We start from the raw sequence: 393,149 nt of genomic DNA, 5'->3' as shown, positions 1-393,149 counted from the left end.
CCTGTGCAGGTTCCACCACCGGCTCAAGACGCACTCGCCCTGGCGCTACGAGATGGTCGCGCCCGGGGCGTTCGAGTGGACCAGTCCCCACGGGCACCGCTACCGCCGCGACCACACCGGCACCAGCGCGATCGACCCACCAGATGACCCGCCCGGCATCCCGCGTCCACGCCGACGATGACCCCGCCCCGCACCCCGCCCCCACCAGGTGGCGGGGCCACACGCGCGTTCTGGCTGGGTGTGGCCGGCGACGACCCGAGGCTCGAGGGGAGCCGGGTACGGCGCGCACTCAGCGGATCGGTAACTCAGACCGCCCGCGAACGGGCAGCTGGCAAGACGCGGCCGCAGGAGGGGTAGTCGACGCACCCAGGCCCCCTGCCGTCGTCGCTGGCCGAAGGTCCTGCACGCAACGAGGGCCCCGACCGCTGCCGGTCGGGGCCCTTCATTGCGCGGATGGGGCTACGTCAGAGGCGACGCTCGCACCGCACACGGCGCTCGCCCTGGCAGGCGTCGCGCCCGGCGCGGCCGTCTGTGGCGTCGCGGCCACGGTTGCCCAGCAGGCGGTCGTTCCCCGGGGAGCCCTTGATCGTGTCGTGGCCCCGGCCGCCGTTCACGACCGCGCGGTACTTGCCACACTTCGGGGTGCCCAGCTCGTCGCCGTCGCCGTACTCGACGTTGGCAATGATGAGGTCCTTGCCGGGTCCGGCGTTCACCCACGCCTTGCACGTCACGACCGTGATCCGCTCGCCGCGGTTGGTCCCGCGGATCCTCGCCGTCTTGGCGGACACCACGTAGTCCTCGAAGTTGCGGATGCGGGTCGCGGCCCCGCTGTTCTTGTCATCCACCCGGCGGTCCAGGTCGGCCTTGAGCCGCAGGGTCGGAACGTCGAGCATCAGGCGGTCCTCGCCCTTGTTGCCCTTCACCATCGATGACCTCCCGCCGAGGCCGTTGGTCCGGTAGATGTCGTCCCCACTGCCGAGCTGCACGTTGCGGTTGAATGTCGCCGGGGCGTCGACCGTGAGGTGCTCGACTGCGTCGGTGCCGCGGAAGTCGAGGAGCCCGCGCTCGGTCTCTGTGGCGAACGAGAACTCGTCAAAGTGACCGGTCCACGTCAGCGACGTGTCGGCCCCGGTGACTGACCCGTTGGCCTCCACACGCATGTTGTAGGCGGACCGAAGGAACAGGCCACCGCCCTTCCCGACGGTGACCGCGCCCGGGGCGGTCTGGACGCCGTTCCAGTGGAGGTAGCCGGTCTCGACGAGGTCGATGGTGTCGGCGTTCGGCGTGCCTGCCATGCCGGAGGTGACGCGCCCAGATGTGGCGAGGCGGATGACGTCGGCCTCGGTGTCGGTGCCGTCGAGGGTGCCCGCGAGGACCTGGTGCGAGCCTCCGTTCTCGTCGGTGAACGTGTCGGCCCCTGCGCCGAGGATGGCGACGACGCCGCCCTCGCCCGTGGCGCACACGCGGTCATCGCCGCCGACCGCGTCGACTCTCGTGGCGCCGTTGGTGACGATGACGTCCGCGCCTTCCGTCCCGGCGATCTGGCCCCCCGGTGTGCCGACGATGGTCGCCGGTTGTCCCTGACACGTCTCGGCCGCTGCGGTTGCCGTGCCCATGGGCACGAGCAGGGCCGAGCCCAGGAGCGCGGCGGCGGTGAGTGAGAGTCGCATGATTCCCCCTGCGGTTGCGGATGATGCCGAATCTGTGTGACGAGGCCGCGACCCAGAATGTTGCGACCTGTCCGTGCGCCGCCCGCGCGGTGCTCAGATCCTCGAGTGCCGCGACGCCCGCGTGGATGTCGCGTGCCCAGCCGATCGACACGAGCACGCCGTCCGGCGCGCCGGGAGCGACGTCGTTCCGGTCGACGGCCCAGCACCTCTCAGCGCAGGCGCTTGACCGTGCCGACGAGTGCGCCGCGTGCGCGGGAGGCGACCGGGGGAAGGCGGAGCACGTCCCGCTCCACCGAGTCGACCGTGTCGCCGCTGCGGATGCTGTAGCGGGGCTGGAGCCAGCGGTCGGAGTGGGCCCAGCGGCGGTCGCTGGTCTGCACGGTGCGGTAGCCGAGGGGGCGCAGCTCGTGCAGGACGGCGCGGTCGTAGCGACCCAGCGGCAGGGCGGCGTCGTGCACGCGGCTGCCGGTGACGTCCTGCAGCACCGTGCGGGCGGTCACGAGCTCCTCGCGTCGGCGGGCCGGGTCGAGCCCCCGCCAGGGCCGGTGCGACATGCCGTGGTTGCCGATCGTCATGCCGGACGCGTGCAGCAGGCGTACGTCGTCGCGGCTGAGGCTGCCCGGTAGGTCCAGCCGCCCGGCCACGACGAAGAAGCTCGCACGCAGGCCGCGCTCGAGGAGTGCCGGGAGCGCGATCTCCACGTCCGAGGAGTTCCCGTCGTCGAAGCTCAGGCGCACGTCGTGCCGTCCGACCACCCGGTCCAGCACACCGAGGAAGACGTCCTTGCTGATCCAGTAGACGTCCTCGCCGGGCTCGAGTCGGCGCTGCGGCGCGCCGATGCCATGGAAGCAGACATTCACCACGCGCATGCGTCGAACCGTAGGGTCGCTTCCTGCCACGCCTCCGGGCGTCCGGCGGAGGCTCACAAAATATGGGTATGTGCCTCGGTGCCGCCCGCTCGGCGCCGACCCGTCTTCCTACGGTGGGGGCATGTCAGGGGAGTCCGTGGGGGTGGACCTGGCACCGATCACCGACGACGACATCGGTGCGGTCGCCGCGTTCCTGCACCAGCACCTCAACGCCAGGTTGAGTGCCGACGAGTGGGCGCGGTGTGCCGTGCCGCCGTGGAGCGTGGACGCCCCCAACCACGGCTTCCTGCTGCGCCAGGGCGACGAGGTGGTCGGGGCCTACCTCGCCTTCTACTCCGAGCGCGTGGTCGACGGCGAGCCCCGCCGGCGCTGCAACCTGGCCGCCTGGTGCGTGCTGGAGGAGCACCGCGCGCACGGCGTACGCCTGGCGCGGGCGATGCTGCGCCAGCGCGACTACGACTTCGTCGACCTCTCGCCCAGCGGCAACGTAGTTAGCCTCAACGAGCGCCTGGGGTTCACCAGCCTCGACACCGCCACCGCGCTGGTGCCGAACCTTCCGCTGCCGTCGCGCCGCGGCGTGCGGGTGCTCACCGCGCCACATGACATCGAGGCGGCGCTGACGGGGGACGACCTGCGCGTCTACCGCGACCACCGCGCGGCCGCGGCCGCGCTGCACTTCGTGGTGCGCGTCGGCCCGGACAGCTGCTACGTGATCGCCCGCCGCGACCGGCGCAAGGGCCTGCCGCTCTTCGCCTCGCTGGTCCACGTCTCGGACCCGGCGGTCCTGGCGCGGGCGGGGCACGCGCCCTACCGTCACCTGCTGCTGCGCCACCGCGCGCTCGTCACGCTCGCCGAGCGGCGCGTGGCGGGCCGACCGCCGCGGCTGTCCCGGATGCAGTCCTCGCCTCGCCCGCGGATGTTCCGCAGCACCGCGCTCGAGCCGCGCTCGGTCGACTACCTCTACAGCGAGCTGACGTGCGTGCCGTGGTGAGCGGCACGCCGACGACGAAGGGATCCCTCATGGCGGCGAACGGCGGAGTCGCAGGACGACTCCGGCACACCCTGGTCGACGCACCCGGGTCGGCGGGTGCGCGCATGCGGGCCCGCCGCTGGGAGCTCGTCGAGCAGGCCTTCCCGGACCTGGCGACGATGTCGGTCCTCGACCTCGGCGGCACCGTCGAGTGGTGGCGCCGGGCGCCCGTGCGACCCAAGGACGTGACGGTGCTCAACCTCTTCGAGCCCGGCGAGTCCGACGACGCGGCGATGCTCCCGGTCACGGGCGACGCGTGCCGGGCGCGTGAGGTGCTGGCTGCGGCCGGCGCGTCGACGTCGTACGACGTCGTGTTCAGCAACTCGCTGCTCGAGCACGTCGGCGGGCACGCCCAGCGGGCGGCGCTCGCGCGCGAGGTCCGCGCCCTCGCGCCGCGCCACTGGGTGCAGACGCCCTACCGCTACTTCCCGCTCGAGCCGCACTGGCTCTTCCCGGGACTGCAGTTCATGCCGATGGCCGCCCGCGCGCGGCTCGCCGCGGCCTGGCCCCTCGCGCACAGCAGCCCCGAGTCGACCGAGGAGGCCATGTCGGAGGTGCAGTGGACCGAGCTGGTCGGGGTCGCCGAGCTGCGCTCGTACTTCCCCGACTCGCACATCCACCACGAGCGCTTCGCCGGCCTGACGAAGTCGCTCGTGGCGATCGCGGGCGGCGCGAGCAGCTAGCCCAGCTCGGGGTTCACCGCCTCGCCGGAGTCCCACACGTTGCCGGTCCACACGTTGCCGGCCGCGTTGCGGTCGAACGAAGTCACCGGTCCGTAGACGCCACACTTGCGGTTGGCGCCGCGCTCGAAGACGTTGTTGGTGACCTTGACGTTCGTCGCCTGGTAGGGCTTGGAGCGCGATGCACCGCCGTAGAGGCAGTACGAGATCGAGGAGTTGTTGGCCCTCAGGTAGTTGTTGTCGATGGTGACGTTGTCGATCGGGTCGAAGTCCCCGAACAGCGACAGGTCGCCGCTGCAACCACCGTCGGTGCTGTTGAGGATCGCCGTGCAGTGCAGCGTGTTGTGGCGGATCACCATGTTGCTGCCGCCGTTCGAGATGAAGGCGTTGTTGTGGTAGCTCCCGCCGTCGGGGTTGTGCTGGTCGTGCAACCAGGAGTCGGTGACCTCGCAGTTGTTGTTGCACTGGAAGCTGTGCTGCCCGCCGGTGACGTCGACGCGCCGGGCGGTGATGTTGTAGCCCCAGAGCCCCGCGGTGGAGACGGAGCCGGCACGCACGTCGGAGTCGGTGATGGTCACCGAGCTGTCGCCGTCGCCGTAGATCGACCACACGCCCGGAACGAGGGACTTGTCGATGACGACACCGGTGGTCTGGATCACCAGCGCGTCGCTGCACTTGGAGAGGACGTCCGCGCCCGAGATGGTGCGCGCCGAGGTGATGGTGCACGGGCCGGTGTACGGCGTGAGCGCGGTGCCGGCCGGTACGCCGGTGTTGTCGGGGCCGGGCCAGCCGCCGGGAGGCGGCGTGGTGGGCGTCGGCGTCGGGGTCGGGGTCGGGGTCGGGGCGGTCTCGGAGCCTGACGGGACGAAGCGCACGTCGACCCAGTAGTTGGTGTTGCGCGGAGCCTCGTTGCGCGGGAACCGCGCCGTGCTGCCGGACCGCGTCATGCCGTTGCGGTCACCCGGGGCACGCAGGTGGGCGTTGCTCCTGGACTTGCTGAAGCCGCCCGGCGTGGCCGCGTGGATCCCCTTGGCGCCGGTGTGCACCGAGACGACGTAGGCCTTGCCGGCGGCGAGCGCCACGCCGGAGTCGAAGCCGACCTTCTTCCAGCCCTTGCCCTTGACCGGACGCAGCGTCGTCCGGGCCAGGACCTTTCCGCGCTTCGACCACAAGGTGGCGGACGCGGGGGTGGATCCCTTGGACTTGCGCGGCTTGTAGTAGCGCACGCCGACCGCCGTCCCGGCGACCTTGGCCTTGAAGCGCATGCCGACCTCGCGCTCGGGCCCGCGGCGCACGTCCGCGTCGGGGGCGCGGCGGGGGAGCAGACCGACCTCGGCGGCACGCGCCCGGTCCGCGGTGTTGCCGTGGGCTGACGGGGTGGGGCGCTCGACGAGGGCGAGGGCGGTGAGGACGACTGCGAGGACGAAGACGGGGACGAGGCGCCGACGGCCTCGGGACATGACGGGGCCGGACACAGGGGACGACATGGAGAAACCTCGATGACACGGGGGCAGGGGACACAGACCGCGCAGGTGGGGGGTGGGGGTGTGCGCGGTCCCCCGGCATCCTCCACACGCGCCCGCCGGTCGACAAGGCCACGGAGCAACATCCCCAAAATGTGCCGTAACACCTCAGCGCACGACGGTCGCCGACCACGCCTGCTCGATGAGCAGGCTCGGTGTCGCGTTCGCGGCGGTGTCGACCGCCCAGGTGTCGGTCACGCCGGGCTCGTCGGCACGCGGCATCCCGTAGATCACCGTGTCGTCGTCGAGCCACTCGACCTGGTCGTCGAGCCCGCGCGGGCCGGCCTCGAGCAGCGTGCGCTCGCCCGTCGCGAGGTCCTGGACGGCGACCTGCCACACGACGCGGCGCCCCGGGTCGACGTCGACCTTGAAGGCGACCCGGGTTCCGTCGGGCGACAGGGCGGGACACTCGGCGTCGGGGGACACCGAGGTGAGCGTGCGCTCGGCGAGGTCGCCCTCGACCAGCCACGTTCGGTCGCCGGTGGCGACCGTGGCGTAGAAGGTCCGGTCGTCCGCGAAGGTCACGCCCCAGACGTTGCGGTCGACCGGGTTGACCTCCTCGCCCTCGATCACCAGCTGGAAGTCCTCGAGGTTGCCCCACCGCTCACCGCCGCCGAACTCGTGGACCTCGGTCGCGGTCGAGAAGCCCGTGGTCATGTAGGAGTGGCCGGCCACGAAGACGGTCGTCGCCACGAGGGTCCCGTCCGGGCTCAGCCGCGTGCGGCTCGGGATCCCTGGCAGGTCGTTGCTCGCCACTTCCTGCCAGTCGGCGTCGAGCTCGAACCCCTCGAACGACGCCGCCACGCTGGTGTCGTTCAGCAGGCACGACGCACCCTCGGCCCGGGCCGCGACCCGGTCGCAGGTGACGCCGGTGAACGCGCGTGCTCCGCCCGGGTCGTCCAGGGGCACCACGGCCACCACGCCGTACTTGCTGTCGAGGCCGGTGTGCCGGAACACGATCCGCGGGCCGTCGGTCAGCTCGGCGATGGGCGTCTGCTCGGCCTCGGGCTCGGCCGCCCGCTCGGCGCGCACCTCGCGACGCTCGACGACGACGTAGGAGGTCGCCGCGACGGCGATCGCCACGACCACCGTGACGAAGGCCAGCACCCGGGCGCGGGTGCTCACGACGTGACCGCGGCGCCGTCGAGGCGCCCGATCCGGGTCGTGGCCGCGAGGACGGCGAGCACCAGGAGGGTGGCGACGGTCGCCATCGCCACCGTGGGGCCGAGCAGCAGCCACAGCACGCCGAACCCGGCCGAGGCGAGCATCCGCGCGAGCGCGACCACGGTCTGCGCGGCGGCGATGCCGCTGGACCGGGCCTGCACCGGCACGAGGCGGCCCGCGATGGCAGCGATCACGCCGTCGGTCGCGGCGTAGAAGGTGCCCAGCAGGAGCAGCGTCCCGACAGTGGCGGCGGCGGTCGAGGTGGGGAGCACGGCGCACAGGTAGGCACCGACGAGGGCGAGGTGGCCCACGACGAGCGTGCGAGCCCGCCCGACCCGGTCGGCGAGCCGACCGACCGGCACGGCCAGCACCAGGTAGGCCACGTTGGTCCCGACGTAGAAGAGGGGGAACCAGGCCACGTTGACGCCGCCGTGGTCGAGCAGGGCGAGGTAGATGAACCCGTCGCCGATGGTCAGCAGGCCGAGCACGCCGGCGACCACGAGGAGCGGCCGCAGCCGGGCGTCGGTCAGGTCACGCCAGCGGAACGGGGGCGGCGTGGGTCCGCTCCGGGCCGCCGCGTCGCGCCGGGTCCGCACGTCCGGTCCGAGCAGGCCGAGCAGGGCCACCCCGGCGATCGCGAAGGCGAGCGAGACCACGAGCACCACGGAGTAGCCGCCGGGCACGAGCCACAGCAGGCCGAAGGCGATCAGCGGGCCGACGGCGGCACCGATCGTGTCCAGCATCCGGTGCACGCCGAAGGCGCGGCCGAGGTGCTCGGTCGGCGTCGCGGTGCTGATCATCGCGTCGCGCGGTGCCGTCCGGATCCCCTTGCCGATGCGGTCCGCCGTGACCACGGCGGCGATCCCGGCGGCGCCCGAGGCGAACAGCAGGAAGACGCGTGCGACGGCGGAGAGCCCGTAGCCGAGGAACGCCACCCACTTGGGCCGGTCCGAGGCGTCCGCCAGCCACCCGCCGCCGAGGCGGACGAGGGCGCTGACCCCCTGGTAGAGGCCGTCGATCAGGCCGTACGCCACCGGCGTGAGGCCGACGACCGCGGTGAGGTAGAGCGGGAGGATCGCCGACACCGACTCCGACGAGACGTCGGTGAGCATCGACACGATGCCGAGCGTGATGACGACGCGGCCGACGGGCGGTCGGGTCGAGGCCGGGCCGCGCGGGGCGGTGCGGCCGGCGGGCCGGTCGCGGACGGAGATGTACATCCCGCTCACCCGCGCTCGGCGCGCAGCGAGGCGTGGACGGCGTACGTCGTCCCGGAGCCTCGCGGGGTGACCGTGACGGTCACGACGCTGTCACCTCGCCGGAAGGCGGCCGCGGTGGAGCCGGCGACGCTCGGCGGGGTCGCCGTCTCCGCCATGCCACGGCGGGCCAGGCGGGTCCGGTAGGCGAGCAGGACCTGCCCCGGCGAGAGGGACGACGTCGCCACCAGCCCGACCTGCAGCCGGTCACCCGAGGGCGACACGCTGCTGCTCTGCACCCGGGCGGCCCGGGTGGGGCGCAGCGCGTCGGGGAACCGGCGCAGGAGCCGACCCTGTGCAGTCGCGGCGCGGGGGAGGGGGGTCGTGACGAGCGGACCGGGGTCGGACGGCGGGAGGAGCTCGGAGAGGCTGTCGACCGTCGGCTCGGGCGCCTCCGGCATCTCCAGGGCCGGGGCCGAGCCGTCGGCAGTGCCCTCGGCATCCGCGTCGCTGCCCGGCGCGGTGCCCGGCGTCGTGCTCGGGCTGGTGCTCGGGCTGGGTGTGGTGTCCACGGTCCCGTCGGCCTGGTCGCCCGACTGCTCACCGGACCGGGCCCTGCGGTCCTCGCCCCCGTCCTTCGCGCGCTTCCCAGGGGACGGCGCGGTCGCAGCATCCGGGGAAGCAGTGCCCGGGGTAGCAGTGCCCGGGGAAGCAGTGCCCGGAGACGCAGCGCCGGGGGACGCGGCGTCCGGTGACGCCCCACCGGCGCCGCAGCCGCCGAGGAGAAGGCTGGCCACGACGCCGACCACGGCGACCGTCACAGGTCTGGTGTTCATCAGGTGCTCGACCCCCACGGTCGTCGACGAGACTTCTGCCCGCGCGCTCAGTATGCGCCGCGGTGCCCGAGCACGGCACGCACCGTGCGGACGAGGATCGAGAGGTCGAGGCGCAGCGACCAGTTCTCGACGTACTTGAGGTCCAGGCGTACCGACTCCGCCCAGGTGAGGTCGGAGCGGCCCGACACCTGCCACAGCCCGGTCACGCCCGGCTTGACCACGAGCCGCCGGCGCGGGTCGACGTCGTAGCGGGCGACCTCGCAGGGCAGGGCCGGCCGGGGTCCGACGAGGGACATGTCGCCCCGGACCACGTTCCACAGCTGCGGGAGCTCGTCGAGGGAGTAGCGGCGCAGCTTGCTTCCCAGCGGCGTGATGCGCGGGTCCTGAGCGATCTTGAACAGGACGCCGTCCTTCTCGTTCTCCTCGGCCAGCCCCAGCCGTGCCGTCTCGGCGTCGACCCCCATCGAGCGGAGCTTGAGCATCGTGAACGGCACGCCGTCACGACCGATGCGCTCCTGGCGGAAGAACGCGGGGCCGGGGGTCTCCATCCGGATGGCCACGGCGAGGGCGGCCAGCACGGGCAGGGCCATGACCAGCGCGGCGAGGGCGAGAGCGCGCTCGACGAGGTCCTTCAGCAGCCGCCGCGGCCCGCGGAGGGCGGGCTTGCCGACGTGCAGCACGCCGAGGCCGGCGGTCGACATCACCCGGGTGCGTTGGGGCTCCACGTCCAGCAGACCCGTGCCGAGGAACAGCTCGGTGCCCAGACCGGCCAGCGACCAGTGCAGCCGCCGCACCTCGACGGGCGAGAGCCTGGCACCCGGCAGCACGACGAGCGCGTCGGCGCCGTGGTCGTGCGCCGCGGTCGAGGACGCCTCCAGACCGACGTAGACCGGGACGTCGCCCTCGACCGGGGTCTTGGAGGCGCGCGTGAGGCAGGCGGCCACGACCTCGTGGGTGCCGCTGGCCCGCAGCTGTGCGACGGCCTCCCGGACGTCGCGCGGCCGGCCGGCGAGCACCACCCGCGGGAGCGGACGGCGTACGCCGGCGACGAACGGCACGGCGCTCGTGACGGTCAGGGCAGCCACGAACGCGGCGAGCGCCAGCGGGTCGGCGTGCCACAGCAGCGGTGAGACCGCCAGGGTGAGCACCGCCGTGCGGGCGCCCGCGGCGAGCACCACCGCGGCGCGGGCACCCCGGGACTGGCCGAGGGCCTGGCGCCGGTAGCGACCGGACACCGCGAGCAGGGACGGCCAGGCGAGGGCGGTCGCGAGGGCGGCGGGGAGCTCCAGCCAGCCCTGCGACACCGCACCGACGGCGAGCGCCAGCGCGAGGGCCAGGTCGAGGGCGGGCGCCGGCCACGTCGGGGCCGTGCGCCTGGCCGTCCGGGCCGGGAGCAGGTCGGCCGGGGCCGGTTCGAGGAGCGGCTCGGGGGCCGGCTCGAGGAGCGGCTTGGGCGAGAGGGCGCCGGGTGCGACGAGCGGCAGGGTGGTGACCCCCCGTGGACGGGGGACCTGCCTGTCGAGCAGGAGGCCGTCCGCGGTCACCACCTCGGCGACGACGTCGGGCACGAACCCGGACGCCACCTCGGAGACCACCTCGGCGACCCTGTCGCTGACCTGCGTCATCTCATCAACCCCCCTCCGGGACACCGCCCAAGGCACCCCGTTGCTGACCTTGCAGCGAGCCTAGGAACGCCCGTCGTGGCGGGCATGCCGCAAATGAGCGAAAGCCGTGCACGCCCGGGAGATACCCATTCGAAGGGATGGGCAGGTCACGCCGGGCGGACCTACTCTCGAAGAGGTGCACCAGCCACTGGTTCGCTCTTCTCGGGCCAGCCCCGCACTGGCCGCCTCCTGGTGGCCGCTGGCGTGACGCGGAACCCCACGCTTCGTCACCCGGAACCGATGTGAACCAGTGGGCGGCGGTCGAGGTCCCCCTCCTCGACCGCCGCGTTCCATGTGCACGCACCGACGGGAGCGCACGGCGGAGCCGCACGCGGGACATCGAGCCGATGGGCTCAGGCGCCCACCTTCCAGCCGACCTGGTTGGCCATGCCGACCGCGGCCAGCTGCGAGGAGACCTCGAGCTTGCCCAGGATCGACTTCACCTGCGTCCGGACCGTGGCCTCCGACACCACGCTGTCCTGCGCGATCGCCCGCACCGTGCGGCCCTCGATGAGCGCGCCGAGGACCTGGCGCTCGCGCGGGGTCAGCAGGTCCAGCCGGCGGCGTACGTCGTCGTGGGCCTGGCGGTCGCGCGCCCACGCCTCGAGCAACGACTCCAGCTCCTCGCGGGTGACCACCGGCAACCCCTGGTGCAGCCGCCGCACGGTGGCGAGCGCCTGCTGCAGGGCGCCGGTCTTGGACAGCACCTTGCGCGCCCCCAGCCGCATGCAGGCCCCCCATCGCCCGATGTCCTCTGACGCGGTCAGCACGACCACGTTGGCGTTGGCCCGGGCGAGCGGGGCGACGAGGTTCATCCCGTCGCCGAAGCGGCCGAGGTCGAGGTCGAGCAGCACCGTGCGGGGGTTGGCCCGCAGGGCCAGCGACCTCAGCGTGGCCATCGACCCGCCCTCGTCGGGCGGCTCCAGACGTCGTACGTCGTAGCCCTCCAGGGACAGGGCGAGCTCGAGCGACTCCGCGAACAGCACGTGGTCGTCGATGATCAGGACCCGGTGCTCACCCCGTGACGCGCCAGGCACGGCCGTCCTCCATCGTCAGGTCGGAGCCGGCCGGGCCGGGGGTGGCCACGCGGGGCGCGACCAGCCGGATCGGCTCGGGGCCGTTCTCCGGCGAGCGGCGGGCCGCGGGCAGGGAGATCACGAACGACGACCCGGCGCCGTCGCGGTCGGCGAGCCGCAGCGACCCACCGGCCTCGGTCACCAGGCGCCGGGCGACGTTGAGCCCGATGCCCTCGCCCCGGGACTCGGCGCCGCGCTTGCCCCAGTCGAAGATCTGCGGTCGCTGCTCGCGGGGGATGCCGCGGCCGAAGTCGGTGACCGTGATGTCGACGGTCTCCTCGTCGCGCCGGCTCACCTCCACCAGGCTCTCGTCAGTTCCGCCGTGCTTGGCGGCGTTGTCGACGAGGATGTTGAGCACCTCGGCCAGGGCGTCGAACGGAGCCCGGACGACGTCCCCGGTGGAGTGGAGCTCGACGTGACGGCCCTTGAGCCGCTGCAGGTCGAGGATCTGGCCCAGCGCGTCGTCGAGGCGCAGGTCGGCGACCTGCGGGCCGGTGCCGGCGAGCATCCGCTCCATCCGGTCGAGCTCGCGGCGCAACGAGGACCACAGCCGTTCGCGTGCCTCGCTCGAGAGGTCCTCGCGGTCGAGGAGCGCCGACCCGCTGACCAGACCGGCGATCGTGCTGCGCAGCTCGTGGAGCCGCTCGCGCTGCTCGCGGGTGGCGTCGACGAGCACGTGCTCGAAGGAGTCGATGCGCTGGCGCTCCTCCTCGAGGGTGCGGCGCAGTGCTGCCCAGGCGATGCCCAGCCACGCTGCTCCGACGGCCGTGCGGGCGAGCCACAGGCCGGCGTCGATGCTGCCGCCGGCGAGTCCGGTCGGCGGGACGAGCTGGCCCAGGACCACCACGCCCACCGTGGCGAGGAGCAGGGCGGTGATCGCTCGCGGTGCCGCGCGGTGCTGAAGCACGAGCACCGCGGACAGCAGGTGGGTCGCGAGGAGCACCCCGATGAGCAGCTGCATGGCCGGCGACGGCGGGTGCACCCGCGGGAACTGCAGCAGCAGGTGGCCTGCCGCCACGAGCCCGAGCCCGAGCCCGATCACGAACGTCTCGTCGACGACGCGCCGAACGCGCTCCGGTGCGAGCAGCGGGAGCATCACGCCGATCATCCCGAGCATCGCCACGGTGAGCAGGAGCACCTGGGTGAGCGCTCCCCGAGGCGGCTCGGTGTGCAGCGCGACGAGCGTGACCACGAGCGCCTGGGCGGCCACGAGCGCGCCCGTGGCGACCGTCCACCCCGCCACGGCGCCGGCGTGCTTGCGCCACATGACCAGCGCGGTGCACCCGGCGGCCGCGACGAAGACCCCGCTCACGAGGCCCTCCCCGAGCGTGGGGACCGTCGACGCCGTCGGTGGCGACCACCACGCCCCTGCCCCCGATCCGGTCCCCGAACCGACCCAGACCAGGACCAGGAACGAGGCGAGCCCCGTGACCCCCGTCCGGCACCTGTGGCGCAGATCCCCCCTGCAGAACCCCAGCATCGTTGCTACCCCCCTGCGGTACAGCCCTCGTGTTGTCGAGACGCCTCGGCTGCCTCCCAGAGCTGCCGAACCCGTCGTGCCGGTCGCGTGTGCCGTGACCTGCATGCCCGTCGTACGTGCCTGTGCTTCTGTGCCAGTGCGCCTCTCGGCTGAGACTGCAACTCGCGGTGCGGGGGGTCCACTGATTCTGTGGTCGTACCGCAAATAGGGCAAAGGCGGTCTGGTCCGCCGTTCGCAGGACTCTTGGAGGCTTCGTCAAGGAGTCCATCAGCGCGGTGGCAGCGGGCTGCGATTTCCCCTCAAGGGGGTAGTGGGAGCGTCCCCCGGGCGGTTCGGGGTAGGCGAGGTCCGGTCGCGTCCCCAATTAGGTGCACGTTCGCCAAAGGGTCGACGTGTGGAGGCGTGCGGCGGACAGGCTTGGTCACGCCAGCAGGCGGAGGGAGGGCTCATGAGCGTGGCAGGTCCGGTGTGGGTGCTGTCCCCGCACCTCTTGGTCGCGCAGGCCGTCACGGCCGCGCTGCGCTCGGTCGGGGTCCCGGCCGAGACCCGGAGGTGGGAGTCGGTGGTCGACGAGGACGTCTCGGGGGTGGCCGCGCCGATGCGACCTGCGGTGGTCGTCGCCATTGTGGACGGGGTTGACAACTCGACCGTCGTCGGTCATGTCGAGGCGCTCGCCCAGCCCGGCGACGTACGCGTCGTCGTGGTCAGCTCCGCCGACGCCTCCACCCGGTGGGGAGGGCTCCTGGCCAACGACGCCGTCGACGTCGTGACCGTGACCACGTCGGTCTCGCAGCTCGCCGACGTCGTGCAGCGCCTGACGTCCGGTGCCTCGTCGATGGATCCGGAGGAGAGACTGGCGTTGCGCGCCTCCTGGGCGCTGGACCGGGACCGCCGCCGTCACGTGCGCGAGCAGCTGGACTCCCTGTCCCCGCAGCAACGACGGGTGCTCGAGCTCCTGGCGTCCGGGCACCGGGTCGCGGAGGTCGGGGTCGAGATGGGGGTGGCGGAGGGCACGGTCCGCAGCCACGTCAAGGCGCTGCGCGCCAAGCTGGGTGCCTCGACGCAGCTCAAGGCCGTGGCGATGTTCCACCAGGCCTACGACGTGACGGGGGGCGCCGACCTGGTGCCGAGACCCCGGGGGGCGGGTGAGGACCCGGGCGACGACCCGGGTGACCCCCGCACGCGCGACCGGCGCGGCGACAAGGTGGGCGCCGGCCGTCGATAGGCTGCGCGCATGATGGATCCCACCACGCTCGACGACCACTCCTTCGCCGTCTGGGCGGCCGAACGTGCCGGTTCGGTGCTCCTCGACGTACGCGCCGGGGCGGAGGCCGACGGCCTGGAGGGGAAGGCGCTCAAGGACGCCGGCGACGCCGCCGCGCAGGCCGAGCTCGACAGGATCCTCACCCAGCACCGCCCGGACGACGCCGTGCTCTCCGAGGAGGCCGCCGACGACAAGTCGCGACTGACCGCCCGGCGGGTGTGGATCATCGACCCTCTCGACGGCACGCGCGAGTTCTCCGAGCCGCCCCGCGACGACTGGGCGGTGCACGTGGCGCTGTGGGAGGACGGTGACCTCGTCGCCGGCGCGGTGGCCCAGCCGGCCCTGGGGGAGACCTTCAGCACCGGCCGTCCCAGCGCGGTGCCGCCGCGGACCTCGCAGCGTCCCCGCATCGCGGTCTCGCGCAGCCGGCCGCCGGCCTTCGTCGAGGCGCTCGCCGCCGAGCTCGACGCCGAGCTCGTGCCGATGGGGAGCGCGGGCGTGAAGGTGATGAGCGTGGTGCGCGACCTCGCCGACGCCTACGTCCACGCCGGCGGGCAGTACCAGTGGGACAATGCCGCACCGGTGGCGGTCGCCCGCGCCGCCGGCCTGCACTGCAGCCGTGTCGACGGCTCGCCGCTCGTCTACAACGAGGACGACACCTCGCTGCCCGACCTGATCGTGTGCCGTCCCGAGCTCGCCGAGCAGATCGTCGACTTCGTCAGGCGCCACGGGACCGCGTGAGGCCCCGGCTCGTCAGTGGACGAGCTTGAGCCCGATGATGCAGCCGACGAGGCCGGTCAGCAGCAGGGCCTTGACGACGGAGAACGCCTCGGTGCCGGTCACCATCGCGACGACCACCGTCAGCACGGCGCCGATGCCGACCCACACGGCGTACGACGTGCCCACCGGCAGCGTGCGCATCGCGTAGCCGAGCCCGGCCATGCTGAGCACGAGCGCGACGACGAAGGTCGCGGTCGGCACCGGGCGGGTGAGGCCGTCGGAGCGGCCGAGGGCGGTGGCCCACACGGCCTCCAGCACTCCGGACAGGACGAGCACGAACCACGACATGGCCATCTCCTCGACGGCCGTCTTGTCGCGTCCCCGGGTACGGCTCCCTCGTCCGGTCGCCCACGGTTCGGGGCTCCGGCGAGCATATATCGGCTTGCGTCGCGGGGGCCCACCGCGCCAGCGTGGCCGTCATGACCTCCTTCGTCTCCCACACGACCGTGGACTGTCACGACGCCTACACGCTCTCGGAGTGGTGGAAGGCCATGCTCGGCTACGTCGACGTGGAGGGCGACCCCAACGAGCCGGGGCACGAGGAGTGCATGATCCTGGACCCGGAGACCGGTCACAGCATCCTGTTCATCGAGGTGCCCGACGCCGAGCTGCCCGCCAAGCGCATCCACTTCGACCTGCGCCCGCGTGAGGGCACCCGCGACGACGAGGTCGAGCGGGTCCGCGGCCTCGGCGCCACGGAGGTGGCCGACCAGCGCGGGCAGTACGGGCCCGGCACGGGGTGGGTCGTCTTCGCCGACCCGGAGGGCAACCAGTTCTGCATCCTGCGTTCGCAGGCGGAGGTGGACGCCGGTCCACCTCCGCCTGCGAGCTGACGCCGCGGTCAGTGCGCCAGGGCGTACGCCGCGCAGCCGATCATCTCCATGCTCACCGTCAGCCGGTCCATGCTGATGTTCTTCTCGATGGTGTCCTCGGGCGAGTGGTAGGGCGGCTCGAGCAGCGCGGGCGTCGCCTCGCCGCGCCACGAGAAGTTGGCCGACGCGATGCCGACCTCCTGGAAGGACTGGTGGTCGCTGGCCCCGCGCTGCGTCACGGGTGAGATCTGGGGGTCGTAGCCCAGTCGCTGCGCCGCAGCGGTGACCTGGTCGGTGGTCGCGTTGCCGGTGCCCGAGAAGGACAGGACCCAGTAGCGCGTCGCAGGGCTCCAGCTGGTGCCGACCATGTCGTTCTGGAAGACGCCGGCGATGCGGCCGCGCTCGGCCGACGAGAGCTGGGCGACGTGGTAGCGCGATCCGATCAGGCCCTGCTCCTCCGACCCCCACAGGGCGAGCCGGATCGTGGCCTCCGTCTTGGGGAGCTTGCGGAGGACCCGGGCGAGCTCGAGGGTCAGCACGGTGCCCGAGCCGTCGTCGTTGGCACCGGGGGCGCCGATGACCGAGTCGTAGTGCCCGGAGATGTAGACGACGGGGCCGGCGGCGCCCGCACGGCCGGGGATGTCGGCGAAGACGTTGTTGCTCGTGAGGCCGCGGTGCGAGGTGGTGGTGACGGAGAGGCGCAGCGGACGGACCGCGATCTCCTCGCGCAGCAGCCGCTTCTGCACCTGCGCGACGCCGAGCACCGGGATCGTCGCGACCGGCGTCCAGGGCGGCGCCGTCGTGCCGGTGGTGGGCACCAGGCGCAGGGATGCGGCCGACGCGCGGCGGGGGTACTCGAGGTCGGCCGGCAGCAGGATGACGGCCGCCGCCCCACGCCGCTGGGCCTCGAGCACGAAGGCCGCGCGCAGGTTCACCCGGGTGGCGGGGGTCGCGTCCTGGGCGTCGTCGGCCAGCACGATCGCGCCGGTGATCGCCGCAGCGTCGGCGGGCCAGGCGGGTGCGGTCGCCGCCTTCACGTCGACCACGTTGCCGGTGACGGTGGGGCCGTCGAGGCCCGCGTCGGGGGAGGCGCCCGCCTGCCAGCAGATGTCGTCGGGCAGCTGGCCGTCCGGGTCACCGATGTCGGCGAGGAACTTGTCCGCCACGGCGAAGGGTTCGAGACGGGGGTTGCTGCAGCCGGCGCTGCGCAGGGAGGTCAGCGCGAACTCGGCGGCCGCCTTCTCCGCGGCGGTGCCGCCGATGCGCGGGCCGATGCGCTCGGAGAGCACCTGCAGGTCGGCCAGGGCGCGCGAGGGACGGATGCCCTGCACGACCAGGCGGTCACGGACGGCGAGCGAGGGCCCCCGCACCGAGCCGGGGCGGGTGGCGTCGGCGGCCCAGGCGGGCTGGCCCGCCGCGACGACCGCGACACCACCGGCAGCGCCGGCGAGGAGAGTTCTGCGACTGAGGGTGGACTGGTCGGTTCCCGAGATGTCATTCATGACATGCGAACCTAGGTGTCCGGCAGTCGAACGGTAAAGGGTTCGAAAGTCGCACGTGTCGGTGCGTGTGGACCGTCGGGTCAGGAGACCCAGGTCTTCCACTGGAAGCTGGTGGGCAGGTAGCGCTCGTCGCCCTTGACCCGGAAGGACCAGAACCAGGTGCCCTTGCGGCGCGGCAGCGTGACGCTGTAGCGGCCTCGCCGATCCGTCCTGATGGCCTTGTACCTGACGTAGCCGGACTCCTGGGTCCGGGAGACCCGGATGACGATCTTCCTGTTGCCGTACCGCGGCTTGACCCGCCCCTCCACCTCGAAGCCGCCGCTGGGGTAGGTGATCGTGCGCCGGACCTGGACGGTGAACGGCTCGGACGAGCTGGTGTCGTAGCTGTCGTCCGCACCTGACGTGGCGGTGTGACCGTTGTAGACGACCTTGTACGACGTGGTCATCCACGGCCGTACCTCGAGGTAGTCGCTCGACGCGGAGTCCTGCGTGGTGACGGCCACCCAGGTCCTCGAGCCCGCCTCCATGGCGTAGAGCGTGGTGGTGCCGTCCGTGGGCGTGGAGCCGTCCTGGCTGTCCACGTCGACATCGATGTCGATCGTTTCCCGGAAGTCGACGACGGTGGCGTCGGGGAGCGCGACGGTCGTCGTCGTCACCGTGTCGGCGGCCGTGGTCGGCGACGCCACCAGGACGCTCGACGAGCCCGTGAGCGCACCAGCGACCAGGACCCGGACGGCGAAGCGGTGGGAGGGCACGTGTCTGGTCCTCGAGGGATGGGAAGAGCCGGTCAGAAAATGGCTGTGAGCCAGCGCCACCTTCTCACGGGTGGCGCTGGCTCACGAGGTGGAGCGTCAGATCAGGAGCGCTCGGCAGCGGTGCGCGCGAGCGGAGCCTTGTAGCTGGAGGTGTACCAGACCTCGCTGTAGGCGAGGAACTTCTCGTTGCCCGGGACGGTGATCTTGAAGTAGAGCTTGTTGCCGCGGCGCGGGGCGGGCAGGCGGACCTGGAACTTGCTCTTCTTGTTGGTCTTGACCGTCTTGAACTTCTTGTACTTCTTGCCCTTCTTGATCTGGACCTTGACCTTGCTCCGCTTGTAGTCGGGCTTGACCTTGCCCTTGATCGTGAGCCGGGCCTTGGCCCGGTCGATCGTCACGTCGCGGGCGACGCCGACGGTGAACGGGGCCGACTCGCTCGGCTGGTAGGTGTCCTCGTAGGCCGTGGTCGCGGTGTAGCCGCTGTAGACCACCTTGTAGGTGGTGTTCATGCTCGGCTCGACGGGGTAGAAGTCGGAGCCCGCGTACGTGCCGGTCGCGACCGGGACCCAGGCGGACGAGCCCGCCTCCATCGCGTAGAGCGTGGGCGTGCCGTCCGTGGCGCTGAGGCCGTCGGAGGCCTGGACGTCGACGCTGATGTAGACGGCGTCGCCGTAGGCGACCGCGGTCTGGTCGGCCGTCGCGGTGGTCACGGTGGTCAGGTTGTCGGCCGCCTGGCTGGGCGCGGCGATGGCGATCGGCGTCAGGCCGAGCAGTCCGGCACTGACGGTGCCCGCGATGAGTCGAGTGGTGCGCATGTCCCCGTTTGTTCCTCTCAGGTGAAGTTGTGCCTGCCCGGCGACGCCGGGCGTTGAGGTGGTTGCTACCCCTGAGGCGCACGGGACAAACCCCCTGTCCCCACGAACCCTGTCCGGGCAGCCCCCGTAGACTTTCACCCTCCCCCGCCCTCTCCTCATGCGGGGGCGCTTCCGCGTGCTCTCGAAGGGATCCCCGGTGCCGTCCACGCCCCTCGCCGCCGTCGCCCGGCGCGTCGTCGCCGCCCCCACCCTGGGCGGCGCGCTCGCCGACGCCGCGGTGCAGTCCTCGCTCGACCTGACCGGGCCCGGCGCGGTCCGCCCCTTCGTGGTCCACGGACTCGTCGAGCGCGGGCGCACGGTCCTCGCGGTCACCGCCACCTCCCGCGAGGCCGAGGACCTCGTCGAGGAGCTCGCCGACCTCGTCGACCCCGACGCCGTCGCCTACTACCCGAGCTGGGAGACGCTGCCCCACGAGCGCCTGAGCCCGCGCAGCGACACGGTCGGTCGCCGTCTCGCCGTGCTGCGGCGCCTGCGCCACCCCGGCACCGACGCCGCCAACGGCCCGCTGAAGGTGGTCGTCGCCCCGATCCGCAGCCTCCTGCAGCCCCAGGTCACGGGGCTCGCCGACATCGAGCCGGTGGAGCTCGCCCCGGGCGACACGAGGCCGCTCGACGAGGTCGTGCGCGGCCTGGCCGAGGCGGCGTACTCCCGCGTCGACATGGTCGAGCGCCGCGGCGAGTTCGCGGTGCGCGGCGGCATCGTCGACGTCTTCCCGCCCACCGAGGAGCACCCGCTGCGCGTGGAGTTCTGCGGCGACGACGTCGAGGAGATCCGCGCCTTCTCCGTCGCCGACCAGCGCACCCTCGAGACCGTGGAGCGGCTCTGGGCGCCCCCGTGCCGCGAGCTGCTGCTCACCGACGACGTACGACGTCGCGCCGCCGAGCTCGGCCAGGCGCACCCGCAGCTGCTCGAGCTCACCGACAAGATGGCCGCCGGCATCGCCGTGGAGGGCATGGAGTCGCTCGCGCCCGCGCTGGTCGACTCGATGGAGCTGCTCGTCGACCTGATGCCGGCCGACACCACCGTGCTGGTCCTCGACCCCGAGCGCGCCCGCACCCGCGCGCACGACCTGGTCGCGACGAGCGAGGAGTTCCTCGGCGCCTCGTGGGCCGCGGCGGCCGGGGGCGGCACGGCGCCGATCGACCTGGGCGCTGCGTCCTACCGTGAGATCGCCGACGTGCGGCTCCACGCGCTCGGCCTCGGGCACGCGTGGTGGACCGTCAGCCCCTTCGGCATCGACACCAGCGACGTGCCCGTCGACGCCCAGACGGCCGGGGTGCCGAGCCGCGCCCTGCCCACGCACCCCGCCGAGGCCTACCGCGGCGACCTCCAGCAGGCGGTGGACGACATCCGCGGCTGGGTCACCGACGGCGTCGACGTCGTGGTCGTGCACGCCGGACACGGACCGGCCCAGCGCTTCGTCGAGCTGCTCGGCGAGAACGACGTCGCCGCCCGCCTCGTCGAGGAGGGCGAGACCGCCGGGCCCAACGTGGTGACCGTGACGTGCGGCCACCTCGTGCACGGCATCGTCGACGACGAGGCGAGGGTCGCGGTCGTCACGGGCGACGACCTCTCGTCATCAGTTGGCTCGACCCGGGACTTGCGCAACCGCATGCCGGCGCGGCGCAAGAAGCAGATCGACCCGCTCGAGCTCAAGGCCGGCGACTACGTGGTGCACGAGCAGCACGGCGTCGGCCGCTTCGTGGAGATGAAGCAGCGTGAGATCGGTGGCGCGGTGCGGGAGTACCTCGTCCTGGAGTACGGCCCCAGCAAGCGCGGCGGACCCAACGACATGCTCTACGTCCCGGCCGACACCCTCGACCAGGTCACCCGCTACGTCGGCGGCGAGAACCCCAGCCTCGACCGCCTCGGCGGCGGCGACTGGACCAAGCGCAAGAACAAGGCCCGGCGCGCGGTCCGGGAGATCGCCGCCGAGCTGATCAAGCTCTACGCCGCCCGGCAGGCGACGAAGGGCCACGCCTACGGCCCCGACACCCCGTGGCAGCGCGAGCTCGAGGACGCGTTCCCGTTCACCGAGACCGTCGACCAGCTCACGACGGTCGACGAGGTCAAGGCCGACATGCGCCAGGTCGTGCCGATGGACCGGCTGGTGTGCGGCGACGTCGGCTACGGCAAGACCGAGATCGCGGTCCGCGCCGCGTTCAAGGCGGTGCAGGACGGCAAGCAGGTGGCGGTGCTGGTGCCGACCACCCTGCTCGTCACGCAGCACCTGTCGACGTTCTCGGAGCGGATGAGCGGCTTCCCCGTCGTCATCAAGGGCCTCTCACGCTTCCAGACCGACAAGGAGGCCAAGGAGGTCGTCGCCGGCCTCGCCGACGGGTCGATCGACATCGTCGTGGGCACCCACCGCCTGCTCAACCCCGACATCAAGGTCAAGGACCTCGGCCTGATCATCGTCGACGAGGAGCAGCGCTTCGGCGTCGAGCACAAGGAGCAGATGAAGCGGATGCGCACGTCGGTCGACGTGCTGTCCATGAGCGCGACGCCGATCCCGCGCACGCTGGAGATGGCGGTGACCGGCATCCGCGAGATGTCGACGATCACCACCCCGCCGGAGGAACGGCACCCGGTGCTGACCTACGTCGGCGCCTACGAGGACCGCCAGGTCGTCGCCGCCGTGCGTCGCGAGCTGCTGCGCGAGGGCCAGGTCTTCTACATCCACAACCGCGTGCAGTCGATCGAGAAGGCCGCGGCCCGGATCAGGGAGCTCGTGCCGGAGGCACGGGTGGCGACCGCGCACGGCCAGATGAACGAGCGCCAGCTCGAGCAGGTGATGCTCGACTTCTGGGAGAAGCGCTTCGACGTGCTCGTCTGCACGACGCTGGTCGAGTCGGGCCTCGACGTCTCCAACGCCAACACGATGATCATCGAGCGCTCCGACACCCTCGGCCTCTCCCAGCTGCACCAGCTGCGTGGCCGCGTCGGCCGCTCCCGCGAGCGGGCCTACGCCTACTTCCTCTACCCGGCGGAGAAGCCGCTGACCGAGACCGCCCACGAGCGGCTCGCGACGCTCGCCCAGCACTCCGACCTCGGCGGCGGCATGGCCATCGCGATGAAGGACCTCGAGATCCGCGGCGCGGGCAACCTGCTCGGCGGCGAGCAGTCCGGCCACATCGCCGACGTCGGCTTCGACCTCTACGTCCGGCTCGTCGGCGAGGCGGTCGCCGACTTCAAGGGTGGCGCCGAGGAGGAGCTCGCGGAGGTGCGCATCGAGCTGCCGGTCGACGCCCACCTGCCCCACGACTACATCCCCAGCGAGCGGCTGCGGCTCGAGATCTACAAGCGGCTGGCCGAGGTGCGCACCGACGCCGACGTCGACGAGGTCCGCGCCGAGCTGCTCGACCGCTACGGCAACCCGCCCGAGGTCGTGGAGTCGCTGCTCGTCGTCGCGCGCTTCCGCGCGCGGTGCCGCCAGGTCGGGGTCGGCGAGGTGACGGTGGCCGGCAAGTACGTCCGGTTCGCACCCGTCGACCTCCCCGAGTCGCGCGTCGTACGCCTCCAGCGGCTGCACCCCAAGAGCGTCGTCAAGGCTCCCACCAGCACGATCCTGGTGCCGCGCCCGCAGGGGAGCGGCTTCCCCGTGCGCCCGGTGGCGGGCGTGGCCCTGCTTGAATGGGCCCGCGGTGTGATCGACGACATCATCGCCGCCCCGGCGCCCGTCGCCGCCTCGACCGCATCGACCAAGGAGTGACCCCGTGAGCAAGACCCGCCGGATGTCGGCCGCGCCCACCTCGGTGATGGTGGCCCTCGCAGGACTGCTGCTGACCGGCTGCGGCAGCGCGAGCCCCGGTGTCGCGGTCAAGGTCGGCGACGAGGAGATCAGCACCCGCCACGTCGATGCGGTCACGACCAACTACTGCACCGCGGTGGGGGAGCTCGAGTCGGCGGTGCCGATGGGCTTCGTGCGCCAGTACGTCGTCCAGCTGCTGACGCTGCGCTCGCAGGCCTCGCAGATCGCCGACGACTACGGCGTGGAGCCGGGCTCGACCTACTACAACGACGTCGCGCAGCGCGAGACCGCGGCGGAGGCCCAGCCCGAGGAGGTCCGCGACGACTACGTCGAGCTCGCGTCCACCTCGGCCTACGCCCAGGACATCCTCGACCAGGTCGGTCGCATCGTCCTGGAGGAGCAGGGCGTCACCGACGCGACCGCCGAGCAGACCACCCAGGCCGGCATCGACGTGTTCAACCAGTGGCCCAACACCCACGACCTCGAGATCGACCCGCGCTTCGGCCTGCGCACCGTCGACGGGGTGCTGTCCCCGGTCGACACCTCCACCTCGGTGGCGGTCAGCGACACGGCGAAGTCGGGCTCGGCGACCGAGCCCGACCCCGCCTTCGCGGAGACGCTGCCGGTCAGCCACCGGTGCGGCTGAGCCCGTGAGCGCCACGACCGGCAGCTCGGCCCTCGAGGACTTCGCGGAGCAGATGCGGGTGCTGCAGCGCGAGTGCGCGTGGAAGCGCGAGCAGACCCACACCTCGCTGATCCCCTACGTGCGGGAGGAGGCTGAGGAGGTCGTCGAGGCGATCGAGTCGGGTGACCCGGCCGCGTTGTGCGACGAGCTGGGCGACCTGCTGCTGCAGGTGTTCATCCACGCGGTGATCGCCGAGGAGGCGGGCGAGTTCACCCTCGACGACGTCGCCCGCGGGGTGATCGCCAAGATGGAACGGCGCAACCCCCATGTCTTCGGCGACGCGGTCGCCGCCGACGTGGCCGAGGTGATGGAGCTGTGGAACGCCGCCAAGGCCGCCGAGAAGGCCGAGAAGGTGCGGAACACACAGCAACCGGACGTCGCCGGGCCGGCTCAGACCTGACTGGTGACGGCGTCGACTGGATGGGCGACCCGGGGTACGCCTCGACCATGATGTGGAGCTCGGACGGCACCGGATCGGGGCTGTCCGTGCGGCTCGCAGCCCCCCTCGCCGAGCGCATCGCCGAGGTGGCGGACCAGGTCCAGGAATGGGCTATCGAGGACCAGCTCTGGCGTCCTGCGCGCACCAACTGGCCGCGGTGCCCGGCCCATCCCGAGAACCACCCGCTACGCGCGAGCGTCGACGGCTCGCACGGGATGTGGGTGTGCCCCCTCGATTGGTCCGTGGTGACGCCGATCGGCGGACGCTAGGGCAGACGACGGTTCGTCGGCAGCCTGGCTCGTGGGCTCATGGCCCGGTGAGGGGGTGGGGAAAGGCGCGGCGTAGTCAACCCCCGACAACGTGCGCAACCTCGACAGCGCGACGGCCGGTCCCGGCATCAACGACAACGGCTCCGGCTCGGCCGCCCCGTCGCCCGATGGTCACCTTCTACGAGCGGCCTGGGCGCAGGTGTTGCGCGAGACGCGAGCGCTCGAGGCCATGGACTCCCTCTCGGCGCACATGGCTGCCGGAGTCAGTGTCCTGGCGAGGTCGGTCCTCACCCGCATCGCTTCGTCGACATGCCTGCGCACGCTCGCTCCGGTCCGCACCGGGACACCGAATGACCAGGCCGCCGTGCAGGCCGCGTGAGGAACGCGGAGACGCCGCTCGGATCGCACGAAAGGCCGCGTGGTGACATCGGTGCCGGCAACAGCAGTGCCGACGATCGGCGTTGCCTCCCGGACAGGCCGTTCGCCCCGTCACCGGGTGGGTGGCGGGGTGTGGGGCGGGGTCATGGTCGTCGGGGTCGGGGGATGTGTACGACGTCGACCGGATCGGGTGGGCCGGGTGGTTCTGGGTCGTCGATCGGGGTGGTGCCGGTGTGGTCGCGGCGGTAGCGGTGCCCGTGGGGACTGGTCCACTCGAACACTCCGGGCGCGACCATCTCGTAGCGCCAGGGCGAGTGCGTCTTCAACCGGTGGTGGAAGCGGCACAGGCAGGCGAGGTTGTCGCTCCGGGTGGGGCCGGGCTGGGGTCTGCCCTCAGCTGCGGCGTCGGGGTCGTAGGGGATGACGTGGTCGATGTCGCAGCGCCGGGCGGACCGGGTGCACCACGGGAACACGCACGTTCTGTCTCTGAGGATGACCTGCTCACGGATCCGGTCCGGCACGGCGTAGGCGTCGGTGGCCAGCTGGGTGTTGAGGTCGATGACCGGCTTGATCGTGACCTTGGTCCGGGAGTCGGCGCACCATGACTTCACCTGCTCGAGCAGGACCAGCCGCTGCCCTTCCTCGAGCCGTCCGGTGGGCCCGAAGACGGTGGTGTCGCCGTCGAAGTGGGCGTCGAAGTGGGCGTCGAAGTGGGCGTGGAGGACGACCTCCCGTGCTGCCGGCAGCTGCTGCGGGTCGGTGCCGGCTTCGGCGAGGTCGAGGGCGGTCTGGGTGCGGGCGAGGTCGCCGAGGGCCTTGGCCCGTCGAGCATCAAGGGGCAGTGCGGACCCGAGGGCCTTCTGCGTCTCGGCGCCGCGCGCCACCGCACGGTCGAGGTCGAGGGCGTCAGCGATGTCGACGTCGGCCTCGATGCGCATCGTGCCCGCGAAGTGCACGTCCTGGGTGTCGATCGTGACGTGACGCGGGTCGACGTAGAGGTAGCCGTCCTCCGGATCCTGGGTCGGATCAGCCTCGGCGAGGTCGTGACGCTTGATCGCCTCCGCGACCAACCGGTCCAGCTGCGCCGGACCCACCCGACCCGCGACCGCAGCGACCTGCGCATCCACAAAGCCCGCGGCCACACGCGTCAACGAGGGCGCCGAGTGGATCGTGGCCTCGGCCACCGCCCGGGCCTTCCACGCCGCAACCCGGCCGGCCTGGACCTGCGCCCACAGCCGGGGCAGTCGGTGACGCAGCTCCAACGCATGGCCGATGAGCCTCTTCGCGGCGGTCGACGACATCCCGAGCACCCCGCCGAGCTCGGCTACGCAGAACTCCGCCACCAACGGGGCCCCTTCACCGGCGATGGGCTCCTCGTGCTCCCACCCCGCCGCGCTGAACGACGCGGCGTCATGGATCGACTCCGGCGGATGCAAGTCCGCCCACGCCGCGGCGAGGACGAGCTGGCGGGCGGCTTCGGCGTGCTCGATCTCGCGCGAGGAGCGGATCGCGCGCAGCAGGTCGGTGGCGGTGAGGTCCTCGACCCCACCTGCCTTCACCTCTGTCAGCGCTTCGCTCATGTGTTCGATTCTAAGGAAGCCCACCGACAGTCGCCCAGTGTGATGTCTCAAGACATCGGTGACAGTTCTGTGTCAGGACACCGGTGACACAGCGAGCGTGTTTGGTGGTGACACTTCTGGCTGTCTCGGGCGGCGCCGGCCCCCACTGAGGCCGCAGATCCTCGGCACGCCCGCCGAGGGCCAGCTCGCGTGCTTCCTGGTCGCAGCCGCGCCTCGCGGCATCTGCGCGTGACGGTTCCTGACCCCATGGAGTCTGCCTACGGTGCGATGGCGCGCAGCGCCTCGGGCGTCATGGGTGTGGACGTCAGGCGCGTCGGCTCAGCGCCGCGCCACCAATCGACCCACCACGCCGACCGCGAAGACCGCGAGCCCCGCGAGCACGGAGCCGAGCGGCAGCGCGCAGGCCATCGCCAGGCACCCGACCAGGCCCAGCACCTGCAGCCCGCGCGGCCACCGGCGCTGCTCGGGTGGTTGGCGCAGGGCGGAGAGGTTGGCGACGGCGTAGTAGACGAGCACCCCGAACGACGAGAAGCCGATCGCACCGCGCAGGTCGGCGAGCAGCACCAGCGCCACCACGGCGACGCCGATGACGACCTGGGCGGTGTCGGGGACCCGGTGCCGCTCGTCGACGGAGGCGAGGGGGCCGGGCAGGTCACGCTCGCGCGCCATCGCGAGCGTCGTACGCCCGACCCCGGCCAGCAGGGCCAGCAGGGCACCGAGGGCGGCCGCGGCCGCGCCGATCCGGACGAGCGGGACCGCCCAGTCGGCGCCGAGCGCTGCCGTCGCGTCGGCGACCGGGACCGTGGAGGTGGGGAGGGCGTCGCCGAGGACCTGCACCAGGGCCAGCGCAACGAGCAGGTAGAGCACGACCGCGGTGCCGAGGGCGAGCAGGATCGCGCGACCGAGGACCTCCGGGCGCCGGACCTCCTCGGCGAGGGTGGCGATCCGGGCGTAGCCGGCGAAGGCGAAGAAGAGCAGGCCGGCCGCCTGCAGGACGCCCCACGCGCCGCCGGTCGCGGCGAGCCGGTCGACCGGCTCGCCGTCGCCCGTCGCGACGAGGGCCAGGAAGCCGGTGAGGACGACGAGGGTGGCGACCAGGAGGACCTTGGCGGCGGTCGCGGTGCGGGTGACGCCACGCAGGTTGAGGACGGTGAACGCCACGACCGCGAGCGCGGCAAGGGCGCGCTGCCACGCGCCCGCGCCGGGGGCGGCGTACGCGGCGAAGGTCATGGCCATGGCGGCGCACGAGGCGGTCTTGCCGACGACGAACCCCCACCCCCCCAGGAAGCCCCACCAGGGGCCGAGGACCTCACGACCGAAGAGGTAGGTGCCGCCCGACGCGGGGTAGGACGAGGCGAGCTGGGCCGACGCGACGGCGTTGCAGAAAGCGATGACGGCCGCGACCGCGAGCCCCACGAGGAGCCCGCGCCCGGCGGCCTCCGCGGCCGGGGCGAAGGCGACGAAGACGCCCGCCCCGAGCATCGCGCTCAGCCCGACGACGACCGCGTCCGTGGTGCCGAGCCGACGGGCGAGCTCCGGCTGGGCGCTCATGCCGGCACCGGCCAGTCGACGCCGCACGCGCGGAGCCGGGTGCGGGCCAGCAGGAGCGTGCCGTCGGCGTCGGTGAGCGTCCGGGTGACCCTCGTGCCGTACGACGTCGCGGTCGGGGCGGGTCGGAACGCGTCGACGAACGCCTCGTCGAAGCGCCCGGTCGCGCCCAGCAGGGCGACGGAGTCGACGAAGTCGGGGCCCACCCGGGCCAGCCGGTCGCTCAGCTCCGTGAGGGACTCGTCGTCGGCAGGCGCGTGGACCTCGGTCTCGCGGACCAGCGCGATCAGGGCTGCCAGCTCCCCGACCGCCGACGTGAGGGCGGAGCGCAGGGTGCCGTCCTCGGCCGGCCGGTCGAGTTCGGGGCGGGGCACCTGACGGGCGGCCTCGACGAGGCCCGCCACCACGCGCACGTGGCGCTGAGCCATCTCGACGACCAGGTCCACGGAGTCGATCCTCCACCGCGCGGGCAGCCGGACGCCGTCCGGTGGGTGAACGTGGGCGTCACCCGGTGCGTCGATGAGGTGCGACGTCGGGTCGGCGCGCCACTGCGACGGCAGGGCGCCGAGCTCGCGCCGGAAGGCGCGCGCGAAGACGTCGTAGCCGTCGAAGCCGGACTCGGTCGCGATGTCGCGGAGGGTGTGGTCGGTCGTCGCCACCTGGTGCGCCGCCCGCTCGAGCACGAGGCGGCCGGTGAACCGCGCCGGCGACTCGCCGGCCATCGCCCGGCGCAGCCGCTCGCCGGTCTCGTCGTCCTCCTCGGCCCGCACGGCGCGGTCGACGAGGGCGCGCAGGTGGTCGGCGGGGGTGGGCACGCGCCGCACGCTAGCGGTGCGGACGGACACCCCGGCGACGTCGGCGTACGACGTGGCTAGGCTGGCTGCCGACCCAGGACGTCCCCCATCAGGAGCTCTGCCATGTCGATCATCGCTGCAGTCGGTGCCCGCGAAATCCTCGATTCGCGCGGCAACCCCACCGTCGAGGTGGAGGTGTTGCTCGAGGACGGAGCGTTCGGTCGAGCGGCCGTGCCCAGCGGCGCCTCGACCGGTGCGTTCGAGGCGGTGGAGCTCCGCGACGGCGGCAAGCGCTACCTCGGCAAGGGCGTGCAGAAGGCCGTCGACGGCGTCATCGACTCGATCGCCGGCGCCGTCGTCGGGCTCGACGCGGACGACCAGCGCCTCATCGACCAGACGATGCTCGACCTCGACGGCACCGCCAACAAGGCCAAGCTCGGCGCCAACGCGATCCTCGGCGTCTCGCTGGCCACCGCCAAGGCCGCCGCGGAGTCGGCCGGCCTGCCGCTGTTCCGCTACGTCGGCGGGCCCAACGCCCACCTGCTGCCCGTGCCGATGATGAACATCCTCAACGGCGGCTCCCACGCCGACTCCAACGTCGACGTGCAGGAGTTCATGATCGCCCCGATCGGCGCGGCGACCTTCCGCGAGGCACTCCAGCAGGGCGCCGAGGTCTACCACGCCCTCAAGGCGGTGCTGAAGAAGAAGGGCCTGTCGACCGGGCTCGGCGACGAGGGCGGCTTCGCCCCGAACCTCGAGAGCAACCGCGCCGCGCTGGACCTGATCGCCGAGGCGGTCAAGTCCGCCGGCTTCGCCCTCGGCAAGGACATCGCGCTCGCGATGGACGTCGCCGCGAGCGAGTTCTTCGACAAGAAGTCCTACACCTTCGAGGGGAAGAAGCAGGGCAGCGACGAGATGGTCACCTACTACGCCGACCTCGTCGCCAGCTACCCGATCGTCTCTCTCGAGGACCCGCTCGACGAGGAGGACTGGGACGGCTGGAGGGCCATCACGGAGAACCTCGGTGGCATGACCCAGATCGTCGGCGACGACCTGTTCGTCACCAACGTCGAACGGCTGCAGCGCGGCATCGACGGCGGCCAGGCCAACGCGATGCTGGTCAAGGTCAACCAGATCGGGTCGCTCACCGAGACCCTCGACGCGGTCGAGCTGGCCCACCGCGCCGGCTTCCGCAACATGATGAGCCACCGCTCCGGCGAGACCGAGGACACCACGATCGCCGACCTGGCCGTTGCCACCAACTGCGGCCAGATCAAGACCGGTGCGCCGGCCCGTTCGGACCGCGTCGCGAAGTACAACCAGCTGCTCCGCATCGAGGACGAGCTGGGTGACGCGGCTCGCTACGCCGGGCGGGGTGCCTTCCCGCGATTCGGCGGCTGAAGCAGGCAGACTGGCCTGCATGCCTTCCCAGCGCCGTACGCCTCGGGGCGGGCCCGGTGGGTCGCGCGGTCCGAGGCAGGGCTCCAGCACGCACCCCGGCGCCCGCGGCTCACGACCGCGGGCGGCCGGGACGCGTACGACGTCCGCGCGCACCGTGGAGCCGGTCGCCGGGTCGGTGCGACCTGCCGCCCCGCGCGGCACCGCGCGTCGACCGCGGTTCACGGGGCGCGCCGCGGTGCTGGTGCTCGTGCTCGCGGTGCTGACCGTGTCCTACGCGTCGTCGCTGCGGGCCTACCTCCAGCAGCGCTCCCACATCGGTGACCTCAAGGCGCAGATCGCCGAGCGCGAGGCCAGCATCAACGACCTCGAGCGGGAGAAGGCTCGCTGGGACGACCCGGCCTACGTCAAGGCCCAGGCCCGCGCGCGGTTCGGCTACCTGATGCCGGGCGAGGCCGGGTTCGAGGTCATCGGGGCCGACGGCAAGCCCCTCGAGGCCCAGGCGTCGCTCAACGACCCGGACGACGTGATCAAGACGGTGCCCAAGGCCTGGTGGACGTCGGCCTGGGAGTCGATGGAGCTGGCCGGCAACCCACCCCCGCCCGACGAGGAACCTGCCGAGATGATCGACGGAACGCAGCAGTGAGCAACCGCAAGGACGATCACACCGGTGATCACACGATCGACCCGGTCGACGAGGCCGCCATCCACGCCCAGCTCGGGCGCCGGCCCCGCGGCATCGACTCCGTCGGGCACCGGTGCCCCTGCGGCAACCCCGACGTGGTGACGACCGAGCCGCGGCTGCCCAACGGCACGCCCTTCCCGACGACCTTCTACCTGACCTGCCCCCGCGCGGCCTCGCGCATCGGCACGCTCGAGGGCTCCGGGCTGATGAAGGAGATGCAGGACCGCCTCGGCACCGACGAGGAGCTCGCTGCTGCCTACCGCAGCGCGCACGAGCGCTACCTCGAGGTCCGCGCCGAGGTGGGGGACCGGGCCGGGCTCGACGTCCCCGAGATCGACGGCATCTCCGCCGGTGGGATGCCCGACCGGGTCAAGTGCCTCCACGTCCTCGCCGGGCAGTCCCTCGCGATGGGGCGCGGGGTCAACCCGCTCGGTGACGAGGTCCTCGACCTGCTGGGGGACTGGTGGGCGTCGGGTCCGTGCGTCGAGCGGCCCCTGCTCGACGACGGGGCTGCACAATGACCCGATGAGCACCCTCGGGACGACCGTCGCGGCCATCGACTGCGGGACCAACTCCATCAAGGTCCTCATCGGGACCGTGCGCGACGACGGCCGGCTCGACGTCGCGCTGCGCGACTCCCGCGTCGTACGCCTCGGCCAGGGCGTCGACCGCACGGGCGTGCTGGCCGACGAGGCCCTGGAGCGCACGTTCGCGGCGATCGACGAGTTCGCCGAGGTGCTGCGCGACCACGACGTCCCACCCGAGCGGCTGCGCTTCTGTGCCACGTCCGCCACCCGCGACGCGAGCAACGCTGCGGTCTTCGCCGAGGGCGTACGACGTCGCCTCGGCATCGAGCCGGAGGTGCTGTCGGGCGACGAGGAGGCGGCGCTGGTCTACGCCGGCGCCATCGCCGCGCAGGTCCCGATGCCGCCCGAGCCGGTGCTCGTCGTCGACATCGGCGGCGGGTCCACCGAGCTGGTGCTGGGCCACGGCGACGACCGGCAGGCGGTGTCGATGGACATCGGCTCCGTCCGGCTCCACGAGCGCCACCTGCACGGCGACCCGCCGGGCGCCGACGAGGTCGCGGCCTGCGTCGCCGACATCGACCGGCACCTCGACGAGTCCGGCATCCGGCTGGGGCAGGCCCGCACCGTCATCGGCACCTCGGGCACCATCAAGACCATCGCGTGCGGCGTCCTGGGGCTGGCCTCCTACGACCGCGAGGCCTTCGACCTGGCAGTCCTGCCCAACGCCGCCAGTGCCGCCTACGTCGCCGACCTGCTCGCCATGACGGTCGAGGAGCGACGGGCGCTGCCCTACATGCACCCCGGTCGCGCCGACGTCATCGGCGCGGGCGCCCTCATCTGGACCCGCATCCTCGACCGTGTGCCGGTCATGGAGCACGTCGTCTCCGAGGCCGACATCCTGCACGGCATGGCCGCGGCGATCGCACGATGACCGAGCCGGTCCTCCTCCCGCACCCGGTCGTCGGCGGGGCGTTCACCAGTCCGGTCGCTCCGGGTGCGGGGTGGCCCGACGACCCCGGCGCGCCCGACACGCCCGTCGCGCGCGACGCCGACGACGTACGACGTCTCGCCCACGGCGCCCCGCTGGCCGAGCTCGACGCTCGGGTGAGCGTGTGCTCGGCGTGCCCGCGGCTGGTCGCGTGGCGCGAGGGGGTCGCGGTCGAGAAGCGGGCGTCGTTCGCCGATCAGCCCTACTGGGGGCGGCCGATCCCGGGCTGGGGCGACCCCGAGCCGTCGCTGCTCGTCGTGGGACTGGCCCCGGCGGCCAACGGTGGCAACCGGACCGGCCGGATCTTCACCGGTGACCCGAGCGCCGACTGGCTGTTCGCGAGCCTGCACCGCACGGGCTGGGCCGCCCAGCCCACGAGCCACCACGCGGGCGACGGGCAGCGCCTCCTCGACGCGCGGATGATCGCCACCGTCCGCTGCGCGCCGCCCGAGAACAAGCCGACCGCGGTCGAGCGCGACACCTGCGCACCCTGGATCGCCGCCGAGCTCGCGCTGCTCCCCACGGTGCGCGCCGTCGTCGCGCTCGGTGCGTTCGGCTGGGAAGGGGCGGTGCGCTCGCTGGTCGCAGCCGGCGCACCCGCGCCGGAACGACGGCCGAAGTTCGCCCACGGGGCGGAGGTGGTGCTGGGCGACGTGACCCTGCTCGGCTGCTACCACCCCTCTCCCCACAACACCTACACCCGTCGGCTCACCCGCGAGATGACCGACGAGGTGTTCACACGGGCACGGGCGCTGGCGGGGGCGGGGCGCTGACACAATGGCGCGGTGACCCTCCACGCCATCACCGTCCTCGGCCACGACCGTCCCGGCATCATCGCCGAGACCACCGAGAAGCTGGCCGGGCTGGGTCTCAACCTCGAGGACTCGACGATGACGCTGCTGCGCGGCCACTTCGCCATGATGCTGGTGTGCGAGGGCTCGGTGGCCGACGCGGAGATCGAGCAGGCCCTCGCGCCCCTCACGGCTGACGGCAGCCTCACCGTGACCGTCCGGGAGGTGCCCGCCGAGCACGTGGAGGCCGGTGACGGGACGTCGTGGGTGCTGTCGGTCCACGGCGGTGACCGTCCCGGCATCGTGTCGGCCGTCGTCGCGGTCATCGCGGGTGTCGGCGGCAACATCACCGACCTCACCACCCGTCTCGCCGGCGACCTCTACCTCCTCGTCGCCGAGGTCGACCTGCCGGCGGGCGCCGACGTGGCCGCCGTCGAGGGCGAGCTGACACGCGTCGTCGCCGACCTCGGGGTGGGCGTCACGCTCCGCGCGGCCGACACCGACGAGCTCTGAGCGCCCCCGTCATGGCCGTCAACACCCGGGTCCTGGAGTGGACCGAGACCGACCTCGGCGTGGCCGGGGAACGGCGCGAGGTCGTCCGCGCACCCGCGACCGTGCTCTCCACCGTCGGCGAGACGGTCGACCCGACCTCGCCCGACGTCGTACGCCTTGCGGCCGACCTCGTGGCCACCATGCGAGTCTCGCCCGGCTGCGTGGGCCTGGCCGCGCCCCAGGTCGGCGTGGGCGCCAAGGTGTTCTGCGTCGACGTGTCCGAGCACCCCAAGACCCGCGAGCACCACGGCACCTTCGTGCTCTGCAACGCCGAGGTCGTCTCCGGCAGCCGCAACGAGAAGGCGCGCGAGGGGTGCATGTCGGTCCCCGACTTCACCGGCGACGTCAAGCGCCCCAGCCGCATCGTCGTACGCGGCCAGCTGCCCGGCTCCGGCGAGGAGGTCGAGCTCGAGGCGGAGGCGTTCGAGGCGCGGGCGCTGCAGCACGAGATCGACCACTGCGACGGGTTGCTCTTCCTCGACCGCGCGGCCGGGGCGCACGCCGTCTACGCTCGGAAGACCTACCTCTGAACCATCCCTGACCTGCCTGCAGGTCGCCGCCCCGGTATCCCAACCGGTAGAGGAAGCGGTCTTAAAAACCGCACAGTCTGGGTTCGAACCCCAGCCGGGGCACCCGACACGCTGCAACCTGAGAAGTTGCTGTGACGGGAACAGCGCGACGTCGGCCCACGTTTGAAGTGGTGTCACCCCGGCTAGAGTGAGGTGACACGACAGGCGTCGTCACCGCGACGGCGTCGACCCTCCGGAACCTCCGGGGGCGGCCTCCAAGGAGAGACCATGAGAAGCAACAACCCTGTCTTTGCCCGTTCCGAGGAGTTCAACCGAGCTTCCTCCAACGCCTACGGCAACCAGACCTACCCCGCCGGCGGCGCGTCCTACCCCGGTTACGGCGACGCCGGCACCGACCCCTCGCAGTGGGGCACCGGCACTCCGGGGCAGGTGGACCAGGGCCGGATGACGGTCGACTCGGTCGTCCAGAAGACCGCGATCGCCATTGCGGTCGTCTTCGCCACTGCCTTCGCCACCTGGTGGTGGATCGGCGACATCGTGGACGTCAACGGCGTCAGCCAGGAGGCCTACAGCCGGGCGCTGACGCTGGCGATGCTCGGCGCCGGTGCCGCCTTCCTGCTCTCGCTGGCCAACAGCTTCAAGCGCGTGATCAGCCCGGCGCTGGTGCTGGCCTTCGCCGCTGTCGAGGGCGTCGCCCTCGGTGCGATCAGCAAGGTGTTCGACGCCCAGTTCGGCGACGGCATCGTCACCCAGGCCGTCCTCGGCACGTTCGCCGCCTTCGTCGGCACGCTGGCCGCCTACAAGTTCTTCGACATCAAGGTCGGCGCCAAGTTCCGCACGTTCGTGATCGCGGGCATGTTCGGCATGGTGGGCCTCGGCCTGCTGTCGATCGTGCTCAGCTTCTTCGGCATCCAGACCGGCCTGTTCGGCTTCGGTGCCCTCGGCCTCGTCATGGCGATCGCCGGCCTCGTGCTCGGTGTCTTCATGCTGATCCTCGACTTCGACTTCGTGGAGAACGGCGTCGCCGCCGGCCTCCCCGAGCGCGAGTCGTGGCGCGCGGCCTTCGCGCTGACCGTGAGCCTGGTCTGGATCTACACCAACCTGCTCCGGATCCTCGCGATCATGCGTGGCGACTGATCCACCCGTTCCACCGTTCCACTCCGCCGGCCCGCTCGAGCTCAGCTCGGGCGGGCCGCCGGCATTTCGGGTGACGCCGACGCGAGCGGTGGTCCACCCACACTCGCCGCGAAGAGAATGTGGCTCCGCCACCGGCGCCGGCGTACGACACGTGTCTTGGCGGCCGAGCGGTGGTCCACCCACGTTCGTCGCGTCGAGAATGTGGCTCCGCCACCGCTCGGCCTGTACGAGCGGTGAGCCACGCAGGTTCCGCGGCCCGAGAAGCTGCCTCACTCACCGCCCACGGGTGCGGAGGTGGGGGTGGAGGTGGGGGTAGAGGCGGGGGCCGATGCGGAGGGGTCCTCCACCGCGTCCTCGTGCTCACCGGGCGACTCGGCGTCGGTGGAGGGACGGCGGCGGCGGTGGCGCAGCTCGACCCAGCGGCCACGGAGGCCGCGCTGGGTGCCGCCGACCTCGGTGCCGTCGACCTCGGTGCCGGCCGTACGAGCTGCGCGCACCGCGGCGGCCGCGACCGGGAGGATGCCCTCGCGGCGGCGCGGCTCGGGCATGGCCTCGTCCTCGGGGAGGAGGTCGAGCGCTGCCAGGCACGAGGGGATGAGCACCGACGCGAGCTGCTTGTAGCCGTCGGCCGAGGGGTGGAAGCGGTCGGGACCGAACAGCAGCGCGGGTGCTGCGTCGAACTCCGGGCCGAGGATGTCGCCGAGGGAGACCGACCGGCCACCGTTCTCCACGACGGTGATGGTCTGCGCGGCCGCGAGCCGGCGCGACCACTCGCGCGCCACCTGCTTGAGCGGCTGGGGGATGGGGCGGACGGTGCCGAGGTCGGGGCACGTCCCGACCACGACGGCGATGTCCTCCTCGCGCAGGCGTCGTACGCCCTCGGCGAGGTGGCGGACCGAGGCCGAAGGCAGCACGGTGTGGGTGACGTCGTTGGCGCCGATGATCACGACCGCGAGGTCGGGGTGCGTGGCCAGTGCCGCGTCGACCTGGTCGGCCAGCGCGCTGGACTGGGCGCCGACCTGGGCGAAGGATCGCAGGTGCACCCGGCGGTCGGCCTGGGCCGCGACGCCCGTGGCGAGGTGGGCTCCGGTGGTGTCCTCGACCCGGTGCACGCCGTAGCCGGCCGCCCCGGAGTCGCCGAGCAGGGCGATGCGGATCGCCGGGCCCGGCCGGCCGCGGCCGTACCAGCCCGTCGCCTGCGGGGGTACGTCGGTCGCGTTGCCGATCAGCCGCCTCGCGATCTTCGCCTCGGCGACCAGGACGCCGTAGAGCCCGGCTCCGAGCACGGAGAGCCCGCCGCCGCCCAGGGCCGCGGCCGATGCCAGCTTGCGTGCTGCTCCAGTTGCCCCCACGGCCCCGATGCTACGCAACCGGCAGTGACGGCTACGGACGAGTAGACAGCTAGATTGGCCGGGTGCAGTACGTGAACTCGCTCCTCGACCTGATCGGCAACACCCCGCTCGTCCGGCTCAGCCGGACCCTCGACCTCCCCGGAGGAGGTGCGGACGGCGGCGCCGACGGCCCGCTGGTCCTCGCGAAGGTGGAGTACCTCAACCCCGGCGGGTCGGTGAAGGACCGCATCGCGTCACGGATGATAGAGGCCGCCGAGGCCTCCGGTGAGCTGCAGCCCGGCGGCACGATCGTCGAGCCGACCTCCGGAAACACCGGCGTCGGCCTCGCGATGGTGGCCCAGCAGAAGGGCTACAAGTGCATCTTCGTGTGCCCCGACAAGGTCAGCGAGGACAAGCGCAACGTGCTCAAGGCGTACGGCGCCGAGGTCGTGGTCTGCCCGACCGCGGTCGCGCCGGAGCACCCCGACTCCTACTACAACGTCAGCGACCGGCTCGCCTCCCAGCCCGGCGCCTGGAAGCCCGACCAGTACTCCAACCCGCACAACCCGCGCTCCCACTACGAGACCACCGGTCCGGAGATCTGGGAGCAGACGGAGGGGAAGATCACCCACTTCGTCACGGGCATGGGCACCGGCGGCACGATCAGCGGCGTCGGGCGCTACCTCAAGGAGCAGAACCAGGACATCCAGGTCATCGGCGCCGACCCGGCCGGATCGGTCTACTCCGGCGGCACCGGCCGGCCCTACCTCGTCGAGGGCGTCGGTGAGGACTTCTGGCCCGAGACCTACGACCGCGGCGTGGCCGACCGCGTCATCGAGGTCTCCGACGCCGACTCCTTCGCCTTCACGCGTCGCCTCGCGCGCGAGGAGGCCATGCTGGTCGGCGGCTCCGCCGGAATGGCGGCCTTCGCCGCCCGTCAGGTCGCCCACGAGCTCGCCGTCGAGGGACGCACCGACGCCGTCATCGTCGTCCTGCTGCCCGACTCCGGTCGCGGCTACCTGACCAAGGTCTTCAACGACGACTGGCTCGCCCAGTACGGCTTCGCCACCGGCGCGCAGGCCGACCACCGCACCGTCGGTGAGGTGCTGCGCGGCAAGTCGGGCCAGCTCCCCGACCTGGTGCACACTCACCCGGGCGAGACGATCGCCGAGGCGGTCCACATCCTGCAGGAGTACGGCGTCAGCCAGATGCCCGTCGTCCGCGCCGAGCCGCCGATCGTGGCCGCCGAGGTGGCGGGGTCGGTGTCGGAGCGCACCCTGCTCGACGCCCTCTTCGGCGGCACGGCCAAGCTGACCGACCAGGTCGAGGACCACATGTCCGAGGCGCTGCCGACCATCGGCTCGACCGAGGCCGCGGCCGACGCCGTGAAGCTGCTCGAGCACGCCGACGCGGTGCTGGTCCACGAGGACGGCAAGCCCATCGGCGTGCTGACCCGGCAGGACCTGCTCACCTTCGTGGCCGCCTCGTGAGGCGCGGTACGACGCGGCTGGCGACCGCGCTGGTCGTCCTCGCGTGCCTCGGTGCGCTCGGCGCCTGCAGCGACGACGACGCCGCCAGCACGAGCACCGACCCGGTCGAGGTGGAGGTCGGCAAGGCCTTCACCTGGAACGGCTTCGCCGTCGAGGACGGCTGGGAGCTCAAGGCGATCGAGCGCTCGGTCAGCATGGAGGAGGTCGTCACCCCTGAGGTGACCGGCACCATCAAGAACACCTCCGACGAGGAGCGGGCGGCCCTGTTCGAGATGGTGTTCTCCGCCGACGGCTCCGAGGTCGCGACGGTCAACTGCTCGGCCCGCAAGATGCTTCCCGACCAGTCGCAGCAGCTGGTCTGCCCGGGCCTCAGCGCCACGATGCCCGAGGACTACGACGCGGTCGTGGTGCAGGAGTACGGCCGCGAGACGACCTCCGGCTGACGTGGCGGCCCGACATGGGTGACCTCTCCCTCGAGGTCGCCCTCTTCCTGGTCCTGGCCGCGCTGGCCGCGGGCTTCGTCGACGCGGTGGTCGGTGGAGGCGGCCTGATCCAGCTGCCCGCCCTGCTGCTCGGCCTGCCGGGCGCGTCCGTGGTGCAGATCGCGGCGACCAACAAGCTCTCGTCGTTCTGCGGCACCTCGATCAGCGCGGCGACGTACGTCCGGCGCATCCGCCCCGACCCCCGCACGTTCCTGCCGCTGATGGTCGCCGCCGGGCTCGGGTCGGCCGGCGGTGCCCTCGTCGCCTCGCTGCTGCCGCGCAGCGCCTTCGACCCGATCATCTTGGTCGTGCTGGTGGTCGTCGGCGCCTACGTGTGGTTCAAGCCCAGCGTCGGTGAGCTCACCAACCTGCGGTTCCAGGGCGGGCAGCACATCACCGCCGTCGTGCTCACCGGCCTCACGATCGGCTTCTACGACGGTGCGATCGGGCCCGGCACCGGTTCGTTCTTCGTCTTCGCCCTCGTGGGGCTGCTCGGCTACAACTTCCTCGAGGCCTCCGCCAAGGCCAAGCTCGCCAACTGGGCGACCAACCTGGCGGCGCTCGCCGTCTTCATCCCGCAGGGCGCGGTCATCTGGGACCTCGCCCTGGTGATGGCCGCGGCCAACGTGACGGGCGGCTACATCGGCGCCCGGCTCGCGATGGCGCGCGGTGCCCGCTTCGTGCGCGCCTTCTTCCTCGTCGTCGTCGCCGGGTTCGTCGTACGGCTCGGCGGCGGGCTCCTCGGCTGGTGGTGACGGTAGCCTCCACCTCGTGGGAGCGGTCTCGGCAGTCGACGGGTTCCAGCGGCGCCACCCGGCGCTCGGCTTCCCGATCGCCGTCGTCTACAAGTACTTCGACGACCAGGGTCCCTACCTCGCGGCCGCCCTGGCCTACTACGCGTTCATCGCCATCTTCCCGCTGATGCTCCTGGGCACCTCGATCCTGGGTCTGTTCCTGCGCGGGGAGCCCGAGTGGCAGGAGAGCATCCTCAACTCGGCGCTGTCGCAGTTCCCCATCATCGGTGACGAGCTCGGTCGCCCCCAGGGGCTCCAGGGCTCGGTCGGCGGTGTGGTCATCGGTGGACTGGCAGCCCTCTACGGAGCGATGGGGCTCGGCCAGGCGCTGCAGAACACCCAGCACGTGGCGTGGTCGGTGCCGCGCAACAGCCGCCCCAACCCGTTCTACGCGCGGGTCAAGACGCTGCTGCTGCTCCTCACCGCGGGCCTCTCGCTGCTCGGGGTGACGGTGGTCTCGACGATCGCGAGCACCACGGACGTCTTCACCGAGCAGATCGGTGACGGGCTCAAGGCGCTGCTGCCGGTCCTCACGGTCCTCGTGGTCGGCACCGGGCTGACCTACCTCTTCCGGTTCGCTGCCACCGGCCAGCACTCCTTCTGGCGGGCGGCGCCGGGGGGCTTCACGCTGGCCGTCCTGTGGCAGCTGCTGCAGATCGGCGGCGCGTGGTACGTCGACCGGGTGCTCGTCAACACCTCATCGATGACCAAGACCTTCGGGCTCGTCCTCGGCCTGATCGGCTTCCTGTGGATCGGCGCGGTCATGGCCGTGCTGGCCACCGAGGTCAACGTGGTGCTCGCCCGACGGCTGTGGCCCCGGGCGCTGCTCACGCCCTTCACCGACAACGTCCAGCTGACCGAGGCCGACCGTGAGGCCTATGCCCTCTACGCCCGGATGCAGCGGCACAAGGGCTTCGAGAAGGTGGTGGTCCGCTGGGACCCCGGCCCGGCGGAGCGCGCGGCCGAGCAGCCCCCCGAGCCGTCGGGCACCCCCGACGAGCCGTCGCAGCGACCGGCGTGACGTCCTACCTCACCGTTGCCCGCGACGCGACCGCCGAGGTCGAGGACCGCGGCTCCCGCTTCCTCTGCACGCTCCGTCGCGTCGAGACCGAGGACGACGCCCGCGCCCTCGTCGCCGCCCTGCGCCGGGAGCACTGGGACGCCCGGCACCACTGCTCGGCGTTCGTGCTGGGTCCCGACGGCGCGATCCAGCGCTCGTCCGACGACGGTGAACCCGCGGGAACCGCGGGAGCGCCGATGCTCGACGTCCTGCGCGGCGCCGGGCTGAGCGACGTCGCCGCCGTCGTCACCCGCTGGTTCGGCGGCACGCTGCTCGGCGCCGGTGGCCTCGTGCGCGCCTACGGCGACGCGGTGCGCGGGGCCGTGGCGGAGGCCGGGACGCTGCGCCGCAGGCTGTTCACCGAGCTGGTTCTCGAGCTCGACCACGCCGACGCGGGCCGGGTGGAGGGGGAGCTGCGCTCGCGTGGCGTCGTCGTGCTCGACGTGGCGTACGACGCGCGCGTCCGGCTGCTGCTCGCGGCCGCGCCCGACGAGGTGGCGCAGGTCGACAGCCTCGTCGCCGCGGCCACCGGCGGCGGCTCGCACGCGGTCCCGGTGGGGGAGCGCTGGGTCGACGTCAGCCGCTGACGTCCACCACCCCGTCGACGTAGCACCACCGGCCGGCGCGCCGTTCGAACGTGCTCACCTCGTGCAGCTCGCCGCCCTCCCCCTGGCTCCCCTCCCACTGGGCGATGAACTCGACGGTGTCGCCCTCCGCCGCCAGGACCCGGAGCCCGGTCCACCGGGTGGCGGGGTCCGGGCGTACGTCGTCGGGCCGGGTGCGCGGGTGCCAGGTGCGGAACAGGTGGTCGGCGTCCCCGGTGACGAAGGCGGTGTAGCGCGACCGCATCAGCTGCTCGGGCGTGGTCGCCTGCGCGACGTTGGCGAGCAGCGGTCCGCAGCAGGCGTCGTACGTCTCGCCGGCGCCGCAGGGGCACGGGGTGGTCAGCACGGACCGACGATAGCTGGCACCACTTGTGTTGCGGTGTAATCATGTAATGCATGAAGACAGATGAGAGCCGCCGCGGTCGCCGCGGCGGGTGGCAGGTCGCCGACCTGCCGGACGCCTCCGACGCGTCCGAGTGGTTCCACGGGCGCCTGCCCGAGGCATGGTTCAGCGCGGTCGACGTCACCGTCGACCGCGAGGAGATCCTGGTGGTGGGCACGCTCGCCGCCGACGACGTCAGCGGCGCCGAGGCTGAGGGCCGCATCGGCCGGTTCCGCTCCGAGAGCAGGGACACGCGCATCGAGATCGCGCTCGAGGCCCAGGCCCGCTACCGGCGCAAGGTGTCGTGGGGGGTGCGGCTCGGCGACACCGAGGCGCTGTTCACCCACGTCGCCGCCCCCGTCATGACCCGGCTGCGCCAGCCCGAGCGCCGGGTGCTCGACACCCTCGTCGACGCCGGCGTGGCCCGGTCGCGCTCGGACGCGCTGGCCTGGTCGGTGCGGCTGGTGGGCGAGCACGCCGACGAGTGGCTCGGCCAGCTGCGCGAGGCCATGGCGGAGGTCGACAAGCTCCGAGGTGAGGGCCCGACCCCCTGAGGCGAAATCGGATGGCCCGACCCTGCCTGCGCCGCTAGCGTCGCGCGACATGACGATCGACCGGCCACCGACGACCTACAGCAACGACGAGGTCGGGATGCTCCGCTCGTTCCTCGACCACTACCGGGCGACCATCCGGTTGCAGGCGAGCGGGCTGACGGACGCCCAGCTCGACCAGCCGCTGCCGCCGAGCGACCTCACCCTGGGCGGGATGCTCGCGCACCTCGCCTTCGTCGAGGACTACTGGTTCGCCTACCACCTCGCGGCCCGCGAGCCCGCTCCACCGTGGGACACCGCACCGTGGGCCGACGACCCCGACTGGGACTGGCACTGCGCCGTCGGCCGACCCCATGCCGAGCTCGACGCCCTGCTCGCCGCGGCGATCGAGCGCTCCGAGGCGTGCCTCGACGCAGCCCTGGCCCAGGGCCCGGACCCCGGCCGGCCCGTGGCGCGACCGCGACCACCCGAGAAGGGCGAGACCGCCACTGTGCGCTGGGTGCTGGTCCACATGGTCGAGGAGTACGCGCGCCACGCCGGCCACGCCGACCTGATCCGTCAGTCCATCGACGGCGCGACCGACGTCTAGCCCTCCGTCCAGCCCTCCCGCTAGCCCTCGTGGTGCAGGCAGAGCACGTTGCCGTCGGGGTCCTTGAACCACGCCGCCTGTTCTGCGCCCATGACGGCCACGTGGTCGACGGTCTTGAGGTCCGGCAGGTCGTAGTCCTCGAAGACGACGCCACGCTGCTCGAGGTCGTTGATCTCGGCAGCGAGGTCGTCGACCTCGAAGCTCATCGCGGTGCTCTCGGACGGTCGGCTGTCGGGGCGGGGGAGCAGGACGAGCGTGGAGCCGCCCTCCAGGGCGTAGATCGCGCTGCCCTCGTCGTCGGTTCCGGTGTAGTCGAGCCCGAGAGACTCGGAGTAGAAGGTGCGGGCGCGGTCGACGTCGGTGACCGGCATCATCATCGCGATCGTGCTGTGCGTGAGCGACATGGGGGTGCCTCCCTCTCGGCTGGTCACCCCCAGTGTGCGCCTGCCGGGACGGCGTCGGGAGACTGCTCCAGACCGGTCGGACGAAGGGAGAACCAGGTGGGCATCAGGGCAGCGACCGAGGCTGACTGGCCGGCCATCTGGCCCTTCTGGCGCGACATCGTCGAGGCGGGCGAGACCTACGCCTACCCGCTGGGCGCGACGTCGGAGCAGGCCCTCGGCTGGTGGTTCGACGGCAGCCGGGTGACCGTCCTCGAGGAGGACGGCCGGGTCCTCGGCTCCGCGAAGATGGGACCCAACCGACCGGGCCGTGGTGCCCACGTCGGCACCGCGTCGTTCATGGTCGACGCGGGTGCACGCGGTCGCGGCGTCGGCCGGAGGCTGGCCGAGGACATGGTCGCCTGGCACCGCGACCAGGGGTTCGCCGGCATCCAGTTCAACGCGGTCGTCGAGACCAACACCGCCGCGGTCCGGCTGTGGCAGGACCTCGGCTTCTCGATCGTCGGCACGGTGCCCGGCGCCTTCGAGAGCGCGCGGCACGGCCGGGTCGGCCTGCACGTGATGTACCTCGACCTGGGCTGATCGCTGCGGGTTGCGGCGCTGGGAGGCGCGCATCTGGTGGAATGTCCTCCATGGCCGACCCGATCCGCGTCTACCTCCTCGACGACCACGACGTCGTGCGCGAGGGCTTGAAGTTTCTCCTCGAGCAGCAGGAGGACATCGTCGTCGTGGGTCAGTCCGCGACGGCGACCGAGGCCACCGCCCGCATCCCCGCCCTGCGCCCCGACGTCGCCGTGCTCGACGCGCGGCTGCCGGACGGCTCGGGCATCGAGGTCTGCCGCGCCGTCCGGGCCGTCGACCCCACGATCAACGCCCTCATCCTGACGTCGTACGACGACGACGAGGCGCTGTTCGCCGCGATCATGGCCGGTGCGTCGGGCTACGTCCTCAAGGAGATCCGCAGCTCCGACCTGGTGACCGCGGTGCGCCACGTCGCGTCCGGCCGGTCCCTCATCGACCCCGCCATGACCGCGACCGTGCTCGAGCGGATCCGCAACGGCCCCGAGACGCCCGACGAGCTGGCCGCGCTCACCGACCAGGAGCGGATCCTGCTGGGTCACATCGCCGAGGGCCTGACCAACCGGCAGATCGCCGAGCAGATGTTCCTGGCCGAGAAGACGGTGAAGAACTACGTCTCGAGCATCCTCGCCAAGCTCGGCCTCGAGCGGCGGACGCAGGCGGCCGTGCTGGCCTCCAAGCTCCTCGGCCCGGCGCCTCGCTGAGGGGTCCCTCGGCGCTCGGGACCTTGGTCCCGCAGGGCCGGTGACCGGCGGCCCTGCTGCCGCGAGCGTGGTGGCGGGACTCTGGTGGTGACCCGGTAACCCCACCCACTCGAGGAGGAGATGACGATGAACGTCATCCACCGCCAGCACCACATCAGCACCGAGGGCGTCACCACCTCGGAGACCGAGGAAGTCCACAACGTCGGTCTCGCTCGCGCCCTCGCCACCCTGCGGATCGCCTTCGGATTCACCTTCCTGTGGGCTTTCCTCGACAAGACGTTCGCCCTGGGCTTCAGCACCGGCGCCCAGTTCGCCGAGGACGGCTCCCGCACGGGCGTCGACTTCATGGCCCAGGACGCCGCCTGGCTCAACGGAGGCAGCCCGACCGAAGGGTTCCTCACCTTCGGGGTCCCCGCCGACAACCCGTTCAAGGACATGTGGACCAACATGGCCGGGCAGGCATGGGCCGACTGGCTGTTCATGATCGGCCTGCTCGGGATCGGTGTGGCCCTCCTGCTCGGGGTCGGGATGCGGATCGGCACCGCGGCGGGCGCCCTGATGTACGCCTTCATGTACCTCGCAGTCCTCCCGCTGGAGAACAACCCGGTCGTCGATGACCACCTCATCGGCGTGATCGTGATGGTCGTCCTCGCCCTCGGCGCGGCCGGCACCACGTGGGGGCTGGGTCACTGGTGGAACCGCACCGGACTGGTCAAGAAGTACCCCGTCCTGCGATGACACCAGGCCCTCACCGGACCCGGCGCCTCCCCCGGCGCCGGGTCCTCTGACGTGCCGGGTCCTCTGACGTGCAGGGCTCAGGTCAGGGGGACCCGCCACACGAGCACGGTGCCGCGCTCGCCGACCCGGGAGACCTCGAGCGTCCCGCCGAGGTCGTCGGCGCGCCGGCGCGCGTTGCGCAGGCCGCTCTCCAGCACCTCTGCCGGCAGCCCGACGCCGTCGTCGGCCACCCGCAGCTCGAGGCGGTCACCGACCACACCGACGTCGACCTCGGCACCGTCGGCGAGGGCGTGGCGGGCGACGTTGGAGACCGCCTCCCGGAGCACGGCCAGCAGCTGGGCACCCAACGCGGGCGGGACGGCGGTGTCGACCGGCCCGGAGGTGCGCACGACCGGCGTGAAGCCCAGCACCGGGACGTACTCCTTGACGAGCTTGCGGATCGCCGCGCGCAGGGAGTCGCCGCGACGGTCCTGGAGCTCGAAGATCGTGCCGCGGATCGCCTTGATCGTGTCGTCGAGGTCGGCCACGGACCTGTCCAGCCGCTCCGCGACGGCGCTGCCCCCGGTCATCGCCGCGACGCCCTGCAGCTGCAGCCCCGTGGCGAAGAGCCGCTGGATGACGATGTCGTGCAGGTCGCGGGCGATCCGCTCGCGGTCCGAGATCAGCGCCAGCTCCTCACGGTCGGCCAGCGCCTGGGTGCGGTCGAGTGAGAGCGCCAGCTGGTCGGCGAAGCCGGCGAAGAGCTCGCGCTCCTCGACGTCGAGGAGGCCGGACCCCGGCTGGGCGACGGCGACCAGGGCCGTGACGGGCGCGAGGTGCGAGCGCAGCGGCACCACGACGAGGGGTACGCCGTCCGCGCCGGGCGCAGAGGTCGTCACCACGCCCGCGCCGCTGCCCGGCTCGAACCCGGCCCGCGCCTCGGCGAGCAGGGCGGCCACCCGGGCGTCGTCGGCGTCGAGGTCCGGCGCGACGCTGAGCGTGTCGTGGTCGGGACCGTGCGCGGACCACAGCGCCACCGCCCGTGCATGGGCGACCTGGCGCGCGGTGGAGACGATCTGGGGGAGCACGTCGTCGAGGTCGACCGGCGGTTGGAGCAGCTCGGCGAGCTCGGCCGACGCCTCGAGCCACTGCCGGCGCCGCTCGCTCAGCGCGAAGGAGCGCGCGTTGCTGATGACGTAGCCGGCGGTGCGGGCGAGCTCCTCGACGAGCTGCTCGTCGGCGTCGGTGAACGGGCCGCCGCCGGCCTTCTCGGTCAGGTAGAGGTTGCCGAAGACCGTGCCCCGGATCCGCACCGGCATGCCGAGGAACGACGTCATCGGCGGGTGGTTGGGCGGGAAACCCACCGACGCGGCGTGCGCGCTGAGGTCGGTGAGCCGCAGGCCCGACGGGTCCTCGATGATCACGCCGAGGATGCCGCGTCCGCGGGGCAGGTCGCCGATGAGGGCGCGGGTCCGCTCGTCGATGCCGGTCGTGACGAACTCCACCAGCTCGCCGTCGTTGCCCAGCACGCCCAGCGCGCCGTACCTCGCGCCGGTCAGCGCGGTCGCAGCCTCGACGATCCGCGTCAGCACGCTGGTGAGGTCGAGGTCGCTCGAGATCGCCGTGACGGCCTCGAGCAGGGAGCGCGCGTCGGCGCCGAGGTCGGAGGGAGAGGTGTGCGTCACGCGCACCAGTGTGCCGTCAGGCGAGCCGCTGCACAGGGAGGTGCTCCCACGGGTCCCAGCCGCCGCCGAGCTGGCGGCCGGTCAGCTCCGTCCACGGGATGCGGACGACGAGGTTGCGCTGCCCGGTCGCCCAGGGGCGCGGCTCCCAGTGCCGGGCGATCTCCTCGAGCTCGTCCTGGTTGTCGACGAAGGTTCCGCGGCCCCGGACCACGACGCTCCAGCCGCGCTTGAGCTCGTAGTCGAACTGGTCGACCTCGAAGCACAGCAGCGCGCCCCGCCCGTAGGTGCCGAGGAGGCTGTAGGCGGTGGTGCGGATGAGGATCGACTCCCCGTCGACGGCGTAGTTCACCGGGACGATGTGCGGCCCTGTCGGGGTCCCGACCGCGACCCGGCCCGCGACGCCGGCGTTGAGCAGGCGTGCGCAGTCCTCCCGGGAGAGGTCGTGGGTGGTGTGCATGGAGTCCTCCTTCAAGTCGATCTCCAGCCTCCCCCCGGCTCACTTCCCTCAGCAGGGCCGAAGGTCCCGCGCGGACAGGGTCGGGAGTCGGGCGGCCGGTGGAACCGGTGCAGCCGGACTTCGAGCGCACTCGACGTTGACGGGCCGGTCTAGCGTGGAAGGCGTGACGGACGTGGACCAGAAGCACCCAGCACCCAGCACCCTCGGCCAGCTCCGGGAGAGCGGCCACCAGCTCAAGCCCCTGCGCCAGGAGCTGCGCGACAACCTCCTCGCCCGGCTCCGCGACGGCGAGGACCCGTGGCCCGGGCTGCACGGCTTCGCCGACACGGTGATCCCGCAGGTGGAGCGCGCGCTGCTCGCCGGCCACGACATCGTGCTGCTGGGCGAGCGCGGTCAGGGCAAGACCCGCCTCCTGCGCTCCCTGGTCGCGCTGCTCGACGAGTGGACGCCCGTCATCTCCGGCTCCGAGCTCGGCGAGCACCCCTACGAGCCGGTCACGGTCACGTCCCAGCAGGCGGTGGCGACGTACGGCGACGACCTGCGCATCTCGTGGCGCCACCGCGACGAGCGCTATGCCGAGAAGCTGGCGACGCCGGACACCTCGGTCGCCGACCTCATCGGCGACGTCGACCCGATGAAGGTGGCCGAGGGGCGCCACCTCGGCGACCCGGAGACCATCCACTTCGGGCTGATCCCGCGCAGCCACCGCGGCATCGTCGCCATCAACGAGCTGCCCGACCTCGCCGAGCGCATCCAGGTGGCCATGCTCAACGTGATGGAGGAGCGCGACATCCAGATCCGCGGCTACGTGCTGCGGCTCCCGCTCGACGTCCTCGTCGTGGCCAGTGCCAACCCCGAGGACTACACCAACCGCGGCCGCATCATCACCCCGCTCAAGGACCGCTTCGGCGCCGAGATCCGCACGCACTACCCGCGCGAGGTCGAGGAGGAGATCGCCGTCATCGAGCAGGAGGCCGACCTCGTCGCCGAGGTGCCCGACTACCTCCTGGAGGTGCTGGCGCGCTTCACCCGCCACTTGCGTGACTCCCAGTCCGTCGACCAACGCTCGGGCGTCAGCGCCCGCTTCGCGATCGCCGGGGCCGAGACGATCGCCGCCGCTGCCCTGCACCGGGCCACCACCCAGGGCGAGGACGAGGCCGTGGCGCGCGTCGTCGACCTCGAGACCGCCGTCGACGTGCTCGGCGGCAAGATCGAGTTCGAGACCGGCGAGGAGGGCCGCGAGAGCGAGATCCTCACCCACCTGCTCCGCACCGCCGTCGCCGAGACCGTGCGCGCCCACCTCGCCGGCATCGACCTGCGCCTGCTGGTCGAGGCCATCGAGGAGGGCGCGATGGTCAGCACCGGCGCCCGCGTCGGGGCCCGCGACTTCCTGGCCGGACTGCCGGTGCTGGGGGAGTCCGACCTCTACGACGCCGTCTGCGACCGCCTCGGCGCCACCAACGACGGTGAGCGGGCGGCCGCGCTCGAGCTCGCGCTGGAGGGGCTCTACCTCGCCCGCCGGATCGGCAAGGACACCGACGCCGGGGAGACCGTCTATGGCTGAGCACTGCCGAGGACCGCTCCGATGAGCAGGTTCCGCAAGTACGACGGTGGCGACCCGCTCGCCCCGCCGGTCGACCTCGCCGAGGCGCTCGACGCCATCGGGCAGGACGTCATGGCCGGCTACTCGCCCGAGCGTGCGATGCGCGAGTTCCTCCGCCGCGGCGGCAGCGACCAGGCGGGGCTCGATGAACTGGCCCGCCGGGTCGCGGAGAAGCGTCGCGAGATCCTGCAGCGCAACGACCTCGACGGCACCATGCGCGAGGTCCGCGAGCTGCTCGACAAGGCCGTGCTCGCCGAGCGCGGCCAGCTGGCCCGGGACATCACGATGGACGACGGGGACCGCGCGTTCCGCGAGCTCATGCTTGACGACCTCCCCGCTTCCACGCCGGCGGCGGTGTCCGAGCTGTCGGCGTACGACTGGCAGTCCTCGGAGGCGCGCGAAGCCTTTGATGCGATCAAGGACCTGCTCGGCCGCGAGCTGCTCGACCAGCGCTTCGCCGGCATGAAGCAGGCCCTCGAGGGCGCGACCGACGAGGACCGGCAAGCCGTCCAGGAGATGCTGTCCGACCTCAACGACCTGCTGGAGAAGCACGCTGCCGGCGGTGTCACGGACGAGGAGTTCCGTGACTTCATGGACAAGCACGGCGACTTCTTCCCCGACGACCCGCAGGACATGGACGAGCTGCTCGACTCGCTCGCCCAGCGCGCGGCCGCCGCGCAGCGGATGCTCAACTCGATGACGCCCGAGCAGCGCCAGGAGCTGATGGAGCTCTCGCAGCAGGCCTTCGGGTCGCCGCAGCTGATGGAGCAGCTGGCCCGTATGGACGCCAACCTCCAGGCGTTGCGGCCGGGCGAGGACTGGTCGGGCTCCGAGAGCTTCGAGGGCGACCAGGGCATGGGTCTCGGCGACGGCACCGGCGCCCTGCAGGACCTCGCCCAGCTCGACGCGCTCGCCGACCAGCTCGCCCAGTCGCACCACGGTGCGCGGATGGACGACGTCGACCTCGATGCCCTGGCCAGGCAGCTCGGTTCCGAGGCGGCGGTGGCGGCGAAGACCCTGCAGGAGCTCGAGCGGGCGCTGCGCGACAGCGGCTACCTCAAGCGCGGCTCCGACGGCGAGCTGCGGCTCTCGCCCAAGGCGATGCGCCAGCTCGGCAAGGCGCTGCTTCGTGACGTGGCGGAGCGGATGAGCGGTCGCGCCGGCGCGCGGGAGACGCGTACGACCGGGCTCGCGGGCGAGCCGTCGGGCGCCAGCCGGCAGTGGGAGTTCGGCTCCACCGAGCCGTGGGACGTGCCCCGCACGATCACCAACGCCGTGCTCCGGGGAGGTGCGTCACCGGTGCGCATCCAGGTCGACGACATCGAGGTCGTCGAGACCGAGGCCCGCACCCAGGCAGCGGTCGCGCTGCTGGTCGACACGTCGTTCTCGATGGCGATGGACGGCCGGTGGGTGCCGATGAAGCGCACGGCGCTGGCGCTGCACCAGCTGGTGCGATCGCGCTTCCGCGGTGACGACATCCAGCTGATCGCCTTCGGCCGGCACGCGCAGGTGATGGAGATCGAGGAGCTGACCGCCCTCGATGCCCGGTGGGACAAGGGGACCAACCTCCACCACGGGCTGCTGCTGGCCAACCGGTTCTTCCGCAAGCACCCCAACGCCCAGCCCGTGCTCCTCGTCGTCACCGACGGTGAGCCGACGGCCCACCTCGAGCCCGACGGCGACGTCTGGTTCTCCTACCCGCCGCACCCGCTGACGATCGCCCACTCCGTCCGTGAGCTCGACGCCGCGGCGCGGCTGGGTGCGCAGACGACGTTCTTCCGGCTCGGCGAGGACCCCGGGCTGGCGCGCTTCATCGACTCGATGGCGCGCCGGGTCGACGGGCGGATGGTCAGCCCCGAGCTCGACGACCTCGGCGCCGCGGTGGTCGGGTCCTACCTCGGCTCGCGCGGTCCCGCGTCGTCCTACCGCGAGCACTTCGGCGACTGGTACGGCGGTGGCCGGGGGTTCTGGGTCTAGGAGCCCGCGGCCTCGAGCATCCGCAGGAGCTCGGCGCCCATGTGCTCGATGACGGCGTCGAGGGCCTTCTTCGGGCGAACCATCACGGTGAAGTCGACGATCTGGCCGCGCTCGTCCCAGGTGATCATGTCGACGCCGGACACGTCGAGACCGCCCACCTCGGTGCGGAACTGCAGGACCGCGGAGTCGTCACCGAGCCACTCGCGCTCGTAGGCCAGCGCGGGCCCGAGCACGGTGAACGCGGCGGTGAGGTAACCGACGACGGTGTCGCGCCCGACCTGCGGCGTGTGCACCGCCGGGCTCCGGAAGACGGCGTCCGCGGCGACGAGGGCGGGCAGCCCGGCCGGGTCGCGGCTCTCGACGACGGCGTGCCAGCGGGCGAGGGCGGCGGCTGCGTCCATGCACGCCATCGTGCCACTGTCGACGGTTCAGCGCCGCGCTCGCCGTCCGTCGGGGTAGTCCAGTGGGAACTGGTCGCGGCACGGCCTGAAAGGCAGCCGGATTGCACTGGACTACCGCCCGTCAGCCCTCGCCGTGGTCTCTCCCGGTGGACTATCGACCGTCAGTCCTCAGCGAAGCCCGGCAGTGACTCCTCGAGGATCTCCCGGAAGGGCACGCTGGCACCGAGCTGGCTGAGCAGGCCGACGGCCCCGAGCCAGGTGCGGTGGATCAGCAGGTACGACGACGGCAGGTTGAGCTTGGTGGCGAGGGTGAACGTCTCGGAGCGAGGGTCGTTGACCCGCTCGAACTGCTCGCGCATCCACTCGCGGGTGAAGGTGAAGCGCTCCTGGTCGGCGGGCTCGACGAAGGGGGCGAGGTAGGCGAGCAGCAGGGCCGGGTCGACCTCGATCCGGTCCTTGATGAACCCCTCCGCGCGGAGCCCGGCGACCAGCGACTCCTCGTCCGAGTCGAGCGCGATGCGGATGAGCCGGCCCATCGCCTCGGGGAGCTGCCCCTGCGGCAGCCGGGCGACGGCACCGAAGTCGAGGACGCCCAGCTGGCCGAGCCCCCCGTCGGGGCCGGGGATGACGCGGAAGTTGCCCGGGTGGGGGTCGGCGTGGAGCATGCCGGTGCGCCGCGGTCCCTCGAAGAGGAAGCGGACGAACAGCTCGCCGTAGTGGTCGCGCTCCTCCTGCGTGCCGTCGCGGATGACGTGAGCGAGGGAGTAGGCGGAGTCCATCCACTCGGTCACCAGCACCTCGGTGCCGACGGCGACCACGGCGGGCACCACGATGTCGGGGTGGTCGGCGAAGGCCTCGGCATAGGCGGCCTGCGCCTCCGCCTCGAGGTGGTAGTCGAGCTCGTCGGCCGCGCGGTCCTGCAGCTCGGCCACCAGCGGCTTGATGTCGATGCCGGGGAAGGCGGGCGCCACCCCGCGCGCGACGCGCGCGATCTGGCGCAGGTCGGACATCAGCGCCTCCCCGGCTCCGGGGTACTGCACCTTCACCGCGACGTCGCGATCCTCCTCGGAGTCGACCGCGAGGTCGCGCCAGCGCGCGCGGTGCACCTGGCCGATGGACGCAGCCGCGGTCGGAGCGCCGTCGAGCCAGACCAGCCGCTCGGACCAGTCGTCGCCGAGGTGCGTGGTCAGCTGCTCGCGCACCGTCGCGGTGGGCATCGGGGGAGCGGAGTCCTGCAGCGCCGTGAGGTGCTCCCGGTAGGGCGCGGTGACCTCCTCGGGAAGGGCGGACTCCAGCACGCTGAGTGCCTGGCCGAACTTCATCGCCCCGCCCTTGAGCTCGCCCAGGGTGCGGAACAGCTGTTCGGCGGTGCGCTGCTGCACCTCGGTGAGCACCGCGTCGGCGGGCTTGCCGCCGAGCCGCTTGCCCAGCCCGACCGCCTGTCGCCCGGCATACCCCAACGGGAGCGCGGCCAGGCGGGCCGTGCGAGCGGCGGCCTTGCGCGGGAGGTCGGTCATGCCTCCCATCATCACCGATGCCCGGTGACGAGGGCGTGACCTCCGGCGAGCCGGCTCGTTGCATGGGTGACGACCTCGACCCTCTCGGGAGGACATCCGTGCGATCCACAACCCTTCTCGCCTGTGTGAGCAGCGTGCTCGCCGCCGCCGCGACCTTCGGCGTCGCCACGAGCGCGCCGGCCGCGGGACAGGCGGCCGACCAGGCCACCGACCAGGCCAACGTCTCCGACTTCCTCGCCCAGCAGCTGCCCGGGCTCTCGGGGAGGACGACGGTGATGGTGCACGGCACCTCCATCAGCGCCGCCCGGCAGGCAGTCGAGGCCACCGGGATGCGCAAGACCGGTGAGTTCACCCGCATCGGGGTGGTCGTCGCCGACGCCTCCCGCAGCCAGGTCGAGGCGGTCCGAGCCCAGACGGGCGTGACGTACGTCGAGGGCGGGGAGCAGCCGATCGACTTCTTCCAGGAGACGTCCAACACCGCCACCCGTGGCGCCGAGGCAGCCGCCACCCTCACCGGCGCCGACGGCACGCCGCTGACGGGCCGTGGCGTGAGCGTCGCGGTCATCGACTCCGGCGTCGACCCGACCCACCCCTACTTCCGTGAGGCCGACGGCTCGAGCGCGGTCGTCGCCAACCTCAAGGCGGTCTGCGAGCCGCTGACCGAGACCTGCTCGGTGCAGCGCGTGCCGGCCTCCGTCGACACCGACACCCTCTCGGTCGGCGGCCACGGCACCCACGTCAGCGGCATCGTCGCGGGTCGCCCGACCACGCTGACCGACGGCGGCAAGCTCCAGGGCGCCGCCCCGGGCGCCAAGCTGGTGTCGATCTCCACCGGTGCGGGCATCGTGATCCTCGGCGCCGACTCCGCGCTCAACTGGGTGCTCGAGAACCACGAGGCGCCGTGCGGTGTCGGCGTACCCGCGTCGACGTGCCCGCCGATCAAGGTCACCAACAACTCCTACGGTCCCAGCGGCGGTGGCGAGTTCGACCCCGAGTCGGCCACGGTCAAGCTCCAGCGCGCGCTCGCGGCCGAGGGCGTCGTCACGGTGTGGGCGGCCGGCAACGACGGCGGCGACGGCTCGACCAGCCTGACCAACCCGCCCGGCCAGGACCCCACCGGCGGCATCCTCTCCGTCGCCTCCTACTACGACCAGGACACCGGCACCCGTGAGGGCGTCGTGTCGGACTACAGCTCGCGCGGTCTCGCCTCGGACGCCTCGACGTGGCCCGACATCTCGGCGCCGGGCGAGAACATCACGTCTTCGTGCCGCCTCTACCTGGCGATCTGCTCGACCGGCCTCGACTTCCGCAACGGTCCGGGCGCCCTCGACCTCGGCACCTTCAACACCATCAGTGGTACGTCGATGGCGGCGCCGCACGTCGCCGGCATCGTCGCCCAGCTGTTCCAGGCCGACCCGATGGCGACGCCGGCGGAGGTCGAGCGGGCGCTCAAGGTCTCGGCGCACAAGTTCACCGACGGCGCCGGCTACGAGCCCGGCGACCTCGGCACCACGTCGTACGACAAGGGCCACGGCCTCGTCGACGTCGTGGCGGCAGTCGCGGCCCTGGGGTGAGCTCCGGCTCGTCACAGGGCTGAACCAGACCCTCCGGAGGAGGGCCGTCGCGCGACAGGGGCGCGATGGTGCGGGGCGGGCGGAGGCCGTGGGGTCTTCCGCCCGCCCCGGTGTCTGTCCCGGAGCAACGGCCTGCTGGGAGGGTGGGGGGATGGAGATCGAGTTCGCCGGCGAGGTGGTCGAGTGGCGTGGCCCGGCGCCGTACGTCTTCGTCCCGCTCCCGCCGGACGCGGCTGACCTCGTCGACGAGGTGAAGGCGGACGTCGTCTACTGGGGCGTCGTGCCGGTCCGCGCGTGGATCGGTGGCACGGAGTTCACCACCGCGATGTTCCCCCGCGAGGACACCTGGTTCCTGCCGCTGAAGGTGGCCGTGCGTCGTGCCGAGGACGTCGACCTCGGCGAGGTCGTCGAGGTGCGGATGCACGTCGGGCGCGACTGAGCCCGGTCGGATGCAACCTCTCGGGGCCGCGTCGCGTCTCCCTGTACGTCCCCGTCCGGGGCCACGACACGAGAACGGACCAGCCCCATGCGTAGGACCCTCCTGAGCATCGCGACCATCGCGGTCGCCACCCTCGCCCTGACCCAGGCCCCGGCCGCGAACGCCGACAGCATCGGCGTCACCGACCCGAAGGACCTCGGCCACGGCGTCGACCTCCGGTCGGTGGAGGTCGAGCACAAGACGCGCAACGTCGTGGTGACCACCACCCACACCGACCTGCGGCCGTCGTACCGGACGGGCTCCTCGGGCTCGGTCTTCCTCGACACCGACCCCGCCGACCCGGGGCCGGAGTACGCCCTCTCGGGCGGGTACTTCCTCGGCACGGACTACGTGCTGGTCGAGGTCGACGGCTTCTCCCGCAAGGCGATGGGCGAGCCGGTGGAAGGGTCGTACCGGATGAGCGTCGACTACGACACCGAGCACGTCCGCATGCGGATCTCCCGCGAGGCGATCGGGTCGCCCGACGAGGTCCGTGTCGCCGTACGCGTCGCTGGTTCGCGCCCCGACGGCAGCAACACCCGCACGGACTGGCTCGGCGAGCCGCGCAGCTTCACCGACTGGGTCGCGCAGTGACGTGATCCAGACCGTGCCCGGCTACCTGACGACGCGGACCTCCTGCGGCCAGCCGCAGCCCTCGGCGACCTTCGCGGCCCACATCTTCGCGGTCTCCAGGTCGGGGACGTCGATGATCGTGATGCCGCCGAGGTACTCGGTGGTCTCGGTGTAGGGCCCGTCGGTGACGACCATCGTCCCGCTCGTGCCGTCGGCGCTGAACGCCTCGGTCATGTCCTCCTCGAGCCCGCCGGCGAAGACGAGCACTCCCGCCTCCTCCATCTCGCGGACCACGGCCGTGCTCGGCTCCACGCGGGTCTGGAACCACTCGGCCGGGTGGTCGCCGACCCACTGCTGGTGGAAGTAGATGGCGTACTGCGTCATGTCGCTCCTCCTCGCGGCCGCCCCGTGCGGCCCGTCACCACTCTGACGGACGAGCAGGCTCCGGATCGACAGGTCGGTCGAGCAAGGGGCACAGCTGGTGCGTGCCGAGTGCCCGCGCTGCCTGTCTCGCGCCCGCTGCCAGGGCCGTCTTCACCTCGGCGCCGTCGAGGTGGGCCGCGAGGTAGCCGGCCATGAACCCGTCGCCGGCGCCGTTCGTGTCGACGACGCTCTGCACCGGCTCGGCCGGGACGTGGTGCTCGTCGCCGCGGGCGTCGACGGCGAGGGCGCCGTCGGCGCCGAGGGTGCAGACGGCGAGCCCCGCTCCGCGCGCGATGCAGGCTCGCAGCAGCTCGCGGACCGACGACGTGCGGTCGCCGTTCATGAAGACGAAGCCCGCCGCGTCGGCGAAGGGCGCGTGGAACGCGCTCCGCCCGTCGTAGTCGTGGAGGTCGGTCCAGATCGGGACGCCGGTGGCCACGACGGCGTCGACCGCGGCGCGCGAGGTCTCGCTGAGATCGAGGACGAGGGCGCGGGCTCCACCGGCGGCTCGTCGAAGGGCCGACACCGCGGCGGCGACGTCGTCCGGGTCGACCTGCGGGACGTCGAGGTAGAGGGAGACGCGCCCGCCGTGCGGGTCCATCAGGTTGAGGTGGCGTTCGCTCGGGCCATCGACGTACGTCGCCGCGACGGGGACCGAGGCCCGTCGCAGCGTCTGCTCGATCTCCGCCGCCGCGGCGTCCGTCCCGAGCACCGTGTGCAGCTCGACATCGACGCCGAGCTCGCGCAGGTGCGCCGCCTTGCCCGCCGACGTACCGCCCAGCACGTGTCGGTGCCCTCGCGCGAACTGCATGTGCGGCACGGGCGCGGGCAGCTCGTCGAGGTCGACGACCTGGTTCCACGACGCCGGGCCGTGCACGACCACGTCGACCATGGCGAGGAGGCTAGCGTGCGGGTCAGGCCGGCACGGCCATTCCGAAGGGGGACGAGGGTCGATGTTCGAGCGCTTCCTGGGTGTCTTCGCATCGAGTGGCGGTGACGTCGCTGCACCGGCGCAGGCCACGGTCGATGCGTGCCTCGAGGCCGCTGGCGGCAGGAGCTTCGCGGATGGTCTCTACCGTGTCCACACCAGGACCTCGGCGAGCGCCTCGGACGCCCTGGTGGCGGACGCGTTCCCGGAGCTCGCCGGGCGGCTGGCCTGCTTCGGCTACGACTGGCTCGGACGTCAGTTCGCCACGGACGCAGCGCGCGGAGCGAGCGACGTGGCCTGCCGGAGGGCACGCCCATCACCCGTGTGGTGCCGCCAACCCCATAGGTCGAAGTCCGCTCGCGCATGGCACGAGTGAACTTCGATCGGGGAGCTCAGACCGGGTCAGGCCGTCTCGGGGAACTTCACCCCGGTGTTGGCGTGGCAGCGGTAGCCGAACGGGTTCTTGGCGAGGTACTGCTGGTGGGCGTCCTCGGCGTAGTAGTACGGCGTCTCGCCCGCGGGGCGGATCTCGGTGGTGATCTCGCCGAGGCCGCGGCGGGCGAGCTCCTCGCCGTAGACCTTGGTCAGCTCGCGGGCGACCTGCTCCTGCTCGGGTGTGGTCCAGTAGATCGCGGAGCGGTACTGGGTGCCGACGTCGTTGCCCTGGCGCATGCCCTGGGTCGGGTCGTGGATCTCGAAGAACTTCTTGAGCAGGTCGGCGTACGACACCTTCGCGGGGTCGAAGACGACCCGGACGGCCTCGGTGTGGCCGGTGTGACCGCTGCACACCTCGTCGTAGGTCGGGTTGGGCGTGCTTCCGCCGGCGTAGCCGACGGACGTCGACCAGACGCCGGGGACCTGCCAGTAGATCTCCTCGGCGCCCCAGAAGCAGCCGAGGCCGAGGATCGCGACCTCGTGGCCGTCGGGGACGTCGTCGCTGACGACGGGGGTGCGCAGGACCACGTGCTCGCCCAGGGTCCACATCTGCTGCTCGCGCCCCGGGAGCGCCTGGTCGGGGGTGGGCAGGGTGGTGGGCTTGCCGAATCCGAACATGCCTCCATTGTCGCGCGCGGGACAAGGCCCGCCTCCCCGTACGTTGAACTACGCGGTCTAGACGTCCGCGCTGTCACCGATGCGCGAACGTCGGGGCGGGAGGACGGTGAAGACATCAGCAGCACAATCGTCGAAAGGAAGCGTCATGTCTTCACGTCGAACGGTTCGGCAGCTCGTGGTTGCCGTCCTTGTCGGGATCCTGGTCGGGGGCGGCCTGATGGCCGTCACGCCGGCAGGAGCCGAGGTCAGCAGCGCGCTGGCCACCAACTGGAAGAAGATCTGGAAGAAGGAGATCAGGCCGCGCGCGGACAAGCGGTACTACACCAAGAAGCAGAGTGACGGGAAGTACCAGCCCAAGGGCTCCTACGAGACCGCCGGCTCGGGGTACACCAAGGCCGAGACCTACTCCAAGGCCGAGGCCGACTCGAAGTACCAGCCCAAGGGCAACTACGCGCTCGACGGGTCGTCGTACACCAAGGCGGAGATCGACGCCAAGCTCGCTCCGCTCGTCAACTCTGTCGCCGCGACCGCGGGCGGTGACCAGAGCCTGGACCTGACCCCGGCCGACCAAGTCGCTCGTTCAGTGAGCCTGATGCCCCCGGCCAACGGGTCCGTCATCGTCTCGTCGTCGGCCTACATCCTCGGCAGCGTGGCCGGTCACACCCGGTGCTCGATCACCACGGGCACGTCGCTGGACGGGGCTGCCCTTCAGATCGTCACTCCTGGCGCCTCCGCGTTCCAGTCAATCTCCGGCACCCGCGGATTCGCCGTCACCAAGGGCGCCCTGTTCACGGTCAACCTGGTCTGCGACGAGTCCACGGGCGAGGCCAGCCTCGGCGACAGCTCGTTGACCGCCATCTTCGCCCCTTCGTGACCTCGAGCCTCGACCACACGGTCTGACCCAGCGGTCCCACGCCTCCACCACGGCCGCCGCATCGGGGGTGCGGCGGCCGTTCCGCTGTTCAGCCGGGGGAGCGCGGGGTCTACCCTCGGCATGTGACCCAGGAACGCGCCAACAAGGCCGGGTTCGAGACGCGTGCGATCCACGCCGGCTACGAGCCCGACGCGATGACCGGGGCGGTCAACCCGCCCATCTACGCCAGCAGCACCTACAAGCAGGACGGTGTCGGCGGCCTGCGCGGCGGCTACGAGTACAGCCGCTCCGCCAACCCCACGCGTACGGCGCTCGAGGGCGCGCTCGCGGCGGTCGAGGACGGCGAGAAGGGCTTCGCCTTCGCCTCCGGCCTGGCCGCCGAGGACACCATCATCCGGGCGCTCACCCGCCCCGGCGACCACGTCGTCATCCCCGACGACGCCTACGGCGGCACGCACCGCCTCTTCGACAAGGTCGCCAAGGTCTGGGGCACCGACCACACCCCGGCGTCCGTCGCCGACACCGACGCGGTCGCCGCCGCCGTCGAGCCCGGCCGGACGAAGCTCGTGTGGGTCGAGACGCCCACCAACCCGATGCTCACCATCGGCGACATCGAGGCCCTGGCCACCGTCGCCCACGACGCCGGCGCGCTGCTCGTCGTCGACAACACCTTCGCCTCGCCCTACCTCCAGCAGCCGCTCACGCTCGGCGCCGACGTGGTGGTGCACTCGACGACGAAGTACGTCGGCGGGCACAGCGACGTCGTCGGGGGAGCGGTGGTCGTGCGCGACCTCGAGCTCGCCGAGAAGATCGGCTACCACCAGAACGCCATGGGCGCGGTGGCCGGGCCGTTCGACGCGTTCCTGACGCACCGCGGCCTCAAGACCCTCGGCGTACGCATGGACCGCCACTGCGACAACGCCGAGCGGATCGTGGCGTTCCTCGACGGCGACCCGCGGGTCGCCGAGGTCATCTACCCCGGCCTGGTCGCCCACCCCGGCCACGAGGTCGCCGCGCGCCAGATGAAGCGCTTCGGCGGCATGATCTCCTTCCGCGTCGCCGGGGGAGAGGAGCAGGCCCTCGCGGTGTGCGAGCGCGCCGAGGTGTTCACCCTCGGCGAGTCGCTCGGTGGCGTCGAGTCCCTCATCGAGCACCCCGGCCGGATGACCCACGCCAGCGTGGCCGGCACCGACCTCGAGGTCCCCGCCGACCTGGTCCGGCTCAGCGTCGGCATCGAGACCGCCGACGACCTCGTCGCCGACCTCGACCGGTCCCTGGGCTGACACGTGGACGAGGCACCCGACCCGCGCTACCTCCTGGCCAACGAGCGGACCCTCCTCGCCTATGAGCGCACCGCGATCGGCCTCGTCGTGGCGGCCGTCGGTGCCCTCAACCTGCTGGAGGGGACCTGGCCCAACGTCGCCCTCGGGATCGCCCTGCTCCTCGCGTCGGGGATGACCGCCGTCGTCGGCTGGCACCGCTACCGCCAGGCCGAGCGGGCGATCCGGACCGGGACCGACCTCACGGGCGGGATCGGCGTGCAGGCCGTCGTCCTCGGCGTCATCGCGATCATCGTGGTGGCCGCCCTGACGGTGCTGGTGTGAGCGCGGTCGTCTGCGTCGACTTCGGCTCCACCTGGACGAAGGCGGCGCTGGTCGAGCTCGGCAGCGGACAGCTCCTCGCCATCGCGAGCCACCCCACGACCCTCCCGGGCCCGGACGGCACCGGCGACGTCCTCGACGGGTACGACGCCTGCGTGGCCGCGCTCGCCGAGCAGGACCGGTGCGCCCTCGACGCCGACGTGCTCGCCTGCTCCAGCGCCGGCGGGGGCTTGCGGATCGCGGTCGTCGGCAACGAGGAGCTGGTGACGGCCGAGGCGGGCCGCCGGGTGGCGCTGTCCAGCGGCGGCAAGGTCGTGCTCGTGCTCCACGGCGGGCTCGACGACGCCAAGCACGACGAGCTCCGTGCTGCGGAGCCCGACGTGGTGCTCCTCGTTGGCGGGACCGACGGTGGCAACGCCGAGGTCCTGGAGGGCGACGCCCGCTTCCTGGCCGGCGTGCCGTGGCCGGGCCCCGTCGTCGTGGCCGGCAACATCGAGTCGCAGCCCCTGATCGCCGAGCTGCTCACCGGCTCCGGCACCCCCCACGTCCTCGCCGACAACGTCGTCCCCCGCATCGGCGTGCTCGTCCCCGACGGCGCGCGCCGCGCGATCCGCGAGATCTTCCTCAGCCACGTGATCGGCGGCAAGCACCTCAGCAGCCGCGCCGACGCGCGCGGTCGCACCTTCACCTCGATCGTGCGCGGCGCGACGCCCGACGTCGTGCTCACCGGCGTCGAGCTGCTCGCCCGCGGCCTCGACGACCAGCACCTCGGAGCCGGGGACGTCGTGGTCGTCGACGTCGGCGGCGCGACCACCGACGTGCACAGCGTCGTCGAGCTCGACCCCGAGGACAGCGGGCTCGCGCGTGAGGTCGTGGCCACCACGCCGGTGACCCGTACGGTCGAGGGCGACCTCGGCATGCGCTGGTCAGCGGTCACCACGGTCGAGGCCGCCGGGCGCGAAGACCTCGCCGACGCGGCGGCCGCCCGCCGGGCTGACACCGGCTGGGTGCCGGGCGACGCCGCCGAGCAGGACGTCGATCTCGACATCGCCGCCGCGGCCGTTCGCATCGCCCTCGAGCGCCACGCCGGGAGGAGCAAGGTGGTCGTGAGCCCCGAGGGGCGCGTCGTGGAGCGCAGCGGCAAGGACCTCCGCGAGGTCGACCTGCTGGTCGGCTCGGGCGGGGTGCTGCGCCACGGCGGCCCCGACGCCGTACGTCGTGTGCTGACGCCGGCGACCGGTGACGCCTTCGAGGGGGGCTGGCAGCTCCCGCGCGCTCCGCGGGTGGTCGTGGACCACGACTACGTGATCGCCGCCGCCGGCCTGCTGGCCCAGGACCACCCGGTCGCGGCACACCGTCTGCTGGGTGGTCTCAGGGCTGCGGGGGATCGGTAGCGTGACGGACGTGAGCGACCAGGGCAGGCCCTCACCCGACGAGCCCGGCGAGACCGAGGTGGAGTCGGGTCGACGACGCTTCTTCGCCGCCCTCGCCCGCGAGGAGGACGGTCTCACCGACCGCATCGTCGCGCAGTGGGCCCAGGGGCGAGCCGAGCGCCGCACCGAACCGGCGTTCACCACCGGGCCCTCCAACTTCAGCCGCGCGCAGGTGCCGTGGGGGCTCGACCTGGCTGCCGCCTGGTCGTGGCGCCTGATCGTCATCACCGTCGCCGCCCTCGGGTTCCTGTGGGCCATGCGGTTCTTCGCCGTCATCACCCTCCCGCTCGCGGTCTCGCTGCTGCTCGCCGCGCTCGCCACGCCGGTGGTCGTCTGGCTGCGCCGGGTCGGCCTGCCGCGTGGGCTCGCCACAGGCATCGTGATGATCCTGGGGCTGAGCACGGTCGGCCTGCTGCTCACCTTCGTCGGACAGCAGGTGGCCCAAGGTGCCAGTGACCTCGCCGATTCGGTGGTCACCGGCCTCGGGCAGGTCCGCGAGTGGCTGCGAACGGGGCCGTTCCACGTCTCCGACTCCCAGCTCGACGGCTACATCGAGCAGGTGCAGGCCGCCGTCTCCGACAGCACCGGCGCCGACGGCATGGTCACCCGGGTCACCGAGGTGGGCACCGCCGTGGGCCACATCGTGGCGGGCTTCTTCATCGTGCTGTTCTCCACCTACTTCTTCCTCGCCGACGGCGAGCGCATCTGGTCTTGGCTCGTACGCCTCGCGCCCCGGGCGGCGCGCGAGCGCGTCGACGCCTCCGGCCGCGTCGCCTGGGTGTCGCTGACCCAGTTCGTGCGGGCCACCGTCCTGGTGGCCCTCGCCGACGCGATCGGCATCATGCTCGTCGCCTGGTTCCTCGGCGTGCCGTTCGTGGTGGCCATCGGCGTGATCGTCTTCCTCGGCGCGTTCGTGCCGATGATCGGTGCCACGGTGGCGGGCCTGGTGGCGATCCTCGTCGCCCTGGTGGACCAGGGGCCGTGGACGGCGCTGCTGATGCTCGGCGGCGTGATCCTGGTCCAGCAGATCGAGGGCCACGTGCTGCAGCCGTTCCTGATGGGCCGCTTCGTGTCGCTGCACCCGCTCGGTGTCATCGTGGCGATCGGGTGTGGCGTCCTCGTGGCCGGCATCGCCGGGGCCCTGGTCGCCGTACCGCTCGCCGCGGCCGGCAACGCCGTCGCGCAGCACCTCGCCACCTACACCGAGGTCGGCGACGACGACCCCGACGGCGCCCTCGACGAGGACATCGCCCCACCTCCCAACGAGGGAGACGAGATCCACGACGACAGCCCGCTCGCGGCCCCGGCAGACCCGGACTACGCGGACAGCCACGACGACCACGAGAAGGACCCGTCATGACCGAGGAATGCTCCCTGGCCGACATCATCGCTGCGCGCGACATGCTGGAGGGCGTCACCGTCACCACGCCGATGGAGGAGTCGCGCTGGCTCTCGGCGCTGGTCGGCGGGCCGGTCTCGCTGAAGTGCGAGAACCTCCAGCGCACCGGCTCCTTCAAGTCCCGCGGCGCTTACGTCCGCATCGCGCGCCTCTCCGCCGAGGAGCGGGCCCGCGGGGTCGTCGCCGCCTCCGCCGGCAACCATGCGCAGGGCGTCGCGCTCGCGGCCTCCACCCTCGGCATCCACTCGACCGTGTTCATGCCCGAGGGGGCGCCGATCCCCAAGGAGAAGGCGACCCGCGGCTACGGCGCGGACGTCGTCTTCGAGGGCCGCTACCTCGAGGACTCGCTGGCCGCGGCGCGGCGGTTCGCCGAGGAGACCGGGGCGGTGCTGATCCATCCCTTCGACCACGTCGACATCGTCGCCGGTCAGGGCACACTGGGGCTCGAGGTCCTCGAGCAGGCGCCGGACGTTCGCACGGTGCTGGTGCCGACCGGCGGGGGCGGGCTGCTGGCCGGGGTGGCGATCGCGGTCAAGGCGCTGCGTCCGGACGTACGCGTGGTGGGCGTACAGGCCGAGGGCGCCGCCGCCTATCCCGGGTCGCTCGCGGCCGGCCACCCGGTGGCCCTGGAGTCGATGAGCACGATGGCCGACGGCATCGCGGTCGGCCGGCCCGGCGACATCACCTTCGCGGCGGTGCGCGACCATGTCGACGAGATCATCACGGTCTCCGAGGAGTCGCTCTCCCGGGCGCTGCTTGCCCTGATCGAGCGCGCCAAGCAGGTCGTCGAACCCGCCGGCGCGGCCGCCGTCGCGGCGATGCTCGACAACCCGACCGGATTCGAGACACCCGCCGTCGCGGTGCTCTCCGGCGGAAACATCGACCCGCTGCTGCTGAGCAAGGTCATCCGCCACGGCCTGGCCGCGGCCGGGCGCTACCTCTACCTCCGGGTGTGCATCCCCGATCTCCCCGGCGGCCTGGCTTCGCTCCTGGCCGAGGTCGGCGCCGAGGGCGCCAACGTGCTCGAGGTCGCGCACGAGCGGATCTCCCCGTCGCTCACCCTGAACGAGGTCGAGGTGCGCATCCAGCTCGAGACCCGCGGCGAGGCTCACGCCGAGCACCTGATGGAGCGCCTCCGCGAGCGCGGCTACCGCGTCAGCTGAGCGACGTACGCCGAAAACGCCGAGGAGCGGTGAGTGAGACACGTTCTACCGCAGAACATGTCTCACTCACCGCCCCGGCGGTGGTGAGGGTGAGGCTCAGACCTTGTAGGGCTCCGCGTCGACGACCGTCACCGACAGCTCCTTGCCGTTGGGCGCGGTGTAGGTGACCTTGTCGCCCTTGGACTTGCCGTTGATCGCGGCGCCCATCGCCGACTCGGGCGAGTAGACGTCGAGGGTGTCGCCGTCGCTGAGGTTCTCGCGGGCGCCGAGGAGGAACTTCTCGGTGTCGCCGTCGCCGAAGTCGACGGTGACGACCATGCCCGGCTCGACCACGCCGTCGTCGGGGGGCGTCTCGCCCACCTCGGCCTTGCGCAGCATGTCCTCGAGCTGGCGGATGCGGGCCTCCTGCTTGCCCTGCTCGTCCTTGGCGGCGTGGTAGCCGCCGTTCTCCTTGAGGTCGCCCTCGTCGCGGGCGGCCGAGATGCGCTCGATGATCTCCTGGCGCTTGGGCCCCTTGAGGTCGTCGAGCTCGGCCTTCAGCTTGTCGTAGGCCTCCTGGGTCAGCCAGATGGTGCCCTGGTCGGTCATGTCGGTGCTCCTGCTCACGTGGTACTGGATGCGGGTGTGCCTCAGCGCCCCCGCATCGGGTCGGTGGTGTCTTCCGTCCGATCGGAGTCGGCGCGGCGACGGACGTCGGCCAGCGCACCCGGACGGGCAGAACGTTCAGGTTAGCAAGCCTGCGGCAAAAGCGCAGGCCGACGGCTCAGCGTGGACGCGGCTGGCCGGGGGCAGTGCACCCGAGCTTCTCGACCGAGGTCGCCCGGCGCTCGGTGCGGATGACCACCTCGTTCACGCCGTCGACGGGGGTGAAGGCGAGCTCCCCGACCGCCGTCTTGTCCTCGGCCAGCGCTCGCACGCGGCAGCTGGCCTCGACGCCGTCGGCGAGGCGTACGTCGACGCGCGCCTCGACCTGGTGGTCACCGGTCACCTCGAAGGTGACGACCTCGGAGCGCACGTCGGGGCTGCCGTGGAACCATGCCGTCCAGCCCAGCCAGGTGAGCCCGACCACGGCGAGGACGACCGCCAGACCGACGGCTGCGGGACGCCGCCACCTCGCGGGTGCGCCGTAGCGGTCGGTGAGGTCGGTGGTCACGCACAGAAGCCTAAGCGGGGGCTCCTAGACTGCCGACCATGGCCCAGCCCCCCGCAGACCGGCCCGGAACCGACAAGCCTCGCGCCGGCCTCCGACTCATGCACGTCCACGCCCACCCCGACGACGAGTCGAGCAAGGGGGCCGCGTCGACGGCGAAGTACGTCGCCGAGGGCGTCGACGTCCACGTCGCCACCTGCACCGGTGGCGAGCGCGGCTCCGTGCTCAACGCCAAGATGGACCGCCCGGAGGTCTGGGAGAACATCACCGAGATCCGCCGTGAGGAGATGCACCGCGCGCGCGACATCCTGGGCATCCGTCAGGACTGGCTCGGCTTCGTCGACTCCGGCTGGCCCGAGGGTGACCCGCCGCCGCCGCTCCCGGAGGGGTGCTTCGCGCTCGTCCCGCTCGAGGAGGCGACCGAGCGCCTGGTGCGGTTGATCCGCTCGTTCCGCCCGCACGTGCTGACGACGTACGACGAGCGCGGCGGCTATCCACACCCGGACCACATCCGCTGCCACGAGGTCTCCGTTGCCGCCTATGCCGCGGCCGGCGACCCGGAGCGGTTCCCCGACGCCGGGGAGCCGTGGCAGCCGATGAAGCTCTACTACCACCACGGCTGGAGCTGGGCGAAGACCAACGCCCTCCACGAGGCGATGCTCGCCCACGACCTCGAGTCGCCCTACACCGAGCGCCTCGCCACGTGGGAGCGCGAGCCCGAGTGGGACGACCGGATCACCACGCGGGTGCCGTGCGGCGACTACTTCGGCGTCCGCGACCAGGCCCTGCTCGCGCACGCCACGCAGATCGACCCCGACGGCATGTGGTTCGCGATCCCGCGTGAGATCCAGCAGAAGACCTGGCCGACCGAGGACTACGAGCTGGTCGAGTCGACGGTCGCGAGCACGCTGCCCGAGGACGACCTGTTCGCGGGGATCCCGACGCCCGCTCCCTGACGGGCCCGACGCCTGCGCGTGGACAGGTCAGTGGGATGATGGAGCCATGCTCGACCTGCTGCTGATCGTCCTCGTCGAAGACCCGACCCCCGAGCCGACCGAGGTCAAGGCCGGGCCCCTGGGGTTCGCGGTCTGGATCTTCATGATCCTCGCGGTCGTGGTGATCGCGTTCAGCCTGGTCAAGCAGCTGCGCAAGGCCCAGGCGGCCAAGGACGCCGGCGTCTACGGCGACGAGCCGGTGCAGCGCACCGACGGGACCGACGAGACCGACGCGACGGGCTCCACGGGGTCCACCGGGTCTACCGGTTCCGCCGCCACCACCGACGAGCGCTGACCGCCCTCAGGGCCGCTCGTCAGCCCCGCTGCCCCGTCCGGGCAGCCACCAGTTCCACCCTCCGAGCAGCGTCATCGACGCCGGCAGGAGCAGCCCGCGCACGACGGTGACGTCGAGCAGCACGGCCACGGTCATGCCGACGCCGATCTCCTTGACCGCGACGAGCTCACCCAGCGCGAAGCCGAGGAAGACGATCCCGATCGCGACGGCGGCGAGGGTCACGACGGGTCCCGAGGCGGTGATGCCGGTGAGGACCGCCTCGTCGTTGAGCGCCCGCAGGTCGGCGGGGCCGTCGCGCCTGCGTCGGGGTCGTGCGACGGCCTCGTCCCACGCCTCTCGGATCCGCGCCACGAGGAAGACGTGGTAGTCCATCGACAACCCGAACGCGAACATGAACAGGAGCAGGGGAGTGGTGACGTCGAGGGCGCCCCACGAGTCGAACCCGAGCAGCGAGGATCCCCAGCCCCACTGGAAGACCGCCACGACCACACCGAGCGTCGCACCGAGGGAGAGCAGGTTGAGGGCGACGGCCTTGATCGGCACGACGACGGAGCGTGTCAGGCGGCCGAGCAGCAGGGCGGTGAGCACGGCGACGACCAGGATCGCCCAGGGGGCGCGGTCGGCGAGGGCGTCGCGGGTGTCGACCAGCTCGGCGGTGGGCCCGCCCACCAGCACGTCGACCCCGAGGTCGGCGGCACGCATCCGGCGTACGAGGTCCTGCACCTTCGGGCCGTCGTAGTCGCCCGCAGCGTCGGGCTCGGGCTCGACCAGCAGCTGGCTGACCTCGCCGGGCACGGGGTCGAAGAGCAGCACGTCGACGACGCCCGGGATGCCGGCGAGGCCGGCCATCGCGTCGGCGGTCTCCTGCGAGGTGAACCCCGCCTCGACCAGCACCGTGATCGGGGTCTCGTCCTGGTCGGGGAAGCCGCGCTCGATGGCCGCCTGCGTCAGCCGTGGCTCACTGTCCCGGGGCAGCGTGCGGGCGTCGGAGTTGCGCAGGTCGAGCGCCAGCAGCGGCGTGCTGAGGAGCAGCAGCAGGGCCGTGCACCCCAGCAGGACCGGCCACGGACGTCGCTGGGCGAACCGCGCCAGTCGCGGCAGTAGGGCGTGCGCGCTGGGAGTGCCGCCCAGCAGCCGTCGTGGCGCGGGGGCGGGGATCCGGGTGTGCGAGACCGCGACCAGCGCCGGGGCGAGGGTGAGGCCGGTCAGGGTCGCGCCCGCCACCGCGACGAGCCCGCCGACCGCCATGGGTGACAGCACCGGGTCGCGGAGCACAAGCAGTCCCGCCATCGCCGTCGCGACCGTGAGGCCCGAGACGAGGACCGTACGTCCGGACGTGGCCAGGGTGCGGCCCAGCACGTCGGCGACCTCGGTGCCGCGCGACGCCGCTGCCCGCTCCTCACGGAAGCGTCCGAGGACCAGCAGGGCGTAGTCGACGGCCAGGCCGAGGCCGAGGAGGGTGACGACGTTGACGGCGTACTCGCTCACCGGGGTCAGGCGGGCCATGCCCGCGAGGGCCAGCAGGGCCACGCTGACCGAGCCGAGCGCGGTGACGACGGGGAGCAGCCCGACGACGAGCCCGCCCAGGGCGAGCGCCAGGACGACGACCAGCACGAGGATCGCGACGCCCTCACCGCGGGCGGCGTCCTGCACCGCTTGCTCCCCGAACGCCTCCTCCGCGAGCAGCGGCCCGCCGACCAGCACCTCGGGCATGCCGACCAGCTGCAGCGTCTCCTCGATTTCCGCGGCCGCAGCGAGGGCGCGGTCGCGGTCGACGGTGTGGTCGATCTCGACGGTGACGATCGTGCCGGTGCGGTCGGGCTTGACGAGGTCCTGCGCGCCGGTGGTCCACGGGTCGCGCACCTCGACGACGTCGGGCAGGTCGCGCACGTCGTGCAGCACCCGGGTGGCCTGGTCGATCAGGTCGACGCCGTAGATGTCGGCCCCCGAGAGCACGGCGACCACCAGCTCGCCCTCGGGGTCGGTGTCCTCGAGGAGCCGGGCCACCTGGGCCGACTGGGCGTCGTCACGCAGCGGGTCGGGGGCCTCGGCGACGTCGAAGACCGAGCCACCGAGGACGGCGCCGAGGACGACGAGCGCCGCCCAGGCCACGAGGACCGGGCGTCGCCACCGGTGCAGCAGCCGTCCCAGGTCGTCGAGCACAGGCGTGACTGTAACGGGGGTCACCTCTTTTGCCGAACGGCAGGCAAAAGTTGTTCACAAACCAGCGGATGGGACCTAAGGTGAGCCAGGTCACATCACCCCCGACGCGCGTGCTGCCGTCCGGGTCACCAGGAGGTTCAGGTGTCGAAGTCCTCGTCCAACCCTCGACCGCGCACAGGCGACGCGCGGTCCCGTCGTCCGTCCCGCTGGGGCGCGGCGGGCCTGGCCACGGCCGTGGCGGCCAGCATCGTCGCGGCCGTGCCGAGCGCGTCGTCCGCGATCCCCGCAGGCGACGAGCCCGGCGTCACCATGCGCGCCTACCAGCTCGGTCAGGGCATCTCCGAGCTCTGCACGCTCAAGTCCGGTCAGACGCCCAACGTCGACCTGCTCAAGCAGACGATCGACTGGCGCTCGCCCGCCGACTTCGGCGGCCTCGAGAACGACTTCGTCGTCGAGGCGCTGGCCACCCTCAGCGTGGAGACCACCGGCACGTACGCGTTCCGCCTGACCAGCGACGACGGCTCGCGGCTGCAGATCGACGACCAGGTCGTGGTCGACCACGACGGCCTGCACGGCGACACCGCCATGGAGGGCAGCTTCACCCTGAACGCGGGCAGCGAGCACGACCTTCGCCTCGACTACTTCGAGGCCGGTGGCGGCGAGCGGCTCACGCTCGAGTGGATGCCTCCGGGCTCGAGCGCGTTCACGGTCGTGCCCAGCACCGCCCTCAGCACCGAGGCCGACGTCACGCGCGTGACCGCGCCGGGCTTCAAGCAGTGCGAGGGGCAGGACGACTCCGCCGGCGACGGCCTCCAGCTCGCCGGCGTCAACCCGGCGTACGACCTCGTCAACCTGCGCCCCGACGGCTTCGAGCCGCAGGTCACCGGCCTCGAGTGGGACGGCGAGGACCTCCTCGTCCTCACCTGGGGTGGCAACGGCAACGATCAGGGCAACGTCGAGCTCGGCGAGCTCCACCGCCTCAGCGGCGTCCAGGACGCGGCCTCGCCCGCCGACGTGACGCGCACCCGGATTGCCAGCGGTCTGAAGGAGCCGCAGGGCATCTCGGTGGTCGACGGCGAGATCTACATCTCCGAGAAGACCGGCCTGATCAAGCTGACCGAGGAGGACGCCCAGGGCGTCTTCCAGAGCCAGGAGCAGGTCGCGGAGTATCCCTTCGACGGCAACTTCCACGAGTTCGGCTTCGGCATGCTCTACGACGAGGCCACCGGCAAGTTCCACGTGAACCTGTCGGTCTCGATCAACCTCGGTGGGGCCACCACCGTGCCGCAGGGCTCCTACGACCGTGGCACCCACATCACCATCGACAAGGCGACCGGCGAGATCGACCACGTCGCCGGTGGCCTCCGCACCCCGCACGGCATGGGCTGGGGCGCCGACGGCGAGATCTTCGTGACCGACAACCAGGGCGGCTGGCTGCCCGCGTCCAAGCTCATCGAGATCAAGCCGGGTGAGTTCTACAACCACTTCACCACCGAGCCCGACGGCTCTCCTGGCCGCTTCGACGACCAGCCGGTGACCAAGCCCGTCCTGTGGATGCCGCAGAACGAGATCGCGAACTCCCCGAGCACCCCCGTCATCGTCGAGGAAGGCCCCTACGCGGGCCAGATGTTCATCGGCGACGTGACCTACGGCGGCCTGCAGCGCGCCGACCTCGAGAAGGTGGACGGCCGCTACCAAGGCGCCCTCTTCCGGATGACGCAGGGCCTCGAGGCCGGTGTCAGCCGCGTGCTCAAGGCGCCCAACGGCTCGCTGGTCGTCGGCGGCCTCGGCGCCGGCGGCAACTGGGGCCAGACCGGCAAGCTGCGTTACGGCCTGCAGAAGCTCGACCTCAGCGGTGACGTGCCCTTCGACATGGAGTCGATGGACGTCGTCGAGGGCGGCTTCGAGATCACCTACACCCAGCCGCTCTCCGCCGCGACGCTCGAGGGCCTCGCGTCGAAGTACCAGCTCGAGCAGTGGCGTTACCGCGCGACCGCGCAGTACGGCGGGCCGAAGCTCGATGAGGAGAGCCTCACCGTCACCAGTGCGACGGCCAGCGAGGACGGTCGTACGGTCACCCTCCAGGTCGCCGGCATGAAGCCCGACCGGGTCGTCCACCTGCGCTCGCCGCGCCCGTTCGCGTCCGCGTCGGACGAGACGCTGTGGAGCACCGAGGCCTGGTACACCCTCAACAGCTACCCCGGCTACGTCGCCGAGGAGCCGGAGCCCGCTCCGGACGGCATCTACGAGCTCGAGGACGGTGAGCTGTCCGGCAGCGCCGGCATCGACACCGAGCACGCCGGCTACACCGGGTCCGGCTTCGTCGACGGCATCCAGACCATCGGGTCCGGCAGTGCGGTCGAGGTCGTGGCGCCCGAGGCGGGCACCTACGACCTGCAAATCCGCTACGCCAACGGCCCGAACCCGAGCCCGAACCAGACCAAGAAGATGAGCCTCTACATCGGCGAGGAGCGTCAGCAGGTCGCGCTGCCGCCGTTCGCCGACTGGAAGACCTGGGGCACCTTCACCGTCAGTGTCGACCTGCCGGCCGGCGCCACCCGCGTCGAGATCGTCTACGAGCAGGGCGACGACGGACACGTCAACCTCGACCACGTGAAGCTCGTTGACCCGACCGCCGGTCGCGTCGAGGCCGAGGACGGCACCATCACCGGTGAGGGCAACCGCGTGCAGACCGAGCACGCTGGCTACAGCGGCACCGGCTACGTAGGTGGCTTCGAGAACGACGGCACCGCGGTGACCTTCGACGTGACGGCCACGATGGCCGGCTTCCACGCGATCGAGCTCGGTTACGCCAACGGCCCCAACCCACAGGCCGGCCAGACCAAGGACATGTCGCTCTACGTCAACGACACCTTCGTCAAGAAGCTGGCCCTGCCGCCGGCCGACTCGTGGAAGACCTGGCTGACGTTCCAGGACCAGGTCGAGCTCGAGGCGGGTGAGAACGTCATCAAGATCGCCCGCGACCCGGGCGACGACGGCAACGTCAACCTCGACTACCTCACGCTCGGTGAGCGCCTGGCCTGTGCGCCGGGTGAGGCGCCGGGTGCTGACGACGAGTTCGACGGCGACACCCTGGACACCTGCCGGTGGAGCACCATCCTCAACAAGACGTCGAACGGCGTCGCGGTGACCGATGGCCAGCTGCGCATCAACGCCCAGGCCGGTGACCTGTCTGGTGGCGCGGTCGACGCGAAGAACATGGTCCTCCAGGCCTCGCCCGCCGAGGGTCCCTGGGCTGCCACCACGCAGCTCACGATGACGGGCACCGACGACTACCTCCAGGGTGGTCTGGTCGCGTGGACCGACGCCAGCAACTACGCCAAGCTCGTGGCGATGCAGAGGCCCGAGGGCAACTGGGTGCTCGAGCTGGGTCGCCGGATCAACGGCGACATGGTCTACACCAACGCCGACCTGCCCGAGGGCGCCGCTCCCGACCAGCTGCAGCTGCAGCTGGTCTCGACCGGCACGTCGATCCAGGGCCGGTGGTCGACCGACCAGGGCGCGACGTGGCAGTCGATGGGCGCGGGCTACCCGTCCACGGGACTGGTCGCACCCAAGATCGGTGTCGCCGCCTACAACGGCACCGGCAGCCAGGTCGGCGTGTTCGACTGGTTCCGCGTCAGCGACGACCCGGTCATCGAGCCCGACACCTGCGAGGCAACCGCTGCCGACCCGGGCTACCGCATGCTGTTCGACGGCACCGCGGAGAGCCTCGAGGACTGGAACATGGCCGGTCCCGGCCTGTTCACCCGTGAGCCCGACTGCACGATCAAGGGCAACGGCGGCATGGGGCTGCTCTGGCACTCCGAGCCGCTCGAGGGTGACTACTCCTTGCAGCTGGACTGGAAGCTCATCAAGGACGACAACGGTGGTGTCTTCATCGGGTTCCCCGACCCGGGCGACGACCCGTGGGTCGCGGTGAACCAGGGCTACGAGATCCAGATCGACGCCACGGACGCCGACGACCGCACGACCGGTGCGATCTACACGTTCCAGGGCGCCGACGAGGAGGCCCGTGACGCCGCGCTCAACCCGGTCAACGAGTGGAACCACTACGAGATCCGGGTCGAGGGCAAGCGCATCCGCGTCTACCTCAACGACGTGCTGGTGAACGACTTCACCAGCACCGACGACAACCGGCTCAAGTGGCCGTCGTACCTCGGCCTCCAGAACCACGGTGGCGGCGAGACCGTCTTCTACCGCGACGTCCAGGTCAAGGAGCTCGCCGACCCGGAGAACCTGCCGTCCGAGGTGACCGTCTCCGCGCCGGAGGAGGTCGAGACCGGGAAGACGGCTGAGGTCGTGGTCGAGGTCGGCTCGGCCGCCGAGGCGTCGCCCACCGGTGAGGTGGTGTTGTCGGTCGACGGCACCGACCTGCCGGCGGTGGAGCTCGAGGACGGGAAGGCGACCTTCGAGGTCGGCCCGTTCGAGTCCGCGGGAACGGTCGAGCTCGTGGCGGCGTACGCCGGTGACCTGGCCACAGACGCGGGCACCGGGACGGCGCAGATGGAGGTCGTGGAGTCCGAGCCGGAGCCGGTTCCGTCCACCGTCGAGGTGGTTGCTCCGGAGGAGGTCGAGACCGGGAAGACGGCTGAGGTCGTGGTCGAGGTCAGCTCGGCCGCCGAGGCGTCGCCCACCGGTGAGGTGGTGCTGTCGGTCGACGGCACCGACCTGCCGGCGGTGGAGCTCGAGGACGGGAAGGCGACCTTCGAGGTCGGTCCGTTCGGGGCCCCGAAGACCGTCGAGCTGGTCGCGGACTACGCCGGCGACGCGGCAACCGACCCCGGCCAGGGGACGGCACAGATGAAGGTCGTGACGCCGGCACCCGTGCCGACGCCCGACCCGACCACGCCGCCGACCACGCCGCCCGGTCCGCCGCCCACCACGCCTCCCGGTCCGCCGCCCACCACGCCTCCCGTGCCGCCGGTGCCTCCGGTCGACACCCCCGTGGTGGACGTCCCGAGGGGTGGCAAGGTCGACGCGACGAAGAACCGTCGCAAGGCCAGGCTGGTGCTCCGGTGCGACTCGGTCGCGTGTGAGGGCAAGGTCGTGCTGAAGACGCGCGGCAAGGACGGCAAGCGCCTCGGAGCCGGCGCGTTCGACCTCGACGTCCGCGAGAAGGGCAAGGTCATCGTCGAGCTCAACAAGCGCGCGCGCGCCAAGCTGGGCAAGAAGGCGAACGTGAAGGCCGTCCTGGTCGTCCGCTTCGAGGACGGCAGCACCCAGCGGGTCAAGGTCCGCCTGAAGCGCTGACCCTCCGCTCGTCCCAGACGGCCCGCCCTCCTGCTGGAGGGCGGGCCGTCGTCATTCCCGCCCCGACCGGGATACCTGAGGACGCCTTGGTCGCGATGTAGTCCCAGATCCGATCACGACGTCCTCAGATACCGGAGTCTGCGAGCGTGACCAGGGGTGCGGGTCAGCGCCTGACCACCCGGACCAGGCAGTCCCAGGCCGTACGCCGCTCCTCGCCGCCGTGGGTGTTTCGATCTGCCGTCAGCCTCCCGCTTGCCAGGCGCGGTGAGTCACCGGATATCGGTGACTCCCGCGACAGCGTGGAACATCCGAGCCGCCAGGTGACCTGGATCCTCCACGATGTCGGCGGGCCGTCGTCGTACGTCAGCGCCTGACCACCCGGACCAGGCAGTCCCAGGCCGCACGCCGCTCCTCGCCGCCGTGGCCGTCGTCCGCGGTGACCTCGCGGGCGACGCGCTCGGCACGCAGCACCTCGACGTCGAGGTCGGCGAGGTCGCCGACGACGTCGTCGGCGGTCATCAGCACCGCCGGGTCCTGCGGTCCGCCGGTCCCCTCGGTGAGGTTGGTCGAGTCGTGGGCGACCAGCAGGAAGGTCCCGCCGGGGCGCAGCATCGCGACGGCGTTGCGCACGGCTCGCCGCCGGTCGGGGGCGGGCACCTGCAGGTAGGCGACGACCACCAGGTCCACCGGCTGCTCCGGCTGCCACGCGGTCGCGTCGGCGCGCACCCAGGTGACGTCGATGCCTCGGGGGTCGTCCGCGGCCAGGCGGGCCCCCTTGTCGAGGGCGACCTGCGAGAAGTCCACCGCGGTCGCCGACCAGCCGCGGGCGGCCAGCCAGATGGCGTTTCGGCCCTCGCCGGCGGCAAGGTCCACCGCGCTGCCCGGAGGCAGGTCGGCGAGCTCGGCGGCGACGAACTGGTTGGGCTCGCGCGACCAGACCAGGTCGCTGGCGGCGTAGCGATCGTCCCAGGCATGTGCGTCCATGCCCAGCAGGGTAGGCCCGGGGGGCTGCCTCAGCCCATGGCCACGAGGCGCAGCACCCGGGACTCCTCCGGGTGCATGACCGGGAGCGCGATACCCGACGTCGCCAGCACACGGCCGCTCAGCTCGGCGCCGTCGGCCGACCAGCCGCCCGTCATGTCGGCTCCGACGCCGCGAGGCATCTCCTCGGCCAGGCGGTAGTGCCGGTCCGGGTCGAGACCCGCGAGCCTGAGGGGAGCCGGGTGCTGGGTCGAGGTCGCCGCCACCGTCGCCACGACGTACCACGCCTCCGAGCGGTCCTCGCCCACGATGCCGGTGACCAGGACCGCGGGGTCGGGGTGGTCGGGGTGGACGAGGGTGCCGGAGCCGATGAGGGGCCGCACGCGCTTGTGCAGCTCGATCCACTCCCGCAGCTCGGTGCGGGTGGCCTCGTCGACGCGCGAGACGTCCCACTCGATGCCGAACCAGTGCAGCAGGGCGGTGGCGGCGCGGTAGCGAAGCGTGTGAGTCCGGCCCGTGGTGTGCGACGTCGCGCCGCCGACGTGGGACCCGATCAGCTCGGGCGGCACCAGCAGCGACGTCCACCGCTGGAGGTGCTGGCGCTCGAGGGCGTCGATGGTGTCGCTCGGCCAGATCCGGTCGGTGCGGGCCAGCACCTCGGCATCGACGCGCCCGCCGCCCGACGCGCACGACTCGATCTCGAGCCCGGGGTGCGCGTCGCGCAGCTCGTCGAGCAGCCGGTAGAACGCCCGCGTCTGCCCGTGCACGGCCGGCCGGGCGTCGTGGGTGGCGTCGGTGAGGTCGCGGTTGTGGTCCCACTTGAGGTAGGCGATGTCGAGCTCGTCGAGCAGCGCGAGGAGGGCGGCGCGCAGGTCGTCGTACGCGCCCCGGTCCTGCAGGTCGAGCACCTGCTGCTGGCGCCACTCCGGAGGCGCGGCGGCTCGGCCGCGCAGCACCCGCTCCGGGTGCCGCCGCGCGGTCTCGGAGTCGAGGTTGACCATCTCCGGCTCCACCCAGAGCCCGAACTCCATGCCGCGACCCTTGACGTGCTCGACCAGCGGGCCCAACCCGTGCGGCCAGACCTCGGGGTCCACCGTCCAGTCGCCCAGACCGGCGGTGTCGTCGCGGCGACCGAGGAACCAGCCGTCGTCGAGGACGAACCGCTCGACCCCGACGGCTGCCGCAGCGTCGGCGAGCTCGGCGACCCGTTCGAGGCGATGGTCGAAGTAGACCGCCTCCCACGAGTTGGCGATGACCGGCCGCTCGGTCCGGGCGCGCGGCGTGACCGAGCGGAGGTGGGCGTGGAACCGGTGGCTCATCGCGTCGAGGCCGTGTCCGGACCAGGAGCCGAGCACCCGCGGCGCGTCGTAGGACTCGCCCGGGGCCAGGACGACCTCGCCGGGGTCGAGGAGCTCGCCCCCGCCGATCAGGCACTCGCCCTCGGGCGTGCGCTCGGCGTAGTGGGTGTGGTTGCCGCTCCAGGCGGTGTGCAGGGCCCACACCTCGCCGGTGCCGAAGGTGAAGCCGGGCGTCCCGGCGACCATGACCAGCGTGGCGTCGTGACCGGTGCGGCCGTGGTGGGCGTCGCGCCGGTGGGTGCCCTGCACCCACGGGTGGCGCTGGGGGGTGCGCTCCTTGGTCCACCGGCCGGTCAGGTCCAGCAGCTCGGTCGCCTGGGCGCCGACGGGCAGCGCGGTCAGGACCGAGGCGAGGTGGAGGTCTCCGTCGGCGGTGTTGGTCACCGACGTACGTGCGTGCAGCAGCCCGCCGTCGTCCAGCGCCAGCTCGACGCGGACGGACCAGCCCGCCTCGTCGTCGGTCGACGTGCAGGTGACGCGTGCGTCGTCGACGGCCACCTCCCACTCGACCAGGCTCGGCGTTGCGGCGCGGGCGTTGCCGCCGACGCGGTGGCCGGACAGCGCCGGCGTGCCGGCGTAGCCGCGGGTGCGGTCGGGCACCAGGCCGGTCGTACGGGGCCCGTCGAACGCCGAGTGCGAGGCGCCGGGCCGCCGGGCGGCCGTCAGCCCGACCAGCTCGGCCGCGCCGAGGTCGCCGAGCGGTGCTCCCCAGTGCACGATGCGCGGGATGCCGCGGTCGTCGCGGGCCAGCACCAGGCTGACGCCGCCCCGAGTGAGGTGGACGGGATCGGTGCTCACGGGGGTGCTCATGCGTCGCCTGCCATCTCGAGGTCGTCGTCGCCGTCGACCGGGTCCACCACGACCAGCTCGCCGACGTGGTCGGCGAGGGCACCGCTCGCCTGGGCGGAGAGCCCCGAGTCGGTCACCAGCACCGCGGCCTCCGACAGCCCGGCCATGCTGCTGAGGCCCACCACGCCCCACTTGCTGGAGTCGGCGCACACGATGAGGCGGCGCGATCGCTCGATCATCGCGCGGTTGGTCTCCGACTCCAGCAGGTTGGGGGTGCTGAAGCCGGCCCTCACGTCCATGCCGTGGACGCCCATGAAGAAGGCGTCGACATGGAGGCTGCGCAGCGACGACACCGCGACCGGGCCCACCAGCGCGTCGGAGGGCGTACGGAGACCGCCGGTGAGGAGCACCGAGGTGGTGGCGTCGCCGGTGCGGTGCAGCACGTCGGCGACCCACACCGAGTTGGTGACGACGGTGAGGTTGGGGATCCGGGCGATGTGCTCGGTGAGGGCGTGGGTGGTGGTGCCGGCCGACACCGCGATGGCCATCCCGGTGTGCACGAGGTCGGCGGCGGCGGCGGCGATCGCCTCCTTCTCCCGCCGGCGCTGCACCGACTTGGCGGCGAAGCCGGGCTCGGACGCCGACGGCTCGGCCACCGCGAGCGCCCCGCCGTGGACCTTCTCGAGCAGGCCGTCGCGGTGCAGGGCCACGAGGTCGCGCCGAACGGTCATGTCGGAGACGCCGAGCAGCTCGACGAGGTCGGTCACGCGCACGGTCCCGTCGCGGCTCAGCTCGGCGAGGATGCGTCCCCGGCGCTGCGCGGCGAGCATCAGGCGCCCGCCGTCGCGGGTCGGTCGGACTCTCTCACCACCGCCACCCCGCCGGGTGGCACCTGCAGGTCCCCGGCGACGTCGCGACCGGTGACCAGCTCCACCCCGTGCACCGCGACCGGGGCGGGCACTTCCCCGTGGTTGATCACGAAGAGCCAGCTCGCGTCCTCGCCCACGCGCCGCGTGACCTCGACGAGGTCGGAGGCGCCGGGCAGCGTCTCGATGGCGGTCTCGGTGAGGATCCGCTCGACCAGCCCGTCGGTCCCTCCGGCGTCGAGGCGCGTCGCGACGTACCACGCCGTGCCTTCCCCGACCGACCGGCGCGTGACGGCGGGAAGTCCCGCTGCGGCCCCGTCGACGTACGTCGCCACTGCCTCGGCGCCGGCGAGCTCGAGGTCCTCGGCCCAGGTGTCGGCGGTGACCGGTCCGCTGCCGAGCCCGTCCACCCGCACCGACTCGCCGGTCAGCAGCGGGAGGAACTCGGTCGTACGGACGCCGAGCAGGTCGCGGAACGCCCCGGGGTAGCCGCCGAGACGGACGTGGTCGTTCTCGTCGACGATGCCGCTGAAGTAGGTGATCACCACCGTCGCCCCGCCCTCCGCGGCCGCGGTGAGGGCAGCGACGGTGGCGTCGTCGACGAGGTAGAGGGTGGGCACCACCACGAGCCGGTACGACGACAGGTCCGTGGACGGGTGGACCACGTCGACCCCCACGCCGCGGGCCGACAGCGCCCGGTGCAGGTCCTCGGCACGGTCGCGGTAGCGGACGTCGATGCTCGGGTGGGAGTCGAGCTCGCAGCCCCACCAGGCCTCGTAGTCGAAGAGGATGGCCGCGTCGTTGCGCGCGGTGCTGCCCGCGGCCTCCTCGGCGGCGTCGAGCACCCGCGACAGCTCGACCACCTCGCGCCACTGGCGGGTGTCGGTGCCGGCGTGGGGGAGGAGCCCGGAGTGGAACTTCTCCGCGCCCGCACGCGAGGCGCGCCACTGGAAGAACAGCACTGCGTCGGCGCCGTGGGCGACGTGCGACAGGCTGTTGCGGATCATCTCGCCGGGACGTTTCGCCCGGTTGCGCGGCTGCCAGTTGACCGCGCTCGTGGAGTGCTCCATCAGCAGCCACGGGCGACCGTCCGCCGTGCCACGGGTGAGGTCGGCGCTGAACGCGAGCTCGCGGTGCCCGCCGTCCTCCGCCCCGATCAGGTAGTGGTCGTTGGACACCACGTCGAGCTCACGGCCCCAGCGCAGGTAGTCCATCTCCGGTGTCTGGCGCATCACCATGAAGTTCGTCGTCACCGGCACGCCGGGCGACAGCCGGTGCAGGACGTCACGCTCGACCACGAAGTTGTCGAGCAGCTGGTCGGAGGAGAAGCGCGCGAAGTCGAGCTGCTGGGTGGGGTTGGCGTGGGTGGGCGCCACGCGCGGGGGCAGCACCTGCTCGAAGTCGTCGTAGCGCTGGGACCAGAACGCGGTGCCCCACGCGTCGTTGAGGCGGGCCACGTCGTCGTCGTACCGGCTGCGCAGCCAGGCGCGGAACGCCGCCGCACTGGTGTCGCAGTAGCAGCGGGCGTTGTGGCAGCCCAGCTCGTTGGACACGTGCCACAGGGCGAGCGCGGGGTGGTCGTGGTAGCGCTCGGCCATGCGGGTGCACAGCTCGAGGGCGTGCTCGCGGTAGACCGGCGAGCTGGGGCAGAACGACTGCCGCCCGCCGGGCCACAGCGTGCGCCCGTCCTGGGTCACCGGCAGCATCTCGGGGTGGCGGTGGGTCAGCCACGGCGGAGGGGACGCGGTCGCGGTGGCCAGGTCGACCTTGATGCCGGATTCATGGAGGTCATCCATCTGCTCGTCGAGCCACCCGAACTCCCACGCCCCGGGCCGCGGCTGCAGCCACGCCCAGGAGAAGACGGCGAGGGTGACGAGGTCGACCCCGGCCTCGTGCATCAGCTCGCGGTCCTCGCGGTGGGCCGCGGCCGGCCACTGCTCCGGGTTGTAGTCGCCGCCGAAGGCCAGCGCGGGCAGAGAGGTCGGCATGCGGCCCACTGTGTCCGCGCTCACAGGTGAAAGTCAACGCTTCAACGAGGATTTCAGTTCGGAAATGTTTGATCTGGTGTGAAATGACCGCCCCAAAGGGTTGACGAGGCTGTGGTGCCCGTCACATGCTGTGCATCCCTGTTCGGTTTGCCCCAGGCTCCCCAAGCCTTACCCAGGAGGCCGTCGTGTCACTGTCCCGTTCCAGCGCCATCCCCCGCTCGGCGCTCACCACCATGGCCGCCTCTCGCCGCACCGTCCTGCGCGGACTGGCGCTCAGCGGCCTCGCCGTCGGCGGGGCGAACCTGCTCGCCGCGTGTGGCGGTGACGACTCCGGCGGTCCGGCCTCCGGCGAGGGGGCGACCGTGAAGTTCGGCATCAACGAGGCGGAGGGGTCGGGGGCGGCGTACGACCGCCTCAAGGCGATCGCCGACGCCTACGCCGAGGAGAGCGGCACCGAGGTGTCGCTCAACGCGGTCGACCACAACACGTTCCAGGAGAGCATCAACACCTACCTCCAGGGCACGCCCGACGACGTGTTCACCTGGTTCGCGGGCTTCCGGATGGCGCAGTTCGCGGAGAACGGCCTGATCACCGACCTGAGCGACCAGTGGCCCATCGACGGCCTCGGCGACTCGTTCAAGGAGGCGGCGACCGCCCCCGACGGCAAGCAGTACTTCGTGCCGATCAGCTACTACCCGTGGGCGGTCTTCTACCGCAAGTCGGTCTTCGAGAAGAACGGCTGGGCGCCGCCGGAGACCAACGACGACTTCATGGCCCTCATGGACGACATGCAGGGCAAGGGCATCACGCCCTTCGCCTTCGGCGACAAGGACGGATGGCCCGCGATGGGCACCTTCGACATCCTCAACATGCGGCTCAACGGCTTCGACTTCCACATGAGCCTGATGGCCGGCGACGAGGCGTGGGACGGCGACGAGGTCAAGCTCGTCTTCGACACGTGGCGCCAGCTGCTGCCGTACCACCAGGCCGATCCGCTGGGCCGCACGTGGCAGGAGGCGGCAACTGCCATGAACAAGGGCGAGTGCGGCATGTACCTCCTCGGCACCTTCGTCGTGGACGCCCTCGGCGAGAGCGGCGAGGACCTCGACTTCTTCACCTTCCCGCAGCTCGATTCCTCCATCCCCGCCGACTCGCTGGACGCCCCCATCGACGGCTTCTGCGTCGCCGCCGCCGGTCAGAACCAGGACGCCGGCAAGGCGATGGCCAAGTGGCTCGGCAGCGCTGCCGCCGCCGACGCGGGCAACAACGCCGCTGAGGCGCCGTTCATCGCCGCCAACGAGGGCGCCAGCACGTCGACCTACAGCGACCTGCAGAAGAAGTCGGTCGAGGTGGTGAGTGCGGCAGCCAACATCGCCCAGTTCATGGACCGCGACACCAACGCCGACTTCGCCAACACGGTGATGATCCCGTCGATCCAGGAGTTCCTGAAGAACCCCGACGACATCGACGGGGTCACGGCCAGCATCCAGGAGCAGGCCGCCTCCATCTTCGGCTGAGCCATGGCACACATCGACGAGGCGCCGCGGCCCGCCGGGACGGCCGAGCGGGCCGTGGCACCTGCCCAGGGCCGGGAGAAGAAGCTGTCCGGGCGCGACCGGCTCGTGGTCATCACGATGGTCACGATCCCGCTGTTCCTCGTGGTCTGGCTGGTCTGGTTGCCGGCGCTGGGGTCGGTCGCGCTGTCCTTCGGCAAGTGGAACGGCTTCGGCGACCTCGACACCATCGAGTGGGTCGGCTTCCAGAACTACGAGGACATCGTCACGATCTACCCGCCGTTCTGGCCGGCGATCCAGCACAACCTGATCTGGCTGGGCTTCCTGTTCGTCTTCCCGACGGTCCTGGGCATCCTGCTCGCGGTCGTCCTCGACCGGGAGATGCGCGGCAGCCGCCTCTACCAGACCGCCTTCTACATGCCGGTGGTGCTGTCACTGGCGCTCATCGGCTTCATCTGGCAGCTCTTCTACTCCCGCGACCAGGGACTCATCAACGACGTCTTCGGCACGCAGGTCGACTGGTACGGCGACCCCGACATCAACCTCTGGGCCGTCCTGGTGGCCACCGCCTGGCGTCACACCGGTTACATCATGCTCATCTACCTGGCGGGCCTGAAGGGCGTCGACGCCAGCCTCCGCGAGGCGGCTGCGGTCGACGGCGCGGGCGAGGTGAAGACCTTCTTCCACATCATCTTCCCGGTGATGCGGCCGATCAACATGGTCGTGATCGTCATCGTGGTCATCGAGTCGCTGCGCGCCTTCGACCTCGTCTGGGTGATCAACAAGGGCCGCAACGGCCTGGAGGTCATCGGCGCCCTCGTGGCGCAGAACGTCATCGGAGAGGCGACGAGGTACGGCTTCGGATCCGCGCTCGCGGTCATCATGATGCTCATCTCGTCGGTCTTCATCACCATCTACCTGCGGATGGTCTTCCGTGAGGAGCGCAGAGGATGAGCACCCAGGCGCCGGCCGCGACCACGCCCGCGACGAAGGCGGTCCCCCCGCCCCGTGCCGAGGGAGGCGTGCTGAGCCGTCGTCGCGGGATCGTCGCGACGGTCATCATGGCCCTCCTCGCCCTCGCCTGGCTCTTCCCGCTGGTGTGGGCGCTGATCAACTCCTTCCGCGACTACGACTACACGCAGGCCAACGGCTACCTGTCCTTCGGCGGCTGGACCACGGCCAACTACGAGGAGGCCTGGACGCGCGGCAACTTCGGGCTGCACATGAGGAACTCGTTCCTCGTCACCGTCCCGGCCGTGGTGCTCACCCTCTGGCTGTCCTCGATGGTGGCGTTCGTCCTCGCCCGGTTCAGCTACCGCTTCAACCTCACCATGCTCGGCATCTTCCTCGCCGCCAACCTGCTGCCGCCGCAGGCCCTGCTGATCCCGGTGTTCCGCATGTTCCGGGAGATCCCGCTGCCGCTGTTCATGAGCGACTCCGGTTCGATGCTCAACAGCTTCTGGGCGCTCATCCTGGTCAACACGGCGTTCCAGATGGGCTTCTGCACCTTCGTGCTGAGCAACTACATGAAGACGTTGCCCTACGAGATCTACGAGTCGGCCGAGCTCGACGGTGCCAGCGTGTGGCGCCAGTACTGGCAGCTCACCATGCCGCTCGTGCGCCCCGCGCTGGCCGCCCTCGCGACGCTGCAGGTCACCTGGATCTACAACGAGTTCTTCTGGGCGACGGTGCTGATCCAGCAGGGCAACAAGCTGCCGGTGACCTCGGCGCTCAACAACCTGCGGGGTCAGTTCTTCACCGACACCAACCTCGTCGCGGCGGGTTCCATCATCGTGGCCCTGCCGGTGCTCGTGGTGTTCTTCGCGCTGCAGAAGCAGTTCGTCGCCGGTCTCACCCTGGGGTCGACGAAGGGCTGACCTGGTCGCCGACGGTGCGCGCGTGCGGGCGGCCGGGGTCTTCGTACGACGGCGCGACCTCGCCCGCCCGGAGCGCCTCGAGCTGGGCGCACACGGCCGTGCCGTAGAAGAAGGCGATCGACGACAGGAGCGCCCAGAGCAGCAGCGCGAAGATGCCGGCCAGGGGACCGTAGACGGTGCCGAACGACCCGCTGAGCGAGACGTACGCCGCCAACCCGGCCGTGGCCGTCGCGCTGAGGACCACGGCGATACCCGATCCGAGGGCGAGCCAGGACAGGGCGGGCTGCCGGCGCCGGGGTGCGTGGTCGAGCAGCACCGCGATCGCGAAGACCAGCAGCGCGATGCCGACCGGCCAGCGCAGGCCGTTCCACCAGTCGACCGCCGTGTCGGACCAGCCGTAGTTCTCCGCCATCGCGTCGCCGAGGGCGCCACCGCCGACGAGCATCACGAACCCGACGGCGACCGGGCCGGCGAGGACGATGGTGAGGACCGCCGCCCGGCCGTACTTGTGGAGTGCCTTGCGGTCGCGTCGGATGCCGTAGATGCGGTTGGCGCCGCGCTCGACCTGGGCCATCGCCGTGGTCATCGACAGGAGCGCGAAGCCGAGGCCCAGGACCAGCGCGATCTCGCCGGCGGCCTCGGAGGCGTCCGACTCGTCGACGGCCGAGCTGAGGGCGTCGCTGTCGCCGGAGCCGGGGGAGAGCGAGTCGACGACGTGGGCCACGACCGCGGCCGGTCGCTCCTGGTCGATGTCGGAGGCGAGTCCGGTCAGGGCGAGGAGGAAGGGGACGACGGCGAGGCACGCCTGCAGCGCGAGGGCGCGCGAGTTGGTGAACCCGTCGCCGTAGCGGAACCGCACGAACGACTCGACCACGATCTTGCGCAGGCCGTGCTCGCGCGCCAGGTGCCAGGCGTCGAGCGCGTCCAGCTCGTCACCGTCCATCTCGGTGGTGACGGGAACGGTCCGCGCGGTGGTCATGGCCGCACCCTAGGCGGGAGCCGGAAGCCTAGGCTGACGAGGTGCCCAACCGCCTCGCGAGTGCCACCTCGCCCTACCTGCTCCAGCACGCCGACAACCCCGTCGACTGGTGGGAGTGGGGGCCCGAGGCCTTCGAGGAGGCGCGCCGCCGCGGAGTGCCGGTCCTGCTCTCCGTGGGCTACGCCGCGTGCCACTGGTGCCACGTCATGGCGCACGAGTCCTTCGAGGACGAGACGACCGCCGCCTACCTCGACGACCACTTCGTCAGCATCAAGGTCGACCGCGAGGAGCGTCCGGACGTCGACGCGATCTACATGCAGGCGACGGTCGCCATGACGGGCCACGGCGGCTGGCCGATGACGGTCGTGCTCGACCACGACGCCAACCCGTGGTTCGCCGGGACCTACTTCCCCGACACCCCCCGCCACGGCCAGGCATCCTTCCGCCAGGTGCTCGAGGCGCTCACCCAGGCGTGGCGCGAGCGGCCCGACGGCGTACGACAGCAGGCGGCGCAGCTGCGCGAGCACCTGCAGGCGCCGGCGGTGCTGCCGTCGTCCCCGATCGGTCCGGACGACCTCGATGCCGCCGTCGCGACGCTCGGCGCCGAGTTCGACCCGGTGGCCGGCGGCTTCGGGGGCGCGCCCAAGTTCCCGCCCTCGATGGTGCTGGAGTTCCTGCTGCGCCACGGCAGCGAGGACGCGTTGCGGATGGTCGACCACACGCTCGACAACATGATCCGCGGCGGGATCCACGACCAGCTCGGCGGCGGGTTCGCGCGCTACAGCGTCGACGGCGGCTGGGTGGTGCCGCACTTCGAGAAGATGCTCTACGACAACGCGCTGCTCATGCGCGTGTGCGCCGACCGGCGGACGGCGCCGGCCATGTGGGCCGGCGAGCAGACAGCCGAGTTCCTGCTGCGGGAGCTGCGGACCGCCGAGGGTGGGTTCGCCTCGGCCCTCGATGCCGACTCGGAGGGCGAAGAGGGACGCTTCTACGCCTGGACCCCGGCGCAGCTCGTCGAGGCGCTGGGCGAGGTGGACGGGGTCTGGGCGGCCGAGCTCTTCTCGGTGACGCCCGAGGGGACCTTCGAGAACGGGGCCTCCGTGCTCCAGCTGCGCCGCGACGCCGACGACGAGGACCGCTGGCTCGACGTCCGGGCGCGGCTGATGGAGGCGAGGTCGGCCCGAGTGCGCCCGGGCCGCGACGACAAGGTGGTCGCTGCCTGGAACGGCCTCGCCATCAGCGGGCTGGTCCGCCTCGGGCTGTGGCTGGAGGAGCCGGCGTACGTCGACGCAGCCACTGCGGCAGCGGAGCTGCTCCTCGACGTGCACCTGGTGGACGGGCGGTTGCGACGTGTGTCCCGCGACGGAGCCGTCGGCGCCCCCGCCGGCGTCCTGGAGGACCACGGGTGTGTCGCGTCGGGCTGGCTCGACCTCTTCGAGGCCACCGGGGACGTGCGCTGGCTGCGCGCGGCCACCGACCTCGTCGACACGGCGCTGGAACGGTTCGCCGCCGGCGACGGCGGGTTCCACGACACCGCCGACGACGCCGAGGCGCTCGTGGCGCGGCCGCGCGACGCCTCCGACAACGCCTCACCCAGCGGCCTCTCCTCGCTGGTCCACGCGCTCGTCACCGCCGCCGCCATCACCGGTGAGCCTCGCTACCGTCAGACGGCCGACGACGCACTGGCGTCGGTGCACGACCTGGCGACCCGAGCCCCACGTTTCGCCGGGTGGTCGCTGGCCGCTGCGGTGGCGCTGCGCGACGGCCCGGCCGAGGTCGCGATCGTCGGTCCGCCCGGAGCCCGGCGCGAGTCCCTCGCCCACAAGGCCCGCCACCACCCGACGGCCGTCGTGGTGGTCTCCGACGCGGCGCGCGACGACGTGCCACTCCTGGTCGGCCGGCACCCGGTCGACGGGAAGCCAGCGGCGTACGTCTGCCACCACCACGTGTGCGCGGCGCCTGTCACCGAGCCGCACGACCTGGTCCTGCCGTAGTCCGCCCGCAACCGGCGCACCCGCGCTGCTTCTGGAGGCTGTCGGTCGGCCGCGCCAGACTGGGTGCATGCAGGCTCGGGAACGCGTGGGATCGATGGCCAAGCAGGTGTCGGTGGAGCCGCGCCGGTTCTACGACGGCGGCACCCTGCCGACCGACGCGGGCCCGGGCGACCCGCCCGACCCGGGCGCCGACCCCCGCATCGTGCTCGAGCGGCACGCCGAGGAGGGCGTGGAGACGTTCACGCTCGAACGACGGCTGGCCTACCGCGACCGCCACCTCGGCGAGCTGCTCGTCCCGTCGCGCGCCGACTTCCGCACCGACCTGACCTCGGTTCCGGCGCTCTTCACGTGGCTGGTGCCCAAGACCGGCGCACACCTCCCGGCCGCGCTCCTCCACGACGCGCTCGTGGCCGGTCCCGACAACGAGACGTCCTACGTCTCGACCGAGGGGCACGAGGTCGACCGGGTCGAGGCCGACCGGGTCTTCCGCGACGCGATGGCCGACACCGGCACGGGAGTCATCCGGCGGTGGATCGTCTGGTCGGCCGTGACGGTGGCGACGGTCTTCGTCGGCCGGTCCGTCCCGTGGTCGAGGGCGAAGCACTGGTCCTACCGGGTGGCGGCGGGCGTCACGATAGCCGCGATCGTCTACCTCGGCTGGAGCGCGACCAGCGACCTCTTCGACCGCTCGTGGGTCGGTGCCGTCGACGTGCCCTGGATGGGTGAGCGAGCGTGGTGGGCCGAGCTCGCGGGCGGGTTCGCGGGGGCGGTCGTGCTCCCGCTGGCACTCAGCCTGCTGTGGGGACGGCTGCGGATGGCCGGGGCGATCGCCGGGGTGATGCTGGCGGTGCTCCTGCACGTCACCGTCGGGCTGGCCGTCATCGCCGCGACCTACCTCGCGCTCGAGCGGCTGGCGCGTCGCGCGTCGCTGGCCGCGTGGGTGCTGGCGGTCGTCGTCGTGGTGGCGTCCCTGGTGGTGTTCGCGGTGCTCAGCCTCGGCTGACGCCGATCTCCGCGAGCCAGCGCGCGGCGAACGTGTCGCGCGGCAGGTCCTGGGTGACGAGCTCGAGGCCCGCCTGCGCGGCGAGGACCACCAGCCCGAGGGCGGCGGCGGTCACCACCATGCCGTGCACGTTGCGCGGGAACCTGCTGGGCACAGTCCGCACCCGCTGCCACCCGCCGACGAGGCCCGAGGTGACGATCGCAGACACGACGCTCGCGAAGGCTGCGCCCAGCACGGTGCCGAGCAGGTCGAGGCGACTGATGAGGATCGCCGACGTCGCCGCGGCGGTGGCGCCGGCGACGAGCTGGGGGAGGCTCAGGTCGAGGAAGGGCTGGCGGTCGGGCTTGTCGGTGGGGGAGTCAGTCATCTCTCGGCGGGGGTGGGGGACAGGGCTTCCCCTGTACGACGACCGGGCGCCGCCGATCGTTGCCCGACGTGAGCAGCCTCACCGCAGCGGGAGGGAGGCTCAGCGCAGGGAGTACGTCGCCAGCGAGACGCCGACGTAGTGGGCGGCGAAGGCCAGGATCGTGAACGAGTGGAACACCTCGTGGAACCCGAACCACCGGGGCGAGGGGTTGGGACGCTTGAGGCCGTAGACCACACCGCCGAGCGTGTAGAGCACACCTCCGACCGCCACGAGCACGAGCGTGGCGGCTGCGATGCCGCTGCTGAACCGGTCGGCGCCCTCCATGAACTGCGGGATGAAGAAGACCGCTGCCCAGCCGAGGGCGATGTACATCGGCGTGTAGAGCCAGCGCGGCGCGTCGGTCCAGAAGACGCGGAACACCACGCCGGCGATCGCCGCGCCCCACACGACGGCGAGCAACGTCGTACGGGCGGTGCCGTCGAGGAAGAGCAGCGCGTAGGGCGTGTAGGTGCCGGCGATCAGCACGAAGATGTTGGCGTGGTCGAAGCGCCGCAGGAACGCCCAGGTGCGCGGCGACCAGGTGCCGCGGTGGTAGATCGCCGAGACGGTGAAGACCAGCAACGCCGACAACGCGAAGGCGGCCGACCCGATGCGGGTGGACGCGGTCGGCGAGAGCGCCACCAGCACGATCCCGGCGGCGAGGGCGATGGGCGCGGTGGCCGCGTGCAGCCAGCCACGGAGGTGCGGCTTGATCTCGGCCATCTTGTCGGCCATCACCTCGCTCGCGCGCTCGACGGCGTGCTCGACTCGGTCGCGAGGGGTCATGCCTGGATCTCCATGCCAAAGAAAATACCCGGACAGGTGTGAAGTGCGCAGTCGACTGCACCGAGTGACCGGTCACACGGCGTTGCGGCGTTACGATCGGTGGGTGGTCAACGTGAAGGACGCCGTACGACGGGTGCTCTACCCGGCCTACGAGTCCCGGGTGGTGAAGTTCCTGCCCCACGACCAGATCCCGAAGCACGTGGGCGTGATGCTCGACGGCAACCGCCGCTGGGCCAAGGCGGTCGGGCTCAACACGGCCGAGGGCTACCAAGCCGGTGCCGACAACATCCGGCCGCTGCTGGGCTGGTGCGAGGAGGTCGGCGTCGAGGTGGTCACCCTGTGGCTGCTCTCCAGCGACAACCTCACCAACCGCCCGCCCGAGCAGCTCACCGGGCTGCTGAAGATCATCGAGGGCGCGGTCGAGTCCCTCGCCGAGGCCCGTCGCTGGCGGATCCACCCCGTCGGCGCGCTCGACCTGCTGCCGACCGAGACGGCGGAGCGGCTCAAGGCGGCGGAGGAGGCCACTCGCGACATCGACGGCCTGCTCGTCAACGTCGCCGTCGGCTACGGCGGTCGCCGCGAGATCGCCGACGCCGTACGCGCCCTGCTCGCCGACCACGCCACCAAGGGCACCTCCCTGGAGGAGCTCGCCGACATCATCGACGTCGAGCACATCGCCGAGCACCTCTACACCAAGGGCCAGCCCGACCCGGACCTGGTGATCCGCACGTCGGGCGAGCAGCGCCTCGGTGGCTTCCTGCTGTGGCAGTCGGCCAACTCGGAGTTCTACTTCTGCGAGGCCCTGTGGCCCGACTTCCGCCGCGTCGACTTCCTGCGCGCGATCCGGGCGTATGCCGAGCGCGAGCGCCGCTTCGGCGGCTGACCCGCCGTCCCCAGACGTCATCTTGCGGTCACCTCGCGTTCGGGCGTGTCGCCCCGGATCGGGGTGCCACCGGGCGTACTTTCGCCGGTATCGGCAGGTGGGGAAGCTTGCTGAACCGGGAGGAAACCTTGGGCACTCAGATGGGAGCTCTCCGGTCCGTTGAATGACATCGGGCCGGGCGAGGAGTGCGCGCGCCGACCCGCAGCAAGGGGTTAGTCGTGGCCAGCAGCAAGACCTCACCCAGCAGCACCCGTCGCACGTACGTCCTCGACACCAGCGTCCTCCTCGCCGACCCGGCCGCGATCAAGCGGTTCGCCGAGCACGAGGTCGTCCTGCCGGTGGTGGTGATCACCGAGCTCGAGGGCAAGCGCAACCACCCGGAGCTCGGCTTCTTCGCCCGCTCCGCCCTGCGAGCCCTCGACGAGCTGCGCATCGTCCACGGGCGTCTCGACCAGCCGGTGGGGGTCGGCGCGGAGGGTGGCACGCTCCGCGTCGAGCTCAACCACACCGACCCCGAGTCGCTGCCGTCGGGCTTCCGCCTCGGCGACAACGACACCCGCATCCTCGCCGTCGCGCGCAACCTCGCCAACGAGGGGCACCGCGTCACCCTGGTCAGCAAGGACCTGCCGCTGCGGATCAAGGCCTCGGCGGTCGGGCTGGACGCGGAGGAGTACCGCGCCGAGGCGATCAGCAGCTCCGACACCGGCTACACCGGCATGGCCGAGCTCGAGGTGGCCGCCAGCGACCTCGACGAGCTCTACGAGGACGGCGTGATCGACCTCGCCGAGGCTCGCGACCTGCCGTGCCACAACGGCCTCGTGATGCTGTCCGAGCGGGGCACGGCGCTGGGCCGCGTGGGCGCGGACAAGCGCGTGCACCTCGTGCGCGGCGACCGCGACGCCTTCGGCATCCACGGCCGCTCGGCCGAGCAGCGGGTGGCGCTCGAGATGCTGCTCGACCCCGAGGTCGGCATCGTGTCCCTCGGTGGCCGCGCCGGCACCGGCAAGTCGGCGATGGCCCTCTGCGCCGGCCTCGAGGCCGTCATGGAGCGTCGCCAGCACAAGAAGGTCGTGGTCTTCCGGCCGCTCTTCGCCGTCGGCGGCCAGGAGCTCGGCTACCTGCCCGGCTCGGAGAACGAGAAGATGTCGCCCTGGGCCCAGGCCGTCTTCGACACCCTCGGCGCCCTGGTCTCGCGCGACGTCGTCGACGAGGTCATGGACCGCGGGATGCTCGAGGTGCTGCCGCTGACCCACATCCGCGGCCGCTCCCTGCACGACGCGTTCGTCATCGTCGACGAGGCCCAGTCCCTCGAGCGCAACGTGCTGCTGACCGTCCTCTCGCGCATCGGCGCCAACTCCAAGGTCGTGCTCACCCACGACGTCGCCCAGCGCGACAACCTCCGTGTCGGGCGACACGACGGCATCGTCGCGGTGGTGGAGAAGCTCAAGGGCCACCCGCTCTTCGCCCACGTCACCCTCACCCGCTCGGAGCGCTCGCCCATCGCCGCGCTCGTGACCGAGATGCTGGAGGACGTCACCCTCTGACCCCTCGGCGCGTACGTCGAGGCAGCGCGACCTGACGCTGTAACGCCGGGTTAGTGCAACTACCCACCCAGATGCATCACGGGGGGTACAGCCATCAACCCGGCGTTACAGCGGTCACGTCGGCGCGACGGGTGGGAGTCGTGTGACCTCGTGTGACCGGAGTGACGCAAGAGGCATGGGCAATTGTGCGGTTCGGTTTGCACGTGGTTGAAGCCTCATGCAAGGTGGCTCGTGACCGTTTCGTGACCTCGGTCGTCGGCAGGACGCCGGGAGCCCCGCACCACCGCCCCGTCCCGCCGCACCGTGTCCTCGTGGTCGAACCGCGCCTGTCGTACATGGACCCGGCGTGACGCCCCCTGTCGTCAACCCCCGTGAGCCCCTGTGTCGAAGCAAGACAAGTACGCCCCCAAGCACCGCGCGCCCGGCAAGCACAAGGCCGTGCGCGCGCCACGTCGTGCCCTGCGCACCGGCGTCGCCCTGACCGGCCTGGCCGCCGCCGTCACCGGCGTGAGCGTCACCAGCGGCCTCGCCTCGGTCGACCCCGACGTGCTGTCCCCGGCCGCCGCGGACGTGGCGACCACGTCCGCGAGTGCGTCCGCGAGTGCGTCCCCGAGCACGTCCCCGAGCGCATCGCCCGAGGCCACCGCGGACGCGGCCGCCGACGAGCGACGCGACTCGCGCCAGGTCGCCTCGCGCTCGGCCCGACGGACCGACAAGGCGAAGGCCACCGCGCTCGAGATGGCCGGCGGCTCGGCCGTGACGCGGTCGGAGAAGCTCTCCGAGGGCGACCCGCGCGACATCGCCCGCGCGCTGCTGCCGGCGTACGGCTTCTCCTCCGACCAGTTCTCCTGCCTCGACTCGCTCTACGTCAGCGAGTCGGACTGGCGCGTCGACGCCGACAACCCGACGTCGTCGGCGTACGGCATCCCGCAGGCCCTGACGCAGCTGCACGAGCTGCCCGCCGACTACATGACCTCCGCCGAGTCGCAGATCCGCTGGGGACTGGAGTACATCCAGGACACCTACGGCACCCCGTGCAGCGCGTGGAGCTTCAAGCAGGGCAACGGCTGGTACTGAGTCCCTCTCGGGTCACCGAGTCGCGGCAGCGTGGCTGGTCTCGGGCGGTGCCTCGAGCTCGTCGGCGATCGAGACGACGAGGCCGCCGAGCATGAAGGCGACGATGGCCGCGACGAGGGTCGACGTGGCGAGGTCGGGGATGAAGCGCCGCGCGCCCTCGGGCTCGGCGCCGTGGAACTCGTGGGTCAGCGCGTGGCCCTTGCCGCGCGCGAGGAGGTAACGGTTGACGGGCCAGGCCGCGAAGAACGCCACCGTCAGCGCGAGCATCATCGAGAGCCAGAAGACCGGGTTGACCAGCCCCGCCTCCATGGCTCCGGGGATCGCTGCCATGACGAGGTTGTCGACCAGCTCCATGGTCGCGATCGACAGGGTGTCGGCCGCGAGGACGACGCTCAACGCAGCGCCGAGCCCGAGGCCGGCGCGCAGCAGCGGCAGCGTCGACAGGGCGTAGCCGAAGAGGAACGCCAAGCCGACGGCGATCGCGATCGTGGCGAGGTTTCCCAGGCCGAGGGCGGTGCCGATCATCAGGCCGAGGATCTCGCCGATGGCACAGCCGGTGAGACAGTGGAGGGTGGCGGAGATCGCCATCGCGTTGGTGCTGCCCATGTCGTGGTGCTCGCCGTGGGCCACCTGGTGCTCGGTGTGGTGCGTGGTCTGGTGTTCCATGTCTGGGAACATACCCCTGGGGGGTATGTAGGTCAATGGGCGTCGATGGTTTTCCGCATGACGCAGTTCTTCAGCCCCTTCGGCCGCACGTAGGTGAAGCCGAGGCGCTCGTAGAGGCGGCGCGTGCCGTTGTAGAGGAACGACGAGGACATCTTCTTCGTCTGGTGGGTCAGGTCGTGGGGGTAGCCCTCGACCACGCCGCCACCGGCCTCGGCGATGAGGTCGAGGGCACCGCGGATCGCGACCTCGACGAGGCCCTGCCGGCGGTGGCGGCGGTCGACGAAGACGCAGGTGATCCGGTAGTCGGGGTCGGCGTCCTTCTCGGCGTCGTACTGCTTGCGGTGGTGGATGCTCGGCAGCTCGGCCGGGGTCCCGTACTCCGCCCAGGCGATGGCCTCGTCGCCGTCCATCACCAGCGCCGCGTGGGCCAGGCCCTGCTCGACGAAGGACCGCTTCAGGGCGCGGTTGGCCTCCTTGCCCTGGCCGCGCTCGGGGCCGTCGGGGTGGAACGCGATGCAGTAGCAGCCGCCGAAGATCCCGTTGTGCCGGATGACGAGGTCGTCGAAGGCCGGCCAGGTCTCGGGCGTGAGGGGCTTGATCTCGTACGTCGCCTCGCTGTCGGTCGCGGTCATGCCCCGAGGCTAGGACGCACTTCGGACGATCGGCAGCCCCTGCTCGTCAGCGTGCCTCGAAGACCGTCACGTGGCCGGCGCAGGTTCGCGAGCCCTCGAAGACGGGCAGCACGAGCCCCTCGTCGGAGGAGTCGAGATAGGCCTGCGCCTCGGCGTGGTCGGCGAACACGGCGCGGGTCTCGAGGTCCTGGCGGCGTACGTCGCTGAAGCGCCGCCGCAGCGTGAACTCGCCGTTCTCGCTCGAGAAGCTCGTCACCATCGGGCGGCCGCCGGCCTCGCGACGCAGGTCCGCGAGGCTGTCGTCGCCGTTGGTGACCGCGACGAACGTGCCGCCCGGACGCAGCACGCGGCGGACCTCGGCGAGGGCCCGGTCGATGTCGCGCACGTGGTAGAGCATCCAGCCGGCGTAGACGACGTCGAAGCTGTCGTCCTCGAAGGGGAGGTAGCAGATGTCGGCCTGGCGGGCGTCGACGCCGCGGGCGGCCGTCAGCTCGACGAAGCGCTCGGAGAAGTCGACCGCGACCAGCGTGACGCCGGGCAGTGCGTTGATCCGTCCCGCCATGGCGCCGGTGCCGCAGCCCACCTCGAGGACCCGCGAGTCACCGGTCATGGCGCGGTCGATGGCCTTGAACGCCTCGTCAGCGGGGTCGCGGCCGTCGTCGGTCGGGTGCCACACCGAGCGACGGGTCTCGAGGCGGTCCTCGGTCTCGTACTGGGCGCGCACGTGCTCAGGGCTGGTGATGTCGCTCATGCCCGACCCGTCATCGAATCGACGTCGAGGGCCGCGTCGAGCTGCTCCTCGGTCAGGTCGCCGCGCTCGACGTAGCCCATCGCGATCACCGTCTCCCGGATCGTCGCGCCGTCGGCGAGCGCCTTCTTGGCGACCTTGGCCGCCTCCTCGTAGCCGATGTGGGCATTGAGAGGGGTGACCACCGACGGGGAGGACTCGGCGTAGTGGCGCATGCGGTCGGCGTCCGCGGTGATCCCGTCGACGCACCGCTCGGCGAGCAGCACCGACGAGGTGGAGAGGACGTGGATCGACTCGAGCAGCGCGTGCGCCATCACGGGCATCTGCACGTTGAGCTCGAAGCTGCCGGACGCGCCGGCCCACGCGATCGTGGCGTCGTTGCCGACGACACGGGCGCAGACCATCAGCGTCGCCTCGGGCAGCACCGGGTTGACCTTGCCCGGCATGATGCTCGACCCGGGCTGCAGGTCGGGGAGGTGGATCTCGGCGAGCCCGGTCGTGGGCCCGGACGACATCCAGCGCAGGTCGTTGCAGATCTTGGTCAGTCCCACCGCGATCGTGCGCAGCACGCCGGACAGCTCGACCAGCGAGTCGCGGGTGCCCTGGGCCTCGAAGTGGTCGCCCGCCTCGGTGAAGGGCTGTCCGGTCCGGTCGGCGAGCGCGGCGATCGCGCGCTCGGCGAAGGCGGCCGGGGTGTTGATGCCGGTACCGACGGCCGTGCCGCCGAGCGGCAGCTCGCGCACCCGCGGGAGCACCGCCTCGAGCCGCTCCGTGCCGAGCCGCAGCGTGGCGGCGTAGGCCCCCATCTCCTGCCCGAGCGTGACGGGCGTGGCGTCCATCAGGTGGGTGCGGCCGGACTTCACCGTGTCGGCGAACTCCTCGGCCTTGGCCTCGAACGACGAGGCGAGCCGGTCGAGCGCGGGCAGCAGGTCGTCGACGACCGCGAGGGTGGCGGCGACGTGGATGCTGGTGGGGAACGTGTCGTTGCTGCTCTGCGAGGCGTTGACGTGGTCGTTGGGATGGACCTCGACGTCGGCCCGGGCGGCCAGGGTCGCGATGACCTCGTTGGCGTTCATGTTGGAGCTCGTCCCCGACCCGGTCTGGAAGACGTCGATCGGGAACTCCCCGTCGTGCGTCCCCTCGGCGATGGCGTCGGCCGCGGCGACGATCGCCTGCGCCTGCTCGTGGCGTACGACGCCCAGCGCGGCGTTGGCGGTCGCGGCGGCCGCCTTGACGTGGGCCAGGGCCTGGACGTGCCGGGGCTGGAGGGTGAGCCCGCTGATCGGGAAGTTCTCGATCGCGCGCTGCGTCTGTGCCCGCCAGAGGGCGTCGCGAGGCACCTGGACCTCGCCCATGGAGTCGTGCTCGGTGCGTGTCTCGGTCACGGCTCGACCGTACCCACTCCGGGGGCGAGTACGCCTCGCGGGCGCCGCCGGTCGTGGCCGGGCACGGAAACGCCCCGCCGACACCGGGGATGGTCGGCGGGGCGCCTTCAGAGGAGGCCGTCGGGTCGGGCGTCGAGCATCAGCACCAGGGGTAGATGAACAGGCTGTCGTCGCCCGCCCGGTGGTCGGCCAGGACGACCGAGAGGGGGAGCGGGTCCGGGAGGGAGGCGACGTCGGTGCCGGCCCGGGGGGCCACGCCGACCGAGACGGCCGTGGCGATCGGGAGGCCGTCCTTGGCCACGGACGAGAGGAGCCCGGCCGACTTGAGCGTGCTGATGCCAGCGCGCATGCAGTCGGTGTCGGGCTTGGCCTGGGCCGCAGTGGGCGCGAGGACGACGGTCGCCACGCCGAGGGAGAGGGCGGCGAGGCCGGAGGCGGTGCGGGAGGTGCGCGTCATGTCGGTGCTCCTTGTGGGGGGATCAAGGTCGAGGCTCCACGGAATCACGGCGACGGGGCGGCTGTCGAGTGTTTGTCCACTGTTTGTCCGAGGTTTGTCCAGAGTCGCGCGGGATGGGCGTCTCGTTCGGCCACCCTTGACAATTGGTAACGAATGGGTTACCAATAGCCCGTGGATCCGTTTGCCGCCCTCGCTGACCCGGTGCGCCGCGACCTCGTCGTACGGCTGGCGCGGGGGGCGGCCCGCGTGGTCGACCTGACGGCCGACCACCCGATCAGCCGGCCGGCGATCAGCCGTCACCTGAAGGTGCTCGCCGAGGCGGGTCTCGTCGAGGCCGAGGACCGCGGGCGCGAGCGGCACTACCGGCTCCGGCGCGACGGGCTGGCCGTCCTCACCGATTGGCTGGCCGTGGTCGAGGGTGCGGGCGCGCCACGGCCGAGGTTCGCGGAGTCGGCCTTCGACGGTCTCGAGCTCGAGGTGCGCCGCACGGTGCGCGAGCGCCGGGCCGCCGCCGACCCCGTCGTCGGTGCCGCCGCGGACCACGTGGCGCACCACCCATCCCCACCGCAGGAGGACACCGCATGAGCACCACCTCGATGAACGGCCGGCGCGAGGAGCGCGACGGCAGCACCCTGCTCGTGATCGAGCGCGAGCTCCGGGCGCCGCTCGACGACGTCTGGGCGGCCTGCACCGACCCCTCGCGCATGGAGCGCTGGATCGGCACGTGGAGCGGCGACCCCGCGACCGGGTCGGTGACCTTCCGGATGACAGCGGAGGGTGACGACGCCCCCGCCGAGGAGATGGACGTGCTGGCGTGCGAGCCGCCGCGACGCTTCGTCGTCCGCGGTCGCGAGCCGCAGCCCTTCAGCGAGGACGGCTCGGGGGAGCAGGCGGTGTGGCACATGGAGCTCGAGCTCGAGGAGACTGATGGCGTCACGTCGCTGCGGTTCGTCCAGGTGCTCGCGCCGGGTGCCACGGGTGTCGAGATGGCTGCGAGCGTCGGCCCCGGCTGGGAGTACTACCTCGACCGCCTCGCTGCCGTGCTCGCGGGCGCGGACGTGGACGGCGTCGACTGGGAGGCCTACGCCGGCGGGTCCTCCCACTACCGCGAGCGGTTCGCCTGAGACCATCGGGGGCATGCGATCTCTCCGTCTCGGGGTCGCCGCTCTGCTCGTGGGGGTGAGCTCGGCCTGCTCCGTGCTCGGTGGTGACGACGCCGCCCCGCCGTCCGGAGTGGCCGACGACCTCGCCGCCGCCCTGTCGGAGCACTCGCTCGGCGACGTCCCGTTGACCGACGGGGCCGACCGTGCCGCGTTCGCCGACCTCGTGTCCCCGCTCGAGGACGTGCCGGTCGCCGTCGAGGTCGCCTCGGTCGACGAGGTCGAGGCCACCAGCGACGACCCCGGCTCGGCGACGGCGGTACTGGCCTGGCGGTGGGACCTGACCGACGCTCCGTGGGAGTACGACACCACGGTGGCCCTGGTGCCGACCGGCACCGGCTGGCGGGTCGACTGGGCGCCCGACGCGCTGGTCCCCGACCTCGCCGAGGGTGACTCCCTCGGCCTGCGCACGCTCGACCCGGTGCGCGGCGACATCACCGGGGCCGGGGGCGCGGTCCTCGTGACCGAGCGACCGGTGCTGCGCTACGGGCTGGACAAGACCAAGGTCGACGGCCCGCAGGTCACCCGCAGCGCCCGCCGGATCGCCCGGGTCCTCGACGTCGACGTGGCGTCGTACGTCGAGCGCGCGGAGGCGATGGGCGCAGAGGCCTTCGTCGAGGCCCTCGTCCTGCGCGAGGACGACGCCCTCGAGGTGCTGCCGGCCTTCGCGGAGGTCCGGGGTGCGCTCGCCGTGCGGGACACCCTGCCGCTCGCCCCGACGCGCGAGTTCGCCGCGGCCCTGCTCGGACGCGTCGGCCCGGCCACCGCCGAGGTCGTCGAGGCCTCGGAGGGCCGCATCGTCGCCGGTGACGAGGTCGGGCTGTCGGGCCTCCAGCAGCGCTACGACGAGCAGCTGCGGGGACAGCCCGGGACCGCCGTCGTCGCCCGGGGCGCCGACGACCAGCTGCGCACCCTCGCCCAGGTCCCCGCCACCGACGGTGCCGACCTCGCCACCACCCTCGATCCCGCGCTGCAGCAGAAGGCCGAGGACGTGCTCGCCGGCCTCGGCGACGGCGCCCCGGCGGCAGCGCTCGTGGCCATCCGTCCCTCCGACGGCGCGGTCCTGGCGAGCGCCAACGGCGCCGGCGCCGCGGGTGCGGACCTCGCGATGACCGGGCAGTACGCCCCCGGCTCGACCTTCAAGGTCGTCACGTCGCTCGCCCTGCTGCGCAGCGGGATGGGCGTCGACGACGTCGTGTCGTGCCCTGCCACCACGGTCGTGGACGGGCGGTCGTTCAAGAACTACGACGACTACCCGGCCTCCTCGCTCGGCGACGTCACCCTCACCCAGGCCATCGCCCAGTCGTGCAACACCGCCCTCATCGGCAACGCCGACCGCCTCGCGGAGGGCGAGCTCACCGCCGCCGCGCAGGCCCTCGGGCTCGGCACCGACCACGACCTCGGCTTCCCGGTCTACTTCGGGCAGGTGCCGCCGCCGGAGACCGAGACGGGCGCCGCCGCCGACATGATCGGCCAGGGCACCGTGCTGGCCAGCCCGTTCGCCATGGCCACGGTCGCCGCGTCCGTCCGGGCCGGTCGGGCCGTGCTGCCCGTGCTGCTCCCGGACCACCGGGTCGAGCAGGTGCCGCCGCAGGCGCCGCTGACCGGACCCGAGTCGGGCACGTTGCGCGGCCTGATGCGGGCCGTGGTGACCACGGGCTCGGGCCGTTTCCTCCAGGACGTCCCGGGCGAGGTCGGCGCCAAGACCGGCACCGCGGAGCACGGCCAGCCCGACGCGTCCGGGTCGCTCCCGACGCACGCGTGGATGATCGCGACCCGGGGCGACCTCGCGGTCGCCGTCTTCGTCGAGACCGGCGTCTCCGGGTCGCAGACCGCCGGCCCGGTGCTCGAGGCCTTCCTGCGTTGAGGTCCGGCGGGCCTCAGCGACGGGCCAGGTAGAGGTAGTACTGCTCCGGGCGGTCCTGCAGCAGCACGTCGTGGGCCTGCTCCTCCGCGGCACCGAACACCGCCTCGAGCGAGGCGAGCAGCTCCGGCGCGGCGCTGGCCGACCAGACCACCAGCACGCCCCCGGGGCCCAGCACGTCGCGGCAGCGCCGGAGGAACTCCTCGGCGTACACCGCCTCGTTGCGCTCGTGCACCAGGTAGCCCGGGCCGTTGTCCACGTCGAGGAGCACCAGGTCGTACGTCGACCGCGCCTCGGCGATCGCCATCGCGATGTCGGCGTTGACGAGGCTCGCGCGGGTGTCGGCGAGCACGCCGGGCCCGTGCGGCACCGTGCCGTCGCGCATCCACCGGATCAGCGCCTCCTCGATCTCCACCACGACCGCCCGCTCGACACGGGGGTCGGCCAGGACCCGCTGGAGCGTGAAGCCGAGCCCGAGCCCGCCGACGAGCACCGCTGACGGCTCCTCGACGAGGTCGAGCGCCTGCGCGGCGAGCTCGATCTCGCTCGTCGTCTCGAGGGTGTCCATCACGAACACCCCGTTGACGCGGAGCTCGAGCACGTCGGCGCCGTTCCCGGACGTACGCCGTCGCAGCACCACCTCGCCGCGGGGGCTCTCCGCGCGGGCGACCTCCACGCTGGTCCCGGCGTCGTACGGGGTCTCGGGGCTCACCATGGCGCCATCCTGCCAAGTCCCGCGCCGGCCCCGACGGCGGCCCGGGCACGGGAGGCCGGGGGGCGCTCGGCAGGGTTCGTCCAGGTCGCCGCGCAGCAGAACGTGTCCCGAAATGGCTGCCCAGACGCCTGTCGCCCGTCTACCGTGAAGGTGTGTACACAGTGAGCCGCACCGCCGAGCTCACCGGCGTGCCCTCGGGGACGCTCCGCAAGTGGGAGCAGCGCTACGGCGTGGTCGTGCCGCAGCGCTCGCCCGGCAACTACCGGCTCTACGACGACGAGGCGGTGCGCCGGCTCAGCGTGATGCGCAGCCTGGTCGAGGCCGGCTGGACGGCGCAGGAGGCGGCCCGCCACGTGACCGAGGACGTCGCGGCCGCGGAGGCCGAGGTCGAGCGACCCGAGGAGCCGGCCTACGAGGCTCGCTTCGAGACCCTCGTCTCGTGCGCGCAGGACTTCGACGTCCCCCAGCTCGAGCGGCTGCTCGCCGAGGGGTTCGCCGACATCGACGTCGTGTCGGTGGTCGACGACTGGCTGCTTCCATCGATGGTCCACCTCGGCAAGGCGTGGCAGCGCGGGCTCGTCTCGGTGGCCGGTGAGCACTTCGTGACCGGCGCCGTGCACCGCAGGCTCGCCCTCACCTTCCAGTCCCTGCCGCCCGCCCCGAGCGGGGGGCCGCGCGTCGTCGTCGGGCTCGCACGCGGCTCCCGCCACGAGATCGGCGTGCTGGCGTTCGCGCTGGTGCTGAGGTCGCGCGGTGTCGCGGTGACCTACCTCGGCGGAGACCTGCCGCTGGAGGCCTGGGTGGGCGCCGTCCGGCTCATCCAGCCGCAGGCGGTGGTGCTCGCCGCCCCGACGATCGAGGACCTCCCGGCGGTGCGAGAGGTGAGCAACGCGCTCCTGCCGATGACCGAGGTGCTGCTCGGCGGCGCCCACCAGGACCGCGTCGAGGGCCCGGTGCACCTCGGCCACCACGCGGGTGCGGCCGCGGCCGCCCTGGCCACCCGCCTCGGCGCCGTCAGCTGACCGCGCCAGAGCGGCTCAGCGGCGGCTCAGCGTCAGCGGTTCAGCGGGCGCTCGTCGCCGCCGGCTCGTCGGTGCAGCCACTGCTCGACCAGTAGCTGCCCACGAGATCCATCCGGCAGTGGCTGTCGGTCGAGGGAGCGTCGGACATCGCGGGTGACGCGCCGAGCACGGAGCCCACCGCCGCGGCGACGAGGGCCGCGATGCCCGCCGCGCGCAGCCGGCGGTTCGTACGCCCGTGGAGGTCGGTCGTCGGGTGTGCCGCCAGCGTCGTCATCGTCGTCATGGGTGGGTCTCCTGGGGAGTGCGCCTGCGGGTTGTCCACAGTTTGTCCACTGTTGGGGACAAGGGAACGGTAGATCGCTGTCCACACTTTGTCCAAAGTTCGCTACCCTTGGGGACGTGTACACCGTCGGACGCACCGCACAGCTGACCGGAGTGCCGCGCGAGACCCTGCGCAAGTGGGAGCAGAGGTATGGCGTGGTGTCACCGGCCCGCACCGAGGGCAACTACCGCCTCTACGACGACGAGGCGGTCCGCCGCCTGTCCGTGATGCGCGACCTCGTCGACTCGGGGTGGGCGCCGCGAGACGCTGCCAGGCGCGTGCTGGACGAGCCGGTCGGCTCCGTCGCCGCCGAGCCCAGGCCGGGATCGCCGCTGGCCCGGCTCGACGACCTGGCCTCGTGCGGCGAGGACTTCGACGTCGTACGACTGGAGAGCATGCTCGACAAGGCGTTCGCCGAGGGTGACCTGGCCGTCGCGGTCGACGAGTGGCTGATGCCGTCGCTCGTGCGGCTCGGTGAGGCCTGGCAGCAGGGCGCCGTCAGCGTCGCGGGGGAGCACTTCGTCAGCGCCGCCGTCCTGCGTCGGCTCGCGCAGGCCTTCCACCAGTTGCCGCACGCTGAGCCCGCGGCGCCGCACGTGATGGCCGGACTGGCCCGCGGCTCGCGCCACGAGCTGGGCGTGATGGCGTTCGCGATGGTGCTGCGCAGCCGCGGCGTCAACGTCACCTACCTCGGCGCCGACCTGCCGGTCGAGAGCTGGGTCGACACCGCCCGTGCGCTGATGCCCGACGCCGTGGTGCTGGCCGTCCCGACCGTCGAGGACCTCCCGGCGGTGCGCGAGGCCGTGCAGGCCATCGCGCCGATCGCCACCGTCTGGCTCGGTGGCGCCCACCAGGGGCGGGTCGAGGGAGCAGAGGTGCTGGGCCACCGGATCGGGGAGGCGGCGGCCGACCTCGCCGCCCGCATCAGCGCCACCTGAGCGCTACTGGGCCGAGCGAACCCGGATTCCAGAGATGGGCACGGTCACCGCGCCCGAGGGGTCGGTGAAGAAGTCGTTGCCCTTGTCGTCGACGACGATGAAGGCAGGGAAGTCCTCGACCTCGATCTTCCACACCGCCTCCATGCCGAGCTCCTCGTACTCGACCACCTCGACGGACCGGATGCAGTCCTGTGCGAGCCGGGCGGCCGGGCCGCCGATCGAGCCGAGGTAGAACCCGCCGTGGGCGTGGCACGCCTCGGTGACGGCCTTGGAGCGGTTGCCCTTGGCGAGCATGACCATCGACCCACCGGCGGCCTGGAACTGCTCGACGTACGAGTCCATCCGGCCGGCCGTGGTCGGCCCGAACGACCCGGACGGCATGCCGGCCGGGGTCTTGGCCGGACCGGCGTAGTAGACGGGGTGGTTGCGCAGGTAGTCGGGCATCTCCTCGCCGGCGTCGAGGCGCTCCTTGATCTTGGCGTGCGCGATGTCGCGCGCGACGACCAGCGGACCGGTGAGCGAGAGCCGCGTCTTGACCGGGTGCTTCGACAGCTCGGCGAGGATGTCGGCCATCGGCTGGTTGAGGTCGATCGGCACGACCGCGCCGCCCTCGATGTCGTGGGCCATGCCCGCGTCGGGCATGTAGTGCGCCGGGTCGGTCTCGAGCTGCTCGAGGAAGACGCCCTCGGGCGTGATCTTCCCGAGCGCCTGCCGGTCGGCCGAGCAGGAGACGGCGATCGCGACGGGGCACGACGCGCCGTGGCGGGGGAGGCGGACCACGCGGACGTCGTGGCAGAAGTACTTGCCGCCGAACTGCGCGCCGATGCCGAAGGACTGGGTGAGCTCGAAGACCTTCTCCTCCAGCTCGACGTCGCGGATGCCGTGGGCGCTCATCGAGCCCTCGGTCGGCAGGTCGTCGAGGTAGTGCGCGGAGGCGTACTTGGCGGTCTTGAGGGCGAACTCCGCGCTGGTGCCGCCGATGACGACCGCGAGGTGGTACGGCGGGCACGCAGCGGTGCCGAGCGAGCGGATCTTCTCGTCGAGGAACTCCATCAGCCGCGTCGGGTTGAGGACGGCCTTGGTCTCCTGGAAGAGGAACGACTTGTTGGCCGAGCCGCCGCCCTTGGCCATGAAGAGGAACTTGTACTCCGGCACGTCCTTGGCCGGCGTCGAGTAGAGCTCGATCTGCGCCGGCAGGTTGGTGCCGGTGTTCTTCTCCTCGAACGTCGTCAGCGGCGCGAGCTGGGAGTAGCGGAGGTTGAGCCGGGTGTAGGCGTCGTACACGCCGCGACTGATGGCCTCGCCGTCGTCGGCGCCGGTGAGGACGCCCTCGGACTTCTTGCCCATCACGATCGCGGTGCCGGTGTCCTGGCACATCGGCAGCACGCCGCCGGCGGAGATGTTGACGTTCTTGAGCAGGTCGAGCGCGACGAAGCGGTCGTTGCCGGACGCCTCGGGGTCGTCGATGATCTTGCGCAGCTGGGCGAGGTGGCCGGGTCGGAGGTAGTGGCTGATGTCGTGCATCGCCTCCTCGGTGAGCCGCCGGATCGCCTCGGGCTCGACGGTGAGGAACGTCCGCCCGCCGACCTCGGTCGTCGACACGCCTTCGGTCGTGAGCAGCCGGTAGGGAGTCTCCGGAGCGCCGTTGGAACCGGCGGTGGGGAGGAGGTCGGAGTAGTGGAACTCAGCAGCGCTCACGGCTGGTGATGCTACGCCGGGTCGGCGCCCGCCTGGACGTCACCTCCAGGGTGCGACCAGCGCGGCGAGGTCGGGGGCGAGCTCCTGCATCAGCTTGGGGCCGAAGGTCACCCGGTGCACGCCCATCACCTGCAGGTCCTCCAGCGACCCGGCGGCGCTTCCGGTGCGCGGGTTGGCGATGACGTTGACCGGCCCGGACAGTGCGTCGAGCAGGGCCTGCAGGGCGGTCGCGTCCGGTACGCCGACGGGGTAGACGCAGCGCGCGCCCGCCTCCTCGCAGGCCCGCAGGCGGGTGATCGCCTCGGCGACCGGGTCGTCGAAGAGGTCCTTCTTGAGGAAGACGTCGGTGCGTGCGTTGACGACGAGGTCGACGCCGGCCGCGTCGGCCGCCTGGCGCACCGCGCCGATGTAGTCGGCGTGCTCGGCCGCCGACCGCATCCGCCCACCCTCCGAGTGCACGGTGTCCTCGACGTTGAGGCCCACGGCACCGGCCTCGAGCAGCCGCTCGACCAGCTCGGCGGGCGCGGCGCCGTAGCCGGCCTCCATGTCGGCGGTCACCGGGACGTCGGGCACGGCCGAGCAGATCCGGCGTACGCCGTCGAGGGCGTCGTCGAGCGTCATGTCCTCGTTGTCGCCCTGGCCGCGGGAGTCGGCCAGCGGGTGGCTGCCGATGCTGAGCGCGCCGAAGCCGGCCTCGGCGACCACCTTCGCGGACCAGGCGTCCCAGACGTTGGGCAGGACCAGCGTGGTGCCGGTGTGGTGGAGCTCCAGGAGGCGGGTGGCGAGTGCAGCGACGGAAGTGGTCATGGGTCGAGGCTGCCACGCCGGACCGGGCGGGCATAGGTCTGGACGGGCGTGCGTTGACCCGGCATGGAGAACCCCGACCCGGTGCTGGACTCGGTCGTCATCGGCGCCGGTCAGGCCGGCCTCGCCGCGTCCTACTTCTTGCGCCAGCGCGGCATCGACCATGTCGTCCTCGACGCCAACCCGGGTCCGGGCGGGGCGTGGCAGCACCGCTGGTCGTCCCTGAGCATGGAGGACGTGCACGGGGTCGCCGACCTGCCCGCCTCGACCGCACCCGACGGCAGCCGGCGCGCCGCCAACCTCCTCGTGCCCGACTACTTCGACGGCTACGAGCGGTGGCACCACCTCCCCGTCGTGCGCCCGGTCCGGGTGGACCGCGTCGAGAGCGAGGGCGACCTGCTCGTCGTGCGCGCCGGTGACCGCGTCTGGCGCACCCGGACCCTGGTCAACGCCACCGGTACCTGGACCCGCCCGTTCGTGCCGCACTACCCGGGCATCGCGTCGTTCGCCGGCGAGCAGCTGCACACCGCCGGCTACCCGGGCGCCGACCACTTCCGCGGCAAGCGGGTGCTGGTGGTGGGCGGCGGCGCCTCCGCGGTCCAGCTCCTGGGCGAGCTCGCGCCCGTCACCGACACGCTGTGGGTGACCCGGCGTCCGCCGGTGTGGCGCGACGACGACTTCGACTCCGCAGCCGGCCTCGCCGCGGTCACCGCCGTCGAGGAGCGCGTACGACGCGGCCTGCCGCCGGCGAGCGTGGTCAGCGTGACCGGTCTGGCCCTGCGTCCCCAGGAGCAGGAGGCCGCCCGGCTCGGCGTCTACGAGCGGCGGCTCCCGATGTTCGAGCGGATCGAGCCCGACGGCGTGCGGTGGGAGGACGGGCGCTTCGAGCGGGTCGACGTGATCCTCTGGGCGACCGGCTTCCGGCCTGCCGTCGAGCACCTCGCGCCCCTCGGGCTGCGGTCGTCCGCGGGTGGCATCGCCCTCGTCCCCGTGCCCGGCAACGTGCAGGGCGCGACCACGTCGGTCGTCGACCCGCGCGTCCAGCTCGTCGGCTACGGCCCGTCGGCGAGCACCGTCGGCGCCTCGCGCGCCGGCCGCCAGGCCGCGCTCGCGGTGTCGCGGCACCTGGCCGCGGACGCGGCCTGAGTCACCCCCTGCGGCGTCCGGTGGCGGCCGTCTCGGCGATCGCGTGCGTGAGGGGGACGTGCTCTCGCGCATCGACGGCGGCCCTCTTCAACACACGCGCTGCGACCGTCCCTCGACCCTCGCGCAGCGCCGCTTCGGCTGCTCGCCACCGGCAGTACGCCGCGTCGTGCGGACGCTCGAGGTCGTGCCAGGTGGTGGCCGCTCCCAGCCACGCCTCGACGGTGTCCTGACCGAGCAGGCGCAGCCTCTCCGCGTCCCACTGGGGAAGGCATGCCCGGTCGGCCAGCACCGAGGTGCGCGAGAAGGGGTCGTGGTGCATGGCCGCCCGGAGCTCGTCGAGGCTGCGGGCGACGGTCCTCCGCTCCGAGACGGTGCCGGCGGTCGACGCGTCGACGGCGGTGCGGGCGGTCAGCACGAGGAGGTCACCCGCGGTTCCGGGCGCTACTTCGTCATGTCGCCCGAGGAGCACGGCCCGTGCCAGCGGGATGCCATCTGCGGGGTCTCCCATCCAGGCCGCGAAGTGCAGGCGCCCCGCGAGGAGCACCGTGTCGACGACCTCGTGATGACCGACGTCGAACACACCCAGCCGCCGTCGCGCCTCCTCCTCGTGGCCGAGGAGCACCTCCAGCATGGCACGCTCGAGGTGGAGGAAGGGCACGCCGTCCGGCACGTCGTTGCTGGTGTCGACCTGCAGGCGCTGCACCGCTTCGCGGAGGCGACCGGCGCGGCGCAGCGCCTGCGCCACGTTGCTCAGGAGCACGTTGGCTCGGCTCGTGGTGGCCTCCCACCGTGCTGCCTGCTGCAACGTCGGTTCCGCAGCTCGCAGCACCTCGTCCGCAGGACGCCCGGCCATGAGGAGGATGTCGGTGTGGCGGATGGCGACGTACAGGTTCCGCGGCAGGTCGCCGTCGGGACCGAAGTCGCGGACCACGCGCTCGATCTCGTCGAGGGCCCCGTCGTGACCCAGCGTGGCGAGCTGCCAGACCCACTGCGCCCGGACCGTTCGTTCGAGCTGGCGGTCCCCTGCTTCCGCAGCCACCTGGGCGGCCTCGGCCAGGGCGAGCGTCGCGTCGATGCGCCGACCGTGCCACTCGAGCTCGGTGCCTCGCCACGTCAGCGCCGCGGCGAGTCCCGGGGTCGGCGGCAGCGTCCGGTAGAGCTCGATCGACTGCGCCACGAGTCGTAGGCCCACGTCTCCCGTCACGAACTGCGAGGAGTTGAACCTGGCCAGCTGGTGGAGCAGGTCCGCGCGCTCGGCGACGTCGTACAGGTGTGGCGGGTCCGCCAGGGCCAGCTCGGACTCGAGGACGGGCACGGCGTCGCGCGGCCGACCGGCGAGGTCGAGCTGGGCCGCGAGGCCCGCCACGACCTCGTGACGGCGCACCGGTGGGTCGTCGACCTCGGCCGCACCGGGAGGCCACAGTGCCAGTGCGCGCAGCCAGTGGCCGGCCGCCTGCATCCCCGCGTAGCGTTCGGCCGCGGCGCGCGCGGCTCGCACCTGCCAGGCGCGCTCCTCGTCCGCGTCGTCGGCGGCCCGCCAGTGCAGTGCGACCTCGGCGGGTTCGGGGTCGCTGCCCGCGGCCAGGGTCGCGGCCACCGCGCGGTGCGCTGTGACGGCCTCACCGGGCAGCAGCCGACGCCGCACGGCCTCGGCGAGGAGCGGGTGGCGCAGCTGCACGCCGCCCGCATCGACGTCGACCAGTCGCTGCTCCCGCAGGTCTCGCACCACGTCGGCGAGCAACCCCTCCTCGACATCGGCGGCGCGCGCGACCTCTGGTGCGGTCATCCGTCGGTCCGCGACGCCCAGCACGGACGCGACGGCCCACCAGGCGCCGGCCAGGTGTCCGACGCGTCTGTCCAGGAGGTCGTCGAGGTAGGTGGGGTGTCCCGCGTCGGCCTGTGCGAGCTGCTCGGTGAAGAGCGGCTGGCCGCGACTGCGTACGTGGATCCGGGCCGCGTCCTCGGCCGTCGCGTCCGGGCGGAGGAGCCGCACCTGCTCCCACGTCTCCTCCGCGGTGAGCGGTTCCAACGGCACCGTGTCCGCGTCGCGAAGCATCCGGGCGAACCACTCCCGGTGCTGCTCGGTCACCTCCGGGTCGTCGGTGCGCCACGAGCCCAGCACCCGCACCTGCGAGTCCCGGACGAGGTGCTCGACGAGGTCGAGCGTCAGGCCGTCCGCCCAGTGCAGGTCCTCCAGCGCGAACGCGAAGGGCCGTGACCGGGCCACGGCGTGGCAGAGCTCGGCGACACCCAGGAACAGCCTCTGGCGCAGCCACCGGTCGTCCGCGTGCGGAACGGCCACGGTCTCCGTGGACCACTCGGGCAGCAGGACCGACACGGCGTCGCGTACGTGCGCGGGGCACGTGTGGAAGGCGTCGGCCGCGGCCCGCCCGTCGTCGGCACGCCCCAGCTGTCGGAGCGCGTCGGCGATCGGCAGCAGTGGCACCTCGCTCGAGAGAGGCAGGCACCGGCCGCAGGCGACCAGCACGGTGTCCTGCACCTGCGCCACGGCACTCGTCAGGACCGTGGTCTTGCCCATCCCGGCCTCACCGGTGACGAGGAGGAGGCCGGCGCCTTCCTCGAGATGACGGCGTACGGCCGCGAGCTCGCTCCGACGGCCGGCGATCCCCGGTGCCGGCGTGGGACCCACGTCCGACGGGTTGGTCGCCGCGAGCCACAGCCGGTGGAGCTCGCCGGTGTCACCGTCCATCGCCTCGACCAGCAGCTCGAGGGTGCCCCAGGTCGGGAGCGCCGGCGCGGAGAAGACCTTGGAGACGGTCGTGTGCGAGACGCCCGTCCTCGCAGCGAGGGTGCGCAGCGAGGGCCACCCCGCGCGGTGGTGGAGGCCGTGGAGCTCGACCACGAGGTCGCGGTGCGGTCCGGGTGGCAGGTCAGGGCGGGGGAGCGCGCTCACGAGACCTCCCTCCGCCCGGTCGTGATCCAAGGATCTGCCGGTCCGACAGTGGTGTCCATCCCCGGAGCGACCAGGCTCGACAAAGGTTCAACCACGCCCGGGGCACAATCGAGGGATGGACGTTCGGGCGCGTCACGTCGGGGGAGTCGTCGCCTGCGTGCTGGTGCTCTCCGGGTGCAGCTCGGCCCCCGCCGAGGAACCGCCACCGTCGCGTCCCGCCGCCGGAGAGACCTCGACGACCGAGCCGCTGCGGGAGGGTGAGGTGACCCTCGCGTTCGGTGGGGACGTGCACTTCGAGGGCGTGGCCGGGCAGCTGCTGGACCGCCCGCGCGGGCTGGGGAGCATCTCCCGGACGCTGCGGGACGCAGACGTGGCGATGGTCAACCTCGAGACACCGGTGACCCGGCGGGGACAGCGCGACCCCAAGGAGCTGGAGAACCCCGGCGACCGCTACTGGTTCCGCACGGGACCCCGCTCCGTCGACGTGCTGGCCGACGCCGGTGTCGACGTGGTGAGCGTGGCCAACAACCACGCCGGAGACTACGGCGCGACGGGCCTGCAGGACACGCTGGCCGCCGGCCGGGACCGCGGCGTGGCGATGGTCGGCGCTGGGCGGGGTGCAGCGGCGTACGCCCCGCACGTGGTCGAGGTCGGTGAGCTCGAGGTCGCCTTCCTCGCCGCGGACATGGTCCAGCGCGAGGGCGCGAGCGCCGTGTGGACCGCACGCCCCGGCAGCCTCGGTACGGCGTCGGCGCGAGGCAGCAACGCCGACGCGCTGGTCGCCGCGGTCGAGGCGGCCTCGGCGCAGGACCAGCTCGTCGTCGTCTACCTGCACTGGGGCAAGGAGTACCAGTCCTGCCCGACCCAGTCGCAGCGGCTGCTCGCCCGCGACCTCGCCGACGCCGGCGCGGACGTCGTCGTGGGCAGCCACTCCCACGTCCTCGGCGGCGCGGGGTGGGCGGGCGACGCGGTGGTGGGCTACGGCCTCGGCAACTTCGTCTGGTACCACGCCCGGCAGGCCGCCAGCGGCGTCCTGACCGTCACCCTCGACGGCGGGGGAGCCGTGCAGAAGTCGTGGACGCCGGCCCGCATCTCGCCGGTCGACGGCCGCCCGGTCCCGCTCGCCGGTCCCGACCGCACGCGAGCCGTCGCCGACTTCCGGTCCCGGCAGCGCTGCACCGGACTCGCGAACGACCGCGCGGAGGCGCAGGCCGACGACCCGGCGTACGAGTCCTCGATCAGTCGCGTCGACGCCGACCTGGCCGACCGGATGCGCCGCAGCCACCGCCCCGGGTGCCCCGTGCCGCTGCGCGACCTGCGCCACCTCCGGATGACCCACCGCGACTTCGACGGCGGCGCCCGCACCGGCGAGATGGTCGTCCACCGACGGTGGGCGCGACCCGTGACCGAGGTCTTCGGACGCCTGTACGACGCAGGGTTCCCGATCGCCCGGATGCGCCTCGTCGACGACTACCGCGCAGATGACGACCTCTCCATGGCGGCCAACAACACCTCCGGGTTCAACTGCCGCCGCGTCGCGGGACAGACGAGCTGGTCACAGCACGCCTACGGCGAGGCGATCGACATCAACCCGGTGCAGAACCCCTACGTCCGCCCGGGGCGCGTCGACCCCCCGGCCGGCCGGGCCTTCGCCGACGTCCGCCGCGACCGATCGGCACCGGCCCGCCTCGGCGTGATCCGGGCCGGCGACCTCCCGGTCACGGCGTTCTCCCGGATCGGCTGGGAGTGGGGCGGCTACTGGGTGTCGTCGAAGGACTACCAGCACGTCGCGGCGCCACGGGGGCGCTGACGGGGGCGCTGACGGGAGCGCTGACCGCGGCTCGGGTGCGGTCGATCACGCCGAGGAGCGGCACGTGCCCGCGCGCCTGCGCGTGGGCACGGCGCAGCAGGCGGCCGGCGAGCGTGCCGCGGCCCTCGAGCAGCGCGAGCTTGGCCGCCCGCCAGCGGCAGTACGCCGCCTCGTGGGGGCGACCGACGAGGTCCCACTGCTCGGCCGCCCCGGCCCAGTGCTGCAGCTGGGCGACACCGTGGAGCCGCGCCAGCTCGGCGCGCCACGTGCTCCGCGCGGCGGGGGCTGCGGCGTGTGGTGCGTCCGGCCCGAGCGGATCTGCGGACCACTGGTGCTGCCACTCCGCGAGCCGGGCCGCGAGGACGGGACGCCGGGTGGGGTCGGCCTCGGCGACGTCGGCTGCGGCCCGGGCGGCCAGGCACAGGAGGGTCCCGGTGTAGGGAGACCACGACGTGGCGGTCTCGCCGGCGATGCGGTCGCCGATGCGCTCGAGTGCCTGCACCGGCAGGCCCCGCCACAGGTCGCACAACGCCTGCACGCTCACCACCCCCTGCAGGTGGGCGCTGACGCCGAACTCCAGCCGGGTCAGGGTCTCGAGACGTCGGTCCGCGGCCTCCAGGTCGCCGCGCAGCACCTCGATCCACGCGCGGAGGAGGTGGAAGAAGCGGGTGCCCTGCTGCGGCACGTCCCGGGTGCGGGGCCGGACCAGACGTGAGGCGCTGCCGACGGCTCCCGCATGGATGCGGGCCTCGGCCACGTTGCACAGCAGGAGCGTGCTGAGCACCCAGGACTCGATCCCGGCCGCGCGCACCGCGGCCAGGCCGGGGTCGGCCGCGTCGGCGACGTCGTCTGCCGGCGCGCACAGCATCAGGAGCAGGTCGGTGTGGTAGGTGCCGAGCCAGACGTCGCTGAACGGGTCGTCCTCCACGAGCATGGTCCTCGCCTCCCGTGCCGCGCGCAGCCCCGCGAGCGTGTGTCCCGCGGCGACGTCGAGCCACGCCCGCTCGATCAGCGCGCCGCGGCGGAGAGCCAGGTCGTCGAGCTCGGCGCTGACCGCCAGTGCCTGGTCGACCACGGGGTAGGCGTCGTCGTACCTCCCGGCGCCGCGCAGCGCGCAGGACTTGTCGCCCAGGGCGCGCACCAGGGTGACGCGGTCGCCGAGCTCGGTCAGCACGGCGATCGCCTCGTCGGCGAGCCGCACGGCTGCCTCCGCGTCGACGTCGGCCATCACCTGGCTGGCGCGCCTCAGCGCCAGCGCGTGGTCGGCACGGGGCACGACCCCAGCCAGCGACAACGCCTCCGCCACCCGTGACCGCGCCTGCTCCGTTCGCCCGGACCCGATCATGGCGTGGACGAGCTCGAGGAGCAGCTCCGACCTCGTCGTCCCCGCTTCCGCGGGAGCCGGGCCGTCCTCGGGCCAGAGGTCCAGGGCGCGCTCCCAGTGGACCGCCTCCTCGTCGCGGGCCAGCCCGTCGCAGGCCGCTCGACCCGCGGCGACGCGCCAGCGCAGCTCCTCCCGGGGGTCGCCGGCGCCGCGCCAGTGCTCGGCGACCTCGGCCGGCGACGGGCGCGCTGTCGCGGCGAGGACGGAGGCCAGCCTGCGATGCACCGGGGCCGCCTCTCCCGGCACGAGCCGGGCCCGCACGGTGGCAGCGAGCAGCGGGTGCCGGACGGTGACGTCGGCCGTCGTGTACGGGTCGGCGAGCAGGTGGCAGGAGACCAGCTCTCGCAGGGCGTCGGTGAGCTCGGGCCGGTCCATCGACGTCGCGTCCGCGACCAGCCCCGCGGGCAGGGGGCGGTCGGCGAGCGCTGCGACGAGGAGCACCGCCCGCGCGCTCGGGCTCAGGTGGTCGACCTGTCGGGACAGCAGCTCGGCCACCGGCTCCGGCACGGCGTCGGCACTCGGCGAGCGCACCAGCTCCTCGGTGAACAACGGCACTCCCCGGCTGAGCCCGTGGACCCGCTCGACGTCGCCGCGCCGCAGTCGTGGCCCGATGAGGAGGCGCAGCTGATCGCGGGTCTCCTTGAGGGTCAGCGGGGCCAGGTTGAGGACCAGGGCCGCCTCACGACGCACGCGGACCAGCCACCCGTCGGCCTCTGCGGACTCGCCGGTGCGCATGCTGGCGACGATCGGGACGCCCCTGCCGCCGACGACGTGCCGTTCGACGAAGCCGCGCGAGCTGGGGTCGGACCAGTGCAGGTCCTCGAGGACCAGCGCCAGCGGGCGGAACGAGGCGAGCGCGGCGAGCGTGGACTCGATCGCCGCGAAGAGGCGAGCGGTCGCGAAGCGGTCGTCCACGTCGCGGCCCGGCGCCCCGACCTCCGGCAGGATCCTGGCCAGCGCCGCAGGCACGAAGGCGGGACACCGGCCCAGCGCCTCCCCGAACCACCGACCCTCGTCATCGAGCCAGACCTGTCGCAGCGCGTCGGCGACGAGCGCGAAGGGCGCGTCGGCGAGGATCGGCACCCCACCCGCTCGTGCCACGAAGGTCGAGACCTGCTGCGACGCCGCCGTCATGACGGTCGTCTTGCCGATGCCCGGCTCGCCGGTGACCACCAGCAGGCCACCACCGGCCTCGAGGTGACGGCGTACGACGAGCAGCTCGGCGCGGCGGCCCGCGATGGTCCGGGCGGGAGGGGGCAGGTGCCGGGCGCCGTCCGCGGTCGCGGCCAGCCAGAGGTCCCGGAAGTCGGCGGGGTCGCCGCCGAGTGCCGGCACCACCACCTCGACCAGCGACCACGCAGGTAGTCGCGGATGCGTGAACAGGTGGTAGACGGTGGTGTGCGAGCACCCCGCTCGGCGGCCGATGGCACGGACGCTGGGCCGTCCTGCCTCGTGGTGCAGGCGGTGCAGAGCGTCGACGAGCTCGCGGTGTGGTCCGGGCTCGAGCTCGGGCTGGTGCAGCAGGCCCATCGGCCCTCCCAGGGTCCCCCTCAGGATCGACCCGGGGGAGCGGGGTTGTCCAGATGCGTCCCGGGCAGCCGGTCCAGACCGGCGGCGGACGCGGTGTCAGCGTTCGTCAACCCGTGTCAACCGCACGCCCAGCGGTCCCACCGTGGAGGAACGACCCCGGTCCACCCAGGACCGGACCACGAAGGGACACACCATGAACGAGAACTCGCACGCCATCCGCCGCCGGCTCGCTGCCTGCGCCGTGGCAGCCGTCGTCCTGCCGGGCCTCGCGGCCTGCGGCGCCGACCTCGACCCGCCGGCGCAGGACATCAGCCGCGACAAGGTCGAGAAGAAGACGGACAAGGCCCCCGTGCCCGACCACACCTCGGGCAACCGCTACCAGTTCGACGACGAGTACGGCAAGCGTGCGGCGAAGAAGCACCAGGCCGACCCGCCCGAGGAACGGAACCTCGCCAGGTTGGACTTCGGGGACAACGGTCTGTGAGGCGGGAAGGGCCGGGTGCCGTCGGGGGGCGCCCGGCCTCGTCCCTTGGCCGAGTCCGCCCGATGGATCCCTGCCCTCCGGGGCAGGGATCCGTCCTCGTCCTCACGGGGACGTCTCGGCGATCACCCGGGACAGCGGGACGTGCTCGCGGGCATCGTTCGCAGCGCGCCGCAGCAACCGCGCGGCGACGACGCCCCGACCTTCGCGGAGCGCGACCTGGGCGGCACGCCAGCGGCAGTAGGCCGCCGCGTGTGGTCGACCGAGGTGGCCCCAGGCGGTCGCGGCGCGCGACCACTGGTCCACGGTGTCGGCGCCGCGGGCCCGCTGGAGCTCGACGTCCCAGGTCGCGCCGGCTGCGACCCCGGCTGACGACCGCTGCGGGTCCAGCGGGTCGAGACGGGCCCGCCGACGGAGGTCCTCGAGCACCTCGAGCACCTCGAGCGACTCGAGTGCCGGCGCGGGCGCCGCCGGCAGGCCCTCGGGCGTGCGCATGTCGGCCACGGCACGGGCGAGCACCAGGAAGGCGAGCCAGTAGTCGACGATCCCGGGAGAGTCGAGGAACGCCTCGAGCGGTTCGTGCAGGACCGCCCACGCCTGCTCGGGCTCCTCCTGCCACAGCAGGGCGGTCGCCTCCCACACGGCCCGGTTCAGCCGGTTGCGCGGGCTGCCGCCGACCTTGACCAGTCCGCGCATGGTCCGGATCGCGTCCTCGGTCCGCCCTTGGACGATGTCGAGTCGTGCCGAGACCCACTGCCCCGGCCAGTCGTCGTAGCTCTGCGACCGGGGCACGTCGACGAGGCGGGCAGCGGCGTCGCTCGCCCGGCCGGCGTCGAGGTACGCCTCCACGACGTTCGCCTTCACCAGCGTGAGCAGGTGGAAGTCGAGCTGCCACTCGCGCGCGAGGTCCAGCACCCGCCGGGCGGCCTCCTCGACCTCGTGGGGCGGGCGGTGGTGCTGCAGGAGCACGTCGGTCTGCATCATCGCGAGGTCTGCCTCGCGCCACGGCCCGGCCGTGCCGCGCACCCGGCTCCGCGCCCGGCGGAAGAGGTCGAGGGCCGCAGCGAGGTCGCCGAGGTGACCCACGTGCCAGCCCAGGGTGGCAGCGGTCTGGAAGTAGAGCGCGTCGTCGTCGAGCTCGGTGCTGACATCGAGCGCGCGCTGCAGGTCGCGTGTCGCCTCGTCGTAGCGGGCCAGGTCCATCAGGGCGTTGGCGCGCTGGTCGAGGACGTGGACCAGGCCGGCGCCGACGGGGTGCCCGGCCAGACGCGCGAGAGCGCGGTCGGTCAGCTCGAGGGAGGCCTCCGGGTCGTCCCCGACCAGCCAGGCAACGTGCGCCGCGCGGCGGATCACCTTGGCGGCCTGCTCGTCGGGGAGCGCGTCGACGTCCGGCTGCGCGTCGTCGACCAGCGCCGCGCAGGCCTCCAGGCGGCCCGAGAGCTGCAGCGCGTCGAAGGCGGACAACCAGGCGGTGACCAGGCCTTCGGGTGCCACGACGTGCTGGCGACCCAGGTCGAGGATGCGCAGCCAGTGGTCCGCCTCCGAACGCGGGTCGGTGCGGCGTCGCGCCTGACGGGCGGCGGCGGCTCGCCACCGGGCCTCCTCCGACGTCCCGCCCGAGAGCCGCCAGTGCTCGGCGACCACGGCCGGGTCCGCCCCGCCACCGCGCCCGAGAAGCTCCGCGAACGTGCGGTGCAGTCGCCGTACCTCGCCCGGGAGCAGTCGGCGACGAGCAGCCTCGGCGAGCAGGGGGTGCGCCAACCGGACCTTGTCGGTGGGACCCACGCTCACCAGGTGCCGCGCCGCCAGCTGCCGGAGCGCCACCAGGACGGCGTCCTCGTCGAGGTTGGTCGCGTCCGCCAGCAGCTCGACGTCGACCGGACCGTCGGCCACCCCGAGTGCGGTGGCGACCCGGTCCTGGTCCGGCGAGAGGTCGCCGAGGCGCCGGTCGAGGAGGTCGGCCAGGAGCGGCGGGAGGGTGGGGTCGTCGCCCTGGATGGCGAGGTGTGCGGTGAAGAGCGGATGTCCACGCGACCTGCGGTGGATCCGCTGGACCCGGTCCGGGGCGCCGCCGAGCCACCCGGCCAGGCGGAGCTGGTCCCGTGTCTCCTCCAGGGTCAGCGGGCCCAGGGGGACGGTCCGGGTCCCGGGGAGGGCCTGCATGCGGGCCAACCACTCGCCGCGCCACCGGGGGACCTTCGGGTCGTCCACGCGCCACGTCACCGCGACCGGCACGTGGGGGTCGCGCGAGAGGACGTACTCCAGGAGGTCGAGGGTCGTGGCGTCAGACACGTGCAGGTCCTCGACCACCAGCGCGAGGGGACGCAGCGCCGCCAGCCGGGCGAGCACCGCCGCGACGGCGGCGTACAGGTGCTGCTGGGCGAAGTCCAGGTCCTCGGTGGTGACTGCGTCGCCGCCGAGCTCCGGCAGCAGCCGCGCGAGTGCGTCGCGCGCGTAGCCGGGACAGCCGGACAGGGCCTCGTCGATCCACCGGCCGCCGTCCGAGTCGTGGATCGACCGCACCAGCTCCACGATCGGCATCAGCGGGACCTCGGTGGCGAACGGCAGGCAGCGCCCGACCGCCACGTGGCCGTCCGCGAGGGCAGCGGCTGCGTCCACGAGCGTGGACTTGCCGATGCCGGCCTCACCGGTCACCACCAGGAGGCCGCCGTCCCCGTCCAGGTGGTGGCGTACGACGGCGAGCTCGGCGCGCCGACCGGCGATCCCGGGAGGCGGGGGAGGAGGCGCTTCGTCGTCCGTCGACGACGCGGCGAGCCACAGGGCATGGAACCGCGACCGGTCGCCACCCATCGCCTCCACGAGGAGCTCCACCGTGCCCCACGGCGGCAGGACGCTGCTGGAGAGCACCTTGGAGACCGTGGTGTGGGAGACCCCGGTGCGGCGGGCCAGCGCCCGCAGGCTGGGCCAGCCGGCCCGGTGGTGCAGCTCGTGCAGGGCCCGGGCCAGGTCCTGGTGCGCGCCCGGCGGCAGGTCCGGGCTCGGTAGTGCGCCCATCTCACCTCCGGCAGCCGCTGGTGCAGGGCCCGAGACATCGTCCTCCAGCGTCCGACCGCCGGGTCGGCTTTGTCCATGCATTTCCCGCAACCGGGTGACGCCTCGCGTGGCGCGGTCCCTGACGCCCGTCACGGGTCGGGACCTCTGCTGCTCGCTAGGCTGGAGCCATGGGGGAGATCGAGAACCGCCCGCACGACCCGTCGCAGATGCGCATCTCCGACGCCGACCGCCAGCGCGTCGCCGACGTGCTGCGCGACGCCGCGGGGGAGGGCCGCATCGACCTCGACGAGCTCGAGGAGCGCCTCGAGCTGACGTGGCAGGCCAAGACCTACGGCGAGCTCGTGCCGATCACGCTCGACCTGCAGGCCGCCGGCCCGGTCGCGCCACCGGCCGCCTCGCCCGTGCGGCGTACGCCGTCGTCGGCACCGGCCGTCGGGCACAACTCGTCCGTCGCGATCATGAGCGAGTGCAAGCGCCAGGGAGTCTGGTCGGTGCCCGAGCACCACAGCGCGTTCGCGATGATGGGCTCGGTGCTGATCGACCTGCGCCAGGCACAGCTCTCGGCCCACGAGACGCTCGTCAACGCCAGCGCGATCATGGGTGAGGTCAAGGTGATCGTCCCGGCCGACATGCACGTCGTCATGGACGGCACCCCGATCATGGGCGAGTTCAACCAGGCCAAGGACAAGGTCCCCGCCGAGGTCGGCCCCGGCTCACCGGTCGTCCGGATCCGCGGCATGGCCCTCATGGGCTCGGTCACGGTGCAGCGACAACCCGCGCCGGGCACGCCGAAGAAGTACCTCGGCACGTACTGAGCGTCGCGACGCCACCGACGCCCGACGCCACCGTCGTCGCCCGGCGCGATGCCGGGCGACGACGGTGGCTGCTCAGCCCTTGACCGCGCCCGCAGTGAGGCCACGGACGAAGTAGCGCTGCATCATCAGGAAGACCGCGATCGGCAGGATCATCGAGAGGAAGCCGCCGGCCGTGACGAGGTTCTGACCCGCGCCCGCCTGGCCCATCAGGTTGTTGCGCAGGGCGACCGTGATCGGCGCGTTGTCGCCCGGGCCCACGAAGATGAGCGCCACCAGGAGGTCGTTCCACACCCAGAGGAACTGGAAGATGGCGAAGGCCGCGAGCGCCGGCACAGACATGGGGAGCACCAGGCGGAAGAACGTCTGGAAGTGGCTCGCCCCGTCGATCTTCGCCGACTCGATCAGGCTCCTGGGCAGGGTCGCCATGTAGTTGCGCAGGATGTAGATCGCCAGCGACATGCCGAAGCCGATGTGCGCCAGCCACACCGCGGGGAACGTTCCGGCGATCTCCAGGTCGCTGTAGATGCGCAGGATCGGCACGAACGCGATGTAGTTCGGCACGACCAGCAGGCTCACCACGGCCAGGAACAGGAAGTTGCGGCCCGGGAACTCCATGAAGGTGAACGCGTAGGCGGCGAACGCGGCGACGAGCACCGGGATGAAGGTGGCCGGCAGGGCGATCGCCAGGCTGTTGACGAACGCCTGGCCGAGCGAGGCGTCGTTCCAGGCGGTGACGTAGTTGTCGAGGCTGAGCCGGCTCCAGGCCGAAGGGGTCCAGAACATCGTCCACCAGCCCGTGGACTGGGCGTCGTCGCGCGGTCGGAAGGAGGTCAGGAAGAGCCCCACCACCGGCACGATCCACAGGAAGCACAGGATGAAGACGACGGTCCGGGCGAACCATCCGGCCTTCTGCGGCTGTCCCTCCCGGGAGGCTTTGCGGCGCGTCTTCTCGGTCGGCGTGGCCGCCGCCATCGTGGTCTGTGTCTGGGTCATGCCAACGACTCCTCACGACGGAAGTTGCGCACCTGGTAGATCATGATCGGGATCGTCGCCAGCATGAGCATCACGACGATCGCCGCGGCTGCTCCGTTGTTGAAGTTGCTGAAGAGCTGGTTGAAGAACTCGTTGCCGACGACGTTGGTGTTGAAGCCGCCATTGGTCATCACGTAGACGATGTCGAAGATCTTCATCACGCCGATGAGGGTCGTGACGTAGACGGTCAGCACCGTCCCCCAGATCTGCGGCACGACGACCCGGAAGAAGATGGCCCGCTCGTTGGCACCGTCGATCCGGGCCGCCTCGAGCGTGTCCTCCGGCACGCCCTTGACGGCGGCCGACAGCAGCACCATCGCGAAGCCGACCTGGGCCCACATCAGCATGATCATCAGGAAGAAGCTGTTGACGTGGAACTCGCTGACCTGCAGCCACGCCACCGGGTCGAACCCGAGCGCGGTGACGATGGCGTTCTGCAGGCCGATCTGCTCGCGCCCCTCCGGGCGGTAGTTGTAGACCAGGCCCCACACCACTCCGGCGCCGACGGCGCTGATCGCCATGGGCAGGAAGATGATGGTCTTGGACGTGCGCTCCCACCTCGGGTTGAGCCGGTCGGCGAGGACCGCCATCGCCAGGCCCAGCGCCACCACGACCACGGGGACGACGATCATCCAGAGCAGGGTGTTGAACAGCGTGTCCTGGAAGCTCTCGCTCTGCAGGAGACTGGTGTAGTTGTCCCAGCCGACCCACTCGGTGCTCTGGGCGTTCGCGAAGCTGAAGACGACCGTCTGGACGGCGGGGTAGACGAGGTAGAACACCAGGGCGGCGTAGGCGGGGAGGATGTAGAGGTAGGGCTTGATCCGGTCCTCCCACGGACCGGGCAGCAGCTCCGCGATCTTGTTGAGGAGCCAGTAGAGGACGACCGCGGCGGCGACGCCCACGCCGACGGTGATCAGGGTGTTGAGGATCTTCAGGACCATGTGTCTCGCTCCTGCGGGGGCACGTGACGTGGGGTGAAGGGCTGCGGGGACGGGGACGGCCGCGCGGTGCGGCAGCCGGCCCCGTCCCTGCGGGCGTCGCTCAGCTGGAGGGCCAGCTGTCGTCGATGTTGGTCAGCGTGGTGTCGAGGTCCTGCTGGTCGCTGATCCACGCCGTCATCTCCTTCCAGAAGCTGCCGGCACCGACCTCGCCGGGCATCTGGTCCGACCCGTCGAAGAGGAAGGGGTCGGCCTGGTAGGCCACGTCGGCGATCTGCCGGGTGAGGTCGCTCGGGTAGAGCGAGGTGTCGAACTCCGTGTGCGGCGAGATGAAGGAGCTGTCGGGTGCCGCCGTGGTGCCGAGGTCCACGTTGGCCAGGATCTCCATCATCGCGCGGGAGTCCTCGTTGTCCTCGAGCAGCGTGGCCAGGTCGCCGCCACCCATGACCGGGTTCTCGCCGCCCGCCTCGGCCGGCGGGAACCCGAAGACGCCGATCCGCTCGTCGACGTTGTCGACGACGTCCTGCGGCATGAAGTCGGCGGAGACGACGAAGTTGCCCTGCTTGAACATCCAGCAGCCCGGCTCGTCGTCCCACATGGTGTCCTCGGCGTCACCGAAGGCCACGCTGGCGATCGAGTCGCGTCCGCCCGGGACGCTGCCCTCGGCGAGCACGTTGGTCTCGAGGAAGTCGGCCGCCTGGCGCACCACGTCGGAGTCGAACTTGACCTCGTTCGCGATCCACTCGTTGTACACATCGGCGCCGCCGTAGCGCATGATCAGGTCCTCGAACCAGTCGGTCGCCGGCCAGCCGGTGGCGGTGCCGGACTCGATGCCGAAGCACCAGGGGGTGCCGCCGTCGCTCTTGATCTGCTCGGTGAGCGCGGCCAGGTCGTCGAGGGTCTCGGGAGCCTCGTAGCCCGCCTCCTCCCAGGCCTGCTTGTTGTAGAAGACCAGGCTCTTGACGTTCATGCTGATCATGAGGCCGTACTGCGTGCCGTCGATCTGGCCGGCCTCCAGCGTTCCGGGCGTCATGTCGGCGATCAGGTCGGAAGGGACGATGTCGTCGGTCAGCTCGACGCCCTCGCCGCGGTCGACGATCTGCTTGATCACGCCGGGCTGCGGGATGACCGCGATGTCCGGCGGGTCGCCGGCCTGGATGCGGGTGAGGATCAGCTGGTTGATGTTGTCGACGCGCTGCATGTTGACGTTGATGCCCGCGGCCTCGGCCTCCTCCTCGACCTTGGCCTTGAGCCCGTCGAAGACGAGCGGGTCGGTCGTGGCGAGGATCTCGACCTCGCCGTCGTCCCCGCCGCTCTCACCCCCGCCCCCTCCGTCGTCGCTGCTGCCGAGGCAGCCGGTCGTGGTCAGGGCCAGTGCCGCCGCCGTCGCGGCGAACGCAGCCCGGCGCCGTGTCGCAGTCAGTCGCATGAGGGTGCCTCCTCGGGTGGCGGGGTCTGTCCCGCTCAGCCTCTGTGTCGTAGTGTGACGTGTACCACTGCTGAATCGAATCAGCCGCATCATGTGCGCCCGACGGGACCGGTGTCAAGCAACGGTTTGGACACGTTCCCGCCACCGGCGCAGGGGTGCTGCGGCATGCTCTGGCGCGCGACCGGCCGGTCCGCGACGAGGCTGGTTCGACACGAGGAGTGGAGCGGTGAGGACACGACGGCGCGTGATGCTCGCGGACGTGGCTGCGGAGGCAGGCGTGTCGACCACCACCGCCTCCTACATCCTCAACGGTCGCGCCGACGAGATGCGGATCGCGCCGGCCACCGTGGCCAAGGTGCGGGCGGCCGTCGCCGAGCTGGGCTACCGGCCCAACCGCAGCGCCCGCAGCCTCCGCACCCGGCGCACGGCGACGATCGGGCTCGTGTCCGACCAGATCGCCGGCGAGCAGTACGGCAGCAGCATGCTGACCGGGGCGAGCCTGGCCGCGCGCGAGCTCGACCACCTCGTGGTGATGGGGGAGAGCGGGGGTGACCCCGAGCTGGAGCGGCTGCTGATCGAGGAGATGCTCGAGCGCGACGTGGACGGCGTGGTGTACGCCACCCGCACGGCCCGCACCGTCCACCTGCCCGAGGGACTTCGGGGCGTGCGGTCGGTCCTGCTCAACTGCGAGGACCCCCACGAGCAGCTCCCGTCGGTGGTGCCCGACGACGAGGGCGGGGGTCGTGCCGCCGTGGCCACGCTGCTGGCCGCCGGCGCCCGGGAGGTGTGGGTGGTGGGCGAGGACCCGGTGCCGGAGGCGACGGCCGGGCCGCGCCGGATGGCCGGGATCCGCGCCGAGCTGGCCACCCACGGGCTCGACGTGGCCGGCCTGGTGCGTTGCGACTGGTCGGTGACCGAGGGGTTCGAGGCGACCCGCCACTGGCTCGCCGCCGGCGGTCGCGCCGACGGGCTGGTCTGCATGAACGACCGCCTCGCGATGGGCGTCTACCAGGCGCTCGCGGAGTCCGGCCTGCGCGTGCCTGACGACGTCAGCGTGGTCTCCTTCGACGGATCGGCGCTGGCCGGCTGGCTGCGTCCCGTGCTGACGTCGGTCGAGCTGCCGTTCACCGAGCTCGGCGCGCTCGCCGTACGCCGGCTGCTCGACGCCGGCGACCACGGGGGCACCGATCCGGTGCCGATGCGCGTGAGGCCGGGTGGGTCGGTACGTCCGGTGTGAGTTCCCGCCGCTGTGAGTCGCCTGCCGTTGCTCCACCCCTCACGGGGCCCTACTGTGAGTCCGGACTGTGACGCCAGTCACGGCACTTCACTACGGATCGTCCGGCACGTACCTGCCGGTGAAGGAGCACAACATGGCATCAGTGACGTTCGAGAAGGCGCAGCGGTGGTATCCCGGCGCCGACGAGCCGGCCGTGCCCGGCATCGACCTGGAGATCAAGGACGGCGAGTTCATGGTGCTCGTCGGGCCCTCGGGCTGCGGCAAGTCCACCACCCTGCGGATGCTCGCCGGCCTGGAGGAGGTCAACGACGGGAAGATCTACATCGGTGACCGCGACGTCACCAACGTCCCGCCCAAGGACCGCGACATCGCGATGGTCTTCCAGAACTACGCGCTCTACCCACACATGTCCGTCGAGGAGAACATGGCGTTCTCGCTCAAGATGGCCAAGGTCCCCGCGGCCGAGCGCAAGGAGCGGGTGGCCAAGGCCGCCGAGATCCTCCAGCTGACCGAGTACCTCGAGCGCAAGCCGAAGGCGCTCTCCGGTGGTCAGCGCCAGCGCGTGGCCATGGGCCGCGCCATCGTCCGCGCACCGCAGGTCTTCTGCATGGACGAGCCGCTCTCCAACCTCGACGCGAAGATGCGCGTGGCGACCCGCACCGACATCGCGCGCCTGCAGCAGGACCTCGGCGTCACCACGGTCTACGTCACCCACGACCAGGTCGAGGCCATGACGATGGGCGACCGGGTCGCGGTGATGAAGCTCGGCGTGCTCCAGCAGGTCGACACCCCGCTCAAGCTCTACGACAAGCCCGCCAACCTGTTCGTCGCCGGCTTCATCGGCTCCCCGCAGATGAACCTCCTCGAAGGTGTCGCGGCCGAGGACGGCACGGTGAAGGTCGGCGGCTACAACGTGCCGGTCGACCCGACCGCGGAGAAGAAGATGTCCGGCAAGGTCACGGTCGGCGTCCGCCCGGAGAACTGGCGCCTCGTCACGGCCGAGGAGGGTGGCCTGCCCGTCAAGGTCACCGTCGTCGAGGAGCTCGGTGCCGACAGCTACGTCTACGGCACCTGCGACGTCGAGGGCGTGCCGTCCAACGTGATCGTCCGCATCTCCGGCCGCCACCACCCGCAGAAGGGTGAGACGCTCCACGTCACCACCGACCCCGAGCACGTGCACGTGTTCGACACCGAGTCGGGCGAGCGCCTCTCCGACTGACGGCAGCCTGACGCAATCGTGACAGCCTGAGCCCCCGGGAGCCCCTCGCTCCCGGGGGCTCAGCCGTCCACGACGAGGTGGCGGCGCAGGTCGCCGCACTTCGCCATACTGTGCGCGTGGACAACGACTTCGAGGAGCGGCTGGCCGCACTCGAGCCCGACCTCCTCGACACGGTGTCGCGGGTCTACGGCGCCGACGCCGCGCCCGAGGTGACCCGGTCCCTGGTCGAGGTCGCCAGGGCTGCTCACGCGGCCCGTCCCGCCGAGCTGCGGGCGCTCGACGAGCAGCGGCTGCGCGAGCCTGACTGGTTCCAGCGGTCGTCGATGATCGGCTACGCCGCCTACGCCGACCGGTTCGCCGGCACCCTGCAGGGGGTGGGCGAACGGGTCGCGCACCTGGGCGGGCTGGGAGTCGCCTACCTCCACCTGATGCCGCTCCTCACGCCGCGGCCGGCGCCCAACGACGGCGGCTACGCGGTCATGGACTACCGCTCCGTGCGCGCCGACCTCGGCACGCTCGACGACCTGCGCGACCTCGCGACCACGCTGCGCGGCGAGGGCATCAGCCTGTGCCTCGACCTCGTCCTCAACCACGTCGCGCGTGAGCACGAGTGGGCGGTCGCCGCGCGGGCGGGCGACCCGGACAAGCGGGCGTACTTCCACGTCCACCCGGACCGCGAGGTGCCGGACGCCTACGAGGCGATGCTGCCGGAGGTCTTCCCCGACTTCGCGCCCGGCAGCTTCACCTGGGACGACGAGCTGGCGGGCTGGGTCTGGACGACCTTCAACGACTACCAGTGGGACCTGGCCTGGTCCAACCCCGCCGTCCTGCGCGAGTTCGCCGACATCATCCTGTCGTTGGCCAACCTCGGCGTGGAGGTGTTCCGCCTCGACGCGATCGCCTTCATCTGGAAGCGGCTCGGTACCGACTGCCAGAACCAGCCAGAGGTGCACCACCTCACCCGCGCGCTGCGCACCGTGGCCCGCATCGCCGCGCCCGCCGTGCTCTTCAAGGCCGAGGCGATCGTCGGCCCCGCCGACCTGCCGGCCTACCTCGGCGTGGGGGAGCACGCCGGCAAGGTCAGCGACCTCGCCTACCACAACGGCCTCATGGTGCAGGTCTGGTCGATGCTCGCCTCGCGCGACGCGCGCCTGGCGACGTACGCCCTCCAGCAGCTGCCGCAGCCGCCGTCGACGACGGCCTGGATCACCTACGTGCGCTGCCACGACGACATCGGGTGGGCGATCTCCGACGAGGACGCCCGAGCGGTCGGCCTCGACCCCGTCGCCCACCGGCGCTTCCTGTCGGACTGGTACTCCGGGTCATTCCCCGGCTCGTGGGCGCGGGGGCTGGTCTTCCAGCACAACGAGCAGACCGGCGACCGCCGCATCTCCGGGTCGCTGGCCTCGCTCGCCGGTCTCGAGGCGGGCGACCCGCACGCCGCCGCGCGCATCCTGCTCGCGCACGCGATCATCCTGTCCTTCGGCGGGCTGCCGGTGATCTGGATGGGTGACGAGGTCGGGCTGCTCAACGACCGCGGGTGGGCCGACGACCCCGACCACGCCGCCGACAACCGGTGGGTGCACCGCCCGCGCATGCCATGGGCAGCCGTGGCGGCCGACCCCGATCCGCACGGCATCACCTCCGGCCTGCGGCACCTCGTCGACGTACGACGCTCGCTGCCGCACCTGCATGCGGCCTCGCCCACCGAGATCTGGGACCCCAGAGACCCGGGCGTGCTGCTGGTCGTCCGGCGGCACCCCGACGGCCCGTTGCTCGCCGCGGCCAACGTCACCGACCGGGAGGCCTGGGTGTCCGTTGACGTCCTGCACTGGCTCGGCCTGCACACCGACGACCTGGTGGACGCCCTGACCGGCGCCGGGCCGGAGCTCCACGACGGCGCGGTCCGGCTCGACCCTTACGCCTCGGCGTGGCTGCACGTGTCGCCTGCCGCTCCCGCCTGATTTTCGGTCCCTTCCCGACGCGGCGAGGCCCCGGGAGCACTGTTCCCGGGGCCTCGCTGGTCTCGGTCGACCTCAGGTGGTCGCCTGGTCGGCTCCCGGCTGGACGTCGTCCTGCTCGCGGCCCACCTCCTCGGCCTTCGCCATCGTGTTGCCGCCGGGGATGATGCCGGCGTTGTCGCTGTCGATGGTGAGGTTGTCGCCCGTGCTGGGGTCGAACAGGTGGATCTTGCGGGCGTCCACCCAGATCGTCGCCTCGTCACCCTCGCTGATGCGGCTCGCCCCGTCGAGCGACACCACGAGCTGCGTGCGCAGGGACTCGCCGTCGAGGTCCTTCTCGAGCTGGGCGAGCTGCTTGCGGACCTCGTCGGGTGCCTCGAACGGGATGTAGGCGTAGGCCTCGTTGCCGAGCCACTCCACCACGTCGACGGTGGCCTTGAAGGTCGCCTCGTCGGTGACCTTGTCGCTGTCGACGACCGAGGCGTCCTCGAAGTGGTCGGGCCGGATGCCGGCGATGAGCAGGTCCTTGCCCTGCGCCTTGGCCGCCCTGTCCTCCGGGATGGTCAACGTGCCGAACGGCAGCTCGACCTGGTTGCCGTTGACCTTGGCGGGGAGGAAGTTCATCGGCGGCGAGCCGATGAACCCGGCGACGAACAGGTTGGCGGGGTTCTCGTAGAGCTCGCGCGGCGTCGCGTGCTGCTGCAGTACGCCACGCTTGAGCACGGCGACCCGGTCACCCAGCGTCATCGCCTCGGTCTGGTCGTGCGTGACGTAGACCGTGGTGATCCCCAGCCGCTTCTGCAGCCGCGAGATCTCGGTGCGCATCTGCCCGCGGAGCTTGGCGTCGAGGTTGGACAGCGGCTCGTCGAACAGGAACGCCTCGGCGTCACGCACGATCGCCCGACCCATCGCCACGCGCTGGCGCTGGCCGCCCGACAGGTTGCCGGGCTTGCGCTCGAGGTGCTCGTCGAGCTCGAGCGTCTTCGACGCCTCGCGCACCTTCTCGTCCACCTCGGAGTCCGGCTTGCCCGCCAGGCGCAGCGGGAAGGCGATGTTCTCGTAGACGCTGAGGTGGGGGTAGAGCGCGTAGTTCTGGAAGACCATCGACAGGTTGCGCTCGCGCGGCGCGAGGTCGTTGACCTTCTTCCCGCCGATGACCATGTCGCCGTCGGTGATGTCCTCCAGTCCCACGATCATCCGCAGGAGCGTCGACTTCCCGCAGCCCGACGGGCCGACGAGGATCAGGAACTCGCCGTCCTCCACGTCGATGCTCACGTCGTTGACGGCGGGGAAGCCGTCGCCGTACTGCTTGACGATGTTCTTCATCTCGATGGCAGCCATGGCGGCTTCACCCCTTCACTGCGCCGGAGGTGAGGCCGGCGACGATCTTTCGCTGGAACAGCAGGACGATGATGATGATCGGGACCGTGACCACCACGGAGGCGGCGGCCAGTGTGCCGTACGGCGGGTTGAACGGGTCGGGACCGACGAAGAACGACAGCTGGGCCGGCACGGTTCGTGACGCGGTGGTCGACGTCAACGAGATCGCCAGGACGAACTCGTTCCAGGCGAAGAAGAACGTCAGGATGGCCGCTGTGAAGACGCCCGGCGCAGCGAGCGGCACGATGACCTTGCGGAAGGCCTGCCACGACGTCGCTCCGTCGACCTGGGCCGCCTGCTCCATCTCCCACGGGATCTCGCGGAAGAAGGCGGACAGGGTCCAGATCGCCAGCGGCAGAGTGAAGGTCATGTAGGGGATGATCAGGCCGGGCCAGGTGTTGAACAGCCCGACCGTGCGCCACATGTCGAACAGCGGGCCGACCAGGGACACCACCGGGAACATGGCGATGGCGAGGGCCATCGTCAGCACCAGCTTCTTGCCCTTGAACTCCAGGCGGGCGATGGCGTAGGCCGCCAGCGTGGCGAAGATGACCGCCAGCACCGTCGCGATCAACGAGATGAAGAAGCTGTTGCGCAGCGCGTCGATGAAGTCGCCCGCCGTGGCCTCCTGGCCCGGGGTGACCGACCCGATGCCGAGGATGTCGCGGTAGTTCTGCAAGGTCGGTTCGCTCGGCAGGAACTGGGGGCTCCCGGCGCCGGTCTCCCCGGGTCCCTTGAAGGACAGCGAGATGATCCAGGCCACGGGAAGGAGGCACCACAGGAGGATCAGCACGAACCCGATCCAGGTGCCGGCACTCGTCTTGTTGTTCATCAGCCCTCACCTCTCGCCTGGGCCAGGTCGACCCGAAACACCTTCACGATCCCGAACGCCAGCAGCAGGACGCTCAGGAACAGCAGCACGGACAGCGCCGAGCCGAGGCCGAGCTGCACCTGCTCGATGCTCTGGCGGTAGGTCAGGAACGACACGGACTCGGTGTCCTGCGCGCCCCGGGTCATCACGTAGATGTTGTCGAAGATGCGGTAGGCGTCGAGCGCCCGGAAGAGCACCGCGACCATGATCGCCGCCCGCATGTTGGGGAGGATCACCTTCCACAGCCGCTGCCACCACGTCGCTCCGTCGACCTTGGCCGCCTCGAGCATGTCCTCGGAGACCTGCGACAGACCCGCGAGGAGCAGGAGGGCCATGAACGGCGTCGTCTTCCAGATCTCCGAGACCATGATCGCGAACATCGCGGGCCAGTGGTCGCCGAACCAGTTGAAGTTGTCCTCGACGAACGGCACCCAGCTGTTCACGAAGCCGTTGTTGAGGCTGAAGGCGAACTGCCACGCGAAGGCGGAGACGACCGTGATGATGCCGTAGGGGATCAGGATCGAGGTTCGGATGGCTCCGCGCGCGAAGACGACCCGGTGCATCACCATCGCGAACGCGAATCCGATGACCAGCTCGACGGCTACCGTGACGACCATGATCAGGACCGTGTTCCAGGTGTCCTGCCAGAACAGGCTGTCGGTCAGCACGGTCGCGTAGTTGGAGAACCAGATGAACTCCCGGTCGTCCGGCGCGGTCAGGCGATAGCGGAACAGCGACAGGTAGAGCGCCTGCAGCATGGGGTAGGCGGTCACCAGCAGCATCAGGACGACGGCGGGGGCGACCAGCTTCTGGCCCAGCCGGTTCTCGGCCCTGGTCCGGTCGCTCTCGACCGCCGTCCCGCGGCGTTCGGTCCCCTCCTGCGGGGGTGCTTGGGTCGCGGTCACAGCAGTCTCCTTCCCTGGAGGACGTCCTCGATGAACTGCGTGGCTTCCTCCGGGGTCTGGTCATCGACGCCCGACGGCGGATGCCAGGTGCTCTGGATGCCGCCGGAGATGTCGCTCCAGTAGGGCGTCGGGGTGCGCGGGGCGGCGGACTCCAGGCTCTGCTGGAAGAGCTCGAGCAGGTCGCCGGGGAACAGCTCCTGCACGTTGGGCTGGTCGTAGCCGGCCGCGCTGGACGGCATGTTGCCGGTGAGCTCGGCGTTGAGCGCCTGGTTCTCGGGGCTGGTGAGGCACTCCAGTGCACCCACGGCGAGGTCCTTGTCCGCGGAGAACTCGCTCACGCCGATCCCGATCCCACCGTAGGGCGGCCGGGACTCCTCGCCCTCGACCGAGCGGGGATAGCGGGCCCAGCCGAGGTCGTCGACGACCTCGTCGGAGTAGCCGGCTCCGTTGAGGATGTAGGTCCAGTTGACCATGAACGCGCCGCGGTCGCCGCCGAAGGTCGCAGCCGCCTGTCCCTCCTGCGCGATCGAGAGGTCGGCGGGCGCGGCGTCGGAGGAGGCGAGATCGGCGATGACCTGGGCGGCCTGTCGACCCGCATCGGAGTCGATGTCGATCTGGGCGTCGGCGCCCTGTTCGGTCTGCGAGGCGATCTCGCCGCCCGCTCCGGAGATGAGGGCGTTGATCCAGACCGAGTAGCCCTCGTACTTGTTGGCCTGCACCGCGACGGTGCCGTCGTTCTGGCCGGCGGCCTGGATGATCTGATCCCAGGTGACCGGCTGCTCCATGTCGAGGTCGGTCTGCTCGACGAACGACTTGCGGTACCAGAGCACCTGCGTGTTGGACCAGAACGGTGCCACCACGAGCTGGTCCTCCCACGTGGCCGCCTCGGCGGCGCTCTCGAAGGCCTGCTCGCGGAAGGTGTCCTGCAGGTCCTGCGGGATCTCGGCGAGGTAGCCCGCCTCCGCGAACTCCGCCGTGAACGGCGGGTCGATGCTCATGATGTCGATCTCGGGGTCGCCGGCGGCGAGTCGGCGCGCGAGCTGGATGCGTTGCTGGTTGGCGTCCTGGGGGAGGACCTCGGTGGTGATCGTGTACTCGTCGGTGGAGCACTTCTCGGCGACGGCGTCCTGCCCGCCACTGTCGGGGTTGATGTACCAGGTGAGCTCGGGGGGGCCGCTGTCGCCTCCGCAGGCGGCGAGGAGGCCGCTCGCGAGAGCGAGCGCTGCCAGCGGAGCCACCTTCCGTCTTCCCCAGGGCCGGCCTCGTTGCCGGATCGACGGTGCTCGGGACATCCGCGCCCTCCTCGTGTCTAGTTGAGCCTCTGGTCTAGTGGTCCCCCGCACTGTTTGGCAACATGCATCCCATTCCAACGGGTATGCGGCCCGCGATGACATGAGTAGGGGTTCGATGACGGTCTGGCGTGCCCCGGGGCGGATCAACCTGGTCGGTGAGCACACCGACTACAACGACGGCTTCGTCCTCCCGTTCGCGCTCGAGGTGGGGTGCACGGCGTCGGTGTCGGACGTCTCGGCGGCGGGTGTGGAGGGCTCGGACGGCTGGACCGTGCGCTCGGCCCAGCAGCGCGAGCCGGTCGTCGTACGACGCTCGGGCCTGGCCGGTGCCGACCTCGAGGACGTCCCGGAGTGGTCGCGCTACGTGCTGGGTGCGCTGTGGCTGCTCACCGACCGTGGCGTCGACGTGCCCCCGCTCGGGATCCGGGTCGACTCCGACGTGCCGTCGGGGGCCGGGCTGTCGTCGTCGGCAGCGCTGGTGTGCTCGGTCGCGCGGGCGGTCGACGACCACCTCGGTCTCGGGCTCGACGACGACGCCCTCTTCGCGTTGACGCGCGACGTCGAGAACGACGCCGTGGGTGCGCCGACGGGCGGGATGGACCAGCTGGTCAGCCTGCGCGGCGAGGCGGGGCACGCGCTGTTCTGCGACATGCGCAGCCACGAGACCCGGTCGGTGCCGCTGGACCTCGACGGCGACGGCCTGACCGTGCTCGTCGCCGACACCCGCGCGCCCCACCGGCACTCCGACGGCGAGTACGGCGCCCGGCGCCGTGGGTGTGAGGAGGCCGCGCGCCAGCTGCGCGTCGCGGCGCTGCGCGACGTGACGGCCGACGATCTCGACGCCGCGCTGGGCCGGCTCGACGACGACGAGCTGCGCCGCTACGTCCGGCACGTGGTGACCGAGGACGACCGCGTGCTGTCCGTCGTGCGGCTGCTCGACGCGGGCCGCCTCGCCGACATCGGCCCGCTGCTCACCGCGTCGCACCGATCGATGCGCGACGACTTCCGGATCACCGTCCCCGAGGTGGACACGGCCGTCGACGCCCTGCTCGAGGCGGGCGCGCTCGGGGCACGGATGACCGGCGGCGGCTTCGGCGGCTGCGTGATCGGGCTGGTGCCCACGGGTTCGGTCGAGGCGGCGGGCGAGGCCGTACGCCGCGCCTTCGCCGACGGTGGCTTCGGCGAGCCCGACCTCTTCACGGCCGAGCCGTCACAGGGCGCGCACCGTCTCGGCTGACGCTGCTACGACGCCCGGTCGGCGGTGCGCCGGATGGCCTCGACGAAGGTGGCGAAGAGCTCGGGTGGCAGGTCGTGACCCATGCCGTCGATGGTCACCAGCTCGGCGCCGGGGATGGCGGCGGCGGTCGAGCGGCCGCCGCTGACGTGGACCATCTTGTCGGCCGTGCCGTGGATGACGAGCGCCGGGATGCGCAGGCTGCGCAACCGCGCGGTGCGGTCCTCCTGGGTCAGGATGGCCAGCATCTGGCGCACCGCCCCGCTGGCGCTCACGCCACGGTCGAAGGTCGCCTCCGCGCGGGTGCGCAGGGCGTCGGGGTCCGAGGGGTAGGCGGCCGAGCCGATCAGCGACCACATGGCGAGGCTGGTCTCGACGTAGGCGTCGCGCCCGGCCTTGCGTGGCGCGATGAGCCGCGGCAGGAGGGACGGGTGCTGCCAGCCGACCGTCCGCCGACCCGTGGTGGAGCTGATGCTCGTCAGCGACCGCGCGCGGCTCGGGTGCTCGACGGCGACGGTCTGCGCGATCATCCCGCCCATCGACACCCCCACCAGGTGTGCCGACGCCAGGCCGAGGTGGTCGAGCAGCGCGACGGCGTCACCGGCCAGGTCCGACATGGTGTAGGGCGCGTTGGCCCGGCTCGTCGCGAAGGCCTTGACCAGCTGGTCGGGGCGGGCCGGAGCAGCGATGCGCGACGACTTCCCGGTGTCGCGGTTGTCGTAGCGCACCACGTGGAAGCCGGCCGACGCGAGCTGCTCGCAGAACGCCTGGTCCCACCACGTCATCGGGCCGCTCAGGCCCATCACCAGGAGCAGCGGCTCCGCGTCGGGGTCGCCGAAGGTCTGGTAGCAGAGCTCCACCTCGTTGCCGACCGGCGCGCGCAGCTCGTCGGAGGCGGGAGGCGGCTGGGTGCTGTCCGGGCGCGATGCGGGCATGGAGCCAGTGAACACGACGCTCGTCCCCAATTAAACGCAAAGGGCCCCCACATCCCGCGTCCGGAGCGGGTTCTGGGCTAGGTTCGATGATTGTGACCCAGCGCACAGTGGCCGCATTCCTCACTCCGGAGGGCTTCTCGCAGCCGTCCGTGGTGGCCGTGCTGCGCGAGGGCTCGGTCATCACCGAGGCGGGTCGCTACGCGGTCTCGGCCCTGGGCTCGCGGGGCGCGCGTCGTCGTACGCCGCTGGGCTCGCGCCCGCCACGGATGGGCGAGCCGGTGCTGCTCGTGCCGGGCTTCCTCGCCGGCGACGCCTCCCTCGGGCCGATGAGCCGGACGTTGCGCCACGAGGGCTTCCGCACCTACCGGGCGGACATCCGCGCCAATGTGGGCTGCACGCTCTCGGCCGCCGCGCAGCTCGAGGAGCGGCTCGAGGAGATCGCGCAACGGCGTGGCTCACGCGTGCGGATCGTCGGCCACAGCCTCGGCGGCATGCTGGCCCGCGGCGTCGCGGCCAGGCGGCCCGACCTCGTCGCGGGCATCGTGACGATGGGGAGCCCGATGCTCGCACCGGGCGCGCACCACGTGTCGCTCGCGCGCAGTGTCGACCTGCTCGTGCGGCTCAACCGGGCCGGCATGCGCGGCCTGATGACGGAGGACTGCGTCGCCGGGACCTGCGCCCAGGAGAGCTTCGACCAGGCACGCGCTGCCCTGCCGGACGGCGTGGAGTTCACCGCGATCTTCTCCCGGCGCGACGGCATCGTCGACTGGCGGGCGTGCGTCGACCCGGCCGCGCTCGCGGTGGAGGTGCGCTCGTCCCACGTGGGCATGGCGTTCGACCCGGTCGTGATCACCGCGGTGTCGGCCGCGCTGCGGCCCGCGGCCGCGGCGTCAGTTGTCGAAGTCGATCGTGGAGAGATTGCGTAGCTTCGAGAGCTGGTGCTCGGCGGTGATCGAGCGGACCGTGCCGCTGCGCGAACGCATGACGAGCGAATCCGTGGTCACGCCGTTGCCGCGGTAGCGCACGCCACGCATCAGCTCGCCGTCGGTGATGCCGGTGGCCACGAAGAACGCGTCGTCACCGGTGACCAGGTCGTCCGTGCCGAGGACGAAGTCGCGGTCGAGGTTGTGGCCGGCGTCGAGGGCGCGCTGGCGCTCGTCGTCGTCCTGCGGCCAGAGCTGGCCCTGGATCTTGCCGCCGATGCACTTCATCGCGCACGCGGCGATGATGCCCTCGGGTGTGCCGCCGACGCCGAGCATCAGGTCGACGCCGGTGTCCGGGCGGGCGGCCATGATCGCGCCGGCGACGTCGCCGTCGGTGATGTACTTGATGCGCGCGCCCGTCTCCCGGATCTCCTCGACGAGCTTGGCGTGGCGCGGCCGGTCGAGCAGCACGACGGTGACGTCGTGGATGGAGATGCCCTTGGCCTTGGCGACGCGGGCGATGTTCTCCTTGACCGGCAGCCGGATGTCGACGACGTCGGCGGCCTCGGGACCGGTGGCGAGCTTGTCCATGTAGAACACCGCGCTCGGGTCGTACATCGAGCCGCGGGGCGAGACCGCCAGCACAGAGATCGCGTTGCTCATGCCCTTGGCGGTCAGCGTGGTGCCGTCGATCGGGTCGACGGCGACGTCGCACTCGGGGCCGGAGCCGTCGCCGACCTCCTCGCCGTTGAAGAGCATCGGGGCGTTGTCCTTCTCGCCCTCGCCGATCACCACGGTGCCGCGCATCTCGACGGTGGAGATCATGTAGCGCATCGCTTCGACCGCGACGCCGTCGGCGTCGTTCTTGTCGCCGCGACCCACCCACCGCCCGGCGGCCATGGCGGCCGCCTCGGTGACGCGGACCAGCTCGAGGGCGAGGTTGCGTTCGGGCTGCGGGGCGCGCTGGGAGGAGGTGGAGCTCATGTCGCGCATGTTATCGGCGCGCGGCGTAGCGGCTCACCGCGGTCGCCTTGGCCGACAGCCACACCTCACGCCCCGGTGCCAGCTCGAGCTCCGTCGCGGCGGTGGGGGTCAGGTCGGCGAGCAGGTCGGGGGAGGCGTGCACCAGCAGGCGTACGGCGTCGCCGTGCGGCGCGAGCGTCGCGATCGGACCGTGCCAGCGCAGCCGCGCCGACCCCTCGGGCTCCTGCAGGGAGACCACGACCGCGTCGGGGGTGAACGCCATCAGCTCGTCGCCGTCGGCCACGAGGTTGAGGCCAACGAGCCGCGCCACGTGGGAGGTGCGGGGCTCGGCGGCGACCTCGGCCGGTGGGCCGACCTGCACCACGCGGCCGGCGTCGAGCACGAGCACGCGGTCGGCCAGGGTCAGCGCGTCGATGGCGTCATGGGTCACGAGGAGCGCGATGCCCGGGAAGTCGCGCAGGTGGCGTCCGAGCTCGATGCGGAGCGCCATCTGGACCGACACGTCGAGCCCGGTGAAGGGCTCGTCGAGCAGCAGCACGTCGGGCTCGGTCGCCAGCGCGCGGGCGATGGCGACGCGCTGCGCCTGGCCGCCGGAGAGCTCGCGCGGCTTGCGGGCCGCCAGGTCCCCGATGCCGAAGCGCTCGAGCCAGTCCCGTGCCACCGACTCCGCCGTCGCACGCTTCTCGCCGCGCGCACGCAGGCCGAAGGCGACGTTGTCGAGGGCCGAGAGGTGGGGGAAGAGCAGCTGCCCCTGGAACACCAGGCCGACGCGCCGCTCGCGGACCGGCACCGTGAGGAGGTCGGTGTCGCCGAGGCGCGCACTGCCCTCGACGTCGACGAGCCCGGCCACCGCGTGGAGCAGGGAGCTCTTGCCGGCGCCGTTGGGGCCGATGACCGCGAGCACCTCGCCCGGCTCGGCGGTGAACGCGGCCTCGACCCGGTCGGCGACGCGGAGGTCTGCGACGAGCTGTCTGCCCGGCGTCGCGCTCACGGCGTACCCAGCCAGTGGTCGCGCAGCGCGACGAGGACGCCGACCGAGACCAGCAGCATCACCAGGCTGAGCGAGAGCGCGGCGTCCTGGTCGGACTGCCGGGTGACGTAGATCAGCGTCGGCATCGTCTGGGTGGTGCCGGGGTAGTTGCCGTTGAAGGTGATGGTCGCGCCGAACTCGCCGAGCGACCGCGCCCACCCGAGGACGGTGCCGGCGACCACGCCCGGCAGGGCGAGCGGCACGGTGACCCTGCGGAACGTCGTCCAGCGGGTCGCGCCGAGCGTCGCGGCAGCCTCGTCGTACCTCGGGTCCGCCGAGCGGAGCGCGCCCTCGATGGCGATCACGACGAAGGGCATCGACACGAAGACGTGCGCGAGCACGACGCCGTACGTCGTGTAGGGGAACGCGAAGCCGGTCAGCTCGAGCAGGGGCTCGCCGATGAGGCCCGTGCGCCCGAAGGCGCTGCGCAGGGCGATGCCGGCGACGACCGGCGGCAGCACGAGCGGCACCGTGACCAGGGCACGCAGGGCACCGCGACCGCGGAAGTCGACGCGCGCGAGCAGCCACGCGAGCGGCAGCCCGAGCAGCAGGCAGAAGGCGATGGCGACCGTCGAGGTGACCAGCGACAGCCGGAGGGCGTCGAGCGCGGCCGTCGAGGTGAGGTGGTCCGGTAGGGCGCGCCAGTTGGTGGCCGCGACCATCGCCACGAGCGGGACGAGCAGGAGGAGCGTGGCGAGGGCCGCCGGCACCATCAGGAGCGCCGGTGGTCGCCCGAGTCGGTCCCTCACGGGCTGCCCCAGCCTGCGTCCGCGAGGATTGCCCGGCCCTCCTCCGACGTCACCCACGTGACCCAGTCGGCGGCGAGGTCGGGGTCCTCGGACTGCTCGAGGGTGGCGGCGGAGTACGACGTCAGCGCGTCCTCGGCGCCCGGGATCTCGACAACCTCGACCTCGTCGCCCGCAGCTACCGCGTCGGTCGCGTAGACCAGGCCGGCGTCGGCCTCGCCCGAGACGACCTTGTCGAGGGTGGCACGGACGTCCTCCTCGAGGCTGACCGGCTCGGCGGTGACCCCGTTGGCGTCGAGCAGGGCAACGGCGACCTTGCCGCACGGCACCTCGTCGGCGCACCGCACCCACGTGGCGTCGGCGAGGTCGTCGAGCGACTCGATGCCGGCGGGGTTGCCGGCCGGCACGACGATCGTGAGCACGTTGGTCGCCAACGTCTCGACGTCACCCGTGACGCCGGCCTCCTCGGCGAGCGCCATCGACGCCTCGTCGGCGGTGGCCAGCACGTCGCCGGGGGCGCCGTCTACGACGGACTCGGCGAGGTCGGTGCTGGAGCCGAAGCTGAACGTCACGGCGACGTCGTGCTCCTCCTCGAACGGTGTCGCGAGCTCCTCGAAGACGTCGGTCAACGACGCGGCGGCGAGGACGGTGAGCTCGCCACCGTCGCCCGACTCCCCGGCGTCACCACCTCCGCAGGCGGCGACGGGGAGGACCAGGGCCAGGGCGGCGAGCCGCCTCATCTCGGGACCTCCACGACGACGTTGGTCGACTTCACGCTGGCGATGGCCCGCACGCCCGGCTCCAGTCCGAGCTCGTCGGCCGCGTCGGTGCTCATCAGGGACACCACCCGGTAGGGGCCGCAGATCATCTCGACCTGCGCCATCACCGGGTCGCGCTTGACCCGGGTGACGATGCCGCTCATCCGGTTGCGCGCGCTCACGGTGCCGGCGCGGGTGCGGTCGCGCTCGGCCAACTCGCCCGACTCGGCCAGGTGCTCGGCCAGCTCGGCGAGGTCGCGGCCCGCCACCGTCGTCCTGCCCCCGTCGCGGTGGGAGGGCAGGCGCCCGGCGTCCACCCAGCGGCGTACGGTGTCGTCGCTGACCGCGAGGATCTCGGCCGCCTCCGCGATTCGGTAGGTGATCACGCGAGAAGTATGCCGCACCTGCGGTGCCTCTGCTCTCAGATCCCCGCACGTGCGGACCGACCAGCCCCGGCCCTGCGTCGCTGTAACGCCGAGTTGCTGCAACTACCCACCCAGATGCATCAGGGTCGGTACTGCTCCTAACCCGGCGTTACAGCGCTTCGGGCGGGCTGGGAGGATGGTCGGCGTGAGTGGGACGGGACAGCCGAGCCGGTACACGCGCTCGTTCAGCGGGATGACCGGCGCCCTCATTGTCACCGTCGTCGCCGTGCTGGCGTTCGTCGCCTGGCGCGGGCTCTGGCGCACCGACGTCGACAACGAACCGGAGGCCGTCGACTGGCAGGCGCGCGTCGAGCTGGCGCAGGAGGCGGACCTCGCCGTCGTCCACCCCCGCGAGCTGCCGGCCGGCTGGACGGCGACCAGCACCGAGCTGGCCGCGGGCGACGACCCGCGCTGGAGCCTCGGCGTGCTGACCGACGAGGGCCGCTTCGTCGGTATCCGGCAGCAGGACACCTCGGTCGCCGACCTCGTCGAGCTCTACGTCGATGAGGAGGCGGAGGCCGGCCCCGACGCCACCGTGCCCTCCGACATCACCGACACCTGGCAGACCTGGTCCGACGAGGGCGGTGACGTTGGCTACTCCACCGAGCTCGGCGACGAGGCGCTCCTGGTCTACGGCTCGGCCCCGGCCGAGGACGTCGAGACCTACCTCGGGCTGCTCACCCGCTGAGCCGCCCAGCTCCCCTCCGGGCGGTGCGTGAGACACGTTCTCGGGCCGCGGAACCTGCGTCGCTCACGGCTCAGCGTGGGACCGAGCCAGTCAGTCGGAGTCCTCGGCGCCCATCGCGTCGTCGAGGCGCTTGCGGGCACCGTCGAGCCACTGCTGGCAGACCTTGGCGAGGGCCTCGCCGCGCTCCCAGAGCGCGAGGGACTCCTCGAGGGTCGTGCCGCCGGCCTCGAGGGTGCGGACGACCTCGATGAGCTCCTCGCGGGCCTCCTCGTAGCTGGGCTGCTGCTCGGGGGTGGCGTCAGTCATCGGGGTCCTCCTCGGCGGTGCCGGCGGTCAGGGTGGTGGCTGCTTCGATGCGGTCTGTCGTGGCGTGCACGCGTCCGTCGGCGACGCGCACGGAGATCGCGGCGCCGACGGCGGCCTGCGCCACCGACGTCAGGACGTGGCCGTCGGCGTCCTGGAGCACGGCGTAGCCACGCTGCAGGGTGGCGAGCGGCGAGAGCGCCTGCGCCCGGGCGCGCTGGTGGCCGATGTCGTCGGCGGCCCGGTCGAGACGGTGCGAGAGCGTACGACGGGCGCGCGCGAGCAGGTCGTCGAGCTCGTCGGAGCGGGCGGCGAGCAGGTTGCGGGGGTCGGCCATGGCCGGGCGGGAGCGCACCTGGTGCAGCCATTCCTGCTCGCGGGCGATGCGCTGGGTGATCACCTGGCGGAGCCGGTCGCGCGCCCACGTGACGCCCTGGACCTCCTCGGCCATGTCGGGCACGACCAGCTTGGCGGCGTCGGTGGGCGTGGAGGCCCGGACGTCGGCGACGAGGTCGAGCAGCGGCTGGTCGGGCTCGTGGCCGATCGCCGACACCACCGGCGTACGCATCCGGTGCACGGCCCGGATCAGCGCCTCGTCGGAGAACGGCAGCAGGTCCTCGATCGAGCCGCCGCCGCGGGCGACGACCACGACGTCGACCTCGGCGTGGCGCTCGAGCCGGTCGAGCGCCTCCATCACCTCGGCGGCGGAACGCGTGCCCTGCATGGCGGCGTAGGCGACCTCGAACTGGACGGCGGGCCAGCGGCGACGCGCGTTGTCGAGGACGTCGCGCTCGGCGGCGCTGTTGGGCGCGGTCACGAGGCCGACGCGGCCGGGGAGGAACGGCAGGTCGCGCTTGAGCTCGGGGGCGAACAGGCCCTCGGCCGCCAGGAGCTGCCGGCGGCGCTCGAGACGGGCCAGCAGCTCGCCGAGGCCGACCATCCGGATCTCACGCGCGGCCAGGGAGAACGACCCGCGGTTGGCGTAGAAGCTGGGCCGGGCGTGCACGACGACGCTGGCGCCCTCGACGAGGGGCGGGTTCATCGAGTCGACCAGCGACCGGGAGCAGGTGAGCGTGACGGAGATGTCGGCGACCGTGTCGCGCAGCGTCATGAAGACGGTCTGCATGCCCGGGCGTCGGTTGACCTGTGCGATCTGGCCCTCGACCCACACGCCGCCCAGTTTGTCGATCCACTGCGCGACGGCGTTGGCGACGGCCCGCACCGGGGCCGGCGACTCTGCCGTGGCGTCGCGGAGTGAGGGCACGCGGCGAGGATAGGGGAGGGCACGGACACGCCCGTAGGATGAGGCCCATGAGCACCGACCTCGGCCTTCCTCCCGTCCTCGACCCGGAGACCGCCAAGAACGTCCTGCTCGCGGCCCCCCGCGGCTACTGCGCCGGCGTGGACCGTGCCGTGATCACGGTCGAGAAGGCGCTCGACCTCTATGGAGCACCGGTCTACGTCCGCAAGCAGATCGTGCACAACAAGCACGTGGTGGCCAACCTCGAGTCGCGCGGCGCGATCTTCGTCGAGGAGCTCGACGAGGTCCCCGAGGGTCGGACCGTGGTGTTCTCCGCCCACGGTGTCTCGCCGGCGGTCCACGCCCAGGCGGCCGAGCGGGGACTGAAGACCATCGACGCCACCTGCCCGCTGGTGACGAAGGTCCACCACGAGGCCAAGCGGTTCGCCTCCGACGACTACGACATCCTGCTCATCGGCCACGCCGGGCACGAGGAGGTCGAGGGCACGGCGGGCGAGGCGCCCGACCACATCCAGCTCGTCGAGAGCCCCGCGGACGTCGCCCGCATCGAGGTCCGCGACCCCGCCAAGGTGGCCTGGCTCTCGCAGACGACGCTGAGTGTCGACGAGACGCTCGAGACGGTCGCGGCGATCCGCGAGAAGTTCCCGCTGCTGCTCGACCCGCCGAGCGACGACATCTGCTACGCCACCCAGAACCGCCAGCTGGCGATCAAGGAGATCTCCTCGGCCGCCGACCTGGTGATCGTGGTCGGCTCGCGCAACTCCTCCAACTCCGTGCGGCTGGTGGAGGTTGCCCTCGAGGCGGGCGCGAAGGCGTCCTACCTCGTCGACGACCACACCGAGATCGACGAGGCCTGGCTCGAGGGCGTCGAGACCGTCTCCGTCACCTCCGGCGCCTCGGTGCCCGAGGACCTCGTCGAGGGCGTGCTCTCGTTCCTCTCCGAGCGCGGCTACCCCGACGCGCGCGCGGTGCACTCGGCCGAGGAGTCACTGATCTTCGCGCTTCCCCCCGAGCTGCGCCGTGACCTGCGCGCGGCGCAGAAGGCCTGACGGGAGCGCGAGATGGCCCGCTACCTCGACATCCACCCCGACAACCCGCAGCCGCGGCTCGTCTCCCAGGTCGTCGAGGCCCTGCGCGACGACCAGCTCATCGCCTACCCGACCGACTCCGGCTACGCCCTCGGGGCCCGGCTCGGCAACCGCGAGGGCCGCGACCGGATCCTGAAGATCCGCGAGCTCGACGACCGCCACCACTTCACCTTGATGTGCAAGGACTTCTCCCAGCTCGGGCAGTTCGTCCACGTCGACAACAAGGCGTTCCGGGCGATCAAGGCCGCGACCCCGGGGCCCTACACGTTCATCCTCCCCGCGACCGGCGAGGTGCCCAAGCGGTTGATGCATCCCAAGAAGCGCACGGTCGGCGTCCGCATCCCCGACCACACCCTGGTCTGCGCGCTCCTCGAGGAGCTCGGCGAGCCCATCCTGACCAGCACCCTGATCCTGCCCGGCGAGACCGAGGCGCGGACGATGGGCTGGGAGATCAAGGAGGACCTCGACCACGTCGTCGACGTCGTGGTCGAGTCGGGCGAGGTCACCGCCGAGCCCACGACGGTGATCGACTGGTCCGACGCCGAGCCGGTCGTCGTACGTCGTGGGGCGGGCGACGTCTCGCGATTCGAGGCCTGACCAGTCCGGGTCAGTCGAGCCGGGCGACGTTCCACACGACGTCGTAGGCGTCCTGGCTGTCGGTCGGTCCGGGCGTGTTCCACAGGAGCAGGCCCGCCGCGAGCGCGACCTGGGGCTCGTGCGGCCCCCTGCCGATGCGCGTGATGGCGGGCCCGTCGAGATCGAGGAGGTAGGTCGAGGACTTCCCGGGGTGCTCGCCATCACCGTCGGTCGCGCTGGTGAGGACGACGCGCGAGTCGTCGGCGGCGACCGCGGAGGCGTCGGGCACCTCGAACGCCCGACCAGCCTCCGGGTCGTGGACCACCGTCGTCGCGCCGGCGATGTCCGACCCGCTGTCGCAGAAGTACGTCACGACCGGGTGGCTCCCGGCCCACAGCACGGTGGGCGCCCCGTCGGGGAACGAGCCGGGCTTCTCGCACCCGTCCGGCCGCCGGTCCGACAGCTCGGTCTCTCCCGCCGGGGTGGAGACGACAACGCGGCCGTCCGGGTCGGCGACGAGCCGGGCCGGGCCGGACCAGGCGACGCCGGCCCCTTCGAGCTCCGGCTCGGGGGTGACCGTGCCGCCTCCGGGGACCGGTGCGCTCCACCAGCGCATGGGTCCGGGGTCGTTCTCCAGCGTGTTGCCGACATGCAGCCGGTCGTCGGGGGAGAGGGCCATCCGGGGTGGTACGTGCACCTCGATGCCGTAGGGGATCCGCACGACGTCGCGCTGCCACGTCCGGGACACGCGGTCGAAGACCAGCACCGAGTGGCCGTTGCCCTGCCCGACGCCGAGCACCAGGCGGTCGACGTCGAGGGCCACCGGCTGCATGCCGTAGAGGTTGGCGGGCGGGTCGGGCAGCCAGTCCGTCGTCCCGGTGCGTGGGTCCAGCAAGCCCAGGAGGGAGCCGACGCTGGGGCCGGTCCGGCGGTTGCGCAGGACCAGCCCGTCCGCGGTCAGGCCCTCGAAGCGGTCGTGCCGGAAGAACTCGTCGCTGCCGTCGTCCTTCCACGCGGTGCGGGTGGAGGCGATGACGTCGAGCGGTGCCTCGGCCGCGCTGCCGAGGTCGAGACGGACGACCTCGGCGGGCGCGGGCGCGGGCTCCGGGTCAGTGGGGCGGGAGACCACGGCGACGGCCGCGAGCACCGCCGTCGTCGACAGCGCCGCCGCCGCGACCGTCAACCGGGTGCGCCGACGTGCCCGGCGACCGCCGGCGTGCGCGATCGCGGCCGCGTCGACGCCGAAGGTGGGCTCGTCCGCGACGGCGTCTCGCAGGGCAGTGCGCAGGTCGGCGCTCACGGCATGACCCCCTCGGCGTGGGTGCGGGCGCCCGGCTCGGGGTCGACCAGCTCGCCGCCGTGCCGGGCGTAGGCCACACGCAGGGCGCCGAGCCCTCGCGCGGTCTGGCTCTTCACCGTGCCGGTGCGGCAGCCGAGCACCTCGGCCACCGTCTCGACACTGAGGTCCTCGTAGTAGCGCAGCACCACGCAGGCCCGCTGACGCGGAGGCAGCTCGGCGAGCGCGGCCATCAGCAGCGCGCGGTCGGCCACCCGGTCGGTGGGGTCGGCGGCGGGGCGCTCGCCCAGCCGGGCGGTGGGAACCTCCTGGGAGGAGCGCCTGCGGCTCTGGTCGATGGCGACCCGCACCGCCGTACGGCGGGCATAGGCGCGGACGTCGCGGTCCGGGTCGAGCCGTGGCCACGCGAGGTAGACGCGGATGAGGGCCTCCTGGACGACGTCTGCGGCCCGGTCCCAGTCGCCGCACATGAGGTACGCCGTCCGGCGCAGGCCGGGGGCGCACGCAGCGGCGAACGCGGCGAACTCGGCGTCGTCCCGTCGTGCCATGCCACCTCCCGGCCTCCACTGTCAGTGTGGATACGTGCCAGGCCGGGGAACAGGTTGCAGCGAGGTGGACCGGACCGGGTCAGGGGGACGGCTGGCCGAGCTCGCGCTCGAGCTCGGAGGCGAGGTCGCCCCTGCGGTGCAGTCGCCAGCCGAGCCAGCCCAGGCACAGCGCGTAGCCGACGAACAGGGCGATGCCATGGGTGGCGACCCCCGAGACGACGGCCTGAAGGACGCTGTCGCGCGGATCGGCGACCGCGTCGCGCGCGACGAGGGCGACGAAGCCGAAGACCACCACCATCAGGACCGGCGGCAGCAGCGCGACCAGGTAGAAGTCCCGTCGTCGCACCAGCGCCGCCAGCCCCAGGCAGAGCGCCATGAAGCAGAGGTCGAAGAAGAGCGTGAGGCTGCCGACCAGCAGCACGTCGACGGCGACGGCCGTGAGGGTGAGGGCCACGCCGAGCACGACCACCTGCCGGCCCGGCTCCTGCCCGACCTGCCAGAACGTCCCGGCCTGCGTCACGAGGCTCAACCTAGGACCGAAGTCAGGCGCCCCGTGCGCGGCGCGCCGCGGGCGGCGCCGTGCCGGGAGGCTGGTCGAGCAGGTCGTCGAGCGTGGGGTCGCCCGTGGCTCCGGGGACGTCGTCGAGGACGCCCAGCTCGGGTGCGGCGGCGGAGCGGGGCACGGTCTCGACCTGCCGCGGACCCTCGAGCTGGTCGTTGGTGACGCCGAGGTCGGCGAACCGGCGTGCGGACACCAGCACGCGTCCTTCGAGCGACCCCATCGCCTGGTTGTAGGCGACGACGCTGGCGTTGAGGGAGCGGCCCACCTTGTCGAGGTGTCCGGCCATGGAGCCCAGCCGGGCGTGCAGCTCCTGCCCGAGCCGCTGGACCTCCTGCGCCTGGGCGTTGAGCACCTCGTGCTGCCAGCCCTGGGCGACCGTGCGGAGCAGCGCGATCAGCGTCGACGGGGTGGCAAGCACGACGTTGCGGGCGGCCGCCTGCTCGACGAGGTCGGGCACGGCCTGGAGCGCAGCCTGGAGGATCGCCTCGCCGGGGAGGAACAGCACGACGAACTCCGGCGTCCCGGCCAGCGCCTCCCAGTAGCGGCGCGACCCCAGGTCGGCGACGTGCTTGCGGACGTGCTCGCCGAGCCGGGCGAGCGCGCGCTCGTGCTCCGCAGGCTGGTCGGCCCCGGTGAGGTCGAGGAAGGCGGCGAGGGGAGCCTTCGCGTCGACCGCGATGGTGCGCCCGCCGGCGAGGGTGACGACGAGGTCGGGACGCAGCCGCCCGTCGTCGAGCCGCGTCTGCTCGGCGAAGTCGCAGTGGTCGACCAGGCCGGCCAGCTCGACGGTGCGGCGGAGGTGGAGCTCGCCCCACTGCCCGCGCACCTGCGGCTTGCGCAGGGCGGTCGCGAGCGTGTGGGTCTCGTGCCTCAGCACGTCGGTGGAGTGGCGTACGTCGGCCACCTGCTGGTGCAGCTGGGCCTGCCAGGCGGTGCGGTCGTGGGCCAGGTCGCTCAGCTGGTCCTGCAGCCGCTCGAGCCCGTCCTGGACGACGGCGTGGTCGGCGACGCGCTGCTGCAGCGCCGCGATCGCCGTGTCGTCGCCCGGACGGCTGCGCGCCCACAGCACGCCGATCACGGCACCGAGGGCCAGCCCGACGGCGAGGGCGGCCGCCAGGGTCAGCACGAGGGGGAAGGTGTCCATGGGCCCAGCATGGAGGCGACCACCGACACCACCGTGGAACCGGGCCTCAACCCGTGTCGGCGAGGACGGCGACGAGCTCGGGCAGCGAGGCGCGCAGGCGGAGCAGGCGGTCGAGGGCGAGGGTGGTCTCGGCGACGCCGAGCGGGGTGTCGACGCGTGTCGAGGCGTTGTGGACCAGCCAGCCCCCGGTCGCCGCCACCCAGCCGCCGAACACCCAGGCCTCGGCCGGCACCGAGCCGCCTGACGCGGCGTACGACGCCAGGACCCGGGCGAACCCCGCCGGGTCCGTGCTCCAGTCGAGACCGACGGCGACGGCCTCCCGGGCCACCGACCGCGGACCCGCGGCGTCCCAGTCGAGTGCGAGCAGGGTGTCGTCGACGACGAGGGTGTTCTTGGGGTCGAGGTCGCCGTGCGTTCCGGTCACGGCCACGTGCAGGCCGGGCGCTGCGGTGGCGGCCTCTAGCGCTGCGAGGTCCCCGGCGTGGCGGCGCAGGCGTGAGGCGAGGTCCGTCGGCAGGTCGGGGTGCTCGGCCAGACCTGCCCACCCGGCGGCGTCCCACGGCTCGTCGTCGAGTGGGGCCTCGACGTGGTCGGCCACGCCGTGGATCCGGGCGGCCAGGGCGCCGGCGTCCTCGAGCCGCTCGGCCGAGACCGCTGACCGCCCGTCGACCCAGCGGTGCACGCGCACCAGCTCACCGCCGACGTCGGCGAGACAGCGGTCGCCCACGGGCACGGGCTCCGGGCACGGCACACCGGCGTCGAACGCCGCGCGCTCCACGGCGTACGCCGCCTCGACGTTGGCCCTGAAGTCCGGAGCGTCGACGCTCGTGCGCATCACCTTGACGGCGTACGCACCGGTGTGGGTCTCCACCCGCCACAGGTCGTTGGAGAGACCGCCGGGCACCGGCGCGGCGGAGCGGACGGCTCCGAGCCCGAACGTCGCGGCGACCTCCTCGGCCGAGACCGTCACCGGGTCGCCGTCTCCGGAGGAGCACCCCGGAACGTCCGCCGGTAGGCCGAGGGCGAGACGCCGAGGGACGCGCGGAGGTGCTGGCGCAGCGAGGCGGCGGTGCCGATCCCGGCCCGGGTCGCCACGTCGTCGACGGTGAGGTCGGTCGCCTCGAGGAGGTGCTGCGCGTGCCGGACCCGCTGCTGGGTGACCCAGGCGCCGGGGGACTGGCCGGTCTCCTCGCGGAAGCGGCGGGTGAAGGTACGCACGCTCATCCGGGCCCGACCGGCGAGGGTCGCGACGTCGAGGGGCTGGTCGAGGTGCGCCTGCGCCCAGGCGCGTACGTCGCTGGTGGTCTCGTCGGCGCGGCCCGGGACGTGACGATCGATGAACTGCGCCTGCCCGCCGTCGCGCCACGGGGGGACCACCATGTGTCGGGCGACGGCGTTGGCGACCGCCGTGCCGTGGTCGCTGCGCACGAGGTGGAGGGAGAGGTCGATGCCGGCGCTCAGCCCCGCCGAGGTCAGGACGCGGCCGTCGTCGGTGAACAGTACGTCCTCGTCGACGGCGACCTCGGGGTAGAGGCGGCGGAAGTCGTCGGCGTACTTCCAGTGCGTCGTGGCGCGGTGCCCGTCGAGGATCCCGGCCGCGGCGAGCACGAACGCGCCGGTGCAGATCGAGACCCAGCGGGCGTCGGCGGGGACGGAGGCGAGCGCGGCACGGAGGTCGTCGGCGATCACGCCGTCGCGCCGCGGGCCGGCCACCTGGGTGCCCGGGACGATGACGGTCTGCGCCCGGGCCAGCGCCTCCGGACCGGCCGAGGGAGCGATGGCGTAGCCGCGGGTCGTCTGCACGGGCCGGCCGTCGACGGTCACCACCGCGACGTCGTACAGCGGGTGGCCGTCCGCGTCGACCGCCTCGCCCAGCACCTGGGGCGGGATCGTCAGGTCGTAGCCGATCACCGGGGCGATCGCGAGCACGACGACGCGATGGGGGGCGGGAACGACCATGGCCGAATTCTTGCACATGTTGGCATTCCGGCCACTCGTCGTTCGGCAGGGGTTGCCGCCAGACTGCTCCTCGTGACGATGACGACGCCCTCCGAGCCGATCCTCGGACGAGGACAGCGGCTGCACTGGGCGTGGGTGGTGGCTGCCGTCGCGTTCGTGACGCTCGTCGGCGCGGCCGCCTTCCGGTCCGTTCCGGGCGTGCTCATCGACCCGCTGCACGACGAGTTCGGCTGGTCGCACGGGCTGATCGGGTCGGCCGTCTCGCTCAACCTCATGCTCTTCGGCCTGATCTCGCCTTTCGCGGCGGCGCTGATGGACCGCTTCGGGGTCCGGCCGGTCGTCACTTTCGCACTGCTGATGGTCGCGGTCGGCAGCGGCCTCACCGTCTTCATGACGGAACCGTGGCAGCTGGTCCTGTGCTGGGGCCTGCTCGTCGGCATCGGCACCGGGTCGATGTCGATGGCCTTCGTTGCCACAATCACGACCCGCTGGTTCGTGGCCCGGCGCGGGCTGGTCAGCGGCATCCTCACCGCCGGCAACGCCACCGGCCAGCTCATCTTCCTGCCCGTGGTGGCCTGGCTCGCGACCCACCACGGGTGGCGTACGGCAGCGCTGCTGGCCGCCGCGGCAGCGCTGGCCGTCGTACCCCTGGTCCTGCTGCTCCTGCGCAACCACCCGGCCGACCTCGGGCTGCGGGCCTTCGGCGCCACCGAGGCCGACCCGGGCCCGCCGCCCCACCAGCACGTCGGCTCGAGCGCGGGCCGCGCCGTCGCCGTGCTGCGCGACGCCGCTCGCAGCCGCACGTTCTGGCTGCTCTCCGGTGGCTTCGCGATCTGCGGGATGACGACCAACGGCCTGATCGCCACCCACTTCGTCCCGGCGGCGCACGACCACGGCATGCCGGCCACGACCGCCGCCTCCCTGCTCGCGGTGGTCGGCATCTTCGACGTCGTCGGCACGATCGCCTCGGGCTGGCTCACCGACAAGGTCGACCCACGGTTGCTGCTGGTCGGCTACTACGCCCTGCGCGGGGTCGGGCTGATGGCGCTGCCGGCGCTGATGTCGCCCCACGTCGAGCCCAGCATGTGGGTCTTCATCATCGTGTACGGCCTCGACTGGGTGGCGACCGTGCCGCCGACGGTCGCGCTGTGCCGCGAGTGGTTCGGGGCGGCGGCCGGCCCGATCGTCTTCGGCTGGGTCTTCGCGAGCCACCAGGTGGGGGCGGCCGTCGCGGCGACCGGCGCCGGCGTGGTCCGCGACGTCACTGGCGGCTACGACCCCGCGTTCTACGCCGCGGCGGGGCTCTGCGCGATCGCCGCGCTGATGTCGTACGCCATCCGGCGCACGCCGCAGCCCGTCGTCAGCCAGCCGGCGGCCGGCGTGATGTGACGCCTCAGTCCAGGTCGACGATGACGGGTGCGTGGTCCGACGGCGAGCGAGTTTCGTGCATAGATTCCAACGGCAGTCGCCAGCTCGTGACGTACAGACCCCGAGGAAAGAAGTCCTGACTCTCACGCACAAGACCCCGGACGGCCAAGGTCCGGGGTCTTGCTGTGACGAAGATTCTCCGAAGGGTGTTGGGATTAGAAGGCGTCAGCGACTTTGATGGTCTTGTAGCCAGTCGGGAAGTCAGAGTCGAAAGAAACACAGTCCAGCTTCGAAGACTCGCCAGCCTGCAACTCATTCGACGAGCACTCGACCTCTGCAAGGTTCTCCGAGCCCTTGTAGAACGTGAAGGTAAGAAGCGCGGTGCGCCCCTCGTCAGCATCGTTGGTTACACGAGCGTTCTTGATGGTGACTCCACCGGTCGCATCCTTCGCAACGGTCCATCCGGCGTCGACCGCGTAGTCGTCGTGAGTGAACGCCTTGCCCTCAGCGACTTCCTTGGGCTTGTCGTTGGCCTCTTCGGCCTTGATGGCCTCGTCGGCTGCGTCGAGGCCCGCACCGAGGATGGCGAAACAGCCGCCAATAAGGAGGACGAACAGCAGAACCACCACAAGCAGCACATTGCGCACCGTGTGCTTCTTCTTGGGCGGTTCCTGCGGCGGGTAGTACCCCTGCTGGGGCGGAGGTGCTTGGCTACTCATTTGAATGACCCCCCTCGAAACGTGGCGTGTCGATCAGGCGCACCCTAACCCGGCCCCGACGCGCTGTTCTTTACTTTGCGACAAATCGTCAACGTCCCTGTGGGGAACCTGCCCAATCGCTACCGACGGCTGACCATGCCGGATGCGAACCACTGCACCAGCGGCACGGCAAGAGTGGCCGCAGCCTCTGCCTCGTCCTGCGTGACAGCTCCCGCTGATTCGTGACAGCTCCCGGTGATTCAGGCGAACCCCCGTGGTGGTCATGGCCCCTGACCAGCGCACGGACCATCCCGACCACAACGTCGGCGGTGCGGGCACGGTCGTCCTCGAGAGTGAAGGGGAGGGACCAGTCTCCGTCTCGCTCCATCTGGCCCACGACGTGACTTAGGGTCGGGTCCTTCTCTTTGAGACGACGAGCGGGATGACGGCGTGTCCGACCGCTCGGACTGCCAGTGCGTGGGCCCCGATGGGGTCAAGGTTATTGGCGCGCGGCGTCGGCCGGCTTACCGCGGGACAGAAGGAAGTCGGCTGCTCGAAGTTCGTGGCCGTCGCGCGTGAGGACTCCTCGCATTGTCCGGATGCCTTGATCCGGTGAAATCGAGAGTTCCCCGAAACGCAGCCGACAGGCGCGCTCCACGTCGCGGACAAGGGAGCCGCTGGCACGGTGGACCGCGTACTGCCCCGACGTCACGATCAACTGCTGGTGCATCCCATCCCCAGAACGGTTCGACCATCCATCCGGGCACTCCGTCATGCAGGGCGTCGTCGGTCTTCGTCGCCGTCGAAACCAAGCGGCCGCCACACCTCTTCACTCACGGCGCGATCCTTTCACCGGCAACCGACGCGCGGCAGGGCTCTTCCAAAGGGTTGGGGTGCTGGTCAGTCCGTCAGGTCGACGATGACGGGTGCGTGGTCCGACGGCGAGCCCGTGCCCTGGGCGGGATCGCGCTCGTCGCGGTCGACGAACGCGCCGCTGACCCGCGAGGCGAGCGCGGGGGAGGCGAGGACGAAGTCGATCTTCAGTCCGCGGTCGCGCTCGAAGCGCTGGCGGTAGTAGTCCCAGTAGGTGTAGCCGGGGTCGTGGGCGCGGGTCACCTCGGCGTAGCCGTCGTCCAGGAACCCCTGGAAGGCGGCCCGCTCGGGCGGCGTCACGTGGGTCGACTTCGCGAACTGCTTGACGTCGAAGACGTCGTCGTCGGTGGGGCAGATGTTCCAGTCGCCCACGAGCGCGGTCTCGCCGTCGAGCCAGCCGGCCGCGGTCGCGCGCAGGCGGGCCAGCCAGTCGAGCTTGTAGACGTAGTGCGGGTCGTCGGGCTTGCGGCCGTTGGGGACGTAGAGCGACCAGATGCGTACGCCGCCGCACGTGGCGCCGATCGCGCGCGACTCGGCGGCCACCGGGTCGCCCCATCCCGGCATGTCCGCGAAGCCCACCTCGACGTCCTCGAGGCCGACGCGCGAGAGCAGGGCGACGCCGTTCCACTGGTTGAGCCCGGCCACCGCGATGTCGTAGCCGAGCGCCTGCAGGCCCATCAGCGGCAGCTGGTCCTCGCGTGCCTTGGTCTCCTGCAGGGCGAGCACGTCGATGTCGTGGCGCTGCACGAATGCCTCGACGCGGTCGATGCGGGAGCGGAGGGAGTTGACGTTCCAGGTGGCGATGCGCACCCGTCCACCCTAAGGAAGGCAGTTCGCGCCGCACGCCGTGGGGCGAAGAAGTCTTTGCGCAGGAAACCCTTTACAGATCGGGCCGATGTGGGGGAGGTTCGTCGGCACGCACCTGTCTCGGGAACTAGTGCAAGCTCCTGCTCCACCCTGTCGGACGCTGACCTGCTCACTTCTGGGTCACGTCCGGCGCTGCTCAAGACCTCCGAGATGGCGTGTGCCCAATCCCCCATCACGAGAGAAGAACCAGCATGCAGCGCAGTCGACTCGGGGCGATCGCCCTCAGCTCCGCCGCACTCCTCGGCGCGGCCCTCGCCTCACCGGCGATGGCCATGACGGACTCGGAGATCCCGACGTTCCAGGAGTTCCAGTCGTCGTCCTACCGCGACGCCGACCAGCAGTACATCGTCAACGGTGACGAGCCCCTCGCCGACACCGGCGAGCTCAAGGAGTACTACGACCGGATGGTCCACGGCTCCGAGGAGGCCATGGAGGAAGGCCTCGTCGTCAACACCGTCGGAGGCGTCGACGACAGGTGGTCGACCTCGCAGGTCGGCAACCTGACCTACTGCGTGAGCACCAAGTTCGGCTCGCGCTACACCGACGTCGTCAACGCGATGGCCGCCGGCGCCCAGCTGTGGGAGGACGCCTCGTCGGCGATCGACTACGTCCACGTCCCGTCGCAGGACGCGAGCTGCACCACCCGCAACAGGAGCGTGCTCTTCTCCGTCGAGCCGGTGCAGACCACGCAGTACATCGCCCGTGCGTTCTTCCCGAGCACGCCCAAGCGCTCGCGCAACGTTCTCGTCGACGACTCGATCTGGACGTCCGGTTCGTGGACCCCGGCCAACATCATGGGCCACGAGCTCGGCCACACGCTGGGCTTCCGCCACGAGCACACGCGGCCCGAGGCCGGCACCTGCTTCGAGGACAACAACTGGCGCCCGCTGACGGCGTACGACTCGTCCTCGATCATGCACTACCCCCAGTGCAACGGCACCTCGAGCAACCTGAGCATGACGGCGACCGACCGCCAGGGCGCAGCCAACCTCTACGGCGCCTGATCGCCTAGGCTGGCCACAGCCCCGAGCGCCCCTTCCGTCCCGAGCGGAGGGGGCGTTCGGCCTGTCCGGACCCCTGCTCCGGACTGGCTACCTCCGGGTAACCTCGACGCGTGCCCCCCACCTCCCCGTCCTCGACGATCCTCTCCGCGCGCGACCTGGAGTTCATGCTCTTCGAGTGGCTCGACGTGGAGCAGCTGGCCGAGCGGCCGCGGTTCGCCGAGCACGATCGCGAGACGTACGACGCCCTCCTGGCGCTGTGCGAGGAGCTGGCGACCGAGCACTTCGCGCCGCACTACCGCCGCAGCGACACCGAGGAGCCCGTCTTCGAGGACGGGAAGGTGCGCCTCATCCCGGAGATCGCCACCGCGCTGGAGGCCTTCGCCAAGGCCGACCTGCTCACGCTGACCCTCGACGAGGAGGTCGGCGGGCAGCAGGTCCCGCACGTCGTGGCCTCCGCGTGCATGGCGTGGTTCACCGCGGCCAACATGGGCACCGCGGCGTACTCCTTCCTCACCATGGCCAACGCCGGGCTGCTCCTGGCCCACGGCACCCCAGAGCAGGTCGAGCGCTTCGCGACGCCGATGCTCGAGGGCCGCTTCTTCGGCACGATGACGTTGTCGGAGCCGCACGCCGGGTCGAGCCTTGGCGACGTGGTCACTCGCGCGGTCCCCGCCGACGACGGCACCTATCGGATCTTCGGCAACAAGATGTGGATCTCGGGCGGCGACCACGAGATGGGCGACAACATCGTCCACCTGGTGCTGGCCAAGCTGCCTGACGCGGCGCCCGGCACGCGCGGCATCTCGCTGTTCATCGTGCCCAAGCACCTCGTCGCCGAGGACGGCTCGATCGGGGAGCGCAACGACGTCGCGCTCGCCGGCATCAACCACAAGCTCGGCAGCCGCGGCACGGTCAACACCGCTCCGGTCTTCGGCGGCGGGGCGTTCACCCCCGGCGGCGCTCCCGGCGCGGTCGGCTACCTCGTCGGCGAGCCCGGCAAGGGCCTGTCCTACATGTTCCACATGATGAACGCCGCCCGGCTCGGCGTCGGGATGGGTGCGACGACCACGGCCTACACCGCCTACCTCAAGTCGCTGGAGTACGCCCGCTCCCGCCCGCAGGGCCGCCGGCTGACGGCAGCCGACCCGGGCGCCCCGCAGGTGCCGATCATCGAGCACGCCGACGTGCGCCGGATGCTGCTGGCGCAGAAGTCCTACGTCGAGGGGGCGCTGGCCCTGAACCTCTACTGCTCGCGCCTGCTCGACGTCCAGGCCACCGCACGCGACGAGGAGGAGCGCACCGAGGCGGGCCGCCTGCTCGACCTGTTGACGCCGATCGCGAAGTCCTGGCCCTCGCAGTGGGGCCAGGAGAGCAACAGCCTCGCCATCCAGGTGCTCGGCGGCTCGGGCTACACCCGCGACTACGACGTCGAGGCCCACTGGCGCGACCAGCGGCTCAACCCCATCCACGAGGGCACCCACGGCATCCAGGCGCTCGACCTCCTCGGCCGCAAGGTCCTCGGCGGCGGCGGGGCCTCGCTGATGGCCCTCGCCTCCCGCATCGTGGAGACCGTGGGCCGGGCGCGCGAGCTCGATGGCGAGCCCGCCGCCCACGCCGACGCACTGCAGGCGGCCGTCGACCGGCTCGGCGAGGTCACCATGACCCTCGCCGGCCTCGGGGACCCCGAGCGCACGATGGCCAACGCGACCGTCTACCTCGAGGCCGCCGGCCACGTGGTGGTCGCGTGGATGTGGCTCGAGCAGCTCGTCGCGGTGGGGGAGAAGGCCGGCGACTTCTACGACGGCAAGCGGGCAGCGGCGCGCTACTTCTTTCGCTGGGAGCTGCCCAAGGTCGGCCCGATGCTCGACCTGCTCGCCTCGGGCGACACCACGACGCTGGAGATGCGTGATGCCTGGTTCTAGGCCTGTTTGACGAAGTCGGTCAGCAACCCGGGCGTGGCCCGGTCGGCCAGCGCCACGGCCACGTCGAGACGTACGTCGCGCACCAGCACCCGCTCGGCGCCCGCGGCCGTCGTGGCCGTCAGGTCGGCGAGCCCGATGCGGCGCTGCCACCACGACTGCGAGACGACCCAGCCGATGATGCCCTCGGTCTCGAGCACCGTGCGGGTCCGGGCGAAGGTGCCACCGCCGGCGACGAGGTGGTCCGCGGCCAGGGCGTGCCCGAGGTGGCGGTACGACGCCTCGCCCGCCGCTGCCGCGAGGACGAGGAGGGCGCCGCCCACCATGGACAGCCACCACCAGGTGAGGCCGAACCACCACCAGCCGACGGCCAGCAGCACGATGACGTCCAGGGCGTTGCGGAGCTGGCGGAACCACGCGCGCCGGCGCGCCGTGGGCCCGTGCTCCACGAGCCGCTCGGTCAGCGGCCCGGGGCGGTCGAGCACCGCCTCGCCGACCGCGACGGCGACGCCGCGCGGGCACGGCGGCAGGACCTGGGTGACGCCGTCCTCCACGCCGGTGGCCAGCGTCGACAGCTCGGCCCCGCCGACCACCCGCATCAGCACCGGTTCGGTGATCTCGACGCCGCGGACCTTGGCCTCCTCGACCGTGATCGAGCGGGTGGTTACGAGGCCGGAGGTGAGGTGCAGTGAGCCGTGCTCGCGCACGAGGCGGAAGTCCCACCACTGCAGGACGTAGCCGGCGACCGACACGACCAGCCAGAGGGCGAGCGCGCCGACGGCGAGCACGAGGACGATGGCGACGACGGCGAACTGCGTCAGCCACGTCCAGGCCGAGGTGGCCGTCTCCTCGTTCCAGATCGGCAGCTCGTCGGCGACCTGCGACAGCAGGCCGAGGCCGCCGACCAGCAGAACCAGCCGGCCGAGGCTGAAGGGCGCGAAGCGCAGCCACGACCAGTCGATGCCCGCCAGGAGCACCGCGGGTGTGGCCGGCGGAGGGGGCGGGGCGACGGGTGCGAGGGGCTGCTCGGACCAGGGGGCGTCGGGCCGGTCGGTGGCCCGGCCGTCGTCGACCAGCGCGGTCGCGGCCTGCTCGGCGACCGCGCGGCGGGTCAGCAGCGTCGTACGCAGTGCCTGGGCGTCGGGTGCGGCGAGGGCGTCGAGGGTGATGCGGTCGTCGTCGACGCCCGTGCCGATCTGCACCTTCTGCAGGCCGAGGATGCGGTGCATCAGGGACGCCTCGAGGTCGACGCTGCGCACGCGCTCGAGCGGTGCGGTCGACGTGGTCTTGTTGAGGACGCCGCTGCGCACCTGGATCTGGGTGCCGGTGAGGCGGTAGTGGGTCGTCAGCCAGGGCAGCGCGCCGAGGACGAGCGGGCCGATGATGACGAGCGGCAGGACGATCGGCCAGAACTGCGTGTCGCTGCGGCTGATCCCGACCAGCGCGATGACCACTGGCACGACCATCTGCCCGACGGCCTTCACGGGGTCGAGCAGCAGCTTGCGCGGGCTGAGCCGGACGTAGCCCTCGCCGGGCTCGGGGATCACGTGGCGTCGTCCTCGGTGGCCGCGGTGATGGCGGTGAGTTGTCCGACCACCCGGCGGGCGGTGTCGGCGTCGAGGCAGTCGACGGTGATCGGTCCGGCCGCCGACGCGGTCGTGACGGTGATCGACGCCAGCCCGAACAGCCGCATGAGCGCCCCCTGCCGTGAGTCGACGGTCTGCACCCGGCTGATGGGGGCGATGCGCGTCTCCCGGCCGATCCAGCCCTCGCGGGTGTGGACGGCCGTGTCGGTGACCTCCCAGCGGTGCACCCGGTAGCGGATCCTGGGCATGAGCACGACGTGCGCCACCGCCACCACCGCGAGCAGGAGCACCAAGAGGCCGGCCCAGCCCGGGGTGCCCGGGACCAGCAGCCACACGAGCGCGGCGCCGATGACCAGCACGGCGTCGCCCAGCAGGGCCGACACGGTCCAGAACGGGATCGCCTGCGGCGAGACCCGGTTGGCCGGCGCCCGCAGCACCGCCCCCCGCGCGGTCAGGTCAGGCCCCACGTCAGTCATGTCCGGAAGTCTTGCAGGCTGCAGGTTCCTGCAGTGCACACACCTGACCCTGTCCGAACCTTCCCCGCCCGCACCGGGCCGGGGTTGGGTGGGGCCACGGGTCCTCCAGCGACCTGTCGAAGACCGGGGCGGATCGCGCGGGGGTGCGGTCGGTCCACGGCTCCTGACGGACGCCGCGGCGCGCAGGAGGGAGGGCCCGGCCGGACGGCCGGGCCCTCTGCCGTCGCCTCTTCTCCCGCCCGCCGGGAATCGCGGACGCACCGCGCGCAGCCGTAGACTCCCCGCCCGTGGCTCTCACCATCGGCATCGTCGGTCTCCCCAACGCGGGCAAGTCGACGCTCTTCAACGCACTGACCAAGAACGACGTCCTCGCGGCGAACTACCCGTTCGCCACCATCGAGCCCAACGTCGGCGTCGTGGGCGTTCCCGACGAGCGGCTGCCGCGGCTGGCCGAGGTGTTCGAGTCGGCCAAGCAGCTGCCGGCCACGGTGGAGTTCGTCGACATCGCCGGCATCGTTCGCGGTGCCTCGCAGGGCGAGGGCCTGGGCAACAAGTTCCTCGCCCACATCCGCGAGTCCGCCGCGATCTGCCAGGTCACCCGCGTCTTCCGCGACGAGGACGTCACCCACGTCGACGGTGAGGTCAACCCCGCCAACGACATCTCCACCATCCAGACCGAGCTGATCTTCGCCGACCTCGAGACCGTCGAGAAGGCCATCGCCCGGCTGGAGAAGGAGTCGCGCAAGGTCAAGGACCTCGTCGCGAACCTCGAGGCCGCCAAGGCAGCCAAGGAAGCGCTGGAGTCCGGCACCCCGATCATCGCCACCGACATCGACCGCTCCCTGCTGCGCGAGCTGTCGCTGCTCACGGCCAAGCCCTTCATCTACGTCTTCAACTGCGACGCCGACGAGCTCGCCGACGAGGCACTCAAGGACAGGATGCGCGAGATCATCGCGCCGGCCGAGGCGATCTTCCTCGACGCCAAGTTCGAGGCCGACCTCGCCGAGATGGACGACGACGAGATGGCGCACGAGATGCTCGCCGAGATGGGCATCACCGAGTCGGGCCTCGACCAGCTCGCCCGCGTCGGCTTCGACACCCTCGGCCTGCAGACCTACCTGACCGCAGGCCCCAAGGAGACCCGCGCCTGGACGATCCGGAAGGGCGCCACCGCCCCCGAGGCCGCCGGCGTCATCCACACCGACTTCCAGAAGGGCTTCATCAAGGCCGAGATCGTCTCCTTCGACGACCTCATGGACGCTGGCTCCATGCTCAAGGCCAAGGAGGCCGGCAAGGTGCGCATGGAGGGCAAGGACTACGTCATGGCCGACGGCGACGTGGTGGAGTTCCGCTTCAACGTCTGAATCGAGCGTTTGCGCAGGCCAGGGCGGGTGTGGTCGCTCACGGTCCGCACAGAGTCCGCAAGAAGGGTGGTACCCGCGAGCGCTGCCTCGATTCCCCCGCTGCGTATGACGGGGGCCCACGCCGTCACGTCTCGACCACCGCGGTGTCGCGTGCGTAGGGCTCTCGACATGAGGTTGGACGAATCGAGCGGTCGCACCCGGCGAGTGCTGCGTACTCCTCGCCCTGGTGGCTAGGACGTCGACCGTTCCTGGGCGCGCTGATGGGAAGTGCGTGCGAGTCGCCACATCCGGGCCACCACCGGCGCCAGGACGATCCCGCACACCGCTAACGGCCACAGGTGACCGGCTCCCAGGTCGTATGCGTCGAGAAGCGTCCGCCAGCTGTCACCATTGAGGTATCGGCCACCTACGAATTCGAACGCAACCGTGAGCGTTCCCCACAGAGCTCCGACCTTGAGCGCTTCTTCGTGTGACGTCAAGGGATGCCTCCGCTCCACCATGACTGCCCAGGGCATGACCACCGCGAGCAGCGTGGCGTTCGACAGCTGCTCTGCCGGCAGCACACCGAGGGCAGGCTCGTATGCTCGATGCAAGCCGCCGTTGACGAACGCCCACGCCAGGACTCCCAGCCAAGCGCGCGCCCACGGCCCCCAGACGGACGCGGTTACTACGTCGGTGTGTTCGGACACGCCGGAGGCCAGCGACTCAGCGCGTTCCTTGATGCCACGCAGCATCCGTCGCATCATCGCGAAGTCCCCCAGCTCCATCAGCAGCACGCCGAGAGCCGCGTCGAACGGGTGGTGCCAGTCGTAGCGAGCTCTCACCCGAGTCACCAAGCGCGTGCGACCGCCAGACAGCTCCGTCAGTCGCCACGACCACGTGCTGTCCGGTTTTGCCCAGAGCAGCGACTCGTGTTCGTCGAAGGATGCGACCTTGAAGGCCGTGCGGTCGCTCGGACCTCCGGGCGACATCGGCACCGACTGCCCGATCCGAAGATGCTGGAGCTCGGGGATGACGGACGTGGCGCTGGGGTGGGCGAGGTTGTCGAGGAGGTCGTCGCTGTAGAAGCCCGCTCGCAGGCATCCGACCTGGACCAGCCAGGGCCAGACCGCTTCAGGCGGCGCGTCGATGGTGATGGCCCTGGTCGTGCGGTACTGCGCCTCCGAGACCCATCCGTCGCCGGGCATCGCATCCGTCACCTCTGCGGGAGTGGCCCCCCACCGCAAGTGACGCGAGCGGAACAAGGGCGCACCGACGAATCGCGGCACGTCGGCCACGACAGCGCCCAGCTCGCGGCCCACCTGCCGCAGTGTCGGCCTCGGCGTCGACGCCGCATCGGTCTTCACGACAGCCCCTCTTCCTCGCCCTTCTCTGATCACCATCGGCCCGAGGACGCTTGGAACACAGAGGCGAAGGTCCTCCGGAGTGGATCACCCGCGAGCACGAGTCGCGTCGCAGCTCGGCCGCGTAGCCGGGGCTCAGCTCAGACCCGATGTCCACGCACGCCTTGGCCGACCGTGCCGGGGAGGCTTCGCTAACGGATCGCCTCGTACGTCCGCGACCACCAGTGTCGGCCGGGCTCATCGCACCGGCTCCAGCCGTCGTCGCGCAACGTGGCGTCGAGCTCCTCGAGGCGCTGGTGGGCGATGTCGGAGAAGGCGTTGGGCTGGCGCTCGTTGTCCAGGTCCTGCCATCGCATGAGGGGGAAGGTCGCTCCCTCTCGGACGTGGAGGTTGGGGGTGTCCGCGTAGCCGGCGAGACGAGCGACGAAGCGGTACTGGGCGCTGCCATTCGTGCCGGTCATCGTGTTGAGCAGCGCTTTCCAGCAGCTGTGCTGGCCGAGCTCCTCGAGGTGGACCTCGACCCGGCTCCGGTTGCCCACTGTCTCGTTCACGGTCGCTCCTCTCGAGGACTACGTGATGCGGCGACGGGCGCTCCGATGTCACCGTCGACGCTACGACCAGCTCGCGGGCGGCGGCAGAGGCGAAGGTCCGCCGGGCCACGGGCAGCGCCGGCCGAACGCCTCCCCTTGTCGGGGACCTTCCGCCCTGCCCATCGGGTGCGGACCGCGGTGGACTGGTCGTGAAGGTGATTCGAGATGACGCACCCGCCGACCACCAACCCCTCCGAGCGCGCCCGGACGGATGTCCCTGCCGCGCGCACCGGACGATGGCTTCGCGCCCATCCGGTGCTTGGCTACGTACTCCTCGCCTATGTGCTGTCGTGGCCGGCGTGGGTCCTGGCCTACGTGACGGGCTCGTTCGCGCTGGTCGTGCTCGGCGGGTTCGGTCCGGCCGGCGCCGCGGCTGTGATGCTTCGCCTCGCCGGGCAACCCCTGGGTCCGTGGCTGCGCGGGCTCCTGACGTGGCGGGTGCGACCGCGGTTCTACGCGTATGCACTCGCGCTGCCGGCCGCTGTGTACGGTCTGGTGAACCTCACCCTGCAGGTGCTCGGGACGGACGTGGACTGGTCACTCCTTCCGGGCCGCGTCCCCGGCTACCTGCTCACTCTGGTGCTCACGGCGACGCTGTTCGGCGGTCTGGAGGAGCCCGGGTGGCGCGGTTACGCGCTGCCTCGTCTGCAGGCACGGCACACGCCGTTGGCGGCGACGGCGCTCGTCGGTCTGGCCTGGGGCGTGTGGCACGTCCCCCTGTACGGACCGGCCGGGTTCGTGGTCCCGCTGGTGCTGGCGTTCTTCTACACCTGGTTGTTCAACCGCACGGGCAGCGTCCTGCTGTGCGTCCTGCTGCACGCCAGCTTCACCGCCGCGCAGGACCACTTGCTCTTCACCGCCGACTCGCTGACCGTCGATGCCGTCATCCTCGGCATCTATCTCGCATGCGCTGCCGCCGTGGTCGCGCTGACCAAGGCGCGCCTCGGCGCGCCGCCCGATCCCACTGGGGGGAGATGACCCGTCATGGGGGTTCGCACGGTCCACCGCGGTCCAGCGACCCGACCCCTCCTGGGCTTTCGGCGACGACCGGGCCGTCTGGCGCTCTTCGTCTTCCGACTGCCGCTGCCGCTGTACCGGACTGGAGGCGGGTGGCTCCTCGGTCACGTCTTCCTGGTTCTGACCCACGCGGGACGCAGGACCGGCCGACCGCACGACACCGCCGCGATGGTCCTCGCCGAGGACCGGACGACGGAGGAAGCCGTCATCTGCTCGGTGTGGGGGCCGCGCACCGACTGGGTGCGCAACCTGCGTGCCAACCCCCCGCTGCTGGTTCGCATCGGACGGCAGTCCTACGTGCCCCACCATCGTTTCCTCACCGACGAGGAGGCGTTCGCGGTGGGCGTGGCCTTCCGGCGCCGTCACCCGCTGCGAATGCGGATGGTCGAGCTGGCGTTCGGGGTGGATCTGCGGTCGGACGAGGCGCTGCGCGAGTTCGTCAGGACTCGCCCGTTCGTCGCCCTTCGACCACGCTTGACCGAGAGGAAGTGAGCGATCATGCGCGTCCTTCACAGGGACAGGCCGGCCGTCACCCACACGACCGCCACCATGACCGAGCCCCCGTGGGGGCCGTGGGTGTGGTTGGCCGCGGGTGCCGGGCTGTTCTTCGCGGTCCCGTTCGTCGGGACTGATCTGTTCGCGTTGCCGCGTGACCTGTACTACCTCGTCTACGTCGCGACAGTGGGGGCGTTCTTCGCCGCGTTCCTGATCAGATACCGGCACCGACTGGCTGGACTGTGGCAGCAGCACTGGCAGCGGAGCCTGCTCGTCGGTGCCCTTGCCGGGGCGGCGGTGGCCGGGATCGTGCTCTCAACGGCGGGCACCGACCACCCGGACGGTCTGCGGTGGTGGTTCGACATCGCGTGGCGCGGCGTGGTCTACGGCAGCGCCGACACAGTGCTGCTCTTCGTGTTCCCCGCTGCCGTCGCCTACCTCGTCATGCGCGGCGACCGCACCGGCACCCGGCGAAAGCTGGGCTACGCCGGCCTGACCCTGGCGCTGTCGCTGCTGGTGTCGACGAGCTACCACCTCGGCTACTCCGAGTACCGCGATGCCGACCTGCGCTCCCCGGTCATCGGCACCGCCCTCGGCAACTCAGCGGCAGTGTTCACCGGCAACCCGGTCGGGGCGTTCGTCACCCACACCGCGGCCCACGTCACGGCCGTCGTGCACCAGTACGAGGGCGGTCCCACTCACATGCTGCCGCCCACCGAGGACGACTGAGGGCGAGTGGTCCCTCTGGACGGAGGTTGTCATGGAGAAGATCATGTGGCTCGTGCTGGGCGGGGTCGCATTCGTCGCGGCCCTACGCGCCAGCCAGAGTGACAGGGCCCGGCGGGTCGGTCGCTGGGCCATCGGTGTGCTGTTCATCGTCTTCGGCGCTGCAGTGAACGCGATCTACTTGACGCTCGGCGACGACGCGTATGCCGACTTCGCCGAGCCGTCGCCGTTTGCGTTCGTGCGTGACACCTGGGCGTCACTCGTCGTGCCCCATCAAGGGTTCTTCATCACGCTGCTCATCATCGGGGAGGCGACGGCGGGCGCGCTCGTCCTGGTGGGCGGGCGGATGACCCAGGTCGGGCTGGTGTCCTTGATGGTGTTCCACGTCGGACAGCTGGCCTTCGGCGGGGTGCTGTGGGTCTGGGCGCCGCTGATGATCCTCACCCTCGGACTGCTCCTCCGCGCCGAACGCCGTGCCGCCCGTCGGCCTCAGCAACCGACGCAAGGGCGCGAAGTTGCGGCGTCTCGGACACCAGCGGACGTCGGCAGCGCACGGTGGTTGCAGCCGGGAGGGACCGGTCATGTCGATCGACACTCGTGACACGCGACCGCGCACCAGCCCGGGCCACGCTTCCCGACGGCCGACCTCGTTCACGCTGGTGTTGGTCTGGTTCCTGGTCGTCCTCGTGCTCGCTGCCTCCGCGGCCGGCCTGTTCGTCGACGGTGTCTACACCGGCCCCGGGTCCACCGCGGCGACCCTGCGCGCCTGGGACCTCGTGCACGTGGTGCTCGTCGTCCCGGCCCTCGTGCTCGTGACCGGTTCGGCGGGCCGGGGCTCGGTCCTCGGCCAGCTGTCGCTCGCCGGCCTGGGCGCCTACGTCGTCTACACCTACGCCTACTACCTGTTCGGCACCGGCTTCAACGACCTGTTCCTGTTCCACGTAGCGGTGTTCGGCACGGCGTTGTGGTTGCTCGTGCTCACCCTCGTGAGCCTCGACGCCGACGAGCTCGCGAACCGGTTCGGGATGAAGACGCCCGTCCGTGTCGTGGGCAGCATCCTCGCGCTGCTCGCGGTGTCCCTCGGCGGGCTGTGGGTCTACTGGGCGCTCGACAACGCCGTCACCGGTGACGTGCCGGCCGGGAGCCGGCTGGTCGAGACCGACCTCGTCGTGCACCTGGGCATGGCGCTGGACCTCGCGCTGCTGGTGCCGCTCTACGCCGCCGCCGCGGTCCTGTTGTGGCGACGGATGCCCTGGGGCTTCGTCCTCGCCGTCCTCGCCCTGTTGCCCGGCATCCTGCACCAGCTCACCTACCTGGTCGCCATGCCGTTCCAGGTCGCCGCCGACGTGCCCGGTGCGGTCGGCACCGACCCCGCCGAGCCGGTCATCGTGCTCCTCTACCTCGCCGCGGGCATCCTGCTGCTGCTCGGTCTGAGGCACGCGCCAACCGGGAGGGCCGATGACACCGCCCCGTGATGCCCAAGCCCGTACGACGCTGCTCGCACGCTGGTTGCGCCCCCAGGACTACTCCGCCGACACCCCCTACCGCGCACCCGCGCGGCTCTACGGCCGCCTCAGCCGGTGGACAGGGGTGCCGCTGACCAGCATGGGCCTCGCGCCCCGGCACGCGGTCACCTTGGAAGTGCGTGGGCGCCGCACCGGCCGAATGCGCCGCAACCCGGTCCTCCTCACGCCTTTCGACGGGGCGGAGCACCTCGTGGCCTTGGCCGGGGAGTCCGACTGGGTCCGCAACGTGCGCGCCGCTCACGGGCGCGCCGTCCTGCACCACCGTGGATCACGCCCCGTGCGGCTGGTCGAGCGCCCGCCCAGCTCACGCGCGCCCGTCCTGGCCGCCTATCAAGCAGCCGGGGCCGCTCGCAGCGGCGAGGCGGCGGCCCGGCTGCAGGCGCAGCTCAACTTCGGCCTGGGCCCGGAACCCACGCTCGCTGACTTCGAACGCATCGCCCACCGGTACCCGGTCTTCCAGGTCCACGACAGGTCGCGGGAGGACTGACGCGCCTGTCTGCTCGGCCTGTTCCTCGTCGCACACGGACTCGTCCATGTCGCGATCTGGCTCACGCCCGCCGACAGCGTCGCACCCGGTCGGGACCTTGGTCCCGCGACGACGGTGACCGGCGGCCCTGATCCCCTGAGCGGGGCAGCGGGACTCTGGTGGTGACCCAGCAAACCCACCACTCGAGGAGGAGATGACGATGAACGTCATCCACCGCCAGCACCACATCAGCACCGAGGGCGTCACCACCTCGGAGACCGAGGAAGTCCACAACGTCGGTCTCGCTCGCGCCCTCGCCACCCTGCGGATCGCCTTCGGATTCACCTTCCTGTGGGCTTTCCTCGACAAGACGTTCGCCCTGGGCTTCAGCACCGGTGCCCAGTTCGCCGAGGACGGTTCCCGGGCAGGGATCGACTTCATGGCCCAGGACGCCGCCTGGCTCAACGGAGGCAGCCCGACCGAGGGCTTCCTCACCTTCGGCGTCCCTCCGGACAACCCCTTCCATGGGTTCTTCACCTCCCTCGCCGGTCAGGCCTGGGTCGACTGGCTGTTCATGGCCGGCCTGCTCGGGATTGGCGTGACCCTCCTCCTGGGGGTCGGGATGCGGATCGGCACGGCGGCCGGCGCTCTCATGTACGCGTTCATGTACGCCGCGGTGCTGCCGCTGGAGAACAACCCGGTCGTCGATGACCACCTCATCGGCGTGATCGTGATGGTCGTCCTCGCCCTCGGCGCGGCCGGCACCACGTGGGGGCTGGGTCACTGGTGGAACCGCACCGGACTGGTACGGAAGTACCCCGTCCTGCGATGACACCAGTCCCTCACCGGACCCGGCGCCAGACACGGCGCCGGGTCCTCTGGCGTGCGGGCGGACCTCTGCCTGATGCGGCTGTTGGAGGCGGGACGTCAGTGCAGCCGGACGCGCGACACGAGCAGTTGCCTCCGACGCAACCAACCGGTGTGCGGCCCCACCGCAAGCTCCCAATGGCGCGCCGCGTTCACTTGAGCCCCGACAGCACGCTCGTCGTGGATGGTGATTCGTATCAGCTGTCCATCATGAACCGCGCACTGAAGCCGCTGCCGTCCCGTGAGGATCCCCACCGGCTCGCAAGGGCGTCGACCAGCTGGAGTCCGCGGCCGTCGACGCGGAGGGGGTTGCTGGCGTCGGGCGGCCTCAGGTCGGTTCCTGGACCGGCGTCGCGGACCTCGACGGTCACGGTTCCGGCGTCGTTCGTCACCTGCACCCGGCATCCTGAGGCGGCGTGCAGTACGGAGTTGGTGACGAGCTCCGACATGCACAGCGCGACGGTGTCGGCCGTGTCGCGGTCGATGCCCCAGCGGGCCACCGCGATCCCCGCCCGACGCACGCCAGGGAGCGCGGTGAGGGTGCCGAGCGCCCCTTCGGCCCACGCGGTCGTGGAACCCAGGACGGTCGCCCTCCCATCGCTTCCAGCCTCCACGACGTGAGCGTACGGCGACCACCGCGGCGGCGCCACGGCTCGACGCATCGACGGCGTGGGCCCGGACAGATCCGCCAATCGGGGTGGACTCCGCGCATACACTCCCCAACACGCTCGCGCGTTGCGATGATGGCCGCGTGCCCGGCCCTGCGCCCCTTTCCGACCGACTGACCCGTCTCGCGCGCGTGACCGGGGAGCTGGCGGACCTGCACACGGTTGAGGCGGTGTGCGAGACCGTTGTCACCCACGGTGCGGAGGCGGTCGGGGCGGCGGTCGCGTCCATGACGCTGCTGAGTGACGATCAACGCACGGTGCTGCTCATGGCGCTCAGCGGCGGTCGTGCGGGCGACAAGGAGGAGTGGAGCACCTTCCCCGTCACGGTGCGGACCCCGTCCGCGGAGGCCATCCGCACTGGATCGCAGCTGGTGGTCAGCGGGCCGGACGCGATCGGACGTCGCTTCTGCGACATGCCTGCGCGGAACGCGCACACGGTGGTCGCCCTGCCCCTCAGCACTGGTGCGGCGGTGATCGGTGCCATCAACCTCACGTTCACGGAGGCGCGCGACCTCGAGGACGCAGAGGTTGAGTTCCTCGGCATCCTCGCCGACACGTGCGCCCAGAGCGTCGCCCGCATCAAGGCCCAGAAGGAAGCTGCTCGGCAGCGAGCGAAGCTCGAGTTCCTCGCCGAGGCAGCCACCGAGCTGGCCAGCAGCCTCGACTACCAGGTGACGCTCGCCAACGTCGCCCGCTTGGCCGTGCCGACGTTCGCCGACTGGTGCGCGATCGACGTGGTCGACGACGGGCGACTGCGCCGTCTCGCCGTGGCCCACGTCGACCCGGCGAAGGTGCAGCTCGCACATGAGCTGGCCGAGCGTTACCCCGCCGACCCGGACGCGCCCCACGGAGCGTGGCACGTCATGCGTACCGGGCGCAGCGAGCTCATCGCCGAGATCACCGACGAGATGCTGACGGCCGGCGCGGTGGACGACGAGCACGCAGCCATCGCGCGGGCCCTCCACCTCCGAAGTGCCGTCACCGTTCCGCTTGTCGCGCGCGGTCGCGTCCTCGGAGTCATCACCTGGGTGGCGGCTGAGTCCGAACGCCACTTCACGTCCGAGGATCTTGCACTGGCCGAGGAGCTTGCCCAGCGGGCGGCGGTGTCGCTGGACAATTCGGAGCTCTACAGTCAGACGTTGGCTGCTGCAGTCCAGCTCCAGCGCGCCGTGCTGCCCCACGCGCTCGCCACCTCGTCACGATGGGAGGTCGAGCACTACTACAGCCCTGCCGGGCGCACCGAGGTCGGCGGTGACTTCTACGACGTCGTCGAGCTCGACGACGGGCGCCTGCTGATGTTCATCGGCGACGTCATGGGACGAGGTGTCTCGGCCGCCGCGGCGATGGCGCAGGTCCGGGCAGCCGTCCGCGCGTACGCCGCACTGGACCCCGACCCTCAGGTCGTCCTGGCGCGGCTCGACCGGATGTTCGACCACTACGCCTCCGAGCAGCTCGTCACCCTCCTCTACATGCTGGTCGACCCGAGCGCGGACACGTTGAGCTGGGCCAACGCGGGCCACCCCGCACCGCTCTTGTTGCGGCCCGACGGCGCAACCCAGCTCCCCGCGGCCGACGGCCCACCCCTGGGCGTGGGCACTCCGACTCGTTCCGCGGACACATTGCCCTTCGGTGCCGGTGACCTCGTCATCACATTCACCGATGGACTGATCGAGCGACGCGGTGAGGACATCACCGATGGCCAAGAGCGTGCAGCGCTGGCGGCGGAGTCCCTCGCCGCGCAGCCGCTCGACCAGCTCGTGCCGACCCTGGTCAGCAAGGTCGGCGACCCCCGGCGCGACGACGACGTCGCCGTGCTCGCAGCGCGGCGCCTCACCTAGATGGGATTCCCAGCCGGGCTGCCAACCCGGTGATGCGCGGCACCCTGCGCGATCGAACGTGAATAGGGCGGCGAGCTGCAGTGACCGCCGGGCCTCGGACGGGTGGGTCGGCGCGTGATCTTCGACCCAGATCGGCCGCGGTGGTGCCGCACGGGGTTACCGTGGGGTAACACTCCGTCACAGTGAGGATGCTGATGGTCACCCTGGCCCCGCAGACGGTCGTGCTCCACGGCCACGAGCTGTCGTACGTCGACAGCGGCTCCGGCCCGGCCGTGCTCTTCATCCACGGCATCCTCGGCTCGCAGCGCCAGTGGGCCCACCTCGTCGACGAGATCGACGACGACCACCGGGTGCTGGTGCCGGACCTCTTCGGGCACGGAGCCTCCGCCAAGCCGACGGGCGACTACTCGCTCGGCTCACATGCCGCGACGTTGCGCGACCTGCTCGACCACCTGGGCGTGGAACGGGTCACCCTCGTCGGGCACTCGCTGGGCGGGGGCATCGCGATGCAGTTCTACTATCTCTTCCCCGACCGGGTGGACCGCCTCGTGCTCGTCGCGAGCGGCGGCCTCGGGCGTGAGGTCAACCTCGTGCTCCGCTCGGCGACGCTTCCCGGCGCCGAGCAGGTGCTCGGGGTCGTCGCCTCCGCGCCAGTTCTCCAGCGGGTCGAGGCGCTCGGTCGCGGCGCGCAGCGGGTGGGCTGGAAGCCGGGGGCGGACATCGGGGCCATCTGGCGCGGGTTCACCTCGCTGGGTGACCGGGAGAGCCGTCGCGCGTTCCTCGCCACCACCCGCGCGGTGATCGACATCGGCGGCCAGAGCATCAGCGCCCACGACCACCTCGAAGCAGTGACGCCGCCGCCGACGCTGATCGTGTGGGGATCCCGGGACCGGATGATCCCGGCGTGGCACGCGCTCAACGCGCAGCGAGCCCTCCCCGACTGTCGCGTCGAGCTGTTCGAGGGTGCAGGCCACTTCCCGCACCTCGACGACCCCGATCGCTTCGCGCGCGTGCTGCGCGAGTTCATGTCCAGGGCCACGTGACGACCCTCGACGCCCGGCCGAGCCGTCCGGCGTCCGACCCGGCTCAGCCGACGATGACGGCGGCGACGGCGAAGTAGATCATCAGCGACAACAGGTCCTGGATGACCGTCGCGAGCGGTCCGCTGCCGAAGGCGGGGTCACGACCCATGCGCGCGACGAGCCAGGGCAGCGCCATGGCGATCACGGTTGCGACGGTGCACGCTGCGAGCAGTGCGAGGGCGACGGTCACGGCCAGCTCTGCGGAGCCGAGCACCCACCAGACGGCCGGCAGGGTGGCGCCGGCGAGGACCAGCCCCACGAGCAGGCCGGTCAGCGACTCCAGGCGGAAGACCCGCGCGATGGGAACACCCACCGACAGCCCGCGGATGACCAGCGCCTCGGTCTGCGTCCCCACCGCGTCGGCCATGTAGACGATGCCCGGGATGAAGAAGGCGAGCCGCACGTCGGCGGCCAGGCCCTCCTCGAACCCACGCACGAGCACGGCCGCGCCGGCAGAACCGAGGAGCCCGATGAGCAGCCACGGCAGCCGGTGCCACAGGCGCGCTGCGAGGGGCTCGTCCATCGCGTGGCGTGCCGAGGCCGAGGAGCTCATGAAGCCGCCCAGCCGGGCGAGGTCCTGGTCGTGCTCGGTGAGCAGCACGGTCAGCAGTCGCTGGGGCGTGACCAGTCCCCGGAAGCCGCCCTCGTCGTCCACGACGGCCAGGCTCGACTCTCCGTGGTGCGCGGCCTTCCACGCCGCGGCCTCCTGGTCGGTGCCCGGAGCCACGGCGGGTGGATCGGGGTCCATCAGGTCGGCGGCCCGTGCGGACGGATCGGCGCCGAGGACCGTCTCGACGCGGATCAGGCCCAGGAGGCGGTGCCGGGTGGAGCTCGGGTCCGCGTCCCCGCCGCCCTGCTCCACGACCGCCACGTCCGCCACCGAGTCGAAGCGGCCGCCCACGAGGATCCGGTGGAGCTCGGCCACCGTGGTCGAGGGGCTGCAGAGCGGCACGTCGGTGATCAGGTAGGTCTCGATGGAGCCCGGGAAGAGCGGCTCCGACGCTCCGGGCAGCGCGGTCGGCACGGTCATGGCCACATCGTGGCAGCCGCACGACCCGCGCGCTCGGGCTCGCGACCAGCGCCGTCGGACGGACCCAACGCCCGCCGGGGCGGTCGTCGAGCGCGTGACGGGCGGTCGGCTCCCCCCGTTCGGTCCGTACGACGGCGAGCAGGGCAGGGTCTGTCCACCCGCCATCGGGGTGTTGAGCAGCCCCACGGGGCTCGGGTAGACGTGGATCAGGCCGACAGGGGGAACGGTCGAGGCCCCGCTGGTCGTCGCAACCGATCGGTGGGGCCGCGGTGTGCGGATCTATCGATCCCCGGATCGCCACTCGTCCTCGAGCATCGCGAACACCAGCTGGGTGGCCCACGCGCCCTTGAAGTGCACGTTGTCGACCAGGCGGGCCTCCTGCCGCATGCCGAGCCGGGTCAGCAGCCGGGCGGACTGGGTGTTGCCCTCGATGCAGACGGCCGTGATGCGGTGGAAGCCGAGGTCGTCGAAGCCGAGGCGCAGCATCGCGGTGGCGGCCTCGGCGGCGTATCCCCGGCCGTGGTGCTCGCGGGCGAGCGCGAAGCCCACCTCGCCCTGGCGTTCCGAGGCCCACTTGAGCAGCACCTCGCCGATCACGGCGCCCGTCGACCGCAGCTCGACGGCCAGCACGAGCCACTGGCCGTGGGCGATGAGCTCGGTCTGGGTCAGCTTGACCTGCAGCGTCTCCGCGGTGGCCCTGCGGTCGCGGACCGGCCACGGCACGTAGCGCACCACCTCGGGGTCGGAGTGGAAGGCGAGGAGGTCGTCGAGGTCGGTCGCCCGATGCGCTCGCAGGACCAGCCGCTCGGTCTCGACCGGCAGGCGCACGTCGAGACCGGTCACAGCGTGAAGTGCCCCGGCGCGAGGCTCCGGAGCACGCAGAACTCGTTGCCCTCGGGGTCCGCCAGCACGGTCCACGACTCCTCGCCGGTCTGCCCGATGTCGGCCCGCGTCGCGCCCAGGGCGAGGATGCGCTCCACCTCCTCCTCGTGCGGTACGTCGACGGGGGAGACGTCGAAGTGCGAGCGGTTCTTCACCGTCTTGGGCTCGTCGACCTTCGCCAGGAAGATCGTCGGGCAGACCGGTCCGGAGCGCACGGCGTCCAGCAGCTGCTGGTCCTCGACCCGCTCCGGGCTGATCTCGACGAGGCCCGGCTCGCGGTGGACCACGACCCAGCCCAGCACGCCGCACCAGAAGTCGGCGAGGAGTTCGGGGTCGTGGCAGTCGAGGGAGATCTCGGTCAGTCGGGAAGCCATGCTGCGATCCAAGCAGCCATCCGGGCGTGGGCATACTGGTCGACGTGTTCAACCGGAAACCCGCATCGGTGTCCGCCGTCGAAGGTGCGCGCGCGGCGGACGACGGGCGGGTGGTCGTCTACTGGCGCAAGGGTTGCCCGTTCTGCAAACGCCTCGAGCTCGTGCTCGGCAAGCGGGCTGCTGACGTCGTGTGGGTCGACGTGTGGGCCGACCCCGCGGCGTCGGCGTACGTCAGGAGCGTCAACGGCGGCGACGAGGTCGTCCCGACGGTCGTCGTGGGTGGTGTGGCGCGCACCAACCCGCCGCCGCGCGAGGTCCTCGCCGCGCTCTGAGCGCGCCGCTCGCACCCGGTGGTCTGGTTGGATCGCCACGTGCGCCTGTTGCTGAACGTCATCTGGCTGGTCTTCGGCGGGATCTGGCTGTTCCTGGGCTACGTGCTCGCCGGGGTGCTGCTGTGCATCCCGATCATCACGATCCCGTGGGCCATCGCGTCCTTCCGCATCGCAACGTTCGCGCTGTGGCCGTTCGGTCGCACGATCGTCGCCAAGCCGTCCGCCGGGGTGGGGTCGTTCCTCGGCAACGTGATCTGGTTCCTGCTGGCAGGGTGGTGGCTCGTCATCGCCCACGTCGTGTCCGCGGTGGCGCTCGCCATCACGATCATCGGCATCCCGCTCGCCCTGGCCGACCTCAAGCTCATCCCGATCTCGCTGGCGCCGCTCGGCAAGGACATCGTGCCGACCGGGGACGGCGAGTTCGACCGCCGCCGCTAGCGCGAGGCGTGCTCGCGCGCGATCGCCGCGCCGAGCCGGGCGTTGTGCTCGACGAGCGCGATGTTCGCCGCGAGCGAGGCGCCGTCGCTGATCTCGACGATGCGGCCCAGCAGGTAGGGCGTGGCGTCCTTGCCGGTGATGCCGAGGGAGTCCATGTCGGCGAGGGCCTGCTCGATGATGCCGCCGATCTCCTCCGCGGGGATCTCCGACTCGGCCGGGATCGGGTTGGCGACGACGACGCCGCCAGTCAGCCCGAGGTCCCACTTGGCCTGCATCAGCGCGGCGACCTCGGCGGGGGAGTCGACCCGCATCGGCGCCCCGAAGCCCGACGAGCGCGAGAAGAACGACGGGAACTCGTCCGTGCGGTAGCCCAGGACGGGCACGCCGAGCGTCTCGAGCTTCTCCAGCGTCAGCCCGATGTCGAGGATGCTCTTCACGCCGGCGCAGACCACCGCGACCGACGTCGTCGACAGCTCGGTGAGGTCAGCCGACACGTCGTACGACGTCTCCGCCCCGCGGTGCACGCCGCCGAGACCGCCGGTCACGAAGACGCTGATGCCGGCGAGGGCCGCCAGCCGCATCGTCGACGCGACCGTCGTCGCCCCGTGCAGCCCGCGCGAGACGACGTAGGGCAGGTCGCGGATCGAGACCTTCATGACCGATGCGTCCGAGGCCAGCAGCTCGAGGTCGTCGGGGGAGAGGCCGATGGTCGGCCTGCCGTGGAGCACCGCGATCGTCGCCGGCACCGCGCCGCCGTCGCGGACGATGCCCTCGACGGTGCGAGCCATCTCCACGTTCTGCGGGTACGGCATGCCGTGGCTGATGATCGTGCTCTCCAGTGCGACGACGGGCCGCCCCGCCGCGAGCGCGTCGCGGACCTCGTCGGTGATCGTCAGCATCAGGGGCGCTCCTCGGGTCGGGCGAGCACGTCGGCCAGGTCGGGCCGGACGGTGTGGGGGCTCTCGACGGTGGCGGCTGCGGCGCGGTGACCGAGGCGCGCGGCCTCGACGGGGTCGGCCCCGCCGAGCCACGCCGCGACCCACGCGGCCAGCATCGCGTCGCCCGCGCCGGTCACGTCGACGACGGTGGCGGCTGTGGCGGGCAGGTGGGTCGGCTCCGCGCCCCGGCTGCACATCCAGGAGCCGTCCGCCCCCTGCCGCAGCCACACGTGCTCGACGCCCCGGTCGTGGAGGTCGGCGACCGAGGCGCGCCAGTCCGAGGCGGGCCGGCCGGTGAGGGCGGCGAGCTCGTCGGAGTTGGGCGTGACGAGTAAGAGGTCGTGCACCAGGTCCGCCAGCCGCCCGGCCTTCGCCACCGAGACCGGCTCGAACGCGAGCGGGACGCCCGCGGCCGCGGCCGCGGCGACGACCCGGGTCGCCTGGGCGTGGGCGAGGTTGCCGTCGAGCACGACCAGCGCGGCGTCGGTGAGGTGCACGGTCTCGAGCACGAGCCGGTCGACGATCGCCATGTCTGACACCGCGGCCACGAGCTCGCCGCGGTCGTCGAGCACGGCGGTGTAGGTGCCGGTGGCGCCGGGCGCGCGGCGTACGGCCGACACGTCCGCACCGCACGCGGCCGTCACGCGCAGCGCCTCGTCACCGAAGGCGTCGTCGCCGACGGCGGACACCAGCCGCACCGGCGCGCCGAGCAGTCCGAGGCAGGCGGCGATGTTGCGGCCCACGCCGCCGGGTGAGATCCGGGTGTGGCCCGGGTTGCTGGTCGCCGGGACGAGTGGCGCGGACGTACGGGCGACGACGTCCATGTTGGTGCCGCCGACGACCACCACCCACTGCCTCACGCCCAGATCCTGACAGAGCGACGAACGGCGCGCGTCAGATCTCGTCGTCGACGTACGTCGGTCGCGCCACGCGAACGCCCGCGAGGGTCAGCGGCACCGAGGTGAGGGCGAGCAGCACGAGGACGAGCGTCCAGCCGCCGGTGGCCTCGTGGACGAGGCCCACCAGGAACGGCCCGATCGCGGCGAGGGCGTAGCCGACGGGCTGAACGAAGCCGGAGAGCTGCGCGGTCACCGACGGGTGGCGGGTGCGGGCGGTGATGAGCGCGATCGCGGTCGGGAACGCCAGCCCGGAGTAGCCGAGCATGAGCGCCCACAGCCACGGGAGCGTGGCCGGGGCGAGGACGAGGCCGGTGTAGCCGAGCGCCATGAGCACGCCGAAGGACACGGCCATCGGCCGCAGCCCACGTCCGCGCGCGATGACCGTCGGCAGCACCAGGGCGCCGGCGATGCCGACGCTGGAGAGCAGGGCCTGGAGGGCCCCTGCGTGCGAGGCGGAGATGCCGGCGTCGCGGTAGACCTGCGGCAGCCAGCCGAACTGGACGTAGGCGTGCATCGACTGCACGCCGAAGAGGACGGTCAGTGCCACCGCGGTCGGGGAGTGGACGATGCGCCCGCTGGGGGCGGCGTCCCCGCTGACCTGGTGCTCGGCGGGGGAGCGGCGTTCGTGGACGCTGAGCCACACCCACAGGGGGAGGGCGAGCAGCGCGAGGAGTCCCCACATGCCGAGGCCGGCCCGCCACGACCCGGCCGCCTCGCTGACCGGCGCCGTCGCCACGGAGCTGAGGGTGGCGCCGACGACGAGCCCGGTGCCGTAGACGGTTGTCAGCGCGACCGTGTGGCCGTGGGCCTTGATCCAGGCGGGCACGAGGACGTTGCCGACGGCCATGCCGGCCAGTCCGACGACGGTGAGCAGGAGGAAGACCGGCACGTCGCTGGTCGTGACGCGCAGGAGCAGGCCGAGGGCGGCCGCCGCGAGCCCGATCGTGATCCCGGCGGTCATCCCGACCTTTCGCGCGAAGACCACCGAGACGGCTCCGACGACCCCGAAGACCAGCCCGGGCAGGCCGGTCAGGGCGCCGGCGACCGCGGCGCTCATGCCCAGCCCGGTGCGCAGCTCCTCGAGCACCGGCCCGAGCGACGACGCGCCGGGTCGCAGGTTGACCGAGACCAGGACCACGGCGGCGAGGAGGACGCCGAACGCGAGGCCGGTGGAGCGTACGGCGCCGCGCGGGCGGGCGTCGGCGTCAGTCACGAGCACCGGCCCGGGCGCCGACGCTGCTGAACCTCGCACCGAACCTCGGCAGCACCAGGAGCGCTCCCAGGACGAGGGTCGCCACCACGACGAACGCGGTCGCGGTGCCCTGCCCGCTCGCCTGCCGCAGCGCCATGCCCCCGACGAGCGCCCCCGCCCACACGACCAGGCCGGAGGTGACCGCGGCCGGGGGTCGCCGCAGGGCGGCCAGCGCCGTCCACGCGAGCAGCGTGCCCGCGAGGAACGGCCACGCGGTCGTCCACCAGCCGGCGGCGGTGAGCGAGTCGTGGTGGCTCAGCCGGCCGAGCACCGCGAAGACGGCGACGAGCAGGAGGTCGACCACGAGCCACATGCCGGCCAGCCTAGGCAGCACTACCCTCGGGTCATGGCGGCGCCCACCACTGAGCTGAGGTCGGCGGTCCACTGGGGCGTGGCCCACGGCATGCCGACGCTCTACCTGCGTCGCGCGGCTGCCCGGGGCGACCTCCAGGCCCGGCTCATCCGGCTCGGGGCGACGGGTTCGGACGAGGTCTTCGACCTCGTGGAGGAGATCCGGTCACGCGGCACCCTCTACCGCTCCGGCATCGGCCACGTCACCACGAGCCACGCCGCCGTGCGCCACGTGCTCACCAGCGACGACTTCCGCACGGGCCTGCCGACCGCGCAGGGGCCCCTCGGCCGGATCTCGCGCTGGGCCGCTCCCACCACGCTGCACCCCGTCGAGCCGCCGTCGCTGCTCGTGACCGAGCCGCCCGACCACACCCGCTACCGCAAGCTCGTCACCCGCGTCTTCACGATGCGGGCGGTCGAGCGGCTGCGCGAGCGGACCGAGGAGATCGCCGCCGACCTGCTCGACTCCCTGGAGCGACGGGCGTCGGGACCCGTCGACCTCGTCGAGGCCTACTGCTCGGTGCTGCCCGTCACCGTCATCGCGGAGATCCTCGGGGTGCCCGAGCGGGAGCGGGCCCAGGTGCTCGACTTCGGCTCTGCGGCCGCGCCCAGCCTCGACCTGGGGCTGGGCTTCCGTCGCTACCGGTCCGTCACGCGGGCGCTGGGGCAGTTCGACGCCTGGCTCGGCCGGCACCTGGAGACGCTGCGCCGCACCCCGGGCGACGACCTGCTCAGCCAGCTCGTCGCCGTCCGCGAGGAGGGCCGCGGTCTCGACGAGACGGAGCTGAAGTCCACCGCCGGGCTGGTCCTCGCCGCCGGCTTCGAGACGACCGTCAACCTGCTCGGCAACGGCATCGCGCTGCTGCACGACCACCCCGGGGAGCGGGCCCGGGTCACCGCCGACCCGTCGCTGTGGCCCAACGTCGTCGAGGAGGCGCTGCGTCTCGACCCGCCCGTGCTGCTCACCGGCCGCATGGCGGTCCGCGACACGGAAGTCGGTGGGCGGGAGGTGCGTGGCGGGTCGATGGTCACCGCGATCCTCGGTGGGGCCAACCGCGACCCCGACGTCTTCACCGACCCGCTGCGCTTCGACGTGGCTCGCGCCAACGCCCGTGACCACATCTCCTTCTCCGCCGGCCGGCACCACTGCCTCGGCGCCCAGCTCGCGCGGATGGAGGGTGAGGTCGGGCTGCGTGCGATCTGGGAACGCTTCCCCGGCCTCAGGCTCGAGCCGGGTGCCCGCCGCCGCGAGACGCGCATCCTGCGCGGCTTCGAGACGCTCCCGGCCACGCTGCGGCCCTGAGCGCGGACCCCGTCAGGGGGACCTGGCCCATCCCCAAATCGGGTCTTGCTGGTCCGGGGTGCCGGGAGCACACTCGAAGCGCGGGGGCGCTGCAGGGACGGTGCCATGGAGGACATGGAGGAAGCCCAGACGACGGGAACCGGCAGCGGTGCACACGTGCACCGCAGGCTCGTCGACGCCCAGGAGCAGGCGGCGGCGACGCGCGAGATCCTCGAGGCGCTGGGACGCGCGGGTGCCGATCCGGGCGAGGTCCTCGACACCATCATCGAGCGCGCCGCCCGGATGTGCCGGGCCGACGCCGCGCAGCTCTACCTCGGTGAGAACGGGACGTTCCGGCTGTCCCGGGTGGCCGGCAACGTGCCGGACGAGTTCCGTCGCCACCAGCAGGAGCACCCCATGGCCATGGGGCGCGACAGCCTGCTCGGTCGTGTGGCCCTCGACCGGACCACCCAGCAGATCGCCGACGTCCTGGCAGATCCGGACTACGGACGGCACGACCTGCAACACCTCGCCGGCTACCGGTCGCTGCTCTCGTCGCCCATGCTCCTCGACGGTGACGTGATCGGGATCCTGTCCGTGTGGCGCATCCGGGCCCGCCCGTTCGACGCCGGTGAGGTCGACCTGATCAGCACGTTCGCCACCCAGGCGGCGATCGTCCTGCGCCAGGTCGAGCTCGTCGCCGCGCTGGAGACCCGCAGCCAGGAGCTGGCCGCCAAGGTCGACCAGCTCGAGGTGCTCCGCGAGATCGGCGACGCCGTGAGCTCGAGCCTCGACCTCGAGGAGGTGCTCGGCGAGATCGTCAGCGGCGCCGTACGCCTCACCGGCGCGGACGGCGGGTCGATCATGGAGTACGACACCGCCGAGGACTGCTTCCTGGTGCGGGCCACCGCCGGCGGCACCGAGGGCCTGACCGCGCGCCTGCGTGAGCTGCGCATCGCGCGGTCCACGTCGCCGGTCGGACGGTCAGCGGCCGAGCGCTCGACGCTCGAGATCACGGACCTCGCGGCCGTGCCCCGCGACGAGCACCTCGACGTGCTCCACGCCGACGGCTGGCGCTCGCTGCTCGCCGTGCCCCTCGTCCGACGCGACCAGCTCGTCGGCGCCCTGGTGATCAGGCGGCGCTCGAGCGGCGGCTTCGCCACCGAGACGCCCGAGCTGCTGCAGACCTTCGCCAACCAGTCGGGGCTCGCCATCGTCAACGCGCGTCTCTACGGGGAGCTCGACACGAAGCGGGCCGAGCTGGAGGTCGCGAGCAGGCACAAGTCCGAGTTCCTCGCCAGCATGTCCCACGAGCTCCGGACGCCGCTCAACGCGGTCATCGGCTTCTCCGAGGTCCTCCTCGACCGGCTGTTCGGCGACCTCAACGAGCGCCAGGAGGAGTACCTGCGAGACATCTGGGCGTCGGGCAAGCACCTGCTCGAGCTGCTCAACGAGATCCTCGACCTCTCCAAGGTCGAGGCGGGACGCATGGTCCTCGAGCCGAGCCTGGTGTCGGTGCAGGCCTGCCTCGACTACGTGCTGTCGCTGGTCCGTGAGCGAGCCGCCTCCCACGGGATCGAGCTCGGCCTCGAGGTCGCGGACGACGTAGGGATCGTGTGGGGGGACGAGCTGCGGCTCAAGCAGGTGGTGCTCAACCTGGTGTCGAACGCGGTGAAGTTCACCCCGGACGGCGGGCGGGTCGACGTCCGGGCCGAGCGCGACGAGGGTGACGTGCTGGTCCGGGTGACCGACACCGGCGTCGGCGTGCCGGCCGAGGACCGCGAGCGCATCTTCGAGTCGTTCCAGCAGGGCCGTCGGAGCACGCCACAGGAGGAGGGCACCGGTCTCGGGCTCACCCTGTCCCGGCGCATCGTCGCCCTCTTCGGCGGGACCCTGTGGCTCGAGCCCCCGACGGACGCCGGCGGGAGCACCTTCGCCTTCCGGGTGCCGCTGCCGCGCGTCGAGGCGGCCGGCGGGAGCGGGACAGCCGGTGGGCGCGCCGTCCTCCTCGTCGACGACGACCGCGCCTCGCTCGACCTGATGACCGCCTACCTCTCGGCCACCCCCGTCCAGGCGCTGCGCGCGCGTGACGGGCTGGAGGCGCTGGCCCTCGCCCGTACGGCGAACCCGCTGGCGGTCGTGCTGGACATCCGGCTGCCCCGCATGGACGGCTGGGAGGTGCTCACCCGGCTCAAGGCGGACCCGGTCACCCGCTCCATCCCGGTCGTGGTGGTGTCGATCGTCGACGAGCGGCAGCGCGGCCTCCGGCTCGGGGCCGCGGCGTACCTGCTCAAGCCCGTGCGGCGCGAGGACCTCCTCGAGGCGCTCGACGTTCCCGGCCTCGGTGCGGGCCTCGACCCGGTGGGTGGTGGTGTGTCGTGAGTCCCAAGGTCCTGGTCGTCGAGGACAACGAGCTCAACCTCAAGCTGGTGCGCGCCGTCCTCGAGCACGCCGGCTACGACGTGGCCGCGGCGTCCACGGGCGAGCTGGGGCTGGCGTCCGCGGTGAGCGAGCCGCCCGACCTCGTGCTGTTGGACCTGCAGCTCCCGGGCATCGACGGCCACGAGACGCTGCGCCGGCTGCGCGACGGCGTCCTGGCAGACGGCGTACCCGTCGTCGCCGTGACCGCCCTGGCGATGGCCGAGGACCGCGACCGGGCGCGCAGCGCGGGGTTCGACGGCTACCTGGAGAAGCCGATCAGCCCGCGGTCGCTCCCCGAGCAGGTGGAGCGCTTCCTGAACGGAGGTGGGTCGTGACCGGGCAGACCGTCCTCGCGGTCGACGACCAGCCGGCGAACCTGCGCCTCCTCGACGCGGTGCTCGCGCCGCGGGGCTTCGAGGTCCTCGCGGCCTCGAGCGGGCAGGAGGCCCTCGACCTGCTCGGGTCGACCGACGTCGACGTCGTGCTGCTCGACGTGCAGATGCCCGGGATGGACGGCTGCGAGGTGTGCCGCCGGATCCGGCAGGACCCGCGCACCCAGTTCCTGCCGGTCGTGATGATCACCGCCGGCGGCGGCGCGCAGCGGCTCGAGGGGCTCGAGGCCGGCGCCGACGACTTCATCACCAAGCCCTTCGACCAGTCCGAGCTGCTGGCCCGGGTCCGCTCGCTCGCGCGGATCAAGGGCTACCACGACACCGTCCGCCGCCAGGCAGCCGAGATCGCCACCTGGAACCGCGAGCTCGAGGCCCGGGTGGCCGCACAGGTCGAGGAGATCGAGCGCATGGGACGGCTGCGCCGCTTCCTGTCGCCGCAGCTGGCCGACGTGGTCGTCAACGACGAGGGACTGCTGGCCAGCCACCGCCGCGAGATCGTCGTGGTCTTCTGCGACTTCCGTGGCTTCACCTCCTTCGCCGAGGCCTCGGAGCCCGAGGAGGTGATGCACGTGCTTGGCGAGTTCCACCTGGCCCTCGGGGCTCGGATCGAGGAGCACGGCGGCACGCTCGAACGGTTCACCGGCGACGGCGTGATGGTCTTCTTCAACGACCCCGTGCCCGTGCCCGAGCCGGCCGGCGCGGCGATCGCGATGTCGCTGGCGGTGCGCGAGGACGTACGACGTCTCGCGTCCGGCTGGGCGCGCCGGGGGCACGACCTGTCGCTGGGCGTCGGCGTGGCGCAGGGGTTCGCCACGCTGGGCCGGATCGGCTACCCCGGTCGCTCGGACTACGCGGCCATCGGCAGCGTCACCAACCTCGCGGCCCGGTTGTGCTCGGACGCCGGCCCGTGGCAGGTCCTGGTGACCGACCGCGTGCTGGCGCAGGTCGAGGAGAAGGTCGCGGCCGACGTGGTCGGCGACGTGCAGCCCAGGGGGTTCAGCCGGCCCGTGCGGGTCCACGACGTGCTGGAGACGACCGGGAGGTAGGCGGATGGACGTGCTGGCGGGCCTGGACGAGGAGCAGCGCTACGCCGTCTTCGACGACCTCCAGCAGCGGCTGCCGCAGGTGTGGGACGCCATGCGGCGCGACCTGCCCGGGGAGTCGGCGGTCGTCGTGCCGTCGATCAGCCTCGACAGCTCGACGGCGACGAACGGGACGTTGATGCAGGCGATGGAGGAGCGCGCGCTGTTCCAGCTGCTGCTCCTGAGGCAGCCGATGCTGACCCTCGTCTACGTCACCTCCTCGCCCATCGCCGACGAGATCGTCGACTACTACCTCGGCCTGCTGCCCGGGGTCATCCCGAGCAACGCGCGCCGCCGCCTGCGGCTGGTGTCGGTCGGTGACGCGTCGACGCGGCCGCTGAGCCAGAAGGTGCTCGACCGGCCGCGCGTGCTGCGCCGCATCGGCGAGCTGGTCCCCGACCGGTCGGTCAGCCACCTCATCCCCTACACGACGACCGAGCTCGAGCGCGACGTGGCGATCAGCCTCGGCATCCCGATGTATGGGTCCGACCCGCGACTCGCGTCGCTCGGCAGCAAGTCCGGGTGCCGTCGCCTCTTCGCCGACGTCGGCGTCCGTGCCCCGGTCGGGGCCGAGGACCTCCGGACGGTGGACGACCTCGCGACGGCGATGACGAGGATGCGGGCCGACCTCCCGTCGCTCGCGGAGGTCATCGTCAAGATCAACGAGGGCGTCTCCGGCTCGGGCAACGCGCTCGTCGACCTCGCGGGCCTGCCCGCCCCGGGAGGGCCGGGCGAGGAGGCCGCCGTGCGCGCCCGGATCAGTGAGCTGCGGCCGGAGGCGGCGGACGTCGGGGTGGAGGCGTTCCTCGCCGACTTCGAGCGCCTCGGCGGGGTGGTGGAGGAGCGGATCACCGGGACCGCGATCACCAGCCCGAGCGTGCAGATGCGGGTGCTGCCCGACCGGACCGTCGAGCTGCTGTCGACCCACGACCAGCTGCTCGGCGGAGCGAGCGGGCAGAAGTACCTCGGCTGCGTGTTCCCCGCAGATCCGGCGTACTCCCGCCTCATCGTCGAGCCGGCCGTGGCGGTCGGGCGCGACCTCGCCCAGCGCGGCGTGCTGGGGCGGTTCGCGGTCGACTTCGTCGTCGTCCGCGACCGTGCCGGCGACTGGACCGCCCACGCGATCGAGCTCAACCTCCGCAAGGGCGGCACCACGCACCCGTTCCTCACCCTGCAGTTCCTCGTCGGTGGGGAGTACGACGGCGACGCCGGGCTCTACCGCACGGCGTCCGGCGCCCCCAAGTTCCTCGTCGCGACCGACCACCTCGAGGACGACCGGCTCCGGGCGCTCACCCCGCGCGACGTCTTCGACGTCGTGGTGCGCAAGCGGCTGCACTTCGACCACTCCCACAAGACGGGCGTCGTGTTCCACATGCTCAGCTGCGTCACCGAGTGCGGCCGGCTCGGCATGACGGCGATCGGCGACAGCCCCGAGCAGGCCTGGCAGACCTACCAGGACGCCACCGAGGCCCTGCTGGAGGAGGCGACCGCGGCGCTCGCGCCGGGGACCTTGCCCAGGTGAGGGACCCTGTCCGTGTGAGCGACCCGGGGACCTGTGTCTGGTACGCCGCGTACGGGACGAACCTGTCGACCGAGCGGCTGGGCTGCTACGTCGCCGGTGGTCGTCCTCCGGGAGCCGCCCGCCACTACGACGGGTGCCGCGACCCGTCCCCGCCACGGGACCACCGGCCCGTCGAGCTGACCGGGCGCCTGGCCTTCGCCGGTGAGTCGGGGGTGTGGGGAGGCGGGATGGCCTTCTTCGTGCCCGATGGCGACGGCGTCGTCCACGCGCGTGCCTACCTGCTGCGCCTCGAGCAGCTCGGCGACCTCGTCGCGCAGGAGGCGCGACACCCGGTGGGGAGGGACCTCGTGCTCGCCGCCGACGGCGGTCCGACCCGCCACGGGTTCTCCCGCACCTACGACGTCCTGCTCGACCTGGGTGAGCTCGACGGGCGCCGCATGCTCACCCTCACCGGCACGCGCGTGCCGACGGCCGCCGCCCCGTCCGCGGCGTACGTCCGCACGATGCTCGAGGGGTTGGCGGACGGGTTCGGGCTCGACGCCGACGCCCGCGTCGGCTACGTGGCCGGCGCCGACGGGGTCGCGCCGCACTGGACCGTCGAGGCACTGCGCGAGTTGTTGCCCGCCTGAGCCGACGCCGGGGTAGGTTCCCCCGGTGCCGAACCGAGGAGCAGCACGCCTGCTCGTGCTGCTGCTCGCCGCGACCGTGCTGTCGGTGGCCCGTCCCGCGTCCGCCGAGGAGTGGGTGCCGCGCCCGGTGCTCAACCTCGACTTCCCCGACCCCGCGGTCGTCTCCTCGCCCGGCGGGCTCGTCGCCTACGCCACCGGCGACCTCGTGCCGCACGCCTGGTCGCGCCAGGCCGACGGCCCGTGGCGACGCGGCCCCGGCCTGCTGACGCACAAGCCGTCCTGGTCGCGCGAGGGCGGGGTGTGGGCGGTCGACGTGGCTCGGGTCCGCGGCCGCTGGCTCCTCTACTACGCCACCCCGGTGAAGGGGATGGGCGAGCACGGGCGCTGCATCGGCGTGGCCCGCTCGCGTGCCGCCCGCGGCCCGTTCCGACCCGTGGGGAGCGCCCCGCTCGTGTGCCCGTCCTACGCCGGCACGCCGACCGCGCAGGACCCGCTGCTGCCGCGCGACCCCACGCTGCCGCGCGCCGGGGTGATCGACCCGTCCTGGTTCCGCGACGCCGACGGGTCGTCGTACCTGCTCTACAAGACCGACCGGATCCCGTCCAGCGTGCGCCTCGTCGCCCTGACCCGCGACGGGCAGTCGGTGAAGCCGGGGGCGACGAGCATCGAGCTGCTGCGCTCCGAGGGCGTCCTGGAGAACCCGGTGCTCACCCTGCGGCCGGAGGGCTACGTGTTGCTGGCCTCGGAGGGCGACTGGACCCGATGCGGCTACTCGACCACCTGGCGGCGCTCGACCGCCTTGCTCGACTGGTCGGCGGCCGTGGCCGGGGTGTTCCTGGACACGACGACCACCGGCCTCTGCGGGCCGGGCGGAGCCGACCTCGTGGAGCGGCGCGACGGCGAGCTGACGGCGTTCCTGCACGGCTGGACCTGCCGCGGCACCGCGCTCCCGTGCGCTGGCACCGGGAAGTGGGACCACAAGCCGCGGCAGCGCGGCCGCCGCGCGTTGTACGCCGCCGAGCTGGGCTGGCTCGACGGTGTGCCGCAGGTCGCCAGGTGGCTCCGTGCGCGCTGACCCGACGGCTCAGTCGAACCAGCGGCGGTCCATTGACACGATCCAGCGCCGGCGTGGGTGCTCGGTGAGCGACCAGATCCGGTCGGTCGAGGGCCAGTAGCTCAGGTCCTCCGGCCCCATCGGCAGCGCCCAGCGGCGTTCGCGCATCGAGCCGGGCCGGCCGGCGAACACGCTGCCGGGCATCCACGGGCCGTGGGACACCGTGACGTGGTAGCGGCCCCCCGCCAGCACGGCGCCCTGCATCTGCCGGACCCCGCCCTCGTCGATCGCCAGGGGCCGGGAGAAGCCGTCGTCGCCCGTGGCGAGCTGCCATGTGGCCGGGTCGAGCTCGTAGCGCGCGAGCCGGGTCGTGGCGTCGGGGTCGAGCGCGTACTCGCCCGCCAGGAGTGCCGGCGGCTCGGAGCGGCGGTCGAGCGACATGAAGGAGTAGCGCAGCTTCTCGTGGCCCTCGTCGGCGAAGGCCTGGTAGGTGAACCGCACGGGCAGGACGTAGCGGTGGCCGTAGGAGTGGAGGGACGTGCCCTCGAGGCCGAAGCGGTCCGGGTGGTCGTCGTCGCCGGCCACCCGCATGATGTCGTCGACCCGGGCGGTGACGAAGCCGCGCCCGGTCGCCGCGATGTGGAGGTAGGGGCCGGCCCACACGATGCCGCCGGCGTGGATCTTCATCGGCCGCAGCACCAGCCGGCCGGCCTCGTCGAAGACGGGGGAGACGAGCAGGACGTGGCGGTACTTCCCGGAGTCGAGGTCGACGAAGGTCACCCGCGAGCCGCGCTTCACGCCGTCCCTGCCGGTGGAGTACCACGTCGTCACCACCACCCGGCGGCTGTCGCCGGCACGCGTCTGGAACGCCTCGGTGTCGGAGGCGTCGGCGCTGGTGGAGATCCCCTGGGGGTACCACTGCTCGTCGCGCTCGTCGTAGTCGTCCCAGCGGTACGCCTCGCGCACCGCCCGGCCGAGCAGCCGGGGCACGACCCGCGCCCGACGCACCTCGTACTTGAGGTCGCCCAGGAGCCCGTCGAGCCCCGTCGGCTCGCCCAGCACCGAGGCGAGGGCCGCGATCTCACGGACGTTCTCGTCGGTGCGGCGCAGGTGCACCCCCTGGACGTACGGCGACTCCGAGGCGGTGGTCATCCCCCGACACTAGCCAGCCGCGTCGGTGGACACCGGCCCGAGGGAGACCCGAGGGAGACCCGAGGGAGAATGGCCCCCGTGAGGGCGATCTTCTTCGACGAGGACGACGCGCAGGCGGTCGTGGCCCGGCTCCGGGCGGACGGCTTCGAGGCGCACGTCGAGCGCGAGCGGCTGGCAGGGGAGGACGACGACGAGGACCACCCGTGGGCGGTGCTGAGCGACGCCCCGGCGTTCATGCTCGAGGTCCTCGTCGACGCCCACGACGGCTGGCTCGACGAGGACGACGGCGCGGAGCAGGCCCGGGAACAGGGCGCCCCCTCGGCGCCGTTGCACCTGCCGACCGCGCCCAAGCGCATCAAGCGCCCAGACCTAGGCTGACATCCATGACGCACCGTCCCGACCGCCGCATGCTGCTCGTCCACGCCCACCCAGACGACGAGTGCATCAACAACGGCGCCACCATGGCGCGCTACGTCGACGACGGCGTCGGCGTCACCCTCGTCACCTGCACCGCCGGCGAGATGGGGGAGGTGCTCGTGCCCGAGCTCTCCTACCTCGCCCACGAGGAGAAGGGCGGGCTCGGCGAGCACCGTCGGGGCGAGCTCGACGAGGCGATGAGGGTCATCGGCGTCACCGACCACCGCTTCCTCGGCGGCTTCGGGCGCTTCCACGACTCCGGCATGGCCTGGCACGAGGAAGGCCACGCCGTGGCCGCCGAGGAGATCCCCGACAACGCCTTCTGGAACGCCGACCTCACCGAGGCCGCCGACGAGCTCGTGGAGGTGATCCGCGAGGTCCGCCCGCAGGTGCTCGTCACCTACGACCAGTTCGGCGGCTACGGTCACCCCGACCACATCCAGGCCCACCGGGTCGCGATGTACGCCGCCCAGCTCGCGGCCGTGCCGTCCTACCGGCTCGAGCTCGGCGAGCCGCACGACGTCGCCAAGATCTACTGGACCGCGATGAGCGAGTCGCGGATGCGGGAGAGCCTGCGCCAGCTCCGCGAGTCCGGCGACACCGAGACGTTCGCCGGGATGGAGCCCGACGGCAAGCTGCCGCCGTTCGTGACGCCCGACGAGCTCATCAGTGCCCGCGTCGACGGCTCCGCGACCGTCCAGCGCAAGATGGACGCCCTGGCCAAGCACGCCACCCAGGTCGAGCCCGACGGCCACTTCTTCTCCGGAGCGGAGAGCGGCCACTCCTACTGGGCCGACGAGTACTACCGCCTCGCCAAGGGCACCGCCGGCGCGACCGGCGCGGACGGGTTCGAGGAGGACCTGTTCGCGGGCCTGTGACGGTCGGCGCTGCGAGGGCGGCCCCATGAGAGCGGGGTTGGGGCTGGCGGCCCTCGTCGTGGGCCTGGTCTCCGGTGCCGCGGGCACGCTCGTCCACCAGCACTGGTGGGGCCTGCTCCTGGCCCTGGGCGCGGCACTCGTCACCCTCGCCTGGCTGCCGCCCGGCGGGCCTCGGACCGCGTTCGCGGCGGGCTGGTGCGTGCCCGTGCTGCGGGGCGCCCTCGAGCGTCCGGGAGGTGGCTTCCTCATCGGCGCCGACGAGGTCGGATGGTCCTTCCTGGCCGGCTCGGCGGTGCTCCTGGTGGCGGCCCTGGTGACCGCGGGAGCTGGGCGTCGTACGACCGGGGCGGACGGTCCGGGGCGCGCCGACGATCCGGGAGTTCGGGGTCTGCCCTCCTAGACTCGCCGCGTGCCGACGAACCAGACCAGTCGCGTGCCGACGAACCAGCCCAGTGACGCGCAGCCCCGTGAGAAGGCGGGCGCCAAGGTCGTGCTGTGGCTGCTGCTCGGGCTCGCGGTGCTGTTCGGCGGGCTCTACGTCGCCGCGCACTACGTCGCCGGCGACAAGGTCCCGCGCAACACGACCGTCTCCGGTGTCCGCATCGGCGGGCACCCCCAGGACGAGGCCGCCGAGCGGCTCCGCGCGGGGCTCGCCGACCGGGTCGCGCGCGACATCGCGACGACCGTCGAGGGCGCGCAGGTGGCCGTCGACCCCGCCCAGGCAGGCCTCTCGGTCGACTACGAGGCGTCCGTCGCCGAGGCCGGTGGCGAGGAGAGCTGGGACCCCGTCCGGCTCTGGAACTACTTCACCGGCGGCGAGGCCTCCGAGGCCGTGGTCGAGGTCGACGAGACCACCTACAACGCCTTCATCGCAGGCCTCGACGAGCAGCACGGCGCAACCGCCCGGGACGGGGCGATCTCCTTCGCGGGCGAGCGGATCGAGACCACCGACGCACGCGCCGGCCGGGCGCTCGACCCCAGCGACACCCTGACGGCCCTCGAGGGTGCGTTCCTCGAGGAGTCACCCGAGGCCGTCACCCTGGAGATGGTGGAGGTGCAGCCCGACATCGACGGCTCCGACGTGCAGGAGGCGCTCGACCAGTTCGCATCCCCGGCCGTCGCCGCCCCGGTGACGCTGACGTTCGAGGGGTCGGACGTCAAGGTGTTCCCGGCCGACTACACGGCCGCCCTGTCCCTCGTGCCGACCGAGGGCGAGCTGGTGCCGACGCTCGACCCCGCGAAGCTGTCGGAGGTGGTCGGCGCCAAGGTCACCCAGGGCGCACCCGTCGACGCCACCGTCGCGCTGGTCGGTGGCCGGCCCCAGGTCGTGCCGGCCAAGCCGGGCGTGACCTTCGACCCGGCCGAGCTCGAGGCCGGCTTCCTGACCGCCGTCGCCAAACCGCAGGGCGAGCGCAACCTGGCCCTCACCGCCAAGGTCGCCAAGCCCGAGTTCACCACCAAGGACGCCCGCGCCCTGCAGGTCCGCGAGCAGGTCTCGACCTTCACGACCTACTTCCCCTACGCCGAGTACCGCAACGTCAACATCGGACGCGCCGCCGAGATCGTCGACGGCACCCTGCTCAAGCCGGGGGAGACGTTCTCGCTCAACGACACCGTCGGTGAGCGCACCGAGGCCAACGGGTTCACCAAGGGCTACGTCATCAACGACGGGATCCTCGTGCAGGACCTCGGCGGCGGCGTCTCCCAGATGGCCACCACGCTGTTCAACGGGATGTTCTTCGCCGGGCTCGAGGACGTCGAGCACAAGCCGCACTCGTTCTACATCGACCGCTACCCCGTCGGCCGCGAGGCCACGGTCGCCTGGGGTGCGGTCGACCTGCGCTTCCGCAACGACACCCCTTACGGCGTGCTCATCGACACCTCGTTCACCGACTCGACCCCGTCGTCCTCGGGCGCGGTGACCGTGACGATGTACTCCACCAAGTGGTGGGACATCACCACGACCACCGGCGAGCGCCACAACCTCACCCAGCCCGAGACGCGGCGCATCGACTCCCTGACGTGCCACGCCAACGAGGGCTTCGGCGGCTTCGACATCGACGTGACGCGCTACTTCGAGCCGGTCGGCGAGAACACCGAGGACCGCGCGGACGAGGTCTTCAGCACGACCTACATCCCCAGCGACACGGTGATCTGCACCAACCCCGACGCCGTCGACGAGTAGCCCCCTACGGCGTGAGCCGGTTGAGGTCGCGGGGGTAGAGCGTCACCTCGCGGACGTTCGCGGCCTCGACGAGCCGGGCGACCCAGCGCTCCAGCCCGATCGCGAAGCCGCCGTGCGGTGGCATCCCGTGGCGGAACGCCTGCAGGTAGGAGTCGTACGCCGCAGGGTCCTCGCCGCGTGCCCGGATCGCGTGCTCGTAGTCCGAGGCGCGGTGCAGCCGCTGGCCACCGGTGACCAGCTCCAGGCCCCGGAAGAGCAGGTCGAAGCTGTTGGACCAGCGCTCGTCGCCGGGCCAGGGATGGGTGTAGAACGGCCGCTTCGCCATCGGGTAGCCCTCGACCGCCACGAAGTCGCTGCCGTGCTCGGCGAGCGCCCAGGCGCCGAGCGCGCGCTCGTGCTCCGGCGCGAGGTCGGGCTCGTCGGCGGACGCCCCGACGAGCGCCAGCGCGTCGGCGAAGTGGATCACCGGGATCTCCTCGGGCACGACCGGCAGCCGGGCACCGGTGCGCGCGACGGCGGCGCCCTCCGCCGACACGGCCGCGACCATCCCGGCAAGCACGGAGCGCAGCACGGCCAGGACGTCGCGATGGTCCTCGACGAAGCCGAGCTCGACGTCGAGGGAGCGGTACTCGGCCAGGTGGCGCACGGTGTCGTGCGGCTCGGCGCGGAAGACCGGGCCGACCTCGTAGACGCGCTCGAAGACCCCCACCAGCTGCTGCTTGTAGAACTGCGGGCTCTGGGCCAGGTACGCCGCTCGCCCGAACCAGTCGACCGGGAACACGTTCGCGCCCGACTCGGTCGCCGTACCCACGACCTTGGGCGTCGCCACCTCGGTGAAGCCCAGCCCGTCGAGGGTGGATCGGAAGCCGCGCAGCGACGCGGCCGCGAGCTCCCATCGCGCGCTCTGGGCGGGGTGGCGCCACATCACCGGGGCGTGGTCGAGCAGCGTGGGCAGCGCGACGTCGAGGCCTGGTCGCCACAGCTCGACCGGGGGCGTCGCCGCCTCCTCGGTCAGCGCCACGACGGTCGCGTCGGTGACCTCCATGCCGCCCGGCGCCTGCGCGTTGGCGGTCGCCGTGCCGGTGACCCGGACGGTGGTCTCCTCGGGCGGCACGGGCGTGCCTGCGGGCAGGACGACCTGGGCCAGCCCGCTGCGGTCGCGCACGACGAGGAAGGTGACGCGGGAGAGGGGTCGGCGCCGGTGCACCCAGCCCTCGAGGACGACCTCCTCGCCGGGCGTCGAGGCGGACAGGTCGTGGCAGAGCGTTCGCATGAGTTCCTCCAGGTGTGTGAGCCCTGGAGGTGTGGGCGGGGGCAAGGTCGCGGTGCCACCACACCTTCGCCGGCGGCCCCGGAGGGTGCCGGCCTCTCGTCGGTGACGCCGGACGCGCGGACGGCCGCTGCTCTGCCGGGTTGCAGGGGGTGTGTCAGGCCCCGCGGTCGTCGGCACCATGGTGGGTGAGGCCGAGGCCCGGCAGCAAGCCGATTTCCGGTGCGGGGCCCTGGGCAGACCGGCGTTGACCGTCGTCAGAGACGGGCGGATGCTGTCCACGGAGGCAGCGTCATGGTCGTGATGGTGGTGGGCGGCAACGGTCAGCTCGGGGCCGCCTGCTGCGCCGAGCTGCGGCACCGGCACGCGGACGTCCGGGCCTCGGTGCGAGACGCCCGCCGCGGCGCGACGCTCGCCGACGCGGGTGTCGACGTCGTGGAGCTCGACCTGACGTCCGGGTCCGATGCCCGTCGCCGGGCGCTCGAGGGCGCCGAGTGCGTGATCCTGTCGGCGAACGCGGTCGCTCCGCGTCAGGGTGATCGTCCTGCGCTCGTGGACCGGGCGAAGGTCGAGCTGGTCGACGACGCGGAGGCGGTCGGCGTACGCCGCGTCGTGCTCCCGTCGGTCCCCGTCACGGCCGCCGACGACGAAGTGCCCCTCGTGCGCGGCCGTCGCGAGCTGGAGCAGCGGATCCTCTCCTCGCCGATGGAGTCGTGGGTGCTGCGGCTCCCGCCGTTCATGGACGTCTGGCTGGCGCTGGTCGGCTCGTCGGTCCCGCTGCGGGGCGAGGAGCACGCGACGCTCGGGCGTCCGTCGCCGTTCCTGCGTCGGTTCCGCAGGGTGACGGGACGGCTGGTGGAGGACCGCGGTGTGATGCTCGTTCCAGGGCCGGCGACCCACCGGCACGCCTTCATCGCGGTGGCAGACGCGGCGCGCGCGTGCGTCGAGGCCGCGCTCCGTCCGGATGGGGCGTCCGGTCCGGTTGACGTCGCCGGGCCCGAGGTCCTGTCCTGGGACGACGTCGCCGCGGTGTACGCGGACGTTCTCGGTCGGCGGGTGCGAGTGCTGTCGGCTCCCGCAGCGGTCTTCGCGGTGGCCGCCCGCGTCCTCGCGCCGGTGGCGGACGTGCCTGCCCGCACGATGGCGCTCAACCGGTACCTCGCCGAGTCCGAGAGTCCGTGGACCGACGCGGGCGGTGGCCTGGTGGAGCCGCCGACGATGACGCGCGTGGAGCCGTTCCTGCGCGCCAAGGCGGCGCTCCCGGACAGACCTGCGGGCTAGCGGCTCGGCGGGTCAGTCCCGCGACGCCGCCCGGGCCGTGAGCCCGAGCACGGCGACGGCTGCGACTGCGGCGACGACGCCGACCAGGGTGGAGGCCGGCTCGTCGGTGAGCCGGCCGACGGCGATCCAGGCCAGGCCCCAGGCGGCAGCCGCGGCGACGGTCCAGCGCGGGCCGGTGCGTGCGACGACCACCGCTGCGACCGCGACGACCACGGCGATGACCAGTGCCGCGACGACCTCGCCCACGAGGGTGGAGGTCTCGACGCCGTCGGCGACCAGGGTGGCGGTGACGTTGGCGCAGGTGGCCACCGCGACCCAGCCCAGGTAGAGCCCGAACGTGCCGTCGACCACGACGCGCTGCACGAGCGAGGGTGCCGGTCCGAGGTCCGCCAGGCGCTGCACGAGCAGCCCCAGCACGACCACGAGTGCCAGGATCACCACGACGCTCGCCCACAGCCAGCCCTGCTGGGTGACCAGCAGCCAGCCCGCGTTGAGCACCATCGACGCCGCCGCGAGCCAGCCCGTACGGCGGGCGCGCGGGTCGGCGGTCGAGGCCGGCAGCCACTGCCACACGGTGTAGGCCGCGAGCCCGACGTAGATCACCGACCAGATCGAGAAGGCCGGGCCCAGCGGGGCGAGCAGGGTGGCGTCGGCGGCGAGCGCGCCGCCGGACGACTCCTCGACGCGGGTGCCGATGACCCCGACCCCGACGAGGGTGCCGATGACGCAGAAGACCTCGGCCAGGGTCACGACGACCTGGCGGCCGCGGTCGGCTCCGGTGGCGGCGGGTGCGGTGCGCTGCGCGGTGCTCACGTCGCCATCCAACAGGACGGCAGGTGAGCGCGGCGCGGGTGAGGACGCGCTACGTGGCGACGAGGTAGCGGTTGGTGTGGTGGGTGACGAAGCCGTGGCGCTCGTAGAGGGCGATCGCGCCGGCGTTGTCGGTCTCGACGTGCAGCAGAGCCGTGGTGGCTCCCAGCGAGGCGCCCCAGTCGAGGACCTCCGCCAGCACGGCGGTGGCCAGGCCGCGACGTCGGTGGTCCGGTTCGACCGCCAGTGACTCGACGAGGAGCCAGTCGCCCGACAGCACGCCGCGCCCGGTGGCCGCCCCGGAGCCGAGGGTGACCGTGATCGAGCCGGGGCCCTCGTCGAGGGTGGCCGGCACGTCCGGCGCGGCTGCTCGCACCGAGCGCAGCGCCCGCGCCACCGAGGCCAGCTGGGCGTGCGCGTCGCCGTCGCCCATCGGCACGAAGCCCAGCGGAGCCAGCGTCCGCTCCACCACCGAGTCGCGCTCGACCTGCACGGTCGGCGTCTGGTCGAGCGCCGCGTAGAAGCGTCGTACGCCGAACGCCGCGTCCGCCCAGCCGATCCCCGGCTCGTGCATCGCCAGCGCCGAGTTGCCCCGACGTCGCAGCCGGCCGCCGTGCGGGGGAGAGGCCCGCAGCAGCCACCGGCCCAGCGGCTCGGTCGTGACGGAGTCCCACAGCGCCGCGACGTGCTCCTCGACCTCCTGCGCCGCGACCCGCGCGCGCACCGATGCCCGGGGCGGGACGGGCTTGCCGGTCACGACGTCGGCGAGCGCGACGACGACCGGTCCGTGTCCCTCCCGGTCGATCGTCAGCGAGTCCGCGCCCCACGCCGTACACGTGCCAAGGACGTCGCTCGCACGGCCGTCGGGCAGCAGGTGGCGTACGACGACGCGCTGGCCGACGACGTGGGGACCGAGGCGGTGCCGGCCGGCTCGCGCCTCGTCCGTCTCGCCGGGGTGGGGTTCTGGCGTGTCGGGCACCCGCCGGATACTAGAGTGAGGGAACTGCAAGCCCCGCTCACATCCGCCTTCAGGAGGACCTGGTGACCTACGTCATCGCCCAGCCGTGCGTCGACCTCAAGGACCGCGCGTGCGTCGACGAGTGCCCTGTCGACTGCATCTACGAGGGCAAGCGGATGCTCTACATCCACCCTGACGAGTGCGTCGACTGCGGCGCCTGCGAGCCCGTCTGCCCGGTCGAGGCGATCTTCTACGAGGACGACACCCCGGAGGAGTGGAAGGGCTACTACGACGCCAACGTCCACTTCTTCGACGACCTCGGCTCGCCCGGCGGCGCCGCCAAGATGGGTGTCATCGACAAGGACCACGAGCTCGTCGCCGCGCTGCCCCCGCAGGAGCACGACGAGTGACCTCCGCGCCGGTCTCTGGCCGGCTCCCGGACTTCCCCTGGGACAAGCTCACGGCCTACGCCGCGACGGCGCGGGCGCACCCCGACGGGGTGTGCGACCTGTCCGTCGGCACGCCCGTCGACCCGACTCCCGCCGTCGTCCAGGACGCGTTGCGCGCTGCCGCCGACTCCCCGGGCTACCCGACCACCATCGGGCTGGAGGCCACGCGGCAGGCGGCGATCGACTGGCTGGCCCGGCGCCACGGCGTGACCGGGCTGGGGCTCGACGGCGTGCTGCCGGTGACCGGGTCCAAGGAGCTCATCGGCTCGATGGCGCTCCACCTCGGCATCGGCCCGGGTGACCTGATCGGCTATCCGGCCCTCGCCTACCCGACGTACGAGGTCGGCGCCGCCCTCGCCGGTGCCGACAGCCTGGCGACCGATTCGCTCACCGCCTTCGGGCCGCGCACCCCGCGCCTGCTGTGGCTCAACAGCCCGGCCAACCCGACCGGCCGCGTGCTGCCGCTGACCCACCTGCGCAAGGTCGTCGACTGGTGCCGCGAGCGCGGCACGATCCTCGTCTCCGACGAGTGCTACATCGAGTGCGCGTGGTCCGACGACCCCGACGAGCGGCCGCTGTCGATCCTCGACCCGCAGGTCAACGGGGGCTCCCTCGACGGCCTGCTCGCCGTGCACTCCCTGTCCAAGCGGTCCAACCTGGCCGGCTACCGCTGCGCCTTCCTGGCCGGCGACCCCGCCCTGGTCGGCGAGCTGCTCGCGGTGCGCAAGAACCTCGGCCTCCAGATGCCCGGCCCCCAGCAGCGCGCGATGATCGCCGCGCTCGACGACGACGCGCACGTGGACGAGCAGCATGCCCGCTACGCCGCGCGCCGGGCGCAGCTGAAGGACGCCCTCGAGGCCGCCGGCTTCCGCATCGACCACTCCGAGGCCTCGCTCTACCTCTGGGCGACCCGCCGTGAGGACTGTTGGACGACCGTCTCCTCGCTCGCCGAGCAGGGGATCCTCGTCGCGCCGGGTGAGTTCTACGGCCCCACCGGCCGCCAGCACGTCCGCGTCGCCTTCACCGCCACCGACGAGCGGGTGGCCGCCGCGGCCGAGCGCCTCGCCGGCTGACTCAGTCGAAGACGTCCACGTGGACGTGGTCGCGGTGCTCCAGGATCGCCCGGTCACCGCCGGAGGACGACGGGACGCGGTAGTCGCGCCAGCCGTCGCCTGCCCACGACCCGGCGCGCCAGATGCGGTCGTCGAAGATGACCGTCTTGATGTGCAACCGGTCGGCGTTGGCGACGAGGTAGTGCGCCATCGCCCAGCCGCGCTTCTTGTTCTCGTCGTTGATCGGCCGGAAGAACACGTCGATCGCCCGGCCCTCATAGTGGGCCGAGCCCTCCATGTGCCCGCTCGACACACCGCCGGGCTCGAAGCCGCCGAGGGACAGCGCGCCGAAGCGTTCCTCCAGGTCACGGCGTACGACGGCCGCGCGCGACACCAGGCCGGCCTCGTCGATCGCGTCGCTGACCTCGTCGGCGTCGCCCGGGACGTCGCACCACAGGGCGGCGCGGGAATTGCCGGTGAGCGCGGAGGCGAGGGCGCGGCCGTCCTTCTCGTGGTCGGCGTAGGCGTCGGGGAACCCCGAGCGCTGCACCTCCTGTGCGGCGACGGTGATCTCCATCGAGTCGTAGCCGTCGACCTTCTGGAGCGCGTCGTAGAAGGCGTTGGTGGCGTAGACCGGGTCGGTCAGCTGCGCGACGCTGCCCCAGCCCTGCGACGGCCGCTGCTGGAACAGCCCGACGGAGTCCCGGTCGCCGTAGTCGATGTTGTAGAGCTTGGACTCCTGATAGGCCGTGGCCAGCGCGATGCTCGCGGCACGTGCCGGCATGCCGCGCTCGACGGAGATCGCGGTGATGAGGGCGGCGTTCTCCGCCTGCTCGAGGTCGACGTCGACGGTGTGCCCGTCGACCTCGGCGGTGCACCCGCTCGTGTCGAGCAGGGGTGGCACCGCACCTCGGTCCACGAGCACCACGGCGGTCGCCACGGCGCCGAGCGCGACCACCGTGCCGACGGCGACCGTGCGGAGGGAGGGCACGAGGAGCCCTAGTTGGCGTGCAGTGCCGCGTTGAGGGCGATGCCCTCGCCCTTCCACGGCACGGCCTCGATGGCGCCGCTCACCGAGTTGCGGCGGAACAGGACGTTGTCGACGCCCGACAGGGTCGCGGCCTTGACGACGGCGGGTTTGCCGTCCATGTCCTTGACGGTGACCTTGGTGCCGGCCGTGACGTAGCAGCCGGCCTCCACGACGCAGTCGTCGCCGAGCGAGATGCCGATGCCGGCGTTGGCGCCGAGCAGGCAGCGCTCCCCGATGGAGATGACCTCCTTGCCGCCGCCCGACAGCGTGCCCATGATCGACGAGCCGCCGCCGACGTCGGAGCCGTCGCCGACGACCACGCCGCCGGAGATCCGGCCCTCGACCATCGAGGTGCCGAGCGTGCCGGCGTTGAAGTTCACGAAGCCCTCGTGCATCACCGTCGTCCCCTCGGCGAGGTGGGCGCCGAGCCGGACGCGGTCGGCGTCGCCGATGCGTACGCCGCTGGGCACGACGTAGTCGACCATGCGCGGGAACTTGTCGACGCCGAACACCGTGACGTGCTGGCCGCTCGCGCGCATCCGGGCGCGGGTCGTCTCGAAGCCCTCGACCGCGCATGGCCCGGCGGAGGTCCACACGACGTTGGTCAGCAGGCCGAAGACGCCGTCGAGGTTGAGCCCGTGCGGCTTGACGAGGCGGGTGGACAGCAGGTGCAGCCGCAGCCAGACGTCCTCGGTCGAGGCGGGTGCGTCGTCCAGGTCGGCGATCTCGACCAGGCGCACCTCACGTCGTACGCCGCGGACCTCGTCGTCGCCCTCCAGCGCCGTCAGCTCCGACGGGGCGTCACCCTCGCTCGCCGAGAGGACGGGAGAGGGGAACCAGGCGTCGAGCACGGTGTCGCCGTGCAGGGTCAGCAGGCCGTAGCCGGAAGCAGCAGTCACGCGCACAGCCTACGGAGGCTGCCCCACCCGCCCGGGCGGAGGCCTACTGGCCGGCGCGGCCGTCGATGCACTCCCGCACCAGGTCGGCGTGCCCGCAGTGACGGGCGTACTCCTCGATCATGTGCACCACGATGTCGCGCACCTCACTGGGCTCGCCGTGCACGTCCGCGACCGCGTCGAGGTCGGTGCGGTCGAGCACCTCGCGGGCGTACGCGATCTCCGACTGCCACAACGCGTGGCTGGCCCTCACCAGGTCGTCGTCGGCCTCCGGGAAGGTGAACCCCGCGTCCTCGGCCTCGTCCTGGAACAGCCGCGGGATGTCCATCCGCCCCTCTATCACCCGCCGGAACCAGCTCTGCTCGACCCGCGCCATGTGGCGCACCAGGCCGAGCAGCGAGATGTTGGACGGCGGCACCGCCCTCGTCGCCAGCTGCTCCGCCGTCAGGTCGTCGCACTTGAGCGCGAGCGTCTGGCGGTAGTGCTCCAGGTAGCCGACGAGGCACTCGCGCTCCCCGCGCGTGGGCCCCATCTGCATCCGGGGGTCCTGGTCGTGCGGGAGCCACATGCCGTCGTACCCGGGGTTCGCCATGGCAGCAGCCAACCGGCTGCCGGGGGGTGACGCAACGTCGGCAGATCCGTCCGACCGGTCAGGTGGACGGGATGAACTCGGCGTCAGGGAACGAGACGAAGGTTCCCTCCGGTGCACCTTCGAGGTCGATGTCGACGACGTGCCCTCCGCGCGGCACGGGAATGCGGACCACCGTGTCCCCGGGTCGGAGTGCCGACAGGCCCGCGACACCCCGCGCTCGCACGGCCTCCGGGGCCTGCGATCGGACGGTCAGCGCCAAGGTCCCCCCTGTCCGGGAGAAGGTGTTGATCCTGATGGAGGTGACGGGACCCTCCGACTCGTTGGTCCGGAAGGGTGTGACGACGTCGAGGTTCGTGCCCTCGACCACCAGGCCGAAGGAGCCGTCGGCGCCGGCGCCGAGGTTGTCGTAGTCGACGGGGTAGACGACCTCGGCGTCGAGCGGCGCCGTCGAGATGTCGCGCGCTGTGTCGCCGGGGCCTGCGAACAGGTCGTCCGTCGTGCGCCCGAGCACCCAGAGTGGGGAGTTGCGCAGGTAGTAGACCGACCACCAGAAGTCGGGAAGTGTGGTCTGGTCGGGGAATGCCGCGACAACCGGTCGCCCGGCCAACGCCTCGTAGGCGTCGAACGACGCGCGCTTCTCCGGGACGTCGACATAGCGCCAGATCCCGATCCGCGTGTTGGCTGTCTCCACCTCTGGGTGGCTCCCGGCGACGCTGTAGACCCGGACGACGGAACAGGCTGCGCCTGCGAACCCGGCGACCACCATGACCGCGACCGCGGCGAGCCCGATCAACCGACGCAGCTGGTGCTTGACGCGGTTGCCTGGCTGGGCGCCGCGCAAGGCCTGTCGCAAACGGCTGGCAGTGAGCCATGCCCCCACCCACACCAGCGGGACGGTCAAGGCGAACATCTTGTAGAAGCTGTACCGGAGGTCCTCCCCGGTCACGACGAAGGCCAGGGGCATCAAGGTGTACGCAGCCAGCACGATGCCCAAGGTGGACGGCGGGTCCATCGCGAGGCGCAGCAGCCCGTGGAGCCCCAGGATGTAGATCCCCACCGCCACCGCGGTGGCCGCCGCTGCCACGAGGTCAGTGCGGCCCTCCAGCGAGTTCGCCCAGAACGTCCAGGTCAGGACTCGGGGGGAGTAGGCGAAGGGGTAGGCCTCGTTGAGTCCGGTCCGCGTCATCGACTCGGTGCTCGACAGGATCTCGGAGAGCAGTCGGTTGCCCAGGGGCACGCTGAGCACCACCGCGGCGAGCCAGGCGCCGACTGCGTGGACGAGCCCGGAGACCCGCCCATCGAGCACCTGGCTGGTCACGAGCGCGACCAGCGTCAGCGGCGCCATGACGTAGAGGGCCTCCATCAGGGTGAATGCCGCACCGCTGATCAGGAACGCCAGTGCGAGAGCCCGCGCGGCGCTCGGCGCGCGGAGCGTGTCGTCCAGGACACGGATGAACGCAATGACGAGTCCCGTCACCATGGCCATCGGGATGAACCCCTGCACTTGGCCGACCACCACGGCGGGCAGGAGGGCGGCGCTCGCGCAGGCACCGATCCGCATCTTCGGGCCGACGGACCAGTCCTTGGTGAGCAGCAGGAAGGCCAGGAACACCCAGCCCACGGAGACGACCCCGATGAACCCGACGGTCGATCCGCCGTCAGTGCGCAGGACCGAGGCCAGGAAGCTCTGCATGAGCGCACGTGCAAGGCGCTCCGGACCGAAGTCGACAGCGGTGGCGGCCTCGGCGAACGGGTGGTTGCCGAACTCCGCGAAGACCTGGCCCGGCGCTGACACGCGAAGCGCCTCTGCCTGGCTCGCGTAGAAGTAGGTGTCCCAGTAGGCGTAGCCGCGGTAGAAGCGGGGCCCCACCAGGATGAACGAGAGCCCTGCGGTGACCGTGACGGCTGCAAATGCGACCCAGACGGGCGCTGTCGCACGCACCGCTTCGCGGAACGGTCCACCTCGCCGGCGACGGAGGTGCGGTACGAGCGCGAGCAGCCCCGCCACGAGTAGGGGCCAGGCGACGAGCTGGGTGGCGAGTCCGAGCGACGCCGTCACGCGCGTCAGGAAGGTGAGGACGCCGTAGCCGAGGAGCGGCGCCACGACGAGGGCTTCGGGCACTGCCGCGGCAGCCGCCCGGCCGGGGTACGCGCGCTGCGCGAGCGGGAGGCCGAAGACGAACAGGATGCTGATGCCCACGAGCAGCATGAGAAGGGCTGACACGAGTGGGAGACTCCTTGCCGGATGTGGCCGCGGGGGTGCGCGAGGTCAGCCAGCGGACGCGATGCCAGGACGGGACCGGCGCAGCGGGACACGTCGCCAGGGCGAGCCCGGCTTCGTCCATCCGGACCGGCGCGCTTACCTTAACGTCCATGAGCAGTGTGGTCGTCGTCATGCCCGCCTACAACGAGGCGTCCGGCATCGCAGCCTTCCTCAGCGAGCTGCAGCGACACCTGGGCCGGGACGCGGAGTTCGTCGTGGTCGACGACCGGTCGAACGACGGCACGGCCGAGGTGGTGCGGCAGTGTGCCGACGACGGTGTTCCGGTCCGGCTGGTCGGCAACCCGTCGAACCTCGGCCACGGTCCGAGCACCATGCGCGCCATGGCTGCGGGACTGGAGAATGGCAACGACATCGTCGTGACCATCGACGGCGACGGTCAGTTCGAGGGGAGCGACGTGGCTCGCCTCGTCTCACTCATGGTCGGCGACGACCGCGTCGAGGTGATCGAGGGGGTCCGGACCCAGCGGAGCGATCCGTACTTCCGCCGACTGACGTCGGCGATCACCCGTCTGCTGGTGTGGTCGCGGGCGCGACAGCTCCCGGCTGACGCCAACACCCCTCTGCGGATCTACCGGGCGGCCACGCTGCAGGACCTCCTCGAGCGCCTGCCCCGGGAGTCCATGACTCCGAACCTGGTGATGTCCGTGCTGGTTCGCACGCGAGGGCTGGCGCTCCGCGAGGAGCCGGTGCGCTCACGGGTGCGCCGCGGCGGTGATGCCCACGGGAGCACCTGGCAGGCGCGACACGCGCTCATCCCCAGCCGCAGGTTCCTCACGTTCTGCCTGCTCGCGACGAGGCAGTGGGTGCGGCTGCGGGGACGCGCGTGGTGACGTCGGCCTGGTCGCGGGTCGCTGGCCGCTCCCGGGGACAGTGGCTGGCGCTGGCGCGTCAGCTGGTCTCGTACGGGATCTTCGGCGGAGTCGGCGCGATGACGGATCTCGGCACCTATCTGGTGCTCGTGCACGGGATGGCGATGCCGCCCGTGGCGAGCAACATCGTGAGCGTATGTTGTGGGATAGCGGTCAGCTTCACCCTCAACTCGCGCTTCACCTTCAGTCGGCAGGACCGCCGGCACGTTCGTCTGGTGCGCTTCTTCGTCGTCGGACTGACCGGTCTGGCCATCTCGACCGCACTCCTCGCGGTCTTGGTGCACGCTGTCCACCTGGCTCCGTTCTGGGCCAAGCTGTTGACCGTGCCTCCCGTGGTCCTGGGGCAGTTCCTGACGAATCGGTCGTGGACCTTCGCCCACCTGCCCGGAGCCGAACGGCAGCCGCCGACGGCGACAGACCCTCACCGCGCGAGGTGAATTCGCGGACGGGTCGGGCTGCGCCGTACGATCGCAGCAGGCGCTTGAGCCGTCATCAGCGGCGAGCCTCGGGAAGAACGGGTACGGCGATCCGGCCGCGGCCCCACTAGAACCCGACGGGTACGGCCCGACACAGCCGAACGAAGCGGTCCGTCCAGCAAGGGCGGGCAAGCGAGGTGGTACCGCGGCAGGGATGTCGTCCTCGTGTCAACGAGACCGAGACGTACGACGCCACCGCGAGGAGCACCCAGAGATGACCTACCCCAAGGTCAGCCACACCGACGCCACGACCGTCGCGAGCAGCCCACGCTTCCCGGAGATCGAGGAGGCGGTGCTGGCCTACTGGGAGTCGGACGACACCTTCCGCGCGAGCGTCGAGCAGCGTGACGCCGGCCAGGACGGCGCCAACGAGTTCGTCTTCTACGACGGTCCGCCCTTCGCCAACGGCCTGCCGCACTACGGGCACCTGCTCACCGGCTACGTCAAGGACCTCATCCCGCGCTACCAGACGATGCGCGGCCGCAAGGTCGAGCGCCGCTTCGGCTGGGACACCCACGGCCTGCCCGCCGAGCTCGAGGCGATGCGCCTCAACGGCATCAAGACCACCGACGAGATCGTCGAGCTGGGCATCGAGAAGTTCAACGAGGCCTGCCGCCAGTCGGTCCTGAAGTACACCGGCGAGTGGCGTGACTACGTCACCCGCCAGGCGCGCTGGGTCGACTTCGACAACGACTACCGCACCATGAACCCGGAGTTCATGGAGTCGGTCATCTGGGCCTTCAAGCAGCTGCACGACAAGGGCCTGGTCTACGAGGGCTTCCGCGTGCTGCCCTACTGCTGGCAGGACGAGACGCCGCTGTCCAACCACGAGCTGCGCATGGACGACGACGTCTACCAGATGCGCCAGGACCCGGCCGTCACCGTCGGCTACGACGTGACGACCGAGGGCCCGTTCCAGGGCGTGAAGGTCCTCGTCTGGACGACGACCCCCTGGACCCTGCCGTCCAACCTCGCGGTGATGGTCGGCGAGGACATCGACTACGTCGTCGTGCAGTCCGACGGCCCCACCGGCACCGCCGAGCGCTACCTCATCGCCGAGGCCCGCCTGGCGTCGTACGCCCGCGAGCTGGGCGACGAGCCCACCGTCACCTGGCGCGGCACGGGCGCCGACCTCGTCGGCCTGGAGTACGCCCCGCCGTTCAGCTACTACGCCGGCCACGAGCGGGCCTTCCGCCTCGTGCCTGCCGAGTTCGTGACGACCACGGACGGCACCGGGCTGGTGCACACCGCCGGCGCCTTCGGTGAGGACGACAAGGTCGTCACCGACCGCGAGGGCATCGAGGCAGTCATGCCGGTCGGCAAGGACGGGCGCTTCACGTTCCCGGTCACCGACTACGAGGGCATGCAGGTCTTCGACGCCAACCTCCAGATCATCGACCACCTGAAGGCCGCAACGCGCGGTGAGGGGGAGCAGGGCAGCGTCACCTCCGGCACCGTCCTGGTGCGCCGCGAGACCTACGACCACTCCTACCCGCACTGCTGGCGCTGCCGGCAGCCGCTCATCTACAAGGGCGTCTCGTCGTGGTTCGTCGAGGTGACCAAGGTCAAGGAGCGTCTGATGGCGCTCAACCAGGACATCCGCTGGGTGCCCGAGCACATCAAGGACGGCCAGTTCGGCAAGTGGCTGGAGAACGCCCGCGACTGGTCGATCACCCGCAACCGCTTCTGGGGCTCCCCGGTGCCCGTGTGGAAGTCCGACGACGAGCACTACCCGCGCGTCGACGTCTACGGCTCGTTCGAGGAGATCGAGCGCGACTTCGGCACCCTGCCGCGCGACAAGAATGGCAACCCCGACCTCCACCGCCCGTACGTCGACGACCTGACGCGACCCAACCCCGACGACCCGACCGGGAAGTCGACGATGCGCCGCGTCACCGACGTCCTCGACGTGTGGTTCGACTCCGGATCGATGAGCTTCGCGCAGGTGCACTACCCGTTCGAGAACAAGGACTGGTTCGAGCACCACTTCCCCGGAGACTTCATCGTCGAGTACATCGGCCAGACCCGCGGCTGGTTCTACACGATGCACGTCCTGGCCGGCGCGATCTTCGACCGCCCGGCGTTCTCGACGTGCCTGAGCCACGGCATCGTGCTCGGCAACGACGGCCAGAAGATGTCGAAGAGCCTGCGCAACTACCCCGACGTCCGCGAGGTCTTCGACCGCGACGGCGCCGACGCGATGCGCTGGTTCCTCATGTCGAGCCCGATCCTGCGCGGCGGCAACCTCGTCGTGACCGAGCAGGGCATCCGCGACTCGGTGCGGCAGGTGCTGATCCCGCTGTGGAACAGCTGGTCGTTCCTCAGCCTCTACGCCAACGCGGCCAAGGGCGGCGAGGGCTACGACGCCACCTGGCGCACCGACAGCGCGCACCCGATGGACCGCTACATCCTGGCCAAGCTGCGCGACTACGTCGCCGCGATGACCGACCAGCTCGACAACTACGAGGTGGCCGCGGCGTGCGACTCGACGCGCGGCTTCCTCGACGTGCTGACCAACTGGTACATCCGGCGTTCGCGCGAGCGCTTCTGGGACGAGGACCCCGACGCCTTCGACACGCTCCACACGGTGCTCGAGGTCGTGTGCCGGGTCACCGCGCCGCTGATGCCGCTGACCACCGAGGAGGTCTGGCGCGGCCTGACCGGTGAGCGGTCGGTGCACCTGACCGACTGGCCGTCCGCCGACGACCTGCCGGCCGACGAGTCGCTCGTCGCCTCGATGGACACCGTCCGTGACGTCTGCTCGGCGGGCTCCGCCCTGCGCAAGGCCGCCAACCTCCGCAACCGGCTGCCGCTCTCGCAGCTGACGGTCGTCACCGACGCCGACCTGACCGGCTTCGAGTCGCTCGTCGCCGACGAGCTCAACCTCAAGGCCGTCCAGGTGCACGCGACCGACGCGCCCGAGGCGGCGTCGTACGGCGTCTCGCAGCGGCTCACGGTCAACGCCCGCGCCGCCGGGCCGCGCCTGGGCAAGGACGTCCAGCTCGCCATCAAGGGCTCGAAGTCCGGTGACTGGTCGGTCGCCGACGACGGCACCGTGACGGCCGGCGGACTGGCGCTCGTCGAGGGGGAGTACTCCCTCGAGACGGTCGCCGGGTCCTCCGACGACGCCACGGCGATCGGCATGCTGCCGCGCGGCGGCTTCGTGGTGCTCGACACCGCCGTGACGCCCGAGCTCGAGGCTGAGGGCACCGCCCGCGACCTCGTCCGCGCCGTCCAGCAGGCCCGCAAGGACGCCGGCCTGCAGGTCAGCGACCGGATCAGCCTGACCATCGCCGGCCCGGAGGCGACGCTCGCCGCGGCCCGGACCCACGAGGCGCTGATCGCCGACGAGACCCTGGCCACCTCGGTGTCGTACGACGACGCGGCGGAGGTGGACGTGCGGGTCGCCCGGGCCTGACCCGCACCGCCACCCCCGGCTGGTTGGATGGGAGCCATGGCCCACCTCGACCTGTCCGCCGACGTCGTCACCCTGACCCAGCAGCTCGTCGACGTCTTCTCCGTCAGCCACCAGGAGCAGGAGATCGCCGACGCGGTCGAGGAGGCGCTCGCGGCACTGCCGCACCTGACGGTGACCCGCCGCGGGCACACGGTCGTGGCGCGCACCGACCTCGGCCTGGGTGAGCGGGTGGTGATCGCCGGCCACATCGACACCGTGCCGCTCAACGACAACCTGCCCTCGCGGCTCGAGGACGGCGTCCTGCACGGCCTGGGCAGCTGCGACATGAAGGGCGGGGACGCGGTGATGCTCAAGCTCGCCGCCGACGTCACCTCACCCAACCGCGACCTCACCTTCATCTTCTACGAGGCCGAGGAGGTCGACTCGGTCCACAACGGCCTGCGCAAGCTGACCGAGAGCGACCCCGACCTCCTGCAGGCCGACTTCGCGATCCTCATGGAGCCGAGCAACGCCGCGATCGAGGCGGGCTGTCAGGGCACCATGCGCGTCGACGTCCGCACCACGGGCGAGCGCTCGCACAGCGCGCGCAGCTGGAAGGGCGTCAACGCCATCCACCTCGCCGGCCCCGTGCTCGCCCGGCTCAACGACTACGTCGCGCGGCAGCCCGAGATCGACGGCCTCACCTTCCACGAGGGCCTCAACGCCACCGGCATCCGCGGCGGCGTCGCCGGCAACGTGATCCCCGACGAGTGCGTCGTCGAGGTCAACTTCCGCTTCGCCCCCGACCGGAGCGAGGCCGACGCCGAGGCCTTCGTGCGCGACTTCTTCGAGGGCTACGACGTCACGGTCACCGACATGGCCGCCGGTGCCATGCCGGGCCTCGACCGCCCCGCGGCCAAGGCGTTCGTCGACTCGGTGGGCGGTGAGGCCGCGCCGAAGTTCGGCTGGACCGACGTCGCGCAGTTCACCCGGCTCGGCGTCCCGGCGGTCAACTTCGGCCCCGGCGACCCGATGTTCGCGCACAAGCAGGACGAGCACGTGCCCACCGAGCACATCGCGCGCTGCGAGCGCATCCTCAAGGAGTGGCTCTCATGAACGACCGAGCCCCCGACCGGCACGGCGACCGGGTGGCGGGTCCCGTCATCGAGCGCCGCGGCCAGGTCCACGAGGGCAGCACCACCGACCAGCGCCTGCTCGACTCCCGCGGCGCGACCGACTGGGTGCACACCGACCCGTGGCGCGTGCTGCGGATCCAGGCCGAGTTCGTCGAGGGCTTCGGCGCGCTCGCCGAGACCGGCCCTGCCATCGCCGTCTTCGGTTCGGCCCGCACGCCGGTCGACCACCCGTTCTACGCGATCGGCGAGGAGGTGGGCCGCAAGCTGGTGGAGGCCGGCTTCGCCGTCATCACCGGCGGCGGACCCGGCGCGATGGAGGCCGCCAACAAGGGTGCCTGCGAGGCCGGGGGAGCCAGCGTGGGGCTCGGGATCGAGCTGCCGTTCGAGTCCGGCCTCAACCAGTGGGTCGACAAGGGCATCAACTTCCGCTACTTCTTCGCCCGCAAGACGATGTTCGTCAAGTACTCCCAGGGCTTCGTCGTCCTGCCCGGCGGCCTCGGCACCCTCGACGAGCTCTTCGAGGCGCTCACCCTCGTGCAGACGCGCAAGGTGACGTCGTTCCCCATCGTGCTGATCGGCACGTCCTACTGGTCGGGCCTCGTCGGCTGGCTGCGCGAGACGGTGCTGGCCGAGGGGAAGATCAACCCCGGCGACCTCGACATGATGGTGCTCACCGACGACGTGGACGAGGCGGTGTCACTGATGGTGGCCGCCCGCGAGGACCGCTGGCCCACCCCCGAGCCGGAGCGGCCCGAATGATGACGTGGTTCTTCGCGGTCCTCGTCGTCCTGGCCATGGGCGGGGTGGCGGTGGTGGCCTCCGGCAAGGGCGGCTCCATGCCTCCCGCGTACGACGACCGCCCCGACCTCGCGCTGCCCGACGACCGACCGATCGGGGCCGAGGACCTGCGCCGGGTGCGGTTCCCGCTCGCGCTGCGCGGCTACCGGATGTCCGAGGTCGACGCCCTGCTCGCCCGGCTGGCGAGCGAGCTCGAGGACGAGCCGGGCCCCGGCCCGGACGGCTCCGCCTCGTCTGGCGAGCCGCCTCGCGTCTAGGGCAGACTGCCCGGTCATGTCGTTCCCGATCGTCGTCTGGATCCTCACGGCCCTGGCTGCCGTGGCGATCGTGCTGACCCGGTTGCGCCTCCGGGGGGAGGCAGCGGCGGGCCGCTTCTCCATCAGCAGTCGCGTGCCGCTCACGCACTTCGTGTCCGGCGTGGTCGCGCTCGTCCTGTGGCTGGGCGTGCTGGTCGCCCCGGAGGACTCCTTCATCGGGGGTCCCTTCGTCGGGATCCTCGCGATCGCGTTCTGGTGGGTGACCGCGATCTGCGGGCTGCTGATCCTCGCGCGGTGGCTCCCGTCCAGGGGTCGCCACGCGCCCGAGGCGGCCGGCGACTCGTGGAGCGACGGCCCGGGGCTGTCCCTGCTGGCCCACCTCGGCATGGTGGTCGGCGTCCTGGTCTTCACCTACGCCTACCTCTCGGCGGCCGTGTGATGGCGGTGCTGCGCACCCGGTCGGCGTACGCCGTCGCGCTGGTGGTGACCGTCGCCGGACTCGCCCTGCCGGCGCAGGCAGTGGCAGTCCAGGCCGGGGACGACGCCCGCCCGGCCGTCGTCGAGGTCCGCACGATCGGCCACTCGGTGAAGGGACGACCGATCCGGGCGTGGCGGCTCGGTGAGCCGGGCAAGCGGCGGATCGTGCTCGTCTCCACGATGCACGGCGACGAGCCGCACACCCGCCGCATCCTGGAGACGCTGCGTGACGGGCGACCGGTCCGGGGCGTCGACCTGTGGGTGGTGCCGACCTACAACCCCGACGGGCTGGCCCGCGGCACCCGGCGCAACGCCCGCGGGGTGGACCTCAATCGCAACTTCCCGCACCGCTGGAAGGACCTCGACGGCAGCTACGAGTCGGGCCCCCGCCCGGCGAGCGAGCCAGAGACGCGGGCCGTGATGACCTTCCTGGAGGAGGTCGACCCGCGCCGCGTGGTCAGCTTCCACCAGCCGCTGCACGGCGTCGACACCGACACCAAGGACCCCGGCTTCGCGCGACGACTGGCGCGGTCGCTGCGGCTGCCACGCACGACCCTCGACTGCGGCGGGCTCTGCCACGGCACCATGACGATGTGGTTCAACCACCGCTTCCGCGGGTCGGCGCTCACCGTCGAGTACGGCAGCCGCCCCTCACGCCACCGGATGGCCGTCCAGGCGCCGCGTCAGCTGCTCGGCGCGATCGGCGCCCACCGCACGCGCCGCGGCTGAGGGTCGACGGCCGAGGTTCAGCGGCCCCCGTTCAGCGTCCGTGGAAGGTCGGCTTCTCCTTGGCCATGAACGCGTCCACGGCCGCGAGGTGGTCCTCGGTGCCGCCGGTGAGCGCCATCTTGTCGGCCTCGAAGGCCAGCGACTCCTCGAGCGGGTGCGCAGCGGCGTACGCCACCGCCTGCCGGATGGAGCCGAAGGCCACGGTCGGTCCCGCCGCCAGCCGGGCGGCGAGCTCGCCCACGGCCGGTGCGAGCTCGTCGGCGGTGACGACCTGGTTGGCCAGGCCCAGCTCGAGGGCCTCCTGGGCGGTCACGGTGCGCGGGAAGTAGAGCAGCTCCATCGCTTTCGCGCGGCCGACGAGGCGGGGGAGCGTCCAGCTCGACCCGGTGTCGCACGACAGCGCGACGCCCGCGAAGGAGGTGTTGAAGCCGGCGGAGTCGACGACGATCCGGAAGTCGGCCGCGAAGGCGAGGCTCGCCCCCGCACCGGCCGCGACGCCGTTGACCGCCGCGACGACCGGCTTCGGCATGGTCGCGAGGGCCAGCACGATGGGGTTGTAGTGCTTCTCGACGGTCTCGGAGAGGGGCACGTCCGCCTCACCCTTGAGTCCCGCGAGGTGCTCCTTGAGGTCCTGGCCGACGCAGAAGGCCCGGCCGCTCCCGGTGAGCACCACGCACCGCACCTCTGCGTCGTCGGCGACCCGGTGGACGGTGTCGAGCAGGAGGTCCTTGGTGGCGACGTCGAGACCGTTCATGGCGTCGGGGCGGTTGAGCGTGATGGTCGCGATGCCGTCCTGGACGTGGAGCAGGACGGGGGCCTCGGAGGTCGTCATGGCGGCAGTCTGCCCGACGAACATCGGGTGTCGTTCGCCCTGTGGTGCCGATCACGCGGGTCATGGGGGATAATGGACGTCGTACGACGCCGATCGAGGTGGCCAGCACGACTCAGCCGCCTCGTTTCGCATGTGAAGAGCCACATCCAGTGATGGCTGAACAGGAAGAGGGTGCGCCGATGGCCGCCATGAAGCCCCGCACGGGCGACGGACCGCTCGAGGTCACCAAGGAAGGGCGCGGCATCGTCATGCGCGTCCCGCTCGAGGGCGGTGGACGGCTGGTGGTCGAGCTCAACGCCGACGAGGCCACGGCTCTCGGTGATGCCCTCAAGGGCGTCGTCGGCTGATCGTGCCCATCACCCCGCTGCCGCCCCAGGTCTCTCCGCCCGGGTTCGCCCTGAGCCCCGCGTTGCCGCACCAGATCGGCGGTGCGGAGGTCTGGGCGTTCCCGGTCCTCCCGGGTGAGGACGGACCGATCCTCGGACCAGGTGCCGACGAGGCCGGTGAGGCCCTCGGCGTCGACCTCCTCGCCGCGCTCGAGGCGTCGCGGGCGACCGGCCGCACGGGGGAGCTCACGACGGTCCCGGTGGCGGGTCGGACCACCTCCGGGACCAGCTCCGACGGCGCGGCCGACGGACCCGGCCTGGTGCTCCTGGTCGGCGTGGGTGAGGCGACCACCACCGACCTGCGCCGTGCCGGGGCCACCCTCGCCCGTGCGACCAAGGACCGCGCCAGCCTCGCCACGTCGCTGGCGGCGATCGCTCCCGTCGAGGGCCTCGGTGCCGTCGTCGTGGGGGCGATGCTGGGCTCCTTCGCCTTCCACTGGCGCTCCACCGGCCCGAAGGAGCGCCCGGTGGCCCGGATCGTGCTGGCCGGCGTCGACGACGACGGGGCCGACGACGAGCTCGCACGCGCGATCGCACTCGGCGGTGCCGGCTGGCGCTCGCGCACCCTGGCCACGGTCCCGGCCAACCTCAAGACGCCCGCGTGGCTGGCCCAGCAGGCCGTCGAGGTCGGCGAGGCCGCCGGTCTGGACGTGCAGGTCTGGGACGACGCCCGGCTGGAGGCCGAGGGCTTCGGCGGCATCCGCGCCGTCGGTGGCGGCTCGGTCAACGAGCCCCGCCTCATCCGCATGGACTACACCCCGCGCGGGGCCACCAAGCGCATGCCCACCGTGGTGCTCGTCGGCAAGGGCATCACCTTCGACACCGGTGGACTCGACATCAAGCCCAGCGAGGGCATGCTGACGATGAAGCGCGACATGAGCGGAGGCGGCGCCGTCATCGCGACGATGGCCGCGCTCCGCGACGTCGACTGCCCGGTCCGCGTGGTCGGCCTGGTGCCCGCCGCGGAGAACGCCGTCAGTGGCTCCGCGATGCGTCCCGGCGACGTCATCACGCACTTCGGGGGTCGCACCTCCGAGGTCAACAACACCGACGCCGAGGGCCGCCTCGTCCTGGCCGACGCGATGGCGTACGCCGTCAAGGAGCTCGCCCCCGCCGCGCTGGTCGACATAGCCACGCTGACCGGCGCGATGAAGGTGTCGCTCGGCCAGTGGACCGGCGGCTACTTCGCCAACCACGAGGGTCTCGCCGACCACGTCGGCGCCGCGGCGACCGCGTCGGGGGAGACCACCTGGCGGATGCCGCTGGTCGCCGACTACGAGGACAAGGTCGACTCCCGCATCGCCGACGGCGACAACGCCGCGGGCGGCGCCGGCGCGATCACGGCCGCGCTGTTCCTGCAGCACTTCGCGGGAGAGGTGCCGTGGGCCCACATCGACTTCGCCTCGGCCGCGGAGTCGCCCGCCGACCGCTACGAGTGGACGGCCGGGCCGAGCGGCTGGGGCCCGCGCCTGCTCCTGACCTGGCTGGGCTCGGACGACCCGCTGGCCGGGATCGCCTGATGCTCGGTCTCACCGTCCGCTGGTCGCTCGCCGACGCGCCCGCGGGTGTGGAGGAGCAGCTGGCGGCCTACGTCGCCGAGACCTCGCACGCCCGGTTCACCGGGATGGCCGGGCTGCGCTTCAAGACGTGGCGCCAGGTGCCGGGCGAGTGGTTCGAGGGCTGCTATGTCTTCGCGACCAGCGAGGCACGCGAGGAGTTCCAGCGCACCTTCACCGAGGGCGCCGCAGAGGCGCCCGGCTCCCGGATCATCGGCAGCGCGCCGGTGCTCATCGAGGCGTGCGACGTCGTCGCCGTCGCCGAGGGCTGGGACGGGTTCACGGCCGCCCCGCGCCTCTGAACCAGCCTCGGGGCCAGCCATGGTCCGCAGCGGTCAGGCCTCGGGGGCCCACTCCTTCTTCGCCGCCAGCAGGCCGTCGCCGACGGGCAGCAGCACGGGCACCAGCGCCTCGTGCTCGAGGATGGTCCGGCCGAGGTCGCGGATGGTGACGGTCTCCTCGTCGCGCTGCGCCGGGTCGGCGACCCGGTCGTGCCACAGCGCGTTGTCGAACGCCACGATCCCGCCCGGGCGCAGCAGGCGGAGCGCCTCCTTGAGGTACGCGGCGTACTCGCGCTTGTCGCCGTCGCAGAACACGAGGTCGTAGTGGCCGTCGGTGAGGCGGGGCAGCACGTCGAGACCGGCGCCGGCGATGGTGCGCGCCCGGTTGCCCGGGATCCCGGCCTCGGTGAAGGTCTCCTTGGCCAGGCGCTGGTGCTCGGCCTCGATGTCGACGGTCGTGAGCACGCCGTCGGCGCGCATGCCGCGCAGCAGCCACAGGCCGGAGACACCGGTGCCGGTGCCGACCTCGACGACCGCCCGGGCGTCGAGCACGGACGCGAGGAAGCGCAGGGCCGCGCCGACGCCGGGACCGACGGGGGCCACGCCCACCTCCTCGGCGCGGCTGCGGGCAGCGGCCAGGAGCTCGTCCTCGGCAACGAACGTCTCGGCGTAGGACCAGCTCGCGGGCTTGATCGGCGGGGTGTGGGTCGGCACGCGGCGACTCTATCGCGCAGCAGCCGTGCGACGTGGTCGGGAACACACGGGGTCTCTCGCTCGTTGGAGGCGGTGACCCGGTCAGGAGTTCTTGGCCGGACCGCATGGTGTTCACAGGGAACTCTCAGGCGGGGTGCCTACCGTCAGGAAGGACATCGAACCGTTGCAGCTGCGGTCGAGGAAGACGAGCCAGGGAGCGCCCGTGGGTGATCAGGTCGATGCCACGCCGGATGCCGTCGACGTGCCCACGTGGGACGAGGTCGTGGAGCAGCACTCCGACCGCGTGTTCCGGCTTGCCTACCGGTTGACGGGCAACCGTCCCGACGCCGAGGACCTCACCCAGGAGGTCTTCGTCCGGGTCTTCCGCTCGCTGGACGGCTACACCCCCGGCACCTTCGAGGGGTGGCTGCACCGCATCACCACCAACCTCTTCCTCGACGGGGCCCGCCGCAAGCAGCGGATCCGCTTCGACCAGCTGTCCGACGAGCGGGCCGCCCGGCTGACCAGCCCCGCCCCGGCACCCGAGCTCGCCGTGGCCGACCGGACCTTCGACGACGACATCGAGACCGCCCTCGCGACCCTCCCGCCGGACTTCCGTGCGGCGGTGGTGCTGTGCGACGTGGAGGGGCTCAGCTACGAGGAGATCGCCGAGATCATGGACGCCAAGCTCGGCACCGTGCGCTCGCGCATCCACCGGGGTCGCACGATGCTCCGCAAGGCCCTCGCCCACCGTGAGCCGGCCGCGGGACGCTCGCGCTACTCGGGCCCCCGCGCCCCCCGGACCCGTGGGCCGGTGTCGTGATGAGCCACCTCGGATCCCGGGTCAGCGCACTCCTCGACGGTCGCCTCGCGCCGGAGGAGGAGGAGCGCTGCTGGAACCACGTGCACTCCTGCCACTCCTGCCGTGACCTCGTCGAGCAGGAGGGGTGGGTCAAGACCCAGCTCGCCCAGCTGTCGTTCGGACCCGGCCAGCCCTCCCGCGACTTCAAGTCCGCGCTCGTCGGTCGGTGCTCGGCGATGCAGTCCGGCTCGGGCCACGGCCTGGTCGCGCCGCAGTTCCCGACGTCGCGCCACCGCCCCCGCCGCGGCCTCGTCGCCATCGGCGGCGGTGCGGCGAGCGCCTGCGTCGTGGGCGTGCTCGCCCTCGGCGTGGCGGGCACTCCTCGCGTCGAGCCGCGCCCACCGGTCACCGACCTGAGCCGGCCGACCGTCCCCGCGAGCCCGGCCGCCACCGACGACCGTGCCGCCCGCGGACCGGTCTCACCCTCCCGGACGCCCCTGGCCGAGCGCCTCGTGGCGATCCGGGAGAAGATTGCTCCGTGAGCGACGAGCACAGGCCCGACGAGCAGACCCCGGACGAGCAGGTCACCGACCAGCCCGAGCCCGGCGAGCCGCGCGACGAGCCCACCCAGCCGCTGGCCGGCTGGCGCCCGACCGGAGCCGACCCCACGTCGGAGGCCGCTCCGCGGGACCCCGTCGCCCAGCCCGAGGGTCGTCCCTACGGCGCTCCTGGCGAGGACCGGCCCGGCATGCTCGACGGCCCGCCGCCGCACCGCACGCCGTACGGCGAACCGCCGGCCCCGCAGCCGCAGGGCGGTGGGGGACGCGAGGCCGCGGCCCCGACCGTGCCCTACCCGACCCAGGGCCCGTACCCACAGCAGCCCGATCGGGCCTACTTCGGCCCGGGTCCCTACCCGCGCCCGCCGTACGCCGGTCCCACGGCCGTCGCCCGCCGGATCCCGCTGTGGATCTGGCCCGCCGTCGCGTGCCTCGCCCTGGTCGTCGGCATCCTCGGCGGGCTCGCCGGGGGCGCGATCCAGGACGAGCTATCCGCCCGTCCTGGCACCAACGACAACGGTCTGAACGGCGTGCGCACCCAGACCGCGGCGCCGCTGGAGGTCGACAACGGGTCGGTCGCCGCGGTGGCGCAGGCGCTGCTGCCCAGCACGGTCCAGATCGTGGCCGAGCTCGACGGACAGAACAACGGCGCCACCGGCTCCGGCTTCGTGCTCGACCGTGAGGGCCACGTCGTGACCAACGACCACGTGGTCGCGTCCGCGGCCGAGGACGACGGCCCGATCGTCGTCATCGACCACACCGGCGACCGACACGAGGCGACGGTGGTCGGCCGCAGTGCGGTCTACGACCTCGCCGTGCTGTCCGTCAAGGGCGCCGGCGACCTCGAGCCGGCCGCGCTCGGCGCCTCCCAGGTCCTGCGCGTCGGAGACCCCGTGATCGCGTTCGGCGCTCCGCTCGGGCTCAGCCAGACCGTGACCTCCGGCATCGTGAGTGCGCTCAACCGGCCGGTGACGACCGGGCAGTCCGAGGACGAATCGTCCTACATCAACGCCGTGCAGACCGACGCCGCGATCAACCCGGGCAACTCAGGCGGCCCGCTGGTGAACCTCGCCGGCGAGGTGGTCGGGGTGAACTCGGCCATCGCCACCAACGGCGGTGCGCCGGGCGAGGCGGGCAACATCGGGGTCGGCTTCGCGATCCCCATCGAGCAGGTGCGCACGACGGTCGACCAGATCCTGCGCACGGGGGAGGCGGAGTACCCCGTCATCGGTGCCCAGGTGCGCACGGGCGGCGAGACCGACGCCAACGGCGCCACCATCACCGAGGTCATGCCCGACACCCCCGCCGAGCGCGCCGGCCTCGAGAAGGACGACGTCATCACGGCGGTCGACGACCAGCCGGTCAGTGACGGCATCGCCCTCATCGTCGCCATCCGCACCCACCTGCCCGGCGAGACCGTCGAGATGTCGGTCGTCCGCGGCGGTGAGGAACGGGTCGTGCAGGTCGAGCTCGACGGCAAGGTCGGGTAGTCACCTCACCCCACGACCGCTCAGTCGGACGACTCGGCCTCGGCGTCCACGAACGGGTGCTGGTCGACGAACGTCCTCGTCTCGGCGTACATCCGCTGGATGAACTCCTCGAGCTGCACCCGCTCGACGCGCCACTGCCCGCGGCCGCCGATCTTGATCGCCGGCAGCTCGCCGCGGCGGACGAGCGCGTAGACCTGCGCGCCGGAGGTGTTGAGCACCTCTGCGACGTCGGCGAGCGTCAGGAAGCGGGGGTCGTCGGCCATGGGGCCATCGTGCCACCGCGCGCGTGGCTCCCGTCGCCGCCCGGCCGTCCTGTGGAGAGACAGGTGTGAAGTCCGGCTCGGGCGGCAATGATGTCGTCGTGCCTCGGACCACCTCTCGGACCTCGTCCCGTCACGCCCAGCCCGATGCCGCGTCGGCGCAGACCCGCTCCACCGATGTGCCGGCCGCGACGCGCGCCACGACCCCCGGGTGGCGCGACCCGCGGCTGTGGATCGGGGTGGTCCTGGTGACGGGGTCGGTCGTGGCAGGCGCTCGCATCCTCTCCGGCGCCGACGACCTGACCCCGGTCTGGGCCGCGTCGTCCGACCTCGTCGCGGGGCAGCCGATCACCGCCGCCGACCTCAAGCCCGCCCGCGTGCGCTTCGACGAGGCTGCCGACCACGACCGCTACCTCGGCGTCGACGACGAGCTGCCGGCGGCGCTCACCCTCACCCGGCCGCTGTCGGCGGGCGAGCTGGTGCCCGCCACGGCCCTCGGCGAGGAGTCGGCCGACGACACCGTGTCGCTGTCGATCGCCGTGGCTGCCGAGCACGTCCCGACCGACCTGGTCCGGGGATCGCGGGTGGACGTGTGGGTGGTGGCCGACCGCACCGCCGCCGAGCGCCGTGGACGTGCGGCGGCCGAGCTGGTCCTCGGTGACGTGGGGGTCCTCGACGCCCCCGTGGTGTCCGACGCCTTCGCGGCGGCGACGACCCGGCAGCTCGTCCTCGCCGTCTCCGAGACCGAAGAGGAGTCGCTGGGGGTGGTCCTGGCGGCCGTCGGCGACGACCGCGTCCGGGTCGTGGGCAGGGGCTGACGACCGTGATCTGCGTGCTGCTCCTCGCGGCGGGCGAGCCATGGGAGTCGCCGGCGATGGCCGACCTCGAGGCCCACCCCGGGGTGGTCGTGCTCAAGCGCTGCGTCGACGTCGACGACCTGCTCGCCGCCGTCACCAGCGGCCAGGCCGACGTGGCCGTGCTCTCCCTCGACGCCCCGGGCCTCGACCCCGCCAGCGTCTCCCACCTGCGTCGCCATGCTGTGCGGCCCGTCGCTGTGACCTCGGCCCTGCCGGAGGACCTCGATGCTCGCGAGCACGCCGCAAGCCTCGGCATCACCGCACTCGTCGGCACAGGACAGCTGGCCACGCTGCCCCGGGTGGTCACCACCGTCGAGGACGTCGCCGACACCCGCGAGCGCGGTGACGACCTGCCGGTCGTCGACCCGTTCGCCACCGACCGGGCGCCTGCGGCCGAGGCGGGTCGGCTCGCGGTCGTGTGGGGGCCGGCCGGCGCCCCGGGCCGTACGACGGTGGCGACCAACCTGGCCTGGGAGCTCGCCCGGCGCGAGGTGGCCGTCGTCCTCGCCGACCTCGACCCCTACGGAGGCGCGGTCGCGCAGCAGCTCGGCATCCTCGACGAGGTGTCCGGGCTGCTCTCGGCCTCGCGTCTCGCCTCCGCCGGCCAGCTGGACGACCGGTTCGCGTCGGTGTGCCGGGGCGTGGGGGACGGGCTGGCGGTCGTGACCGGGCTCCCGCGGGCCGACCGGTGGCGCGAGGTCCGGGCAGCGCAGGTCGACCAGTTGCTCGAGCGTGCCCGGGGCCACGGCCAGGTCGTCGTCGACACCGGCTTCAGCCTCGAGCACGACACCGCCTCCGACGTCGGCGGTCGTCCCGGGCGCAACGCGCTGACGCTGGCGGCGCTGGAGCAGGCCGACGAGGTGGTGGTCGTCGGGTCGGCCGACCCCGTGGGCCTCACCCGCCTGGCCCGCGGGCTGGTCGACCTGCGCGACCACGCCGCCGGCACGCCGGTGCGCGTCGTCGTCAACCGGATGCGGTCCTCGATCGGGTGGTCGGAGAAGGAGATCGCCGGCATGGTCGAGGGCTTCAGCCGGGTCGCCGGCCTGCACTTCCTGCCCGAGGACCGCTCCGGCCTCGACCAGGCGCTGGTGAGCGGTCGCCCCGTGGCCGACCTCGGCGACTCGTCCCTGGTGCGTGCCCTCGCCGCCCTGGCCGACGCCGTGTTCCCGGCCCACGCGGGCGGGAGGGCCGACCGCCCGGTCCCCCGAGCTCGCCGCCGACGGCGTACGAGAGGCGCCAAGTAGGGCAAATCAAGAGGGCAAAATTCTGAAAATCGTCAAGATTCAACGTAACTTGGGTGCTGATCTCGAGGAAGGCACCCCATGTCACGTCAATTTCGCATCGCCACCGTCGTCGGACTGGCCGTCGTCCTGTCCGCGTCCCCGGCGTCGGCCAAGCTCATGCAGGGCACGACGGGCGACGACACCATCAGGGGCAATAACCGCGCCGACAGGATCATGGCGATCGGTGGCCAGGACGAGGTGACGGCCCGCGACGGCAACGACAAGGTCTTCGCCGGCAACGGGCACGACACCGTCAGCGGCGACGACGGCGACGACTGGATCACCCTCCAGCCCGGCAACGACTGGGGCTCGGGCGGGCTCGGCGACGACTCGGTCGACGGCGGCCAGGGTGACGACGTGATGTACGGCGGCGAGGGCAACGACAAGCTCACTGCCGGCGCGGGCGACGACGTCGTGCACGGCGAGGGCGGCAACGACCTGGTGGGGGGCGGCGAGGGCGCCGACCAGCTCTTCGGCGGCGACGGGTCCGACAAGCACATCGGCAACAACGGCAACGACTGGATCGACGCCGGGCCGGGCGACGACGGCGCGATCCAGGGTGGACCGGGCAACGACGTGCTCATCGACGGTGACGGCAACGACGTCAAGATCAAGGGCGACGAGGGCGACGACACCGTCTTCCTCGGCCCCGGCGCCGACAAGGTGTTCACCGAGCAGGGCAACGACACGATCTACGTGCTCCCCGACGGGCAGCAGGACAAGATCCACTGCGACGACCCGACGCAGAGCGACAACGGCAACGCCGACCGCGTGGTGTTCGTCGGCTACCGCGACCCCGCCGACGTGATCGACTACCGCGGCTCGTGCGAGATCGTCGAGGTCACCGACGTCCTCCCCGCCGGCTGGCCCTACGGGCCGATCTGAGCCACCGCGAGCACCCGCGCGCTCAGGCGGCGAACAAGAGGTAGAGGCCGCCCACGGTGAACCCGACCATCGCCACCAGCAGCGGGAGCTGACCCGTGAGCTGGTGGCGGCGGGGCAGCAGCTTGACGGCACGGTCGTGCGCGGCCACCACACCCACCACGTGGCCGAGCGTGACCGCGGCGACCTTGGTGACGGCCAGGAACGTCGGGTGCATCGAGAGCCAGTAGTTGACCTGCAGGTCGGCCGTGCCGAGGAAGTCGTCGCCCCGGCTGAACGGGTCGCTCAGCTGGATGAGGGTCTGCTGGCCGTACTCGACGAAGTAGGTCAGGTAGTGGGCCACGATGTAGCCCACGATGATCGGGATCACCGAGTGCGCGAACAGGTTGGGCAGCGCCCGGCGCGGGGTGTCGCCGGTGACTCCGGTCGCCATGGTGGCCACCGTCAGCACGAGCGCGACGCCGGCCGAGAAGGCGATGAGCGCGAGGGTGTCGGGCCACACCCGCGAGGTCGACATCGACTGCACGAGCTGGAGCCAGGGCTCGGACTCCCGGAAGGAGTCGAAGGCGGTGCTGCCGAACAGGACGCCGACGACGGCCACCAGTCCCGGCCGCGGGACGACGGTGTCGAGGTTGGCGAGGGGGCTGCGCAGGACGAGCGCACCGTCGCGGCGACCCCAGACCGACAGCTTCGCGACCAGCGAGGAGTAGACCTCGAACGGGTCGGCGCGGGCGAGGAACGTCGTACCCCACAGCGCCGAGCCGATGAACATGATCCCGAGGTAGGCCGCGAACCACAGCCGCACTGGGCCGACGTCGGTGGAGTAGGGGTAGACCAGCTCGAGCCACACGAAGGCGAACAGCCCGGCCGCGGCCGGCCAGTAGCCGAGCCGCGCGGGGTAGGTGTAGAGGCCCTCGCCCTCGGGGACCCCCGAGACCTTCGCGAACAGCATGCTGATGGTGCGCGCCGGGCTGATGGCCCGGAAGACGGGACCCAGCAGCAGGGACGCGGGCACGAGGCCGACCCACAGCAGCACGTAGACGGTGCCGAGGAACGGGTTGATCAAGGTGTCCTCGCCGAACACGGCGGCTGCGGCGACGTAGAGGAAGAAGGCCATGCCGAACACGCGGGCCGCGACGCCCAGCGTGCGCGACGACACGAACCGGTCCAGCCACTCGGGCGCCGGGCGGCCGCTGGTGGCCGCGTCGTAACGGGGCTCGCGCCAGGCCACGGCCAGCACGGTGAAGGAGACCACCAGCGCGGCGACGGCACCGGCGATCGCCAGCTCGGAGGGGATCGGCAGGTCCTTGGCGCCGCCGAGGCCGTGGGCGGAGAGGGAACCGCCCACGGTTGCGGGACCGGGGCTCACCGGACTTCGAGCTGCAGCAGGATCACGTCGGGGTCGTGGCTCTCCACCTCGACCACGCCCGGCCGGTCGATGACGATCTCGTGCTCGGAGGTGCCTGCGTCGTAGGAGATGTCCTGCTCGGGCGTGCTGTGCACGTGGATCTCGCCGGCCTCGTCGGCCTCGATCGTCAGGACCAGGGCCTGGCCGATCCCCAGCTCCACCCGCTCGCCGTTGGGCGTGAAGGAGCCGCCCTCGCGGCTCACGGTGACGGCGACGGAGTCGTCCGCGCTGGTGGGCTCCGAGGCCGGGTCGGACGGTGTGTCGGAGGGGGAGTCGGAGGGAGAGGAGGTGGACGTCGGGTCGGTGGCCGGCGGGTCGGTGTCGCCGTCTCCGCCGCACGCGGTGAGCGAGGCGGCCAGGACGAGCACGACGGGGGCGAGGCGCGTGAGGACGCGACCGGACACGGAGGATCTCCTTCGACAGCTGCACGGACAGGCAGCGACCGCGGAACCGCGACGTCACTGCCTCTGCCAGAATCCCATGCGGGACAAGATCACCGACGAGAGGGGATCAGATGAGCGAGCGCAGCGAGCGAATCATGCGATACAGCGTGACTTGTGCCTCGTGCGCGCACGGAGCGAAGCGAGTACGTGCATGAGTATTCGGCTCCGGCCGCGGGACCTGGCCATCCTGGCCGCCGAGTCCCCCACGACGCCCATGCACAACGCCACGGTGGAGATCTTCGACCCGGGTGACTCCGGTTTCGACCACGACCGGCTCGTGCAGCTCATCGCCGACCGGATCGCCTTCGTGCCCCGCTACCGCCAGCGCCTGCAGCTGGTGCCCGGACGCCTCGCCAACCCGGCCTGGGTGGACGACGAGGGCTTCGACCTCGGCTACCACGTACGGCGCTCCGCGCTGCCGCGTCCGGGCTCGATCGACCAGCTCCGCGAGCTCGTGGCGCGCATCGCCTCCCGGCCGCTCGACCGCAGCCGCCCGCTCTGGGAGTGCTACTTCGTCGAGGGCCTCGAGGAGGGCCGGGTCGCGCTGCTCACCAAGAGCCACCAGATCCTCGTCGACGGACGCGAGACCGTCGACATCGGCCAGGTGCTGCTCGACACGTCCCCGGACCGGTCCACCCTCGGGCACGACGACGACTGGCGACCGGGTCGTCCGGCGGGCCCGGTGGGGGCCGCGCTCGCCGCGGTGACGGACAGCCTGGAGAGCCCTCGCACGCTCTGGATGACCACACGCGCCAACGCCGAGTCGCTCGGTCGCGCCGCCTCGGCCTCCGGGGCTCGCGTGGCCGAGGTGGCCAACGCCCTCGCCGGCCGCGGCCCGGTCCACTCCACGCCGGTGCACCGCAGGCTGTCGCAGCAGCGCCGGTTCGTGACCGTTCGCACCGACCTCGCCGACTACCGAGCCATCCGGGAGGTGCACGGCGGCACGGTCAACGACGTCGTCCTCGCCACCCTCGCCGGCGGCCTGCGCGGGTGGTTGATGGCCCGCGCGGAGTCGCTGGGCGGGCTGCGCACGATCAAGGCCATCGTGCCGATGTCGGTGATCGACGACGAGCTCGAGCCGACCTCGCTCGGCACCCAGATCACCGGCCACCTGGTGCACCTGCCGATCGGCGAGCCCAGCCCCGTCGTCCGCCTGCACCAGGTCAGCTACGACCTGCGGGCCCACCGCGACAACGGCCGCAACGTCTCGGCCCGCCGGCTCTCCGGGATGGCCGGCTTCGCCCCGACGACGTTCCACGCACTAGGGGCGCGCCTCGCCACGGCCGAGCTGCGGCGCGGGTTCCACGTGTCCATCACCAACGTGCCGGGCCCGCAGTTCCCGCTCTACGCCGACGGCGCCCGGATGCTCGAGTCCTACCCGGTGCACCCGTTGCTCCCCGACCACCCGCTGGCCATCGGCGTGACGTCCTACGACGGCAGGGTGTTCTACGGCATCACGACCGACCGCGACGCCGTACCCGACGCCGACGTCCTGGGGCAGTGCGTGCTGGAGGCGCTGGAGGAGCTGAAGGACTCGGCGTCCGACACCCGCCCGCGCGCCCCACGCGGGCGGAAGAAGGCTGCCGGGAAGGGGCAGAAGTGACGCGCCGCTACCTGCCGTCGTCGTTGCCGCGCCTTGCCGAGGACTGGGCGGCGGACGAGCCGCGCGTCCACGACCCGGTCGTCGCCGCCGACGACGGCGAGGAGAGCGAGTACGCCGCCCTGATGACCGCCGCGGACGCCTCCGCCGAGCTGCTGGCCGGACTCCCCGACGGCCAGCGGAGGCGGGTCGTCGTGATCGCCGAGACGGCCACCGAGGACGCCCCCGTCCGTTGGCGCGACGTCGTCGCGGTGCACGTCGACACCGAGGACGACGCGGACGCCGACGACGACCTCGCCTGGTGGGCCACCCAGGAGATCGGCGACCTCATCTCCCGCCTTTGAGGGCCGCGCTCCTCTCTGACACGATCAGCAGCATGGACGCGATCACCTTCCCGCCGGCACCGACCAACGAGCCGAACCTCACCTACGCCCCGGGTAGCCCGGAGCGCGAGGCGCTCATCACCGAGCTGGCCGTGCAGGAGAAGAAGCAGCACTCCTACAGGGCGGTGATCGGCGGCAAGCGGCGCAACGGTGGCGGCGCGGAGATCAAGGTCGTCCAGCCCCACGACCACGGTCACGTCCTGGGCACCTTGAAGAACGCGACGACCAAGGACGCCGAGGCCGCGATCAAGGCGGCCAACGCCGCGGCGCCCGACTGGCGCGCGATGCCCTTCGACGAGAAGTGCGCGATCATCCTGAAGGCCGCCGACCTGCTGGCCGGGCCCTGGCGCCAGCGCCTCAACGCCGCGACCATGCTCGGCCAGTCCAAGACGGCGTTCCAGGCCGAGATCGACGCCGCCTGCGAGCTGATCGACTTCTGGCGCTTCAACGTCCACTACGCCAAGCAGATCCTCACCGACCAGCCGATCGCCAACAGCCCCGGCATCTGGAACCGCACCGACCACCGCCCGCTCGAAGGCTTCGTCTACGCGATCACGCCGTTCAACTTCACCGCGATCGCCGGCAACCTGCCGACCGCTCCGGCGCTGATGGGCAACACGGTCGTGTGGAAGCCGTCGCCGACGCAGCAGCACGCCGCGTCGCTGACGATGGAGCTGCTCGAGGAGGCCGGCATGCCGCCCGGCGTCATCAACATGCTCCCCGGTGACGGTCTCGACGTCTCCAAGGTCGCGCTCGCGCACCGCGACCTCGCCGGCATTCACTTCACCGGCTCGACCCCGACCTTCCAGCACCTGTGGCGCACGGTCGGCGAGAACATCTCGGGCTACCGCTCCTACCCGCGCATCGTCGGCGAGACCGGCGGCAAGGACTTCATCGTCGCCCACCCGTCGGCCGACCCCGACGTGCTGCGGGTCGCGATGATCCGCGGTGCCTTCGAGTTCCAGGGTCAGAAGTGCTCGGCCGCCTCGCGGGCCTACGTCCCGCGCTCGGTGTGGGCGAAGATCAAGGACCAGCTGATCGCCGACACCGAGGCGCTGGCGATGGGTGACGTCACCGACTTCACCAACTTCATGGGCGCCGTCATCGACGACCGCGCGTTCGCCAAGCACAAGGCCGCGATCGCGCGCGCCAAGCGCCAGAAGCACCTGACGGTCCTCGCCGGCGGCCAGGTCGACGACTCCGTCGGCTACTTCGTCCGGCCGACCATCGTCGAGTCGACCGACCCGACCGACCAGATGTTCTCCGACGAGTACTTCGGCCCGATCCTCGCGGTCCACGTCTACGACGACGCCCGCTTCGAGCAGGTCGTCGCGCAGATGGAGTCGTTCGCGCCCTATGCCCTCACCGGCGCGATCATCGCGCAGGACCGCGCGGCGATCGCGTGGGCGCGCAAGACGCTGCGCTTCGCGGCCGGCAACTTCTACATCAACGACAAGCCCACTGGCGCCGTCGTCGGCCAGCAGCCCTTCGGCGGTGGGCGCGCGTCGGGCACCAACGACAAGGCGGGCGCCGCGGTCAACCTGCTGCGCTGGACCTCGCCCCGCTCGATCAAGGAGACCTTCGTGCCTCCGACGGACCACCGCTACCCCCACCAGGGCTGACCCGTCGACACCGTGATCCCCCTCCACATGGGCGCGCTGCACCCCTTCGAGCAGGCGCTGACGCTGCTGCTCGCCTTCGGCCCGTTCGTGGTGCTCGGCGTGGTGATCTGGCGTCGCCGGCGCGAGGAGGACGACTCGGCGGTGCCCGACGAGGACCACGTGTCCTCGGACGCCACCTCACCCGTCGTCGATCCGGAACGGCGCGAGCCGCTCAGCTGACGGCCAGCTGAAGACGCTCAGCTGAAGACAGGGATGGCCAGCCCCACGAGGTCGTCCAGACCCGAGGCCGTGGGCCCGACGCATCGATGCGGGCGACCAGGTCGGTGTGGTCGAGTGTCGCCTCCACCGCCAGCGTGCTGGCGAGGTCGGCCACGCGGCCGCTGCCCCAGGACCGCCAGTAGGCGATCTCGTTGCAGTCGGCCGCACGTCCCGCCGGGGTGGGGACGGCCACCAGTCCGCGCACCGCATCGGCGTGCAGGTGCCAAACGAGGTCTCGCACGGTCCAACCCACGCACCCGGTGGAGGCCCAGGCCTCGTCGTCGCGCAGCCGGGACACGACCGCGGCCAGCGCGTCGTACGACTCGGTGAGCAGGGAGGTCATCGAGAAGCGAGCCAGTCCACGCCGACGCGGTGCTCGACGTCGAGGGCGTGACCCATCAGCTCGACGATCATCGTCTCGACCTTGCCGCCGACCAGCGGGATCCGGACGCTCACCGCCAGGTCGACCGTCTGCGTCGTCAGACCTGCCGACTCGGTGAGGGCGATTGTCCCGGACGCCTCGGCGGGCTTGCCGGGGATCGCTATCGCGACGTCGGCCGTGGTCGCGGAGCTCCACGTCTCGATCTGGACGATCACGATCTCCTCGCCCACGAAGGAGCGCGCGAACGACGGGACGTCGCCGGCCGAGCGCACCTGCTCGATGCGCACCACCTCGCCGTCCACGTCCGCCGAGCCGCGTACGACGCGCTGCCGGCGCAGCACCTCCTCGCGGAACGCCGGGTCGTCGAGCATGGCCCCGACGGCGTCGGTGGAGGCGTCGTAGGTCAGCGTCTTCATGAGCTTCTTCATGGCGCTCATCATGGCCCAGAGGGAGCTCGCACCCCCGTGTTGTGGCCGTCACACTCGGGTTCTAGGGTCGGATCGTGGCGATGCCTGAGGAGACCAAGGACCAGCAGCTCGACGCGGCGACGGCGGCACGTCCGGAGTGGGGCGACCTGGTGCGCGACTACTACCGCCACGTCGCCCCCGACGAGGTGGCCGAGCGGTCGCCGGAGGACTTGCTGGGAGCGGTGGCCTCGCACCGCGAGCTCGCCTCCTCCCGCCCCCAGGGCACCGCCGCGGTGCGCGTGGTGACCCCCACGATCGCCGACGCCGGCTGGTCGGCGTCGGGCCGCTCGGTCGTCGAGGTGGTCACCGACGACATGCCGTTCCTCGTCGACTCGGTGACGATGGAGCTCAACCGCCTCGGGCACAACGTGCACGCGGTCTTCCACCCCCAGCTCACCGTCGAGCGCGACATCACCGGCGAGCTCCAGCACGTGAACGCCCACGAGGCCACGGGCGGTGGCCGGGCCGCCGTGCAGGCCGAGACCCGGCCCGCCACCCAGGAGGGCGCGGAGTCGTGGATGCACGTCGAGATCGACCGCACCGACGACGACGAGGCGGCCGAGATCACCGAGGGCCTCCAGCGGGTGCTGCGCGACGTACGCGAGTCGGTCGAGGACTGGGAGAAGATGCACGCCCAGGCACTCGCCGTGGTCGAGCAGCTCGATCAGGACCCGCCGCCCCTGTCGGCCGAGGAGCTGCGCCAGGGACGGGAGTTCCTCACCTGGCTGGCCGACGACCACTTCACGTTCCTCGGCTACCGGGAGTACCAGCTCGAGGCGGAGAAGGACGACCCCGACGAGTGCGGCCTGCGTGCGGTCCCCGGCTCGGGCCTCGGCATCCTGCGCCACGACCAGGACCTGTCAGCCTCCTTCGCCAAGCTGCCGCCGATCGCGAAGGCCAAGGCGCGGGAGAAGAAGCTGCTGGTGCTGGCCAAGGCCAACTCGCGCGCCACCGTGCACCGCCCGGCCTACCTCGACTACGTCGGCGTCAAGACGTTCGGCCCTGACGGGGAGGTCGTGGGGGAGCGTCGCTTCCTCGGCCTGTTCTCCAGCGCCGCCTACACCGAGTCGGTCACCCGCATCCCGGTGCTGCGCGAGAAGGTCACCGAGGTGATGCGTCACGCGGGCTTCGACCCGCGCAGCCACGCCGGCAAGGCGCTGATGGACACCCTGGAGAACTACCCGCGCGACGAGCTGTTCCACACGTCTCCCGACGAGCTGGCGCCCGTCGCGCAGGACGTGATGAGCGCCCGTGAGCGTCGCCAGCTGCGGGCCTTCGTGCGCCGCGACACCTATGGCCGCTACGTGTCGGTCCTCGTCTACCTCCCGCGTGACCGCTACAGCACTGCGGTGCGCGAGCGGTTCTCCGAGATCCTGCGCGACCAGCTCGGCGGCGAGCACGTCGAGTTCACGGCACGGGTCAACGAGTCGACCACGGCGCGGGTGCACTTCGTGGTCCACCCGCCGAAGGGCGGCCAGGTCCCCGAGATCGACGTCCCCGACCTCGAGCGCCGGCTGATGGAGGCGTCGCGGTCCTGGCGCGACGACTTCGTGTCGGCCGTCGTGTCCGAGTACGGCGTCGACGAGGGGTCGCGACTGGCGCGGGCCTGGGCGCACGCGTTCCCCGAGGCGTACAAGGAGGACTACCAGCCCCAGCGCGGGTCGGCCGACCTCGGTCGCATCGAGGCGATCCAGGGCGAGGAGGGCATCGACCTCGCCCTGTTCGACCAGGACGAGCAGCGCGGCACCTACCGCCGCGGCGAGTCGCGGCTCAAGGTGTTCCGCGTCGGCGAGCCGCTGTCGCTGAGCGCGATGCTGCCCATGCTGACGTCGATGGGCGTGGAGGTCGTCGACGAGCGCCCCTACGAGCTCAGCGGTCTCGCGCGTCCCTCCTACATCTACGAGTTCGGCCTGCGGCACGGGCGCACGCTCTCGCCCCAGGAGCGCACGCTGTTCGCCGAGGCGCTCCGCGCCGTCTGGGACGGCTTCAACGAGATCGACGGCTTCAACCAGCTCGTGCTCGCCGCCGGTCTGACCTGGCGGCAGGCGACGGTGCTGCGGGCGTACGCCAAGTACCTCAAGCAGGGCAACTCACCCTTCGCCCTCGACTACATCCAGGAGGCGTTGCGCAGCAACGTCGACATCACCCGGCTGCTCGTGGAGCTCTTCGAGTCGCGCTTCGACCCCGGACGTGACGACCGGTCGCTGGAGCACGACGCCGAGGCAAGGGTGGCCAAGGTGGAGGCGGTCGAGGAGCGGCTCGCCAAGGCCCTCGACGACGTGGTCAGCCTCGACCACGACCGCATCCTGCGCTCCTACCGCACGCTGGTCCGGGCGACCCTGCGCACCAACTTCTTCCAGCGCTCGACCGGCGGGGAGGTGCACCCCTACATCTCGTTCAAGCTCGAGCCGTCGGCCATCCCCGACCTGCCCGAGCCGCGGCCGCGCTTCGAGATCTTCGTCTACAGCCCGCGCGTCGAGGGCTCCCACCTGCGCTTCGGCGCCGTCGCGCGCGGCGGCCTGCGCTGGTCGGACCGACGCGACGACTTCCGCACCGAGGTGCTGGGCCTGGTGAAGGCGCAGATGGTCAAGAACACCGTGATCGTGCCGGTCGGCGCGAAGGGCGCGTTCTTCTGCAAGCAGCTCCCCGACTCCTCCGACCGCGACGCGTGGCTGGCCGAGGGCGTGGCCTGCTACAAGACCTTCATCTCCGGCCTCCTCGACATCACCGACAACCTCGTCGACGGCGTCACGGTGCCGGCGCGCGAGGTCGTCCGCCACGACGGCGACGACTCCTACCTCGTCGTGGCCGCCGACAAGGGAACCGCGACGTTCTCCGACATCGCCAACGGCGTGGCCAAGGACTACGGCTTCTGGCTCGGTGACGCGTTCGCCTCCGGTGGGTCGGTCGGCTACGACCACAAGGCGATGGGAATCACCGCCAAGGGTGCGTGGGTCTCGGTGCAGCGGCACTTCCGCGAGATGGGCGTCGACTGCCAGGCCGAGGACTTCACCGCGGTCGGCATCGGCGACATGTCCGGCGACGTCTTCGGCAACGGCCTGCTGTGCTCCGAGCACACCCGCCTGGTGGCGGCCTTCGACCACCGCGACATCTTCATCGACCCGGCGCCCGACGCCGCGTCGTCGTACGCCGAGCGGCTCAGGTTGTTCGAGCTGCCGCGCTCGAGCTGGAAGGACTACGACGCCTCCCTCATCTCCGAGGGCGGTGGCGTGTGGCCGCGCTCGGCCAAGTCCATCCCCATCTCGTCGCAGGCTCGCGAAGCCCTCGGCATCCCCGCCGGCACCACCGCGATGACCCCGGCGGAGCTGATGAAGGCGATCCTGCTCGCGCCGGTCGACCTGCTGTGGAACGGCGGCATCGGCACCTACGTGAAGTCGTCTGAGGAGACCGACGCTGACGCCGGCGACAAGGCCAACGACGCGATCCGCGTCAACGGCGAGGACCTGCGGGCCCGGTGCGTGGGCGAGGGCGGAAACCTCGGCTTCACCCAGCTCGGTCGCGTGGAGTACGCCCGGTTCGGTGCGAGCGGCGACGGGGGCCGGATCAACACCGACTTCATCGACAACTCCGCGGGCGTCGACACCTCCGACCACGAGGTCAACATCAAGATCCTCCTCGACCGCGTCGTCCGGTCCGGGGCGATGGACGAGGACGCCCGCAACGAGCTGCTGGCGGAGATGACCGAGGAGGTCGGCCAGCTCGTCCTGCACGACAACTACGAGCAGAACCTCGCCCTCGCCAACGCCCAGGCCCACGCCCCGTCGCTGCTGCACGTGCACGAGGACTGGATGCGCGCGCTGGAGAAGCGCGGCGTGCTCAACCGCGAGCTCGAGGGACTGCCCAGCACCCGCCAGGTCCGGCGACGCCTCGACCGCAAGCAGGCGCTGTCGGCCCCCGAGCTGTCGGTGCTGCTGGCGTGGACCAAGATCGTCCTGGCCGAGGAGCTCGTCGACTCCGACCTGCCCGACGACCCTTACCTCCGCGAGGACCTGCTCGCCTACTTCCCGAGCCGCATGAAGCCCGACCTCGAGGCGGCCATCGAGGACCACCCGCTGCGTCGCGAGATCATCGTGACGCAGGTGGTCAACGACCTCGTCAACGGCGCCGGCATGACGTTCTGGCCGCGCCTGCAGGGCGAGACCGGGGCCAGCGCCGCCGACCTGACCCGGGCCAACTTCGTCGCCCGCGAGATCTTCGGCTCGCTGCCGCTGCGCCAGGAGATCGCCGCCCTCGACAACCAGGTGCCGGCCGAGCGCCAGACCCGCATGCGGATCGAGATGCGCACGCTCGTCGAGCGTGCGTCGCGCTGGCTGGTCACCAACCGGAGGCCCCCGCTCGACTCGAGCGCCACGGTCACGTTCTTCCGCGGCCCGGTGCAGACCGTCATGGCCGAGCTGCCCCGCATCATGAGCGGCCGCGAGCTCGACGACTACCGCGCTCGGGAGAAGCGCCTCACCGACCAGGGCGTCCCCGACGACCTCGCCTCCCGCGTCGCGGTCCTGGCCTCCGCCTACGCCCTGCTGGGCATCGTGGAGACCGCCGACCGGCTGGGCCTCGACCCGGTCGAGGTGGCCCGTGTCCACTTCGCCCTCGGAGAGCGGCTGGGGCTGCCGGCGCTCGTGGAGCGGATCTTCGCCCTGCCCCGCGACGACCGCTGGCAGACGATGGCCCGGGCCGCGGTGCGCGACGACCTCTACGGCGTCCACCAGCAGCTGACCGCCCAGGTGCTCGAGTCGACCGACGCGACCGACTCCGCGCCGGCCCGCGTGGCGGAGTGGGAGGACTCCAACGAGGACCTCGTCGGCCGCGCGTCGGGGACGCTCGAGGAGATCTGCCGCGAGGAGACCGCCGAGCTGGCTCGTCTCTCCGTCGGGCTCCGGGTGGTGCGGAGCCTGCTGTCCTGACCGACGTACGCGCGGCTCAGAACAGCAGGAGCGCCGCCACCACGCCGGCCGCCACGACCGCCCAGCGGAAGACCGCGTCCGGGAGCTTGCGACCGATGCGGGCACCGACGTAGCCACCCACCAGCGACCCGGCCGCGAGCAGCACAACGACGTCCCAGCGCGGGTCGGCCACGACGATGAAGATCAGGCCGGCGACGACGTTGCCGACCATCAGCGACAGTGTCTTGAGGCCGTTGACGATGCGCAGCTCGAGGTCGGTGCCGATGCCGAGGACGGCCACCATCATCACGCCCGCGCCCGCCCCGAAGTAGCCGCCGTAGACGCCCGTGATCGTCGCGAAGACCGTCGTGGCGGGGGACATGCGCCGGCGCTCGGCGAGGGCGACGCCGTGCCGCGACTCGTGGCGCGCGCGCAGCCACGCCGCGATGCGGGGCTGCACGCCCACGAGCAGGCACGTGAAGAGGATCAGGTAGGGGACGATCGCCTCGAAGACGCCCGGCGGGAGACCGAGCAGGAGCGCTGCCCCGAGCATCGCGCCGAGGGCGCAGACGATGACGATCGTCCGGGCGATCGGGCCCGCCTGGCGGACCTCGCGACGGTAGCCCAGGACCCCGCCCAGGCCGCCGGGGATCAGGCCGAGGGTGTTGGACACGTTGGCCACGACCGGCGGCAGGCCGAGCGCGACGAGCACGGGGAAGCTCAGCAGCGAGGCGACGCCGACCGTGGAGGAGAGCACGCCGGCACCGAACCCGGTGGCGAGCACCAGGAGCGCCTCGGCTGCGGTCACTGCGCCTCGCGGATGAGGGCGACGTCGCTGACCATCGCGACGTGGGCGTGCATCGCCTCGGCCGCGGCCGCGGGGTCGCCGGCGCGGATCGCCTCGGCGATGGCGCGGTGCCCGGCCAGGGAGTCCTGCGGTCGGCCGGGCTGGCCGAGCGACTCCAGCCGGGTCTCCTTGATCAGGTCGCCGATCTCGTCCATCAGCCGGGCGAGCAGGAGGGAGTGCGACGCGGCGGTGACGGCACCGTGGAAGCGCTCGTCGCCCTCCACGCCGCGGCCCCCGGCCTCGATGTCGGCGGCCATGGAGGCGAGGGCGTCGTCGATGCGGGCGAGGTCGTCGTCGGTGCGGCGTGCGGCGGCGAGCGAGGCGATCTTCGTCTCCAGCGCGTCGCGGGTCTCGATGATCTCGGGCAGGCGGTCGGCGTGGCTGCGGATCGCCTCGACGATGCGGCTCGTCTTCTGGTGGCGGGCGGTGACGACGGTGCCGTCACCGTGGCGCACCTCGACCACCCCGACGACCTCGAGCGCGACCAGCGCCTGGCTGAGCGTGGCGCGGCTGACACCGAGGCGCTGTGCGAGCTCGCGCTCGGGCGGGAGCTTGTCGCCGGCCCGCAGGCCGTTGTCGTCGATCCACGTCGAGATCTGCCCGGCCACCTGCTCGTACAGACGAGTACGGAGCAGCCGCGGCGGGAAGGAGGACGACTCGGACATGGCACCACCCTATTGACGATCGGCTCATTGTCCTATTGGCTAGGCCACTGAGCCAGCACTGTGACGAGGACCACCCCCGCGACCTCGCCGTGCCGGCTCTCGACTCGGGAAAGGCAACCGACATGGGTCCGGAATGGATTGCGATCATCGCGCTCGTCGCGCTGTTCGTGATCGGCACCGTGCTGCCGATCAACATGGGAGCGCTGGCCTACGTGGCCGCGTGGTTCGTGGGAATGTACGCCCTCGACCTGGACGAGAAGGAGATCATCGCCGGCGTCAGCGGTGATCTGATCCTGACGCTGATCGGCGTCACGTACCTGTTCGCCATCGCCCGCAACAACGGCACGGTCGACCTGATCGTGCGCACCGCCGTGAAGGGAGTCGGCGGTCGCGTGGCGCTCATCCCGTGGGTGATGTTCGCCGTCACCGCCGTCCTGACGGGCATCGGCGCGGTCAGCCCTGCGGCCTGCGCGATCATCGGCCCCATCGCCCTCGGCTTCGCCGGCCGCTACGGCATCAGCCCGCTGATGATGGGCATGTTCGTGGTCCACGGCGCCCAGGCCGGCGGCTTCTCGCCGATCAGCATCTACGGCGTCATCACCAACACCGTGATGCGGGACGCAGGCCTGCCCTCCAGCGAGATCACCGTCTTCCTCGCCAGCCTGGTGGTCAACACCATCATGGCGGCGATCCTCTTCGTGGTCCTCGGAGGCCGCAAGCTGATGGCGATGCGGATCGACGCCGACGAGCCCGACACGCTCGACGAGGACCTGCACCGCGGCGGCGCCACGGTGCCCGCCCGGGGCTACGGCACGACGACACCGACCGGTACCCAGGCCCACGGCGTACGCCGCGACCAGGTGCTGACGCTCCTCGCCTTCGTCGGTGTGGCCCTCGTGGCCCTCGTCTTCGACAAGAACATCGGCTTCGTCGCGATCACCGCGGCCGTGCTGCTGGCGATGCTCAACGCCGACGAGCACAAGGACGCGATCAAGCAGATCGCCTGGCCCACGGTGCTCCTGGTCGCCGGTGTCAGCACCTACGCCACCATCCTCACGACCGCAGGCTCGCCGGAGTTCGTCGGGAACTGGGCCGCGGGCCTCGGTGCGGTGGCGCTGGGCGCGCTCGTCCTCTGCTACGTCGGCGGCGTGGTGTCGGCCTTCGCCTCCTCCACCGCGCTGCTCCCGGTCATCATCCCGATCGGCGTGCCGCTCATCGAGGACGGCGGCATCAACGCGGCGCTCTTCGTCGCCGCCCTCGCAGTGTCGTCGACCATCGTCGACGTCAGCCCCTTCTCCACCAACGGCGCGCTCATGCTCGCCAACAAGCCCGACTCCATCAGCGAGCCCGTCTACTACAAGCAGATCCTCAGCTACGGAGTCATCGTCACCCTGGTCGGGCCGCTGCTCGTCTGGGCCGCCCTCGTCCTCCCCGGATGGTGAACAGCACAATGACCGGACCGCTCTCCGACCTCCTCGTCGTCGACCTCACCCGCGCGCTCGCGGGCCCCCACGCCACGCAGATGCTGGGCGACCTCGGTGCCCGCGTCATCAAGGTGGAGGCGCCCGGCAGCGGCGACGACACCCGCGGCTGGGGACCGCCGTTCGTCGGCGAGCCCGACGCCCGCCAGTCGACGTACTTCCTGTGCACGAACCGCAACAAGGAGTCCATCGCCCTCGACCTGAAGAACGAGGCCGACAAGGACGTCCTGGTCGGCCTCGTCGAGCGCGCCGACGTGCTCGTCGAGAACTTCCGCACCGGAGTCCTCGAGCGCCTCGGCCTCGGCATCGAGGAGCTGATGCGGCGCAACCCCCGCCTCGTCGTGCTGTCCATCACCGGCTTCGGCCACGACGGGCCCGAGGGTGGCCGCGCCGGCTACGACCAGATCGCCCAGGGCGAGGCGGGTCTGATGTCGCTGACGGGCTCCGGACCCGACGACCCGCAGCGGGTCGGCGTACCCATCGCGGACCTGCTCTCGGGGATGTACGGCGCCTACGGCGTGCTCGCCGCGCTCCACGAGCGGGAGCGCACCGGCAAGGGCACGGTCGTGCGGACGTCGCTGCTGGCATCGGTCGTCGGCGTCCACGCGTTCCAGGGCACCCGGTGGACGGTGGCCGGCGAGGTCGGCCGCGCGCAGGGCAACCACCACCCCTCGATCGCGCCCTACGGGCTGTTCCACTGCCGCGACGGCGCCGTGCAGATCGCCCTGGGCAGCGAGGGCCTGTGGAAGAAGTTCTGCGCGGGCTTCGGTCTCGACCCCGACGCCGAGGGCCTGGCCACCAACGGCGAGCGCGTCGCCCGCCGCGAGGAGGTCATCGCGGTGGTCGAGCAGGCCTTCGCCGACTGGGACGCCGAGCCCCTGCTCGCACGCCTCGCCGAGATCGGGATCCCGGCCGGCAAGGTGCGCACCCTCGACGAGGTCTACGAGTGGGACCAGGTCGCCAGCCAGGGCCTGCTGGTCGACGTCGAGCACCCGACGCTGGGCGGGATCACCCTCCCCGGCCCGCCGCTGCGGTTCTTCGACGCCGAGGGCGCCGAGGTCACCCGCCGCGACCACGTCGCGCCGCCGCTGCTCGACCAGCACGCCGACGAGATCCGCGCCTGGGTCGGCGGAGGCGGGGCATGAATACACCCCACGACGTTCTTCTCCTCCGCTGCGCTCCCCCGAACAACGCCGCGGGGACCCCATGACGCAGAGCACGGCGAAGCGCTGGACGGCCCCCGAGCTGCTCGACCTCGTGCTCGACGAGGGCACCTTCACCTCGTGGGACGAGCCCATCGACCTGTCCTACGCCGACGCGGACTACCGCGCCGAGCTCGTGGCCGCCGCCGCCAAGGCCGGCACCGACGAGTCCGTGCTGACCGGCCGGGGCGAGGTCCGCGGTCGGCCGGTCGCGGTCGTGGTCAACGAGTTCCGCTTCCTCGCCGGCTCGATCGGCCGCGCCGCCGCGGACCGGATCACCGCCGCCGTACGCCGTGCCACCGAGGAGGGCCTGCCCCTGCTCGCCAGCACCGCGTCGGGCGGCACCCGGATGCAGGAGGGCACCCCCGCCTTCGTGCGGATGGTCGAGATCTCCCGAGCGCTGATGGACCACCGGGCCGCCGGGCTGCCCTACCTCGTCCACCTGCGCCACCCGACCACCGGCGGCGTGTACGCCTCGTGGGGCTCGCTCGGCCACGTGACGGTCGCCGAGCCCGGGGCGCTGGTGGGCTTCCTCGGCCCCAAGGTCTACGAGGGGCTCAACGGGCGGCCGTTCCGACCGGGCGTCCAGGTCGCGGAGAACCTGGCGGCCGCCGGCGTGATCGACGGTGTGGTCGCCGCCGAGGACCTCCCGGCGATGGTCGACAGCGCCCTCGCCGTCCTCGTCGACGGGCCCGGCCCCGGCCGCCTCCCGCTCCGGGTGGCGCGTCCGGTCGGCGACCACGCCGCGTGGGACAGCGTCGCGCGCACCCGTCGTACGGACCGGGTCGGCGTGCGCGACCTGCTCGCCCACGGCGCCGCCGGCACGCTGCAGCTGCGCGGCACCGACGAGGGCGAGCGCGACTCGACCGTCCTCGTCGCCCTGACCCGCCTCGACGACCAGCCGTGCGTCGTGATCGGCCAGGACCGCTCCCGCCAGGTGCCCGGCCACGCGATGGGACCCGGTGCCCTGCGCGAGGCCCGCCGCGGCATGCGGCTGGCCGAGGAGCTCGGACTGCCGCTCGTCAGCGTCATCGACACCCCGGGCGCCGAGCTGTCGCCCGAGGCCGAGGAGCGCGCCATCGCCGGAGAGATCGCCCGCTGCATCGCGACCCTCACCACGATGGGCGTGCCGACGGTCTCGGTGATCCTCGGGCAGGGCTGCGGGGGAGGGGCGCTGGCGTTCCTGCCCGCGCGCACGGTGATCGCCACCGAGCACGCCTGGCTCTCCCCACTCCCGCCGGAGGGCGCCAGCCTGATCGTGCACGGCGACACCGCCCACGCCGCCGAGATGGCCGCGCGCCAGCGGGTGCGGGCTGCCGACCTGCTCGCCGACGGCGTCGTCCACCACGTGGTGCCCGAGGTCGACGGGGAGTCGCCGCGCGACCTCGCGATCGCCGTCGCAGCCGAGGTCGGGGCGCGGTTGCGCGAGCTCAGCGGTCGTACGCCGGTGGCCCGGGCCTGCTGAGACCGCCCGGGCGGTGGCCAAGCCACATTTCGTACGCCGGGAACGTGGGTGGACCACCGCCCACCCGCGTGTCGTACGCCGCCGCGCCGGGCAGCGGTGGCCAGCCCACAGTCCGGCCGACGAGAACGTGGGTGCAGCACCGCTCGGGCGGACGGGACGCGAGCCGAGGCTCAGCTGGCCTTCTTGGCCTGCTTCTTCGCAGCCGTCTTCTTCGTGGTGGCCTTCTTGGCAGCAGACTTCTTCGCGGCCGTCTTCTTCGCCGGAGCCTTCTTGGCGGCCGACTTCTTGGCGGGCGTCTTCTTCGCCGGCTTCTCGTCCTCGGACGCGTCGTCGGACGAGTCGTCGGCCTCGCCCCGGGCGGTCTTGGCGGCCGCGACGGACTTCTGCAGCGCGGCGAGCAGGTCGACGACCTCGCCGGAGGTCTTGGTCGAGGTCTCGGTGCGCTTGATCTCGCCGCCCTCGATCTTGGACTTCACGAGCGCCTCGACGGCGCCGGCGTAGTCGTCCTCGAACTCGGTCGCGTCGAAGTCGCCGGCGAGGGTCTCGACGAGCATGTGCGCCATCTTGACCTCCTGCGGCTTGGCGTCGTCGACCTCGACCTTGAAGTCGGGCACGCGCACCTCGTCGGGCCACATCATCGTCTGCAGCACGATGACCTCGCCGGCCTCGGTCTCGCGCACCCGCAGCACGGCGATCGTGGTGCGCTGGCGCAGCGCGACGGTCACCACGGCCATCCGGTCGGCGTCCTTGAGCGCCTGGCGCAGCAGGGCGTAGGGCTTGGCGCCGGCACCCTCGGGCTCGAGGTAGTAGGACTTCTCGAAGAGCAGCGGGTCGATCTGCTCGCGGGGCACGAACTTCTCCACCGCGATCTCGCGCGACGACGTCGACGGCAGCTCGGCCATGTCGTCGTCGGTGAGGATGACCATCTCGCCGTCCTCGGTCTCGTAGCCCTTGGCGATGTCGGCGTAGGCCACTTCCTCGCCGTCGAGGGAGCAGACCCGCTGGTACTTGATGCGGCCGCCGTCCTTGGCGTGCACCTGCCGGAACGACACGTCGTGGCTCTCCGTCGCGGCATAGAGCTTGACCGGGACACTGACCAGGCCGAAGGAGACGGCACCCTTCCAGATCGCGCGCATGCGACGACGATAGCCGTCACTCCAGACACTCGTCTCCCTCCAGATGGGGGACGCGGGGATGCCAGACTGCAGGCGTGCGCCCCATGCTCGCCAGCAAGACCGACCGCGTGCCCACCGGCGCGCAGTGGTTGCACGAGGTCAAGTGGGACGGCGTGCGCGTGCTCGTCGACGTCCGCGACGGCGACGTACGCATGACCAGCCGCAACGACAACGACGTCACCGCGGCCTGGCCCGACGTCGCCGCTCCGCCGCTCGGCGACCGGGACCTCATGGTCGACGGCGAGGTGATCGCCCTCAACGAGCGCGGCGTCCCGGACTTCCGCGTGCTCCAGAACCGCATGCACGTGCGCAACGCCAGGGAGGTCGCGCGCCTGGTGAGGTCGGTGCCCGCCACGCTCATGGTGTTCGACCTGCTGCGGCTCGACGGCGAGGACCTGACCGCCCGCCCGCTCGAGGAGCGGCGCGCGCTCCTGGAGGGGCTCCCGCTCGCCGACTCGAAGTGGCAGGTCCCGGCGGCGTACGACGACGGCGCCATGCTGTTCGACGCCACCCTGCAGCAGGGGTTGGAGGGGGTGGTGAGCAAGCGTCGCGGCTCGCGCTACCGCTTCGACCAGCGCAGCGAGGACTGGCGCAAGCTCGCCCACCGCCACCGCGGGTCGTTCGTCGTCGGCGGCTGGCGCCCCCAGACGGGTACGGCGGACCGGCTGGCGTCGCTGCTCGTCGGCGAGCCGACCTCCGACGGCCTGCTCTACCGCGGGCGCGTGGGCAGCGGCATCACCGGCGCCACCAGCACCCGGCTCGCCGCGCTCCTGGCGCCGTTGGCGACGGGGGAGCCCCCGTTCGCCGACGAGGTGCCGCGCGTCGACGCCGCCGGCACGTTCTGGGTCGAGCCGCGGGTCGTGGTCGACGTCGACACCCACGGGCTGGGCTACGAGCGCCTGCGCCAGCCGTCGTTCCAGGGCGTCCGCGACGACCTGTCACCCGAGGACCTCGCATGAGGCGGTTGGTGGCAGTGCTGCTGGCCGTCGGGCTCCTCGCCCCGACGCGGGCCACAGCGGTGCCGGAGCAGGCCGACGTCGTGCGCCTCGACGGCGTACGGGTCGAGCTCCGCGCAGGCACCACGCAGGTCGTCACCGTCGCCCACACCCGCGGCGTACGTGCGCGCGTCTCGCTGTGGCGCCTGGCCGCCGACGGGTGGCGGCGGCAGCTGACCACCGCCGACGGCCGCACCGGAGCGGGCGGGCTCGTCGACGGGGATCGCCGGCGCCAGGGATCGGGCACGACCCCGCTGGGCACCTACGGACTGACCTCGACCTTCGGCACCCACGCCGCCGACCCGCGCGCGCGGCTGCCGCACCACCGGATCCGCAAGGGGGACCACTGGGTGCAGGACAACGCCTCCGACCACTACAACCGGTTGCGCAACCAGCGCGAAGGCGGCTTCCGCTGGTGGCTGCCGTCGTCGCACCCCGACTCCTCGGAGCGGCTGACCGACTACCCGCGGCAGTACGAGTGGTCGATCGTCACCGACTTCAACGTCGAGCAGGTGCGTCACCGCGGCTCCGGCATCTTCCTCCACGTCAACGGGCGCGGCGCGACCGCCGGCTGCGTGAGGGCGCCGCGGCGCTTCATCCGCTCGCTCGTGCGGCTGCTCGACCCGGCGCGCGTGCCGGTGATCGGCATCGGGCGATGAGCGAGGTGCAGGTCGACGTCGAGGGCCGCACCCTGACGATCAGCAACCTCGACAAGGTGCTCTACCCGCGCAGCGGCACGACCAAGGGCGAGGTCCTCAACTACTACGCGCAGGTCTCGCCGGTCCTGCTGCCGCACCTGAAGGACCGCGCCGTGACGCGGATCCGCTGGCCGCACGGCGTGGAGAAGGGCAGCTTCTTCGAGAAGAACGCACCGGCCGGCACGCCGTCGTGGGTGCGGACGCACGAGGTGTCGACCACCGGCTCGCGGTCGGGCAAGGGCGACGGGACGATCCGCTTCCCGATCTGCGACGACCTCGCGACCCTCACCTGGCTGGCCAACCTCGCCGCGCTCGAGCTGCACGTGCACCAGTGGACCGTCGACGCGAAGGGGCGCCCGCGCAACCCCGACCGCCTCGTCATCGACCTGGACCCGGGCGAGCCGGCCGGGCTCCACGAGTGCGCGCAGGTGGCGATGATGGTGCGCGACGCGCTGGCCGAGCGCGACCTGGGGTGCACCCCGGTCCTGAGCGGCAGCAAGGGCCTCCACCTCTACGCCCCCCTGCCCGACGGGCGCGGCAGCCTGGACAGCGACGGCACGACGGCGCTGGCGAAGGAGGTCGCCGAGGAGCTGATGAAGGAGCACCCCGACCTGGTGACGAGCGTGATGACCAAGGCCAAGCGGCCGGGCAAGGTGTTCCTCGACTGGTCGCAGAACTCCGGGTCCAAGACCACCATCTCGCCGTACTCGCTGCGCGGGCGCGAGCGACCGACCGTCGCCGCCCCGCTGACATGGGACGAGGTCGAGGAGGGCGCCGAGGACGACCTGGCGCTGGAGCAGCTGACGATGGACCAGGTGCTGGAGCGGGTGGCCCGTCTGGGTGACGTCTTCGAGGCCTGACACCCTCCGTGCGGGTGGGCCGCGCACATGTCGCCCGGATTCGACCCATGAGCGTCGGGACCTGCATCTATGCTCTCGCCATGGCTCACGACGTGCTGGTGGTTGAGGACGAGGAAGACATCGCCGTCCCCCTCATGCGCACGCTCGAGCGCGAAGGCTACGAGGTCAATCGGGTGTCCGAGGGCGCCGAGGCCGTGTCGTTCGCCGTCGGCGAGGGCCCGGCCGTGGTGATCCTCGACCTGGGCCTGCCCGACATGGACGGCATCGACGTGTGCCGCCAGATGCGCTCCGGGGGCTACCTCGGCGGCATCATCATGGTCACCGCCCGCGCCGGCGAGCTCGACCGCGTCGTCGGCCTCGACGTCGGCGCCGACGACTACCTCGCCAAGCCGTTCGGCCTCGCCGAGCTCCTCGCCCGCGTGCGCGCGCTCCTGCGCCGCAGCGGCAGCACCCCGGCCCAGGACGACTCGACCGTCACCACCTCGTCGGGCCTCCGGATCGATGCCGGCTCGCGCCGCGTCCACCTCGGCGACCGCGAGATCGCGCTGACCGCCAAGGAGTTCGACGTCCTGGCCGTCCTGGCCAACAACCACGACAAGGTCGTGCCGCGCGAGACCCTGATGAACGAGGTCTGGGACCAGAACTGGTACGGCTCCACCAAGACCCTCGACGTCACCATCGGCCGCCTCCGCAGCAAGCTCGAGGCCGCCGCGGCGGGCGAGAAGGTCGTCGCGATCCGGGGCGTCGGCTTCCGCCTCGAGACCGGCGTCTGAGCCCGCTCCACCCGGGCGCGGCTAGGTTGGGCGCGTGCCCGACACCGCGCAGCACCACGACGTCCTGATCGTCGGCGGCGGCAACGCCGGCACCTCCCTGGCCGCCCGGCTCCTGTGCGACGGCGCCCCCGACGTCGCGGTCATCGAGTCGCGGCAGGTTCACCGCTACCGCCCGCTGCTCAGCTACGTCGGTGGCGGCGAGGCCTCAATGTCGTCGCTGTCCCGCCCGGCCGACAGCGTCGTCCCCGACGGGTGCACGACGCTGCGCGACGAGGTCGTCTCCGTCGACCCGGCCAGCCGCTCGGTCCTCACGGGGTCCGGGCGCCGCTTCACTTGCACGACGCTGGTCGTGTGCCCCGGACTCGACGAGGACTGGGACGCCACCCCCGGCCTGGGGGAGGCGTACGACGCCGGCTGGGCCGGGTCGACCTTCGACGACGACACCGCCGCGCGGGTCTGGCCGGCGCTGCGCGGACTGCGGTCGGGGCGGGTGGTGTTCACGGTGCCGCCCGAGCCGGCGCCGTGCGGGGCGACGGCGCTCAAGCCGCTCTTCATGGCCTGCGACCACTGGCGCCGCGCCGAGGTGCTCGAGGACGTCGAGGTCCACCTGGTGCTCCCGGGCGCCGCGCCGCTCGGGCTCGACGGCCCGGACGCCCGCATCGAGGAGGCGCTGGCGTCGTACGACGTCCGCGTCCACCGCGGGGCGGCGGTCGCCCGGCTCGACGGCCGCAGCGTCACGCTGGCCACCCCGGCAGGGGAGGAGGTGGTCGAGGACGTCGCGTTCGCCCACGTCGTGCCGCACTACCGGGCGCCGCGGTGGGTGGTCGAGGCCGGGCTGGCGGGCGCGCACCCGGTCGGGCTGGTCGACGTCGATCCGCAGACGATGCGGCACCGCCGCTTCCCCGACGTCTGGTCGCTCGGCGACGTCGCCGACCTGCGCACCCGGCCGTCCGGCGGAGCCCTGCGCAAACAGGTCGCCGTGCTGGCGCCCAACATCCTGGCCGCGCGGCTCGACCGGCCGCTCGAGCACTACGACGGCTACACCGTCATGCCGATCACGACGGCCCGCCACCGGCTGATGCTGGTCGAGGTGGACCGTGACGGCCGGCCGCGGCCGACCGTGCCGTTCATCGACCTGTCGAGGCCACGGGCGGTGACGTGGTGGGTGGACCGCTACGCGTTGCCGCAGGTCTACTGGCGGCGGATCCTGCGCGGTCGGGTGTGACGAGCTGCCGCAGCGAGTCGAGCTCGGCCTCGACGAGCGCGACGAGCCGTTCGGGCTGGGCGACGGTGGCGGCGTCCACCTTGAAGCCGATGCGCACGGTGCCGGCGTAGCTGAAGATGCAGACCCCCAGCGTCTGGCCCCCGGACCCGGGCACCCACCCGAGGATGCCCGTGACCTCGACGCCGGCGAGGTAGCGGGGCTCGCGGGGGCCGGCCACGTTGGTGGTGACGCCCACGGCCTTGCCGGCGAAGAAGTCGACGAACGGCTTCTCGACGGCGTGCAGGTGGCCGATCCCCTCGGCCACGGCCGTCGTGATGAGCACCTCCGGGGAGTGCTTGATGCTCTCCATCCGCCGGTGCACCTCCTCCAGCCGTTGCAGCGGAGCCATCTCGCCGGTGGGCAGGTGCAGCATGACGAGGGCGAACTTGTTGCCGAGCTCGCGGGGGAGCGGCTGGTCGGGCGGGCGGATGTTGACCGGGACCATCGTGGTCAGCCGGTCGACCGACTCGTCGAAGGCGTGCAGGTAGCGGTTCAGGGCACCCGCCAGCGCGGCGATCAGCACGTCGTTGACCGTGCTGCCGGTTGCCCTCCCGATCGCCTTGACGTCGGCGACGGGCTGGGGACGGGTCCAGGTCAGCCGCTTGTCGACGCCGGGCTCGTGGCTGAACAGCGAATCGGGCAGCACGTCGAGCAGCAGCTTGCGGGTGACCCCGACCCCCTTGAGGGCCGTCACCGGGGCCGTCGGCAGGCTCGCGGTGGCGCGCAGCAGCGCGGTCCCCGACGAGACCACCGACCCGAGGCGGCCCGCACGGGAGGCGAGCACCGGCTCCGGGGGCGCGACCTGCTCGTCGGGGGAGGCGTCGGTGAGGGTCAGCATCACCTGCGCCAGCGCGATCCCGTCGGCCATGGCGTGGTGCAGCCGCGAGAACACGACCGAGCCCCCCTGGTAGCCGTCGACCAGCCACGTCTCCCACAGCGGGTGGCTGCGGTCGAGGGGCCGGCGGACCTTCTTCTCGAGGAACGCGCGGAGCTGGGCGTCGCCGCCCGGCTTGCGGAGCTTGGCATGGTGCAGGTGGTTCGACAGCGAGAAGTCGGGGTCGTCCTCCCAGCCCGGCAGCTCCCACAGGTGTGCCGGGGCGACGGGGCGCTGGTGAAAGACGGGGTAGACGTCGACCAACCGTTCCTGCACCGTGCGGCGGAGGCGGGCCCAGTCCAGGGGCTCGGCGGTCCACATGATGCCGTCGATGACCATGAGGTGGTTGGGCCGGTCGGCGTGCAGCCACATGGCGTCGGCGCCGCTCATGGTCCGCCGGCTGCCTTCTCGCGTGCCGTCGCTCATGACACCGCTCCCGCCAGGCCGCGGGTGGTCTTCCCGGCGCGGGCGGCGAGCGCGAGCCCGCGCACCCGGTCGAGGTCGTCGGCGGTGATCACGCCGTTCACCCCGGAGATGGTCGCCAGCCGCATGCCGTGCTTGAGGCCGAGCCGGTAGATCTCCTTGACCTTCTCCCACTCGATGTTGCGCCCGACCGTGAAGGTCTCGTAGCGCCCCTCGAGCGCGAGCACCACCGTCTCGGCCAGGCAGGCGTACACCACGCCGTCCGGCAGCCCGATGTCGCGCATCCGCACGTCACCGGGGAGCTCGATCTCCCCGGACTCGATCACCAGGACGTCGGGACGCTTCGCGACGTCCTCGGCCGAGAGGTCCAGCGGGCGGGCGACGTCGGTGATGACGCAGCCCGGCTTCACGGCCGTGATGTCGAGGACCCGCTTGCCGGCCCCCGAGGTGGCGGTGACGACCAGGTCCATGTCGGGGAGCGCCCCGTCGGGGGTGGTCGCGACGTGGACCTCCGCCCCGGGGTGCTCGCGCTCGATCAGCGCCTTGAGGGCCAGCAGCTTCGCCGACTCCGGGGACACCAGCCACAGCCGCGCCCCGGCGACGGCCAGCAGCCGGGCGCAGACCGAGCCGATCGCGCCGGTGGCGCCGACGACCATCGCGTTGCCGCCGAGCGTGCCCTCCTCGTCGACCTCTACCAGGCCGAGCCGGCGCAGCGCCTCGTGGGCCGCCCACAGGGCCGCGGAGGCGCTGTAGCTGTTGCCGGTGGTGACGGGCAGCGGGGCCTGGCGGGCCACGGTCACCCCGGCGTCGCCGACGACCTTGGTGAAGGCGCCCAACCCCATGATCTGGGCGCCGAGCTTGCGGGCCGTCTCGGCCGCCGCCAGCAGTCGGCGGTAGGTGAACTCCGGGTCGTGGGCCATCATCTCGCGCGGCGTGCCGCCCACGGTGATGAGCCAGCCCTCGGCCTCCGCGCCGGTCGGGGAGGTGATCCCGGTGACGTGGCTGTAGGTGAACGGCGGGCTGTAGGCCACCGCCTTCTCCACCAGGTCCATCACCGGCTGCGGCGCCGCCCGGGACACCGTCCGGAGGGGCTCGACGTTGCGGAAGTACTGCTGCGACAGCGGGTGGATCACGAAGGCGAACCTGCTCTTCCGGCGCGGCCCGTTGGGGTGGAGCAGGCGGGGCGCCAGGTCGGCGCCGACGATCATGTCCAGCAGGTCGTCGTCGGTGAGCGCGCTGCCGTCGACCGAGGCCAGCATCAGCGCCTGCAGCACGGCCGCCTCGACGACCACGTCGAACGGCTGCGGGGTGATGTCGACGACCAGGTCGACGCCCCGGTGGCGCAGGTCGGCGAGGCGGTCCTCGTCGATCGCGGAGGTGAGCAGCGTCTTGCCGGCCAGGTCCTCGAGCCCGAACCCGGCCAGCTCGTCGTACGTCGCCACCAGCACGTCGCAGTCGCGCGCAGCCCGGCGCGCCAGCGCGTGGGCGACCTGTCGGGCGGGCGAGACGAGACGGGCGCGCAGCGGGTGGGGCACCATCCGCGCCGGGAGGGCGCCGACCTCGCCGAGCACGTCGGCCGCGAGCCCGACGACCGGGTTGGCGTGGAGCCGGTGGGACAGGTCGAGGCGCAGCAGCGGGTCGGCGAACTCGATGTTGTCGGTGTGCTCGCGCAGGATGCGGGTGGTGCGCTCGTGGTTGCGTCCGCCCAGGACGACCGTCCGGGCGTTGGTGAGGTGGCCGCGCAGCTCGGTGTCGACGCGCCGCACGGCCCACTCCTGCAGGACCTCGAGGAGCTGGCGGCCCTCGGTGACCGGCAGGGACCCCGCCTGCCCGGCGATGCGCCTGCGAGCGTCCTCGGCCGACCCGGCGTACCGGCCCGTCGCCTGCGCCTCACGGATGCCGGTGACGGCGACGGCACGTGCCCTCGGTGCCCACTCGTGCACCAGCGTGCGGGCCGCTTCGACGTCTCCCGAGGTGCCGCGCCGGACGAGCCGGAAGCGCTGGCCGAGGAACGTGACGCGCGTGTCGTGGTCGCGCTCGGGGCCGCTCAGGCTGATGTCGAGGACCACGGGTGTCGTGGCGGTCATGTCGGTCCCTCCCAGGTCCGGTGGTCGGCCGGCGATGTCACACCATCGCCGCGGAGTCGTGCTCGGGGTGCTCGAGCATGAAGGCGAGCAAGGTGTCCGCGTAGTCGTCGAAGCGCGGGCAGCTGACGTCGGTCCCCGCGAGGTCGGCCGTGGTGCGGCTCGTGTCGTACGTAGTGGGCGAGGCGAAGTAGTCGAGCGCCTCGACCGGGAGCCCCATCAGCCGCTCGGCCAGGGGCAGCGACACCGCGGCCCGGACCAGCGGCAGCGGCAGCGGCACCCACACCACCCGCTTGCGCAGGCGGCGCGCGAAGGCATCGACGAGCTCGCGGGCGGTGGGCGGCGCGGGGTCGGTGAGGGCATACGTCCGGCCCTCCGACTGCTCCATGACGGAGAGCCGGTCCATCGCGTCGATGACGAAGTCGCGCGGCACCAGGCAGAAGCGGACCGCGTCGGGGTCGGCCACAGCAGGTACGACGGCGACGGGGAGCTGGCGGCGCAGGAACGTCGCCAGGAAGTAGGGGCCGTCGTACTTCTGCGTCTCGCCGGTGCGGGAGTCGCCGACGACGATGCCGGGCCGGTAGATCGTCGCCGGCAGCCCGTTGGCCATGGCCTTGCGGACCAGCACCTCCGCCTCGAACTTCGTCGACTCGTAGTGGTTGCGGAACTCCTGTCCGACGTCGAGGTCGTCCTCGCGGAACTCCCCGTAGTAGCGGCCGCTGACGTAGCAGGTGCTCACGTAGTGAAGGCGGCTGAGCCCGGGCAGGTTGCGGCACAGGTCGAGCACCCGGTCGGTGCCGTCGACGTTGACCCGGTGGGCCACCTCCTCGCCGACCGCCAGGTCGTAGACCGCGGCGAGGTGCCACACCTCGGTGACGTCCTCGAGCAGCGTCGCGTCGTCGGGTTCGAGGCCCAGGCCGGGAGCCGTGAGGTCCCCGACGACCAGCCGGATGCGGCCCTCGACGTGCGGTTCGTCGACCTCGATCTCGGCCAGCCGCTCCCGGGCGGCGACCAGGTGGCGCCGCTGCACCAGGCAGATCGCGGTGGTGCCCGGGCGCCGCGCCAGCAGCCGGCCGAGCAGGGCGGATCCCAGGAAGCCGGGGAACCCGGTCATCAGCAGTGCGGTCACGTGTGCCACCTCGAGTCGTCGTCTACCTCCACCCTTCTGCCCGACCGCCGGGGTCACCAGAGCCGAACGTCCCGTCGCCCGACGGACGTCCGGCGGGTGTCGCCTCAGCGGTGCCTCGCCGGCGCGGGCCGTCGTCCACAGGTCGGTCCAGACCACTGTTTGACGGCGTCAGGCGTGGGTAGCGTGACCATGCAGGACCTCTCGGGAAGCAGGGCAGCAATGGCCGTTGATCGCATCACGCGACCGCACGTCGACGACCTCGTCGAGCGTCTCGACCTGCAGGTACGCGAGCGGGTCCGGCGCGAGGGCGTCGACCCGCAGCGCGAGGCCGCGGTCGTGCGTCGCATCGCCGAGGACGTGGTGCGTGACCACGACGACCTGAGCCTCACCGGGGCGGTGGCACCGGTCGCCGACGACAGCGCCATGGTGGGCGAGCTGGTGGCCCGGGTGTCGGGCTTCGGCCCGCTGCAGCCCTTCCTCGACGACCCGGAGGTCGAGGAGATCTGGATCAACGACCCCAGCCGGGTCTTCATCGCCCGCCGCGGCCGCCACGAGCTGACCAACCTGCGCCTCGACGCCGCGCAGGTCAACGAGCTCGTCGAGCGGATGCTCAAGTCGAGCGGGCGCCGGCTCGACATCTCGACCCCCTTCGTCGACGCGATGCTTCCCGAGGGCCACCGCCTCCACGTCGTCCTCGAGGGGATCACCCGCGGCTTCACCGCGGTCAACATCCGCAAGTTCCTGCTGCGCGCCCACCGGCTCTCCGACCTCGTGTCCCTGGGCAGCCTGACGCCGCAGGCGGCCCGCTTCCTGGAGGCGTCGGTCCGGGCCGGACTCAACGTCCTCGTCGCGGGCGGCACTCAGGCCGGCAAGACCACCATGCTCAACTGCCTCGCCGCGGCGGTGCCAGGGGGTGAGCGGGTGGTGAGCGCCGAGGAGGTCTTCGAATTGCGCTTTTCCCACCCCGACTGGGTCGCGATGCAGACCCGGCAGGCCGGCCTCGAGCAGACCGGCGAGATCGTGCTGCGCGACCTGGTGAAGGAAGCGCTCCGCATGCGCCCGAGCCGCATCCTGGTCGGCGAGGTCCGGGCGGCCGAGTGCCTCGACCTGCTGCTCGCCCTTAACTCCGGCCTGCCGGGCATGTGCACCCTCCATGCCAACAGCGCACGCGAGGCGCTGGTCAAGATGTGCACCCTGCCGCTGCTCGCGGGCGACAACATCTCGGCCCGCTTCGTGGTGCCGACGGTGGCGACCAGCATCGACCTCGTCGTGCACCTGGTTCTCGGCGCCGACGGCGTGCGTCGTGTCAACGAGATCGTATCGGTGCCGGGGCGGGTGGAGGCCGACGTCATCGAGGTCGAGCCGATCTTCGTGCGGCAGCGCGGAGAGCTGCGGCGCACCGGGGGAGTGCCGGCGCGCGTCGAGCGCTACGAGCGGGTCGGCATCGACATCCACGAGGTGCTCGCGTCCGAGGAGGTCGGTCGCTGATGGGCGCGCTCGTCGGTCTCGGCGTGGGCGTCGGCCTGCTGCTGATCTGGTCCGCCTTCGCCCTGCCGCGACGCCCGAGGTCCACGCCCCCGAGCTCGACGGCGCTGGGGCGCCTCCTCGGCCGGGCCGGACTTGCCGACCTCACCCCGGCAAGCGTGCTGTCGCTGTGCGCCGTGCTCTTCGCCGTCGCCTTCGCGCTCGTCCAGGCCGTGTCGCGGACCGTCCCGGTGGCGTTCGTCTTCGCCGCCATGGCCGCCTACCTCCCGGTCGCCGTCCTCCGGCAACGAGCCGCCCGCCGGCTGCGCGACTTCGCCGAGGTGTGGCCCGAGGCGGTCGACAACCTCGCCAGCGCGGTTCGTGCGGGCCTCTCCCTGCCCGACGCCGTCGCCGCGCTCGGACACAACGGGCCGGAGGCGCTGCGCTCCGACTTCGCCCAGTTCGCGCTGGACTACCAGGTCACCGGCCGGTTCGGTGAGTGCCTGGACCGGCTCAAGGACCGGCTGGCCGACCCCGTCGGCGACCGGGTGATCGAGGGGCTCCGGCTCGCCCGCGAGGTCGGTGGCGGCGACCTGGGCCGCCTGCTGCGCAACCTCTCCGGCTTCCTGCGCGACGACGCGCGCACCCGGTCCGAGCTCGAGTCGCGCCAGGCCTGGACCGTCAACGGTGCCCGCCTGGCGGTCGCTGCGCCGTGGATCGTGCTGCTGCTGATGTCGTTCCAGACCACCGCGATCCGGCAGTACGCCTCGCCCGGCGGCGTCCTCGTGCTGGGCATCGGGTTCGGGGTCTGCGTGCTCGCCTACGTCTCGATGATGCGCATCGGCCGGCTGCCGACCGAGAAGCGGATCCTGTCGTGAGCACCGCGCTGTGGGGTGCCCTGCTGGGTGCCGTGGCCGGTGCCGGGCTGCTCCTCGTCGGGTCTCGGATCGCGGTGCTGCGCCGGCCGCAGCTGTCGGTCCGCGTCCTGCCCTACCTGCGCGACGTGCCCCGCGTGGACGAGACCTCTCCGCTGCGACCCGTCGCTGCCGCGCCGACGTCTGCGGCAGCGGGGATCTTCGGACCGCTGCTGCGCCAGGCTGCCGACCTGGTCGAGCGGGTGCTCGGCGGGAGCACGTCGGTGCGTCGCCGGCTCCAGCGCGCAGGTCTCGACCGCACCATCCAGGACTTCCGCATCGAGCAGGTCGTCTGGGGGCTGGTCGGCTTCGCGGCCGCAGCCGCCGTCGTCCTGCTGCGGGCGCTGGGCGGTGTCGGGAGCGTCGGCTCGGGCGTCGTGTTCTGCCTGCTGGGCTTCGTGTGCGGGGTCTTCCTCCGCGACAACCGGCTCAGCACGCAGGTGAAGGACCGCGAGCGCCAGGTCCTCGTCGAGTTCCCCACCGTCGCCGAGCTGCTGGCGCTGTCGGTCGCCGCAGGCGAGAGCCCGGTCTCGGCGCTCGACCGCGTCGTACGCCGCAGCAACGGCGCGCTGTCCGATGACCTCGCCCAGGTGCTCGCCCGGATCCGCACCGGCGAGCCGGTCGGGGCGGCGTTCGAGTCGCTCGCCCGCTCCACCGGCCTGCCGATCGTGGCCAGGTTCGCCACCGGCATCACGGTCGCCATGGAGCGCGGCACGCCGCTGGCCGACGTCCTGCACGCGCAGGCCGCCGACGTGCGCGAGGCCGGCCGGCGCCTGCTCATCGAGACCGCCGCCCGCAAGGAGATCGCGATGATGGCGCCCGTCGTGTTCTTCGTGCTGCCGGTGACCATCCTGTTCGCCTTCTATCCCGGGGTGCTGGGCCTGCGCCTCACCACCCCGTGACGCCTCCGAGCCTCCAACGAAAGGACACGCCATGCATCCGTCCATCTCGGGACTCCTCCTGCTGCTGACACGTCCGCGCGACGAGCGCGGCGACGTGCCCGGCTGGGTGATGGTCACGCTGATGACCGCCATCGTGGTCGCCGCGCTCACGCCGTTCGTCAGCGACGAGCTGCGGGCGCTGCTCTCGCGGGCCTTCGCGATGGTCGGCGGCTAGGCCGACATGCCTCGCCGCGCCCGCAGCAGCGAGCGCGGGGCAGCCGTCGTCGACTTCGTCCTCGTGCTGCTCGTCCTGCTCCCGCTGGTCATCGGCATCCTCCAGCTCGCGCTGGTCCTCCACGTGCGCAACACCCTCGCCTCAGCCGCAGCCGAGGGCGCACGTCATGCGGCGGTCGCCGGCTCGTCGGCGCCCGCCGGTCAGGCGAAGGTGCAGGAGCTGGTGAGCGGTGCGCTCTCGGCCGACTTCATCCGGTCGGTGAGCGTGCGCCCGGCCCTCGTCGGTGGGACGCCGGGCTACGAGGCAGTCGTCACCGCTGACGTGGGCCTGCTCGGGTTCGGCGGAGCGGGCGTGCCGGTCCGGGTGTCCGGCCATGCCGTCGCGGAGGTGGCGCCGCCGTGAGCGGACAGCCTCTGGTCCGACGACGCGACGAGCGCGGCTCGGCCCTCGTCGAGTTCAGCTGGCTCGCGATCATCCTGCTGGTCCCGCTCGTCTGGATCGTGATCTCGGTCTTCGAGGTGCAGCAGGGTGCGTTCGCGACGAGCGCTGCAGCCCGGGCGGCCGGGCGCGCCTACGCCCTCGCGCCCGACGACGCGACCGGCGCGGCGCGCGCCGAGGCCGTCGTACGCCAGGTCCTCGCCGACCAGGGCACGCCCGGGCAGCGGGCCAAGGTCACGGTCACGTGCGACGCCCCCGCCGGCAACTGCCACGTCGGCACCTCGGTCATCACCGTCCGTGTCGACTCCGGCGTGGACCTGCCGTTCGCCCCGGCCATCCTCGGCAGGGAGGCGGCGAGCTTCTCGCTCGACGCGACGCACACGGTGCCGATCGGTCAGTACGTCGAGAGCGGGGCCGACGGCGGGTCGGACGAGGACGGCGGGCGGTGAGGCGCCGCGACGACCAGGGCCAGGTCACGCTGCTGATCATCGGGTTCGCGAGCATCCTGCTCATGGCGATCGTCGTGGTCGTCGACGCGTCCGCGGCCTACCTCCAGCGGCAGGGCCTCGACAACCTCGCCGACGGCGCTGCCCTCTACGGCGCCGACCTCGGCTCGACCGGCATCTACGCGCAGGGCCTCGACGGCGAGCGTCTCACCCAGCAGGAGGGCGCGGTCGAGGCCGCGGTGCGCGACTACCTCGCCCGCGCCGACGCGGGGGCGACGTACCCCGGCATCGACGTCGGCGTACGTGTCGACCCGGTCGGCCGCTCCGTCACGGTCCGGCTGAGCGCCCCGCTCGACCTGCCCCTCACGATCCCGGGCTCGCCACGCAGCCCGACGGTCGCGGCCACCAGCACCGCAGCCGTGACGGTGGTGCCCGGCGACTGAGTGGGGAGTCCCGGCTCGCCCTGGGCGAGCCGGTGTTCACCGATGTCCGTCACGGGTCCCCAACGATCTGCGCGTCACCGTGGCCGTCATGCGCGGGAGCGATCTAGCATCCGAGCCATGACCACGGGGACCCGCACGACCAGCCATGACCGACCATCAAGCCGACGGGGCCGCCTGACGGCGCTCGTGGCGGGCGCCGCGCTCACGCTCGGCGTCGCCGCACCCGTCCCGACAGCCTCGGCGGCGGCGCCGGGCAGCATCGCCGGCACGGTGACCGACGACTCCGGGGCGCCGCTGGGCGGCATCACGGTCAGGGTCTACGACCTCGACCCCTTCGTCGGCGACGTGGTCGTGGCGGAGGGCGTGACGGACGCCGTGACCGGCGATTACCTGGTCGAGGGCATCGAGGCCGACCCCTACTACCGGGTCCAGTTCAGCGACCCCGACGGCGAGTGGGCGACGGAGTACTACGACGACTCGATCGCCGCCACGGTCGGCGCCGGACCGTTCGCGCAGTGGGTGCCCGTGGCCGACGGCGCCACCACGGAAGACATCGACGCCTCCCTCGAGGTCGGCGGCTCGATCTCCGGCCGGCTGACCAGGCCGAACGGGACTCCCGTCTCGTCCGGTGAGGTGTCGCTCTTCTGGCAGTACGCCGACCGTGCGTGGGCCCGCGCCGGCACGTTCTCCACCGACGCGGATGGTCGCTACTCGATCCCCGGCGTGCGGGCGGCGACGTACGGCATCCAGTTCCGCGACCTCGTGACGGGTGCGACCGAGGCGTGGAACGACCGACCCGACATCACCAGCTCCACCCCGCTCGTCGTCGCGAGCGGCAGCGACCTCACCGGCATCGACGCCGTGATGGGCGGCATCGTCACCAACGTCACGGCCCCCACGATCACCGGCACCGCCCAGGTCGGCCAGACGCTGACGGTGTCCTCCGGCTGGCAGCCGAGCGACACGACCGTGACCTACCGCTGGGTCGTCGGCGACGACACGTCCCCCGGCGACGACCCGCGCGGGACGACGTACGTCCCCACCGCGGCCGACGTCGGCAGGACGATCCGCGTGGAGGCCACCGGCACCCGCGGCGCGGGCTGGACCCCGGCGGCCGCCTGGTCGGCGCCGACCGGTCCGGTGGCTGCCGCACCGGTGCCGGCCGTCGTCAACGAGCGCCTGCCCCGCATCAAGGGCACGCTGCGCGTGGGCCGGATCGTGCGGGTGACGGTCGGTGAGTGGACGCCCTACCCCAAGCGGCTGAAGTTCCGTTGGTTCGCCGCCGGCAAGCCCGTCAAGGGAGCCACCCACCAGCGCCTCAAGCTCACGAGGAAGCAGGTCGGCAAGCGGCTGCGGGTCGTGGTGAAGGCGTCGGCGCCCGGCTACGAGCCGCTGACCGTCACGACCAAGCGGTCGCGCAGGGTCCGCCGCTGACCTCCGGCGGGGGAGGTGACCCGTCCGGTGACGGTCGTCACCACCCCCACCCCGCCGGATGGTCAGGAAGAACGACTACCCACCCCTCGCCGGTAGTTTCTTCGCATGACCGAGACCTGGCCCGGCACCGCCTACCCCCTGGGTGCCACCTTCGACGGCACCGGCACGAACTTCGCGCTCTTCAGCGAGGTCGCCGAGCGCGTCGAGCTGTGCCTGTTCGACCCCGACCCGGACAACCCCGGCTCGTTCACCGAGACCAAGGTCGAGGTCACCGAGGTCGACGCCTACGTCTGGCACTGCTACCTCCCGACCGTGCAGCCCGGCCAGCGCTACGGCTACCGCGTCCACGGCCCGTGGGACCCGACCCAGGGCCTGCGCTGCAACCCCAACAAGCTCCTGCTCGACCCCTACGCCAAGGCCACCGCGGGCGAGATCGACTGGGACCAGTCGCTCTTCTCCTACAACTTCGGCGACGAGGACTCCCGCAACGACGACGACTCCGCGGCGCACATGACGCACGGCGTCGTCATCAACCCGTTCTTCGACTGGGAGGGCGACCGCCGCCTCTCCATCCCCTACAACGAGTCCTTCATCTACGAGGCGCACGTCAAGGGCCTCACCCAGCTGCACCCCGACATCCCCGAGGAGCAGCGCGGGACGTACGCCGGCCTGGCGCACCCGTCCGTGACGGCGCACCTCAAGAAGCTCGGCGTCACCGCGATCGAGCTGATGCCGGTGCACCAGTTCGTGCAGGACTCCACCCTGCTCGACCAGGGCCTGCGCAACTACTGGGGCTACAACACCCTGGCCTTCCTCGCCCCTCACGCCGACTACGCGTCGAGCAACCAGGGCCAGCAGGTCCAGGAGTTCAAGGCGATGGTCAAGGCGATGCACGCCGCCGGCATCGAGGTCATCCTCGACGTCGTCTACAACCACACCGCCGAGGGCAACCACCTCGGCCCGACGCTGAGCTTCAAGGGCATCGACAACGCGGCCTACTACCGCCTCGTCGAGGACGACCAGCGCTACTACATGGACTACACCGGCACCGGCAACACCCTCAACGTGCGCCACCCGCACTCGGTGCAGCTCATCATGGACTCGCTGCGCTACTGGGTCACCGAGATGCACGTCGACGGCTTCCGCTTCGACCTCGCCGCCACCCTGGCCCGCGAGTTCTACGACGTCGACAAGCTGTCCACCTTCTTCGAGATGGTGCAGCAGGACCCGGTCGTCAGCCAGGTCAAGCTGATCGCCGAGCCGTGGGACATCGGTCCCGGCGGCTACCAGGTCGGCGGCTTCCCCCCGCAGTGGACCGAGTGGAACGGTGCCTACCGCGACACGGTGCGCGACTTCTGGCGTGGCGAGCCGTCCCTCGGCGAGTTCGCCTCGCGGCTGTCCGGCTCGTCGGACCTCTACGAGCACTCCGGTCGTCGCCCGTTCGCGAGCATCAACTTCGTGACCGCCCACGACGGCTTCACGCTGCGCGACCTCGTCTCCTACAACGAGAAGCACAACGAGGCCAACGGCGAGGACAACAACGACGGCGAGAGCCACAACCGCTCCTGGAACCACGGCGTCGAGGGCCCGACCGACGACCCCGAGATCCTCCAGGCGCGGGCCCGGGAGCAGCGCAACTTCATCGCCACCCTCCTGCTCAGCCAGGGCGTGCCGATGCTGCTCCACGGCGACGAGCTGAGCCGCACCCAGGACGGCAACAACAACACCTACGCCCAGGACAGCGAGATCAGCTGGGTGCACTGGGACGACGCCGACAAGCCGCTCATCGAGTTCACCGCGGCGGTGGCCAAGCTGCGCGCCGACCACCCGACGTTCCACCGCAAGCGGTTCTTCACCGGCAACACCGTGCGCACCGGCGACGGGGAGCGCCTCAACGACATCGTGTGGCTCGGCCTCGACGGCGAGCCGATGGAGGACGGCGACTGGGAGGGCGGCAAGGCCATCGGGATGTACCTCAACGGCCACGGCATCGCGGGCAAGGACGCCCGCGGCGCGACGATCACCGACGACCACTTCCTGCTCTACTTCAACGCCGACGGCCCGGCGACGGTGACGCTGCCGACGGAGGAGTACGCCGCCGCGTGGGACGTGGTGATCGACACCAGCGGCAATCCCGACGCCGACCCGACGCTCGAGGCCGGGGCGACGTTCGACCTCGACACGCACAGCCTCGTCGTGCTCCGGGAGCACTCCGAGCCCGAGGCCAGCCCCGACCACTCGGTCGCGGCATCACTGGCGGCCCGCTCGGGTACGGACGTCCCGTGACCGACGCACACCCAGCCGGCCGGCCCGGACGACGTACGCCGCGCAGCACCTATCGCCTGCAGGTCAGCCCCGACTTCACGCTCCACGACGCCGCGGGCGTGCTGCCCTACCTGCACGACCTCGGCGTGGACTGGGTCTACTTGTCGCCCCTGCTGGCCTCCGAGCCCGGCAGCATGCACGGCTACGACGTCGTCGCCTTCGACCACGTCGACCCCGAGCGGGGCGGCGAGGAGGGCCTGGCCGCCCTCTCGGCCGAGGCGCGGCGCCTCGGGATGGGCGTGCTGGTCGACATCGTCCCCAACCACGTCGGCGTCGCCACGCCGTCGGAGGACCCCTGGTGGTGGGACGTCCTCAAGCTGGGGCGCGAGTCGGAGCACGCGTCGGCCTTCGACGTCGACTGGGCGGCCGGCGACGGCCGCATCGTGATCCCGGTCATCGGTGACGACGACGAGGGCGCGATCCGCATCGTCCGGTCCACCAAGGGGGAGGGGGAGGTCCGCTACCACGACCAGCGCTTCCCGCTGGCCCCCGGCACGTCGACGCTGGAGGAGCAGCACTACGAGCTGGTGAACTGGCGCGCGGCCGACGAGGACCTCAACTACCGCCGCTTCTTCGCCGTCAACACCCTCGCCGCCGTGCGTGTCGAGGACCCGGAGGTCTTCGCGGAGACACACGTCGAGGTCAAGCGGTGGTTCGACGAGGGCCTCGTCGACGGCCTGCGGGTCGACCACCCCGACGGCCTGCGCGACCCGAAGCGCTACCTCGACGACCTTGCTGCCCTCACCGGCGGTGCCTACGTGCTCGTCGAGAAGATCCTCGAGCCCGGCGAGCACCTGCCCGCCGACTGGGCCACTGCCGGCACCACCGGCTACGACGCGCTCGCCCTCATCGACCGGCTGCTCACCGACCCGGCCGGCGAGGCGCCCCTGACCGCGTTGGAGGACCGGCTCCGCGGCACGACCGTGGACTGGGAGCGGATGGTCCAGGACAACAAGCGCGCCGTCGCCGACGGCATCCTGCACTCCGAGGTCCGGCGCATCACCCGCGAGGTCGAGCGCGTCCTGCACGCTGGCCAGGCCGAGGTGAACGAGAGCGCCGACGAGGACGCCGTCGCCGACGCGATCGGCGAGCTGCTCGCGTGCTTCCCGGTCTACCGCTCCTACCTGCCCGAGGGCCGCGACCACCTCGACCAGGCCTTCGCCAAGGCGCGGGAGGCACGCCCCGACCTCGCGGCGACGTACGACGTCCTCGAGCCGCTGCTGCACGACGAGTGGAGCCAGCCGGCCCGGCGCTTCCAGCAGACCTCGGGCATGGTGATGGCCAAGGGCGTCGAGGACTGCTCGTTCTACCGCTGGTCGCGCCTGACGTCGCTCAACGAGGTCGGCGGCGACCCGTCGATCTTCGCGATCGGCGTCGACGAGTGGCACGACGCGATGGCCGCGCGACAGCGCGACTGGCCCGACGCGATGGTCACCCTCTCCACCCACGACACCAAGCGCGGCGAGGACGTCCGCGCCCGCATCACGGTGCTGGCCGAGGAGCCCGGCCACTGGGAACGGGCGCTCGACGAGCTGCTCCGCCTTGCGCCGGTGCCCGACGAGGGCTTCGGCTCGCTGCTGTGGCAGGCCGTGCTCGGCGCCTGGACGCCCGACCACCTTCCCGACCTTCGCGACCGGCTCCACGGCTATGCCGAGAAGGCGATGCGCGAGGCCGGCGACCGCACGACGTGGACCGAGCCCGACGAGGCCTACGAGACGTCCGTGCACGCCGCGGTCGACGCGGTCTTCGACTCCCACGACGTCCGCTCGGTGTTGCTCGACCTTGCCACGCGCATCGACGCGCCCGCCCAGGCCAACTCGCTCGCGGCCAAGCTCCTCGCGATCACCATGCCGGGCGTGCCCGACGTCTACCAGGGCAGCGAGCTGTGGGAGACCTCCCTCGTCGACCCCGACAACCGCCGCCCGGTGGACTTCGACCACCGGGCCGCCGTCCTCGCCGGCACTGCCGATGACGACGCGGCGACCAAGCTGCACGTCACCTGCACCGCCCTGACCCTGCGCCGCGAGCGGCCGGAGCTGTTCACCGGTTACACCCCGGTCACCGCCACCGGGTCCGCCGCCGACCACGTGGTCGCCTTCGACCGCGGCGGCGCGATCACCGTCGCGACCCGGCTCCCGGTCGGTCTCGCGGCCGACGGCTGGGGCGACACCGCGCTCGACCTGCCCGAGGGCCGGTGGCACGACGTGCTCACCGGCCTCGACACCGACGGCCGCCTCGCCGAGCTGCTCGCCGTCCACCCCGTCGCCCTGCTGGTGCGGAAGGACTGACATGACCATCTCTCGGGGCTCTCATGGACCCTTTGACGTCTGGGCGCCGCGGCCGCAGCGCGTGCGGTTGCAGGTCGGCGCCGGGCGTGACGTCGTGGACATGACCGGCGACACCGACGGCTGGTGGACGCCCGCCGGACCGGTGCCGACGGGCGGTCCGGTGGACTACGGCTACCTCCTCGACGACGACCCCGAGCCGCGTCCCGACCCGCGCTCGCGGCGTCAGCCGGACGGCGTGCACGGGTTGTCGCGCCGCGACACGACGACGTACGAGTGGGGCGACGCGGCCTGGACCGGCCGACAGCTCGCGGGCTCGGTGATCTACGAGCTGCACGTCGGCACCTTCACGCCCACCGGCACGCTCGACTCCGCCATCGAGCGCCTCGACCACCTCGTCGACCTCGGCGTGGACCTCGTCGAGGTGATGCCGGTCAACGCCTTCAACGGCACCCACAACTGGGGCTACGACGGCGTCGCCTGGTTCGCGGTCCACGAGCAGTACGGCGGCCCCGACGCCTACAAGCGCTTCGTCGACGCCTGCCACGCCCGAGGCCTCGGAGTCGTGCAGGACGTCGTGCACAACCACCTCGGCCCGTCGGGCAACTACCTCCCGCTGTTCGGCCCCTACCTCAAGGCCGGCCGCAACACCTGGGGCGACCTGGTCAACCTCGATGGCGACGACTCTGCCGAGGTGCGCCGCTACATCCTCGACAACGTGCGCATGTGGTTCGAGGACTTCCACGTCGACGGGCTGCGCCTCGACGCCGTGCACGCCCTCAGCGACACCTCCGAGGTGCACCTGCTGGAGGAGATGGCGATCGAGACGGCCGCCTTGTCCGCGCACGTACGCCGCCCGCTGACGCTCATCGCCGAGTCCGACCTCAACGACACGCGTCTCGTCACCCCGCGGGAGGCCGGCGGCCACGGCCTCGACGCGCAGTGGAGCGACGACTTCCACCACGCCGTGCACGTCGCACTGAGCGGCGAGACCACCGGCTACTACGCCGACTTCGAGCCGCTCGAGGCGCTGGCCAAGGTGTGCGAGAGGGGCTTCTTCCACGACGGCACGTTCTCGTCGTTCCGCGAGCGCGACCACGGCGCACCCGTCGACACCGAGCACATGCCCACGTGGCGGCTCGTGGTCGCCAACCAGAACCACGACCAGGTCGGCAACCGCGCCCGCGGCGACCGGCTCGCCGAGCACCTCGACGACGACCAGCTGGCCTGCGCCGCCCTGCTGACGCTGGCCGGGCCGTTCACCCCGATGCTGTTCATGGGGGAGGAGTGGGCGGCGTCGACGCCGTTCGCGTTCTTCACCTCCCACCCCGAGCCCGAGCTCGGCAAGGCGACCGCCGACGGCCGGATCGACGAGTTCGAGAAGATGGGCTGGGACCCGGCCGAGGTCCTCGACCCGCAGGACCCCGAGACGTTCCGCCGCTCGAAGCTCGACTGGGCCGAGCTCGACAGGGGGCGCCACGCGGTGGTGCTCGACTGCTACCGGCGCCTCGGCCGGCTGCGCCGCGAGCTGCCGCAGCTCACCGACCCGGCCTTCGGCTCGGTCTCGTGCTCCGTGGAGGGCCGGCTGTTCACGATGCGCCGCGACGACCTCGTCGTCCTGGTCAACGCCGGCGTGACCGAGGTGTCGGTGCCGGTCGACGCGAGCGAGGTCCTCTTCGCGACGCCCGCGGGCGTCGACCTCGACGACGGCACGATCACCGTCCCGGCGCACGCCGGCGCGCTGCTGCGCTGAGTGCGCGCCGACGGCCGGTGACCACCGGCGAGGGTCCCGCGCTCTCGGGCCCTACGCCTCATGACGGACGACGGCGTCTGCACGAGGCTGGAGATGCCAACCCGCGCGCGTCGTGGACCCGCCATGACGCGCACCAGAAGGGAGCTCGTCATGAATCGCACCGCCCGCGTCGCTTGCGTCGCGGCTGCCGCCCTGGCGCTGGTGTCACCGACGCCGATCGCCTCGGCCACACCGGCTGCGGACCCGGGGGTCCGCTCGGCCGCCCAGACCTACAAGGTCATGGCCAGCATCAACAAGTCCGAGGTGGTCGCCGGCGAGGACACCGTCCGGATCACCGGCAAGGTGAAGCCCAGAACCGCAGGCCAGAAGGTCTTCCTCCAGCAGCGTCCCGAGGGGTCGAACCGCTGGCGCAAGTCCGGCACGGCGAAGATCAAGTCGTCCGGCAGGTTCGTGCTGGAGGACGAGCCCAGCCGGCCCGGTGTCCGGTTCTACCGCGTCCTCAAGCCCACCGCTGACGGCATCAAGGGCGGCACCAGCCGCGAGCTCCAGCTCGACGTGTGGGGATGGCAGCCCCTGAGCTGGCGCGCGTACGGTGCGAACTCCGGGGTCACAATCGGAACCGGCACCTACATCGGCGCCGAGTACTTCGGCAGCAATTTGGTGCTTCAGACGCCCGGCACACCCGGCTACGTGGAGTACACGCTCGGCCGGCAGTGCCGCCTCCTGCGCGCGACGTACGCGTTGACCGACAGCTCGGCCACTGGGGCGTCCGGCTTCGTCACGATCTCGGTGGACGGCGCCGCGAAGGTGACGCACGCACTGGCCACCGGCACGGTCATCCGCGACCACGAGGTCGACCTGACCGGTGCCTTCCGGATGCGCTTCGACCTGAGCGGATCGGCGACCCCGGCCGGCTCGTCCGCCGTCGCCGAGCCCGAGGTGCTCTGCCTGCCGTGAGGCGTCAGGGAGCACGTCGGCGGATCCTCGGGGATCCGCCGACAACTTTCTGCTGGGGGCTCGCGTCTCCCTCGTGAACGGCCCGCACCCGGGCCCACACGACGGGGACAGAACCATGAACCGCATCACCGCAATCGCCGCCACCGTGGCCCTCGCCGCCGGCTCGCTGGCACTCACCACCCCGACGCAGGCCGCGCCTGCCAAGGCCCGGACCTACAAGGTGTCCGCCAAGGCCAACATCGACGTCGCCGTCGCCAAGGAGGACACCGTCAAGGTCAAGGGGCGTGTCACGCCCAAGGCCGCCGGCGAGAAGGTCGTCCTGCAGCAGCGCGTGGGCAACAAGAAGACGTGGAAGTCCACGGACAACGCCAAGGTCAAGCGCAACGGCACCTACGTGCTCAAGGACAAGCCCACGACGCAGGGTCCGCGCGAGTACCGCGTCCTCAAGCCGGGCTCGCGGGGCATCAAGAAGGGCTACAGCAAGGCCCTCCCCGTCGAGGTCTACAAGTGGGAGAAGCTGGTCTTCCGGCCCAGCGGCCCCCGCGTGAACGTCGAGCCCGCGGGCGTCCTCATCGGCGCCGAGTACTACGGCCAGAGCCTCGCGACCACGACCGCCGGGACGCCGTCCTCGGTGGAGTACACCCTTGGCCGCGACAAGTGCACCGACCTGCGTGCGACATACGCGCTCACCGACAGCTCCGCAACCGGCTCGAGCGGCGCCGTGACGATCTCGTCCGGTGACAAGGTTCTGGCGACCCACTCGCTGGCCATCGGCACGGTCGTCGCCGACGAGGTCCTCGACGTCTCCGACGTCTTCCGCCTCAAGATCGACCTGTCCACCACCGCCACGCCCGCCGCCGTCGCCGCCGTCGCGACGCCGGAGGTGCTCTGCACGCGCTGACGCGCACCGATCCGCAGCGGCGGGCACGACCGGAATCACAGGCCGGGCGTGCTCGCCGCTGCCGTTGTACGCCTGCTGCTTTCGACACGTTTCCCGCGCGAGCCGTACTGTTGCTCCTTGTGGCAGGCATCGACTTCGACCAAGAGATCAAGCAGCTCCAGGCGACCATGAAGACCGTCGGCCAGGTGCTGAACCTGGAGCGGATGCGCGGCGAGATCGCCGACCTCGGCGAGCAGGTCGCCGCACCCGACCTCTGGGACGACGTCGAGAGCGCGACGCGCATCACCGGCCGGCTCTCGGCCCTGCAGGGCGAGATGGACCGCTTCACCGGCCTCGAGACCCGCATCGACGACCTCGCCCTCATGGTGGAGATGGCCCAGGAGGAGGGCGACGCCGACACGCTCGCCGACTCCGAGGCCGAGCTCGCCCGCATCAAGAAGTCGGTCGAGTCGCTCGAGATCCGCACCCTGCTGTCGGGTGAGTACGACGAGCGCGAGGCGATCGTGACGATCCGCTCCGGCGCCGGTGGCGTCGACGCCGCCGACTTCGCCGAGATGCTCATGCGGATGTACACCCGCTGGGCCGAGCAGCACAAGTACGGCGTCGAGGTCTACGACGTGTCCTACGCCGAGGAGGCGGGCATCAAGTCCGCCGAGTTCGCCATCCACGCGCCCTACGCCTACGGCACGCTGTCGGTCGAGGCCGGCACCCACCGCCTCGTGCGGATCAGCCCCTTCGACAACCAGGGCCGCCGCCAGACCTCCTTCGCCGCCGTCGAGGTCGTGCCCGTCCTCGAGCAGACCGACGAGATCGAGGTCGACGAGAACGACATCCGCACCGACGTCTTCCGCTCCGGCGGCCCCGGCGGCCAGTCGGTCAACACCACCGACTCCGCGGTCCGCCTGACCCACATCCCCACCGGGATCGTCGTGTCGTGCCAGAACGAGAAGTCGCAGCTGCAGAACAAGGCGTCCGCGATGGTGGTCCTCAAGGCCAAGCTGCTGGCCAAGAAGAAGGAGGAGGAAGCCGCGCTCAAGAAGGACCTCAAGGGCGACGTCGCCGCCAGCTGGGGCGACCAGATGCGCAACTACGTGCTCAACCCGTACCAGATCGTGAAGGACCTGCGGACCGGCCACGAGTCCGGCAACCCCAGCGCGGTCTTCGACGGCGACCTCGACGACTTCATGGAGGCCGGCATCCGCTGGCGCCGGGGAGCGGAGAAGGTCGACGCCTGACATCGCGGTGGTTTCCGCGTAGCCCGACCCGGGTAGACGGTGGTCAGGACCACCGACGAGACGGGGGACGGGGATGTCTCAGCTGCAGGTGCAGCACGCCGCGATGGAGGAGGCGGCCAACGCCGCGCAGACCGCCGCAGCCGATGCCAGGGGGCACGGGTCCGCGGAAGCGCTCGCCTGGGCCGCCGGGGGCATCCCGGGGGCCGCGTCCCTCGACCACCTCCGCGAGCTCGGCAGCAGCTGGGACGACGAGGTCGCCGCGTGGGTGTCGGCGACCCGCGACTTCGGCACCGACCTCGCCGCGGCCGGTGAGGACTACCGCGCCGTCGACGAGGCGGCCGGTGGTCTCTTCGGGGGCCTGCTGGGCGGTGGGGGATGACCGTCACCTACGGCGACGCGAAGCGCTGGGAGTCCGAGCCGCTCGGCACCGCCGGCGACAGCCTCAAGAAGGACCTCGACGCGCTGGAGGGTGCCCGCGACCTCCTCGAGACGCAGGGCGTGCCCGAGTCGTGGACCGGGCTGGCCGTGACCTTCGCGGTCGCCCGTCGCACCCTGCTCGTCAAGCAGCTCGGGCGGCACATCGACGGCAAGCGCCAGATGCAGCGCGCCCTCTACGACGCCGAGACGATCGTCGCCGAGGTCGAGCGCCTCGTCACCGAGGTCGAGGGCGAGGCCCGCGCCAAGGACTTCTCGATCAGCTCCGACGGCACGGTGAGCGACGTCAGCGATCCACCCACCTTCGAGAACCGCTACGAGGCCGACGAGTGGTCCCGCATCCGCCAGCAGACCGCCCAGGCGCTCGCGGACGACGTGTCCACCATCCTCGGCCGGGCGGCCGCCGCCGACGCGACGATCGCGGGCGGCGTACCACCCGGACACGTGGACTCCGTCGACGACTACGGCGTCGCCAGCCCCGAGGTCGCAGAGGAGTGGGCCACGATGACCGACGCCGAGCGTCGCGCGGTGATCGAGGAGATGATCGAGGAGCAGGCCGCCGAGGCGGGCATCCCCACCCCGACCATCACGTGGGAGCCCGAGACGTGGGACCTGTGGGGCCAGGCCCGCGGCGGTGGGTCGGAGATCGCCCTCAACGAGGGCATCCTCGACGACCCGTTCATCCTCAACACCGTCGCCCACGAGATGCGCCACGCCCGCCAGTTCGAGGCCATCGACGACCAGGACGCGTGGCACTGGCCCTGGCAGGACGACCCGTTCGACATGCACGAGGAGGACGGGATCACCGAGGAGCAGGCCGAGGAGTGGGACGAGAACTTCGACGACTACAAGTCGACGGGCGACGGTGACACCTATGAGGAGTACTTCGAGCAACCGGTCGAGGTCGACGCACGTCGGATCGGCAAGGAGGAGCTCGAGGCCATGACCGAGGAAGAGCTCGAGCGGCTCCTCGAGGAGGGACAGCGATGACACCCACGACGACCTACGCCGACCTGCTCGGCGCCCACCTGGCCGACCCGACCCCCGAGACGCTCGAGCCGCTGCGCGACGCCGTACGCGCCGCGCCCGGCTTCGACCCCGACCTGCGGGTGCGCGAGCGGGCAGGCGCCCTGCTCCGCGAGGGACGCTTCGACGACGCCGTGGCCGCCCTGGAGGCGACCATGCCCGGGTCGCTGCTCAGCCCGGCCGCCCACGCGATGCTCGCCACCGCGCTGAGACGCCTCGGCCGCGCCGAGGCCGCCGCTCGGCACGCCCGCCTGTCTCGCGCCGCGCTCGACGGCATCCTCGCCACCGGCGACGGCACGGCCGAACGCCCGTGGTCGGTGCTGCGCATCAGCGACGAGTACGACCTCGTGGACAGCCTCGGCACGCGACCGGTGTCCCAGGGCCTGCTGGCCGACGCGACGCGGTGGATCGACCGCATCGAGTGCGAGGACGGTCGCACGCTCCACTTCGACGCCACCCGGGTCCCCGGTGCCGCGGTCCGTGCCTGACCGGCGCGTCGTCGCCGCGGCAGCGACGGCGCTCGCGCTCGCGGTCGCGGGCTGCTCGGACGACGGGTCGGACGCACCCGCCACCGGTGGCAGCGCCGGGACCGGCTCGGAGAGCGCGGGTGGGAGCACGGGCGGGAACGCACCCTTCGAGCTCGTCGCGACCGACGACCTGTCGGTGAGCCCCGACGGGGCCGAGGTGCTCGCCGACTGCTGGAACGGCATCTGCCGCTGGGACGCCGCGAGCGGGTCGCTCGAGCTCGTGCCCGACCGGGGCTCGGTCGCGGTCGCACCGGACTGGTCGACCGTGGCCACCGTCGACGACGCCGACGTCGTGCTCGAGGACCTCGCGTCGGGCGACACGGTCACCGAGCTCGCGGGTCTCGCGGACGACGACGTGACCGACGGGTCGCCCGTGACGGCGGTGGCCTACAGCCCCGACGGCGAGCTCGTCGCCGCGGCCGGGCTCGACGACGACGGCTCGGGTCGGCTGGTCGTGTGGTCGGTCGACGGTGCGGAGGAGGCGTCGTACGACACCCTCGGGGAGGTCCACCGGATCTCCTTCTCTCCCGAGGGCGACCGGATCGCCACGGCGGGCAACGGCCCGGTGGAGGTCCACGACCTCGCGACGGGCGAGTCGCAGGAGCTCCCGTCCGGTGACGGCGGCACCGTGGCCTGGAGCGCCGACGGCGCCCTGCTCCTCGGACCGGGGGCCGATGGACAGCCGTCGGTGTGGGACGCCGAGACCTGGCAGCTCGTGGCCGAGCTCCGGGGCACCCGCCTCCACGAGGCGGCGTACGCCCCCACGGGGACGACGCTCGCCCTCACCTCGCTCGACGAGACCACCGTGACGGTGTGGGACCCGGACGCCCGCCGCCCGATGCGGCTCGAGGGCCACACCGACGACCCCGGCGCGGTCGCCTGGTCGCCCGACGGCTCGGTCCTCTACTCGGTGTCCGCCGACGACGGCGTGCTGGCGTGGGACCCCGCCACCGGCGATGCCGCCGCCACCGACTTCGAGGTGCCGGCCGGCCGGTGAGCCGCGGCAGCGCAGGTTCGGCGTCGCGTCCACCCCTCACGTAGCCTCGACGCCGTGATTCGCTTCGAGAAGGTCACCAAGACCTATCCCGGCCACCCCCACCCCGCCCTCGACAACGTGTCCGTCGACGTCGAGAAGGGGGAGTTCGTGTTCCTCGTGGGCTCCTCGGGCTCGGGCAAGTCGACCTTCCTGCGCCTGGTGCTCCGGGAGTACCGCCCGACCACCGGTCGCGTCTACGTCGCCGGCAAGGAGATCAACCGGCTCGCCGGCTGGAAGGTGCCCCGGCTGCGTCGCGACATCGGCACCGTCTTCCAGGACTTCCGCCTGCTGCCCAACAAGACGGTCACCGAGAACGTCGCCTTCGCGCTCCAGGTGATCGGCAAGTCCCGCAAGGAGATCAAGGACGTCGTCCCCGAGACGCTCGAGCTGGTCGGCCTGAGCGGCAAGGGCGACCGGATGCCCGACGAGCTCTCCGGTGGCGAGCAGCAGCGCGTCGCCGTGGCCCGCGCGTTCGTCAACCGCCCGATGATCCTCATCGCCGACGAGCCCACCGGAAACCTCGACCCCACGACCTCGGTGGGCATCATGAAGCTCCTCGACCGGATCAACCGCACCGGCACGACGGTCGTGATGGCCACCCACGACGCCGGGATCGTCGACCAGATGCGCAAGCGCGTCATCGAGCTCGAGAACGGGCACGTCGTGCGTGACCAGGCGCAGGGCGTCTACGGCCACCAGAACTGACACGGGCCCCCGCCCCGACCCGATCCGCAACCCCGAACGAATCGAGATCCCGACTCCATGCAGCTTCGCTACGTCTACTCCGAGCTCGGCCAGGGCCTGCGACGCAACCTGACGATGCACCTGGCGGTGATCCTCACCCTGGTCGTGTCGCTGACGCTGGTCGGCATCGGCCTGCTCTTCCAGCAGCAGGCGACGCGTGCCGCCGACCACTTCGGCAACCAGCTCCAGATCACGGTCTACCTGTGCCGGCTCAACGACTCCAACCCGGTCTGCCCCAACCCGGTGACCGAGGCGCAGAAGACGGAGATCGAGGCCGTGGTGGACGCCAACCCGGAGGTCGCGAGCTACCGCTTCGAGTCCGGCGAGGTCGCCCTGGAGAAGGCCAAGGAGCTCTACGGCGAGGAGCTGTTCTCCGGCGACAACCCCGCGCTGACCGCCGAGGACATGCCGCAGACGATCTGGATCACGCTCGAGGACCCCGAGCAGTACGAAGGCATCAGCAGCGCGGTGCAGGGCCTCGACGGGGTCTCCCGGGTGCGCGACCTGCGTGAGCAGGTCGGCCCGATCCTCACCACGATCACCAAGATGCGCACGTACGCCCTCGGCACCGCCGCCGTGCTGGTGCTGGCCGCGTTGCTGCTGGTCGCCAACACGATCCGGCTCGCCGCCTTCGCGCGCCGCAAGGAGATCGGGATCATGCGGCTCGTGGGTGCCTCCACGCTCTACATCGCGCTGCCGTTCCTCCTCGAGGCGCTGGTCACCGCGCTCATCAGCGTCGGCCTCGCCGTCGGGGGGCTGGCGGCGTTCCTGCGCTTCGCGATCGGTGACCTCTCGGACAACCTGAGGTTCGTCCCGTGGATCGCCTGGGACGAGTTCTGGCTCGCTGCCGGAGCGGTCGCGATCCTCGGTCCGGTGCTGACCGTGCTCCCGACACTCGTGTTGACGCGCAAATACCTCAAAGTCTGAGCAGCGGGGGTTAGCGTCTAGGCGTCTCGCCCGGCATCGCGTCGGGAGGGGCACCCTTCCCCGCTTCCCCGACGCAAAGGCTTCCCCCGGTGCGTACCTTCCCCCGTGCCGCTCATCGCCGCATGGCCGCAGCACTCGTGGCCGTCATGGCGCTGGGCGTGTCCGCCGCTCATGCCGACGACCTCAAGGACAAGAAGAACAAGGTCGAGCGCGAGCTCAAGGGCGCGCACCAGGACCTCGACGAGTCCAGCGCCCAGCTGCGCAAGGCCGCGGCGCGCCTCGACGCCGCGCAGCAGCAGCTCGGCGTCGCGAAGACCCGCCTCGCCACGGCTCGCGGCAAGGTGGAGGTCGCCCGCGAGCGCGATGCCCAGATGCAGGCCGAGCTGGTGGCCGCCGAGGCCGAGCTCGCCGCCGCCGAGGCCGCCCTCGCGCAGGGCCAGGTCGACCGTGACGCCCAGCGCGCGAAGGTCGCCCGCACCGTCACCGACATGTACGCCGAGGGCGACCCCGAGCTGATCGCCTTCTCGTCCCTCCTCGACGCCGAATCCACCGAGGAGCTCACCCGCCGCGACGGCGTACGTGACGTCGTCATCGGCCAGGAGGCACGCGAGTACGACGAGCTGAAGGCCGCCGAGGTGCTCCTCGAGGTGCGCCAGGACCAGGTCACCGAGGCGCGCGACGCCGTCGCCACCAAGCGGCAGGCCGCTGCCGAGCACCTCGAGCTGATGCAGGCCCTCGAGTCCGAGGAGCAGGCGGCCAAGGACTCCGTGGTCTCCCTGGTGATCGAGCGTCGTGACGCCCGGGCGGGGGCGAGCGCGGCCCGCGCCAAGGACCTCGCGAAGCTCCGCAAGCTCGAGAAGGAGCAGCAGCAGATCGAGGAGATGCTGCGCAAGCGCGCCCTCGCCGCCCTCCGCCGCCAGCGCGCCGCCCAGGCCGCCGCGAACGCGCGGTCGCAGGCGTCCACCCCGAGCCCGGGCGCGCTCGCCTACCCGGTCGAGGGCTACGTCACCTCGCCGTTCGGCTTCCGGAGCCACCCGATCTACCACTACTGGGGCCTGCACGACGGCGTCGACTTCGGCGGCGGGTGCGGCACCCCGCTGCGTGCCGCGGCGCCCGGCAAGGTCGTGTCGTCCTACTACAGCGGCGTCTACGGCAACCGGCTGGTGATCGACCACGGCGTCCTCGGCGGCAAGGGGGTCGCCACGATCTACAACCACGCCAGCGGCTACAACGTGGGCGTCGGCGCCCAGGTCGAGACGGGGCAGGTCATCGGCTTCGAGGGCAGCACCGGGTGGTCCACCGGGTGCCACCTGCACTTCACGGTGATGGCCAACGGCCAGGCCGTCGACCCGATGAACTGGCTCTGACCCGGCTCGACCGGCCACAACCGGTTGGACACGCTCTGGGAGAATGGACCCATGGCGAAGGAGCAGGGCCAGAAGATGGTCGCGCAGAACAAGAAGGCGCGCCACGACTACCACATCGAGGACACCTGGGAGGCCGGGCTCGTCCTCATGGGGACCGAGGTGAAGTCGCTGCGCCAAGGACGTGCGTCGCTGGTCGACGGCTTCGCCGAGATCGACAACGGCGAGGCGTGGCTGCTCGGGGTCCACATCCCGGAGTACAGCCAGGGCACCTGGACCAACCACTCGGCCCGCCGGCGGCGCAAGCTCCTGCTCAACCGCTCCGAGATCGACAAGATCGAGCGCAAGATCACCGACAAGGGCTACACGCTCGTGCCGCTGTCGCTCTACTTCAAGGACGGCCGCGCCAAGGTCGAGATCGCCCTCGCCAAGGGCAAGAAGTCCTACGACAAGCGCCACACGCTCGCCGAGCGCACGGCCAACCGCGAGAAGGTCGAGGCCGTCCAGCGACGGCTCAAGGGCCACCGCGATTGAGGCCGGGACTGAGGAGCGGTTGACCCCCGTCGAGTTCGCCCGGGCCCTCGGCCTGCCCGGCCTCGTCGACCTGCACACCCACTTCCTGCCGCCGCGGGTGATGGCCAAGGTGCGGGCGCAGTTCGACGCCGCCGGCCCCCTCATCGGGCGGCCGTGGCCGCTGCACTACCGCGACTCCGACGACGCGCTCGTCGACGTCCTGCGCTCCTTCGGCGTACGTCGCTTCACCGCGCTTCCCTACGCGCACCGGCCCGACATGGCCGAGTTCCTCAACGACTGGGCGGCCGGTTTCGCGGAGCGCGTGCCCGAGGCTGCGGTGTGCGGCACGTTCTTCCCCGAGCCCGGCGTGGCGGCGTACGTCGCCTCCCGCACGGCCGCGTCCCACCCGGTCGAGGTCTGGAAGGTGCACGTGCAGGTCGGCGCCTTCGACGTCACCGACCCGCTCCTCGACGAAGCGTGGGGGACCGTCGCGGCCGCCGGGACGCCCGTGGTGCTCCACGCCGGCAGCGGCCCCGTCGCCACCGAGCACACCGGCCCCGGGCCGGTCGCCGACCTGCTGGCCCGGCACCCGCGGCTGCGGCTGGTGATCGCACACGCCGGCGCCCCGGAGTACGCCGAGTTCCTCACGCTCGCCGAGTCGTACGACCGGGTCGGGCTCGACACCACGATGGCCTTCACCCCGTTCTTCGAGCAGATGGGCGGCGCCTACCCTGCCGGGCTGCTGCTCCGCCTCCGCGACCTCGGGCTGGCCGGGAAGGTCCACCTCGGCAGCGACTTCCCCAACATCCCCTACCCCTACGTCGTCCAGCTCGAGGCGCTCGAGCGGCTGGGCCTGGGGGAGGACTGGCTGCGCGCCGTGTGCTGGGACAACCCCTCCGCCCTCCTCGGCTGAGCCCGCTCCGCCGCCGCCCGAGCGGTGAGTGAGACACGTTCCGAGGCCTTGGCGTCAAGTGGTCGTTGCAACGTTGGTCATGCTGCTTGTTGTTGGAGTAGCTGGTTGAGCGCGTGTGCTGGGGTGAGCGGTGGTCCACCCACATTCGGGGCCGGCGGAATGTCGCTCGACCACCGCCGCAGGGCGTGTCGTACGACGCCGCGCCCGCGGGCGGTGGTCCACCTACGTTCTGCGCCGGAGGAATGTGGCTGGATCACCGCTCGGTGGACTGGACCGGGCGCCGGCGAATCAGAGTGACCTCTTGACGGGGGATATGTAAGTGCGCTGAACTAACTAATGTGACACCGCACACACCAGTGGGTCGGCCACTCCGTCCCCGGGGCAAGCTCCTCCAGGAGGACGCCCGCCGCCACCACCGTTCGCTGCTGCTGCAACAGCTCTTCCGCGAGGGTCCCGCGAGCCGGGCGGACCTGGCCCGGTCGAGCGGCCTGACCCGGGTCACTGTGTCGGACCTGGTGGGGGAGATGCTCGCCGAGGGGTTCCTGGCCGAGCTGGGCGCGCCCGCCGAGACCCGGGTCGGCAAGCCGCCGACGCTCGTCGGGCTGGCCCCCGACTCGCACCACATCATCGGCCTCGACCTGTCGGAGACCGACCGCATGTCCGGTGCGGTGGTCAACCTCGCCGGCACCGTCCAGGCACGGCACGAGGTGCACGTCGACGGCGCGGAGGGTGAGCAGGCGGTCGAGCTCGTGCTGGGCCTCGCCGCACAGCTCATGACGATGACCGACCGGCCGGTCCTCGGCGTCGGGGTCGGCAGCCCGGGCGTCGTCGACGCCGCCGGCACGGTCGTCGATGCGCCCAACCTGGCCTGGACCGACACCCCCCTCGCCGCCCGGCTGGCGGAGGCACTGCACGTGCCGGTCTTCGTCGCCAACGACGCCAACACCGCCGTCCTGGGCGAGCACACCTTCGGCGAGTCCGGCGACGGCGGCCTGATGGTGCTGCGGGTCGGCACCGGTGTGGGTGCCGGGCTCGTCCTCGGCGGCTCGCTGCTCCACGGCCACCTCGGGGCCGCGGGCGAGATCGGCCACGTCGTGGTCGACCCCGCCGGCGAGCGCTGTGCGTGCTCGCGCACCGGCTGCCTCGAGACCCTGCTGGCCGCGCCCCGCCTGAGACGCCGCGTGGCGGAGCCCGGGGCCGACGGCCCGGCCGTGCTCGCCGAGGTCGGGACCCGGCTCGGCGAGGTGCTGGCGCCGGTCGTCGCCGCCCTCAACCTCCACGAGATCGTGCTGAGCGGCCCTGCGGAGCTGCTCGACGGGCCGCTGCTCGACGCGGCGGACCGGACCATCCGCGAGCGGACGATGCCGATCAGCTCGACAGGGCTGGCCGTCCGCACCTCCAAGCTCGGCGAGGACGTCGTGGTCGTGGGAGCGGCCGTGCTCGTGCTCGCCGGGGAGCTGGGCGTCTCGTGAGCGCCTCCAACCCACCTGAAGAGATCGACGGAAGGACAACTGTGGTGCGCATCAAGAAGTCATGGACCGGGGTGGCGGTCGCCGCGCTCGCGCTGACGACGCTCGCCGCGTGCGGCAGCGACGACGACGGCTCGTCGACCGACGACGGTGGCGCCGAGTCGGCTGACATCCGCGTCTGGCTCAACGGCACGGACACTCCGCAGGAGGCCCGCGACTGGTTGAAGACGACCTTCGAGGAGGACAACCCGGGGTCCACGCTGACCATCGAGCAGCAGGAGTGGGACGGCCTCGTCGAGAAGCTCACCACCGCGCTCTCCAGTGAGTCCGAGACCCCCGACGTGGTCGAGATCGGCAACACGCAGGCGCCGACCTTCACGTCCGCGGGCGCCTTCGCGCCGCTCACCGACGAGCTCGACGACCTCGGCGGCGACGACCTGCTGCCCGGCTTCGTCGAGGGCGCCACGGTCGACGGGGAGACGTACGCCGTCCCCTACTACGCCGGCTCGAAGTACATCTTCTACCGCAAGGACCTCTTCGAGAAGGCCGGCCTCGAGGTGCCCACGACGCTCGACGAGTTCGTCGACGCGGCGATCGCCTTGAAGAAGGACAACCCCAAGCCGGCGAACTTCTCCGGCTTCTGGTTCCCGGGCCAGGACTGGCGCAACGGCGCGGCCTTCATCTGGTCCGCCGGCGGCGACCTCGCCGTCGAGGACGGCGGCGAGTGGGCCGGCTCGCTGTCCTCGCCCGAGTCCGTGGCCGGCCTGGAGATGGCCCAGCAGCTCTTCACCGAGGCGTCCGGTGCACCCAAGGACGGCAACGAGGCCGACCCGTGGACCCCGTTCTGCGCGGGCGAGGTCGGCATGATGTCGACGCCCGGCTGGGTGAAGGGGCTGCTCGAGGACCCCGAGACCGGCTGCCCCGACGGCCACGCCAAGCAGGTGGGCGTCTTCGCGCTGCCCGGACCGGACGGTGACCCCGCGCCCGTGCTGCTGGGCGGCTCCGACATTGCGATCGCGGCCAAGTCGGCCCACCAGGACCTCGCCCAGGAGGCGGTCGAGCTCATGCTGAGCGAGGACTACCAGACGCTCATGGCCGAGGCCGGCCTCACGCCCGCCCTCACCTCGCTCGCCCCGCTGCTCGGCGACGACGAGTACGCCGAGGCGACCGTGGCGGCCGCGTCCAACGCCAAGCTCACGCCGGCCGCGCCCGGCTGGGCCACGGTCGAGGGCTCGCGCGCCCTCGAGGACCTCTTCAGCGCCATCGCCCAGGGCGGCGACGTCGAGGAGCTGGCCGCGAAGACCGACGAGCAGATGGACAGCCAGCTCAACGGCTGAGACGTCCGGACCACCGGTGGGGGCGGCGCCAGCCGCTGCCCTCACCGCTGCACGCCCGCGCCACCCATCACACCTGGCACACCCGGCACCGGAGAGGAGGGACGATGAGCGACACCATGGACCGGACCGTCACCGACACCGCGAGCGACGTCGGCACCCGCGTCGCCCGGCGCAGACGCACCAGCCCGTTGCCGTACGCCCTGCTCGTCCCCGCGGTGCTCGCCCTCGCGCTGGCACTGGGCTACCCGCTGGTGCGCCAGGTGGTCCTGTCGTTCCAGGACTTCGGCCTCGCCCAGCAGTTCGGCCGGCCGCCGGAGTGGATCGGCCTCGACAACTACCGCCGGCTCGTCACCGACGGCTACCTGTGGCAGGTCACCGCACGCTCCATCGCCTTCTGTCTCGTCAATGCGGCGCTGACGATGGCCATCGGCGTGGGCCTCGCGCTGCTGATGCGGCACATGTCGCGCGGCGTACGCCTGCTCGTGCAGACCGGGCTGCTGCTCGCCTGGGCCATGCCCGTCGTCGCCTCCCTCACCGTGTGGCAGTGGCTCTTCGACACCCAGTACGGCGTCGTGAACCACGTCCTCACCGGTCTCGGGCTCGACTACGAGGGGCACGGGTGGCTGCTGCGGCCGCTGTCGTTCTTCTTCGTCGCCACCGTGGTCGTGGTGTGGATGAGCGTCCCGTTCGTCGCCTTCACCGTCTACGCCGCGCTCACCCAGCTGCCGGAAGAGCTCGTCGAGGCCGCCGAGATCGACGGCGCCGGCGCAGGGTCGCGCTTCCGCCACGTCGTGCTGCCCACCATCCGGCCCGTGCTGCTCGTCGTCGGCCTGCTGCAGGTCATCTGGGACCTGCGCGTGTTCACGCAGATCTACATCCTCCAGGAGGCCGGTGGCAGCGCCCGCGACACCAACCTCCTCGGTACCTACATCTACCGGCTCGGCATCGGTGGCGGCGAGTTCGGCATGTCTGCAGCGGTGGCGATCTTCATGCTCGCCCTCACCGTCGTGCTGACCGCGCCCTACGTCCGCGCCATGCTCCGGCAGGAGGGGGACCCCGCATGAGCCGACCGACCAGACCCGCGCTGCGCGCCACGGCCAACAGCGTCGGCGTCCTCGCCTTCCTCCTCGCGGCGTTCCCCGTCTACTGGATGGTCAACAGCTCGTTCCTCGCCCGCAACGAGATCCGCAGCCCCACGCCCACATGGGTTCCGTTCGGCGGCGACCTCGACAACTACCGCACCGTCTTCGCCACCGACCAGTTCCTCGACGCCCTCCGGGTCAGCCTCACGGTCACCGGCCTGACGATCACCGTGGCGCTGCTCTTCGCCTTCGTCGCCGCGGTCGCGGTCAGCCGGTTCCGCTTCCGCGGCCGGCTGTCCTTCATCGTCACGCTGCTGATGATCCAGATGATCCCGGTGGAGGGGCTGTTCATCAGCCAGTACAAGATGCTCGAGACGATGGAGCTGCTCAACACCGTCGTCGGGCTCACGCTGGTCTACGTCGCCAGCGTGCTGCCCTTCACGATCTGGACCCTGCGCGGCTTCGTCGCCGGCGTGCCCTACGAGCTCGAGGAGGCCGCGATGATGGACGGGTGCTCGCGTCCCCAGGCGTTCTTCCGCGTCACGCTCCCGCTGCTCGCCCCCGGCCTCGTCGCCACCGGCGTCTTCGGCTTCATCCAGGCGTGGAACGAGTTCACCCTCGCGCTCGTGGTGATGACGCGTGAGGACCAGCGCACGCTGCCGCTGTGGCTCTCGACGTTCACCGACGTCAACCGCGGCACCGACTGGGGCGGCATCATGGCCGGCTCCACCCTCATCGCCGTGCCCGTCATCGTCTTCTTCCTCATCGTCCAGGGCCGGATGGTCAGCGGACTCACCTCCGGAGCAGTGAAAGGGTGAGACACGACGACGTGAGCGCGCTGGCCCTGCGCGTGCTGCTGCCCGGCTTCACGGGTACGACGCTGCCCGACGCGTACCGGGCGCTGCTCGAGGACGGTCTCGGCGGCGTCTGCTACTTCGGCTCCAACACCGCGGCCGGGCCCGCCGCCCTCGCCGCGCTGAGCGCCGAGATCCGCGGCGCCAACCCCGGCGCGGTGATCGCGGTGGACGAGGAGGGCGGCGACGTCAGCCGGCTCCACACCCGCGAGCCGAGCCCGGTGCTCGGTGCCGCGGCCCTCGGCGCGGTGGGCGACCTCGAGCTCACCGAGGCGGTCGGTCGCTGGGTCGGCCACGAGCTGGCCGCGGTGGGCGTGACCCTCGACCTCGCGCCGGACGCCGACGTCAACAGCGACCCCGACAACCCCGTCATCGGCACCCGGAGCTTCGGCGTCGACGCCGACCAGGTCGGCGCCCACGTGGCCGCGTGGACGCGCGGGCTCCAGTCGACGGGTGTCGCGGCGTGCGCCAAGCACTTCCCCGGCCACGGCGACACCGCCACCGACAGCCACCTCGACCTGCCCCGCATCGACGTCGACCCCGACACCCTCGCCGCCCGCGAGCTCGTGCCGTTCGACGCCGCCGTCGAGGCGGGGACCGCGGCGGTGATGACGTCGCACATCGTCGTACCGGCCCTCGACCCGGACCGGCCGGCGACGCTGAGCCCGCTCGTCCTGGGGATGCTGCGCGAGGTGCTCGGGTTCGAGGGCGTCATCGTCAGCGACGCCCTCGACATGGCCGGGGCGTCCGCCGCGCGGGGCGTCCCGGAGGCGGCGGTCCAGGCCCTCGCCGCCGGGTGCGACCTGCTCTGCCTCGGCCCTGACAAGCCGGCCTCGCTGGTGCTCGAGGTCCGTGACGCGATCGTCGCTGCCGTCGGCGACGGGCGCCTGACCCGGGAGCGGCTCGCGGAGGCAGCCGGTCGCGTCGCGGTGATGCACGCATCGGTGGCGGCCACCGCGGCCACCCCCGCGGCCACCCCCACATCCGAGGCCCCCGACGCGACACGACAGGCGGGTGCCGCCGCGTCCGCGCTCATCCTCGACGGCGACCTGCCCGACCTCGCCGACGCGGTCGTGGTCAGCGTCGAGACCGCGGCCAACATCGCGGTCGGCGACGTGGCGTGGGGCCTGGTCCCGGACCACCGCCTCTACCCGCGGTCGCTGGCTGCCGGGCTGCCGCGTGACGTGCCCGACGACGTACCGGTGGTCGTGCAGGTGCGCGACGCGGGTCGGCGTCCCGACGTGCTGGCCTTCCTGCGCGCGATCGCCGACAGCGGTCGCCCGGCCGTCGTCGTCGAGTGGGGTTGGCCTTCAGTAGACGACACCGCTCTGCCCACCATCGGCACGCGCGGCTCGTCGGCCCCCGGCGTCGCCGCCGTCACCGAGGTGCTGCGACAGGCAGGGTGGTCGCGGTGAACGCCGCCATGGCGGGCACGCGGGCCGTCGGCCTCGACATCGGCGGCACCAAGACGCACGGCGTCGTCCTCGGGGAGGACGGCTCGATCGTGGCCCAGGTCAGGGAGGTCACGCGACCCGGCGCCGACGGCGTGGTCGCGACCGCCGAGCGGGTCTTCGACGCCCTCGTGAGCAGGAGCGGCGGGAGCGGGAACGGCCTGGCGTGCCGCGTCGGCGTCGGCGTCCCCGGCCTGGTCGACGGCGAGCGCGGGATGCTGCGGCACGCCGTCAACCTCGGCGTCAACGGCGACGACCTGCCCCTGCGCGACCTGCTCGCCGCGCGGCTCGGGCACGACGTGGTCGTCGAGAACGACGTCAACGCCGCCGCCCTCGCCGCACGGGCGCTCGTCGGCGCGGACGACGTGGTCTACCTCAGCGTCGGCACCGGGCTGGCCGCCGGGCTCGTCGTGGACGGGCGGCTGCGCCGCGGCGAGCACGGAGCGGCCGGCGAGATCGGCCACCTCCCGGTGGACCCGGCCGGCGCCGCGTGCGGCTGCGGTCAGACCGGCTGCCTCGAGACCATCGCGTCCGGCCGGGCCCTCGCCCGGGCCTGGCCCACGACGGACGGTCCGCCGGCTGCCGCGCTCTTCGCCGCCGCCGCCGCGGGCGACCCCGAGGCCGTCGCGGTGCGCGACCGCTTCTGCTGGGGCGTGGCGAGCGCGATCCGGGCGCTCGGCCTGACGATCGACCCCGAGCGCATCGTCCTGGGCGGCGGGGTCGCCGAGGTGGGGGAGCCGCTGCGCGAGCAGGTGGTCCGGCAGCTGCGCTCGCTGGGGGAGGGCTCGCCCTTCCTCGCCTCGCTCGGCCTCGCCGACCGGCTCAGCATGGTCCCCCTCCACTACCCGGTCGCCGCCGTCGGCGCCGCGATCCTGGGCAGGTGAGCGATGGCCGACCTGCTGGTGAGGGGCGGCTCGCGGGACGTGACGATCGCGGGCGGGGTCGTCGCGGGGGCCGCGCCCGAGGGCGCACCCGTGCTCGACGCGGCCGGCCTCAGGGTGCTCCCCGGTGTCATCGATCTCCAGGTCAACGGCGTCGCCGGCATCGACCTGACTGCCGAGCCGACCCGGCTGTGGGAGGCCGGTGCAGCGCTGGCGTCGTACGGCGTCACGGCGTGGCTGCCCACCGTCATCACCTCCGACCCGGAGGCGCGTGACATGGCGCTCGGGACGTACGCCGACGGTCCCCCCGAGGGCTGGCAGGGCGCGGTGCCGCTGGGGCTGCACTTCGAGGGACCGTTCATCGCGCCATCCCGGAAGGGCGCGCACCCCGAGCGCTGGCTGCGGCTGCCCTCGTCCGACCTCGCGGCGCGCTGGTCACGGGAGGCCGGCGTGCTGATGGTGACCGTCGCACCCGAGCTGCCGGGCGCCCTCGACCTGGTCCGCGAGCTCGCGGGGCGCGGAGTGGGCGTGGCCATCGGGCACACCGATGCCGACGCGGCCACCGTCCACGCCGCGATCGACGCCGGCGCGACGAGCCTGACCCACCTCGGCAACGCGATGCCCCCGATGCTGGCGCGCGACCCCGGTCCCGTCGGCGTCGCCCTCGGCGCTCGAGCGGACGCCACCCGGCTCGTCGCGGGCGTGATCGTGGACGGCCACCACCTGCACCCCGACGTGGTGGTCGCGATGTGGCGGGCCCTGGGCCCCTCGCGGTTCCTCACCGTCTCCGACACGACCGCCGGCCTCGGGCTGCCCGAGGGGCGGGCGCGCCTCGGAGACCACGAGGTGGTGGTCTCCGCCGGCACGGTCCGTCTGGTCGACGGCACGCTCGCCGGGTCGGCGGCCGGCCTCCTGGACTGCCTGCGCCTGCTGCACGCCACGACCGGCTGCTCCCTCGAGGACGCCGTCGCCACCGTGACCACCACGCCGGCCGGCCTCGTCGGCGACCCCACCCGCGGCCGACTCGAGCCCGGCCGGCGTGGTGACCTGACCCTGGTCGACGAAGGCCTGCAGCCCGTCGCGACGGTCGTCGGCGGTCGCGTCGTCCACGACGCCCGGGAGTCCTGATGGAGGTCGTGCCGCTCGACAGCGTGGAGGCCGTGGCCGCGCTGGCCGCCGACACGATCGAGGCACTGGTCCGGCGCGCTCCCGACGCCGTCCTCGGCCTGGCGACCGGGTCGAGCCCGCTGCCGACCTACCGCGAGCTGGTCCGGCGGCACCGCGACGGCGCCGGGCCGTCGTACGACCGGGTGCGCTGCTTCACCCTGGACGAGTACGTCGGTCTACCGGCGGGACACCCCCAGACCTACCGCGAGACGATCCTCGCGCAGGTGACCGACGACCTCGGGATCGCCCGTGAGCACGTGACGAGCCCCGACCCCGCCCCGGAGGGGCTGCCCGAGGCGGGCGCCCGCTACGAGGCGGCGCTGGTCGCGGCGGGTGGCGTCGACCTGCAGGTGCTCGGGATCGGCAGCGACGGCCACCTCGCGTTCAACGAGCCGGGCTCGTCGCTGGCCTCGCTGACCCGGCTCAAGACGCTGACCGAGCGCACCCGGTCCGACAACGCCCGCTTCTTCGGCTCGGTCGGCGACGTGCCCCGGCACGTGCTGACCCAGGGCCTGGCCACGATCGGTCGCGCGCGGCACCTGTTGCTGGTGGGGACCGGCGAGAGCAAGGCGCAGGCGGTGGCCGACGCCGTGGAGGGGTCGGTGTCGGCGTCCTGCCCGGCGTCGACGCTCCAGCTGCACCCCCACGCGACCGTCCTGCTGGACCCGGCCGCCGCATCGCGGCTCGACCGTGTCGAGCACTACCGCGAGGTCTGGGCGGGCAAGCCGGAGTGGCAGGGTCTCTGACGGTTCCCGGCCACTCCGTGCACAGCCGGTCGCTACGTTGATGCCGTGGAAGCCGGTACCTGGATCGACGTCCTGCTCGTCCTCGCGTTCATCCTGGTGGGCGGTGTGTTCGCCGCGACCGAGATCGCACTGGTGTCGCTGCGCTCCGGCCAGGTGGAGCGTCTCGACACCCAAGGAGGGCGCGGGCACGCGGTCGCCTCCCTCGCCCGGGACCCCAATCGCTTCCTGTCCGCGGTGCAGATCGGCGTCACGGTGGCGGGCTTCTTCTCCGCCGCCTTCGGCGCCTCGACGCTGGCACCCTCCTTCGCACCCGCCTTCGAGGACCTCGGCGTCCCGGCGCCCGACACGGTGTCCCTGGTGGTCACCACGCTGGTCGTGTCCTACCTGTCGCTGGTCCTCGGCGAGCTCGTGCCCAAGCGGCTCGCCCTGCAGCGGTCGGTCGGGGTGGCCAAGCTCTTCGCGCCGCCGCTCGGCAAGTTCGCCACCGTGATGACGCCGGTGATCTGGCTGCTGTCGCTCTCGACCAACCTGCTCGTCCGCCTGCTGGGCGGCAACCCCGACGCCGCCGGCGACGAGGTCGACGAGGAGGAGCTGCGGATGATGATCTCCGGCCACGAGGACATCCCGGAGGGCGAGCGACGCCTCGTCGACGACGTCTTCGAGGCCGGTGACCGCTCGCTGAGCGAGGTCATGAAGCCGCGCGGCGACGTGGTCTTCCTGGCGGGTGACCTCACCCTCGCCGACGCGGTGGCCGTCATCGTCGACCAGCCCTACACCCGCTACCCGGTGACCGGTACGTCGTTCGACGAGGTGCTCGGCTACCTCCACCTGCGCGACGTGCTCGGGCGCGCGGACGACCGCTCGACCACGGTCGCCGACATCGCCCGGGAGCTGCCGGTGCTGCCCCGCACCAACCGCGTCCTGCCCTCCATCGACCAGCTGCGCAGCCTCGGCGCGCACATCGCGCTGGTGGTCGACGAGTACGGCGGCACCGACGGGATCGTCACCCTCGAGGACCTCATGGAGGAGCTCGTCGGTGAGATCCACGACGAGTACGACACCGACGCCGAGATCGCCGCGTCCGCCGACCCGACGACCGTCGACGCCGGCCTGACGATCGAGGAGTTCGCGGAGCGGACCGGGGTGGAGCTGGACGACGGGCCCTACGAGACCGTCGCCGGCTACGTCCTGCACCGGCTGGCGCGGATGGCCGAGCTCGGCGACTCGGTGGTGGTCGAGGGCCGCAGGCTCGAGGTCGTCGAGCTCGACGGCCACCGCATCACGCGCGTCCGCCTGCAGGCGGCTCCAGAGGTGCCCGGGGAGGACGGCGAGGGCAACGAGGCCGGTGGAGCGGGGGAGCGACCGGGCGGTCCGACGCCCCAGCAGCAGGCGTTCGCCGACCACTTCGCGGCCTGGGGCCTCTTCCTGCCCGACGATGCCGTCGCCGCGCACCGCGACGGGCACCTCAAGGGCCAGGGATGGTCCGTCCGGTTCCGCTGGCGCGACGACGGCACGCTCGTGGTGCGCGCCGACCACCGGATGACCGACGAGCGGCTCTACGCGATCGCTCCCGACGGCAGCGACGTACCGGCCGGCATCGAGGCACCGCACGGCGCCGTGGTCACGCCGCCGGGTGCCACCGACGCCGAGCAGGCTGACGCGCGGGCGAGGAACGCGGCCTCCTGGTCGGAGCACCATCAGGCCGTCCTCGAGGCCGGGCTCGACTTCGACCACGACGTGCCCGCCGACCTCGTGGACAGCACCGACCGCCAGCTGTGGCGTCTCGACGACGACGTCTGGCACTCCGAGCCGCTGCGCCCCCACACCCCGACGGAATAGCGTTGGCCGGTTGTCGGTTGGGACCAGTAGGCTGGAGCCGTGGGCTCGGGCCTGCTTGACAACACAAGAGGGGCTGATCGGTTTCGACTTGGGACGTTAGTTCCAGGGGAAGCGGGTCGAGAAGCCAGCGTCATCTCGTAAACGACCGCTGGAAATCCATAGTTGCCAACACCAATCGCAACGACTTCGCTCTCGCTGCCTGAGCAGTGATCGAAGGGTCTGACCGGGCACCCGTCTCCGTCCCGGACCCAGGCCTCATCTAGGAGACTTGCTGGTCACTCTCTGTCAGGAGGGGTGACCGGGACTTGATCCTGACTGGGCCTGTCGGCGACCTGTCTGTGGGAGCGCCGAGGCCGAGAAAAGCGACATCACTGACTGCACCCGGAGAAGACCTGGATCGACGCTCGAGGACCGGGGTTCGATTCCCCGCAGCTCCACTGCGCACAGCCCTCTTGACGACAGCCGTCCCGACACCCGTCGGGGCGGCTGTCGTGTCGTGGCGGCCTGCGTCGTTCCGCGGTGAGCGCGCGTCGTCCTCGATAGCGTCTTACTGTCATGGACACGGGGACGGACGGGCAGCGCGTGCGCCGCCTCCTGACGCTGGCCGTCGGGTACGGCGTCCTGACGACGACCCTGGCGGGGTGTCGGGCGGCGCCCCAGGGCCCGCCGGCGCCCGCCCTCGAGATGTCGTGCGACAACCCTGTGGCCACCAGCCTGGGCGCCCCTACGGCACGACGACCTGCCCGATTCGCCACGTCGGGCGGGCGGTTGCGCTTCGTCGTACGCGACCTGCCTCCCGGCTCGATCTTCGGGGAGGTCGAGGACACCGAGGTGCAGCTCGGCGACCCCGCCTCACCGACCGAGGCCCTCTTCCGCGTCACGGCTTCGCCCCAGCAGCCCGGGGTCGTCGATGTCGATGCCGGCACCTACAGCGTGCTCAACACCCACAACGGCGGCATCGAGGTGGAGGTCTGCCCCGACGTGACGCTCTTCGACGTCGAGCCGGCGATCCCGGACCCGTTTGAGCCGGCCACCCCCTCTGGGTAGCGTCATGGAGCGGCGCTGCTCGGCGCCGCCACCCCCGCCTCCGAGGAGTCCCCCGTGCCGAAGATCTTGTTCGTCCTGACCGGTTCCGATCACTGGACCCTGAACGACGGGACCAAGCACCCGACCGGCTTCTGGGCCGAGGAGGTGCTGTCCCCGCTGCAGGTGTTCTCCGACGCCGGGATGGACGTCGACCTCGCCAGCCCTGACGGCACGACACCCGTCGTGGACGAGGGCAGCCTGGACCCGGACACCATCGGCGAGGAGGAGTCGGCGAAGCAGCGCAAGGCGCTCGACGACCTCGCGCCCCGGCTCGAGTCGACGCTGGTCCTCGCCGACGTGGACCTCGATTCCTACGACGCCGTCTTCGTGCCCGGCGGCCACGGCCCGATGGAGGACCTCGCCGTCAGCGACGACCTCGGCCGCATCCTCGTGACCATGCTCGACGGCGGCAAGGTGGTCTCCTCGGTCTGCCACGGCCCGGCCGGCCTCCTTCCCGCCACGCGCGCCGACGGCTCCTGGCTCTTCGCCGGGCGCAACCTGACCGCCTTCACCGACGCGGAGGAGCAGCAGGCAGGGCTCGCCGACAAGGCGCCCTGGCTGCTGGAGTCCCGTCTGCGCGAGGCCGGAGCCACCTTCTCCTCGGGGGAGCCGTGGGCGCCCTTCGTGGTCGTCGACGACAAGCTGGTCACCGGCCAGAACCCGGCGTCCAGCACCGAGGCCGCGCAGAAGGTCGTCGGACTGCTGACGTCCTGACGAAGAGCCGACCGGCTCGCGGGAAGGGGCCGGTCCCGCGAGGCCGGGGTCAGCCCGTGGTGGTGCTGCAGCTCCAGCGCGCCTCGAGGTGGTTCCACCAGCAGCGGCGCCCGTGCACGTGGAGGGGGGCGACGGCGATCGGTGTGGTCGTCCTCATCGGATGATCTCCTGCTCGGCCCGGGGCCAGCGCGTGCTCGGGCGCCCCGCCCTCCCACGCCGGTACGACGCGGCGGGCACGGGCGACGTCGAGGAACGCGTCACGCAGGTCCTGGGGGAGCGAGCCGTAGGGCGAGTCCTGCGACGCGTGCTCGGCCATCGCCCGCGCGAGCCGGTCGCGGTGACCGCGAACGTCGAGGAGCGTGGTGATCTCGGCGTCGGGGGTCCCGAGCACGGGGACGTCGTCGCCGGTGACGTGCTGCCGCTGGGGCTGGCTCTCGAGCGTCCACGCCACCCACCGCTGCATGAGGCTGGCGGGCAGGCAGGACAGGTAGACGGTCGGGACTCCTTCCGCGGCAGCTGCCACGAGGGTGGCCTCGCGCACCCGCACGTGGTCGCGGTGGCCGTCGCTGGCGTCGAGGGTGACCACGATGTCGGGTCGGACCCGTCGCACGGCCGTGGTGAGCGCCGCGACGATGGCGTCGAGACGCGTTGAGGCGAGGGATCCCGCGGGCGCCGGCCCGGTCATCCCCGAGTCGGCGAAGTCGAGCAGCTCGACCTCGGTCACGGCGAGGACGTCAGCGGCCCGGCGCAGCTCGTCCGCACGGACCGCGCCGAGCGCCTCGCCGCGGCGGCCGTGCGCGTCCTCGCCCGCCTCGCCCCGCGTCGCGCAGGTGACGAAGGTGTCGAACCCCGCCGCTGCGGCGTGCAGCAGCAGGCCGCCGCAGCCGAAGGTCTCGTCGTCCGGATGTGCGACGACGACCTGCAACCGGGGCGCAGGGTCCGTGCCGACCATCGGTCCTCCTCGAAGATGCTGTCATGTGCAGTATCCGAGACGCAGTAGATACTGCACGTTGCACTATGTCAACATTCAGCATGGCCCCCGCTAGACCACGACCGACGACGGCGTACGCGATCCTCGGCCTGCTCGCCCTCCAGCCGTGGTCGACGTACGAGCTCGCCCAGCAGGTGCAACGCAGCCTGACCTGGTTCTGGCCCCGCGCCGAGCGTCGTCTCTACGACGAGCCGAAGCGCCTGGTCGCCGACGGCCTGGCGACCGCGACGCCGGGGTACACCGGGCAGCGACGACGCACGGTCTACGAGATCACCGAGAAGGGCCGCGACGAGCTCGCGGCCTGGCTGGGGCGTCCGCCGGAGCCTCGCGCCGCTGACTTCGAGGCGATGCTCAAGGTGTTCTTCGCCGACGCCGGATCGAAGGAGGCGTTGCTGATGACCCTCGCCGAGATGGCGGACGACGCCCGGGAGCGTCTCGGCCGACTCGACGCGATGATCGAGCAGACGCTGACGGACGGTGCTCGGTTCCCCGAACGCGTGCACCTGCAAGCACTCACCCTGCGCGAGCACGTCGACGCCGAGACGGCGGTGCTCGACTGGGTGGCATGGGCCGTCGCGCAGGTGACCGGCTGGCCGAGCGCTGCGGACCCGGGGACCTGGAGCCCTGAGGACGAGCTCGCCGACCTGCACCAGCGGATCCGCCGCGCGGTGGCGACGCCGGACTGAGCCGTGGGGGACGGCGAGGACTGCCGCGGTGCCGCACGGCGCGCGGGCCTTGTGGCCGGATGCACAGGGCGACCACCGATGCCCCTCATCCCCATCGGGTGAGGCGGCCCGGTCGGCGCAGCAGGAGGCTGGGTGGATGACACGCCTGGCGGAAGCGCCGCGAGTGCCGGTCGAGGGCGCTGTCCTCCAGGAGCCGCAGCAGGTCCTCGACGTCGCCCTGGGGGTGGCGGGCGCGGTCGTCGGCACCGGGGTGGCGCTGGGGCGTGCCGTCGTGGACCTGCCCCTCCTGCACCGGAGGATGATCTGGCGCCCTCGGTTCGTCCCCGAGCGCTGGCAGCCCGCGACACTGGTCGACGGTGCGGCCCGACACGGCGCCGCCCGCCGCGCCGAGGTGGTGCGCGCGGCGCAGGCGCTCCTCGACCACTGGGCGCCCGTCATGGTGGAGCGGGTGGTCTCCCGCCTGGACCTGACCGGGCTGGTCGTCCGCCACGTCGACCTCGACGACGTCGTACGCGCGGTCGACATCGACGCGGTCGTCGATCGCCTCGACCTGGACGCGATCGTGAAGCGGGTCGACCTGGACGCGGCGGTGGCAGGCGTGGACCTCGACGTGGTCGTGGCGGGCGTTGACCTCGACGCAGCGGTGGCGGGCGTCGACATCGACGCGATCGCCGCCCGGCTCGACCTCGATGCGGTGATCGCCCGGATCGACCTCGTCGCGATGGTCGAGGAGGTGATCGACGCCATCGACCTGCCCGCCATCATCCGCGACTCCAGCGGGTCCATGGCGTCGGAGACCATCCGTGGCGCGCGGATGACGGGGATCTCGGCTGACGAGGCCATCAGCAGGGGCATGGAGAACCACCTGTTCCGGCGCCGCCGCAAGCGCGCCGACCCGACGGACCCGACGACGCCGCCGTGAACGACTCGGAGATGGTGAGCGTCCCCCGCGAGGCGCGTTCCTACCAGGGGGCCAGCGCCGGCGTCGTCACGCGTGTGGCAGCGAGCGTCGTCGACGCCCTCGTGGTCGCGCTCGCGCTGGCCGGCTCGTACGCCGCGTGGGTCGCCCTCCTGTTCGTGCTCGACCCGCGCCGCTTCCGCATGCCCGACCCCTCCCTCCTGTGGTCGGTGGCGCTCTTCCTCGTCTACCTCGTGCTGTACCTGACCGTCTCCTGGTGGATGGCCGGGCGCACCATCGGCGACCACGTCTGGGGGGTCCGGGTGACGAGCAGGAACGGCGCCCTGCTGGGGATCGTCCGAGCATTCGTGAGGGCGGTGACGTGCGCGTTGTTCCCGGTGGGCCTGCTGTGGTGCGCGGTCGATCGCGACCGCCGCTCCCTCCACGACCTGGTCCTGCGCACGTCGGTGGTCTACGACTGGCTGCCCCACCCCTCCTCCCGGTGGGGGACACGGTCGGGCTGACGGGCAGGTGTCAGCGGACGAAGGGCACGAGCGCCTCGATCGAGTCCGTCGGCGTCTTCAGCGCGATGCCGGTCCCGATCGTGCGGAGCGTCCAGACCTCTCCGTCGCGGAAGAGCTTGGCCATGACGAGCCCCGTCTCGCGGACCCCGAGCGTCAGGGTGTAGCGGGCGAGCTCGGTGCCGTCGTGGTCGACGAGACGGCAGTAGGCGTTGCGGACGAACTCCAGCGAGTGGCCCTGGTAGCTGCTGACCATGAACAGGATCGAGTCGACCCGCGGGTAGACCCGGCCGAGGTCCACGGTGATCACCTCGTCGTCGCCCGCGCCCTTGCCGGTGGTGTTGTCGCCCAGGTGCACCACGGAGCCGTCCCGGGTGGCGAGGTGGTTGAAGAACGCCAGGTCGAAGAACTGCTCGCCGGCGAACTGCACGGCCGAGGCGTCGAGGTCGATCGGCGGTGCTCCGCTGCCCAGGAACCCGGCCGTGGGGGAGTGGTCCCAGCCGACCGCCATCTGCACGGTGGTCAGGCTCGACCCGTCGTCGGCGGTGAGCGCGAGCTCCTGTCCCTGCGTCAGCTCGATCACGGGTCGCTCCTCCGGTGGATGACGTTTCGAATGTAGCGGTGGGTGCACACTGCGCGCATGCGCCCTGATCTCGTCGACCCCGCCATGATCCGCATCGCGCCGCTGACGAGGGAGCACGCGGAGGACCTGGCCACGTGGCGCTACGACGCGCCGTACGACGTCTACGACCTCGCCGGTGCCGACCCCGCCGAGCTGCTCGACCCCGCCCTCGGGTTCCACGCGGTGCTCGCGGGGGAGCGGCTGATCGGCTTCCGTTCCTTCGGGCCGGACGGGCAGGTGCCGGGCTGGGAGTACGACGACTCGGCGCTCGACACCGGTGGCGGGCTCCGACCCTCGCTCACGGGGCAGGGACTCGGGCGCGCGGTCATCAGGGCAGGGCTCGACTTCGGCCGGACCACCTTCGCGCCGGCGGCGTTCCGGGTGACGGTGGCGTCGTTCAACGCCCGCGCGCGGCGCGCCGTGGAGTCCCTGGGCTTCGAGAGGGTCGGCTCGTTCGCGGCGCTGCGGGACGGCCGGGAGTTCGAGGTCCTGGTGCGCGCTGAGCGTCCTCAGACCTGACGGCAGTGGTCCGACGGCGTCACCGCGTCCGGGTGCAGGATCCCCGCCAGCACCTCGACGCCGTCGACGAGCCGCGGGCCGGGGCGGGCGAAGTGACCGTCGGCGTCGACGGCCCACACCGGCACGCCCGGGAACCGGTCGCGCACGGCCTCGGCCAACGTCGTACTGCCCTCGAGGTCGAAGCCGCACGGCGCGCACACCACGACGTCGGGCCGTGAGGCCACCGCCTCCTCCCACGTGATGCGGCCCGAGCGGGTGCCGGCGACGCCGAGGGCCGGTTCGCCCCCGGCGCGGGTGACCATCTCGGGGATCCAGTGCCCGGGCGCGAAGGGCGGGTCCGTCCACTCCAGCACGAGCACGCGGGGCCGCTGGAGCCCGGCGACCCGGTCGGCGACCGTCGCCAGCCGCTCCTCGAGGCCCGCCACCACCGCGGCCGCCTGCTCGTCCTTGCCGGTGAGGCGCCCGACCTCGGTGATCGATGCCAGCACGTCGTCGAGGGAGTGCGGGTCGAGGGTCGCCACCTCGGCGCGACACCCCAGGTGGCCGAGCGCCTCGTCGACGGTGTCGACGTCGACCGCACAGACGGCGCACAGGTCCTGGGTGACCACGAGGTCGGCGTCGAGCGCGGAAAGGGCGCCGGCATCGAGCCGGTAGAGGTCCTCACCCGCCGTCATCGCGGCGGCCACGAAGTCGTCGATCTCCTGGGGTGCGAGGCCCTCCGGCATCGCCGAGGTCGACACCACGCGCCGCCCGCGGGCGGCCGGCGGGTGGTCGCACTCGAAGGTCACCCCGACGACGTCGTCACCCGCCCCCACGGCGAACAGGATCTCCGTGGCGGAGGGGATCAGCGAGACGATGCGCATCCGGCGAGCCTAGACGTCGAACACGTTCCAGCAGATCGTGTTGCGTCGGCCCTGGTCCTCCAGCACCAGGTCGCGCACCTCGACCGGCAGGCGGTCGCGCTGCCACCGGCACTCGGCACGTCGTACGCCGTCCGCCTGCTCGGCAGGGGCGGCGGCGACGGCTGCCTTGATGGCGTACGCCGCCGCGCCCAGGTCGTGCTCGGAGGCCTCGAAGAGGGGCAGCACGTGCTCCGCGCACGCGGCCGCCCACAGCGCGAGCCGGTGGTGGTCCTCGTCGGTCAGCGTGCCGCCGCGCCTGACGGTGACCAGGCGCGGGTCACGGACGGCGGGCAGGATCATGCACCAGGCTTACCAGCAGCGCTTCCACGCACCGCGCACGTGGTTGCGGGCGTGGCCGATGGCGCGGACGTACTCGCGGTGCCGTGCGACGGGCGTGCCGCCGAAGACGTAGGGCCGGGTGTAGCCGTCCCAGGCCTGCCGGAAGGACAGGTCGCCGTAGCCGCCCTGGCGTGCGACGTAGCGCAGCAACCGGCCGTAGCGATCCTTCGCGGCCTGGGTCCGGTCGGACACGAGGTGCACGGTCGACCCGACCGGCGCGAGGCGACGGAGGTTCGCAGTCGCGTCGTCGGCGCCGCAGCGGCCCCGCTCCGGCGTGTCGATGCCGAGCATGCGGACCGAGACGTGTGCCCCGCCACGCAGGCGGACGCGGAGGGTGTCGCCGTCGGTGACGCGGACGACGTTGCCCGTCTCGCGGTAGGTCACCGAGCCCTGCTGGTTCTGGGTGGTGCCGGTGTTGGCGAACTGCTGCGGCGAGGTGTTGCCGCGACCGATGCACGGGCACGGGTTGGACTCGCACGCGACGCCGTCCCCGTCGTCGTCGAGCCGGTGCGGGTCGCCCGCTCCGGCCTGCAGGTAGAAGTTCTGGGCCGCGGCCTGGCTGGCGAAGTCGCCGCAGTCGCGGTCGACGACGGCGGACGCCGGCGCCTGGACCGAGACGCCGAGGCCGAGGGCGACGATGGCGAGCGCGACCGCACGGACGAGCTGGTGGTGCATGTGTTCCCCCACGGAATCAGATGTGCTGACACTGAAGCCTCACACCGACGGGGCTCGGGCGTGGGTGGAACAGGCCAAGTCCCACGTGCGGGCTACGTCTCCCGTCGCGTCTGCCACCCCTTCCGCGCGGCGCGGCTGCGGCGGCGGCGGGCCCGCTCGGCCTCCTCGAGGAGGCGTTCGGCGGCGCGCTGCTCTCGCCGTACGGCGTTCTCCGCGCGACGACGTTCGGCCTCGACGACGGCGGGCGAGCGGACCGGCCACACGTAGGGCAGGTCGTCGGGCACCTCGGGGAACTGCGGGCGGTAGAACTCGGGATCCTTGCGGACCAGAGCGGACTGGTGGCTGCGGTGCAGGTCGGCGTCGCCGAACCACGGCGGCAGCGCGCCGGCTTCCGCGAGGTCGGCCTGCGTGCGGACCGTCGTGACACCCGCCGCGGCGAGGTCGGCCGCGATCGTGGCGGCGCAGGTGTCGCCGAATCCCGACTCGACCCAGACCTCGCAGCACACGAAGCCGTAGCGCCCGAGCGCCTCCTCGTAGCCCTTCCACATCAGGGCTGCCGGGTGGTTGGCCCAGCCGTAGTCGGCGACGGTGAGGGCGCGCACCACCTGGATCGTCTCGACACGCTGCTTCCCGAGCCGTTTCTGGTCGAGTGCGCGCGCCGACGCCTCGAAGTCCGGGTGGGGGAGGAACGTCTGCACGCCGTCGAGGCTAGGCACGCGGCCGGTGCTCACGCCCCACCCCGACGGTCGGTGCCCCACCCGACGGCGTGGCACCATCCGTGACGTGGACGGATGCGTGTTCTGCCAGATCATCGCCGGCGACCTGCCCGGTCACCTCGTGCTGGAGACCGACGACCTGGTGGCGTTCCTCGACACCCGGCCGCTCTTCAAGGGGCACGTGCTGCTCGTGCCGCGCACGCACCTGGAGACCCTGCCGGACCTCCCCGCCGGGCAGCGCGACGGGTTCCTCGCCGCCGCCCAGCTCCTGGCGACCGCGGTCAAGGACGCGCTCGGCGCCCAGGGGTCCTTCCTGGCGGTCAACAACACGGTCAGCCAGTCCGTCCCGCACCTTCACCTCCACGTGGTGCCGCGCACGAAGGGCGACGGACTCCGCGGGTTCTTCTGGCCGCGCACGAAGTACGCCGACGGCGAGGCGGCGGCGTACGCCGAGAAGCTGCGGGACGCGCTCGCGTCCCAGCTGTGATGGCTAGCCTGCCACCTGCTCGTCCTCGCGCGCCCGGGCCTCGCGCAGCGACCAGGTGCGGTCCCGCCGCCGGAGCGGGTGGCCGGTGGTCCAGGCCGCGAGGACGAGGGCCAGCGTGCCGACGACCACCCCGCCGAGCACGTCGACGAAGAAGTGCCACCCCAGGTAGACCGTGGACAGGCAGGTCAGCCCGGCGAAGACCCATCCGGACAGGCGCACCCACCGGGGCAGCCGCAGCAGCTCGGCGACCAGGCAGGTGGTGATCGTGATGGCCACGTGCAGCGACGCGAAGGCCGCGACCGTCTGCACCGCTCGCGTGTCCCAGGCGTCGGCGAGCACCGCGATGCGGTCGCGCAGCAGCAGCTCCTGCACCGAGGTGTTGAAGGTGCGCGGCAGCCCGGCGAACTCCTCGGGGCGCGAGTAGACCGGCCCGAGGGACGGCACCAGGTAGTAGACCGCGACGCCGAGCAGCCAGTTGTAGGTCACCGCCGTGACGTAGAGGGCGCCCGTGATCGAGCGCCGGGTCCACACCAGGGCGATCGCGAGGGCCGCCGGGACCAGCCCGATCCACAGCACGTAGACCCCGGACAGCAGCCAGGCGGCCCACCCCGTGCCGAGCACCTCGTGGAGGACGCCGGCCGGGTCGTGGCCCAGCCACAGCAGCCGGTCGAGCCGCGCCAGCTCGGTGTCCCAGAGGCGGTCGTTGACGAACGGCAGGTAGCCCTTCAGGTTGCGGAACGCGACGTAGGAGACGTACCAGGCCACGAGCCCGCTGGCGGTGAACCACACCTGCTCCCGGGTCCACCGCTCGCGCAGCACGGTGCGAAACGCCTGCCAGGCACCGGAGCCTGGCGTCGCGCGGACGTACGCCGTCCAGCGTGCGACCAGGTCGAGGAGCACCGCGGCCAGGACGATGAGCGGCAACCGCACCCAGGTCGGGACGGAGACCCCGTCGGGGTCGCGCACCGGCAGGTGGTGGGCAGCAGCGACCACCCACGTCACCACCGCCATCGCGACGGCGACGCCCATGGCGCCACGGAAATGCCCCCGTCCCATGCTGGAACGCTAGGCCACCCGGGGCGTCCGCGCGAGCGCACTGCACGGGATCTCCACAAGTCGGGTGATTCCCCTCCGGCCCCACGCACTACCCTCACCGGGCAAGACGTCACCGAGCCTGAGGAGTCATCGCAATGGGTCGATTCGACCGCCGCGTCGCCGTCATCACCGGAGCAGCGCGAGGCATCGGCTTCGGCATCGCGCAGCGCCTCGCGAGCGAGGGTGCCTCGATCGCGATCCTCGACCTCGACGAGGCCGCCGCCCAGGAGGCGGCCGGCCGGCTCGAGCTGGCCGAGGGCGCCCGCGCCGTCGGGATCGGCTGCGACGTCGTCGACGCGGCCGCCGCCGAGGCCGCCCTGCAGCGGGTGGTCGACGAGCTCGGCGGCATCCACGTGCTCGTCAACAACGCCGGCATCACCCGCGACAACCTGCTCTTCAAGATGACCGAGGAGGACTGGGACCTGGTGATGAACGTCCACCTCAAGGGCGTCTTCAACATGACCAAGGCGGCGCAGTCGCGCTTCGTGGAGCAGAAGTACGGCAAGATCCTCAACCTCTCCAGCGTGTCAGCGCTGGGCAACCGTGGCCAGGCCAACTACTCCGCGGCCAAGATGGGCATCCAGGGCCTCACCCGCACGCTCGGCATCGAGCTCGGCCCCTTCGGCATCACCGCCAACGCGATCGCGCCCGGCTTCATCGTCACGGAGATGACCGACGCCACCGCGCGCCGCCTCAAGCTCGAGCCCGAGGAGCTGCAGCGGCTCAACGCCGAGGCGACGCCCGTGCGGCGCGTCGGCCAGCCCGAGGACATCGCCGCGGCCGCGGCGTTCCTGTGCAGCGACGAGGCGTCGTTCATCACCGGTCAGACGCTGTACGTCGACGGCGGGCGCAAGCTCGGCTGAGCCCGCCCCGGGCGTGATCCCGGCCACGGTCCCACGCTCGGGACCGTGGCCGGTTTTGCGTGTCCGCCGGGTCGTCTGTCACCTTGGATGGCGGTCGAGAGACCCAACCGTCCCGGACTACGCCGAGTCCTGCCCGGCCGGGACGACCCCCGAGACACACCGGGGCAGGAGTGGGGGACCCACAGGTTCCACCGCCGGTCGACGACCGGCTCGGGGCGAAGCCGCCCAGCTCTCAGAAGCATCACGGGAGCACGGTGGCAGGGCACTTTCCAGCCCTAGCCCGACAGCTCACCTCACAGGCGTGGGAAAGGAACAACCATGCCTGCGACCCTTCGCATCGTGCGAGCCGCCGCGCTCGCCTTCGCCGGGCTCGGCCTCACCGCAACGACGATGAGCGCCCTGCCTGCCGACGCCGCCCCCAGCGGCAGCACGTCCGACACCACCTCCGCCACGACCACCACGCAGAAGAAGGCGCCGGTCAGCGCCAAGCGCCGGGTGGCCAATCGCGTGCTCACCGCACGCAACATCGCCATGGCCCAGCGCGGCGACGCCTACGCGTACGGCGCCGCCGGCCCGGCGAGCTTCGACTGCTCCGGCCTGATCCGCTACGCCTACAGTCGAGCGGGCATCGCCGTGCCGCGCACCTCGAGCGCCCAGGCTGGCGCGGCCCGTCGCATCGCGAAGAAGGACCTGCGTCCCGGCGACCTGATGTTCTTCAGCAGCGGCAGCGGGGTCTACCACGCCGCGATCTTCCTGCGCTGGTCGAACGGGCACGCGCTGATGGTGCACTCGCCGCGGCCCGGCTCGCGCGTGCACGTCGCCGCCCCGTGGACCTCCGCGTGGTTCGCCGGGACCCTCCGCCGCGCCTGAGTCTGATCTACCCTGTGGCGCGCCTTCCCCGATCGGGGGAGGCGCGCCTCCAGACTTTTCCTTGGCTCGACACCCCCGCTCGATCGGAGTTCCCCCGTGCGTCACCGTCGTCACCCCTCGTCCCGCGCGATCGCCACCTTGGCGGCGGCCACGCTGCTCCTCGCCGGTTGCAGCGGCGGCGACGACGACCCGGCCCCGAGCGCTTCTGCCTCCTCCGAGCCGACCGCGTCCGAGACGACCGAGGAGCCGCCGGAGCCGACGTACTGGCCCCTGACCGGGCTCGAGCGCAAGGGTGACGCCCCGAAGCACCCGGTCGTCGTCACCAAGGTGGACAACACCTCGTCCAGCGCCCCTCAGGTGGGTCTGGGCTCGGCGGACCTCGTCGTGGAGGAGCTCGTCGAGGGCGGCTACACGCGTCTCGCGGCGTTCTACTACTCCAAGGTGCCCGCCAGCATCGGCCCCGTCCGCTCGATGCGCGCCAGCGACATCGGGATCGTGCCCGAGGGCGCGACCGTCGTGACCAGCGGCGCGGCACCCGTCACGATCCAGCGCGTCAACGGCGCGGGCATCCCCTGGATCACCGAGGGCGACGCCGGTGTCTACCGCGAGACCTCGCGCTCGGCCCCGTACAACCTCTTCGCCCGGCTCGGTGACATCGCCAAGGGCCTCGAGGCCGAGGAGGAGCCGCCGGCCTACCTGCCGTGGGGCGACGCCGCCGACCTGCCCAAGGGCGCCAAGGCCAGCACGCTCACCGCGGACTTCGGTGCGCACTCGACGAGCTGGCAGTTCCAGAAGGGCGGCTACGTCAACACCGACTCCTACGCCGCCCAGGGTGACCAGTTCCCCGCCGACTCCGTGCTCGTGCTGCGCGTCAGGGTCGGCGACGCCGGCTACCGCGACCCGGCGGGCTACCCCGTCCCGGAGACCAAGTTCGAGGGGAAGGGCGCGGCGCTGCTCTTCCACGGCGGTCGCGTCGTGAAGGGCACGTGGAGCAAGGACGGTCTCAAGGGCGACATCGAGCTCTCGACCAAGGGCGGCGACCTCACCGTGCCCGCCGGGCGTGTGTGGGTCGAGCTCGTCCCGGCCGTCAACGGCAACGTCACCTTCGCGAAGTAGTCCCCACGTCGAGCGCCGCGGCGCCCTCCCCGAGCAGGCCCCTGAGGCCGGCCAGGATGACGCCGATGGCCACGTCGACCCGCGCGGCGGCCGCGGCCGGGTCGTCGCTGACCGCGACCGAGCCGCCCGCGGCCGACGTCGCACCGAAGAAGATGCGGGTGAAGGTGTCGAGCATCGCGTCGTCGAGCCCGGTGCCGTCGCGGAGGGGTTCCTCCGCCGTCAGCACCGAGCGCACGATCTCGTCGACGATGGCGTACGTCGAACGCTCCTCCTGCTCGCGGTAGCGCTCGTGGCCGAGCACCGACGGTCCGTCGGAGACCACGACCTGGCGGTAGCCCGGCTCCTGGACCGCGGCGAGGAAGGCCCGCAACCCGGCCTGCGCCTTGTCCCACGGGTCCTGGTGTCCCTCGATCGCCTGTGCGATGCCCGACGTGGCCCGCGACTGCACGCGCTCGAAGGCGGCCTCGAAGATCGCCCGCTTGCCGCTGAAGTGGTGGTAGAGCGCGCCCTTGGTGACGTCGGCCCCAGCGACGATCGCGTCGAGCGACGTGGCGGCGTAGCCGTGCTGCGTGAACAGCTGTTCCGCCACGTCGACGAGTCCCCGCCGGGTCGCGTCGGGCCAGCGCTGCCGGCGGCGGTTCTCCATGGCTCGCAGCCTAGGTGACCCCGGGGCTCCCGCGGGGTCGTCGCGAGGGTGGTGTGCCGCGACCCGAGGTCGGCCATAGTGGGTGCATGCAGCTCGCATCGGGGATGTTGCTGGTGGCGACGCCGGCACTGCAGGACCCCAACTTCGCCGACACGGTCGTGCTGCTGCTCGACGTCACGGAGGAGGGCGCGCTGGGCGTCATCCTCAACCGCCCCTCGCAGATCATGGTCGCCGACGTCCTCGAACCGTGGCGCGACGTGGTCGCCGAGCCCGAGGTGCTGTTCCGCGGCGGGCCGGTGGGCACCGACGGTGCCCTCGCCGTCGGTGCGCTGCGTGACCCGCAGGACCCACCCGTGGGCTGGCGCCCGGTCGCCGGCCTGCTGGGCATGGTCGACCTCGACACCCCGACCGAGCTCGTCGACGGCACGCTCAGCGCCATGCGGGTGTTCGCGGGCTACGCCGGCTGGGGTGCGGGTCAGCTCGACGGCGAGGTCGAGGAGGGCAGCTGGTACGTCGTCACCAGCGAGGCCGCCGACGCCTTCCGTGACGACCCGAGCGAGCTGTGGCGTGACGTGATGCGGCGCCAGCCCGGCATGCTCGCCTGGCACGTGAATCGCCCCTTCGACCCCGACCTCAACTGACATCCGCGTTGACAGGCAGCGCCCTCATCGCTCGCCCTGCTCGCGACGGCCGATCGTTGAGGCCGATGCCTTAGGCTTGCCCATCATGAGCACCATCGGATTCTCCCCGGGCACCCAGACGATCGAAGAGCGTCAGACCGTCCCGACGGACGAGGGTGACCACGAGCGGTTCTCGCACTACGTGCCCAAGGACAAGCTCACCGAGGCGATGGTCATGGGCACTCCTGTGATCGCGCTGTGCGGCAAGGTGTGGGTGCCCTCGCGCGCTCCGGAGAAGTACCCGGTCTGCCCGGAGTGCAAGGAGATCTGGGACTCGATGAAGTCGGGCGACAAGCCCGGTGGCGGGTCCGGTTCGGACGGCTCGGGTTCCGAGGCGTGACGGGGCGGCCTGACGCGCCGCTGCCCCCCGCGTGGCCCGACCGGGCCGCTTGGGGCACTGCGCCCTCGCTCCGCGCCTGGCAGCAGGCGGCGATGGACACCTACCAGTCCCGCCAGCCGCGCGACTTCCTCGCGGTGGCGACGCCCGGCGCCGGGAAGACGACGTTCGCGCTGACCGTGGCGGCCGACCTGCTGAGCCGCCGGGTCGTCGACCGGATCACCGTCGTCGCGCCCACCGAGCACCTCAAGACCCAGTGGGCGGAGGCGGCCGCGCGCGCCGGCATCCCGATCGACCCGACCTACTCGGCCGGCAAGGGGCGCACCTCCGACGACTACGTCGGCATCGCCGTCACCTACGCCGGCGTCGCGGTCAACCCGCTGGCGATGCGGATCCGCACCGAGCGCTTCAAGACGCTGGTCATCCTCGACGAGATCCACCACGCCGGCGACGCGCTGTCGTGGGGAGAGGGTGTGCGCGAGTCGTTCGACCCGGCCACCCGCCGGCTCGCGCTGACCGGCACGCCGTTCCGCTCCGACATCAACCCCATCCCGTTCGTGAGCTATGCGCCCGGCGACGACGGCATCCCGACGTCGGCGGCCGACTACACCTACGGCTACGCCCACGCGCTCGCCGACCACGTCGTGCGACCGGTCCTCTTCATGGCCTACTCCGGCGAGATGCAGTGGCGCACGCGCGCCGGCGACGAGGTCGTCGCCCGGCTGGGGGAGCCGCTCACCAAGGACATGCACGCCCAGGCGCTGCGTACGGCCCTCGACCCCCGCGGGTCGTGGATCCCGGCGGTGCTGCAGGCGGCGGACAGGCGTCTGTCGGAGGTACGCCGTCACGTGCCCGACGCCGGCGGTCTGGTGATCGCCGGTGACCAGGAGACCGCGCGGGCCTACGCCGCCCTGCTGAAGAAGATCAGCGGCGAGTCACCCACGGTGGTGCTCTCGGACGAGAAGGGCTCCTCGAAGAAGATCGAGAAGTTCACCCACTCCGAGGACCGCTGGATGGTCGCGGTCCGGATGGTGTCCGAGGGCGTCGACGTGCCGCGCCTCGCGGTCGGCGTGTGGGCGACCACCGTGTCGACCCCGCTCTTCTTCGCCCAGGCCGTCGGCCGCTTCGTGCGTGCTCGGTCGCGCGGCGAGACCGCGTCGGTGTTCCTGCCGTCGGTCCCGCACCTGCTGGAGTTCGCCTCCGACATGGAGGCCCAGCGCGACCACGTGCTCGGGCGCCGCGTGCAGGACGAGGACGACATCTTCGCCGCCGAGGAGGGGCTCCTCGCCGCGGCCAACGCCGAGGACGGCGCCTCCGAGGACCTCGAGATGTCGTGGGAGGCGCTGGGGTCCACCGCCTCCTTCGACCACGTGCTCTACGAGGGCGCCCAGTTCGGCCACTCCGGTGAGGTGGTCTCCGGCTCCGAGGAGGAGATGGACTTCCTCGGCATCCCCGGTCTCCTCGAGCCCGACCAGGTGCGCGAGCTCCTGCACTCGCGACAGAGCGAGCGCGCCCGCAAGCAGAAGGCGGAGGGCGTGGGCGACCGGGTCGTGGACTCGGTGCAGGAGCTCAGCACGCACCAGCAGCTCGGGGTGCTCCGGCGCGAGCTCAACGGCCTCGTCGCCGCCTGGCACCACCGCACCGGGCAGGCGCACGGCATCACCCACAACGCGCTCCGCAAGGAGTGCGGCGGCCCGCCGGCCGCAGTGGCGAACGCCGAGCAGCTGCACGAGCGGATCAACCGGATCCGCGAGTGGGCCGTGCGCAAGACCTCCTGAGCGCTCGACTGCCCTCGTCCGGCTGGCACCGCTCGGCTGTCATAGTGGCCCTGTGCCCGCCGAGACCTCGCAGACGCTCGACCGCGGCCTCCGGGCGCTCCGCGTGCTGGCGGAGAGCCCGGAGGGGCTGACGGTCACCGAGCTGTCGCACCGGCTCGAGGTCAACCGCACGGTCGTCTACCGGCTGATCAGCACCCTCGAGCAGCACGGGCTGGTGCGGCGCGACGCGCGGTCCCGGCTCTTTGTGGGCCTCGGCGTGCTCCACCTGGCCAGCGGGGTGCAGCCGCTGCTGCGCGACCTCGCCCTGCCGGTGCTGCGGCGCCTCGCGGAGTCGCTCGGGTCGACCGCCCACCTCACGGTGGCCGACGGCGAGGAGGCGCTCGCGCTGGCGGTCGTCGAGCCGTCGTGGACCGACTTCCACGTGTCCTACCGGGTCGGTGCCCGGCACCCGCTGACGCAGGGCGCGGCGGGCAAGGCCATCGGGCTGGTCGACGTGGACGAGGCGGCGTACGCCGTCACGAGCGGCGAGCTCCAGACCGGCGCCCGCGGTCTCGCCGCGCCCGTGCGGGGCGTGGACGGGCTGCGCGCCAGCGTGGGCATCGTGACGCTCGACGGAGCGATCGACGAGGACGTCGTCGCGCCGCAGGTCATCGCTGCCGCGGCCGAGGTCGCCGCGCGGCTGCGCTGAGGGTTCAGGCGAACGGCTTGATCCCCGGGCCGGGTCGGGTGGCTACGTCGCGGCGCCCGGTCACCTCGTGGCCCTCCGCGCAGCGCAGGACCAGACCGACCTCGGCCCCGCACCCCACGTGCTCGAACTCGACGGGCGAGCCCTCGGGGTCGGCGAGGTAGCGATCGCCCCACGCCCGCACGGCGACGAGCACGGGGTAGAGGTCGAAGCCCTTGTCGGTCGGGCGGTACTCGTGGCGCTCGCGCTGGCCCGGCTCCCGGTAGGGCTCGCGCCGCAGGATCCCCGCCTCGACGAGCAACGCCAGCCGGTCGGTGAGCACCTGGCGCGGGATGCCCGAGTGGCGGCGCATGTCGTCGAAGCGGCGCACGCCGTTGAAGACCTCGCGCAGCACGACCATGGTCCACCGCTCACCGAGGACCTCCATCGTCCGGCCGACCGTGCAGTTGTCGGTCGACCACTGCAGGGCGACGGGGGAGGTGCTCATGCCCGCAGCCTAGGTCTCGTTGACAGACTCAGCAACCGGGTGCGAGGCTGGGTCCATGACGCAGACCCAGTTCACGACCGAGAGCCGGACCTTCACCTGGGCCTCGCCCGGCCAGGCCGACCTGGCGCGCCCCCTGGAGCTCGACGGCCTCCAGCAGCTCGAGGCGATGCGCGACGGCGAGCTGCCGCACCCGCCGATCATGGACACGCTCGGCTTCACCGACCTGCGTCCCGAACCGGGCCGCGTGGTCGTCGAGATGCCGGCCGCGTCCTTCCACTACAACCCGCTGGGCAGCGTCCACGGCGGCGTGATCTCGACGCTGCTCGACACCGCCGCCGCGTGCGCGGTGCACACGACGCTCGCGGTCGGTGAGCTCTACACCTCGGTCGACCTGACGGTGAAGTTCCTGCGGCCGGTCACGGTGGACTCCGGGCTGCTCACCTGCGAGGGCACCGTCATCCAGCGGGGACGACGTACGGCGCTGGCACAGGCGCAGCTGAGCGACGAGTCCGGCCGGCTCGTGGCCCACGCGACCTCCACCTGCCTGATCATGCGGGCGGGGGACTGAGCCCCCGCCCACACGGATCAGCGTTCGCCGCTCAGCGGCAGGTGACCTCCACCCGGTAGGTGATGTCGGCGCCGGCCCGCCAGACGGCGACATCCACCTCGACGCGGTAGAGGCCGTCCTTGCCGGCTCGGACGTTCTCGCCCCGGGCCCCGCGCACCTTGCTGATGCGGCACCCGTCCTGGTCCCCGACGGTCACGATGTGCGTGCCGGGCTCGACCGCCTCGATGTGGGCCTCGCGGAAGGCCAGCAGCTCGGGCGCGTACTCCGAGTACTTCACGTTGGACGCGCCGTTGGTGTCGGTCCAGTAGGCCGCCATGCCCAGCATGGCCACACCGTTCTTCCAGAAGCGGGCGTCGATCTCGACGGTCGCGTCCTCGAGGACCTTGAAGTTGTCGGTCTTGCTCTGGGACGGCACGAAGCAGTGCTTGTTGCCGGACCCCGTGCAGTCGTAGGACCCGACGGGGGTGACCCAGACCTTGTAGACGCCACCCGGGTTGGGGGTGGTGTCGTAGGGGAACAGCTGCACAGTCGCGCCGTCGTCCTCCCCGTCTATGCCGGTGTCGTGCTCGCAGCCGCCGCTCGGGACGACGTCCTGGATGACGCCTCCCAGCACGGTGAACTGGCGGCACTCGATCTCGTCCGAGGACAGGAGCGTCTTCCCGCTCGGGTCCGTGACCTGGAAGTAGTAGGTGCCGTCGGGCAGCCCGGCTGCGTCGTCGGGCGCGTTCGTGCCCGGACCGCCGTTGAGGTAGACCGCCTCCTTGCTCGGGTAGTGGTTGAGGTTGACCGGCTCGCCGCTGGAGTCGGACGTGAAGATCGCGCCGCTCACGGGAGCGGGGTCGGGGACGGCCGAGGACGGCTGGCCGGCCACGACGACGGCGGCCAGCGTCACGAGTGCGGCCGCGAGACGAGATGATCGGAACATGACACTCCTCAAGGGGGGATGAGTGTGACCGAGATGTCGCACGAGCTTTCGACGCTAGGTCGGCCGGTCCCCGGAGGCATCGCCACAATCAGTCAAACCTGGTCGAGTCCGCCGGTCGCCGCGCGTGCCAGCGGCACGACCCGGTAGGGGATCTGGGTCGCGAGGGCGATCACGGTGGTCGAGCGGTCGATCCCCGGCTCGGTGAGGACGAGGTCGATGACGCGCTGCAGGTCGGCGTTGGACCGCGCGACGACGCGGGCCCACATGTCGCCGGCGCCGGTGATCGTGTAGGCCTCGAGCACCTCGGGGATGCCAGCGAGGTGGGCGGCGACCGCGTCGTGGCCGCCGCGGTCGGCCGAGCCCTGGCGGATCTCGAGGGTGAGGAAGGCGGTCACGGGGTAGCCGATCGCCTCGGGGGAGAGGTCCGGGCCCCACCCGGTGATGACCCCGGCCGCGGCCAGCTTGTCGAGCCGTGCCTGCACCGTGCCCCGCGCGATGCCGAGCCGTCGGCTGGCCTCCAGTACGCCCAGGCGCGGCTCGCTGGCGAACAGGTCGATCATCTTGCCGTCGATCTCGTCCACGGGCGCTCCTCGACTGGACACATTGCGCAACGTTTCGGCGTACTGTTGCACATTGTGCCGCGACTCGGCAGGGTTCGCCCCATGACGACTGACATCGCCTCGACCGGTGGCGCCCTGACCGTGGACGAGATGAAGGCCGACCTCTCCCTCGAGCAGCTGCGGCAGCTCGTCGGCCTCGTGGAGTACGACGCCGACGCCGACCCGTTCCCGGTGACCGGGTGGGACGCGATCTGCTTCGTGGTGGGCAACGCCACGCAGGCCGCCCACTACTACGCCTCGGCGTGGGGGATGGACCTCATCGCCTACTCGGGACCCGAGAACGGCAACCGCGACCACAAGTCGTACGTCCTCAAGTCCGGCTCCATCAAGTTCGTGCTCAGCGGTGCCGTCGCGCCCGACAGCGACCTGATCGCCCACCACGCCAAGCACGGCGACGGGGTCGTCGACATCGCCCTCGAGGTGCCCGACGTCGACCAGTGCATCGCGCAGGCCCGCAAGGCCGGCGCCACGGTCCTCGTGGAGCCGGACACCGTGGAGGACGAGCACGGCAAGGTCCGCGTCGCAGCCATCGCGACCTACGGCGAGACCCGCCACACGCTGGTGCAGCGCACCGTCGACGGCGAGGCCTACGCCGGCCCCTACCTTCCCGGCTACCAGGCCGTCGAGCCGCGCTGGGAGAAGAAGGCCGACCAGCCCAAGAGGCTGTTCCAGGCCCTCGACCACATCGTCGGCAACGTCGAGCTCGGCCGGATGGACGAGTGGGTCACCTTCTACAACAAGGTGATGGGCTTCGTGAACATGGCCGAGTTCATCGGTGACGACATCGCCACCGACTACTCCGCGCTCATGTCGAAGGTCGTCGCCAACGGCAACCACCGCGTGAAGTTCCCGCTCAACGAGCCGGCGATCGCGAAGAAGAAGTCGCAGATCGACGAGTACCTCGAGTTCTACAACGGCCCCGGCGCGCAGCACCTCGCCCTGGCGACCGGCGACATCCTCGCCACCGTCGACGCCCTGCGGTCCAACGGCGTGGAGTTCCTCAACACCCCGGACTCCTACTACGAGGACCCCGAGCTGCGGGCGCGCATCGGCGAGGTGCGCGTGCCGATCGAGGAGCTGCAGAAGCGCGGCATCCTCGTCGACCGCGACGAGGACGGCTACCTGCTGCAGATCTTCACCAAGCCGCTCGGCGACCGGCCCACGGTGTTCTTCGAGCTGATCGAGCGCCACGGCTCGCTCGGCTTCGGCAAGGGCAACTTCAAGGCGCTCTTCGAGGCCATCGAGCGCGAGCAGGACGCCCGCGGCAACCTCTGACGCACCCAGCCCACCCGCCGAGCGGTGGGTGAGGCATGTCTTCGAGCCCGGAAACGTGTCCTGCTCACCGCTCGGTGCATGTCCGGACGTGTCGCGGTGAGTGAGGCAGGTCTGCGGCCCCGGAACCTGTCTCACTCACCGCTCGGGGGTCGCCGACGCCCGAACGTTGACGTATCGAAAAGCGATGCCCTATCGTTTCTCGACACCATCGTCTTTCGATATGTCAGGGGGACCGTCATGGACGGCAAGCGCGGCAACGACCCGCTCAGGGTGCTCGAGGTGCTCGTCGGTCTGGTGGTGACGGTCATGGCGGTCCTCGCCGTCGCGACGCTCGCCGGTACGGCGTGGGGGAGCGGCGCGGTTCCGGGGCTGGACGCCGAGGTCTGCGCGAGCGGCTCGGGCGACGCGCCGGCCTTCCGGAAGGGCGACGGCGACACCGCCGGCCCGGTCGGGCTCGGCGAGGGCATCACCTGGCGGGTGGAGGAGGTGCAGATCTGCGACCCGGAGCCGGACGGCGCCACCCGCGCGCTCGGCGGTGCCGGACTGGTCGTGTGGGTCGGGGGGCCGATGGTCTTCTTCGTGATGCTGTGGCGCTTCCTGCGCCGGGCCCGGCGCGACGGGGTCTTCGCGGACCGGGTGCCCGGCGAGCTGCGGACCCTCGGACGCATCCTGATCGCCTGGGCGGCGCTCGACTTCGTGGCCTCGGGCTGGATCAACGCGGGCCTGCTCAACCGGATGACCGACAGCACGCTCATCCTCACCGCCACGGTCCCGTGGCTGCCGGTGCTCCTCGGCATCGCCCTGCTGGCACTCGCCAGGGTGATGGGGCAGGCGGTGGGGATGCGCCGCGACGTGGAGGCCACCATCTGATGGCCCGCCGCAGGCCGGGCGAGCAGGTGCCGGAGGCCGACGAAGCGCACGGTGTCACGGTCCACCTCGACGAGGTGCTCGCCGAGCGAGGGATGACGCTGACCGAGCTCGCCGACCACGTCGGTGTCACCGTGGTCAACCTCAGCGTCCTGAAGAACGGTCGAGCGAAGGCGGTGCGGTTCAGCACCCTGACCGGGATCTGCCGGGCGCTCGACTGCCAGCCGGGAGACATCCTGCGGGTGGACTGAGAGGCTGGGGCCATGATGATCCGACCGGCCGAGCTGGCCGCGATCAGGGCCGGCACCATCGACCTCGCCTTCCGCCGTTGGGCGAAGCCACGCGTCGTCGTCGGCACCCGGATGCGCACCGGAGTCGGGGTGATCGAGGTGACGAGCCTCGAGCAGGTGAGCGTGTCGAGCCTGCGCGCCGAGGACGCGCGCCGGGCCGGGGCCCCGTCCCTGGCGGCGCTCAAGGAGGCGCTGGCGGCGCGCTCGGACGACCCCGCCTGGCGGATCGGGCTGGCGTACGCAGGTCCCGACCCGCGCGAGGCACTGCGTGCGGCCGTGCCCGACCCCGAGGAGATCGCGACGATCAACGCCCGGCTCGACCGCCTCGACGCGGCCTCGTCGTACGGCGCCTGGACGCGCGAGACGCTCGACCTGATCGACCGGAACCCGACGGTGCGTGCTCCCGACCTCGCCGCCCGGGTGGGACGCGAGACCGCGGACTTCAAGACGGACGTGCGCAAGCTCAAGGAGCTCGGCCTCACCGAGTCCCTCGCGATCGGCTACCTGCTCTCGCCGCGTGGCGAGGCGGTCGTCGATGCCGCCCTCCCGTCGCCGCGCGAGCGGGCGCCCCGGGAGTCCGGCACGCCGCTGCCGAGGAACATCGGCGCGCCGGCGACGCGGGCCCTGCGGGCGGTCGGGGTCACGACGCTCGAGCAGGTCGCGACCCGCTCGAGCGCAGAGCTCGCGGCGATGCACGGCGTCGGGCCGATGGCGATCACCCGCCTGCGCGAGTCGCTGGCCGAGCAGGGGCTGGCCCTGGCCGGGGAGTGACCGCGCGGGCTCAGTGGACGAGCAGCCCCACGCCGAGGGTGCCCATCACGACGGCGATCGCGGAGTCGAGCACGCGCCAGGCCCGGGGGCGGGCGAACAGGCCGCGCAGCAGCCGCGCGCCGTAGCCCAGCCCGAAGAACCACAGCAGGCTGGCGACGAGGGTGCCGCCCAGGAACCACCAGCGGTCGGTCCCGAAGCTGTTGGCGACGGTGCCCAGCATCAGCACCGCGTCGAGGTAGAAATGCGGGTTGAGCCAGGTCAGGGCCAGCGTCAGCAGCACCGCGCGGCCGGGCGTCAGGGCCGCCGTCGCCTCGCCCGCCTCCAGGGCCGCCGGGCGCCACGCGCGCATCGCAGCGTGGACGCCGAAGGCGATGAGGTAGAGGCCGCCGAGCACCTGGGCCACCGGCAGGACCGCCGGCCACCGCTCCAGCACGACCCCCAGGCCGGCCACCCCGGCGGTGATCGCGACGACGTCCGAGACCAGGCACGTCAGCACGATCGGCAGGACGTGCTGGCCGCGGATCCCCTGTCGGAGGAGGAAGGCGTTCTGCGCGCCGATGGCGACGATGAGGGCGAGTCCGGTGAGCAGACCGGTGAGAGCAACCTGGAACATGAGGACAACGCTAGGTCGCGTGTGGGATTCAATCCAGCGAACTATTCTGACGAATCATTAGGATGTCTAAGTATGAAAGACATCACCCAGCTCGACCCTGTGGCCCTGCGCACACTGGCGGTCGCGGTGCGGCTCGGCACCTTCGAGGCGGCCGCCCGCGAGCTGCACGTCACCCCGTCCGCGGTGAGCCAGCGCATCAAGGCGCTCGAGACCCGGATCGGCCGCGTCCTGCTGCACCGGGTCAAGCCGTTGGAGCCCACCGAGGCCGGTCTGGTGCTGGTGCGGCTGGCCACCCAGACCGAGCTGCTGGAGCGAGAGGCCGTCGCCGAGCTCGTCGAGGAGGCCGACGCCGGCGGGACGTCGTACGCCTCGCTGCCGATCGCGGTCAACGCCGACGCGCTCTACGGCTGGTTCGTCGACGCGCTCGCCGAGGTGCAGTCGCGGCACCGCGTGGTCTTCGAGGTCGTGCGCGAGGACCACACGCGCACCGCGGAGCGGCTGCGTCGCGGGGAGGTCGTGGCGGCGATCACCGGTGAGCCCACGCCCGTGCCGGGATGTCGCGTCGTGCGCCTGGGCCGGCTCCGGTACGCCGCCGTCGCCACGCGTGACTTCCACGCGGCCCACTTCGCCGACGGTGTCGGGTCCGCCACGCTGGGGGAGGCGCCCATCGTGGCCTTCGACCGCAGCGACTCGCTCCAGCACGACTTCATCCGGCGGGTGACCCGCCGCCACCTCGCGCCCCCGGTGACCTACGTGCCGTCGGTGCGCGAGTTCGACCGGGCGATCCGGGTGGGCATGGGGTGGGGCCTGCTGCCCGAGTCCGACGTCGTCGACGAGCTCGACCGGGGCGAGCTGGTCGAGCTCGTCGAGGGCCGCCGGCCCGAGGTGCCGCTGTTCTGGCAGCACTGGCGGCTCGGGTCGGCACTGGTCGACGACGTCACCGAAGCGGTCGTGGGCGCGGCCCGCGGCTGGATGTCCGGCTGAGCGGGTCCCCCGCGGCCACGGACAAGATGTCGTGATTTGCCTGACAGCCCCGGGAGCCGGACCTAGGCTCCCGAGCGAGATCGAGCACGGAGCTCGTCACGACCTGATCGGGGAACCCCCAGTGGCACGTCGTCGAAGCGCATCGTGGGCCGCAGCGCTCAGTGCCGGTCTGGCGCTGACCCTCAGCGCGTGCGGAGGATCCGGTGAGGCCGCAGCGACCAAGGGCGACGACTTCCTCCTGGAGGGCGAGCAGCTCGAGGCGATCGACAGCCAGGTCGCCAAGATGGGCATCGTGGAGTGGCACGGCCAGCTGCTCACCAAGAACCCGGACAACGGCGGCAAGCGCATCTTCGACCTCGACGGCCGCTACAGCCCGTCCACGGGCTACAGCGAGCTGTCGATGGACTCCGCGATCGACGGCAACGTGCAGCAGGTCGACTACCTCGTCGTCGCCGGACGCACCTACTTCAACAGCGATGTGTGGGGCCCCAACGCCGCCAACTGCTGGGCCGACATCACCGAGGACGAGTCGCGCAGCTGGGCGCTGCCGACCGACCTCGACCCGACCTGGCCCGTCGCCGCGGCACGCGCGGTCCGGCTGGCAGGCGACGGCGTCGCCGTCGGCGTGCCGGCCAAGGCCGTGCTCACCGGGATGCCGCGAGGACTCTTCCCGACCGTTCCCGCAGCGCTCGACGGCGTCGAGGCCCGGGCGGTCGTCACCCCGCACGGGCACCTGGTCGAGGTCGGCGTCGACGTCCTCAACATGTGGAACGCCCTCCCCGAGGAGGAGCTCGCCGCCATCGAGACCCGCAAGGCGGGCTGGTGGGCGATGACCATGAAGGAGTCGCAGGACGGCTCGAGCATCACCCCGCCCCAGCACGTCTTCGACCCCGCCGTGACCCCGCCCAGCCAGTGCAAGCGGGGCTGAGCCGCCACACGCAGGGCCAGCCCTAGAGCACCTTGGAGAGGAACGACTGCGTGCGCTCGTGACGCGGGTCGGCGAGCACCTCGCGCGGGTCGCCCTCCTCCATGATGACGCCGTCGTCCATGAAGACGAGCTTGTCGCCGACCTCGCGTGCGAACCCCATCTCGTGGGTGACGACCATCATCGTCATGCCCTCGGAGGCCAGGTCCTTCATGACCGCCAGCACGTCCCCGACCAGCTCGGGGTCGAGCGCCGACGTCGGCTCGTCGAAGAGCATCATGTCGGGACTCATCGACAGCGCGCGCGCGATCGCGACGCGCTGCGACTGCCCTCCGGAGAGGTGCGCGGGGTAGGCCGACTCCTTCTCGGCCAGTCCGACCTTCGCCAGGGTGGCGCGGGCCACCTCGACGGCTTCGTCCTTCTTGCGGCCCTTCACCTTCTCCTGCGCGATGGTGAGGTTGCGCAGCACCGTCATGTGCGGGAAGAGGTTGAACTGCTGGAAGACCATCCCGATCCGCGCGCGGAGCTTGTCGACGTCGGCGTCGGGGTCGGTGATCTCGGCACCCTCGACGAAGATCTTGCCGCTCGTCGGCGTCTCGAGGAGGTTGACGCAGCGCAGCAACGTCGACTTGCCCGAGCCGGACGGTCCGATGACGCAGACCACCTGGCCGTGCCCGACGTGGAAGTCGATGCCCTTGAGGACCTCGTTGTCGCCGAAGCTCTTGTGGAGGTCCTGGACGTCGATCGCCGCGGTCGTGCGGTCGTGCTCGTGGGTCGGGGTGGTCATCAGCGGGCCCTCTCCGCTCGGCTCTCCATGCGGCGCACGACGATCGACAGCGGCACCGTGATCAGCAGGTAGCACAACCCGATCACGATGATCGGGGTCAGGTTGGCGGCCGTGTTCATGCCCTCACGGCCGAACTTGGTGAGCTCGTAGTCCTCGAGCGCGAGGCCGAGGATGTAGACGAGCGAGGAGTCCTTGGTGAGCAGGATCAGCTCGTTGGTCAGCGGCGGCAGGATGATCCGGAACGCCTGCGGGACGACCACGCTGATCATCGCCCGGCTGTGCGACATGCCCAGCGACCTGGCGGCCTCCATCTGCCCCTTCGGCACCGCCTGGATGCCGGCACGGATCGTCTCGGCCATGTAGGCGCCACCGACGAGACCCAGCGCCAGGGTGACGATGCCGAGGTTCCCGAAGGGGATCTGGCGGTCGGGGAACGCCAGGCTGAAGCCGACGCTGAGCGCGATGAAGACCACCAGGGCGGGCAGGCCGCGGAAGAGCTCGATGATCCCGGTGGCGATCCACCGGTACGGGCCCACGCTGGACAGGCGCATCAGGGCCAGGACGAGCCCCAGCACGAGGCCGAACGTGAACCCGCACGCGGTGTAGATGAGCGTGTTCTTCAGCGCGATCGTGATGACGTCGGGGAACTGCGCCTTCACGACCTCCCAGTCCCAGAACGCCCGCTGGAGCTGGTCCCAGTCGGCGAGCAGGGCGATCGCCACCAGGACGAGCACGAGGACGGCGTACTGGACGTAGCGCAGCCGCGCGGCACGCTGGCGGGGACTCGCCATGGATCACTCCTGTCAGGGCACGGACGGTGAGCCGGGGCACTCCGGGGAGGTCACTCCGGAGCGGTGCCGAACCACTTCTCGTAGGCGGCGTCGTACTCGTCGCTGGCGATGGCGTCGTTGACGATGCCGAGCAGCTCGTCGTTGCCGTCCTTCTTCACCGAGAAGCCGTACACGTCGCCGGTCTCGAACTCCGCGCCGACCTCCACGTCGGGGTTCTGGCTGGCGAAGTAGTTGAGCAGGCCGTTGTCGTTGACGCCGGCGTCGGCCTTGCCGGTCTTGACGGCCTGCTGCATGAGGGCGGAGTCCTCGAAGGAGACGATCTTGGCGTCCTCCGGGGCGTTCTCGCGGGTGTAGTCGGCACCGGTGGTGGCGTCCTGCACGGCGATGGTCTTGCCGGCCAGGTCGTCGAGCGTCGTGTAGCCGGCGCCGGCCTTCATCAGCAGCGCCTGCTTGGCCTCGAAGTACTGGTCGGAGAAGTCCATGACGGCCTCGCGCTCGGGCGTGATCGACATGGCCCCCGCGGCGACGTCGCACTGGCCGGTGTTGAGCGCCTCGCCGGAGACGATCGTCTCCCAGCCGATGTCGACGACCTTGGTGTCCCAGCCCTCGGCGTCGGCGGCGATCTTGAGCACGTCGACGTCGAAGCCGACGACCTCGCCGCCCTCGGTGAACTCGAAGGGCTCGTAGGGCAGGTGGGTGCAGATGGTCAGCGTGCCGCCCTCGACGAGGCTGACCCCTGACTCGGTGGTGGTCGAGGTGTCGTCCTTCGCGCACCCTGCGACGAGCAGGGTGAGAGCGGCGAGGCTGGTCCCGATGGCACGTGCACGAGTGTTCATGACGACAACCCTAGACCCGCCGCGCCCCGACCACGTCGCCCGTCCCGGAGGGCATGATCGGTCCGTGCCCACCTACGTCGCCTTCCTGCGAGCCATCAACCTCGGCGCCACGCGCAAGTTCCCCAAGGACGCCATCAAGGCGGCCACCGAGGCCGCGGGCGGGACCGACGTCGAGACCTACATCAACACCGGCAACGTGCGCCTGACCCACCCCGCCCGGTCGGTCGCGAAGGTGCAGCAGGCGCTGGAGGAGGCCTACGCCTCCGCGGCGGGCTTCGAGGTGCCGACGATCGTCTTCACGACCGGTGACCTGGCTGCGCTGACGGCGCGCGCCGAGGAGCTGCACGCCGAGCACGACCCCGCCGGCCAGCACTACGTGACGCTGTACGCCGCCGCGCCGCCCGCCGCGGCCGTCGAGGCGGCGCACGCCCTCGAGCACGACGGCGAGGTGGTCGTCGTCGACGGCCGGGCGGCCTACGTGCTGCTCGAGGGCAACATCCACACCTCGAGGCTCCTGGCCTCGAAGGAGCTGGCGGCCCTGGGCCAGGGCACGGCACGCACGGTCAAGGTGCTGCGCACCGTCACCGAGAAGTGGTGCTGAGGCCCGGCAGGCCTCAGGCGATCTCGACGCCGGCGCCCGCCAGCTCGGTGATCGCGGCGGCGGTCGACTCCTCCGCGACCCCGGCGCACAACGCCGTCAGGACCCTGGTCGTGAAGCCCGCGCCCGCGCCGTCCAGGGCGGTCGCGCGCACGCAGTGGTCGGTGGCGATGCCGCACACGTCGACCTCCTCGACCTTCCGGGCACGCAGCCAGTCGGCCAGCGCCTCGCCCGACGTCGTACGACCCTCGAAGCCGCTGTAGGCCGCCTCGTGCTCGCCCTTGCAGAACACCTCGTCGAAGGGCTGCGGGTCGAGGTTGGGGTGGAACGCCGCCCCCTCGGTGCCGACCTTGCAGTGCACCGGCCACGACTCGACGAAGTCGGGTTTCACCGACCAGTGCGACCCCGGGTCGACGTGGTGGTCCTTCGTGGCAACGACGACGTCGTACGACGGTGCGTCCTCGCCGCGCGCGTGCCAGCGGTGCAGCAGCTCGTTGATGTCGGCCGCCACCCGGGCGCCACCGGGGACGGGCAGCGACCCGCCCTCGCAGAAGTCGTTCTGGACGTCGACGACGATCAGGGCTCGGGCCATCCCCCGAGGCTAGCGGGCGCGCACGCGGGAGCAGCCCTCCCACCGCCCGCAAGAAGGGGTGGCGGGAGGGCGCCGGGGACCCCTGCCCCGGGCGTCAGCGGCGAGTCGCCGTGACGATGCGGTACTCCCACTCGCAGACCAGGCCGTCGCCCTCACCGCGGTCGTGCGACTCAGCGAGGGCGACCAGGTCGGCCCGGAGCGCGGCGCGCCCCTCCTCGTCGAGCCGGCCCGCCGCCGCGAAGGTCGGTCCGTAGTAGGTGAGGAACAGGTCGGCGAAGCCGGCACCGTCGGTGAAGCGCTGCGTCACCGTGGCCGTCACCGACCGGACCTCGTGGACGCCGTCGCCGAGCAGGTCGGCGACGACCTCCTCGGTGCCCCACCGGGTGGCCGGCTGGGCGCCCGGCGGGGGCGACACGTGGGCGCCCACCGTGCGGAGGATGCCACCCACGAAGCCCTCGGGTGTCCAGCTCGCCAGGCCGATGCGCCCGCCGGGGCGCGTCACCCGCACCAGCTCGCGCGCAGCCGTGTCGTGGTCGGCGGCGAACATGACGCCGATGGCCGACATGACGACGTCGAACGAGGCGTCGTCGTAGGGGAGGCGTTCGGCATCGGCCTCGGCCAGCTCGACGACGAGGTCCTCGGCCTCCGCCCGGCGGCGGGCGATGTCGAGGAGCCCGGGCACGTAGTCGATGCCGACGGACTCCGCCGACCTCCGCGCCGCGGCCAGGGCCACGTGACCCGTGCCGGTCGCGACGTCGAGGACCCGGTCGGTCGGACTGACCCCCACGTGGTCGACGAGGTGCTCGGACACCGGGACCGTGAGGGCGGCGATCTTGTTGTAGTCGCCGCTGCTCCACACCTTCTGCTGCTTGTCGCGCAGCTCGGTGAGGTCCGGGCGGGTGGTGGTGGTGCTGGTCATGCTGGTTCCTTTCGTGGTGCCGTCCGGCGTCTCCTGTGCGCCGGCGACGGACGTGGTGGCCGCCGAGACGTGCTCGAGCCGGAGTCCGGCCCGCCCCACCGCCTCGGTGACCAGGTCGACCGAGTCGGCCTCGTAGAGCAGGAAGCACGTCTCGTCCTCGGGGACGAAGAACGACTGCAGGTAGCGCACCGCCCGGCCCTCGCGGGTCAGGTCGGCGCCGGCCTGCTCGGCCACCGCGACGTGGTGCTGCGCGGCGGCGTGGTCGCCCTGTGCGACGTAGAGCTCGACGAGGTACTCGGCCATGACTCCACGGTGCGTGCCCGGGCCGGGGTGCCGAAACTGCGGATGACCCGAGGAAATGACCCCGGGAACAACCCCAGTTGACAGGTGCCAGGGGCCTCAGGGCACCGCTGCGTCGAGCTCCTCGAGGCGTGCCGCCAGCTCCATCCGGGACCGGATGCCGAGCTTGGTGTAGGCGTTGCGCAGGTGGAACTCGACCGTGCTGACGGTGACCACCAGCGTCCGGGCGATCTCCTTGTTGGCCAGCCCCTGCGCCGCGAGGTCGGCCACCCGGCGCTCGGTGGTCGTGAGCCGACCGGGCGAGCTCGGCCGGCGGGCACCCACCCGTTCGAGGTCGGCGCGGGCAGCGGCCGCCCACCCGGGGGCGCCCTGCTGCTCGAACAGCCGGACCGCCTGCTCGAGAGAGTCGCGCGCCGCTCCCCACTTGCGGGAGCGGCGCTGCGCGCGCCCCAGCGCGAGCCAGGTGCGGGCCGCGTCGGCGACCAGCCCCAGGTCGTCGTACGCCGTCGCGTGGCCGGCCAGCGCCTCGGCGTCGTCGTCGGACCAGCCCGCGGCGAGCGAGACGGTCGCGGCGCCGCGGCCGGCGGCCAACCGGCACCACGTGTGGTCCTGGTGGTCGGCGGCCTCGCGCAGCACGTCGACCACCGCGGACGCGCCGTCCAGGTCGCCGAGGTCGACGAACGCCTCGACGAGGTCCGGGGCGACGGGGAACGCACCCGGGTCGAGCACTCCCTCGTCACGGGTGTGCGTCCACACCGCCTGCAGGTGCTCGACCGCCTCCTCCGGGCGGTGGTCGAGCAGGGCCGCCACGCCCAGCGCCCTGGTCGCCTCCAGCCAGTCCCACCGCACGCCGGTCTCCTCGGCCTGCGCCACGGCGCGCTCGGCCCACTCACGGGCGCCGGCCGCGTCGCCCCGCCCGGCGGCGAGCAGGCTGCGGCACCGCTCGTACATCGGCCAGTGGAGCAGGCTGCTGTCGAGCGAGGCGGCCCACTCGTCGAGGAGCTCCTCGGCGTCGTCCCACCGCCCCGTCCGCAGCTCGAGCTCGCACAGGTGCAGGCGGGCCAGCGCGTACGGACTCGGCTCGCCGCGGTCGGCGGCCAGCGACCGGAACGCCTCGAACCGCTCCCGGGCGGGGCCGGGCTCGCCGCGCCACACGTGCTGCTGCCCGACCACCCGACCCGGGGTCCGGGCGAGGTACGTCGACCCGCAGGCGAGGGCCGCGTAGCGCTCGACGAGGTCGTCGAGCGGGCGCCCGCGCAGTGCCGAGGTCCACACGCGGGTGTAGAGCGCGAGCCGCTGGTCACCAGCCGACCCGGACGCCGACGCCTCGACGGCCTCGCCCGCCCGACCGTCGGCGACCGCGACGTTGCGCACCTCGATGACGGCCTCGTTCTCCGCCAGGTGGCACAGCACGCGCAGACGCAGGGCGTGGTCGTCGCCGGCCTCGTCGAGGGCGCGCTGCAGGAGCGCGAGGATGTCGTCGTTCCCGTGGACGACGCCGCCCGTCAGCAGCACGTGCGCCCGGACCCGGTCGGCTCGGTCGGGCAGGGTCGCCGCCCGCGGCGCGAGCAGGTCGGTCAGGCGCTGCTTCTCGCCGGCCATCTGCAGCAGCTTGGCCAGCAGCATCACCCGCCCGGCGTCGTCCTCGCCGGGCGGTGTGAGGCGCAGCGCGTGACCAGCGAGGTCGGCGGCCAGCCGGATGGCGCCCCGGGCGGTGGCGCGCGCGACGGCGCCGTCCAGACGGGTCGCGAGCGCCCGGTCGGGCTCCGTCGCCGCCAGGGCCAGGTGCAGCACCCGGCGCTGGTCGTCGGTGACGACCGCGGCCAGGTCGGTGTGCAGGTGCCGTACGTCGTCGGTCGACGCGGCTCGTCGGGCGGCCTCGGCCAGCAGCGGGTGAGCCGGCCGGACCCGGTCCCCGTCGACCGTCAGCACGCCGGTGGCCGAGGCGTGCTCGAGCGCATCGGGCCCGGCCAGGTCGCGCACCTGCGGGGCGCGGAGGTCGGCGTCGAGGGCCAGCGCGAGCAGCAACCTGCGCGCCGTCGGGTCGAGGTCGGCCACCCGCAGGCCCAGGAGGTCCTCGACCGCGTCGGGGACGGGCAGCTCCTCGCCGATCGTCGACGGGTCGCGCCGTGCGAGCAGGCGCCCGACCTCGAGGGCGAAGAGCGGGTTGCCGAGGGTGGTGTCGTAGACACGGCGGAGGACGTGGTGGGGGAGCCGCAGTCCGAGGCGGCTGGCCAGGATCTGCCGCGTGCCGCCGAGCGTGGTCGTCCGCACCTCGAGCCGGTCGACCCGCTCGGCTGCGAGCGCCCGCTCCACCGCGCCCGGGGGGCCGGGGCGCCGGGCGAGGAGGATGGTCACCCCGTCCTGGAGCCGACGGGCGGCGTAGGAGAGTGCCGCCTGGGACGACCGGTCGAGCCACTGCACGTCGTCGACGGCCACGAGGAGGTGCTGGCCGCGGGCCAGGACGCGCAGCGCCGACAGGAGCGCCAGCGAGACCACCTGCTCGGTGGGCGCCTGGTCGCCGGGCTCGGCGCGGTAGAGCGCGACCTCCAGCGCGCGCAGCTGCGGTGCGGGGACCTCTGCCAGCTCGTCGACCCCGACCTCGTCGAGCAGGTCGATCAGGCCCGCGAAGGGGAGCCCGGTCTCCGACGCACTGGCCCGGGCGAGCAGGACCCTCATCCCGCGGTCGCGCGCCCCGGCGACGCCGTGCTCCCACAGGCTGGTCTTGCCCACGCCCGGGGCGCCCTCGAGCACCAGCGCCCGCGCCGAGGTCGGCTCGCGGTCGAGCACCTCGGCGATCATCACGAGCTCGGCGTCGCGCGCGACGAGACCCATCCCGGCATCATGACAGCCGGTGGGCCCGCCGGGCACCGGAAAAGAGGGGGCTCAGGTCACGGGCCGAGATGCACCGTCGGGATCACTGGCTCGCCGGCCGACATCATCGTGACCGAGCGGGGCAGCTCGGCGACCGAGGCGCGGTGGCGGGCCCGGGCCTCGTCGAGCGTCGCACGGCCGACGACCTCTCCGTCGCGGACGAGGGGGACGAGGAGGGGACGGTCGTCTCCGTCGTCCTCGGGCGCGGCGCCGATCCCGACGACCTCGGCCTCCGCCACCCCGTTCGGGCCACGCCGGCGCAGGGCGTACTTCCGACCGCCGATGGACTGCTTGTCCGTCGACTTCTTCGCCACCGACACCAGCTCGCCGGTCGCGTCCTCGCGGGCCACGAGCTTGTAGACGAAGCCGCACGTCGGGTGGCCCGAGCCCGTGACCAGCTGGGTCCCGACGCCGTACGCGTCGACGGGCGCGACGGCGAGGGCGGCGATGGCGTGCTCGTCGAGGTCGCTCGTCACCACGATCCGGGTCGCGCTCGCGCCGAGCTCGTCGAGCTGGGCGCGCACGTCACGGGCGACCTCGCCGAGGTCCCCGGAGTCGAGGCGGACCGCGCCCAGCCCTGTGCCGGCCACCTCGACCGCGAGGCGTACGGCCTCGGTGACGTCGTAGGTGTCGACGAGCAACGTCGTGCCGACCCCGAGCGTCTGCACCTGGGCGCGGAAGGCGTCGGCCTCGGCGTCGTGGAGCAGGGTGAAGGAGTGGGCCGCGGTGCCGGTGGACGGCACGCCGTAGCGGGCGCGCGCAGCCAGGTTGCTGGTGGCGTCGAACCCGGCGACGTACGCCGCCCGCGCGGCAGCCACCGCCGCCTGTTCGTGGGTCCGCCGCGACCCCATCTCGATGCACGGCCGGTCACCTGCCGCCAGCGTCATCCGCGACGCCGCCGACGCGATCGCGGAGTCGTGGTTGTAGATCGACAGCAGGACGGTCTCGAGCAGGACGGCCTCGGCGAAGGTCCCCTCGACCACGAGCAGCGGCGAGTAGGGGAAGTAGGCCTCGCCCTCGGCGTAGCCCCACACGTCGCCGGAGAAGCGGTAGGAGCCGAGCCAGTCGAGCATGTCGGGGTCGACGACGCCCTCGAGCGCGGTCAGCGTCGCCGCGTCGAAGCGGAAGTCCTCGAGGGCGTCCAGGGCCCGGCCGACCCCGGCCACCACCCCGTAGCGGCGACCCGCGGGGAGCCGCCGCGGGAAGAGCTCGAACACCGCCCTCCGGTCGGCCGTGCCGGACTGGCGCGCCGCCTGGACCATGGTCAGCTCGTAGTGGTCGGTCAGGAGCGCCGCTGAGGCTGTCACGACCCACACTGTGCCACGATGGACCATGTGTCAGCCGCCAGTCCCGTAGAGGTCGAGCCGACCCTGACCCCCGACGAGATCACCTTCCTGGCCAAGCCGTGGGTGACGCTCGTGTGGGACGACCCGGTCAACCTGATGTCCTACGTCTCCTACGTCTTCCAGAAGTACTTCGGCTACGACAAGGCGAAGGCCGAGAAGCTGATGCTCGAGGTGCACACCGAGGGCAAGTCGGTCGTCTCGACGGGCACGCGCGAGGAGATGGAGCGCGACGTGCAGGCGATGCACGAGTACGGGCTCTGGGCGACGATGGAGAAGGCATCCTGAGGTGAGCGGCTTCGAACGACACCGCAGGTCCGGCCACGTCATCGCCACCTTCACCGGCTTCGAGGCCGACCTGCTGCGCTCGCTCGCCTCGCAGATGGTCGAGCTGCTGCGCAACGAGCGGGCCGAGCCTGCCGCGCCGACCGCCGACGCCTTCGAGGCGATGATGGCGGAGTTCTCGGGCGCCACGACGATCCCCGACGACCCGGTGCTGGCGCGCCTGTTCCCCACGGCGTACCCCGACGACGAGGAGTCCGCGGCCGACTTCCGACGGTTCACCGAGGGCGGGCTGCGCGACGGCAAGGCCGCTGCGGCCGGGGCGATCATCGACACGCTGGAGGAGGCCGGCCTTCCGCCCGAGCTGACCGAGGACGGCCTCGTCATCGACGTCGAGCTCACCCACGCCGAGGCCGAGACCTGGATGCGGGCCTTCACCGACATCCGCCTCGCCCTCGCCACCCGACTCGGCGTCGAGGCCGGCGACGAGCACTACTGGCACTCGCTGCCCGACGACGACCCGCGCGCGCAGGCGCACGACATCTACGAGTGGGTCGGCTACCTCCAGGAGACGGTGGTCGAGGCGCTGACGGCCGGATGACGCCCGTCCCCGACTTCGTCGTCGCCATCCGGGACAAGATCGGCAGCGACCACCCGCTGTGGCTGCCGGCCGTCACCGCGGTCGTACGTCGCGGCGACCAGGTCCTGCTGGTGCGCCGCTCCGACAACGGCCAGTGGTCCCCGGTCACCGGCATCGTCGACCCCGGCGAGGAGCCCGCGGTGGCCGCGGCCCGCGAGGTGACGGAGGAGACCGGCGTACGCGTCCGGGTCGACCGGCTCGCCTCCACCGGCGTCCACCCCGAGATCGTGCACGCCAACGGCGACCGGGCCGCCTACCTCGACCTGACCTTCGCCTGCACGTGGGTCGCCGGCGAGGCGCACGTCGCCGACGACGAGTCCAGCGACGTCCGCTGGTGGCCGCTCGCCTCGCTCCCGCCCATGAGCGACCTCCTGCTCGCCCGCATCGAGGCCGCGCTCGGCGACGATCGTGAGGCCCGCTTCGTGGCGCCGGCCGGCCAGGGCGAGGCCGAGCCCCCGCCCGTCCTCAGGCCCCCGGCCCCCGTCCTCGGCGTGGACGCCTGCCCGGCCGGCTGGGTCGGCGTCGTCCTGGACCCCACCCTGCGGGCGTCCGTCTTCGTCGCCGCGGACATCGCGGGCCTGGTCGAGCTCGTGCGCGAGCAGCACGACGTGCCCGTGGTCGCCGTCGACATCCCGATCGGCCTGCCCGACAGCGGCGGCCGGCTCGCGGACGCCGAGGCCCGCCGGGCGCTGACCGGCAAGGCGTCCTCGGTGTTCTCCACGCCCGTACGCTCCGCGGTCGAGGCCGCGACCTACGCCGAGGCACGCGAGGCCAACCTCGCGGCGACCGGCGGGCGCACCAGCGTCAGCGCCCAGGCGTACGCCCTGCGCGACAAGGTGCTGCAGGTCGACGCGTGGGTGCGCGGACGGCCCGGCACGAGGGTGATCGAGGTGCACCCGGAGGTGAGCTTCGCCCGGATGGCAGGGGCGCCCGTGCAGGCGCGCAAGAAGGACGCGGACGGTGCCCGCGCCCGCCGCGAGGCGCTGGCCGCCCATGGGATCGTCGCCCCGGCGTTCTTCCGCGGTGCCGGTTTCGGCGAGGACGACCTGCTCGACGCCTGCGCCGCCGGCTGGACGGCGGTCCGACACGCGCTCGGGGTCTCGGAGTCGTTCCCCGAGGTGCCGGAGGTCTTCTCCGACCAGATCCCGGCCGCGATCTGGGTGTAGCCCGGCCCGATCAGCCCGAGTGGGTCAGTACGCCGTAGCGCTCGCGGGAGGCGAGCGCCCACCGGGATACCGGCACCGAGGCGAGGGCGACCGCGAGCATGAGCGCGGCGAGCACCAGCCAGCCGGTCTCGCCCATCTCCACGCACAGCAGCGTCACGATCGGTGGCCCGACGACGGCGATGACGCTGAAGCCGAGCCCGGCGAAGCCCTGGTACTGGCCCTGCCGCTCATGGGGGGCGAGGCCCATCTGCAGGCCCCACTGGCCGCCGGAGCCGATCATCTCGCCCACGACGTGCACGAGGGACCCGACGACGAGCACCACGACGGCGAAAGTCGCGTCGCCCCGGTCGGCCAGCGCCACGATCGCGAAGCCGGCCGCGATCCACACGGCGCCGCGGACCAGGGCCCGGGCACCGGCCTCCACGGAGTCGGCGCGACGCGAGAGCCTGACCTGGAAGAGCGCGACGCAGGCGGTGTTGATGATCAGCAGCACGGCGACCATGACGGGCGGGGCGGCGGTGCGCTCGGAGATGTAGAGCGCCAGGCCCAGCTCCATCACGAAGAAGTGGAGCGAGAACAGCCCGGTCAGCGCGACGACGGCGACGTAGGGCCAGTCGCGCAGCACGGCGAGCCGCGGCTCGCCCTCGAGCCGGACGTAGGCGGGGAGCTCCGGGAGCCGGGTGGTGTTCCACGCGGCGAAGCCGGTGAAGACGGCGTTGAGGACGAACACCGAGATGTAGGCCCAGGCCTCGTCGACCACGAGGGCGGCGCCGCCGAAGACCGAGCCGAGCCCGATCGCGGTGTTGGTCACCGCCCGCAGGTAGGCCTTGAACTGCACGCCGCGCCCGCCTGTGGCGAGCTGCGCGATGACGCCCTGCTGCACGGAGCCGGCCGACCGTTCGAAGAGCGTCAGCGCGGCCAGCAGCAGCGCGAGCTGCCACGGCGTACGGGCCAGGACGGGCAGCGCGCTCGCGAGGGCGGCACCCACCATGAAGACGGTCAGGACGCGGCGCGGGCCGTGGCTGTCGCCGAGCTGGCCGGCCGGCACCTGGACGAGGATCCCGACCACGGCCGCCACCGCCATCGCGAGGGCCACCTCGGCGGCGGTGAAACCCACCTGCCGGGTGAAGTAGAGCGCGCTGGTCGTCATCACAGCGCCGGCGCCGAAGCGGTTGGCGAACGAGCCGAGCGCCAGGACGCGCAGGTCCCGCTCGAGCGGGATGCCGTGGCGGGTCAGCGGCGCCTGCGCCTGCGACAACGACATGGACTTCCCCCGGATCTCTCGACGTCAAGACACTCTGTCGTCAGGTTACGACGTGAGACGCGCACGAACCGCATCGGGCGCCTGCCTACCCTTGACAGCGTGCTGACCATCGCCCAGGAGATCCGCGACGCCATCGTGGCGCACGCCAAGCGCGACCACCCTGACGAGGCGTGCGGCGTCGTCGCGGGGCCCGAGGGCTCCGACCGCGCCGAGCGCTTCGTGCCGATGGTCAACGCCGCGGGCAGCCCGACGTTCTACGAGTTCGACTCCACCGAACTGTTGGCGCTCTACAAGGACATGGACGCCCGCGACGAGGAACCGGTGGTCATCTACCACTCCCACACCGCCACCGAGGCCTACCCGAGCCGCACCGACATCGGCCTGGCCAGCGAGCCCAACGCCCACTACGTGCTCGTCAGCACACGGGAGCACGGGAATAGTGACGGCCCCGTGGAGTTCAGGTCATACAGAATCATCGACGGCGTCGTGACCGAGGAAGAGGTCACGATCCCAGCTACGGAAGAGAGCACCCCCTGATGGCCATCGACGTCCGGATCCCCACCATCCTGCGCACCTACACCGACGGCGCGAAGGCCGTCGAGGGCTCGGGTGGCACGCTGTCCGCGCTGATCGACGACCTGGACGGCAACCACCCCGGCATCAAGGACCGCCTCGTCGAGGACAAGTCCGGCTCGATCGACCTGCGCCGCTTCGTCAACGTCTACATCAACGACGAGGACGTCCGCTTCATGGGCGGCCTCGACGCCGAGCTCTCCGACGGCGACCAGGTCGTCGTCCTCCCCGCCGTCGCCGGTGGGGCCCGCTGACCGGATGGCCCGCTTCGACAACCTGCTCGACTCGGTCGGCAACACCCCCCTCGTGGGGCTGCCGCGGCTCTCGCCCAGCCCGGACGTACGTCTCTGGGCCAAGCTCGAGGACCGCAACCCGACCGGCTCCATCAAGGACCGGCCGGCCCTGAAGATGATCGAGCAGGCCGAGAAGGACGGCGTCCTGCGTCCCGGCTGCACGATCCTCGAGCCGACGAGCGGCAACACCGGCATCTCGCTCGCCATGGCGGCCAAGCTCAAGGGCTACCGCATCGTCTGCGTGATGCCGGAGAACACGTCCGAGGAGCGGCGCCAGCTGCTGCGCATGTGGGGCGCCGAGATCGTCTCCTCCCCGGCCGCCGGCGGGTCCAACGAGGCCGTCCGGGTCGCCAAGCAGGTCGCGGGGGAGCACCCCGACTGGGTGATGCTCTACCAGTACGGCAACGAGGCCAACGCCCTCGCGCACGAGGAGGGCACCGGACCCGAGCTCCTCGCCGACCTCCCCGGCATCACCCACTTCGTCGCCGGGCTCGGCACCACCGGCACGCTCATGGGCGTCTCGCGCTACTTCCGCAGCGCCAAGCCCGACGTACGCATCGTGGCCGCCGAGCCGCGCTACGGCGAGCTCGTCTACGGCCTGCGCAACCTCGACGAGGGGTTCGTGCCCGAGCTCTACGACGCCTCGCTGATCGACTCGCGCTTCAGCGTCGGCCCGCGCGACGCCGTACGCCGGGTGCGCGAGCTGCTCGAGCTCGAGGGCATCTTCGCCGGCATCTCCACCGGCGCGATCCTCCACGCCGCCCTCGGCCAGGCGGCGAAGGCCGTCAAGGCCGGCGAGCGCGCCGACATCGCCTTCGTGGTGTGCGACGGCGGCTGGAAGTACCTCTCCACCGGCGCCTACGAGGGCACCATCGACGAGGCCGAGGACCGGCTCGACGGGCAGCTCTGGGCCTGAGCCCGACAACCAGGACGCCCTCCGCCCCTACCGGAGGCTCGGGTTCGAGCCCGTCGAGGGGCCGCACGTCGCTCAACCTGCACCTCGCTCGGCCCGCGACCGAGACATGAGCTCGTCGACGGGGGAGGCGGCTGACCAGCTCGTGCTCGCCGCTCAGTGGGCGGACCTGCACCCGCCGGAGTCGACCACGATGCCGCGTCGTTCACGGTTCCGGGGTGCGAGCACGAGGAGCCCATCGCCGGCGACGGATGCCCGCCGGTCGCGGAGTTCTGCATCGCCGAGCTCGGCGGCGTGCTCGGGGTGTCGACGACGGCGGCGAAGAAGCTCATCGGCCAGTCGTTGGAGCTGCGCCACCGCCTCCCGCGGTTGTGGGCACAGGTCCAAGCAGGGCGGGTGCCGGCGTGGGAGGCCCGCGCGGTCGCCGAGACCACCATCCACTCCTCCCCGTCGTTGACCAAGGAGGCCGCCGCGTTCGTGGACGCGCAGGTCGCCGCCGTCGCCGGGAAGGTCGGCTCCGCGCAGCTGGACCGGCTGGTGGCGGAGGCGATCAAGAGGTTCGACCTCGCCGCACCCGACCCGGCCGCTGATCCCGAGGACGGCTACCTCCACGTGGACCCGCGTCACGTCACGATCGACTCCCAGGACGTCCACTTCGCGGGGACGATGCGGATGGAGGGCGAGCTCGACATCGCCGACGCGCTCGATCTCGACCGCGCGCTCGCGCAAGGTGCTGCCACCCAGGCCGCACTCGGATCGACCGAGTCGCTGAACGCCCGGCGGGCGAAGGCGCTCGGCGACCTCGCCCGCACCCAGACCGCGCTCGACCTCCACACCACGGGCATGGGCACTCCCGCGAAGGTCGAGGCCGGGGACGGCGACGGGCTCCCCGTCGCACGCGAGGTCGTCCTGCACGCCCACTTAAACGCCCACTTCGACGAGGGCTCCGACGAGCAGACCGTGTTCGGGCCCACCGGACGCCTCGAGGAAGGCCAGCGGCTCGTGCTGCTCGACCAGGTCCGCTCCTGGTGCTCCGACTCCCGCACGAAGGTCACCATCAAGCCCGTCATCGACCTCAACACCCAGCTGGCCACCGACACCTACGCGATCCCCGACCGGATCCGCGAGCAGGTGGTTCTCCGCGATCGAACTTGCGGCTTCCCCTGGTGCACCCGCCCCGCCCGACGCTGCGACATCGACCACATCGTCCCCCACGACCCCGACGCCGCATCCGAAGGACTTGAGCAGCCCGGGCCGACACGGACAGACAACCTCGCCGCCCTGTGCCGGTTTCACCACCGGCTCAAGACGCACTCGGCCTGGCACTACGAGATGGTCACGCCCGGGGTCAATGAGTGGACCAGCCCTCACGGGCACCGCTACCGCCGTGACCGCACCGGCACCAGCCCGATCGACCCGGACGATCCACTGGGTCCACCCGGCATTCCGCGACCACGCCGACCATGACCCCGCCCCACACCCCGCAGACCTGAGGTCAGCGGGGGTGTCGGCGCGTCCCGACCAGGTGCATCGAGCGTCGCCAGCGCCACCGAGCCGACCTCGACCCCCTCGACCCCCTCGACCTGCGGTCGCGCCCGCGATGATCGCGCGCTACTCGCCTTGGGCCCAAGCAGAGACCGGCAAGAAGAGGTACACCCCGAGGGCCGTCGTCCCGGCGGCCTCGGCCAGCTCGGCGCACAACCGGTCGCACCGTTCCTGACGTGTCGCGGCACGGCTGGCGAACCACTTCGACCGGACTTCCACCACGATGTCCAGCCCACCGAGGTCGTAGGGGCCGCGTGGACGGAATCGGACCTCCGCGTCACCCGGGGGCATGCCGTGACGCTACGCCGCACGACGTCGGTACGTCCCGCGCGTAGGCTCGTGACATGCCCCGGGCCGCCCGCGTCGCCGTGCTCGCCCCCGTGCTGACCGCGCTCCTGCTGTCGGTCATGGGTGCCCCGACCCACGCCACCGTCGAGGACGCGCGCGAGCACCGGCGGGCCGAGCACGGGCGCGCGACCCCGACGCCGACGCAGCCGACCATGGAGGCGTACGCCGTCCCGGTGAGCCGCCGCGTCACCTACTCCGTCCGCACACGAGGCAGGGTGACCGCGTCGATGAAGGTCTTCCGCCGGCAGGCGCAGGAGACCTTCGACCACCCGCGCGGCTGGCGTGCCGCCGGCGTGCAGTTCCGCCGGGTGCGCCGGGGCGGTGACTTCACGCTCGTGCTCGCCGCGGCCGGCACCCTTCCGTCGTTCTCGTCCGGGTGCTCGGTGCGGTGGTCGTGCCGGGTCGGTCGGCACGTGGTGATCAACCAGCTGCGCTGGAGGCGGGCCTCGCCGGCCTGGAACGCCGCCGGCCGGTCGCTGCGCGACTACCGGCACCTGGTCGTCAACCACGAGACCGGCCACTGGCTGGGCCGCGGCCACACCACGTGCCACGGCCGCGGCCGCGCGCCGGTGATGATGCAGCAGTCCAAGGGCACCGGCGGGTGCCGCTTCAACCCGTGGCCGCTCCCCTGGGAGGCCGCGGCGGTCAGACGGCGCTGACCGCCACGGGGTGGGTCGGCAGACTCAGCGCTTGTTGGCGTCGATGGCCACGACGGTCGTCGTCGGCGAGCCGACCACGACGTCGCCCGACGCAGCGGTGATGGTCACCCGGATGCTCTCGCGACCCTCCGTCACCGTGTCGTCGAGGACCTTCACAGGGATGACGCGCTCGGTCTGGCCGGCGGGGAAGGTGACCGAGCCCTGCTCGGCGACGAAGTCCTCACCGGGCGTGGCCGACCCGGCCTGGACGACGTAGGCGACGTCGACCGCGGTGCTCGGGGCGGACTGGAGCTGCACCGGGACCCAGACCGTCCGTTCGCGCTCCGGGGTGCGCTGCCGGATCCCAGCGAGCCGAGCCTCGTTGTTGCTCAGCCACTGGATCCGCTTCGTGAGCCAGTCGCCGAGGAAGTCGACCTCCGCCTGCCGGGTGCTGCCGTGGTGGGTCCAGTCGAGGTCGCCGGCCGCGTGCCACTGGGTCCAGTCGGACTCGGCGGCAGGAGCCAGGGTGGCCGAGGCGGCGGGGATCTGGGAGACGACCTGGCGCGCGATCGGCTTGAGGCGGGCCCAGCGGCTCTTGACCCGGGCGGAGAAGGCGGGGTCCTGCAACATCCGGGCGATCCAGTGGCGCCCGAGCCGGGTGCGCCAGGCGTCCGGCTCCGTGGAGCCGAGCCAACGGGTCCCCGCGCTGAGGTCGAAGTCCCACACGGGGCCGAAGACGAAGCGCTTGCCCGGCACCCAGCTGAAGTTCACGCTCGACTGGAAGTTGGAGTCCTGGTTGGCGAACAGCTCCTCGACGAGGTACCAGTCGATGAGCTTGCGGACGTTGACGTACGCCGCGTAGCCGGTCTCGGGGTCCGCGAAGTCGGGGCCGTAGAGCACCTTCTCGAAGCGTGACACCGCGCGCCGCACCTGGCGACGCTGCTGCTTGGTCACCTCGTCGGGGTCCTTGAACGCGATGGCGGACCCCCTCCGGGTGCGGAAGCCGGGCTCGCCGTCGCGCAGGTAGCGCTGGTTGAACTCGAGCAGGTAGCCGTCGTCGGGCAGGTTGACGCGTCCCTTGCCCTCCTCGACCTGCTCGGTGAGCATGTAGAGGCCCTGCGGCTGGCCGTTGAGCACCACCTCGACGAAGCGGTAGCGCGGGGTCCACGACAGTCGGGTCTGCCCGGCGACGGCGAACGCCGCTGCCGTGCGCAGCGAGCTGCGGTCGGCGTAGCCGGCGAGGAGCACCCACTCGTCGTAGTCGCGCGACCCGACCAGGGCGGCGTCCTCCTCCAGCTTGAGCTTGTACGGCTTCTTGTCCCAGCCCCACGTCGAGTTGCCGCGTCCGCGCACCTCGGTGACCCGGGTGACGCCGTCGAGGGTGACCGTGCCCGGCACGTAGTCCTCGCGCCCGACGGCTGCGCCCCCGGTGTCGATGACCAGCTGGGCAGGCGGGGCCGGCGGCCAGCCGATCACCGCGGCGGCGCGATCGCCGCCCGGGGTGGGGGTGGGCTCGCGGCCCGAGGCCGGCGTGAGCACCACGGTCGACGCGGCGACGGCGAGCGCAGTCGCGGCGCTGAGTCGTCGCAGCTGGAGCATCTTCAACACGGACACGGGTCCTCCTCAGCCCGGCGTCCGGGCGGATGGGTCAGGCAGGTGGGGGTGAGACGTCGAGATCGAGGCTGGAGTTGTGCTCGCTTCCCGGGACAGCGGGGAGGTCCAGCAGGTCGAGCGTCAGGTTGGCCAGGTCGCCGTTGCGCACCGGCGGAGGCGTCCGGCGGTAGGTCGTGCGCCGCTTGCCCGGGTCGCCGTAGTCGTCGGCGTTGAGCTCGTAGAGGTCCGCGCCGGCGGGCACGCCCGGACCGGCCACCATGAACGCGACGCGGTAGTTGGCCAGCTTGCGGGCGTCCGAGTGGCTGTCGCCGAGCCCGCCGTGGTCGCTGGTGAGGATGATCGCGGTGCGGCCGACGAGCTCGTTGTCGGAGCGCACGGCGTCGACGATCACCCCGACGAGGCGGTCGACCTGCTCGACCGCGCGCAGGTAGCGCGGTGACATGAAGCCGTGGTCGTGGCCGACGGCGTCGGGCAGGGAGAGGTGCACGAAGCGGAAGGCGCGCTCGTGGTCGCGCAGGTCGCGCCGCACCGAGCGGGCCAGGAGCGAGTTGTCGAGCTGGATGCGGGTGGTGTCGATGGCGAGGGGCCAGCTGCGCTTCCAGAGCGAGAACTTCGTCTTGCTCGCGAAGAGCGCGGTCGAGCCGCCCGCCGCGGCGACCTGCGTGAAGACCGACTCGACCCGCTGGCCGGCAGCTGCCTGGACGGTCGCGGGTCGGCGCCGGTCGTCGTTCCATGTCACGCCGTGGCCGCCCGTGGTCGCCTCGACGCGGCGCCCGGTCACCATCCCGGTGTGGTTGGGGAGGGTGATGGTGAGCTCGTGCTCGGTGCGGGCGTTGAGCGTCGACGCGCCGGAGTCCATGAGGTCGTGCAGGTGCGGCGTGCGCGCGCGGCCGAGCTTGTCGAGGGCGTCGGTGTTGAGCCCGTCGACGGAGATCGCCACGACGGAGTCGACGGCGTTGTCCGCGGAGACGCGCGGGGTGGGCAGCGTGGGGTCGCCGGACGGCACCTGGGCCGGGGCCGACGTCGGCACGAGGCCTACGGCGGTGCAGGCGAGCAGGGAGGCGATCGCGGTGCGCAGGGTCACGCGGCGACCCTAACCCGGCGAGGGCCGTGTGACGGGACCGACGCACGCGACCGCGTGACCCGCGACGGCCCGACCGCCTAGCCTTCCTCCTGTGCCGACGTCCACGCCGCGAGAGACCGCCGACGCCCCGATCGGCATCTTCGACTCCGGCTTCGGCGGGTTGACCGTGGCGCGCTCGGTGATCGACCAGCTCCCGCACGAGTCGGTCGTCTACCTCGGCGACACCGCCCGCCAGCCTTACGGCCAGAAGCCCATCGGCGAGGTCCGCGAGTACGCCCTCGAGTGCCTCGACCACCTCTACGAGCAGGGCGTCAAGGCGCTCGTGATCGCCTGCAACTCCGCGAGCGCCGCCATGCTGCGCGACGCCCGCGAGCGCTACGACGTACCCGTGGTCGAGGTGATCCTGCCCGCCGCGCGGCGGGCGGCCGCCGCCACGCGCAACCAGCGGGTCGGTGTGATCTGCACCCGCGCCACCGCCAGCTCGATGGCGTACGACGACGCGTTCGCCGCGGCGCCCCACCTCGACCTGCACATCCGGGCCTGCCCGCGTTTCGTCGACTTCGTCGAGCAGGGCGTCACCGGGGGCGACGAGCTGCTCGCCGCCGCCCACGACTACCTCGACCCGCTGGCCGAGGCGGGTGTCGACACGCTGATCCTCGGCTGCACCCACTACCCGCTGCTCACCGGCGTGATCTCCTACGTGATGGGCGATCAGGTCACCCTGGTCAGCTCGGCGGAGGAGTGCGCCAAGGACGTCTACAAGATGCTGGCCCGCACCGGCCTCATGCGCCCCGACGGCGAGGCGCGCTACACCTTCTCCACCACCGGCAGTCCCGACGACTTCGCCACGACCGGCCGCCGCTTCCTCGGCTCGGAGCTGCTCGGCGCGACGCAGTTCGCCGGAGGCCGCAGATGAGGCTCACCGTCGTCGGGTGCTCGGGGTCCTACCCCGGCCCCGAGTCCGCGGCGAGCTGCTACCTGCTGGAGGAGGAGCACGACGGCCGCACGTGGCGGATCCTGCTCGACCTCGGCAACGGGGCCCTCGGCCAGCTGCACCGCTACGCCGACCCTCTCGACGTCGACGCGGTGCTCCTCAGCCACCTCCACGCCGACCACTGCCTCGACCTCTGCGGCTACTACGTGATGCGCAAGTACCACCCCACCGGTCCGCAGCCGCAGATCCCCGTGTGGGGGCCGGCCGGGACGGCCGAACGGATGGCGCGGGCCTACGACCTGCCGCTCGACCCGGGCATGACGCAGGAGTTCGCCTTCCTGGAGTACGGCAGTCGCGACCACGCCGAGGGCGGGGTGCTGGAGCTCGGCCCGTTTCGCGTCGAGGTCCGGCAGGTGGTCCACCCGGTCGCTGCCTACGCCCTGAAGGTGACGGCCGGCGGTCGCACGCTCGTCTACTCCGGTGACACCGGGCCGTGCCCGCAGCTCGACGAGGTGGCCACGGGTGCGCACCTGCTGCTGGCCGAGGCCTCCTTCCGCAGCGGCGACGACAACCCGCCCGACCTCCACATGACCGGCACCGACTGCGGACGTACGGCGTCCCGCGCCGGGGTCGAGCGTCTGGTGCTGACCCACGTCCCGCCGTGGCACGACCCGGCCGACGCCGAGGCCGAGGCGCGCGCCGAGTGGTCGGGCCCGGTCGACCTGGCCCGGGCCGGGGCGACGTACGACGTCTGAGCCCGGGCGGGCTCGAGCAGGAGCCCTCAGACCAGGCCGGCGTCGTGCACGACCATCGCCACCTGCACACGGTTGGTGGCGTCGAGCTTGGTCAGCAGGCGCGACACGTGCGACTTCACGGTCGGGATCGACAGGTAGAGCTCCGAGGCGATCTCGGAGTTGCTGAGCCCGCGCCCCACGCACACGGCGACCTCGAGCTCGCGCTCGGTCAACACCGTCAGCCGGTCGGCGGCCGTGGAGGACCGGTCGTTCGTCGAGGTGCTGCGCAGCCGGGACACCAGGCTGCGCGTCGCCGACGGTGACAGCATTGCGTCGCCGGCCGCCACCGTGCGGATCGCGCCGACGATGTCACCGGGCGGGGTGTCCTTGAGCAGGAACCCGTCGGCGCCCGCCGCGACGGCCCGCAGCACATGGTCGTCGGCGTCGAACGTGGTGAGCACGACCACGGCCGGCGGGGACGGCCTCGAGTGCAGGATGCGCGTGGCCTCCAGGCCGTCCATCACGGGCATCCGGATGTCCATCAGCACGACGTCGGGCCGGTGCTCGGCGACCTGCGCCAGGCCGGCCTCGCCGTCGGGGGCCTCGCCGACGACCTCGATGTCGGCCTGCCCGCCGAGCATCAGGGTCAGCGCCGAACGGACCAGCGGGTCGTCGTCGACGAGCAGCACACGGATCACGCGGTCCACGGTAGCCACGCCTCCAGCACGAACCGCGACCCCACCGTGCGCTGGTGCAGCCGCCCGCCCCGCAGCTCGGTGCGCTCGCGCAGCCCGACGAGTCCCAGACCCGCGCCGGGTGCGCCGCTGGGCCGGTCGCCGGGCCGGTCGCGCAGCGGGTTGCTGATCACGACCGTGATGCCGCCCCGCGCGCCACCGGAGGAGCGGATCGCCACCTCGGCGCCGGGGGCGTGCTTGCGGACGTTGGTGATGCCCTCCTGCACGATCCGGTAGACCGTGCGGCCCGTCGCCGGGGGCACCGGCACGTCGCGGTCGACGTGGTCGGCCCAGTCGACGTCGAGGCCGAGGGACCTCGCCTCGTCCACCAACGCGTCGATGTCGTCGTACGTCGGCTGCGGGCGCGCGGTGGGTGGGCTCGCGTCGTCCTCGCGCAGCACGCCCAGCACGTCGCGCAGCTCGTGGAGCGCGTCGTTGGCCTGGCGCTGGATCTGCCCGAGTCCCTCGCGGAGGCGGTCGCCGTCGAGGTCGTCGCGGAAGGCGAGCGCGCCGGCCTGCATGGAGACCTGGGTGATGCGGTGCGCGACCACGTCGTGCATCTCGCCGGCGATGCGTGCGCGCTCGGTCGAGCGGGCCTGGGTGAGCCGCAGCTCCTGCTCGAGCTCGGCCCGCTCGGCACGGTTGCGGAGGTTCCAGAGCAGCTCACGCCGCGAGCCGATGTAGAGACCCCAGCCCATCATCCCGGTGTTGACGGCCAGGTTGACGAGCGTGGTGACGAGGAAGTCGTTGTCCTCGATCGGCGCGATCGTGGTCCATGTCTGGGCTGCGGCGAAGTTCGCGCTGCCGACCAGCACGACCTCGCGCCAGCGACGCCGGGTCGCGACGGAGACCGCCGCGAGGGTGGCCGGGCCGGCCGCTATCCCGGAGAGGGCGCTCATCGCCGCGATCAGCATGGCCACGCGCACGGGCGCCCGACGGCGGAAGTACACCAGCACGAAGGCGGCGAGGCCCAGCACCACCTCGGCCATGAAGAGCAGGCGGTGGTCCTGCCACTCCGCCCTTGCGACGGTCTGCCAGATCGCAGCCGAGAACACGAGGCAGACGGCGTAGCGCCAGGCGTGCGACACCCACGTCAGCTCGGGCTGGGTGTCGGGTCGAGGCTCCACGGCGCTCAGGGTAACGAGCACATTTCCTACTTTGGTCGCATCGACATGGTCTCTGGGCCGATGCGCCCGGCCTGCGCGGGGCGTCAAGGTGGTCGTACCAACCGCGTGGAGGGAGCTGCGCGGCGTGGGGCCGCGCACATGTGGACGGTCCCACTGGGGACGGGGCTTCGAGCCGGGTCCGGTGACACACGGGGGTGACCGGACCCGGCTCTGCCACGTCTAGGGTCGTGCCCATGACTTCTGGTCCGACTTCCGCCGCCCGCGCCGACGGCCGCGCCGACGACGAGCTCCGCCCGATCACGATCACGCGCCACTGGCTCGACCACGCGGCGGGGTCCGTGCTGGTGGAGTTCGGCGGCACCAAGGTGCTGTGCGCCGCCTCCGCCTCCGAGGGCGTGCCCCGCTGGCGCAAGGGCTCGGGACTCGGGTGGGTCACCGCCGAGTACGCCATGCTCCCCGCGGCCACCAACACGCGCTCCGACCGCGAGTCGGTCAAGGGCCGCATCGGCGGCCGCACGCACGAGATCTCCCGGCTGATCGGCCGCTCGCTGCGGGCCGTCATCGACTACCAGGCCCTCGGCGAGAACACCATCGTCCTCGACTGCGACGTCCTCCAGGCCGACGGCGGGACGCGCACCGCCGCGATCACCGGGGCGTACGTCGCCCTGGCGGACGCGGTCGCGCACCTGCGGGCCAACGGCGCTCTCGCCGGTGAGCCGCTGACCGGCTCGGTCGCCGCGGTCAGCGTCGGCATCATCGACGGAGTGCCGCGCCTGGACCTGCCCTACGTCGAGGACGTCCGCGCCGAGACCGACATGAACGTCGTGATGACCGGCGAGGGCAAGTTCGTCGAGGTGCAGGGCACGGCCGAGGGCGTCGCCTTCGACCGCGCCGAGCTCGACGCCCTGCTCGCCCTGGCCGAGAAGGGATGCGCCGACCTGACGCGCCTGCAGCAGGAGGCGCTGGCCCGGTGAAGATCTTCCTCGCCTCCGCCAACGCCAAGAAGATCCTCGAGATGCAGCGCATCCTCGCCGAGCACGTGCCCGGCATCGAGGTGCTCGGCATCGGCGACGTGGACGGCTACGTCGAGCCGGTCGAGGACCAGCCGACCTTCGAGGGCAACGCTCTGCTCAAGGCGCGCGCCGGTGTGGCGGCCACCGGGCTCCCCGCGGTCGCCGACGACAGCGGCCTGTGCGTCGACGCCCTCAACGGGATGCCGGGCGTGCTGTCCGCCCGGTGGTCGGGCAGCTCCAAGGCGGTCGAGGGCGGACGGGACGCCCGCAACAACGAGCTGCTGCTCGACCAGCTCCACGACGTACCCGACGAGCGTCGCGGTGCGCACTTCACGTGCGCCGTGGCGTGGGTGATGCCCGACGGACGGGAGCGCGTCGTCGAGGGCCGGATGGACGGCCGCATCATCCGCGAGGTGCGGGGGAGCGGTGGCTTCGGCTACGACGTGGTCTTCGTGGCGGTCGAGCACGACGCCGAGGACCTCACCTCGGCCGAGCTCGGCCCGGGGGAGAAGGACCTCATCTCGCACCGCGGCCGGGCGCTGCGCGAGCTCGCGCCGTACGTCGCCGCGGACCTCTTCGGCACGGAGCCGAGTGCGGGGTCAGGCGACTGACGTCTCCTCGCGCGCGCCGACCTGCCTGCTGACCCACATGCCCCACAGGGCGGCGAAGACGAACATGATCAACGAGTAGACGGCCGCCGGCACCGAGATCTCGACCTCGTCGAGCACCTCGACCGCGACGAAGATCGCGAGCGTCGCGTTGTGCACCCCGACCTCCATCGAGGACGCGATGGCCTGCGGGCCGGTGACCCCCGCCGCCCTGGGCACGTAGTAGCCGACGACCAGGCTGACCGCGCAGAACAGGGCGGCGATCAGGCCGACGTCGGCGAGGTAGTCGCCGACGTTCTCGCGCTGGTCGAGCAGGATGCCGAGCACCAGGATCGCCAGGATCACCGCCGACCCGATCCGCACCGGCTTGTCCATCCGCCGCGCGAAGCCGGGCGCCCGGGCGTTGACGACCATCCCGATGCCGACCGGCAGCAGGATCAGCGCGAACACCTTGACGATCTCGACCAGCGGCATCGAGACGTCGTCCTGCCGGTCGTACCAGGCGATGGCGAGCCCGGTGATGAGCGGCAGCGTGACGACCGCGATGACGGTGTTGATCGCCGTCAGCGTGATGTTGAGGGCGACGTCGCCTCGGAACAGGTGGCTGAAGAGGTTGGCCGTCGTGCCGCCCGGTGAGGCCGCGAGCAGCAGCATGCCGATGCCGAGCAGCGCCGGGAGGTCGAAGAGCACCACCAGCCCGAAGCAGATCGCCGGCAGCAGCACGATCTGGCAGGCGAGCGCGACGGCGACGGCCTTCGGCGCCCGGCCGACCCGCTTGAAGTCGCCGACCGTCAGGTCCAGGCCCAGCCCGAACATGATGATCGCCAGCGCGAGCGGCAGTCCGACGGTGGTCAGCGCGGAGTCCATGCGCGGACCCTAGTGGTGACGCGGGTCACATGTGCGGGACTCGCGAGGAACTGCTGCCTTCGGTGGGGGTGCGCCCGGTGAGAGTCGAACTCACACTGTCACGGACCTAAACCGTGGGCCTCTGCCTGTTGGGCTACGGGCGCTGCGGTCACATCTTCACACGTGTCCGGGGCGCGGCGTAGGTCAGGCGAGGCCGAGGTCCTTGCGCAGCTTGGCGACGTGCCCGGTGGCCTTGACGTTGTACTGGGCGAGCTCGACGGCGCCGTCCTCGTCGATGACGAAGGTCGACCGGATCACGCCCTCGACCTCCTTGCCGTAGAGCTTCTTCGTGCCGAAGGCGCCGTAGGCCCGGTGGACGGCCAGGTCCTCGTCGGAGAGCAGGGTGACGGTGAGGGCGTCACGCTCGCGGAACTTCGCGAGCTTGGCCGGCTTGTCCTTCGAGACGCCGAGCACCTCGTAGCCCGCGCCGCGCAACGAGTCGAGGGACTCGGAGAAGTCGCAGGCCTGCTTGGTGCAACCCGGGGTCATCGCCGCCGGGTAGAAGTAGAGGATCACCTTCTTGCCGCGAAGGTCAGACAGCGAGACTTGCTCCTCGGTGTCGCTGGCCAGGGTGAAGTCGGGGGCGGTGTCGCCGGTGGCGAGGCGTTGGGACATGACGGCTCCTTGGTTGTTGCAAGACACTTGCAATAAGATGGAGGGGTGCCGGCCCGGCATCGGGGGATCCGCGGCCGGCCACCAGACATCCAAGCAGCCCCACCCACGACAGATCCACGAGCAGGAGCACCCACGTGCACGTCCCCGACGGCTTCCTCGACGCCCCCACCTCGGTGGCCACCGGCGCGGTGGCCGCGGTCGCGGTCGCGGTCTCGCTGCGCGGCGCGCGCCGCGAGCTGGACGACCGTACGGCGCCCAGGGCCGGGCTGGTCGCGACCTTCGTGTTCGCCGCCCAGATGATCAACTTCCCGGTGGGCGCGGGCACCAGCGGTCACCTGATGGGCGGGGCACTGGCCGCCGTCCTGGTGGGGCCGTGGACGGCCGTGCTGTGCCTGTCGGTGGTCCTCGTGGTGCAGGCCCTGCTGATGGCCGACGGCGGCATCACCGCGCTCGGCACCAACATCACCCTGATCGGCATCGTGACCGTCGCGGTCGGCTGGGCCGTCTTCGTCCTCCTGCGCCGGGTGCTGCCCAAGCGGATCTCCATGGTGGCCCCGGCCGCCGCGATCGGCGCCCTGGTCAGCGTCCCGGTGGCGGCGCTGGTCTTCACCGCACTCTTCGCCGTCGGCGGCAACGTCTCGGTCGACCTCGGCGCCGTCCTGACCGCGATGCTCGGCTGGCACACGGTGATCGGCATCGGCGAGGCGCTCATCACCGGCCTGGTGGTCGCGAGCGTCGTGGCGACCCGTCCCGACCTCGTCCACGGCGCCGGCCCTCTCCTCGAGGAGCGCGAGCTCGAGCTCCGGACGGGGCTGGCCCGATGAGCACACCCGTGATGAGCACCCGTCGCTTCTTCGCCGTGGCCCTGGTCGTCTGCCTGCTCGTCGCCGGCGTCGCGAGCTACTACGCCAGCTCGCACCCCGACGGCCTCGAGCACGTCGCCGAGCAGACCGGCTTCATCGACGCCGCCGAGGACTCGGCGACCGCCGACAGCCCGCTCGCCGACTACCAGACCTCCGGTGTCGACGACCCACGCATCAGCGGCGGCCTCGCCGGCGTCATCGGCGTCGTGGTGATGCTGGTGCTGAGCACCGGCCTGTTCTGGCTCGTACGCCGACGCGAGCCGCGCGACGACCACCACATCGACGACCACGACGTGCTCCACGATTCGGAGGCCTGATGGGAGCCGGGCACGGGCACCGGTTGCACTTCCACGGCCACAGCCCGGTGCACCGCGCCCCCGCGCACCTCAAGGTGCTGGCACTGCTGGGGTTCATGCTGGTCGTCGTCGCCACGCCGCGCCAGGCCTACGCCGTGTTCGCCGTCGAGGCCGCCGTCCTGCTCGTCGTCGTGGCGCTCTCGCGCGTGCCGCTGCGCTACCTGCTGCCGCGGATGGTCGTCGAGGTGCCGTTCGTCGTCTTCGCGGCGCTGATGCCCTTCATCGCCCACGGGCCGCGCACCGAGGTGCTGGGCGTGAGCGTCTCCGAGCCCGGCCTGGTCGCGGGCGTCGCGCTGCTCGTCAAGGGCACCATCGGTGTCCTCGCCTCGCTCACCCTGGCCGCGACGACCGAACCCCAGGACCTCCTGCGCGGGCTGCAGCGGCTGCGGGCGCCCGACCTGGTCGTGCAGATCATGGGCTTCATGATCCGCTACCTCGACGTGGTCACCGCAGAGCTCGGACGGATGATGACGGCCCTGCGCTCGCGCGGCTGCGACCCGCGCTCCCCGCGGCACTGGCCGGTGCTGGCCCGCTCGCTCGGCGCCCTGTTCATCCGCTCCTACGAGCGCGGTGAGCGCGTGCACCTCGCGATGCTGTCGCGCGGGTACGACGGCAGGCTGCCGCAGACGGACAAGCCATGACGACGCCTGTCCTCGACGTCCAGGGGCTCGCGTTCGCCTACCCCGACGGCCACCAGGCGCTCTTCGGGGTCGACCTCCACGTCCACCGCGGGGAGCGGGTGGCGCTGCTGGGCCCCAACGGCGCCGGCAAGACCACGCTCGTCCTGCACCTCAACGGCATCCTCGCCGCCGGCAGGGGCTCGGTCGAGGTCAGCGGACTCCCGGTCACGAAAGAGCACCTCCAGGAGATCCGGCGCCGCGTCGGGATCGTCTTCCAGGACCCCGACGACCAGCTCTTCCTCGGCACCGTCCGCCAGGACGTCGCGTTCGGCCCGGCCAACCTCGGCCTGAAGGGCGCAGCGCTCGACCGGCGCGTGATGGACGCGCTCGACCGGGTCGGGATGGCCGACTTCGTCGACCGTCCGCCGCACCACCTCTCCTACGGCCAGCGGCGCCGGGTGGCGGTCGCCACCGTGCTGGCGATGGAGCCGGAGATCCTGGTGCTCGACGAGCCGTCGTCCAACCTCGACCCCGCCTCGCGCCGTGAGCTCGCCGACATCCTGCGCAGCCTCGACGTGACCGTGCTGATGGTCACCCACGACCTGCCCTACGCGCTGGAGCTGTGCCCGCGCAGCGTCGTGCTGAGCGAGGGGGTGGTGGTCGCCGACCGGTCGACGTTCGACGTCCTCACCGACGACGACCTGATGGCCGCCCACCGGCTCGAGCTGCCCTGGGGTTTCGACCCGCGGCGCATTGATAGCCTGCCCCGGTGACCCAGGACATGAGCGCGCTCGAGCGCGAGATCGAGGAGACGCGCCAGCGGCTCGCCTCGACGATCGACCAGCTCGCCTACCGCGCCCACCCCAAGACGATCGTCGGTCGGCAGGTGACGACCGTGAGGTCCCACTTCGTCGAGCTCGACACGGGCGCCCCGCGCACCGACAACATCCTCAAGGCGGCCGGTGCCGTCGTCGGCGTCGTCGTGCTGTTCGCCCTCGTCCGCAAGGTAGCCCGCTGAACGTCCCGATCAAGATGCTGCACGACCGCGTGCTGGTCGAGGTCGACCAGGAGGCCGGCGAACGGCGTTCGACCGGCGGCATCGTCATCCCCGCCACCGCGGCCATGGGCGCACGTCGCCTGGCCTGGTCGCGCGTGATCGCGGTCGGTCCGCACGCACGTGCGGTCGAGGTCGGCGACCGGGTGCTTTTCGACCCCGAGGACAAGGCCGAGGTCGAGGTCCACGGCGAGGTCTACGTCGTCATGCGCGAACGTGACGTGCACGCCGTCGCCGCCGAGCGGCTCGAGGGCGGCTCCACCGGGCTCTACCTCTGATGGCCTACCTCGTCAAGCAGTCCCACCGCGCCCCTGCGGTCACCTCTCCGGTGCCCGTCGACGAATCGCTGCCCCGTGCCTGCGTGATCGGCGCCGGCTCCTCCGGCATCGCGGCGGCCAAGCAGCTCCACCTCGCCGGCATCGGGTTCGACTGCTTCGAAAAGGGCAGCGACATCGGCGGGACGTGGGTCCTCGACAACTCCAACGGCCAGTCCGCCTGCTACGACACGCTCGAGATCAACACCTCGTGCCCCCGCATGGCGTTCTCCGACTTCCCGATGCCCGCGGACTACCCGCCCTACGCGCGGCACGACCAGGTGCACGCCTACTTCGAGCAGTACGTCGACCACTTCGGCTTCCGCGACACGATCACCTTCGACACCACGGTGGAGCAGGTCACCCGGTCCTCCGACGGCCGGTGGGACGTGCGGTTCACCGGGCCGAGCGGCACCGAGACCCGCACGTACGACGCCGTCGTGGTCGCCAACGGCCACCACTGGGACCCGCGCTGGCCCGAGCCCGCCTACCCCGGCACCTTCGACGGCGAGCAGATCCACTCCCACGACTACCGCTCCGCCGACCAGCTCGCCGGGCGTGACGTCGTGGTCGTCGGTGCCGGCAACTCCGCGATGGACATCGCGGTCGAGTCGTCCCGCGTGGCACGTTCGACGACGTGGTCGGTGCGCCGCGCGGAGTGGGTGCTGCGCAAGTTCCTCCTGGGCAAGCCGAGCGACCAGGTCGCCCTGCCCGGCTGGCTGCCGTGGTGGGTGACGGCCGCCAGGCTGCGGATCGGGGCGACCTACGCCGGCAGCATGACGAAGTACGGCCTCCCCGCGCCGACCCACCGGCCCGGGCAGTCGCACCCCGTGCAGTCCGACCAGATCCGCGCGCGGCTCGCCGCGGGCGCGGTGACGGCGCGGCCCGGCATCGAGCGCCTCGACGGTGACCGGGTGGTCTTCGTCGACGGCACCACGGCACCGGCCGACCTGATCGTGTGGGCCACGGGCTACCAGGTCACGTTCCCGTTCCTGGCGCCCGAGCTGGTCTCGGCCCAGGACAACGAGCTGCCCCTGTGGAAGCGCACCGTCCACCCCGACCTCCCCGGCCTCTACTTCATCGGCCTCGTGCAGGCGATCGGCGCTGTGATGCCGATCGCCGAGGCGCAGTCGGCATGGATCGCCGAGACCCTCGCCGGGCGCTACGTGCCGCCCGCGGACGACGTCGTACGACGCCAGATGACCGCCGAGCACCGACGTGACAAGAAGCAGTTCTACGCCTCGCCGCGCCACACGATGGAGGTCGACTTCGACCACTACCTGTGGGACCTCGCGCGCGAGCTCAGGAGAGGACGTGCCCGTGCTGCGTCGTAGGGTCGCAGGCCTCGTCCTGCGTGCCGTCAGGTGGCGGACCGTCGGCGACGTGCCGCAGCGCGGCGTTCTGGTCGGTGCCCCGCACACCTCCAACTGGGACTGGGTGCTGACCATGCTCCTGGCGTGGAGGTACGGCATCACGATCCGGCTGCTGGTCAAGAAGGAGCTCTTCGTCGGACCGCTCGGCTGGCTCCTGCGCCTTACGGGTGCCGTGGAGCTCGACCGCACGAACCCTGCGGCGACGATCAAGGAGCTGCTCGCCGAGGCCGACAGTGGCGACCCCTGGCTGATCGGCATCGCGGCCGAGGGCACCCGCTCGCGCGGTGACTACTGGAAGTCGGGCTTCTACCGGATCGCCCGCCAGACCGGGCTGCCGATCACCCTGGCGTTCCTCGACGTGCCCTCCCGTACCGTCGGCTGGGGGCCCACCTTCCACCCCACCGGCGACGTCGGCGCCGACATGGACGTGCTGCGTGACTTCTACGCCGACAAGACCGGCTTCAACCCCGAGGGCTTCACGCCGCCGCGGCTGCGCGAGGAGGGCCCGGCCTGAGGTCGGACGACACGCCCATCCGGGTGTGGCTCGGTACCGCTCGACAACCGTGAAGGCTAGGTTGAGGGTCTCAACCGAAGGGAGCATGACATGGCACTTCTGCTGTGGATCCTCGCCGTCATCCTCGTGGTGTCCGGCATCGTCTCGTTGATCAGGGGTCAGATGCTCTGGGGCATCGTGCTCATCATCGTCGGGCTGCTCGTCGGCCCCGGTGGAGTCAGCCTGTTCACGTAGCAGCACCCTGCGGGAGGGAAGAACGAACGAAGGGCCGGTCCGAGTGGACCGGCCCTTCGCTTCTGTGCAGAACCTCAGTCGGTCGGAGGAGGCGGGGGCGTCGGCGCCCCGCGCGGCGGCGCGATCCGCGCCGCCATCGCCGGCTCGGGGACCACATCCCGGCCGGCCCCGTCAGCGGCGCCCGCGCGCTCGCGGCGCGGAGCCGGGTCCCAGCCGGCGTCGACCACCCGCTTCTGCCACACGATGGCCGCGCCGAGGATGCCGGCCCCGACGAGGGCGATGAGCGCGATGCCGGGGGCGTCGAGCATCGCCGGGTACCCGGTCGCGATGCCGACCCACCCGAAGTCGGTGTCCCCGAAGGTGGTGTTCGCGTCACCGAAGTCACCCAGCACCTGCAGGAGCAGGGCCGGCAGGAAGGTGATGAGCAGACCGTTGATGAAGCCGCCCGTCACGGCGCCGACCCGTCCGCCCGTGGCGTTGCCGTAGACACCGGCAGCGCCGCCGGTGAAGAAGTGCGGCACCAGGCCGGGCAGGATGAGGGCCAGGCCGAGCCACGGGTTGAGCCACAGCGAGAGCACGGCCAGCCCGACGAGGCCCCCGGTGAAGCTGGAGAGGAAGCCCAGCAGCACCGCGTTCTGGGCGTACGGGAACACGATCGGCGCGTCGAGGGCCGGGATGGCACCCGGGACGGCCTTGGCCGCGATGCCCTGGAAGGCCGGCACGAGCTCGGCCAGGATGGTCCGCACGCCGAACAGGATGACCGCGACCGCGACACCGAACTGGAGGCCCTGGGTGACCGCCTGCATGAGGTAGTCGCCCACCCCCGTGGCCCCGCCGTCGAACGCCTGGAACGCGGTCTCGCTGCCGCGACGGGCCAGGAACACCACCGCCAGCACGACGTACATGACCACCATCGACAGGGCCGTCGCGACCATGGAGTCACGCAGGAACCGCAGCGACTCGGGCAGGCGGAGGTCCTCCGTGGAGCGGCTCTTGCGACCGACCCGGCTGCCCACCGCGCCGGCGGCGACGTACGCCGCGGTGCCGAAGTGCCCGATGGCGATGCTGTCGTCACCGGTGATCCGGCGGGTCCACGGGTGGGCGAACGCGGGCAGCGAGACCATCAGGACACCGAGCACCAGCCCGCCGAGCCCGACCACGACGACCGGTGCGTAGTCGGCGGAGGCGAGCACGATCGTGAGCAGGGTCGCCATGAACAGCATGTGGTGACCGGTGAGGAACACGTAGCGCAGCGGCGTGAACCGCGCGAGCACCAGGCTCACCGCGAAGCCGAGGATCATCAGCCACGAGACCTGCGCCCCGTACTCCGCCTGGGCGATGCCCGCGATCGCCTCGTTGGTCGGCACGACGCCCTGGGCCCCGGTCGCGCCCTGGATCATCACCCCGAGCGGGGCGAGCGAGGCCACGACCAGGGTGGCCCCGGCCCCGATCAGCAGGAAGCCCAGGGTGGCCTTGAGGGCACTCCCGACGACCTGCCCGACGGGACGGCGCAGCGCGACCAGACCGACGGCCGTGATGATGCCGATGAGGAAGGCCGGGACGCTCAGGATCTCGTTGACGACGAATTGCGCCACGGTCAGAAGCCAGTCCATGTCAGATCTCTCCTTGGTGCCCGGGGCGGGCGCTCCTAGATGTCGTACGACGCGCGGAGGGCGGCGTCGATCTCGCGCTGGCTGGTGAAGTTCTCGATCACGACCAGGGGGACGCCGACGTCGCCGAGCGCGCGGGCGATCTCGCCCGAGGTGAGGATCAGGTCGGCGTCCTTGGCCTTGCCGCGCGCCGAGACCGTGTCGGTGGCCTCGACGGTGATCAGACCGCCCCAGCCCCACCGGTCGAGGACCTGCTCGAGGGTGTTCTTCAGGAACAGGCTCGTGCCGAGGCCGTTGCCGCACACGGTCAGGATGTGGTCGCGCGTGCGGCCGCCGCCCTGGGGTCGGCTCCGTTCGGTCCCGGGCGGCGAAGCGCTGTCGGTGGCGTCGTCACCGCGGAGGATGGCGTGCACCTCCGCCGCCGAGGCGGCCTCGTCGAGCGAGGCGCGGAGCTCGGTGTCGGTCAGGACCGTGGCGAGCGAGGCCATCGCCTGCTGGTGGGTCGAGGTGTCGGTCGCCGCCAGTGCCACCACGAGGTTGACGGGGTCGTTGGCACGACTCCCGAACTCGACGGGGGACGCCAGTCGCACCCACGACATGCCGGTCCGGTGGACGGCCTCGGACGGACGCGCGTGCGGGAACGCGAAGCCCGGCGCGAGCACGATGTACGGGCCGTTCTCGTGCACGCTGTCGACCATCGCCTGGGTGTACGCCGGAGCGGAGACGCCGGCCGACTCGAGGAGGCCGCCCGCCAGGCGGATGGCGTCCTGCCAGTCCTCGGCCTCCTGGTCGAGGGCGATCGTCTCCTGGGTGAGGAGGTCGCTGAGCGCTGTCACAGGTGTCCTTCCGTCGCGAACGCCGCGAGCACGTACTCCTCGGCGGCCTGGTTCCAGATGTGGTCCTGCTCGGCGCAGATCTCCGCGAGCCGGGCGAAGCGTGGGTCCTGCCGCCCGTGCGCCTCGAAGTCGGAGATGGCCGTCAGGTCCATGTCGACGTGCGGGTAGATCAGGATCTTCCCGCCGGTGAAGGACGGCAGGTCGGACAGGGCGTCGGGCACGGCGTCCAGCCCGCCGACGTGCGTCACCATGCGCGAGGGGTTGATCGCGCCCGAGGCGGACAGCTCCAGGCTCTCCTCCATGTCGCTGCGCGAACCGCCGGAGGTACCCACGAGGTGGGTGCTCTCGTAGTGGATGTTGTAGAGGTTCAGCGAGGCTGAGAACGTCTTGTCGGTGGGGCCGGCGAAGAAGTTGAGGCAGCCGTCGTGGGCGAGCACGGCGTCGCCGGCCTCGACGAGCTCCTTGATCGCGGCGAACACCACCACGTCGTCGAAACCGTCCGGGGAGATCGCGCGCAGCGCCTCCACGGGGTCCTTGTCGCTCGCGTCGACGATCTCGAGACGACAGCCGCGCCGGGCGGCCTCCTCCGCGGGGAAGAGGGTCCGCAGGCGCTCGAGCCGCTCCGCGTCGACGTCGACCGCCACCACGAGGCTCGGGGTGAACGGCCCGTGGAGCGCGTAGTCGAGGGCCCCGATGCCCATGGCGCCGCCGCTGCCGAGGAGGGCGAGCCGCCCGCCCGGCTTGAGCCCCATGTGGTGCTCCCACACCAGGGGCTCGGTGTGGTAGTTGGACCTGAAGGCCCCGATGATGCACGACATCGGCTCGGCCAGTGACCCGTTGGCGTAGTAGCCGTCGTCGTACGGCAGCACGCAGCCCTTCTCCACGGCGACGGCCGGGACGATGCAGTAGGTCGCGTCGCCGCCGAAGTACGGGTAGCTGTAGCCGGGGGAGTACCCGCTGGGCAGTCCCATGGTGGGCAGGATCGCCACGCTCTGGCCGACCGCGAACCTGCCGGCGAGCTCGTCCCCGACCTCCTCGAGGACGCCGGCGAACTCGTGGCCGGTGATGACGGGGTCGGAGGAGATCGTGTCGGGGACGCGCTTGTGCTCGCTGCCGAGGGACATGGCCTTGTAGGTCGAGAGGCACATGCTGCTGCTCACGACCCGGAGGAGGAGCTCGTCCGGCCCGATCTCGGGGAGCTCGAACTCGCTCACCCCCACCTTGTGGGTCCCGTGGATGCGTGCCGCGCGGGTGAGGCGCCCCGGCGTCGGACGGCTGTGGTCACTGCTCGGCATCGGTGGTGGTCCTCTCGGTCAGGCGCTGGTCGAGGGTGTCGAGGGCTGGGTCGCCCAGGTAGCTCTGGATGGTCACGATCTCCACGTCGGGTCGCGCCGCCCGGGCCCGGTGGGCGAGGTCCTGGTGCACGACGACCAGGTCGGCGTCGACCGGGACCGACTCGATCGCCGCATGGGTGACGCGGACGTCGTCGCGACCGGCGTCGCGCAACCGCTTGCCGAAGGCGCTCGCGCCCATGGCGCTGCTGCCCATGCCGGCGTCGCAGGCGAACACGATCCGGCGTACGTCCTCCGTGGTGCCACCGGCGCTGCCCGCGCCGTTCATGACCGAGGTCAGCACCGCGCTGCCCTCGGCCTTCATGGCGCGCGAGCGCTCGGTCTGCTCCGCCAGGTCCTCCTCGTCGCCGGCGTTGCGGCCGAGCTTGAGGATCGCGGCGGTGATCACGAAGCTCACCGCGGCTGCGACGAGGACGCCTGCGATGACGCCGACGTGGTCGCCGGGCGGGGTGAGTGCCAGGTAGGCGAAGATGGAGCCGGGGCTCGGTCCCGCGGTGAGGCCCACGCCGAACAGCATGAACGTCGCGATGCCGGAGGCGCCGCCGGCGATCATGGCGAGGATGGTCACCGGCTTCATCAGCACGTAGGGGAAGTAGATCTCGTGGATGCCGCCGAGGAAGTGGATGATGATGGCTCCCGGTGCGCTGTCGCGGATCACCCGGTTGTGGCCGAACAGCCAGAAGGCCAGCAGCAGGCCCAGGCCCGGGCCGGGGTTGGACGCCACCATGAAGAAGATCGACTTGCCCTCCTCGGCGGCGACCTGCAGGCCCAACGGGTAGTAGATGCCCTGGTCGATGACGTTGTTGAGGAAGAGCACCTTGGCCGGCTCGTTGAGGATCGAGAGCAGGGGCAGGGCGCCCGTCTCCACGAGCGCGTTGATCGCGCGGAGGAGCTGGTCGTTGAGCGCGCTGATGACCGGGCCGATGACCCGGTAGGAGGCGATGATCAGCCCCAGGCCCAGGAAGCCGAGCGTGAAGTTGTTGACGACCATCTCGAAGCCCGAGCGGATCCGGTGCTCCAGGACCCGGTCGACCTGCTTGATGAGCCAGGCGCTGAGCGGACCCATGATCATGGCGCCCAGGAACATGGGGATGTCGGCGCCGACGATCAGCCCGATCGTTCCCACCGCGCCGGCCACGCCGCCGCGGTGCCCGTGCACCAGCCGGCCGCCCGTGAACGCGAGGAGCAGCGGCAGCACGTAGGTGATCATCGGGCCCACGGGAGCGGCCAGGTCCTCGTTGGGCAGCCAGCCCGTCGGGATGAACAGGGCGGTGAGCAGGCCCCATGCGATGAACGCACCCACGTTGGGGATCACCATCGCGGTCAGGAACCCGCCGAACGCCTGGATGCGTGCGCGCACGCTGGTCCCGGTCTCGACAGGTAGGGCACCTTCGATCGGTTGACTCATCACAACTCTCCTTGCTGGATGGTTCCGTCGGCCTGGACCACCAGCGTCAGGTCGACCTTGCTGAAGTCGGAGGAAGCCATGACCCGCTCGACGTTGAGCCGGTCGCTGCGCTCGTAGAAGGCCTCGGCCTCGACCGGGGTCAGTCCGCCGCGGACCTTCCGCTCGACCAGTCGTCCACGCAGCAGCTGCGGGTCGGCCGTCAGCAGCACGACGTACTGGGCGTGCGCCGCGAGGTCGCGCCAGCCGGGCTCGTCGAGCAGCAGCCAGTTGCCCTCGACGATCACCAGGTCGGCGCTGAGCGGGGTCGTGCCCGGCACGACGTCGTGCACCCGGCGGTCGTACGTCGGCCAGGCCACGTCGTCGTTCGCCGACGCCTCGAGATGGCGGGCGAGCCCGTCGACGTCGAAGGTCTCGGGGGCACCCTTGATCGCGCTGAGCGGGACCGTCCCCTGCGGGGTGGTCACGTGGTGGGACACGAGGTGGTGGTGCGGCAGGTGGAATCCGTCGATCCCGACGACGTCGACCGCCAGCGGCTCGGGGAGCTGACGACCGGCGTCGGCGAGCAGGGCGGCCAGGGTCGACTTGCCTGCGCCGGGGGGGCCGACGAGGAAGACGAAGGCCCGCCGCTGGACCCGCGGTCGCGCCGCGGCCTCGGTCAGTGCCGGGACCAGCGTCGATCCGACGAGGTGGCGGTCGGCCTCCACCTCGACCTCGAACCCGTTGACCAGCAACCGAGTGGCACTCGACACGTTCCGCACCTCCATGTGCTCAGATGAGCGAGATTGCACGTTTGAGTGACATGGATTACAGCACCGGGTGGAAAGGTTCGTCAAGGGTCATCGCGGGTCGACGACGACCTGGGCGCGCGTCGAGCACCCGCGCCGGGACGCGGGTGTGGGGGCGGGACGGCAGCCGCCGACGGCTCCGTCAGCGCTCGACCGGTCCGGTCAGGTGCGTGCCGGAAGACGGAGCAGCGCCATGGCCGCGCGGTCGTCGGTGACCAGGCAGCTGAGGATCCCCGAACGGCTGACCGCCGCGATGGCGTCCGCCTTCTCCGCCGAGCCGGCGACGGCCATGACGCGGGGCGTGCGCCTCAGGTCGTCGACGGTGACCGAGATGCGACGACGGTTCACGGAGGTGTCGATGACCGACCCGTCCGCACGGAAGAAGATCCCCGCGATCTCAGCGACGACGCCCTCGCGCTCGAGCTCGGCGCGCTCCTCGTCCCTCAGCAGTGGCCCGAGCTGCGTGATCGGCGGGTCCCAGGACCCCACGGCCACCACGGCGAGGGCGAGCTGCCCATAGCGGCTCAGGGCCGCCTCGATCGACGGGTCGCTGCGGAACGTGTCGGCAGCGCTCTCGGACACGGCGAAGAGCGGGGCGAAGACGGCCACCGCCTCGACGCTCGAGCGACCGCTGATGCGGCGGGTGACCTCCACCGGGGACTGGCGCAGGTCGTTGCCCACGGTGCCGGTGAGCTGGATGACGGTGCACGGCGGCAGGGGTGGGAGCTCCTCACCGATCGCGACCAGCGTCCGGCCCCAGGTGAGGCCGAGCACGTCGCCGTCGCGGATGGTCCTGGCGATCCTCGGCGCCGCGGCCCTGGCCAGCCGGCGCCGGTTGTCGTCGCCGGTGTCACCCGCCTTGACCACCACGCACTCGTCCAGGCCGAGGTGCTGGGCGAGCTCGACCGACAGGTCGTCGCGAGGCTCGTCGCGGTCGTGGATCTCGATCGACACGACACCCTGCTCGCGTGCCTGCTGGAGGAGCCGCGCCACGCGGAAGCGGCTGATCGAGAACTCGTCGGCGAGCTCGGTCTTGGAGGCGTCCTCGAGGTAGAAGCGACGCGCGATCGACGACAGCAAACGCCACTGCGCCTCGTCCATCCCGCCCCCGCTCGGTCGGCTCACACGTCGTCTCGACGAGGAAGGCCAGGTCCCCGGTGGGGCCTGGCCTTCTCGAGTGGTACGCCATCAGGGACTCGAACCCCGAACCCGCTGATTAAGAGTCAGCTGCTCTGCCAATTGAGCTAATGGCGCGTGCGGTGAAGCGAGTAGAACTCTACCGCCTCGTGATCGGCAGGCGAAATCGAGGTGTCGCCTCAGAGCTCGGCGAGCACGGCCTGCGCCGCGTTGTGGCCGCCGAGCCCGGAGACCGCCCCGCCGCGACGCGCGCCGGAGCCGCAGAGCAGCACCGAGTCATGTCCGGTCTGGACGCCCCACTGCTGGGCCGGGGTCTCGAGACGCGAGCGGTTGGGCGCCCACGGCCAGTCGAGGTCGCCGTGGAAGATGTGCCCACCCGGCATGGCGAGGTCCCTCTCGACGTCCTGCGGGATCTTCGCCTCGAGGCACGGGCGGCCGTCGGCGTCGGTGGCGAGGCAGTCGGCGAGCGGCTCGGCCAGGACCGCGTCGATCGAGGCGAGCGCGCGCTGCACGGCGAGGTCCTTGGCGCCGGGGTCGGCGTCGAAGAGCCCGGCCGGCGTGTGCAGGCCGAAGTAGGTCAAGGTGTGCGCCGAGCCGGCGCGGTCGCCGAGGATCGAGGGGTCGGTCAGGCTGTGGCAGTAGACCTCACCGGGCATCGGGTCGGGCACCGCACCGCCGGCCGCGGCGGCGTACGCCCGCTCGATGGTCGAGTAGTCCTCGGCGAGGTGCAGGGTGCCGGCGAACGCCACGGCGGGGTCGGCTCCCGAGCGCAGCGCCGGCAGCCGGTCGAGGAGGAAGTTGATCTTGAGCTGCGAGCCGGCCGGCTTGGTCTCGGCGTCCTCGCCCTCGCCGAGCAGGATCCGCAGCACCCAGGGGGCCACGCCGGACAGCACGCGCCGCCCGGTCGCCGAGTGCTGTTGTCCGCCGTCGTGCCAGACGACCTCGGCACCGTCCGGGCCGGGCGTGATCGCACTGACCCCCGCACCCGTGACGACATCCGCGCCGGCGTCGACGGCCGCCCTGGCCAAGGCGTCGGTGACCGCGCCCATGCCGCCGATCGGCACGCGCCACTCGCCGGTGCCGTTGCCGATGAGGTGGTAGAGGAAGCAGCGGTTCTGCACGAGCGAGGGGTCGTCCATCGAGGCGAACGTGCCGATGAGCGCGTCGGTGGCGACCACGCCGCGCACGGTGTCGTCGGCGAAGCGCCGGGTGATCGCCCGGCCGAGGGGCTCCTCGACGACGTCGGTCCAGATGCGCTCGTCGACCAGGCCGCGGACGTCCTTCTCGAGGGGGAGCGGCCGCATCAGTGTCGGCGCGACGGCCTCCGCGAGCCGGCCGACCTCGCCGTAGAACGCCTCCCAGGCGGCGTACTCCTCGTCGCCGCCGGTGAGGTCGCGGAACGACGCGCGCGTCGCCTCGCCCTCGGGCCGCTCGACCAGCAGGCCGCCGGAGCGCTCGCCGCGCGTCCACGGGGTGTACGACGCCGTGGTGCGCGAGGCGAGGCGGACGTCGAGGTCCAGGTCTGCCATCAGCTGCTCGGGCATCAGGCTGACGAGGTAGGAGTAGCGGGACAGCCGGGCCGGCTGCCCGGCGAAGGGCTCGACCGACACCGCCGCACCGCCGGTGTGGCCCAGGCGCTCGAGCACGAGCACCGAGAGCCCGGCGCGGGCGAGGTAGGCGGCGCTGACGAGGGCGTTGTGCCCTCCGCCGACCACGACGACGTCATAGCTGCTGTTGCCGGAAGTCACCGGGCCAACGTAGACCCTGACGACGACGGGGCCCGGTCACGGCTCGGACGTCAGCGCGTGAACGTGTCGTTGGGCACGATGACGGCCCGCCCGGTGACCTCGCCGTGGGCCAGGTCCTGGTAGGCGGAGACGGCGTCCTCGAGCGGGTAGATCGTCGTCGTGGCGTGGAGGAGGCCGCGGCTCGCGAGGTCGAGCACCTCCACCAGCTCGCGACGGTTGCCCCAGTAGGTCGTCTGGACGCTGGCCTCGTAGGGCAGTCCGAAGAAGGAGACGGGCAGCGTGCCGCCGGCGATGCCGACGATCGTGACGTCGCCCAGCTGGCGTACGCACGCGGCGGACGTCGCCAGGGTCTCGTCGGAGCCCACGAAGTCGATCACCACGTCGGCCCCGCGGCCTCCGGTGGCTTCCCGGATGCGCTCGACGGTGTCGGGTCCGGGGTCGAGGACGAGGTCGGCACCGAGCTCGGCGGCCTGGTCGCGGGCGCTCTCGCGTCCGTCGACCGCGATGACCCGCGCCGCGCTGACCGCCTTGACGACCTGGAGCCCGAGGTGGCCGAGGCCGCCGACGCCGATCACCACGGCGGTGGTCCCGGGGCCGAGCTTGCCCAGGGAGCGGCGTACGGCGTGGTACGGCGTGAGCGCGGCGTCGGTCAGCGGGGCTGCGTCGACGACCCCCAGTCCGTCGGGGATCGGCACGAGGTGCCGCGCGGCCGGCACCAGCATGTAGTCGGCCATGCCTCCGTCGAGACCCAACCCGCCTCCGCCGCCGGCCACCGGGGCGAGGTCGGGGCGCTCGCAGTAGGTCTCCAAGCCGTCGAGGCAGTGGTCGCACGTCCCGCAGCCCCACGCGCCCACGACGGCCACGGCCTGGCCGATCTCCAGACCGGTGACGCCCTCACCGAGGGTGTGCACCCAGCCGGCGTTCTCGTGACCGAGGGTGAAGGGCGGGTTCCACGGCAGGGTGCCCGGCTCGAACTCGTGCATCAGGTGCAGGTCGGAGTGGCAGGCCCCGGCGGCGCCCACCTGCACCAGCACCTCACCGGGGCCCGGCTCGGGCACCGGGACCTCCTCGAGCACGGGCTCGCTCTTCCACTCGTTCAGGCGCAACGCACGCGTGTCGACCTCCTCAGGTTCGCGCCCATCCTCGTGCCGGAGACGCCCCGGCGCGAGGGCCCTTTGCCGAGGGGCGCCGGGACGAAGGACCCTTCGTACGACGCCGCGGCAGGCGAAGAGTGGAGGCAGAGGACCAGTCGAGGAGGACGTCATGACCGAGCAGCGCACCACTGCACGCGGGCCCCGCATCGTGGTCGGGGTCGGGCCGGAGGAGTTCGGGTCCGCGCTCGCGTTCGCTGCCGCCGAGGCCCTGCGGGCCGGGTGCGGGCTGCACCTGGTGCACTCCGTCGACCTGACCCCGATCCCGGCAGACCACGTGCTGATCCCCGCGGCCGACGTCGAGGCGTGGGGCGCCGAGCGCCTCGCAGAAGCGGTCAAGATGGCCGACGACGTTGTCGGCGACGCCGTGCCCGTCACCCACGAGCTCGTCCGGGGCACGCCGGTGGGTGCCCTGGTCGAGCTCGGCCGCACGGCCCGGATGGTCGTGGTGGAGCACCGGCACCTGTCGCGGCTGTCCCGCATCGTGAACCGCACCGTCGCCGGTGGCGTCGCCGCGCACCTGCGGGTGCCCGTGGTGGCTGTGCCGAGCGGCTGGCGTCCCGAGGGGAAGCAGCGGGTGGTGGTCGCCGGCGTCGACGTGGCCGACCGCTCCGACGAGGTGCTGCGCGCGGCGCTGGCCGAGGCCCACGCCCGTGGTGCGCAGCTGCGACTCGTCCACTCGTGGTCGTTGCCGCGGCCCTACGAGGGCGCGCTGACCCCCGAGGACGTCCAGCGCTGGTCCGACAGCGCCCGGGCCGAGGTCTGTGCCGCGCTCGACCGCGTCGGCGACCTCACCGCCGCGACAGACGCCGACGTGCGGGTCGAGCAGGGCCGCGCCGCCGAGAGCCTCGTGCAGGGCTCCGCCGACGCCGAGCTGCTCGTGATCGGACGCCACGACCCGCTCGTGCCGATCGGCTCGCACATCGGCCCGGTCGCCCGCGCCGTGCTCAGGGAGGCGCGGTGCCCCGTGCTGCTCGCGAGCCCGCGGCCGCACCGGGCGGTCTACCACCCGTAGCGGTCACGACGTCTCGCCCCTCCTTCGGGATGCTTGCGCCGCCCGCCGACGTCCGTAGTGTCGATCGGTGAGGGAGAGGAGCACCATGAGGGAGAACGTGAGGGAGAGCGCGGGGGAGAAACCAGGGGAGAGGTTCGGAGAGTGGTGGAGGCAGCGCGTCGACGACCGGCTCGGTGACCCGATCTGGTGGAACGACGTCCTGCAGCTGGCCAAGACGGTGCTGGCGGCCGTCGCCGCGTGGGTCATCGCGGCGAGCGTGCTGGACCTGCCCCAGCCGTTCCTGGCGCCGTGGGCGGCGCTGCTGGTGGTGCACGCCACCGTCTACCGCACCTTCTCCAAGGGAATGCAGCAGGTCGCCGCGACCGTGGTCGCCGTGGTGCTGGCCACCCTGGTGGGGGAGGCCCTCGGGCTGAGCACCGGGGCCATCACGCTGCTGCTGGTCGTCGCGCTCGTGCTGGGGTCCGTGCCGTGGCTGGGGGCTGAGGCGACGACCATCGCGACGACCGGCCTCGTCGTCCTCACCACCGGCTTCGAGGACGACGTCATGCTCGTCTCCCGCCTGCTCGACACAGCGATCGGCGTCGCCGTCGGACTGCTCGTCAACGTCGTGGTGTGGCCGCCCCTACGTCGCCACACGGCTGCCAAGTCGCTCGACCGCGTGGACGACGCCATCGGCGAGCTGCTCGCCGACATGGCCGGTGGGCTCGGTGACGGGTGCCAGGACGAGGACGTCACTGGCTGGATCGAGCGCACCCGGGACATCGACAAGGACCTCGACCACGCGTGGGCGCTCGTGCGGCAGGCCGAGGAGAGCGCCCGGATGAACCCCCGACGCTCCGCGCGGTCGATGAAGAACCCCCGCGAGTGGCACGAGCTGCTGCGGCGGATGGAGCAGGCCGTCGCCGAGACCCGCAGCCTGGCCCGGACCCTCGGCGGGCAGCAGGCGCACCGTGAGACCTGGGGGGAGGCCTTCGCGGACCCCTGGATCTCGATGCTCGGCGACGCCGGCCGGGCGACCAGCGACGCCGACCCCGCCGCGCTGCTCGACGTACGCCGCCGGCTGGAGGCGTTCACCGAGGAGCTCCGGGCCACCGAGCGCTCCCCCGAGTGGCCCGTCTACGGCGCGCTGATCATCAACCTCCGCAACATCATCGACGCCATGGATCGCGTCGCCGAGGCCAACCCCATCGGCTCGGCGCGGGTGCCGATCCGGGTGCCCGCGCGCCGCCCGGCGGGGCCGGGTGGCGCCTGAGGACGACTCGAGCCCCCGACCTGGGAAGGTCGGGGGCTCGATCTGTCTGGGGTGAGTAACGGGACTTGAACCCGCGACATCCGCCACCACAAGGCGGCGCTCTACCAGCTGAGCTATACCCACCATGTCCCGCAGCGCGGACGCTGCGGACGACGAGAAGTGTAGGGCACTCAGTCCGCGGAGCCGGAATCGGCGTCCGTGTCCGGCCCGAGGCCCGTCAGCTGCCCACCGTGGCGCGCTGCGATCTCCTTGGCCCTGGTGCTGTCGGGACCGGGCTGGGGCACGAAGACGGCCTCGCGGTAGTAGCGCAGCTCCTCGATGCTCTCCTGGATGTCGGCGAGGGCGCGGTGGTTGCCCCGCTTGGTGGGCGCGGCGAAGTAGGCCCGCGGGTACCACCGGCGGGAGAGCTCCTTGATCGAGGAGACGTCGACGATCCGGTAGTGCAGGAACGACTCGAGATCCGCCATGTCGCGTGCGAGGAACGCGCGGTCGGTGGCCACGGTGTTGCCGGCCAGCGGCGGGCGGGTCCCGTCGGGACAGTGCTCCTTGATGTAGTCGAGCACCTGCTGCTCGGCCTCGGCGAGCGTCGTACCGCTGTCGAGGGCGTCGAGTAGGCCCGACTTCTCGTGCATCGACCGCACGAACTCGACCATCTGGTCGAGGGCCTCCTGCGAGGGCTTGATGATGACGTCGACGCCCTCCCCGAGGACGTTGAGCTCGAAGTCCGTCACGAGTGCCGCGACCTCGATGAGCGCGTCGGCCCCGAGGTCGAGTCCGGTCATCTCGCAGTCGATCCACACCAGTCTGTCGTTCACGACGGGCCACCCTACTTGGACGCTCTCAGCGTCGACTCAGCCTCGCCTCATAGGGTCAGGGGTGCACCACCTGCAGATGAGCACACCGATCACGAAGGAAGCCTCGATGGCGCAGAAGAAGAGCTCGCACAGGACCGCTGAGGAGAAGGCGGCGACCGCGGCCAAGCGGGAGGCCCGCCGGGCGCGGACCGAGCGCGCCCGGGCCGAGGCCGAAGAGCGCCGCAAGAAGGCCAAGCGCAAGGAACAGCTCACCCGCTTCGGCCTGATCGGTGCCGTGCTGGTCCTCATGGTCGGCGGCTACTTCCTGGTCACCAACCTCGGCTCCGACAAGCCCGACACCGCGCCGGCCGGCGCGAGCGGCGACTACGGCCTGGTCGTCGGCGACGCGGACGCGCCGAAGTCGATCGTGATCTACGAGGACTTCCTCTGCCCCTTCTGCGGGCAGCTCGAGCAGACCGTCGGCGACCAGCTCGACGAGGCCGTCGAGGCGGGCGACGTCAAGGTGGAATACCGCCCGATCGCGTTCCTCGAGCGGATCAGTGACTACTCGCCGGAGGCCGCCAACGCGTTCGCCGTGGTCCTCGACGAGTCCGGTCCCGAGGTCGCGAAGGAGTTCCACGACCTGCTCTTCGACAACCAGCCGGCGGAGTCGGGTCCCTTCCCCGACAGCGACCAGCTCGTCGAGTGGGCCGTCGAGGCCGGTGCCGATGAGGACGCCGTACGCCCCGGCATCGAGGACATGGCCTTCGAGGGCTGGGTCGAGGCGGCGGGCGACGCGGCGGGCGACGCCGACGTCAACTCCACGCCGACCGTGCTCGTCGACGGCGAGGTCGTCGAGGGCGAGACGCTGCAGGACATCGCCGCCCAGATGGTCGGCTGAGGTCTCTGCGACACTGCGGGGCGTGAGCCTCCAGTCCTTCATCGCCGGCCTGCCCAAGGCCGAGCTGCACGTCCACCACGTCGGGTCGGCGTCGCCGCGGATCGTCTCCGAGCTCGCGGCGCGCCACCCGGCGGCGGGCGTGCCGTCCGACCTCGAGGAGCTGCGGGAGTTCTTCACCTTCCGCGACTTCGCCCACTTCATCGAGGTCTACCTCGCCGTCGTCGACCTGGTCCGCACGCCGGAGGACGTCCGGCTGCTGACCTACGAGGTCGCGCGCGAGATGGCCGAGGGCCAGAACCTGCGCTACGCCGAGCTCACCTGCACGCCGTACACCTCCGTGGTCCGCGGCATCCCGATCGAGGCCTACACCGACGCCCTCGAGGACGCGCGCCTCGCCGCGGAGCGTGACTTCGGGCTCGTGCTGCGCTGGATCTACGACATCCCCGGCGAGTCCGGGCTGCCTGCCGCCGACGCGACGCTCGAGTACGCCCTCGAGCACCGCACCGACGCCCTCGTGGGCTTCGGCCTGGGCGGGCCCGAGATCGGGGTCCCGCGGGCGCAGTTCAGCGGCCACTTCGACGCCGCCCGCGCCGCCGGTCTGCGGTCGGTGCCGCACGCCGGGGAGACCACGGGGCCGGAGACCGTGTGGGAATCGTTGCGCCTGCTCGGTGCCGAGCGCATCGGCCACGGCGTCTCGGCCGCACAGGACGCCGAGCTGCTCGCGCACCTGGCCGACACCGGGGTGGTGCTGGAGGTCTGCCCGACCTCCAACATCGCGACCCGGGCCGTCGACCGGATCGAGGACCACCCGCTGCGGACGTTCGTCGACGCCGGGGTGACGGTGACCATCAACTCCGACGACCCGCCGATGTTTGCCACGTCGCTCAACCGCGACTACGAGGTGGCGGCCGGCCTGCTCGACCTCGACGAGCGGGGAGTGGCGGACCTGGCGCGTGCGGCCGTCGACGCGTCGTTCGCGCCGGCGGACGTCAAGGCGCGCATCAGCGCCGAGATCGAGGCGTACGCCGCGGGCTGAACCCGGGCCCGACGGCGGTGGGGTCAGGTGTCCGCGCGGCCACCGGGCCCGCGGTGCGACGGCAGCTGCTTGGCCGTGCGGACGCTGGTCGGGTCGAGCACCGCGAGGACGTACAGCAGCACGCCGATGCCTGTGAGCACGCCGAGCACGGTCAGGAGGCTCAGGCCCAGGTCCTGGTACATCGGGACTCCGATCTGGTGGGGGGATGCGACAACGGCCCCGTACCCGCGCTGTGCAGGCGCATGAGCGCAGGCCCACCCGCAGGGCGGTGACCGCCGGGGTAAACGTGAGTTCGACCGGGTGTCCTACCCGTTGGGGTATGACCGTGACGAGCACCCGTGCCTAGCGTCGAGCGGAGGGAGCGGCACATGCCGCTTCGCGGGAGGCAACACAATCGGAGGGGAACATGAACCAGTTCACGAACGTAGCCCGGCGGCTCGCCGCAGGAGCGGTGGTCGCCCTGGCCATGACCGTCGGCCTCACCACGCTCACCGTCGCCTCGTCGTCGGCGGCGCCGACGTCGAGCAAGTCGGTGGTCGGCAAGTCCGATGCCGGCAAGATCACGAGCAAGGTCGTCGGCAAGACGTCGACCGGTGACAAGGTCGGCGGTTCGTTCACCCCGATCAAGGTCATCGAGCGTGACGGCGTGATGTACATGAAGGGCTTCATGAACGGCGTCATCAAGGACGCCGGACCCAACACGAGGTTCTCCGGGATCCAGACCATCCCGATCAAGAAGATCAACGGCAGCCCGCTCGTCGACGGTCGCGTCGCCGCCAACGCGGCCGCGTGCGACATCCTCAACCTGGTGCTCGGTCCGCTGGACCTCAACATCCTGGGGCTGCAGATCGACCTGCAGCGCGTCGTGCTCGACATCACCGCGGTCCCTGGTGCCGGCAACCTGCTCGGCAACCTGCTCTGCGCGGTCGCCGGGCTGCTCGACGGCGGTCCGCTCGCCGGGCTCCTGGGTCAGCTGCAGACCCTGCTGAACCAGATCCTGGCCGCGCTCAACCTGGGCGTCTGACGGTCCTGCCCGACGACTGACGCACGCTGACGGCCCGGAGCCCGGAGGTCAACGACCTCCGCTCCGGGTCGTCGTACGTCTGGCGCACCCGTCCCCGGGCAAGCATTCGGCCCCGCTACCTCATACGTGGCGGGGCCTGACCACATCCTGCTGGCGCGGCGCGCTGTCCGCGGGGAGGTCGCCGGGCGTGTCGCTCGCCCGTCGCCGAACGTAGGCAGTCCGCCCAGCCACTCAGGCTGCCCACGCTCGGGCGGACCCTCGGCCGACGCCAACTGCCTACGTTGGTCAGAACAGCACCATGCAGGCAGTTCGCGATGCTCGCCGCCGATGTCGCGCTGATGGAGCCCGCGCGAGCGGCGAACTGCCTGCATGGTGCTCCGGGTCGTGCGACATCACATTGGCGCCCCCGGCAGGACTCGAACCTGCAACCCACGGATTAGAAGGCCGTTGCGCTATCCATTGCGCCACGGGGGCCTGCGGGGAGCAGTATCCCAGCCGCCCCGCCGCACGTGACACACGGCAGGGCCCGGACCCACGGAAGTGGGCCCGGGCCTGCAGTCATCTCTTGGTCGGTGGTGTCGTCACCTCACGGGTCGACCACGATCGTGCACACGAGCGTGGTGTCGGGGTACGTCGGCAGCAGGTCGGGGATGGGGAGCGAGCCGTCACCGTTGGTGCCGGTGGCGATGTCGTCCACAGCGTTGCCGTCGCCGTCGACGCAGCTGATGGTCGACGCGGTGCCACCGTCGACCTGGGAGTCGACCGAGACCGTGACGTCGGTCAGCGGCGTGTTGTGGAAGCTGACGTCTGCTTCGTTGTCAGCACCACCACACGCGTCCTCAGTCGTCACCTCGACCGTCTTCTGGTCATCGTCGCTGACGTAGCCAGGGGGCACGGTCTCGGTGACCGTGTAGGCGCCGACGAACGAGCTCAGCAGCAGGTTGTCGACGCAAGCCACGCCCTGGGCGTTGGTGACCGCGGTGAGGCCTGCGGCCGGCAGTCCTCCGCCGGTGACGGTGAAGGTCACGCCGGCGTGCGGGTGGTCGCCCGATCCGTCGGCGGCGTGCTTCCGCGTCTTGGTGATCTCGATCGCGCCCCTCTCACGGGCGTCGTGGAAGGTGCAGGTGACAGTCTCCCCGCCGCTCAGTCCGATGGATGCCGGGTCGGACCCGTCGTCACACGTGGCCGAGACCAGGTTCCAGCCGGCCGGCACCGTCTCGGCGACGTCGTACGTGCCCGGGCTGAGGTCAGCGAACGTGCGGGCGTCCTTGCCGGCCGCACCTGCCGCTGTCGTGGTGAGGGTGAACGGCGAGGGCGAGAGCGTGCCGCTGGTGAACGCGAACGCGCCCTGGCCGTCGTCGGTGATCTTCTCGACGATGATCGTGCCCCGCGCCCGGTTGGTGTAGGTGCAGTCGAGGACGTCGCTGTCGCTGTTGATGTCGAAGGTCACCGTCGCACCGACGATCGTCGGTGTGACGCCGCTGCTGGCGCCGCAGTTCACATCGACGAAGTCCCACCCGTCCGGGATGACGTCCTCCGTCACGGTGTAGCCCGTGCCGAACAGGACCGTGTCGTTGTAGTTCTTCACCCCGTCGTCGGCCAGCTGGAACGTGTTCGGCGACAAGGGGGAGGTCTCGAAGGACTTGGTGTAGCCGAACAACGTGGTGTTGGGGTCCTCGTCCGGGTCGGTCTGCTTGCGGATGATGACGTTGCCGCAGTTCTGGAGGTCGATGGGGACCGGCGACACGAAGTCCTTCAGCTGGGAGTTGAACGCGTCGGACGACCGGCTCTTCAGCATCGCGCTGCCGAAGGACGAGCACTCGTCCGGCTTGAAGAGCAACCGCAGGTCGATCTGCGCCTCGCCAAAGGTCCTTGCCTGCTTCTCGCCGGTGGTGATCAGCCCGTCGGAGTCCGCAGCCGGGATGGTCGAAGAGTTGATGGTGCCGGCAGCGCAAGGACCGCCGCCACACGCCGTCGACTGGTCGAGGTCCGTGGTCGGTCCCCACGCCGTGCCGGTCCAGGCCCGGGCGGTGATGTCCGCGCGCGAGCCGCCCTGGTCGATGGCGTACTCGATGAGCAGGTCGCCGACGGTGCGGACGACGTTCGGTCCCGACGAGCAGGGGGTCGACGACTGGTTGAACTCGAAGTCCATCAGCGTGGTCCCGCTCGGGTCCGAGACCCGGCTCCACGCCAGGTTGAGGAATCCGGGGTGTGTGCCGGTTCCTGCCTCCTCGTAGACGTGGAAGCTGAGCAGGTCGCTCTTGTTGGGCGGGATCGAGTCGGTCGTCTCGCCGGGACACGCCGTGTCCTCCTTGACGCCACCGGCATAGGAGTTGTCGCCGGTGCCGTTGACCTTGTCGGTCGCCCGGATCTCGGAGACGTTCGCCCAGTCGAGCGAGGGCGGCGCCGCATCGTCGACCTTGAGGTTGGCGTCGACGTCGATCTCGAAGTTGCTGCCCGCCAGCGACGCTTCGGGATGGCTGGCGAAGGCGCCGGTGCTCGCCATGGTGAGCACCAGGATGACAGGAGCCGCTATGGCCGCCGCCTTCCGGATCCTGCTCTTGCGTATGCGTGAGTGCATGCCGAAATCTCCTCTGTGAGAAGGCGTTCGGTCGCTGTCGACGTGGAGGTCGGGGCCTGACACCCGGAGGGAGCGGGTCTCGGCGCGCGCGCGGCGGCCGTAGGGGGATAGACGATCTGATCGTGTCGCCTCACCCGAAGGGGTGCATTGTGTCAACCGTCCCCGTTCGGTCCCGATTCGCCGCAAGTTCGGCGACTTCGGTCAAGGAGCGTCGGAGGGTCGGTATGGGTCCAGACCAGTCCAGACCGATTCTGAGGCCGCAATGGGGACCGCGAACACGCAGACGCCGGCCCCGGTCGCGTGGACCGGGCCCGGCGTCGTTCGAGACGGGCGCCGTCAGGCCGCGGTGGTCGCCGGCTCCCGGACGTCGTCCTCGCGCCAGGCGTCGCGCCCGCGCGGGGCGTCGTACGCCGCCTGGTCGAGGATGCCCTCGCGCTTGGCGACGATCGTCGGGACGAGCGCCTGGCCGGTGACGTTGACCGCGGTGCGGCCCATGTCGAGGATCGGGTCGATCGCGAGCAGCAGGCCGACGCCCTCGAGGGGCAGCCCCAACGTGGACAGCGTCAGCGTGAGCATCACCGTCGCGCCGGTGACGCCGGCCGTGGCGGCAGAGCCGATCACCGAGACGAACGCGATGAGCAGGTAGTCGGTGACCGACAGGTCGAGGCCGAAGAACTGCGCGACGAAGATGGCCGAGATCGCGGGGTAGATCGAGGCGCAGCCGTCCATCTTGGTGGTGGCGCCCAGCGGGACCGCGAACGAGGCGTAGGACCGCGGCACGCCGAGGTTGCGCTCCGTCACCGACTCGGTGACCGGCATGGTCCCGATCGACGAGCGCGACACGAAGGCCAGCGAGATCGCCGGCCACGCACCGGAGAAGAACTGGCGCACCGACAGGCCGTGGAGGCGGAGCAGAGTCGGGTAGACGCCGGCGACCACCAGGGCGAGGCCGGCGTAGACCGCGACGGTGAACATGCCGAGCGAGCCGAGGGCGTCCCAGCCGTAGCTGGCGACGGCGTTGCCGAGCAGGCCGACGGTCGCGATCGGGGCCAGCAGGATGATCCACCAGAGGACCTTCTGCACCACGGCCAGCGCGGAGCGGACGAACGCGAGGAACGGCTCGGCCGCCTCGCCGACCTTGAGGGTGGCGATGCCGACCGCGATGGACACGACGAGGATCTGGAGCACGTTGAAGGACAGCCCGACGGAGCCGTCGTCGGAGGCGGAGCCCTCGAGCCCGAGCACGTTGGCGGGGACCAGGCCGGTCAGGAAGTCGAGCCACGACCCGGTGGTCGACGGCGCCGACGCGGCGTCGGAGGTGACGCTCGTGTGGTCGCCGGGCTGCAGCACCAGGCCCAGCACGATGCCGATGACGACCGCGATCAGCGCGGTGATGGCGAACCACGCCAGCGTCCGCCACGCGAGCCGGGCGGCTCCGGTGACGTCGCGGAGGTTGGCGATCGACGCGACGATCGCGAGGAAGACGAGCGGTGGCACGACGGCGCGCAGCAGCGTGACGAAGGTGCCGCCGATCGTGCTGAGCGTCTCGGTGAGCCAGTTGGGGTCGACCTCGCCGGTGGTGGCGTCCACGCCGTCCGCACCCATGCTGCGGGCGACGAGACCGAGGACGACGCCGAGGACCAGGCCGATCAGGACCTGCACGCCGAACGAGGGGAGCCGGAAGCGGTTCTGCTTCTTCTCCGCCGTAACAGAAGTATTCATAGTGAAAAAGTAACCTTTTCGAGAGGCGACCCGCCAGGGGTACGCCGGGACCGGAGGTGCGGGGACGGTCGGGAGGCGCGGTCAGCGACAGAGGGCGCTCTGGGTGCGCGCGAGGTCCACGGCGCGACGCTGCGTCAGCAGGTCGCCGACGGTCGCGGGGACGGGGGAGGAGGGGCGCACGACTGGTGCAACGGCAGGTCCGCGCCGCCGATTCCGTGGTTCGCCTCACACTGGACGGGGTTCACCCCTAGGTTTCGCCGGGTGACCCGACTCGCCACCTGCCTTCTCGCCGTCATGCTGCCGACCGCCCTCCTCCTCCCGGCTGCCGCCCACGCCGAGGAGGTCGTGACCGCGGACCCGGCCGCCGACGTGCTGGCCCTCGGCCCGACGGAGCAGGGCGGTGGCGATCTGGACAACCTCCTGCCCGCGCCCGAGAACCTCACCGCTGACGTCGTACGCACGACCGTCGACCACCGCGCGTCGCGCCTCCGGGTGCGCCTCGACCTGCGCGACCTCGGTCGTTCGCGGACCTACTTCGCGGTGCTGGAGGTGCGCACTCCTGACGGCAGCTTCGAGGTGGAGACCGAGAACCTCGGTCGGCGGGCTGAGGTCGACATGACGCGCCGGAGCCGCGCAATCGAGTGCCGGCGGCTGCACGCCGCCGGGAACCAGGCATCGTCACGAGTCACCGTCACGATCCCGACGGCGTGCCTCGGCGACCCGCGGTGGGTGCAGGTCGGGGCGGGCGTCGCCTCGGTCGAGACCGTGACGTCGGCCGACGGCGCTGAGGAGATGGTCGTGCTCGCCGACGACGCCCACCGCGCCGGGGAGGTCCGCGAGAGGATCGCCCTCGGTCCGAAGGTCCGCCGGGGCTGAAGACGCCGGCGACCACCCGGCCCTACGCTCCGTCACATGTCGCCACGTCTCGGTCCGCGCCTGGTCCCACTGCTCGTCCCCGCCGTCCTCCTCGCGCCGGCCCCGGCCCACGCGGAGAGGGTCGCGACGCACGACCCCGTGGGCGACGCCGGTGTCCTCGGCTGGGTCGCGGACGAGGACGCGGAGCTCCCGCCGACTCCTGACCCGTCTCCGGCGGACATCGTGCGTACCGTCGCCGCGCACGGGGACAGGCGTCTGGGCATCACGGTCCACTTCACCGAGCTCGCCGGCGTGCGGGAGCACTCGATGCAGGTGCTCGTGCGGACCCCGGCGGGTGCCTACCGCGTCGAGGTCGACAAGAAGGAGGGGCGGCGGGTGCGGACGACGATCACCCGCAGGTGGGAACAGGTCGACTGCCGCGCGCTCCGCGCCCGGTACGACACCGGTGCCGACGCGGTCGCGGTGTCCGTGCCCACCGCGTGCCTCGCGTCGCCCGACTGGGTCCGGTTGGGGATCAAGGCTTTCGCCCCGCTCCCCATGACCGACCCTGCCGTGATGGCGTCCACCGTCGACGACGGGCACACCGACACCTATCAGGTGACCAGGGTGAGCACCGGCCCCAGGATCCGCCGCGGCTGACGGTTCACCGCGCCCGGTCACACCCGTCCCGCAGGAGAACACCCAATCCGGGGAATGGTCGTCGTCGGCACTCAGGAGTTCACTGGAGATGCCATATCCACTCGAGGCCGTCCGGAGTGTTGGCCCCCCGCGTCCTCGCAAGCCGAGGAGGGGCGATGAGAACCAAGGGCATCCTGTCTGTCGTGTCTGCCATGGCAGCCGTGCTCGCGCTCGGGAGCGTGTCGGGGCCGGCCAGTGGCGAGGCGCGTGAGCGAGCGGCGGCCGCGCGATCCGGCGGTTGGGCGGCCACCTCGGGCGACGCCGTCCGTGCGTGGAACACCATCGCCGTCAACACGCTGGTCGCCCTGCCGGGGAACGCCGGAGGGGCGCCACCTGCCGCGCAGGTGCACGTCGGCATGGTCCAGGGGGCCGTGTACGACGCGGTGAACGCCACCGAGCCCAAGCACTACCGTCCGTACCTGCTGGATCGTCGCTTCTCGGCCCGCGCCTCCAAGGACGCGGCGGTGGCTGCGGCGGCGTACGGCGTGCTGCGCCACCTCGTCTCGACGGTGCCCAACGTCGCCGACGCCAACCGCGCGACGCTGCTCGCGACGCTCGCCACGCAGTACCAGGCCGCGCTCCAGCCGATCGCGGACGGACCGTCCAAGACCAAGGGAGTCGACGCCGGTGAGGCCGCCGCGGCGGCCATGATCGCCGCCCGCACCGACGACGGCCGCTTCGGCCCGTCACAGTGGGTGCCGAACACCGCTCCGGGCCACTGGTGGCCGTCGCTGAACGCGGCCGGCGCGCAGATCCTCGACCCGACGCCGTGGGTCGGCACGGTCGACCCGTTCCTCATGACGTCGTCCTCGCAGTTCCGGACGGCGGGGCCGGTCTCGCTCACCAGCGACACGTGGACGCGCGAGTTCAACGAGGTCAAGTCGCTCGGCGCGGCGAACAGCACGGCGCGGAGCCCCCACCAGACCTACGTCGCCAGGTGGTGGCAGAGCACGCCCGTGCTCAGCTGGAACGAGGTCGCCCGCAACCTCGCTGACCGCGACGACCTCGACGCCGTCGACACCGCGCGTCTCCTCGCGATGACGAACCTGAGCGGAGCCGATGCGGCGATCAACTGCTGGAACGACAAGTACCACTGGGACTTCTGGCGGCCCTGGAACGCGATCGTGCGGGCGGAGGAGGACGGCAACCCGGCCACGGCCCCGCAGGCGGACTGGACGCCCCTGATCTCCGCGCCCTACCCCGATCACCCGTCCGGCCACCTGTGCCTGGACGGTGCGCATGCCGGAATCCTTGCGAAGTTCTTCGGCGACACCGTCCCGGGTGGTTTCCAGATGACCAGCATCTCCACGCTGCTGGCTCCGGCGCCCGCCGATCCCCGGGTGCGCACGTTCGGCTCGTTCTCGCAGGTTCTCGACGAGCTCGTCGAGGCCCGTATCTGGGCAGGTCTGCACTTCCGGACCGCTGACGTGCAGGCGAGGCTGCTGGGGTCGAACGTCGCCGACCACGCCGCGGAGAACTACTTCCAGCCGGTCGGGCGAGGGAGGGAGGCGCGTCGTCGGCACTAGCGGGACAGCAGCACCATCACCTCGTAGTGGGTGGTGTGCGGGAACATGTCGAGCACCCGCGCCTCGACGGGACGCAGCGACGGCATGAGCGCGAGGTCGCGCGCCAGCGACTCGGCGTTGCACGAGGAGTAGACGACGTGGCCGACGCCTGAGTCCTCGAGCCAGCCGGCGAGCTCGGGGCCGGTGCCGCGTCGGGGTGGGTTGACCACGACGAGGTCGGGCACGTCAGGAGAGGCCAGCGCGTACGCCGTCGCGTCCGCGGCGACGAACCGCGCGTCGGCGCCCAGCTCGGTCGCCGTCGCCGTCGCGGCGGCGGTCGCATCGACCGAGACCTCGACCCCGAGCACCTCGCGCCCCTCCCCGGCCAGGTGGAGCGCGAACCCGCCCACGCCGCAGTAGAGGTCCCAGATGGTCCGCACGTCGGGCAGGGCGCCCACCCAGGAGCGAGCCTGGTCGTAGAGGGCCTCGGCGATTGCGGTGTTGGTCTGGAAGAACGACCGCGGACCCAGCCGCAGGGCCACCCCCGTCGTGAGCCGCATCGGCAGTGTAGAGGCCTCTGTGAGCACGATCTCGCGCTCGCCCTCGAGCACCGCCTTGTGCTCGTGCTGCACGTTGATCGTCACCACCCGCAGCGCCGGCACCGCCTCGAGGAGCACCGGCAGGCGGGACCGGACGCGCGCCTCCAGCGCCGTCGAGCGCATCACCAGCCGCAGCATCAGCTCGGCGTCGCGCGACTCGGTGAGCAGCACGTGCTTGAGCTCGCCGGCTCGAGTCGCGACGTCGTACGGCGTCAGGCCGGCGTCACTCGCCCACGAGGCGATGCGGTCGAGGGCTGCCCGCAGACCTTCGGAGTGCAGGCCGCAGTCGCGCAGGTCGATCCCGGCGAGGTCGCGATCGAGGATGCCCAGCGTGGGTGCGTCGACGGTGCCACCGACGGCCATCTTGGCCTTGTTGCGGAAGCCCGCGTCGGCGCCGGCGACGGGCGGCAGCCACACCGGGGAGTCGACGAGCGCGCGTGCGTGAGCCTCCTTGTCGGCCAGCTGCTGAGCACGCGGGGTGCCGAGCAGCGTGCACGACCGGCACCGGAACGCGTCGAAGTGGTGGCAGCGCGGCAGCCCGTCGACGACCGTGAGGCTGGGTGCCGGCGTGGCGTCAGCCACCGATGCGGGAGCCCATCCACTCCTCGACGTCGGCGGACGTGCGGGGGAGCGAGGCCGAGAGGTTCCGGTTGCCGTCGGCGGTGACGAGGATGTCGTCCTCGATGCGGATGCCGATGCCGCGCAGCTCCTCGGGGACGAGGAGGTCGTCCTCCTGGAAGTACAGACCCGGCTCGACGGTGAGCACCATGCCCTCGGCGAGGTCGCCCTTGGGGTAGATGTCGACCGACGAGCGACCGCAGTCGTGGACGTCCATGCCGAGCATGTGCGACGTGCCGTGGAGGGTCCAGCGGGCGTAGACCTTGGACTCCGGGTCGAGGGCCTCCTCGGCCGACACCGGCAGCAGCTGCATGTCCTCGAGGCCGTGGGCGAGGACCTTCATCGCGGCGTTGTGGGCGGCGAGGAACGGCACGCCGGGACGTACGGCGTCGATGCCGGCCTGCTGCGCCTGCTGCACGAGGTCGTAGAGCTCGCGCTGCAGGGGCGTGAACCGGCCGTCGACGGGGAGGGTGCGGGTGACGTCGGCGGTGTAGAGGTTGTGGCCCTCGACACCCATGTCGAGCAGCACGAGCTTGCCCGGCTCGATGGCGCCGGTGTTGTCGATCCAGTGCAGCGTCGTGGCGTGCGAGCCGCCCGCGCAGATGGAGTCGTAGCCGATGTCGTTGCCCATCGCGCGGGCGCGGCGGAAGAAGGTGCCCTCGATCCAGCGCTCGCCGAACTCGCGCACCCGGTCCCACTCGCGCACGGAGTCCTCGAAGCCGAGGGTGGTGATGTCGCAGGCTTCCTGCAGCTCGCCGATCTCCCACTCGTCCTTGACCAGCCGCAGCTCGTCGGCGACGCGGGCGAGGTCCTCGTCCGTGGTGATGTCGCGGGTCTTGCGGCCCATCGATGACTCTGAGTCGAACGAGGGCAGGTCCTTGACGTGGCGCACCTCGATGCCGAGCGAGTCGGAGATCTCCTGCGCCGAGGGGCGGCGTCCGGCCCACAGCTCGCCGTACTGGCGGTCGCGGAAGAACTCGTCGGTGTCGCGCTCCGAGCGCGGGCGCGCGTAGAGCACGGACTCGCCGTCCTCGACGACCAGCACGGCGTCGGAGGTCTGGTTGCCGGAGAAGTAGGTGTGGGCCGTGTCGGGCCGGAATCGGTAGTCGGTGTCGTTGGCGCGCACCTTGTAGGTTCCCGCGGGCAGCACGAGACGGTCGTCGGGGAACGCGGCGGCGAGCTTGGCGCGGCGCTCGGCGGCCCGGTCGGCGACGGGGTGTCGCGGCATGTCGAGCGCGCGGTCGCCCCAGCCCTCGCGCATGAAGGCGGCGTAGGCGGCCGGCACGGCGGGGTCGTGCGACTCAGCCCCCGGGTGGTGGAGGGGTTCGGTGCTCTCAGGGGTCGTCTGCTCGCTCACGCGGTCACTGTACGACGCCGAGCGCTGCCGGAGAGACGCGATCGGGTGGCCCCCCGGAGGGGTGCGGCGAGGCGGGCCCGCCGCGCGTGCTCCGTTAGGGTCGGACCCATGCAACGAGGCCGCCGCGACAGTGTCGCGTTCACCATCGTGGTGGCCGCACTGGTGCTCCTCGGCGGGGTCGTGATGGCGGTGGTCGTCGCGTTGTCCGGTGCTCCCGGATCCCTCGCGCTGGCCGCCCTCCTGGCCGCGGTCCCGGTGGGGCCGCTGGTCGGCTGCTTCATGTGGCTCGACCGCTACGAGCCCGAGCCGCGCAACCTCCTCGTCGCCGGGCTGCTCTGGGGCGCGTTCGCCGCCACGGGAGCGGCCCTCGTCTTCCAGGGCCTCGGCCTCGCCGGCGGTGCGACCGAGCGCGACGTGCTGAACGTCGTCGCGCCCGTCACCGAGGAGGTGACCAAGGGCGCCTTCCTGTTCCTGCTCCTGTGGTGGCGTCGGCACGAGCTCGACAGCGTGCTCGACGGCATCGTCTACGCCGGCATGGTGGGCATCGGGTTCGCCTACACCGAGAACATCCTCTACCTCGCGGCCGCCTACGACGGCACCGACGGGCTCGGCCCCGGCGGCACCAGTGCGCTGACGGCCACCTTCGTGGTCCGCTGCCTCATCAGTCCGTTCGCCCACCCCTTCTTCACCGCGTTCATCGGCATCGGCGTGGGCCTGGCGATCACCTCGCGGCGGGTGTGGGTGCGCCTGCTCGCGCCCGTCGCGGGCCTCGCGTTGGCCGCGCTCCTCCACGGCGTGTGGAACTCCTCCACCGTGTCGGGCACCGGCGACTTCTTCGTCGTCTACGGCACGCTGATGTTCCCCGCCTTCCTCGGCGTCGTCGCGTTCGCGGTCTACCGCCGCCGATCCGAGCGACCTCTGCTCGCCGAGGCCCTGCAGGACGCCGCAGACCGGGGCCTGCTGCCCGCCACCGACATCCCGTGGCTCGTCGACCTGCGCGCCCGCCGGCACGCCCGCAGGTGGGCCCACCACCAGGGTGGGCCGCTGGCCGAGCGCGGCATGCGGGACTACCAGGCGGCTGCCATCGAGCTCGGCTACCTCCACCACCGCTACCTGCGCGGCACGGCGCCGACCGACTTCTCCGTGCGTGGCCAGGAGCACGTCGAGGAGCTGCGCCGGATCCGCCCCTACATCTCCTTCCCCGGACAGGTGGTTCCCACGCGATGACAGGCCCCGACAGCACGACCGCCATGGTGACCGCCCTGGTGCGGCTGCGCGGCGCCCTCCAGGAGGCGCGGCTGCCCCTCGAGCTCCCCGGCGCCGAGGAGCAGCGCGCCGCGCGTGCCGAGATGGTCGACCAGCTTGAGGACTACGTGATCCCGCGCCTGATGACCCTCGACGCACCGCTGCTCGCCGTCGTCGGCGGCTCCACCGGCGCCGGCAAGTCGACGCTGGTCAACTCCCTCGTCGGCACCCGCGTCACGGCTCCCGGCGTCCTGCGTCCCACGACGCGCTCGCCCGTGCTCGTGCACCACCCGGACGACGCCCGCTGGTTCGGCCAGGACCGCCTGCTGCCCGAGCTCGAGCGGGTCGAGCGCCAGACCAACGACCCCGCCGCGCTGCAGCTCGTCCCGTCACCGGTCATGGCACCCGGCCTCGCCGTCCTCGACGCCCCCGACATCGACTCGGTCGAGGAGCAGAACCGCGTGCTGGCGGCCCAGCTGCTCGCCGCCGCCGACCTGTGGCTCTTCGTCACCTCGGCGGCCCGCTACGCCGACCAGGTGCCGTGGGACTTCCTGCGCAAGGCAGCGGACCGCTCGGCCGCGGTGGCGATCGTCCTCGACCGCACCCCGCCCGAGGCGGTCGACACCATCACCACCCACCTCGCTCGGATGCTGGCCAGCCGCGGGCTGAAGGACTCCCCGCTGTTCGTCGTCGAGGAGGGCGAGGTCTCCGACATGGGGCTGCTGCCCTCGTCGTCGGTCATGGAGATCCGGCAGTGGCTGCGCGCCCTGGCCGAGGACCAGGAGGCGCGCCAGTCGGTGGTGCAGCAGACACTGGACGGCGCGATCCGCACGCTGGCTCGTCGTACGCACTCGGTGGCGGACGCCGCCACCGAGCAGGTCGATGCCGTACGCCGCCTGCGCGAGGACGCCAACGAGGCCTACGACCGGGCCGTGACCGCGGTCGGTGAGGCGTCTGCCGACGGCACCCTGCTCCGCGGCGAGGTGCTGGCCCGCTGGCAGGAGTTCGTCGGCACCGGCGAGCTGCTGCGCTCGCTGGAGACCCGGGTCGGCTGGATCAGGGACCGGGTCGTCAACGCCGTCAAGGGCAAGCCGCAGCAGGCCGAGCGGGTCACCGTGGCCGTCGAGTCGGGCCTCGAGACGCTCATCCTCGAGCACGCCGAGGCCGCGGCCGAGCGCGCGGAGGCCTCCTGGCGCAGCACGGCCGCCGGGCAGATCCTGCTCCGCGACGCCGGCGAGGACCTCGGCCGCGCGTCCCGCGACTTCCGCCGGCGTGCCGAGCGGGCGGTGCGCGACTGGCAGTCCGACGTGCTCGACATGGTCCGCACCGAGGGTGCCGAGAAGCGCTCGACGGCGCGCTTCCTTGCCTTCGGCGTGAACGGGCTGTCCGTGGCGCTCATGGTCGTCGTCTTCGCCCACACCGCGGGGGTCACCGGAGCCGAGGCCGGCATCGCCGGCGGCTCCGCGATCCTCGGCCAGAAGCTGCTCGAGGCGGTCTTCGGTGACCAGGCCGTGCGCTCGCTGGCCGAGCGCGCCCGGCAGCGGCTCGAGGCTTCCATGCGCGACCTCCTCGACGCGGAGCGGCGTCGCTACACCGACCTGCTCGACACCATGGAGGTCGTGCCCGAGACCCCCGAGCGGATGCGCGCCGCGGCACGCAAGGTCGACGACCTGCGCTTCGCCGCGACGCGCCGCGCCCCCGAGGTGGCGGCCGACCCGGGCAGCGCGGATGACGCCCCCTAGGGTTGGGGTGCACAGCACCACTCGGACGGTGAGGAAGTCATGACGTCGTTGCTCGAAGGGGCCAAGAAGCTGGTCACCAGGAGCTCTGACATCGGCGCGCGCGTCGACGGACTCGAGCGCGCCGCCGAGGCGGCGCGCGGTCGGGTCGACGACGCGGTCGTCGACGACGCCAGCGCGGTGGCCGCCCGCGCCGCGAGCCGGCTCAAGCTGTCCGCGGAGCACACGGTGGTCGCACTCGGCGGCGCCACCGGCTCCGGCAAGTCCTCCACCTTCAACGCGCTGAGCGGCCTCGAGCTCGCCGCGGTCGGCGTACGCCGTCCCACGACGTCGTGGGCCACCGCGGTCGTGTGGGGCAAGCAGGGCGCCGAGGAGCTGCTGGAGTGGCTCGGCATCCCCGCCCGCCACCAGGTCACCCGCGACTCCATGCTGTCCAAGGCCGACGAGGACGTCGAGATGCGCGGCGTCGTGCTCCTCGACCTTCCCGACCACGACTCCACGGAGGTGTCCCACCACCTCGAGGTCGAGCGGCTCGTCCAGCTCGCCGACATGATGGTGTGGGTCCTCGACCCGCAGAAGTACGCCGACGCCGCGATCCACGACCGCTTCCTCAAGCCCCTCGCGGGCCACCAGGACGTGATGCTGGTCGTGCTCAACCACATCGACACCGTCCCGGAGGACCGCCGCGCGGGCATGGTCGACGACGTACGCCGCCTCCTCGAGGCCGACGGCCTCGCCGGGGTCCCGGTGCTGCCGGTCAGCGCTCGCCACGGCTGGGGCATCGAGGAGCTGCGCGGCATGATCGCCAAGCGCGTCGCGGAGAAGAAGGTCACGCGCTCGCGCCTCGAGGCCGACGTGCGCTCCGCGGCCCAGCGCCTGGAGACGGCGACCGGCGCCGGCAAGGTGCCGACCCTGTCGAAGGAGCGCGTCGCCGCGCTCAACGACGCGTTCGCCGACGCGGCCGGGGTGCCCACCGTGGTGAAGGCGGTGGCCGACTCGACCCGGATGCGTGCCAACCGCGCGACCGGCTGGCCCGTCACCGCGTGGTTCTCGCGCCTCAAGCCCGACCCGCTCAAGCGCCTCCACCTCGACCTCGGCTCGGCGGGCAAGGAGCTCACCGGCGCCGCGCGCACCTCCGTGCCGCAGGCGACCGGTGTGCAGCGTGCGCGCGTCGATACCGAGGTGCGCGCGCTCGCCGACCAGGTGGGGGAGGGCATGGCGCCGTCCTGGGCCAGCGCGGTGCGCGCTGCGTCGGTGTCGCGTCTGCCCGACCTCGGTGACCGCCTCGACCGCGCTGTCGCCGCGACCGACCTCGGCGCGACGAAGATCCCGTGGTGGGCCGGCGTCGTGCGCGTCCTGCAGTACGTCCTGATCCTCGCCGCGATCGTCGGCGCCGGCTGGCTCGCGCTGCTCACCCTGGGGTCCTACGCCCGGCTGCCCGAGCCGCCCACCCCGGAGGTGGGCGCCTTCCCGCTGCCGACCCTCCTGCTGCTCGGCGGGATCGGCCTCGGCCTGCTCCTCGCCCTCGTCTGCCGCTGGCTCGTCGCGCTCACCGCGCGCTCGCGCGCCCGGGCTGCCGACAAGCGGCTGCGCGACGGGATCTCCGAGGTCTCGGCGGAGCTGGTCGTGGCCCCGATCGAGGCCGAGCTCGCCTCCTACGCCGCCGTCCGCGACGGGCTGTCGGCCGCCCTGCGCTGAGCTGTCGCCACTCGGCCGCGCTGGGCCACGAATCGTCCACAGCCCGGGCCGATCTCCCGTCGTCCACAGGATCGACGCGACCGCAAGCTCCGGCGTCGGTCGTCGGCCGGAGCCTTGGGGCAGGTGCGGCGGACCAGCTGCCGCGGACGACCAGGAGGCACACACATGAACGACACGCGGATCACGCTGACCGGATGGATCGGCGGCGACGTCACCTTGCGAGAGCTCACCGACGGGCGGGCCGTCGCCAGCTTCCGGATGGCGTGCACCCCGACGCGCTACCGCGACGGCGAGTGGGTCAAGGGCACCCCCACCTGGCACACCGTCAAGGCATGGAACCGCTTGGGCCGCCACGTCGCCAGCTCGCTCGCGAGCAGCGACCCCGTGGTCGTGCACGGTCGGCTGGTTGCCGACGTGTGGGAGCGAGACGGAAAGCCGCAGACGTCCTTCGAGGTCGTCGCCTCCGCGGTGGGCCACGACCTCTCGTTCGGCACCACGGTCCTCACGCGCCCGGTCCCGGCGAGCGAGCCCGCGCCCGAGGTGGAGCAGCCGGCCCGGGCGGCCTGACGCCGGGCGCCTGACGGGTCGTGGGCCGACGGGTGCGATTGTCGGGGCGGGGTCGCTTCCCCGTAGGCTCGCCCGCATGGCTGAGTACGTCTTCACACTGCGCAACGTGCGCAAGGCCCACGGTGACAAGGTCGTCCTCGACAACGTCACCCTCTCGTTCCTCCACGGCGCCAAGATCGGCGTCGTCGGACCCAACGGCACGGGCAAGTCCTCGTTGCTCAAGATCATGGCGCAGCTCGACCACGCCAACAACGGCGACGCGATCCTCGACCCCGAGGCGACCGTCGGCATGCTCCAGCAGGAGCCGCCGCTCAGCGAGGGCAAGACCGTGCTGGAGAACGTCGAGGAGGCCGTCGGCGAGCTCAAGGCCAAGATGAAGCGCCTCGAGGACGCCTACATGGAGATGGGCGACCCCGACGCCGACCAGGACGCTCTCATGCAGGAGACGGGCGACCTCCAGACCGAGCTCGACAACGCCAGCGCGTGGGACCTCGACAGCCGTCTCGACCAGGCCATGGACGCCCTGCGCTGCCCGCCGCCGGACGTGCTCGTCGACAACCTCTCCGGTGGTGAGCGCCGCCGCGTCGCGCTGTGCAAGCTGCTCCTCCAACAGCCCGACCTCCTGCTCCTCGACGAGCCCACCAACCACCTCGACGCCGAGTCCGTCCAGTGGCTCGAGGGCCACCTGGCGTCCTACCCCGGTGCCGTCCTCGCCGTCACCCACGACCGGTACTTCCTCGACAACGTCGCGCAGTGGATCCTCGAGCTCGACCGCGGCAAGGCGCACCCCTACGAGGGCAACTACTCGACGTACCTCGAGACCAAGAAGGACCGTCTCAAGGTCGAGGGGCAGAAGGACGCCAAGCGCGCCAAGATGCTCGAGAAGGAGCTGGAGTGGGTCCGCTCCAACCCCAAGGCCCGCCAGGCCAAGAGCAAGTCGCGTCTGGCGCGCTACGAGGAGATGGCGGCCGAGGCCGACCGGATGCGCAAGATCGACACCTCCGAGATCAACATCCCAGCGGGTCCGCGCCTAGGTGACGTCGTGCTCGAGGCCGAGAAGCTCGGCAAGGGCTTCGAGGGCCGCACGCTCATGCACGACGTCTCGTTCAAGCTGCCCCGCGCCGGCATCGTCGGCGTCATCGGCCCCAACGGCGTCGGCAAGACCACGCTCTTCCGGATGATCACCGGCCAGGAGCAGCCCGACGAGGGAGACCTCACCGTCGGTCAGACCGTGAAGATCTCCTACGTCGACCAGAGCCGTGGCGGCATCGACCCCAACAAGAACGTCTGGGAGGTCGTCTCCGACGGCCTCGACTTCATCAAGGTCGCCAACTTCGAGATGAACTCGCGCGCGTACGTCGCGTCGTTCGGCTTCAAGGGTCCCGACCAGCAGAAGAAGGCCGGCGTGCTCTCCGGTGGTGAGCGCAACCGCCTCAACCTGGCGCTGACGCTCAAGATGGGCGGCAACATGCTGCTGCTCGACGAGCCCACCAACGACCTCGACGTGGAGACCCTGTCCTCGCTCGAGGACGCGCTCCTCGACTTCCCGGGCTGTGCCGTGGTCACCTCGCACGACCGGTGGTTCCTCGACCGCGTCGCCACCCACATCCTGGCGTGGGAGGGCGACGAGGAGGACCCGGCCAAGTGGTTCTGGTTCGAGGGCAACTTCGCCGCCTACGAGGAGAACAAGATCGAGCGGCTCGGCATCGAGGCCGCCCGCCCGCACCGGGTCACCCACCGGCGCCTCACCCGAGACTGAGTGCTACTGGCGGATCTCCGACTCCGGGTGCCGGTTGACGAGGTGGTCGGACACCCGGTCGAAGACCCGTCCCACCGCCGCGAAGTCCTCCGCGGGCACGAGGTCCACGATGTTGCGTCGCACGCTCTCGACGTGGCACGGGGCCGCCCGCACGAGCAGGTCGTAACCCGTGTCGGTCATGGTCGCCACGACGCCGCGCCCGTCCTCGGGCGTCGTGCCGCGGGTGACGTAGCCGACCGCCTCCATCCGGGCGACCGTGTGCGTCACCCGGCTGCGCGAGTGGGCCATCGCGTCGGCGAGCTGGGCCATCCGCATCGCCCGCCCAGGTCGCTCGGACAGCCGGACGAGCACCTCGTACTCGGTCAGCGACATGCTGAACTCGCGCCGGAGGTCGTCGTCGAGACGCTCCAGCAGCAGGGTGATCCCCATCATCAGGGCGCGCCAGGAGTGCTGCTCGTCATCACCGAGCCAGCGCGGCTCCCCCGTCGTGGTCATGGGGCAAGCCTAGTGCGCGAACGCCCCGGAACGGCTCAGGAGAGCCGTTCGAGGATCATCGCCATGCCCTGGCCGCCGCCCACGCACATGGTGATCAGGCCGGTCGTCTTGTCGTGCCAGTCCAGGCTGTTGAGCATCGTGTTCTGGAGCCGGGCGCCGGTCATGCCGAAGGGGTGGCCGACGGCGATCGCGCCGCCGTTGACGTTGAGCCGGTCGAGGTCGATGCCGAGGTCCTGGTAGGACGGCACGACCTGTGCGGCGAAGGCCTCGTTGATCTCGACGAGGTCGATGTCGCCGATGCTCATGCCGGCGTACTTCAGCGCGTTCTTCGTCGCCTCGACCGGGCCGAGGCCCATGATCTCGGGGGAGAGGCCGGACACGCCGGTGGAGACGATGCGGGCGAGCGGGGTGAGACCGAGCTCGGCGGCCTTGGTGTCGCTCATGACGACCACCGCGGCCGCGCCGTCGTTGAGCGCGCAGCAGTTGCCGGCGGTCACGACGCCGTCGGGGCGGAACACCGGGTCGAGGCCGGCGATGGCGTCGTACGTCACTCCGGCGCGGGGGCCGTCGTCCTTGGTCACGATCGTGCCCTCGGGCGTCGTGACCGGGGTGATCTCGCGTTCCCAGAAGCCGTCGGAGATGGCCTTCTCGGCGAGGTTCTGCGAGCGGACCGCGAACTCGTCGAGCTCCTTGCGGTCCAGTCCGCGCAGCCGGGCGACGTTCTCGGCGGTCTGGCCCATGGCGATGTAGATGTCGGGCAGCTGGCCGTCCTCGCGCGGGTCGTGCCAGTCCTGGCCGCCCTTGGCCATCTCGTCGGTGCGCCTGCCGGCGTCGGCGAAGAGCGGGTTGCGAGTGTCGGGGAGGTGGTCGGAGGTGCCCTTGGCGAACCGGGAGACCGTCTCGACGCCGGCCGAGACGAAGATGTCGCCCTCGCCGGCCTTGATGGCGTGGAAGGCCATCCGGGTGGTCTGCACCGACGAGGAGCAGTAGCGCGTGACCGTCGCGCCGGGGACCTCGAGGCCGAGGAGGGTGGTGACGACGCGGGCCATGTTGTTGCCCGACTCCCCGCCGGGCAGGCCGCAGCCGAGGAGGAGGTCCTCGATCGCGGTCGGGTCGAGTCCGGGGATCTTGTCCAGCGCGGCCCGGACGGCCAGGACGGTCAGGTCGTCGGGGCGGAAGTCCTTCAGCGAACCCTTGTTCGCGCGTCCGATGGGGGTGCGCGCTGCGGAAACGATCACTGCCTCGGGCATGGAGAACTCCGGTTCACTGGCGGTTGCACGGTCTCTGCGCACCCTAGTGCGGTGTGGGGGATCAGGTCTGCGCAGGGTTGGGTCCGAGCCCCGACAGGAGCTGCTCGACGCTGTCGCTGACGAACGTACGACGTCGTCGCCGGGGGAGGAGGAGCGACGCGAGCAGCACGCCGTCCAGCGCCGCGACGAGGGTCTCGGCCGATGCGCCGCCGTCCTCGTCCGCTGCCTCCATCACCCCGCGCACCATGCCCACGAGGTCGTCGCGCCACTGCGTGAAGCGCTCGGCGAGGGCCGGGTCGCGGGTCGCGGCGACGGTCAGCTCGAGCCGGGCGGCCAGCAGGTCGGGCTCGCCGAGCCACCGCGAGAACAGCCGGGACACCTCCGTGACCGCGCGCTCGTGGTCGCCGGGGCACGAGGCGAGCCTCGCACCCAGGGCGGCCACGTCGGCGGCCAGCCGGTCCGCGACGACGTCACCCAGGGCTCGGAGCAGTGCGTCGCGGGTGCGGAAGTAGGCCGACGAGCTCCCCTCGGGCAGCCCCGCCTCGCGGTCGACGGCACGGTGGGTGAGCCCGCGGTTGCCCTGCTGCGCCAGCACGGTCGTCGCCGCCGCCAGGATCTGCCGGCGACGCGGTGACAGCTCCTCGCGCGCGTGGCTCACGCTCTCCTCCTCGTACGCCGCCCGGGACGGGGCGCGCGGTGACGCAGGACACTACCGGCCCGACTTGCGATCGGGCGACGTCGGCGTACGCTTCTACATACGTAGAAGTTCTACACCTGTAGAAAGGAACCGACATGCAGCTCCTCGACCCCGTTGCCGCCATCGCCCTCCTGGTCCTCGTCGGCGTCGCCGCCCTCGCCGCCCTCGTCCTGGCCCTGGTCGCCGTTCCGCCCGCGCTCCGCGAGACCCGCAGCGACCGCATCGGTCGCCGGGAGTCCATCCCGACCTACTACGGCCGCCTGCACTTCGCCCACTGAGCCTCGACCGGCTGGCGGCCGATCATCTGCGACGATCGGGGCGTGCGCCATCTCTACCGCTGCCCCCTGAGGTGGGCCGACCTCGACCTGCTCGGCCACGTCAACAACGTCACCTACGTCGACTACCTCCAGGAGGCGCGGGTGGACATGTTCCGCACCCACGCCCCGGACAGCCGTGCGGAGGACCTGGCCGAGGGCGTCGTGGTGGTCCGGCACGAGGTCACCTACGTCGCCTCGCTGACGTTCGGCTTCGAGCCGGTCTCGATCGAGTGCTGGGTCACCGAGATCCGCGCCGCGAGCTTCACGATGGCCTACGAGGTCTTCGAGGAGGACGAGTCGGGCGAGCGCACCGTCTTCCTCCGCGCGCGCACCGTGCTCACCCCCTACGTCTTCGCCACCGAGCGACCGCGGCGGCTCCACCCCGAGGAGCGCGAGTCGCTCGGCCGGTTGCTCGAGCCGGACGAGCCGGTGCGGCCCCCGGCCCCGTCGGAGGTCGTCGAGGTGCCGGGCGGGCGCTACCCGGTGCACGTGCGATTCAGTGACGTCGACGTCTACGGCCACGTCAACAACGTGAAGTACTTCGAGTACTTCCAGGAGGCGCGCATCCAGCTCATGGTGGCCAGCGGCCGCGAGCTGGGCCAGGGCTTCCACCTCGTCGTCGCCCAGACCGACGTCGACTACCGACGCCCGATCCTGTTCCGTGCCGAGCCCTACGACTGCTCCACCTGGGTCTCGCACGTCGGCAGCACGTCGGTCGTCTTCGAGTCGGTCGTCCGGGACGGTGACGAGGTGCTGGCCCGGGCGAAGGTGGTCGGCGTGTGCATCGACAGCGCGACCGGGCGACCCGCGCCGGTGCCCGAGGAGCTCCGCGGGATGGTCGCCGCGGTCACTCCATCGAGTTGACCATGAACTGGGCCGCGTGCGTCACGTAGTCCCAGAACCTGGCGTCCTGCTCCTCGGTGAGGCCGGCCTCGTCGAGCCCGGCCCGGAAGTGCACGAGCCACCGCTGCGCCGCGTCGGGCGTCACGCGGAACGGGGCGTGGCGCATCCGCAGCCGCGGGTGCCCCCGCGTGTCGCCGTACGTCGTCGGGCCGCCCCAGTACTGCATGAGGAACAGCGTGAACCGCTCCTCCGCGGGACCGAGGTCGGCCTCGGGGTACATCGGCCGCAACACCTCGTCCTGCGCCACGCCGGCGTAGAAGCGGTGCACGATCGTGCGGATCGTCTCCTCGCCGCCGATCTCGTCGTAGAACGTGGTCGTCACGCCACCATCCTCCCGGCTCGCCCCAGCGCGACGCGCACCGGGGCTACGCCTCCTCCGCCGGCTCGGCGTTCGCGGCCGACGGCGCACTCTCCTGCCACTGCACGCGCTGGGCCACCGCGAGGTTGATGCCCTCGTGCTCGAAGCGCGCCTTCACCCGCTCGCGCATCGCCCGGGCGATGCCCCACTGCTCCATCGGCGCGGTCTTCAACGTCACCCGGACCACGACGCCGTCGACCCCCATCGACTCCACGCCCCAGACCTCCGGCTCCTCGATGACCAGGCCCTTGAAGTCCTCGTCCTCCCACAGGTCGTGGGCGACCTCCTCCAGCACGCTGCGGACCTTGACCAGGTCCTCGGTGTAGCCGACCGTGACGTCGATCACGGTGCGCGCCCAGTTCTGGCTCATGTTGCCGACGCGGAGGATCTCGCCGTTGCGGACGTACCAGACCGTGCCGTTGACGTCGCGCAGCCGCGTCACGCGCAGGCTCACGGCCTCGACGGTGCCGGAGGCCTCGCCGAGGTCGACGACGTCGCCGACGCCGTACTGGTCCTCGAAGATCATGAAGATGCCGGACAGGAAGTCCTTGACCAAGGCCTGCGAGCCGAAGCCGATCGCCACGCCGATGATGCCGGCGCTCGCGATGAGGGGGCCGATGTCGTAGCCGAGCTCGGCGATGAACATCAACGTGACGACGGTCAGGACGACGCCGGTGACGATGCTCTTGAGCAGGGAGCCCATCGTGGCCGCGCGCTGGACACGTCGGGTGTAGCCCGGGTCCTCACGCAGGTTGAGGGCAGCCCCCATGCGGCCGCCCGAGACGGCACGGCTGAGGCGGTCGGGCAGCACCCCGTGCTCGGCCTTGCGGACGACGCGGTCGATCAGGCGGTGGAGCACCCACCGGACGAGGAGCCCGATGAGGATCAGTCCCAGCAGCGCCGACGGCTTGCCGACGACCCAGTCCACGGCCGTCGACAGCGTGGCGTCGCCGGTCTGGTCGTACGTCAGGTTGCACAGGCTCGCGTCGTCTTCACAGGGATTGGTCTCGCTCCCGGAGACCTCGGTCATGTTCATGATCGGGGTGGTGAGGGGGTGAGGCATGCCGGCCAGTATGGGCGATACCCTGTTGCCCGTGACCACGCACGTCAGTCCCGCCCGCTCGTCCCGCAGCCCGCGTGCCCGCCGGACGGGCCGTGCCGCGGCCCTCGCCGCCGGCGCCGTCCTCGCCCTGCTCGCGGCGCCGGCCCACGCCGACGTCCCCGAGGGCTGGGGCGGCCAGACCGAGCACTCCAGCCTCGACGTGCTCGGCGCCCTGGGCCTGTTCGTCGGCGCCCCGCTGCTGCTCTTCGCGCTCATCGCGGTCGCCGTCTACCTGCCGGCCATGGTCCGCGGCGAGAAGCTCCTGCCCGACCACTCGGCGGGCGAGGTCCAGTGGATCGGCGGACCCCGCCAGGGCGTCGCCGAGCTCCCCGCCCCCGATGGCGACGACTCCCGAGCAGGTGGCGCAAGTGGCCGCTGGTGAGGTGCTGAGCGAGACCGACCGGCTCGCCCTCGACAAGACGATCCGTCTGGCCGAGCAGACCTGCCGGTTCGAGTTCTCGGTCTACGTCGGCCCGGTGGAGGGCGAGGACACCCGCGCCTGGGCGACCCGGCTCCACAACCGGCTCGTGGTGCCGGCCCGCAGCGTGCTGGTGCTCGTCGACCCGCGCCGCCGCGTCATCGAGGTCGTCACCGGCGGTGAAGTACGCCGACACCTCAGCGACGCCGAGGTCGAGCTCGCCGTCCTGGCCATGTCGTCGGAGTTCGCCGCCGGCAACCTGCTGGTCGGTCTCCAGCGCGGCATCGCCATGCTCGCCGAGCACGCCCGGCCGCAGAAGACCCTCCACGCCTGAGGGCTGGTCACCCCCCGGCGCGACGCTCGAGCCCGAGCGTGGCGATGAGATCTTCGTGCAGCTGCATCCACACGACGTGGCACGAGTCGATGCCGACACCGTCGACCCACCGGTGCTGCCCACCCACCGACCGCGCCAGCGCGGCGTCGTACCGCGACACGTAGCCCGCGAACCTCGGCAGCGCGCCGACGAGCTCGGCCTCGAGGTGGCCGAGCCGGCGACCGATCGCCGCCAGTGAGGCCAGGACACGGTCGTCCCAACGGAAGTCGCTGTGGTCGTTGGCCGCGAACGCGTTCGCGCCGACCGGACGCAGCTGCCACCGCGTCACCGCGTCGAGGAGCCGGCCGTTGAGCGGGAGGAAGAGCGTGTGGGCCTCCGCCACGGCGTCACGAGCGCCGGTGGCGTCCAGCTCGGTGGCGAGCAGTCGCTCGTCCTCGCATCGGCCGCGGTCGGTGAGGGACCAGCCGCTGGTCCCGGCGAACTCGCTCCTGGTCACCCAGCCGCGGGCCCGGAGGTCCTCGAGGTGCGACCCGACGCCGTCGCGATCGAGCCGGTAGCGCGCGGCCACTCGCGCCGTGTCCGCGAAGCCCAGCAGCCGTACGGCGTGCAGCGCCAGCAGGGCGGGGTCGGTCACCGCCAGCTCCTCTCGACGTGAGGACGGCGGAGCCCTGAGGTCATCGGGTGACTTCAGGGCTCCGCCGTGTGCTCTGGAACCGGTCAGCGGGCGTCGTAGCGCTGCGCCGCCAGCGCGCGGGCGATCTCCGCGCGCGCCTCGCCGACGTAGCGCTGCGCCTGCTTGGGCGCCGAGCTGTCCGCGAGCCACTCGTCGAGCCGGGTAAGCGTGGCCTCCGAGCCGAGCGGCCGGGGGAAGCCGTACTCGAGGATCGTCGAGGCCTTGTGGAAGCCCAGCACGTCGACGAGCGTCTCCGACGCGGTGAGGAACTTCTCCAGGTACGGCTCGAGCACGTCCTCCTGGCCGAAGCGGAAGATCGAGAACGCGATCTCGCGCGACGTCTCGTTGGGCGTCGTGGGGTCGAGGAGCGCGTCCCACGCGGCCGCCTTGGCCTCCGCGGTCGGCTGGGCGGCGCGGGCCGCGGCTGCCTGCTCCTTGCCCGAGATGGTCCTGTCGACCTCGAGCTCGGCGTCGATCTCGGCGTCGCCGAAGCGACCCTGCTTCGCAAGGGCCGTGATGAGCGCCCAGCGCATGTCCTGGTCGACGGCGAGGCCCTCGACCTCGAACGACCCGTCGAGGAGGCCGATGAGGTCGTCGAGCGCGGCGTCGCTGTGGGCGGCGCCGGCGTAGGACCGGGCGAAGGTGAGCTGGTGGTCGCTGCCGGGCTCCGCGGCGAGCAGCAGCTCGCGCAGGCCCTTCTCCCAGGCTGCCTTCAGCTCACCGCGGTGCGCGGGGTCGGAGTAGAAGCTGATCGCGAGCGCGGTGGACGCCGGGATCCGGGTCACCGCCCATGCGTCGCTCTCCTGGCCGATGTTGGCCAGGACCAGGTCGGCCCAGTCGCGGGTGCGCATCTCGCCGTCGCGGGTCATGTCCCACGCGGCGCCCCAGACGAGCGCCCGCGGCAGCGAGTCCTCGAAGGTGGACAGCGACCCGATCGCGGTGGCCAGCGACCGCTCGTCGAGGCGGATCTTGGCGTAGGCGTGGTCCTCGTCGTTGAGCAGCAGCAGCGCCGGCTGCTTCACGCCGATGAGCTCGGGCACCTCGGTGCTGGCGCCCTCGACGTCGATCTCGAGGTAGTCGCGCCGGACGAGCCGGCCACCTACCTCGTCGTACAGGCCGATGCCGAGGCGGTGGCGGCGCAGCGTCGGCCAGTCCTCGTGGGCCGTCTGGCTGACCGCGAAGGACGAGTAGGCGCCGGCGCCGTCGAGCTCGAACGACGGGGCGAGGGTGTTGACGCCGGCCGTCTGGAGCCATTCCTGCGCCCAGCCCTGCAGCTCACGGCCCGAGGACTTCTCCAAGGTGGTGAGCAGGTCCTTGAACTCGGGGTTCCCGTACTCCCACTCCTTGAAGTAGGCGCGCAGGCCCTCGAGGAAGGGCTCGATGCCGACCCACGCCACGAGCTGCTTGAGCACCGAGGCGCCCTTGGCGTAGGTGATCATGTCGAAGTTGACCTCGACCGCGTGCAGGTCGACGTTGTCGGCCGCGATCGGGTGGGTCGAGGGCAGCTGGTCGGCGCGGTAGCCGGTCTGCTTGCGGGCGTTGGCGAACCCGGTCCAGGCGTCGGTGAACTCGGTGGCGTTGGCCTCGCACCAGTAGCAGGCCCACTCGGCGAACGACTCGTTGAGCCAGAGGTCGTCCCACCACTTCATGGTGACGAGGTCGCCGAACCACATGTGGGCCATCTCGTGGGTGATGACGGAGGCGCGGAACTCGAAGAACGAGCGCGGCTGGCGGCTGCGGGGGAGGTACTCGTCGCGCAACGTCACGCAGCCGGCGTTCTCCATCGCCCCGGCGTTGTACTCGGGGACGTAGAGCTGGTCGTACTTCCCGAACGGGTAGGGGTAGTCGAACTGCTCCTCGAACCACTCGAAGCTCTGCTTGGTGAGCTTGACCAGCTCGGCCGTGTCCATGTGCTCCTTGAGCGACTGGCGGCAGTAGTGGCCGAGCGGGATCGTGCCGAACTTGCCCTCGTAGGTGTCGAACTCGCCGTGGTACTCACCGGCGACGATCGCGGTGATGTAGGTCGACATCCGCTTGGTGGTGGGAAAGCGCCACACCGACGCGCCGTTCCCAGCCTCGACCGGCTCGGGAGTGGCGGCGTTGGAGACGACCACCCAGTGCGACGGCGCGGTGACGTTGAAGGTGAAGACGGCCTTCAGGTCGGGCTGCTCGAAGGTGGTGAACACGCGGCGGGCGTCGGGCACCTCGAACTGGCTGTAGAGGTAGACCTTGTCGTCGGCCGGGTCGACGAAGCGGTGCAGGCCCTCGCCGGTGTTGGAGTAGGCGCAGTCGGCGGTCACGACGAGCGTGTTGGTCGCCTCGAGGCCGTCGAGCGCGATGCGGTTGTCGGCGTACGCCGTGGTGGGGTCGAGGCTGCGTCCGTTGAGCGTGATCTCGCGGACGTGGGGGGCGACGAGGTCGGCGAACGTGTCGGTGCCGGGCTGCCGGCAGGTGAACTCCAGCGTGGTGGTGGAGACGAAGGTGGTCTCGTCCGGCTGGGTGGCTGACGTCAGGTCCAGGTCGACGGTGTACGCCGTGACGTCCAGGAGGGCGGCGCGGGTGGCGGCCTCGTCCCGGGTGAGGTTGGTTCCAGGCATGCGGGCATCCTGCCACCGGGCTCGAGGAATACCAGCGTCGGAGGGGCACTTGTGCCTGGCATGGCTACCGCTGATCTCTGGTTCGACCCGCTCTGCCCGTTCGCCTGGATCACCTCGCGCTGGATTCGCGAGGTCGAGCAGGTCCGCGACATCGACGTGCAGTGGCACGTGATGTCGCTGGCCTACCTCAACAAGGACAAGGACATCCCCGCCGACTACCGCGAGATGCTCCAGGGCACCGAGAAGCCGGTGCGCGTCGCGATCAAGATCGCCGAGCTCCACGACAACGCGACCCTGGGTGAGTGGTACACCGCCATCGGCACGCGGCGGCACAACAACGGCGAGGAGCTGTCGCGGGACACCGTCGCCGCCTCGCTGGCCGACGTGGGCCTGCCCGCCGACCTGATCGACGCGTGGGACGACGCGTCCCTCGACGACGCGGTGGCGAAGAGCCACCACGAGGGCATGGACGCCGTCGGCGACGACGTCGGCACGCCGACCATCCACATCAACGGCTCGGCGTTCTTCGGTCCGGTGCTCTCCAAGATCCCGCGCGGCGAGGAGGCCGGCGAGCTCTGGGACGGCGCCGTCGCCGTCGCGAAGTTCCCCTACTTCTACGAGCTCAAGCGCTCCCGCACGGGCGACCTCGACTTCAGCTGATGCCGGGGTCCGGGCCGGCGGCGCGCACGGCCTGGTCCGCCAGCTCGGCGCCCGCTGCGTCGTAGAGACCGACGACAGCGGCGCGCTCTGCGAGGTGGGCGACCTCCTCGTCGTAACGAGTCACCGCCGTCACCGCTCCACCGAACCCGCTGCGACGGAGCTGGTCGAGGGCCGCGACGTTGCTGCCGTGGAACGGCATTGCCAGGACGACGAGGCGTACGGTGCCCTCGTCGCTGACGCGTGCCCAGAAGAGCGGGTCGGTGGCGTCCCCCTCGACGACGTGGAGACCCTCGGCGCGCAGGTCGTCCACCCGCGTGGCGTCGGAGTCGACACCGGTGGCGCGCAGGCCGTACGTGTCGACGAGCCGCCCGCTCGCTGCTCGGCCGAGGCGCCCCATGCCCAGCACCAACGCATCGGCGCGTCCCAGGTCGATGGGTCGTTCCTCCGGATGGAGCCGCGCGGGGTCTGCCACCCGGCGCGACGCAGAGGACGACAGGAGGTCCACCGCGGCGCTCGTGACTGATGCGACGACGAAGCTCATGGCGACGGCCGTCGAGATCGTGGCGAGCCACTCGCGATCGACGGCGTCGGCAGCGGTCGCCGCGACGACGACGATGAGCGCGAACTCCGAGAAGCTCCCGAGGGAGGCGGCCGCCCGGGTCGCCGTGCGGACCCGGAAGCCGGAGGCCCGCAGGAGCAGCGCGAACAGGACGGCCTTGAGTGGCACCAGCGCGACGAGAGCCAACGCAAGGGCGATGCCTGACGGGTCGGGTGCTCCATGCAGGCCGACGGACAGGAAGAAGGCGACTTGGAGCAGTTCCTTGACCGAGAAGATGGACTTGGCCAGCTCCTCCGCCCTCGACGAGGGTGCCAGCAGGACGCCGACTGCGAGGGCCCCGAGGTCTCCCTTGAGCCCGGCGGCGTCGAACAGGGCGTAGCCGGGGACGAGCGCGAGGGTGATTCCGACGAGCGTGAGGAGCTCGCCGTGGTCGAGCCCGTCGAGCATGCGGCGGACCAGCCAGGAGGCGGGCACCAGGAGCAGGAGCAGCGGCGCCCACCAGCTGGGGGCCTCGCCCTCGACGACGGCGAGTGCGGCCACGGCGACCAGGTCCTGGACGACCAGGATGCCGATGGTCGTGCGCCCGTGGAGCGAACGTGTCGCGTTCTGCTCCTCGAGGACCTTGACCGCGACCACCGTGCTGGAGAACGACAGGGCGAGGGCGACCAGCAGCAGGTCGGTGACCTCGACTCCCGCGAGCAGGCGGAGCCCGAGGGCGCCAGCTGTCGCGAGCACGGTCAGCACCAACCCGATGCTCAGGAGGGCGTGCACGGCACCCACCCCCAGCACTTCGCGGCGTACGAGCACGCGCACGTCGAACTTGAGCCCGATCGCGAAGAGCAGCAGCACCACTCCGAGCTCCGCCAGCGCGTCCAGCGCAGACGTCCCGGTCACACCCGCCCCGGCCATGGCGAAGCCGGCGACCAGGAAGCCGACCATCGGCGGCAGGCGCAGGGCATGTGCCAGCAGGCCACCGGCCGCGGCCGCCGACAGCATGAGCACCAGGTCGACCGACATCCCACCTCCCACGGACCGTCGGCGCCACCCTAGGTGCTGGGCGATCCCCGCGTGCCGCACTCAGGACCGGCTCGGGACCGGTCGGTGTGCCTCACTAGGCTTGCGCCCATGACTCGTGTCCTGTCCGCCGTCGCCTGGCCGTACACCAACGGCCCGCGCCACATCGGCCACGTCGCCGGTTTCGGCGTGCCCTCCGACGTCTTCAGCCGGTTCATGCGGATGGCGGGACACGACGTCCTGATGGTCAGCGGCACCGACGAGCACGGCACGCCGATCCTGGTGCTGGCCGACAACGAGGGGCTGCCCGCCCGCGAGCTGGTCGACAAGTACAACCAGGTGATCGTCGACGACCTCTGCGGCCTCGGCCTGTCGTACGACCTCTTCACCCGCACCACCACCGGCAACCACTACGCGGTGGTGCAGGAGATGTTCGAGACGTGCCGCCGCAACGGCTACATGGTCGAGGAGACCACCAAGACGGCGATCAGCCCCTCCACGGGTCGCACCCTGCCCGACCGCTACATCGAGGGCACCTGCCCCATCTGCAAGTACACCGCGGCGCGCGGCGACCAGTGCGACAACTGCGGCAACCAGCTCGACCCGACCGACCTGATCGACCCGCGCTCGAAGATCAACGGGGAGACCCCGGAGTTCAAGGACACGCAGCACTGGTTCCTCGACCTGCCGGCGCTCGCCGGGGCGCTGGGGGAGTGGCTCGACCAGCGTGAGGCGACCGGCCTGTGGCGCCCCAACGTCATCAAGTTCAGCCAGAACATCCTCAAGGAGATCCGGCCGCGCGCGATGACCCGCGACATCGACTGGGGCATCCCGGTCCCGGGCTGGGAGGACCAGCCGACCAAGCGCCTCTACGTCTGGTTCGACGCCGTCATCGGCTACCTGTCCGCCTCCATCGAGTGGGCCCGCCGCTTCGGTGAGCCAGACAAGTGGCGCGAGTGGTGGAACGACGCCGACGCCGAGTCGTACTACTTCATGGGCAAGGACAACATCGTCTTCCACTCCCAGATCTGGCCGGCCGAGCTGCTGGCCTACAACGGGAAGGGCGACAAGGGTGGCGAGCCGGGGACGTACGGCACGCTCAACCTGCCCACCGAGGTGGTCTCGAGCGAGTTCCTCACCTTCGGCGACTCCCAGTTCTCCACCAGCCGCGGCAACGTCATCTACGTCGGCGACTTCCTCGCCCGCTACGGCCCGGACGCGCTGCGCTACTACATCTGCGCCGCGGGACCCGAGACCTCCGACGCCGCGTTCACCTGGTCCGACTTCGTCACCCGCAACAACTCCGAGCTCGTCGCGGGCTGGGGCAACCTGGTCAATCGCACCGCCACGATGATCGCCAAGAACTTCGGCGAGATCCCCGCAGCCGGCCCGCTGGAGGAGGTCGACGAGCAGGTGCTCGCGACCGTGCGCGAGGGCTTCGCGACCGTCGGCGGCCTGGTGGAGAAGCACCGTCTGCGCGCGGCCATCGCCGAGGCGATGCGGGTCGTCGGCGAGGTCAACAAGTACCTCACCGTCACCGAGCCCTACAAGATGAAGGACGACGCCCAGCGCGAGCGGCTCGGCACCGTGCTGCACGTCGCGGCGCAGTGCGTGAGCGACTGCAACACGCTGCTCTCCCCGTTCCTCCCGCACGCGGCCAACAAGGTGCACGCGGTGCTCGGCGGCGAGGGCGACTTCATGCCGATGCCGCGCATCGAGCAGGTGGAGGAGCTCGAGACCGACAACGGCGCCGGCCACATGTCGTACTCGGTCATCACCGGTGAGTACACCTCGACGCCGGCGTGGGAGTCACGCCCGGTCGTGGTCGGGGCGAAGGTCGACAAGCCCACGCCGGTCTTCACCAAGCTCGACCCGTCGGTCGTCGAGGAGGAGCTCTCCCGATGACGTCCGGGACGCCCGCCGAGATGTACCTGCCCCACTTCGTGGTGAAGCAGAAGCTCACGATGATGGTCAACCGCTACGAGGTGTCGGAGTCGGACGAGTCAGGCAACCCGACGCGGCTGATGGCGCTCGCCGAGCAGAAGCGGATGGCCTTCAAGGAGCAGGTCACCTTCTTCTCCGACGCGAGCAAGTCGCGCGCGGTGTTCGGCTTCAAGGCGCGCAGGAAGCTCGACCTCAACGCCGGCTACGACATCACCGACGAGTCGGGCGCCCAGATCGGCTTCTTCCGGAAGGACTTCGGCGCCTCGCTGCTGCGCTCGACCTTCCACATCGAGGGCCCCGGCTACGCGGGCACCGGCCAGGAGCGCAACCAGGTCGCCGGCCTGCTGCGCCGCTTCACCGAGCTCGACTTCATCCCCATCCACTTCGACTTCGTCGACGCGGGTGGTGCGCCGCTCTTCTCGGTCGAGCGCAAGATGTCGATCGGTGACCGCTACCGCGTGACCGTGCCGGACCAGCGGGTCGACTTCCGCGTCGCCGCTGCTGTCGCGGTCGCCCTCGACGCGCTGATGGCGCGCTGATCCCGTGATGTACCCCGAGGTCCGCGCGGCCGTCGAGGCCGACGCCGGTCCCGACCTCAGCGCGCCCGGCTTCGACCTCGCCGCCCACCGCGAGGACGTACGTCGCTTCAACCTCCGCCAGCCGCGGGAGGACGTCGCCCGCGTGGAGGACGTCGACGCCGACGGTGTCCGCTGCCGGCTCTACGTCCCGGCCGACGCGGTGCCGGGGCTCGTCGTCCACGCCCACGGCGGTGGGTTCGTGCTCAACGACGTCGACGTCCACGACGGCATCTGCCGGCGCATGGCCAACCGCGGCCGCCGGGCGGTGCTGAGCGTCGACTACCGCCAGCCGCCGGAGCACCCGTTCCCCGCCGCCCCCGACGACCTCGACACGGTCGTCGGCTGGCTCCGCCGGGAAGGTGCCGGGTCGGGCCTGACCGGGCCGTACGCCGCCCACGGCGACTCGGCCGGCGCCAACCTCGCCGTCGTGGCTGCCCTGCGCAACCCGGGCTTCTTCGCCGCGGTCGCACTCATCTACCCCTTCCTCGACCCGCGCAACGCCTTTCCGTCGTGGGAGCTGGGGGCCGCGTCGGGCTTCGACCCCGCTGAAGCGACCTGGTATTGGGAGCAGTACGCCCGCACCGAGGCCGACTACGACGACCCCGACCTCGCACCGCTGCTCTCGGAGCGCCTGCACACCCTGCCGCCCACCTTCGTCGCCACGGCGGAGGCGGACCCGCTCCGTGACGAGGGGGAGGAGCTCGCCCGGCGCATCGCGGAGGCCGGGGTCGAGGTCGTCGGCATCCGCTGCCTGGGCCAGACACACGGCTTCTGGCGGCACGCGACCTTCACGGCCTCCGAGCCCCTCGTGCGCCAGGTCGCCGGCTGGCTCGACCAGCACCTCACAGCTGGCTGAGCGGCGGCGCCGGCGATCATCGTCCGGCTGGTCTCACGGGGTGCCCGCCGGCGCTCGACTGCGCGAGCGAGCATCTTCGGGCACCTCGTGAGCATCACTAGGTCTACTCCGAGGGTCGGGGTCTGCACAACCATGGTTGAACTGTCGACCTCTTCAACCTGTTCCGACGCCTAGCCCCAGGCTCACCCTCAGTCGCTGCTCACGCGTCCGATGACGTCGTCCACGGTTTCCCGGCGCGGATGGTCGTCTCGTCGAGGCCGTCGACATACGCCGCTCCGTGTCGCCGTAGCGGTCGGGATGCAGGATGCCCTCGACGGTCGGCGGAGAAGCACTGGTCCAGCGCGTAGCGGGCCATCACGTCGATCATGCCGATGGCCGGGTTGCCCGCTCGATCGTTCGCCCACAGCACCTCTCGACGGACCACGTCCTGCGAGATCACGGCGAGCTGGTTCCTGCCTCGCCGGCGTTGCCACGGTGGTCTTGCCCGTGAGGCCTGGGACTACGAGGCCAGGGTGTAGTTGCTGGCGAGCCGGAGCTCGACTGGGGAGTAGCCGACGGTGCCTGCTGGTCCGCCCGGTAGTGGTGGTGAGGTGGAGCGGGTGATGCGGAGGTGTTCGGTGACGCTGTGGACCTCGTGGAGGTGCTTGTGGCCGGGGTCGGCGACCCAGGAGGTCCAGCCGGGTGATTCCTTGACGTAGTTGCAGCGCTCGCACAGGCCTTGGCCGTTGGCGGCTTCGGTGGGCCCGCCATCGGCGGCGGGGGTGATGTGGTCGTGGTGCCGGATGGCGGCGTTGCAGCCCGGGGTGCGGCAGGTGCCGGCGTCGCGGAGGTCGAGGAGCTCGGCGAGCTGGCCGTCGAAGCGGCGGCTGGTGGACTCCATCGCCACGAGCACCCGGTCCTCGGGGCTGGCGAAGAGTCGCCGGAGGGTGGCCTTCGCGGCGTCGCTGGCGCGGCGTACCCACTCCGTGCAGAGTGCTGCGGGCAGGAACCCCTCACCGGGGACGAGGCCGGGCTCGGTGCCGGTGTCGAGGAGGGACTCGACCCCGATGACGAGGTTGACGCGCACCGGGACCGGGTCGGTGACGGTCTCGGCGCCGGTGATCCGGGCGGCGAGGGTGTCGGCGCGGACCTGCCCGGCGGTGCGCACGTCACCGTCGGTGCGGGCGGTCGCGGCCGCAGCGTCGAGGGCCGTGCGGACCGCGGCGAGGACCTCGAGGGGCAGGGTGGCGGTGAGCTGTCCGGTGCCGTCGTCGAGGGCACGGCTGGTAACCCGCCGGTCGGCGCGAGCTCGTCGGCAACGCCGGGTCTCGGACTCGGCGGCGTGGGTGAGGCACGAGCGGCGCACCGCCTGGCGCAGGCGGACGTCGCCGAGGCCGGCCAGTCGTGGGACGAGGTCGGCGTCGACCATGCTGCGCTGCTCGGGCGTGAGGTGGGCCACCTCGCGCGCGATGGCGAAGGCTCGCTCCTCGGTGAGCTCGCCGCGGGCGAGGGCGCTCAGGGTGAGGGGGAGGTGGTCGCGCAGCCGCCGCGACAGCAGCACCCGCTGCTCACCTGCGTGGGGGCTCGCCATCGTGGCGAGCGCTACCTCGGCGCCGATCGACATCGCCCGCGGCGGCGTACGCCGACCGCTCACAGGCACGTCCACGTCGACCTCGGTGTCGGCAGCGTCTGCGAACGTGGCCGTGACGACCACCTTCGCCGCCGCGGCGGCTGACGTGATCCGCTCGAGGGCCTCGAGCTGGTCGAGGTGGTCGACCGGCGTGGCACCGGGTGTCAGGTCGGCGAGCAGATCGGCGAGGGCGTGCAGGTCGGCGGCCTGCCACACCTGACCGTCTGCTTGAGCCGCCGTCATCTCATCTCCCCGAGCCGTCGTCGAACGTGTGTTCGATTGTCCCACGACTCGTGTCCCACCGTCAACGCCGGCCAGTCCCCGATGTGGATGATTCGACGCCGGGACGGGGAGGCCGGGGCATCGGTCCCGACAGCCGTGCCGCTGCCCTCCCTCATGTCGAGCGGGCGCGAGGAGCGCTGCGAGTCCGCAGCCACACTCAGCCGCTTCGGTGCCGGCGGTCCGGCTCTGCCAAACTCCTCCCATGCGTGTTCACCTGGGCTCCGACCATGCCGGCCTCGAGCTGAAGGACCACCTGATGACCTGGCTGGTGGACCACGGCTACGAGGCCGTCGACCACGGTCCGTTCGTCTACGACGCCCTCGACGACTACCCGTGCTTCTGCCTCCGGGCGGCCGAGGGGGTCGCGGCCGACCGCGCCGAGGGGCTCGACAGCCTGGGCGTCGTGATCGGCGGCTCCGGCAACGGCGAGCAGATCGCGGCCAACAAGGTCGAGGGCATCCGATGTGCCCTGGCCTGGTCGGAGGAGACGGCGGTGCTGGCCCGCGAGCACAACGACGCCAACGTCGTCTCGGTCGGCGGCCGGATGCACCCGGTGGACGACATGACCCGGTTCGTCGAGGTCTTCCTGACCACGCCCTTCTCCGGCGACGAGCGACACGTGCGTCGCATCGGCCAGCTCTCGACCTACGACGAGTCGGGCGAGCTGCCCCCGCTGCCGGAGTCGGCCCTGCGTGGTCCCGACCCGGAGACGTCCTCCGACGACGCGGATGCCTGAGGGGCACACCCTTCGCAAGCTGGCCGACGACCTGACCGCCGCCTTCGCTGGGCGGAGGGTCCGGGTGTCGTCACCGCAGGGCCGCTTCGCCGCCGACGCGGAGCAGCTCGACGGCTCGCGCGTGGTCGGTGCCGACTCCGCCGGCAAGCACCTGTTCCTCGAGCTCGAGGGTGAGCGCGTCGTGCACGTCCACCTCGGCCTGATCGGCCAGCTCGACGTGCGTACGACGCCCGCGGGCGGCGTGGTGCCCGACCCGGTCGGCGCCGTACGACTGCGTCTGGTCACGGTGGGCGACCCCGTCGACCCCCGCCCGGCGGCGTACGCCGACCTGCGTGGCGCCATCATCTGCGACCTGGTGGGTGCCGCGCGGCGCGCCGAGATCCTGGGGCGCCTCGGTCCCGACCCGCTGCGACCCGACGCCGACCCCGACCTCGCCTGGCGCCGCATCTCGGCGAGCCCTCGGGCGATCGGCGACCTGCTGATGGACCAGAAGGTGCTGGCGGGCGTCGGCAACGTCTACCGCGCCGAGGTGCTCTTCCGGCACCGCATCCACCCGCTGCGCCCGGGCAACACCCTGCGCAGCGGCCAGTGGCGGGCGATGTGGGCCGACCTCGTCGAGCTCATGGCAGAGGGCGTGCGCACCGGCAGGATCGACACGGTGCGACCCGAGCACACCCCCGAGGCGATGGGGCGCCCACCCCGCAAGGACGACCACGGGGGCGAGGTCTACGTCTACCGCCGCACCTCGCAGCCCTGCCTGGTCTGCGGGGCGACGGTGCGTACCGGTGAGCTGGTCGGACGCAACACGTTCTGGTGCCCCAAATGCCAGCCGAAGTTCCGCTCCCGGGCCGTACGATCTGCCACCAAGGGGACCGGGAGAGCAGGAGGGGCTCGGGGATGAGTTCTCCATCGCTCAACACCGCCGCGAACCGGCTCGTTCCGCGGGGGTCGCGCACCCTGGTCGCGCTCGTCGTCGCGACGGTTCTCATCGGCCTGGCCATCTGGCGCTTCGACGAGAGCCTCCCGCTGGTCAGCCTGCTCGTCCCGTTGGTGCTCTCCAGCCTGGTGCTGGGGCCGCGGCAGCTGCCGTGGTTCGTGGTCTTCGTGCTCCTGGTCCTGGCCCTGGTGGTGCCGACCCAGGAGAAGATCGACCTTCGTATCGCGCTGACCGTGGCCATCATCTTCGGCCTCGGGTTCGTAGTGCTGCTGTCGTCGTTCCGTCGCACGCGCCTCGGCGTGGCGGGCATCCAGGGCGAGATGATGTTCGTCGACCTGCGCGACCGCATCCTTCGACAGGGCGGCATCCCCGACCTGCCCGCGGAGTGGTACGCCGCCAGCGAGCTCCGGTCGGCCGGGGGCACCCCGTTCGCCGGTGACTTCGTCGTCGCCTCGCGCGTCGAGGGCCGCCTCGAGGTGGCCGTCGTCGACGTCTCCGGCAAGGGCCAGGGCGCCGGCACCCGCGCCCTGCTGCTGTGCGGCGCACTCGGCGGGCTGCTGAGCGCCCTGCCGCCCAGTGAGTTCCTCGACGGCGCCAACCGGTTCCTGCTCCAGCAGGACTGGGACGAGGGGTTCGCCACCGCGATCCACCTCTCGCTCGACCTCGCGACAGGCCACTACGACATCCGCAGCGCCGGTCATCCCCCGGCCGCCCTGCGCCACGCCGGTTCCGGTCGCTGGGAGGTGCTGGAGTCGGAGGGGCCGATCCTGGGCCTCATCGACGGGGCGAGCTTCCCCGCGGTCTCGGGGGAGATGCGCCGCGGCGATGCGCTGCTGCTCTACACCGACGGCATGGTCGAGACCCGCAACCGCGACATCGCGCTCGGCATCGACCGGATGCTCGGCCAGGCCGAGCGGCTGCTGCGCGGCGAGTTCGAGGGCGGGGCCACCCGCCTCGTCGAGGCGCTAGGGTCGCGCAACGACGACCGCGCCCTGCTGCTGGTGCACCGGCGCTGAGCCGGTTGGGGCGCACGCTCACGCGTGTGGCACCATGACACCCGCACCGGCGAGAACCACGTCGTCGGGACGCGCGCGGATGTAGCTCAATGGTAGAGCCCCAGTCTTCCAAACTGGCTACGCGGGTTCGATTCCCGTCATCCGCTCCAAGCAGGCCGCGGCGTCTCCTCCCGGAGCGCGTCGGGGCCCGTTTGGCGGGGCGTAGCGTAGTGGCTAGCGCGCCTGCTTTGGGAGCAGGAGATCGCAGGTTCGAGTCCTGTCGCCCCGACCCACCAGCCGACTCCAGCCCCACCCGTCACGCCGGCGAGGGCCACGCTTCGCGTGATTCGGCCTGTGCGCGCGCCGTCGATAGACTGGCGAGGTTTGCGGTCGCCGGGCTCCGTGCCGTGGCGATGCCGCACCTTTCCCCGTGTGGTCCACCCACAGACCTTCAGCATCAGGAGACATTTGTGAAGAGCGCCGTCGAGACCTTGAGCCCCACCCGGGCCAAGCTGACCGTCGAGGTGCCCTTCGAGGAGCTCAAGCCGAGCCTCGACGCGGCGTACCAGAAGATCGCGAAGCAGATCAACGTCCCGGGCTTCCGCCGGGGCAAGGTCCCGCCGGCGGTCATCGACCGCCAGGTCGGCCGCGGCCCGGTCCTCGACGAGGCGATCAACGCCGTCGTCCCGCAGCAGTACATGGCTGCCCTGCAGGAGCACGACCTCGAGCCGCTGGCCCAGCCGGAGATCGAGGTGACGAAGTTCGAGGACAACGAGTCCTTGGAGTTCACCGCCGAGGTCGACGTCAAGCCCGACTTCGAGCTGCCGGCCTACGACGGCCTCGAGGCCAGCGTCGAGGACGTCGAGATCAGCGACGCCGACGTCGACGAGCAGGTCGAGGCGCTGCGTGAGCGCTTCGGCACCCTCGTCCCCGTCGAGCGCGCGGCTGCCGACGGCGACTTCGTCACCATCGACCTGGTCGCGGCCAAGGACGGCGAGACCGTCGAGGGCGGCGAGGTCACCGGCATGTCCTACAAGGTCGGCCGCGGCGGCATGATCGACGGCCTCGACGAGGCCCTCGTCGGCCTCTCCGCCGGCGACGACGCGACCTTCGACTCCGAGCTCGCCGGTGGTGACCTGGTCGGCGAGCCCGTCCAGGTGACGGTCAAGGTCACGGCCGTGCAGGAGCAGCAGCTCCCCGAGTACGACGACGAGTTCGCCCAGCTCGCCTCCGAGTTCGACACGGCCGAGGAGCTCACCGCCGACGTGCGCGAGCGCCTCGGGCGCGGCAAGCGCCTCGAGCAGGCCGCCGCCGCCCGCGACGCGGTCCTCGAGGCCCTGCTGGAGAAGGTCTCCATCCCGCTGCCCGAGGTGATGGTCACCGACGAGCTCAACGCCCGTCGTCAGAACGTCGAGCAGCAGCTCGGCTTCGCCGGCATCACCATGGAGAAGTACCTCGAGGACGAGGGCCAGACCCAGGAGGAGTTCGAGGCCGACCTCGAGCGCCGGGTCCGCGACGCCGTCGCCGCCCAGTTCATCCTCGACAAGATCGCGAAGAAGGAGGAGTTCGGCATCGACCAGGCCGAGCTCTCCGAGCACCTCGTGCGGCGCGCCCAGCAGTCCGGCCAGGACCCGCAGGAGTTCGCCAACCACATGTTCGAGCACAACCACATCCCCGAGCTCGTGCAGGAGATCCTGCGCGGCAAGGCGCTGGCCACGATCGTCGAGGCGGCGACCGTGAAGGACGCCTCGGGCAACGTGGTCGAGCTCAAGAACCTGCGCCCCGACGGCACGATCGGCGCGGAGCCGGTCGAGACGAGCACCGACGAGGCTGCCGCTCCCGAGAAGGCGGAGTCCGACGAGGCCTGAGCCTCCCGCACCACGAGCACCACGACCGGCGTCCACCCTCGGGTGGGCGCCGGTCGTGTCGTTCGGGGGTCAGCTGATCGAGCCGCCGGAGGAGACGATCGTCAGGTCGTTGATCAACCACTCGTCGTCACGCTGCTCGAGCGTCGCGGTGCCGTCCCAGTGGCCCTCCGCAGCCAGTGGGTCGTCGCGCTGCACCTCGTCGCCGATCATCGGATAGCTCAGGCCGGTGCTGCGGAACTCGAAGTCGACGAGGATCTCGTCCCCGACCCACCGCATGTCGGACAGCTCGACGCTCACCTCGTCGTCGGTGATGAGCGACGGGCGGTCGCTCGTGCTGGACTCGTACGCTGCGGCCGGGTTGACGTCAGGGGACGTGAGGTAGGCCGCCTGCTTGTCGAGCCGGACGCTGAACGGGTCCTCGGCTCGCCCCTTCACCGCGAAGAAGGCCCGCACCGTCGCTTCCGCTTCGCGCATCGCTGCCGCGTCAGCGGTCCCGGACGAGACGGACGGGCTCGGTGCGGGCTCGTCCGAGGAGGACTGCGTGCCGCACGCGGTCATGCAGAGCGCCAGTGTCGCCCCGGCACAGCGTGCCGCCCGGCTGAGCCGGTGTCCCCCGTCCACCGTCCCACCCTAGGGAGGAGGACGCCGCGCGTCAGCGAAACCGCGCGTCAGCGAAACTCAGCGGTCGGTCAGCTCGAGCACGTCGAGGGCGTAGCGGGCGATCGCGGCACGCTGGCGCGACCAGTGGTCCAGCGCGGCCTCGTCGGGGTCGTCGAGCCTCTCGAGCGGCAGGCTGGGCAGGCCGTTGAACAGCATCAGGCTCACGGCGTGGGCGCGGCGGACCTCCTGCAGCGAGACGTCGAGGCCCTCGTCGGCGAGCCCGGCGGCGTACGACGCCACGCACGCGGCCGCTCGCTCGGGCAGGTCGTCGGCGTCCTGCTGCCCGATCTGGATGTCTCCCACCAGCAGCTGGGCCAGGTCGAAGCCCACCGGTTGGGGCCGCCAGAAGCCGAAGTCGATCAGCGTGAAGCCCGGGTCGCCCGCGCGGCGCAGCAGGTTGTTGGGGCAGGCGTCGCCGTGGGAGGCCAGGTGGCGGGAGGAGGCGAACTCCTGCGCCAGCACGTCGAGGTGGCGTGCTGCTGCCAGGAGGCCGTCGCGCAGGTCGCCGAAGTGCTCGGCGACGACGGGGTGGCGCCACGTGGCGTCGTCGTGCAGGCCGGGGAGCACGGTGTGGGCCAGTCGGCCGGCGACGAAGCTGTCGACGTGCCACGGCTGCGGGTCGATGCCGGCCAGCCCCGCGACCTCGGGACTGGCGGAGAGCCGGCCGAGCAGGCGCGCGGCACGGACGCTGTCGTCGGCGTCCCACGCCACGGGGTCGGCCGCGACGGCCTCCATCCAGACCACGGCGGTCTCGTCGGGACGCTCCTCGACGCGCAGCCCGCGCGGCATCGTCAGTCCCTCGGGGAGCCGTTCGCGCAGGTCGGAGGCGTAGACGAGTGGTTCAGCACGCCACGGGAGCGAGGCGGCCGCCCACTCGCCGATCTCAGGAGGTACGCCGGCGAAGGCGGGGGAGTGCCGCCAGTTGTGCACTCGCTTCACGAAGAGGGTGAACGGCGCCGGACCGTTCCCCGCGTCGGCGTGCCCGTGGACCCACGTGCGCGCGCCGGTGAGGATCGACGGGACGTCGTAGGCGACGGGCTCGGCCGTGGAGTCGAGCAGCCGTACCGACGGCAGGTCCCACAGTTCGGCGACCATCGCCTCGAGCTCGGCGCCGGTGACGTCGTCGGCCCCGAGCACCTCACGCCGGTCGACCCCGGGCAACGGCGTGAAAGTTGCTTTCATGGACAAGGAATGTAAGTTGCTTTCATGACTGGCGTCAAGAGGCTTCCGGCGGCCCGACCGCACCTGCCGATGCTGATGGGGATGGTCTTCGGACGGCTGCGCGAGCGGCTGGCCGCGGACGCGCCCGACCTGCGGCCCTCCCAGCTGCGCGTGCTGGAGTGGCTGCCGCAGGAGGGGCTGACGATCAGCGAGCTGGCCGAGTGCGCCGAGATGACCACCCAGGGGTGCGGCCAGTTCGTCCGCCAGCTCGAGGCGCTCGGCATGGTGACCGTGACCGTGGCCGACCACGACGCCCGGGCCCGCGTCGTACGCATCACCGACGCCGGCCGTGACGCCCTCGCCCGTGCCGCGGCGGTGCTGGCAGCCTGCGACGAGGCGTGGGCAGCGCAGGTGGGCCCGGAGCGGTGGCGGGTCTTCCGGGAGGTGCTGGAGGAGGTCGCCCTCGACTGAGGGTGCGGCCCTGAATCCGCTGTGGGCGAACAGGGTGGGTCAGCGCGTGGAAGTGTCCGTCCTTCCGGCTAGTGTCGCCAGCGTGAACCAGAACTCCAGCCCAGCCCTCTCGCCCGAGATGAACGGCGCCGGTGGGATGTATGGCCTCGACGACCACATCTACCAGCGCCTCCTCCGTGAGCGCATCGTCTTCCTCGGCTCGGAGGTGCGCGACCAGAACGCCAACGCGATCTGCGCGCAGCTCCTCCTGCTCTCCGCGGAGGACCCGGAGGCCGACATCTTCCTCCACATCAACAGCCCCGGCGGCTCGGTCGACGCCGGCATGGCGATCTACGACACGATGAACTACATCCCCAACGACGTGGCGACCGTGGGCATGGGCCTGGCGGCCTCGATGGGCCAGTTCCTGCTCTGCGCCGGCACCAAGGGCAAGCGCTACGCCCTGCCCCACGCGCGCATCATGATGCACCAGCCCTCCTCGGGCATGGGCGGCTCGGCGTCCGACATCAAGATCCAGGCCCAGCAGTCGTTGCACATCAAGAAGGTGCTGCTCGACCTCATCGCCGAGCACACCGGCCAGAGCGTCGAGCAGGTCGTGGCCGACGCCGACCGTGACCGGTGGTTCACCGCCGACCAGGCCGTCGACTACGGCCTCGTCGACCAGGTCATCACCAGCGCCCGCGAAGCCGCCGACGAGGGCCGCCCGGCCCGGACCAAGGACTGAATCCCATGAACTACTACATCCCGCAGTGGGAAGAGCGCACCTCCTACGGTTTCCGCCGCATCGACCCCTACGCCAAGCTGTTCGAGGAGCGCATCATCTACCTCGGCACGCCGATCAGCGACGACGTGGCCAACGCGGTCATCGCCCAGCTGATGTGCCTGGAGACGATGAACCCCGACACCGACATCAGCATCTACATCAACAGCCCCGGTGGCTCGTTCACGGCGCTGACGGCGATCTACGACACGATGAAGTTCATCAAGCCCGACGTGCAGACCGTGTGCCTGGGCCAGGCGGCCTCGGCGGCCGCGATCCTGCTCGGCGCCGGCGCCAAGGGCAAGCGGATGGCGCTGCCCAACAGCCGCATCCTGATCCACCAGCCCTACACCGAGGGCACGTTCGGCCAGACCTCCGACATCGAGATCCAGGCCAACGAGATCCTGCGCATGCGCGAGCTGCTCGAGAAGATGATCTCCGAGTCCAGCGGCAAGGACATCGAGCAGGTCAGCCGCGACATCGAGCGCGACAAGATCCTGACCGCCGAGCAGGCCGTGGAGTATGGCCTGATCGACGCGGTCATCGAGTCCCGCAAGGGCGCCCCGGCCCTCGCCTGAGGGCGTGCCGAGGCTGAGCCGAGGCTCGAAATGATGGTCGACGACATCTCGTGTCCGGCCCCCGTCCGGGGCCGGCACGGGGTACCGTCGTACGGCCCTTGGTCAAGCACGACTGTGCAAGGTGTGGAGTGCCGGAGCCCCCATCCGGCGAGACTGGAGGACACGACTCGTGGCACGTATCGGTGACGGTGGCGACCTGCTCAAGTGCAACTTCTGCGGAAAGAGCCAGAAGCAGGTCAAGAAGCTCATCGCGGGCCCCAACGTGTACATCTGCGATGAGTGCATCGAGCTGTGCAACGAGATCATCGAGGAGGAGCTCGCCGAGGGCGCCGAGGTCAGCCTCGAGGAGCTGCCCAAGCCCCGGGAGATCTTCGAGTTCCTCAACTCCTACGTGATCGGCCAGGAGCACGCGAAGAAGTCCCTCGCTGTCGCGGTCTACAACCACTACAAGCGCGTCCAGGCCGGGCTGCAGCCCGTCAGCGGCAAGGCCAAGGACGACGTCGTCGAGGTCGCCAAGTCCAACATCCTGGTCATCGGCCCCACCGGCTGCGGCAAGACCTACCTGGCGCAGACGCTCGCCCGGATGCTCAACGTCCCCTTCGCGATCGCAGACGCGACCGCGCTCACCGAGGCCGGCTACGTCGGCGAGGACGTGGAGAACATCCTCCTCAAGCTCATCCAAGCCGCCGACTACGACGTCAAGAAGGCCGAGACGGGCATCATCTACATCGACGAGATCGACAAGGTGGCCCGCAAGGCGGAGAACCCCTCGATCACACGCGACGTCTCCGGTGAGGGCGTGCAGCAGGCACTGCTCAAGATGCTTGAGGGCACGACCGCCTCGGTCCCGCCGCAGGGTGGTCGCAAGCACCCGCACCAGGAGTTCATCCAGATCGACACCACCAACATCCTCTTCATCGTGGGTGGTGCGTTCGCGGGCCTCGAGCAGATCATCGAGCAGCGCGTGGGCAAGAAGTCGCTGGGCTTCACCGCGGAGGTGCGCGGCGCGGCCGAGCGCGAGGCCGACGACCTGCTGGTCCAGGTCCGTCCCGAGGACCTCACCAAGTTCGGCCTGATCCCCGAGTTCATCGGTCGCCTGCCGCTGATCGCCAGCGTGAGCAAGCTCGACCGCGAGGCGCTCGTCCAGATCCTCACCGAGCCGCGCAACGCGCTCGTCAAGCAGTACCAGAAGCTCTTCGACCTCGACGGCGTCGAGCTCGAGTTCACCGACGACGCGATCGACTCGATCGCCGAGGCGGCCCTCGAGCGCGGCACCGGTGCCCGCGGCCTGCGGGCGATCATCGAGGAGGTCCTCCTCTACGTGATGTACGACGTCCCCTCGCGAGGCGACGTCGCGAAGGTGATCGTCACCCGCGAGGTCGTCGAGGACGACGTCGCCCCGACCCTCATCCCGCGCGAGGCCGAGGGCCGGAAGAAGAAGTCCGCCTGACCCCTGGCCCGACATGACCATGGCGATCTAGTCATTTCGGGCTATTCCGGGCCATCGACGCGGGACATGCGTCATGGCCCGGAGAGACTGGCGTCTCGTCAGCATGTGGGAAGGGGACCCCGTGGGGGTTGACCAGAAGCGGCCGCTCGTCGGCTTCGCGCTCGTCGCCGTGCTCTGCGCCGTCCTGATGTCGGTGTCGGTCAGTCGCGGATTCGGCCTCAGCGACATCGTCCGGCCCGGAAAGCCCATCGCCGCGCCGGTCGAGCGCGCCCCGCTCGAGCCGCCGGTGGCGCCCGCTGCGCCCGAGGCGCCGGCCGCCATCCCGGCCGAGCTGAGCGCCCAGCCGCTGGAGGCAGTGGTCGCCGCCGCAGCCGAGCAGGCGTCCCGCG

General features: G+C 72.0%; 388 protein-coding genes, 7 tRNA genes, 1 other RNA gene, 1 pseudogene and 2 riboswitches (1 of these 399 running past the window's edge). Of the genes and pseudogenes, 237 read left to right on the top strand and 160 right to left on the bottom strand.

Features of this window, described 5'->3' with window-relative positions:
* A pseudogene (locus tag HOO61_RS22620) lies at nt 1-181 on the top strand (HNH endonuclease); the annotation flags it as partial.
* 283 nt (nt 182-464) lie between these two features.
* On the opposite strand, the gene HOO61_RS22615 reads toward HOO61_RS22620, so the two are convergent.
* On the bottom strand, nt 465-1,670 hold the full coding sequence (locus HOO61_RS22615) for a hypothetical protein (RefSeq protein ID WP_172255786.1): 1,206 nt from the start codon (nt 1,668-1,670) through the stop codon (nt 465-467).
* Nucleotides 1,671-1,879: 209 nt separating this feature from the next.
* Nucleotides 1,880-2,539 carry a polysaccharide deacetylase family protein gene (locus HOO61_RS22610; RefSeq protein WP_172255782.1) on the bottom strand — a complete coding sequence of 220 codons (660 nt, stop codon included), beginning with the start codon at nt 2,537-2,539 and terminating at the stop codon, nt 1,880-1,882.
* 121 nt (nt 2,540-2,660) lie between these two features.
* On the opposite strand from HOO61_RS22610, the gene HOO61_RS22605 reads away from it, so the two are divergent.
* Together HOO61_RS22605 and HOO61_RS22600 are read left to right on the top strand one after the other, a co-directional pair.
* Nucleotides 2,661-3,530 (top strand): hypothetical protein, encoded by an 870-nt coding sequence (locus HOO61_RS22605; RefSeq protein WP_216658493.1) that lies wholly within the window; start codon nt 2,661-2,663, stop codon nt 3,528-3,530.
* Between the two features lie 104 nt (nt 3,531-3,634).
* Entirely contained in the window at nt 3,635-4,252 is a 618-nt protein-coding gene (locus HOO61_RS22600) for a hypothetical protein (protein WP_216658492.1), read from the top strand.
* Here HOO61_RS22600 and HOO61_RS24690 read toward each other — a convergent pair.
* The 7 genes from HOO61_RS24690 to HOO61_RS25105 all read right to left on the bottom strand — a co-directional run bounded on the left by HOO61_RS24690 (nt 4,249) and on the right by HOO61_RS25105 (nt 13,020).
* Nucleotides 4,249-5,736, bottom strand: a complete 1,488-nt coding sequence (locus tag HOO61_RS24690) for a DUF4082 domain-containing protein (protein ID WP_301538935.1) — start codon at nt 5,734-5,736, stop codon at nt 4,249-4,251. The genes HOO61_RS22600 and HOO61_RS24690 overlap by 4 nt on opposite strands.
* A gap of 144 nt (nt 5,737-5,880) precedes the next feature.
* Entirely contained in the window at nt 5,881-6,897 is a 1,017-nt protein-coding gene (locus HOO61_RS22580; RefSeq protein ID WP_172255773.1) for a hypothetical protein, read from the bottom strand.
* Nucleotides 6,894-8,156: an MFS transporter gene (locus tag HOO61_RS22575; protein WP_172255770.1), complete on the bottom strand. Its 1,263-nt coding sequence runs from the start codon at nt 8,154-8,156 to the stop codon at nt 6,894-6,896. Before HOO61_RS22575 ends, HOO61_RS22580 begins: the two co-directional genes overlap by 4 nt.
* Before the next feature lie 5 nt (nt 8,157-8,161).
* Nucleotides 8,162-8,704 (bottom strand): hypothetical protein, encoded by a 543-nt coding sequence (locus tag HOO61_RS22570; RefSeq protein WP_172255767.1) that lies wholly within the window; start codon nt 8,702-8,704, stop codon nt 8,162-8,164.
* A gap of 311 nt (nt 8,705-9,015) precedes the next feature.
* The gene (locus HOO61_RS22565) at nt 9,016-10,593 is read right to left on the bottom strand and encodes an exopolysaccharide biosynthesis polyprenyl glycosylphosphotransferase (protein ID WP_172255763.1); all 1,578 of its coding nucleotides are present in this window, start codon (nt 10,591-10,593) and stop codon (nt 9,016-9,018) included.
* Nucleotides 10,594-10,985: 392 nt separating this feature from the next.
* A complete protein-coding gene (locus tag HOO61_RS22560; protein ID WP_172255760.1) occupies nt 10,986-11,669 on the bottom strand; it encodes a response regulator transcription factor in 684 nt (227 codons plus the stop codon).
* Complete coding sequence (locus HOO61_RS25105; protein ID WP_172255757.1) at nt 11,647-13,020, bottom strand: HAMP domain-containing sensor histidine kinase; 1,374 nt, start codon at nt 13,018-13,020, stop codon at nt 11,647-11,649. Before HOO61_RS25105 ends, HOO61_RS22560 begins: the two co-directional genes overlap by 23 nt.
* A gap of 616 nt (nt 13,021-13,636) precedes the next feature.
* On the opposite strand from HOO61_RS25105, the gene HOO61_RS22550 reads away from it, so the two are divergent.
* Nucleotides 13,637-14,413 carry a LuxR C-terminal-related transcriptional regulator gene (locus tag HOO61_RS22550; protein ID WP_172255754.1) on the top strand — a complete coding sequence of 259 codons (777 nt, stop codon included), beginning with the start codon at nt 13,637-13,639 and terminating at the stop codon, nt 14,411-14,413.
* 9 nt (nt 14,414-14,422) lie between these two features.
* A complete protein-coding gene (locus tag HOO61_RS22545; protein ID WP_216658491.1) occupies nt 14,423-15,193 on the top strand; it encodes a 3'(2'),5'-bisphosphate nucleotidase CysQ in 771 nt (256 codons plus the stop codon).
* Nucleotides 15,194-15,205: 12 nt separating this feature from the next.
* Here the strand turns inward: HOO61_RS22545 and HOO61_RS22540 are convergent, their stop codons facing one another.
* Nucleotides 15,206-15,520 (bottom strand): multidrug efflux SMR transporter, encoded by a 315-nt coding sequence (locus HOO61_RS22540; protein ID WP_172255752.1) that lies wholly within the window; start codon nt 15,518-15,520, stop codon nt 15,206-15,208.
* A 12-nt stretch (nt 15,521-15,532) separates the two neighbouring features.
* A riboswitch (guanidine-III (ykkC-III) riboswitch) is annotated at nt 15,533-15,599 on the bottom strand.
* Nucleotides 15,600-15,651: 52 nt separating this feature from the next.
* Between HOO61_RS22540 and HOO61_RS22535 the strand changes: the two genes are divergently transcribed.
* Nucleotides 15,652-16,065 (top strand): VOC family protein, encoded by a 414-nt coding sequence (locus tag HOO61_RS22535; RefSeq protein ID WP_172255749.1) that lies wholly within the window; start codon nt 15,652-15,654, stop codon nt 16,063-16,065.
* Between the two features lie 8 nt (nt 16,066-16,073).
* On the opposite strand, the gene HOO61_RS22530 is transcribed toward HOO61_RS22535, so the two are convergent.
* From HOO61_RS22530 to HOO61_RS22520, 3 genes are all read right to left on the bottom strand, one after another.
* Nucleotides 16,074-17,546, bottom strand: a complete 1,473-nt coding sequence (locus HOO61_RS22530; protein ID WP_172255746.1) for a M20/M25/M40 family metallo-hydrolase — start codon at nt 17,544-17,546, stop codon at nt 16,074-16,076.
* Between the two features lie 80 nt (nt 17,547-17,626).
* Nucleotides 17,627-18,301, bottom strand: coding sequence for a hypothetical protein (locus HOO61_RS22525; RefSeq protein WP_172255743.1), 675 nt, complete (start codon nt 18,299-18,301; stop codon nt 17,627-17,629).
* A 101-nt stretch (nt 18,302-18,402) separates the two neighbouring features.
* Nucleotides 18,403-19,116, bottom strand: coding sequence for a hypothetical protein (locus tag HOO61_RS22520; RefSeq protein ID WP_172255740.1), 714 nt, complete (start codon nt 19,114-19,116; stop codon nt 18,403-18,405).
* A 157-nt stretch (nt 19,117-19,273) separates the two neighbouring features.
* Here HOO61_RS22520 and mfd point away from each other — a divergent pair, with 157 nt between their 5' ends.
* From mfd to HOO61_RS22495, 5 genes are all read left to right on the top strand, one after another.
* Entirely contained in the window at nt 19,274-22,888 is a 3,615-nt protein-coding gene (gene mfd, locus HOO61_RS22515; RefSeq protein WP_172255737.1) for a transcription-repair coupling factor, read from the top strand.
* Between the two features lie 4 nt (nt 22,889-22,892).
* Nucleotides 22,893-23,573 (top strand): hypothetical protein, encoded by a 681-nt coding sequence (locus HOO61_RS22510; protein ID WP_172255734.1) that lies wholly within the window; start codon nt 22,893-22,895, stop codon nt 23,571-23,573.
* A gap of 4 nt (nt 23,574-23,577) precedes the next feature.
* The gene (locus tag HOO61_RS22505; RefSeq protein WP_367649959.1) at nt 23,578-24,012 is read left to right on the top strand and encodes a MazG nucleotide pyrophosphohydrolase domain-containing protein; all 435 of its coding nucleotides are present in this window, start codon (nt 23,578-23,580) and stop codon (nt 24,010-24,012) included.
* Between the two features lie 20 nt (nt 24,013-24,032).
* On the top strand, nt 24,033-24,320 hold the full coding sequence (locus HOO61_RS22500) for a hypothetical protein (RefSeq protein WP_172255731.1): 288 nt from the start codon (nt 24,033-24,035) through the stop codon (nt 24,318-24,320).
* A 91-nt stretch (nt 24,321-24,411) separates the two neighbouring features.
* A complete protein-coding gene (locus HOO61_RS22495; protein WP_172255728.1) occupies nt 24,412-24,699 on the top strand; it encodes a hypothetical protein in 288 nt (95 codons plus the stop codon).
* A 142-nt stretch (nt 24,700-24,841) separates the two neighbouring features.
* Here HOO61_RS22495 and HOO61_RS22490 read toward each other — a convergent pair whose 3' ends face one another.
* The 3 genes from HOO61_RS22490 to HOO61_RS22480 all read right to left on the bottom strand — a co-directional run bounded on the left by HOO61_RS22490 (nt 24,842) and on the right by HOO61_RS22480 (nt 28,641).
* Complete coding sequence (locus HOO61_RS22490) at nt 24,842-26,278, bottom strand: HNH endonuclease signature motif containing protein (protein WP_172255724.1); 1,437 nt, start codon at nt 26,276-26,278, stop codon at nt 24,842-24,844.
* A 318-nt stretch (nt 26,279-26,596) separates the two neighbouring features.
* On the bottom strand, nt 26,597-27,829 hold the full coding sequence (locus HOO61_RS22485; RefSeq protein ID WP_172255721.1) for an APC family permease: 1,233 nt from the start codon (nt 27,827-27,829) through the stop codon (nt 26,597-26,599).
* The gene (locus HOO61_RS22480; RefSeq protein ID WP_172255718.1) at nt 27,826-28,641 is read right to left on the bottom strand and encodes a helix-turn-helix domain-containing protein; all 816 of its coding nucleotides are present in this window, start codon (nt 28,639-28,641) and stop codon (nt 27,826-27,828) included. The genes HOO61_RS22485 and HOO61_RS22480 overlap by 4 nt, the downstream gene beginning before the upstream one ends.
* 102 nt (nt 28,642-28,743) lie before the next feature.
* Between HOO61_RS22480 and eno the strand changes: the two genes are divergently transcribed.
* The 9 genes from eno (at nt 28,744) to HOO61_RS22435 (ending at nt 35,228) form a co-directional block, all read left to right on the top strand.
* On the top strand, nt 28,744-30,021 hold the full coding sequence (eno, locus tag HOO61_RS22475) for a phosphopyruvate hydratase (protein ID WP_172255715.1): 1,278 nt from the start codon (nt 28,744-28,746) through the stop codon (nt 30,019-30,021).
* 19 nt (nt 30,022-30,040) lie between these two features.
* On the top strand, nt 30,041-30,664 hold the full coding sequence (locus tag HOO61_RS22470) for a septum formation initiator family protein (protein ID WP_172255712.1): 624 nt from the start codon (nt 30,041-30,043) through the stop codon (nt 30,662-30,664).
* Between the two features lie 35 nt (nt 30,665-30,699).
* On the top strand, nt 30,700-31,224 hold the full coding sequence (locus HOO61_RS22465; protein WP_367650285.1) for a DUF501 domain-containing protein: 525 nt from the start codon (nt 30,700-30,702) through the stop codon (nt 31,222-31,224).
* 4 nt (nt 31,225-31,228) lie between these two features.
* Nucleotides 31,229-32,161, top strand: a complete 933-nt coding sequence (locus tag HOO61_RS22460; RefSeq protein ID WP_172262054.1) for an exopolyphosphatase — start codon at nt 31,229-31,231, stop codon at nt 32,159-32,161.
* Nucleotides 32,158-32,991, top strand: a complete 834-nt coding sequence (locus tag HOO61_RS22455) for a uracil-DNA glycosylase (protein ID WP_172262052.1) — start codon at nt 32,158-32,160, stop codon at nt 32,989-32,991. The genes HOO61_RS22460 and HOO61_RS22455 overlap by 4 nt, the downstream gene beginning before the upstream one ends.
* Nucleotides 32,992-33,003: 12 nt before the next feature.
* Complete coding sequence (locus tag HOO61_RS25100) at nt 33,004-33,522, top strand: ACT domain-containing protein (RefSeq protein WP_172262050.1); 519 nt, start codon at nt 33,004-33,006, stop codon at nt 33,520-33,522.
* A gap of 11 nt (nt 33,523-33,533) precedes the next feature.
* Entirely contained in the window at nt 33,534-34,091 is a 558-nt protein-coding gene (gene def / locus HOO61_RS22445) for a peptide deformylase (RefSeq protein ID WP_172262048.1), read from the top strand.
* A gap of 28 nt (nt 34,092-34,119) precedes the next feature.
* Nucleotides 34,120-34,193: transfer RNA gene (locus HOO61_RS22440), tRNA-Leu, on the top strand.
* Between the two features lie 165 nt (nt 34,194-34,358).
* Nucleotides 34,359-35,228 carry a Bax inhibitor-1/YccA family protein gene (locus HOO61_RS22435; protein ID WP_172262046.1) on the top strand — a complete coding sequence of 290 codons (870 nt, stop codon included), beginning with the start codon at nt 34,359-34,361 and terminating at the stop codon, nt 35,226-35,228.
* A 269-nt stretch (nt 35,229-35,497) separates the two neighbouring features.
* Here HOO61_RS22435 and HOO61_RS22430 read toward each other — a convergent pair whose 3' ends face one another.
* Nucleotides 35,498-36,580, bottom strand: a complete 1,083-nt coding sequence (locus HOO61_RS22430; protein WP_172262044.1) for a GDSL-type esterase/lipase family protein — start codon at nt 36,578-36,580, stop codon at nt 35,498-35,500.
* Nucleotides 36,581-36,642: 62 nt separating this feature from the next.
* On the opposite strand from HOO61_RS22430, the gene HOO61_RS22425 reads away from it, so the two are divergent.
* Genes HOO61_RS22425 through HOO61_RS22405 form a run of 5 tightly spaced genes read left to right on the top strand, consistent with a single transcriptional unit; the run spans nt 36,643 to nt 40,972 of the window.
* The gene (locus HOO61_RS22425; protein ID WP_172262042.1) at nt 36,643-38,049 is read left to right on the top strand and encodes a cystathionine beta-synthase; all 1,407 of its coding nucleotides are present in this window, start codon (nt 36,643-36,645) and stop codon (nt 38,047-38,049) included.
* Nucleotides 38,046-38,492: a hypothetical protein gene (locus HOO61_RS22420; protein ID WP_172262040.1), complete on the top strand. Its 447-nt coding sequence runs from the start codon at nt 38,046-38,048 to the stop codon at nt 38,490-38,492. Before HOO61_RS22425 ends, HOO61_RS22420 begins: the two co-directional genes overlap by 4 nt.
* A gap of 14 nt (nt 38,493-38,506) precedes the next feature.
* Nucleotides 38,507-39,286: a TSUP family transporter gene (locus HOO61_RS22415; protein ID WP_172262038.1), complete on the top strand. Its 780-nt coding sequence runs from the start codon at nt 38,507-38,509 to the stop codon at nt 39,284-39,286.
* Between the two features lie 16 nt (nt 39,287-39,302).
* Nucleotides 39,303-40,346, top strand: a complete 1,044-nt coding sequence (locus HOO61_RS22410; protein ID WP_172262036.1) for a YhjD/YihY/BrkB family envelope integrity protein — start codon at nt 39,303-39,305, stop codon at nt 40,344-40,346.
* Nucleotides 40,343-40,972, top strand: a complete 630-nt coding sequence (locus HOO61_RS22405; protein ID WP_172262034.1) for a YigZ family protein — start codon at nt 40,343-40,345, stop codon at nt 40,970-40,972. The genes HOO61_RS22410 and HOO61_RS22405 overlap by 4 nt, the downstream gene beginning before the upstream one ends.
* On the opposite strand, the gene HOO61_RS22400 is transcribed toward HOO61_RS22405, so the two are convergent.
* Nucleotides 40,962-41,333 (bottom strand): YchJ family protein, encoded by a 372-nt coding sequence (locus HOO61_RS22400; protein WP_172262103.1) that lies wholly within the window; start codon nt 41,331-41,333, stop codon nt 40,962-40,964. The genes HOO61_RS22405 and HOO61_RS22400 overlap by 11 nt on opposite strands.
* A gap of 53 nt (nt 41,334-41,386) precedes the next feature.
* Between HOO61_RS22400 and HOO61_RS22395 the strand changes: the two genes are divergently transcribed.
* Together HOO61_RS22395 and HOO61_RS22390 are read left to right on the top strand one after the other, a co-directional pair.
* Nucleotides 41,387-41,926, top strand: a complete 540-nt coding sequence (locus tag HOO61_RS22395) for a hypothetical protein (RefSeq protein ID WP_172262032.1) — start codon at nt 41,387-41,389, stop codon at nt 41,924-41,926.
* 49 nt (nt 41,927-41,975) lie between these two features.
* Nucleotides 41,976-42,512 carry a DinB family protein gene (locus HOO61_RS22390; RefSeq protein ID WP_172262030.1) on the top strand — a complete coding sequence of 179 codons (537 nt, stop codon included), beginning with the start codon at nt 41,976-41,978 and terminating at the stop codon, nt 42,510-42,512.
* A 20-nt stretch (nt 42,513-42,532) separates the two neighbouring features.
* On the opposite strand, the gene HOO61_RS22385 is transcribed toward HOO61_RS22390, so the two are convergent.
* Nucleotides 42,533-42,916, bottom strand: a complete 384-nt coding sequence (locus HOO61_RS22385; protein WP_172262028.1) for a VOC family protein — start codon at nt 42,914-42,916, stop codon at nt 42,533-42,535.
* 96 nt (nt 42,917-43,012) lie between these two features.
* Here HOO61_RS22385 and HOO61_RS22380 point away from each other — a divergent pair, with 96 nt between their 5' ends.
* The 3 genes from HOO61_RS22380 to HOO61_RS22370 all read left to right on the top strand — a co-directional run bounded on the left by HOO61_RS22380 (nt 43,013) and on the right by HOO61_RS22370 (nt 44,934).
* Nucleotides 43,013-43,495 carry a GNAT family N-acetyltransferase gene (locus HOO61_RS22380; RefSeq protein WP_172262026.1) on the top strand — a complete coding sequence of 161 codons (483 nt, stop codon included), beginning with the start codon at nt 43,013-43,015 and terminating at the stop codon, nt 43,493-43,495.
* Nucleotides 43,496-43,545: 50 nt separating this feature from the next.
* Entirely contained in the window at nt 43,546-44,196 is a 651-nt protein-coding gene (locus HOO61_RS22375) for a response regulator transcription factor (RefSeq protein WP_172262024.1), read from the top strand.
* Nucleotides 44,197-44,322: 126 nt separating this feature from the next.
* Nucleotides 44,323-44,934, top strand: a complete 612-nt coding sequence (locus HOO61_RS22370) for a hypothetical protein (protein WP_172262022.1) — start codon at nt 44,323-44,325, stop codon at nt 44,932-44,934.
* Between the two features lie 77 nt (nt 44,935-45,011).
* Here HOO61_RS22370 and HOO61_RS22365 read toward each other — a convergent pair whose 3' ends face one another.
* Nucleotides 45,012-46,598, bottom strand: a complete 1,587-nt coding sequence (locus HOO61_RS22365) for a GAF domain-containing protein (protein WP_172262020.1) — start codon at nt 46,596-46,598, stop codon at nt 45,012-45,014.
* A gap of 16 nt (nt 46,599-46,614) precedes the next feature.
* Complete coding sequence (locus HOO61_RS22360) at nt 46,615-47,055, bottom strand: pyridoxamine 5'-phosphate oxidase family protein (RefSeq protein WP_172262018.1); 441 nt, start codon at nt 47,053-47,055, stop codon at nt 46,615-46,617.
* A gap of 163 nt (nt 47,056-47,218) precedes the next feature.
* Between HOO61_RS22360 and HOO61_RS22355 the strand changes: the two genes are divergently transcribed.
* On the top strand, nt 47,219-48,619 hold the full coding sequence (locus HOO61_RS22355; RefSeq protein WP_367650283.1) for a sigma 54-interacting transcriptional regulator: 1,401 nt from the start codon (nt 47,219-47,221) through the stop codon (nt 48,617-48,619).
* A gap of 21 nt (nt 48,620-48,640) precedes the next feature.
* Nucleotides 48,641-50,635, top strand: coding sequence for a VWA domain-containing protein (locus HOO61_RS22350; RefSeq protein ID WP_172262016.1), 1,995 nt, complete (start codon nt 48,641-48,643; stop codon nt 50,633-50,635).
* Here the strand turns inward: HOO61_RS22350 and HOO61_RS22345 are convergent.
* Together HOO61_RS22345 and HOO61_RS22340 are read right to left on the bottom strand one after the other, a co-directional pair.
* Nucleotides 50,632-51,036, bottom strand: a complete 405-nt coding sequence (locus tag HOO61_RS22345) for a nuclear transport factor 2 family protein (RefSeq protein ID WP_172262014.1) — start codon at nt 51,034-51,036, stop codon at nt 50,632-50,634. The genes HOO61_RS22350 and HOO61_RS22345 overlap by 4 nt on opposite strands.
* Before the next feature lie 161 nt (nt 51,037-51,197).
* Nucleotides 51,198-52,553, bottom strand: a complete 1,356-nt coding sequence (locus HOO61_RS22340) for an AarF/ABC1/UbiB kinase family protein (RefSeq protein WP_172262012.1) — start codon at nt 52,551-52,553, stop codon at nt 51,198-51,200.
* A 125-nt stretch (nt 52,554-52,678) separates the two neighbouring features.
* Here HOO61_RS22340 and HOO61_RS22335 point away from each other — a divergent pair, with 125 nt between their 5' ends.
* The 3 genes from HOO61_RS22335 to HOO61_RS22325 all read left to right on the top strand — a co-directional run bounded on the left by HOO61_RS22335 (nt 52,679) and on the right by HOO61_RS22325 (nt 55,199).
* Nucleotides 52,679-54,127: a S8 family serine peptidase gene (locus HOO61_RS22335; RefSeq protein WP_367650282.1), complete on the top strand. Its 1,449-nt coding sequence runs from the start codon at nt 52,679-52,681 to the stop codon at nt 54,125-54,127.
* A 151-nt stretch (nt 54,128-54,278) separates the two neighbouring features.
* On the top strand, nt 54,279-54,566 hold the full coding sequence (locus tag HOO61_RS22330) for a DUF1905 domain-containing protein (protein ID WP_172262010.1): 288 nt from the start codon (nt 54,279-54,281) through the stop codon (nt 54,564-54,566).
* 87 nt (nt 54,567-54,653) lie between these two features.
* Nucleotides 54,654-55,199, top strand: coding sequence for a hypothetical protein (locus HOO61_RS22325; protein ID WP_172262008.1), 546 nt, complete (start codon nt 54,654-54,656; stop codon nt 55,197-55,199).
* A gap of 21 nt (nt 55,200-55,220) precedes the next feature.
* Here HOO61_RS22325 and HOO61_RS22320 read toward each other — a convergent pair whose 3' ends face one another.
* A complete protein-coding gene (locus HOO61_RS22320; RefSeq protein ID WP_172262006.1) occupies nt 55,221-55,562 on the bottom strand; it encodes a YciI family protein in 342 nt (113 codons plus the stop codon).
* Nucleotides 55,563-55,596: 34 nt separating this feature from the next.
* Nucleotides 55,597-56,493 carry a carbohydrate kinase family protein gene (locus tag HOO61_RS22315; protein WP_172262004.1) on the bottom strand — a complete coding sequence of 299 codons (897 nt, stop codon included), beginning with the start codon at nt 56,491-56,493 and terminating at the stop codon, nt 55,597-55,599.
* A gap of 61 nt (nt 56,494-56,554) precedes the next feature.
* Here HOO61_RS22315 and HOO61_RS22310 point away from each other — a divergent pair, with 61 nt between their 5' ends.
* Nucleotides 56,555-56,905 (top strand): hypothetical protein, encoded by a 351-nt coding sequence (locus tag HOO61_RS22310; RefSeq protein ID WP_172262002.1) that lies wholly within the window; start codon nt 56,555-56,557, stop codon nt 56,903-56,905.
* Between the two features lie 26 nt (nt 56,906-56,931).
* On the opposite strand, the gene msrA is transcribed toward HOO61_RS22310, so the two are convergent.
* Nucleotides 56,932-57,582: a peptide-methionine (S)-S-oxide reductase MsrA gene (gene msrA, locus HOO61_RS22305; RefSeq protein ID WP_172262000.1), complete on the bottom strand. Its 651-nt coding sequence runs from the start codon at nt 57,580-57,582 to the stop codon at nt 56,932-56,934.
* Nucleotides 57,583-57,727: 145 nt separating this feature from the next.
* Here msrA and HOO61_RS22300 point away from each other — a divergent pair, with 145 nt between their 5' ends.
* The 6 genes from HOO61_RS22300 (at nt 57,728) to ilvA (ending at nt 64,052) form a co-directional block, all read left to right on the top strand.
* Nucleotides 57,728-58,456 (top strand): hypothetical protein, encoded by a 729-nt coding sequence (locus HOO61_RS22300; protein WP_172261998.1) that lies wholly within the window; start codon nt 57,728-57,730, stop codon nt 58,454-58,456.
* A gap of 122 nt (nt 58,457-58,578) precedes the next feature.
* Nucleotides 58,579-59,739, top strand: coding sequence for a cystathionine gamma-synthase (locus tag HOO61_RS22295; RefSeq protein WP_172261996.1), 1,161 nt, complete (start codon nt 58,579-58,581; stop codon nt 59,737-59,739).
* Nucleotides 59,740-59,742: 3 nt separating this feature from the next.
* Entirely contained in the window at nt 59,743-60,060 is a 318-nt protein-coding gene (locus HOO61_RS25095) for a DUF202 domain-containing protein (protein ID WP_172261994.1), read from the top strand.
* Entirely contained in the window at nt 60,057-61,451 is a 1,395-nt protein-coding gene (locus tag HOO61_RS22285; RefSeq protein ID WP_172261992.1) for a glutamate mutase L, read from the top strand. Before HOO61_RS25095 ends, HOO61_RS22285 begins: the two co-directional genes overlap by 4 nt.
* Before the next feature lie 10 nt (nt 61,452-61,461).
* Nucleotides 61,462-62,850 (top strand): AI-2E family transporter, encoded by a 1,389-nt coding sequence (locus tag HOO61_RS22280; protein ID WP_367650281.1) that lies wholly within the window; start codon nt 61,462-61,464, stop codon nt 62,848-62,850.
* On the top strand, nt 62,847-64,052 hold the full coding sequence (gene ilvA, locus HOO61_RS22275) for a threonine ammonia-lyase (RefSeq protein WP_172261988.1): 1,206 nt from the start codon (nt 62,847-62,849) through the stop codon (nt 64,050-64,052). The genes HOO61_RS22280 and ilvA overlap by 4 nt, the downstream gene beginning before the upstream one ends.
* Nucleotides 64,053-64,148: 96 nt before the next feature.
* Here ilvA and greA read toward each other — a convergent pair whose 3' ends face one another.
* The gene (gene greA / locus HOO61_RS22270; RefSeq protein ID WP_172261986.1) at nt 64,149-64,640 is read right to left on the bottom strand and encodes a transcription elongation factor GreA; all 492 of its coding nucleotides are present in this window, start codon (nt 64,638-64,640) and stop codon (nt 64,149-64,151) included.
* Between the two features lie 175 nt (nt 64,641-64,815).
* Nucleotides 64,816-65,205: a DUF4307 domain-containing protein gene (locus HOO61_RS22265; protein WP_172261984.1), complete on the bottom strand. Its 390-nt coding sequence runs from the start codon at nt 65,203-65,205 to the stop codon at nt 64,816-64,818.
* 38 nt (nt 65,206-65,243) lie between these two features.
* Between HOO61_RS22265 and mca the strand changes: the two genes are divergently transcribed.
* The gene (mca, locus tag HOO61_RS22260) at nt 65,244-66,158 is read left to right on the top strand and encodes a mycothiol conjugate amidase Mca (protein ID WP_172261982.1); all 915 of its coding nucleotides are present in this window, start codon (nt 65,244-65,246) and stop codon (nt 66,156-66,158) included.
* 46 nt (nt 66,159-66,204) lie between these two features.
* Nucleotides 66,205-66,492 carry a hypothetical protein gene (locus HOO61_RS22255; protein ID WP_172261980.1) on the top strand — a complete coding sequence of 96 codons (288 nt, stop codon included), beginning with the start codon at nt 66,205-66,207 and terminating at the stop codon, nt 66,490-66,492.
* A 6-nt stretch (nt 66,493-66,498) separates the two neighbouring features.
* On the opposite strand, the gene HOO61_RS22250 is transcribed toward HOO61_RS22255, so the two are convergent.
* The gene (locus HOO61_RS22250; RefSeq protein WP_172261978.1) at nt 66,499-68,655 is read right to left on the bottom strand and encodes an MMPL family transporter; all 2,157 of its coding nucleotides are present in this window, start codon (nt 68,653-68,655) and stop codon (nt 66,499-66,501) included.
* 141 nt (nt 68,656-68,796) lie between these two features.
* On the opposite strand from HOO61_RS22250, the gene HOO61_RS22245 reads away from it, so the two are divergent.
* On the top strand, nt 68,797-73,929 hold the full coding sequence (locus HOO61_RS22245) for a family 16 glycoside hydrolase (protein WP_172261976.1): 5,133 nt from the start codon (nt 68,797-68,799) through the stop codon (nt 73,927-73,929).
* A gap of 363 nt (nt 73,930-74,292) precedes the next feature.
* Here the strand turns inward: HOO61_RS22245 and HOO61_RS22240 are convergent, their stop codons facing one another.
* From HOO61_RS22240 to HOO61_RS22225, 4 genes are read right to left on the bottom strand one after another with little or no spacing between them, the layout of a single operon-like run.
* Nucleotides 74,293-74,913 carry a class I SAM-dependent methyltransferase gene (locus HOO61_RS22240; protein ID WP_172261974.1) on the bottom strand — a complete coding sequence of 207 codons (621 nt, stop codon included), beginning with the start codon at nt 74,911-74,913 and terminating at the stop codon, nt 74,293-74,295.
* 29 nt (nt 74,914-74,942) lie between these two features.
* Nucleotides 74,943-77,066, bottom strand: coding sequence for an alpha-galactosidase (locus HOO61_RS22235; protein ID WP_367650280.1), 2,124 nt, complete (start codon nt 77,064-77,066; stop codon nt 74,943-74,945).
* A gap of 8 nt (nt 77,067-77,074) precedes the next feature.
* Entirely contained in the window at nt 77,075-77,887 is an 813-nt protein-coding gene (locus tag HOO61_RS22230; RefSeq protein WP_172261970.1) for a DeoR/GlpR family DNA-binding transcription regulator, read from the bottom strand.
* Nucleotides 77,887-79,911 (bottom strand): beta-galactosidase, encoded by a 2,025-nt coding sequence (locus HOO61_RS22225; protein WP_172261968.1) that lies wholly within the window; start codon nt 79,909-79,911, stop codon nt 77,887-77,889. The genes HOO61_RS22230 and HOO61_RS22225 overlap by 1 nt, the downstream gene beginning before the upstream one ends.
* A gap of 185 nt (nt 79,912-80,096) precedes the next feature.
* On the opposite strand from HOO61_RS22225, the gene HOO61_RS22220 reads away from it, so the two are divergent.
* Genes HOO61_RS22220 through HOO61_RS22210 form a run of 3 tightly spaced genes read left to right on the top strand, consistent with a single transcriptional unit; the run spans nt 80,097 to nt 83,302 of the window.
* A complete protein-coding gene (locus HOO61_RS22220; RefSeq protein WP_216659176.1) occupies nt 80,097-81,428 on the top strand; it encodes an ABC transporter substrate-binding protein in 1,332 nt (443 codons plus the stop codon).
* 3 nt (nt 81,429-81,431) lie between these two features.
* Nucleotides 81,432-82,379, top strand: coding sequence for a carbohydrate ABC transporter permease (locus HOO61_RS22215; RefSeq protein WP_172261966.1), 948 nt, complete (start codon nt 81,432-81,434; stop codon nt 82,377-82,379).
* On the top strand, nt 82,376-83,302 hold the full coding sequence (locus tag HOO61_RS22210) for a carbohydrate ABC transporter permease (protein WP_172261964.1): 927 nt from the start codon (nt 82,376-82,378) through the stop codon (nt 83,300-83,302). The genes HOO61_RS22215 and HOO61_RS22210 overlap by 4 nt, the downstream gene beginning before the upstream one ends.
* Here the strand turns inward: HOO61_RS22210 and HOO61_RS22205 are convergent.
* Entirely contained in the window at nt 83,277-84,281 is a 1,005-nt protein-coding gene (locus HOO61_RS22205; protein WP_172261962.1) for a YihY/virulence factor BrkB family protein, read from the bottom strand. The two genes, HOO61_RS22210 and HOO61_RS22205, sit on opposite strands and share 26 nt — an antisense overlap.
* A 41-nt stretch (nt 84,282-84,322) precedes the next feature.
* Here HOO61_RS22205 and HOO61_RS22200 point away from each other — a divergent pair, with 41 nt between their 5' ends.
* Together HOO61_RS22200 and HOO61_RS22195 are read left to right on the top strand one after the other, a co-directional pair.
* Nucleotides 84,323-86,278 carry a thioredoxin domain-containing protein gene (locus HOO61_RS22200; protein ID WP_172261960.1) on the top strand — a complete coding sequence of 652 codons (1,956 nt, stop codon included), beginning with the start codon at nt 84,323-84,325 and terminating at the stop codon, nt 86,276-86,278.
* 67 nt (nt 86,279-86,345) lie between these two features.
* A complete protein-coding gene (locus HOO61_RS22195) occupies nt 86,346-87,281 on the top strand; it encodes a DUF1353 domain-containing protein (protein ID WP_172261958.1) in 936 nt (311 codons plus the stop codon).
* Here the strand turns inward: HOO61_RS22195 and HOO61_RS22190 are convergent.
* On the bottom strand, nt 87,268-87,648 hold the full coding sequence (locus tag HOO61_RS22190; protein WP_172261956.1) for a hypothetical protein: 381 nt from the start codon (nt 87,646-87,648) through the stop codon (nt 87,268-87,270). The genes HOO61_RS22195 and HOO61_RS22190 overlap by 14 nt on opposite strands.
* A gap of 99 nt (nt 87,649-87,747) precedes the next feature.
* Entirely contained in the window at nt 87,748-88,473 is a 726-nt protein-coding gene (locus tag HOO61_RS22185; protein ID WP_172261954.1) for a hemolysin III family protein, read from the bottom strand.
* 103 nt (nt 88,474-88,576) lie between these two features.
* Here HOO61_RS22185 and HOO61_RS22180 point away from each other — a divergent pair, with 103 nt between their 5' ends.
* From HOO61_RS22180 to HOO61_RS22170, 3 genes are all read left to right on the top strand, one after another.
* Entirely contained in the window at nt 88,577-89,356 is a 780-nt protein-coding gene (locus HOO61_RS22180; protein WP_367650279.1) for an isoprenyl transferase, read from the top strand.
* 218 nt (nt 89,357-89,574) lie between these two features.
* Nucleotides 89,575-90,900 carry a PhoH family protein gene (locus HOO61_RS22175; protein WP_172261950.1) on the top strand — a complete coding sequence of 442 codons (1,326 nt, stop codon included), beginning with the start codon at nt 89,575-89,577 and terminating at the stop codon, nt 90,898-90,900.
* A 381-nt stretch (nt 90,901-91,281) separates the two neighbouring features.
* Nucleotides 91,282-91,977, top strand: a complete 696-nt coding sequence (locus tag HOO61_RS22170) for a lytic transglycosylase domain-containing protein (RefSeq protein ID WP_172261948.1) — start codon at nt 91,282-91,284, stop codon at nt 91,975-91,977.
* Between the two features lie 12 nt (nt 91,978-91,989).
* Here HOO61_RS22170 and HOO61_RS22165 read toward each other — a convergent pair whose 3' ends face one another.
* The 5 genes from HOO61_RS22165 to HOO61_RS22145 form a co-directional block, all read right to left on the bottom strand.
* Nucleotides 91,990-92,643 (bottom strand): DUF4396 domain-containing protein, encoded by a 654-nt coding sequence (locus tag HOO61_RS22165; RefSeq protein ID WP_253942656.1) that lies wholly within the window; start codon nt 92,641-92,643, stop codon nt 91,990-91,992.
* Between the two features lie 32 nt (nt 92,644-92,675).
* Nucleotides 92,676-93,275, bottom strand: coding sequence for a GNAT family N-acetyltransferase (locus tag HOO61_RS22160; protein WP_172261946.1), 600 nt, complete (start codon nt 93,273-93,275; stop codon nt 92,676-92,678).
* A gap of 46 nt (nt 93,276-93,321) precedes the next feature.
* The gene (locus HOO61_RS22155; RefSeq protein ID WP_172261944.1) at nt 93,322-94,026 is read right to left on the bottom strand and encodes a class I SAM-dependent methyltransferase; all 705 of its coding nucleotides are present in this window, start codon (nt 94,024-94,026) and stop codon (nt 93,322-93,324) included.
* Complete coding sequence (locus HOO61_RS22150) at nt 94,023-95,408, bottom strand: class II fumarate hydratase (protein WP_367650278.1); 1,386 nt, start codon at nt 95,406-95,408, stop codon at nt 94,023-94,025. The genes HOO61_RS22155 and HOO61_RS22150 overlap by 4 nt, the downstream gene beginning before the upstream one ends.
* Before the next feature lie 139 nt (nt 95,409-95,547).
* Nucleotides 95,548-95,865 (bottom strand): hypothetical protein, encoded by a 318-nt coding sequence (locus HOO61_RS22145; RefSeq protein ID WP_172261942.1) that lies wholly within the window; start codon nt 95,863-95,865, stop codon nt 95,548-95,550.
* A 171-nt stretch (nt 95,866-96,036) separates the two neighbouring features.
* Here HOO61_RS22145 and HOO61_RS22140 point away from each other — a divergent pair, with 171 nt between their 5' ends.
* Genes HOO61_RS22140 through HOO61_RS22130 form a run of 3 tightly spaced genes read left to right on the top strand, consistent with a single transcriptional unit; the run spans nt 96,037 to nt 98,892 of the window.
* The gene (locus HOO61_RS22140) at nt 96,037-96,450 is read left to right on the top strand and encodes a metalloregulator ArsR/SmtB family transcription factor (protein WP_172261940.1); all 414 of its coding nucleotides are present in this window, start codon (nt 96,037-96,039) and stop codon (nt 96,448-96,450) included.
* Nucleotides 96,447-96,989: an SRPBCC family protein gene (locus HOO61_RS22135; RefSeq protein ID WP_172261938.1), complete on the top strand. Its 543-nt coding sequence runs from the start codon at nt 96,447-96,449 to the stop codon at nt 96,987-96,989. The genes HOO61_RS22140 and HOO61_RS22135 overlap by 4 nt, the downstream gene beginning before the upstream one ends.
* A 13-nt stretch (nt 96,990-97,002) precedes the next feature.
* Nucleotides 97,003-98,892 (top strand): penicillin-binding transpeptidase domain-containing protein, encoded by a 1,890-nt coding sequence (locus HOO61_RS22130; protein ID WP_172261936.1) that lies wholly within the window; start codon nt 97,003-97,005, stop codon nt 98,890-98,892.
* Nucleotides 98,893-98,905: 13 nt separating this feature from the next.
* Here the strand turns inward: HOO61_RS22130 and HOO61_RS22125 are convergent, their stop codons facing one another.
* Nucleotides 98,906-99,604 (bottom strand): spermidine synthase, encoded by a 699-nt coding sequence (locus HOO61_RS22125; protein WP_172261934.1) that lies wholly within the window; start codon nt 99,602-99,604, stop codon nt 98,906-98,908.
* A 152-nt stretch (nt 99,605-99,756) separates the two neighbouring features.
* On the opposite strand from HOO61_RS22125, the gene HOO61_RS22120 reads away from it, so the two are divergent.
* A complete protein-coding gene (locus HOO61_RS22120) occupies nt 99,757-100,626 on the top strand; it encodes a MerR family transcriptional regulator (protein WP_172261932.1) in 870 nt (289 codons plus the stop codon).
* Between the two features lie 40 nt (nt 100,627-100,666).
* Here the strand turns inward: HOO61_RS22120 and HOO61_RS22115 are convergent, their stop codons facing one another.
* Nucleotides 100,667-100,909 carry a hypothetical protein gene (locus HOO61_RS22115; RefSeq protein WP_172261930.1) on the bottom strand — a complete coding sequence of 81 codons (243 nt, stop codon included), beginning with the start codon at nt 100,907-100,909 and terminating at the stop codon, nt 100,667-100,669.
* Nucleotides 100,910-101,025: 116 nt separating this feature from the next.
* Here HOO61_RS22115 and HOO61_RS22110 point away from each other — a divergent pair, with 116 nt between their 5' ends.
* Nucleotides 101,026-101,886 carry a MerR family transcriptional regulator gene (locus tag HOO61_RS22110; protein WP_172261928.1) on the top strand — a complete coding sequence of 287 codons (861 nt, stop codon included), beginning with the start codon at nt 101,026-101,028 and terminating at the stop codon, nt 101,884-101,886.
* Nucleotides 101,887-101,889: 3 nt separating this feature from the next.
* Here HOO61_RS22110 and HOO61_RS22105 read toward each other — a convergent pair whose 3' ends face one another.
* Nucleotides 101,890-103,584 (bottom strand): fumarate hydratase, encoded by a 1,695-nt coding sequence (locus tag HOO61_RS22105; RefSeq protein WP_172261926.1) that lies wholly within the window; start codon nt 103,582-103,584, stop codon nt 101,890-101,892.
* 39 nt (nt 103,585-103,623) lie between these two features.
* Nucleotides 103,624-104,391 carry an isocitrate lyase/phosphoenolpyruvate mutase family protein gene (locus HOO61_RS22100; RefSeq protein WP_172261923.1) on the bottom strand — a complete coding sequence of 256 codons (768 nt, stop codon included), beginning with the start codon at nt 104,389-104,391 and terminating at the stop codon, nt 103,624-103,626.
* 63 nt (nt 104,392-104,454) lie between these two features.
* On the opposite strand from HOO61_RS22100, the gene HOO61_RS22095 reads away from it, so the two are divergent.
* Nucleotides 104,455-105,534, top strand: a complete 1,080-nt coding sequence (locus tag HOO61_RS22095; protein ID WP_172261921.1) for an NAD(P)-binding domain-containing protein — start codon at nt 104,455-104,457, stop codon at nt 105,532-105,534.
* Between the two features lies 1 nt (nt 105,535).
* Here HOO61_RS22095 and HOO61_RS22090 read toward each other — a convergent pair whose 3' ends face one another.
* Entirely contained in the window at nt 105,536-108,448 is a 2,913-nt protein-coding gene (locus tag HOO61_RS22090) for a helix-turn-helix domain-containing protein (protein ID WP_172261919.1), read from the bottom strand.
* 115 nt (nt 108,449-108,563) lie between these two features.
* Here HOO61_RS22090 and HOO61_RS22085 point away from each other — a divergent pair, with 115 nt between their 5' ends.
* Nucleotides 108,564-110,258 (top strand): CapA family protein, encoded by a 1,695-nt coding sequence (locus tag HOO61_RS22085; protein WP_172261917.1) that lies wholly within the window; start codon nt 108,564-108,566, stop codon nt 110,256-110,258.
* On the opposite strand, the gene HOO61_RS22080 is transcribed toward HOO61_RS22085, so the two are convergent.
* Nucleotides 110,167-113,172 (bottom strand): AAA family ATPase, encoded by a 3,006-nt coding sequence (locus tag HOO61_RS22080; protein WP_172261915.1) that lies wholly within the window; start codon nt 113,170-113,172, stop codon nt 110,167-110,169. The two genes, HOO61_RS22085 and HOO61_RS22080, sit on opposite strands and share 92 nt — an antisense overlap.
* Before the next feature lie 193 nt (nt 113,173-113,365).
* Here HOO61_RS22080 and HOO61_RS22075 point away from each other — a divergent pair, with 193 nt between their 5' ends.
* Nucleotides 113,366-113,656, top strand: coding sequence for a hypothetical protein (locus tag HOO61_RS22075; RefSeq protein ID WP_172261913.1), 291 nt, complete (start codon nt 113,366-113,368; stop codon nt 113,654-113,656).
* 102 nt (nt 113,657-113,758) lie between these two features.
* On the opposite strand, the gene HOO61_RS22070 is transcribed toward HOO61_RS22075, so the two are convergent.
* Nucleotides 113,759-116,668 carry an AAA family ATPase gene (locus tag HOO61_RS22070; protein ID WP_172261911.1) on the bottom strand — a complete coding sequence of 970 codons (2,910 nt, stop codon included), beginning with the start codon at nt 116,666-116,668 and terminating at the stop codon, nt 113,759-113,761.
* Between the two features lie 167 nt (nt 116,669-116,835).
* Here HOO61_RS22070 and HOO61_RS22065 point away from each other — a divergent pair, with 167 nt between their 5' ends.
* Nucleotides 116,836-117,483, top strand: a complete 648-nt coding sequence (locus HOO61_RS22065; protein WP_172261909.1) for a DUF1707 domain-containing protein — start codon at nt 116,836-116,838, stop codon at nt 117,481-117,483.
* Between the two features lie 72 nt (nt 117,484-117,555).
* Here the strand turns inward: HOO61_RS22065 and HOO61_RS22060 are convergent, their stop codons facing one another.
* The 3 genes from HOO61_RS22060 to HOO61_RS22050 form a co-directional block, all read right to left on the bottom strand.
* Nucleotides 117,556-118,476, bottom strand: a complete 921-nt coding sequence (locus tag HOO61_RS22060) for a carbohydrate ABC transporter permease (RefSeq protein WP_253942655.1) — start codon at nt 118,474-118,476, stop codon at nt 117,556-117,558.
* Nucleotides 118,473-119,456, bottom strand: a complete 984-nt coding sequence (locus HOO61_RS22055; RefSeq protein WP_172261907.1) for a carbohydrate ABC transporter permease — start codon at nt 119,454-119,456, stop codon at nt 118,473-118,475. The genes HOO61_RS22060 and HOO61_RS22055 overlap by 4 nt, the downstream gene beginning before the upstream one ends.
* Before the next feature lie 100 nt (nt 119,457-119,556).
* Nucleotides 119,557-120,882, bottom strand: a complete 1,326-nt coding sequence (locus HOO61_RS22050) for an ABC transporter substrate-binding protein (RefSeq protein ID WP_172261905.1) — start codon at nt 120,880-120,882, stop codon at nt 119,557-119,559.
* A 226-nt stretch (nt 120,883-121,108) separates the two neighbouring features.
* On the opposite strand from HOO61_RS22050, the gene HOO61_RS22045 reads away from it, so the two are divergent.
* From HOO61_RS22045 to HOO61_RS22035, 3 genes are all read left to right on the top strand, one after another.
* Entirely contained in the window at nt 121,109-122,119 is a 1,011-nt protein-coding gene (locus HOO61_RS22045; protein WP_172261902.1) for a LacI family DNA-binding transcriptional regulator, read from the top strand.
* Between the two features lie 133 nt (nt 122,120-122,252).
* The gene (locus HOO61_RS22040) at nt 122,253-123,338 is read left to right on the top strand and encodes an ABC transporter ATP-binding protein (RefSeq protein WP_172261900.1); all 1,086 of its coding nucleotides are present in this window, start codon (nt 122,253-122,255) and stop codon (nt 123,336-123,338) included.
* Between the two features lie 116 nt (nt 123,339-123,454).
* The gene (locus HOO61_RS22035) at nt 123,455-125,302 is read left to right on the top strand and encodes an alpha-amylase family protein (protein ID WP_367650277.1); all 1,848 of its coding nucleotides are present in this window, start codon (nt 123,455-123,457) and stop codon (nt 125,300-125,302) included.
* Nucleotides 125,303-125,374: 72 nt separating this feature from the next.
* Here HOO61_RS22035 and HOO61_RS22030 read toward each other — a convergent pair whose 3' ends face one another.
* Genes HOO61_RS22030 through HOO61_RS22015 form a run of 4 tightly spaced genes read right to left on the bottom strand, consistent with a single transcriptional unit; the run spans nt 125,375 to nt 129,693 of the window.
* Nucleotides 125,375-126,640, bottom strand: coding sequence for an ABC transporter ATP-binding protein (locus HOO61_RS22030; protein ID WP_172261896.1), 1,266 nt, complete (start codon nt 126,638-126,640; stop codon nt 125,375-125,377).
* A gap of 7 nt (nt 126,641-126,647) precedes the next feature.
* A complete protein-coding gene (locus tag HOO61_RS22025) occupies nt 126,648-127,511 on the bottom strand; it encodes a carbohydrate ABC transporter permease (RefSeq protein ID WP_172261894.1) in 864 nt (287 codons plus the stop codon).
* Complete coding sequence (locus tag HOO61_RS22020; RefSeq protein WP_172261892.1) at nt 127,511-128,455, bottom strand: carbohydrate ABC transporter permease; 945 nt, start codon at nt 128,453-128,455, stop codon at nt 127,511-127,513. Before HOO61_RS22020 ends, HOO61_RS22025 begins: the two co-directional genes overlap by 1 nt.
* On the bottom strand, nt 128,452-129,693 hold the full coding sequence (locus tag HOO61_RS22015; RefSeq protein WP_216659175.1) for an extracellular solute-binding protein: 1,242 nt from the start codon (nt 129,691-129,693) through the stop codon (nt 128,452-128,454). The genes HOO61_RS22020 and HOO61_RS22015 overlap by 4 nt, the downstream gene beginning before the upstream one ends.
* 169 nt (nt 129,694-129,862) lie before the next feature.
* Here HOO61_RS22015 and galK point away from each other — a divergent pair, with 169 nt between their 5' ends.
* Nucleotides 129,863-130,984 (top strand): galactokinase, encoded by a 1,122-nt coding sequence (galK, locus tag HOO61_RS22010; protein WP_253942654.1) that lies wholly within the window; start codon nt 129,863-129,865, stop codon nt 130,982-130,984.
* Nucleotides 130,985-130,989: 5 nt separating this feature from the next.
* Here galK and HOO61_RS22005 read toward each other — a convergent pair whose 3' ends face one another.
* The gene (locus HOO61_RS22005; RefSeq protein ID WP_172261886.1) at nt 130,990-131,916 is read right to left on the bottom strand and encodes an alpha/beta fold hydrolase; all 927 of its coding nucleotides are present in this window, start codon (nt 131,914-131,916) and stop codon (nt 130,990-130,992) included.
* Between the two features lie 92 nt (nt 131,917-132,008).
* Between HOO61_RS22005 and HOO61_RS22000 the strand changes: the two genes are divergently transcribed.
* The gene (locus HOO61_RS22000) at nt 132,009-132,842 is read left to right on the top strand and encodes an alpha/beta fold hydrolase (RefSeq protein ID WP_172261884.1); all 834 of its coding nucleotides are present in this window, start codon (nt 132,009-132,011) and stop codon (nt 132,840-132,842) included.
* On the opposite strand, the gene glpX is transcribed toward HOO61_RS22000, so the two are convergent.
* The 5 genes from glpX to HOO61_RS21975 are packed head-to-tail and all read right to left on the bottom strand — an operon-like array spanning nt 132,807 to nt 136,743.
* Nucleotides 132,807-133,823: a class II fructose-bisphosphatase gene (glpX, locus tag HOO61_RS21995; protein WP_216659174.1), complete on the bottom strand. Its 1,017-nt coding sequence runs from the start codon at nt 133,821-133,823 to the stop codon at nt 132,807-132,809. The two genes, HOO61_RS22000 and glpX, sit on opposite strands and share 36 nt — an antisense overlap.
* A gap of 10 nt (nt 133,824-133,833) precedes the next feature.
* Nucleotides 133,834-134,814 (bottom strand): ATP-binding cassette domain-containing protein, encoded by a 981-nt coding sequence (locus HOO61_RS21990; protein WP_172261880.1) that lies wholly within the window; start codon nt 134,812-134,814, stop codon nt 133,834-133,836.
* Entirely contained in the window at nt 134,811-135,602 is a 792-nt protein-coding gene (locus HOO61_RS21985) for an ABC transporter permease (protein ID WP_367650276.1), read from the bottom strand. Before HOO61_RS21985 ends, HOO61_RS21990 begins: the two co-directional genes overlap by 4 nt.
* Complete coding sequence (gene modA / locus HOO61_RS21980) at nt 135,599-136,339, bottom strand: molybdate ABC transporter substrate-binding protein (RefSeq protein WP_172261878.1); 741 nt, start codon at nt 136,337-136,339, stop codon at nt 135,599-135,601. Before modA ends, HOO61_RS21985 begins: the two co-directional genes overlap by 4 nt.
* On the bottom strand, nt 136,336-136,743 hold the full coding sequence (locus tag HOO61_RS21975; RefSeq protein ID WP_172261876.1) for a helix-turn-helix domain-containing protein: 408 nt from the start codon (nt 136,741-136,743) through the stop codon (nt 136,336-136,338). The genes modA and HOO61_RS21975 overlap by 4 nt, the downstream gene beginning before the upstream one ends.
* Before the next feature lie 184 nt (nt 136,744-136,927).
* Here HOO61_RS21975 and HOO61_RS21970 point away from each other — a divergent pair, with 184 nt between their 5' ends.
* Nucleotides 136,928-137,470, top strand: a complete 543-nt coding sequence (locus HOO61_RS21970; RefSeq protein WP_172261874.1) for a DUF4245 domain-containing protein — start codon at nt 136,928-136,930, stop codon at nt 137,468-137,470.
* Nucleotides 137,471-137,560: 90 nt separating this feature from the next.
* Here the strand turns inward: HOO61_RS21970 and HOO61_RS21965 are convergent, their stop codons facing one another.
* Together HOO61_RS21965 and xseA are read right to left on the bottom strand one after the other, a co-directional pair.
* Nucleotides 137,561-137,776, bottom strand: coding sequence for an exodeoxyribonuclease VII small subunit (locus HOO61_RS21965; RefSeq protein WP_172261872.1), 216 nt, complete (start codon nt 137,774-137,776; stop codon nt 137,561-137,563).
* A complete protein-coding gene (gene xseA, locus HOO61_RS21960) occupies nt 137,769-139,037 on the bottom strand; it encodes an exodeoxyribonuclease VII large subunit (RefSeq protein ID WP_172261870.1) in 1,269 nt (422 codons plus the stop codon). The genes HOO61_RS21965 and xseA overlap by 8 nt, the downstream gene beginning before the upstream one ends.
* A gap of 47 nt (nt 139,038-139,084) precedes the next feature.
* On the opposite strand from xseA, the gene HOO61_RS21955 reads away from it, so the two are divergent.
* Nucleotides 139,085-140,083 (top strand): 4-hydroxy-3-methylbut-2-enyl diphosphate reductase, encoded by a 999-nt coding sequence (locus HOO61_RS21955; protein WP_172261868.1) that lies wholly within the window; start codon nt 139,085-139,087, stop codon nt 140,081-140,083.
* A 12-nt stretch (nt 140,084-140,095) separates the two neighbouring features.
* Nucleotides 140,096-140,719, top strand: coding sequence for an L-threonylcarbamoyladenylate synthase (locus tag HOO61_RS21950; RefSeq protein ID WP_172261866.1), 624 nt, complete (start codon nt 140,096-140,098; stop codon nt 140,717-140,719).
* Between the two features lie 10 nt (nt 140,720-140,729).
* On the opposite strand, the gene HOO61_RS21945 is transcribed toward HOO61_RS21950, so the two are convergent.
* From HOO61_RS21945 to HOO61_RS21920, 6 genes are all read right to left on the bottom strand, one after another.
* Nucleotides 140,730-141,998 (bottom strand): hypothetical protein, encoded by a 1,269-nt coding sequence (locus HOO61_RS21945; protein ID WP_172261864.1) that lies wholly within the window; start codon nt 141,996-141,998, stop codon nt 140,730-140,732.
* The gene (locus tag HOO61_RS21940; protein WP_172261862.1) at nt 141,995-142,543 is read right to left on the bottom strand and encodes a SigE family RNA polymerase sigma factor; all 549 of its coding nucleotides are present in this window, start codon (nt 142,541-142,543) and stop codon (nt 141,995-141,997) included. Before HOO61_RS21940 ends, HOO61_RS21945 begins: the two co-directional genes overlap by 4 nt.
* Before the next feature lie 79 nt (nt 142,544-142,622).
* Entirely contained in the window at nt 142,623-143,063 is a 441-nt protein-coding gene (locus HOO61_RS21935; RefSeq protein WP_172261860.1) for a DUF6542 domain-containing protein, read from the bottom strand.
* A 22-nt stretch (nt 143,064-143,085) separates the two neighbouring features.
* Nucleotides 143,086-144,249, bottom strand: a complete 1,164-nt coding sequence (locus HOO61_RS21930) for a DNA recombination protein RmuC (protein WP_172261858.1) — start codon at nt 144,247-144,249, stop codon at nt 143,086-143,088.
* Nucleotides 144,250-144,295: 46 nt separating this feature from the next.
* Entirely contained in the window at nt 144,296-145,219 is a 924-nt protein-coding gene (locus HOO61_RS21925; protein ID WP_172261856.1) for a phosphotransferase, read from the bottom strand.
* Nucleotides 145,216-146,208: a GlxA family transcriptional regulator gene (locus HOO61_RS21920; RefSeq protein WP_216659173.1), complete on the bottom strand. Its 993-nt coding sequence runs from the start codon at nt 146,206-146,208 to the stop codon at nt 145,216-145,218. The genes HOO61_RS21925 and HOO61_RS21920 overlap by 4 nt, the downstream gene beginning before the upstream one ends.
* A 78-nt stretch (nt 146,209-146,286) precedes the next feature.
* Between HOO61_RS21920 and HOO61_RS21915 the strand changes: the two genes are divergently transcribed.
* Complete coding sequence (locus HOO61_RS21915) at nt 146,287-147,597, top strand: MFS transporter (protein ID WP_172262095.1); 1,311 nt, start codon at nt 146,287-146,289, stop codon at nt 147,595-147,597.
* A 194-nt stretch (nt 147,598-147,791) separates the two neighbouring features.
* On the opposite strand, the gene HOO61_RS21910 is transcribed toward HOO61_RS21915, so the two are convergent.
* Both HOO61_RS21910 and HOO61_RS21905 read right to left on the bottom strand, forming a co-directional pair.
* Nucleotides 147,792-148,223, bottom strand: a complete 432-nt coding sequence (locus HOO61_RS21910) for a hypothetical protein (protein ID WP_172261852.1) — start codon at nt 148,221-148,223, stop codon at nt 147,792-147,794.
* A gap of 951 nt (nt 148,224-149,174) precedes the next feature.
* Complete coding sequence (locus HOO61_RS21905; protein WP_172261850.1) at nt 149,175-149,957, bottom strand: exodeoxyribonuclease III; 783 nt, start codon at nt 149,955-149,957, stop codon at nt 149,175-149,177.
* A 248-nt stretch (nt 149,958-150,205) separates the two neighbouring features.
* On the opposite strand from HOO61_RS21905, the gene HOO61_RS21900 reads away from it, so the two are divergent.
* Nucleotides 150,206-151,018 (top strand): M57 family metalloprotease, encoded by an 813-nt coding sequence (locus HOO61_RS21900; RefSeq protein WP_172261848.1) that lies wholly within the window; start codon nt 150,206-150,208, stop codon nt 151,016-151,018.
* Between the two features lie 110 nt (nt 151,019-151,128).
* Nucleotides 151,129-152,940 (top strand): acyl-CoA dehydrogenase, encoded by a 1,812-nt coding sequence (locus tag HOO61_RS21895; RefSeq protein WP_216659172.1) that lies wholly within the window; start codon nt 151,129-151,131, stop codon nt 152,938-152,940.
* Here the strand turns inward: HOO61_RS21895 and HOO61_RS21890 are convergent.
* A complete protein-coding gene (locus HOO61_RS21890) occupies nt 152,937-154,484 on the bottom strand; it encodes a PH domain-containing protein (protein WP_172261846.1) in 1,548 nt (515 codons plus the stop codon). The two genes, HOO61_RS21895 and HOO61_RS21890, sit on opposite strands and share 4 nt — an antisense overlap.
* Nucleotides 154,481-154,999: a PH domain-containing protein gene (locus tag HOO61_RS21885; protein ID WP_172261844.1), complete on the bottom strand. Its 519-nt coding sequence runs from the start codon at nt 154,997-154,999 to the stop codon at nt 154,481-154,483. Before HOO61_RS21885 ends, HOO61_RS21890 begins: the two co-directional genes overlap by 4 nt.
* A gap of 287 nt (nt 155,000-155,286) precedes the next feature.
* On the opposite strand from HOO61_RS21885, the gene ychF reads away from it, so the two are divergent.
* Nucleotides 155,287-156,363, top strand: coding sequence for a redox-regulated ATPase YchF (ychF, locus tag HOO61_RS21880; protein WP_172261842.1), 1,077 nt, complete (start codon nt 155,287-155,289; stop codon nt 156,361-156,363).
* 230 nt (nt 156,364-156,593) lie between these two features.
* On the opposite strand, the gene HOO61_RS23830 is transcribed toward ychF, so the two are convergent.
* Both HOO61_RS23830 and HOO61_RS21870 read right to left on the bottom strand, forming a co-directional pair.
* Nucleotides 156,594-157,709, bottom strand: coding sequence for a hypothetical protein (locus tag HOO61_RS23830; RefSeq protein ID WP_216659171.1), 1,116 nt, complete (start codon nt 157,707-157,709; stop codon nt 156,594-156,596).
* 188 nt (nt 157,710-157,897) lie between these two features.
* On the bottom strand, nt 157,898-158,257 hold the full coding sequence (locus tag HOO61_RS21870; protein WP_172261840.1) for a hypothetical protein: 360 nt from the start codon (nt 158,255-158,257) through the stop codon (nt 157,898-157,900).
* A gap of 204 nt (nt 158,258-158,461) precedes the next feature.
* Here HOO61_RS21870 and HOO61_RS21865 point away from each other — a divergent pair, with 204 nt between their 5' ends.
* The 7 genes from HOO61_RS21865 (at nt 158,462) to HOO61_RS21835 (ending at nt 163,358) form a co-directional block, all read left to right on the top strand.
* Nucleotides 158,462-159,274: a CPBP family intramembrane glutamic endopeptidase gene (locus HOO61_RS21865; RefSeq protein ID WP_172261837.1), complete on the top strand. Its 813-nt coding sequence runs from the start codon at nt 158,462-158,464 to the stop codon at nt 159,272-159,274.
* Between the two features lie 6 nt (nt 159,275-159,280).
* Nucleotides 159,281-159,805: a nitroreductase family deazaflavin-dependent oxidoreductase gene (locus tag HOO61_RS21860; RefSeq protein WP_172261835.1), complete on the top strand. Its 525-nt coding sequence runs from the start codon at nt 159,281-159,283 to the stop codon at nt 159,803-159,805.
* Nucleotides 159,806-159,862: 57 nt separating this feature from the next.
* Complete coding sequence (locus HOO61_RS21855; protein WP_172261833.1) at nt 159,863-160,537, top strand: hypothetical protein; 675 nt, start codon at nt 159,863-159,865, stop codon at nt 160,535-160,537.
* 31 nt (nt 160,538-160,568) lie between these two features.
* Nucleotides 160,569-161,135: a hypothetical protein gene (locus HOO61_RS21850; RefSeq protein WP_172261831.1), complete on the top strand. Its 567-nt coding sequence runs from the start codon at nt 160,569-160,571 to the stop codon at nt 161,133-161,135.
* Nucleotides 161,116-162,009, top strand: coding sequence for a hypothetical protein (locus tag HOO61_RS21845; protein WP_172261829.1), 894 nt, complete (start codon nt 161,116-161,118; stop codon nt 162,007-162,009). The genes HOO61_RS21850 and HOO61_RS21845 overlap by 20 nt, the downstream gene beginning before the upstream one ends.
* A complete protein-coding gene (locus HOO61_RS21840) occupies nt 161,993-162,547 on the top strand; it encodes a nitroreductase/quinone reductase family protein (RefSeq protein ID WP_172261827.1) in 555 nt (184 codons plus the stop codon). Before HOO61_RS21845 ends, HOO61_RS21840 begins: the two co-directional genes overlap by 17 nt.
* 199 nt (nt 162,548-162,746) lie before the next feature.
* Nucleotides 162,747-163,358 carry a hypothetical protein gene (locus tag HOO61_RS21835; protein WP_253942653.1) on the top strand — a complete coding sequence of 204 codons (612 nt, stop codon included), beginning with the start codon at nt 162,747-162,749 and terminating at the stop codon, nt 163,356-163,358.
* A gap of 232 nt (nt 163,359-163,590) precedes the next feature.
* Here HOO61_RS21835 and HOO61_RS21830 read toward each other — a convergent pair whose 3' ends face one another.
* On the bottom strand, nt 163,591-164,007 hold the full coding sequence (locus tag HOO61_RS21830; RefSeq protein WP_172261825.1) for an ATP-binding protein: 417 nt from the start codon (nt 164,005-164,007) through the stop codon (nt 163,591-163,593).
* Nucleotides 164,008-164,231: 224 nt separating this feature from the next.
* On the opposite strand from HOO61_RS21830, the gene HOO61_RS21825 reads away from it, so the two are divergent.
* Both HOO61_RS21825 and HOO61_RS21820 read left to right on the top strand, forming a co-directional pair.
* Nucleotides 164,232-165,899: a SpoIIE family protein phosphatase gene (locus tag HOO61_RS21825; protein WP_172261823.1), complete on the top strand. Its 1,668-nt coding sequence runs from the start codon at nt 164,232-164,234 to the stop codon at nt 165,897-165,899.
* Nucleotides 165,900-166,093: 194 nt separating this feature from the next.
* Nucleotides 166,094-166,942, top strand: coding sequence for an alpha/beta fold hydrolase (locus HOO61_RS21820; protein WP_172261821.1), 849 nt, complete (start codon nt 166,094-166,096; stop codon nt 166,940-166,942).
* Nucleotides 166,943-166,985: 43 nt separating this feature from the next.
* Here the strand turns inward: HOO61_RS21820 and HOO61_RS21815 are convergent, their stop codons facing one another.
* The 3 genes from HOO61_RS21815 to HOO61_RS21805 all read right to left on the bottom strand — a co-directional run bounded on the left by HOO61_RS21815 (nt 166,986) and on the right by HOO61_RS21805 (nt 169,267).
* Nucleotides 166,986-168,011 (bottom strand): magnesium transporter, encoded by a 1,026-nt coding sequence (locus HOO61_RS21815; RefSeq protein WP_172261819.1) that lies wholly within the window; start codon nt 168,009-168,011, stop codon nt 166,986-166,988.
* A gap of 279 nt (nt 168,012-168,290) precedes the next feature.
* Nucleotides 168,291-168,854: a GNAT family N-acetyltransferase gene (locus tag HOO61_RS21810; protein WP_367650275.1), complete on the bottom strand. Its 564-nt coding sequence runs from the start codon at nt 168,852-168,854 to the stop codon at nt 168,291-168,293.
* Entirely contained in the window at nt 168,851-169,267 is a 417-nt protein-coding gene (locus tag HOO61_RS21805) for a VOC family protein (protein ID WP_172261817.1), read from the bottom strand. Before HOO61_RS21805 ends, HOO61_RS21810 begins: the two co-directional genes overlap by 4 nt.
* Nucleotides 169,268-169,311: 44 nt before the next feature.
* Between HOO61_RS21805 and HOO61_RS21800 the strand changes: the two genes are divergently transcribed.
* Nucleotides 169,312-169,599, top strand: coding sequence for a glutaredoxin domain-containing protein (locus HOO61_RS21800; RefSeq protein ID WP_216659170.1), 288 nt, complete (start codon nt 169,312-169,314; stop codon nt 169,597-169,599).
* Nucleotides 169,600-169,638: 39 nt separating this feature from the next.
* The gene (locus HOO61_RS21795) at nt 169,639-170,037 is read left to right on the top strand and encodes a YccF domain-containing protein (RefSeq protein WP_172261813.1); all 399 of its coding nucleotides are present in this window, start codon (nt 169,639-169,641) and stop codon (nt 170,035-170,037) included.
* On the opposite strand, the gene HOO61_RS21790 is transcribed toward HOO61_RS21795, so the two are convergent.
* The 4 genes from HOO61_RS21790 to HOO61_RS21775 are packed head-to-tail and all read right to left on the bottom strand — an operon-like array spanning nt 170,034 to nt 173,439.
* Nucleotides 170,034-170,936: a pseudouridine-5'-phosphate glycosidase gene (locus HOO61_RS21790; RefSeq protein ID WP_172261811.1), complete on the bottom strand. Its 903-nt coding sequence runs from the start codon at nt 170,934-170,936 to the stop codon at nt 170,034-170,036. The genes HOO61_RS21795 and HOO61_RS21790 overlap by 4 nt on opposite strands.
* Nucleotides 170,936-171,835: a carbohydrate kinase family protein gene (locus HOO61_RS21785; protein WP_367650274.1), complete on the bottom strand. Its 900-nt coding sequence runs from the start codon at nt 171,833-171,835 to the stop codon at nt 170,936-170,938. The genes HOO61_RS21790 and HOO61_RS21785 overlap by 1 nt, the downstream gene beginning before the upstream one ends.
* A 34-nt stretch (nt 171,836-171,869) precedes the next feature.
* Complete coding sequence (locus HOO61_RS21780) at nt 171,870-173,093, bottom strand: MFS transporter (RefSeq protein WP_216659168.1); 1,224 nt, start codon at nt 173,091-173,093, stop codon at nt 171,870-171,872.
* A complete protein-coding gene (locus HOO61_RS21775; RefSeq protein WP_172261809.1) occupies nt 173,080-173,439 on the bottom strand; it encodes a DUF3054 domain-containing protein in 360 nt (119 codons plus the stop codon). Before HOO61_RS21775 ends, HOO61_RS21780 begins: the two co-directional genes overlap by 14 nt.
* A gap of 33 nt (nt 173,440-173,472) precedes the next feature.
* On the opposite strand from HOO61_RS21775, the gene HOO61_RS21770 reads away from it, so the two are divergent.
* The 7 genes from HOO61_RS21770 (at nt 173,473) to HOO61_RS21740 (ending at nt 181,880) form a co-directional block, all read left to right on the top strand.
* Entirely contained in the window at nt 173,473-174,780 is a 1,308-nt protein-coding gene (locus tag HOO61_RS21770; protein WP_172261807.1) for a cytochrome P450, read from the top strand.
* Nucleotides 174,781-174,894: 114 nt separating this feature from the next.
* On the top strand, nt 174,895-177,141 hold the full coding sequence (locus HOO61_RS21765; RefSeq protein ID WP_172261805.1) for a GAF domain-containing protein: 2,247 nt from the start codon (nt 174,895-174,897) through the stop codon (nt 177,139-177,141).
* Nucleotides 177,138-177,515 carry a response regulator gene (locus HOO61_RS21760; RefSeq protein ID WP_172261803.1) on the top strand — a complete coding sequence of 126 codons (378 nt, stop codon included), beginning with the start codon at nt 177,138-177,140 and terminating at the stop codon, nt 177,513-177,515. The genes HOO61_RS21765 and HOO61_RS21760 overlap by 4 nt, the downstream gene beginning before the upstream one ends.
* A complete protein-coding gene (locus HOO61_RS25090; RefSeq protein ID WP_172261801.1) occupies nt 177,512-178,618 on the top strand; it encodes a response regulator in 1,107 nt (368 codons plus the stop codon). The genes HOO61_RS21760 and HOO61_RS25090 overlap by 4 nt, the downstream gene beginning before the upstream one ends.
* 4 nt (nt 178,619-178,622) lie before the next feature.
* Nucleotides 178,623-180,176 carry a peptide ligase PGM1-related protein gene (locus HOO61_RS21750; RefSeq protein ID WP_172261799.1) on the top strand — a complete coding sequence of 518 codons (1,554 nt, stop codon included), beginning with the start codon at nt 178,623-178,625 and terminating at the stop codon, nt 180,174-180,176.
* 14 nt (nt 180,177-180,190) lie between these two features.
* On the top strand, nt 180,191-180,805 hold the full coding sequence (locus HOO61_RS21745) for a histone deacetylase (protein ID WP_172261797.1): 615 nt from the start codon (nt 180,191-180,193) through the stop codon (nt 180,803-180,805).
* A 25-nt stretch (nt 180,806-180,830) separates the two neighbouring features.
* A complete protein-coding gene (locus tag HOO61_RS21740) occupies nt 180,831-181,880 on the top strand; it encodes a family 43 glycosylhydrolase (RefSeq protein ID WP_172261794.1) in 1,050 nt (349 codons plus the stop codon).
* A 9-nt stretch (nt 181,881-181,889) separates the two neighbouring features.
* Here the strand turns inward: HOO61_RS21740 and HOO61_RS21735 are convergent, their stop codons facing one another.
* Nucleotides 181,890-183,011 (bottom strand): hypothetical protein, encoded by a 1,122-nt coding sequence (locus HOO61_RS21735; protein WP_172261792.1) that lies wholly within the window; start codon nt 183,009-183,011, stop codon nt 181,890-181,892.
* Nucleotides 183,012-183,089: 78 nt separating this feature from the next.
* Between HOO61_RS21735 and HOO61_RS21730 the strand changes: the two genes are divergently transcribed.
* From HOO61_RS21730 to HOO61_RS25085, 4 genes are read left to right on the top strand one after another with little or no spacing between them, the layout of a single operon-like run.
* Complete coding sequence (locus HOO61_RS21730; RefSeq protein WP_172261790.1) at nt 183,090-183,389, top strand: hypothetical protein; 300 nt, start codon at nt 183,090-183,092, stop codon at nt 183,387-183,389.
* 5 nt (nt 183,390-183,394) lie between these two features.
* Complete coding sequence (mshB, locus tag HOO61_RS21725) at nt 183,395-184,306, top strand: N-acetyl-1-D-myo-inositol-2-amino-2-deoxy-alpha-D-glucopyranoside deacetylase (RefSeq protein WP_172261788.1); 912 nt, start codon at nt 183,395-183,397, stop codon at nt 184,304-184,306.
* 25 nt (nt 184,307-184,331) lie between these two features.
* Nucleotides 184,332-184,706 carry a hypothetical protein gene (locus HOO61_RS21720; protein WP_172261786.1) on the top strand — a complete coding sequence of 125 codons (375 nt, stop codon included), beginning with the start codon at nt 184,332-184,334 and terminating at the stop codon, nt 184,704-184,706.
* Nucleotides 184,707-184,715: 9 nt separating this feature from the next.
* The gene (locus HOO61_RS25085; protein ID WP_172261784.1) at nt 184,716-186,491 is read left to right on the top strand and encodes a VanW family protein; all 1,776 of its coding nucleotides are present in this window, start codon (nt 184,716-184,718) and stop codon (nt 186,489-186,491) included.
* A gap of 4 nt (nt 186,492-186,495) precedes the next feature.
* Here HOO61_RS25085 and aspS read toward each other — a convergent pair whose 3' ends face one another.
* A complete protein-coding gene (gene aspS, locus HOO61_RS21710) occupies nt 186,496-187,764 on the bottom strand; it encodes an aspartate--tRNA(Asn) ligase (protein ID WP_172261782.1) in 1,269 nt (422 codons plus the stop codon).
* 291 nt (nt 187,765-188,055) lie between these two features.
* Here aspS and HOO61_RS21705 point away from each other — a divergent pair, with 291 nt between their 5' ends.
* A complete protein-coding gene (locus tag HOO61_RS21705) occupies nt 188,056-189,042 on the top strand; it encodes an SDR family oxidoreductase (RefSeq protein WP_172261780.1) in 987 nt (328 codons plus the stop codon).
* A 12-nt stretch (nt 189,043-189,054) separates the two neighbouring features.
* On the opposite strand, the gene HOO61_RS21700 is transcribed toward HOO61_RS21705, so the two are convergent.
* Both HOO61_RS21700 and HOO61_RS25080 read right to left on the bottom strand, forming a co-directional pair.
* Entirely contained in the window at nt 189,055-189,855 is an 801-nt protein-coding gene (locus HOO61_RS21700; protein ID WP_172261778.1) for a tryptophan-rich sensory protein, read from the bottom strand.
* A 49-nt stretch (nt 189,856-189,904) separates the two neighbouring features.
* The gene (locus HOO61_RS25080; protein ID WP_172261776.1) at nt 189,905-190,831 is read right to left on the bottom strand and encodes a GNAT family N-acetyltransferase; all 927 of its coding nucleotides are present in this window, start codon (nt 190,829-190,831) and stop codon (nt 189,905-189,907) included.
* 62 nt (nt 190,832-190,893) lie between these two features.
* Between HOO61_RS25080 and fdxA the strand changes: the two genes are divergently transcribed.
* A complete protein-coding gene (gene fdxA, locus HOO61_RS23825) occupies nt 190,894-191,220 on the top strand; it encodes a ferredoxin (RefSeq protein WP_056604759.1) in 327 nt (108 codons plus the stop codon).
* Entirely contained in the window at nt 191,217-192,332 is a 1,116-nt protein-coding gene (dapC, locus tag HOO61_RS21690) for a succinyldiaminopimelate transaminase (protein ID WP_367650273.1), read from the top strand. Before fdxA ends, dapC begins: the two co-directional genes overlap by 4 nt.
* Nucleotide 192,333: 1 nt before the next feature.
* On the opposite strand, the gene HOO61_RS21685 is transcribed toward dapC, so the two are convergent.
* The 4 genes from HOO61_RS21685 to HOO61_RS21670 all read right to left on the bottom strand — a co-directional run bounded on the left by HOO61_RS21685 (nt 192,334) and on the right by HOO61_RS21670 (nt 197,053).
* Nucleotides 192,334-193,236 (bottom strand): hypothetical protein, encoded by a 903-nt coding sequence (locus tag HOO61_RS21685; protein ID WP_367650284.1) that lies wholly within the window; start codon nt 193,234-193,236, stop codon nt 192,334-192,336.
* A 74-nt stretch (nt 193,237-193,310) separates the two neighbouring features.
* On the bottom strand, nt 193,311-194,240 hold the full coding sequence (dapD, locus tag HOO61_RS21680; protein ID WP_172261770.1) for a 2,3,4,5-tetrahydropyridine-2,6-dicarboxylate N-succinyltransferase: 930 nt from the start codon (nt 194,238-194,240) through the stop codon (nt 193,311-193,313).
* Between the two features lie 43 nt (nt 194,241-194,283).
* A complete protein-coding gene (locus HOO61_RS21675) occupies nt 194,284-194,829 on the bottom strand; it encodes a DinB family protein (RefSeq protein WP_172261767.1) in 546 nt (181 codons plus the stop codon).
* 58 nt (nt 194,830-194,887) lie between these two features.
* Nucleotides 194,888-197,053: a hypothetical protein gene (locus HOO61_RS21670; protein ID WP_172261765.1), complete on the bottom strand. Its 2,166-nt coding sequence runs from the start codon at nt 197,051-197,053 to the stop codon at nt 194,888-194,890.
* 149 nt (nt 197,054-197,202) lie between these two features.
* Between HOO61_RS21670 and HOO61_RS21665 the strand changes: the two genes are divergently transcribed.
* The 8 genes from HOO61_RS21665 (at nt 197,203) to HOO61_RS21630 (ending at nt 205,252) form a co-directional block, all read left to right on the top strand.
* Nucleotides 197,203-197,943, top strand: a complete 741-nt coding sequence (locus HOO61_RS21665) for a glycosyltransferase family 2 protein (RefSeq protein WP_172261763.1) — start codon at nt 197,203-197,205, stop codon at nt 197,941-197,943.
* Nucleotides 197,937-198,419 carry a GtrA family protein gene (locus HOO61_RS21660; protein WP_172261761.1) on the top strand — a complete coding sequence of 161 codons (483 nt, stop codon included), beginning with the start codon at nt 197,937-197,939 and terminating at the stop codon, nt 198,417-198,419. Before HOO61_RS21665 ends, HOO61_RS21660 begins: the two co-directional genes overlap by 7 nt.
* 253 nt (nt 198,420-198,672) lie before the next feature.
* The gene (gene ileS, locus HOO61_RS21655; RefSeq protein ID WP_172261759.1) at nt 198,673-201,876 is read left to right on the top strand and encodes an isoleucine--tRNA ligase; all 3,204 of its coding nucleotides are present in this window, start codon (nt 198,673-198,675) and stop codon (nt 201,874-201,876) included.
* 36 nt (nt 201,877-201,912) lie between these two features.
* Nucleotides 201,913-202,971, top strand: coding sequence for a succinyl-diaminopimelate desuccinylase (gene dapE, locus HOO61_RS21650; protein WP_172261757.1), 1,059 nt, complete (start codon nt 201,913-201,915; stop codon nt 202,969-202,971).
* Entirely contained in the window at nt 202,968-203,750 is a 783-nt protein-coding gene (locus HOO61_RS21645; protein WP_172261755.1) for a TIGR00730 family Rossman fold protein, read from the top strand. The genes dapE and HOO61_RS21645 overlap by 4 nt, the downstream gene beginning before the upstream one ends.
* Nucleotides 203,750-204,046 carry a DivIVA domain-containing protein gene (locus HOO61_RS21640; RefSeq protein WP_172261753.1) on the top strand — a complete coding sequence of 99 codons (297 nt, stop codon included), beginning with the start codon at nt 203,750-203,752 and terminating at the stop codon, nt 204,044-204,046. Before HOO61_RS21645 ends, HOO61_RS21640 begins: the two co-directional genes overlap by 1 nt.
* A gap of 16 nt (nt 204,047-204,062) precedes the next feature.
* On the top strand, nt 204,063-204,485 hold the full coding sequence (locus tag HOO61_RS21635; RefSeq protein ID WP_172261751.1) for a hypothetical protein: 423 nt from the start codon (nt 204,063-204,065) through the stop codon (nt 204,483-204,485).
* 5 nt (nt 204,486-204,490) lie between these two features.
* The gene (locus HOO61_RS21630) at nt 204,491-205,252 is read left to right on the top strand and encodes a M14 family zinc carboxypeptidase (protein WP_172261749.1); all 762 of its coding nucleotides are present in this window, start codon (nt 204,491-204,493) and stop codon (nt 205,250-205,252) included.
* 31 nt (nt 205,253-205,283) lie between these two features.
* On the opposite strand, the gene HOO61_RS21625 is transcribed toward HOO61_RS21630, so the two are convergent.
* The gene (locus HOO61_RS21625) at nt 205,284-206,084 is read right to left on the bottom strand and encodes an enoyl-CoA hydratase/isomerase family protein (RefSeq protein WP_216659167.1); all 801 of its coding nucleotides are present in this window, start codon (nt 206,082-206,084) and stop codon (nt 205,284-205,286) included.
* 179 nt (nt 206,085-206,263) lie between these two features.
* Here HOO61_RS21625 and HOO61_RS21620 point away from each other — a divergent pair, with 179 nt between their 5' ends.
* Genes HOO61_RS21620 through HOO61_RS21610 form a run of 3 tightly spaced genes read left to right on the top strand, consistent with a single transcriptional unit; the run spans nt 206,264 to nt 208,328 of the window.
* A complete protein-coding gene (locus tag HOO61_RS21620; RefSeq protein WP_082602897.1) occupies nt 206,264-206,431 on the top strand; it encodes a DUF3117 domain-containing protein in 168 nt (55 codons plus the stop codon).
* A 2-nt stretch (nt 206,432-206,433) separates the two neighbouring features.
* Nucleotides 206,434-207,990 carry a leucyl aminopeptidase family protein gene (locus tag HOO61_RS21615; protein WP_172261745.1) on the top strand — a complete coding sequence of 519 codons (1,557 nt, stop codon included), beginning with the start codon at nt 206,434-206,436 and terminating at the stop codon, nt 207,988-207,990.
* A complete protein-coding gene (locus HOO61_RS21610; RefSeq protein WP_172261743.1) occupies nt 207,990-208,328 on the top strand; it encodes a hypothetical protein in 339 nt (112 codons plus the stop codon). Before HOO61_RS21615 ends, HOO61_RS21610 begins: the two co-directional genes overlap by 1 nt.
* 33 nt (nt 208,329-208,361) lie before the next feature.
* On the opposite strand, the gene HOO61_RS21605 is transcribed toward HOO61_RS21610, so the two are convergent.
* Entirely contained in the window at nt 208,362-209,021 is a 660-nt protein-coding gene (locus HOO61_RS21605) for an O-methyltransferase (protein ID WP_367650272.1), read from the bottom strand.
* A gap of 169 nt (nt 209,022-209,190) precedes the next feature.
* Between HOO61_RS21605 and sigE the strand changes: the two genes are divergently transcribed.
* From sigE to HOO61_RS21590, 3 genes are read left to right on the top strand one after another with little or no spacing between them, the layout of a single operon-like run.
* A complete protein-coding gene (gene sigE / locus HOO61_RS21600; protein WP_253942690.1) occupies nt 209,191-209,823 on the top strand; it encodes an RNA polymerase sigma factor SigE in 633 nt (210 codons plus the stop codon).
* Nucleotides 209,823-210,344: an anti-sigma factor gene (locus tag HOO61_RS21595; RefSeq protein ID WP_172261741.1), complete on the top strand. Its 522-nt coding sequence runs from the start codon at nt 209,823-209,825 to the stop codon at nt 210,342-210,344. The genes sigE and HOO61_RS21595 overlap by 1 nt, the downstream gene beginning before the upstream one ends.
* Nucleotides 210,341-211,849: a trypsin-like peptidase domain-containing protein gene (locus HOO61_RS21590; RefSeq protein WP_172261739.1), complete on the top strand. Its 1,509-nt coding sequence runs from the start codon at nt 210,341-210,343 to the stop codon at nt 211,847-211,849. The genes HOO61_RS21595 and HOO61_RS21590 overlap by 4 nt, the downstream gene beginning before the upstream one ends.
* A gap of 20 nt (nt 211,850-211,869) precedes the next feature.
* Here HOO61_RS21590 and HOO61_RS21585 read toward each other — a convergent pair whose 3' ends face one another.
* Nucleotides 211,870-212,112 (bottom strand): helix-turn-helix domain-containing protein, encoded by a 243-nt coding sequence (locus HOO61_RS21585; RefSeq protein WP_172261737.1) that lies wholly within the window; start codon nt 212,110-212,112, stop codon nt 211,870-211,872.
* Between the two features lie 98 nt (nt 212,113-212,210).
* Here HOO61_RS21585 and HOO61_RS21580 point away from each other — a divergent pair, with 98 nt between their 5' ends.
* The 3 genes from HOO61_RS21580 to HOO61_RS21570 all read left to right on the top strand — a co-directional run bounded on the left by HOO61_RS21580 (nt 212,211) and on the right by HOO61_RS21570 (nt 215,134).
* Nucleotides 212,211-212,927: a flagellar biosynthesis protein FlgA gene (locus HOO61_RS21580; protein WP_172261735.1), complete on the top strand. Its 717-nt coding sequence runs from the start codon at nt 212,211-212,213 to the stop codon at nt 212,925-212,927.
* A gap of 14 nt (nt 212,928-212,941) precedes the next feature.
* Complete coding sequence (locus tag HOO61_RS21575) at nt 212,942-214,210, top strand: hypothetical protein (protein WP_172261733.1); 1,269 nt, start codon at nt 212,942-212,944, stop codon at nt 214,208-214,210.
* Nucleotides 214,211-214,288: 78 nt separating this feature from the next.
* Complete coding sequence (locus HOO61_RS21570; protein ID WP_172261731.1) at nt 214,289-215,134, top strand: calcium-binding protein; 846 nt, start codon at nt 214,289-214,291, stop codon at nt 215,132-215,134.
* Nucleotides 215,135-215,156: 22 nt separating this feature from the next.
* Here HOO61_RS21570 and HOO61_RS21565 read toward each other — a convergent pair whose 3' ends face one another.
* Together HOO61_RS21565 and HOO61_RS21560 are read right to left on the bottom strand one after the other, a co-directional pair.
* Nucleotides 215,157-216,479, bottom strand: coding sequence for a hypothetical protein (locus HOO61_RS21565; protein WP_172261729.1), 1,323 nt, complete (start codon nt 216,477-216,479; stop codon nt 215,157-215,159).
* 17 nt (nt 216,480-216,496) lie between these two features.
* Complete coding sequence (locus tag HOO61_RS21560; RefSeq protein WP_172261727.1) at nt 216,497-216,943, bottom strand: hypothetical protein; 447 nt, start codon at nt 216,941-216,943, stop codon at nt 216,497-216,499.
* Nucleotides 216,944-217,133: 190 nt separating this feature from the next.
* Here HOO61_RS21560 and HOO61_RS21555 point away from each other — a divergent pair, with 190 nt between their 5' ends.
* From HOO61_RS21555 to HOO61_RS21540, 4 genes are read left to right on the top strand one after another with little or no spacing between them, the layout of a single operon-like run.
* Nucleotides 217,134-218,585 carry a wax ester/triacylglycerol synthase family O-acyltransferase gene (locus HOO61_RS21555; RefSeq protein ID WP_172261725.1) on the top strand — a complete coding sequence of 484 codons (1,452 nt, stop codon included), beginning with the start codon at nt 217,134-217,136 and terminating at the stop codon, nt 218,583-218,585.
* Entirely contained in the window at nt 218,582-218,926 is a 345-nt protein-coding gene (locus tag HOO61_RS21550) for a hypothetical protein (protein WP_172261723.1), read from the top strand. Before HOO61_RS21555 ends, HOO61_RS21550 begins: the two co-directional genes overlap by 4 nt.
* A gap of 32 nt (nt 218,927-218,958) precedes the next feature.
* Entirely contained in the window at nt 218,959-220,587 is a 1,629-nt protein-coding gene (gene pruA / locus HOO61_RS21545) for an L-glutamate gamma-semialdehyde dehydrogenase (RefSeq protein WP_172261721.1), read from the top strand.
* A gap of 12 nt (nt 220,588-220,599) precedes the next feature.
* Nucleotides 220,600-220,806 (top strand): hypothetical protein, encoded by a 207-nt coding sequence (locus HOO61_RS21540; protein WP_172261719.1) that lies wholly within the window; start codon nt 220,600-220,602, stop codon nt 220,804-220,806.
* Here HOO61_RS21540 and HOO61_RS21535 read toward each other — a convergent pair.
* On the bottom strand, nt 220,799-221,188 hold the full coding sequence (locus tag HOO61_RS21535; protein WP_172261717.1) for a maleylpyruvate isomerase N-terminal domain-containing protein: 390 nt from the start codon (nt 221,186-221,188) through the stop codon (nt 220,799-220,801). The genes HOO61_RS21540 and HOO61_RS21535 overlap by 8 nt on opposite strands.
* Nucleotides 221,185-221,655, bottom strand: a complete 471-nt coding sequence (locus HOO61_RS21530) for a DUF2505 domain-containing protein (protein WP_172261715.1) — start codon at nt 221,653-221,655, stop codon at nt 221,185-221,187. Before HOO61_RS21530 ends, HOO61_RS21535 begins: the two co-directional genes overlap by 4 nt.
* A gap of 80 nt (nt 221,656-221,735) precedes the next feature.
* Between HOO61_RS21530 and HOO61_RS21525 the strand changes: the two genes are divergently transcribed.
* Entirely contained in the window at nt 221,736-226,619 is a 4,884-nt protein-coding gene (locus HOO61_RS21525) for an NAD-glutamate dehydrogenase (RefSeq protein WP_172262079.1), read from the top strand.
* Nucleotides 226,620-226,635: 16 nt separating this feature from the next.
* On the opposite strand, the gene HOO61_RS21520 is transcribed toward HOO61_RS21525, so the two are convergent.
* A complete protein-coding gene (locus tag HOO61_RS21520) occupies nt 226,636-227,406 on the bottom strand; it encodes a sulfite exporter TauE/SafE family protein (protein WP_172261713.1) in 771 nt (256 codons plus the stop codon).
* Complete coding sequence (locus HOO61_RS21515) at nt 227,403-228,110, bottom strand: FadR/GntR family transcriptional regulator (RefSeq protein WP_172261711.1); 708 nt, start codon at nt 228,108-228,110, stop codon at nt 227,403-227,405. The genes HOO61_RS21520 and HOO61_RS21515 overlap by 4 nt, the downstream gene beginning before the upstream one ends.
* Nucleotides 228,111-228,232: 122 nt before the next feature.
* Between HOO61_RS21515 and HOO61_RS21510 the strand changes: the two genes are divergently transcribed.
* The 3 genes from HOO61_RS21510 (at nt 228,233) to HOO61_RS21500 (ending at nt 232,258) form a co-directional block, all read left to right on the top strand.
* The gene (locus HOO61_RS21510) at nt 228,233-229,552 is read left to right on the top strand and encodes an SLC13 family permease (RefSeq protein ID WP_172261709.1); all 1,320 of its coding nucleotides are present in this window, start codon (nt 228,233-228,235) and stop codon (nt 229,550-229,552) included.
* 8 nt (nt 229,553-229,560) lie between these two features.
* Entirely contained in the window at nt 229,561-230,736 is a 1,176-nt protein-coding gene (locus HOO61_RS21505; protein ID WP_172262077.1) for a CaiB/BaiF CoA-transferase family protein, read from the top strand.
* A 61-nt stretch (nt 230,737-230,797) separates the two neighbouring features.
* Complete coding sequence (locus tag HOO61_RS21500) at nt 230,798-232,258, top strand: carboxyl transferase domain-containing protein (RefSeq protein ID WP_172261707.1); 1,461 nt, start codon at nt 230,798-230,800, stop codon at nt 232,256-232,258.
* 170 nt (nt 232,259-232,428) lie between these two features.
* On the opposite strand, the gene HOO61_RS21495 is transcribed toward HOO61_RS21500, so the two are convergent.
* Nucleotides 232,429-233,394: a Ku protein gene (locus HOO61_RS21495; RefSeq protein WP_172261705.1), complete on the bottom strand. Its 966-nt coding sequence runs from the start codon at nt 233,392-233,394 to the stop codon at nt 232,429-232,431.
* 83 nt (nt 233,395-233,477) lie between these two features.
* Here HOO61_RS21495 and ligD (HOO61_RS21490) point away from each other — a divergent pair, with 83 nt between their 5' ends.
* From ligD (HOO61_RS21490) to HOO61_RS21470, 5 genes are all read left to right on the top strand, one after another.
* Nucleotides 233,478-234,392, top strand: a complete 915-nt coding sequence (gene ligD, locus HOO61_RS21490; protein WP_172262076.1) for a non-homologous end-joining DNA ligase — start codon at nt 233,478-233,480, stop codon at nt 234,390-234,392.
* Complete coding sequence (locus HOO61_RS21485) at nt 234,389-235,087, top strand: L,D-transpeptidase family protein (protein WP_172261703.1); 699 nt, start codon at nt 234,389-234,391, stop codon at nt 235,085-235,087. Before ligD (HOO61_RS21490) ends, HOO61_RS21485 begins: the two co-directional genes overlap by 4 nt.
* Entirely contained in the window at nt 235,084-235,986 is a 903-nt protein-coding gene (ligD, locus tag HOO61_RS21480) for a non-homologous end-joining DNA ligase (protein WP_172261701.1), read from the top strand. Before HOO61_RS21485 ends, ligD (HOO61_RS21480) begins: the two co-directional genes overlap by 4 nt.
* Before the next feature lie 80 nt (nt 235,987-236,066).
* The gene (locus tag HOO61_RS21475) at nt 236,067-236,759 is read left to right on the top strand and encodes a response regulator transcription factor (protein ID WP_172261699.1); all 693 of its coding nucleotides are present in this window, start codon (nt 236,067-236,069) and stop codon (nt 236,757-236,759) included.
* Between the two features lie 34 nt (nt 236,760-236,793).
* On the top strand, nt 236,794-237,984 hold the full coding sequence (locus HOO61_RS21470) for an FAD/NAD(P)-binding oxidoreductase (RefSeq protein WP_172261697.1): 1,191 nt from the start codon (nt 236,794-236,796) through the stop codon (nt 237,982-237,984).
* Here the strand turns inward: HOO61_RS21470 and HOO61_RS21465 are convergent.
* From HOO61_RS21465 to HOO61_RS21455, 3 genes are read right to left on the bottom strand one after another with little or no spacing between them, the layout of a single operon-like run.
* Nucleotides 237,887-239,323, bottom strand: coding sequence for a wax ester/triacylglycerol synthase family O-acyltransferase (locus tag HOO61_RS21465; protein WP_172261695.1), 1,437 nt, complete (start codon nt 239,321-239,323; stop codon nt 237,887-237,889). The two genes, HOO61_RS21470 and HOO61_RS21465, sit on opposite strands and share 98 nt — an antisense overlap.
* Nucleotides 239,320-241,407: a dehydrogenase gene (locus HOO61_RS21460; protein WP_172261693.1), complete on the bottom strand. Its 2,088-nt coding sequence runs from the start codon at nt 241,405-241,407 to the stop codon at nt 239,320-239,322. The genes HOO61_RS21465 and HOO61_RS21460 overlap by 4 nt, the downstream gene beginning before the upstream one ends.
* A gap of 37 nt (nt 241,408-241,444) precedes the next feature.
* A complete protein-coding gene (locus HOO61_RS21455) occupies nt 241,445-242,533 on the bottom strand; it encodes an SDR family oxidoreductase (RefSeq protein ID WP_367650271.1) in 1,089 nt (362 codons plus the stop codon).
* Between the two features lie 219 nt (nt 242,534-242,752).
* On the opposite strand from HOO61_RS21455, the gene HOO61_RS21450 reads away from it, so the two are divergent.
* From HOO61_RS21450 to HOO61_RS21280, 35 genes are all read left to right on the top strand, one after another.
* Nucleotides 242,753-244,021 (top strand): CpaF family protein, encoded by a 1,269-nt coding sequence (locus tag HOO61_RS21450; RefSeq protein WP_172261691.1) that lies wholly within the window; start codon nt 242,753-242,755, stop codon nt 244,019-244,021.
* On the top strand, nt 244,021-244,875 hold the full coding sequence (locus HOO61_RS21445; protein ID WP_172261689.1) for a type II secretion system F family protein: 855 nt from the start codon (nt 244,021-244,023) through the stop codon (nt 244,873-244,875). Before HOO61_RS21450 ends, HOO61_RS21445 begins: the two co-directional genes overlap by 1 nt.
* Nucleotides 244,872-245,813, top strand: coding sequence for a type II secretion system F family protein (locus HOO61_RS21440; protein ID WP_172261687.1), 942 nt, complete (start codon nt 244,872-244,874; stop codon nt 245,811-245,813). Before HOO61_RS21445 ends, HOO61_RS21440 begins: the two co-directional genes overlap by 4 nt.
* A 31-nt stretch (nt 245,814-245,844) precedes the next feature.
* On the top strand, nt 245,845-246,027 hold the full coding sequence (locus HOO61_RS21435) for a hypothetical protein (protein ID WP_172261685.1): 183 nt from the start codon (nt 245,845-245,847) through the stop codon (nt 246,025-246,027).
* A 6-nt stretch (nt 246,028-246,033) separates the two neighbouring features.
* Complete coding sequence (locus HOO61_RS21430) at nt 246,034-246,429, top strand: TadE/TadG family type IV pilus assembly protein (RefSeq protein WP_172261683.1); 396 nt, start codon at nt 246,034-246,036, stop codon at nt 246,427-246,429.
* The gene (locus tag HOO61_RS21425; RefSeq protein ID WP_172261681.1) at nt 246,426-246,914 is read left to right on the top strand and encodes a hypothetical protein; all 489 of its coding nucleotides are present in this window, start codon (nt 246,426-246,428) and stop codon (nt 246,912-246,914) included. Before HOO61_RS21430 ends, HOO61_RS21425 begins: the two co-directional genes overlap by 4 nt.
* Nucleotides 246,911-247,354, top strand: coding sequence for a pilus assembly protein TadG-related protein (locus HOO61_RS21420; RefSeq protein ID WP_172261679.1), 444 nt, complete (start codon nt 246,911-246,913; stop codon nt 247,352-247,354). The genes HOO61_RS21425 and HOO61_RS21420 overlap by 4 nt, the downstream gene beginning before the upstream one ends.
* A gap of 117 nt (nt 247,355-247,471) precedes the next feature.
* The gene (locus tag HOO61_RS21415; RefSeq protein WP_172261677.1) at nt 247,472-248,788 is read left to right on the top strand and encodes a hypothetical protein; all 1,317 of its coding nucleotides are present in this window, start codon (nt 247,472-247,474) and stop codon (nt 248,786-248,788) included.
* Between the two features lie 105 nt (nt 248,789-248,893).
* Complete coding sequence (gene glgX / locus HOO61_RS21410) at nt 248,894-251,074, top strand: glycogen debranching protein GlgX (RefSeq protein ID WP_172261675.1); 2,181 nt, start codon at nt 248,894-248,896, stop codon at nt 251,072-251,074.
* On the top strand, nt 251,071-253,401 hold the full coding sequence (treY, locus tag HOO61_RS21405) for a malto-oligosyltrehalose synthase (RefSeq protein WP_172261673.1): 2,331 nt from the start codon (nt 251,071-251,073) through the stop codon (nt 253,399-253,401). The genes glgX and treY overlap by 4 nt, the downstream gene beginning before the upstream one ends.
* A 1-nt stretch (nt 253,402) precedes the next feature.
* Nucleotides 253,403-255,151, top strand: a complete 1,749-nt coding sequence (gene treZ / locus HOO61_RS21400; protein WP_172261671.1) for a malto-oligosyltrehalose trehalohydrolase — start codon at nt 253,403-253,405, stop codon at nt 255,149-255,151.
* 150 nt (nt 255,152-255,301) lie between these two features.
* Complete coding sequence (locus HOO61_RS21395; RefSeq protein WP_172261669.1) at nt 255,302-256,108, top strand: hypothetical protein; 807 nt, start codon at nt 255,302-255,304, stop codon at nt 256,106-256,108.
* Nucleotides 256,109-256,223: 115 nt separating this feature from the next.
* Nucleotides 256,224-257,009, top strand: a complete 786-nt coding sequence (locus HOO61_RS21390) for a hypothetical protein (protein WP_172261667.1) — start codon at nt 256,224-256,226, stop codon at nt 257,007-257,009.
* 119 nt (nt 257,010-257,128) lie between these two features.
* The gene (gene prfB / locus HOO61_RS21385; protein WP_172261665.1) at nt 257,129-258,244 is read left to right on the top strand and encodes a peptide chain release factor 2; all 1,116 of its coding nucleotides are present in this window, start codon (nt 257,129-257,131) and stop codon (nt 258,242-258,244) included.
* A 73-nt stretch (nt 258,245-258,317) separates the two neighbouring features.
* The gene (locus HOO61_RS21380; RefSeq protein WP_172261663.1) at nt 258,318-258,623 is read left to right on the top strand and encodes a hypothetical protein; all 306 of its coding nucleotides are present in this window, start codon (nt 258,318-258,320) and stop codon (nt 258,621-258,623) included.
* Nucleotides 258,620-259,669, top strand: coding sequence for a hypothetical protein (locus HOO61_RS21375; RefSeq protein ID WP_172261661.1), 1,050 nt, complete (start codon nt 258,620-258,622; stop codon nt 259,667-259,669). The genes HOO61_RS21380 and HOO61_RS21375 overlap by 4 nt, the downstream gene beginning before the upstream one ends.
* A complete protein-coding gene (locus HOO61_RS21370; protein WP_172261659.1) occupies nt 259,666-260,193 on the top strand; it encodes a DUF4919 domain-containing protein in 528 nt (175 codons plus the stop codon). The genes HOO61_RS21375 and HOO61_RS21370 overlap by 4 nt, the downstream gene beginning before the upstream one ends.
* Nucleotides 260,186-261,229: a WD40 repeat domain-containing protein gene (locus tag HOO61_RS21365; protein ID WP_172261657.1), complete on the top strand. Its 1,044-nt coding sequence runs from the start codon at nt 260,186-260,188 to the stop codon at nt 261,227-261,229. The genes HOO61_RS21370 and HOO61_RS21365 overlap by 8 nt, the downstream gene beginning before the upstream one ends.
* 54 nt (nt 261,230-261,283) lie before the next feature.
* Nucleotides 261,284-261,973, top strand: coding sequence for a cell division ATP-binding protein FtsE (ftsE, locus tag HOO61_RS21360; RefSeq protein ID WP_172261655.1), 690 nt, complete (start codon nt 261,284-261,286; stop codon nt 261,971-261,973).
* Nucleotides 261,974-262,030: 57 nt separating this feature from the next.
* Entirely contained in the window at nt 262,031-262,939 is a 909-nt protein-coding gene (ftsX, locus tag HOO61_RS21355) for a permease-like cell division protein FtsX (RefSeq protein ID WP_172261653.1), read from the top strand.
* A 122-nt stretch (nt 262,940-263,061) separates the two neighbouring features.
* Nucleotides 263,062-264,306: a M23 family metallopeptidase gene (locus tag HOO61_RS21350; RefSeq protein WP_172261651.1), complete on the top strand. Its 1,245-nt coding sequence runs from the start codon at nt 263,062-263,064 to the stop codon at nt 264,304-264,306.
* A gap of 51 nt (nt 264,307-264,357) precedes the next feature.
* On the top strand, nt 264,358-264,837 hold the full coding sequence (smpB, locus tag HOO61_RS21345; RefSeq protein WP_172261649.1) for an SsrA-binding protein SmpB: 480 nt from the start codon (nt 264,358-264,360) through the stop codon (nt 264,835-264,837).
* A gap of 19 nt (nt 264,838-264,856) precedes the next feature.
* Entirely contained in the window at nt 264,857-265,729 is an 873-nt protein-coding gene (locus tag HOO61_RS21340; protein ID WP_253942651.1) for an amidohydrolase family protein, read from the top strand.
* 356 nt (nt 265,730-266,085) lie between these two features.
* On the top strand, nt 266,086-267,201 hold the full coding sequence (locus HOO61_RS21335; protein ID WP_367650270.1) for an ROK family protein: 1,116 nt from the start codon (nt 266,086-266,088) through the stop codon (nt 267,199-267,201).
* Between the two features lie 44 nt (nt 267,202-267,245).
* Nucleotides 267,246-268,535, top strand: a complete 1,290-nt coding sequence (locus tag HOO61_RS21330; RefSeq protein ID WP_216659165.1) for an extracellular solute-binding protein — start codon at nt 267,246-267,248, stop codon at nt 268,533-268,535.
* A gap of 104 nt (nt 268,536-268,639) precedes the next feature.
* Nucleotides 268,640-269,599: a carbohydrate ABC transporter permease gene (locus tag HOO61_RS21325; protein WP_216659164.1), complete on the top strand. Its 960-nt coding sequence runs from the start codon at nt 268,640-268,642 to the stop codon at nt 269,597-269,599.
* The gene (locus tag HOO61_RS21320; RefSeq protein ID WP_172261645.1) at nt 269,596-270,435 is read left to right on the top strand and encodes a carbohydrate ABC transporter permease; all 840 of its coding nucleotides are present in this window, start codon (nt 269,596-269,598) and stop codon (nt 270,433-270,435) included. The genes HOO61_RS21325 and HOO61_RS21320 overlap by 4 nt, the downstream gene beginning before the upstream one ends.
* Nucleotides 270,432-271,886 carry a glycoside hydrolase family 3 N-terminal domain-containing protein gene (locus HOO61_RS21315; protein ID WP_172261643.1) on the top strand — a complete coding sequence of 485 codons (1,455 nt, stop codon included), beginning with the start codon at nt 270,432-270,434 and terminating at the stop codon, nt 271,884-271,886. The genes HOO61_RS21320 and HOO61_RS21315 overlap by 4 nt, the downstream gene beginning before the upstream one ends.
* Entirely contained in the window at nt 271,883-272,806 is a 924-nt protein-coding gene (locus HOO61_RS21310) for an ROK family protein (RefSeq protein ID WP_367650269.1), read from the top strand. Before HOO61_RS21315 ends, HOO61_RS21310 begins: the two co-directional genes overlap by 4 nt.
* 3 nt (nt 272,807-272,809) lie before the next feature.
* Nucleotides 272,810-273,931, top strand: coding sequence for an N-acetylglucosamine-6-phosphate deacetylase (locus HOO61_RS21305; RefSeq protein WP_172261641.1), 1,122 nt, complete (start codon nt 272,810-272,812; stop codon nt 273,929-273,931).
* Nucleotides 273,931-274,716, top strand: coding sequence for a glucosamine-6-phosphate deaminase (locus HOO61_RS21300; RefSeq protein WP_172261639.1), 786 nt, complete (start codon nt 273,931-273,933; stop codon nt 274,714-274,716). Before HOO61_RS21305 ends, HOO61_RS21300 begins: the two co-directional genes overlap by 1 nt.
* A 45-nt stretch (nt 274,717-274,761) precedes the next feature.
* On the top strand, nt 274,762-276,555 hold the full coding sequence (locus HOO61_RS21295) for a hemolysin family protein (protein ID WP_367650268.1): 1,794 nt from the start codon (nt 274,762-274,764) through the stop codon (nt 276,553-276,555).
* Between the two features lie 69 nt (nt 276,556-276,624).
* Nucleotides 276,625-276,995: a transfer-messenger RNA gene (ssrA, locus tag HOO61_RS21290) on the top strand.
* A 115-nt stretch (nt 276,996-277,110) separates the two neighbouring features.
* Complete coding sequence (locus HOO61_RS21285; RefSeq protein WP_172261637.1) at nt 277,111-277,602, top strand: hypothetical protein; 492 nt, start codon at nt 277,111-277,113, stop codon at nt 277,600-277,602.
* Nucleotides 277,603-277,656: 54 nt separating this feature from the next.
* Nucleotides 277,657-278,355, top strand: coding sequence for a type 1 glutamine amidotransferase domain-containing protein (locus HOO61_RS21280; RefSeq protein ID WP_172261635.1), 699 nt, complete (start codon nt 277,657-277,659; stop codon nt 278,353-278,355).
* A gap of 49 nt (nt 278,356-278,404) precedes the next feature.
* Here HOO61_RS21280 and HOO61_RS21275 read toward each other — a convergent pair whose 3' ends face one another.
* Nucleotides 278,405-279,307 (bottom strand): PIG-L deacetylase family protein, encoded by a 903-nt coding sequence (locus HOO61_RS21275; protein ID WP_172261633.1) that lies wholly within the window; start codon nt 279,305-279,307, stop codon nt 278,405-278,407.
* Between the two features lie 80 nt (nt 279,308-279,387).
* Between HOO61_RS21275 and HOO61_RS21270 the strand changes: the two genes are divergently transcribed.
* The 3 genes from HOO61_RS21270 to HOO61_RS21260 all read left to right on the top strand — a co-directional run bounded on the left by HOO61_RS21270 (nt 279,388) and on the right by HOO61_RS21260 (nt 281,454).
* Nucleotides 279,388-280,032, top strand: coding sequence for a PadR family transcriptional regulator (locus HOO61_RS21270; RefSeq protein ID WP_172261631.1), 645 nt, complete (start codon nt 279,388-279,390; stop codon nt 280,030-280,032).
* 136 nt (nt 280,033-280,168) lie between these two features.
* Nucleotides 280,169-280,954, top strand: a complete 786-nt coding sequence (locus HOO61_RS21265; RefSeq protein WP_172261629.1) for a hypothetical protein — start codon at nt 280,169-280,171, stop codon at nt 280,952-280,954.
* Nucleotides 280,951-281,454 (top strand): RDD family protein, encoded by a 504-nt coding sequence (locus tag HOO61_RS21260; protein ID WP_216659163.1) that lies wholly within the window; start codon nt 280,951-280,953, stop codon nt 281,452-281,454. Before HOO61_RS21265 ends, HOO61_RS21260 begins: the two co-directional genes overlap by 4 nt.
* Before the next feature lie 10 nt (nt 281,455-281,464).
* Here HOO61_RS21260 and HOO61_RS21255 read toward each other — a convergent pair whose 3' ends face one another.
* Nucleotides 281,465-282,034, bottom strand: a complete 570-nt coding sequence (locus HOO61_RS21255) for a TerD family protein (protein ID WP_172261627.1) — start codon at nt 282,032-282,034, stop codon at nt 281,465-281,467.
* Between the two features lie 57 nt (nt 282,035-282,091).
* Here HOO61_RS21255 and HOO61_RS21250 point away from each other — a divergent pair, with 57 nt between their 5' ends.
* Nucleotides 282,092-282,592 (top strand): GNAT family N-acetyltransferase, encoded by a 501-nt coding sequence (locus HOO61_RS21250; protein WP_172261625.1) that lies wholly within the window; start codon nt 282,092-282,094, stop codon nt 282,590-282,592.
* On the opposite strand, the gene HOO61_RS21245 is transcribed toward HOO61_RS21250, so the two are convergent.
* The 4 genes from HOO61_RS21245 to HOO61_RS21230 all read right to left on the bottom strand — a co-directional run bounded on the left by HOO61_RS21245 (nt 282,583) and on the right by HOO61_RS21230 (nt 285,206).
* Nucleotides 282,583-283,455, bottom strand: coding sequence for a cobalamin-binding protein (locus tag HOO61_RS21245; RefSeq protein ID WP_172261623.1), 873 nt, complete (start codon nt 283,453-283,455; stop codon nt 282,583-282,585). The genes HOO61_RS21250 and HOO61_RS21245 overlap by 10 nt on opposite strands.
* 9 nt (nt 283,456-283,464) lie before the next feature.
* Entirely contained in the window at nt 283,465-283,794 is a 330-nt protein-coding gene (locus tag HOO61_RS21240) for a putative immunity protein (protein WP_172261621.1), read from the bottom strand.
* A 9-nt stretch (nt 283,795-283,803) separates the two neighbouring features.
* Nucleotides 283,804-284,508, bottom strand: coding sequence for an excalibur calcium-binding domain-containing protein (locus HOO61_RS21235; protein ID WP_172261619.1), 705 nt, complete (start codon nt 284,506-284,508; stop codon nt 283,804-283,806).
* A gap of 92 nt (nt 284,509-284,600) precedes the next feature.
* Entirely contained in the window at nt 284,601-285,206 is a 606-nt protein-coding gene (locus tag HOO61_RS21230) for an MSMEG_6728 family protein (RefSeq protein WP_172261617.1), read from the bottom strand.
* 85 nt (nt 285,207-285,291) lie between these two features.
* On the opposite strand from HOO61_RS21230, the gene HOO61_RS21225 reads away from it, so the two are divergent.
* The gene (locus HOO61_RS21225; protein WP_172261615.1) at nt 285,292-285,711 is read left to right on the top strand and encodes an HIT family protein; all 420 of its coding nucleotides are present in this window, start codon (nt 285,292-285,294) and stop codon (nt 285,709-285,711) included.
* Nucleotides 285,712-285,714: 3 nt separating this feature from the next.
* On the opposite strand, the gene HOO61_RS21220 is transcribed toward HOO61_RS21225, so the two are convergent.
* Nucleotides 285,715-286,767 carry a phosphatase PAP2 family protein gene (locus tag HOO61_RS21220; protein ID WP_172261613.1) on the bottom strand — a complete coding sequence of 351 codons (1,053 nt, stop codon included), beginning with the start codon at nt 286,765-286,767 and terminating at the stop codon, nt 285,715-285,717.
* 134 nt (nt 286,768-286,901) lie between these two features.
* Between HOO61_RS21220 and HOO61_RS21215 the strand changes: the two genes are divergently transcribed.
* The 3 genes from HOO61_RS21215 to HOO61_RS21205 all read left to right on the top strand — a co-directional run bounded on the left by HOO61_RS21215 (nt 286,902) and on the right by HOO61_RS21205 (nt 289,655).
* On the top strand, nt 286,902-287,669 hold the full coding sequence (locus HOO61_RS21215; RefSeq protein WP_172261611.1) for an SDR family NAD(P)-dependent oxidoreductase: 768 nt from the start codon (nt 286,902-286,904) through the stop codon (nt 287,667-287,669).
* Between the two features lie 110 nt (nt 287,670-287,779).
* Nucleotides 287,780-287,984: riboswitch (cyclic di-AMP (ydaO/yuaA leader) on the top strand.
* A 3-nt stretch (nt 287,985-287,987) separates the two neighbouring features.
* Nucleotides 287,988-288,539 carry a C40 family peptidase gene (locus tag HOO61_RS21210; protein ID WP_172261609.1) on the top strand — a complete coding sequence of 184 codons (552 nt, stop codon included), beginning with the start codon at nt 287,988-287,990 and terminating at the stop codon, nt 288,537-288,539.
* 96 nt (nt 288,540-288,635) lie between these two features.
* Complete coding sequence (locus HOO61_RS21205; RefSeq protein ID WP_172261607.1) at nt 288,636-289,655, top strand: DUF3048 domain-containing protein; 1,020 nt, start codon at nt 288,636-288,638, stop codon at nt 289,653-289,655.
* On the opposite strand, the gene HOO61_RS21200 is transcribed toward HOO61_RS21205, so the two are convergent.
* Nucleotides 289,639-290,301, bottom strand: coding sequence for a TetR/AcrR family transcriptional regulator (locus HOO61_RS21200; protein WP_172261605.1), 663 nt, complete (start codon nt 290,299-290,301; stop codon nt 289,639-289,641). The genes HOO61_RS21205 and HOO61_RS21200 overlap by 17 nt on opposite strands.
* Nucleotides 290,302-290,387: 86 nt before the next feature.
* Here HOO61_RS21200 and HOO61_RS21195 point away from each other — a divergent pair, with 86 nt between their 5' ends.
* The 4 genes from HOO61_RS21195 (at nt 290,388) to HOO61_RS21180 (ending at nt 293,784) form a co-directional block, all read left to right on the top strand.
* Entirely contained in the window at nt 290,388-290,942 is a 555-nt protein-coding gene (locus tag HOO61_RS21195; RefSeq protein WP_172261603.1) for a YqgE/AlgH family protein, read from the top strand.
* 85 nt (nt 290,943-291,027) lie between these two features.
* The gene (locus tag HOO61_RS21190; protein WP_172261601.1) at nt 291,028-291,321 is read left to right on the top strand and encodes a DUF3039 domain-containing protein; all 294 of its coding nucleotides are present in this window, start codon (nt 291,028-291,030) and stop codon (nt 291,319-291,321) included.
* 20 nt (nt 291,322-291,341) lie between these two features.
* On the top strand, nt 291,342-293,096 hold the full coding sequence (locus tag HOO61_RS21185) for a DEAD/DEAH box helicase (RefSeq protein ID WP_216659187.1): 1,755 nt from the start codon (nt 291,342-291,344) through the stop codon (nt 293,094-293,096).
* Between the two features lie 52 nt (nt 293,097-293,148).
* The gene (locus HOO61_RS21180) at nt 293,149-293,784 is read left to right on the top strand and encodes a helix-turn-helix domain-containing protein (protein WP_172261597.1); all 636 of its coding nucleotides are present in this window, start codon (nt 293,149-293,151) and stop codon (nt 293,782-293,784) included.
* A 4-nt stretch (nt 293,785-293,788) separates the two neighbouring features.
* On the opposite strand, the gene HOO61_RS21175 is transcribed toward HOO61_RS21180, so the two are convergent.
* Nucleotides 293,789-294,268, bottom strand: a complete 480-nt coding sequence (locus tag HOO61_RS21175; protein WP_172261595.1) for a helix-turn-helix domain-containing protein — start codon at nt 294,266-294,268, stop codon at nt 293,789-293,791.
* A gap of 55 nt (nt 294,269-294,323) precedes the next feature.
* Here HOO61_RS21175 and HOO61_RS21170 point away from each other — a divergent pair, with 55 nt between their 5' ends.
* The gene (locus tag HOO61_RS21170) at nt 294,324-294,836 is read left to right on the top strand and encodes a PaaI family thioesterase (RefSeq protein ID WP_172261593.1); all 513 of its coding nucleotides are present in this window, start codon (nt 294,324-294,326) and stop codon (nt 294,834-294,836) included.
* A 31-nt stretch (nt 294,837-294,867) separates the two neighbouring features.
* Here HOO61_RS21170 and HOO61_RS21165 read toward each other — a convergent pair whose 3' ends face one another.
* Nucleotides 294,868-295,761 carry a hypothetical protein gene (locus HOO61_RS21165; RefSeq protein WP_172261591.1) on the bottom strand — a complete coding sequence of 298 codons (894 nt, stop codon included), beginning with the start codon at nt 295,759-295,761 and terminating at the stop codon, nt 294,868-294,870.
* Nucleotides 295,762-295,853: 92 nt separating this feature from the next.
* Nucleotides 295,854-296,342 carry an Lrp/AsnC family transcriptional regulator gene (locus HOO61_RS21160; RefSeq protein WP_172261589.1) on the bottom strand — a complete coding sequence of 163 codons (489 nt, stop codon included), beginning with the start codon at nt 296,340-296,342 and terminating at the stop codon, nt 295,854-295,856.
* An 81-nt stretch (nt 296,343-296,423) separates the two neighbouring features.
* Between HOO61_RS21160 and hppD the strand changes: the two genes are divergently transcribed.
* The 4 genes from hppD to HOO61_RS21140 all read left to right on the top strand — a co-directional run bounded on the left by hppD (nt 296,424) and on the right by HOO61_RS21140 (nt 299,584).
* A complete protein-coding gene (gene hppD / locus HOO61_RS21155) occupies nt 296,424-297,656 on the top strand; it encodes a 4-hydroxyphenylpyruvate dioxygenase (protein WP_172261587.1) in 1,233 nt (410 codons plus the stop codon).
* A gap of 237 nt (nt 297,657-297,893) precedes the next feature.
* Complete coding sequence (locus tag HOO61_RS21150) at nt 297,894-298,526, top strand: DUF2975 domain-containing protein (RefSeq protein WP_172261585.1); 633 nt, start codon at nt 297,894-297,896, stop codon at nt 298,524-298,526.
* On the top strand, nt 298,526-298,774 hold the full coding sequence (locus HOO61_RS24660; RefSeq protein ID WP_172261583.1) for a helix-turn-helix transcriptional regulator: 249 nt from the start codon (nt 298,526-298,528) through the stop codon (nt 298,772-298,774). The genes HOO61_RS21150 and HOO61_RS24660 overlap by 1 nt, the downstream gene beginning before the upstream one ends.
* A 12-nt stretch (nt 298,775-298,786) precedes the next feature.
* A complete protein-coding gene (locus HOO61_RS21140) occupies nt 298,787-299,584 on the top strand; it encodes a hypothetical protein (RefSeq protein ID WP_172261581.1) in 798 nt (265 codons plus the stop codon).
* 10 nt (nt 299,585-299,594) lie between these two features.
* Here the strand turns inward: HOO61_RS21140 and HOO61_RS21135 are convergent, their stop codons facing one another.
* Complete coding sequence (locus tag HOO61_RS21135) at nt 299,595-300,197, bottom strand: LysE/ArgO family amino acid transporter (protein ID WP_172261579.1); 603 nt, start codon at nt 300,195-300,197, stop codon at nt 299,595-299,597.
* A gap of 72 nt (nt 300,198-300,269) precedes the next feature.
* On the opposite strand from HOO61_RS21135, the gene HOO61_RS21130 reads away from it, so the two are divergent.
* A complete protein-coding gene (locus HOO61_RS21130; RefSeq protein ID WP_172261577.1) occupies nt 300,270-301,181 on the top strand; it encodes a LysR family transcriptional regulator ArgP in 912 nt (303 codons plus the stop codon).
* Between the two features lie 121 nt (nt 301,182-301,302).
* Nucleotides 301,303-302,109 carry a hypothetical protein gene (locus tag HOO61_RS21125; RefSeq protein ID WP_172261575.1) on the top strand — a complete coding sequence of 269 codons (807 nt, stop codon included), beginning with the start codon at nt 301,303-301,305 and terminating at the stop codon, nt 302,107-302,109.
* A gap of 22 nt (nt 302,110-302,131) precedes the next feature.
* Here HOO61_RS21125 and HOO61_RS21120 read toward each other — a convergent pair whose 3' ends face one another.
* The 3 genes from HOO61_RS21120 to HOO61_RS21110 are packed head-to-tail and all read right to left on the bottom strand — an operon-like array spanning nt 302,132 to nt 304,520.
* The gene (locus HOO61_RS21120) at nt 302,132-302,893 is read right to left on the bottom strand and encodes an amino acid ABC transporter ATP-binding protein (protein ID WP_172261573.1); all 762 of its coding nucleotides are present in this window, start codon (nt 302,891-302,893) and stop codon (nt 302,132-302,134) included.
* Nucleotides 302,893-303,684 carry an amino acid ABC transporter permease gene (locus tag HOO61_RS21115; protein WP_172261571.1) on the bottom strand — a complete coding sequence of 264 codons (792 nt, stop codon included), beginning with the start codon at nt 303,682-303,684 and terminating at the stop codon, nt 302,893-302,895. Before HOO61_RS21115 ends, HOO61_RS21120 begins: the two co-directional genes overlap by 1 nt.
* A gap of 50 nt (nt 303,685-303,734) precedes the next feature.
* Nucleotides 303,735-304,520 carry a transporter substrate-binding domain-containing protein gene (locus HOO61_RS21110; protein ID WP_172261569.1) on the bottom strand — a complete coding sequence of 262 codons (786 nt, stop codon included), beginning with the start codon at nt 304,518-304,520 and terminating at the stop codon, nt 303,735-303,737.
* A 64-nt stretch (nt 304,521-304,584) separates the two neighbouring features.
* Here HOO61_RS21110 and HOO61_RS21105 point away from each other — a divergent pair, with 64 nt between their 5' ends.
* Entirely contained in the window at nt 304,585-305,121 is a 537-nt protein-coding gene (locus HOO61_RS21105; RefSeq protein ID WP_172261567.1) for a DUF1697 domain-containing protein, read from the top strand.
* A gap of 13 nt (nt 305,122-305,134) precedes the next feature.
* On the opposite strand, the gene HOO61_RS21100 is transcribed toward HOO61_RS21105, so the two are convergent.
* The 4 genes from HOO61_RS21100 to HOO61_RS21085 form a co-directional block, all read right to left on the bottom strand.
* A complete protein-coding gene (locus tag HOO61_RS21100; protein WP_172261565.1) occupies nt 305,135-305,710 on the bottom strand; it encodes an isochorismatase family protein in 576 nt (191 codons plus the stop codon).
* A 94-nt stretch (nt 305,711-305,804) separates the two neighbouring features.
* Complete coding sequence (locus tag HOO61_RS21095; RefSeq protein WP_216659160.1) at nt 305,805-306,932, bottom strand: methyltransferase domain-containing protein; 1,128 nt, start codon at nt 306,930-306,932, stop codon at nt 305,805-305,807.
* Between the two features lie 96 nt (nt 306,933-307,028).
* The gene (locus HOO61_RS21090) at nt 307,029-309,764 is read right to left on the bottom strand and encodes a LuxR family transcriptional regulator (protein WP_172261563.1); all 2,736 of its coding nucleotides are present in this window, start codon (nt 309,762-309,764) and stop codon (nt 307,029-307,031) included.
* 56 nt (nt 309,765-309,820) lie between these two features.
* A complete protein-coding gene (locus HOO61_RS21085) occupies nt 309,821-311,065 on the bottom strand; it encodes a nicotinate phosphoribosyltransferase (protein WP_253942675.1) in 1,245 nt (414 codons plus the stop codon).
* A 63-nt stretch (nt 311,066-311,128) separates the two neighbouring features.
* Between HOO61_RS21085 and clpS the strand changes: the two genes are divergently transcribed.
* From clpS to HOO61_RS21070, 3 genes are read left to right on the top strand one after another with little or no spacing between them, the layout of a single operon-like run.
* Nucleotides 311,129-311,434, top strand: coding sequence for an ATP-dependent Clp protease adapter ClpS (gene clpS / locus HOO61_RS21080; RefSeq protein ID WP_172261559.1), 306 nt, complete (start codon nt 311,129-311,131; stop codon nt 311,432-311,434).
* 1 nt (nt 311,435) lies between these two features.
* Nucleotides 311,436-312,029: a DUF2017 domain-containing protein gene (locus tag HOO61_RS21075; RefSeq protein WP_172261556.1), complete on the top strand. Its 594-nt coding sequence runs from the start codon at nt 311,436-311,438 to the stop codon at nt 312,027-312,029.
* A complete protein-coding gene (locus HOO61_RS21070) occupies nt 312,026-313,234 on the top strand; it encodes a DUF429 domain-containing protein (RefSeq protein ID WP_172261554.1) in 1,209 nt (402 codons plus the stop codon). Before HOO61_RS21075 ends, HOO61_RS21070 begins: the two co-directional genes overlap by 4 nt.
* 10 nt (nt 313,235-313,244) lie before the next feature.
* Here HOO61_RS21070 and HOO61_RS21065 read toward each other — a convergent pair whose 3' ends face one another.
* Nucleotides 313,245-314,498 carry an MFS transporter gene (locus HOO61_RS21065; protein ID WP_172261552.1) on the bottom strand — a complete coding sequence of 418 codons (1,254 nt, stop codon included), beginning with the start codon at nt 314,496-314,498 and terminating at the stop codon, nt 313,245-313,247.
* Nucleotides 314,499-314,597: 99 nt separating this feature from the next.
* Between HOO61_RS21065 and HOO61_RS21060 the strand changes: the two genes are divergently transcribed.
* The 5 genes from HOO61_RS21060 (at nt 314,598) to HOO61_RS21040 (ending at nt 318,829) form a co-directional block, all read left to right on the top strand.
* A complete protein-coding gene (locus tag HOO61_RS21060; protein WP_172261550.1) occupies nt 314,598-315,035 on the top strand; it encodes a M67 family metallopeptidase in 438 nt (145 codons plus the stop codon).
* Nucleotides 315,035-315,325, top strand: coding sequence for a MoaD/ThiS family protein (locus HOO61_RS21055; RefSeq protein WP_172261548.1), 291 nt, complete (start codon nt 315,035-315,037; stop codon nt 315,323-315,325). The genes HOO61_RS21060 and HOO61_RS21055 overlap by 1 nt, the downstream gene beginning before the upstream one ends.
* Before the next feature lie 4 nt (nt 315,326-315,329).
* On the top strand, nt 315,330-316,280 hold the full coding sequence (locus HOO61_RS21050) for a PLP-dependent cysteine synthase family protein (protein WP_172261546.1): 951 nt from the start codon (nt 315,330-315,332) through the stop codon (nt 316,278-316,280).
* A 156-nt stretch (nt 316,281-316,436) separates the two neighbouring features.
* On the top strand, nt 316,437-317,744 hold the full coding sequence (locus tag HOO61_RS21045; protein ID WP_172261544.1) for an HNH endonuclease signature motif containing protein: 1,308 nt from the start codon (nt 316,437-316,439) through the stop codon (nt 317,742-317,744).
* A 422-nt stretch (nt 317,745-318,166) separates the two neighbouring features.
* Nucleotides 318,167-318,829, top strand: a complete 663-nt coding sequence (locus HOO61_RS21040) for a DUF3152 domain-containing protein (protein WP_172261542.1) — start codon at nt 318,167-318,169, stop codon at nt 318,827-318,829.
* Nucleotides 318,830-318,853: 24 nt separating this feature from the next.
* Here HOO61_RS21040 and HOO61_RS21035 read toward each other — a convergent pair whose 3' ends face one another.
* Together HOO61_RS21035 and HOO61_RS21030 are read right to left on the bottom strand one after the other, a co-directional pair.
* Nucleotides 318,854-320,422, bottom strand: coding sequence for a CotH kinase family protein (locus HOO61_RS21035; protein WP_172261540.1), 1,569 nt, complete (start codon nt 320,420-320,422; stop codon nt 318,854-318,856).
* A gap of 34 nt (nt 320,423-320,456) precedes the next feature.
* Nucleotides 320,457-321,506: an alkaline phosphatase family protein gene (locus HOO61_RS21030; protein ID WP_172261538.1), complete on the bottom strand. Its 1,050-nt coding sequence runs from the start codon at nt 321,504-321,506 to the stop codon at nt 320,457-320,459.
* A 91-nt stretch (nt 321,507-321,597) separates the two neighbouring features.
* Here HOO61_RS21030 and murI point away from each other — a divergent pair, with 91 nt between their 5' ends.
* Both murI and HOO61_RS21020 read left to right on the top strand, forming a co-directional pair.
* Nucleotides 321,598-322,422 (top strand): glutamate racemase, encoded by an 825-nt coding sequence (gene murI / locus HOO61_RS21025; protein ID WP_172261536.1) that lies wholly within the window; start codon nt 321,598-321,600, stop codon nt 322,420-322,422.
* Complete coding sequence (locus HOO61_RS21020) at nt 322,419-323,195, top strand: MBL fold metallo-hydrolase (protein ID WP_172261534.1); 777 nt, start codon at nt 322,419-322,421, stop codon at nt 323,193-323,195. Before murI ends, HOO61_RS21020 begins: the two co-directional genes overlap by 4 nt.
* A gap of 26 nt (nt 323,196-323,221) precedes the next feature.
* Here HOO61_RS21020 and HOO61_RS21015 read toward each other — a convergent pair whose 3' ends face one another.
* Nucleotides 323,222-323,872, bottom strand: coding sequence for a response regulator (locus HOO61_RS21015; RefSeq protein WP_367650267.1), 651 nt, complete (start codon nt 323,870-323,872; stop codon nt 323,222-323,224).
* Nucleotides 323,869-325,035: a histidine kinase gene (locus tag HOO61_RS21010; protein WP_172261530.1), complete on the bottom strand. Its 1,167-nt coding sequence runs from the start codon at nt 325,033-325,035 to the stop codon at nt 323,869-323,871. Before HOO61_RS21010 ends, HOO61_RS21015 begins: the two co-directional genes overlap by 4 nt.
* 233 nt (nt 325,036-325,268) lie before the next feature.
* Between HOO61_RS21010 and rph the strand changes: the two genes are divergently transcribed.
* Both rph and rdgB read left to right on the top strand, forming a co-directional pair.
* Nucleotides 325,269-326,009, top strand: a complete 741-nt coding sequence (rph, locus tag HOO61_RS21005) for a ribonuclease PH (protein ID WP_172261528.1) — start codon at nt 325,269-325,271, stop codon at nt 326,007-326,009.
* The gene (rdgB, locus tag HOO61_RS21000; protein WP_172261526.1) at nt 325,964-326,659 is read left to right on the top strand and encodes an RdgB/HAM1 family non-canonical purine NTP pyrophosphatase; all 696 of its coding nucleotides are present in this window, start codon (nt 325,964-325,966) and stop codon (nt 326,657-326,659) included. Before rph ends, rdgB begins: the two co-directional genes overlap by 46 nt.
* Here rdgB and HOO61_RS20995 read toward each other — a convergent pair.
* The 3 genes from HOO61_RS20995 to bcp form a co-directional block, all read right to left on the bottom strand.
* Nucleotides 326,648-327,523 carry a bile acid:sodium symporter family protein gene (locus tag HOO61_RS20995; RefSeq protein WP_172261524.1) on the bottom strand — a complete coding sequence of 292 codons (876 nt, stop codon included), beginning with the start codon at nt 327,521-327,523 and terminating at the stop codon, nt 326,648-326,650. The two genes, rdgB and HOO61_RS20995, sit on opposite strands and share 12 nt — an antisense overlap.
* Nucleotides 327,524-327,592: 69 nt before the next feature.
* A tRNA-Leu gene (locus HOO61_RS20990) sits at nt 327,593-327,666 on the bottom strand.
* 40 nt (nt 327,667-327,706) lie between these two features.
* Nucleotides 327,707-328,177: a thioredoxin-dependent thiol peroxidase gene (gene bcp, locus HOO61_RS20985; protein WP_172261522.1), complete on the bottom strand. Its 471-nt coding sequence runs from the start codon at nt 328,175-328,177 to the stop codon at nt 327,707-327,709.
* Between the two features lie 134 nt (nt 328,178-328,311).
* Here bcp and HOO61_RS20980 point away from each other — a divergent pair, with 134 nt between their 5' ends.
* From HOO61_RS20980 to HOO61_RS20940, 9 genes are all read left to right on the top strand, one after another.
* On the top strand, nt 328,312-329,001 hold the full coding sequence (locus HOO61_RS20980) for an energy-coupling factor ABC transporter permease (protein ID WP_172261520.1): 690 nt from the start codon (nt 328,312-328,314) through the stop codon (nt 328,999-329,001).
* Nucleotides 328,998-329,357: a PDGLE domain-containing protein gene (locus HOO61_RS20975; RefSeq protein ID WP_172261518.1), complete on the top strand. Its 360-nt coding sequence runs from the start codon at nt 328,998-329,000 to the stop codon at nt 329,355-329,357. The genes HOO61_RS20980 and HOO61_RS20975 overlap by 4 nt, the downstream gene beginning before the upstream one ends.
* Complete coding sequence (cbiQ, locus tag HOO61_RS20970; RefSeq protein ID WP_172261516.1) at nt 329,357-330,037, top strand: cobalt ECF transporter T component CbiQ; 681 nt, start codon at nt 329,357-329,359, stop codon at nt 330,035-330,037. The genes HOO61_RS20975 and cbiQ overlap by 1 nt, the downstream gene beginning before the upstream one ends.
* Entirely contained in the window at nt 330,034-330,789 is a 756-nt protein-coding gene (locus HOO61_RS20965) for an energy-coupling factor ABC transporter ATP-binding protein (RefSeq protein WP_172261514.1), read from the top strand. The genes cbiQ and HOO61_RS20965 overlap by 4 nt, the downstream gene beginning before the upstream one ends.
* Nucleotides 330,786-331,034, top strand: coding sequence for a DUF3618 domain-containing protein (locus tag HOO61_RS20960; RefSeq protein WP_172261512.1), 249 nt, complete (start codon nt 330,786-330,788; stop codon nt 331,032-331,034). The genes HOO61_RS20965 and HOO61_RS20960 overlap by 4 nt, the downstream gene beginning before the upstream one ends.
* Nucleotides 331,035-331,048: 14 nt before the next feature.
* The gene (locus HOO61_RS20955; protein WP_172261510.1) at nt 331,049-331,348 is read left to right on the top strand and encodes a co-chaperone GroES; all 300 of its coding nucleotides are present in this window, start codon (nt 331,049-331,051) and stop codon (nt 331,346-331,348) included.
* Nucleotides 331,348-332,718 carry an NAD(P)/FAD-dependent oxidoreductase gene (locus HOO61_RS20950; RefSeq protein ID WP_172261508.1) on the top strand — a complete coding sequence of 457 codons (1,371 nt, stop codon included), beginning with the start codon at nt 331,348-331,350 and terminating at the stop codon, nt 332,716-332,718. The genes HOO61_RS20955 and HOO61_RS20950 overlap by 1 nt, the downstream gene beginning before the upstream one ends.
* A complete protein-coding gene (locus HOO61_RS20945) occupies nt 332,705-333,271 on the top strand; it encodes a 1-acyl-sn-glycerol-3-phosphate acyltransferase (RefSeq protein WP_367650266.1) in 567 nt (188 codons plus the stop codon). Before HOO61_RS20950 ends, HOO61_RS20945 begins: the two co-directional genes overlap by 14 nt.
* Before the next feature lie 90 nt (nt 333,272-333,361).
* Nucleotides 333,362-333,505: a GPGG-motif small membrane protein gene (locus tag HOO61_RS20940; RefSeq protein ID WP_172261506.1), complete on the top strand. Its 144-nt coding sequence runs from the start codon at nt 333,362-333,364 to the stop codon at nt 333,503-333,505.
* A 74-nt stretch (nt 333,506-333,579) separates the two neighbouring features.
* Here HOO61_RS20940 and HOO61_RS20935 read toward each other — a convergent pair whose 3' ends face one another.
* From HOO61_RS20935 to HOO61_RS20895, 9 genes are all read right to left on the bottom strand, one after another.
* The gene (locus HOO61_RS20935) at nt 333,580-335,118 is read right to left on the bottom strand and encodes a PTS ascorbate transporter subunit IIC (RefSeq protein ID WP_172261504.1); all 1,539 of its coding nucleotides are present in this window, start codon (nt 335,116-335,118) and stop codon (nt 333,580-333,582) included.
* Nucleotides 335,119-335,153: 35 nt separating this feature from the next.
* Nucleotides 335,154-335,951: a PTS sugar transporter subunit IIA gene (locus HOO61_RS20930; protein ID WP_172261503.1), complete on the bottom strand. Its 798-nt coding sequence runs from the start codon at nt 335,949-335,951 to the stop codon at nt 335,154-335,156.
* Nucleotides 335,948-337,165, bottom strand: a complete 1,218-nt coding sequence (locus HOO61_RS20925) for a zinc-binding dehydrogenase (protein WP_216659159.1) — start codon at nt 337,163-337,165, stop codon at nt 335,948-335,950. The genes HOO61_RS20930 and HOO61_RS20925 overlap by 4 nt, the downstream gene beginning before the upstream one ends.
* 67 nt (nt 337,166-337,232) lie before the next feature.
* The gene (locus tag HOO61_RS20920) at nt 337,233-338,711 is read right to left on the bottom strand and encodes a PTS mannitol transporter subunit IICB (RefSeq protein WP_172261501.1); all 1,479 of its coding nucleotides are present in this window, start codon (nt 338,709-338,711) and stop codon (nt 337,233-337,235) included.
* Nucleotides 338,711-339,460 (bottom strand): nucleoside/nucleotide kinase family protein, encoded by a 750-nt coding sequence (locus tag HOO61_RS20915; RefSeq protein WP_172261500.1) that lies wholly within the window; start codon nt 339,458-339,460, stop codon nt 338,711-338,713. Before HOO61_RS20915 ends, HOO61_RS20920 begins: the two co-directional genes overlap by 1 nt.
* A gap of 198 nt (nt 339,461-339,658) precedes the next feature.
* Complete coding sequence (locus tag HOO61_RS20910) at nt 339,659-340,597, bottom strand: sugar-binding transcriptional regulator (RefSeq protein WP_172261499.1); 939 nt, start codon at nt 340,595-340,597, stop codon at nt 339,659-339,661.
* 77 nt (nt 340,598-340,674) lie between these two features.
* Nucleotides 340,675-340,750: transfer RNA gene (locus HOO61_RS20905), tRNA-Lys, on the bottom strand.
* A gap of 62 nt (nt 340,751-340,812) precedes the next feature.
* A complete protein-coding gene (locus tag HOO61_RS20900; protein WP_172261498.1) occupies nt 340,813-342,381 on the bottom strand; it encodes an NAD(P)/FAD-dependent oxidoreductase in 1,569 nt (522 codons plus the stop codon).
* 50 nt (nt 342,382-342,431) lie between these two features.
* The gene (locus tag HOO61_RS20895; protein WP_253942649.1) at nt 342,432-343,487 is read right to left on the bottom strand and encodes an NAD(P)-dependent alcohol dehydrogenase; all 1,056 of its coding nucleotides are present in this window, start codon (nt 343,485-343,487) and stop codon (nt 342,432-342,434) included.
* Between the two features lie 157 nt (nt 343,488-343,644).
* Here HOO61_RS20895 and HOO61_RS20890 point away from each other — a divergent pair, with 157 nt between their 5' ends.
* On the top strand, nt 343,645-344,547 hold the full coding sequence (locus HOO61_RS20890) for a universal stress protein (protein WP_172261496.1): 903 nt from the start codon (nt 343,645-343,647) through the stop codon (nt 344,545-344,547).
* 85 nt (nt 344,548-344,632) lie between these two features.
* Nucleotides 344,633-345,799 carry an aromatic acid exporter family protein gene (locus HOO61_RS20885; RefSeq protein ID WP_172261494.1) on the top strand — a complete coding sequence of 389 codons (1,167 nt, stop codon included), beginning with the start codon at nt 344,633-344,635 and terminating at the stop codon, nt 345,797-345,799.
* Nucleotides 345,800-345,846: 47 nt separating this feature from the next.
* On the opposite strand, the gene HOO61_RS20880 is transcribed toward HOO61_RS20885, so the two are convergent.
* A tRNA-His gene (locus HOO61_RS20880) sits at nt 345,847-345,922 on the bottom strand.
* A 47-nt stretch (nt 345,923-345,969) separates the two neighbouring features.
* On the bottom strand, nt 345,970-346,614 hold the full coding sequence (gene orn, locus HOO61_RS20875; protein ID WP_172261492.1) for an oligoribonuclease: 645 nt from the start codon (nt 346,612-346,614) through the stop codon (nt 345,970-345,972).
* 76 nt (nt 346,615-346,690) lie between these two features.
* Here orn and HOO61_RS20870 point away from each other — a divergent pair, with 76 nt between their 5' ends.
* Complete coding sequence (locus HOO61_RS20870) at nt 346,691-347,494, top strand: thioredoxin domain-containing protein (RefSeq protein WP_253942648.1); 804 nt, start codon at nt 346,691-346,693, stop codon at nt 347,492-347,494.
* 22 nt (nt 347,495-347,516) lie between these two features.
* Nucleotides 347,517-348,530: an adenosine deaminase gene (locus tag HOO61_RS20865; RefSeq protein ID WP_367650265.1), complete on the top strand. Its 1,014-nt coding sequence runs from the start codon at nt 347,517-347,519 to the stop codon at nt 348,528-348,530.
* A 23-nt stretch (nt 348,531-348,553) separates the two neighbouring features.
* Here HOO61_RS20865 and HOO61_RS20860 read toward each other — a convergent pair whose 3' ends face one another.
* Nucleotides 348,554-348,712 (bottom strand): hypothetical protein, encoded by a 159-nt coding sequence (locus HOO61_RS20860; RefSeq protein WP_172261490.1) that lies wholly within the window; start codon nt 348,710-348,712, stop codon nt 348,554-348,556.
* A gap of 224 nt (nt 348,713-348,936) precedes the next feature.
* On the opposite strand from HOO61_RS20860, the gene HOO61_RS23820 reads away from it, so the two are divergent.
* Nucleotides 348,937-349,554 carry a hypothetical protein gene (locus tag HOO61_RS23820; RefSeq protein ID WP_216659158.1) on the top strand — a complete coding sequence of 206 codons (618 nt, stop codon included), beginning with the start codon at nt 348,937-348,939 and terminating at the stop codon, nt 349,552-349,554.
* Nucleotides 349,555-349,952: 398 nt separating this feature from the next.
* On the opposite strand, the gene HOO61_RS20850 is transcribed toward HOO61_RS23820, so the two are convergent.
* From HOO61_RS20850 to HOO61_RS20840, 3 genes are all read right to left on the bottom strand, one after another.
* Nucleotides 349,953-350,028 (bottom strand) — tRNA-Arg (locus tag HOO61_RS20850).
* Between the two features lie 112 nt (nt 350,029-350,140).
* Entirely contained in the window at nt 350,141-352,135 is a 1,995-nt protein-coding gene (locus HOO61_RS20845) for a collagen binding domain-containing protein (protein WP_172261488.1), read from the bottom strand.
* Between the two features lie 336 nt (nt 352,136-352,471).
* Nucleotides 352,472-353,857: a dicarboxylate/amino acid:cation symporter gene (locus tag HOO61_RS20840; RefSeq protein ID WP_172261486.1), complete on the bottom strand. Its 1,386-nt coding sequence runs from the start codon at nt 353,855-353,857 to the stop codon at nt 352,472-352,474.
* Nucleotides 353,858-354,118: 261 nt separating this feature from the next.
* Here HOO61_RS20840 and HOO61_RS20835 point away from each other — a divergent pair, with 261 nt between their 5' ends.
* From HOO61_RS20835 to HOO61_RS20825, 3 genes are all read left to right on the top strand, one after another.
* Entirely contained in the window at nt 354,119-354,733 is a 615-nt protein-coding gene (locus HOO61_RS20835; RefSeq protein ID WP_172261484.1) for a hypothetical protein, read from the top strand.
* Between the two features lie 36 nt (nt 354,734-354,769).
* Nucleotides 354,770-355,372, top strand: a complete 603-nt coding sequence (locus tag HOO61_RS20830) for a hypothetical protein (RefSeq protein ID WP_172261482.1) — start codon at nt 354,770-354,772, stop codon at nt 355,370-355,372.
* 182 nt (nt 355,373-355,554) lie between these two features.
* The gene (locus tag HOO61_RS20825) at nt 355,555-356,937 is read left to right on the top strand and encodes a vanadium-dependent haloperoxidase (RefSeq protein WP_172261480.1); all 1,383 of its coding nucleotides are present in this window, start codon (nt 355,555-355,557) and stop codon (nt 356,935-356,937) included.
* Here the strand turns inward: HOO61_RS20825 and HOO61_RS20820 are convergent.
* Together HOO61_RS20820 and HOO61_RS20815 are read right to left on the bottom strand one after the other, a co-directional pair.
* Nucleotides 356,934-358,097, bottom strand: a complete 1,164-nt coding sequence (locus HOO61_RS20820) for a methyltransferase domain-containing protein (protein ID WP_367650264.1) — start codon at nt 358,095-358,097, stop codon at nt 356,934-356,936. The two genes, HOO61_RS20825 and HOO61_RS20820, sit on opposite strands and share 4 nt — an antisense overlap.
* Nucleotides 358,090-359,490 carry an aminopeptidase P family protein gene (locus tag HOO61_RS20815; protein ID WP_367650263.1) on the bottom strand — a complete coding sequence of 467 codons (1,401 nt, stop codon included), beginning with the start codon at nt 359,488-359,490 and terminating at the stop codon, nt 358,090-358,092. The genes HOO61_RS20820 and HOO61_RS20815 overlap by 8 nt, the downstream gene beginning before the upstream one ends.
* A 108-nt stretch (nt 359,491-359,598) precedes the next feature.
* Between HOO61_RS20815 and HOO61_RS20810 the strand changes: the two genes are divergently transcribed.
* The 5 genes from HOO61_RS20810 (at nt 359,599) to ettA (ending at nt 366,498) form a co-directional block, all read left to right on the top strand.
* Entirely contained in the window at nt 359,599-360,717 is a 1,119-nt protein-coding gene (locus tag HOO61_RS20810) for a PrsW family intramembrane metalloprotease (RefSeq protein ID WP_172261478.1), read from the top strand.
* Nucleotides 360,714-362,477: a GTPase domain-containing protein gene (locus HOO61_RS20805; RefSeq protein ID WP_253942647.1), complete on the top strand. Its 1,764-nt coding sequence runs from the start codon at nt 360,714-360,716 to the stop codon at nt 362,475-362,477. Before HOO61_RS20810 ends, HOO61_RS20805 begins: the two co-directional genes overlap by 4 nt.
* Nucleotides 362,478-362,516: 39 nt before the next feature.
* Nucleotides 362,517-364,172 carry a GTP-binding protein gene (locus HOO61_RS20800; RefSeq protein WP_172261476.1) on the top strand — a complete coding sequence of 552 codons (1,656 nt, stop codon included), beginning with the start codon at nt 362,517-362,519 and terminating at the stop codon, nt 364,170-364,172.
* Between the two features lie 165 nt (nt 364,173-364,337).
* Nucleotides 364,338-364,739, top strand: coding sequence for a single-stranded DNA-binding protein (locus HOO61_RS20795; protein ID WP_172258959.1), 402 nt, complete (start codon nt 364,338-364,340; stop codon nt 364,737-364,739).
* Nucleotides 364,740-364,815: 76 nt separating this feature from the next.
* Nucleotides 364,816-366,498, top strand: a complete 1,683-nt coding sequence (gene ettA, locus HOO61_RS20790; protein WP_172258960.1) for an energy-dependent translational throttle protein EttA — start codon at nt 364,816-364,818, stop codon at nt 366,496-366,498.
* A 3-nt stretch (nt 366,499-366,501) separates the two neighbouring features.
* Here the strand turns inward: ettA and HOO61_RS20785 are convergent, their stop codons facing one another.
* The 3 genes from HOO61_RS20785 to HOO61_RS20775 all read right to left on the bottom strand — a co-directional run bounded on the left by HOO61_RS20785 (nt 366,502) and on the right by HOO61_RS20775 (nt 368,901).
* The gene (locus tag HOO61_RS20785) at nt 366,502-366,993 is read right to left on the bottom strand and encodes a MarR family winged helix-turn-helix transcriptional regulator (protein ID WP_172258961.1); all 492 of its coding nucleotides are present in this window, start codon (nt 366,991-366,993) and stop codon (nt 366,502-366,504) included.
* Between the two features lie 35 nt (nt 366,994-367,028).
* Nucleotides 367,029-368,243 (bottom strand): acetyl-CoA C-acetyltransferase, encoded by a 1,215-nt coding sequence (locus HOO61_RS20780; protein ID WP_172258962.1) that lies wholly within the window; start codon nt 368,241-368,243, stop codon nt 367,029-367,031.
* 61 nt (nt 368,244-368,304) lie between these two features.
* Complete coding sequence (locus HOO61_RS20775) at nt 368,305-368,901, bottom strand: TetR family transcriptional regulator (RefSeq protein WP_172258963.1); 597 nt, start codon at nt 368,899-368,901, stop codon at nt 368,305-368,307.
* A 134-nt stretch (nt 368,902-369,035) separates the two neighbouring features.
* Here HOO61_RS20775 and HOO61_RS20770 point away from each other — a divergent pair, with 134 nt between their 5' ends.
* Nucleotides 369,036-369,218 (top strand): hypothetical protein, encoded by a 183-nt coding sequence (locus HOO61_RS20770; RefSeq protein WP_172258964.1) that lies wholly within the window; start codon nt 369,036-369,038, stop codon nt 369,216-369,218.
* A 42-nt stretch (nt 369,219-369,260) separates the two neighbouring features.
* The gene (locus HOO61_RS20765) at nt 369,261-370,121 is read left to right on the top strand and encodes a thioesterase family protein (protein ID WP_172258965.1); all 861 of its coding nucleotides are present in this window, start codon (nt 369,261-369,263) and stop codon (nt 370,119-370,121) included.
* On the opposite strand, the gene HOO61_RS20760 is transcribed toward HOO61_RS20765, so the two are convergent.
* Nucleotides 370,105-370,482, bottom strand: a complete 378-nt coding sequence (locus HOO61_RS20760; protein ID WP_172258966.1) for a globin — start codon at nt 370,480-370,482, stop codon at nt 370,105-370,107. The two genes, HOO61_RS20765 and HOO61_RS20760, sit on opposite strands and share 17 nt — an antisense overlap.
* 43 nt (nt 370,483-370,525) lie before the next feature.
* Entirely contained in the window at nt 370,526-371,581 is a 1,056-nt protein-coding gene (locus HOO61_RS20755) for a mechanosensitive ion channel family protein (RefSeq protein WP_253942381.1), read from the bottom strand.
* Between the two features lie 31 nt (nt 371,582-371,612).
* Here HOO61_RS20755 and HOO61_RS20750 point away from each other — a divergent pair, with 31 nt between their 5' ends.
* On the top strand, nt 371,613-372,002 hold the full coding sequence (locus HOO61_RS20750) for a hypothetical protein (protein WP_172258967.1): 390 nt from the start codon (nt 371,613-371,615) through the stop codon (nt 372,000-372,002).
* Entirely contained in the window at nt 371,989-372,372 is a 384-nt protein-coding gene (locus HOO61_RS20745) for a DUF5130 family protein (RefSeq protein ID WP_172258968.1), read from the top strand. Before HOO61_RS20750 ends, HOO61_RS20745 begins: the two co-directional genes overlap by 14 nt.
* A 7-nt stretch (nt 372,373-372,379) precedes the next feature.
* Here the strand turns inward: HOO61_RS20745 and HOO61_RS20740 are convergent, their stop codons facing one another.
* Together HOO61_RS20740 and pepN are read right to left on the bottom strand one after the other, a co-directional pair.
* Nucleotides 372,380-373,006 carry a transcriptional regulator gene (locus HOO61_RS20740; protein ID WP_172258969.1) on the bottom strand — a complete coding sequence of 209 codons (627 nt, stop codon included), beginning with the start codon at nt 373,004-373,006 and terminating at the stop codon, nt 372,380-372,382.
* 83 nt (nt 373,007-373,089) lie between these two features.
* Complete coding sequence (gene pepN / locus HOO61_RS20735; protein WP_172258970.1) at nt 373,090-375,642, bottom strand: aminopeptidase N; 2,553 nt, start codon at nt 375,640-375,642, stop codon at nt 373,090-373,092.
* 60 nt (nt 375,643-375,702) lie between these two features.
* On the opposite strand from pepN, the gene HOO61_RS20730 reads away from it, so the two are divergent.
* Complete coding sequence (locus HOO61_RS20730) at nt 375,703-376,302, top strand: DsbA family protein (protein ID WP_172258971.1); 600 nt, start codon at nt 375,703-375,705, stop codon at nt 376,300-376,302.
* Here HOO61_RS20730 and HOO61_RS20725 read toward each other — a convergent pair.
* Entirely contained in the window at nt 376,295-377,878 is a 1,584-nt protein-coding gene (locus HOO61_RS20725; protein ID WP_172258972.1) for a cation:proton antiporter, read from the bottom strand. The genes HOO61_RS20730 and HOO61_RS20725 overlap by 8 nt on opposite strands.
* Nucleotides 377,879-377,986: 108 nt before the next feature.
* Here HOO61_RS20725 and metG point away from each other — a divergent pair, with 108 nt between their 5' ends.
* The 3 genes from metG to HOO61_RS20710 are packed head-to-tail and all read left to right on the top strand — an operon-like array spanning nt 377,987 to nt 381,253.
* Nucleotides 377,987-379,780, top strand: coding sequence for a methionine--tRNA ligase (gene metG / locus HOO61_RS20720; protein WP_172258973.1), 1,794 nt, complete (start codon nt 377,987-377,989; stop codon nt 379,778-379,780).
* Nucleotides 379,777-380,358 (top strand): hypothetical protein, encoded by a 582-nt coding sequence (locus tag HOO61_RS20715; protein WP_253942383.1) that lies wholly within the window; start codon nt 379,777-379,779, stop codon nt 380,356-380,358. The genes metG and HOO61_RS20715 overlap by 4 nt, the downstream gene beginning before the upstream one ends.
* Before the next feature lie 7 nt (nt 380,359-380,365).
* Nucleotides 380,366-381,253: an alpha/beta hydrolase gene (locus HOO61_RS20710; protein ID WP_172258974.1), complete on the top strand. Its 888-nt coding sequence runs from the start codon at nt 380,366-380,368 to the stop codon at nt 381,251-381,253.
* 199 nt (nt 381,254-381,452) lie between these two features.
* On the opposite strand, the gene HOO61_RS20705 is transcribed toward HOO61_RS20710, so the two are convergent.
* On the bottom strand, nt 381,453-381,692 hold the full coding sequence (locus HOO61_RS20705) for a hypothetical protein (protein ID WP_172258975.1): 240 nt from the start codon (nt 381,690-381,692) through the stop codon (nt 381,453-381,455).
* A gap of 60 nt (nt 381,693-381,752) precedes the next feature.
* Nucleotides 381,753-383,105 (bottom strand): HNH endonuclease signature motif containing protein, encoded by a 1,353-nt coding sequence (locus HOO61_RS20700; protein WP_172258976.1) that lies wholly within the window; start codon nt 383,103-383,105, stop codon nt 381,753-381,755.
* A gap of 241 nt (nt 383,106-383,346) precedes the next feature.
* On the opposite strand from HOO61_RS20700, the gene HOO61_RS20695 reads away from it, so the two are divergent.
* The 6 genes from HOO61_RS20695 to tig all read left to right on the top strand — a co-directional run bounded on the left by HOO61_RS20695 (nt 383,347) and on the right by tig (nt 387,680).
* Nucleotides 383,347-383,880: a ribose-5-phosphate isomerase gene (locus HOO61_RS20695; protein ID WP_172258977.1), complete on the top strand. Its 534-nt coding sequence runs from the start codon at nt 383,347-383,349 to the stop codon at nt 383,878-383,880.
* A complete protein-coding gene (locus HOO61_RS20690) occupies nt 383,873-384,781 on the top strand; it encodes an Fpg/Nei family DNA glycosylase (RefSeq protein WP_172258978.1) in 909 nt (302 codons plus the stop codon). Before HOO61_RS20695 ends, HOO61_RS20690 begins: the two co-directional genes overlap by 8 nt.
* A complete protein-coding gene (locus HOO61_RS20685) occupies nt 384,778-385,833 on the top strand; it encodes a PP2C family protein-serine/threonine phosphatase (protein ID WP_172258979.1) in 1,056 nt (351 codons plus the stop codon). Before HOO61_RS20690 ends, HOO61_RS20685 begins: the two co-directional genes overlap by 4 nt.
* Nucleotides 385,834-385,908: 75 nt before the next feature.
* Nucleotides 385,909-385,982 (top strand) — tRNA-Gly (locus HOO61_RS20680).
* 46 nt (nt 385,983-386,028) lie between these two features.
* Nucleotides 386,029-386,101: transfer RNA gene (locus HOO61_RS20675), tRNA-Pro, on the top strand.
* Nucleotides 386,102-386,282: 181 nt separating this feature from the next.
* Entirely contained in the window at nt 386,283-387,680 is a 1,398-nt protein-coding gene (tig, locus tag HOO61_RS20670) for a trigger factor (RefSeq protein ID WP_172258980.1), read from the top strand.
* A gap of 69 nt (nt 387,681-387,749) precedes the next feature.
* Here the strand turns inward: tig and HOO61_RS20665 are convergent, their stop codons facing one another.
* Nucleotides 387,750-388,154, bottom strand: coding sequence for a hypothetical protein (locus HOO61_RS20665; protein ID WP_172258981.1), 405 nt, complete (start codon nt 388,152-388,154; stop codon nt 387,750-387,752).
* 204 nt (nt 388,155-388,358) lie between these two features.
* Nucleotides 388,359-389,522 carry a phosphotransferase gene (locus HOO61_RS20660; protein ID WP_172258982.1) on the bottom strand — a complete coding sequence of 388 codons (1,164 nt, stop codon included), beginning with the start codon at nt 389,520-389,522 and terminating at the stop codon, nt 388,359-388,361.
* Between the two features lie 24 nt (nt 389,523-389,546).
* On the opposite strand from HOO61_RS20660, the gene HOO61_RS20655 reads away from it, so the two are divergent.
* The 5 genes from HOO61_RS20655 to HOO61_RS20635 all read left to right on the top strand — a co-directional run.
* On the top strand, nt 389,547-389,972 hold the full coding sequence (locus HOO61_RS20655; RefSeq protein ID WP_172258983.1) for a MarR family winged helix-turn-helix transcriptional regulator: 426 nt from the start codon (nt 389,547-389,549) through the stop codon (nt 389,970-389,972).
* Between the two features lie 136 nt (nt 389,973-390,108).
* Entirely contained in the window at nt 390,109-390,696 is a 588-nt protein-coding gene (locus HOO61_RS20650) for an ATP-dependent Clp protease proteolytic subunit (RefSeq protein WP_299925124.1), read from the top strand.
* Between the two features lie 5 nt (nt 390,697-390,701).
* Nucleotides 390,702-391,310, top strand: a complete 609-nt coding sequence (locus HOO61_RS20645) for an ATP-dependent Clp protease proteolytic subunit (protein WP_172258984.1) — start codon at nt 390,702-390,704, stop codon at nt 391,308-391,310.
* A gap of 169 nt (nt 391,311-391,479) precedes the next feature.
* Nucleotides 391,480-392,760 carry an ATP-dependent Clp protease ATP-binding subunit ClpX gene (gene clpX, locus HOO61_RS20640; RefSeq protein ID WP_172258985.1) on the top strand — a complete coding sequence of 427 codons (1,281 nt, stop codon included), beginning with the start codon at nt 391,480-391,482 and terminating at the stop codon, nt 392,758-392,760.
* Between the two features lie 121 nt (nt 392,761-392,881).
* On the top strand, nt 392,882-393,149 hold the 5' end (the start) of the coding sequence (locus HOO61_RS20635; protein WP_172261474.1) for a hypothetical protein. 596 nt of this gene lie beyond the right edge of the window; only the first 268 of its 864 coding nucleotides appear in the window; its start codon is at nt 392,882-392,884; its stop codon lies off the right edge, out of view.

The organism is Nocardioides sp. zg-1230 (genome assembly GCF_013155335.1).
Classification (GTDB): Bacteria; Actinomycetota; Actinomycetes; order Propionibacteriales; family Nocardioidaceae; genus Nocardioides.
Note: the sequence above shows the minus strand (reverse complement) of the source record. Positions and strands in the feature narration are given on the sequence as shown.

Bases quoted from the DNA above. Each gene is read 5' to 3' on its own strand.
- HOO61_RS22615 (WP_172255786.1), bottom strand. From the start codon at position 1,670: ATGCGACTCTCACTCACCGCCGCCGCGCTCCTGGGCTCGGCCCTGCTC.
- HOO61_RS22610 (WP_172255782.1), bottom strand. From the start codon at position 2,539: ATGCGCGTGGTGAATGTCTGCTTCCATGGCATCGGCGCGCCGCAGCGC.
- HOO61_RS22605 (WP_216658493.1), top strand. From the start codon at position 2,661: ATGTCAGGGGAGTCCGTGGGGGTGGACCTGGCACCGATCACCGACGAC.
- HOO61_RS22600 (WP_216658492.1), top strand. From the start codon at position 3,635: ATGCGGGCCCGCCGCTGGGAGCTCGTCGAGCAGGCCTTCCCGGACCTG.
- HOO61_RS24690 (WP_301538935.1), bottom strand. From the start codon at position 5,736: ATGTCGTCCCCTGTGTCCGGCCCCGTCATGTCCCGAGGCCGTCGGCGC.
- HOO61_RS22575 (WP_172255770.1), bottom strand. From the start codon at position 8,156: ATGTACATCTCCGTCCGCGACCGGCCCGCCGGCCGCACCGCCCCGCGC.
- HOO61_RS22565 (WP_172255763.1), bottom strand. From the start codon at position 10,593: ATGACGCAGGTCAGCGACAGGGTCGCCGAGGTGGTCTCCGAGGTGGCG.
- HOO61_RS22550 (WP_172255754.1), top strand. From the start codon at position 13,637: ATGAGCGTGGCAGGTCCGGTGTGGGTGCTGTCCCCGCACCTCTTGGTC.
- HOO61_RS22545 (WP_216658491.1), top strand. From the start codon at position 14,423: ATGATGGATCCCACCACGCTCGACGACCACTCCTTCGCCGTCTGGGCG.
- HOO61_RS22540 (WP_172255752.1), bottom strand. From the start codon at position 15,520: ATGTCGTGGTTCGTGCTCGTCCTGTCCGGAGTGCTGGAGGCCGTGTGG.
- HOO61_RS22535 (WP_172255749.1), top strand. From the start codon at position 15,652: ATGACCTCCTTCGTCTCCCACACGACCGTGGACTGTCACGACGCCTAC.
- HOO61_RS22530 (WP_172255746.1), bottom strand. From the start codon at position 17,546: ATGAATGACATCTCGGGAACCGACCAGTCCACCCTCAGTCGCAGAACT.
- HOO61_RS22520 (WP_172255740.1), bottom strand. From the start codon at position 19,116: ATGCGCACCACTCGACTCATCGCGGGCACCGTCAGTGCCGGACTGCTC.
- mfd (WP_172255737.1), top strand. From the start codon at position 19,274: ATGCGGGGGCGCTTCCGCGTGCTCTCGAAGGGATCCCCGGTGCCGTCC.
- HOO61_RS22500 (WP_172255731.1), top strand. From the start codon at position 24,033: ATGGGCGACCCGGGGTACGCCTCGACCATGATGTGGAGCTCGGACGGC.
- HOO61_RS22490 (WP_172255724.1), bottom strand. From the start codon at position 26,278: ATGAGCGAAGCGCTGACAGAGGTGAAGGCAGGTGGGGTCGAGGACCTC.
- HOO61_RS22485 (WP_172255721.1), bottom strand. From the start codon at position 27,829: ATGAGCGCCCAGCCGGAGCTCGCCCGTCGGCTCGGCACCACGGACGCG.
- eno (WP_172255715.1), top strand. From the start codon at position 28,744: ATGTCGATCATCGCTGCAGTCGGTGCCCGCGAAATCCTCGATTCGCGC.
- HOO61_RS22470 (WP_172255712.1), top strand. From the start codon at position 30,041: ATGCCTTCCCAGCGCCGTACGCCTCGGGGCGGGCCCGGTGGGTCGCGC.
- HOO61_RS22460 (WP_172262054.1), top strand. From the start codon at position 31,229: ATGAGCACCCTCGGGACGACCGTCGCGGCCATCGACTGCGGGACCAAC.
- HOO61_RS22455 (WP_172262052.1), top strand. From the start codon at position 32,158: ATGACCGAGCCGGTCCTCCTCCCGCACCCGGTCGTCGGCGGGGCGTTC.
- def (WP_172262048.1), top strand. From the start codon at position 33,534: ATGGCCGTCAACACCCGGGTCCTGGAGTGGACCGAGACCGACCTCGGC.
- HOO61_RS22435 (WP_172262046.1), top strand. From the start codon at position 34,359: ATGAGAAGCAACAACCCTGTCTTTGCCCGTTCCGAGGAGTTCAACCGA.
- HOO61_RS22415 (WP_172262038.1), top strand. From the start codon at position 38,507: ATGGGTGACCTCTCCCTCGAGGTCGCCCTCTTCCTGGTCCTGGCCGCG.
- HOO61_RS22395 (WP_172262032.1), top strand. From the start codon at position 41,387: ATGAAGACAGATGAGAGCCGCCGCGGTCGCCGCGGCGGGTGGCAGGTC.
- HOO61_RS22390 (WP_172262030.1), top strand. From the start codon at position 41,976: ATGACGATCGACCGGCCACCGACGACCTACAGCAACGACGAGGTCGGG.
- HOO61_RS22385 (WP_172262028.1), bottom strand. From the start codon at position 42,916: ATGTCGCTCACGCACAGCACGATCGCGATGATGATGCCGGTCACCGAC.
- HOO61_RS22375 (WP_172262024.1), top strand. From the start codon at position 43,546: ATGGCCGACCCGATCCGCGTCTACCTCCTCGACGACCACGACGTCGTG.
- HOO61_RS22370 (WP_172262022.1), top strand. From the start codon at position 44,323: ATGAACGTCATCCACCGCCAGCACCACATCAGCACCGAGGGCGTCACC.
- HOO61_RS22360 (WP_172262018.1), bottom strand. From the start codon at position 47,055: ATGCACACCACCCACGACCTCTCCCGGGAGGACTGCGCACGCCTGCTC.
- HOO61_RS22350 (WP_172262016.1), top strand. From the start codon at position 48,641: ATGAGCAGGTTCCGCAAGTACGACGGTGGCGACCCGCTCGCCCCGCCG.
- HOO61_RS22345 (WP_172262014.1), bottom strand. From the start codon at position 51,036: ATGGACGCAGCCGCCGCCCTCGCCCGCTGGCACGCCGTCGTCGAGAGC.
- HOO61_RS22340 (WP_172262012.1), bottom strand. From the start codon at position 52,553: ATGACCGACCTCCCGCGCAAGGCCGCCGCTCGCACGGCCCGCCTGGCC.
- HOO61_RS22330 (WP_172262010.1), top strand. From the start codon at position 54,279: ATGGAGATCGAGTTCGCCGGCGAGGTGGTCGAGTGGCGTGGCCCGGCG.
- HOO61_RS22325 (WP_172262008.1), top strand. From the start codon at position 54,654: ATGCGTAGGACCCTCCTGAGCATCGCGACCATCGCGGTCGCCACCCTC.
- HOO61_RS22320 (WP_172262006.1), bottom strand. From the start codon at position 55,562: ATGACGCAGTACGCCATCTACTTCCACCAGCAGTGGGTCGGCGACCAC.
- HOO61_RS22315 (WP_172262004.1), bottom strand. From the start codon at position 56,493: ATGGTCGACGTGGTCGTGCACGGCCCGGCGTCGTGGAACCAGGTCGTC.
- HOO61_RS22310 (WP_172262002.1), top strand. From the start codon at position 56,555: ATGTTCGAGCGCTTCCTGGGTGTCTTCGCATCGAGTGGCGGTGACGTC.
- msrA (WP_172262000.1), bottom strand. From the start codon at position 57,582: ATGTTCGGATTCGGCAAGCCCACCACCCTGCCCACCCCCGACCAGGCG.
- HOO61_RS22300 (WP_172261998.1), top strand. From the start codon at position 57,728: ATGTCTTCACGTCGAACGGTTCGGCAGCTCGTGGTTGCCGTCCTTGTC.
- ilvA (WP_172261988.1), top strand. From the start codon at position 62,847: ATGACCGAGGAATGCTCCCTGGCCGACATCATCGCTGCGCGCGACATG.
- greA (WP_172261986.1), bottom strand. From the start codon at position 64,640: ATGACCGACCAGGGCACCATCTGGCTGACCCAGGAGGCCTACGACAAG.
- mca (WP_172261982.1), top strand. From the start codon at position 65,244: ATGGCCCAGCCCCCCGCAGACCGGCCCGGAACCGACAAGCCTCGCGCC.
- HOO61_RS22255 (WP_172261980.1), top strand. From the start codon at position 66,205: ATGCTCGACCTGCTGCTGATCGTCCTCGTCGAAGACCCGACCCCCGAG.
- HOO61_RS22240 (WP_172261974.1), bottom strand. From the start codon at position 74,913: ATGGACGCACATGCCTGGGACGATCGCTACGCCGCCAGCGACCTGGTC.
- HOO61_RS22230 (WP_172261970.1), bottom strand. From the start codon at position 77,887: ATGCTCGCCGCGCAGCGCCGGGGACGCATCCTCGCCGAGCTGAGCCGC.
- HOO61_RS22225 (WP_172261968.1), bottom strand. From the start codon at position 79,911: ATGCCGACCTCTCTGCCCGCGCTGGCCTTCGGCGGCGACTACAACCCG.
- HOO61_RS22215 (WP_172261966.1), top strand. From the start codon at position 81,432: ATGGCACACATCGACGAGGCGCCGCGGCCCGCCGGGACGGCCGAGCGG.
- HOO61_RS22210 (WP_172261964.1), top strand. From the start codon at position 82,376: ATGAGCACCCAGGCGCCGGCCGCGACCACGCCCGCGACGAAGGCGGTC.
- HOO61_RS22205 (WP_172261962.1), bottom strand. From the start codon at position 84,281: ATGACCACCGCGCGGACCGTTCCCGTCACCACCGAGATGGACGGTGAC.
- HOO61_RS22195 (WP_172261958.1), top strand. From the start codon at position 86,346: ATGCAGGCTCGGGAACGCGTGGGATCGATGGCCAAGCAGGTGTCGGTG.
- HOO61_RS22190 (WP_172261956.1), bottom strand. From the start codon at position 87,648: ATGACTGACTCCCCCACCGACAAGCCCGACCGCCAGCCCTTCCTCGAC.
- HOO61_RS22185 (WP_172261954.1), bottom strand. From the start codon at position 88,473: ATGACCCCTCGCGACCGAGTCGAGCACGCCGTCGAGCGCGCGAGCGAG.
- HOO61_RS22165 (WP_253942656.1), bottom strand. From the start codon at position 92,643: ATGGAACACCAGACCACGCACCACACCGAGCACCAGGTGGCCCACGGC.
- HOO61_RS22160 (WP_172261946.1), bottom strand. From the start codon at position 93,275: ATGACCGCGACCGACAGCGAGGCGACGTACGAGATCAAGCCCCTCACG.
- HOO61_RS22155 (WP_172261944.1), bottom strand. From the start codon at position 94,026: ATGAGCGACATCACCAGCCCTGAGCACGTGCGCGCCCAGTACGAGACC.
- HOO61_RS22145 (WP_172261942.1), bottom strand. From the start codon at position 95,865: ATGACGCGCACCTCCCGCACCGCCTCCGGCCTCGCCGCCCTCTCCCTC.
- HOO61_RS22135 (WP_172261938.1), top strand. From the start codon at position 96,447: ATGAGCACCACCTCGATGAACGGCCGGCGCGAGGAGCGCGACGGCAGC.
- HOO61_RS22130 (WP_172261936.1), top strand. From the start codon at position 97,003: ATGCGATCTCTCCGTCTCGGGGTCGCCGCTCTGCTCGTGGGGGTGAGC.
- HOO61_RS22125 (WP_172261934.1), bottom strand. From the start codon at position 99,604: ATGGTGAGCCCCGAGACCCCGTACGACGCCGGGACCAGCGTGGAGGTC.
- HOO61_RS22115 (WP_172261930.1), bottom strand. From the start codon at position 100,909: ATGACGACGATGACGACGCTGGCGGCACACCCGACGACCGACCTCCAC.
- HOO61_RS22100 (WP_172261923.1), bottom strand. From the start codon at position 104,391: ATGACCACTTCCGTCGCTGCACTCGCCACCCGCCTCCTGGAGCTCCAC.
- HOO61_RS22095 (WP_172261921.1), top strand. From the start codon at position 104,455: ATGGAGAACCCCGACCCGGTGCTGGACTCGGTCGTCATCGGCGCCGGT.
- HOO61_RS22085 (WP_172261917.1), top strand. From the start codon at position 108,564: ATGGACGTTCGGGCGCGTCACGTCGGGGGAGTCGTCGCCTGCGTGCTG.
- HOO61_RS22080 (WP_172261915.1), bottom strand. From the start codon at position 113,172: ATGGGCCTGCTGCACCAGCCCGAGCTCGAGCCCGGACCACACCGCGAG.
- HOO61_RS22075 (WP_172261913.1), top strand. From the start codon at position 113,366: ATGAACGAGAACTCGCACGCCATCCGCCGCCGGCTCGCTGCCTGCGCC.
- HOO61_RS22070 (WP_172261911.1), bottom strand. From the start codon at position 116,668: ATGGGCGCACTACCGAGCCCGGACCTGCCGCCGGGCGCGCACCAGGAC.
- HOO61_RS22065 (WP_172261909.1), top strand. From the start codon at position 116,836: ATGGGGGAGATCGAGAACCGCCCGCACGACCCGTCGCAGATGCGCATC.
- HOO61_RS22060 (WP_253942655.1), bottom strand. From the start codon at position 118,476: ATGACCCAGACACAGACCACGATGGCGGCGGCCACGCCGACCGAGAAG.
- HOO61_RS22055 (WP_172261907.1), bottom strand. From the start codon at position 119,456: ATGGTCCTGAAGATCCTCAACACCCTGATCACCGTCGGCGTGGGCGTC.
- HOO61_RS22050 (WP_172261905.1), bottom strand. From the start codon at position 120,882: ATGCGACTGACTGCGACACGGCGCCGGGCTGCGTTCGCCGCGACGGCG.
- HOO61_RS22040 (WP_172261900.1), top strand. From the start codon at position 122,253: ATGGCATCAGTGACGTTCGAGAAGGCGCAGCGGTGGTATCCCGGCGCC.
- HOO61_RS22030 (WP_172261896.1), bottom strand. From the start codon at position 126,640: ATGGCTGCCATCGAGATGAAGAACATCGTCAAGCAGTACGGCGACGGC.
- HOO61_RS22025 (WP_172261894.1), bottom strand. From the start codon at position 127,511: ATGAACAACAAGACGAGTGCCGGCACCTGGATCGGGTTCGTGCTGATC.
- galK (WP_253942654.1), top strand. From the start codon at position 129,863: ATGACGGTCTGGCGTGCCCCGGGGCGGATCAACCTGGTCGGTGAGCAC.
- HOO61_RS22005 (WP_172261886.1), bottom strand. From the start codon at position 131,916: ATGCCCGCATCGCGCCCGGACAGCACCCAGCCGCCTCCCGCCTCCGAC.
- glpX (WP_216659174.1), bottom strand. From the start codon at position 133,823: ATGAGCTCCACCTCCTCCCAGCGCGCCCCGCAGCCCGAACGCAACCTC.
- modA (WP_172261878.1), bottom strand. From the start codon at position 136,339: ATGAGGCGGCTCGCCGCCCTGGCCCTGGTCCTCCCCGTCGCCGCCTGC.
- HOO61_RS21965 (WP_172261872.1), bottom strand. From the start codon at position 137,776: ATGACTGACGCCACCCCCGAGCAGCAGCCCAGCTACGAGGAGGCCCGC.
- HOO61_RS21955 (WP_172261868.1), top strand. From the start codon at position 139,085: ATGAGCACCGACCTCGGCCTTCCTCCCGTCCTCGACCCGGAGACCGCC.
- HOO61_RS21950 (WP_172261866.1), top strand. From the start codon at position 140,096: ATGGCCCGCTACCTCGACATCCACCCCGACAACCCGCAGCCGCGGCTC.
- HOO61_RS21940 (WP_172261862.1), bottom strand. From the start codon at position 142,543: ATGGCACGACGGGACGACGCCGAGTTCGCCGCGTTCGCCGCTGCGTGC.
- HOO61_RS21930 (WP_172261858.1), bottom strand. From the start codon at position 144,249: ATGGACACCTTCCCCCTCGTGCTGACCCTGGCGGCCGCCCTCGCCGTC.
- HOO61_RS21920 (WP_216659173.1), bottom strand. From the start codon at position 146,208: ATGGTCGTTCCCGCCCCCCATCGCGTCGTCGTGCTCGCGATCGCCCCG.
- HOO61_RS21915 (WP_172262095.1), top strand. From the start codon at position 146,287: ATGACGACGCCCTCCGAGCCGATCCTCGGACGAGGACAGCGGCTGCAC.
- HOO61_RS21900 (WP_172261848.1), top strand. From the start codon at position 150,206: ATGCAGCGCAGTCGACTCGGGGCGATCGCCCTCAGCTCCGCCGCACTC.
- HOO61_RS21885 (WP_172261844.1), bottom strand. From the start codon at position 154,999: ATGACTGACGTGGGGCCTGACCTGACCGCGCGGGGGGCGGTGCTGCGG.
- HOO61_RS21865 (WP_172261837.1), top strand. From the start codon at position 158,462: ATGACGCACCCGCCGACCACCAACCCCTCCGAGCGCGCCCGGACGGAT.
- HOO61_RS21860 (WP_172261835.1), top strand. From the start codon at position 159,281: ATGGGGGTTCGCACGGTCCACCGCGGTCCAGCGACCCGACCCCTCCTG.
- HOO61_RS21855 (WP_172261833.1), top strand. From the start codon at position 159,863: ATGACCGAGCCCCCGTGGGGGCCGTGGGTGTGGTTGGCCGCGGGTGCC.
- HOO61_RS21850 (WP_172261831.1), top strand. From the start codon at position 160,569: ATGGAGAAGATCATGTGGCTCGTGCTGGGCGGGGTCGCATTCGTCGCG.
- HOO61_RS21845 (WP_172261829.1), top strand. From the start codon at position 161,116: ATGTCGATCGACACTCGTGACACGCGACCGCGCACCAGCCCGGGCCAC.
- HOO61_RS21840 (WP_172261827.1), top strand. From the start codon at position 161,993: ATGACACCGCCCCGTGATGCCCAAGCCCGTACGACGCTGCTCGCACGC.
- HOO61_RS21835 (WP_253942653.1), top strand. From the start codon at position 162,747: ATGAACGTCATCCACCGCCAGCACCACATCAGCACCGAGGGCGTCACC.
- HOO61_RS21820 (WP_172261821.1), top strand. From the start codon at position 166,094: ATGGTCACCCTGGCCCCGCAGACGGTCGTGCTCCACGGCCACGAGCTG.
- HOO61_RS21815 (WP_172261819.1), bottom strand. From the start codon at position 168,011: ATGACCGTGCCGACCGCGCTGCCCGGAGCGTCGGAGCCGCTCTTCCCG.
- HOO61_RS21805 (WP_172261817.1), bottom strand. From the start codon at position 169,267: ATGGCTTCCCGACTGACCGAGATCTCCCTCGACTGCCACGACCCCGAA.
- HOO61_RS21790 (WP_172261811.1), bottom strand. From the start codon at position 170,936: ATGCTGACGATCACCGACGAGGTCCGCGACGCGCTCGCGGCGGGGCGG.
- HOO61_RS21775 (WP_172261809.1), bottom strand. From the start codon at position 173,439: ATGTGGCTCGTGGTCGACCTCCTGCTCGTCGCCGTCTTCGCGGTGCTC.
- HOO61_RS21770 (WP_172261807.1), top strand. From the start codon at position 173,473: ATGGCGGCGCCCACCACTGAGCTGAGGTCGGCGGTCCACTGGGGCGTG.
- HOO61_RS21765 (WP_172261805.1), top strand. From the start codon at position 174,895: ATGGAGGAAGCCCAGACGACGGGAACCGGCAGCGGTGCACACGTGCAC.
- HOO61_RS21750 (WP_172261799.1), top strand. From the start codon at position 178,623: ATGGACGTGCTGGCGGGCCTGGACGAGGAGCAGCGCTACGCCGTCTTC.
- HOO61_RS21735 (WP_172261792.1), bottom strand. From the start codon at position 183,011: ATGACCACCGCCTCGGAGTCGCCGTACGTCCAGGGGGTGCACCTGCGC.
- mshB (WP_172261788.1), top strand. From the start codon at position 183,395: ATGACGCACCGTCCCGACCGCCGCATGCTGCTCGTCCACGCCCACCCA.
- HOO61_RS21720 (WP_172261786.1), top strand. From the start codon at position 184,332: ATGAGAGCGGGGTTGGGGCTGGCGGCCCTCGTCGTGGGCCTGGTCTCC.
- aspS (WP_172261782.1), bottom strand. From the start codon at position 187,764: ATGCGAACGCTCTGCCACGACCTGTCCGCCTCGACGCCCGGCGAGGAG.
- HOO61_RS21705 (WP_172261780.1), top strand. From the start codon at position 188,056: ATGGTCGTGATGGTGGTGGGCGGCAACGGTCAGCTCGGGGCCGCCTGC.
- HOO61_RS21675 (WP_172261767.1), bottom strand. From the start codon at position 194,829: ATGGCGAACCCCGGGTACGACGGCATGTGGCTCCCGCACGACCAGGAC.
- HOO61_RS21665 (WP_172261763.1), top strand. From the start codon at position 197,203: ATGAGCAGTGTGGTCGTCGTCATGCCCGCCTACAACGAGGCGTCCGGC.
- ileS (WP_172261759.1), top strand. From the start codon at position 198,673: ATGACCTACCCCAAGGTCAGCCACACCGACGCCACGACCGTCGCGAGC.
- dapE (WP_172261757.1), top strand. From the start codon at position 201,913: ATGGCCCACCTCGACCTGTCCGCCGACGTCGTCACCCTGACCCAGCAG.
- HOO61_RS21645 (WP_172261755.1), top strand. From the start codon at position 202,968: ATGAACGACCGAGCCCCCGACCGGCACGGCGACCGGGTGGCGGGTCCC.
- HOO61_RS21640 (WP_172261753.1), top strand. From the start codon at position 203,750: ATGACGTGGTTCTTCGCGGTCCTCGTCGTCCTGGCCATGGGCGGGGTG.
- HOO61_RS21635 (WP_172261751.1), top strand. From the start codon at position 204,063: ATGTCGTTCCCGATCGTCGTCTGGATCCTCACGGCCCTGGCTGCCGTG.
- HOO61_RS21625 (WP_216659167.1), bottom strand. From the start codon at position 206,084: ATGACGACCTCCGAGGCCCCCGTCCTGCTCCACGTCCAGGACGGCATC.
- HOO61_RS21620 (WP_082602897.1), top strand. From the start codon at position 206,264: ATGGCCGCCATGAAGCCCCGCACGGGCGACGGACCGCTCGAGGTCACC.
- HOO61_RS21610 (WP_172261743.1), top strand. From the start codon at position 207,990: ATGCTCGGTCTCACCGTCCGCTGGTCGCTCGCCGACGCGCCCGCGGGT.
- HOO61_RS21595 (WP_172261741.1), top strand. From the start codon at position 209,823: ATGAGCCACCTCGGATCCCGGGTCAGCGCACTCCTCGACGGTCGCCTC.
- HOO61_RS21585 (WP_172261737.1), bottom strand. From the start codon at position 212,112: ATGGCCGACGACCCCCGCTTCCTGACGCTCGCCGACGTCGCAGAGGTG.
- HOO61_RS21570 (WP_172261731.1), top strand. From the start codon at position 214,289: ATGTCACGTCAATTTCGCATCGCCACCGTCGTCGGACTGGCCGTCGTC.
- HOO61_RS21555 (WP_172261725.1), top strand. From the start codon at position 217,134: ATGAGTATTCGGCTCCGGCCGCGGGACCTGGCCATCCTGGCCGCCGAG.
- pruA (WP_172261721.1), top strand. From the start codon at position 218,959: ATGGACGCGATCACCTTCCCGCCGGCACCGACCAACGAGCCGAACCTC.
- HOO61_RS21535 (WP_172261717.1), bottom strand. From the start codon at position 221,188: ATGACCTCCCTGCTCACCGAGTCGTACGACGCGCTGGCCGCGGTCGTG.
- HOO61_RS21530 (WP_172261715.1), bottom strand. From the start codon at position 221,655: ATGAAGAAGCTCATGAAGACGCTGACCTACGACGCCTCCACCGACGCC.
- HOO61_RS21525 (WP_172262079.1), top strand. From the start codon at position 221,736: ATGCCTGAGGAGACCAAGGACCAGCAGCTCGACGCGGCGACGGCGGCA.
- HOO61_RS21515 (WP_172261711.1), bottom strand. From the start codon at position 228,110: ATGTCCGAGTCGTCCTCCTTCCCGCCGCGGCTGCTCCGTACTCGTCTG.
- HOO61_RS21510 (WP_172261709.1), top strand. From the start codon at position 228,233: ATGGGTCCGGAATGGATTGCGATCATCGCGCTCGTCGCGCTGTTCGTG.
- HOO61_RS21505 (WP_172262077.1), top strand. From the start codon at position 229,561: ATGACCGGACCGCTCTCCGACCTCCTCGTCGTCGACCTCACCCGCGCG.
- HOO61_RS21500 (WP_172261707.1), top strand. From the start codon at position 230,798: ATGACGCAGAGCACGGCGAAGCGCTGGACGGCCCCCGAGCTGCTCGAC.
- HOO61_RS21495 (WP_172261705.1), bottom strand. From the start codon at position 233,394: ATGCGCGCGATCTGGAAGGGTGCCGTCTCCTTCGGCCTGGTCAGTGTC.
- ligD (WP_172262076.1), top strand. From the start codon at position 233,478: ATGCTCGCCAGCAAGACCGACCGCGTGCCCACCGGCGCGCAGTGGTTG.
- HOO61_RS21485 (WP_172261703.1), top strand. From the start codon at position 234,389: ATGAGGCGGTTGGTGGCAGTGCTGCTGGCCGTCGGGCTCCTCGCCCCG.
- ligD (WP_172261701.1), top strand. From the start codon at position 235,084: ATGAGCGAGGTGCAGGTCGACGTCGAGGGCCGCACCCTGACGATCAGC.
- HOO61_RS21475 (WP_172261699.1), top strand. From the start codon at position 236,067: ATGGCTCACGACGTGCTGGTGGTTGAGGACGAGGAAGACATCGCCGTC.
- HOO61_RS21465 (WP_172261695.1), bottom strand. From the start codon at position 239,323: ATGAGCGACGGCACGCGAGAAGGCAGCCGGCGGACCATGAGCGGCGCC.
- HOO61_RS21460 (WP_172261693.1), bottom strand. From the start codon at position 241,407: ATGACCGCCACGACACCCGTGGTCCTCGACATCAGCCTGAGCGGCCCC.
- HOO61_RS21450 (WP_172261691.1), top strand. From the start codon at position 242,753: ATGGCCGTTGATCGCATCACGCGACCGCACGTCGACGACCTCGTCGAG.
- HOO61_RS21445 (WP_172261689.1), top strand. From the start codon at position 244,021: ATGGGCGCGCTCGTCGGTCTCGGCGTGGGCGTCGGCCTGCTGCTGATC.
- HOO61_RS21435 (WP_172261685.1), top strand. From the start codon at position 245,845: ATGCATCCGTCCATCTCGGGACTCCTCCTGCTGCTGACACGTCCGCGC.
- HOO61_RS21430 (WP_172261683.1), top strand. From the start codon at position 246,034: ATGCCTCGCCGCGCCCGCAGCAGCGAGCGCGGGGCAGCCGTCGTCGAC.
- HOO61_RS21415 (WP_172261677.1), top strand. From the start codon at position 247,472: ATGACCACGGGGACCCGCACGACCAGCCATGACCGACCATCAAGCCGA.
- glgX (WP_172261675.1), top strand. From the start codon at position 248,894: ATGACCGAGACCTGGCCCGGCACCGCCTACCCCCTGGGTGCCACCTTC.
- treZ (WP_172261671.1), top strand. From the start codon at position 253,403: ATGACCATCTCTCGGGGCTCTCATGGACCCTTTGACGTCTGGGCGCCG.
- HOO61_RS21395 (WP_172261669.1), top strand. From the start codon at position 255,302: ATGAATCGCACCGCCCGCGTCGCTTGCGTCGCGGCTGCCGCCCTGGCG.
- HOO61_RS21390 (WP_172261667.1), top strand. From the start codon at position 256,224: ATGAACCGCATCACCGCAATCGCCGCCACCGTGGCCCTCGCCGCCGGC.
- HOO61_RS21380 (WP_172261663.1), top strand. From the start codon at position 258,318: ATGTCTCAGCTGCAGGTGCAGCACGCCGCGATGGAGGAGGCGGCCAAC.
- HOO61_RS21375 (WP_172261661.1), top strand. From the start codon at position 258,620: ATGACCGTCACCTACGGCGACGCGAAGCGCTGGGAGTCCGAGCCGCTC.
- HOO61_RS21370 (WP_172261659.1), top strand. From the start codon at position 259,666: ATGACACCCACGACGACCTACGCCGACCTGCTCGGCGCCCACCTGGCC.
- ftsX (WP_172261653.1), top strand. From the start codon at position 262,031: ATGCAGCTTCGCTACGTCTACTCCGAGCTCGGCCAGGGCCTGCGACGC.
- HOO61_RS21350 (WP_172261651.1), top strand. From the start codon at position 263,062: ATGGCCGCAGCACTCGTGGCCGTCATGGCGCTGGGCGTGTCCGCCGCT.
- smpB (WP_172261649.1), top strand. From the start codon at position 264,358: ATGGCGAAGGAGCAGGGCCAGAAGATGGTCGCGCAGAACAAGAAGGCG.
- HOO61_RS21325 (WP_216659164.1), top strand. From the start codon at position 268,640: ATGAGCGACACCATGGACCGGACCGTCACCGACACCGCGAGCGACGTC.
- HOO61_RS21320 (WP_172261645.1), top strand. From the start codon at position 269,596: ATGAGCCGACCGACCAGACCCGCGCTGCGCGCCACGGCCAACAGCGTC.
- HOO61_RS21305 (WP_172261641.1), top strand. From the start codon at position 272,810: ATGGCCGACCTGCTGGTGAGGGGCGGCTCGCGGGACGTGACGATCGCG.
- HOO61_RS21300 (WP_172261639.1), top strand. From the start codon at position 273,931: ATGGAGGTCGTGCCGCTCGACAGCGTGGAGGCCGTGGCCGCGCTGGCC.
- HOO61_RS21285 (WP_172261637.1), top strand. From the start codon at position 277,111: ATGGACACGGGGACGGACGGGCAGCGCGTGCGCCGCCTCCTGACGCTG.
- HOO61_RS21275 (WP_172261633.1), bottom strand. From the start codon at position 279,307: ATGGTCGGCACGGACCCTGCGCCCCGGTTGCAGGTCGTCGTCGCACAT.
- HOO61_RS21270 (WP_172261631.1), top strand. From the start codon at position 279,388: ATGGCCCCCGCTAGACCACGACCGACGACGGCGTACGCGATCCTCGGC.
- HOO61_RS21265 (WP_172261629.1), top strand. From the start codon at position 280,169: ATGACACGCCTGGCGGAAGCGCCGCGAGTGCCGGTCGAGGGCGCTGTC.
- HOO61_RS21250 (WP_172261625.1), top strand. From the start codon at position 282,092: ATGCGCCCTGATCTCGTCGACCCCGCCATGATCCGCATCGCGCCGCTG.
- HOO61_RS21245 (WP_172261623.1), bottom strand. From the start codon at position 283,455: ATGCGCATCGTCTCGCTGATCCCCTCCGCCACGGAGATCCTGTTCGCC.
- HOO61_RS21240 (WP_172261621.1), bottom strand. From the start codon at position 283,794: ATGATCCTGCCCGCCGTCCGTGACCCGCGCCTGGTCACCGTCAGGCGC.
- HOO61_RS21235 (WP_172261619.1), bottom strand. From the start codon at position 284,508: ATGCACCACCAGCTCGTCCGTGCGGTCGCGCTCGCCATCGTCGCCCTC.
- HOO61_RS21220 (WP_172261613.1), bottom strand. From the start codon at position 286,767: ATGGGACGGGGGCATTTCCGTGGCGCCATGGGCGTCGCCGTCGCGATG.
- HOO61_RS21215 (WP_172261611.1), top strand. From the start codon at position 286,902: ATGGGTCGATTCGACCGCCGCGTCGCCGTCATCACCGGAGCAGCGCGA.
- HOO61_RS21210 (WP_172261609.1), top strand. From the start codon at position 287,988: ATGCCTGCGACCCTTCGCATCGTGCGAGCCGCCGCGCTCGCCTTCGCC.
- HOO61_RS21200 (WP_172261605.1), bottom strand. From the start codon at position 290,301: ATGGAGAACCGCCGCCGGCAGCGCTGGCCCGACGCGACCCGGCGGGGA.
- HOO61_RS21195 (WP_172261603.1), top strand. From the start codon at position 290,388: ATGCAGCTCGCATCGGGGATGTTGCTGGTGGCGACGCCGGCACTGCAG.
- HOO61_RS21190 (WP_172261601.1), top strand. From the start codon at position 291,028: ATGAGCACCATCGGATTCTCCCCGGGCACCCAGACGATCGAAGAGCGT.
- HOO61_RS21175 (WP_172261595.1), bottom strand. From the start codon at position 294,268: ATGAGCACCTCCCCCGTCGCCCTGCAGTGGTCGACCGACAACTGCACG.
- HOO61_RS21170 (WP_172261593.1), top strand. From the start codon at position 294,324: ATGACGCAGACCCAGTTCACGACCGAGAGCCGGACCTTCACCTGGGCC.
- HOO61_RS21165 (WP_172261591.1), bottom strand. From the start codon at position 295,761: ATGTTCCGATCATCTCGTCTCGCGGCCGCACTCGTGACGCTGGCCGCC.
- hppD (WP_172261587.1), top strand. From the start codon at position 296,424: ATGACGACTGACATCGCCTCGACCGGTGGCGCCCTGACCGTGGACGAG.
- HOO61_RS21150 (WP_172261585.1), top strand. From the start codon at position 297,894: ATGGACGGCAAGCGCGGCAACGACCCGCTCAGGGTGCTCGAGGTGCTC.
- HOO61_RS24660 (WP_172261583.1), top strand. From the start codon at position 298,526: ATGGCCCGCCGCAGGCCGGGCGAGCAGGTGCCGGAGGCCGACGAAGCG.
- HOO61_RS21140 (WP_172261581.1), top strand. From the start codon at position 298,787: ATGATGATCCGACCGGCCGAGCTGGCCGCGATCAGGGCCGGCACCATC.
- HOO61_RS21135 (WP_172261579.1), bottom strand. From the start codon at position 300,197: ATGTTCCAGGTTGCTCTCACCGGTCTGCTCACCGGACTCGCCCTCATC.
- HOO61_RS21130 (WP_172261577.1), top strand. From the start codon at position 300,270: ATGAAAGACATCACCCAGCTCGACCCTGTGGCCCTGCGCACACTGGCG.
- HOO61_RS21120 (WP_172261573.1), bottom strand. From the start codon at position 302,893: ATGACCACCCCGACCCACGAGCACGACCGCACGACCGCGGCGATCGAC.
- HOO61_RS21115 (WP_172261571.1), bottom strand. From the start codon at position 303,684: ATGGCGAGTCCCCGCCAGCGTGCCGCGCGGCTGCGCTACGTCCAGTAC.
- HOO61_RS21110 (WP_172261569.1), bottom strand. From the start codon at position 304,520: ATGAACACTCGTGCACGTGCCATCGGGACCAGCCTCGCCGCTCTCACC.
- HOO61_RS21100 (WP_172261565.1), bottom strand. From the start codon at position 305,710: ATGGCCCGAGCCCTGATCGTCGTCGACGTCCAGAACGACTTCTGCGAG.
- HOO61_RS21095 (WP_216659160.1), bottom strand. From the start codon at position 306,932: ATGGCCGAGTACCTCGTCGAGCTCTACGTCGCACAGGGCGACCACGCC.
- HOO61_RS21090 (WP_172261563.1), bottom strand. From the start codon at position 309,764: ATGGGTCTCGTCGCGCGCGACGCCGAGCTCGTGATGATCGCCGAGGTG.
- HOO61_RS21085 (WP_253942675.1), bottom strand. From the start codon at position 311,065: ATGGTCCAGGCGGCGCGCCAGTCCGGCACGGCCGACCGGAGGGCGGTG.
- clpS (WP_172261559.1), top strand. From the start codon at position 311,129: ATGGACCATGTGTCAGCCGCCAGTCCCGTAGAGGTCGAGCCGACCCTG.
- HOO61_RS21070 (WP_172261554.1), top strand. From the start codon at position 312,026: ATGACGCCCGTCCCCGACTTCGTCGTCGCCATCCGGGACAAGATCGGC.
- HOO61_RS21065 (WP_172261552.1), bottom strand. From the start codon at position 314,498: ATGTCGTTGTCGCAGGCGCAGGCGCCGCTGACCCGCCACGGCATCCCG.
- HOO61_RS21055 (WP_172261548.1), top strand. From the start codon at position 315,035: ATGGCCATCGACGTCCGGATCCCCACCATCCTGCGCACCTACACCGAC.
- HOO61_RS21050 (WP_172261546.1), top strand. From the start codon at position 315,330: ATGGCCCGCTTCGACAACCTGCTCGACTCGGTCGGCAACACCCCCCTC.
- HOO61_RS21040 (WP_172261542.1), top strand. From the start codon at position 318,167: ATGCCCCGGGCCGCCCGCGTCGCCGTGCTCGCCCCCGTGCTGACCGCG.
- HOO61_RS21020 (WP_172261534.1), top strand. From the start codon at position 322,419: ATGAGGCTCACCGTCGTCGGGTGCTCGGGGTCCTACCCCGGCCCCGAG.
- rph (WP_172261528.1), top strand. From the start codon at position 325,269: ATGACTTCTGGTCCGACTTCCGCCGCCCGCGCCGACGGCCGCGCCGAC.
- rdgB (WP_172261526.1), top strand. From the start codon at position 325,964: ATGCGCCGACCTGACGCGCCTGCAGCAGGAGGCGCTGGCCCGGTGAAG.
- HOO61_RS20995 (WP_172261524.1), bottom strand. From the start codon at position 327,523: ATGGACTCCGCGCTGACCACCGTCGGACTGCCGCTCGCGCTGGCGATC.
- bcp (WP_172261522.1), bottom strand. From the start codon at position 328,177: ATGTCCCAACGCCTCGCCACCGGCGACACCGCCCCCGACTTCACCCTG.
- HOO61_RS20975 (WP_172261518.1), top strand. From the start codon at position 328,998: ATGAGCACACCCGTGATGAGCACCCGTCGCTTCTTCGCCGTGGCCCTG.
- cbiQ (WP_172261516.1), top strand. From the start codon at position 329,357: ATGGGAGCCGGGCACGGGCACCGGTTGCACTTCCACGGCCACAGCCCG.
- HOO61_RS20965 (WP_172261514.1), top strand. From the start codon at position 330,034: ATGACGACGCCTGTCCTCGACGTCCAGGGGCTCGCGTTCGCCTACCCC.
- HOO61_RS20955 (WP_172261510.1), top strand. From the start codon at position 331,049: ATGCTGCACGACCGCGTGCTGGTCGAGGTCGACCAGGAGGCCGGCGAA.
- HOO61_RS20950 (WP_172261508.1), top strand. From the start codon at position 331,348: ATGGCCTACCTCGTCAAGCAGTCCCACCGCGCCCCTGCGGTCACCTCT.
- HOO61_RS20940 (WP_172261506.1), top strand. From the start codon at position 333,362: ATGGCACTTCTGCTGTGGATCCTCGCCGTCATCCTCGTGGTGTCCGGC.
- HOO61_RS20935 (WP_172261504.1), bottom strand. From the start codon at position 335,118: ATGGACTGGCTTCTGACCGTGGCGCAATTCGTCGTCAACGAGATCCTG.
- HOO61_RS20920 (WP_172261501.1), bottom strand. From the start codon at position 338,711: ATGAGTCAACCGATCGAAGGTGCCCTACCTGTCGAGACCGGGACCAGC.
- HOO61_RS20910 (WP_172261499.1), bottom strand. From the start codon at position 340,597: ATGGACGAGGCGCAGTGGCGTTTGCTGTCGTCGATCGCGCGTCGCTTC.
- HOO61_RS20890 (WP_172261496.1), top strand. From the start codon at position 343,645: ATGACCGAGCAGCGCACCACTGCACGCGGGCCCCGCATCGTGGTCGGG.
- HOO61_RS20885 (WP_172261494.1), top strand. From the start codon at position 344,633: ATGAGGGAGAACGTGAGGGAGAGCGCGGGGGAGAAACCAGGGGAGAGG.
- HOO61_RS20870 (WP_253942648.1), top strand. From the start codon at position 346,691: ATGAGCACACCGATCACGAAGGAAGCCTCGATGGCGCAGAAGAAGAGC.
- HOO61_RS20860 (WP_172261490.1), bottom strand. From the start codon at position 348,712: ATGTACCAGGACCTGGGCCTGAGCCTCCTGACCGTGCTCGGCGTGCTC.
- HOO61_RS23820 (WP_216659158.1), top strand. From the start codon at position 348,937: ATGAACCAGTTCACGAACGTAGCCCGGCGGCTCGCCGCAGGAGCGGTG.
- HOO61_RS20845 (WP_172261488.1), bottom strand. From the start codon at position 352,135: ATGCACTCACGCATACGCAAGAGCAGGATCCGGAAGGCGGCGGCCATA.
- HOO61_RS20840 (WP_172261486.1), bottom strand. From the start codon at position 353,857: ATGAATACTTCTGTTACGGCGGAGAAGAAGCAGAACCGCTTCCGGCTC.
- HOO61_RS20830 (WP_172261482.1), top strand. From the start codon at position 354,770: ATGTCGCCACGTCTCGGTCCGCGCCTGGTCCCACTGCTCGTCCCCGCC.
- HOO61_RS20810 (WP_172261478.1), top strand. From the start codon at position 359,599: ATGCAACGAGGCCGCCGCGACAGTGTCGCGTTCACCATCGTGGTGGCC.
- HOO61_RS20805 (WP_253942647.1), top strand. From the start codon at position 360,714: ATGACAGGCCCCGACAGCACGACCGCCATGGTGACCGCCCTGGTGCGG.
- HOO61_RS20800 (WP_172261476.1), top strand. From the start codon at position 362,517: ATGACGTCGTTGCTCGAAGGGGCCAAGAAGCTGGTCACCAGGAGCTCT.
- HOO61_RS20795 (WP_172258959.1), top strand. From the start codon at position 364,338: ATGAACGACACGCGGATCACGCTGACCGGATGGATCGGCGGCGACGTC.
- ettA (WP_172258960.1), top strand. From the start codon at position 364,816: ATGGCTGAGTACGTCTTCACACTGCGCAACGTGCGCAAGGCCCACGGT.
- HOO61_RS20785 (WP_172258961.1), bottom strand. From the start codon at position 366,993: ATGACCACGACGGGGGAGCCGCGCTGGCTCGGTGATGACGAGCAGCAC.
- HOO61_RS20780 (WP_172258962.1), bottom strand. From the start codon at position 368,243: ATGCCCGAGGCAGTGATCGTTTCCGCAGCGCGCACCCCCATCGGACGC.
- HOO61_RS20770 (WP_172258964.1), top strand. From the start codon at position 369,036: ATGCAGCTCCTCGACCCCGTTGCCGCCATCGCCCTCCTGGTCCTCGTC.
- HOO61_RS20755 (WP_253942381.1), bottom strand. From the start codon at position 371,581: ATGCCTCACCCCCTCACCACCCCGATCATGAACATGACCGAGGTCTCC.
- pepN (WP_172258970.1), bottom strand. From the start codon at position 375,642: ATGCCTGGAACCAACCTCACCCGGGACGAGGCCGCCACCCGCGCCGCC.
- HOO61_RS20730 (WP_172258971.1), top strand. From the start codon at position 375,703: ATGGCTACCGCTGATCTCTGGTTCGACCCGCTCTGCCCGTTCGCCTGG.
- HOO61_RS20725 (WP_172258972.1), bottom strand. From the start codon at position 377,878: ATGTCGGTCGACCTGGTGCTCATGCTGTCGGCGGCCGCGGCCGGTGGC.
- metG (WP_172258973.1), top strand. From the start codon at position 377,987: ATGACTCGTGTCCTGTCCGCCGTCGCCTGGCCGTACACCAACGGCCCG.
- HOO61_RS20715 (WP_253942383.1), top strand. From the start codon at position 379,777: ATGACGTCCGGGACGCCCGCCGAGATGTACCTGCCCCACTTCGTGGTG.
- HOO61_RS20710 (WP_172258974.1), top strand. From the start codon at position 380,366: ATGTACCCCGAGGTCCGCGCGGCCGTCGAGGCCGACGCCGGTCCCGAC.
- HOO61_RS20700 (WP_172258976.1), bottom strand. From the start codon at position 383,105: ATGACGGCGGCTCAAGCAGACGGTCAGGTGTGGCAGGCCGCCGACCTG.
- HOO61_RS20695 (WP_172258977.1), top strand. From the start codon at position 383,347: ATGCGTGTTCACCTGGGCTCCGACCATGCCGGCCTCGAGCTGAAGGAC.
- HOO61_RS20690 (WP_172258978.1), top strand. From the start codon at position 383,873: ATGCCTGAGGGGCACACCCTTCGCAAGCTGGCCGACGACCTGACCGCC.
- HOO61_RS20685 (WP_172258979.1), top strand. From the start codon at position 384,778: ATGAGTTCTCCATCGCTCAACACCGCCGCGAACCGGCTCGTTCCGCGG.
- HOO61_RS20665 (WP_172258981.1), bottom strand. From the start codon at position 388,154: ATGCGCGAAGCGGAAGCGACGGTGCGGGCCTTCTTCGCGGTGAAGGGG.
- HOO61_RS20660 (WP_172258982.1), bottom strand. From the start codon at position 389,522: ATGAAAGCAACTTTCACGCCGTTGCCCGGGGTCGACCGGCGTGAGGTG.
- HOO61_RS20655 (WP_172258983.1), top strand. From the start codon at position 389,547: ATGACTGGCGTCAAGAGGCTTCCGGCGGCCCGACCGCACCTGCCGATG.
- HOO61_RS20650 (WP_299925124.1), top strand. From the start codon at position 390,109: ATGTATGGCCTCGACGACCACATCTACCAGCGCCTCCTCCGTGAGCGC.
- HOO61_RS20645 (WP_172258984.1), top strand. From the start codon at position 390,702: ATGAACTACTACATCCCGCAGTGGGAAGAGCGCACCTCCTACGGTTTC.